The following is a 459,369-nucleotide window of genomic DNA, read 5'->3' on the forward strand; positions in this document are numbered from 1 at the left end:
TCGTTCCCCCCCCGACCCTGTTCCCCACACTCTGAGAGGAGGCCGCAGCCATGCCGGACGACATCGCGAGCCCGCCCCCCACTTCCGTACCGTCCGTACCGCCTGTACCGCCAGCACTTTCGGCGACCTCTGTGGCACCCGACGCGACCACTCCCGCGGGACTGCCCGACTTCCCGCCGACGATGCCCGCCGCCCCGGCGCTGCGCGTGGTGGTCGCCGACGACAACCCGGTGGTACGCGCCGGTCTCACCGTCCTGCTCTCCGGCCGCGACGACATAGAGGTCGTCGCGGAGGCGTCGGACGGCCGACAGGCGTACGAGCAGGCCCTGCTCACCCGGCCCGATGTCATCCTGCTGGACGTGCGGATGCCCGGCGTCGACGGCATCTCCGCCCTGCCGCACCTGGTGCGCCTCGCGCCGGTGCTGATGATGACGTACAGCCGGGAGAGCCGGATCGTCCACGAGGCGCTGCGGCTGGGCGCCGGCGGCTATCTGGTTCACGGCGAGTTCACCGCCGACCAACTGGTCCACGCCGTACAGGACATCAAGCAGGGCCGGGCCCACTTCACCTACTCCGCCTCCAGCGCGCTGCTGGCGACGGTGCGGGGCGGGGGCCCCGGCGGTCCCGGCGGGGCCGACGGTACGGGTGGGACCGCCGGGGCTGAGCCGCTGCCCGAGGGACTGGGTACGGCGTTCACCGGCCCCGGCTACATACCCGCCGTTCCCGAGCAACTATCTGCAACCGCACACGGTGCGCCGCCTGGACATCCGCCGTATTTTCCGCCCATGCCGCCAACGAACTCGCAGGTGAGGCAAGTTGAGCAAGGGTTGAGCAGGCAACAATTTGCTCAAGATGCTTCGCTTTCGCAAGCGGATGTGGCACATTCGTTCCAAGGGCGCCAGCAGGCCGCCCCCGCCGGGCATTCCGCGCCACGCGGGAACCTGTACTCCGAGTTGAGTCAGCGGGAGGTGGAGATCATGGATCTGATCGCGTCGGGTATGACCAATCAGCAGATCGCCGCCGCCTGCTTCATCAGCCAGAAGACCGTCAAGAACCACATCAACCGCATCTTCGCCAAGCTGAACGCCGCCAGCCGAGGCGAGGCCATCGCCCTCTGGAACGGCATCGCGCGAGGGGGTGCGAGCCGCCATGGCTGACCGTCTCCCCGGCCCCGTCCGACGGGCCCAATCCCCGCGTTGGGCCCGCAGTTGGGCCCGCAGGCCCATGGCGGGTGCCACCTCTCCGGCGTACGTTTCTCATGTCGCCAGCGAGACCGGCCAGGAGGAAGCCGGAATCGCGAACGACACCAAAGACTCGTACGAGTCGGCCGGACAGCGGCCGGCCGACACCGGAGGAGAACACCATGTCGAACATCACGCTGAAGGCCGCGACCGCCACCAAGGTCTACGTCGGCACTTGGGCGAACACGGCGGTCACGGCGATGAAGACCCGCCGCGACAAGGGCCAGGGCGCTGTCGAGTACGTGGGTGTGATCGTGCTGGTGGCGCTGATCATCGCGGCGATCGTGGGCTCGGGTGTGGCGGAGACCATCGCGAACTCGCTCACCACCAAGGTCGGCGAGATCGTCGGTGGCGGCGGTGGCGGCGAGTGACCGTTCGCAGGACCAGCGAGTCAGGGCAGGCCGCACCCATCTACATCACGATGGTGGCGGGCCTGCTCTTTCTCGCGCTCGCGTTCTTCGCGGTCGGCCAGGCCGGCGCGACTCGCAACAGCGCCCAGTCCGCGGCGGACGCCGCGGCTCTGGCCGCGGCCCAGGAATCCCGAGATGTGTTCCGCGCCGACCTGCTGGCGAATCTGCTGAACCCCGGTTTCCTTGACGGCATCTTCAACCGCAACCCGATCGGCACTCCCTTCGGCTGTGCCGCCGCGGCCCGTTTCGCGGATGAGAACAAGGCCGATCTGGAAGGCTGCGGCCGGTCCGGCGCGTACTCCTGGGGCTTCAAGGTCGACGTCGTCACCCAGAAGCCGGTGGGGGCCAGCATCCTGCCGGGCACGGAGACCAAGCACGCCAAGGCCCATGCCACGGCGATCGTCAAGCCCCGGTGCACTTTCGAGGCGGCTGAAGTGGAAGAGACACCGCCGGGGAACGGGGATGACCCGGTGGACGAGGACGACCCGGAGAATGCCGAACCGCAGTCACCGGGTGAACTCGTATGCGGCGGCAGAGGGAACTGGAAGATCGATCCGGAGCATCTCGATCTGCTTCCCGATATGGCCGACCTCTTCTCCGTCCGACTGGCCAAGGACTGACCGGACCGCGAGCGAACGCAAAGGAACAGGACTCATGAGTGTGTGGCACGGAGCGAAGGCGCGCAGGGCGGCGGGATCCGCCCTCGTCACTGTGGCGCTGACTGTTTCCCTCACCGCCTGTGGAGGCGACAGCGGGGACAGCGACAAGGACAAGGACCAGGGCGCGACTGCCGGCACGACGTCCTCCGCTTCTGGCGACGCGAAGCCCAAGGACGACGGTGGCGACGGCGGCGCGACGGTGCCCGACACCAGCAAGACATTGGTGACGATCAATGGAACCAACGGGTTGCAGTTCGTCATCAACAGCGCGGACCGAGACGACGGCGGATTCCTGACGGTGGCGGGAAGCATCAAGAACACCACAGGCTCGCAGCTCGCCGCCCCCATCGAGTGGAACGGGCAGGAGACCCAGGTTCGCCGAACCGGGCGGTCACTCGCCGGTATCACCTTGGTGGACAAGGGGGAGAAGAAGCGTTACTACGTGCTGCGGGACACTGATGGGTTCCCGTTGACCACCACAGGAATCACCTTCATCAAGGCAAACGCGAGCGTGAACTTCTTCGCCCAGTTCCCCGCTCCGCCCGAGTCCACGACCAAGGTCGACTTCCAGCTTCCCCTGATGCCCACCGCCACGATTGAGATCTCCTGATGGCTCCCACGACGCCCCAGGCGCTCCTCGCGGCCAGGCGTCCCGCCGCCACCGCTCTCGCCGCCGCCGTGCTCCTCGCCGGCGTGCAGTTCACGCTCGCGTCGGGCGCCCGTGCCGACGAGAGTCCGAGCACTCCGCCCGGCACCGAGTCGACGTCCCCGCCGCCCGAGGTGGACGGTAACGCGCCCGGTCTCAAGCTCCGTTCCGGTGCCACGCTTGCGCCGGCGAAGGTGCTGGACATCATCTCCGTCGTCGAGTCCGAGGGCGGCGACGAGCGCCGTGAGGACACCAACGAGAACGTGAAGTTCGCGCTCCAGGCCGAAGTCCTCTTCGGCAAGGACAGCGCGACACTCAGCAGCCAGGCCAACGGCCGTATCGCCGCCATCGCCAACGAGATCAAGAAGCAGGGCACGACGAAGGTCCGTGTCTTCGGCTTCACGGACAACCTGGGCACGTACGCGCACGGCAAGGTGCTCTCCAAGCAGCGCGCCGACGCCGTTCAGAAGGTCCTCAACCAGCAGCTCAACGACCCCTCCATCACCTACGAGATCCGCGGTTACAGCGAGGACTACCCGATCGCGGACAACAGCACGGAGGAAGGCCGCAAGAAGAACCGTCGCGTGGAGGTCTCCTTCCCACGCGGCGGTTAGCGGCGGTTAGCAGCGGTTGGCCGCGGCGGTCAGTGGCGGTTCCGGAACCGCGGAACTGACGTAGAGGTATCGCGGCACACGCGACCGGAGAGGCCCGGTCCACGGCGGAGAGACACGACGCCGGGGGCCGGGCCTCTTTCGTGCCCTTCCCATGCCCTCCACGTTCCTTTCCGTGCCGGCCGCCCCTTTCCGCTCTCTTTTGAGCCCGTAGTTGGGCCCCAGGGCCCAGGACTGGGCCCGTTCGGGCGCCTAATCTCCCTCATATGTCGCCACTGGGGGTAGTGCGTCAGATTTGTCGTCGTGTACGCGTGGCCACGCCACGCACGGATGCCCGCCTGTTAGGGCTGCGCAAGGCGCAGCGCGGACAGGGAGCCATCGAGTACGTCGGCCTGGTGGCCGTTGTCGCCGGGATCGTCGCCGCGCTGGTGCTGACCGGGGTGGGGCCGGTCGTCGCCGATGGGATCCGTACGCAGGTGTGCCGCATCACCGGCGGTGACAACTGCGGTGGCACACAAGGCGGTGGCCAGGACGAGGAGGCGGGGTCTGCCCTTGACCCCGATCCCGCCCCCGTGACCGGCGGCGGAGACGTTGACGGAGACGGAGAGTCGGACGTCGACGCGGGCGACACACCGGCGAGCAGCCAGGCCCAGCTCGACTACGAAGCCGCGCTGAAGGAGCTTCAGGACGCCCAGGCCGCCGAGCAGGCCGACTCCGACAAGGCCAAGGAAGCCGCCAAAGAGCTGGCGAAGATCCTCGCCGACGAGCTGGGGATCACCGACGTGCTGGACTGTGTGACCAAGGGCGACATGGGCGCCTGCACCGAGACGCTCATCAACGTCCTGCTCAACCTCGTCGGCGGCGCCGCCGGCAAGCTCGCCGCCAAGTACGGCGCGCCCTGGAAGTGGAAGAAGGCCGTTGAGCTGGTACGGACGCTGAAGAAGCACGGCGGCCAGCTGTACGACGGCATCACGGGCCTGATCAAGAACCGCAAGCGCGTCGGCAAGGCCGAGGAGAAGCTCGCCGACGCCCGCAAGGCCCTCGACGCCGAGAAACAGAAGAAACCCGGGGGAGGCACAGACAAGCCGGACGGCAAACCGGGCGACAAGCCGAAGGAGCAGCGGCCCGCCACCTGCCCGGTGAGCCGCGGCGCACCGCGCGGCACTCTTGTACTCCTCACCCACGGCGGTCGCGCGCCGAACACCCCCACGTTCCGCTTCGCCGGCCTCCGCACCCACTCCGCGGGTGTGGGCAAGACCGTCACCGTCGCCGTCAGCAACAGCTGCGAGTGGCCCGTCGCCGACAATGTGCCGGGGCCCGCAGCGGGCAAGACGCTGAGGCGGCCGCACCACCGGCACACCATCAAGGGATCGGTCGGCAGCGAGGTCAAGGAGTCGAACACCGTCATCCTCGACGGAATGCAGAAGAAGATCGACGACGACATCAAGGGAATCGCCGAGGGGAGGGCGAAGCTCGACCCCGACGGGAACACATATCGCATCAACGGACGCAGTTACGAAGTGAAGTCGAACGGCACGGTCTTCCCGAAAGAGGGCCCCGGTCTCGTCAAACTGGATCGGGTCGAGTATTCGGCGCTTCAGCTGATAGCCAAAGGGGACGCCAAATCGCTCAAGCAGCTGGAGATGAATCCGAAGTTCAAGAACAATCCTCAGGCGGTCGAAAAGGCCCGCAGCATCTATGAGGGAACGTACTCGTGATCGTCATCTGCAATTTCCTGCTCAGCCGGTCCCTGACCCCGGCCGAGCAGGTCGCCGCCCTCGCGCGGGCGGTACGGCTCGATCCCGGCCGGGTCGATGTCCGTCACGCCGACAGCGACCAGACCGACCGCGACTGGGACGCGCCCGTCCTGTGTACGTACCACCCGGTGCGCGGCGATGTCGTGCAGAGCCTGGAGGTGCAGCTCCAGTCGGCGGCCCTGGCGCCGGGCGCCCCCGCCGACGAGGCCGCGCTGGCGGCGGAGTTCGCCCGGGGGGCCGGGGTCGCGGTGCTCTACCCGGACGACCGGATCGACCCGGAGACGTACTGGCTGACGGCGCCCGACCTGGCTCGCGAAGCCCCCCGGACCGGTGTGGCTCCAGCGGTACGGGCCCGGCTTGTCGCCTCGGACGACGACCCGCCGACGTACACCGTCGACGCCGTCGAGACCCCCGTGGCGGCCTTCCCCCAGGCCCAAGTGGGCCCGCTCGCCGAGATCCTGCGCGCGGAGCCCGTACCGACCCCCGTGGCGGCGGCTGTCGCCGCGGCCGTCGGCCCGGACGGCGGCCCGGCCGCCGTATCGCTGCACATCTGGGAGCGGCTGGGACGGCGCATGGCGGCGGGCTGGCAGCCCGGGGGGCGCTACCTCCCCGAGCTGTACGCGGAGGCGCTGGCCGCCCGCGACCTCTTCGACGCGCAGGTGGCCCGCTGCGCCCCGGCCGAGCGGACGGCGCTGCTGAACGCCGTCACCGAGCTGGACGAGCTGTTCCGGACGCACACGGTGGACGACGGCGGAGCCGCCCTGCGCGCCGCGGGAGTACGGGCCGGGGCGAGCCCGTGGTGGCGCCGGGCGCCCGCGCAGCCGCCGTGGCCGTCCGGCGGCTGACCGGAACGGATCGGGAGTGAGCACCGAGCGACGAGGGAGACCGTACATGCACAACGAGACGCACCGGACGCGGAACCGGAACCGGACGTGCCGGGCCGTCGCGAGCGCGGTGGCGGTAGTGCTGGCGCTGGGGCTCGCGGGAGCCTGCGGCGGCGGTACGGAGACGAAGAGGGACTCGGCACCCACCACCCAGGAGCGGTCGAGCCCACCGGCGAACGCTGAGTCCGCCGAGTCCGCCAAGTCCGCGGAGGCGCTGCCCCCGCCCGCCCTCACCGGCATAGGCGCGAGCGACGGCAGAGTGCTGGACCAGCGCGCGCTGGACGCGGCGGTGCTCGCCGACGGGGATGTCCCGGGCTTCCGCGTCGCTCCGATGGACGCGCCGCCGCCCGGCGGCGAGAGCGCGGACACCGCCGCGTGCGCGCCCCTCACCGCCGTGATCGGCGGCAGGCCGGAGCCGCGTGCGAAGGCCGTCGCCTACCGGCAGTTGACCGGCCCCGACAACGGTTCCCCGGCCGTCTCCGAGTTCCTCACCGCCCACGGCACCAAGGACGCCACCGCGCTCGTCCGCGGGCTGCGCGCCGCCGTCGAGAGCTGCGCCGGCGGCTTCACCGCCAAGGGCGGCGACGACGGCCCGTCGACCTATACGGCGGTGAAGCGGCTACGGGTGCCCGAGGTGGGGGACGACACGCTCGCCTACCAGGTCACGGGCGACTTCGGCGGTACGCCCGTACCGCTGGTGTTCCAGGTGGTACGGGTCGGCGGTACGGTCGCCACCTTCTACACCGCGAACCTCGACGGCGCGGCGACCCCCGAACTGCCCGAGGCCCTGCCCGCGGCCCAGGCGGCGAAACTCACGTAGCCGAACTCACGTTGCCGAACTCACGCAGCCGGGCCCGCGGCGTCGTCGCGCTCGGCCTCAACCCCGCTCACGCTCCCGCTCCCGCTCCCGCTCACCGTCACCCGTCCCCCCGGCCTCAGCCCCCAGCGCGCCATCGCCCCGGCCTCGGCCTCCAGCACATGGCGGGCCTTCAGCCGGGGCAGCGGGAGCCGGCCCGGCTTGAGGGTGTGGACATCGACGACGTTCAACTCCTTGTCCAGATAGGCCACATCGATCGGGAACCGCATCCGGAAGGTGTGCACGCTATTGCACGGTGTGATCAGCAGCGCGCCCTCGATCCCGTCGCGTCCGAGCAGCCCGCGCCGCCGTGTCCCGTACGAAGCGGCGATCTCCAGGGCGACCGTGGAGTCCCGCCCCTCGACCGTCAGCCGTCCGGTGCCATTCCGCCAAGTACCCATGGCCAGACCGTAACGCCCGCTCCGCGAGCCGTCGCCGTGTCCGGGCGTTTCTGGGTCCTGAGATGCGGCCGGTTGGGCCCCTGGACCCACGACCGGGCCCAGCGGCCCGCCCTAGGCTCGGTGTTGTGTACGCCACGCTGATCGCCGCCGCCGCCCTGTGGGGCGCGGCCGCCGGAATCCCGCTGCCGCGCGCCGCCTACCGGCTCTCGGTCGAACCGGACGTTCCCTGGCGCGACACCTGCCCCGCCGGCCACACGCTCACCGGCCCCGCCCGGGGCTGGCTGGGCCGCCCGGTCTGCCCGCCCTGCGCCACCACGACGGCCCCGGTCGCCGGCACCCGAACAGAAGCGCACACGAGCGCGGAAGCGTGCACGAGCGCGGAGGCGCGTACGGAGACAGCGACCGAGGCGGCCTCCGAGCCCGGCACCCCGGCACCGGCCGGCCCGCGCTACGGCGGGCTCGTCGCCGTCCCGCTCCTCACCGCTCTCGTCTGCGCCGTGCTCGCCGCCGGCACCGGGGCCCGCCCCGAACTCGCCGTATGGCTGCTGCTCACCCCGTTCGCCGTGCTGCTCGCGCTCGTGGACCGCCGGGTCCACCGGCTCCCCGACCAGGTGACCCTGCCGCTCGCCGCGGGGGCGGCGGTGCTGCTGGGCGCCGCCGCGCTGCTGCCCGGCGGTGCGGGATCGTATGCGACGGCGCTGCTCGGCGGTCTCGCGCTCGGTGGCTGCTACGTCGTGCTGTTCCTGATCAACCCGAACGGCCTGGGCTTCGGGGATGTGAAGCTCGCGCTCTCGCTCGGGGTCGCCCTCGGCTGGTACGGCTGGCTGGTGCTGTTCGTCGGGGCGTTCGCGGGGTTCCTGCTGGGGGCGGTGTACGGGGTCGGGCTGATGCTGCTGCGCCGGGCGGGCCGCAAGTCGGCCATCCCGTTCGGGCCGTTCATGATCGTCGGCGCGCTGCTCGGCATCCTCCTGGGTGCCCTCGCCGCCGCCTGACACGCCGACGCCCACGCCCACGCCCTGACGCGCGCCCGTACGTACGGGGAAAAGCGTTCGCGCCCCCGGCCGCCGCCCTGCCACCATCGCCGCCATGGCCGACAGGACATCCCCCCGTACCTTCGACGAACTGGTCGCCGAGGCCGTCGCCGTCCCCGTCGACGGCTGGGACTTCTCCTGGTTCGACGGCCGCGCCACCGAGGCCCGACCGCCCTGGGGGTACGCGCGGGCGATGGGGGAGCGGGTGGCCCGTGCCACCGCCGTGCTGGATGTCCAGACCGGGGGCGGCGAGACCTTCGCCCGCGCCCTGGAACCGCTCGCCGCCGTACCCGACCGGCCCGCGACGGCCGTCGCCACCGAGGGGTGGCCGCCCAACGCCGTCCGGGCCGCCGCGCTGCTCCGGCCGCTGGGGGCCACGGTCGTGGCCGCCGCCGACGCGCCGACACTGCCGTTCGCGGACGGCGCCTTCGACCTGGTGGTGAGCCGGCACCCGGTCACGGTGTGGTGGGCGGAGATCGCCCGGGTCCTGCGGCCGGGCGGCACCTACTTCTCCCAGGAGGTCGGCCCGGCCAGCGTCTTCGAACTCGTCGAGTTCTTCCGCGGCCCGCGGTCCCCGGAGGAACGGTCCGGACGCGACCCCGAGCGGGCCGCGCGCGCCGCCCGGGCGGCCGGGCTCGACGTCGTCGACCTGCGTACGGCAGCCCTGCGCACCGAGTTCCACGACATCGGGGCCGTCGTCCACTTCCTGCGCAAGGTCGTCTGGATGGTGCCGGACTTCACCGTCGAGCGGTACCACGACCGGCTGGCGGAGCTGCACCGCCGGATCGAGGCCGAGGGGCCCTTCGTGGCGACGACGACGCGCTTCCTGATCGAGGCGGTCAAGCCCGCCGGGCCCGCCACGCCCGCCGCACCTCGCGGGCCAGACAGGCCCACCGGGCCCGTACCGCTCGTTCCGTACCACTCCTGAGCGTTACGGGACGGTGTGGCGCATACTCGCCACAGCCGGGTCCAGAGCGCCGGAAACCCCCCTTTTCCTGCGGTTATGCGAAGGGATTGGCCGCCCGGGACGCGCCCGGACACGGTCGGGTCGCGTTGAATCCCCCATCGACGCTCACGAAGGGTTATGGTGGAAACCCCCCCTCGGGCCGGTCCGTATCCCCCCCACGGACCGGCCCGTTTTTTCTGCCCACCGGACCGGGTGCCGCGTCCGTCACTTCCGGTCGGCCCAGATGTTCGTCCCCTTCGTGTCCACCGCGAACGTGTCGATCTCCGCCAGCTCCGCCGCCGTGAGCGGGCCCGCCCCCACCGCCGCGACGTTCTCCTCCAGCTGCCGCACACTCGACGCCCCGATCAGCGCCGAGGTCATCCGCGGGTCGCGCAGCACCCACGTCAGCGCCAGCTGCGCCAGCGACTGCCCCCGCGCCCGCGCGATCCCGTCCAGCCCGCGCAGCCGCCGCAGCACCTCGTCCGACAGCAGGTCCGGGTCGAGGGACTTGCCCTGGGTGGCCCGGGACCCGGCCGGGATGCCCGTCAGGTACTTGTCCGTCAGCAGGCCCTGGGCGAGCGGGACGAAGGAGATACAGCCCATGCCGGCCGACTCCAGCGTGTCCAGCAGCCCGTCGTCCTCCGTCCAGCGGTTGATCATCGAGTACGACGGCTGGTGGATCAGGGCCGGGACACCCATCTCCCGCAGCAGCCGCGCCGCCTCGGCGGTCTGCGCCGCGGTGTACGAGGACACCCCGGCGTAGAGCGCCCGGCCGCTGCGCACCGCCGAGGCCAGCGCGCCCATCGTCTCCTCCAGCGGGGTGTGAGGATCGAAACGGTGGGAATAAAAGATGTCGACGTGGTCGAGGCCCATCCGCTTCAGAGACGCGTCCAGCGAGGACAGCAGATACTTCCGGGAGCCCCATTCCCCATAGGGGCCGGAATGCATGAAATAACCGGCCTTGGTCGAAATGATGAGTTCATCCCGGTAGGCCGAAAAGTCCTGAGCGAAGATCTTGCCGAAATTCAACTCGGCGGAGCCCGCGGGCGGCCCGTAGTTGTTCGCCAGATCGAAGTGCGTAACCCCCAGATCGAAGGCGCGACGCAGGATCGCGCGCTGGGAATCAAGGGTTCGGTCATCGCCGAAGTTGTGCCAGAGGCCGAGGGAGATCGCGGGCAGTTTCAGCCCGCTGCGGCCACTGCGGCGGTACTCCATGGATGCGTACCGGTCGTCGGCCGCGCGGTAGGAGGGAGAATTGTTCATGCTTCCCTCCCTATCACGGACTTGTTATCACGCACTTGTGACAGACCGGTTGGGTGAGCGTGCCGGGCGCGCAGTAATGTGACGGCTTCGGGGTCCCCGGGCCGGCCCCAGGATCCCGTCGGTGGACGTGGCCGGTCCCCCTGGAATCGAGAGGTGGACTCAGTGAACTTGCGCGACCTGGTGTATCGGCTCTACGCACGCCGGGTGGAACGGCGCCTCGATCTCGCGCAGGCGCCGAAGCACATCGGCGTCATCCTCGACGGCAACCGCCGCTGGGCGCGGGCGTCCGGCGGTACGGCGGAGCAGGGACACAAGGCCGGCGCCAACAAGATCCAGGAGCTGCTCGGCTGGTGCTCGGAGACCAATGTCGAGGTCGTCACGCTCTGGATGCTCTCCACGGACAATCTGAGCCGTCCCGAGGAGCAGCTGATGCCGCTCGTCGGCATCATCGAGAACGCGGTCACCGATCTGGCCGCCGACGGCCGCTGGCGCGTGCACCACGTCGGCACGATGGATCTGCTGCCCGCCCATACCCAGACCGTGCTGAAGGAGGCCGAACAGGCCACCGCGGCCAATAAGGGGATACTCGTCAATGTCGCCGTGGGGTACGGCGGCCGGCAGGAGATCGCGGACGCGGTCAGCTCCCTGCTGATGGACCACGCGAGCAAGGGGACCTCCTTCGAGGACCTCGCCTCGATCGTCGACGTCGATCTGATCTCCTCGCACCTCTACACCCGGGGCCAGCCGGATCCGGATCTGGTCATCCGGACCAGCGGGGAGCAGCGGCTCTCCGGGTTCATGCTCTGGCAGAGCGCCCATTCGGAGTACTACTTCTGCGAAGTCTTCTGGCCGGCCTTCCGCAAGGTCGACTTCCTGCGCGCGCTGCGCGACTACGCGGCCCGCCACCGCCGCTACGGCACCTGACCCGGCCCCTCCTCCGGCGGGGTGCCCCGAGGGGTCGCAGCCGGTTCACCACGGGTTCATCCACCGTCCGCCGTATGCCGTGGCATGGCGGCGCGTGTTCGAGGGAATACCTCTTCCAGGTCGGTGTCCGAAAAGATCAGGTCAGAGGACACCGCATCTCAGCGGACGGCATGGAGCCGTCCGCCCGGGAGGCCCTTTGCACCAGGACGACCGTGCGCGCAGCCGTACGGGCGACGTGGAGGGCCGGAGCGTCGGCCCGCGCATGGGGCCGGAGCCCGGTCGTCCGCCCGCGACGCCGTCGCACCCCGACCTCAGCCGAGGGGGTACGTCCTTCCGTGGTGACCAGCACAAAGCGCCGCATGCCCGACAGGCGCACCTATGTTCTCGACACCAGCGTCCTGCTGGCCGATCCCAACGCCATGTCCCGCTTCGAGGAGCACGAAGTCGTGCTCCCCATCGTGGTGATCACGGAGCTGGAGGCCAAGAGGCACCATCCGGAGCTCGGCTACTTCGCCCGGCAGGCCCTGCGCCTGCTCGACGATTTCCGTATCCGGTTCGGCCGTCTCGACGCACCCATCCCCCTGGGTGATCTGGGGGGCTCGCTGCGCGTCGAGCTCAACCACTCTGATCCCGGCATCCTGCCCGCCGGCTTCCGATTGGGGGACAACGACTCACGGATCCTCGCCGTCGCGCGCAATCTCCAGGCCGAGGGGTACGACGTCACGGTCGTCTCCAAGGACCTGCCGCTGCGCATCAAGGCGTCGTCGGTCGGACTTCTCGCCGAGGAGTACCGCGCCGAACTGGCCATCACCGACCCGGCCAGCTCCTCCGGCTGGACGGGCATGAGCGAGCTGACGCTCGCCGCGGACCAGGTGGACCTTCTCTTCACCGAGGAGACCCTCTATGTGCCCGAGGCGAGCGAGCTGCCCGTGCACACCGGTCTGGTGCTCCAGTCCGAGCGCGGCAAGGCCCTCGGCCGGGTCACGCCCGAGGGCAACGTACGGCTGGTCCGCGGCGACCGGGAGGCGTTCGGCATCCACGGCCGCAGCGCCGAGCAGCGCATCGCCCTCGATCTCCTGCTCGACCCGGACATCGGCATCGTGTCGATGGGCGGCCGGGCCGGCACCGGCAAGTCGGCGCTGGCCCTCTGCGCGGGGCTGGAGGCGGTCCTGGAGCGCCGGCAGCATCAGAAGGTGATGGTCTTCCGGCCGCTGTACGCGGTCGGCGGGCAGGAGCTGGGCTATCTGCCCGGCACCGAGGCCGAGAAGATGAGCCCCTGGGCGCAGGCGGTCTTCGACACGCTCTCGGCGGTCGCGGGCCGTGAGGTGATCGAGGAGGTGCTCGGGCGCGGCATGCTCGAAGTGCTGCCGCTCACGCACATCCGCGGCCGTTCGCTGCACGACGCGTTCGTCATCGTCGACGAGGCCCAGTCCCTGGAGCGGAACGTCCTGCTGACGGTCCTCTCCCGGATCGGGGCGAACTCCCGGGTGGTGCTGACCCACGACGTGGCGCAGCGCGACAACCTGAGGGTGGGGCGGTACGACGGGATCGTGGCCGTCGTCGAGAAGCTGAAGGGGCATCCGCTCTTCGCGCATGTCACGCTCACCCGCTCCGAGCGCTCGCAGATCGCCGCGCTCGTGACCGAAATGCTGGAGGACGGCCAGATCTGATCGCTTATCACCACAGTTGGCGCCGCCCGGCGGAAGCGCGACAGCTTAGCCGGGCGGCGCCGTGCTGCGCCGGTATTTCCAGCGAACCGATGAGGCAAACGAGGTGTGAGCTTTCCCACGTGACCAAGAATTGCCTCGCGGTGCCGGGTTCCGGCAGAGTCTTGCTTCCGTCAGGCCCCGCATGCGGCACACGTGCATCCCCAGAGATGCTGCACCACACAACTCAACAACTGCCGCCGTATGCCGCCCGCGCACCACGCGGCCGTTCCCGCAAGGGAATTGCCCACCGGGCCCGTGTCTCCCCGTGACCGAGTAGTGCGGAGGCCAGTGCCAGGGGCACGATCGCGCTCGCGAGGTCACGTGGGCGGGCGACGCTGGAAGGACACCGTGTGAGCCGGATCTCGGCGGTCCGGGGATTTGCTGTGGCATCTGCCACTGCGGTCACCACCGTCGGCGCTGTCGTGGGTGTTGCCTCGGGCGACCCCCAGACGACCTCGAACGATTTCGAGGCGACCGCAGCCGACATGACGCTTCTCGCAGACATCCCCGCGGGCCAGCAGGCCCAGGTGCAGACCGCGTCGCTGACGCAGCAGGCGGACGCGCAGGCCGCGGCCGCCGACTCCTCCGCCCGGAAGTCCGCCGAGGAATCGGCGCGCCTCCAGGCGGCCAAGGACGCCACGGCGAAGAAGCAGGCCGCCGATGACGAGGTCCAGCGCGCGGCCGACGAGGCCAAGAAGAAGAAGGAAGAGGAGGAGCGCGCCAGCCGCAGCGAAGTGCGCTCCACCGCCGCCAGCGGCTCCTTCACCCTTCAGTCCTCCTACACGGTGGCCGAGGTCCAGGCCATCGCCCGGTCGATCGTGCCGGGTGACCAGTTCCAGTGCTTCAGCAACATCGTGCAGCGCGAGTCCACCTGGAACTACCTCGCGGAGAACCCCTCTTCGGGCGCGTACGGTCTGGTCCAGTCGTATCCGGGCAACAAGATGGCCTCGGTCGGCGCCGACTGGCGGACCAACCCGGCCACCCAGATCAAGTGGGGCCTCGGCTACATGAACGAGCGTTACGGGAGCCCTTGCGGCGCCTGGTCGTACTGGCAGACCCACCACTCCTACTAGGCATCGCCCGGTAGGCGTACCGCTCATACACGCTTTGGCCGCGGGCCGTGTCCTCTCCACCCGGAGGACACGGCCCGCGGCCGTTCGTGTCCGCCCTCCCGGGGCCTCGCCGCGCCCGTGTACCGTTCGAATCGGACCACTCTGGGGGGAGCGTGAGTGGGGAGACCGCCGGGGGGAAGAGGGAATCTCATGTCAAGAGTGCCAGCATGGCTGGGTCAGGTCGGCGCGGAGCTGAACCGGGTGGGAGAACGCCTGGAGCAGCGCCGCGCCGAGGCCGAGGCCGCCGACGACGCCATGACCGGCACGGGATCCGGGACGGGCGCCGGTCCGGGTTCCGGAGGCGGTTCCGGGTCCGGCGAAGGGTCCGGTGACGGGCCGGCCGGTGACGGCGCCCGGGGCGATGGCGCCCCCCTCGGCCCCGTATCCGCCGCGCCGGCCGTGCCGGCCAGGCCGGAGCCCGCCTCCGCCATCCCCTGGGGGATGCGGGTCGCGAGCGAGGCCGCCTGGCGGCTGCTGGTGCTGGCCGGGATGCTCTGGGTGCTGATGCGGGTCATCAGCGCCGTTCAACTGGTCGTCGTGGCCTTTGTGATCGCGCTGCTCATCACGGCGCTCCTCCAGCCGACGGTCGCCTGGCTGAAGCGGATCGGGATGCCGCGCGGGCTGGCCACCGCCCTTACGGCGGTCGCCGGGTTCGCCCTGCTGGGGCTGGTCGGCTGGTTCGTGGTGTGGCAGGTCATGGAGAATCTCGACGATGTCTCCAACCGGGTCACGGACGGCATCAACGAGTTGAAGCGCTGGCTGCTCGACAGTCCGATGCATGTCACCGAGGACCAGATCAACGATGTCGCCAAGTCGCTGAGCGACGCCGTCGGATCGAACACCGCGAAGATCACCTCCGCCGGGCTCCAGGGGCTGACCGTGATGGTCGAGCTGCTGACCGGGATGTTCCTCGCGATGTTCTCGACGCTCTTCCTGCTGTACGACGGCCGGAAGGTCTGGAACTGGGCGCTCAAGCTCGTGCCCGCCCAGGCCCGCGAGGGCGTCGCGGGCGCCGGGCCGCGCGCCTGGTCGACCCTGACCGCGTATGTGCGCGGCACCGTGCTGGTGGCGCTGATCGACGCCGTCTTCATCGGCCTCGGGCTGTACTTCCTCAATGTCCCGCTGGCCGTGCCGCTGGCCGTCTTCATCTTCCTGGGCGCCTTCATCCCGCTGGTCGGCGCGGTCGTCTCGGGCGCCCTCGCGGTGGTCGTGGCGCTGGTCACGCAGGACGTGTTCACGGCGCTGATGGTCCTGGCCGTCGTCCTCGGCGTCCAGCAGATCGAGGGCCATGTGCTCCAGCCGTTCATCCTCGGCCGGGCCGTACGGGTGCATCCGCTGGCCGTCGTGCTGGCCGTCGCCGCCGGTGGTCTGGTCGCGGGCATCGCGGGCGCGGTCGTCGCCGTACCGCTGGTGGCCGTGACCAACACCGTCGTCGGCTATCTGCGCGCGTACAGCCGGGAGCACGAGCTGCGGAACTCGCCCCCGCCGCACGGCGCGACGGCCCACCGGGTTGCCCCGACCCCGGCGCCCGGCACGGCCAAGTCCGACCCCGCGCAGACGCCCGCGGCGTCCGCGTCCGCGCCCGCCGCCGCGCCGGCCGTGGCCGAGGCGGGGGAGGAGCCGGCGTGATATCCGAACCGGAGCTGGAGGGGGAGGAGACGGCGGTGCCGGCTCCCCGCACGTCCGGCGGCGGCGGGACGGTCCCCGCTGCCGGCTTCGGGCGGCCGGACCCCGGGCCAGGTCCCGGCTCCGGTGCCGGGACCGGCCCGGACTTCGAGGACGGTACGTACGAGACGATCGACGCCGAGGACCCGCCCGGCGCCCCGCCGCGCCGCCGCCCCTGGGTCTGGGCGCTCGGCGGCGCCGTCGTCGCCTCCGCCGTATGGGCCGGGGGGCTGTACGCGTACCACCGGCCGGGCCCGGACCTGCGGGGGTACGGCATCAGCCGCAACCTCTGCCTCGCCGCCGAACTGCCCGCCCTGACCGACCGTATCGGCCGGCGGACGGAGAACATGGCGGGGGCGGACGAGACACTGGCCGTCGACCGGGCCGTCTGCCGCGTCACGCTGATGCCGGGCCGGCCGGACAAGGCGGACGAGGGGACGCCGCCCACCACGTACGCCAACGTCCGGATCGACTACATCCGGCACAAGGAAACGGATCCGGCGCCGGAGTTCGAAGCGACCCTGGCCGATCTGACGCCCTCCGGGGACGGGAAGCCCACCGTCGAGGGGGTGACCGATCTGGGGGACCACGCCTATCTGGTCAGCGAGACGCCGGGTTTCAACATGCGGCTCAGCGTGCTGGACGGCCAGGCAGAGTTCGCGATCGACGTCAGTCTGGGGACGTTCTCGACCGTCAATCCGGTGACCGGCACGACGGACGACTCCGACCCGTCCGAGACGATCAATATTTCGGATATCGAAGGCGAACTGATCTCCGACATGACGGATCTGATGGCCGCGCTCAAGGAGTGACCGGCCGTCCGGCACGGAACGGGCCCCGCACGTGGAGGGCCCGTACGGAAGTGGCCCCGCGCACCCGGCCCGTATCGCCGGGCCCGCGGGGCCGCTCTCCGTTCCGTACCGGAGCGTCAGACGGAGAGCTGCTCCGCCAGGACCGCTTCCGCGTCCAGCGTCGTGCCGACCGCCGTGATCACCGCCGCGATCTTGAACGCCTCCTGGACCGTCTCGCGGTCCACCCCCGCCTTGCGCAGCACCTGCTCGTGCGAGTCGAGGCACTGGCCGCAGCCGTTGACGGCGGAGACGGCGAGCGACCACAGCTCGAAGTCGACCTTCTCCACACCCGGGTTGCCGATGACGTTCATCCGCAGACCGGCGCGGAGCGTTCCGTACTCCGGGTCCGACAGCAGGTGCCGGGTCCGGTAGAAGACGTTGTTCATCGCCATGATCGCGGCGGCCGACTTGGCGGCCGTGTATGCCTCGGGGGTCAGGTTCTCCCGGGCCTCCGGCTCCAGCTCGCGCAGCACGCGTGCCGAGCGCGAGGCGATCGCGCAGGCCAGCACCGTGCCCCAGAGCTGCTGCTGGGGCAGCTCGCTGTTGCCGATGACCGAACCGAGGTTCAGCTTCAGATCCTTGGCGTAGTCCGGCAGCGCGGACTTCAGCTCATCGAGTGACATCCCGGATCACTCGCCCGACAGGAGCTTGACGGGGTCGAGCGTCGTCTCGCCCTTGTTCCAGTTGCACGGGCACAGCTCGTCGGTCTGGAGCGCGTCCAGCACCCGCAGGACCTCCTTGGGGTTACGGCCCACGGAACCGGCGGTGACCATCGTGAACTGGATCTCGTTGTTCGGGTCGACGATGAAGACCGCGCGCTGCGCGAAGCCGTCCGCGCCCTCGATGCCGAGGTCCCGCATCAGCTCGTGCTTCGAGTCCGCCAGCATGGGGAAGGGGAGGTCCGTGAGGTCCGGGTGGTCCTTGCGCCAGGCATGGTGCACGAACTCGGAGTCGCCGGAGAAGCCGAGGACCTGGGCGTCCCGGTCGGCGAAGTCGTCGTTGAGCCGGCCGAAGGCCGCGATCTCCGTCGGGCACACGAAGGTGAAGTCCTTCGGCCACGCGAAGATGACCTTCCACTTGCCCTCGTAGGTCTTGTGGTCGATCTGCGCGAACTCCTTGCCGCTCTCCAGCGACACACAGGCGGTCAGGTCGAACGAGGGGAACTTGTCACCAACGGTGAGCACGCGCGCTCCTTGCGAGGGAGGGAAGTCCTCTTTGGGGGCTTCCGGGAGGGTGGACCGTTACTGATGGTGGCACAGGGAACATTGATCATAGAAATAGCTAGACTCGGTGGCCGTGATCGGAGGTACCTATCAGTGACTGTCGGACAGCCCCCTGGCCAACGCCTCGGCCCCCCGCCCGCCCCGCGGGGCAAGCAGCCCACCCTCGCGCAGCTGCGCGCCTTCGCCGCCGTGGCCGAGCATCTGCACTTCCGGGACGCCGCCGCCGCGATCGGCATGAGCCAGCCCGCGCTCTCCGGTGCCGTGTCGGCGCTGGAGGAGGTCCTCGGCGTACGACTGGTGGAGCGTACGACGCGCAAGGTGCTGCTGTCCCCGGCCGGTGACCGGCTCGCGGTCCGGGCGCGGGCCGTGCTGTACGAGGTCGGCGCGCTGGTGGACGAGGCGGAGGCGGTACGGGCGCCCTTCACCGGGACACTCCGGCTCGGCGTCATCCCCACCGTGGCACCGTATCTGCTGCCGTCCGTGCTGCGGCTGGTCCGGGAGCGCTATCCGGTGCTCGACCTCCAGGTCCACGAGGAGCAGACCGCGTCGCTGCTGGACGGGCTCACGGCCGGCCGGCTGGACCTGCTGCTGCTCGCCGTACCGCTCGGGCATCCGGCCGTCACCGAACTCCCCCTGTTCGAGGAGGACTTCGTCCTGGTCACCCCGGCCGGGCACGAGGCGGGCGGGCGCCGGGACCTGCCGCGCGAGGTGCTGCGCGAGCTGCCGCTGCTGCTGCTCGACGAGGGCCACTGTCTGCGCGACCAGGCGCTCGACGTCTGCCGGGAGGCGGGCCGCGCCGACGGTGTGCCCGTGACGACCACCGCGGCCGGCCTCTCCACCCTGGTCCAACTCGTCGCCGGGGGCCTCGGCGTCACGCTGCTGCCGCGTACCGCCGTACGGGTCGAGACCGGCCGCAACGACCGCCTCGCGACCGGGTACTTCACCGCCCCCGCGCCCGCCCGCCGGATCGCGCTGGCGATGCGGACCGGCGCGGCGCGGGCCGCCGAGTTCGAGGCGTTCGCCGAGGCCCTGCGGGAGGCGCTGCGGGCGCTGCCGGTACGGGTGATGGCCGGGACCCCGGCACCGGGCGGGCCCGTGAGAGCCCGTGAGATCCCGTGAGAAACCGCGCCCGGACGCCGGGAGGACCGGATTCCGTTACTCCCCGTCCGGGAGAGGCAACCCTCCGGCGTTCCCATGAGTCGGTTCCAGTGGGATGGGTGCTGATTGTCACGTCCCAAAAGAACGGATCAGTCGCCCTTTGTCACAGCGGGTGGTGTTAGCTTTCTGAGCTGATTCCGGTGGGTGAGCTGTGCGGACGAGACCTGACGAGACCTGACGACAAGAGCGAGAGCGGAGCGACACGGCGATGGGCCGAGCGGAAGCCAGACGGGCGGGACAGCACGCGGCGCCCCGCGCGGCGAAGGAGCGGAAGAGCCTGATACGAAGGCTCTTCACCTGGAAGAAGATGCTCGGGACGTTCTTCGCCCTGTGCCTGCTCACCATGGGCGGGCTCTTCGCGGTCTATCTGATGGTCCCGGTGCCCGACGCCAACGCCCAGGCCGTGATGCAGAGCAATGTCTACAAGTACGGCGACGGCACGATCCTGACCCGCACGGGCCAGGTCAACCGGGAGATCGTCGGGCTGGACAAGATACCCGTCGAGGTCCAGCACGCCTTTGTCGCCGCCGAGAACAAGTCGTTCTACAACGACAACGGCGTCGACTTCAAGGGCACGGCGCGCGGACTGCTCAACACCCTCTCGGGCAAGGGCAAGCAGGGTGGTTCGACCATCACCCAGCAGTACGTCAAGAACTACTTCCTGACCCAGGACCAGACGGTCTCCCGCAAGCTCAAAGAGCTGGTGATCGCCCTCAAGGTCGACCAGAAGATGTCCAAGAACGAGATCCTCGTCGGCTACATCAACACCAGCTACTACGGCCGCCAGGCGTACGGCATCCAGGCCGCCGCCCAGGCGTACTACGGCGTCGACGCCGTCAAGCTCAACGTGTCCCAGGGCGCCTATCTCGCCGCGCTGCTCCAGGCCCCCAGCCAGTACGACTGGGCCGCCGCCTCGGCCACCAGCAAGCGGCTCGTCAAGCAGCGCTGGAACTACGTCCTCGACAACATGGTCGAGAAGAAGTGGCTGGACTCCTCGGAGCGGGCCGGCCTGAAGTTCCCCGTACCGCAAGAGCCGAAGGCCGCGCCCGGGATGGAGGGCCAGACCGGCTATCTGGTCGAGGCCGCCAACGACGAACTCGCCGCGCAGGGCGTCGACAAGGCCGATATCGCCAAGGGCGGCTGGACGATCACCCTCAACATCGACCGGAAGAAGCAGCAGCAGCTCGTCAAGTCGGTCGACGCGCAGCTGGAGAGCAAGCTCGACCGGAAGAAGAACAAGACCGACGCGACGGTCCAGGCCGGTGCCACCTCCGTCGACCCGAAGACCGGCCATGTGCTCGCGCTCTACGGTGGCGTCGGCGCCACGGAGCACTGGATATCCAACGCGACCCGCTCCGACTACCAGCCCGCCTCGACGTTCAAGCCGCTCGTGCTCGCCTCCGCGCTGGAGAACGGCTCCGAGACACAGGACGGCGAGAAGATCGGCACCGCGACGAAGTACGACGGCACCAGCAAGCGCCCCGTCGTCGGCAGCGACACCCCCTTCGCCCCGCAGAACGAGGACGACCGCAGCTACGGCCCGGTCGATGTCCAGAAGGCGATGGACCTCTCCATCAACTCCGTCTTCGCGCAGATGGTCGTGGACGTGAGCCCCGCCAAGGTGAAGCGCACGGCGCTCGCGCTGGGCATGCGGGACAAGGACTTCCCCGAGCGGCCCGCGATCACCCTCGGCACGATGGGCGCCTCCACCTGGGACATGGCCGGGGTGTACGCGACCCTCGACAACCACGGCAAGAAGGTCACCCCGACCATCGTGAAGTCCGCCGAGCACCGGGACCGCAAGCCGGTCACCCCGCCCGACGCGATCGGCAAGCAGGTGATCAGCCGGCAGACCGCCGACACCGTGACCGAGGTGCTCCAGGACGTGGTCAAGAACGGCTCGGGCCGGGCCGCGTACACCGACGCCTACCACGCCGCGGGCAAGACCGGCACCGCGGAGAAGAACGTCTCCGCGTGGTTCGCCGCGTACACGCCCCAGCTCGCCACCGTCGTGGCGCTGTACGGCGAGTCCACCAAGGAGGGCGGCGGCCAGGTCACGCTGACCGGTACGGCCAACTCCGGCCGCGCCAACGGCGGTGGCTTCCCCGCCCGGATCTGGGCCGACTACACCCTGGGCGCGCTGAACGGCGGCTCGGACGTGGAGTTCGACCTCGACATCGCCGACTCCGAGCCCGTCGAGCCGTCGGTGACGCCCACCACCGAGTCCCCGACCCCGTCGCCGTCGGACTCCCCGACGCCGACCGAGTCCGCGACGAAGGAGCCCAGCCCCACCCCGACGCGGAGCGCCCCGCCCACCACTCCGACGTTCGAACCGACCACGCCGACCACCGAGCCCGCCCCCGGCCAGACGACGAGCGGCGGCGGTGGAGGCAACGGTGGCGGTGGCGGTGGCGCGGATCCCGGCGAGGGGTCACCGACGCCCACCGCCGGGGAGGACGATCCCGAATCGGACCGGGTACCGCTCCTGCCGTAACGGATCCTGGCGGTACGCGAGAACGGGCCGGGCCCGCGGAGGAGTATCCGCGGGCCCTGCCCGTTTCCTGCCCGTTTCCTGACCCGTGTACGGCCGTCAGCCGCCGTTGACCTTCGCGGCGATCCGGTCACCGATCTTCTTGTCGATGTTCCGCCAGTACTGGAGCGCCCGGTCCAGCACCGGCCGTGACACCCCCTGCTTCAGATGCCCGCTGACGTTCGACACCAGCCGGTCCCGCTGCGCGTCGTCCAGCACCTGCCGGACCTGGGTGCCCGCCTGGCCCCAGTCGTCGTCCTCGGAGTGCAGCCTGGCCGCCTCGCGCACCATCTCGCCCGCCGAGGCCCAGCCCGCCGGGTCCCCGAAGCGCTCGGTGTCCGCCGCCGGGCCGCCGTACGAGTTCGGCGCGTACGGCCGCGCGGTGTTGGCCGGCTCGTAGCGCATCGGCCCGTCCTTGGCATACGAATTGACCTGCGACCGGGCCCGGTTGGGCGGCAGCTGGGTGTAGTTCGGCCCGATCCGGTAGCGGTGCGTGTCCGGGTACGAGAAGAGCCGTCCGAGCAGCATCTTGTCCGGCGACGGGCCGATGCCCGGCACCAGATTGGACGGCTCGAAGGCGGCCTGCTCGATATGGACGAAGTGGTCCTCCGGGTTCTTGTTCAGCGTCATCCGGCCGACATCGATCAGCGGGTAGTCGCCGTGCGGCCACACCTTCGTCAGATCGAACGGGTTGAAGCGGTAGCCGGCCGCCGCCTCGAACGGCATGACCTGCACCTTGAGACTCCACGTGGGCGCGTTCCCGGCGGCGATCGACTCGTACAGATCGCGCCGGTGATGGTCCCCGTCGGAGCCGGCCATCTCGTCGGCGTCCGCCTGGGAGAGACACTCGATGCCCTGATCGGTCTTGAAGTGGTACTTCACCCAGAAGCGCTCACCCGCGCCGTTCACCCACATGTACGTGTGCGAGCTGTAGCCGTTCATGTGCCGGAACGACTTCGGGATGCCCCGGTCGCCCATCAGCCAGGTCACCTGGTGCGCGGACTCCGGCGAGAGCGTCCAGAAGTCCCACTGCATGTCGTTGTCGCGCAGCCCGGTCACCGGGTGGCGCTTCTGCGAGCGGATGAAGTCCTGGAACTTGATCGGGTCACGGACGAAGAAGACCGGCGTGTTGTTGCCGACCATGTCGTAGTTGCCGTGCTCGGTGTAGAACTTCAGCGCGAAGCCGCGCGGGTCGCGCCAGGTGTCGGGCGAGCCGAGTTCACCGGCGACCGTCGAGAAGCGGGCCAGCATGTCGGTGCGCCGGCCCGGCTGGAAGAGATCCGCCTTGGTGAACTGGCTGACGTCGTTGGTCACTTCGAAGACGCCGTACGCTCCGGAGCCCTTCGCGTGGACGACCCGCTCGGGGACCCGCTCCCGGTTGAACTGGGCCATCTTCTCGATGAGGTAGTGGTCCTGGAGCAGGATGGGACCGTCGGAACTGATGGTGAGCGAGTGCTCGTCGCTCTCCACCGGGATGCCGACGCTGTTCGTCGTGAACGGAGTGGGGGATGCCGCGGCCACGAATGTCCTCCCGTCGTCAGGGCGCCCGGGCACGGAACCGGCCCGGGCGGGGACAGCGGTCACTACGGCCGCCTGCCCCAGCTAAACCCCGCGATACGACGTCGGCAACATTTGTACGGCTCTGTGCCGCTCGGTGTGGAGCTGTGCCGTCTACTGCGGTACGGCGGACACGACGGCCGGCGGCCGGGTCGTCAGCTCGAACCAGACCACCTTGCCGCTCGACAGCCGGGTCGCCCCCCACCGCCGCGCCAGCCGGTTGACCAGGAACAGCCCCCGCCCGTTCTCGTCGGTGTCGCGGGCGCGCCGCTGCCGGGGCAGCTGCGGCGAGTCGTCCCCGACCTCGCAGCGCAGTACGTCCGTACGGAGCAGCCGCAGCGTCACCGGGCGCTCCGCGTACCGCACGGCGTTGGTCACGACCTCGCTGATCAGCAGCTCCACCGAGTCGCTCAGCTCCTCCAGGTCCCACAGGGCCAGCGCCCGCCGGGCCAGCCGCCGCGCCCGGCCCGGAGCGGCGTCCTCCGGATCCAGCGACCAGTACGCGACATCGCTCGGCGCGATCCCGTCGAAGCGGGCCGCGAGGAGCGCGATGTCGTCGTCCCGGTCGCCGGGGCCGAGGACGTCGAGGACGTCGTCGCAGAGCGCCTCCAGCGGCGGCGCGTGGTCCGGGCCGGTGAGCTGGGCGGTGGCGGCGAGCCGCTCCCGCAGCTGCTCGATGCCCGTCCACACGTCCCGCAGCCGGGACTCGACGAGCCCGTCCGTGTAGAGCAGCAGCGTCGCCCCCGCGGGCGCGTCCAGCTCGACGGCCTCGAAGTCCACCCCGCCGACGCCGATCGGCGCCCCGGGCGGCACCCGGAGCACCTCGGCCCGGCCGCCCAGATGCAGGAGTATGGGCGGCGGATGGCCGGCGTTCGCGATGGTGATCCGGTGCGCGACCGGGTCGTACACCGCGTACATGCAGGTCGCCATCCGGTCCGTGCCGAGCCGCTGGGCCTGCTCGTCCAGATGGTGCAGCACCTCCTGCGGCGGCAGATCGAGTCCGGCGAGGGTCTGCGCGGTCGTACGCAGCTGGCCCATGATCGCGGCGGAGGTCATGGAGTGGCCCATCACATCGCCCACGACCAGGGCGACCCGGCTGCCCGGCAGCGGAATCGCGTCGTACCAGTCGCCGCCGACCCGGGCCGTCTCGGCGGCCGGCAGATAGCGCGAGGCCAGCCGCACCCCGGTCGGCTGCGGAAGGTTCTCCGGGAGCATGGTGCGCTGGAGTTCGTCGGCGATATACGCCTCGCGGCCGTACAGCACCGCCTTGTCGATGCCGAGCGCCGTGTGGGTGGCGAGCTGCGCCGCGACCAGCAGATCGTTCGACTCGAACGCCGAGCGGTCCGGTCTGCGCAGGAAGACGGCCGCGCCGATCACCCGCCGCCGCCCGCGCAGCGGCGCGAGGATCGCCCGGTGCCCGGACGGTACGGTACGGTCCGCGCCCAGCAGTTCGGGCAGCGCCGCGCGGGCGGCGGCCGAGTCGCCGAAGACCGGCCGCACCCCGCGCAGCACCTCCGAGAGCGCGCCGCCGGCGTGCACCTCGCACAGCTCGGCGGCCGGCAGCACATCGGACTGCGGATCGAGGAGCGACAGCCGCACCCCCTCGGTGACCTGGACCGGCAGACCGCCGGCGCCGAGGGCGTTCTCCGGGTCGTCGTCGGTCAGCCGCAGCCGGTCGGTGCGCCGCAGCCGCAGCACGAACGGCGCCACCGGCCGCTCGTCGCCCACCGGCAGCGGATCGCGCAGATAGACGAGTATGGCGTCCGAGAACGTCGGCACGGTCGCCCGGCAGAGCCCGAGGACGATCTCGTCGAGATCTATGCCGCGCGCGATCCGGCGGGTGGCGGCTCCCACGAAGCGCAGCCGGTCGCCCTCGCGCCGCGCCGTCCCGGCGGGGTCGGGGGCCGGGGACGGCACCGCGGGCTGCGGCACGGCGGAGGCACCCGCCTCCTGCCGCGGCCGGGTGCGTTCCTGCGGCCGGGCAACCAGGGGCTGCCGGCCTTCATGGGAAGGGGGGTGCTCCGTCACGCGTGGGATTCCGTCCGTCCGGGCCGGGACCGCGGCGCGGCGGCTTCGTACCGGCGCTGTCGCGGGGCGACAGAACCGGGCGAGACCACCGCGCGGCAGGTGGCGTCGAAGGAGCGGCAGCCCGCATGCACGGCTCCACCCCCTCGTAGTGACTCACGGTCGTTGTGCTCTGTGGTCGTACCGGTCAACAGTCTGGCGTGTGGTGCGAGCCGCGGTGTGACCATTGGTCAGTCTGGTTACCACGCACGTCAATTGCTACGCCGCTGCCTTCCGGAAGGCGATCCTACGTTTGGACCCTGGGGTCCTATCAAGGGTCTCATGACGTCGCATGCGCCGATCGGGTATGCCAGAAGGGCCGATCAGGACCGAATCCGGCCTGGATCCGACCCGGTTCAGCGGCCGGATCAGGGGCCGCCGGGCGGTCAGCGAGGATGCGGACCGTTCACGAGACCTCTCCCGGCGGCTCTGGTGGCTCCGGCCGCCCCGGCCGCTCCCGCCGCCCGGACCGGGGCGCGGTCCCAGCCGTCCGGCAGGTCCGGCAGCGGCCACGCCGGGTCGGGGCGCCAGCGCTCCCAGCCGTCCCGGAACGGCGCGCCCCAGGCGGTGATGGTCTCGATCGCGGCCCGGCCCGCCTCCTCGACCCGGCGCGCCTGGGACCGTTCCATCAGCCCGTCCCGCTGCGCCTGCGCGAACTCGTCCTCGTCGCGCCAGCGCCAACTGCGGTCCGGATAGACATCGATGTCGAGGAAATGGTCCTCCGAGTCGACACCGCCGGCCCAGCGGGTCAGCGGCTCCTCCAGGTTGACGTACCAGTGCTGGAAGCGCCAGCCGCGCTCCCACCACAGCCATACGGACCACGGCTGGCCGGGCCGCGCCAGCTTCAGGACGCCCATCCCGTACCACCGGTCGCGCACCACCGTGCGGGGCTTGGTGTAGCGGGTGGCCAGTGGCTCCTGGTGGACCGGGGTGCCGTCGGCGAGCACCGGCCGTACGCACGGCGTGTCCGGCGCCAGCCAGGCGGCGAGCAGCTCGTCCGTGTCCCGTACGACCGTGACGGGACGGCAGATGTGCACCCGGTCCCCGGCGTTCTCCCGGTACCGCCACAGGATCTGCTCCCCGGGCGCCCATCGCCCGCCCGCCGTCTGGCTGTCCGCCCCACTCACCGTCGCTGTCATGCGCAGATCCTAGGCGCTGTCCCAGGGGCACTTGGGGCACACCTCCGCCCGGGCACCGGGGTCGCACCGAGGTTTTACGGGCGTGTCATCCGCAGCACATCCAGCGCCTCGTCGAGCTGCTCCAGGGTGAGGTCCCCGCGCTCCACATAGCCGAGCGACAGCACCGTCTCGCGGACCGTGGCGCCGTCGGCGAGGGACTTCTTGGCGACCTTGGCGGCCTCCTCGTACCCGATGTACCTGTTCAGCGGGGTGACGACGGACGGCGAGGACTCCGCGTACCGGCGGGCGCGCTCGGGGTGGGCGACGATGCCGTCGACCGTACGGTCCGCGAGCAGCCGGGAGACGTTCGTGAGGAGGCGGACGGACTCCAGCAGGTTCTTGGCGATGACCGGGAGCATCACGTTCAGCTCGAAGTTCCCGGCGGCGCCGGCCGCGGCCACCGTCGCGTCATTGCCGGTGACCTGCGCGGCCACCATCAGGACGGCCTCCGGGATCACCGGATTGACCTTGCCGGGCATGATCGAGGAGCCGGGCTGGAGATCGGGGAGGCTGATTTCGGCCAGTCCGGTGCGCGGGCCCGAGGCCATCCAGCGCAGATCGTTGGCGATTTTGGTGAGGGAGACGGCGAGGGTGCGCAGCTGTCCCGAGGTCTCCACCAGACCGTCGCGGGCGCCCTGCGCCTCGAAGTGGTTACGGGCCTCGGTCAGCGGCAGCCCGGTCGTCCGGGCGACCTCGGCGATCACGGCGGCGGAGAAGCCGGGCGGGGTGTTGATGCCGGTGCCCACCGCCGTACCGCCCAGGGGCAGTTCGGCGAGCCGGGGCAGCGAGGCGGTCAGCCGCTCCACCGCGTATCTCACCTGCGCGGCGTAACCGCCGAACTCCTGGCCGAGCGTGACGGGCGTGGCGTCCATCAGATGCGTACGGCCCGCCTTGACCACCGCGCCGAACTCCTCGGCCTTGCGCTCCAGCGCGGCGGCTAGATGGTCCAGCGCGGGGATCAGCTCGCCGGTGACGGCGCCGGTCGCGGCGATGTGGATGCTGGACGGGAAGACGTCGTTGGAGCTCTGCGAGGCGTTGACATCGTCGTTGGGGTGGACGGGCCGGCCCAGGCGCTCGGTGGCGAGGGTGGCGAGGACCTCGTTGGTGTTCATGTTGGACGAGGTGCCCGAGCCGGTCTGGAAGACATCCACCGGGAAGTGCTCGTCCCAGCGCCCCTCCGCGACCTCCGCCGCCGCGTCCTGGATGGCCGCGGCGACGTCCCCGCCGATCACCCCGAGATCGGCGTTGACCTTGGCGGCGGCGGCCTTGATCCGGGCCAGCGCGGCGATGTGCGCGCGCTCCAGCCGCTGCCCGGACAGGGGGAAGTTCTCCACCGCGCGCTGCGTCTGTGCCCGCCACTTGGCGTGCGCGGGGACCCGCACCTCGCCCATGGAGTCGTGCTCGGTGCGGTACTGGCTGTCGTCCGTCGTCATGGTGGTCGTACCTCCTACGAGGGAGAGCGTCCGAGTGATCGCGGGTGTTCCCGCGCCGAACACATGTCCCTCGAAAGAGGCGACCCAAGCGTCATCCGAGACCGGGCCCGCGCACCGGGATCGAGGTGAACGTGTGCGCCGGGGCCGGGTCCGTGAAGAAATCGTTGCCCTTGTCGTCCACGACGATGAACGCGGGGAAGTCCTCGACCTCGATCTTCCAGACCGCCTCCATGCCCAGCTCCTCGTACTCGACGATCTCGACCTTCTTGATGCAGTCCTGCGCCAGCCGGGCCGCCGGGCCGCCGATCGAGCCGAGGTAGAAGCCGCCGTGCGCGCCGCAGGCGTCCGTCACCTGTTTCGAGCGGTTGCCCTTGGCGAGCATCACCTTCGAGCCGCCCGCCGCCTGGAACTGCTCGACGTACGAGTCCATCCGGCCGGCCGTCGTCGGGCCGAAGGAGCCGGAGGCGTACCCCTCGGGGGTCTTCGCCGGGCCCGCGTAGTAGACCGGGTGGTCCTTCAGGTACTGCGGCATCTCCTCGCCCGCGTCGAGCCGCTCCTTGATCTTGGCGTGCGCGATGTCGCGGGCCACGACCAGCGGGCCGGTGAGCGACAGCCGCGTCTTGACCGGGTACTTCGTCAGCTCGGCGAGGACATCGTCCATCGGGCGGTTCAGATCGATCCGCACCACGCTGTCGTCCACGCCCGCGTCCGTACCGAGGTGCTCGTCGGTGGTGTCCGGGAGGAAGCGCGCCGGGTCCGTCTCCAGCTGCTCCAGGAAGACACCCTCCGCGGTGATCTTCGCGAGGGCCTGGCGGTCGGCCGAGCAGGAGACGGCGATCGCGACGGGCAGCGACGCGCCGTGCCGCGGCAGCCGGACGACCCGGACGTCGTGGCAGAAGTACTTGCCGCCGAACTGGGCGCCGATCCCGATCCGCTGCGTCAGCTCGAAGACCTTCTCCTCCAGCTCCTTGTCACGGAATCCGTGGCCGGTGGGGGAGCCCTCCGTCGGCAGCTCGTCCAGATAGTGCGCGGAGGCGTATTTCGCGGTCTTGAGCGCGAATTCGGCGGATGTGCCGCCCACCACGATCGCCAGGTGGTACGGCGGGCACGCGGCCGTGCCGAGCGAGCGGATCTTCTCCTCCAGGAACTTCATCATGGAGCCCTCGTTGAGGACCGCCTTGGTCTCCTGGTAGAGGAACGACTTGTTGGCGCTGCCGCCGCCCTTCGCCATGAAAAGGAACTTGTACGCGCCGCCGTCGGTCGCGTACAGCTCGATCTGCGCGGGCAGGTTCGAGCCGGTGTTCTTCTCCTCCCACATGGTGAGCGGGGCCATCTGTGAATAGCGGAGATTGAGCTTGGTGTACGCGTCGTAGATTCCGTGCGAAAGGGCTTCCTCGTCGCCGCCCTCGGTCAGTACGTTCTGTCCGCGCTTGCCCATCACGATCGCCGTACCGGTGTCCTGGCACATGGGCAGTACGCCCGCCGCCGCGATATTCGCGTTCTTCAGGAGGTCGAGCGCCACGAACTTGTCGTTCGACGACGCCTCCGGGTCGTCCACGATCCTGCGCAGCTGGGCGAGGTGGGCCGGCCGCAGATAGTGCGAGATGTCGTGCATGGCCTCGGCGGCGAGCGTGCGCAGCGCCTCCGGCGCGACCTTGAGGAACGTACGCCCGTCGGCCTCGAAGGTCGCGACGCCCTCGGCGGTCACCAGGCGGTACGGCGTGGGGTCCGCGCCCAGGGGAAGCAGATCGGAGTACGCAAATTCCGGCATTACGGCCATTCCTCACTCGACAGACGGCGGCGCGGCCTCCATTGGCAGCGGCGCCCTCCAGCCTAGGCCGCGGCACCGACAGGACCTCTGTGAGGTAAGGCTCAGTAGGCCCCGGCCCGGCCCCGGCCCGGCTCCGGCGGGGGGTGTGGCGGGGGCGCGGTGAGGCGCGGCGGGGGTGCGACGGCGCGGAATGCTGGCTTCCGCCGTAATGTCCGCGCCGTGGACTAGTCGCGATCTATCGCGTTTCGCTACCCTGGTGCCGTGGACCTCGAAAAGCACCCCCAGAAGCCGGCCGCCCCCGCTGAGCCCGTGGGCATCCGGGCCTCCGACGCGGACCGCGACCGGGTCGCGGACATCCTCCGGGAGGCCCTGGCGCAGGGGCGGCTGGACGCCGAGGAGCATGCCGAGCGGATCGACTCCGTCTACCGGGCCAAGACCGTCGGCGAACTGGAGCCGCTGGTACGGGACTTGCCGGCGCCCGGCGCCGACGCGGGCCCGGCCTTCGCCGCCGCCGCGCCCTCGGGAGAGGCGTACGGATACGGTCCGGAGGACCCGGCCGGCACGGAGAACGTGGTCGCGATCTTCAGCAGCTCGGTCCGCAAGGGCCGCTGGCGCATCGGCCGCAGGACCGACGCCTTCGCGCTCTTCGGCAATGTCGAGATCGACCTCACGGAGGCGCTGTTCACCCAGCGGATCACGGTCATCAACGCGACGTCCATTTTCGGCAATGTCGAGATCAGCGTTCCGCAGAACATCTCCCTGCGGGGCAACGGCACGGGAATCCTGGGCAATTTCGAGGTCGAGGCGCTGGTGGCCGAGGATCCGGAGGCGCCGACCGTCGTCGTGAACGGCTACTCGGTGTTCGGCAACGTGGAGGCCAAACCGAAGCGCGGCAAGCTGATCGCGGATCTCCACAAGCGTCTGCGCAAGCACCTCGGTACCTGAACCGCCCGAATGACCTGAACCGCCCCGGCCCCGCCCGGAACGGTTCCGGCCCGGCCGGACTCTCCGCGGCTCTTGCATTTCACATTTCAACTTCCGGCGCTTTTACGGCTGTTTCCAGCCATAACTGTCCACGGCGGCGAAGCGGGCCAATTCCGCACTGCGTTCCGAACGCCGGAAGTGGGTACCACTCAGTGCATAGGAGTGCGTACAGCGGGTAGGGAGAGCCTCATCGTCTCTCGCTCGCGAAGCCGTCGTCAGGAGTAGACCGTGCTGCAACTGCCGCATCAGCCCCTGCAGGTCTCCGCCGTCCCGCCGCAGCGGAGTCCCGCTCGGGAGGATCAGGCCGGCCCCTGGCATTCGGAGGCGGTGTGCCGCCGTGACGAAGCCGGATTGTTCTTCGCCCCTTCCAAGGAGCCGACAGCCGCGAGGCTGGCGCGGGAGGAGGCCGCGAAGCGGGTCTGCGCCCGGTGTCCGGTCATGGTCGAGTGCCGGGAACACGCGCTGCTCCAGCCCGAGCCGTACGGGGTGTGGGGCGGGCTGACGGCGGCCGAGCGCCGGGTGGCCCTGGCCCGGCGCAGACGGCGCGAGGTGGAGCTGCGCAAGGCTGCCGCGACCGGCGACCGGGTCGCCGCCGCCGGCTGACCCCGGGCGCGCCCGTACGGACGACCGGTGCGGGGACGGCACCGGGGCGTACGGACGCGGCGCGGAGACGCAAACGGAGAGGGAGCGAGGGCGCCCCCGCCGCACAACGGGGGCGCCCCCTCACGTCCGTACGCACCGCGCGGGTGGCCGGTCGCGCGGCCGGGCCGCTCGGCCGGGCTACTTGGCGCGGTCGAAGTCGATCGTGCTGTACGCCCGGAGCTTCGACAGCCGGTGCGTCGAGTCGATCTGCCGGATCGTGCCGGACTTGGAGCGCATCACCAGGGACTGGGTGGTCGCCGTCTCCGCGCGGTAGCGGACCCCGCGCAGCAGCTCGCCGTCCGTGATGCCGGTCGCGACGAAGAACACGTTGTCGCCGCTGACCAGGTCGTCGGTGGAGAGCACCCGGTCCAGATCGTGCCCCGCGTCGATCGCGCGCTGCCGCTCCACATCGTCCTTGGGCCAGAGCTTGCCCTGGATGACGCCGCCCAGGCACTTTATGGCGCACGCCGAGATGATGCCCTCGGGGGTGCCCCCGACGCCCATCAGCAGGTCGACACCGGTGCCTTCGCGCGCGGCCATGATCGAACCGGCCACGTCGCCGTCCGAGATGAACTTGATCCGGGCGCCGGTCTCCCGGATCTCCTTGATCATGCCCTCGTGGCGGGGGCGGTCGAGGACGACGACCGTGACATCGTCCGGCGCGCAGCGCTTGGCCTTGGCGACCCGGCGGATATTGACCGAGACGGGCGCGTTGATGTCGACGAAGTCGGCGGCCTCGGGGCCGGTCACCAGCTTGTCCATGTAGAAGACCGCGGACGGGTCGAACATGGCGTGCCGGTCGGCGGCGGCGAGGACCGCGATGGCGTTGGGCATGCCCTTGGCGTTGAGCGTCGTGCCGTCGACGGGGTCGACGGCGATGTCCACCTCGGCGCCGGTCCCGTCGCCGACGTGCTCACCGTTGAAGAGCATCGGGGCTTCGTCCTTCTCGCCTTCCCCGATGACGACGACACCGTTCATCGACACCGTGGAGACGAGCGTGCGCATGGCGTTCACAGCGGCGCCGTCCGCGCCGTTCTTGTCGCCCCGGCCGACCCACCGGCCCGCCGCCATGGCGGCGGCCTCGGTGACCCTGACCAGCTCCAGGGCGAGGTTGCGGTCGGGGGCCTCGGGAGACACCTCGAGGGGGGAGGGCAGTTGATGATCGGTCATCGAGCGCACCTTTCTGTACGGCGACGGCCGGATAAGAGGGTGATACGACTCTATCCGCACGGCGACAGATTGAGCAGAGGGGCCCACGTATGAGCGCGAGGGGGTGATGGGACGATGGAGCCGTGGCAGGTATGCGAGGCAGACAGACAGTGCGGGACATGTTCCTGTCGATGGCGGTCATCGGACTCGTCGTCGCCGCGATCTACATGTTCATTCCGCATGACGACAAGGGCGACCCCGTCCGGGCCGTCGACTACCGGGTGGAGCTGGCGACCGCCCGGCGCGCGGCGCCGTATCCGGTGGTGGCACCGGCGGAGCTGGCCGGCGAATGGAAGCCGACGTCGGTCACGTACAAGCGGCAGAGCGGCGACGCCTGGCACCTGGGCTTCCTCGACCCGGACGGCGAGTACGTCGCGGTCGAGCAGTCCACGGCGCCCCCGAAGAAGTACGTGCACGACGTCACCCAGAAGGCCGTGGACACGGGCGAGACACAGCGGGTGGCGGGCGAGGAGTGGCAGCGCTGGGAGGGGCCGAAGTACAGCGCCCTGGTCCGCCCGGGCGACGCTGTCACGACGGTGGTGACCGGCACGGCCTCGTACGAGCGGCTGGCGGAGATGGCGGCGGCGCTGGAGACCGGCGACGACGGCTGAGCGGCGCGGCCGACGGAACGGTGAAGGCCGCCGCCCCTGGTGATCAGGGGGCGGCGGCCTTCCGCTGTCCGCGTCCGTACGGCGCTTCGTCCGTACGGCGCTTCGCGTGCGATAGAGCCGGCGCGATCGGACGGTCGCGTGAGATCAGACGGTGGTGACGGCCTCGTCGAAGGCCAGGCGCGGGGAGCGCGGGTAGAAGGCGTCGTCACCGGGCTTGCCGATGTTGACGATCGCCAGCGGCGTGTGGTCGCCGTCCAGGAACTCCTTCTGGACGCCGGCCGGGTCGAAGCCGGTCATCGGGCCCGCGGCGAGACCGGCGGCGCGGACGCCGATGATGAAGTAGCCGGCCTGGAGCGAGGCGTTGAGCGTGGCGGCCTGCTCGCGGGCGGCGCGCTCGCTGAAGAACGCGTCCTTGGCCTGCGGGAAGGCGGGGAAGAGGCGGGGGAGTTCCTCGTGGAACTCGTTGTCCGCGGCGAGGATCGCGACGAGGGGCGCGGCGGCGGTCTTGGCCTGGTTGCCCTCGAACAGGTGCGGGACCAGACGCGCGCGGGCCTCGGCGGAGCGGACCAGGACGACGCGCAGCGGCGACTGGTTGAACGCGGTGGGGCCGAACTTGACCAGGTCGTAGATCGCCTGGATCTGCTCCTCGGTCACCGGCTCGTCGGAGAAGGTGTTGGCGGTGTGGGCCTCGCGGAAGAGGAGGTCCTGAGCGGTGTCTTCGAGAACGAGGGACATTTTTGGGCGTACCTTCCGAATGGGCAGCAGATCGAGCGATCAACTGCACCCTACAACCGGAATGTGTGAATCTTCAACGAAATCCGGGTGGGGTGATCCATTTCATACGTCCTGACTCTGGACGCCGTACGTCCTGACTCCGGACGCCCCGGCGCCAGGGGCGGCTACGGCTCCGGACGCCCCCGGTACCGGGACGACTACGGCTCCGGACGCCCGGTCACTCGTCCTTGTCCACCGGCTTCTCGTCGGCGAGCGAGGCGTCCAGCCGCGCCCGGGCGCCCTCCAGCCAGTGGCGGCACACCGTGGCCAGCTCCTCGCCGCGCTCCCACAGGGCGAGCGACTCCTCCAGGGTCGTGCCGCCCGCCTCCAGCCGGCGCACCACCTCGATCAGCTCGTCGCGCGCCTGCTCGTAACCGGGCGCCGCCGCGTCCGCCGCGTTTTCCGTATCCGTCCTGGCCATGCGAACCACCTCAGTAAAGAAAGTTAAGAGTCTTAAGCGGGGGCGGGGGATCCGCTCATTCGGTGACCCGCACCGTGAACTCGCCCTCCGCGACCCGGGCGCGCAGCTCCTCGGCCGCCGTCACCTCCGCCGGGGACCGTACGACCGTTCCGTCCGGGCGCTGGAGCACCGCGTACCCCCGCTCCAGCGTCGCCGCCGGGGAGAGCGCGACCACCCGCGCCAGGGTGTGCGACAGCTCGGAGTCCGCGCGGTCCAGCTGGTGCCGCAGCACCCGCCGGCTCCGGTCGGCCAGCGCGGACACCTCGGCCGCGCGCTCCTCGACCATCCGCCGCGGACGCCGCATCACCGGCCTGGCCAGCGCGTGGGCGAGACCGCGCTCCTCCCGGTCGAGCAACCCCCGTACGCTCCGCAGCGCCCGGTCCCGCAGCGCCTGCACCCGCTCCAGCTCCTCGCCGACGTCCGGCACGATCCGCTTCGCCGCGTCGGTCGGGGTCGAGGCCCTGACATCCGCGACGAGGTCCAGCAAAGGCGAGTCCGGCTCATGCCCGATCGCGGACACGACCGGCGTACGGCACGCGGCCACGGTCCGTACCAGCTGCTCGTCGGAGAACGGCAGCAGATCCTCCACACTGCCCCCGCCGCGCGCCACCACGATCACATCGACCTCCGGCAGCGCGTCCAGCTCCTCCACCGCCTGGACGACCTGCGCCACCGCGTTGACGCCCTGGACCGCCGTGTTCCGCACCTCGAACCGCACCGCGGGCCACCGCCGGCGCGCGTTCTCCAGCACGTCGCGCTCGGCCGCCGACGCCCGGCCGCACACCAGCCCGATCAGCTGCGGCAGAAAAGGCAGCGGCTTCTTGCGGTCCGCCGCGAACAGCCCCTCCGCGCCCAGGGACCGCTTCAGCCGCTCCAGCCGCACCAGCAGGTCACCGATGCCGACGGGCCGTATCTCCGTGGCGCGCAGCGACAACTGCCCGCGCGGCGCGTACCACTCGGGCTTCGCCCGCACCACGACCCGCGCGCCCTCGGAGACGACGTCCGCGATCGCGTCGAAGACCTGCCGGTAGCAGGTGACGCTCAGCGAGATGTCGTGCGACGGGTCGCGCAGCGTCAGGAAGACCACCCCCGCGCCCGGTCTGCGCGAGAGCTGGGTGATCTGCCCCTCGACCCAGATCCCGCCGAGCCGGTCGATCCATCCGCCGATGAGCCGCGACACCTCGCCGACGGGCAGCGGGGCCTCCGCGGTCGTGAGAAGAGCCATGGGAAGGAGCGTATCGGCCACCTCTGACATCGCCCGTCGTCGCGCCGCCGTCGTGCTGCCGTCGCGCCGCCGTCGTACGGGCCCGGTCCCGGCGGCAGGCAGACACCTCCGCCTGTTCTGAACGGCCTTACGATGGGAGGCATGACTGCTACGTCTCGCCCGTCGCCCGCCGCCACCCCCAGTGGAGACGCCGCGCGCCGCGCCGGCAAACGCGTCCTCCTCGCCGCTCCCCGCGGCTACTGCGCGGGTGTGGACCGCGCTGTGATCGCCGTGGAGAAGGCCCTGGAGCAGTACGGGGCGCCGATCTATGTCCGGCACGAGATCGTCCACAACAAATACGTCGTCAAGACCCTGGAGAACAAGGGCGCCATCTTCGTCGACAGGACGGCCGAGGTCCCCGAGGGGTCCATCGTCATGTTCTCGGCGCACGGCGTCGCCCCGGTCGTCCACGAGGAGGCCGCCGAGCGCCGGCTCGCCACCATCGACGCGACCTGCCCGCTGGTCACCAAGGTCCACAAGGAAGCCGTACGGTTCGCCGCCGAGGACTACGACATCCTGCTGATCGGCCACGACGGCCACGAAGAGGTCATCGGCACGTCCGGCGAGGCCCCCGACCACATCACGCTGGTCGACGGCCCCGAGGACGTCGCGAACGTCGAGGTCCGCGACGAGTCGAAGGTCGTCTGGCTCTCCCAGACCACGCTCTCCGTCGACGAGACGATGGAGACGGTCGACGCCCTCAAGCAGAAGTTCCCGCTGCTGATCGCGCCGCCGAGCGACGACATCTGCTACGCCACGCAGAACCGGCAGATCGCGGTCAAGCAGATGGGCGCCGACGCGGATCTGGTGATCGTCGTCGGCTCCAAGAACTCCTCCAACTCGGTACGGCTGGTCGAGGTCGCCCTCGGCGCCGGCGCGGGCTCCTCGTACCTGGTGGACGGCGCGGACGAGATCGAAGAGGCATGGCTCGACGGCGTCACCACGGTCGGCGTCACCTCGGGCGCGTCCGTACCGGAGGTACTGGTCGAGGGCGTCCTGGAGTGGCTCTCGCAGCACGGCTTCGAGGATGTCGAGATCGTCAAGGCCGCCGAGGAGACGATCACCTTCTCGCTCCCGAAGGAGCTGCGCCGGGACCTGCGGGCCGAGGCGGCGGAGCTGGCCAAGAAGTAAGGGCGCGTACCGGCCGGTACGCCGCCCGTGTGCCACGTATCGGACGTCACTGTCGGAGGCTGGCCGTAACGTTGTGTCCATGAACGTCTTCGGAGTGGACATCGGCGGTACGGGCATCAAGGGCGCGCCGGTCGATCTGGACCGTGGTGACCTGGTCGAACCGCGTTACAAAGTACTCACGCCGCACCCGGCGACGCCCGACGCCATCGCCGACGGCGTCGTCGAGGTCGTCCGGCACTTCGGCTGGTCGGGCCCGGTCGGCATCACCTTCCCCGGCGTGGTCACGGGATCCGTGATCCGCACCGCCGCGAATGTCGACAAGACCTGGATCGGTACGGACGCGGGACAGCTGCTGGGCGACCGGCTCAGCCTGCGGGCGACCGTCCTGAACGACGCGGACGCGGCGGGCGTCGCCGAGATGGCGTTCGGCGCCGGGCGCGGCCGGAAGGGCACGGTCCTGCTGCTGACCTTCGGTACGGGCATCGGCAGCGCCCTCTTCATGGACGGCAAGCTCGTGCCCAACACGGAGCTGGGCCATCTGGAGCTGCACGGCCGCGACGCGGAGAAGCACGCCTCGACGAAGGCCAAGGACGACGAGGATCTCAGCTGGGAGCACTGGGCCCACCGGGTGCAGAAGTATCTGGCCCATGTGGAGATGCTGTTCTCGCCCGAGCTGATCATCATCGGCGGCGGGGTGAGCCGCAAGGCCGACAAGTTCCTGCCGCTGATCAAGGGGATCAGGGCGGAGATGGTCCCGGCGGAGCTTCAGAACAACGCGGGAATCGTGGGCGCGGCGATGGCGGCGGCGGGCCGCTGAAGCGCGAGCGCCGAAACCGAACAGATCCCCGGCCTCATGCCCGGGGGCGCGTCCGGGGGAACGCCGCTCCCGGGCGCCGGGCGGCGGCCTCCCGGGTGAGCCGCCGCCGGCTCAGCTGCCGGACCTTGCGTACGGACACGATGAGCCCGGCGACGAGCGTCCCGCCGTACAGCCAGCCGGCATGTACGGCGAGCGTGGTGACCAGCCCCATGACCTGCCCGCCGAAGCCCTCCGTGCCTCCGGCGACGGGCAGGACGCCGAGGGCGAAGGCGATGGGCACGGCGATCGGCGCCGTCACCAGGTCCGCCGTCCGGACCCAGAGCGCCGTCACGGCGCTGACCGGCAGGAACAGCAGCCCGTAGACAAAGAGCGAGCCCTCGAAGAGCAGCTGGTCGAGGAAGGCGAAGAAGAGCATCGTGGCGGTCGCGAACAGCCCGGCGCCCAGGCCGGTGAAGCGGGGATTGGGCAGCCGGCGCAGATGGAGCACCACCGGCGGGACCTGCCGCCGGCGCGCCGACGGCGGGTGCGGCGCAGCGCCGCCACCGGTCGCCGTGCGCTGCGCCGCGAGGGGCCGCTGCTGCCGGTGACGGCGCGGGGGCTGGTATGTCCTCTGCTGCTCCACCCGGACAACGTAGGCGGCGAAGGGGGACGAATCGGGTGCGGGACACGCGCTTTGGGAAATCCGGCAAACCTTCGGGCCACGTTCGAGTCACCCGGGCGTGTCACGACCGGCGCGCGGACCACGACGGGGACGTCCCGCACCGGGCGAGGGAGGCGGGCGGGCGCCCGTAAACTGGGCGACCGGTCCTCAAAAAGCCGGCGGCACCGCCCGCCGGCAGCCCTCACTCCAGGAAGTCGCCAACGTGTCGCTCACGATCGGAATCGTCGGTCTGCCGAATGTCGGCAAGTCGACCCTGTTCAACGCCCTGACCAAGAACGACGTGCTGGCGGCCAACTACCCGTTCGCCACCATCGAGCCCAACGTCGGCGTCGTCGGCGTCCCCGACCCGCGGCTGAACCAGCTCGCGGAGATCTTCGGCTCCCAGAAGATCCTCCCGGCCACGGTCGACTTCGTCGACATCGCGGGCATCGTGCGCGGCGCCTCGGAGGGCGAGGGGCTGGGCAACAAGTTCCTGGCGAACATCCGTGAGTCCGACGCGATCTGCCAGGTCATCCGGGCCTTCAAGGACGAGAACGTCGTCCACGTCGACGGCAAGGTCTCGCCCAAGGACGACATCGAGACGATCAACACCGAGCTGATCCTCGCCGACCTCCAGACCATCGAGAAGGTCCTGCCGCGCCTCCAGCGCGAGTCGCGCATCAAGAAGGACGTGGTGAGCCAGGTCAAGGCGATCGAGGAGGCCCAGGCCATCCTGGAGCGGGGCGACACCCTCTTCTCGGCCGGCATCGTCCAGGGCACGGAGAAGGCCGAGCCGCTGCGCGAACTGCACCTGCTCACGACGAAGCCGTTCCTCTACGTCTTCAACGTGGACGAGGAAGAGCTGACCGACGACGCCTTCAAGGCCGACCAGCGCGCCCTGGTCGCCCCCGCCGAGGCCATCTTCCTCAACGCCAAGCTGGAGTCCGACCTCGCCGAACTCGACGACGAGGAAGCCCTCGAACTCCTCCAGTCCGTAGGCCAGCAGGACCCCGGCCTCGCCACCCTCGCCCACGTGGGCTTCCGCACCCTCGGCCTCCAGACCTACCTCACGGCCGGCCCCAAGGAATCCCGCGCCTGGACCATCAAACAGGGCGCCACGGCCCCCGAGGCGGCCGGTGTCATCCACACCGACTTCCAGAAGGGCTTCATCAAGGCCGAGGTCATCTCCTTCGCCGACCTGATCGAAACCGGCTCAGTAGCCGACGCCCGCGCAGCCGGCAAGGCCCGCATGGAGGGCAAGGAGTACGTGATGCAGGACGGCGACGTGGTGGAGTTCCGCTTCAACGTCTGAACGCATGAGAAAGCGCCACGTTGACCGCCTGGCACGCGGCGGTTCATAAGGGGTCGGCTCCTTCGGGGAGGCGGCCCCTTTGCCTTGTCGTGGATGGAGAGGTTGTCATCCTCGCGGCCTGCTACCGCTGCTGACCGCGGAACCGGTGGGGTGGTTCTGGCGTCGGTGAGTTGTATGGAGACGCGTGGGTGGGCTGGGTGTTTGGCAGTGGTGGGTGGGTTTTTTGTGGGGCTTGGGGTGTGGAGTCATGGGGCGCGGCCGGGGTTGGTGGGGGTGTTTGAGGGGGAGCGGGACTGGAGTCTCGTTTATGTCGAGCTGCCGCTGCTGGTGGTCGGGATGCCGGCGCTCGCGATGGGGGTCTGGGCGTTGGGGGTCGGGGGGTTCAAGGTTCGGGAGGGGGTGGCCGCGGGGGTTGTGGTCGGGGTGGTGGCGCTGGCCGCCTGGGGTGGGGTGGAGTGGCTGGCGGTACGGACCGAGCCGTTCACCCGGGGGCCGTTGTGAGCCCTGTCGGGCGTGGTTGGTTCTTGGTTACGGATAGTTCGGTGATTCCTGGTGGCTCGGCGCCGGGGGGTGTTCGTACCGTCACCCTTACCTCGCTTGCCTCCGCGCCCGGTCTCAGCGACGCACAGAACTCCGCGATCCCGCGCAGCAGCGGCCAGCCGCGCTCGCGCAGCCAGTCGATCCTGGTCGCGGTGGGGGACCAGTCGGCGGAGTACTCGCCGCAGGCGCGGGGTGGGGCGGGGAGCCTGTGGTTTTCCGGCGCGGGCGGGCCGTGTACGGCAGTCTGCACGGCATGAAACGGATTGATCTGAACAGCGACCTCGGCGAAGGCTTCGGCGCGTGGCGGCTGGGGGACGACGACGCCCTGCTCTCCGTCGTGACCAGCGCCAACGTCGCCTGCGGCTTCCACGCGGGCGACCCGACCGTGATGCGGAAGGTCTGCGAGGGCGCCGCCCGGCGCGGGGTCGCGATCGGGGCCCAGGTCGGCTACCGCGATCTGGCCGGCTTCGGCAGGCGCTTCATCGACATGGACCCGGCGGAACTCGTCAACGACGTCCTCTACCAGCTCGCCGCCCTCGACGGCTTCGCCCGGGTGGCCGGGGCGCGGGTCGCGTACGTCAAACCGCACGGCGCCCTCTACAACGCGATCGTCCACCACGAGGAGCAGGCCGCCGCCGTGGTGACGGCCGTACGGCTGTACGACCCGGCCCTGCCGGTGCTCGGGCTGCCCGGCAGCGCGTGGCTGCGGCGGGCCGGGGAGGCCGGACTCCGCTGTGTGCGGGAGGCGTTCGCCGACCGGGCGTACACGCCGAGCGGCACCCTCGTGCCGCGCCGTGAGCCCGGCGCGGTCCTGCACGACCCCGACGCGATCGTCGCCCGCTGTCTGCGGCTGGTCACCGACGGGGTGATCCGCGCCGTCGACGGCACCGAGGTCCCGGTCGAGGCCGACTCCCTGTGCGTGCACGGCGACACCCCGGACGCGGTGGCGATCGCCCGGCTGCTGCACGCGGAACTCACCCGCGCGGGCCACGGTCCCCGGCCCTTCACCGGCCGATGACGCCGCCGCCGGCTCTTTCGGTGCGTGCCGTGGGCAGCGCGGCGCTGATCGTCGACCTCGCCGGCACCGGCGAGGTGCTCGCCCTGCGGGCCGCGCTGGAGCGTGAAATCCCGAATGGTGTAAGGGAGTTGATCGCCGCCGCCCGTACCCTGCTGATCACCTACGACCCGGCGGCCACCGGGCACGAGGCGCTGGCCGCCGAGGTGACGCGCCGGGCCGCCGCCGTGACGGGCGGCGCGACCGGCGATACACCGGGCGCGGCGGGGGCCGCTCTCGCACCGCTGACCGTGCCCGTACGGTACGACGGCCCAGACCTCGCCCAGGCCGCCGCCCTGACCGGGCTGACGACGGCCCAGGTGATCGCCCGGCACACCGCGCCCGACTACACCGTGGCCTTCGCCGGCTTCGCCCCCGGCTTCGGCTATCTGACCGGGACGGACCCGGCCCTGCGGCTGCCCCGGCGCGCCGAGCCGCGTACGGAGGTGCCCGCCGGGGCCGTCGCGGTGGCGGACGGGTTCACCGGGATCTACCCTCGCTCCTCGCCGGGCGGCTGGCAGCTCCTCGGCACGACCTCGCTCCCCCTCTGGGACGAGCGGCGCGATCCGCCGGCCCTGCTGGTCCCGGGCCGGACCGTACGGCTGCGGGAGGTGCCGCGATGAGCGCGCCGGCCGTACGGAACGTACGGGTACGGCGCGCGCGGGCCCTGGTGATTCTCGATCCCGGTCCGCTGACCACCCTTCAGGATCTGGGCCGGCCCGGCTGGGCCCATCTCGGGGTGACCGCCTCGGGCGCCGCCGACCTTCCCTCCCTGGCGCTGGCCAACCGTCTCGTCGGCAACCCGGAGCACACCGCCGCGCTGGAGACCACCTACGGCGGGCTGCGGGTGCGGATCGACGCGCGCGGGGCCGACGGGGCGCCCGGCACCGTCTGGGCCGCGCTCACCGGGGCGCCCTGCCCGGCGGCGCTGGACGGGCGGCCGCTCGGGATGGACGTGCCCTTCGCGGTGGCCGACGGGCAGGTGCTTGCGCTCGGCGCGCCCGTGGCCGGGCTGCGTACGTACCTCGCGGTGCGCGGTGGCCCGGAGGTGCCCGCCACGCTCGGCTCGCGCTCCACCGATCTGCTGTCGGGGCTCGGCCCCGCGCCGCTGGCGGCCGGGGACGTCCTGCCGCTGGCCCCGCCGGGCGGCGCCATGCCGGGTGTGGACCTCGCTCCGCGTGCCGCGCTGCCCAGGGACTTCGTCCTGAGGGTCGTCCCCGGGCCCCGGGACGACTGGTTCGACGCGGCGGCGGTCGCGGCGCTGTACGGCGAGGTGTGGACCGCCACCAGCCGGTCCAACCGGGTGGGGGTACGGCTCGCCGGGCCGGTCCTCGGCCGGGCCCGGGCGGGCGAGCTGCCCGCCGAGGGCATGGTGCGTGGCGCGCTCCAGGTGCCGCCCAACGGGCAGCCGATCCTGTTCCTCGCCGACCATCCGGTCACCGGTGGCTATCCGGTCATCGGGGTCGTGCACGCGGCGGATCTGCCGCTGGCGGGGCAGCTGCCGCCGGGGGCGGCCGTACGGTTCCGGAAGCCTCGGTGATGACGATCCCGTCCTTCTGTACAGCCGCCACCGGAGCCACCGAAAAGCCATCCTTACAGATGAGCCGGGGTGTAAACCCCGGCTCATCACTTCAGGTGAAACCCTGGCCCATGCTTGCGGTCAACAACCCACGGTTGCCACTCTGTTGCTGTCTGTCAAGCTGATGGGAGTGGCCCGTGGCCTTCGGTGAGCAGCCCGCCTATCTGCGCGTTGCGAGCGAATTGCGCGAGAAGATCGTCAACGGTGATCTGCCGCCGCACACCCGGCTGCCGTCGCAGGCCCGTATCCGCCAGGAGTACGGCGTCTCGGACACGGTCGCGCTGGAAGCACGCAAGGTGCTGATGGCCGAGGGGCTGGTCGAAGGCCGCTCCGGGTCGGGGACGTATGTCAGGGAGCGGCCGGTGCCGCGCCGGATCGCCCGCTCCGGCTACCGGCCGCCGGCCGGCTCCAGCCCGTTCCGGCAGGAGCAGTCGGAGGCCGGGGCGCGCGGGACCTGGGAGTCCAGGAGCGACCAGCGGGAGGCGCCCCCGGAGATCGCCGAGCGGCTGGGGATCGAGCCGGGGGAGCGCGTCATGCGTACGCGCTACGTCTTCCGGGACGGCGGCGAGCCGATGATGCTCTCGACGTCCTGGGAACCCCTCACGGTCACCGGGCGCACCCCGGTGATGCTGCCCGAGGAGGGCCCCCTCGGGGGCTGCGGGGTGGTCGAGCGGATGGCGGCCATCGACATCGTCGTGGACAACGTGGTGGAGGAGGTCGGCGCGCGCCCGGGGCTCGCGGAGGAGCTGCTGGCGCTCGGGGGAGTCCCCGGCCATGTGGTGATGGTCCTGGAGCGGACGTACTTCGCGTCCGGACGGGCAGTGGAGACGGCGGACGTGGTCATCCCCGCCGACCGGTACCGACTCGCGTATCACCTCTCTGTCAAGTGACTGGTATCGGACGTTGTTGTCCGCCCATGTGATCCCGCGCCGGTTCCCGGACCGGCGCGGGATGTCCTTTTTCATGCCGCTCGTACGGACTTGACGGGGCGTACGGGGCGCCCGTGACGGGGGTGTGCCGAGGTTGGGGGGCGTGAACAGGGCGTTTCCGCCCCCTGGTTTTCGGCGTTTTGTTGGCCGGATGCGTATCTCTTGGTGAAAACACGTATCCGCTCAGTAAAGGTCAGGCGTACGCTCAGGCATATGCAGATTGCGGTTTCCTGGAGATCAGCGGAGAGATGCAGGTCGGCGGCGGGGGGAGCGCGATGAACGACGGCGGATCCGGGCTCCCCTGGCTGGTGATACGGCAGGACGACAACGGTGCGCGCTACCGCGTCGGCCGGTATGCGACGCAGGACGAGGCGCAGAAAATAGCCGACAGCCTGGATGGGCGCGGGCACAAGCAGTTGTACTCGGTGGAGCGGATCGGTCAGACGACTCCCTGACCCCTGCCCGTACGGGCAGGAGCGGGGCTGGGCGGGGCAGGTCATGGCCGGGGCAGGGCGCAGGCGCGTGCCGGGCGGTGCCCGGGTCCTGCCTCGGGAGAGGCGCGCCCTAGGCTCCCCGTATGAACGTGAGTGATCGTGTCGTGGTGGCCGGCGCGGTGTGCGACCGGGGGCGGCTGCTGGCCGCGCGCCGGAGCGCGCCGCCCGAGCTGGCCGGCCGCTGGGAGCTGCCCGGCGGCAAGGTGGAGCCGGGGGAGCTGCCCGAGGAGGCGCTCGTCCGCGAGCTGCGCGAGGAACTCGGTGTGGAGGCGCGGCCGGTGGAGCGGATCCCCGGCGCCTGGCCGCTGAAGCCCGGTCTTGTCCTCCAGGTGTGGACGGCCGCGCTGGTCTCCGGCACGCCCCGGCCGCTGGAGGACCACGACGAGCTGCGCTGGCTCGGCCCGGACGAGATCCATACCGTCGACTGGCTCGACCAGGACCGCCCGGCCGTCGCCGAGGCCGCCGGGCGGCTGCGCGCGCATCCGGTCTGACATCCGGTCTGACGGTCTGATGCGGTTGATCTGGCGCGGTCGGTGTGATCGGGGCAGCGGGATGCGGTAGTTGTCACGATTATCGGGTATATCCCTCTTTGCCCGCCCGGACAGACCCGGTCGGGCCCAGTGGTCCACCGTCGGTCCGGGGATGTGGTCGGCTTGCTCGACACCGAGGACGGCGCGCGCGCCGAGTGGACCTTCGCCGCCGCACCCGACGCCGTACGCACCGCCCGCCATGTCGTGCGCGACACGCTCCGTGACTGGAGCCTGCCCGTCGCGGTGGCCGAGACGGCGGTCCTGCTCGTGAGCGAGCTGGTGACCAACTCCCTGCGCTACGCCTCCGGACCCATCGGGGTACGGCTCGCGGCCGGCGGCCCGGTCGTCGCCGGCCGGCCCGCGCTTCTCGTGGAAGTCTCCGATCCGCTGCCGGATCCCCCCGTCGAACGTCCTGCCGGTCCCGACGACGAAGGGGGCCGGGGGCTGGGGCTGGTGGCCGGTTCCGCGCGGCGCTGGGGGACTCGGCGCGGGAAGACGGGTAAGACCGTGTGGTTCGAGCTGCCCCTCTCTGGTTAGAAGTGTGAAGGGACAACGATCACGCTTGGACTCGGCTCAAAAGAAGCGAGAGTGTGCTGTGATCGTGAACGGCGTGCCGGCCGGGGCCGTAGTGCTGAATACTGCGGGCAAGGCCGGTCCGGTGCGTGAGCTGGAGGGGACGGTCGCGTGAGCGAGATATCTGGGGCGGCGGGCGACGTCGTATGGCAGAGCAGTCCGCCCGGCTCTATCTATGACTACATCAGGGCCGCTTCCTTCTCGATCGGCCCCGACGGCCTGATCGATCAGTGGAGCGAGCGGGCCGCCGAGCTGTTCGGCATGGGTGCGCACCAGGTCAGAGGCAGGGACCCGGTCGAGGTGCTGATGCCTTCCGAGCTGCGGCCACGCGGCCGTCGCAAGGTCAAGGAGATCCTCGACGGCAAGGAGTGGACCGGGCTCGTCCCGTTCCGCGCGGTGGGGGGCAGGGGGCCCCAGGGGCTCGCCGAGGTCTATGTGATGCCGAGCGAGACGGAGAGCGGTGAACGGGCCGCGCTCTGCATCGTCGTGGACGTCCACGCGCTGCGCCGGATCGAAACCGACCTTGCCTCGTCGCAGGCCATTTTCGGCCAATCTCCCTTCGGCTTTCTCCTCTTCGGAACGGACCTGAAGGTCCGCCGCGCCAACGAGCGGTTCGCCACCGTCTTCGGCGGCGGCGTCACCGATCACCGGGGACGTACGGCGTACGACTACCTCTCCCGCGCCGAGGCCGACCGGCTGACCGCCGCGCTCAAGCGGGTCCTGGAGACCGGACAGCCCGTCACCGATCTCCCGATCGTCGGCGTCCGGCCGGCCGACCAGGAGCGCCGCAACTGGTCGATGAACCTCTACCGCGTCCACAGCGGTTCCGGGCGCGCCATCGGCATCGCCGGCGTCGGTACGGATGTCACACACCGTCACGCCGCCGCCCGTGAGGCCGCCAGCGCCCGCCGTAACCTCGCGCTCCTCAACGAGGCGAGCGCCCGGATCGGCAACTCGCTCGATCTGGAGACCACCGCGCGCGAGCTGCTCGATGTCGCCGTGCCCGGCTTCTGCGATCTCGCCTCCGTCGACCTCTACCAGTCGCTGCTCACCGGCGAGGAGGCACCGCCGGGGCGCTGGGAGTCCTCGGGTGCCGAGTCCGGCGGCGGCAGCGCCCGGCTGCGGCGGGTCGCCTTCGCGAGCGCCGTCTCCGACGGTCCGCTGACCGGGCCCGTCGGCACCGACGACGAGGAGTACGTACCGCCGGAGGTCGGCGCCGTCCACCGCTTCCCGTTCAGCTCGCTCAGCGCGAGCGCCCTGCGCAGCGGTCAGGTCCGGGCCATCCCGGGCGAGCCGGGCAGCCTCGTCCAGTCCAGCTTCGCCGTTCCGATGGTCGCGCACGACACCGTCATCGGGCTCGTCTCCTTCTCCCGTACGAAGGGCAGCGAACCGTTCGGCGAGCGGGACCGCGCCCTCGCCGTGGAGCTGGCCGCGCGCGCCGCCGTCTGTATCGACAACGCCCGCCTCTACCGCCGGGAGCACGAGCGCGCGCTGATCCTCCAGCGCAGCCTGCTGCCGCCCGGCGACCCGGAGGCCGCCGGGCTGGACATCGCCTGTCGCTATCTGCCCGGCAACACGGCCACGGAGGTCGGCGGCGACTGGTTCGACGTCATCGAACTGCCCGGCCACCGCACCGCGCTCGTCGTCGGTGACGTCATGGGGCGCGGGCTGCGGGCCGCCGTCGCCATGGGGGAGCTGCGTACGGCCGTACGGACCCTGGCGCTGCTCGACCTGGAGCCGGCCGAGGTGCTCTCCGCGCTGGACGAGATCGCGCGCGGACTCGGCACCCCCAGCGGCGCCCAGCAGGCGTCGCGGGTCGCGCACAAGTCGCGGGACGCCGACCTCTCCGAGGTCTACCTCGCCACCTGTGTGTACGCGGTCTACGACCCGGTCACCCGGCGCTGCACCTTCGCCAACGCCGGCCATCTCCCGCCCGCCCTGGTCGAACCGGGCGAGGAGGCGCTGATGCTCGACGTACCGCCGGGGATGCCGCTCGGGGTGGGCGGCGAGCCCTTCGAACAGGTCGAGGTGGACCTGCCGGAGGGATCGCTCCTCGCGCTCTACACGGACGGGCTCGTGGAGTCCCGGGACCAGCCGCTCGACGAGGGGCTGACCGCGCTGCGCGCCGCCCTCGCCAACGCCGGCCGGCCGCTGGAGGACGTCTGCGACCATGTGCTGAACACCCTCGACACCCGGCACGGCGAGGACGACATCGCCCTGCTCATGGCCCGGATCCAGGGGCTGCCGGACAACGCGGTCGGCGACTGGCAACTCCCGCGCGAGCCGCGCTCGGTGGGCCGCGCCCGGGAACTCTCCCGCGCGCAGCTGATCGCCTGGGATCTCGAACCGCTGGTCGACACGGTGGAGCTGCTGGTCAGCGAGCTGGTGACCAACGCCCTGCGGTACGGCGAAGGAGAGATCAGGCTGCGGCTGCTGCGGGACCGGACGCTCGTCTGCGAGGTCTGGGACGGCGGGCTCGTACAGCCGCGCCGGCGCCGGGCCCGCGACACCGACGAGGGCGGCCGGGGGCTGCAACTGGTCGGGCTGCTGAGCGCCGCGTGGGGCTCGCGCCGTACCCCGCGCGGCAAGTCGGTCTGGTTCGAACTCGCGCTGCCCGACGGGGACAGGGCGCCCGCCGAGCCGACGGTGGAGCAGCTGCTGAGCATGTACTGACGGCGGCGGTACGGGCCGGTGCCGGTGTCCTCCCGCTCTCTTCTCCGGGCCGGTGAGGTACGGGGGAACACCGGCCGTGCCGTGTCCGTGCCGTCAGGCGGACTTCAGCGCCGCCAGCCGCGCCTCGACCTCCGCGCTGTCCCCGAGGCTGTCCAGCCGCTCGAACTGCGCGTCCAGGGACGACGCCGCCAGCTCCTGCTTGCCCGCCGCCCGCGCCTCCTCACGCCGTACCTTGTCCTCGAAGCGGCCGATCTCGCTCGTCGGATCGAGGACGTTGATGCTCTTGACCGCGTCCATCATCTGGTTCTGCGCCCGCGCCGACCTGTCCCGCGCCACCAGCTCGTCGCGCTTGGCGCGCAGCTCGGTCAGCTTGGCCCGCATCCGCTCCAGACCGGTCCTGAGCTTCGCCACCACCTCCGTCTGCGCTGCGATGGTCGGCTCGGCCGTCCGGGCCTCCTTCTCCGACTGGAGCTGCCGCTCCAGCGCCACCTTGGCGAGATTGTCGAAGGTGTCCGCGTCCGCCGTCCGGCCGCCCGCGCGCAGTTCGTCGGCCTTCCTGCTGGCCGCGAGCGCCTTCACACCCCACTCCTGGGCCGCCTCGGTGTCCTCCCGGTGGTCCTGCTCCAGCAGCCGCAGATTGCCGATGGTGGCGGCCACGGCCTCCTCCGCCTCCGCGATGTTGTTCGTGTAGTCGCGGATCAGCTGGTCCAGCAGCTTCTGGGGATCCTCGGCCTGGTCGAGAAGGGCGTTGATATTGGCCTTCGCCAGCTGGGTGACACGGCCGAGAATGGTCTGCTTCGTCATGGTTCCGCTCCTCGCGCGGGAAATGGGGAAGGGAAAGGTGAAAGGTGATGAGGTGGCGGGTCGTACGTCGGAGAGGCGGCGGGTCGTACGTCAGAAACGGCCGCCCCCGCCCATCCGGCCGCGCGTCCCGCCCCCGCCGAAGCTGCCCGGACCGCCGCCCCCGCCGCCGAAGCCTCCGCCACCGAATCCACCGCCCCGGCCGTAACCGGAACCGCGTCCCCCGCCGCCGAGCAGGCCGCCCAGCAGGATGCCGCCGAGCACCGCGCCGCCCATGCCGCCGCTCCCGCCGCCGTACGGGCCGCTCCCGTACGGGCCGCCGCCGTACCGGCTCCCGTACGACCGCACGTCCCGCTCGGCCAGCTCCTGCGCCTGCCGGGCCAGCGCGTCCGCCCGCTGCGCCTCGGCCAGCGCGGACTGGGCGTCGCCCGTCGCCGCCCGCCCGCGCGCCCACTCCAGCCGGCGCTGCGACTCCGCCAGCCGGGTGCGGGCCTCGCTGCCGACCGCGCCCCGGTGCGTGGTGACGTAGTCGGCGGCGGCGCCGATCGCCGAGCCGGCCGTGAGCATCGCCTGGTCGAGGAGCGTGCCCGCCCGGCGGTCGCCCGCCTCGCGCTCGCGCGCCCCGGTCAGCGCCTCGTCCAGCACCGCGTCCGCCTCCTCGACCCGGCGCAGGGCGTCGATCGGGTCGTACCGCCCGCCGGCGCCGCTCTCCGCCCGTACCTCCTGGACCACCGCCTCCGCGCGGCCGATCCGGCCCTGGAGGTCGGCCGTCGACACCCCGGCGGTGGTGCCCTTCAGCAGACCGCGCGCGTCCGCGAGATCCGTCTCCGTCTCCGTGAGCGCGCCGGGGAGCCGCCCGGCGGCCTCCGCCAGCTCCCGCGCGCGCCGCTCGACCGCCTCGGCCAGCGTGGCCGCCTGCCCGGCGGCGCTCTCGGCGGCCCGTACGTGCACGGCGGCCCGGCCGTTGTCCCCGGCGGCGACCAGCCGGCCCGCCTCGGCCAGCGCGGTGGCCGTGAAGGTCAGCCGGTCCGCGGCCTGCTCGGCGCTGTCCGCGACCGGCGCGGCGGCCGAGTCCGCGTACCGCTCGCGCAGGGCCGCCAGGGTCTCGCGGGCCGTCGCGACCCGGCCCGTCAGCTCCTGGTAGGACGCCGTGACGGTGTCAAGCGCGCGCGGCGCGTTGCGCTCCAGCGCCCGGAGCCGGTCGAACGCCTCGGACTCCGCGTCCAGCCGCCGGTCCGCCTCCGCGCAGCGCGCGATGATCTCCGCCAGCATCCGGCGGCGGGTGGCGTCGTCCTCCGGATACGCGTCGTCCAGCTCCTGGCGCAGCCGGAACGCCACGGTCAGCTCGCCCCTCGCGAAGGCCACCGCGTCCGTGAAGGGCGCCGCGGCCTCCTCGCCGAACTGCGCGGTGGCGAAGCCCAGTTCCTCCTGGCTGGTGCGCAGCGCGTCGTCCGTCTCGACCAGGACGCGCCGCGCCCGGCCGTCCAGCTCGGCGAGCGGGACCTCGGCGGGCGGCTGCGGCCGGTACGGGCCCGTACCCCAGCCGCCGTTCCCGTCCCCGGGTCCGCCCCCGCGCCCGCCGCCCGGTGTCGTACGGGACGCCGCCCGCCGTCTGCGCTTGGCGAAGGTGTACGCGGCGATCCCGGCCGCGGCGAGCACCACGACGACCGGCAGCACCAGATTCACCGCCGCGCCCCCGCCCGTCGCCGCGCCGCCCGGATCGGCCGGCCCGGGGGTGATGGCGGGGGTCGGCACGGGCCGGCCCGCCAGCACCGCCCCGTAACCGTCCGCCGCGCCGATCGCCGCCCCCGCCCAGTCGTTCTGCCGCAGCGCGGGCTCGACGGCGGTCCTGGCGACCTCGGCGAGCTGCGCGGCGGTGAAGGGCGCGGCGGGGTCGGCCGAGTAGGCGTAGACCCGGTCGTGGGTGGCGACCGCGAGCAGCACATCGTCCCGGCCGAGGCCGCCCCGGGCGGCCGTCGTGTCGGCCCAGCTCTGCGCGGAGTGCCCGGAGAAGTCCCGTACGTACACGACGAACAGCTGGACGTGCCGCTCGCTGTCGAGCCGCTCCAGCGCCCGGCTCACCTCGCCCCTCCGGGTGCCGAGCGCGCCCACCTTGTCGGTGATCTGGCCCTGGCGGTCCAGCGGCACCGGCTGCTCGGCGCGGGCGGTACCGGAGGCACCGGTGCCGGACACCGCGAGCCAGCAGCCGAGGAGCAGCGCGGCGACGAGGCTCCGGAGGCGGGCGCGGCGCACGGAGGTCATCACAATTCGGAGGTTATGTCCGCACGGGAAAGCCCGCGACCGGACACCTCTACCGGATCCTCGTCCGCGAGAGGGCTGCCCCTGCGCTCACTCCCGTCTGCGGCCGATCTTGTTGCCCAGCCACACCAGCGGGTCGTACTTGCGGTCCACCGCGCGTTCCTTCAGCGGGATCAGCGCGTTGTCCGTGATCCGGATGCCCTCGGGGCACACCTCCGTACAGCACTTGGTGATGTTGCAGTAGCCGAGTCCATGCTCGTCCTGCGCGCTCCGTGCCCGGTCGATCCCCGACTCCCCGGCCGCGTCCAGCGGATGCATGTCCAGCTCGGCCACCCGCATCAGGAAGCGCGGACCTGCGAACGCGGGCTTGTTCTCCTCGTGGTCCCGGACCACATGACAGGTGTCCTGGCACAGGAAGCACTCGATGCACTTACGGAACTCCTGCGAGCGCTCCACATCGATCTGCCGCATCCGGTACGCGCCCGCCGCGACCCCGGGCGGCGGGACGAACGCCGGGATCTCCCGCGCCTTCGCGTAGTTGAAGGACACGTCCGTGACCAGATCGCGGATCACCGGGAAGGCGCGCAGCGGGGTGACCGTCACCGTCTCGTCGCGCGGGAAGACGGACATCCGGGTCATGCAGAGCAGCCGGGGCCGCCCGTTGATCTCCGCGCTGCACGAACCGCACTTGCCCGCCTTGCAGTTCCAGCGCACGGCGAGATCCGGGGCGGCGGTCGCCTGGATCCGGTGGATGATGTCGAGGACGACCTCCCCCTCGTTGACCTCGACGGCGAAGTCGGTCAGCTCCCCGCCGTCCGTGTCGCCGCGCCAGACCCTGAACTTCGCTTCGTAGGACGAGGAGGGCGAGGGCGAGGAGGTGGGCGTGTTCATGCTTGAAGCTCCTCTTCGGCGAGGTACTTGACCAGCTCTTCCTTGTCGAACAGCGCGAGCAGGTCCGGACGGATGGGCTCGGTGGTCCGCCGGGTCAGCGCGATCCGGCGGCCCTCGATCGCGCAGTGGAGATTGATCCGGCGCCAGTGGCGCGCCATCCCCGGCCAGTCCTCGCGGGTGTGGCCGCCCCGGCTCTCCGTACGCTCCAGGGCCGCCCGCGCGACACACTCGCTGACCAGCAGCATGTTGCGCAGATCGAGGGCGAGGTGCCAGCCGGGGTTGAACTGCCGGTGGCCCTCGACGACCACGCGCTCGGCCCGTTCGCGCAGCTCGGCGAGGCGATCCAGGGCCCGTGCGATCTCGGACTCACGGCGGATGATGCCGACCAGGTCGTGCATCGTCCGCTGGAGTTCCTGATGGACGGTGTACGGGTTCTCGGCGGCGGCTCCACGGCCCGTATCCGCGCCGTCCGCGCCGTCCGTGTCCGCGCCGAACGGGCGCAGCGCCTCCCGCGCCGCCGCGTCGATCCCCGCCTCGTCCGGCGCGGGGCGTACGCCGCCCAGCCCGGCCGCGTAGCCGGCCGCGTACAGCCCGGCCCGCCGTCCGAAGACCAGCAGGTCGGAGAGCGAGTTTCCGCCGAGCCGGTTGGAGCCGTGCATACCGCCCGCGACCTCGCCCGCCGCGTACAGCCCGGGGACGCCCGGCGTGGCGGCGGTCTCCGAGTCGACGGCGATACCGCCCATCACGTAGTGGCAGGTCGGGCCGACCTCCATGGCCTCCGCCGTGATGTCGACATCGGCCAGCTCCTTGAACTGGTGGTACATCGACGGCAGCCGGCGCCGGATCACCTCGGCCGGCATCCGGGTCGAGACATCGAGGAAGACACCGCCGTGCGGCGAGCCGCGCCCCGCCTTGACCTCGGAGTTGATGGCGCGGGCCACCTCGTCGCGGGGGAGCAGCTCGGGCGGGCGGCGGTTGCGGTCGGGGTCCTCGTACCAGCGGTCGCCCTCGGCCTCGGTCTCCGCGTACTTCTCCTTGAAGACATCGGGGATGTAGTCGAACATGAAGCGCCGGCCCTCGGAGTTGCGCAGCACCCCGCCGTCCCCGCGCACCGATTCGGTGACGAGGATGCCCTTGACCGAGGGCGGCCAGACCATACCGGTCGGATGGAACTGGACGAACTCCATGTTCAGCAGGGGCGCGCCCGCGAGCAGCGCCAGCGCGTGGCCGTCGCCGGTGTACTCCCAGGAGTTCGAGGTGACCTTGAAGGACTTGCCGATGCCGCCGGTGGCGAGGACCACGGCGGGCGCCTCCAGCACGAAGAAGCGGCCGGACTCGCGCTCGTAGCAGAAGGTCCCCGCGATCCGGTCGCCGTCCTTCAGCAGCCGGGTGACCGTGCACTCCTGGTAGACCTTCAGCCGTGCCTCGTGGTCGCCGTACGCGCGGAAGTCCTCCTGCTGGAGCGAGACGATCTTCTGCTGGAGGGTACGGATCAGCTCCAGGCCCGTACGGTCGCCGACATGCGCGAGGCGCGGGTACTCGTGGCCGCCGAAGTTGCGCTGGGAGATCCGGCCGTCGGGCGTACGGTCGAAGAGCGCGCCCCAGGTCTCCAGCTCCCAGACCCGGTCGGGCGCCTCGCGCGCGTGCAGCTCGGCCATCCGCCACTGGTTGAGGAACTTGCCGCCGCGCAGGGTGTCGCGGAAGTGGACCTGCCAGTTGTCGCCGGAGTTCACATTGCCCATGGAGGCGGCGATACCGCCCTCGGCCATCACCGTATGGGCCTTGCCGAAGAGGGACTTGCAGATCACGGCGGTACGGGCACCCCGCTCGCGCGCCTCGATGGCGGCCCGGAGCCCGGCGCCGCCGGCACCCACCACGACCACGTCCCAGGGCCGGCGTTCCAGTTGCGTCATACGGACGGTTCTCCCTCGTGATCAGAAGAGGCGCGGATCGGCGAAGGCCCCGGTGGCGAGCAGATAGACGTAGAAGTCGCAGGCGGCGACGCTGATCAGCGAGGCCCAGGCCAGCTGCGCGTGGCGGTTGTTGAGCTTTCCGGCCCAGCCCCACAGCCGGTAGCGCACCGGATGCCGGGAGAAGTGCCGCAGCCGGCCGCCGAGGATGTGCCGGCAGGAGTGGCAGGAGACGGTGTATGCCCAGATCAGGGCGATGTTGACGAGGAAGATCAGCGAGCCGAGGCCCGCGTGGCCCCAGGCGTACTCGGCGTCGCGGAACGTCAGCACCGTGTCGTACGTCAGCACACAGGCGACCAGCAGCGCCGCGTAGAAGAAGTACCGGTGGACGTTCTGGAGGATCAGCGGGAAGCGGGTCTCGCCGGTGTACTTCCGGTGCGGCTCGGCGACGGCGCAGGCGGGCGGCGAGGCCCAGAAGCCCCGGTAGTACGCCTTGCGGTAGTAGTAGCAGGTCAGCCGGAAGCCCAGCGGGAAGACCAGGATCAGCAGGGCGGGGGACAGGCCCCACCAGCCGCCGAACAGCTCCGCGTTGGGGCCGTGCCGCATGGGGACACAGCTCTCGGCGAGACAGGGCGAGTAGAACGGCGAGACGTAGGGCGCCACGTAGTAGTGGCTGTTCGCGAAGGCGCGCCAGGTCGAGTAGACGACGAAGGCGAGAAGCCCGGCGGCGGTCCCGGCGGGCGCGAGCCACCAGCGGTCGGTGCGCAGATGCCGGGCGGCGATGGCGGCGCGGGAGGGGCCGCGTACACCTGTGGGGGGTAAGGGCGAGGGGTCGGTTCCGGTGGCCAAAGCGTCTCCTGGGGCCTCGACGGTCCTGGACGTTCCTGGAGGGAGTGGCTCTGGAGGGGAGTGGCGGAGAGGGGTGCCACGGAGGGCGCTACGGCGCCCTGCGGTTCCGTACGCCCAGGCCCTCGTCGTCCGAGTCCGTCCACAGGCTGCTGTCGTACGGGGTGTCCGGGACGGGGACCAGCGCCGGGCCGTCCGGGCGGGTGTCCGGGCCGACGGTGCGCGGGGGGCCGGGGGTGTGCGCCGGGCCGGTGGTGGCGACGCTCCGCTCCAGCCGCTCGACCGCGCGGACCAGGTCGTCGAGCCGGTGCCTGACCGCCGATAAGTCGTCCTGAAGGGACATGGGTCGTCCTCGTTTCCACGGTCGCGGACGGTACGTGGACATGACTGCGAGTGTCGCGCGTCACACCTTGCTTGGGAAGAGTGCGGGGAGCCGCGCCCGGAGTGCGGTTGGGCCACCCGGGTGGCGTTTGTCGGTAAAACGTCGTGTCTGCGCCATCGTCGCCGTGCCGTCCCCTTCAGTGAGTGGGCAATAGGTGTGATCATCTCTAAATTCCACAAACAGGACGAAGAGGTACAAGCCATGTCCCACGTCGGCCCACGCGGGAGGACATGCTCCCGTACGCTCCGCTCCGTCGCGCTCCTGACCAGCGGCGTTCTCGCCCTGCCCGTGCTGTCCGCGTGCACCTCGGACGCGGACGAGAGCGACACCACCTCCGCGGCGGCACCCGATGTCGCCCCCGCCGCCCGGAAGTGGGTCGAGCAGGGCGGCACCGTCCGCTGGGCGGTCGACTCCGTACCCGCGACGTTCAACGCCTTCCAGGCCGACGCGGACGCCACCACCGGCCGGATCGCCGAGGCCGTACTGCCCTCACTCTTCACCCTCGACCGCAGCGGCCGGCCGCAGCTCAACCCGGACTATCTGGAGTCCGCCAAGATCGTCGAGCGCGAGCCCAAGCAGGTCGTGCTCTACAAGCTCAACCAGAAGGCCGTGTGGAGCGACGGCCGCGAGATCGGGGCGCCGGACTTCGTCGCCCAGTGGCGCGCCCTGCGCGGCAAGGACTCCGCGTACTGGACGGCCCGCAACGCCGGGTACGAGCGGATCGAGAAGATCGAGCGCGGCGCGAACGACCTGGAGGTCCGCGTCACGTTCCAGAAGCCGTACGCCGACTGGAAGTCGCTCTTCACCCCCCTCTACCCCAAGTCGGTGATGGGGACGCCCAACTCCTTCAACGACGGGGCGCGCAAGGAGCTGAAGATCACCGCGGGCCCCTTCCAGGTCAAGAAGGTCGACCGCGGCGGCAAGGAGACCATCCTCGTCCGCAACCCCCACTGGTGGGGCGAGCCGGCCAAGCTCGACTCGATCGTGCTGAGCGCCGTCCCCCGCGACAAGCGCGCGGCGGCCCTGGCCGCCGGCCGGCTCGATGTCGCGGAGATCGACACCGGCGCGGCGAAACGTATCGCCCTGGCGATCAGGGACAAGGGATCGCACGGTACGGAGCAGCTCACCCACGGCCCCGGCGCCACGATCACCCCGGCCTCCGCCCTCCGGTCCTGGGCCGAGGCGTACGGCTCGGACGACGAGAAGGCCGAGGAGGCCCAGGAGGCCCGGCAGCGGACCACCGAGGCCGTCGAGACCTACGCCAAGGAGCAGAAGGGGCTGGCGGGCTTCGAGGTACGCAAGTCCCTGGAGCCCGCCTACACGCAGCTCGCGATGAACGGCGAGTCGGGCCCGCTGGCCGACGAGCGGGTACGGCGTGCGGTGGCCCGCGCGCTCGACCGCCAGGAGCTGGCCGACCTCGTGCTCAAGCCGCTCGGACTCTCGGCCAAGCCGCCGGGCAGCCATCTGGCGCTGGCCGGGCAGCAGGCGTACGCGGACAGCAGCCGGGCCCTCGGCAAGCAGGACACGCACGAGGCGCGGGCGCTGCTGGCCGACGCGGGCTGGACGCCGGGCGGGGCGAAGAAGAAGCCGGCCGGGACCAAGGCCGGCAGCAAGCCGGAGGGGGCGGCGGACGAGGAGAAGTCGGACGACGAGTCGTCGGAGGACAAGGGCGGCGCCACCGGCACCAAGGCCGGCACCAAGGCCGCGCCTGCGGCCGGTGACGCCGCGTCCGACGCCGCCTCCGACGAGGGCCTCTACATCGTCAGCAGTGACAACAAGCCTGGCAACACCGCCCCCCGCCCCGAGTCCGCCACGTACATCCTCGCGCCGGCGCCGGCCGCCGCCGTCCAGGGCGTCGCGCTGCGCCACCAGGCGGCCCGCGCCGACGACTCCGAGCCCCGGCAGCAGACCGTGAACGCCGCGCAGAACGCCGCCCAGGACTCCCACGACAAGAAGCCGGGCGGCATGGCGGGCGCCTACGCCCCGCGCGGCACGGCCGCCCCCGCCCCGTCCCCGGACTCCTCCGAGGCGCTCGCGCAGAGCGGCCCGCTCGGCAAGGACGGCAAGCCGCTGACCCTCCGCTTCGTCCTGCCGGCCGGTGAGCGCGGCGACTCGCTGCGCAGCGTCGGGGAGCGCATCTCGCGGATGCTGGACCGTATCGGCATCGGTACGGAGATCACCAAGGTCGCCGACAACGGGTACTTCAAGGACCACATCGCCTCCGGCGACTACGACCTGGCCCTCTACTCCTGGCCCGCCACCGCCTACCCGGCGACCGACGGCCGGCCGATCTACGCCAAGCCCATCCCCGCCAGCGACGGATCCCTGCTGGTGGAGCAGAACTACACCCGGGTCGGTACGGACCACATCGACCAGCTCTTCGACCGGGCGGTCTCCGAGCTGAACGAGAAGACCTCCCGCGATCTGGTCCGGCAGGCCGACGCCCGGATCTGGGCCGCCGCCGGCTCCATCCCGCTCTACCAGCGTCCGCAGCTGGTGGCCGCCAAGCCGGGGCTGCGGAACGCGGGCGCCTTCGGTTTCGAGGCACCCCGCTACCAGGACATCGGGTACAAGACGGCCGGCGCGATGGGCCCCGACCTCACGGACAAGAAGAAGAAGTGACGGCCCGCGCGGAGTAGCGCGAGAAGACCGGGCGAAAAGAAGGCGACGGGAGCGGAACGGGGACCCGACCCGGAGAAGAAAAGCAGGTCAGAGCCGCTTCCCAAGCTCAGAAACCAATCAATTCACTTGCCCGCCGGCCCGTCCGGCGGGCAAGCTCGTACCCGTCCATGACCCGGGCAGCCCCACCCCTTCACCCCACATCGGCACCCCACCGCACCACTGTGACTCCGGCCTCTCCGATCGGGCCGGGAAGCCCCGGACGCCTCAGGCCCGTACCATGGGACCCAGCCGCGCGTGTCCGCCCGGCGGGCGTACGAGGAAAAACAACGCCGCACCCACGATCGAGAGAAGCGCCAGCCAGCATGCCCACGCGCCACGACATCCGTAACGTCGCCATCGTCGCCCACGTCGACCATGGCAAGACCACTCTGGTCGACGCCATGCTGAAGCAGGCCGGCGCCTTCGCCGCGCACGCCGCCGAGCACCTCGACGACCGGATGATGGACTCGAACGACCTGGAGCGTGAGAAGGGCATCACGATCCTGGCCAAGAACACGGCCGTGAAGTACCACCCGAAGACCGGTGGCGACCCGATCACGATCAACATCATCGACACCCCCGGCCACGCCGACTTCGGCGGCGAGGTCGAGCGCGGTCTGTCGATGGTGGACGCCGTCGTGCTCCTGGTCGACGCCTCCGAGGGCCCTCTGCCGCAGACCCGCTTCGTGCTCCGCAAGGCGCTCCAGGCGAAGATGCCGGTCATCCTCTGCATCAACAAGACGGACCGCCCGGACTCCCGGATCGCCGAGGTCGTCGACGAGACGTACGACCTCTTCCTGGACCTGGACGCGACCGAGGAGCAGATCGAGTTCCCGATCGTCTACGCCTGCGCGCGGGACGGCATCGCCTCGCTGACCAAGCCGGAGAACGGTACGGTCCCGGCGGACAGCGAGAACCTGGAGCCGTTCTTCAACACGATCCTGTCGCATGTCCCGGCCCCCGAGTACGACGAGGACGCGCCGCTCCAGGCCCATGTCACCAACCTGGACGCCGACAACTTCCTCGGCCGTATCGCGCTGTGCCGTGTCGAGCAGGGCGAGCTGAAGAAGGGGCAGACCGTCACCTGGATCAAGCGTGACGGCACGATGTCCAACGTCCGTATCACCGAGCTGCTGATGACCGAGGCGCTCACCCGCAAGGCGGCCGAGAAGGCGGGCCCCGGTGACATCTGCGCCATCGCCGGTATCCCGGACATCATGATCGGCGAGACGCTGGCCGACCCGGAGAACCCGATCGCGCTGCCGCTGATCACGGTGGACGAGCCGGCCATCTCGATGACCATCGGCGCCAACACCTCGCCGCTGGTCGGCAAGGGCGGCAAGGGCCACAAGGTCACCGCCCGCCAGGTCAAGGACCGTCTCGACCGCGAGCTGATCGGTAACGTCTCGCTGCGCGTGCTGGAGACCGAGCGCCCGGACGCCTGGGAGGTGCAGGGCCGCGGTGAGCTGGCGCTGGCCATCCTGGTCGAGCAGATGCGCCGTGAGGGCTTCGAGCTGACCGTCGGCAAGCCGGAGGTCGTCACCAAGCAGGTCGACGGCAAGACGCACGAGCCGATCGAGCGCATGACCATCGACTCCCCCGAGGAGCACCTCGGCCCGATCACCCAGCTGATGGCGACCCGCAAGGGCCGTATGGAGACGATGACCAACCACGGCTCCGGCTGGATCCGTATGGAGTGGATCGTTCCTTCACGCGGGCTGATCGGCTTCCGTACGGAGTTCCTGACCCAGACCCGCGGCACCGGTATCGCGCACTCCATCTTCGAGGGCCACGAGCCGTGGTTCGGCGAGCTGCGCACCCGGCACAACGGCTCGCTGGTGGCGGACCGCGCGGGCACGGTGACGCCGTTCGCGATGGTCAACCTCCAGGAGCGCGGTGTCATCTTCACCGAGGCCGGCACCGAGGTGTACGAGGGCATGATCATCGGCGAGAACTCGCGCGCCGACGACATGGACGTGAACATCACCAAGGAGAAGAAGCTCACCAACATGCGTGCCGCCTCCGCGGACACCACGGAGAACGTGGTACCGGCCAGGAAGCTGTCGCTGGAGCAGTCCCTGGAGTTCTGCCGCGACGACGAGTGCATCGAGGTGACCCCGGAGACCGTCCGTATCCGCAAGGTCGTCCTCGACCAGAAGCTGCGCGGCCGCGCGGCCTCGCGCGCCAAGCACGGCTGACTCGGTTTTTTTGACCGGCCCGGTTACTCCACGGTTGGAGTAACCGGGCCGTTCCTATGCGGAGACCGGAGTGCGATTTGTGAAGGATTGACGTGGTCACCTCATGTAAACCTCAAATGGGTGGAGCTTGGTTATGACGTGGTGAATAATCGTTTCCCCGCCAGGTTGGGGTGGGTGGGACTTTATGTCTCTGATTTTCATATTTGCTTAGCAAAAGGGGTAAGTGATGCGCAAGTTGATCGCTCTCTCGCTCGCGGGGGCGGCGGTGTCTCTCGCCATGGCCACTCCGGCCGTAGCTGCGCCGATGGCCAACGACCCTATGTGCAACCCCGGGGCCACCAAGCTGACGTGGACGTCGGTGAGCAAGTCGTGGGTCGTGACGCATCGGAAGGTGTTGGAGAATTACACCGGCGGCGTCGTGACGAAGACCTTTAGTACGAAGAAGGTCAATGAGGTAACGGCGTCCGTGACGGCGACGGCGGGTACCAAGGTGAGCGGGAAGGTCGCGATTGCCAGCCTTGAGGCGAACGTGGGCCTTGAGCTCAAGGCCGAGGGCAAGCGGACCAGCACCAAGGAAGAGACGGTGAAGTACGAGCTGTCGAAGAAGGGCACCTACGTGTTCTTCCACGGCACGAAGAAGGCGTCCGGTTACTACACTCAGTACCGCTGCGACAGGGGTACCAAGTGGGTCAAGACGGAGAGGTACGGCAAGGTGAAGTCGTGGACAAGTGACGTCGAGGGTGGCCTCCGCTGCGGTGACTCCGTGCCCAAGGCGTCGTTGGCGGCGACGGCGAAGAAGAAGTACTGCTGACTTCTGGCTGATGCTCGTGATGCCCCGGCCGCCTCGCCTTCCTGCGCGGGCGCGACCGGGGCGTCCGTTTTGTACGGTTTGGTGCGATACTTGCTCGCCCGCCCGGCGTTCGCATAGCGAACCGTTATCTCCGGAGCGCGTGTTAACAGTCCGTTTCGCGGGTGTCTGTCTGCGCTCCCTTTGTCCGCATTTCGGGCGGACGGGGCGTGGCATGTTGTCAAAACGAGACTATTTAACTGTGGTTTACGGCCCTGTCGTACTTAATAGTTGGCCATTGAGCTCGGGTCAATGAGTCATGCGCTGTGGGGCGCGCACCGACTCACGAGCACACTCGGGGCTACTCGAAGCGGCTGCAGGCAGGGGTGTCTGCGCGCGTAGATATGCCCCTCTTGATGTGACTAGTGGACTCATGAGGAGGAACCCATGCGTGGTGGCAAGAGCGCCAAGTGGGTAGTCGGTGCGATTGTTGTGGCTCTGTCGGCGACTGCCTGTGGTGGCGGTAGCAAGGATGACGACAGCAGCAACTCGGCTTCGAAGGAGAAGGGCAAGCCTGCCGGCTACATCTCCATGGACAACGGCGAGCCGCAGAAGCCGTTGATCCCGGCCGACACCAACGAGTCGGTTGGCTCCAACGTCATCCGGTCGCTGTTCACCCAGCTGCTGACGTTCGACAAGGACGGCGGCATCGTCTACACGAACGCCGAGTCGGTGACCTCCAAGGACTCCAAGACCTGGACGGTCAAGCTCAAGTCGGGCTGGAAGTTCCATGACGGCACCCCGGTGACCGCCGAGTCCTACGTCAAGGCGTGGAACTGGTACTCCAACGTCGACAACAAGATGCAGAACTCGTTCTGGTTCTCCGACATCGCCGGCTACTCCGACGTCCACCCGGAGAAGGGTGCCGCGAAGACGGAGACGATGAAGGGTCTGAAGGTCGTCGACGACACCACCTTCACCATCGAGCTGACCGGCCCGGTCCCGTACTTCGAGTACAAGCTCGGCTACCAGACCTTCGCCCCGCTGCCCGAGGCGTTCTACAAGGACCCCAAGGCGTTCGGCCAGTCCCCGATCGGCAATGGCCCCTACATCTTCGAGAAGTGGGACCACAAGAAGCTGATCCAGGTCAAGGCCAACCCTGACTACCAGGGTCCGAACAAGGCCAAGAACAAGGGCATCCTCTTCAAGAACTACGCGACCATCGAGGCCGCGTACCAGGACCTCCTGTCCGGCAACCTGGACCTGGTCAAGCAGGTCGGCCCGCAGGACCTGCCGAAGTACAAGTCGGACCTCGGTGACCGGGTCATCGACGAGGCGTGGGCCGGCCTCCAGTTCCTTACGCCGGTGTTCTACTCGAAGACCTTCAAGGGCGTCGACCCCAAGGTCGTTCAGGGCCTGTCGATGGCGATCGACCGCAAGACGATCACCGACAAGGTCCTCAACGGCACCCGCAAGCCGGCCACCAGCTTCACTCCGCCGGGGGTTGCCGGTCACCAGGAGCTGGACACCGACGTCTTCACGTTCGACCCCGCGAAGGCGAAGAAGCTCGTCGCCGACAACGGTGGCATCCCGGGCAACAAGATGTGGATCCAGTACAACGCCGACGGCGGACACAAGGAGTGGGTGACCGCGGTCTGCGAGTCGATCCGCAACTCCACCGGGGTGGACTGCGTCCCGGACGCCAAGCCGGACTTCCAGACCGACCTGGAGGCGCGTGACGCCAAGCAGGTCAAGTCCGCGTACCGCGGTGGCTGGGTCGCCGACTACCCGGTGAACGTCAACTTCATGAAGGAGCTGTTCGCCACCGGCGCCGAGGCCAACACCGGCTTCTTCTCGGACAAGGAGGTTGACGCCGCCTTCAAGAAGGGCGACAACGCCGAGTCCCTGGACGCGTCGGTCAAGGGTTACCAGGAGGCCGAGAAGCTCCTCCTGGAGAAGATGCCGTCGATCCCGCTGTGGGAGTACAAGACCAACGGTGGCTACTCCAAGTCGGTCGACAATGTGGCGATCGACTTCCACGGTGACTATGTCCTCACCGACGTCACGGTCAAGTAGCCGGCCCCCGGGCCATCCCCCACTCGGTCATCAGCCGCCCCCGACGGGGCGGTAGACCCCGGGGTCGCTTCCCGCACCAAGGGGAGCGGCCCCGGGCTCTGTAGTTCAATCGGAGGCACACATGGGGCGTTATGTCGCGAGGCGACTGCTCCAGATGATCCCGGTCTTCATCGGGTCAACCCTGCTGGTCTTCTCCATGATGTACGCGCTGCCCGGAGACCCCGTGCGCGCGCTCGCGGGGGAGCAGGCCGTCGACCCGGCGCAGATCGCGGCGATGAAGAAGGACCTCGGTCTCGACCTGCCGCTCTGGCATCAGTACTGGAACTATCTGACCGGCCTGCTCCAGGGCGACTTCGGCACCCAGATCGCCAGCGGCCAGCCCGTCGCCGACATCATCGCCGACGCGTTCCCGATCACGGCCCGGCTGACGATCTTCGCCTTCGCCTTCACGGTGGTCGTGGGCATCTCCATGGGGGTCTTCGCGGGACTGAAGGCCGACTCGCTGCGGGACCGCGCGCTGCTCATACTGACGCTCCTGCTGATCTCGGTCCCCTCCTTCGTGCTCGCCTTCCTCGGCCGGTACCTCTTCGCCTTCGAGCTCGGCTGGGTGGCGCCCAACGTGAGCGGCGACCCCAGCTGGGACGAACTGATCCTCCCCGCCGTCGTCCTCGGTTCGCTCTCCCTGGCGTATGTCGCGCGGCTGACGCGTACCTCGGTCGCGGAGAACCTGCGCTCCGACTACATGCGCACCGCCGTCGCCAAGGGCCTGCCGCGCCGCCGGATCATCGGCGTCCATCTGCTGCGCAACTCCATGATCCCCGTGGTGACCTTCCTCGGTACGGACCTCGGCGCCCTGATGGGCGGCGCGGTGGTCACCGAAGGTATCTTCAATGTCAAGGGCGTCGGCTGGAGCGTGTTCGGCGCGCTCAAGCAGCGCGAGGGCGCCACGGTCGTCGGGATCGTCACCCTGATCGTGGTCGTCTATCTCGTCGCCAGCCTTCTCGTCGACCTGCTCTACGCGGTCCTGGACCCGAGGATCCGTTATGCCTGAGACACTCAAGGACACCGGACCCGCCGACGGCACCGCCGCGGCGGCGACGGCCGGCACGACGGTCGACGTGACCCCCGCCCCCGCCGCGGCGCCCGCGAAGGCCGAGAAGCCCCGCAGCCTCTGGTCGGACGCCTGGCACGATCTGCGCCGCAACCCGCTCTTCGTTGCCTCCGGCGTCCTGATCACGATCCTGGTGGTGATGGCGGCTTTCCCCCAGCTCTTCACCGGTGCCGACCCGCGCTACGCGGACCTAGCCAACCGCTACCTCCAGAAGCCCAGTTGGACGCACTTCTTCAAGGAGGACTGGTTCGGCTACGACGTACAGGGCCGTTCGATCTACGCGCGCGTTATTTATGGCGCCCGTAACTCGATCCTGGTCGCTGTCGTCGTCACCGCGCTCGTCACCGTGCTCGGCACCACCGTCGGGATGCTCGCCGGCTACTTCGGCGGTCTGGCCGACACGGTGCTTTCCCGGATCACGGACATCTTCTTCGCCGTCCCCTTCACCCTCGGCGCGATGGTCGTCCTGACCTCCTTCGAGGAGCGCTCGGTCTGGGTCGTGATCCTCTCGCTGGCCTTCCTCGGCTGGACACAGATCGCCCGAGTCGCCCGCGGTTCGGTGCTGACCGTCAAGCAGGCCGACTATGTGATGGCGGCCAAGGCGCTCGGCGCCTCGACCAGCCGGATCCTGCTCCGCCACATCCTTCCCAACGCGATCGCCCCGGTGATCGTCGTCGCGACCATCGCGCTCGGCGGCTACATCGCCGCCGAGGCCACCCTGTCCTTCCTGGGCATCGGCCTCGCCGAACCGGCGGTCTCGTGGGGCGTCGACATCTCCTCCGGCCAGGAACAGCTGCGCAACGCCGCGTTCGTCCTGATCATCCCGTCGGTCATGGTGTCGATCACCGTGCTCGCGTTCATCATGCTCGGCGATGCGGTACGCAACGCCCTCGATCCCAAACTGCGCTGAGGGAGGCACATATGACCATCACCGACATGACGGCGGACGCCTCCTCCCCGCGCGGCGCGAACAAGAACGGCGACACGCTGCTCGAAGTCCGTGACCTGCACGTGGAGTTCCACACCCGGGACGGTGTGGCCAAAGCGGTCAACGGCGTCAACTACAGCGTCGCCGCCGGTGAGACGCTCGCCGTGCTCGGCGAGTCGGGCTCCGGCAAGTCCGTGACCGCGCAGGCGATCATGGGCATCCTGGACATGCCGCCGGGCCGTATCCCCAAGGGGGAGATCCTCTTCCGCGGCCAGGACATGCTCAAGATGAGCAACGAGGAGCGCCGGCTGATCCGCGGCCGGAAGATCGCCATGATCTTCCAGGACGCGCTCTCCTCGCTCAACCCCGTGCTCTCCGTGGGCTACCAGCTCGGCGAGATGTTCCGGGTCCACCAGGGCCTCTCCAAGAAGGAGGCCAAGGCCAAGTCCATCGAGCTGATGGACCGGGTGCGTATCCCGGCGGCGAAGGAGCGGGTCAACGACTACCCGCACCAGTTCTCCGGCGGTATGCGCCAGCGCATCATGATCGCCATGGCGCTGGCCCTGGAGCCCGACCTGATCATCGCGGACGAGCCGACCACCGCGCTCGACGTGACGGTGCAGGCCCAGGTCATGGACCTGCTGGCGGAGCTTCAGCGCGAGTACAACATGGGTCTGATCCTGATCACCCACGACCTCGGCGTCGTCGCCGATGTCGCGGACAAGATCGCGGTGATGTACGGCGGCCGGATCGTCGAGACCGCACCCGTGCGCGAGCTGTACAAGCGTCCCGCGCACCCGTACACCCGGGGACTGCTCGACTCGATCCCGCGCCTGGACCAGAAGGGCCAGGAGCTGTACGCGATCAAGGGCCTGCCGCCCAACCTCACGCGGATCCCGGCCGGCTGCGCCTTCAACCCGCGCTGCCCGAAGGCCCAGGACATCTGCCGTACGGACACCCCGGTGCTGCACCAGGTCACCGAGGCGGACGGCGCCGTTCTGCCCGGCCGCGGCAGCGCGTGCCACTTCTGGAAGGAGACGATTCATGGCTGAGCCGAAGAAGCGTGGCGAGGCCGTGGACGCCACCCCGAACGTGACCGAGGTGGACGTGGTCGACGCGGTCACCGAGGACGCGGCCATCGCCGCCGTCGAGGCGCCGGTGGAGCGGGGCGAGCCGATCCTCCAGGTCCGTGACCTCGTCAAACACTTCCCGCTGACCCAGGGCATACTGTTCAAGAAACAGGTCGGCGCGGTCAAGGCCGTGGACGGGATCTCGTTCGACCTCTACCAGGGGGAGACCCTCGGTATCGTCGGTGAGTCGGGCTGCGGCAAGTCCACGGTCGCCAAGCTCCTGATGATGCTGGAGACGGCGACCGCCGGCGAGGTCTTCTTCAAGGGCCAGGACATCACCAAGCTGTCCGGGCGGGCGCTGAAGGCGGTCCGCCGGAACATCCAGATGGTGTTCCAGGACCCGTACACCTCGCTCAACCCCCGGATGACCGTCGGTGACATCATCGGCGAGACCTTCGACATCCACCCGGACGTGGCGCCCAAGGGCGACCGCCGACGCCGGGTCCAGGAGCTGCTGGATGTCGTCGGGCTCAACCCGGAGTACATCAACCGCTATCCGCACCAGTTCTCCGGCGGACAGCGCCAGCGCATCGGCATCGCCCGGGGGCTCGCGCTCAACCCCGAGATCATCATCTGCGACGAGCCGGTCTCGGCGCTGGACGTCTCCGTGCAGGCCCAGGTGATCAACCTGATGGCGAAGCTCCAGGACGAGTTCAACCTCTCGTACCTCTTCATCGCGCACGACCTGTCGATCGTCCGGCACATCTCGGACCGGGTCGGGGTGATGTATCTGGGCAAGATGGCCGAGATCGGTACGGACACCCAGATCTACGACCACCCGACGCACCCCTACACGCAGGCGCTGCTGTCGGCGGTCCCGGTGCCCGACCCGGAGGCCCGCGAGGGCCGTGAGCGGATCATCCTCAGCGGCGATGTCCCGTCGCCGGCGAATCCGCCGTCCGGCTGCCGCTTCCGTACCCGCTGCTGGAAGGCGCAGGACCGGTGCTCCACCGAGGTGCCGCTGCTGGCGATTCCCGAGCGCTTCAAGGACGCGGACACCCCGGCCGCGCACGAGTCGGCGTGCCACTTCGCGGAAGAGCGGGACGTCGTCCACGCGGCATGACGTCCTGACAGGCATACGTGTGCGGGCGGTGTCCGGAGCCGGAAGGTGACGGATGCCGCCCGCACTCGTATGCCCGGCTGTCTGTCCGTCTGTCTATCCGCTCGTCACTATGTGCATACATTCGGATGATTTCTCCCCTGAGTGGAGGTATCTCCCGCGCGATCGGGGTTCCACCGGTCGATATTGGCTCCTACGGATCGGCAGCACATCTGAGGAGCCACTTCATGCGGGCAGTCGCACATACCAGATGGGCCGCCGGTGCGCTCGGTGCCGCGCTCGCCGTGGCGGGCTGCGGCGGCGGGGGCAGTGGCGGGAGCGGCGGCGGGGGCGCCGACGGCGTGGTCCGGTCCTCGTGGGGCGATCCGCAGAATCCCCTGGAGCCGGCGAACACCAACGAGGTCCAGGGCGGCAAGGTCCTCGACATGATCTTCCGGGGGCTGGTGCGCTACAACCCGAAGACCGGCAAGGCGGAGAACGCGGTCGCGGAGAAGATCGAGACCAAGGACTCGACCGACTTCGCCGTCACCGTCAAGGACGGCTGGACGTTCAGCAACGGGGAGAAGGTCACCGCCAAGTCCTTCGTGGACGCCTGGAACTACGGCGCCGACCTCAGGAACAACCAGAAGAACGCCTACTTCTTCCAGTACATCGACGGATACGACAAGGTCCACCCGGAGACCGGGCAGCCCACCGCCCGCACCCTCTCCGGGCTGAAGGTCACCGGCCCGCGCACCTTCACCGTCAAGCTCTCGCAGCGCTTCTCCACCTGGCCCGACACCCTCGGGTACGCGGCGTTCGCGCCGCTGCCCCGGGCGTTCTACGACGACCACGCGGCCTGGCTCGCCAAGCCCGTCGGTAACGGCCCCTACACGGTGCGGAACTACACCAAGGGCTCCGAGATGTCACTGCGGACCCGGAAGGACTACCCGGGCCCCGACAAGGCAGTCAACGGCGGTGTGGACCTGAAGGTCTACACCGACAACAACACCGCGTACACCGACCTCGTCGCGGGCAACCTCGACCTCGTCGACGATGTTCCGGCCGCCCAGCTGAAGAACGCCAAGGCCGACCTGAACGGCCGTTACATCAACACCCCGGCCGGCATCATCCAGACCCTGGCCTTCCCGTACTACGACAAGGCGTGGAACACCCCGAGGGCCGCCAAGGTCCGCACCGGTCTCTCCCGGGCGATCAACCGGAAGCAGATCACCGAGACCATCTTCCAGAAGACCCGCACCCCGGCCACCGACTGGACCTCCCCGGTGCTCGGCGCCGACGGCGGCTACAAGGCCGGGCTCTGCGGCTCGGCCTGTGAGTACGACCCCGCCGCCGCGAAGAAGCTCGTCCAGGAGGGCGGCGGCATCCCCGGCGGCCGGCTGAAGATCACGTACAACGCCGACACCGGCTCCCACAAGGCGTGGGTCGACGCCGTCTGCAACAGCATCAACAACGCGCTGGGCAACGACAAGGCGTGCGTGGGCAGTCCGGTGGGCACTTTCGCCGACTACCGCAACCAGATCGGCCAGAAGAAGCTCAGGGGCCCGTTCCGGGCGGGCTGGCAGATGGACTACCCGCTCATCCAGAACTTCCTCCAGCCGCTCTACTACACCAACGCCTCGTCCAACGACGGCAAGTGGAGCAACCCCCGGTTCGACAAGCTGGTCAACGAGGCCAACGCCGAGACCGACAAGAAGACCGCCATCGCCAAGTTCCAGCAGGCCGAGGAGGTCGTCAGGGACCAGATGGCGGCCATCCCGCTCTGGTACCAGAACGGCAGCGCCGGCTACGCCGAGCGCCTCTCCCACGTCGAGCTGAACCCCTTCAGCGTCCCCGTCTACAACGAGATCAAGGTCGGCTGACCCACCGTCGGACAGCACCCCCAGGAGCCGTCATGGGACGCTATGTGATCCGGCGCCTGTTGCAGATGATCCCCGTCTTCATCGGCGCCACCCTGCTGATCTTCCTGATGGTCAATGTGATGGGCGACCCCATCGCGGGACTCTGCGGCGACCGCACCTGCGATCCGGCCACCGAGGAGCGGCTGCGCCAGGACTTCGGCCTCGACAAGCCCGTCTGGCAGCAGTACCTGACCTACATGGGCCATGTCTTCACCGGGGACTTCGGCACGGCCTTCAACGGACAGAAGGTCATCGACCTGATGTCCACCGCCTTCCCGATCACCCTCCGGCTGACGATCGTCGCCATCGCCTTCGAGATCGTCCTCGGGATCGTCCTCGGGGTGCTCACCGGACTGCGCCGGGGCCGGCCGGTCGACACCTCCGTACTGATGCTGACCCTGGTGGTCATCGCCGTACCGACCTTTGTCACCGGACTGCTGGCGCAGCTGCTCTTCGGTGTGAAGTGGCGGATCGTCGAGCCGTCGGTCTCCCCGGCCGCGCCGCTCGACGAGCTGATCCTGCCGGGGCTGGTGCTCGCCTCCGTCTCGCTGGCCTACGTCACCCGGCTGACCCGCTCCTCGATCGCCGAGAACGTCCGCTCCGACTATGTCCGTACGGCGGTCGCCAAAGGGCTGCCCCGGCACCGGGTGATCACCCGGCATCTGCTGCGCAACTCGCTGATCCCGGTGATCACCTTCATCGGTACGGACATCGGCGCGCTGATGGGCGGCGCGATCGTCACTGAGCGGATCTTCAATATCCACGGTGTCGGCTTCCAGCTCTACCAGGGCATCCTGCGCCAGAACACCCAGACCGTCGTCGGCTTCGTGACCGTGCTCGTCATCGTCTTCCTCGTGGCGAATCTGCTGGTCGACCTGTTGTACGCCGTTCTCGACCCGAGGATCCGGTATGCCTGAGCCGCGGCCTTCCCGCCACCGGGACGATGACGGCGCGATCGCGGCCACCGGGGCCGGTGCCGCCATGGACCTCGCCACCAGCGAGGGCACCACGCTGGAGGGGGCCCCGGGCGGCCCGGGCGGTGGACCCGGCGGTGGGCCCGCGAGCCGGCCGCGCAGCCTCTGGTCGGACGCCTGGCGGGATCTGCGCCGTAACCCCGTCTTCCTGATCTCCGGGCTGATCATCCTCTTTCTGGTGGTCATCTCGGTCTGGCCGTCGCTGATCGCCAGTGGCAACCCGCTCTCCTGCGATCTCGCCAGGGCCCAGGAGGGCTCCCGGCCCGGCCACCCGTTCGGCTTCGACGGACAGGGCTGCGACGTCTACACCCGGACCGTCCACGGCGCCCGGACCTCGGTCGTCGTCGGTGTCCTCGCCAGCCTGGGCGTCGCCGTCGCGGGCTCCGTCCTCGGCGGCCTCGCCGGCTTCTTCGGCGGCCCCTGGGACGCGGTCCTCTCCCGGATCACGGACATCTTCTTCGGCATCCCGGTGGTCCTCGGCGGGCTGGTGCTGCTCTCCGTGGTCACCAGCGCCACCGTCTGGCCGGTGATCGGCTTCATGGTGCTGCTCGGCTGGCCGCAGATCTCCCGGATCGCCCGCGGCTCCGTCATCACCGTCAAGCAGAACGACTTCGTCCAGGCGGCACGGGCGCTCGGCGCGTCCAACTCCCGGATGCTGTTGCGGCACGTCCTGCCCAACGCGATCGCGCCGGTGATCGTCGTCGCGACCATCGCGCTGGGCACGTTCATCGCGCTGGAGGCGACCCTCTCGTACCTCGGCGTCGGGCTCAAACCGCCCACCGTGTCCTGGGGGATCGACATCTCCGACGCCTCCCCGTACATCCGCAACGCCCCCCACATGCTGCTCTGGCCCGCGGGCGCGCTGGCCGTGACCGTACTCGCGTTCATCATGCTCGGCGACGCGGTGCGCGACGCCCTCGATCCCAAGCTGCGCTGAGGAGCCCCGCACATGCTGCTGGAAGTACGCGACCTCCAGGTCGAGTTCCGCACCCGCGACGGGGTCGCCCGGGCCGTCAACGGTGTGACGTACGCGGTCGGGGCGGGCGAGACGCTCGCCGTGCTGGGGGAGTCGGGCTCCGGCAAGTCCGTCACCGCGCAGGCGATCATGGGCATCCTCGACTCGCCGCCCGGCCGGATCACCGGCGGCGAAGTGCTCTTCCAGGGCCGGGACCTGCTGAAGCTCAAGGAGGAGCAGCGGCGGCGGGTACGGGGTGCCGAACTGGCGATGATCTTCCAGGACGCGCTCTCCTCGCTCAACCCCGTCCTGACCGTGGGGGCCCAGCTCGGCGAGATGTTCATCGTCCACCGGGGGCTGAACCGCAGGGCGGCGAAGGCGCGGGCCGTCGAGCTGATGGAGCGGGTCAGGATCCCCGCGGCGAAGGAGCGGGTGAACGACTATCCGCACCAGTTCTCCGGCGGGATGCGCCAGCGCATCATGATCGCGATGGCGCTCGCGCTGGAACCCGCCCTGATCATCGCGGACGAGCCCACCACCGCCCTCGATGTGACCGTCCAGGCCCAGGTCATGGATCTGCTGGCGGAGCTGCGCCGGGAGCTGGACATGGGCCTCATCCTGATCACCCACGATCTGGGGGTCGTCGCGGATGTCGCGGACCGGATCGCCGTCATGTACGCGGGCCGGATCGTCGAGACCGCCCCCGTCCACGACATCTACCGGGCGCCCGCCCATCCGTACACCCGCGGGCTGCTGGACTCGATCCCGCGCCTGGACCAGAAGGGCCGGGAGCTGTACGCGATCAAGGGCCTGCCGCCGAATCTGCTGCGCATCCCGCCCGGCTGCGCGTTCAACCCGCGCTGCCCGATGGCGCAGGACATCTGCCGTACGGAGGTGCCGCCGCTGCTCGACGCGGGCGGGGGCCGTCGCAGCGCGTGCTTCTTCTGGAAGGAGACCCTCGATGGCCGAGCCGGTGGCTGAGCCCAGGGCCGGGTCCGTGGCCGCAGCCTCCGGGGCGGTGTCCGGGAGCGAGCCCATTCTTGAGGTCCGGGATCTGGTCAAGCACTACCCGCTGACCCAGGGCGTTCTGCGCCGCCGGCAGATCGGTGCCGTCCGGGCGGTGGACGGTGTCTCCTTCGACCTGGCGCCCGGCGAGACGCTCGGCATCGTGGGGGAGTCCGGCTGCGGCAAGTCGACCGTGGCGAAGACGCTGGTGAACCTGGAGCGGCCCACCTCCGGCACGATCCGCTACAAGGGCGAGGACATCACCCGGCTCTCCGGGCGGGCGCTGAAGGCGGTCCGCCGGAACATCCAGATGGTGTTCCAGGACCCGTACACCTCGCTCAACCCCCGGATGACCGTGGGCGACATCATCGGGGAGCCGTACGAGATCCATCCCGAGGTGGCGCCGAGGGGCGACCGGCGGCGCCGGGTGCGGGAGCTGCTGGACGTGGTCGGGCTCAACCCCGAGTACATCAACCGCTATCCGCACCAGTTCTCCGGGGGCCAGCGCCAGCGCATCGGGATCGCCCGGGGGCTCGCGCTGCGACCGGAGATCATTGTCGCGGACGAGCCGGTCTCGGCGCTGGATGTCTCCGTCCAGGCGCAGGTCATCAATCTGATGGAGCGACTTCAGGCCGAATTCGGGCTCGCGTACGTCTTCATCGCGCACGACCTGTCGATCGTCCGTCACATCTCCGACCGGGTCGGGGTGATGTATCTGGGCCGGCTCGCCGAGATCGGCCCGGACGCGGCCATCTACGACCATCCGACGCACCCGTACACCCAGGCGCTGCTGTCGGCGGTGCCGCTGCCCGACCCCACGGCCCGCGAGCACCGCGACCGGATCATTCTTTCGGGTGATGTTCCGTCGCCGGCGAATCCTCCGTCCGGCTGCCGGTTCCGCACCCGCTGCTGGAAGGCGCGGGAGCGGTGCGCGGTGGAGGTGCCCGAGCTGGCGGTGCCGGCGGTCTTCCGCGACCGGGCGGGGCCCGCGGCGCATCCGTCGGCGTGTCACTTCGCGGCGGAGCGGCAGACCGTACCGACACCACCTGAGACGGACGAAACGTTGTAAAACACATCAATTTCGTTAACACGGAGGCAACTTCGCCGACGCCTCACCGATATACGGACCCGTCAGTCTGAATGACGTACGGCCGTGCGGGTGCCGTAAACCGGCCGGGACTTCCAGGAGTCCCGGCCGGTTGCATGTGCGCCCGCGGGCGGGCGGGCCGTGCGGGCCCGGTGCGGCGACCCCTCGGAGGCCCCTGTGTATCAAGATCTTTTTTGCCGCCGGACCAGGGAAATTCAGGTGCGGGCGACGGGCCGCCACCGTGGGCGGAATGAATCGTTCCGGAGCGCTGACGTGCGACGAAACCAACCGGCCCGAAACTGTGCGACCCACCTGGCCGACCCCGCGCCAGTCCGTGCGCCCCCATGTGCTGCCGTGCACCGATCGATGCGTATCCACGGATAGTTATGATCCCTAGCGATAGCTGGGTATGAATCTGCCGGGCACATGCATGCTGCGTCTTCCCGACTGAATATCTATGGAGGTGAACCGCCGTGGCACTCTCGATTTCCGTGGTGGTGCTGCTGGCGATCGTCGTCTTCCTGCTCGTCCGGAAGTCCGGGCTCAAAGCGGGACACGCGGTGGTCTGCATGCTGCTCGGTTTCTACATGGCCAGTTCCTCCATCGCCCCCACCATCAGCGAACTCACCACCAACGTGGCCGGGATGATCGGTGGACTGAAGTTCTAGTGCCCCGCAGGGCACCCGTCCTCCGCAGGGCGCCCACCTCGGCCGATACCATCGCCCACTGGTCGGCCGAGGGGCCGGTTTGTCATGCCTCGTAGGCTGTCCCCATGACCGATCTCCCCGCCCGCCGTCTGCTGCTCGTCCACGCGCACCCCGACGACGAGACGATCAACAACGGCGCCACCATGGCCAGGTACGCGGCCGACGGCGCCCTGGTGACCCTGGTGACCTGCACCCTCGGCGAGGAGGGCGAGGTCATCCCCGCCGAACTCGCCCATCTGGCGGCCGACCGCGACGACCGCCTCGGCGAGCACCGCATCGGTGAACTCGCCGACGCGATGCGCGAACTGGGCGTCACCGACCATCGCTTCCTCGGCGGGCCCGGCCGCTACCGGGACTCCGGGATGATGGGCCTCCCGCAGAACGACCGCGCCAACGCCTTCTGGCAGGCGGACCTGGACGAGGCCGCCGGCCATCTCGTCGCCGTGATCCGCGAACTGCGCCCGCAGGTCCTGCTCGCGTACGACCCGAACGGCGGCTACGGCCACCCCGACCACATCCAGGCCCACCGCGTCGCCATGCGCGCCGCCGAGCTGGCCGCCGACAGCGGTTTCGCCCCCGCCCTCGGCGCCCCCCACACCATCGACAAGATCTACTGGAACCGGATCCCCCGCTCCGTCGCCGAAGAGGGCTTCGCCCGGCTGCGCGCGACGGGCTCCAGCTTCTTCGGTGTCGCCGAGGTCGACGACCTCCCCGGTGTGGTCCCCGACGCGGACATCACCGCGGCGATCGACGGCGCGCCCTACCGGGACCGCAAGTCCGCCGCCATGCGCGCCCACGCGACACAGATCGCCGTGGACGGGCTGTTCTTCGCGCTCTCGAACGATCTCGGCCAGCCGATGTTCGCCGCCGAGTACTACCAGCTGGTAAAGGGCGTGTCCGGCGCGCCCGAGGGGGAGCGCGAGAGCGACCTCTTCGCGGGAGTCGCCGGGGTGTCCGGGGCCGCTTCCGGGGCTTCCGGCGCGTCCGGGGCTTCAGGGGCGACCGCGTGAGCGGGCAGCAGCCCGGCGGCTTCCTCGCGCGCCCGCTCGGGTTCCGGCCGGGCCGTATCGCCGCGTACGTCGGACTCGGGGTGCTCGGCGTGCTCGTCGGCGTCGCCGGGGCGATCGCCCAAGGCGGCTGGTTCCCCGGCGGCTTGATCCTCGCGCTGCTGGCCACCGCCGGGCTCTTCTACGGCGGGCTGCTCGTCACCGGCACCCAACTCGGCGTCGGCGCGCCCGCCGCGGGCTGGCTCATCGCCACGATCTGGCTGAGCGTCGGCCGGCCGGAGGGTGACGCGGCCTTCGCCGCCGGTCTCGGACCGCTGGTCTTCCTCTTCGGCGGGATGGTGGTGGCTGTGATGTGTGCCACGATGTCGCGGTTGCCGCAACCGGGCACTCAGTCCGCACGTATGGGGAAGTGACGCGCCCGGCCCCCGCCGAATTGACCTCGGCCGCACGGTCGGCAAGCATCCCGCTTGCCGTGCTCGTCCGGTCTCCTCCGGCGGAGGCCAGTATGGTGGTGCGCGCTCCGGGCCTTCCCCTCGCCTCCGGCAGTGGGGGACCTGAAACAGCTGAGTAGCCAGTAAGAACGGGCGGCGGAGCCAACCGGGAGAACCTGCTTTGAGTCGTGAAACTGACAGTTCGTCCTCCGGGCCCCAGGGGCGCGGCGGAGCCGCGGCGTACCCCTCCGGGACACCGCCCTACGGCTCCCGCCAGTACCCGTCGCTGCATCCTCAGCAGGACGCCCCGGAGGAGAAGGAAGCCGAGTCCGCCCCACAGCCGGACGAGCCCAAGACCGAGACCACACTGACCACGCGCATCCGGATCAACATCCCGGGCTCGCGGCCGATTCCCCCGGTCGTGATGCGCACACCCGTGGGCGACAGCGACAGCGCGAACGGCCGGGGCATCCCGGCCGCCGCCGAGCGCACGGTGAGCATGCCCCGGCCCGAGGTGCCCAAGGAGAGCGCGGAGCCCCGGGAGACCGAGCCCGCGCCGGAGCAGCGGACCGAGGAGAAGACCACTCCGACCAGCGACTGGTTCGCCCCGCGCAAGCCGTCCCAGGGCACGACCAACGGCGCCGGCGTCAGCACGGCGGGCGCGGACGGTACGGGCAGGGGTACGGGCTCGGGCTCCGGGACCGGCGCCGGTTCGAGTTCCGCTTCCGGTTCCGGGAGCGGTACGGCGGCGGGTACGGCGGCCGGGATGAGCGCGGGCGCCATGGCCGTCTCGGGCGGGGCCCCTTCGGGCGGATCCGCGCCGGGGAGCGCCGGTGGCGCGAAATCGCCGTTTGAGCAGTACTCCCCGGAGCCATACGCGCCCGAGTCCTACACCCCCGAGTCGTACACCCCGGAGCCGTACGCTCCCGAGTCGTACACCCCCGCGGCGGCGGGCGCCGCCGTCAACGCCTTCGCGCCGGGCGGGAACACCCCGCCGTTCGGTATCCCCGGCGTCGACGGCGCCCCGACCGGTCCGACCACCGGGCCGGTCACCGGCACCGCGTCGCTCGGCACCCCGCCGGCCTCCCTGGGCAGCCCGCCGGGAACGGCCGGTCAGGGCGCCGGTCCGCGGCTGTCCGACGACACCGCCGTACTGACCCCGCAGCAGCAGGCTCCCGAGCCGGTCGGCGCGGGCGCCGGCCAGGTCTCCGGGGCGGCGGCCACGATGGGGATCCCCGTCGTGCCGCCGGAGCACCAGAACGCCTTCCCGGGCCCGGCACCGCAGGTCGGCGTGGCGCGCGGGCCCGGCCAGGACGCCGGCTTCTCCGCGCCGGACTTCCCCGGTGCGGTCGGCTCGTCCCAGGGCGCCCCGGCCGCGGCGGCGAAGCCGGCCGCGGCGGCCCCCGCCAAGAAGAAGGGCCGCTCCAAGCTGACCCTCCTCGGGGTGGCCGTCATCGTGATCGCGGGCGGCGCCTACGGCGCGGGCTTGCTCGTCAACCACTCCGAGGTGCCCAAGGGCACCACCGTCCTCGGCGTCGACATCGGCGGCGGCACACGCGAGGAGGCCGTCGCCAAGCTCGACGCCACCCTCGGCAAGCGCGCCGCCCAGCCGCTGCGGCTCAACGTCGGCGGCAAGACGGAGAACCTCACCCCGGACAAGGCCGGACTGAGCTTCGACAGCCAGGCCACGGTCCGCGGCGCGGCGGGCAACGACTACAACCCCGTCTCGGTCATCGGCTCGCTCTTCGGCGTCGCCCGGATCGCCGAGCCGGTGATCCCCGTCGACGAGGAGAAGCTCACCGCGGCCCTGGCGGACCTGGCGGGCACCTCCGGCTCCGCCATCGAGGGCACGATCCGGTTCGAGCCGGACAAGGCCGTCGCCGTCCCCGGCAAGCCGGGCAAGGCGCTGGACGTCAACCACTCGATCATCTCCACCCGGGACGCGTACCGCAGCCAGGTCCAGACAGGGCAGGAGAACCCGGTCGAACTGCCGGTCGCCACCAAGGATCCGACGATCGACCAGGCGGAACTGGACCGGGCGATGAAGGAGTTCGCCGAGCCCGCCATGTCCGCGGTGGTCACCATCCGGGCGGGTGGCAAACAGATTCAGTTCGGGCCGACCATCTCCCTGCCGAAGATCCTCTCCATGAAGCCCGTGGACGGGAAGCTGGTGGAGGAGTACGACAAGAAGGCCATCGAGCAGCTCCTCGAAGGCGTCTTCGACGGCATCACGATCACCAAGGGCGACGGCCAGCAGTACCCCGTCTCGTCCGCCGACGTGGCCGCGGCCATGCAGAAGGCGCTGCGCGGCAAGACGGAAGCGGAGCGCACGCAGACGATCGACCTCGAACCGAGCTGACCCGGTCCGACGCACCGCGCCGGAGCCCCCGCCCCCCTCGGGCGGGGGCTCCGGCATGTCCGGGGAACAGCACCCGCGATCAGTTCAGCCGGGTGCGGGCCGCTCGCGCGCGGCGCTGGATGGCCTCCGCCGTCGCCGGTTCGACGGCGGCGACCACCCGCGCGTACTCCTCCATCTCGGCCGCTCCCCGCAGGAACTCCCCGCGCTGGACCAGCAACTGGGCCCGGTCGTAGCGCAGCCGGGCCGGATGGGCCGGGAGCAGGAGGGAGAGTTCGACCGCCCAGAGGGCGACCTCGGTACGTTCGGGCCGGGCCGCCGCCCAGGCGCGGATGTTGTTCAGGACACGCTGGACGATGTCGAGCGGGGCGGCGGGCGAGGCGGCCGGCGGCAGCCCCGGCGCCCGGCCCGCCCCCGGGCCCGTACGGTCCGTCAGCAGCCGGTCCGTCTCCTCACGGCCGAGGATCCGGCCCGCCGCGAACGGATCCGCGAGGATCTGCTCGTCCGCCGTCTCCGGGTCACCGAAGCCGACGACGAAATGGCCCGGCAGCGCCACCCCGTACACCCGCGCGCCCGCCCGCCTGGCCACCTCGATCCACACCACCGAGAGCAGGATCGGCAGCCCGCGCCGGCGGCGCAGGACGGCGGGCAGCAGGGAGGACTCCAGCCGCTCGTAGTCGGCGGGCGCGCCGTGGAAACCGCAGCGGGCGCCGAGCAGTTCGCCCAGCGCCGCCGCCCACGCGCGCGTGCCGCTCAGTCCGTACGGCAGCAGCCCGGCCAGCCGGTCCAGCTCCGCCTGCGCCGCGTCGAGCCCCTTCTCCCCCAGCTCCGGCTCGCCCTCCGCGCCCACGAGCAGGCAGAGCGTCGCCAGATCGGGCTTCTCCGCGCGGGCTTCCTCGGCGAAGAGGCGGCGCCGGTCGGCGGATTCCGGATGCATACCGTTTCCGTCCTTGTCGTGGCCTTGTTGTCGAGTTGTCGAGACGCTCTCAGGGCGCTCGGTAGTGGTGGTAACGGTGGTGGACGGTGAATCCCATCCCCGCGTACAGGGCGATCGCCGCGTCGTTGTCCGACTCGACCTGGAGCCACGCGGCGGACGCCCCCTCGTCGAGGGCGCGCCGGGCGAGCGCCGCCATCACCGCCGTCGCCAGCCCCTGGCGGCGGTACGCGGGCCCCACCTCGACGGCCATGAACCCCGCCCAGCGCCCGTCGACCACACACCGGCCGATCGCCGCCGGAACCTCGTCCGCCGTGCCGGGCACGGTGGCGAACCACACCGAGGGGCCCGCGTTCAGCACCTGGAGCACCTGCGGCCCCGGTGTCCCCGTGCGCTGGTAGCGGCGCAGCCAGCTCTCGTCCACCGCGCGGCCGAGGTGGACGCGGTCGTCCGCCGCCCGGTCCGCGAGGGGCGCCAGCGCCCCCGTCCGTACCTCCGCCGTCACCTCGGAGCGCCAGCCGCGCCGCTCCAGTTCGGCGCAGAGCGCCTCCTGCGTGCCGGGCGCGCCGGTCGCCGTCTGTACGTACGCGGGCAGCCCCCGCCGCTCGTACCACGCGCGCGTGCGCGCCAGCGCCTCGTCCAGGCCCACCCCCGGATCGCCCAGGGGCAGCGCCGAGTTGGCGCGGCGGGTGAACCCTGACGCCGCCCTGAGCGTCCACTCACCCAGGCGCTCGCTCTCCACCGGCTGCCACGCGCGCGCGTACGTGCGTGCCAGCTCCTCGAAGCCGGCCGCAGGGCCCCGCCGCCGGGCGGGCGCCGACGGCACCACCTTGCCCGCGACCAGGGCCTTCTCCGGTACGCCCACGTGCTCACCGTTACGCCGTGTGATCAGCAGCACACCGTTGTCCCAGGATGTGAGAACGCCTACGGTGTCGGTGAACTTCTCCGTACCGGGACCACCCCCGGTCAACTGTCTGACCGATACGCGTTTGCCCACGTCAGCGGGGCTCAACCGGACCTCAAGCCGTCCGCCGGCAGTGAATTCCACAGCTCCGTCCGCCCCTCTTGTTCGGATCGCGCCCAAGAACGGAGATACTAGATGCGGGCATCGACGACGCCGCGCTCCCGCGCGCCCGTGGACGGAGCCGCAGATCGGCCCGCCGCGCCCTATCGAGGAGGAACGACAGCGTGACCTACGTCATCGCGCAGCCTTGTGTCGACGTCAAGGACAAGGCGTGCATCGAGGAGTGCCCGGTCGACTGCATCTACGAGGGCTCGCGGTCCTTGTACATCCACCCGGACGAATGCGTCGACTGCGGAGCCTGTGAGCCGGTGTGCCCGGTCGAGGCGATCTTCTACGAGGACGACACCCCGGACGAGTGGAAGGACTACTACAAGGCGAACGTCGAGTTCTTCGACGAGCTGGGCTCGCCCGGTGGTGCCTCCAAGCTCGGTCTGATCGAGCGCGACCACCCCTTCGTCGCCGCGCTGCCGCCCCAGAACGGCTGACAGCGCCCCGCGTCCCCGGTCCCGTACGGCTCGCCGCTGTACGGGACCGCGGTTTTCCGCGTCGTGTGCCGTGACGCCCACGCGTACGAGAGAAGAGTGAGCACGTGTCCGCAGTTTCCCCGCGAGTCTCCTCGCGCCTGCCCGTCTTCCCCTGGGACCGGCTGGAGCCGTACAAAGCGACGGCGGCGGCCCACCCGGACGGGATCGTGGACCTGTCCATCGGCACGCCCGTCGACCCGGTGCCCGAGCTGATCCGGCGGGCCCTGGCCGGGGCCGCGGACTCGCCCGGCTATCCGACGGTGTGGGGTACGGCGGAGCTGCGGGACGCGCTGACCGGCTGGGTGGAACGGCGGCTCGGCGCGCGCGGGGTGACCCACCGGAACGTGCTGCCGGTGGTCGGCTCCAAGGAGCTGGTGGCCTGGCTGCCGACCCAGCTGGGGCTGGGCGCGGGCGACCGGGTGGCCTTCCCGCGCCTCGCCTACCCGACGTACGAGGTGGGCGCGCGGCTCTGCGGCGCCGAGCCCGTTCCGTACACCGACCCGACCGAGCTGGACCCCGCCGGGCTGAAGCTGCTCTGGCTGAACTCGCCGTCGAACCCGACCGGCGCGGTGCTGCCGGCGGCCGAGCTGGCGCGGATCGTCGCCTGGGCGCGCGCGCACGACGTGCTGGTGTTCAGCGACGAGTGCTACCTGGAGCTGGGCTGGGAGGCCGAGCCCGTCTCCGTACTGCACCCGGACGTCTGCGGCGGTACGCATGAGGGCGTCGTGGCCGTCCACTCGCTCTCCAAGCGCTCCAACCTGGCCGGATACCGCGCGGCCTTCCTCGCGGGCGACGCGGAGGTGCTCGGCGAGCTGCTCGCGGTCCGCAAGCACGGCGGGATGATGACCCCCGCGCCCGTGCAGGCGGCCACGGTCGCCGCGCTGGGCGACGACACCCACGTACGGGAGCAGCGGGAGCGGTACACGGCCCGCCGCACCGCCCTGCGGACGGCCCTGGAGGCGCACGGCTTCCGGATCGACCACAGCGAGGCGAGCCTGTACCTGTGGTCGACGCGCGACGAGCCCTGCTGGGACACGGTGGCGCACCTCGCGGCGCTGGGGATCCTGGTCGCGCCCGGCGACTTCTACGGCGAGGCGGGGGCGCGGCACGTACGGGTGGCGCTGACGGCCACCGACGAGCGGATCGAGGCGGCGGTCAAGCGGCTCGCCTGAGGGCGGCACAGACGTACGGGAGGGGCCGGGGAGCGCGTGATGTGCGCTCCCCGGCCCCTCCCGTACGTGCTCCTGGGGGTACGGGATCAGCCGCCGAGCGGCAGGCCCCCGAGCAGGCCGCCGACGGCGGGCGCCTTGGCCGGGGTGGCGGCGGCCGGGGCGACCTGCTGGGTGGTCTGGGTCGCGGCGGCGCCCTCCGCCGCGGTGGCGGCGGTCTCGCCGAGCAGCTTGCCGGCGCCGCCCGCGGTGTCGCCGGCGGCCTTCTGGACGGCCGGGGTGGCGGTCTTGGCGGCCTTGCCGACGGCCTTGCCCGCCGCCGGGACGCCCTGCTTGACGGCGTTGCCGCCCGCGTCGCCCACCGTCTTGGTGGCCTTCTGGGCGCCGCTGTCGAGGGTGCCGCCCACGGCGGCGCCGTCCAGCGCGCTCACCGAGCCCAGGTCGGGGGCCGCCGGCAGGGCCGCCGCGCTCGCGGAGCCGGCCGCGCCGATCACCGGGGCCGCGCCCGCCGCGACGATCAGCGCGGTGCGGGCGATACGGCGGGCGAGGGGAAGGTTCGCGGACATGATGCTCCTTCGGGGAGATGGCGAGATGTGGTGCGTCCGGGGGCCGGACGTGGTGACAACTCCTCGAAGGGCGCCGGAGGATGCGGTGGGCGCGGGTAAAGAATCCGTAACGTGTCGCATGATCTGTTATGGATAAAAGCAGGCAAACGCTCCCGGTGAAGCGAGGGCCGCGACACGCGGATTCCCGCCCTGCGCTGGGTGTTCGACCGGCGTTCGGCGGGCGTTCCCGGGAAGTGCGTGCGGCGGGCGCGCGGCGGCGCCGGACTCGCCCGTCCGGGTGACGGGCCGTACTACCGCGCGGTACGGATCCGGACCTCGTCCGCGTTCGCGACGGCCGGATCGCTCGTCGTGCGCCAGCCCTTGGCCGCGTCCTTCGCGCTCCACACCCGGCCCGCGTAACCGACCTCGGTGATGCCCAGGGACGTGGACCGGGCCACCGCCCAGTGCGCCAGCTCCCAGCCGCGCTGTGCCGAGGCGCGCTGCTCCGCGGAGTTGCCGCGCCGGGCACCGGCCGTGGCCGTGACCGACACCGGCACGGTCAACTCGTCGGCCTTCGCGCCTTTCGCCGCCGTCGCGGAATCCGTGGGACTCGCCGAATCCGCCGGGGTCTCCGCGTCGCTCGCGCCGCCCTTGCCGGTCGCCGCGGGCAGCACGGCGGAGCCGAAGTCCCGTACCAGTTCCGTCCGTACCTTCCGCGGCTCGCCCACCACCCCGTCGGCCGGCGCCGTGCAGGTCAGCGACGCGCCGGCCCGGCCGGTGAACGCGGCGGCCAGCAGCGCGGCGTCCGGCTCGTGCTTCGCGTACGCCTGCGGGAAGCCGCTGCGCTGGACGCGCTGGGCGGCCTCGGTGAGCGGCAGCCGCGAGTAGCCGGGCACCTTGACGAGATGGTCGTAGAACTGGCCCGCCGAGTAGACCGGGTCCTGGATCTGCGCCTCGGTGCCCCACCCCTTCGAGGGCCGCTGCTGGAAGAGCCCGAGCGAATCGCGGTCCCCGTGGTCGAGGTTGCGCAGCGCCGACTCCTGGAGCGCGGTGGCCAGCGCGATGGTGACGGCGCGTTCGGGCAGCCCGCGGCTGGTGCCGACGGCCGAGATCGTCGCCGCGTTGACGGCCATCGCGGGCGTCATCGCGTACGAGCGGCTGCCGTCGCCGGAGGAGCCGGAGGAGCCGGAGGAGCCCGACGAACCGGAGGAGCCGGAGGTGTCCGAGGGGTCCACGGCTTCCGTGGACCGCACCACGCACCGCGGGCCGCTGCCGCGGCTGGACATGTACTGCACCACCGCGTATCCGGCGAGGGCCAGCAGCACGGTGAAAGCGGCGACGAAACGCAAGGGGCGTCCGCGACGGGAGGGGGAGACGGTCTCGGGCACGCGCCCACCGTACTGGAGTCCGAGGCCCCTCATGACCCGGCTCCGGCCCGCCCGCGGACCCGCGGCCCGGCCGGTCCCTCCGTACCGTATTAGGGTCGGAGCATGAACCGCACCACGCCCGAGACCACGCCCGAGACGGTGCTCGACCTCACACTCGACGGCCCCGCGCTCACCGCGTGGCTCGTCGACTTCCCGTCCGTCAGCGGTACGGAGAAGCCGCTCGCCGACGCCATCGAGCAGGCGCTGCGCACCCTGCCGCACCTCACCGTCGACCGGTACGGCAACAACGTGGTGGCCCGCACCCGGCTGGGGCGCGGCGAACGGGTCATCCTCGCCGGGCACATCGACACCGTGCCGATCGCCGACAACCTGCCCTCGCGGCTCGACGACGACGGCATGCTGTGGGGCTGCGGCACGAGCGACATGAAGTCCGGGGTCGCCGTACAGCTGCGGATCGCGGCGACGGTCCCCGAGCCCAACCGCGATCTCACCTTCGTGTTCTACGACAACGAGGAGGTCGCCGCGCACCTCAACGGTCTCGGCCATGTCGCCGAGGCCCATCCCGACTGGCTGGCGGGCGACTTCGCCATCCTGCTGGAAGGGACCGAGGGCGAGGTCGAGGGCGGCTGCCAGGGCACGCTGCGGGTCTTCCTGCACACGGAGGGCGAGCGCGCCCACTCCGCGCGCGGCTGGATGGGGTCCAACGCCATCCACGCCGCCGCGCCGATCCTGGCCCGGCTCGCCGCGTACGAGCCGCGCCGGCCGGTCATCGACGGCCTGGAGTACCGGGAGGGCCTCAACGCCGTACGGATCGAGGGCGGCGTCGCCAACAACGTCATCCCCGACGCCTGCACGGTCGTCGTGAACTACCGGTACGCCCCGGACCGGAGCGAGGCGGCGGCCCTCGCCCATGTCCGTGAGGTCTTCGCGGACTGCGGGGTCACCGGATTCACCGTCGACGACCACTCCGGCGCCGCGCTGCCCGGCCTCTCGCACCCGGCCGCCGCCGCGTTCATGGCGGCCGTGGGCGGCACCGCGCGGCCCAAGTTCGGCTGGACCGATGTCGCGCGGTTCGGCGGACTCGGCGTGCCCGCCGTCAACTACGGGCCCGGTGACCCCCTGCTCGCGCACAAGCGGGACGAACGGGTGGCCGTCGAGCGGATCACCCACTGCGAGGAGCGGCTGCGCGGCTGGCTCACCGGGCCGGTCGGGTAGCGGGGGGCATGTGACCGCGCCGGCCGGGGGCACGGCCGCTGCCTGATCGACTGCCGGAATTTCGCCGTTTGTCACGCGTGTCGATCTACTCTTGCCCAGAACGACGCACAGCAGCGGAAGGAGCGGCTCATGGGCATGCCCGAGGGAACGCGGGGGCCGGAGGAACGCCGGCTCGGACCGGTGATCCGCCGGCGGGAGCAGATCCAGCCCGGCACGACCGATCAGCGGCTGCTGGACAGCGAGGGCGACTCGGAGTGGGTGCACACCGACCCCTGGCGGGTGATGCGTATCCAGTCGGAGTTCGTGGAGGGCTTCGGCGCCCTCGCCGAACTGCCGCCCGCCATCGCGGTGTTCGGCTCCGCGCGCACCGCGGCCGGCACACCGGAGTACGAGGAGGGCGTCCGGCTCGGCGGCGCGCTGGTGGACGCCGGGTTCGCGGTGATCACGGGCGGCGGCCCCGGCGCGATGGAGGCGGCGAACAAGGGCGCGCGGGAGGCGTCGGGCATCTCCGTGGGGCTCGGCATCGAGCTGCCCTTCGAGCAGGGGCTCAACCCGCACGTCGACATCGGGGTCAACTTCCGTTACTTCTTCGTGCGGAAGACGATGTTCGTCAAGTACGCGCAGGGCTTCGTGGTCCTGCCGGGCGGTCTCGGCACCCTGGACGAGCTGTTCGAGGCGCTGACGCTGGTCCAGACGCGCAAGGTCACCCGCTTCCCGATCGTCCTGTTCGGTACGGAGTACTGGGGCGGGCTGGTCGACTGGCTGCGGAACACGGTCGTGGCGCAGGGCAAGGCGTCGGAGAAGGACCTGATGCTCTTCCACGTCACGGACGACGTGGAGGAGGCGGTCGGGCTGGTCACGAAGGAGACCGGCCACTGATCCGGCGGTAGCGGTAGCGCCTGAGGCGAGCGGGCCGGGCCGGCCGGCGGGGGGACGACCCCGCCGCCGGTCAGGCCAGGCCGCGCCGGGCGACCGCCGGGGGACGGTGGCCCGCGATCGACGCGACCATGTCGAGCACCTGACGGGTCTCCGCGACCTCGTGGACGCGGTAGACCCGGGCCCCGAGCCACGCCGACACCGCCGTCGTCGCGAGTGTGCCGATCAGCCGCTCCTTGACGGGCCGGTCCAGCGTCTCGCCGACGAAGTCCTTGTTGGACAGGGAGACCAGCACCGGCCAGCCCGTCTCCGCCATCTCGCCCAGCCGGCGCGTCGCCTCCAGCGAGTGCCGGGTGTTCTTCCCGAAGTCATGGCCGGGATCGATCATGATCCCGTCCCGCCGCACCCCCAGCGCGACCGCGCGCTCGGCCAGCCCGCGGGTCACCCGCAGGATGTCGGCCATCACATCGTCGTACGCGACCCGGTGCGGCCGGGTCCTCGGCTCGGCGCCGCCCGCGTGGGTGCAGACCAGCCCCGCGCCGTACCGCGCGGCGACCTCGGCGAGCTTGGGGTCCACCCCGCCCCACGCGTCGTTGAGCAGATCCGCGCCGGCCTCGCAGACCGCCTCGCCCACGTCGTGGCGCCAGGTGTCGACGCTGATCACCACGGACGGGTGGCGGCGCCGTACCTCCGCCACGAAGCCGACCGTACGGCGGGCCTCCTCCGCGGCGGTGACTTCCTCGCCGGGCCCGGCCTTCACCCCGCCGATGTCGATGATGCCGGCGCCCTCGGCCACCGCGCGCTCCACGCGTTCGAGCGCGGGCTCGTCGTGGAAGGTCGCGCCCCGGTCGTAGAAGGAGTCCGGGGTCCGGTTGACGATCGCCATGATCACCGGCTCGTACGCGCCGAACTCCCGGCGCCCCAGCCGTAGTGTGCCGTCCCCGTCCATGCCGTGATCCATGGGCACGACCTTAGCCCGACCGTCACATGGGGGGCGGCGTCACGGGGGCCGGCACGCACATCTGCGGCGTTGTCGTCGGTCACGATGGCTCCGCCATCACTCCCTCCTCCGCCTTGCAGCTGCACGCACCAGCCCCCGCTCCTTCACCCACCCCCCATGTGACGGTCGGGCTTAGAGGAGTGGGTCCGGGGACCGTGGCCGCGCCCCTTGTCGGCGGATCGTGGCACGATCGGCACCGGACGTTTCCGTTTCCTGATCGGACGTTGCCTGCCCGGGGAGAAGCTCGTGTTCTTGTTCTTGCTCATCGCGATGGTCATCGTCGTCGCCGCGGTCACACTCGCGGTCGTCGGCGGGGGCGACAGCGAGGTCCTGCCGGATGTGCCGCCGGAGCGGCTGGTGGATCCGCTGCCCGTGACGCGGCCGGTCGGCCGCGCGGACATCGAGGCGCTGCGGCTGCCGGTCGCCGTGCGCGGCTACCGGATGGCGGACGTCGACGAGGTACTCGGCCGGCTCGGCGCCGAACTGGCCGAGCGGGACGCGCGGATCGCCGAGCTGTCGGCGGAGCTGGCGGGCGCGCAGGCCACGGCCGTCTCCTCGCCGGACCTGTTCAAGAAGCCCGGCGAGGAGAGCGGCCGATGAGCGACGGCGCGGCCGTGGCCGGCCCCGACGGACGGCCGCGCTGTCCGTGGGGGCTGTCGGCCGAGGACTACCTCGCGTACCACGACGAGGAGTGGGGGCGGCCGGTCCACGGCGACGACGCCCTCTTCGAACGGCTCTGCCTGGAAGCCTTCCAGTCCGGGCTGTCCTGGATCACGATCCTGCGCCGGCGTGAGACCTTCCGTACGGCCTTCGCGTCGTTCGGCATCGCGGCCGTGGCGGAGTTCACCGACACGGACCGGGAGCGGCTGCTCGCCGACCCGGGCATCATCCGCAACCGCGCCAAGGTCGACGCGACCCTCGCCAACGCCCGGGTCCTCGCGGACTGGTCCGCCGGTGAACTGGACGAGCTGATCTGGTCGTACGCCCCCGACCCGCCGCTCCCCGCGCCCCGGACGACCGCCGACATCCCGGCGATCACCGACGCGTCCACGGCCCTGGCGAAGGCGCTCAAGAAGCGCGGCGTCCGGTTCGTGGGCCCGACCACGGCGTACGCCCTGATGCAGGCGTGCGGCCTGGTCAACGACCACCTGGCGGACTGCGCGGCCCGGACGGGCGCCCTGACCGTCCAGGGGCGGCCGGGCCCTCAGCGGCCCACGTAGCGCGGCTTCTCCTTCGCCAGGAAGGACCGTACGGCGATCACATGGTCCTCGGACGAGCCCGCCCGGGTCTGGAGTTCGTCCTCCTTCACCAGCGTCTCGGCCAGCGAGTGCTCCGCCCCGTACGCCAGGGACTCCTTGATCGCCGCGTACGCCGCCGTGGGCCCCGAGGCGAGCGCGCGGGCCACCGCGTACGCCTCGGCCGCCAGGTCCGCCGCCGGGACCAGCCGGTCGGCCATGCCCCAGGCGTACGCCTCGGCCGCCGGCACCGAGCGCGGGAAGAGCAGCAGATCGGTGGCGCGGCCGTGGCCGACGAGGCGGGGGAGCGTCCAGGAGACCCCGGAGTCCGCCGTGAGGGCCACCCCGGCGAAGGACGTGTTGAACGCGGCGGTGTCCGCCACGACCCGGTGGTCGGCGGCCAGCGCGAAGCCCATGCCCGCGCCGGCCGCGACGCCGTTGACCCCGGCCACCACCGGCTTGGGCATCTCGGTGATCGCCCGCAGGATCGGGTTGTAGTGCTCGCGTACGGTGCTCATCGTGGCGCCCGTACCGTCCCGCCGGTCGGCCTCCAGGAGCGCCGTGTGCTCCTTGAGGTCCTGGCCGACGCAGAAGGCCCGGTCCCCGGCCGCGGTCAGCAGTACGCCCCGTACGGCGGAGTCGGCGCCCGCGGCGGCCAGCGCGTCCCGCAGGGCGGTCTTGGCGGCCGTGTTCATCGCGTTCATGGCTTCGGGGCGGTTGATCGTGATCGTCGCGAGTCCGTCACTCACGTCGTAGAGCACGGTGTCGGCCATGATCGGGTCCCTTCGCGGCTCGGGCAGGTCCTGTCCGGCCCCAGCATGGCGGAGATCTTGGACGACGGGCATGTGACCTGCGTCTAAGAAAGTGGGGTGCCGGCGGAGCGCGCGGCGGCGAAGTATCGCAGCCGGATCGCCGAATTGGGTGGTTTTGCGAGAGCGCGTTGCGTAAGCGATGCGAACCGATGTTGGTCATCGGGTCCCGCCATGCGGGATAATGAGCTGGAAGCAATGTGTTCGATGCCGGTGACACAGCGCCTGTTATGGGGCAGCCGGCTGCGATGAGCTGGTTTCAGGAAGGGGAACGAGCATGGCGGCCATGAAGCCGCGAACGGGCGACGGCCCGCTCGAGGTGACCAAGGAGGGGCGGGGCATCGTCATGCGCGTTCCGCTCGAAGGCGGCGGTCGGCTTGTCGTCGAGCTGACTCCGGACGAGGCGGAGGCGCTCGGCGACGCGCTGAAGAAGGTCGTCGGCTGAGCGGAACGGTTGAGGTCAGGGCCTCACTGTCTTCGGGGCGTTGCGACGCCCCAGCGCAGACAGACTTCTGCCCCGGTACGGATTCGTCCGTGCCGGGGCAGAGGTCTGTTTCGGCGGCGTAAGGCTCAGCGGCGTACCGCGCAGAGCAGCCCGTCGCCCACCGGCAGCAGCGTGGACTGGAGGTCCTGGCTCTCCCGTACGGCCCGCAGCAGCTCGCGCACCCGCAGCACCTCCGCGGGCTGGGCCCCCGAGTCGACCGTCCGGCCGTTGGAGAAGACGCCCTCGAAGCAGACGAGCCCGCCGGGCCGCAGCAGCCGAAGCGATTCGGCGAGGTACTCCAGCGACTCCAGCCGGTCGCCGTCGCAGAACACGAGGTCGTAGCCGCCGTCCGCGAGTCGCGGCAGCACGTCCAGCGCCCCGCCGGGGATGAACCGCGCGCGGTTCCCGGCGAAGCCGGCGGCGCGGAACGCCTGCCGGGCGAACTGCTGGCGGTCCGGTTCGGTGTCGACCGTGGTCAGCACGCCGTCCGGCCGCATGCCCTGGAGCAGATACGTCCCCGAGACACCGGTCCCCGTCCCGATCTCCGCCACGGACTTCGCGTCCAGCGTGGCAGCGAGCAGACGCAGCGCGGCGCCAGTGCCTGGTGACACCGAGCGGAGCCCTGACTCGCGGGCCCGGTCCCGGGCCCAGTGCAGTGCTTCGTCCTCGGCGACAAAGGCGTCGGCGAACGCCCAGCTCGTCTGCCGGTTGGCGGTAATGACCCTCTCCTTGTCCCGTTGGCGGCGCAACGGTGACTGTATCCGCTGCACCCGGGAACCCGCAGATGGGACCGGGCGTTGAGAAGAGCGGGAAGCACGGCGCGCAATCCGGGATCAGGACCATCGCCAGGACCGGGGACCGGACCCAAATTCGCGTAAAGATTCTTATCCGGAGCTAACGGGCGGAGTGGCTATGGTAGGGGCTCCACTGGACACCACCAGAGCCGATAGGGGAGGTGCGGCTGCGCCTGTGGACCGGGGAGGAGTGCTCAGGCGTCTTCTCAGGTCGGCCGGTGAGCCGAAATCCGTGACCAAGTCTGCTGACCGTTCTCGCTCCAACGACTCCGCAATGACCGCGACCTTCGCATCGGATGCGGAATCGCAGGCGTGGACGCCTCCCAGCTGGGAGGAGATCGTCAGCACACACAGCGGACGCGTCTACCGCCTCGCCTACCGCCTCACGGGCAACCAGCACGACGCCGAGGATCTGACCCAGGAAGTGTTCGTCCGGGTCTTCCGCTCGCTGTCGACCTACACCCCCGGCACCTTCGAGGGCTGGCTGCACCGCATCACCACCAATCTCTTCCTCGACATGGTCCGCCGCAAGCAGCGGATCCGGTTCGACGCGCTCGGCGACGACGCCGCGGAGCGGCTGCCGAGCCGCGAGCCGTCGCCGCAGCAGGTCTTCCACGACACGCACTTCGACGCGGACGTCCAGCAGGCGCTGGACACCCTCGCGCCCGAATTCCGGGCGGCGGTGGTGCTCTGCGACATCGAGGGCCTCTCGTACGAGGAGATCGCGGCCACACTCGGCGTGAAGCTCGGTACGGTCCGCAGCCGCATCCACCGCGGCCGGTCCCATCTGCGCAAGGCGCTGAAGCACCGTTCGCCCGAGGCCAGGGCGGAGCAGCGCGCGTTCGCGGGCGTGGTGGGTCCGGGCGCGACAGGTCCTCTTCTGGCGGGAGAGGGCGGACCGGCGTGAGCGGTGCCAGCCAGAGCCCCGCCGAGCAGCATCTGGGGGACCGACTCGCGGCGCTGGTGGACGGAGAGCTGGACCATGACGCGCGCGAGCGTGTGCTGGCCCATCTCGCCACCTGTGCCAAATGCAAGGCGGAGGCCGACGCGCAGCGCAGACTCAAGAGCGTCTTCGCGCAGACCGCCCCGCCGCTGCCGTCCGCCGGGCTGCTCGCCCGGCTGCACGGACTGCCCGGCCAGGGCCCCGGCGCGGGGGACGACGACAACGGAAGAGGGCTGTTCGACGGGGGACGCTTCGGTGAGGGGGTCTTCGGGGTGCGCACGGACGGCTTCGGCTACGCCCCGGCGGGCGCCCATGCCGCGGCGCTGCCCGGCGGCTCCGGGTTCCGTATCCACGAGGTCGGCCGCCAGGACGCCGAGCGCTCGCCCTGGCGCGGCCGGCGCTTCGCCTTCGCCGCCGCCAGCGCGGTCTCCTTCGCCGCGATGGCCCTCGGCGGGACGCTGCCCCTGGGCACCGCCGCCGATGTCCTGCCGCGCGGCGCGGGCAACAGTGTGACCCCCATGCGGGCCCCCGGCACCACATCCCCGGCACCCGTCAGCGGCGAGAGCGCCAGGCGCCAGGGCGGAGGCGGCGGAAACAGCGGCAGTGGGAGCGGTATGGCCCCGCAGTCCGTCTCCCGGGCGACCCCGGCCGCGCCCCCCGGTTCGTCCGGGGTGCGGACGCTCTCCGAGCAGGTGTACGCGACGGGCGATCCGAGCGGCTCCTCGGCGGCGCTGTGGATACAGCCCACGGGCTCGGCCCTCCAGCTCGACGCGACCGACGACGTGGGCCCGACGACCACGCCCCGGCCCACCCAGCTCGCGGCCCCGACGCTGCCGACCGCGCCCCTTTCGGCCAACCGCTGAGACCGCTCCCTGCGGGAGTCTTCGTAAACCTGGTTGAATCCCTGGACGAGTAAGTCCGAAGTCCCGTCTGCCCGGCGGCGCCCAGCACGCACGCTCGCCGCGTTGCCGAAATGCCCTAGTAGCTCCGCTACGAGGGCACCCCGGCGCCTTGCGATCGCACGCACCGGACACCGCCGGGCCCGCCCCAGGGGCGGACGACGCTACTTCGGACTTACTCGTCCAGCGGGGGTTGACCCTTGAAGGCGCGGGAACGGCAGTGCGGGGAGAACATGGACGACGGGAAGCCCAGCGGACCGAAGGCGAGCTGGTGGAGCCGTCCCAAGGCGGTGGAACGGACACTGGCCGAGCCCGAGGTACCGCCGGCGCGCGACGGCGGGCCTTCGGTGCCGCCGCTCACCGACGCCGTACCCACGGACGCCGTGCCGGCCGATGCCGTGCCCGTCGCGGCTGACAGCCCGTCGGAGCGTGCCACCGACGGCGACGACGACAACGGACCGCGCCCGGACACGGATCCCGCCGCCGAGACGGGCGCGGTGACCGTACCCGCTGAGGGCCCCGGTGCCTTCGCTCCGGACGCCGCCGGGGCTCCGGCCGCGCCGCCGGAGCGGCCCCGGCCGCTGCACGAGCCCGACGAGTACAGCACCCCGCCCTACGGCGGCCCCGGCCCCTGGGCGCCCGCCCCGCCCGTACAGCTGCCCACCCCGGCGCACGGCACCGCGCTGCCGCCGGCGTACGGGACGCCGCACGGAGCCCAGGGCGCGCCGGCCCCGCACGTCCCGTACGCCCACCCGGCGCCGCCGCCCCCGCCGCCGTCCGGGCAGGACCCGTTCGCCCAGTCGTTCCAGTACGACCCCTGGAGCAGCCCGGTGCCGCGCCAGCCGCTCACCCAGTACGGGGAGCAGTACCGCGAGCCCGGCGGCAGGCGGGGCCGTGTCGGCACCGCCGCGCTCGTGCTGCTCGCCTTCGCCGGCTGTGTGCTCGGCGGGGTCGTCGGCGCGTACGTCGAGCGCAACGGAGGCTTCACGACCGTCGAACTCCCGCAGGCGGGACCCGAGAGCGCCGACCGCGCCCCCGAGAGCGTCGCGGGCATCGCCGCCAGCGCCCTGCCCGGCGTCGTCACGCTGCATGTCCGCGGCGGCGGCGAGCAGGGCACCGGCACCGGCTTCGTCCTTGACCAGCGCGGCCACATCCTCACGAACAACCATGTCGTCCAGCCCGCCGGCACGTCCGGCGAGATATCGGTCACGTTCAGCGGCGGCCAGACCGCCAGCGCGAAGCTCGTCGGCAAGGACACCGGCTACGACCTCGCCGTCGTCAAGGTCACCGGGGTCTCCGGACTCAAGCCGCTCCCGCTGGGCAACTCCGACAACGTCCGGGTCGGTGACCCGGTCGTGGCCATCGGCGCGCCCTTCGACCTCTCCAACACGGTCACCTCGGGGATCATCAGCGCCAAGGAGCGCCCCATCACCGCGGGCGGCGAGAAGGGCGACGGCAGCGACATCAGCTATGTGGACGCCCTCCAGACCGACGCCCCGATCAACCCCGGGAACTCGGGCGGACCACTGGTCGACGGCCGCGCCCGGGTCATCGGCATCAACAGCGCGATCCGCGCCGCCGACAGCGGATCCGGCCTGGCCGGCGGCCAGTCGGGCTCGATCGGCCTGGGCTTCGCCATACCGATCAACCAGGCCAAGCGGGTCGCCGAGGAGCTGATCAACACCGGTAAGGCCACCCACCCGGTGATCGGCGTCAGCCTCGACATGCAGTACGCGGGCGACGGTGCCAAGGTCGGCGCGAAGGCCGCGGACGGCGGCCCGGCGGTTACCGCCGGCGGCCCCGGCGCCAAGGCCGGCATCCGGCCCGGGGACATCATCACGCGGGTGAACGGACAGCGGGTGCACAGCGGCGAGGAGCTGATCGTCAAGATCCGCGCGCACCGCCCCGGCGACCAGCTGGAGCTGACACTGCTGCGCGGCGGCAAGGAGCAGACGATGAAGATGGCCCTGGGCTCCGCGGACGGCGGCTGACCGCCCGGGGGACGGCCGTCCGAAGGTGGCCGCCCGAAGGTACCGTCCGCACAGGTCCGGAAGGTACCGTGGAGCGGCCCGGACCCCGATCCGCCTCCCGACCCGCGGGCCTGGAGAACACGAGGAGCAGCAGAGTGTTCAGTGACATTGGCGCCCTTGAGGTGGTCACGATCGTGGTGATCGCCGTCCTCGTCTTCGGACCCGAGAAGCTTCCCAAGGTCATCCAGGACGTCTCCCGGTTCATACGGAAGATCCGGGAGTTCTCCGAGAACGCCAAGCAGGACATCCGCTCGGAGCTGGGCCCCGAGTTCAAGGACTTCGACTTCGAGGACCTCAACCCGAAGACGTTCGTCCGCAAGCAGTTCCTGGAGAACGACGACCTGGGGCTCAAGGAGATCCGCAGCAGCTTCGATCTCCGCAAGGATCTGGACGACGTGGTTGACGCGGTCAACGGCCATGAGAGTGGATCCGCCGTGTCGGACACACCGGACCCCGCCGTCAAGTCCCTCACGCCCTCCGCGACTCCCGCCGCCGCGAACGGCGCCGTCACGACCGGCTCCACGGCCACTCCCGACCTGTTGAAGAAGCGCGAAAAGCCCGATCCGGTCGAACGCCCGCCCTTCGACGCAGACGCCACCTGAACCCGGCCAATCCCTGCGAGCCGGTAACGGGTGGCTATCCTCCATCTGTCCGGCAGTGAGGCGCCCGTAGGGGGCGAGCCGCTGCGGACGTACGAGATCGAGGAGGCGCCGGCAGTGGAGACGACGAGTCGGGAAGGTGCGCGGGACGCGGCCGGGCCGGCGAACGCCGAGGGAGGTTCCGCGGCGCTCCGCACGGTCGACGGCTATCTGCGCGCGCCTTTCGCCTGGTACGGACTGGACGAGGCGTTCACCGGACCACGCTGGCTCATGCAGGTCGGCGCCACTTCCGACGGTGTGGTGCGGCACGGCGCCACGGGCCACGGCGAGCCGCCGTCGATAAGACCGGACGCGTCGGCCGAGGACAGAGGACGCTTCGCGGTCGTCGTCACCGTCGGCGCCGGACCGGTCCACCGGGCCGACGACGGTACGGGGCAGCTCGACGCCACCACGGCCTCCTCGGCGGCCTGGCTGGCCGGGTCGGGCCTGCTCGCCGCCACCTGGCCCGCGCTGCTGGACCACGCGCTGCGCGACGACTGGCTGGAGCAGCAGACGGAGGCCGCCTTCGAGCTGGCCGACGATCTGGCCGGGTCGGCCTGGTCGGCGCTCTCGCTGCCCGTCGACGGGGTGCCGACCCCGTTCCACTACCGCGAGTCCGAGTTCGGCTGGGTGCTGGCCGGCTCGGCGGCGGGCGAGGTCCATCTCGGCGCGTACGGACGCGGGATGAGCGCGTACGGGCTCGGCTTCTCGGTCATCGGCGACATCAGGACGTACACCTAGAGCCGTATCGGCGTAGACAGCGCATCGGTAAGGGGCGGTCGCCATGGCGACCGCCCCTTACCGATATCTCCGCAAACCCCGTACGGCGCTCAGAACTTGTTGCGCGGTGTGATCCCCAGGGACATGCCCGCCAGGCCGCGCTGCCGCCCGCCCAGCTTGCTCGCGATCCCGCGCAGCGCGACGGCGGCCGGCGAGTCCGGGTCGGACAGCACGATCGGCTTGCCCGCGTCGCCGCCCTCGCGCAGCCGTACATCGATCGGGATGCCGCCGAGCACCGGCACCTCGGCGCCGGTCGTCCGGGTCAGCCCCTCCGCGACGAGCTTGCCGCCGCCGGTGCCGAAGACATCGATCATCTCGTCGCAGTGCGGGCACGGCAGGCCCGACATGTTCTCGACCACACCGACGATCTTCTGATGGGTCTGTACGGCGATCGAGCCGGCCCGCTCCGCGACCTCGGCCGCCGCCTGCTGCGGGGTGGTGACCACCAGGATCTCCGCGTTCGGCACGAGCTGCGCCACCGAGATCGCGATATCACCGGTCCCCGGCGGCAGGTCCAGCAGCAGCACGTCCAGATCGCCCCAGTACACATCCGCCAGGAACTGCTGGAGCGCGCGGTGCAGCATCGGGCCGCGCCAGACCACCGGGGTGTTGCCCGGGGTGAACATCCCGATGGAGATCACCTTCACGCCGTGCGCCGACGGCGGCATGATCATGTTCTCGACCTGGGTGGGTTTCCCGTCCGCGCCGAGCATCCGCGGCACGCTGTGCCCGTAGATGTCCGCGTCCACGACACCGACTTTCAGCCCGTCCGCGGCCATCGCCGCCGCCAGGTTGACCGTCACCGACGACTTCCCGACGCCGCCCTTGCCGGACGCCACCGCGTAGACCCTGGTCAGCGACCCCGGCTTGGCGAACGGCACCTCGCGCTCGGCCGTGCCGCCGCGCAGCGAGGCCGCCAGCTCTCGCCGCTGCTCGTCGCCCATCACGTCCAGCGTGACGTCCACCCGCGTGACGCCCTCGACCCGGGCGACCGCCTCCGTCACGTTCCGGGTGATGGTGTCGCGCATCGGGCAGCCGGACACCGTCAGATAGACCGTGACCGCGACCACGCCGTCCGCCGCGATGTCGACCGATTTCACCATGCCCAGATCGGTGATCGGCCGGTGGATCTCGGGGTCGTTCACCGTCGCCAGCGCGGCGCGCACCGCGTCTTCCGCGGGGGCGGCGGTTCCGTACGTGTCGGTAGCCATACGGAGATGGTACGGCGCCCCCTGCCGCCGGGCGAAAGCCGTCAGCGCTCGGATTCCTCGCCGGCGGGCTCCGCCAGATCCCGGACCAGATCCTGAAGCTCCGAGCGGATCCAGTCACGGGTGGCGACCTCGCCCAGACCCATCCGCAGCGCAGCGATCTCCCGGGTCAGATACTCCGTGTCCGCCATGGACCGCTCGTTCTGCTTGCGCTCCTGCTCCTGCGTGACCCGGTCCCGGTCGTCCTGGCGGTTCTGCGCCAGCAGGATCAGCGGAGCGGCGTACGACGCCTGGAGCGAGAGCATCAGCGTCAGGAAGATGAACGGGTACGGGTCGAAGCGCAGCGCGGCCGGCGCGAGGATGTTCCACGCCAGCCACACGATGATGACCAGCGTCATCCAGACGATGAAGCGGCCCGTCCCCAGGAACCGGGCGACCCGCTCCGACAGCCGGCCGAACGCCTCCGCGTCGTACTGCGGCAGCTCCGGCAGCAGCCGGGGCCGCCGCGGGCGCGGCTGGTCGAGACGGAGCCGCCCGCCGCGCGACAGCGCCGTCGCGCCGCTCACGGGACCGGCCTTCGCCCGCTCCCGGCCGCCGCCACCGCCGCCGTCCCGCTCCGGTCGCTCAGCCGGCACGGCCCGTCCCCTCCACCCCGTGGTACCCGGTCTCCCGCCAGTCGTCCGGCAGCAGATGGTCGAGTACGTCATCGACCGTCACCGCGCCGAGCAGCGCCCCGCTGTCGTCCACCACCGGCGCCGAGACCATGTTGTACGCGGCCAGATGGCTGGTGATCGCGGGCAGCGGGGTGTCCGGGGCGAGCGGCGGCAGATCGCTGTCCACGATCGAGCTGACCAGCGTGTACGGCGGATCGCGCAGCAGCCGCTGGAAGTGCACCGTGCCCAGGTACTTGCCCGTCGGTGTCTCGTCCGGCGGCCGGCACACATAGACCTGCGCCGCGAGCGCGGGGGACAGGTCCTGCTGCCGTACCCGGGCCAGCGCGTCCGCGACGGTCGCGTCGGGCCGCAGCACGATCGGATCGGTCGTCATCAGCCCGCCCGCCGTGCGCTCCTCGTACGACATCAGCCGCCGTACGTCGGCCGCGTCGTCCGGGCGCATCAGCGTGAGCAGCCGCTCCTTGTCCGCCTCGGGCAGCTCGGAGAGGAGATCGGCCGCGTCGTCCGGGTCCATCGCCTCCAGCACATCGGCGGCCCGCTCCTCCGCCAGCTTGCCGAGGATCTCCACCTGGTCGTCCTCGGGCAGCTCCTCCAGGACGTCCGCGAGCCGGTCGTCGTCCAGCGCCGCCGCGACCTCGGCGCGCCGTTTCGGCGTCAGATGGTGCAGTACGTTGGCGAGATCGACCGGGCGCAGCCGCTCGAAGCTGGCCACGAGATTCTCCGCGCCCTGCCCCTCCTCCTCCAGCGAGAAGCCGGTGACGGCCGACCACTCGACGGTCAGGGCCTCGCCGCGCCTGCGCAGCGCGCCGCCCTTCCGGCCGCGCTCGACGAAGACCTTGTCGATCTCCCAGTCGCGGCGGGCCGGCAGCTGCTGCACGGCGATGTCGAGCACGGTCACCTCCTCGCCGGTCTCCACCAGCCGCACCCGCCGGTCGAGCAGCTCGCCCAGGACGAGCCGCTCGGTCGGACGCTGCTCGAAGCGCCGTACGTTCAGCACCCCGGTGGTGATCACCTGGCCGGACTCGACGCCCGTGACCCGGGTCATCGGCAGGAAGATCCGGCGGCGGCTGAGCACCTCCACCACCAGCCCGAGCACCCGCGGCGGCCGGCCCGCGACCCGGAACATCGCGACCAGATCGCGCACCCGCCCCACCTGGTCGCCGCCCGGGTCAAAGACCGGCACGGCCACCAGATGCGAGACGAAGACCCGGGGGGCGCCTGCCGCCATCGTCGTGCGCCTCCTTGTCGGCGATTGTCGTTCTATGCAGCGTGATGACGGGTTCAGGCTAGCCCGTACCACTGCCGCCCGCCCTGACGGCATCCGTCCGTACGGCGTCCCGGCCGCCCGCGTCGAGCGGTGTGCGCGGCCCGGGTACGCTGCGATCTGCCACCCCCAGCAGCGTATGAGAGGCAGTGCGTCTGTGACCGTTCTCCCATCGTCCCGCCGTGCCCGCGGAGCCGCTCTGCCCGTCGCGATCTGCCTGGGACTGGCGGCGGTGCTCACAGCGTGCGGCGAGGATCCCGACGAGGGGACGAACGGCGTCGGGAAGCTCTCCGCCACCGAGATCGAGAAGAAGGCGAAGGCGGCGGCGGACACGGCGGGCGCGGTCCGGCTCTCCGGGGCGCTGGTCAGCGGGGGCGAGACGTACAAGCTGAACATGCGGCTCAAACAGAACGGCGCGCTGGGCTCCGTCATCTCGAAGAACAGCACCTTCCAGCTGCTGCGGATCGAGGACACGCTCTATCTGAAGGCCGACGCCGGGTTCTGGAGCCACACCGACGGCAAGTCCGGCGAGGAGAGCGCCAAGCCCAGCGCCGGGGACAGTGAGGCGGCCGGGAAGCTCGGCGACAAGTACGTGAAGGTGCCCGAGGAGGACCCCGCGTACAAGCAGCTGACCGGCTTCACCGACATGGAGGTGCTGCTCGGCGGCATCCTGTCGCTGCACGGCGAGCTGAACAAGGGCGAGCGCGACCGTATCGGCGGCCTCCGGACGATCAAGATCAGCGGCAGCGCGGGCGACGGCGGCACACTGGACATCGCGCTCCAGGGCGAGCCGTACCCCGTACAGCTGGTGCGCGCGGGCAACGCGGGGACGCTCACGCTGGCGGACTGGGGCAAGGACTTCGAGCTGACGGCCCCGGCGAAGAACCAGATCGTGGACTACGGAAGCCAGTTGCCGAAGACGGGCGAATAGCTTTCGTACGAACAGCCTTCGTGCGGCGCCCGTTGTCCCCGCCCGTCAGCTCTTCGCGGCCTTCCCCGTCTTCTTCCCGCGCTTCAGCAGCAGACGCGGCAGGGACGCCGGTACGGGCTGACGCGTCGTCACCGGGGTCGGCAGCGGTGCCGCGGCCAGTGAGCCGGCCGGCAGATCGGTGGTCGATCCCCGGGGCGTCAGACACAGTACGCGGCACTCCCGCGCCCAGCGCTCCGGCATCTCCTCGGCGTCCGGCGCGTTGAGCCGCTTGCCCTTCAGCTCGGCGACGGCGGCCTCCCAGGCGGGGGAGCGCGGCGCCAGCTCCGACACGGCGGCGGTCCAGGCGACCAGCCGGCCGCCCTTGTCCTTGCTGCGCACGGTCACCTCGGCGCTCCCGCCGTCGGCCAGCCCCGGCAGCGGCTGCTCCCCGGGCCCGTCCCCGACCACCAGCGCCGCGCCCTCGTGCCAGACGTGCCACAGGGCGCGGTCGGGCCCCGTCCCCCGGACCCAGACGAGCCCGGACTTCTTGGTGGCCTCCTCGACGAGCGCCGCGCCGAAGTGCTGTGGTTCTGTCATGCGCGCAGCCTATCGAGGGGGCGTGCGCGGGGGGTCCCGTACGGCGAGGGGTCCCGCACGGCGGGAGGTCCCGCACGGCGAGGGCGGTCACATCGGGACGATGCCCGACTGCGTGAGTGCCAGGCATACCGGCACCTGGGCCAGGAGCAGATCGGCGGGGATCAGCTCCCAGGACTTCGACACGACGTCCCGGTCCCGCCGGGCCTCGGCCGGAGCGCTCCGCGCGGCGGCCCGTATCGCCTCACCGGCCCGGACATTGCGGCTGCGGCCCCGGGCCTTCAGCATCTCCTCGATGAGCGAGCCGCTGAACGCGGAGACGGCGTAACTCCGTTCGCCGCGCGCCCGGACGACCAGCTCACCGTCGGTCTCGACCAGGAGATACGCGCCCCAGGGGATCCAGTCCCGGCCCAGTACCCCCACCAGCCGCAGCCCGCCGTCATGGATCTCCACCCGGACCCGGCCGATCCGGATCATGACCAGGGACACGGCCAGCAGCACGGACGCGACCATGAGCAGCTCGCCGGTGGATTCATTCGGCCGTGCGACGAGCCAGATCACCGGAATTCCCGCGTATATCGCGCAGCAGCTCACGATGGTGAAAATCCAGAGACTCTTTTTGCGCAGCACGCGCGGTTTCATATTGCTCCCCCGGTCCGATCGTGAATGACGCGGCTCAGAAATCGGTGATCAGCTTTCCGCACACGAAGAAGAGCAGCACCATGACCCCGAACAACTGGAGCATCATCAGACCGGGCATCTGATTCTCCTTGCTCGGCCCTTCCTCGGCTTCGCGGCTGGCGACCGCCCTGATCTGTTTGCCGTGGCCGAGCGTTCCGATCGCAAAGGAAATAATCAGCACGGTGTAATAGGCGAGGGCGGTCTTCAGCGGCCATCCGAACTTCCCCACCCCGGCCACCGTCATGGCGACGAGACCGAGCGCCGCCGCCACCCCGATCTTCACTTTCTGCTCGCGGGTGTCCATCAGCGGAATCCATGCGCGCAGGAAGACGGCTGCGGCGAGAGCCACCACAACGATCAGGACCGGCAGAGGTATTGAGGAAAGCTCCATGGCTCCGTCCAGGGGCTGGGACCTCCGTCTCCCCCCGGGGCCGGAGCCCCGGGGGGAGACGGAGGTCGTCGACTACTTGAAATCGGTAGTGGAGTACGCCCAGGCCGCGCCGGGGAGATCCGCACCGATGTTACTGAAGGTGTTCACGACAGTCTTCTGGAAGCCCGAGGAGTAGCTGCGCCCCGTGATTCCGGTGAAGGCTCTCGTGCTCATCCCTCCGACGGCCCGGCCGGCCAGCTTGCCCGCCCCGCCGCCGAGTATTCCGAGACCCGCGCCGATGTACGCGTTGCGGGCGCTCTCGTTGTTGCCTTCCCGCTGGTAGGCGTAGCCACTCGCCAGACCGGCGGCCACGGAGACCGCGCCGAGCGCCAACGCGGCGCCCTGCATACCGGGGATGAAGGCCGCGACCATGCCCGCCGTACCGGCGAGCGTGGACACCCTGCCGAGCAGGTCGCCGAGGCTGCCCCCGGACGGTCCGGAGCTGAGGCCGCCCGCGATGGAGGCCGCGATGCCGATCGCCCCGCCGATCTTGCCGCTGCTCTTGCTCGCGGCTTTTCCGAGGCTCTTTCCGGCGGACTTGGTCGCGGCCAGCGCGGATCCGCCGGCCTTCTTCACCGACCCGCCGGCCTTCTTCAGCGAGCTACCGGCCTTCTTGACGTAGCCTCCTGCCTTCTGGCCGGCCTTTTTCAACCCGCTGCCGACCCGTTTGACGGTTTTCTTGGTGTAGGTGGAGGCTTTCTTCGCGTACCTCTTGACCGTCGCCGTGGTTCGTTTGACCAACTTCTTCGTTGTCTTGGCCACCGTCTTGGCGGCGCTCTTGACGGTCTTGGCGGCCTTCTTGGCCACCTGCGTGACCTTCGTGGCCGCCTTCTTGACGACCGTGGCGGTCTTCTTCGCTGCCGACTTGACGGCGCCGCCGGCCTTCTTGGCCAGCTTCTTCCCGGCCTTCTTGATCTTCCCGAAGAAGGAGAGCCCGTCAGGATCGGAGAAGGTGACCGGGTTGTTGTTGGCATACGCGTACGCGTTCATACGCTGCGATTCCCCCATGTCGGACATGGGGTCCACGCTCAGGAACCGGCCGAGCTTGGGATCGTAGGCACGGGCGCCGAGTTGGGTCAGTCCCGTACTGTCCGACGTCCCGCCCACGAAGGACCTGTCGGCTCCCGGCCAGAGCGCCGGGGTCGCGGACGGTGAGCCACGCTCCTCGCCGAACGGGCCGAGCGTGCGGTGCCGCACCTCCTGGGTGGTGGCGTCGATCGCGGTCGTCGCCGTGCCGTGGTGGTCCTCGAAGAGGTACTGGATCGCGCCGTTCGTCCGAGCCGCGACGGTCTCGCCGTCGAAGTCGTAGTAGCGCGTGCCCGCCTTCTTGCCGTCCGGCTGCAACAACAGCTCGTTGCCGCCCGGCAGATACAGCGTCGTCCCGGTGAGGTCCTTGCGCAGCATCCGGCGGCCGTCGGCGTCGTAGGTGTACTCGACGGTGACCCGGCCGGGCTCCTCGACCTTCGCGAGCTGGTTCTCCGCGTCCCAGACGAGCGTCTGGTCCCGGCCGGCCGTCTTGCGGGTGGTCGTGTTGCCCACCGCGTCGTAGCCGAACGAGTCCGTGACGGTGGTCGCGCCACCGCGCTCCGTGGACACCGAGGTCAGCGCGGCCGGCTTGGCGCCGCCCGGCTTCCCGTAGGCGTAGGAACGGACCGAGTCCAGCGCGCTGTTGCCCGCCGAACCGTCCGTGCCCACGTCGTGGCGGACCTCCTTGGTGCGGTTGCCCAGCGCGTCAAAGCTGTAGGTCAGCCAGTACGGCTTGGGGCCGCCGACGTTGGACGGTGACGGCGTCGTGGCGCAGGTGTCCTTGGCCGTCCACGCCTCGGTCAGACGCTGGAGCGCGTCGGTGGTGAAGCACTGCGTGTCGGTCTGCTTCGCCGCGTCCTGGCCGGTCTCCGTGGTGATCCGGGTGATGTTGCCCGCCAGGTCGTAACCGTACGAGGTGTCGTCCACCCGGGTCGGTCCGGCCGTACGGTCCGTGGTGGTCCGCAGCAGCTCGCCGGTGTGCTCGTCGTACGAGGCCGACCGGTAGAGGCGCCGTGCCGCGTCGTTGTACTCCGTGCGCAGCTCCCGGCCGAAGGGGTCGTACGTGGACGAGTTGACCAGGATCCGGCCACCGGCCGTCAGGCCCTGGGCCTGGTCGTCCGCGCCGTACCGGGTGACCACCCGCTCCGCCGGCAGATCGCCGAGCGCCGGCTGGCTGGTCGACGTCGGCAGACCGGTCAGCTCGTCGTACGAGTAGCCGATGGAGTACGTTCCGGCGAGAGCGCCCTCCGACTGCGGGACGGTGACGTCCACCTTGGTCGGCTGGTAGTCGTCCGTGTAGCCGGTGATCTTCTGTACGTAGGCGTTACCGTCCACGTACCGCCGCGACTCGGAGATCTCCCCCTTGGCGACCGTGTCGTACGACCACTCGGAGAGGACCTTGCCGTCCTGGCTGAGCGACGTCCGCCGCCCCAGCTCGTCGTAGGCGACCTTCAGGGTGTTGCCACGGGCGTCCGTCGTGGTCACCGGCCGGTCGAGCGAGTCGTACGTGGTGAGCAGCGTGCCGCTGTCCGGGTCGTCCGTGCGGGTCTCCCTGCCGCGCGCGTCGTAGGTGAACTTCCGTACGTTGCCGGCCGGGTCGGTGACCGTCTCCAGCAGCCCCCGCTTGTCGTAGGTGTACTTGATGGACTGCGAAGCGGTGCGCGCCTCGTTGGTGTACTCGATGACCTCCACCGGCCGGTCCTGCGCGTCCGTGACCGTGGTGCTCGCGGCGCCGCCCTTCGGCGGGATCACCGTGGTGTGGTTGCCGTCGTACACCGTCTTCGTCCGGCGCGTCTCCGTGCCGAACTTCAGGGCGATGGCCTCCGTCGGCCGTCCGGCGGCGTCGTACACCGAGCGGACCCCGGCCGGGGCCTTGGTGTCGTCACCGGCCACCAGCTTCGGCTCGGGGGATCCCGTGGCGTAGTAGTCGTCGTACGACTTCCACTCCTGGCCCTGCGAGTCGTACAGGGTCTCCGTCAGCACCCGGCCGGTGCCGGTGGCCGAGGGGACCTGGGTCTGGCGCTCGCGCAGCAGACCGTCGTAGATCTCGTAGCTCGTCTCCGTCGAGCCGTCCCCGCGCAGTTCGGTCGTGGCGACGACCGGCGTCTCGGTCTTGGAGATCCGGTACGTGAAGGAGGCGGTCGGGTGGTTGGGGAACTTCTCCTTCGTACGGCCGGGCTCCCAGACACCGGTCAGCCGGCCGAGCGCGTCGTACCCCAGCTCGGTCCGCTTGCCGTTGGTGTCGACCTCCGCGGCCGTCAGCCCGCGCAGCGGGTCGACCTCGCTGGTCAGCGTGTGGCCGAGCGGGTTGGTGGTGACGATGCTCGTCACCGGCCCGGTGGCCGGGACATACCGGGTGGTCATCGCACGGTTCTGCGCGTCCGTCATCTTGACCGGACGGCCGTAGAGGTCGTACGACGTCAGCGAGGCGGTGAGGAAACCCGTCCCGTCGGCGTTGGACTCGTCCTCACGCGTGGTGTTGCCCCGGGTCGGCGCCGCACCCAGCGTGGTCGTGTCGTCGTAGTAGCTGCGGTTCTCGGCGATCAGCCCGCCGGGCGCGGCACAGGTGCCGACCGTGGCCTTCTCCGAGGCGGTCAGCTCCAGGATGTTCGCGCTGGTGTTGCGGGCGTAGGTAGTGGTCGTGCAGCTCTCGTCACCGGTCTTCGCCGTGTCGCCGTGCTCGGTCTCCGTGCTGACCATGCCGTACGCGTCGAAGGTCCGCTCCGTCTTCGTCCGCTGCCAGCCGCCGCCCTTGGCGGGCGACCGGGTGGTCTCCGACTGGACGTTCGTCATGTCGGACTCCAGGGCCGGCAGCCCCGTGCGGGCGCGGGAGGCCGTGACGGCGGAGCGCCATGGGGTCGAGGTCTCCTCGGAGACCACCTCGGCGCCGTTGTAGACGATCTCCGCCCGCTCCATGGCCTGGAAGGACGCGTGGTCCGCGACCTCGTTGCCCTCGAAGTCGGCGACCTTCGCGCCGTCGATGCCGCGGAAGTAGCGGGTCCGGCTGTCCTGGCGCGGGCCGTCGGTGCCGTTGCCGGTCTGGGTGCGGACCTCGCCGTATCCCCGGTAGTCGCTGTACGTGCGGTACTCGGCCTTGGTGAACTCGTCCTCGCTCTTGGCCCAGGCCGCGCCGCCCACGTACGTGTAGTCGGTCTGCTGCGTCGGCGAGCCGCCGACCAGGTCGTTCTCCAGGACCTGGGTGACCACGTACTTGTGGAACCAGTCCTTCACCGGCTTGTAGTCCGCCGCCGGGGAGTCCGCCGAGGACCAGTAGACCGGGTAGCAGCGCCGGGTGTTGCTCGCCTCGGTGGGCAGGCTGCCCGGAGCGCAGTCGGCCGCGGAGTAGCTGATGCCGATGGAGCCGCCGGTCTCGGTGTTGATCTGGTTGACGCGGTAGCGGACCAGCGGCGGGATGCCGTCACCGGTGGCGTCGACGCGGTTGGCCAGCTGGGTGCCCTTGAAGGTGATCTCGGGCAGCGCGGTGGAGGAGTCCGCCGAGTAACCCGTGCGGGTGATGCCGGCGAGCCACAGGGTGGCCGGGGAGCCGTCGCCCGGATCGGGCAGCTCGTGCCGGAAGTCCCAGGAGTCGACGGACCGGTAGGCGGAGCCGACCAGCACCGAGGTGGTGATCCGGGCCAGCCGCTTGCTGGTCCAGAAGGTGGGCGCGATCTTGTCCTTGCAGGTCTCGCCCGCCTTGCAGTCCTGGTCGAGCGGGACATCGGGCCAGCGCTTGGCGTTGGCCGCCGTCATCTTCGCCGGGGCGCAGTCGAACGAGGCGTCGGGCAGGCAGCGTTCGGCGACCGTGTACTGCACCTTCGCGGAGGCCGCGTTGGCGCCGTACAGGTTGTCCGCGCGCAGACCGTACTCGATGCGGTCCAGGTGGCCGCCGCGGATGTACTCGGTCGGGGTGCCCAGGCCGGTGGTGGTGGAGACGTTGCGGCCGTAGAAGTTCTTCTCGGTCTTGTAGTAGTACGCGGAGGCGTTGGAGTTGGTGTCGACGACGTAGTCGAGGTTCCAGCGCCACGCCTGCTGGCAGTACGAGTCCGCGAAGGCGGCCTTGTAGCAGGGCTCGCCGCTCTGGTTGCCGTACACCGGCACGGTCCAGGTGGAGTTGGTCTCCTCCTTGCCGGACGACCAGCCGGGCAGCCGGTTGTAGCCGAAGTAGTACTTCGTGCCGTCGGTGGTGGTGATCAGCCAGTGCTCGCCGTCGTTGTCACCGTTGCCGCGGGCGGTGTCGGTGAGCAGTTCGACGCGGGTGCCGTCGTCGTCCTTGAGCTTCCACGTCTTGGACTTGTCGTCCCGTACCAGCTCGTGGGACTGGCCGTCGAGCGACATGGTGGCGTTCTCGGTGCCGTAGCAGAGGTCGCCGTTCTTGGACTTGTTGTTGCCGTTGGTCATGTCGTCGTTGCACGACACGTACCGGCGCTCGATGTAGTTCTCGGTGAGCGCCCAGCCGTCGCCGACCGCGTTGGCCTGGTTGTTGGTGGCCGCCGTACGGCCGTCCAGCGACTGGGAGGAGTAGCCGAGCGACAGCTCGGGCTCCAGGCCGCCGGGGACCTCGGGGGTCTGGATCTCGTAACCCCAGCCGAAGTTGCCGGAGGAGTCACCGGCCACCCAGTTGCCCGAGGGGCTCAGCGGGGTCGCCTTGTAGTCGCCGGTCGAGCCGGACGGCGCCGCGGAGACCGCGAGCAGGGTGACCCCGGAGGCGGCGGAGAGTCCGGTGACGGACTTGGCGCCGCTCGGCGCGGTCTGTACGGGCGCGCCGGATGCGTCGGTGGTGCCGGCCGTGCCGTCGACGGGGATGTCCGCCGTCAGCGTCTCGGCGTCCGCGTCGTTCTCCGTGGCGAGCGGGGTGCCCGCGCCGCAGTCCTTCGCGTCCGGGGATTCCAGCGCGCAGTCCGGGAGTTGGACGAGCGAGAGCCGGGAGGCCCAGCCGGCGCCGAAGGCGTGCGCGAAACCGGAGTAGTCGAGCGAGAGCCGTACCTTCGCGTCGTGCCCGCCCTCCGCCGCGCGCACGGCGATCAGGACGCCCTCGACCCCGAGCTTGCCGGCCGCCTTCCGGTCGAGTATCTGGACCTGGGCGCGCTCCGGCGGGGTGCCGCGCTCGCCCGCCCTCGGCTTGCCGGCCGCCGTACCGACGCGTACGGGCAGCTTGCCGGCCCGCTTCACCGCGCCCCGGGCGTCCGGGAGTTCGACCTCCGCCGTACCGGCCGCGGGCCATGCGACGGCCGGTGCGGAGTTACGGGAATCACGCGCGGCGTCGTCCTTGCCGCCGGGCTTTTTCACGCCGACCGGGGTGACCGGCACGGGATGGGTGGTGTCGAGCTTCGGCAGGGCGAGCGAGGCGACCGCGAAAGCGGTCTCGGCGCTCAGGAATCCGCCCAGCAGGACGGACGCCGTAACGACGGAGGTGGCCTTTGTCCATCTTCTTCGCCTGCTCGGTTTCGTTCTGCGCGCGCTGTCCGCGGCGCGGAGCGAAGGGTCGTTCACTGTGCCCCCTAGTGCTGAAAGTAATAACCGCGAGTGGAGAGTACGTCGCTGAGGATCACGTAAAGCGTGGCTAAAGGGGCATACCTGATCGCTCCCGCTGGGATTTGCACAAGCGGAATGCCAGGTTTGCGGCGGCATGCGGAATTAATTCACCTTCTCGGTGCGATTTACTCTCCTTTCGTTCGGCACCGCCGTTCATTCACATGGCTTTTGGGCCCTGCCGGGTCGTCGCCTTCGCGCGCACACCGGTAAGGGCTTCGGGGAGGAAACGACTTGACATCTCAACGACAGCCGCGCAAGCGGAGAACCGGAATGCGTCCGCTGATAGCGGGCGCGGTCGCGGTCGCTCTCGCGAGCGCCGTGCTCCCGCTGGCCGCGGGACCTGCCGCGGCGGCGGACGAACCGGTGCTCGGCGCGGAGCCGGCGGCGGCCGAACTCGCCCTGGAGCGCGCGGCCGAGAGCGGGGAGCGGGTCGAGGTGGTGGCGGAGCGGAGCGAGTACTCCACCACCTACGCCAACCCCTCGGGCACCTTCACCAAGGAGACCCATGTCGTCCCGGTCCGGGTGCGGCAGGAGGGCAAGCTCGTCGACGCGGACGCCACGCTCGTACGCGCCAAGGACGGCACCGTACGGCCCCGGGCGACCTCGGTCGGGCTGGAGTTCTCCGGCGGCGGCACGGACACGATGGCCACCATCGAGCGCGACGGCCGCACCCTGTCACTGGACTGGGACGGCAAGCTGCCCACGCCCGAACTCGACGGCGACACCGCCACGTACCCCGAGGTGTTCCCGGGGGTCGACCTGAAGCTCCGGGCCAGTGTCAACGGCTTCCAGCAGCTCCTGGTCGTCAAGAACCGTGAGGCCGCCGCCGATCCGCGGCTGGAGCGCCTGGCGTTCCCGATGGAGACGGACGGGGTGACCGCCCGTACCGACAAGGCCGGCAACCTCACCGCCGTCAACCCGGCCGGACAGAACGTGTTCGCCGCCCCGACCCCGATCATGTGGGACAGCTCCGGCGTCGCCGCCGGCGCCCCGGCGCCCGCCAACGCGAAGTCGGTCGGCGCCGCGCTGTCCGCCGCCGCGGCGGCTCCCGCGAAGGCCCCCGCGCAGGCCCCCGCCATCGAGGAGGACGGCTTCGTCCCGGCCGTCGGCGCCAAGGAAGCCACGATGCCCGCCGTCGTGGAGGGCGGCGCGCTGAAGCTGACGCCGGACCAGTCCATGCTGACGGCAGCGGACACGGTCTTCCCGGTCCATATCGACCCGTATGTCTCCGGCGGCCGCAACAACTGGACCTCGGTCGCGAAGCTGTACCCGTCGACCAGCTTCTGGAACAAGTCGGACAACATCGCGCGGGTCGGCTACGAGTCGGACACCGGCGGCACCTGGGCCTCCTTCTTCACCATGGACACCCGGAACCTGGCCGGCAAGACCGTCACCAACTCCACGTTCCGGATCAAGGAGACCCACTCCTGGTCCTGCACCAAGAAGCCGGTCTACCTCTACGCGGTCAACCCGATCAGCTCCGCCACGACCTGGAGCAACCAGCCCACGCAGGGCGCGCTGCTCTCCACCGTGACCGACGCCAAGGGCTGGGGCACCGCCTGCCCGGCCGGCAACCTCGAGTTCGACGTCAAGGGCAACGCGATCAAGGCCGCCGCGTCGAGCTGGGCGACGATGACGCTCAGCCTGCGCGCGAGCGAGACCGACACATACGGCTGGAAGAAGTTCGACGCGTCGACCGCCGTCCTGTCGACCGAGTACAACACCCCGCCGAACGCGCCGACCGACCTGGACACCGTCCCCAGCACCAAGGGCACCTCCACCACCTGCGGCAACATCTCGCCGTACGGTCTGATCGGTGACACGGACGTCCAGCTGGCGGCGAAGGGCGTCGACCCGGACGGCGGCAAGGTCAACGTCAAGTTCAACCTCTGGGCGACCGGCCACCACCCCAACGACGAGCCGAACGGCAAGCTGATCGTCAACACGACGGTCTCCGTCACCTCGGGCACCGTCGCCAGGGTCACCATCCCCAAGGCGACGCTGAAGACGTATGTCCCCGACGCGGACGGCTACTTCTCCTGGCGCGCCCAGACCGACGACGGCACCCTGATCAGCGCCTGGTCCCCGCCCACGAGCGCGGCGGCCTGCCGGTTCCGCTACCTGCCCGACCGGCCGAGCACCCCGCCGACCGTCAGCTCCACGCAGTTCCCGAGCGGTGACGCGGGCTGGCCCGTCAACACCAGCCCGGTCCGTACGAAGGGCACCTTCACGGTCGGCCCCGGCGCGGCGACCAACATCGCCTCGTACGAGTACTGGTCCACGCTCGACGCCACCGTCGTCACCCGCGCCCCCGCGGCCCTCAACGGCACGGTGTCCCTCGAACTGACCCCGACCAAGGCCGGCGCGCACCAGCTGTACGTCCGCAGCGTCGACCAGGCGGGCAACCGCTCCGACATCCGTACGTACCTCTTCTACGCCAACGGCGCCAAGGTCTCCGACAAGCCCGGCGACCTCAACGGCGACGGCCACGCCGACCTGTGGGCCGTCGACTCCGCGGGCACCCTCCAGCGCTACTTCGGCGACAGTACGGGCAAGGTCACCAAGGCGTCGGCCGCGGCCTCCGACACCGGCCGCTACAAGGACGCGAAGACCACCCGCCGCGGCGACTGGAACGACGACGGCTACGAGGACCTGGTCATGATGGCGGCCGACCCGAACCTGGGCCGTGACCGCCTCTGGGTCCACCCGAACGACGGCACCGGCGCCGTGGTCCCCGCCGACCAGCGTGAACTGCGCGTCTGGGACCGGGAGAACGACCACTGGCAGGGCGCCACCCAGATCCTCGCCATCGGTGATGTCGACGGACCGCTCGACCTCGACGGCGACGGCGTGATCGGCCCCGACGACCGCCCCGGCTACCCGGACCTGCTGGTCAAGCAGGGCGACCTGCTGTGGCTGTACTTCGGCTCGGCGTCCGGCTACCTCGACGAGATCTACCTCGACGACTACATCGAGCAGCCCCCGCTCCTCATCGGCAACGGCGGCTGGGCGGACTACGACCTGGCGGCCCCCGGCGACGCCAACGGCAACGGCCATGTGGACCTCATCGCCCGCAAGAAGAGCACCGGTGAGGTGTTCCTCTACATCGGCATCGGCCCGCACGGCGAGGGCCTGGGCTCCGATTCCGGCCGCACCCGCCTCTCCACCGGCTGGACCCCCACCGCCCGCCCCCTCCTGACCGCCGTGCCCGACATCATCGGCACGGGCAAGTCGGGCGTCTGGTCCACCGGCGCCACCGGTGACCTGTTCGTCGGCGAAACCAACGCGGGCCCCAACCTGGCGGGCTTCCGCTCCCTGAACTGACCCCGTCCCGCACGACGCACCGTATTCCCCGACCCGTGCCCCGGAGACAGCCGCCTCCGGGGCACGGGTCGGTCGTTAACCGGCCGCGTCAGAGCCAGCCGTTGCGCTTCAGCATGCGGTGGATGGTCAGGCAGATCGTGCCGATGGCCATCAGGACCAGCGGGTAGCCGTATTTCCACTCCAGCTCGGGCATGTAGTCGAAGTTCATGCCGTAGACGCCGCACACCGCCGTCGGTACGGCGATGATGGCCGCCCAGGACGTGATCTTGCGCATGTCCTCGTTCTGGGCGACGGTCGCCTGGGCCAGATTGGCCTGGAGGATCGAGTTGAGGAGTTCGTCGAAGCCGATGACCTGCTCGTGGACCCGGGCGAGATGGTCGGCGACATCGCGGAAGTACTTCTGGATGTCCGGGTCGATCAGCCGCATCGGGCGCTCGCTCAGGAGCTGCATCGGCCGCAGCAGCGGGGAGACCGCGCGCTTGAACTCCAGTACCTCGCGCTTGAGCTGGTAGATCCGGCCGGCGTCGGAGCCGCGCTTGCTGCCCTTCGCGGGCTCGGAGAAGACCGCGATCTCGACCTCGTCGATATCGTCCTGCACCGCTCCCGCCACCGCGATGTAGCCGTCCACCACATGGTCCGCGATGGAGTGCAGTACGGCCGAGGGGCCCTTGGCCAGCAGTTCGGAGTCGCCCTCCAGCCGGTGGCGGAGGTTGCGCAGCGAGCCCCGGCCGCCGTGCCGGACCGTGATGACGAAGTCCCGGCCGGTGAAGCACATCACCTCGCCGGTCTCGACGACCTCGCTGGTCGCGGTCAGCTCGGTGTGCTCGACGTAGTGGATGGTCTTGAAGACGGTGAACAGGGTGTCGTCGTACCGCTCCAGCTTGGGCCGCTGGTGGGCGTGGACGGCGTCCTCCACCGCCAGCGGGTGCAGCCCGAACTCGGCCGCGATCCCGGCGAATTCCTCCTCGGTCGGCTCGTGGAGGCCGATCCACGCGAAGCCGCCGCTCTCGCGCACCCGCAGCATCGCCTCGTGCGGGGTGACACAGGGGGCGCTCTCCAGGCGCCGCCCCTCGCGGTAGACGGCGCAGTCGACCACCGCGCTCGACGCGGAGGGGTCGCGGGTCGCGTCGTACGAGTCGTACTTGCTGGCACTGTTCTTGCGCAGGGACGGGCGTACCACTGCGCGCAGGTCACGGATCATCGACATGGCGGGCTCCTTCACGGAGAGGCCGTCGGCGGGGGCGTGGCACAGCCCGGAATGGGGACGTGAGGCGTGGGTACGTCCGCAAAGCGGGCGGCACCGCGGGGGCCGCGGTGACGGCTGTTCGCTACAGACAGGCAAAAACACCGGCGATTGCTGGAGAAGTGCTCTTCCGTCGTGCGAAGTACCGCATGCGCGTCAGCGTCGGACAGACACGTCGGCGCCGGATCAGCGGCACATGGTGCGGGCGGAAGAGCGGCTGGTACTGGCCGGGTGACTTCGATCCACCGCAGCCCCACCTCCTCCGGCCGGTCCCCCGTGGGGGATGACGTGCTCCAGGACTGGAGAGCGACGCTTCAGCGTGCTGTCCCGGACAACGGCCAAGACTATCAGTCCGCACCGGGCCAATCCCTTTCCATGCCCCATTCTTGGCCGATCTATGCTCCCCGGATGGAAGAAATTCTCGCTCTCGTCGACGCCCGTCTCCGTACGGCCCTCGGGGAACCGGACGCCCGCGCCGCGGTGACCTTCCTGGGTACGGACCGTTTCGAGGTGCTGCGGTTCCGTGACTCCGAGGGCGGTACGGACGTGGTGCGCTATGTCACCCTCGGAATGTCGGGACAGCCCATGGCGGACCCGTCGGCCCTCCTCGCCGACCCGGTCAAGGGCCCCCGCGCCGAACTCGTCCTCTCCGTACGCGCCGGCCTCGCCGACACCGACCAGGTGCTGCGCCCGCTGGCGGTGCTGGCGGCCTCGCCGCAGGTCGAGGGCGTCGTCGTGGCCCCGGGCGGCTCGCTCGACCTCGGGACGCCGCTCTGGCCGGGGGCGCCCTTCAGCTCCGTACTGGTGGGGGAGTCCGGCGGACTGGTGGCGGATCTGGAGCTGGACCCGCCGCTGGAGCCCGTACGGTTCCTGCCGCTGCTGCCGATGACGCCCAACGAGGCCGCGTGGAAGCGGGTCAGGGGCGCGCGGGAGCTGGAGGAGCGCTGGCTCGCCCACGGCACGGATCTGCGCGATCCGCGGCGGCGCTCGGTCGCGCTCGACTGAGCAGCCGCCAACGGTTTCCCGGCTGATCATCGGACCCCGTCGAGCGCACCTGATAGATGCCGTGCGCATCCGCATCGCTCCGTGACCGGGCGGTCCTGCCTGGTGATCGTCCTTGACGGGGAGCGGGACGGAGAGGACCGTTGGGTGCTATGAGGGGCGAACCCAATTGCCCGAAGTGCGGTGGCCGGCTCAGGGCGCCCGGTCTCTTCGCCGACTCCTGGCAGTGCGACGCGCACGGCATCGTCCATCCGCTGCAACCCGTGATACCACCCAGCGTCGAAGCGCTCGAAGTCGTCGTGCACCGCGCCCGCGTCCCCGTCTGGATGCCCTGGCCGCTCCCGATCGGCTGGCTCTTCACCGGCGTGGCGTACGCGGGCGACGAACGCAGCGGGGGCCGCGCCACCGCCGTCGCCTGCTCGGGCCCGGGACCGCTCGGCGGCGCCGGTGAGCTGCTGCTCGTCGCCGAGGAGCTGGGCGTCGGGCTCGGCGCGCGCTACGCGGGGATCGAAGGACCCGACCCCGGGTCCGCCATCCACGCCGACAAACCGCCGCAGACCAAACTCCTCGCGGCCGGCCGCCCCACCCCGCTCTGGCATGTCCCCGAGGCCCCGCAGGACCGCGCGGTCTTCGCGGGCGAGGCGCTCGGCCTCTGGCTCTGGGCGATCGTCTGGCCGGAGCAGTCCGGCATGCTCCTCTACGACGAACTCGTCCTGACCGATCTCCGCGAGGCGGGCCAGGGCACGGAGCTGCTGCCCTGCGGCGCCCTCTCGCCCCGGCTGCTGGACTGACCCGCGTACGGGGCGTATACGGGGCGGCGGATCCCGCCCCCGCGCGAACGTTATCCTTGAGCGTCCTCATCACCCGCGCCGAGCCCCTCGGCCCCGAGCCCCGGAGCCCGCGTCGTGCGCATCGACCTGCACACCCACTCCACGGCCTCGGACGGTACGGACACCCCCACCGAGCTGATCCGCAACGCCGTCGCCGCCGGGCTCGACGTGATCGCGCTGACCGACCACGACTCCACCCGCGGCCACGCCGAGGCGATCGCCGCGCTCGCGGATCTCGGGGACACCGGCCGCCGGCTCACCTTCGTCCCCGGCGCCGAACTCTCCTGCCGGCTCGACGGGGTCGGACTGCATCTGCTCGCGTATCTCTTCGACGCCACCGAGCCCGAGTTCCTCGCCGCGCGCGAGCTGGTACGGGACGACCGCGTGCCGCGCGCGCGGGCGATGGTCGGCAAGCTCCAGGAGCTGGGCGTGCCCATCACCTGGGAGCGGGTGGCCCGGATCGCGGGCGACGCCTCCCTCGGCCGCCCGCACATCGCCACCGCCCTTGTCGAACTCGGCGTCGTCGAGACCGTCTCCGACGCCTTCGCCCCTCAGTGGCTCGCGGACGGCGGGCGCGCGTACGCCCCGAAGTACGAACTCGATCCGGTCGAGGCGATCCGGCTGGTCAAGGCCGCCGGGGGCGTCACCGTCCTCGCACATCCCCAGGCCGTCAAGCGCGGCCGGACCGTGCCCGAGTCCGCCCTCGCGAAGCTCGCCACCGCCGGACTCGACGGCATCGAGGTCGACCACATGGACCACGACGGCCCGACCCGCGCCCGGCTGCGCGGACTGGCCGCCGAACTCGGGCTGCTGACCACGGGCTCCAGCGACTACCACGGCAGTCGCAAGACCGTGGAACTGGGCGCGTTCACCACCGACCCCGAGATCTACGGGGAGATCACCCGGCGCTCCTCGGGCGCGTTCCCGGTGCCGGGCGCGGGCGGACACGCGTAACAGCGCCCGAGCGCCCAGCGCGTCGGCGGTCCCGTAGCACCCGCGTTCCCCGCGGTCTCTGGGGTCCGCGCGGTCTCCGGACGTACCTCTTCCTTCCGCGGGCTGCTCTTTCTCCCGCCCGCTCTTTCTTCCCCCTTCCTTTTCGCACGCGATTTCTTTCGCTCTTCTCCCGCAAGGCCCATACCTGTGTTCGACTTTGCCGTTTTCGGATCCCTCTTCCTCACCCTTTTCGTCATCATGGACCCGCCCGGGATCACCCCCATCTTTCTCGCGCTCACCTCGGGCCGGCCCGTCAAGGTCCAGCGCGCCATGGCCTGGCAGGCGGTGGCGGTCGCCTTCGGGGTCATCGCCGTCTTCGGGCTGCTCGGCCAGCAGATCCTGGACTACCTGCATGTCTCCGTACCGGCCCTGATGATCGCCGGTGGCCTGCTCCTGCTGCTGATCGCGCTGGATCTGCTGACCGGCAAGACGGACGAGCCCCAGCAGACCAAGGACGTCAATGTGGCCCTCGTCCCGCTGGGCATGCCCCTGCTGGCCGGGCCCGGCGCGATCGTCTCCGTCATCCTCGCCGTCCGGCACGCCGACGGTGTCTCGGGACAGCTCTCCGTCTGGGCGGCGATCCTGGCCATGCACCTCGTGCTCTGGCTGACCATGCGTTACTCGCTGGTGATCATCCGGGTGATCAAGGACGGGGGCGTGGTGCTGGTGACCCGGCTCGCCGGGATGATGCTCTCGGCCATCGCCGTGCAGCAGATCATCAACGGGATCACCCAGGTCATCCGCGCGGGCTGACGCGGGAAACAGGCAGCGCCCCCGTACGGGGAAATCCGTACGGGGGCGCTTCGTCAGTCGTCTGCGAGTGTGGGGTACGTCGGAGTGTGGGGTACGTCGGTACGAGTACGGTGAGTACGGTGTTACGAGGCCGGGGATTCGGCCGGTCGGATATAGATGCGCTGGCCCATCGCGGCGGCCTGCTGCACGATCCGGTTGACGGAGGCGGCGTCCACGACGGTGCTGTCCACGGCTGATCCGTCGACGTCGTCGAGGCGCATGATTTCGAAGCGCAAGGCTTCTCCCTTCGTCTGATCCTCCTGCTGGAGAACTGCTGGAGAACTTGATGGACGGGTGACGGAGGATTCCGTCGTTGCCTACATAGGTGTGCAACGGGTTGCCCTCTGCAAACATTCCCTACGCTAAGGAAAAGTTTCGGATGGCTAACTACTGGCGGATCCGGGTGTGCGACGGGTGCCGTCCACGGAGAATGGGCGGCGTATGAACGAGGCAGAGATCCACCCACAGGACACCCCGGAGAACGTCCGGGACATCACCGAGATCGCCGCGCGGCTGGAGCGCACCAACGAGCTGCTCCAGCGCATGCTCGCCGAGGTCGCCAAGACCCCGTCCACACACGCCATCTTCGTCGACGCCGGTTACGTCTATGCTGCGGCCGGGTTGCTGGTAGCGGGCACCGAGGACCGGCGCTCCTTCGACCTGGACGCCGAAGGTCTGATCGAGGCGTTCATCGACAAGGCCCGGATCATCTTCGCGGACAGCAGACTTCTCCGCGTCTACTGGTACGACGGCGCCAGACGCCGGATCCACACCTCCGAGCAGCAGTCCATCGCCGAGCTGCCGGACGTCAAGGTCAGACTCGGCAATCTGAACGCCAACAACCAGCAGAAGGGCGTCGACTCCCTGATCCGCACGGATCTCGAATCGCTCGCCCGGCACCGCGCCATCAGCGACGCGGCGCTGGTGGGCGGCGACGAGGACCTGGTGTCGGCCGTCGAGGCCGCGCAGGGATACGGCGCCCGGGTGCACCTCTGGGGCATCGAGGCGGGCGAGGGGCGCAACCAGGCGGAGCCGCTGCTCTGGGAGGTCGACAGCCAGCGCACCTTCGACCTGGACTTCTGCAAGCCGTACGTCACCCGGCGCCCCGTCACCACGTACGAGCACGAGGGCGACCCGCCGCCCTCCCGCGACCAGGTCCGTTTCATCGGCGCGCAGATCGCCGCGACCTGGCTGGCGGAGCGGGGCCGCGAGGCCGTGGCGGAGCTGCTGCCAGGCCATCCGTATCTGCCGGGCCCGGTGGACCAGGATCTGCTGATCGAGGCGGAGAAGCTGCTCCAGCGGTCCCTACGGGGCCACGCGGTGCTGCGCCGGGCGCTGCGGGACGGCTTCTGGCAGCACGTGCAGTCGCAGTTCTAGCGGCGCGGGCGGCGGTCCCGTTCTCGCGCGGTGGTCCCGTTCCCGGGCGGTGGTCCCGTTCTAGAGCAGGTCGTCCCGGAACGGGTCGTCCCAGAAATCCGTCAGCGCGGCGGCCGTCTCCTGCGGGCGGTCGGTGTTGGGGGAGTGCCGCGCCCCGGCGATCCGCGTCCGGCGCGCGCCGAGCCGCTCGGCCATCGCGTCGAACTGCTCCACCGGCCAGGTGTCGTCGTACTCCCCGGAAATCACATGCAGCGGCAGCCGCCGTACGGCGGCCAGCTCGGCGACCCGGTCGGGCTCCTGGCTCAGCTGCCGGCCGGTCACGACCAGCTGGGCCGGCCGGGTGCGCAGCCAGCGGGTGCGCAGCTCGTCGCCGTCGACGGGGGTCTCCTCCGGCGGGTCCATCGCGCGCATGGCCTCCCAGACCTGCTCCATGGTCATACCGCCCGAGAGCGCGTCGCGCAGCAGCGCCAGCCGCTCGCGCTGGGAGTGCGAGACCCGCGCGGGCCCCGAGGACATCAGTGTCAGCGTGGTGAACGGGCTCCGGTCGAGCAGGACGGCGGCGCGGGCGATCTGGCCGCCCAGCGAGTGCCCGAGGAGATGCACCGGGGTGTCGAGCGCCTCGGCCTGCGCGAGTACGTCGGCGGCCAACTCGCCCTGGGCGTAAGCCTCTTCGGTGTCCGGACCGGCTGTCTCGTACTGCCCGCGGCCGTCCACCGCGACGGCGCGGTAGCCCGCTTTCGCGAGGGGCTCCAGCAGCGCGATGAAGTCTTCCTTGCTCCCGGTGAACCCGGGCAGCAGCAGTACGGTCCCCAGCGGCTCACCGGCGGGCCGGCCGTCGAGGACGGCGAACCGCCCGCGCCGGGTCGCGAGGGTGTGCGCGGTGGCACAGGGGGGCGGGGTGAAGGTGGGCGGCCTGCTCATGCGACGAGGCTAACCGCGCCCTCGGGGGCCGTGCGCCCGGGGCCGTGTCCGGGCCGTCCGTACGAACGCCGATGGCCCGGCACCCCGTTGTGCGGGTGGCGGGCCATCGGGCGTGGGTCCAGCTGGTGATGCAGGTGGTGCTGGTGGTGCTGGTGGTGCGGTCGGTCAGTCCTCGGCCGGGGCCTCGACCGCGACCTTGGCCGTACGGGTACGGCGGCGCGGGGCCGGAGCGGCCTCGCCCGCCGCCTCGGCGGACTCGGCGGCCACCGCGTCGGCCTTCGGCTTCGTGACGCGGGTACGGCGGCGGGGCTTGACCTCGGCGGCGGGCGCCTCGGCGGTCTCCACCGGCTCGGCCGCCTCGGCGACCGCGTCGGCCTTGGGCTTGGTGACGCGGGTACGGCGGCGGGGCTTGGCCTCGGCGGCCGGGGCCTCCGCGGTCTCCGCGACGGGGGCCACGGGGGCCTCGACGACAGCGGCCGTTTCGACGGTCTCGGCCACGGGCTTCACGGCCCGCGTCCGGCGGCGACGCGGCTTGGCCGCCGCCTCGGCCTCCGGCTCAGCGGCGACGGGAGTCACCGCGGGCGCCGCTACGGGAGCGACCACGGCGGCCTCCGCCACCGGCTCTGCGGCGACCCGGGTGCGCCGGCGGCGGCGCGGGGTGCGCGCCTCGGCCGGGGACCGCTCCGGGACGATGTCCATCGGCACGGCCGTCTGGAACTGCGGCTCGGGCTCCGCGACAGGAGGCGCGAGCGGCGGCAGCGACGCGGCGGTCACGGCCACCGGGGCCGCGTCCGGCGCGCTGCTTCCGCCACGGGTACGGCGCCGCTGGCGCGGGGTGCGCGGCGGGCGCTCCTCCCGTACGGCAGGGGCGGGCGCGGCGGCGGACCGGCGGCCTCGGCCACCCGTCTCGCCGAGGTCCTCGACCTGCTCCGCCGACAGCCCCGCGCGGGTGCGCTCGGCACGCGGCAGGACGCCCTTGGTGCCGGCCGGGATGTTCAGCTCCTCGAAGAGGTGCGGGGACGTGGAGTAGGTCTCCGGCGGGTCCGGGAAGCCGAGGTCCAGCGCCTTGTTGATCAGCTGCCAGCGAGGGATGTCGTCCCAGTCGACCAGCGTGACCGCCGTACCGGACGCGCCGGCCCGGCCGGTCCGGCCGATGCGGTGGAGGTAGGTCTTCTCCTCCTCGGGCGACTGGTAGTTGATGACGTGCGTCACACCTTCGACGTCGATACCGCGCGCGGCGACGTCCGTGCAGACGAGCACATCCACCTTGCCGTTGCGGAAGGCGCGCAGCGCCTGCTCGCGGGCGCCCTGGCCCAGGTCGCCGTGGACCGCGCCGGAGGCGAAGCCGCGCTGGGCGAGCTGGTCGGCGATGTCGGCGGCCGTCCGCTTCGTACGGCAGAAGATCATCGCGAGTCCGCGGCCCTCGGCCTGGAGGATGCGCGCGACCATCTCGGGCTTGTCCATCGAGTGCGCCCGGTAGACGCGCTGGGTGGTGTTCGCGACGGTCGCGCCCTCGTCGTCCGGCGAGGTGGCGCTGATGTGGGTGGGCTGCGACATGTAGCGGCGGGCGAGGCCGATGACCGCGCCCGGCATGGTCGCGGAGAAGAGCATCGTCTGGCGCTTGGGCGGCAGCAGCTGGAGGATCCGCTCGACATCGGGCAGGAAGCCCAGGTCGAGCATCTCGTCGGCCTCGTCGAGCACGAGCCCGCGCACATGCGACAGGTCGAGCTTCTTCTGGCCCGCCAGGTCGAGCAGCCGGCCCGGGGTGCCGACAATCACATCGACGCCCTTCTTGAGCGCCTCGACCTGCGGCTCGTAGGCCCGGCCGCCGTAGATGGCGAGCACGCGTACGTTGCGCACCTTGCCGGCCGTGAGGAGGTCGTTGGTGACCTGCTGGCACAGCTCGCGGGTCGGTACGACCACCAGGGCCTGCGGAGCGTTGGTCAGCTCCTCGGGCACGGCGCGGCCGGCCTCGACATCGGCGGGCACGGTGACGCGCTCCAGCAGCGGCAGGCCGAAGCCGAGCGTCTTGCCCGTGCCGGTCTTGGCCTGGCCGATGACGTCCTTGCCGGACAGGGCGACCGGGAGGGTCATCTCTTGGATGGGGAACGGGGAGAGGATGCCGACGGCTTCAAGCGCCTCGGCGGTCTCGGGAAGGATTCCGAGTTCTCGGAAAGTCGTAGTCAGGGTGCTGCCTCTTCTGTGAGACGCGACGCGAGGCGAACGCTGGGGGTCGTACCGCGCCTGGGTACTCGCCCGGCCATGGATTGGCCGGATGGCGTGGGACCACTGCCGTCGCTCAAGCGCTCGTGCCGCTGAGGGGGCCCCTCATCTGCGAAGTCATGCGCAGCTGTGCGCACGGTCCGCGCGGAGGGCGGTCGGGGTCGGAGCCGATCGGGCCACCGACCGGGCATCCTCTGGGGCCTGTACGGAAGGAAGGACTTCCGTACAAAAGCTGTCAAACACTGTGAAGCACATGCTGTCACACATGGGATGGCCCGCCGAAAAGTCGGCAGGCGCATTATCACTGTACCCCGGATTCGCGCATGTGTGTTGGGCGAATTCGCCGGAACGGTCGGACAGCGCTGTCTGACCAGCCCCTTACGCGGTGCGCGGAGCGGGCTATTGTGCGCTTCATGGAGACGCCCGACACGCCCGACCAGCCCACCGAGCCCGCAGCCGCGGCCGAGCCCGCGAACGGGACCGCGGCCGACCAGCCCACCGGAATCGCCGCCCAGGACTGGGCCACGGCCTCGGCGGAGCCCCAGTACCGTGCCGCCGTCGTGGATCTGCTGGGCGCCCTCGCCTACGGCGAGCTGGCGGCCTTCGAGCGGCTCGCCGACGACGCCAAGCTCGCGCCGACCCTGGGGGACAAGGCCGCGCTGGCGAAGATGGCCGCCGCCGAGTTCCACCACTTCGAGCGGCTCACCGACCGGCTGCGCGCGATCGACGCCGAGCCGACCGGCGCGATGGAGCCGTTCGCCAAGGCGCTGGACGACTTCCACCGGCTGACCGCGCCCTCCGACTGGCTGGAGGGCCTGGTCAAGGCGTATGTCGGCGACTCGATCGCCAGTGACTTCTACCGCGAGGTCGCCGCCCGGCTCGACACCGACACCCGTGCGCTGGTGCTGGCCGTACTGGACGACACCGGTCACGGGAACTTCGCCGTCGAGAAGGTGCGCGCCGCGATCGAGGCCGAGCCGCGCGTCGGCGGCCGGCTCGCGCTCTGGGCGCGCCGCCTGATGGGCGAGGCGCTCTCGCAGGCGCAGCGCGTGGTGGCCGACCGGGACGCGCTCTCCACGATGCTGGTGGGCGGGGTGGCCGACGGCTTCGACCTCGCGGAGGTCGGCCGGATGTTCTCCCGGATCACCGAGGCGCACACCAAGCGCATGGCCGCGCTCGGACTGGCCGCCTGACCGCACGGAGCTGAGGACGGGTACGGCGCGGACCGTACCCGTACGTACCGATGCCGTACGGACCTTCCCCGCGCGACCACGCGGCTACACGACGCTCCGGGACGGCAGCGTCCGTCCGATCCGGTGTCCCGTCGGGCGGATCAGCAGCGAGAGCAGCACCGCGCCCACCAGCAGGGCGCCGGCGAACGGCGCGTACGCGTGGCCGGGGCCGAGCGCCGTGTGGGTCAGATACAGGCCGAAGAGCGCGCCGAGCGGCCCCGCGAGATACACCGTCCGCTGTGCCGGAAGCCGGTGGGAGAACCGGTGGGCCGCCGCCCACGAGAGACCGAGTCCGAGCAGGACCGATCCGAGGACTTCCAGGATCACTGCTGATCACCTCACGCACGCCGGGAGTGGACTTGCGGTCCGGACCTTTCGGCCCAGCACGTCACTACCCGGAGTCGGGCGGACGCAACCCTTCCGCCCGCTCTCCTGGGCGGCTCCGAACCGCCCCGGAACCGCTCCGGACAGCACGGAGGCCCGGTGGGGGATTCCCACCGGGCCTCCGTGCCGTGCTTCGTGCTGTTCAGATGACGACAGCGGTCACAGCGCGCCGAAACCGACCCGTCGCGCCGTCGGCTCACCGATTTCCACGTACGCGATCCGCTCGGCCGGTACGAGCACCTTGCGCCCCTTGTCGTCCGTCAGGCTGAGCAGCTGCGCCTTGCCGGCGAGCGCGTCGGCCACGGCTCGCTCGACGTCCTGCGCGGACTGCCCGCTCTCCAGAACGATCTCGCGGGGCGTGTGCTGCACGCCGATCTTGACCTCCACGGCTATGTCCCTCCGAACGGTCTGCGTTGCGCGATCAGCCGCGCCGTACTTCGCACACATTAGCCCGGAGAGACCACCCGGAAGACGTCCCGGGGCACGCCCGCAGCGAACAAGCGGCGAACCTGACCCGGCCGCGCCCGGTCAGTGCGCCTCCGCGCCGTGCAGCGGGAAGCCGGCGATACCGCGCCAGGCGAGCGAGGTGAGCAGCCGGACGGCCTGCTCGCGGGGGATCGTGGAGGAGCTGGAGAGCCAGTAGCGGGCGACCACCTGGGAGACCCCGCCGAGCCCCACGGCCAGCAGCATGGACTCCTCCTTGGAGAGCCCGGTGTCCTCGGCGATCACATCGGAGATGGCCTCCGCGCACTGGAGGGCGACCCGGTCGACGCGCTCGCGCACCGCCGGCTCGTTCGTCAGGTCCGACTCGAAGACCAGCCGGAACGCGCCCCCCTCGTCCTCGACATAGGCGAAGTAGGCGTCCATGGACGCCTCGACGCGCAGCTTGTTGTCCGTGGTGGACGCGAGCGCCGTACGGACCCCCTGGAGCAGCGCCTCGCAGTGCTGGTCGAGCAGGGCGAGATACAGCTCCAGCTTCCCGGGGAAGTGCTGGTAGAGAACCGGCTTGCTGACACCGGCCCGCTCGGCGATGTCGTCCATCGCGGCCGCGTGGTAACCCTGCGCGACGAAGACTTCCTGTGCCGCGCCCAGCAACTGATTGCGTCGGGCGCGGCGCGGCAGGCGGGTACCTCTCGGGCGTGCCGCCTCGGTCTGCTCTATGGCTGTCACGCCGCCTCCCAAATCGTTCCGTGCGCGCGATGCGCCGCTCCGCCATCGTACTTTTGGGTAACGGGACGGCGCGTCGTGCGGACGCAGAATTTCATGGAGCCCCCCGTTTCCGAAAGCTCAGCCCAAAGGTCGGACCGGGGACCGGTCCGGGCGCCGGTCCGGGGACGCGGCGGGGGCGCGCCGGAAGGGCCCCGGGGCGACTCAGGAGCCCTCTCCCGTCACGGGCGGTAGTCGTCCTCGTCCCCGTCGCCGTCCGCCGCCCGCGCCTGGTCGGCGGCGTCCCCCTCGCTCGCCCGGTCCGGGTCGATATGGGTCAACGGTTCGTCGCCCCGGTGCCGTACCTCCCGCTGCTGCTCCGCCGCGTCGGCCTCGGGGACCTCGTCGTCCAGCTCGCCGTCCTCACCGTTCGTCTCGAAGGTGTCGGGGTCTGTGGGATCGACCGCCATTCCGTCCCCCTTCCTCTCCCCTACGAGCCTAGAAGCCACGGAGGTACGGCGCCATGCGGCCTGTGACGGCGAACACAGCGAGCGGGGCGTGATCGTCTCGTAACATTGCCCGCATGTCGTCGACCGAGGTGCCGGATTCCATCGCCGCCGCGGTGGTTCCGAAGGTGAGTCCCGTACGGGTCGCGGAGGGCGAGCGGCTGCGCTCCGTCGAGCTGCCCGGGCTCACGCTGAACGTGAGATCGCTCCCCGCGACCCGCTCCGGGACGCCGCCCGCGCTGTACGTCCACGGGCTCGGCGGGTCCTCGCGGAACTGGTCGGCGCTGATGCCGCTGCTCGCCGACCTGGTCGACGGCGAGGCCCTCGATCTGCCCGGCTTCGGCGACTCGGCGCCGCCGCGCGACGGCGACTACTCCGTCGCCGGGCACGCGCGCGCCGTCGTTCGGCTGCTGGACGCGGGCGGGCGCGGTCCCGTCCATCTCTTCGGCAACTCGCTGGGTGGCGCGGTGGCCACCCAGGTCGCCGCCGCCCGGCCCGATCTGGTGCGGACCCTGACCCTGGTCTCGCCCGCGCTGCCGGAGATCCGGGTGCAGCGCACCGCGCTGCCGACCGCGCTGATCGCCGTGCCCGGACTGGCCGCGCTGTTCCTCCGGCTGACCAGGCACTGGACGGCGGAACAGCGGGCGCTCGGGGCGATGTCGGTCACCTACGGGAACCCCGCCGCGGTCACCGAGAGCGAGCTGCGCGACGCGGTGGCGGACCTGGAACGGCGGCTTCAACTACCGCATTTCTGGCAGGCGATGGCGGGCTCGGCGCGCGGTATCGTCAACGCGTACACGCTCGGCGGTCAACACGGTTTGTGGCGGCGGGCCGAGCGGGTGCTCGCGCCCACCCTGCTCGTCTACGGCGGGCGGGATCAGCTTGTTTCGTACCGTATGGCCCGAAGGGCGTCGACGGCTTTCCGTGATTCCCGCCTCCTGACCCTTCCGGACGCGGGACATGTCGCCATGATGGAGTACCCGGGACAGGTCGCGCCGAGTTGCCGGGACTTCATCGGCGAGTACGAGGCCCGGCACGCACGCGAAGACGACCGCTGAGACAACCGCGAAGACAACGAAGAAGTCGAAGACGGCAGGAGCTGATCCGGGGCGTGGGACGACACAGCCGCAGAGGTCCCGTACCCCAGGACGCGCCGCGCGGTACGGCGGGCCCGGCGGACGGCGGCAGCGGCCGGCGGGGGTACGACGGCGCCGAGTGCATGGACGACTACGGCACCCCCGCGCACGGCAGCCCGCTGTACGGGTACGGCACTCCGTCACACGGCGTCCCGGTGTACGGCGCCCCCGCCTACGGCACCCCGGCGCACGGCACCCCGCAGTACGGCACTCCCCAGTACGGCACCCCCGCGCACGGCGTGCCCCAGGTGCGCGGCGGCCACCCCGAACAGCGTGAGTCCGGGGGCGGTTGGGGCTCCGCGACCGCCGCCGCGTCCACCGCCGCCCCCGCCCCCGCCGCGCCCACCGGGCAGCGTTACGGCGACTGGCGCGGCGGCCCCCGTACCACCGGCGTGCGCGGTGCCGCGCCCGGGGCGACGGCGCCCGCTCCGGCGGCGCCGCGAACGGTCCCCGCGCAGGCCCCCGCCCCGGCCCCCGGGCCGGTGATACCCGCGCCCCGGCGCGAGTTCGTCGACGCGTTCGACGGTTTCGACGCGTTCCAGACGTCCGGCGGCCCGGCCGCCCGGCCCCACGCGCGGGACGGCGCCCGCTCCGGGGTCCTCACCGGTGAGCCGGACACCGCCGGGGCGGGCGGCGGTACGGCCGGCGACGGCGCCGCCAGCGGCCACCCCGGCCCGGAGGAACCGGCCAGGGCCGGCAAGGGCCGCGCCCTCACCGGGATCGCCGCCGCCGCGCTGACCACGGTCCTCGCGGTCGTCGTCGCCGGACAGGTCGCGGGCGGCGACACGGACGAGACCGGCGCCGCCGCGGCCGGGAGCCTGGACCGCGCGGAGGCGGGCGAGGACACCTCCCGCTCCGTGGGCCGGGCGACGCCCGAGCAGCCGGGCACATCGACGGCCTCCCCGGCGGCGCCCGGGGCGCCCGCCGCCACCTACGCGACGCTGATGACCCGGCAGTTCGCGCTCGACCCGAATCTGACGGGGACGGGCGAGTTCACCGCCGTCCCCGGCGTGGCCAAGGCGCCCGGCAAGGGGAAGCTCGTCCGCTACCGGGTGGACATCGAGAACGGACTCGGCCTCGACGGCGAGCTGTTCGCCGACGCCGTCCAGAAGACCCTGAACGACAACCGGAGTTGGGCCCACAACGGCGCCATGACCTTCGAGCGTGTCTTCAGCGGTCAGCCCGACTTCGTGATCACCCTGGCGAGTCCGGGCACCACCGGCGTCTGGTGCGCCAAATCCGGTCTCGACACCACCGTCGACAACGTCTCCTGCGACTCCGCCGCCACCGACCGCGTCATGGTCAACGCGTACCGCTGGGCACAGGGCGCGAAGACCTTCGGTCCCAAGGCGATGTTCGCCTACCGGCAGATGCTGATCAACCACGAAGTGGGGCACCGGCTCGGCCACAACCACGAGAGCTGCCGCACCCCCGGCGAACTGGCCCCGGTGATGCAGCAGCAGACCAAGACCCTGGAGATCGACGGCATCAAGTGCAGGCCCAACCCCTGGGTCTACCCCACGGCGTGACCACCGCCACCTCGCCCGTGTTACGTCCGCATGGCGAGATCTCCGTCTCATTCCGCGTTGACATCGAACGCGTGGTCGGCCATATTTCTCGGCATGTCGTCCCCCCACGCCACCGTCTCCGGTCATGCCGCCTTCGAGCTCGCGCTCATCGGCGTGACGGCGCTGTGCGTGGCCGACATCATCTGTCGCTGACACCCGCGACCCCCGCCCGAGCGCACACCGGCCGGCCCCTGCTCCGCCACGCCGCCGCCCGCCCGGGCCTCCTGACGTTCGTCCCCGGGCACGGCACGCCGGAACACTTCTCCCTCCTCCGTGCCGCTTCCGCCTGCCCGGACACCGGGCGCGGTCCCGCCCACGCGCCCAGAACCTCCCCGTACCGCCCGATCGCTGCCGCGCAGCCGCAGCCCACCGAGAGGCCCTCTCCGATGCGTCAACCGTCCGTCACACACCGCCGCGTGGCCGCGGCCGCCATCACCCTGGTCATGGCGGCGGGCGCCGTCGCCTGCGGCCCCGATGACAACGCTGCCAAGAAGACGGACGGCGCGTCCGACGGCAAGCCGCGGAAGGGCGGCACGCTCTCGGTCCTGAACTCCGATCCGCAGAGCACCTTCGACCCGGCCCGGCTCTACACCTCCGGCGGCGGCAACGTCCCCTCGCTGGTCTTCCGTACGCTCACCACCCGCAACCGCGCCAACGGCGAGGCCGGCACGAAGGTCGTCCCCGACCTCGCCACCGACACCGGCCGTCCCAACAAGGACGCGACCGAGTGGACGTACACCCTCAAGGACGGGCTGAAGTTCGAGGACGGCACCCCGATCACCACCGCCGACATCAAGTACGGCATCGAGCGCTCCTTCGCCGCCGAGCTGTCCGGCGGCGCCCCCTACCTGCGCGACTGGCTGATCGGCGGCGCCGACTACGAGGGCCCGTACAAGGACAAGAAGGGCCTCGCCTCGATCGAGACGCCCGACGAGAAGACCATCGTCTTCAAGCTCAACAAGCCCGAGGGCGACTTCCCCTTCGTGGCCACACAGACGCAGTTCGCGCCGGTCCCCAAGGCCAAGGACACCGGCGCCAAGTACGCGGAGCAGCCCGTCTCCTCCGGCCCGTACCGGGTCGTCTCGAACGAGGGCGACGGCCAGCACATCGTCCTGGAGCGCAACCCGCACTGGTCGGAGAAGCTCGACGACCAGCGCCACGCCTACCCCGACAAGATCGACGTCAAGTCCGGTCTCGACGCGGCCGTCATCAACCAGCGGCTCGCCACCAGCTCGGGCGCCGACGCCGCCGCCGTCACCACCGACACCAACCTCGGCCCGGCCGAACTCGCCGAGGTCGGCAGCGACAAGGCGCTCGCCGCCCGGGTCGGCACCGGCCACTTCGGCTACACGAACTACCTGGCCTTCAACCCGAAGGTCAAGCCGTTCGACAACCAGAAGCTGCGCGAGGCGATCTCGTACGCCATCAACCGCACCAGCGTCATCAACGCGGCCGGCGGCTCCGCGCTCGCCGAGCCCGCGACCACCTTCCTGCCGGAGCAGAAGGCGTTCGGCTACACGCCGTACGACCACTTCCCGGCCGGCAAGACCGGTGACCCGGCCAAGGCCAAGGAGCTGCTCAAGGAGGCCGGCTACCCCAAGGGGCTGACGATCTCCCTCACCCACTCCACCGTCCAGAACCGGGAGACCAGCCCCGAGGTCGCCACCGCAGTTCAGGAGGCGCTCAAGCAGGCCGGGATCACGGTCAAGCTCGTCGGCCTCGACCAGAACGCCTTCAACGAGGCGCGCTGGGCCTACAAGGGCGGCCCCGGCTTCTTCCTCTCCCGCTGGGGCGCGGACTGGCCGTCCGGCGGTCCCTTCCTGGCCCCGATCTTCGACGGCCGCCAGATCGTCAAGGACGGCGCCAACTTCAACCACGCGCAGCTGAACGACCCGGCGGTCAACAAGGAGATCGACGAGATCAACAAGCTGACCGACCCGGCCGCCGCCGCCGCGCGCTGGGGCGAGCTGGACAAGACGATCGGCGCCAAGGCTCTCGACGTGCCGCTCTTCCACCCGGTCTACAAGCGGCTGTACGGCAAGGACGTCAAGAACATCGTCATCAGCAACTGGACCGGCGTGCTCGACATCTCGCAGGTCGCGGTCAAGTGACCAGCTCTCCTCCCGCTCTTGACGTGCCCGGGGCGGCGGCCGGGACCCCGGTCCCCGCCGCCTCGGGCGCGCGTCAGGTCTGGCGGCGGCTGCGCGGACGACCCTCGGCCCTGGTGGCCGGGGGCGTTCTCGTGCTGCTGGTCGTGCTGGCGCTGGCCGCGCCGCTGCTCGCCGCGATCGAGGGCCAGGACGCGAACACGTACCACGACTCGCTGATCGACTCCGCGCGCGGCGGCGTCCCGATCGGCTCCTTCGGCGGCGTGAGCGCCGACCACTGGCTGGGCGTCGAACCGGGCACCGGACGCGATCTGTTCGTCCGCATGCTGTACGGCGCCCGGATCTCGCTGCTCGTCGCGGTCGGCGCGACCGTGGTGCAGGTGATCATCGGAGTCGCGGTCGGCCTCGCCGCCGGACTCGGCAACCGGCTGCTGGACTCCTTCCTCAGCCGGGTCACCGATCTGATGGTCGCCCTGCCCATGCTCGTCCTCGCGATCGCCCTGACCGCCGTCGTCTCCGACAGCTTCCCGCGCCCGCTGCTGCTGATCCTGGTCATCGGACTGCTCAACTGGGGCGGTACGGCCCGGATCGTCCGGGCGCAGACCCTCACCCTCAAGAGCCTCGACTTCGTCGCCGCCGCCCGGCTCAGCGGCTCCGGCCGGCTGCGGGTCGCACGGCGCGAGCTGCTGCCGTCGCTGGCCGCGCCCGTCATCACGTACGCGGCGATCCTCGTCCCGATGAACATCGTGAACGAGGCGTCGCTGTCGTTCCTCGGCATCGGCGTCAAGCCGCCGACACCGTCGTGGGGGCAGATGCTGTCGAACGCGCAGACCTGGTTCCGGGCCGACCCGATGTACGTCCTGCTGCCCGCCGGAGCGCTGTTCGTGACGGTGTTCGCGTTCACCGTGCTGGGCGACGCGGTACGGACCGCGCTCGACCCGCGCGAGGCCAGCCGGCTGCGGGTCGGCACCCGCGCCTCCGGCCGGGCCGCCGCCCGCAAGGGCCGTACCCCCGGCCAGAACCCCGCTCCCGAGGAAACCGCCTCATGACGCGCTACCTGCTCAAACGGCTCGGCGGCGCGCTGCTCGTCCTGCTCGTGCTCTCCGTGGCGATCTACGCGCTCTTCTATCTGGCCCCCGGCGACCCCGCCCGGCTGGCCTGCGGCGAGCGCTGCTCGACCGCGCAGGTCGACCAGGTACGGGAGCGGCTCGGGCTCGGGGAGCCGGTCCTCACCCAGTACGCCCACTTCCTCCAGGGCATCTTCGTCGGCCGCGACTACTCCACCGGTACGGCGCTGCTGCACTGCGACGCGCCGTGCCTCGGCTTCTCGTACAAGACCGACCAGCAGGTCACCCAGCTGATCCTGGACCGCGCCCCGGCCACCCTCTCCCTCGCCGTCGGCGCCATGGCCGTCTGGCTGGTCGTCGGGGTCGGCACCGGGCTGCTCTCGGCGCTGCGCCGGGGCGGGATCACCGAGCGCGTGCTGACCGTGATCACGCTCGCGGCGACCGGCACGCCCGTCTTCATCCTCGGGCTGCTGCTCCTGATGCTGGTCTGCGCGTACTTGCGGTGGCTGCCGTTCCCCTCGTACGTACCGCTGACGGACGACCCCGAGCAGTGGGCGTGGAACATGCTGCTGCCCTGGCTGACGCTGGGCTTCTTCGAGAGCGCCAAGTACGCCCGTTTGACGCGCAGTTCGACGCTGGAGACGCTGGCCGAGGACCATATCCGCACCTTCCGCGCGTACGGCGTGGGGGAGCGGGCGATCGTGGGCCGGCACGCGCTGCGCGGCGCCCTGCCGCCGGTGATCGCGCTCAACGCGAACGACTTCGGCACGGTGATGGGCGGGGCGGTGCTCACCGAGACACTGTTCGGCATCCCGGGGATCGGCAAGACGCTGGTCGACGCCGTGCGGGTGGTCGACCTTCCAGTGGTGGTGGGCGTCGTGCTCGTGACGGGCACGGTCGTCGTGCTGGCGAATGTGGTGGCCGACCTGCTCTACGCGGCGGCCGACCGAAGGGTGGCACTGCGATGACCGAGCGGACAGAGCTATTGGTCGAGGTCGACGGCCTCACCGTCGACTTCACGGCGGGCGCCGGGGGCGCGGAGGACACCGTACGCGCCGTGGACGGGCTCTCCTTCGCGCTCGCGCCCGGCCGCGCCATCGCCCTCGTCGGCGAGTCGGGCAGCGGCAAGAGCACCGTCGCGGGCGCCCTGCTGGGACTGCACCGGGGCACCGGCGCGCGGGTCGGCGGCAGCGTGCGCGTGGCCGGTACGGACGTGGGCGGCGCCACCGACCGCGAACTGCGCGCCCTGCGCGGCGCGGTGGCCGCGATGGTCTTCCAGGACCCGCTGTCCTCGCTGGACCCGTACTACGCGGTCGGTGACCAGATCGCCGAGGTCTACCGCGTCCACACGGACGCGGGCCGGCGGGCGGCACGCGCGCGTGCCGTGGAGGTACTGGACCGGGTGGGGATCCCGGACGCGGTCCGCCGGGCGCGCTCCCGGCCGCACGAGTTCAGCGGCGGGATGCGCCAGCGCGCGCTGATCGCGATGGCGCTGGCCTGCGAACCGCGCCTGCTGATCGCGGACGAGCCGACCACGGCCCTCGATGTGACCGTGCAGGCCCAGATCCTCGATCTCCTCCACGAGCTGCGCCAGGAGACCGGCATGGGGCTGCTGCTGGTCACCCATGACGTGGGTGTCGCGGCGGAGAGCGTGGACGAGGTGCTGGTGATGCGGCACGGGCGGGAGGTCGAGAGCGGCCCGGTGGCCGAGGTGCTCGCCACACCCCGGGACGCGTACACGCGCGCGTTGCTGGCGGCGGTGCCCCGGGTGGACGGGCCGGTGACCCGGACCGTACCGGCGGCCCTGAGCGCAACGGCGACCGGGACCGTACCGGCGGAACGGTCCGCCGAGGTCGAGCCGCTGATCGAAGCCGTCGACCTGCGCCGGGAGTTCCGGCGGGGGCGGCAGACCGTCGCCGCCGTGGACGGGGTGTCGCTCACCGTCGCCCCCGGGGAGACCCTCGGCATCGTCGGCGAGAGCGGCAGCGGCAAGACCACCCTGGGCCGGATGCTCGTCCGGCTGCTCGACCCGAGCGCCGGCCGGCTCACGTACCGGGGTACGGAGATCGGCGCGGCGTCCGAGAAGGAGCTGCGGCCCTACCGCCGCGAGTTGCAGATGGTCTTCCAGGACCCGGTCTCCTCGCTCAACCCGCGCCGCTCGGTGGGCGAGTCCGTGGCCGATCCGCTGCGCACCGCCGGGGTGCTGGACGAGAACGCGATCCACGCGCGCGTGCGTGAGCTTTTGGAGCGGGTCGGGCTCGATCCGGACCGCTACGACCGCTATCCGCACGAGTTCAGCGGGGGCCAGCGCCAGCGCGTCGGGATCGCCCGCGCGCTCGCCGCCGAGCCCCGGCTGATCGTCTGCGACGAGCCCGTCTCGGCGCTCGATGTGACGACCCAGGCCCAGGTGGTGGCGCTGCTCGCGGAGTTGCAGCGGGAGCTGGGGCTCGCGCTGGTCTTCATCGCGCACGACCTCGCCGTGGTGCGCCAGGTCAGCGACCGGGTCGCGGTGATGCGGGCCGGCCGGATCGTCGAACAGGGCACGGTCGCGCAGGTGTACGGAGCGCCCGCCGACCCGTACACGCGGCAGCTGCTGGCGGCCGTACCGGTGCTCGATCCGGTGGCCGCGGCGGCCCGGCGCGAGGCCCGCGCGGCGCTGCCCGAGGCGGTGCCGGGGGCCGCGCGAGAAGTGGCCGTGGCCTGACGCTCCGTATCCGTGCCGTGGTGTAGCGCCGCCAAACGCTACCGGTACGGGAAAGTTACGTGCATTCACCCCTTCCGGTGGTGCGACGGACAACCGTCCATCACACCACCGGGTTGTCCGCTTACGGTCGTCCCGCTGTGAGTCGCCGATCAACGGCGGCTGTCCACAAGGGATATCGGGGGTGCGCTCGTGCGGATCGGACTGCTCACGGACGGTGGATACCCGTACGCGACGGGTGAGTCCAGACTCTGGTGCGACCGGCTCGTGCGCGGGCTCGCACCGCACGAGTTCGAGGTCTACGCGCTGAGCCGCAGCGCCCGGCAGGAGGCCGCCGGCTGGATACGGCTGCCGGACCGCGTCACGCGCGTACGGACCGCCCCGCTCTGGACCCCCGTCGGCCACGGGCCGTACGGGCGCGGCCGGCGCGGGTTCGGGCGGCGCGACCGGCGCCGCTTCGTGGACTCCTTCGCCCAGCTGGCCACCGCGGTCTGCGCCGCCCGGGCCGACGACGCGACCACCGCCGACGCCTTCGCGGCGGGCCTCTACGGCCTCGCCGACCTGGCGGGCGGGCACGGGGACGGCGGACCGGGACGGCGCGGCGGGGGGCCGGGCGGACCGGGCGGGCCCGGCGGACCGGGCGGGCCCGGCGGGCTGGGGGTGGCGCTCCGCTCCGAGACCGCCGTACGGCTGCTGGAGTCGGCCTGCCGGGCGCCCGGCGCGCGCCGGAGCGCGCAGGCCGCCACCGTCCCCGACTTCCTGGTCTTCGCCGACCGGCTGGAGCGCGCGCTGCGCCCCCTCTCGCTCGACTGGTACGGGGCCGACGCGCTGGCCTCCGTCGACCTGTGCCACGCCGCCTCGGGGGGCCCGGCCGCACTCCCGGGACTGCTGGCCAAACGCTTCTTCGGGGTGCCGCTGCTGGTCACCGAGTACGGCGTACGGCTGCGCGCGCAGTACCTCGCGACCGGCGCGGCGGGGGACCCGGGTACGGCGGCGGACACGGGGGAGGCGTACGCCGGTCTCCGGACGCCGGTCCGGGCGCTGCTTGCCGCCTTCCACCGGCTGCTGGCCGCCGAGGTCTACCGGCAGGCCGGCGCCATCACCCCCGGCAACGCGCACGCCCGCCGCTGGCAGGAGCGGTGCGGCGCCGACCGCGCCAAGCTGCGTACGGTCCACCCCGGCATGGAGGCGCGGCGGTTCGCGGGCGTGGGGGAGGCGGCGGACGGGGAGGGCGCCACCGCGGCCGACGGGGACGGCGCGGCCGTCCTCGGCGGTGATCCGACGGCCGTCGTCTGGGTCGGCCGGATCGAGCCCGGCAAGGACCTGATCTCGCTGCTGCACGCCTTCGCCGTCATCCACGGCGCCGAACCGGCCGCGCGGCTGCGGATCGTGGGCGCGCCCGTCGAGGAGCCCGGCGCCGCCGCGTATCTCACCCACTGCCGGGGGCTCGCCGCGCAGCTCTTCCCGGACGAGGCGGCGGACGCGCACACCGCCGGTGACAACCCCGTCTCCTTCGAGGAGATCGGCGGCCCCGAGGCACCCGACCTGCCCGGCGTCTACGCGGCGGCCGGGGTGATCGTCCTGTCCAGCGTCGTCGAGGGCTTCCCCGTCAGCCTGGTCGAGGCGATGTTCTGCGGACGCGCCACGGTCTCCACGGACGTCGGCGCGGTGGTCGAGGTCATCGGCGGTACGGGACTGGTGGTGCCCCCGCGCAATCCGCGGGCGCTCGCCGACGCCTGCCTCACCCTGCTGCGCGACCCCGAGCGCCGGGCGCGCCTCGGCTCGGCGGCGCGCGCCCGCGCGCTGGAGCTGTTCACCGTCGAGCAGAATCTCGCGGCCTTCCGCTCCCTCTACCTCGAACTCATCTCGCACGCGCCCGTCCGGCGCCCGGCCGAGGCCGTCGGCGCGGACGGGGAGCCGCGGCTCTTCGCGACCCCGCCGGAGATGTATGTCCCCGGGCCCTGGACCTCGGGCAGCCCGGCTCCGGCACCGGCGCAGGAGTCCGAGGCCGCCCCGATGCAGCCCGCCCCCGCGTCGGACCGTCTGACGGAGGAGGCATCCGCATGACCGCACCGCTCCCCACCCCGCCCGGTCAGCTCCGCGCCCCCGCCCGCCGGGGACCCGCCGACCCCGTCAAGGCGCTGATGCACCGCCACCGGGACCTGTGCGAGCGGGCCGTCGACCCGCTGGAGATCGCGGCCGGGCTCGAAGCCCACGGGATCACCGACCGGACCGCCGCCCGCTTCCGGCACCGGGACGTCTTCTCGCTCGCCGAGGAGCTGTACGCGCGCGTGCCGCGCGCCACGGACACCGAAGCCGCCACCGCCCCCGCCCCGGCGGCGGCCGACCCCGCTCCCGAGGCCACCGGCGGCCCCGCCGTCAGCCCCGCCCGCTGGACGGCGTACGCGCTGCTGCCCGGCGCCGTCTGCGCCGCCACCCTCGTAGGGCTGGACCACAGCACCGGACAGGGCCGCCTCGCGATAGGACTGGCGGGGGCCCTCGCGCTCTCCGGCGCGCTCTCCGCCTGCCTCCGGCGCGGCCCCCTGCGCACCGAGGGCCGGGGCCGTACGGTCCCGGCCGCCGGGCTCTGGACGTACTGGCTGCTCGGCTACCTGCTGTGCGGCGACGGACTCCTCGCCGCGCTCGTCGCCGGCGGGCCCGACGGCCCCTGGCCCGGTTCGCTCACCCCGCTGGCCGTGCTCGCCGTCGCCGTCGTCCCCGCCGCCTGGTGCGCCCACCTCTTCGCCGTGCACGCCCGGCGCAGGCTGAACGGCAGCCGCGGCCTGGCCGACTTCACCGCGGGCACCTGGCCCCTGCTGCTCACGCTCGTGGGGCTCTACGCCCTCGCCGTGACCGGCCTGTCACTGCTCGCCGCGTACACCCCCGGAGGGGTGAACGGTACGGAGACGCTCGCCCCCACCGTCGCCCTCGGCACCCTCTTCCTGCTCGCCCGGCTGCTGACCGTCCACGGCTTCCCGGAATCCGCCGCCACCGGACTCGCCACCGCCTGCGCGGCCGAGGCCCTGGCCTGCGCGACCGCCCTGGCGGGCCGGATCCCCGGCTGCGGCTTCCTCGCCGTACCGGTCAGGGCCGTGGTCGAGGCGGGCGGCGCCCCCGCCGTCTCCGCGCTCGCCTGCGGCGCCGCCGCCCTCGGACTGCTCACCCACGCCGCCGTCGCCCTCTCCCGGGCCTCGGCGCACACCTGAACACCAGCACACCAGAAGAAGGAGACACCAGAAATGAGCCCGCAATCCTCACCGGCCGGGGTACCGGACCGTCGGCACACGGGGGCCGCGCGATGAGGGTCCTCCTGCTCGGCGCCAACGGATTCCTCGGCCGCTTCGTGGCCGACCGGCTGCTCGCCGACCCCGCCGTGCACCTCACCGCGCTCGGCCGCGGCGACGACGCCGACGTACGGTTCGACCTCGCCGGCGGCAGCCCCGGAGCGCTCACCCGCTTCCTGGACGCCGTACACCCCGGCGTCGTCATCAACTGCGCGGGCGCCACCCGGGGCGGCGCCCGCGAGCTGACCCGGCACAACACCGTCGCCGTCGCCACCGTCTGCGAGGCCCTGCGCCGCAGCGGCTGCGGCGCCCGGCTCGTCCAGCTCGGCTGCGCCTCCGAGTACGGGCCCTCCCCGCAGGGCTCGTCCACCGCCGAGGACGCCGTACCCCGCCCCGGCGGCCCGTACGGCGTGAGCAAGCTCGCCGCCTCCGAACTCGTGCTGGGCTCCGGGCTCGACGCCCTCGTCCTGCGGATCTTCTCCCCGGTCGGCCCCGGCACCCCCGCCGGCTCCCCGCTCGGCCGGCTCGCCGAGGCCATGCGCCGCGCCATGCAGGCCGGCGACGGCGAGCTGAAGCTCGGCGGCCTCGGCGTCCAGCGCGACTTCGTCGACGTCCGCGATGTGGCGCGCGCCGTGCACGCCGCCTCGCTCTCCGCCGCGCAGGGCATCGTCAACATCGGCACCGGACGCGCCGTCAAGCTCCGCGACGCCGCCGCCGTGCTGGCCAGGGTCGCGGGCTACGCCGGAGCGCTCCACGAGATCGATCTGCCGGGCGGTCAGGGCGGCCCCGGCGACCCCCGGCCGCTGCGCCCGGGCCACGCCGCCATCGGCCACCCCCGGGGCGAGCAGCCGGCCGAGCACCTGGGCGTCGGCCCCTTCCCGTACCCCGACGGCTGCGGCGGCTGGCAGCAGGCGGACGTACGCACCGCGCGCGACCGGCTGGGCTGGCGGCCCCGGATCAATCTGGAGGAGTCACTCGCCGATATCTGGATGGAGGCGGCGTGCCGTATCTGACCAGCGCGGGCGGCCGGCTCCCCGCCACCGAGGGGAGCCGGCTCGGCTTCGGCGCGCCGGGGTACGCGCATCCGCTGCTCGCCCCGGTCGAGTGGGCCGAGCTGGCCCGTCCGGGCACCCCGCTGCACTGGGCCGTCCTCAATGTCGCGGGCGGCCCCGGCGACCGGCCCGACCCGGACTGCCTGACGGCGGCGGGCCGGCTCACCAACGCCGGGGCCCGGGTGCTCGGCCATCTCGACCTGGCGTACGGCGCCCGGCCGCTGCGCGAACTCGTCGCCGACGCGGGGCGCTTCCTCGACTGGTACCGCGTCGGCGGGTTCTTCCTCGACCGGTGCCCGGCGAGCCTCGCGGAACTCCCCGGCGTACGGCGCACGACGGCCGCCCTCGAAGCGCTGCTCGACAACGGCGGTGGCGGCGGCGCGTACGGCAGCGCCGCGTACGGCGCTTCTGCGGCGTACGCGGCGTACGACCGGCGCAATCGGTACGACGGCGGCTATCTCGTGCTGGGCCACGGCCGGCACCCGCACCCCGGCTACGCCAAGATCGCCGACCAGCTGGTCACCTTCTCCGGACCGTGGGCGGATTACCGCTGGTCACAGGCGGCCTCCTGGACGGCGGACTATCCGGCCGGACGCTTCGTCCATCTCGTCCACGGAGTGCCGCGCGGCCATCTGGAGGAGGCGATGCGGATCGCCCGCTGGCAGGGCGCGGGCACGATCTTCTTCACCGACCGGACGGGTCAGCCCGACGGCCGGACGGCCTGGCACAGCCCCTTCGAGGGGCTGCCCGGCTACTGGGACGAGATCGTCTCGCGAGTCGGACCGGGTGTCTCGGAATGAGAAGGGCCGTGGCAGTGTTACAGGGAGAACATCCGTATTGAATGACCGACCAACCCCCTTGTTGAGGTCTCTGTGTCGTTGCCACCCCTGGTCGAGCCCGCTGCCGAGCTGACCGTCGACGAGGTCCGCAGGTACTCCCGTCATCTGATCATCCCGGACGTCGGGATGGACGGTCAGAAGCGGCTGAAGAACGCGAAGGTGCTGTGTGTGGGCGCCGGGGGCCTCGGCTCCCCGGCACTGATGTACCTGGCCGCGGCCGGTGTCGGCACCCTCGGCATCGTGGAGTTCGACGAGGTCGACGAGTCGAACCTGCAACGCCAGATCATCCACAGCCAGGCCGACATCGGCCGGTCGAAGGCGGCGTCCGCGCGGGACTCCGTCCTCGGCATCAACCCGTACGTGAACGTGATCCTGCACGAAGAGCGGCTTGAGGCCGAGAACGTGATGGAGATCTTCGCGCAGTACGACCTGATCGTGGACGGCACGGACAACTTCGCCACCCGCTATCTGGTCAACGACGCCTGTGTGCTGCTGGACAAGCCGTACGTCTGGGGCTCCATCTACCGGTTCGACGGCCAGGCCAGCGTGTTCTGGTCCGAGCACGGCCCCTGCTACCGCTGCCTCTACCCGGAGCCCCCGCCGCCCGGCATGGTCCCCTCCTGCGCCGAGGGCGGCGTCCTGGGCGTGCTCTGCGCGTCCATCGGCTCCATCCAGGTCACCGAGGCGATCAAACTGCTGGCGGGCATCGGCGACCCGCTGGTCGGCCGGCTGATGATCTACGACGCCCTGGAGATGCAGTACCGCCAGGTCAAGGTCCGCAAGGACCCCGACTGCGCGGTCTGCGGCCCGAACGCGACCGTCACCGAGCTGATCGACTACGAGGCGTTCTGCGGTGTCGTGTCCGAGGAGGCCCAGGAGGCGGCGGCCGGGTCGACGATCACTCCCAAGCAGCTCAAGGAGTGGATCGACGACGGCGAGAACATCGAGATCATCGATGTCCGGGAGCCCAACGAGTACGAGATCGTCTCCATCCCGGGCGCCAAGCTGATCCCGAAGAACGAGTTCCTGATGGGCACCGCCCTGGCGGCCCTGCCGCAGGACAAGAAGATCGTCCTGCACTGCAAGACGGGCGTCCGCAGCGCGGAGGTCCTCGCCGTGCTCAAGTCGGCGGGCTTCTCCGACGCGGTGCACGTCGGCGGCGGCGTGATCGGCTGGGTCAACCAGATCGAGCCGAGCAAGCCGGTCTACTAGACCGCGACACACGACGAAGGGGCCGGCCGTATCCGTACGGCCGGCCCCTTCGTCGTGTCACCGCTGCCGTCAGTCGCAGACCGTCCCCGCCGCCGGGACCTTCCCGTTCAGCAGATAGTCGTTGACGGCGCTCTGCACACATGGGTCCCCGCTGTCGTACGAGCCGTGCCCCTGGCCGTGGTACGTGACCTCCACGCCGACGCCCTTGCCCAGCGCGTTCACCATCGCCCGCGCGCCCGCGTACGGCGTCGCCGGGTCACCGGTGTTGCCGATGACGACGATCGGGGCCGCGCCCGGCGCGTGGACGTCCGGGTGCGTCCACTCGCCCGCCACCGGCCACTTGGAGCAGCTCATCAGCCCCCAGCCGAGGAAGTTCCCGAAGACGGGCGACGCCGCCCGGAACTCGGGCAGCTTCGCCTTCGTCTGCGCCAGGGTGTAACGCTCCTTGGAGTCGGCGCAGTTGACCGCCGCGTTGGCCGCCTGGATGTTGCTGTACTTCCCGTACTGGTCGCGTCCGTTCATCGAGTCCGAGAGCGCCAGCAGCAGCGCGCCGCTGCCGCCGTCCGCCTCGTCGAGCCCCTGCTCCAGATACGGCCAGAACTCCTTCGAGTACAGCGCCTGGGCGATGCCGTTGGTGGCCTGCGTCCGCGTCAGCCGCCGGTCGCCGATGCCCGCGATCGGCTGCTTGCCGATCCGGTCGAGCAGCTTGATGATGAACGACTCGATCTCCTTCGGCGTCGTACCGGGCAGCTTGCAGGAGCCCGCGCGGGCGACGCAGTCCTTCTCGAAGTTGGTCAGGGCGAGCTGGAAGCCCTTCGCCTGGCCGAGCGAGCCCTGTTCGGAGTCCTGCGTCGGATCGACCACGGCGTCGAAGACCGCCCGGCCGACGGACTTCGGGTACAGGTGCGCGTAGACGCCGCCGAGTTCGGTGCCGTACGAGATCCCGAAGTAGTGCATCTTCTTGTCGCCGAGGACCTGGCGCATCAGCTCCATGTCGCGCGCCGCGTTGGTCGTCCCGACGTACGGCAGCACCTTGCCGGAGTTCTTCTCGCAGGCCGCCGCGAAGTCCGCGAGCCCCTTGACGAAGGTCTTCTCGGCGGCCGGGGTGGCCGGGCTGCCGTCCTGGGCGAAGTACGCGTCGAGCTGCCGGTCGTTCTCGCAGTGGATGCCCGCGCTGCGGCCGACCCCGCGCGGGTCGAAGCTGACCAGGTCGTAACGGGCCCGGAGCTTCTCGTAGTCGCTCGCGAAGGCCGGCAGCCCGGTGATGCCGGAGCCGCCGGGCCCGCCGAAGTTGAAGATGAGCGAGCCGATCCGCCGCTTGGTGTCGCGCGCCTTCGCCCGGATGAGGGCCAGCTCGATGGTGTCGCCGCGTGGCTTCGCGTAGTCGAGCGGCACCTTCATGGTGGCGCACTCCCACTGGGTCCCGCCGGGCAGCGGGGACGGGGACGGGCCGCCGCCCTCCGAGGCCGACGGCGCCGGACACGCCTTCCAGCCGAGCCGCTGGGACACGAGGTTCCCGGGCAGCTCCGAGGGCCGGGCGGCAGCGGCGGGGGAGTTCGCCCGTACGGGGGCGCCGGTGGTCCCGGTCTGCCCGGAGGCCCCGGTGGTCCCGGAGCCGGATCCCGTGCTGTCGGAGCAGCCGGCGGCGGCCAGCAGTGCGGCGGCGGTGACGGCGAGCGCCGTGCCGCGCCTGGCGGAGGAGGTTGGCATGGATCCATCGTGCGCCCGGCGGGTGGGGGCCGCGCGGGGCCGCGGTCCATGCGGGTGGCGGAGCGGCCTTGCGCCCCCGGAGACGGCCCCCGGAGACGGCCCGCCGGGAGACCTTGCCTCGGGACCTGGCGGGCTACGGTGACCGCTCCTCGGACCCCGGCGGGTCACGGAGCCGCCCTCGGACCCCGGCGGGTTACGGAGCCGCCCTCGGTCCCCGGCGGGCTACAGGGCTCCCTTACGGGTGAGATGCGAGAAGCTCAGCCACCCCGGCAGCACCGGCAGCCACAGCGTCAGCAGCCGGTAGAGCAGCACCGCCGGCGCCGCGACCTCCTTCGGCAGCCCGACCGCGAGCAGACCCAGCGTCAGCGCGCCCTCGACCGCGCCCACCCCGCCCGGTGTCGGCGCCGCCGAGCCCAGGGCGTTGCCCGCGAGGAAGACCACCGCGATGCTCGCGTAGCTGAGCTGCTGGTTGCCGTTGTCGAACGCCCGGATCGAGGCGTCCAGACACATCACGAACACGCCCGTCAGCAGCAGCATCCCGCCGATGCCCGTGACCAGCTTCATCGGCCGCTGGAGCACATCGAGCATGCGCGGCACCACCCCGGCGAACAGCGACCGCAGCCGGGTCGCCACGAACTTCCGCAGGAACGGGATCGCCGTCACGACCAGGACCAGCACGGCGACCGTCAGCAGCCCCGCGATCACGGTCCTCGACGGGGTCAGCGACGCCGTCTTCTCCGTACCGGTGAGATAGCCGAAGGACAGCAGCAGCAGGATGTGCGCGCCGAGCCCGAAGAGCTGCGACGCGCCGACGCTCGCCACGGCCAGCCCCGGCCGTACCCCCGAGCGCTGGAGGAAGCGCGTGTTCAGCGCCACCCCGCCGACCGCCGCCGGGGCGACGATCTTGACGAAGGACCCGGCGACCTGTGCCATCACCGTCCGTCCGAACGGCACCCGCTCCGGGACGAAGCCGAGCAGGCTCATCGCCGCCGCGACATAGCTGAGCGCCGAGAACGCCAGCGCCGCCAGCACCCAGCCCCAGTGCGCGTCGCTGACGACCGTGCCGAAGTCCACCTGCGTGATCTGCGTCAGCAGGAAGTACGCGGCGACGGCCCCGGCGATAAAGCTGAAGAGCGTACGGGGCTTGATCCGCTCCAGCCGTACGGGCTCGACCGGCGCCTGTGGCCGGATCAGCAGCACCTGACGGCGCATCTGTGAGAGCAGATCCTCCTCGCGCGCCTCGTCGAGCGCGTCGTCTATGGCCCGCTTCTCCGCCTGCTTCTCCGCGCGCAGCGACTTGCGCGCGGCCTTGCGGGCGCGGTCGCCGTCCGCCGCGAGGACGTCCGCGTCCCCCATCCGGGCGCGCTTGTTCGCCTCGGACGCCTGGAGCACCGCCTCGCGCTCGCGCTGCGAGCGCTCGCGGGCCAGCCGGCGCAGCGTCGCGCGCGTGGAGCGGCTCAGCGCGATCGGCTGGAGCAGCGGCAGCGCGTCGGCGATGGCGTCGGGGCCAAGCACCTCGACCGCCGCCGCGACCGAGCGCTCGGCGCCCACCCGCAGCCCCATCGTCGTGAGCATCTGGGCGGTGTCCATCCGCAGCACCAGATCGCCCGCGGCGATCTCGCCGCCGCGCAGCTCGGTCAGGATCACCTTGCCCGTACGGTCGACCACCAACGCGTCCCCGGTGAGGCTGCGGTGCGCGATCCGCCGCGACTGGAGCGCCTTGACCTGGCGCCAGGCGCTCCGGATCAGATCGTCGGTGATCTCCTCGTCCGGCAGGGAGTCCAGCGACCGGGCGCCGAGGTGCTCGTACACGAGCATGACGGCGTCGGGGCCCAGCTCGGAGGTGGCGATCAGCTTGGGGGCGTTGGCGCCGGCGGCGATGGCCGCGTACGCCAGGAGGGCCTCCTGTTCGAGGGCCTGGCGCAGGGAGGGGAGGGATCTTCGGGTGGTGATGGAGCGCAGCGTCAGCCGGCGCCAGAACCGGTAGTAGAAGCCGTGGGCCTGCTGTTCGCGGTCGACGACCGTGACATCGAGCGGCGGGCCGTCCTCCAGGGTGACCAGATAGCGGCGCCCCCGGTCGCCCTGCTCGGTGCTGTCGTCGGTCTCCTCGGCGCGCATCGCGCTGACCGGGCGGAAGCCGACATGGCGCAGACCCGCCATCAGGTTCTGCCCGGTGGGCCGTACGTTGGGCGAGCCGACCGTGTAGAGCGTGCCGTACGCGACGGTCCAGCCGATCAGTACGGTCAGCGCGATCGAGAACGGCGTGGTGTATCCGGCCACCAGCATCGCGAAGGCGTCGAGCAGCAGCACCACCCAGAGCACCACGCGCCAGCGGGGTCTGCGGGCCATCCCCACGGCCGTCATATAGGCGATGACGGGCGCGAGATAGCCGTGGACGGGATCGGTGATCCCGGCGCCGCCGAGCTGGGGCCGGGTCAGCGCCTCCTGGATGGAGTCCGGGGCGGCCCGGGTGACCCAGAGGTCGGTGGCGAGCGTGACGCCGTGCGCGAGGACGGCGGCGAGCACTCCGTCCGCGATGCGCAGCCCGTCGCGCTTGATCAGCCGCTCGATCGCGAACGCGACCGGCACGAGCAGCACGGCGATGCTGGAGACCAGGCCGGCCAGCTTCACGATCAGGTCGGGGGCCTGCCCGGTGCCCTTGCTGATGTCCTGTTCGAGCCCGGAGGTGGTGCCGAGGGCGAAGGCGGAGAGGCCGAGGACGAGCGCGATGGCGAGGACGCCGATGAGCAGGCGCAGCAGGTCGGAGGGGCGGTGGACACGGGCGGCGAGCAGCGGCTCGTCACCGGAGACCCGCTCGGCGCGCGGCGCGCCGTCGTCGGCGGGGGTCGCGCCGTCATCCGTCGGGGAGGCGGGGGAGGCGGGGGTCGCGACGCCGTCCGCGCGGGGCACGCCGTCATCCGCCCGGGTCGCGCCGGCGAACGCTTCGTCGCCGTCGGGACGCGACTCGTCGCCGGAGGTACCCGCTGCCTCGGAAGGCTGCACGGCCCGCCCCTTCGCCGAATCGGTCTCTTCTTGATCTCGTATCACCAGTCACCGCCCGCACGATGGTGGCACGAGCGGATGACAGACGGGGGCATCAGGGTGCAATGCGGGGGCATCGGGCGCGCGAGTTGCGGCCCTTTGCGTACGTACGTACACAGGGTGACGGCGCGGAAACGCTCCGGCGCCGTGTTCCGGCGGGGGCCCGCGGGGTGTCGGTGGTGTGCGGCAGGATGGGACGGATGACGAACGACGAGTCCGACGCGCCGGCGCTGCCCGTGTACGCGGAACGCGTGCTGGAGGTCGCCGAGCTGATCCCGCCCGGAAGAGTGATGACGTACGGCGATGTCGCGGAGTGGCTCGGCGACGGCGGGCCGCGCCAGGTGGGCCGGGCCATGGCCCTCTACGGCGGCGCGGTGCCGTGGTGGCGCGTGGTGCGGTCCGACGGCGCGTTCCTGCCCGGCCACGAACTGCGCGCGCTGGACCACTACCGCGAGGAGGGCACCCCGCTGCGCGCGGCCGGCCGGGCGGCGGAGGGGCATCTGCCGCGGCTGGACATGAAGCGGGCGCGGTGGGACGGCGGCGGTACGGACGGCACCGTTACGGGCGACAGCGGTACGGACGGTACCGACCTGGGCGGCACCGACTTGGGCGAAAAGGCTCACATATGACAGCTTCCGGCATCGGACCGCGTGACGGGAGACACGGCGTCGGCGGGGCGGCAGGCGGGGGTGCCGGGGAGGCTCCCGGCGGGGACCCGGGCGCGGGCCGGCCCGACCGGGGCGCGTAGCGTCGACGGCGCGCCGAACCCCCGCCGTACCGGCACGAGCACCAGCGCAGGCGCCCGCACCCGTACCAGCGCAGGCGCCCGCACCCGTACCAGCACGAGCGCCCGCACCCGCATCCGTACCCGCACCAGCACCTCCACCAGCCTTCCAGGACCGGCGAACCACGTGACCATCCCTTCCTCCCCGAGGTCTTCCCCCCGGGCTTCCACCGGGTTCTCGACCGGGTCCTTCACCGGGTCCGCCGCCATGGCCGCCCCCGGACGCCGGCCGAACCGCGCCGTCCGGCAGCGGACCCCGGGCGGGTACCGGCTGGTGCGCACCCCGCCGGCCCCGGTGGCCCCTCCTGTGCTGGACGCGGCGCAGCGCCGGGTGGTTGATCACGCGGCCGGTCCGATGCTGGTGCTGGCCGGACCGGGGACGGGCAAGACGACGACGCTCGTGGAATCGGTCGCCGCGCGGGTCGCCCGGGGCGCGGACCCCGAGCGGATCCTGGTGCTGACCTTCAGCCGCAAGGCGGCGGTGGAGCTGCGCGACCGGATGGCGGTCCGGCTCGGCGGCACGCGCGGACCGCAGGCGACCACCTTCCACTCCTTCTGCTACGCCCTGATCCGCGCCCACCAGGAGGCCGATCTCTTCAGCGAGCCGCTGCGGCTGCTCTCCGGTCCCGAGCAGGATCTCGCCGTACGCGAACTGCTCGCGGGCCAGCTCCAGCTGGAGCGCGAGGGGCGCGGCCGGGTGCGCTGGCCCGACGAGCTGCGGGCGTGTCTGACGACACGCGGCTTCGCCGACGAGGTCCGGGCCGTCCTCGCCCGCAGCCGCGAACTGGGCCTCGAACCGGACGCGCTGGCGGCGTTCGCCCGGCGCACCGGACGGCCGGACTGGTCGGCCGCCGCGTCCTTCCTCGCCGAGTATCTGGACGTCCTGGAGCTGCAAGGGGTCCTCGACTACACCGAGCTGGTGCACCGGGCGGCCCGGCTCGCGGACCGGCCGGAGGTCGCCGCGCGGATCACGGCGCGCTACGACGCGGTGTTCGTCGACGAGTACCAGGACACCGACCCGGCGCAGGTCGCGCTCCTGCACGCGCTGGCGGGCGGGGGGCGCACGCTGGTCGCCTTCGGCGACCCCGACCAGTCGATCTACACCTTCCGGGGCGCCGATGTGAACGGCATCCTCGACTTCCCCGACGCCTTCCCGCGCGCCGACGGCCGCCCGGCGCCGGTGGAGGTGCTCACCACCTCCCGCCGCTCGGGGGACCGGCTGCTCGCGGCGACCCGGCTGCTGACCCGCCGGATGCCGCTGACCCGGCTGCCCGCCGGAGCGGTACGGGCCCACCGCGAGCCGGCGGCGGTACGGGAGGGCGGCCGGGTCGAGACGTACACCTTCCCGACGCCGTCGGCGGAGCTGGACAACATCGCCGACATCCTGCGCCGCGCGCATCTGGAGGACGGCGTCGCCTGGAGCGCCATGGCCGTGCTGGTCCGGTCCGGCGGCCGTACGATCCCGGCGGTCCGCCGCGCGCTGACCTCGTCGGGCGTCCCCGTGGAGACGGACGGCGACGATGTGCCGCTGCGCCACGAACCGGCGGTGGCGCCGCTGCTGACGGCGCTGCGGGCGGTGGCGACGGCGTCGCTGGAGGCGTCGCGGGACGGCACCGGGTCCGCCGCCGCGTCCGATACCGCGTCCGGCTCCGGGGTGTGGCTGGACACGGAGACCGCGCTCACGCTGCTGGCCTCGCCGCTCGGCGGGATGGACGCGGCCGATCTGCGGCGGCTCGGGCGGGCGCTGCGGGACGAGGAGCGGGCCGGCGGCGCGGCCGTCCCGGCACCGTCCGACGTGCTGCTCACCCGGGCGCTGGCGGAGCCGGAGCGGCTGGTGGCGCACGACACGGCGTACGCGCGGGGCGCGCGGCGGCTCGGCGCGCTCCTGCACACGGCGCGCGAGCGGCTCGAAGGGGGCGGCACCGCGGAGGAGGCTCTCTGGGAGCTGTGGCAGGGCACCCCCTGGCCCGGCCGGCTCGAACGCTCCGCCCTGCGCGGCGGCGCCGGCGGCCGTAACGCCGACCGTGACCTCGACGCCGTCTGCGGGCTCTTCGACGCCGCGGCTCGCGCCGAGCGGCGTACCGGGGGGCGCGGCGCGCTGAACTTCCTGGAGGAGCTGGACGCGCAGGACATCGCGGCCGACACACTGACCCGGCGCACGGTGCGCCCCGACGCCGTACGTCTGATGACCGCGCACCGTGCCAAGGGGCTCGAATGGCCGCTGGTGGTCGTCGCGGGCGTCCAGGAGGGGCTCTGGCCGGATGTACGGCGGCGCGGCTCGCTGCTGGAGGCGGACCGGATCGGCCGGGACGGACTGGCCGAGCCGCTCACGCCCGGCGCCCTCCTTACGGAGGAGCGGCGTCTCTTCTACGTGGCCGCCACGCGCGCGCGCGACCGGCTCGTTGTCACCGCCGTCAAGGCGCCCGCCGACGACGGTGACCAGCCCTCCCGCTTCCTCACCGAACTCGGCGTCGAGCCCAGGGACATCACCGCCCGCCCCCGCCGCCCGCTCGCCGTCGCCCCCTTGGTCGCCGAACTGCGGGCCACCACCGTCGACCCCGGGGCGAGCCCGGCGCTGCGCGACGCGGCGGCCCGGCGGCTGGCGAGGCTCGCGGCGCTCAGCGACGAGGAGGGCAGGCCGCTCGTCCCTGCCGCGCACCCGGACCGCTGGTGGGGGATGTACGAACCGACGCACGGCGAGGTCCCGCTGCGCGAGCGCGACCGGCCCGTGGCGCTCTCGGGCAGCGCGCTGGACCAGCTCGCCAACACCTGCGCGCTCCAGTGGTTCCTGGGGCGCGAGGTGAAGGCGGACGCGCCGGCCACGGCCGCGCAGGGGTTCGGCAACGTCGTCCACGTCCTGGCCGACGAGGTCGCCTCCGGCCGTACCCCCGCGGATCTCGCCGTCCTCATGAGCCGGCTGGACTCCGTATGGGACGCGCTCGCCTTCGACGCGCCCTGGAAGTCCCAGCAGGAGAAGGAGCACGCGCGCGTGGCGCTCGAACGCTTCCTCAAGTGGCATGTCATGGACCGCGGCGGCCGGACCCCCGCCGCCACGGAGCACGGCTTCGACGTCACCCTCGAAGCGGGTCCGTACGAAGTACGGATCCGCGGCTCCATGGACCGCGTCGAGCGCGACGCGCAGGGCCGGGCGTACGTCGTCGACTTCAAGACCGGCAAGCAGTCCCCCACGAAGGACGAGGTGGCCCGCCACCCCCAGCTGGCCGTCTACCAGCTCGCCGTGCGCGAGGGTGCCCTCGACGACCTCTTCGACGGCGACCGCCCGGACTCCGCCGGCGCCGAACTCGTCCACCTGCGCCAGGCGGCCCCCGCCAAGGAGGGCGGCGACCAGCTCCCCAAGATCCAGGCACAGGAGCCCCTGACGGGCGAGTGGGTCGGCGAACTCCTCACCACCGCCGCCGGCCGCGTCCTCGACGAACGCTTCACCCCCACCACCGGCCAGCACTGCACCCACTGCACGTTCCGCGCGTCATGCAGCGCGCGGCCCGAGGGCCGGCAAATCGTGGAATGACACACGAGTCCCAGCGGTAGCCCCCACGGAGAGGAATGTCCGTATGGCCTGCTGCCTCGGCTCCCGTGCTCACCCGCCGGTGTCTACGAGCCCCTGAGCACCGGCCGCACGGGTGGCCCGCTACCGGCCGGGGTGGCGGCACCAATGCCGGCCGGGGCCGGGCCGGGGGCAAGCCCGGTGCCCCGTCGTTGTCAGTGGTGCCGGATAGCCTTCCCGACATGTCCGTACCTCGCCTCACCGACCCCGAGCGGCTCAAGGAGCTGCTCGGGATCCCCTTCACCCCGGAGCAGATGGCCTGCGTCACCGCGCCGCCCGCCCCGCAGGTGATCGTGGCCGGTGCCGGGTCGGGGAAGACGACGGTGATGGCCGCGCGGGTGGTGTGGCTGGTGGGGAGCGGGCAGGTCGCGCCCGAGCAGGTGCTCGGGCTGACGTTCACCAACAAGGCGGCCGGCGAGCTGGCCGAGCGCGTCCGCAAGGCGCTCGTCAGGGCGGGCGTCACCGACCCCGACGCCGCCGACCCGGACCACCCCCCGGGCGAGCCCCGTATCTCCACGTACCACGCCTTCGCGGGCCGCCTCCTCACCGACCACGGGCTACGGATCGGGCTGGAGCCGTCCACCCGGCTGCTCGCCGACGCCACCCGCTTCCAGCTCGCCGCGCGCGTGCTGCGCGACGCCCCGGGACCGTACCCCGCGCTGACCAAGACGCTGCCCGCGCTGGTCAGCGACCTGCTCGCGCTCGACGCCGAGCTGGCCGAGCATCTCGTACGGCCGGCCGACCTCGCCGCGTACGACACCGGACTGCTCGCGTCCCTGGACGGCGTCCGGCTCTCCAACGCCGATCTGCGCAAGCTCCCCGAGACCGCCACCGCCCGCCGCGAGCTGCTCGAACTCGTCGGGCGCTACCGCGAGGCCAAGCGCGCCCGCGACCTGCTCGACTTCGGTGACCAGATCGCCCTCTCCGCCGAACTCGCCACCACCCGCCCCGAGGTCGGCACCCTCCTCAGGGACGAGTTCCGCGTCGTCCTCCTCGACGAGTACCAGGACACCTCCGTCGCCCAGCGCCTGCTGCTCTCCGGCCTCTTCGGCGGCGGTACGGGCCACGCCGTGACCGCCGTGGGCGACCCCTGCCAGGCCATCTACGGCTGGCGCGGCGCCTCCGTCGCCAACCTCGACGACTTCCCCGCCCACTTCCCGGGCGCCGACGGCACCCCCGCCGCCCGGTTCTCCCTCAGCGAGAACCGCCGCAGCGGCGGCCGGCTCCTCGACCTCGCCAACAGCCTCGCCGCCCCGCTGCGCGCCCTGCACGAAGGCGTCGAGGCGCTGCGGCCCGCGCCCGGCGCCGAGCGCGACGGCGGCGTGCGCTGCGCCCTGCTGCCCACCCACGCGGCGGAGATCGACTGGCTCGCGGACTCCATCGCGCACCTCGTGCGGACCGGCAAGGCGCCCGGCGAGATCGCCGTCCTGTGCCGTACGGCCGGCGACTTCCCGGAGATCCAGGGCGCGCTGGTCGCCCGCGACGTGCCCGTCGAGGTCGTCGGGCTCTCCGGGCTGCTCCACCTCCCCGAGGTCGCCGACCTCGTCGCGATGTGCGAAGTCCTCCAGGACCCCGGCGCCAACGCCTCGCTCGTCCGGCTGCTCACCGGCCCCCGCTGGTCCATCGGCCCCCGCGACCTGGCGCTCCTCGGCCGCCGGGCCCGGCTGCTGGTCCACCGGGGATCCGGCGCCGGCGCGGACGACGACCTCGCCGCCCGGCTCGCCGCCGCCGTCGAGGGCACCGACCCCGCCGAGGTCGTCTCCCTCGCCGACGCGCTCGACACCTTCCTGGACTCGGCGGGCGCCCCCGAGGACGGGCTGCCCTTCTCCGCCGCCGCCCGGGTCCGCTTCGCCCGGCTCGCCGCCGAGCTGCGCGAGCTGCGCCGCTCCCTCGCCGATCCCCTGATGGACGTCCTGCACCGGGTCCTGGCCACCACCGGCCTCGACGTCGAACTCTCCGCGTCCCCGCACGCCCTGGCCGCCCGCCGCCGCGAGACCCTCGGCAACTTCCTCGACATCGCGGCCTCCTTCGCCGCGCTCGACGGCGAGGCCGGGCTGCTGGCCTTCCTGGCGTTCCTCCGTACCGCCGCCCAGTACGAGAAGGGCCTGGACAACGCGCTGCCCGGCGGCGAGAACACCGTGAAGGTGCTCACCGCCCACAAGTCCAAAGGACTGGAGTGGGATGTCGTCGCCGTACCGGGACTCGTCGCCGGACAGTTCCCCAACAGCAAGGCCCGCGAGGCGTGGACCTTCCAGCCGAAGGTCCTGCCGCACCCGCTGCGCGGCGACGCCCCGACGCTCCCCGAGGTGCCCTCCTGGGACGCGAAGGGCATCAAGTCCTTCAAGGAGGCCATGAAGGCGCACCAGCACACCGAGGAGCTGCGCCTCGGCTATGTCACCTTCACCCGGCCGCGCTCCCTGCTGCTCGGCTCCGGCCACTGGTGGGGGCCCAACCAGAAGCGACCCCGGGGCCCGTCGGACTTTCTGCACGCCCTGTACGACCACTGCGCGGCCGGCCACGGCGAGATCGAGGCGTGGGCGGACGCCCCGGAGGAGTCCGACCAGAACCCGGCCCTGGAGGCGGAGACCACCCCGCGCCCCTGGCCGCTGCCGCTCGACGGACCGTCCCTGCTGCGCCGCCACCGGGCGGCGGACACGGTCCTGGCACACCTCGACGCGCTCCGGGCGGACGCGCTTCTGGGGGATGCGCTCCTGGGGGCGGGGGACGGGCCCGCGCCCGTACCGGAACCTGAGGTTCCGGACGAGGGGGACCTCTGGGGCGACCAGTTCCCCCCGGAGGACCCGGACCCCGAGGACGGCCCTTACGCACCCGACGACGACGCCTGGGAGTCCGCCCGGCCGGCGGCGGTGGCGGCGGCCGTCCCCGCCCCGCGCCCGCCGGCCGCCGCGCCGCCCTCCGGCGACGAGCCGCTCCCCCTCACCCCGGAGGAGACCCGCACCCTCGCTTCCTGGGACCGCGATCTCGACGCCCTCGCAGGCGAGCTGCGGCGCGCCCGCGCCACCGTCCGCGATGTCCTCGTACCGCCGTCCCTCTCCGCCACCGACCTGCTGCGGCTGGCCGAGGACCCCGACGGCTTCGCCCGGGAGCTGGCCCGGCCCATGCCGCGCCCGCCCCGGCCGGCCGCCGCCCGCCGGGGCACCCGCTTCCACGCCTGGGTGGAGTCCCGGTTCGAGGAGACACCCCTCCCGATGCTCGGGCCCGACGAACTGCCCGGCGGCCCCGAGGACGAGCCCGAGATCATCGACGAGCGCGATCTCGCCGCGCTCAAGGACGCGTTCGAACGCACCCCGTACGCCCGCCGCGTCCCGTACCGGGTGGAGACGCCCTTCCACCTCAGCCTCGCGGGCCGGCTGGTCCGGGGCCGTATCGACGCCGTCTACCGCGAGCCGGCCCCGGCCTCGGTCACGGGCGCGGGCACGGGCGCGGGGGCGCACGCCGGCACGCACGCCGGGGCGGGCACCGGCCCGCACCCCCGGCCGCACCCGTACACGTACGAGATCGTGGACTGGAAGACCGGCCGGACCCGCACCGCAGACCCGCTCCAGCTCGCCGTCTACCGGTTGGCCTGGGCCGAGCAGCTCGGCATTCCGCTGACGGCGGTGACCGCGGCTTTTGTATACATACGGAGCGGGGAGGTCGTCCGCCCCGAGCGCCTCCCCGGCCGTCCCGAGCTGGAACGACTGCTCACCCACGACACCCGCGCCACGGACGGCACGGGCGGTGACGAGAGCCACGACACAGCCACGGACGAGCGAACGTCACATCCGGCAGACGAGACCGCCCGTCGGGCCCGTTAGGCTCGACGTCATGAGCGACACCCCGGACAGCGTCGTCCAAACGTACATCCAGACCCACCGCACGGCCTTCCTCGACGACCTCGCCGACTGGCTGCGCATTCCCTCCGTATCCGCCCAGCCCGACCACGACGCTGACGTGCGGCGCAGTGCCGACTGGCTCGCCGCCAAACTCAAGGAGACCGGCTTCCCGGTCACCGAGATCTGGGACACTCCGGGCGCCCCGGCCGTCTTCGCCGAGTGGCCCTCCGCCGACCCCGGCGCGCCGACCGTGCTCGTCTACGGCCACCACGACGTCCAGCCCGCCGCCCGTGAGGACGGCTGGGACACGGACCCGTTCGAACCGGTCGTCCGGGACGGCCGGCTGTACGCGCGCGGGGCCGCCGACGACAAGGGGCAGGTGTTCTTCCACACCCTCGGGGTACGGGCGCACCTCGCCGCCACCGGACGCACCACCCCCGCCGTCCACCTCAAGCTCCTCGTCGAGGGCGAGGAGGAGTCGGGCTCCCCGAACTTCCGCGCCCTGGCCGAGCGGCACGCCGGCCGGCTCGCCGCCGACGCGGTGATCGTCTCCGACACCGGGATGTGGTCCGAGGACACCCCGACCGTCTGTACGGGGATGCGCGGCCTCGCCGACTGCGAGATCGAGCTGTCCGGCCCGGACCAGGACATCCACTCCGGCTCCTTCGGCGGAGCCGTCCCGAACCCGGCCACGGTCGCGGCCCGGCTCGTCGCCGCCCTGCACGACGAGGACGAGCGCGTCACGGTCCCCGGCTTCTACGACGGGGTCGCCGAGCTGACCGCCGCCGAGCGCGCCCTGATCGCGGAGCTGCCCTTCGACGAGGCGCGGTGGCTGCGTACGGCCGCGTCCCACGGAACCCTGGGCGAGGCCGGGTACTCGACGCTGGAGCGCGTCTGGGCCCGTCCGACCGCCGAGGTCAACGGCATCGGCGGCGGCTACCAGGGGCCCGGCGGCAAGACGATCATCCCGTCGTCGGCCCGGCTGAAGCTGTCGTTCCGGCTGGTCGCGGGCCAGGACCCGGACCGTATCGAAGCGTCCGTACGGGAGTGGACCGCCGCCCGGATCCCGGCCGGAATCCGGCACACCATCGCCTTCGGCGCTGCCACCCGCCCCTGTCTGACCCCGCTGGACCACCCCGCGCTCCAGTCCGTCGTACGGTCGATGGAGCGCGCCTTCGGCCGGAAGGTCCGTTACACCCGCGAGGGCGGCTCGGGACCGGCCGCCGATCTCCAGGACGTGCTGGGCGCGCCGGTGCTCTTCCTGGGGATCTCCGTACCGTCCGACGGCTGGCACGCGCCGAACGAGAAGATCGAACTCGATCTGCTCCTCAAAGGGGTGGAGACCACCGCCTACCTCTGGGGCGACCTGGCCCCCGTCCTGGCAGCCACGGCCGCTGTCGCCGCCGTATCACCTCCCTGACCGCCCGCCCGCACGCACCACCCACTGACCGCCCGCACGCCCGCACTGAACGCCCGCACGCACTCCGCTGATCGACACCCAAACCACCCGGGGGAGTTGGAAGACACCTGTGAGCACCCTCAGCAGTGACGCCACCGCACACCGACCCATCGGCCTCACCGCCCACAGCGGCATCGACCGAGCCGCGCACCACCGCCTCGACGAAGCATGGCTCGCCGCCGCCTGGAGCCATCCCACGACCCGTGTCTTCGTGGTGTCCGGCGGCCAGGCGCTGATCGACGACACCCCCGACGGCCGGACCGAACTGGTCATGACCCCGTCCTTCGAAGCGCCCCTCACCGAGACCCACCGCTACTTCCTCGGCACGGACGCGGACGGAGTCCGCTACTTCGCGCTCCAGAAGGACACACTGCCCGGCCGGATGGACCAGTCGGCGCGCCCGGCGGGGCTGCGCGAGGCCGGCACCCTGCTCTCGGCGCGCGACGCGGGCCTGATGGTGCACGCGGTGGCGCTGGAGAACTGGCAGCGGCTGCACCGCTTCTGCTCGCGCTGCGGTGAGCGCACGGTGATCGCGGCGGCCGGCCATATCCGCCGCTGCCAGGCGTGCGGCGCCGAGCACTACCCGCGCACCGACCCCGCCGTGATCATGCTGGTCACGGACGAGGAGGACCGCGCGCTCCTCGGCCGCCAGGTCCACTGGCCCGAGGGCCGCTTCTCCACACTGGCCGGCTTCGTGGAGCCCGGCGAGTCGATCGAGCAGTCCGTGGTCCGCGAGGTCTTCGAGGAGGCGGGCGTCACGGTCGGCGAGGTCGAGTACATCGCCAGCCAGCCGTGGCCGTTCCCGTCGAGCCTGATGCTGGGCTTCATGGCACGCGCCACCTCGTCGGAGATCACGGTGGACGGCGAGGAGATCGAGGAGGCCCGCTGGTTCTCCCGCGAGGACCTCCGCGCCGCCATCGAGTCCGGCGAGATCCTGCCACCGGCAGGCATCTCGATCGCCGCCCGCCTGGTCGAACTGTGGTACGGAAAGCCCCTACCCAAGCCGACGTCCTGAACCACGGGGAGGGGCGGGGGCCGGGGCCGGAAGCGGGGGCAGGGGGAACGGCGGGGCGGTGACGCGGTGACGCGGTGACGCGGTGCGGGCCGGGGTTTGTCGAGGGTGGGTCGGTGGCGGGGGTGCGGGGTGACGGGGCCGCCCCTCCTGGTGTGAGTGTCGCGTCTCCGTGTCAGGTGTAAAGGGCGCTCCTACGTCGCGTCGGCTGCGCCGATTCCGCTTCGCTGCACCCTTGACACCTGCCCCGGAGTCGCAAGTGCGGCTTGTTGGGAGGGGCGGCCGGGTGGGAGGGGGTTGCCCGGGGGGCCTGCCGTACTGCCGGCCGGTTCAGGGGCCGGCGGGCCGGTGGTCGGATAGCCCCTGCGGGGCTGCGCGGCAGAGGAATGGGGCGGCTCGGCACCGGCTCGGCGGCTGACGGTCCGCTGTGTGCTGAGACTCAAGCCCCGCTGGTCACCGTCGCGCTGTGGTGCCCGGAAGGCGGACGGTTCTGCTGTCCGGCCGGGCCTGCGGGCCGGACATCCCACCCATTCGCCCCATATGGGGCGGGTTGGTGGGTGGCTGGGGGTCTCCTCGGGTGGCACGTGTGTCCTCGGGTGCATTAGCGGCACTCCTGGGTGCATGGGCGGCCTTGAGGGGTCCACTTGGTGCCACACGCGTCCCGGTGGCCACTTTTCACGGTCGGACGGGGCCTGCCGCCCGGTCGGCCTCTCGGGACGCCCACCCCCGCCTGCATGTCCCATATGGGCTGGTTTGGTGGCCTATTGAGGGCCTTCTTGGGCGGCACGTGTGTCCTCAGGTGCGTTAGGAGCACTCCTTGGCGCATGGACGGCCTTCAGGGGCCCACTTGGTGCCACTCACGTCCCACTAACCCCACCACCCCCACCCGGTGACCAGCGGGGCATGTGTCTGAGGAACTGGCGGCCGTCAGCCGCTGAGACGGGCCGGGCAGCCCCATTCCTCTGCCGCGTGCCCCGCAGGGGCATCCGACCACCGGGCCGTCGGACCCTGAGCCGAGTGGTAGTGCAGCGGGCCCCCTGGGCAACCCCCTCCCACCGGCCGCCCCTCCCAAAAAGCCGCGCTTGCGGCTCCGGGGCAGGTGTCAAGGGTGGGCGCAGCCCATCGCGCAGCGACGCGACGGAGGAGCGCCCTTTACTCCTGGCCTGGAGTCGCGACACTCACAGCTGGAGGGGCGGCCCCGTGCCCAACGGCCGGACCGCCCCCGTTCCTTTGGCTTCCTGGTCCTGGCGCTGGCACGCGCCACCCGCGTTCGCGGTCAGGCGCCGACCTTCTGCTTGACCTGGGCCAGCGACGGGTTCGTCAGCGTCGAGCCGTCGGGGAAGAGCACGGTCGGGACCGTCTGGTTGCCGCCGTTCGCCTTCTCGACGAAGGCCGCCGACTCCGGGTCGTGCTCGATGTTGATCTCGGTGTACGCGATGCCCTCGCGGTCCATCTGGCCCTTCAGCCGACGGCAGTATCCGCACCACGTGGTGCTGTACATCGTCACAGTGCCCGGCATGGTCTCCGACGCTCCCTCTGTCTCTGGATGTGTGTCGCGTGAGCGGGTCGTTCGCTCGCATTCTGTCGAACGCGCGGGGCCCGGCGACCATTCCCCTCGTAGTCGTACGACTATCGGGGCGCGCCTGTGGACAACTTTCGCAGGGGTCACGGGCGACCTGGCAGCATGGCGGGGTGACATCAGCAACGTACTCCCCACTCTTCCCGGAGGAATCCGGCGGCGGCCAGGTCGTGGCCCCGCCGCCGGACGCCGACGCGGTGCTCGACGGGCTCGACCCCGAGCAGCGCGAGGTGGCGACGGCCCTCCACGGGCCGGTGTGCGTGCTGGCCGGGGCCGGCACGGGCAAGACGCGCGCCATCACGCACCGGATCGCGTACGGGGTGCGGGCGGGGATCCTCCAGCCCGGCAGCATCCTGGCCGTCACGTTCACCAACCGCGCGGCGGGCGAGATGCGCGGGCGGCTGCGGCAGCTCGGCGCGGGCGGTGTCCAGGCGCGCACATTCCACTCGGCCGCGCTGCGCCAGCTCCAGTTCTTCTGGCCGAAGGCGGTCGGCGGCGAGCTGCCGAGGCTGCTGGACCGCAAGATCCAGCTGGTCGCCGAGGCCGCCGCCCGCTGCCGTATCCGGCTGGACCGGAACGAGCTGCGGGACGTCACGAGCGAGATCGAGTGGGCGAAGGTCACCCAGACGGTCCCCGCCGACTATCCGGCCGCCGTGGCCAAGTCCCTGCGCGAGCCGCCGCGCGATCCGGCGGAGATCGGTCAGCTCTACGGGATGTACGAGCAGCTGAAGCGCGACCGCTCGGTGATCGACTTCGAGGACGTCCTGCTGCTGACGGTCGGCATCCTCCAGGACCGGCACGACATCGCGGACCAGATCCGCCGCCAGTACCAGCACTTCGTGGTGGACGAGTACCAGGACGTCAGCCCGCTCCAGCAGCGGCTGCTGGATCTGTGGCTGGGGGAGCGGGAGAGCCTGTGCGTCGTCGGTGACGCCAGCCAGACGATCTACTCCTTCACCGGTGCCACCCCCGACCACCTGCTGAACTTCCGCACCCGCCATCCGGGCGCGACGGTGGTGAAGCTGGTCCGCGACTACCGGTCCACCCCCCAGGTCGTCCAGCTGGCCAACGGCCTGCTGAACCAGGCGCGCGGCCGGGCCGCCGAGCACCGGCTGGAGCTGATCTCCCAGCGCGCGGCCGGCCCCGAGCCGGTCCGTACGGAGTACGGGGACGAGCCCGCCGAGGCCGAGGGCACCGCGCGCCGGATCCGGGACCTGATCGCCTCCGGCGTCCCGGCCGGCGAGATCGCCGTGCTCTTCCGCATCAACGCCCAGTCGGAGGTCTACGAACAGGCCCTGGCCGACGCGGGCGTGCCGTATCAGCTCCGGGGGGCCGAGCGGTTCTTCGAGCGCCAGGAGGTGCGCGAGGCGGGCGCGGCGCTGCGCGGCGCCGCCCGCTTCGGGGGGAACGACGCGCTGCTCGACGATGTCGTCGAGCTGCCCTCGCAGGTGCGGGCCGTGCTCTCGACCAAGGGCTGGACCACCGAACCTCCGGCGGGTTCGGGGGCCGTCCGGGACCGCTGGGAGTCGCTGGCCGCGATCGTCCGGCTCGCCGAGGACTTCGTCCGGGCCAGGCCGGACGCCACGCTGTCCGATCTGGTGGCCGAGCTGGACGAGCGGGCCGCCGCACAGCACGCGCCGACGGTGCAGGGTGTCACGCTCGCCTCGCTCCACGCGGCGAAGGGCCTGGAGTGGGACGCCGTCTTCCTGGTCGGGCTCACGGAGGGGATGATGCCCATCACCTACGCCAAGACCGACGAGCAGGTCGAGGAGGAGCGCCGGCTGCTCTATGTGGGGGTCACCCGGGCGAGGGTTCATCTCTCGCTCTCCTGGGCGCTCTCGCGCTCTCCGGGGGGCCGGGCGACCCGGCGGCCCACCCGCTTCCTGAGCGGGCTCCGGCCGGGCTCCGGCGCCTCCGGCGCCCGGGACTTCCGGACGGGCTCCGGCGTGACGGCGGAGCGCGGCCCGGCCCGGCGCAAGCAGCGCGGTCCCGCGCGCTGCCGGGTCTGCCGCAAGACCCTCACCGACGCCGGGGAGATGAAGCTCATGCGCTGCGAGGACTGCCCGTCGGACATGGACGAGGGGCTGTACGAGCGGCTGCGCGACTGGCGCGCGGACCAGGCGGAGCGGCTGAGCCAGCCCGCCTACTGCGTGTTCACCGACAAGACGCTGATGGCGATCGCGGAGACCGTGCCGGGCAGCGCGGGCGAGCTGGCGGTGATCTCCGGCGTCGGTGTCCGGAAGATGGACCGGTTCGGAGCGGATGTGCTGGCGATCTGCGCAGGTGAGGAGGGTGTGGGGAGCGATGGGGACGGCTGAGGCGAACTGGACGAAAAAATAGTTTGCGCCCGCGCGGGGAATCCCCATAGGTTCTTAACCACGGAAACAGTGGCTTCTCCGAAGCCCTGGACCGTGCTCTACTTATCTCAGCTGTACTTGTCCATATACGTACGACTGGCCCCGGCCGGTCTTCCGAGACGCCGAGAGGAGGCGATTCCAGTGATCAGCATCAACACAGGCTTCATCAGCACCGGCACCATCACCGTCGGCAAAATGACCGATCGCTCGGTCGTCTCCGCCTGCTCGCTCGGCCTCTCCCGGTCCGAACTCATCGCCAGTGGACTGCCCGGCGCCAGTGCCGTGCGTCCCGCAGGACTGTCCGTTCTCCCCGTGCGGGAGCGCACGGCCCCGAAGCGCGATGAGCGACCGACCAAGGCACTGGAAGCAGGAGCAGCAGCAGCGGCACAGGCCACGGTCTATGCCTTTGCGGCGACCGGTGCCGAAACGAAGAAGCAGACGCAGCATCACACGATGTGGGCCTTCCGTGGGCTCGAACCCTGGAGCGATCCAGCCTGATCCAGCATCAGGCAGGCGCCTTCAGGGCCGCGGAACCCACCCGGGATCCGCGGCCCTTTCGTTTGCCCCGAACGGGGCGGACGGGCGAGAAGGGTCTCGGGGCACGCACCACCGGTACCAGCCGACCACCGGGCAACAGCCCGGAACCGATCAGACGAGGAAGACACCCCGTGCAACTCGAAGCGCACGCCCCGTCCGTACCGCCTTCCGAAACGAACTCCCCGCCCGTCCCCACGGAGGACTCCACCTTGACCCCCCTGACCGCGCTCACCGCGCTCGACGACGCCATCGAGAACCTGGGCGTACCCGTCCCCTGCCGTGCCTACGACCCGGAGGTCTTCTTCGCGGAGTCCCCGGCCGACGTGGAGTACGCCAAGGCCCTCTGCGGCACCTGCCCGCTGATCGAGGCATGCCTCGCCGGCGCCAAGGAGCGGCGCGAGCCGTGGGGTGTGTGGGGCGGCGAACTCTTCGTCCAGGGCGTGGTCGTAGCCCGGAAGCGTCCCCGTGGACGCCCGCGCAAGAACCCGGTCTCGGCATGAACCTCACCGGAACCATCGACCGCCCCTACACGCACGATCCCCAGAAGCAGGCTCCGATGACCTCTTCCCCGAGCGAGCCTTCGGGCTCCGCCACCCCAGCAGTCACCACCATGGGCGCGAACGAGTCGCGTCAGAACAGGACCCGCGAGATGCAACTCATTCCAGAAGCCCTGGCTCGCGCGCATATGAGCGAACGCATGCGGGAAGCCGACGCGGAACGCCGGGCCGTGCGCCTGGTCGCCGCTCGGCGCATGCAGCGTCGCGCCGAGCGCGTGTCGATGCGCGCCCGCCGCGCGCTGGCCATGGCCGTCATGCAGTAGGAACAGCAGTAGGAACAGGCAGCACAACAGCGGGGCCGGTCCGTCAGGACCGGCCCCGCCGCGCTGTTCAGGCGTCCGCCTCGACCGCGACCCCGCCCGCGCTCTTCTCCAGCGACACCGCCTCCGGCACCGTCTCCGACACCGGCGTCTGCTCTGTGTCCGAAACCTGCTCCGGGTCGGGGTCCGGCAGGAAGCCCGGAAGCCACGACTCCAGCTCGTCCCGGAGCCGGACCGTCGCGTTCAACTGACAGAGCACCCCGATCGTGCTCAGTGTGACCCGGTGGATCAGCAGATACGCCGGGGGCAGATTCAGCTGCTTGCCCAGCTGATGGGCGGGCGAGCGCGGGTCGCCGATCCGGGTGGCCTGCTCGCGCATCCAGCCGCGGGTGAAGGTGAACTCCTCCACCGCCGTCGGTTCGATGATCGGCAGCAGATACTCCAGCACACCATCGGGGTCGAGATCGACGGATCCCTTGACGAACCCCTCCTCGCACAGCCGGTCGTACACCACCTGGGCATCGCCCTCCAGCGCCATCCGCAGCGCCTCACCGATGATCCCGGGCAGCCCGCCCGGCAGCCGGTCCACCGTGCCGAAGTCCAGCACCCCGAGCCGGTACGCGCTCTCGTCCCCGCTCCCGTCTCCGCTGTCCTCCCCGCCGTCCGCCGGCGGCAGCAGCCGGAAGTTCCCCGGATGCGGATCCGCGTGCAGCAGCCCCGTACGCGCCGGGCCCGAGAACAGGAACCGCGCCAGCAACTGTCCCGCCCGGTCCCGCAGCGCGGGGGTGCCTCCGGTGATCACCTCCGCCAGCGGCACGCCCTCCATCCACTCGGTGACCAGCACCTGTTCGCCCTGGTGCACCACATCCGGCACCACCACATCCGGATCGTCCGCGAACTCCACCGCGTGCGCCCGCTGGGCCTCGGCCTCCAGCGCGTAGTCCAGCTCCTCGGAGACCCGGTCCCGCAACTCGGTGATCAGCGGCTTGATGTCCATCCCCGGGATCAGCGGCCCCAGCAGCCTGGCGAACCGGCTCAGCTGGGTGAGATCGGAGAGCAGCGCCTCCCCGGCCCCCGGGTACTGCACCTTGACCGCGACCTCGCGTCCGTCGTGCCACACCGCCCGGTGCACCTGTCCGATCGACGCGGCGGCCGACGGCTTGTCCTCGAATTCGAGGAACAGCTCCCGCCACTCCTCACCCAGCCGCTCCGCCAGCACCGCGTGAACCGTCCGGGTCGGCATGGGCGGGGCGGCGTCCTGGAGTTTGGTGAGCGCGGCCCGGTAGGGCCCGGCGATCTCCTCGGGCAGCGCCGACTCGAAGACGGACAGCGCCTGCCCGAACTTCATCGCCCCGCCCTTCAGCTCCCCGAGGACCTTGAAGAGCTGGTCGGCGGTGCGCTGCTGCAATTCCCGGGAAACGATCTCGGCGGACTTCCCGCCGATCCGCTTGCCCAGACCCCAGGTGGCCCGGCCCGCGAAACCCAGTGGCAGGGTGGCCAGCTTCGCGGTGCGGGTGACCGCCTTGCGGGGAAGATCGGACATGAGCCCCTCCTCGGACGTACTGCGACGAGTCCCAGACAGCCAAGACAACCAAGCCGGCCGCTACAGCGGTTACCCCGCCATTGTGTCGTGTGATGCCCCGGTCTCCGAGACGCGCACCCCCTCTCCGCTTCCCGCCGCACCGCACGGGCACTCCGGATGCGGAGCAATTCGCTCCGGTCGCCAGTCCAGCAGCGGGAGCGACACCTCCCAGCGGGCACCGATACTGCCGGGCAGCTCCCCGTCCAGGAACGACAGCGCGTGAGCCACCGTCAGCCCCGCCACCGTGGTGGCCAGCCCGAGGTCAGCGGCGGGTACGGCCGCGGCGGGTGCCCGGCCGGAGCGCCACTGCGCCAGCATGCGCGGCCACCCCGGATCACGGTCCGCCCGCCGCCGGGCCACACAGCCCGCGCACGCCGAGCCGCCGGGCAGCACCAGCGGTCCCACCAGTCCTGTGGCCTCGATCACTCCCGCATAGAGATGCGGGGTGCCCGTGGCGATCCACGGGTCCGCCGTCACCGGATCGGGGGCATACGCGGCGAGCCCGTCCCGGGGCGCGACGATCACCAGGGAGAGCCCGGGCTCCGGACCGCCCCGGGCCGCCGTGAACTCCGAGTCCCTCGGCGCCCGCCCCGGCGCCGACCGCCTCACCAGCCGCCCGGCCGCCGCGTCCCTGCGCTCACCGACTGCCTCGGCGGGCAGCCCGCCCGGCGCCACGTCCTCCGCCAGCGCGTGGCCGCCGTCCAGCACATCGACCCGGCCCACCCCGGACGCCGCGAGCGCCGCCGCCACGGCCGCCCCGACCCGGCCCGCACCCCGCACCTGCACCCGCATGGTCCGCCGCGCCGCCAGCCGCCGCATCCCCGCCCCGGGCTCCGGGTGGACGACGGAGAGCGACGCGAGATCGGGCCGCAGCCGGTCGACCGTCTCCGCCCGCCGCCGCAGCGCGTCGGCCGCCGCGCCGCCCGCGCCCACGTCGTCGATCAGCCCCGCCGCCGTCAGCCGCCGCACCAGCGCGTCCGCCTGCCCGTCGGGCAGCCCCATCGCACGGGCCTCCTCCCGCAGCAACGGCAGTCCGCGCGTCCCGTCCAACAGCTCCAGAAAGCTGCCCGTCGCCGTATCGACCGGACCCACCAGAACCGCGTGCGCGGGGGTGACCCCGAACTGCACCGTCTGCCGCTCCCGCCAGGCCCGCCGCAGCGCGGGCTTCACCATCGGATGCATTCCGGCCTCCCCGTCCCGTGAACGAATTCCCCCTCGTCCGTGAGATCAGAATGCCCGGGCGGCGCGGATGGTGCGGAAAGTTATCCACAGCGCCGGGCGTTGGTCGTTTCGCATGATGAACGCCAAATAAATGGATCAAGGTTGAACGAACGCGGGGCGGGACTTCTCGCGCGTACAGCGGGTAACGTCATGGCGTGTCCGCCGATCCTGCCTCCAGACGCTCGGCGACGAGCGCTGTCGAGGTCCGCAGAAGCGCCCGCCGCAGAAGAACGGTCTCGGCCTACCGCGAGGGCGACCGGACCATCGTGCTGATCCCCGCCCGTATGTCGGAGGCGGAGGAACAGCGCTGGGTGACGGTCATGCTGGACAAACTCGCCGCGCAGGAGAACAAACGGCTCCTCGGCGACGACGCCCTGACCGAGCGGGCCGAGCGGCTCTCCACCCAGTACTTCGACGGCAGGGCCCGTCCGCTCACCGTCCGCTGGGTCACCAACCAGAACACCCGCTGGGGCTCCTGCACCCCCGCCGAGGGCAGCATCCGGCTCTCGCACCGCCTCCAGGGCATGCCCGAGTACGTCATCGACTACGTCCTCGTCCACGAGCTGGCCCATCTGCTCGTACCGGGACACGGCCCGGACTTCTGGCGGCTGCTGGAGGCGTATCCGCGCACCGAGCGGGCGCGCGGCTATCTCGAAGGAGTGGTGGCCGCCGAGCGGCTGCCGCAACTCCCCGACGCCGACGAGGAATGAGCCGAAACCCCACCCTTCGTGTACCGAGTCCGTACCGGCTCGCCCCGATGTCCGTGCCGACCGTTAGCCTGGCGCGACGTATTCACTTCGGGACGGGGGACGGTCGTCACGTATGGCCAGGGAATTCCAGCGCGGTCACAAGGCCAGGGTCAGCGATCTCACCGCGGGTACGGATCTGTATGTGGGCGTGCGGATCGACGCCCCCGGACTGACCTTCGACATCAGCTGCTTCGGTCTCGACGAGGCCGAACAGCTCTCGGACGACCGCTACTTCATCTTCTTCAACCAGCCGGCGTCCCCCGAGGAATCCCTCCAGCTGCTGGGCGCCCAGGCAGGTGACACCGAGTCCTTCAGGGTGACGCTGGACCGCGTCCCCGCGGCCATCCACAAGCTCTCCTTCACCGCGACCATCGACGGCGCCGGACAGATGTCCGACATCGGCCCCGGCTATATCCGGATCGTCGCGGGCGGCGAGGAGGTCGTCCGGTACGCCTTCACCGGCACGGAGTTCACCACCGAGCGCGCCGTGATGCTCGGCGACTTCTACCGCAAGGACGTCTGGCGCTTCGCCGCCGTCGGCCAGGGCTTCGACGGCGGACTCGACGCCCTCCTGAAGAACTTCGGCGGCGAGATCGCCGAGGAGGAGACCCCGGACGCGCCGCCCGAGCCGCCGTCCGCCGGCCCGGTCCCGGGCTTCGCCGTGCCCACCGGAAGCGCCGCCCCGGCGCCCGCCCCGGTGGCGACGCCGCCCCCCGCCCCCGCGTTCGTACCCGCTCCGGCCCCCGCGTTCCCGTCCGTGCACACCGCGCAGACCATCGTGGCGCCGCTGTCCCCGCCGCCCGTCGGCGCCGTACCGCCCCCGCCCGTTCCCCCGCCCGCCCCCGCCCCGTACGGCCAGCCCGTACCGGCGCCGTACGGCGGGCCGCCGCCGGGCGCGTCCTACGGAGGTGCTCCGCACGGCGTGCCGCAGGGGCCGCCGCCGGGCGGCGCCGGTCTGGCGGCAGCCCTCCAGCCGTACCGCGAACTGCCCACCGGGCAGCGCTGGACCGTGCAGAACAGCCAACTGGTCCGCGTCGACCTCGGCACCGGCGGCACCCCGGTCCTCGCCCGCCAGGGCAGCATGGTCATGTACCAGGGCAAGGTCGACTTCGGCTACAAGGGCGCCGGTTTCACCGGCCGGATCGTCGGCAACGCCACCGGCCAGGAGATGCAGCTGATGCGCTGCACGGGCAAGGGACAGGTCTTCCTCGCGGAGGAGGGCGCGCATCTGCACCCCGTCGAACTCCAGGGGGACGGCATCTGTGTCTCCGCGGAGAACGTCCTCGCCTTTGACGAGGGACTCCACTACGAGGTCCGCCGCATCGAGGGCCACGGCATCCCCGGCGGCGCCCTGTTCACCATGGTCTTCCAGGGCACCGGCACCGTGGTCGTGAAGACCCACGGCACCCCGGTGGTGCTCCCCGTCACCCCCACCACCTTCGCCGACGCCAACGCCGTCGTCGCCTGGTCGGCCGCGTCCCAGGTGATCGTCTCGAGCCAGGTCAGACTGCGCAGGAACGCGTACCCGGGCCACAGCGGAGAGACCGTGAACCTCCAGTTCCGGGGCGCCCCCGGCAACTTCATCGTCGTCCAGCCGTACGAGGTCTGAGGGAGCCCGGACAATGAACCAGCAGCTCACGGGCTACGCGCCCACCCCCGTCGCGGCCCGTATGGAGAACCACGGCCACGCCATGCTCAAGGTCGCCATGGCCACCGGCCAGGACCTGTACGCGCGCACCGGCTCGATGGTCGCCTACGAGGGCTTCGTCCAGTACGAGCCCAACCCGCCCGCCATCCGCCAGATCGCCTCCCAGTGGGTCACCGGCGAGAGCACCCCCCTGATGAAGTGCTCCGGCGACGGACTGCTCTATCTCGCCGACTACGGCGCGGATGTCGTCGTCATCAACCTCGACAACGACGCGCTGTCCGTCAACGGCACCAATCTGCTGGCCTTCGACGCACATCTCCAGTGGGGCGTCGAACGCGTGAAGGGGCTCGCCAAGTTCGCCGGCCAGGGCCTGTGGAACGTACAGATCTCCGGGACCGGCTGGGTCGCCCTGACCTCGCGCGGCACCCCGGTCGTCGTGGACTGCGGGCGCGGCGAGGACGAGACCTACGTCGACCCCGACGCGCTGGTCGCCTGGTCGCCGGCGCTCAAGGTGAAGGGCAAGCGCAGCTTCAAGGCGTCCGCGCTGATCGGGCGGGGCAGCGGCGAGGCATTCCAGATGGCGTTCTCGGGCCAGGGCATCGTGGTCGTCCAGCCCAGCGAGGACAGCACCGACCGACTGCGGATCCAGGGCTGAGGGAAGCGAGAGAACACCACCATGCAGAGCCCCCTTTTCGCCCACACGGAACAGCAGTCCGCGGACCGCTACGTCGTACAGAACCCCCAGCTCCTGCGGGTCGCGCTGACCGGACAGGAGGACGTCCTCGCCCGCAAGGGCGCGATGGTCGCCTATCAGGGACTGATCGACTTCGACGGGGAGTACGAGTCCCACACCCGGCAGCACGCCCGCGCGCACACCGGTGAGGGGCTGGAGCTGATGCGCTGCTCCGGGCAGGGCACCGTCTATTTGGCCAACCTCGCCCAGTACATCCATGTCGTGGACGTCGGCCAGGACGGCATCGCGGTGGACAGCGACTACGTTCTCGCGCTCGACTCCGCGCTGCACACCGAAATCGTCGCCGTGGACAGCCAGTACGGAATCTCCGGCTCCGGCAAGTACCAGCTCACCGTCTCGGGCCGGGGCAAGGTCGCCCTGATGACCTCGGGCCCGCCCCTGATGATGAGCGTCACGCCCGACAAGTACGTCAACGCGGACGCCGACGCCGTGGTCGCCTGGTCCGCCGGACTGCGCGTCCAGATGCAGGCCCAGACGCACTCCTCGGGGGTGCTGCGGCGGCGCGGCAGCACCGGTGAGGGCTGGGAGCTGAGCTTCCTCGGGGAGGGCTTCGCCCTCGTCCAGCCCAGCGAGGTCATGCCGCCGCAGGGCGCGGAGATCGGCCGGGGACTCGCCGCGCAGTACGGCGTCGGCCGGCAGGGCGCGCACGGCCAGAACCTCAGCAACGACTGGGGCCGCTGACCCGGGACGGCCAGGACCGCGAGGGGAGGGGGAGGGGCCGTCGCGCGGGCCCTCCCCCACGGAGGTGTACGGGCGGCTTTCAGCCGTCCAGCGCGGCCAGGGTGTGCTCCAGCAGCCGCACGACCGAGGCGTCGGCGATCTCCCGCACCTCGTCGTAGGTGAACCAGCGCAGATCGAGCGACTCGTCGCTGATCCGCTCGACCGCCCCGGCCGGCGCCAGCGCCGCGTACTGGACATCCATGTGCCAGTGGCAGGGGGCCGGGATGGGGTGCCGGTCCAGCCGTACGGGCCGCTCCGACAGCGGGCGCAGATCCAGGATCCCGGACTCCTCCATGGCCTCCCGCAGAGCGGCCCGCAGCAGGGTCCGGTCACCGGGCTCGCAGTGGCCGCCCATCTGGAGCCACATGCCGAACTTCTTGTGCAGGGTCAGCAGCACCCGCTCCCGCGCCGGATCGATCACCAGCGCGCTGGCCGTCAGATGCCCGGCCCCGCACGCCTTCCACATACCGTCGGGATGGGCCGCCAGATGGTCCAGATAGAGCCCGCTCAGCTCCGGCTGGTCCTCGTACTCCTTCAGTACGAGGACGGCGTCGTCGTGCAGGCTCACTTGTCGGTGTCGTCCTTCGGGTCGGTCTTCGGATCCTGCGCCGGGTCGGTCTTCGGGGTGTCCTTCGTGCCGCCCTGCTCGCCCCGGGCCGCCTCGCCGAGCATCTTGTCCAGCTCCGAGAAGTCCGCCTGCTCGTGGTGGACGAAGCCGTCCGGGTCGTCCAGGTCCGAGGCCGTCGGCAGCATGTCCGGGTGCTCCCACAGCCGGTCCCGGCCGTCGACCCCGCGCGCGTCCGTGAGCGAGGCCCACAGCCGCGAGGCGTCCCGCAGCCGGCGCGGACGCAGCTGGAGCCCGATCAGGGTGGCGAAGGTCTGCTCGGCGGGACCGCCGGAGGCCCGGCGCCTGCGCAGCGTCTCGCGCAGCGCGTCCGCGCCCGTCAGCCGCTGCTTCGCGGCCTCGTGCACCACCGCGTCGACCCACCCCTCGACCAGCGCGAGCGCCGTTTCGAGCCGGGCCAGCGCCGCTTTCTGCTCCGGGGTGTCCTCCGGCTGGAACATGCCCTGCTGGAGCGCCTCCTGAAGCCCTTCCGGGTTCGACGGGTCGAACTGGCCGACCACGTCCTCCAGCTTCGAGGTGTCGACCTTGATCCCGCGCGCGTACCCCTCGACCGCGCCGAACATGTGCGACCGCAGCCACGGGACATGGGCGAAGAGCCGCTGGTGGGCGGCCTCGCGCAGCGCCAGATACAGCCGGATCTCGTCCTTCGGCACACCGAGGTCCTTGCTGAACGCCTCGATGTTCAGCGGCAGCAGCGCGGCCCTGTTGGCCGGGCCGAGCGGCAGTCCGATGTCCGTCGAGCCGACCACCTCACCGGCCAGCACCCCCACGGCCTGCCCGATCTGCTGGCCGAACATGGCGCCGCCCATGGAGCGCATCATGCCGATCAGCGGGCCCGCCACGGACTGCATCTCCTCGGGCAGCACCTCGCCCATGGCCGTGCCCACCCGCTCCGCCACCGGGTCGACGAGCTGCTGCCACGCCGGGAGCGTCGCCTCGACCCACTCGGCGCGGCTCCACGCCACCGCCATGTTCGCGCCGGAGGGCAGCGAGGTCACCCCGTCGAGCCAGATGTCGGCCAGCCGGACCGCCTCCTCGACCGCCGACCGCTCGGCGGGGCCGACGCTCGCGTCCTTCGTGCCGTCGGGTGTGCCCTGCGCGACCGTCTGGCGGGCGATCTGCTTCGCCATGTCCCAGTTCACGGGACCGCCCTCGTAGCTGAGCATCTGGCCCAGCTGCTGGAAGGCCGCCCCCAGGTCGTTGGGGTTGAGCGAACCGAACATGGCGGCGAAGGGATTGTCCGCGCCGCCCGCGCCGCCGGCACCGGGCAGCCCGAAACCTGCGAAGGGGTTGCCGGCACCGCCCTGGCCACCGGCACCCTGTCCACCTCCGGCAGGGTCCTTCTTCTTGCCGTCGCCGTCCTCCGGCTCCTCCGGCGGAAGGCCGAATCCGAATGGGGTGTCACTCACGGGGTTCCTCGGCTCGTAGGGCCACCGGCTTCCCGCCGGCAGCGGCTGCCCGACTGCACCACCCAGCCTAGCGACGTCCTGTACGGGGCACAGGACGTGAGAGCGGGGCACCGCGTCCGGGCGCCGCCGGCTCTCACCGGCCGAAAGCGGACCGACATCCCGTTGGCTTCCGGGCTCGGTGCTTCGTCGGTGGACGGCCTGCGGCAGGATGGACGTCACCTGGTACGTACGCGTCATTCACGTACGTATTGAAGACAACCGCTGGAGACGCCCGGTGAGTTCCCGAGATCCGCAGGTTCGCGCAGCGCGAAACCACTCAACCCCGACCCCGTCCCGCGGCCCCGTCGTCGCGGTGACCGGCGCCGCCTCCGGCGTCGGTGACCTGCTCACCCGGCGCCTGGCCGCGTCCGAGGAGATCAAGCAGGTCATCGCCATCGACGAGCGCAGAGGAGAAGTCTCCGAGGCGCAGTGGTACATCCTGGACGTCCGTGACCCGGCCATCGCGGAGAAGCTCCGCGGCGCGGACGTGGTGGTGCATCTGGCGCTCGATCTCGACCTGGAGACCGACGCCGCGGCCCGCACCGCGTACAACGTACGCGGCACACAGACGGTGCTGACGGCGGCGGCCGCCGCCGGTGTGCACAGGGTCGTGCTCTGCACCTCGGCCATGGTCTACGGCGCCCTGCCCGACAACGACATCCCGCTCTCCGAGGACGCCGAGCTGCGCGCCACCGCCGAGGCCACGGGCGTCGGTGACCTGCTGGAGATCGAACGTCTCGGCCGCCGCGCGCCGCGCGCGCACCCCGGCCTCCAGGTGACGGTCGTCCGGCCCGCCGTCCTGGTCGGCGGCACGGACACCGCCCTCACCCGCTACTTCGAGTCGCCCCGGCTGCTCGTCGTGGCGGGATCCCGGCCCACCTGGCAGTTCTGCCATGTCGAGGACCTGGTCAGCGCGCTGGAGTACGCGGCGCTCGAAAAGGTCGAGGGGGAGCTGGCGGTCGGCTGCGACGGCTGGCTGGAGCAGGAGGAGGTCGAGGAACTCAGCTCCATCCGAAGGATGGAGCTTCCCTCGGCGGTCGCCCTGGGGGCCGCCGCGCGGCTGCACCGGATCGGTCTGACGCCCTCGCCGGCCGGAGACCTCGCCTACACGATGCACCCCTGGGTGGTCAGCGTCAGCCGGCTGCACGACGCGGGCTGGCGGCCCCGGTGGACGAACGAGGAGGTCCTCGCCGCGCTCCTGGAGGAGGTCGAGGGCCGCCACACGGTCGCCGGCCGCCGCCTCGGCCGCAAGGACGCCACCGCGGCGGGCGCCGCGGGCGCGACGGTGGCCCTGCTCGGCACGGCGGCGCTCGTACGGCGGGCCCGCAAGGCTCGCCGCCGGCTGTAGGGCGGACCGGCGGCTGTGAGGCGCCGCCGTTTCCGGGCTGTCGGTGCCGTACGGCACGATGGACACCATGGCGAACACGTACCTCCACCCCGGCGAGCGGGCCGCAGAGGACCCCATCCGGCTGCTGGCGATCCGCGACACCCCGCTGAGTGTCGACGAGGTCTTCCGCGCGGTCGGCGACGACGCGGCGGGCGGCACGGCGCTCTTCGTCGGTACGGTGCGTGACCACGACCGGGGCTCCGATGTCGCGGCCCTCGGCTACACCGGTCATCCGTCGGCCGAGGCGGAACTGCGCAAGGTGGCGGAGAAGGTCGTCGCCGATTTCCCGGTCCGCGCGCTGGCGGCCGTCCACCGGGTGGGGGACCTGGCGGTCGGGGATCTGGCGGTGGTGGTCGCGGTCTCCTGCGCGCACCGGGGGGAGGCGTTCGAGGCGTGCCGCAGGCTGATAGACGACCTCAAGGAGCGGGTCCCGATCTGGAAGCAGCAGAAGTTCACGGACGGGACAGAGGAATGGGTGGGCGCGTAGCGCCTCGTTGAGGGGCGGTGGTCGGGCGACGGGAGGGCGGGTGGGGGCGTAGCCCTCGTTGAGGGGTGGTGGCCGGGCAGTACCCGTACGGCCCGATTTGCGTAACCGCCTTCGTGGCAGCAGCGTTGGGGGGAAGCAGATGGTTAATCTGCTGATCGGTCCGTCCACAAGACGCTTGATGAGTCGGGAGGCCGGCATGGCCGCACTCGCCTGGTTGCTGATTCCACTGTTCGCCGTCGTAGGCGCGGCGATATGGGGAAGCTGGGCATCGAGAGACCGTACGACCGGCGACATAGCCGAGCTGAACGGCTATGCCCGGTTCCGTGACGCGATGGAGAAGGCGGGAGCGCCCGGCGCACCGGCCCCCGAGGTGCACTGACAGACCCTTCCCGTACTGTCGTTCCATGCCACGCCGCACCGCGACGATGCTCGCCTCCACCCTCCTCCTCATCGCGCTGCTCTGCGCGGGAGTGCTGATCAAGGTTCCGTACGCGGAGATGAGTCCCGGGCCCACGGTGAACACGCTCGGTGAGGCCCGTGGCGAGCCGGTGCTGCACGTCGCCGGCCGCAAGACGTACCCGACCTCCGGCCATCTCAACATGACGACGGTCAGGGTCACCGGCGCGGACTACGACATGAACATCGTGGAAGCGGTCTACGGCTGGCTGGCGCACGACAGCATCGTCGTCCCGCACGACACCCTGTATCCGGACGGCAAGACGGAAGAGCAGTCCACGCAGGAGAACGCCGAGGAGTTCAGCCAGTCCCAGGAGAGCGCCAAGGTGGCCGCGCTGCGGGAGCTGGAGATTCCGGTCTCGTCGTACACGATCGTCTCGTCCGTGCTGAAGAACAGCCCCTCCGAGGGCACGCTGCACGCCGGGGACGTGATCAAGGCCGTGGACGGTACGGCGGTGAAGGCGCCCGCGGATGTCGCCAAGCTCGTCACCGAGCACAAGCCGGGCGAGGACGTCGTCTTCACGATCGTCCCCGCCAAGGCGGCGAAGGCGGCGGAGAAGGCCGGCAAGGAGCCCGACGCCTCCGAGAAGGTCACGATCACCACCAAGAAGTCCGACGACGGCGACCGCGCCGTCGTCGGCATCCAGGCCGGTACGGACCACACGTTCCCGTTCACGGTCGACATCAACCTCGCGGACGTGGGCGGGCCGAGCGCCGGCCTGATGTTCGCCCTCGGCATCGTCGACAAGCTCACGCCCGGCTCGCTCACGGGCGGCAAGTTCATCGCCGGTACGGGCACGATCGACGACGCCGGCACGGTCGGCCCGATCGGCGGCATCGGCATGAAGCTGGTCGGCGCGCGCAACGCCGGGGCGCGGTACTTCCTCACCCCGGAGCAGAACTGCGCCTCGGCCGCCGCCGACATCCCGGCCGGGCTGACCCTGGTCAAGGTGAAAACGCTGGCCGACGCCAGAAGGTCCCTGGAGAAGATCAGCGCCGGGGAGACGACCGGTCTGCCGAGCTGTTCGGCATCCTGACGACCGGACGTCCCCCGTCCGAGACGCGGTTGGGCTAGGACTCGAAGGCTGAGCTAGGACTCGAAAGTGGCGGAGAGCGCCTCGGCCAGGCCCGGGACCAGCCCCGCGCCCGTGAGCACCTCCGTCGCCGAGTCCTTCTCGCGCAGCCGTACCGCGGACTCGCGGGTGCCGTCCCGCAGCACGGCGACCGTCATCCGTACCTCCTGCCGCTCCGGGTGGGCCGCGACCCACTTGGCGAGCGCGGCCTCGTCCAGACCGTCCGGTACGGACGCCTCCGCCGACGGCGGCAGCATCAGCCGCTCCACCGTCATCGCGCAGCCCGCCACCGCCCCGGGCCAGGCGATGGTGGCGAGGAACTCGTCGAGCGGGGTGCCGGACGGGATCTCGTCCTGCTCCACCGGGGTGAGGGGCGCGACGGCTCCGCCGTCGTCGTCGAGCCCGAGCTGGGCCGCCAGCGCCGGTTCGTCGGCGCGCAGCCGGGTGGTGTCGACGAGCGCGAAGAGCCGGGCGGGCCGGTCCCAGCCGAGCCCGGAAGCGTACTCGTCGATTTCGAGAACCGCGCGGGTCAGCGGGCTCGCGGCCATGGGTGTGCCCGAGGGCGAAACATTGGACATGGTCAATATCCTGCCTCCTTCGGACCCCGGTGCGGGAACTAGGTAAAGCCTCAGTAAGTTGCATGAGTGGGCTCTACGATCGCTGGGCCCGCTACACACGCCGAATTAACCGCTGAATCGCACGACACAACCCGCTGAATCACACGACCGCGAACTTCGAGGTGCGCACGTTGGCTTTCCAGATGCCGGACCGCGGCGGAGGCCCGACCGGGCCACGGATCAGAGTGGGCCGGCCATCCCGTCGGGCCCGGACCCTGCTCATGACACTGGGCGTACTGGCCGTACTGGCCATGCTCTTCGTCATGTTCTCGGGGTTCTGGACCGACTGGCTCTGGTACCGCTCGGTGAAGTACTCATCTGTTTTCACCACCACTCTCTGGACCAAGGTCGGTCTGTTCGCGGTCTTCGGACTGCTGATGGCCGCTGCCGTCGGACTGAATATCTGGCTGGCGCACCGGCTCCGGCCGCCGCTGAGCGCGATGTCGCTGGAGCAGCAGAACCTCGACCGGTACCGGATGGGCATCGCCCCGTACAAGAAATGGGTGCTGCTGGCGATCACGGCCCTGATCGGGCTGATCGCCGGTGCCTCCGCCGCCGGTCAGTGGCGTACGTGGCTGATGTGGGTGAACGGGGTGCCCTTCGGGCAGAAGGACCCCCAGTTCAAGATGGACGTGTCGTTCTACGCGTTCGATCTTCCCTGGTACCGCTTCCTGCTGGCCTTCGGCTTCGCCGCGGCCGTGCTGTCGCTGATCGCCGCCGCGCTGACGCACTACCTGTACGGCGGGCTCCGCGTCACCAGCCCGGGCGCCCGCGCGACGGCCGCGGCCACCGGGCATCTCTCGGTGCTGCTGGGCTTCTTCGTCTCGTTCAAGGCCGTCGCGTACTGGCTCGACCGGTACGGCCTGGCCGTGAAGTCCAGCGACTTCAAGGCGGCGGGCAACTGGACGGGACTGCGGTACGTCGACGCCAACGCCTATCTGCCGGCGAAGACGATCCTGTTCTGCATCGCCGTCATCTGCGCCGTGCTGTTCTTCGCGACGCTCTGGCGCCGCACCTGGCAGCTGCCGATGATCGGCTTCGGGCTGATGGTGCTGTCGGCGATCCTCATCGGCGGTCTCTACCCGGGGATCGTGCAGAAGTTCCAGGTCCAGCCGAACGAGCAGGCCAAGGAAGCGCCGTACATCAAGAAGAACATCGACGCCACGCGCGAGGCGTACGGCATCGACACGGCCGAGGTGCAGGACTACGGCGGCAAGGGTGACTCGACGCGCAAGGCCGAGCAGCGCAAGGCGGCCGACACCGCCGCCAGCTACCGGCTCGTCGACCCCAATGTGGTCTCGCCCGCGTTCCAGCAGCTCCAGCAGGAGCGTCAGTACTACAAGTTCCCGACCACGCTGGACGTCGACCGGTACACCGACGCCGACGGGAAGCCCCAGGACACCGTCGTCGGTCTGCGCGAGCTGGACATCACCGGCATCCCGAAGCGCAACTGGATCAATGACCACTTCACGTACACGCACGGATACGGTCTGATCGCGTCCAAGGGCACCAACACGGTGACCGACGAGAACGAGGGCACGGTCGGCGCGCCCGACTTCACGGAGTCCGGGCTGCCGACGACCGGTGACATCGGCAAGTACGAGCAGCGCATCTACTACGGCGAGCGCACCACGCAGTACTCGATCGTGGGCGGCCCCCAGAAGGAGCTGGACTACGAGAAGAACGGCGAGCGGACGACGAGCTACAAGGGCGACAGCGGTGTCGACCTCTCCAACCCGCTGAACCGCGCGGCGTACGCCGTGGCGTTCAGCGAGCCGCAGATGCTCTACTCCGGCGCCATCGGCGAAGGCTCGCGGATTCTCTACAACCGCACGCCCAAGGACCGCGTCGAGGCCGTCGCGCCCTGGCTGACCATCGACGGCGACTCCTACCCGGCCGTGGTCAACGGCCGGATCCAGTGGATCGTCGACGCGTACACGACGACGAACGGCTACCCGTACGCGTCGCGCACCACGCTGGGCGACACCACGGCCGACTCGCTGACCGACAGCCAGCGCGCGGTCGTCGCGCAGCAGAACCAGGTCAACTACATCCGCAACTCGGTGAAGGCGACCGTCGACGCGTACGACGGCACGGTCAAGCTCTACGAGTGGGACACCAAGGACCCGGTCCTGAAGACCTGGATGAAGGCGTTCCCCGGCACGGTCAAGCCGAAGAGCGACATCGACCCCAGCCTGCTGGCCCATATGCGCTACCCGCAGGACATGTTCAAGGTGCAGCGCGAACTGCTCACCCGCTACCACGTCACGGACGCCGCCCAGTTCTACAGCGGCAGTGACGCGTGGCAGGTGCCGGACGACCCGACCAACCGGAAGGCGAACTCGGTCCCGCCGTACTACCTGAGCCTGAAGATGCCCGGGCAGGACAGCCAGAAGTTCTCGCTGACCACCACGTTCACGCCCAACGGACGCCCCAACCTGGGGGCGTTCATGGCGGTGGACGCGGATGCCACCAGCAGTGACTACGGCAAGATCAGAGTCCTGAGAGTGACGTCCACGGTCCAGGGGCCGCAGCAGGTGCAGAGTGAGCTGAACGGTGTGCCCGAAGTCGCCGAGTTCGTCAGGAACCTGAGAGGTACGGACTCGGACATCGAGTACGGCAACCTGCTGACGGTGCCGCTCGACGGGGGCTTCCTCTACATCGAGCCGGTGTACGCGCGCGGTGGCAGTGCCAACTACCCGCTGCTGAAGAAGGTGGCCGTCTCCTACGGAGGCAAGCCGGTCTTCAAGGACAGCCTGCCGGAGGCGCTGAACGCGGTGTTCGGGGCCGAGAGCACGGAGGAGCCGACGACCCCGACGACTCCGCCGACGGGCGAGCCCACCAAACCGCCGGCCACCGGTGGCAAGGCGCTCCAGCAGGCCATCTCGGACGCCCAGAAGGCGTACGAGGCCGGTGAGGAAGCGCTCAAGAAGCAGGACTGGACGGCGTACGGCAAGGCCCAGAAGGACCTTCAGGACGCGCTCCAGCGGGCCGCCGACGCGGACACGAGCACCAGCTCGGGTTCGGGCTCCGGTTCGTCCTCGGGATCGGGTTCGGGCTCCGCATCCGACAAGGAGTCCGACTCCAGCGCGGACTCCGGTTCGGACTCCGGCGGCTGACCAGGGCTCCATCTCGCGCCGTGGTACGGTTGGGACACAACGGCGCGGGGTGGAGCAGCTCGGTAGCTCGCTGGGCTCATAACCCAGAGGTCGCAGGTTCAAATCCTGTCCCCGCTACTACAAGACAAGGGCCCGGATCCTTATCAAGGATCCGGGCCTTTGCCATGTGCCCGATCCGACGGGTCCGATCCGAAGTGCGTTTCAGGTGGGGCACGTTGGTCTCGCGGGTGTTTGACTTGTCTCTCTGTGGGCATGTCGACAAAACGCTGAAGTGACCTTGGCGGGTCGCGGCTTACCGACTGTACGTGCGTGGCAGGTGATGCGACGATGGAAAATATGGGGGATAGGGCAACTCTGTTGGAGACAGGGCGGTTTGTGCAGCGACACGAAGAGAGCGCTGACAGCGCTGCCGGCACCGCCGGCACGGAAGAGACCGCCGACGCCGAGGCGCGCCACCGACGCGCCGCCGACGCCGGTGACACCGCGTCGATGAGCGTGCTCGGCGCACTGCTGCTGCGCCGGGGCGATCTCGACGCCGCGGAGCCGTACTTGAGAGCGGCCACCGCCGAGGGCGAGCGCGCCGCCGCCAACAACCTCGGCGTCCTGCTCCACCAGCGCGGCTATGTCGACGAGGCGGCCGGCTGGTGGCGGATCGCCGCCGTCGCCGGATCCGCCCCCGCCGCCCACGCGCTGGGCCGGCACTACCGCGAGCTGGGCGACGACCCCGCCGCCGAGTACTGGCTGCGCCAGTCCGCCGAGCAGGGCCACGCGCTCGGCGCGTACGCGCTCGCCGATCTGCTGGAGCACCGCAGCGACGTCGGCGCCGAGCGCTGGCTGCGCGCCGCCGCCGACCAGGGCCACCGCGAGGCCGCCTACCGGCTCGCCCGCGCCCTGGAGCGACGGGCCCGCGAGACCGCGCGCTCCGGCGCCGACGTGATGTACCGCAGCGGTACGGGCCCGCCCACCTCGGGCCGTATCCGGCTGAGCATGCCGCCGGTCCGCCCCATGGACACCGGTACGGGCATGAGCACCACCGGCATCAGGGAGGCGGCCGGCGCCGGCGCGGCGCTCGGCTCCACGCTCATCACCGAGGCCACCCAGTGGTACCGGCAGGCCGCCGCGCGCGGCCACCGCCGGGCCGCGCTGCACCTCGGCGCGATCCTGGAGAAGCGCGGCGAACTCAAAGAGGCCGGCCGCTGGTATCTCAGCGCCGCCCGGGACGGCGAGTCACGCGCCGCGTGCGCCCTCGGCTTCCTGCTGCGCGACGCCGGTGACGAGGAGAGCGCCGCCGTCTGGTGGCTGCGCGCCGCACAGGAGGGCGACGGGAACGCCGCCAACGCCCTCGGCGCGCTCCACGCGGCCCGCGGCGAGCAGCAGACCGCCGAGCGCTGGTACCGGGCCGCCATGGACGCGGGCGACGTCAACGGCGCGTACAACCTGGGCCTGCTCTGCGCCGCCCAGGACCGTACGGCCCAGGCCGAGCAGTGGTACCGGCGCGCCGCGTACGCGGGCCACCGCGAGGCCGCCAACGCGCTCGCCGTCCTGCTGCTCCAGGCCGACGACCCGACGGGCGCCGAGCCGTGGTTCTCCAAGGCCGCCGAGGCGGGCAGCGTGGACGCCGCGTTCAACCTGGGGATCCTCTACGCGGGCCGGGACGACGACGGCGCGGCCCTGAGCTGGTACGAGCGCGCCGCCGCGGCCGGCCACACCGAGGCCGCCCTCCAGGTCGGCATCGCCTGCCTGCGGGACGGCGACGACCGCTCCGCCGAGCGCCATCTGCGCTGTGCGGCCGGCGGCGGCAGCGCGGAGGCCGCCTTCCGGCTCGCCACCGTGCTCGACGCGCGCCAGCCCCCGCCGGGCCCGCCCGCACTCGGGGAGCCGCACACGGTGAAGAGCGAGTGCGAGCAGTGGTACGAGCGCGCCGCCGAGCAGGGACACCGCCGCGCCCAGGTCCGGGTCGGCATGCTCGCCGCCGCGCGCGGGGACAACGCGAACGCCGCGCGCTGGTACCGGGAGGCGGCGGAGGCGGGCAGCCGCAACGGCGCCTTCAACCTCGGGCTGCTGCTCGCCCGCGAGGGCGGCGAGCGCGAGGCCGCCCTGTGGTGGACCCGCGCGGCCCAGGCCGGCCACGGCCGCGCCGCCCTGCGCCTCGCCCTGCTGGCCGCCCGCAGGGGCGAGCTGACCGAGGGGCAGCGCTGGTGCGCGCGCGCCGTCGAGCTGGGCCCCGCCGAGGTCGCGGAGCGGGCCGCCCGGCTCCGCGAGGCGCTCCACCAGGAGCTGACCGCGTAGCGCTCATATGAATTTGCGCTGGTCGGCGGGGTGACGTAATGTTGCATTCAACGGCGCGGGGTGGAGCAGCTCGGTAGCTCGCTGGGCTCATAACCCAGAGGTCGCAGGTTCAAATCCTGTCCCCGCTACTGAAATCGAAGGCCCGGATCTCACAAGAGATCCGGGCCTTCGATCATTTCCAAGAACGTAGAGAAGCGCCGCCACCTGTTGGGTGACGGCGCTCTCTGGAGCGGGAGGGCCGGGCTGGCCTATGCCGAAGCGCAGTTCGGACAGATGCCGCGGTACGTGACCTCGACGCCCGAGATCGTGAAGCCGAAGCGCTCCCCGTCGGGCAGATCGGCCAGCGGGTCGCCCGCCGGGTGGACGTCCCGGATCGCGCCGCACCGCGCGCACACCAGGTGGTGGTGCGGCCGGTGCGCGTTCGGGTCGTACCGCTTGGCGCGGCGGTCCGTGGTGACCTCGATGATCTCGCCGAGCGTGACCATCTCACCGAGGGTGTTGTAGACGGTCGCGCGGGAGATCTCCGGCAGCCGGGCGACGGCGCGCGCGTGCACCTCGTCGGCGGTCAGATGGACATGGTCCCCGTCGAGCACCTCGGCGACGACACGACGCTGAGCCGTCATGCGCCAGCCGCGTCCGCGAAGTCGTTCCAGCAGGTCACTCATGGGGGTCAGCCTAACAGTGAGGGGCCGCGTCCCGAACGAGTGCGACTTTGGACCTGGCCTCAGTCTGGACCAGGTCCATGGTGATGGTCAGACATCGGCCAGCACGGCCACCTCCCGTCGGGCCGGTGCCCAGCAGCGGATGATGTCACGTACGGAGACGATGCCGACCGGCTCGTGGTCGTCGAGGACGATCAGATGCCGGAAGCCGCCCGACGACATGGCCGCCGCGGCTTCCTCCAGCGTCCAGACCGGCGCCGCGAAGACGACGGCGTTCGTGGTGTGCGAGCAGGCGGTCTCCGTGTCGGGACTCTGGCCCGCGCCGAGCGAGTTGAGGATGTCGCGCTCGGTGAGGATGCCGATGCCGCAGTGGTCGGTGTCGAGGACGACGGCGGCGCCGACGCGGCGCGCCGACATCAGCCGGGCCGCCTGGCGGAGCGTATGCGTGGGCCCGATGGTCAGGACCACCGAACTCATGGCGTCACGGACAAGCATGGGTGGAGCCACCTCCTGGGAGGGAGTGGGGGAGCCCCTGAGAGAACGAGGGGAACGAGAAATGATTCACAAGTTCACAAGTGGGGGGACTCTCAGAGTCGCACTCTTGGGCTGACTCAACAAGAGGTGGCAGGGAGCGGAGGGGGGTGGAGCCGGGGCGCCCGAATGTACGACAAACCACCGAAAAGGCGCGGTGGCGCCTCCCGGTGGGGGCGTACCGCGCATGACAGGAGCGGCGCCCCCGTCAACCGGCGGCGCCCCCGTCGACCCGCGCCGTCAGTAGCGCTGGTTCAGATACCCGAGCAGCTCCTCGTGGAGCACCCCGTTCGACGCCGCCGCGTTGCCGCTGTGCGGGCCCGGGCGGCCGTCCAGGCCGGTGAAGCTGCCGCCCGCCTCCTGGACGACGATCGCCGTCGCGGCCATGTCCCACAGCGACAGCTCGGGCTCGGCGCAGATGTCCACCGAGCCCTCCGCGACCATCATGTACGGCCAGAAGTCGCCATACCCGCGCGTGCGCCAGCACGCTCTGGTCAGATCCAGGAAGCCGTCCAGCCGCCCCTGCTCCTCCCAGCCGGTCAGCGAGGAGTACGCGAACGACGCGTCCCGGATGTGCGCCACTTTCGAGACACGCAGCGGGGTCGCCGATGTCAGACTCCGCCCGGTGTACGCGCCGCCGCCCTTCGCCGCCCACCAGCGCCGGCCCAGCGCCGGCGCCGAGACCACGCCGACGACCGGCTCGTACCCGCCCTCGGCGGCCACCATCAGCGAGATCAGGGTCGCCCATACGGGGACGCCCCGGACGTAGTTCTTGGTGCCGTCGATCGGGTCGATGACCCAGCGGCGCGGGCCCGTGCCCTCGATGCCGTACTCCTCGCCCAGGATCGCGTCGCGCGGCCGTGCCCGCTGGAGGTTGCCGCGGATCAGCTCCTCGGCCGCCTTGTCGGCCTCGCTCACCGGGGTCATGTCCGGTTTGGTCTCGACCTTGAGATCCAGGGCCTTGAACCGGTCCATGGTCACGGCGTCGGCGGCGTCCGCCAGGACATGGGCGAGACGCAGGTCATCGTGGTAATCGGGCATGGGCGTCACAGTAGCGAGCGCCCGCCCCTCCGGGCCACGGGGTCCGCTCCGTGGAAAGCGCACGCCGCCCGGTGGGGGTCAGGTGTGGATATGGCGTGCGATGCGGCGTGAACTCGACGACGGTCTTGACAGACAGCGACGGCCCGTCAACTCTGAGCGCATATTTATGAGTGCATATTCCAATTCGCAGAGCCGATTACCCAGCCGAGCCACGAGCAGAACGGCCCCGGAGACAACGATGCCAACAGCGCGAGAAGCCCTGCTCGACGCCGCCCTCTCCGCTCTCACGGACCTGCCCTGGTCCGCCGTCAGGATGGTCGACGTCGCGTCGGCAGCCGGGCTCTCCCGGCAGACCCTGTACAACGAATTCGGCAGCAAGGACGGGCTGGCCCGCGCGCTGCTGCGCCGCGAGGCGGACCGCTATCTGTACGGCGTGGAACGGCTGCTGAGGGAGCGCGCCGACGCCGCGGACCGGCTGGTGGCCGTCGCCGAGTGGACCGTCGTCGAGGGCCGCTCCAGGCCGCTGCTGCGGGCGCTGCTCACCGGCTGCTGGAACGAGTGGCTGCCGCGGCCCCGGCCCGTACGGCCCAGCGCCACGCCGTCCGTGGTCCCCGCCCAGCGCCGCGCCGACGCGGGCCCGCCGGCCGCCACGGAACTGGTCGCGCTCGTACGGGACCGATCGGCGGCGGCCCTGGGGCGCCGCCCGCCCGAGCCGTCGCGGAGCGAACGCCATGAGCGCCATGAGCGGAACGAGCCGCCGCGCCCCGATCACCTGCGCCCCGATCCGGTGCGCGGCGACCCAGGGCGCTTCGGCCGGGTCCGGCTGGACCAGGGCCGCGCCGAGCTGCTGCACCGCTGCGAGCTGGCTGTACGCCTCGCGCTCGCCCATCTCGTCGCCCCCGGCGGGGACTCCGTGGGGCCGCTGGTCCGGACGGCCGTGACCGCCGTACCGTCCGCGCTGCTCAGTGCGCAGAGCCCGAGAGCTGGAGCCCGATGACACCGATGATCACCAGCGAGATCGAGACCAGTTTGAGGACGGACACGATGTCACCGAGGAAGATCATCCCGTAGATCGCCGTGCCCGCCGCGCCGATGCCGGTCCACACCGCGTAGGCCGGCCCGACGTCCAGCTTGCGCAGCGCCAGCGTCAGCAGACCGAAGCTGCCGAGGGCGAAGACCGCGAAGGCGATCGTCGGCCAGAGCCGGGTGAATCCGTGGGAGAGCTTGAGACAGACGGCGAAACCCGTCTCCAGAATCCCGGCGACGACAACCAGCAGCCACGCCATGGTGAGGGCCTCCCCCTAGTGACCTTGTCCTGCCTGGTGTGATTATGGCCTTACCAGCCCTGGTTGATCGCAAACGCGCGCGCACTCAGTCGCCTTCGCGTCGCTCCCGGGTGGCGAGAAGTCGCCGTAGCGAGTAGAGCCGGGCCGGGTCGGCGTGGCCGTCCGCCACCCACGCGTCGAGCGCGCAGTCCGGCTCGTCGTGGCTGCACGCGCGCGGGCAGCCCTCCGTGCCGGGCACCAGCTCGGGGAAGGCCAGGATGACCCGGGACGGGTCGACGTGGTGCAGCCCGAAGGAGCGGATGCCCGGTGTGTCGATCACCCAGCCCGGCGCCCCGGCCAGCGGCAGCGCGAGCGCCGAGGTGGTGGTGTGCCGGCCGCGCCCCGTGACCGCATTGACCAGCCCGGTCGTACGGTGCCGGTCGTCCGGCACCAGCGCGTTGACCAGGGTCGTCTTTCCGACACCGGAATGGCCGACGAACGCGGTCGTCCGGTCCGTCAGATACTCGCGTACCCGGTCCGCCGCGAAGCCGTCGGCCAGCTCGTCGCGGCGCGTGACGACATACCGGATCCCGAGCGTCAGATACGTCTCCAGCAGCTTCTCCGGCGGCGCCAGATCGGACTTCGTCAGCACCAGCAGCGGTTCGAGCCCCGCGTCGTACGCCGCGACCAGACAGCGGTCGATCAGCCGGGGCCGCGGCTCCGGGTCGGCGAGGGCGGTGACGATCGCCAGCTGGTCGGCGTTGGCGACGACCACCCGCTCGTAGGGGTCGTCGTCGTCCGCCGTGCGCCTCAGTACGGAGGCGCGCTTCTCGATCCGTACGATCCGCGCCAGCGTGTCCTTCTTGCCCGACAGATCACCCACGAGGAAGACCCTGTCCCCCACCACGGCGGCCTTGCGGCCCAGCTCGCGCGCCTTCATCGCCAGCACGGGCCGGTCCTCGACGAGGCAGGTCAGCCGGCCCCGGTCGACGGTCAGGACCATGCCCTCCGACGCGTCCTCGTGCTTGGGCCTGATGTTCGTGCGCGGCCGGTTGCCCTTGGGATTGGGGCGGTGGCGGATGTCGTCCTCGTCCGGGTTCTTGCCGTAGCGGCGCATCGCGTCAGGCTCCCGCTCCCGCGAGCATGTCTGTCCACATCCGCGGGAAATCGGGCAGGGTCTTGGCGGTCGTGCCGACGTTCTCGATCTCCACCCCGTTCACCACCAGGCCGATGATCGAGCCCGCCGTGGCCATCCGGTGGTCCTCGTACGTGTGGAACACGCCGCCGTGCAGCGGGCGCGGCCGGATGTGGAGCCCGTCGGCGGTCTCGGTGACATCGCCGCCCAGCTCGTTGATCTCCTTGGTGAGCGCGGCCAGCCGGTCGGTCTCGTGCAGCCGCAGATGGGCGACGCCCCGCAGGGTGGAGGGCGAGTCGGCGAGCGCGGCCACGGCCGCGATACCGGGCGTCAGCTCCCCGACCTCGCTCAGATCGAGATCGACGCCGTGGATCCGGCCGGTGCCGGTGAAGGTGAGGCTGGTGCCCTCGGCGGTCTCGGTGAACTCGCAGCGGCCACCCATGGCGGTGAAGATCTCGCGCAGCGCGTCACCCGGCTGGGTGGTCCGCACCGGCCAGTCCGGCACGGTCACCCGGCCCCCGGTCACCAGCGCGGCGGCCAGGAACGGCTGGGCGTTGGAGAGATCCGGTTCCACGGTCAGATCGCGGCCGAGCAGCGCGCCGCTGGAGACCCGCCAGACATTGGGCTCGCCACCGGTCTCGGGCTCGTCGACCTGCGCGCCGGCCGCGCGCAGCATGTCGACGGTCATCCGGATGTGCGGCAGGGACGGCAGCGTGGCGCCCACGTGCCGTACCTCCACGCCCTGGTTGAAGCGCGCGCCCGAGAGCAGCAGCGCCGAGACGAACTGGGAGGAGGCGGAGGCGTCGATCTCCACCGGACCGCCCTCCAGCGCGCCGCCGCCGTGCACGGTCAGCGGCAGGGAGCCCCGGTTGTCGTCGTCGATCCGGGCGCCCAGGACGCGCAGCGCGTCAATGACGCTGTGCAGCGGACGCTCGTACGAGCGGGGGTCGCCGTCGAAGCGGACCGGACCGTCGGCGAGCGTCGCGACGGGCGGCAGGAAGCGCATCACCGTACCGGCGTTGCCGACGTCCACCCGGGCCGGGCCGTGCAGCCCCGAGGGGATCACCCGCCATGCCTCGCCGGTCGTCGTACCGTCGGCGCTTCCGGCGGAACTCGTGCTGGAGCTGGACGAGACGGTCTCCTCGATGCCGACGCCCAGCGCGCGCAGCGCCTCGGCCATCAGCAGGGAGTCGCGCGAGCGCAGCGGACGGCGCAGCCAGCCGGGCTCGGCGGCCAGCGCGGCGAGCACCAGCCCCCGGTTGGTGACCGATTTGGATCCGGGCACGGTGACGGTCGCTTCGACGGCCCCGCTCGCGTAGGGGGCGGGCCAGAGGGCGGGCTGCACGGAACTTTCGGTCATGGCCAACACTTTAGTGGCTCTTGACGGGCCCTGATCCTGATCAAATACGGGGAAACCGGGGCGTAATCGGAGGGTGATACGGCGGGTTCCCCGGATTCCCCGCGACGGGACGCCGGAACGCGGCACCGGAGGCCCTTATGCCTCCAGCAGCCAGCGTCCGCCGCCGATGAGCGAGCAGAGCGAGACGGCGTGGAAGAAGAGCAGCCACACGAGCGGCGGGGTGTGCGTCAGCCGGCCGAGCTGGTCCGCGTCCGAGTCCCCGGCGCCGCCCTGTCGGCGCTTCGCCTGAAGCTCGAACGCCGGGCGTACGCCACCCAGCAGCAGAAACCATACGGCGGAGTACGCGAACGCCGCCTGGACCTCGGGCCCGGTCAGCCACGAGACGAGCAGGAACGCCGCCCCGGTGACGACCACGGTGAGCACGCCGTACGCGTTGCGGATCATCACCAGCATCGCCATCAGCAGCGCCGTCGTCAGCCAGAGCAGCAGCGTGATGTGGTGCGCGGCCAGCAGCCACGCGCCGCCGAGCCCGAGGAGCGGCGGCGCGGTGTAGCCCGCGACCGCCGTGAGGATCATGCCGATGCCGGTCGGTTTGCCCCGGCTCACGGTCAGTCCGGAGGTGTCCGAGTGCAGCTGTATGCCTTCCAGCCGGCGCCCGGTCACCAGGGCTATCAGCCCGTGGCCGCCCTCGTGCGCGATGGTGATCGCGTTGCGCGAGAGCCGCCACACCGGGCGCGGTACGACGGCGGCGAGCGCGACGACCGCCGTCACGATCACCAGCCACTGGTCCGGCGCGGGCTGGCTCCCGAAGACGCGATCCCAGAGATCGCCGATCGAGGCGGGGTCGATGCTGGCCATGGCTCGGTGGGCTCCTCAACTGGGTTCGCGTCGTGGCAGTCTGGCACTCAAGTGCGGTGAGTGGAAAAGACGCTCGACGGGCCCCGGCCGTTCCCCGGGTCCCGGAACGCACAGCTGATCCACAGGGGGCGGAACGGAAGATGTGCGGACGGTACGCGGCCAGCCGGCGGCCCGAGGACCTTCAGGGGCTCTTCGGGGTGGAGAAGTGGGAGCCCGAGGAGACCCTCGCCCCGGACTGGAATGTGGCTCCTACTAAAGAGGTCTACGCCGTTCTGGAGCGTCCTCTCAAAGAGGCGCGCGATTCCCGGCCGGTCCGGCAGCTGCGGCGGCTGCGGTGGGGGCTGGTGCCGTCCTGGTCGAAGAGCCCCGAGGGCGCGGCCAAGATGATCAACGCGCGCTCGGAGACCGTGCACGAGAAGCCCTCCTTCCGGCGGGCGTTCACCGCGCGCCGCTGCCTCCTGCCGGCCGACGGGTACTACGAGTGGGTCACCGGCTCCGACGAACGGCAGCTGGAGGAGCAGGGGCGCAAGAAGCGCTCGCGCAAGCAGCCCTACTTCGTCACCCCGGCCGACGGCTCGGTGATGGCGCTGGCCGGGCTGTACGAGTTCTGGCGCGATCCGACGCTGCCGCCCGACCACCCGGCCGCCTGGTGGGCGACCTGCACGGTCCTCACCACCGAGGCGGACACCGCCCCGCTCGGGGTGGCGCCGGCCGAAGGGCCCCGGGCGCTCGCCGACATCCACCCCCGGATGCCGCTGATGCTGACCCCGGACCGCTGGGACGCCTGGCTCGACCCGGCCCACAGCGACCCCGAGGAGCTGCGGCATCTGCTCGTACCCCCGCCGCCCGGACTGATGCGGGCGTATCCGGTGGCCACGGCCGTCAGCAACGTCCGCAACAACGGTCCGGAGCTGCTGACGGAGCTGGCCGCGCCGGAGGAGTCCACGCTGTTCTGAGCCGGGGCTCCCGGCGGGCACCATGGCCCGGTGACCACCACAGACCCCCACGACACCCACGACACTCAGACCGTCGCCACCCCGGCCGGGGACGCCAGGATCACCTGGCACCGCGCCGCCACCAGCCCGGCCCTCAGCCCCGGTCCCGTCCTCGCCCTCGGCCACGGCGCCGGCGGCGGTATCGAGGCGCGCGATCTCCGGGCGCTGGCCGCCGTACTGCCCCCGCTCGGCGTCACCGTCGCCTTGGTGGAGCAGCCCTGGCGGGTGGCCGGCCGGAAGGTGGCGCCCGCGCCGAAGACCCTCGACACCGGCTGGCGGGCGCTCTGGCCCGCGCTGGCCGCGCCGGGGGTGCCGGTCGTCGCGGGCGGGCGCAGCGCCGGGGCGCGCGTGGCCTGCCGTACGGCGCGCGAACTGGGCGCTCGCGCCGTACTCGCGCTGAGCTTCCCGCTGCACCCGCCGGGGCGGCCCGAGAAGTCCCGGGCCGCGGAGCTGCTGGGGACCGGGCTGCCCACGCTGGTCGTCCAGGGCGGGAACGACCCCTTCGGGAAGCCCGCCGAATTCCCCGCGTTCCCCGAAGGGGCTGCCGGGGAGATCGTCGAGGTGCCGTACGGCGATCACTCCTTCGCCGTACCGAAACGCGCGCCGCTCACCCAGGACGCGGCACTGGAGGGGCTCACCCGGTCGGTCGCGGAGTGGCTCGGCGCGCTGCGGGACGGCTGAGGGGCGCATGGGGGTGACGCACGGGGGTGCGGGAATGCGGAGCGGGGTGTCTCTGTTGTCAAGGGCGTGTCGTTGGTCTCAAGGGCACTCGGTATACGCGCATCGAGAGGGAGTCCGTCGTATGGGTTCGACCATCTGCCCGCGCCGCTCAGCCGCCACTGACCTGGAGTGGACGGTTCTTTCCGCGGCCAAGACCGGCGCCGTCCGGGCGGACGGCGGGACGGACCGACAGGCCCCGTCGCGACAAGGTCGACTATTCTCCGATTCGAGTGGGTCCGCATTCGGTCCCGCCGCAGCGTTGGAGGAGGTGGGTCAGGTCACAGGGACCGACGGAGCGACCGATGACGGACGGGCCGAGGAGACCACCGCCGAGCGCAATGCCCGGTTCGAGCGGGATGCCCTGGGCTATCTCGACCAGATGTACTCCGCCGCACTGCGGATGACACGCAATCCGGCCGACGCCGAGGACCTGGTGCAGGAGACCTACGCCAAGGCGTACGCGTCCTTCCACCAGTTCCGCGAGGGGACCAACCTCAAGGCGTGGATGTACCGCATCCTCACCAACACCTTCATCAACTCGTACCGCAAGAAGCAGCGCGAACCCCAGCGCAGCGCCGCCGAGGAGATCGAGGACTGGCAGCTGGCGCGCGCCGAGTCGCACATGTCGACCGGGCTGCGCTCCGCCGAGTCCCAGGCGCTCGACCACCTGCCCGACTCCGATGTGAAGTCCGCCCTCCAGGCGATCCCCGAGGAGTTCCGTATCGCGGTGTATCTCGCCGACGTCGAGGGCTTTGCGTACAAGGAGATCGCGGACATCATGGGAACCCCCATCGGTACGGTGATGTCTCGACTCCACCGTGGCCGCCGCCAGTTGCGCGGCATGCTGGAGGACTACGCCCGTGACCGCGGGCTCGTCCCGGCGGGTGCCGGGGAGTCGTCGGACGATCGGAAAGGTTCGGACTCATGAGCTGCGGAGAGCCGCATGAGACGGATTGCGCCGAGGTCCTCGACCATCTCTACGAGTTCCTCGACCACGAGATGCCGGACAGCGACTGCACCAAGTTCGAGGTGCACTTCGAGGAGTGCTCGCCCTGCCTGGAGAAGTACGGGCTCGAACAGGCCGTGAAGAAGCTGGTGAAACGGTGCTGCGGCCAGGACGACGTGCCGTCCGATCTGCGCGCCAAGGTCATGGGCCGGATCGACCTGATCAGATCGGGCCTGGCGGTGCCCGAGCACGATGTGGCGGCGGGCCCCGGCGCGGAGCCGCCGGTGCGCGGGACGGCGTCCGTGCGCGGCCTGACGGCGCACGAGGTGTCCCCGGCGGGCGCTGACTTCCCGGGCGTGGCCAAGGAGTAACGGGCGCCGGGCTTCCCGGCAGCCGGCGATGAGGGCGCACCGAGCGGTATACGGTGCGCCCTCGCCCGTACCCGGGCCTCGCCTGCGCCTCGCCTGCGCCCGTACCCCGGCCTCGCCCGCGCTCGTACCCCCGCTGCTCGCGCGCTGGGGTGGCTCTGTGTGCTCGCTCGCCCGTTCGTCCGTACCCCCGCTCTTTTCTCCCTTACCACCCTTGTCACTCGAAGGTGCTAATCAGCGGCATTCTTCCGATCGTCGCCCCTCAACTCGCTAGCCTGACCCTCTGTTCGGGGCGGGCGAGGCAGGCAGCAGGCAGACGGGGAGGGGTGAAGACGCGTGAGGGCCATACCGGTTGCGGCGCGCGTGTACATCCTGTGCGTCGTGCTCTGCGCCGTCGCCTGTATCCACCCCGCGCTGCGCGCCGGCACCCCCTGGGGGGCGGTCGCGTTGCTGGCGGCCGTGTACGCGCTCTGCGAGCTGCCCGCCACGGGCCGGCTGCCGCGCCGGGCGCTCGACGGATCCGTGCCTGTCGCCGCCGGGTCGTTCTTCCCCGTCCTGCTCGCCGCCGCGCTGCTGCTGCCGCCCGCCGCCGCCGCGCTGGTGGCCGTGCCCGGCGCGCTCTGCGGCCGGATCGAGCGTGCCCCGCGTACGCCCCGGCGGATCTGGCGCGCGGCACAGCTCGCCGTTGCCACCTGGGCCGCGTCGCGGGCGCAGGTGCTCTTCGGCGGTCCCGTGGCGCTCGGCGGCGGCGGGTACGGCCTCACGACGCCCGACTTTCCGTATGTCCTGCTGCCCGCCGGGGCCGCCGCGCTCACCTTCTGCCTGGTGCTCTGCGCGCTCGACGGGGGCATCCTCGCCACCGCCGAGCGGCTCCCGGCGCGCACCGCCTGGCGCGGGCTGCTGGCGCGCTCGCTGGCGCCGCACGGCGCGCACGGGCTGGCCGGGCTGATGATGGCCGTCCTGTGGCGCTCCCCGTACGGGCCGCTGCCGTCGCTCTTCGTCCTGCTGCCCATGTACATCTCCTGCTGGGTCTTCGCCCAGTACCACCGCGAGCGCGCCGCCCACCAGGCGACGATCAGGGCGCTCGTGCAGGCCGTCGACATCAAGGACACCTACACGCGCGGCCACAGCGAGCGCGTCGGCCACGCCTCCGTACTGATCGCGCGGGAGATGGGCATGGAGCGCGAACGGATCGAGACCCTCCGCTTCGCCGGGATCCTCCACGACGTCGGCAAACTCGGCGTCCCCACGCGCGTGCTGCGCAAGGACGGGCCGCTGACCCCCGAAGAGCGGCGGGTGATCGAGCTGCACCCCGAGTACGGGCACGAGATGGTGCGCGGCATCGGATTCCTGGGCGAGGCGCGCTCGGCGATCCTGCACCACCACGAACGGCTGGACGGCAGCGGCTACCCCTACGGGCTCGCCGGGGACCGGATCCCCGAGTTCGCCCGGGTGGTCGCCGTCGCGGACGCCTTCGACGCGATGACCTCGACCCGCTCGTACCGGCGGGGGCGGCCGGTGTCCGCCGCCGTGGCGGAGCTGGAGCGGTGCGCGGGGACGCAGTTCGACCCGGAGATGGTGCGGGCGCTGGTGCGGGCGCTGGACCGGCACGGCTGGCGGACGGCGGTCACGGCGGACGAGGAGGGGACGGCTGGTGCGGGCGGGACGGGAGGGGGCGTGCCGTCACCCTCGGGGCCGCACTCAGGGCCCCCGCCCTCAGGGGTGCCCTCAGGGCCCTCACACTCCGGGGCGTCCGCCTCGGGTGCCTCGCCTTCAGGGCAGCCCGCCGCCTCCGCCGCGTCTCCGCCGTCCCCGCACGCCGTGCCCGAGCCCGCCTCGGCCGCGCGCGGAAACGTCCCTTCGGCCCTCCCCGCCCCACCCCGAGGCGGTACGGGATGACCGCCCCGGCCACGGTCGGCGCCGCCCCCGCCCCGGGTCCCGGTCCCGGCCACGACGCCCGCCACCGGCCCCCCGGCACCGTCCTCGCCGTGTACGGCGGCGCCGCCGTACTGACGGCCGCCGCGCTCGGCGCGGTCCTGCGCGACGGGCTTGTCGACCCCCGGATCGCCCTCGCCTTCGGCGTGCTCGTCGCCGTCGGCGAGCTGACCCGCTGGGGCGCGCCCTCCGGCGAGCGGGAGCCCGCGCCGCTCGGCGCCGCCGGAGCCCTCGCGTACGCGCTGCTCGGCGAGAACGCCGGGCAGGCCACGCACCACGGCGTGCTCCAGACCGTGGCCGTCGTCCTCGTCGCCGGGCTCGCCGGGGCCGTACCGCGCGGGCGTACCGCGCTCCCCGGGCTCTTCGCCCTGGACCACCTGGTCCGCCGCGTCCTCACCGTCGGCTTCGCCGCCGTCTGCTTCCAGCCGCTCTACAACGCGGGCGAGCTGCGCCACCACTTCGGCGCCGGCCCCGGCTACGCGCTGCTGCTGGTCCTGCTGCTGGCGCTCACCGCGCTCTGCGACGCCGTCCTGGCCGCGCTGCTGGTCCGCGCCCGTACCCGCCACCCCTTCGGGCCGCTGCTCCGCGACGAGCTGCGCGCGCTGCCGCACATCGGCTCCGCCGTCTGCGCGACCGGTGCGGTCATCGCGCTCGGCGTGGCCGTCGCCGGACTCTGGGCGCTGCCCGTCTTCTGCGTACCCCTGCTGCTCACCCAGCTCTCCTACCGCCGGTACGCCGCCGTGCGCACGACCTACCGGCAGACCATCGCCTCGCTCGCCCGCGCCACCGAGATCGCCGGATACACCCGCCCCGGGCACGCCCGCAGGGTCGCCGAGCTGAGCTGCGCGGTAGGGCGTGAGCTGGGGCTCTCCGGACCCGAACTGACCGTTCTGGAGTACGCCGCCCTGATGCACGACATCGGCCAGCTCTCCCTCGTCGACCCCGTCCCCGAGGGCGCCACCGCGCTGCTGCCCATGGCCGAGCAGCGGCGCATCGCCCTGCTCGGCGGCGCCGTCGTCCGGCAGACCGGCGTACCGGCCGCCGTGGCCACCGTCGTGGAGCGGCAGGCCGATCCGTACCGGGAGCAGCCGATGTCCGCCCGGATTGTCCGCGCCGTCAACGCGTACGACGACCTGGCCGGGGAATGTGCCAGTGCGAGCGGACCGCTCAGCGCCCTGGAACGGCTGCGTCTCGGGACGGCGTACGACTACCAGCCCGAGGTGGTCGAATCCCTCGCCCGCGTGCTCTCCCGGGGCGGCCGGACAGCCGCCCGGACGGGGTAACCGATGGGTAATGAGCGGGCGTCCGACCGGGCATGGTTGGATGCGAAGAAGAGGGTGTACGGGGGCACTGACCCGAGCGACCGGCAGGCGGGAATCGTGAGGATCTTCGGGAAGGTACGGCATCGGCCCTCCGCCTCGTGGCGGCAGGCCACCGACCGCGCGTTCACGCTGATCGGTGACGGCCGGTACGAGGACGCGGGGGCGCTGCTGACGCGCGCGGCGGATCTGGAACCGTGGCTGGCCGAGTCCTGGTTCAATCTGGCGCTGCTGCACAAGTTCCGGCACGACTGGGAGCAGGCGCGCGCCGCCGGGCTGCGCGCCGTCGCGCTGCTCGACAAGGAGACCGGCGCTCCCGACTGGTGGAACGTCGGGATCGCCGCGACCGCGCTCCAGGACTGGCCGCTGGCCCGCCGCGCCTGGCAGGCGTACGGGCTGCGCGTGCCCGGCAATCCGGTCGGTACGGCACAGACCACCACCGCGCACACCGGCGAGGCCAACGGCGAGCCCGACGGCATGCAGCTGGGCAGCGCCGCCGTCCGGCTCTCGCCCGAGGGCGAGGCCGAGGTGGTGTGGGGCCGCCGGCTCGACCCGGCCAGGATCGAGGTCCTGTCCATCCCGCTGCCGTCCTCGGGGCGGCGCTGGGGCGAGGTCGTCCTGCACGACGGCGTACCGAACGGTGAGCGTACGACGGCCACCGGACCTGCCGGGACCACGCGCGCGTACCCGGTCTTCGACGAGATCGAGCTGTGGGCGCCCTCGCCCGTACCCACCTGGGTGGTGCTGCTGGAAGCGGCGACGGAGGCGGACCGGGACGCGCTGGAGCGGCTGGCCGCCGACGCGGGCTTCGCCGCCGAGGACTGGTCCTCGTCCGTACGGCTGCTCTGCCGGGCCTGCTCGGAGAGCCGGATGCCGACCGCCGAGGGCGACGGCGAGCACCTCGACCCGCACGACCACAGCGAGCCGGGCCACCCCGGGCCGCTCGGGCACCGGACGGCCGGGGAGCTGTGGGCGCCGGAGCGCGAGTGCGGGATCGCGGCGCCGCCGGGGCTGGTGCGCGGGCTGCTGGACGGCTGGGTCGCGGACAGCCCGGACACCCGGGAGTGGCGCGATCTGGAAGAGGTCTGCTGAGGTCTGCCGGGGTCTGCTGACACCCGTCCGCCGTGCCGTGCCGCGCCTGACCGTGCCGCGCCTGACCTTGTGGGCGGCTCAGGGCCCTTGATTGGGGGCTCAGGGCCCTTAATGGGGAGTCCGGGCCCTTAGGGGGAGTCCGGGGCGGACGGGGCAGTTGCCCGGAACGTGCGGTGCGCCCCCGAGAGGTGCCCTTAGGCTGTACGGGCACATCGCGACGGGCCCATCGCCCGGAGCGTGCAGGCAGCACATCGGGTACCGAGGAAGGCGTACTGCGGACATGGCGCAGCAGGAGACGGACCAGCGGATCGACAGCGGCACCTCGGTGGCGGAGCCGGGTGACGGGTTCGTCGTGGACACGGAGGACGCCGAGGCGCGCGAGCTGGCGTACCGCGAGCGCGGCACATCCCGCCCCATCACCGTCGTCGGGAACCCGGTGCTCCACAAGGAGTGCCAGGACGTCACGGAGTTCGGCGACGAACTGGCCGCGCTGATCGACGACATGTTCGCGAGCCAGCACACGGCTGAGGGCGTGGGCCTGGCCGCCAACCAGATCGGTGTGGACCGCAAGGTCTTCATCTACGACTGCCCGGACGACGACGGGGTGCGCCACGTCGGCGTCGTCTGCAACCCGGTGCTGGAGGAGCTGCCCCCGGCGGAGCGCGTTCTCGACGACTCCAACGAGGGCTGTCTGTCCGTACCGACGGCGTACGCGGCGCTCGCGCGCCCCGACTACGCCGTGGTGCGCGGTCAGGACGCTCAGGGGAACCCCATCAGGGTCAAGGGCACCGGCTACTTCGCGCGCTGCCTCCAGCACGAGACGGACCACCTGTACGGCTACCTGTACATCGACCGGCTCTCGAAGCGGGACCGCAAGGACGCGCTGCGGCAGATGGCGGAGAACACGCCGCGCTACGAGGTCGTGCCGAACGCCTGAGTTCTCGACGGCTGAGCGTCCGACCGCTGAGCGCTCAACCGCTGGGTGCTCGACGCGCCGGACGGCTGAGCGCCTGACGACGTGAGTGCGCTCAGCGGTCGGGCGCCCGACGTCTGCGTGCCGAAGTCGGGCCCGAAGCGGTCCGGCCCGAACTCGCTGCCGGACCCGTCGTCTCCGTTCGCGGGGTCGTCGTTCACGGGGTTCTCGTCCACGACGTTCCCGTCGGCGGGGTCGCCGTCGCCCCCGGTCCCGTCCTCCGGCGTCCCGTCGCCCGGTGTCCCGCCCACCGGAGCGTCGTCCGCCGGGACGCCGTCGTCGACCGGTTCCGTGGGGGTGGGGGTCGGGGTGACCGGGAGGACCGGGGTGAGCGGGACGTTCACGAAGGAGTCCGGCGCCACTTCGAGCTGGTAGTCGCTCCAGATCTGCGGCGGGAAGATCGTGCCCCGCTCGGAGCCCACCCCGCCCACCCCGTCCATCGTCAGCAGCCGCGCGGTGTCCGGCGACGAACGGAACATCGTGACCGAGGTGCTCAGCACCTTGGTGGCGCCGATGAACCACGCCGAGTTCATCCCGTCCTCCGCGCCGGTCGCGCCCGCCCAGACCGGGGCGCCGAACCACTGGTCGCGGGTCGGCCCGAGTGTGCTCGGCCCGAGCGCGGTCACCCCGAGCTGCTGGAGCGCCTCGCCGACCTCCAGCGCCACCGCCGGGTCCATCGCGCGCCGCGCCTGGGGCGGGTTGAAGCCGCTGAGCACGGTGCCGTTGCGCTCCACCCGTGTCACCGAGTACGGCTCGTGCCCCGTACCGTCACCGGCGAACGCCGTGTACGCGCTGGCCAGCCGGACGGCGCTGGGGGTGGAGGTGCCGACGGTGAACGACGGGTCCAGCTGGGCCATGCTGTCCTCGCGCAGCCCGGCAGCGACCGCCATGTTCTTGACCCGGTCGAGGCCGACGTTCTCGCCCGCCGCGATGAACGCGTCGTTCTGCGAGCGCACCAGCGACTCACCGAGCCCCAGCTCGGAAGGCGCCCCCGTACTGTCCGCCGGTACGAAGCCCGGGCCGCCGAACTCCAGCGCGGCGGCGTACACGAACGGCTTGAACGCCGAGCCCGCCGGCACCCCCGAGGTGTCGGCGTTGTTGGTGAAGTGGGTGACGGCGTCCTCGCCGCCGTACACCGCCACCACCGCGCCGTCGTCCACCCGTACCGACGCGGCGCCCACCTGCACGTTACGGTCGCTCTCGCGGGTCTCGGGCGCCAGGTTCTGGCGGCGTACCCGGTCCACCGCCCCGGCCAGCGCCAGCACCTTGTCCTTCTCGAACGTCGTGTAGATGCGCAGACCGCCGTCGGCGAGGTCCTGGTCCGTGAGGTTGGAGCGGTTCTTGAGGTACTTGTTGGCGATGTCGACCAGGTAACCGATCTGGCCCGCCTGGCTGTTGGGCTTGACGGGCAGCTTGGGCTCGGGGAACTCCGTGTACGTCGCCCGCTCGGCGGCGGTCATGGCGCCCGTCTCGACCTGCCGGTCCAGGATGTAGTTCCAGCGGCGCTCGGCCCGCTCGTGGTGGGCGGGGCTGAGGGAGGGGTCGAGTGTGTCCGCGCCCTTCAACAGGCCGGTGAGCAGCGCGGCCTGACTGGCATTCAGATCTCTGGCCGAAATGCCGTAGTACGCCTGGGCGGCGGCCTGGATGCCGTACGAATCCCGCCCGAACCAGCTGGTGTTGAGATAGCCCTCAAGGATCTGCTCCTTGGGGCGCTCATTGGTGATCTTCAGTGACAGGAAGAACTCGCGGGCCTTCCTGCTGATCGTCTGGTCCTGGCTGAGATAGGCGTTCTTCACGAACTGCTGCGTGATGGTCGAACCACCCTGGGTGGCCTCGCCCTTGAGCATGTTGAGCCCGGCGCGCGCGATGCCCTTGAAGGAGACGCCCGAGTCCGAGTAGAAACCGGCGTTCTCGGTGGCCACGACGGCCCGCTGGACGGTGACGGGCACCTGCTCCAGCGCGACCTCCTGCCGGTTCACATCGCCGACGCTGACCATGCGCTTGCCGTCGGCCCAGTAGTAGACGGTGGCCTGGCGGCGGGCCACATCGTGCTCGGCGGGGATCTCGATATTGACGTAAATCAGCGCGCCCAGGCCCGCCAGCGCGCCGAACGACGCCAGGCCGGCGCCCGCGAGCAGCCGCCAGGAGGGCACCCAGCGAAGCCAGTTCTGCCGCCCGGCCCGGGGGTAGTCGATGAGCCGCCGCCCGTCGCCGCCGGCTCTCCCGCCCCCGGGGCCCATGCTGTCCGGGTGGCCCGGGTGGGGCCAGTCCGCGTCGGACTGCGTGGTGCGGCGCGTGTGGGGCGGTTTCATCTGCGCGGACCTCTCTCCTCAGTCATGAGAGCGGTACGTAATAGCGGGCGTATGCGTTCAATGCTCCCGCGAACAGCCCCCGGGGCCAGTGGAATCAGGCCACTGGTGCGGTGCCGGCCGGCGGAACGAACATCCCGTTCCCGCCCGGGCTCTTCTCGTCCCACCCCGGGGCGGTGGGCGCATACGGTGCCACCGTGCTCTGGTAGTCGAACCAGATCCGGGGCGGGAACACGGTGCCCCGCGCGGAGTCCTCCCCGCCCACCCCGCTCATGGGCAGCAGCTGGGGCTCGTCCGGCTTGGCGCGGAACATCGTGACGGCCGTGGACAGCTCCGGCGTGGCGCCGATGAACCAGGCCGACTTCATCCGGTCCTGCTCGCTCGTCCTCCCCACCTGGACCTCGCCCGGGTACCGCGCGAAACTCTCCTTCTCCCGGCTCTCCCAGCCCAGTTGGGCAAGCGTCCGGCCGACCTCCAGCGCGGTCCCGGCGGTCAGGGCGCGCCGGGCGGCGGGCCGCTCGAAGCCTTCCAGCGTCTCGTCGCCCAGCTCCACCCTGGTCACGGAGTACGGTTCCCTCCGCTCGCCCCTGTTGACGAACGTGGTGTAAGCGCTGGCCAGCCGGACGGCGCTGGGCGTCGAGGTGCCGAGGGCGAAGGTCGGCTCCAGCTCGGCCATGCTCTCCTTGCGCAGCCCGGTCGCGACCGCGGTGTCCCGTACGGTCCGCAGCCCGATGGCCTTGCCCGCCGTCACGAACGAGCCGTGCCGCTGCGTGACCAGCGCGTCGCTGAGCCCGGCCGTCGAGACGCCGAGGGACTGCCCGGAGCCGCCGAGGGACGGTTCGGAGCCGCCGAGGGCCCGCGTACCGCTCCCGGACTCCAGCGCGGAGGCGAGGACGAATGGCTTGAACGCGGACCCGGCGGGTACCCCGGCCGTATCCGCGTTGTTGCTGAAGTGCGTAATGGCGTCCGCGCCCCCGTACACCGCGACGACCGCGCCGTCCTCCGCCCGTACCGACGCCGCCCCGACCTGCACATGCCGGTCGGCCTCGCGCTTCTTCGGGTCGAGGCTCTCCGCGCGTACCTTCTCCACCGACGCCGCCAGCGCCCGTACCTTGTCCTTCTCGAAGGTGGTGTGGATACGGTAGCCACCGCCGGCCAGATCCTTCTCGGTGGGGCCGCCCCGGCTCTTGAGGTACTTGTTGGCGATGTCGACGAGATAGCCGGTCTGGCCCGCCTGGCTGGTCGGCTTGACGGGCTTCCGAGGCTCCGGGAAGACCGTGTACTTCGCCCGCTCGGCGGCGGTCATCAGCCCCGTCTCCACCTCACGGTCCAGAATCCACTTCCAACGCTCCACGGCCCGCCGGTGGTTCGCGGCGCTGAGCGAGGGGTCGAGGGTCTCCGCGCCCTTGAGGAGCGCGGCGAGCAGGGCGCCCTGACTGGGAGTCAGCTTCTCGGCGGGAATCCCGTAATACGCCTCGGCGGCGGCCTGGATGCCGTACGAATCCCGCCCGAACCAGCTGGTGTTGAGATACCCCTCCAGGATCTCCGCCTTGCTGAGCCGCCCGTTGACCTTGAGGGAGAGGACCAGCTCCTTGATCTTGCGGCCGGCGGTCTGCTCCTGGGTCAGATAGGTGTTCTTCACGTACTGCTGGGTGATGGTCGAACCACCCTGGATCTCCTGGCCCTTGAAGATATTCACGGCGGCGCGCGCGACGCCCATCACCGAGATGCCCGGGTCCGTGTAGAAGCCCGCGTTCTCCGCCGCGATCACGGCGGTCTGGACGGGCCCGGGCACCCGGGCCAGCGCGATGTCCTGCCGGTTCACATCGCCGACGCTGACCATGCGGCTGCCGTCGGCCCAGTAGTAGACGGTGGCCTGACGGCGGGCGGTGTCGTGCGCGTCGGGTATCGGGATCGTCAGGTAGAGGTACGCGAAGGCGCCGCCCAGGGAGGCGCAGCAGAACAGGGCGAGGAGGGTGAGCTGCTTCCAGGAAGGGAGGAGCCGGCGCATGCGGGTGGGGGACGGGCGCTCTTGCTTCCGCTGCTTCCTCCGCTGCTTCCGTATGCTGCGGCGCGACTGGAGCGTGTGGGGCAGCCTCATCGACGCGGACCTCTCTCTCGCTGGCCTGACGGGAGGGAGGACGGGATGGGGGCCGCCGATGTTGTCGCCGTCACGCGATGGTCTTAAACCACCACCGTGAGGCACTCACGCGCTACGGCGCGTCACCTCCGAGGGGTCCGCCACCCGCCGCGCCTCCGCGAGGACCGGGCCCCGGAACGTGCGGCGGTACGCGTTCGGGGTGGTCCCCAGCGTCCGCAGGAAGTGATGGCGCAGCCCGGCCGCCGTACCGAAGCCGGCGCGGCCCGCGACACTGTCGACCGTCTCGTCCGTCGCCTCCAGCAACTCCTGAGCCAGCAGCACCCGTTGACGCAGCAGCCAGCGGTAGGGCGTGGTGCCGGTCTCCTGCTGGAAGCGGCGGGCGAACGTACGCGGCGACATGTGCGCCCGCGCGGCCAGCTCGTCGACGGTCATCTCGCGGTCGAGGTGCCGCTCCATCCAGCCGAGCACCTCACCGACCGTGTCGCAGCGGCTGCGGGGCAGCGGATGCTTGATGAACTGCGCCTGGCCGCCGTTCCGGTGGGGCGGTACGACCATACGGCGCGCGATCGCGTTGGCGACCTCGGTGCCGTACTCCTTCCGTACGAGATGGAGGCAGGCGTCGATCCCGGCCGCCGTGCCCGCCGAGGTGATCACCGGGTCCTCGTCCACGTAGAGCATGTCCGGCTCGATGACGGCCAGCGGAAAGGCGCGCGCCAGCTCGGCCGCGTGCCGCCAGTGCCCGGCGCACCGCCGCCCGTCCAGCAGCCCGGCGGCCCCGAGCGCGAACACCCCCGAGCAGACGCTGAGCACCCGCGCGCCACGGTCGACGGCGTCACGCAGCGCGGCCAGCAGCTCGGGGGGAAACTCGCGGGTCGCGTACGCGTCGCCCGACGGCACCGCGATCAGATCGGCTTCCTCCAGCCGGTCGAGCCCGTACGAGGTACCGATGGTGAACCCGGCGTGGGTACGGACCGTCGGCCCCTCGGCGGAGACCACGGCGAAGTCGACCAGCGGCACGCCGTCTTCGGTCCGGTCATGCGCGAACACCTCGCAGACGACGCCCAGTTCGAAGGGATGGACTCGGTCGAGCACGACTGCGGCCACATTCTTCAGCATGCCGTCAGTGTGGCAGCAATTCGAGGTTCGATGACAGTCCTGCCACTGCTTTCTTCGGCGCGTGAGCGGGACAGTAGAGCCATGGACACCAACACCACCATCCACACATTCCAGACCATTCTCACCCTCGTGGCCCTCTTCGCGGTGCTCTCCGCGGCGTCGCTGTACGGGCACCTCAAGGACCGGGCGATCGACCGCCAACTGCGCGAGGCGGAACACCCGAGGCGGCGTCCCGCGCCGGCCCCCTCCCGCTCCGCAGCAACGTATGCCCTGCCCAGCACAGCCCCGCGCCTACGGCGTACCACAGCAGGTCAGGCGCGTTGAACGTCGACCCGAGCACCAGCCGGGCGACCACACTGCGCCCGGCCAGCTCGGCCGGCACCCCCGTCAACTGAAGCAGCTCCACCCCCCAGCTGAACCCGACCGCCCCCACGGCAGCGACCCCCGGCCGCACCCGGGGCCACCCGAAGACGACGACCGCATAAACCAGCACGGTATAGAGCGCATCCCCGCCGTACTTGGCCACATCCCCACCACCGAGCACCCCGACCCCAAGCCCAGCCCCAACGGTCACCATCACACCCACACCCGCAACGACGCGCACACGCACAAGGCCCCCCATGCGCGGCAGCTTACGGGGGCGCGGTGGCGGGGGCGGGAGCGCCGTGGAGAGCGACGAGGCGGTCCGCCTCGCCATCGCGGAAGTCCGCGACCTCCCGGCACAGCCGGCTCATCACGAACTCGCCGAGAGGTACGCAGAGGTCCATGCGCTGAATACAGACACCGACCATGAAGGGGCCGTCCTGGGCCCGGTAGAGCCGCACACCGTAGAACCCTTCCTGACAGTCCTGGTCGTTGTTGAAGCGGCAACCGGCGCAGGTGGCCGGCAGCCGCACCGGACGGATGCTCTTCGCGTACAGGGGGCGGCCGTCGGGCAGCCGGTAGCGGGTGCGCTGGTCGGAGGTGCCCGCGGTGAGAACGTGCTGTTCGGGGACGGCGCCGAGGCGTTCCACGACCTCCCGCATGGCGGCCAGCGACGCACCGTCGTCCTCCAGTGAGACCAGCATGCGCACGACGACCCGATGCCCGTGCTCCTCGATGACACGCAGTACGCGCTCCACATGGGCGACATTGGGGACCACGATGTTCGCGGCGACCTTCACCCCGTGCCGCGAAGCGGCTTCGATGGTGGCACCGAGCGCGGCGAGCTTCCGTGCCGCCCGGTCGGGTGAGGCGAGGCGGGGAGCCTGGACCGCGGCCAGCTCTTCCGGAGTCGTACCGAAGACGCTCAGATTGATCCGGTCCAGTCCCGCCGCCGCGCACTCCGGCAGAATCGCCGCCCCGTTCTCCCCGTTGGATGTGACCCCGACAGTGAGGCCGAGACGGTGAGCGATGTCGATCAGCGCGGGGAGATCCGGGTGCAGAGTGGGCTCACCCCCGGTGAAGTGGACTTCATCGGTGGGCAGACTCCCGCGTACGGCGGCCAGAGCGAGGGCGAAATCGGCGTCCGCCTCGATTCGCCGGGGCAAGAAGGCAGCACGGTTGGTGCGTAAGTAGAGGGAGACCCGGCCGGTACGGCCGGGGCCACCGGTGAATTCCGCGGCCGTGCGCCCAAGGTTGTCCGCCGCCACGGGGGTCCCCTCGTTGTGGCAGAAGGTGCAGGCCAGCCCGCACGCGTCAATGATCTTGACGCGAAGGGTGCGATCGGGCACCACCGTCACGGGAATCCGGTGTGCGTCGTACGTCATCGTGTCACCTCCTGATCGGACCAGGACGGCATACCGTTCAGAACCGCAGGTCGGCGATCGACTCCAGATCGATGCCGTAGCGGGCGAACACCTTGGTGGTGTTCTCGCTGGTCAGATCCTCCAGCGGAATGTCCAGCAGCTTCGCGGACGCCCAGACCTCCGCCGCGCTGTCGGCCTCGATCTCCAGGTACGGCGGAATGAGCGGCCAGGAATCGATCTCCAGCCTTACGCGGCCCAGGAGCCAGGAGCTGCGCCGGTTCTCCTGGTAGGACTTGGGTGAGATGCCCATCCGTCCCAACAGCGCGTGCGCGGTGCCGAAGTCACCCACCGTCGTCTCGGTCTCACGGGTCCCGTCGATGGCGTCGGACGTGACCTCCTTGACACACAACGTCACTTCGTCACCGGTATCCCGAAGCCGGATCCACCGGCCGGGCTCGGGGGGCTGGGTGTCGTAGACGTGGCGACGCATGAGCCGGTCCGCCAGATGACGGCCGCCCGCGTCCGCGATCCGGGCCGCCATCGCGAGGGGATCGACGTTCAGGAGTTTCGCTTCGTACTCGACAACCGACATGCCGTGACCGTAGAGAACGATTTGGCCAACCGGCAAGCAAATTGCGCGAGTTTGCGGCAGATGTATTGACCGGGCTAGATGTCGGCTGGACGATCGATCCACCGCACAATCATGTGCAAGTCGGTGAACGGGAGAGTGGCAATGAAGCTACGGTTCCTCGGCAAGAACTCCACTCCTGGAGACAGCCCCACCCTGTACGCCAGCGACCAGGACAGTTACGTGATCCAGGGCTGGAAGGTGTACGCGCGCGATCTCCTCGCTCGGCTCGATGTGCCCGATGGCCACACTGTTGTCGAGGTGCCGATCGAGCTGTTCGAGCATCTCGTCAAGGACGGGGTGCCGTCCGGCGTGATCAGGAAACTGGCGGCCCCGATCATGCTCGTTACCGAAGAGGGAACGTGCCTTGTCCAGGGACCACGGATGTGCGACTCCGAGGCCCTGGGATGTATGCGCATGCCCGACTACGAGACCTGCGTCGAGGTCCCGCGGTCCTCGATCATCGCCCTGCTTGAGGAGAACGGTGAATCTGATCACCAGCGCCCAGCGTGACGAGCTGTTCGACAGCTTCACGCATGACGCGTTCCATCTGGAGCTACGGGACGACTACGGGTCACCGGTGGAGGACACTCCTTATGCCCGGTGGCAGCGGGGGGAGCCGGACGACTTCGGCTGGCTCGAACCATGGATGGGGCGCATGAAGCGGGTCATCGGATCGGGGAAGACCGTGCGACGGGTCCGCGTCGTGTCCGAGCCGCACTCCCCGTACGTCAGGTGGGAGCACTCGCTCACCCGGCTGAACCTTCAGGCCGGCGAGGACATTCGCTGGATCCCCCGGCACCAACTGCCCGAACGCACGCACTTCCCCGTGGCCGGCAATGACTGGTGGCTCTTCGACGACCGCCTTTTGGCCGTCGGTCACTTCGACGACGAGGGCCGCGTACTCGGATCCGAGCTGCTGGAGGACCCCGAGACCGTGGCCGAGTGCATCCGCGTGCGTGATCAGCTCTGGGACATCTCAATTCCGCACACGGAGTACAGGTTCTGACGCGTCAGTGAGCAACGAAGCGAAAGCGCTCCGCGAGGCGCTGGGGGCCCGGCTGCGCATACTCCGCAAGGATGCGGGATTCGCGAGCGGCCGGGCATTCGCCGCTGCCACGAGGTGGCAGGAGTCGAAAGTCTCCCGGATCGAGAACGGCAGACAGAACGCCAGCGAGGAGGACATCCGTCTCTGGTGCCAGAAGGCCAACGCGCCGGACCAGATCGAAGATCTGATCGCCGCCGTCCGGCATATAGAGGAACTGTGGCTGGAGTGGCGACGTCAACTGTCCCATGGCGCTGCCCCACGGCAGGAACGGGCGCTGCCGGTCTACGCGAAGACGAAGGTCTTCCGTATCTGGCACCCCACGGTGATCTGGGGAACGCTCCAGACCGCCGAGTACGCGGCCGAGACGTTCAGGCAGGTCATCGACTACTACGAGATCCCCGACGACACCGAATCGGCCGTCGCGAAGCGGATGGAGCGACAGCGGTATCTGTACCGGGGTGACCGCCTGTTCCATGTCGTACTCGCGGAGCAGGCTCTTTACACCAATGTCGGCGGCCCGGACGTGATGAGAGGCCAACTGGACCGGCTCCTGGCCGTAATGACGCTGCCCCGATTGAGCCTGGGGATCATACCGAGGCAGGCGGATATGCGGATCTGGCCCGGAAACTCCTTCTCGATGTTCGACAGCAAGCTGGTACTGGTGGAGACGTACTCGGCAGAGCTATCCGTCACTCAGCCACGCGAGATCGCGCTGTACGCCAGGGCGTTCGACCTGCTGAAAGCGTCTGCCGTTTATGGCCAACCGGCCAGGGGGCTGATCGGGTCGGCACTGGACGCGCTGGGATAGAGCCTTGCGCCGGCTGTGGGGTTGCGCGGTAGTGGAGTGGGCGCGGTGGGGTTGTCGGGTGCGGGTCAGTACCAAGAGGTAACCGAGGTGTACGGAAGCGAGAAGCTGAACGCCAGGTGCCTGCCGGGCCGCCCCTCCTCCTACCAGTGTCGCGCCTCCAGGGAAGGAGTAAAGGGCGCTCCTTCGTCGCGTCGGCTGCGCCGACTCCGCTGCGCTTCACCCTTGACACCTCCCCTTCCGGCGCGTGTACGGGAGAGGGGGGGCGGCCGGGGGGAGGGGGCCCGAGGGGTCCGCTGTTCTGCCACTCGGCTCAGGGTCCGGCGGGCCGGTGGGCCCTGCGGGGCGCGCGGCAGAGGAATGGGGCTGCGCGGCTCGTCTCGGCGGCTGACGGCCGCCAGTTCCTCAGACACATGCCCCGCTGGTCACCGTGGTGTGGGTTGTGGGGTTTCTGGGACGCGGGTGGCGGCAAGTGGGCTCCTGAGGGCCGTCTATGCGTCCGGGAGTGCTCTTAACGCACCTGAGGACACATGTCCCGCCCGTGGGGAGCCTCAGCGACCCGCCAAACCGGACCATATAGGGCATCTGTTGGAGGGTGGGCGGCCCGAGGGGCCGGCTGGGTGGCGGGGGCCGTCCGGCGGTGGGAGGTGCCTGCCGGGACGCGTGTGGTGCCGAGCGGGCCCCTGGGGGCCGTCTGTGCGTCCAGGAGTGCCGCTTATGCACCTGAGGACGCATGTGCCGCCCGAAGGGGCCCTCGACCGCCCATCAAACAACCCCACATGGGGCATATCGGTGGGGTGTTCGGCCCGCAGACCCGGCCGGGCAGCAGAACCCGTCCGCCTTCCGGGCACCACAGCGCGACGGTGACCAGCGGGGCTTGAGTCTCAGCAAACAGCGGACGGTCGGCCGCTGAGCCGGTGTGGGGCCGCCCCATTCCTCTGTCGCGCAGCCCCGCAGGGCCCACCGGGCCGCCAGCCCCTGAGCCGAGTGGTAGCACGGCACCACCCCTCGGGCCCCCTCCCCCCGGCCGCCCCCCCTCTCCCGTACACGCGCCGGAAGGGGAGGTGTCAAGGGCGGAGCGCAGCGGAGTCGGCGCAGCCGACGCGACGTAGGAGCGCCCTTTACTCCTTCCCTGGAGGCGCGACACTGGCAGGAGGAGGGGCGGCCCACCCCGCACCAAGCGTCCAGCTTCTCGCTCCCGTACACCCCGTTCTACCCCTTGGGTCCGGACCCTGCGTCAGCTCCTCGGCTTCGTACGCCCCGGCCCGCAGGATCTTCTGGCGGTCAGTAGGGCGCGCGGGCCTGGACGAGCAGGGTGCCCAGGTTTTCGGGGTCGGGGGCCTCTAGGACGTAGGCGTCGACTTCTGGGAAGCCGTAATTGATCAGGATCCCCCGCCACATCTCTTCCGAGTAGGCCCAGCGCTGGATGGGAAGCACCTTGCCGGTGAAGCCGTTCCCGTACATTCCCTGTGCGCCGTAACAGCCCTCCACTGCCGGCGCCTGCGAGAACACCAGTACGCCGCCGGGTGCCAGACGGTCGCGGATGGCCGGGATGAGGCGGCGCGGGTCGGTGAACCAGACCGCGCCCCAGATCGAGTAGATGGCGTCGTAGGTCTCTTCTGTGTGCCGGAGGTGATCCACGGCCTCCCGAAGGACGAACCGGGCGCCCGTCTCGGCTGCCCAACGTTCCTCGGCGTGCCTCACCTGGACAGGAGAGAGGTCGACTCCTGCGGCCTCGACTCCTTTGCGGGCGAGATAGGCAACCTCACTACCGCTTCCGCAGCCGAGTTCCAGCGTTCTCCCGGGTTGGCACAGGAGTTCCTCAGCGGGGCCGTGGTGATCGTACTGTGTCCAGCCGAAGCCCTTGTCGATCGATTCGGTGACTGTTCCGATCTTCGCTACGGCACCTGCTCCGTAACGATCCCAGTATTTTTCGGCGCTCATGCGGTGGCGTTCCTCAGAGGCTCGGGAGTTCCGGTCCCAGCGGTGGGTTTGCCGCTGGGACCGGGTGCGTTACGGCCTGCCGGCGAAGGTGATGAAGTCCGTCCAGGCGGGGGCGGGGACCCGGAGGGTGGGGCCCTGTTCCTTCTTGGAGTCGCGGATGTGGATGGTGGTCGTGGCCATGGCCACTTCTACGCAGTCCCCGCCGTCGGAGCCGCTGTGGCTGCTCTTGGACCAGGTCAGGCCGGACAACTGGGCCGCCGTGTCTTCGGTTTTCATAGTTCTCCTGCCATACGCTCGATCAATTGCGCCGACGCCTGCGCGCTCAGGGCCTGCGCGCGCAGCTTGCCATAGCGGAGGGCGAAGCCACTGACCTGCGCGACGTCGGTGACCACCAGACCCACCCCCTGGGACTCGATGTAGCCAACCTGGCGGTGCTCCAGGGTCTCCATCAGGACCATGGGCCCATTGAGACCGAGATGGAATCCTCGTTCCGAGGGCATTACCTGGATCTCCACGTTGCGCATCGAACCCTGTTTCAACAGGTGCAGAAGCTGGCTCTTCATGATGCTGCTACTGCTGCCGGCCATGCTCATCAGGGCCGACTCGCCGATGATGAAACAGGTGTCCACCATGGGCGTTCTCGTCAGCAGCTTCTGTCGGTTGATCCGGGCTTCGAGGTTCTGCTCGATCATCTCCTCGCTGAGTGGAGGAGTGTGTGCCGAGAACAGAGCCCTCGCGTACCCCTCGGTCTGGAGCAGGCCCGGGATCAGCAGGGGCTCGTAGCACATGCGGCTGATGGCCTCTGTCTCGATGAGGGCGAAGTCCTGGAAGAACAAAGGGAGTTTCGCAAGATCTACATCATCTTGCAGTGCGTTCAGCGTTCCCTGCGCGTCCAGTGTCACCTCGGCTTTCTCCGTGAACGCGGCCTTCGCGGGCCTGCGGCCCTGCTCGATCGACGCGACCAGTTCGACGGAGTAGCCCAGCGCCTCTGCGAGCACCTCCTGTGTCAGCCCGGCCCGGTTCCGGAAGAGCTTCACGAGCTTTCCGTAACCCACCCAGATGGCCGGCCTGTCGTCGTTCTGTGATCGCACTCGCTTCTGTTGGCTGGTTCCCATACGCCTCACACCCCAATGTGTGTGCCGATGCAGGCATTGCCTTTTGTGCTGCAACGCCCGGCTCGCCGGGACCGTTACGGCTCGCGACCCGTACAAAAACCGCCCCGACCCGTACACGGCCACCTGGTACGGCGGTCCTCCCTGGTCAGGCTAGCTCCGTAACGGGAGCGTCATCCTATGAAGTCGGAAACTCCCCCCGCCGCCGTCTCCACCGGCCCCGCCGTCCCCACCGAGTTGGCCCCGCCGCCACCCCTCGTGCCCCTTCTCCCGCCCTCCCGGATCAGGTTCAGTTCCAGCCATCGCGGTGCCCGGCTCGCGCGGTTGCTCTGTGGGCAGCAGCTCGATGAGTGGGGGATTCCCCGGAGTACCTCGGCCTCCGCCGTGATCACCGCCGTCGTCGCCGAGCTGGCCGCCAACGCCGCGACTCACGGGCGTACCCCCGGGCGGGACTTCGAGGTGCGGATGAGTCTCGCGGCGGAGCTGGTGCGGGTCGAGGTCATCGATACCCGGCCCGACCGGCTGCCCAGGGCGCCCGGGATCGCGCCCCGGCCGCCGGTGTTCTCGACCAGCGGGCGTGGGCTGTTGCTCGTCGCCGCCTACGCCGACCGGTGGGGGTGGGGCGTGCGGGATCCGTACACCAAGGTCGTCTGGGCGGAGGTGCTCCACCAGGCGTGAGGCAGGGGCAGGGAGGGGTATGGCAACCTCCGTACCCCTCCCTGCTCCTGCTCCTGCCCCGGAGCCGTAACTGCTAGAAGTCGTCGTCGAAGCCGACCGTGCCCTCCACCGCCACCTGATACGCCGACGGGCGCCGCTCGAAGAAGTTCGTCAGCTCCTGCACGCCCTGCAACTCCATGAAGGAGAACGGGTTCGTGGAGCCGTACAGCGGCGGAAAGCCCAGCCGCTGGAGGCGCTGGTCGGCGACGCACTCCAGGTACTGGCGCATGGACTCCGTGTTCATGCCCGGCAGGCCCTCGCCGCACAGGTCGCGGCCGAACTGGAGCTCGGCCTCGACCGCCTCCTTCAGCATGTCCGTGACCTGCTGCTCAAGCTCCGCGTCGAAGAGTTCCGGCTCCTCCTTGCGTACGGTGTCCACGACCTCGAACGCGAAGTTCATGTGCATCGTCTCGTCACGGAACACCCAGTTCGTGCCTGTGGCCAGGCCGTGCAGCAGGCCGCGCGACCGGAACCAGTACACGTACGCGAAGGCGCCGTAGAAGAACAGCCCCTCGATGCACGCCGCGAAGCAGATCAGGTTGAGCAGGAAGCGGCGGCGGTCCGCCTTGGACTCCAGGCGGTCGATCTTCTCGACCGAGTCCATCCACCTGAAGCAGAACTGCGCCTTCTCGCGGATCGACGGGATCTCCTCGACCGCGTCGAACGCCGCCGCCCGGTCCTCCGGGTCGGGCAGATACGTGTCCAGCAGGGTCAGATAGAACTGGACGTGTACGGCCTCCTCGAAGAGCTGGCGCGACAAGTAGAGTCGCGCCTCGGGGGAGTTGATGTGCTTGTAGAGCGTCAGCACCAGGTTGTTCGACACGATCGAGTCGCCCGTCGCGAAGAACGCGACCAGCCGGCCGATCATGTGCTGCTCGCCGGGGGAGAGCTTGGCGAGGTCGGCCACGTCGGAGTGGAGGTCGACCTCCTCGACCGTCCAGGTGTTCTTGATCGCGTCGCGGTAGCGCTCGTAGAAGTCCGGGTAGCGCATGGGACGCAGGGTCAGTTCGAAGCCCGGGTCCAGCAGGTTCTTCTGGGTGGAAACGTCGGTGTTCGTCATTACTGGCATGCCTCGCAGGACTCGGGGTTCTCCAGGGAGCAGGCGATCGCGTCCTCGACAGACGCCGCCTGCGCGGGTACGGGAGTGGCCGTGGCCGGCTCCGGCCGCGGCGCGGACGCCGTCTGCTGCGAGCCCGCCGCCCGCGCGATCCGCGTCGCCGGGCGCGACCGCAGGTAGTACGTCGTCTTCAGGCCCTTCTTCCAGGCGTACGCGTACATCGAGCTGAGCTTCCCGATGGTCGGCGTCTCCAGGAACAGGTTCAGCGACTGGCTCTGGTCCAGGAACGGTGTGCGCGCCGCCGCCATGTTGATCAGGCCGCGCTGCGGGATCTCCCACGCCGTACGGAACAGCTCCCGTACCTCCGCCGGGACCCAGGTGAAGCCCGCCACCGAGCCGCTGGACTCGCGCAGCGCCTCGCGGGTCTGCGCGTCCCAGACGCCGAGCCGCTTCAGCTCGTCCACCAGATAGGAGTTGACCTGGAGGAACTCACCCGACAGTGTCTCGCGCTTGAAGAGGTTGGAGACCTGCGGCTCGATGCACTCGTACACGCCCGCGATCGAGGCGATCGTCGCCGTCGGCGCGATGGCGAGGAGCAGCGAGTTGCGCATGCCGGTCTTCGCGACGCGGGCGCGCAGCGCGTCCCAGCGCTCCGGCCAGGTCAGCTCCACGCCGTAGTGGTCGGGGTGCAGCACCCCGCGCGCGGTGCGCGTCTTCTCCCAGGCGGGCAGCGGGCCGCTGCGCTCGGCGAGGTCGCAGGACGCCTCGTACGCGGCGAGCATGATGCGCTCGGCGATCTTGGTGGAGAGCGCGGCGGCCTCGGGGGAGTCGAAGGGCAGGCGCTTCTTGAAGAAGACGTCCTGGAGGCCCATCGCGCCCAGACCGACCGGGCGCCACTTGGCGTTGGAGCGGCCGGCCTGCTCGGTCGGGTAGAAGTTGATGTCCACGACGCGGTCGAGGAAGGTCACGGCCGTACGGACGGTCTCGTCCAGGCGCTCCCAGTCGATCTCGCCGTCCTCGTCGCGGACGAACGCGCCCAGGTTGACCGAGCCGAGGTTGCAGACGGCCGTCTCGCCGTCGTCCGTGACCTCCAGGATCTCTGTGCAGAGGTTCGAGGAGTGGACGGTGTGGCCGGGCTCGGCGGTCTGGTTGGCCGTACGGTTCGACGCGTCCTTGAAGGTCATCCAGCCGTTGCCGGTCTGCGCGAGGGTGCGCATCATCCGGCCGTACAGCTCGCGCGCGGGCATGGTTTTACGGGCGAGACCGTCGGCCTCGGCCTTGCGGTACGCGGCGTCGAACGCGTCGCCCCACAGGTCCACCAGCTCCGGCACGTCGGACGGGGAGAAGAGCGACCAGGTGCCGTCCGTGTCGACGCGGCGCATGAACTCGTCGGGGATCCAGTGCGCGAGGTTCAGATTGTGCGTACGGCGCGCTTCCTCGCCCGTGTTGTCGCGCAGTTCGAGGAACTCCTCCAGGTCCGCGTGCCAGGTCTCCAGATAGACACAGGCGGCGCCCTTGCGCCGGCCGCCCTGGTTGACGGCGGCGACGGACGAGTCGAGCGTGCGGAGGAAGGGGACGATGCCGTTGGAGTGGCCGTTGGTGCCGCGGATCAGCGAACCGCGCGAGCGGATGCGGGAGTACGACAGGCCGATCCCGCCCGCGTGCTTCGAGAGCCGCGCGACCTGGTGGTACCGGTCGTAGATGGAGTCCAGCTCGTCCAGCGGGGAGTCCAGCAGGTAGCAGGAGGACATCTGCGGGTGCCGGGTGCCGGAGTTGAAGAGCGTGGGGGAGGAGGGGAGGTACTCCAGCCGGCTCATCAGCCCGTAGAGCCGGCCGACCTCGGTAGCGGCCCGGTCGCTGTCGTCCTCGGCGAGGCCGGCGGCGACGCGCGCCATGAAGTGCTGGGGGGTCTCGATGACCTGGCGGGTGATCGGGTGCCGCAGGAGATAGCGGCTGTAGAGCGTGCGCAGCCCGAAGTAGCCGAAGCGGTCGTCGGCGGCGGGGTCGATCATCGCGTCGAGCCGGGCGGCGTGGAGTGCGACGAAGGCGGCCGTACGGTCCGCGACGAGGCCCTCGCGGTGGCCGACGGCGACGGAGGCGGAGAACGACACGGCGCCCTGGGTGGCCGCCTCGTCCGCGATGGCGCGCGTCAGCAGCCGGGCCGCGAGGCGGGAGTACGCCGGGTCCTCGGAGATCAGCCCGGCCGCCGCCTCGGTGGCGAGTCCGCGCAGCTCGGCCGCGTCCGAGCGGGCGTTACGGCCGCGCAGCGCGGCGGCGGCTACCCTGCCCGGGTCGGTGTCGGGCAGATCGGCGGTCAGCTCGGTCAGGGTCCGCAGCAGCGCGGTGCCGGGACCGTCGGACGGCGCGTCGACCGTTGCGGAAGACCCCGCCGCGGAAGGGCCCGTTGCGGAAGGTCCCGTCGCGGAAAGGCCCGCGGCGGAAGGGTCCGCTGCGGAAAGGACTGAGGCCGGATCCGCTGGCGCGATGGTCACGGGGTGCTCTCCCTCGCTCGGCTCTGGGCCTTCGCGGCGAGGGAAACGGGGATCGCGGGCGCGACCGGTACGGCCCGGAGACGGGCGGCACGGCGCGACGCGTCCACCGGCCCAACCGCGAGGCCCGGACGTCTGAGCGTCCGGTTCGGGTCGAGCCGGACGCACCGTCGGCAGGTACCCGGACTCATGAGGGTGCGGCAAAGCACACCATCACACACCGTTGCGGGACAGTTCCGGATTCGCACCGGATTCCCCTGCGTCGACAGCGAGGTTGAGCATACATCTGGGGGGCGGTCGCGATGCCACCCCCCAGATGTTGTGTCGTGGGTCATTCCGGCGGCCTGTGTCAGACCCCTCCGCTATCGTCGTACGCACTAGGAGGTGTCCCCTGTGACGGTCATCGATTACGAGTCCCAGATCCTTCCCGAAGAGTTCGACGAGGCCACTCGCATACTGGCCCGGACGATACAGAGCATCCGGCTGGAACTCATCGACGGGAAGATCAGGAGCAGGGTTGTGCCGGACGGGGACCACGGGCGCATCATCGAGTGGCTGACGCGTATCTGTATGCAGTCACGTCCCGAGCTGTGGCTCTATCCCGATCAAGGGCTCCAGGTACAGGCGTACCGGAAGGGCCGTGCCCGACCGGACGGCTCGGTGGCGCCCAGCGGTGCCTTTGTCGGCCAGGGCGAGTGGGCCGACCCGTCTCCCGTCCTGATGGCCGTGGAAGTCACCTCGTACGATTCCGACACCGACAGCCGCGACCGGGTCGAGAAGCCCCGCGCCTACGCCGAGACCAAGATCCCGCTCTATCTGCTGGTCGACCGGGAGCGCTGTGAGGTGACGGTCTACAGCGAGCCGGACGGCGGGCGCTACGAGATGGCGCATACGGTGCCGTTCGGCAAGGAGATCACTCTTCCCGACCCGGTGGGCATCACGCTGGAGACGGAGCAGCTCAAGAACTGGGTGCGCTGACGCCGTCGGCCGGGTCGGCTCTCGTACGGAGCGAGAGCCGACCCGGCCGGGGCGTGGTCCGGTTCAGCAGCAGCGGAAGCCCTCGCGGGGGTCGGCCTCGCGGGTGGCTGTGCGGTGGCGTTCGAAGGCTCGGCGGTCCATTAAGGGGGCTTCGGGTGTGTGGGTGCGGGTGTGGGTGACGTAGTGGTCGTACGCCGATTCGCCGGTCAGCTCGCGTACGTACCAGCGGATCCGGGATGCCAGGTGGCGCAGCCGGAGAGTTGTTACGGTCATGAGGTGCCGCCGCTTCCTGTGCCCGCCGTCACCCTGGCCTCCGCTTCCGCCGCCGCCAGTTCCGCCTTCTCCTCCTGCGTGGGGATCAGGCCGGCCGGGGCGACGATGCGGGATCTCACATAGGGGGTTTCGGACAGTTTCACGCTCTCCGGGTGGCGGATCGCCTGGAAGCAGACCCGGCCCGCGTCCGCGAGGACGACCAGGATGAGCAGGGCGAAGAGCGCCGTGAGTACGCCGTCGACCAGGGAGTTGGTGACGACGGTGTGCATGTCGTCCATGGACTTGGCGGGCGGCAGGACCTCGCCCCGGTCGATGCCCGCCTGGTAGACGTTCCGCTGGGTGAAGAAGCCCACCTTGGGATCGTCGGAGAAGATCTTCTGCCAGCTGGCCGTCAGGGTGACGGCGGCGTCCCAGGCGAGCGGTACGGCGGTCACCCAGGCCCATTTCAGCCGGCCGGACTTCACGAGCAGCGTCGTGCAGACGGCCAGCGCCACCGCCGCCAGCAGCTGGTTCGCGATGCCGAAGAGCGGGAAGAGCTGGTTGATGCCGCCCAGCGGGTCGTGCACGCCGACCCAGAGGAAGTAGCCCCAGCCGCCGACCACGACCGCGCTGGCGAACCAGACGCCCGGCTTCCAGCTGACCTGGCGCATCGGCTTGTACACGTTGCCGAGCATGTCCTGAAGCATGAAGCGGCCGACACGGGTGCCCGCGTCCACCGTGGTGAGGATAAACAGCGCCTCAAACATGATCGCGAAGTGATACCAGAACGCCTTCATCCCGGCGCCGCCGATCACCGACGAGAAGATCTCCGACATACCGAGCGCGAAGGTCGGCGCGCCGCCCGTCCGGGAGAGCAGGCTGCTCTCCTCGACGTCCTTGGCGGCCTGGGTGAGCTGGTCCGGCGAGATCGTGAAGCCCAGGTTGGCGACGGCCTGCGAGGCGGATTCGACCGTACCGCCCATCAGCCCGGCGGGGGAGTTCACAGCGAAGTACAGCCCGGGGTCGATGATGCAGGCCGTGATCATCGCCATGATCGCGACAAACGACTCGGTCAGCATCGCGCCGTACCCGATCATCCGGATCTGGGTCTCCTTCTGCACCATCTTCGGCGTGGTGCCCGAGGAGATCAGGGAGTGGAAGCCGGAGAGCGCGCCGCACGCGATCGTGATGAAGACGAACGGGAACATCGAACCGGCGAAGACCGGGCCGTTGCCACCGCTCGCGAACTCGGTGACGGCGTCCATCTTCAGCGTCGGCAGCGCGATCACCACACCGAGCGCCAGCAGCACGATCGTGCCGACCTTCATGAACGTCGACAGATAGTCGCGCGGCGCCAGCAGCAGCCACACCGGCAGTACGGAGGCGAGGAAGCCGTACACGATCATCCAGATGACCAGCGTGCCGGCCTCCAGGGTGAAGGTCTCGGCCAGCGACGACTCGGCGATCCAGCCGCCCGCGACGATCGCGAGCAGCAGCAGCGCCACCCCGATCAGCGAGACCTCGGTGACCCGGCCGGGCCGCAGCACCCGCAGATACACCCCCATGAAGAGGGCGATCGGGATGGTCATCGCGATGGAGAAGACACCCCAGGGCGAGTGGGCGAGCGCGTTGACGATGACCAGTGCCAGCACCGCCAGCAGGATGATCATGATCATGAAGACCGCGATCAGCGCGGCCACCCCGCCGAGCGGCCCTATTTCGTCGCGGGCGATCTGGCCGAGCGAACGGCCGTCGCGCCGGGTGGAGAAGAACAGCGTCACCATGTCCTGCACGGCGCCCGCGAAGATGACCCCGGCGACGATCCAGATGGTGCCCGGCAGATACCCCATCTGCGCGGCCAGGACCGGGCCGACCAGCGGCCCGGCGCCCGCGATCGCCGCGAAGTGGTGGCCGAACAGGACGCGCCGGTCGGTGGGGTGGAAGTCGACACCGTTGTCGAGTCGTTCGGCCGGGGTGGCGCGGGTCCGGTCGACCTTGAGCACCCGGTTCGCGAGGAAGCGGGAGTAGAAGCGGTACGCGATGGCGTACGAGCCGAGCGCGGCGGCGACCATCCAGACGGCCGACACCTCCTCGCCCCGGGAGAGCGCGAGCACGCCCCAGGCGACCGCGCCCGTCAGGGCGACGAGCGACCATATGGCGATGGATCTGGGCGTCAGGCCGCTACGGGCCTTGTCCGGTGCGGTGTTGGGCGGTGCGGGCTCTGTCACGGCGGTTCCGTCCCCTCACTCGGTGATCACCTGCGGTTACGCGCAGGAAATCTAAGCGAGATGATCGGCCGACGTCACCCCCTGTCGCCGGATCTGCACAGAAACAGCTTGTCCGGGCGAGGGCTTGGCCTTTTGAGCCCGAGTCCTCAGCGCGGCGGGCGCTTCAGGCGCGCCACGAACTTGTACCGGTCGCCCCGGTAGACGGACCGTACCCACTCCACCGGCTCCCCCGACCCGTCCAGCGAGTGGCGCGAGAGCATCAGCATCGGCAGGCCGACGTCCGTGCCGAGCAGCCCGGCCTCGCGCGGGGTGGCGAGCGAGGTCTCGATGGTCTCCTCGGCCTCGGCCAGATGGACGTCGTAGACCTCGGCCAACGCCGTGTAGAGGGACGTGTACTTGACGAGTGAGCGGCGCAGCGCCGGGAACCTCTTCGCCGACAGGTGCGTTGTCTCTATCGCCATCGGCTCGCCGCTGGCCAGCCGGAGTCTCTCGATGCGCAGGACGCGTCCGCCGGTGGTGATGTCGAGCAGTCCGGCGAGGGTGTCGTCGGCGGTGACGTAGCCGATGTCCAGCAGCTGCGAGGTGGGTTCGAGGCCCTGGGCGCGCATGTCCTCGGTGTACGAGGTGAGTTGCAGCGCCTGCGAGACCTTCGGCTTGGCGACGAAGGTGCCCTTGCCCTGGATGCGTTCCAGCCGGCCCTCGACGACCAGCTCCTGGAGCGCCTGGCGCACGGTGGTGCGCGAGGTGTCGAACTCGGCGGCGAGGGTGCGCTCGGGGGGCACCGGTGTGCCGGGCGGCAGGGTGTCGGTCATGTCGAGCAAGTGCCGCTTCAGCCGGTAGTACTTGGGCACGCGCGCGGTCCGGGTGGGCGCGCCGGTCGCGCCGTGGGCGCCGGCGGCGCCGGTCGCGTCGGCCGCCCCGAAGACGCCGGAAGTGCCGGAAGAACCACCGGAGGAAGTGCCGGGAGAACCGCCGGAGGAAGTGCCGGAAGTGCCGGGAGGAGTGCCGTCCTCGGTGTCCGTACCGCCCGCATCCGTGGCCATGGCCCGCCTTCCCGAGTCCTGCGCTGCTGCCGTCACCGGCTCCTCCGTCTGTCGCGGCTCACATGGTGGCACGGTCCGGCGACGAGAGTGCCATCCGATATGGCCCGCCCTCAGATGTCGGTCCGGTAACGGACCTGACTGCCCTTCTTATACACCCTTGACACCCCTAAAGGTCTAGGCCAAGCTCCCCGTACTGGTCTAAACCATTAAAGGCCAGGGGGTAAGGGCATCCCTGAGGAGGGTGGCGTGAAGCGCAAGTTCATCGCGGCGATGGGCATCGCGGGCATGTTGGCCGGCGTAGCGGCGTGCGGCTCGGGCGACTCGGGCGGTTCGGGCGACTCCAAGGGCGGGGCGGCCGGCGGTGAGTCCGCCAAGGAGCTGACCGTCTGGCTGACGGTCGATGCCCAGAACAACTGGCCGGAACTGGTCAAGGCCGCCGACGACGCCGTCGTCGGAAAGCACCCGGGCATCAAGATCAAGCACGAGTACTACGGCTGGCCCGACAAGAACACCAAGCTCGACGCGGTCCTCGCCACCGACAAGGCCCCCGACGTGGTCGAGATGGGCAACACCGAGATGCTCGGCTATACGGTGAAGGGCGCCTTCGCCGAGCTGGACCCGGCCGCCTTCGACAACGCCGACGCCTGGCTGGACGGCCTGAAGTCATCGGTCACGTACGGCGGGAAGACCTACGGCGTCCCGTACTACGCGGGCGGCCGGGTGGCCAACTGGCGCAAGGACGTGGCCGCGGCGGCCGGTGTCAAGGCGATACCGAAGACCTACCCGGAGCTGACCGCCGCCCTGGACAAGATCCAGGCGAAGAACGGCGACAAGTTCAGCGCCTGGTACCAGCCCTCGCGCGACTGGTACGCGGCGATGTCCTTCGTGTACGACGCCGGCGGCACGATCGCCGAGGAGAACGGCGGTTCGTTCAAGGCCGCGCTCTCCTCGCCCGAGTCGGTCAAGGGCCTCAAGGAGTACAAGCGGGTCCTGGACGCCTATATGAAGGGCGACAAGACCAAGGACGAGTCCGACCGTTACATCGTCTACGGCCAGGGCAAGTCCGGCATGATCTTCGGATCGGCCTGGGAGGGCGGCGCGGCCGAGGACCCGAAGACCGACAAGAACGGCAAGCTCAAGGGCAATCTGGAGAACTTCGTGATGCCGGGGCCGTCCGGCGGGAACCTGCCGGTCTTCCTCGGCGGCTCCGACCTCGCCGTCCCGGTCAAGTCCAAGTCCAAGGCGGTCGCCGCGGAGTGGATCAACGCCTTCACCGGTGCCAAGGGCCAGCAGGGGCTGATCGCCAAGGGCAATCTGCCGAACAACAAGACGGATCTCGCCACGCTCAAGGACGACCCGGCGACCGCCGTCCCGGCCACGGCCGCCGAGTTGAGCTGGTTCGTACCGATGGCCCCGGGCTGGGGGCAGGTCGAGAAGGCGCAGGTCCTTCAGACGATGCTCCAGTCCATCGCCACGGGCAAGAAGTCGGTGGAGGAGGCCGCGAAGGAAGCGGACACCGCCATCGACAAAGTCATCAACACCAAGTGACCCGACGGTGCCGCTGAGGAGCGCGCGATGAGCGCCGTGGAGACAACCACCCCCGAGAAACCGCCCGTACGGCACGATCCGGCGCGCGGCGGAGGCAGCAGGGGGGACGGGGGGCTGGACGACGGGGGACCGGGCGAGGGGCGGGGCCCGGTCCCCGGGCGGGGCGGCAGGAAGCCCGGCACGGGCGCCGGCGCGCGCGCCCGCGCCGGCGCACTGCCCTGGCTGCTGCTCGCGCCCTGTCTGGGCGTGCTGCTGCTGGTCCTCGGCTATCCGCTGACGCGGCTGGTCACCCTCTCCTTCCAGACCTTCGGCCAGTCCCAGCTCTGGGGCTTCCAGGCCCCGGAGTTCACGGGCTTCGACAACTTCGCCGGCATCCTCGGCGACGGCGAGTTCTGGGCGGTCGTCGTCCGTACGATCCTCTTCGCGGCCGGCGCGGTGATCCTCACCATGGTGCTCGGCATGCTGGTCGCCCTGCTCCAGCAGCGGGTCTCCCGCTGGGTGCGGACCCTGGTCAATATCGCGCTGGTGGCCAGCTGGGGGATGCCCGTCCTGGTCGCCATCACCATCTTCAAGTGGATGTTCGACTCGGACTACGGCGTCCTCAACTGGGTGCTCAGCAGGCTCCCCGGGGTCGATCTGATCGGCCACAACTGGTTCGCCAGCGGCCCGCAGGGGCTCGCGGTGATCATGCTGCTCGTGGTCTGGGGCGCCGTCCCGTTCGTCGCCATCACCCTCGGCGCCGGACTCACCCAGGTCCCCAAGGAGCTGGAGGAGGCCGCCCGCCTCGACGGGGCCGGCGCCTGGGGCGTCTTCCGCCATGTGACCGTACCGATCCTCAAACCCATCATCGTGATGCTCGCGACGCTCTCGGTGATCTGGGACATGAGCGTCTTCCCGCAGGTCTTCGTGATGCGGGGCGGCCACCCGGAGGCCGAGTTCCAACTGCTCACCACCTACGCGTACGACCGGGCGTTCGTCGTCAACGACTACTCCCAGGGCTCGGCGATCGCGCTGATCACGGTCGTACTGCTGCTGGGTGTGATCGCCGTCTACATGCGCCAGATGCTCAGGATCGGAGAGGTGGAGTGACCGCGAACGCGACCACCCCGGCAGCCCCGCCCCGCACGCGCCCGCCGGGGCGGAACAAGGCCGGGCGGAACAAGGCCGGCTGGAACGTGCTCGGGCTGCTCGTCTTCCTGGTCGCCGGCTTCCCCGTCTACTGGATGCTGAACACGGCGTTCAAACCGGCCGGCGACGCGATCGACCCCGATCCGCACTTCTTTCCCCGTACGTTCACCCTGGAGAACTTCCACCGGGCGCTGAACATCGCCGACTTCTGGGGGCCGGTCGGGCGCTCGCTGCTCGTCTCGTCCGTCGTCGTGGTCATCGGTATCGCCGTCGGGCTGCTGGCGGCCCTGGCCATCTCGCGGTTCGCCTTCCGGGGCCGCAAGATCGTGATCGTCGGCATCCTCGCGGTCCAGATGGTCCCGCTGGTCGCCATGATCATTCCGGTCTTCCTGCTCCTCAACGACCTGGGGCAGTACGACCGCCTCTCGGGCCTGGTCATCACGTATCTGACCTTCATCCTGCCCTTCACGGTGTGGACGCTGCGCGGCTTCATCGTCAACATCCCCAAGGAGCTGGAGGAGGCGGCGATGGTCGACGGCTGCTCCCGCTCCGGCGCCTTCCTGCGGGTGGTCTTCCCCCTCCTCGCCCCGGGCATGGTCGCCACCTCGGTCTACGGCTTCATCCAGGCGTGGAACGAGTATCTGTACGCGCTGATGCTGATGAGCCAGCAGAATCAGACCGCGACCGTCTGGCTCTCCAACTTCTCCACCAAGCACGGAACCGAGTTCGCTCCCATGATGGCGGGCTCCACGATGATGGCCGTGCCCATCGTCCTTCTGTTCCTGCTGGTCCAGCGCAAGATGGCAGCGGGTCTGACGGCCGGCGCAGTGAAGGGTTAGAAATCCGATGACGAAGCTCGCCCCCCGTACGGACAGCCTCACCCGCGACGCCCTCGCCGTCCTCCAGCCGGGTTTCGTGGGCACCACCGCGCCCGACTGGCTGCTGCGGCGGCTCGACGAGGGCCTCGCCTCGGTCGGGCTGTTCGGCAGGAACGTCTCCTCACCCGAACAGCTCGCCGCGCTCACCGCGCGGCTGCGCGCCGAACGCGGCGATGTCCTCGTCGCGATCGACGAGGAGGGCGGCGATGTCACCCGGCTGGAGGTACGGAGCGGCTCCTCCTTCCCCGGCAACTACGCGCTCGGCACTGTCGACGACCCGGCACTCACCCGGAGCGTCGCCCACGAGCTGGGCCGACAGCTCGCCGCGTGCGGCGTGAACTTCAACTGGGCGCCGTCCGCCGACGTGAACTCCAACCGGGACAACCCGGTCATCGGCGTACGGTCCTTCGGCGCGGACCCCGAGCTGGTGGCCCGGCACACCGCCGCGTATGTCCAAGGGCTCCAGAGCGCCGGCGTCGCCGCCTGCACCAAGCACTTCCCCGGGCACGGCGACACCGCCGTGGACTCCCACCACGCGATGCCCCGGATCGACGCCGACGCGGCCACCCTGCGCAAGCGGGAGCTGGCGCCGTTCCGCGCGGCGATCGACGCCGGCTCGCTGGCGGTCATGAGCGCGCACATCCTGCTCCCGGCGCTCGACCCGGAGCTGCCGGCGACCCTCAGCGAGCGGATCCTGACCGGGCTGCTCCGCGAGGAGCTGGGCTTCGAGGGGCTGATCGTCACCGACGGCATGGAGATGGCGGCGATCGCCTCGACCTACGGCATCGAGCGCGGCTCCGTCCTCGCGGTCGCCGCGGGCTCCGACGCGATCTGCGTCGGCGGCGGGCTGGCGGACGAGGACACCGTGCTGCGACTGCGGGACGCCCTGGTGGCGGCCGTACACGCGGGTGAACTCCCCGAGGAGCGACTGGCCGACGCGGCGGGGCGGGTGCGGGGGCTGGCGGACTGGGCGTTGCGCGGTGCGTCTGCCGACGCTTCGGTCGGCGCGTCTGCCGACGCTTCGGTCGGCGCGTCTGCCGACGCTCCGGTCGGCCTGGTCGCGGCCCGGCGTGCCATACGGGTCACGGGGTCGGCGCCGCCGCTGACACGGGCGCCGTACGTCGCCGCGTTCACCCCCGTCGCGAACATCGCCGTCGGCGACGAGACGCCCTGGGGGCTCGCGGTCGAGCTGGAGCGGCTCCTGCCGGGCACCGCCACCGGCGCGTACACCGGAGCGCGGAACGCGGAACGGCCGACGGCCGACCTGGTCGCGGAGCTGCTCGCGGCGGCGGGGGACCGTACGGTCGTCGCGGTCGTACGGGACGTCCACCGGCACCGGTGGATGGCCGACGCGCTGGCCGCGCTGCTGGCGGTCCGGCCCGGCACCTTCGTCGTGGAGATGGGCCTCAACGAGGCGCTGCCGGTCGGGGCGCTGCATGTTGCCACGCATGGCGCGGCGCGGGTGTGCGGGCGGGCGGCGGCGGAAGCGATTACGGGTTAGGGGCCGTGGTCCGTCTTGGGCCAGGCCCGGTACGTACGTGCGGGTTGTCGCCGGGGTCCCCTCCGGTGGCACGCGCCCGGACTGCACGATTTACGCCGCGTGCGGGCCGGACCGTACCCGCGGGTCTCGCTCAGCGGCACAAATCGCGCTTTACGTCCGGACACGCACCCCCTGCGGTGCCCCCTTCACGACCCGCACAGACCCACCGGGCCGAGCCCGGGACGTCTGGGCGCCGGCCGACCACCGGGCGGAGGGGGCCGGGGTCGCAGGAGGTGACGTCCCCGGATGTAGAGCGTGATTTGTGCCGCTGTACGCGCGTGCAGTCGGCCGATATGCCGCACGCGGCGTAAATCATGCATCCGGGGATGCGCCTCCGGAGTGCCCCGGCCCCCGGCACCGTGGAAACCGGTCCGCACCCCGCAACGTCAGAGACCACGGCCCCCAGCCGGGAGGCTTAAAGGCCCTGCCAGGCCGGCTTGGACGCGTACGTTGCGCGGAAGTAGTCGGCCAGCTTCAGACGGCCCGCCGCCGCCTCGTCCACGATTACCGTCACATGCGGGTGCAACTGGAGCGCGGAGGCCGGGACCAGCGCGGCCACCGGGCCCTCGACCGCCTGGGCCACCGCCTCCGCCTTGCCCTCGCCGGTGGCCAGGAGTACCAGGTGGCGGGCTTCCAGGATGGTGCCGATGCCCTGGGTGATCACGTGGTGCGGGACCTGGTCGGGGGAGTCGAAGAAGCGGGCGTTGTCCGCGCGGGTCTGGCGGGTCAGCGTTTTGATGCGGGTGCGCGAGGCGAGTGACGAGCAGGGTTCGTTGAAGCCTATGTGGCCGTCCGTGCCGATGCCGAGCAGCTGGAGGTCCACCCCGCCCGCCTCGGCCAGCGCCCTGTCGTACGCCTCGCACGCCGCCTGGACGTCATCGGCGCTGCCGTCGGGGCCGAGGAACGCGGCCTCGTCCAGGCCCAGCGGCTCGACCACCTCGCGCAGGACGACCGAGCGGTACGACTCGGGGTGGCCCGGGGGCAGTCCCACGTACTCGTCGAGCTGCGCGATCCTGGCCCGCGACACATCGACCGAACCGGCCCGGACCTGGGCGGCCAGCGCCTGGTAGACGGGCAGCGGGGTGGAGCCGGTGGCCACGCCCAGCAGGGCATCGGGCTTGCGGCGGAGCAGGGCGGCGATGCTGTCGGCTACGAGCGCGCCGCCGGCCGGGGCGTCCTTGACGATGACAACTTCCACGCGGGGGACCTGCCGATCTGGGCTGGGGAAGACGCACGACGACATAAGCAAGGGTGGTATAGACCAATTCTACCAGAGAGGCCGGCCCCGCCGGAGGGCCGGGCAGCCCGATCACGCGGACGGCCCGTTTCCTCGGCGGGGTGACGCCCGGTGGCGGGGGTTCGGCGGACCGTGGTCGACTGGTGAGCCGGGGGACGGCCGGGAACACGCACCCGCACCGGTCCCGGGAGCGTGAGCGACTTGGAGGCGATCCCGCATGTCTGCCGCGTATCCGGAGGACGGCCCCGTCGAATGGCCCGGTCGCCTGATGTCCGCCGAGGTCACGGAGCAGCCCGCCGTACTGCGGCGGATCCTCCAGGACGGCGAGCCGCGCATCCGCGAGGTCGCGGCGGTGATCGCGGCCCGCAAACCGCGCTTCGCGCTGCTCGCCGCCCGGGGCACCTCCGGCCACGCGGCCCTCTACGGCAAGTACCTGCTGGAGATCCGGCGCGGGCTGCCCTGCGGGCTCGCCTCCATGTCCACGGTGACGACATACGGGGCGCGCCCGGATCTCACCGGCGTGCTCTTCGTCGCCGTCAGCCAGTGGGGCGGCTCACCGGACCTGGTGGCGTCCACCTGGGCGGCCAGGGAGGCCGGGGCGATCACCGTCGCGCTCACGAACAACCCCGACTCGTCGCTGGCGGCCGTCTCGGAGTTCCATATCGATGTGCTGGCCGGTCCGGAACGGGCGCTGCCCGCCACCAAGTCGTACACCGCCTCGCTGCTCTCCCTCTACCTCTTCGTCGCGGCGCTCGGCGGCGGCGAACGGGGCGACGCCCACGACGACCGGCCGTCCCTCGCGCCGCTGCCGGAGCTGGCCGAGGAGATCGTCGCGCGCCGGGACGAGATCCGCGCGCTGGCCTCCCGGTACCGCTTCGCCGAGCGGATGATCGTCACCTCGCGCGGCTACAGCTATCCGACCGCCCAGGAGGCGGCGCTCAAACTGATGGAGACCTGCTACCTGCCCGCGCTCGCCTTCTCCGGCGCGGACATGCTGCACGGCCCGCTCGCGATGGTCGGCGACACCTCGGCGGTGATCGCGGTCGTACCCGACGGCAAGGGCGGCGAGGCGCTGCGCCCGGTCCTTGACCGGCTGCGGTCGCGGGGCGCGGACCTCTTCGTGATCGGTACGGAGCGGGAGGTGCGCCGGGCGTCGGCGGGCTTCGTCCTGCCGACGGAGGGGGTGCCGGAGCGGCTCCAGCCGATCCTGGAGATCCTGCCGCTGCATCTGCTGACGTACGAACTCTCCCGCGCCCGGGGCCATGACCCGGATGTTCCGCGCGCGATGGCCAAGACGCCGGAATCCCGCTGACGTCTGTCGCCGGACCACCCGCGGGCCGCGGCGCCGGGTCGGGACCCTCAGCCCGCCGGCACCGCAGCCCCGAATGCTCGGCCGGCGGGTGTGCGGTCCCGCGCGGCCGTGGGCGAGGTCCCGTCGCAGTCAGGGCAGAGAGCGTCCGGGGCCTCGGTCCACCCTCCTGTGCGGGGAGGATGGGGGTATGGGGGAATGTGTTCGATCCTGGTACCCATTGTGGACTAGACCGCTTCTCCCGGCCAGACCCAGGTCCGGGCGGATCCGAATGTGCCACGCGGGTACGCTCGCGGGTGTGCCCTCCATGAACGACCTCGTACGCCAGCACACAGCCCTCGGTGAATCCGACCTGGAGTGGCTGCATCTGCTGGTATCGGAGTGGCAGCTGCTCTCCGACCTCTCCTTCGCCGACCTCGTGCTCTGGGTCCCCACCCGCGACGGGACGCGCTATGTGTCCGTCGCCCAGATGCGCCCCAACACCGGTCCCACCTCCTACCAGGACGACATGGTCGGCCATCTCGTGCCGCGTGGCCGGCGTCCGCTGCTGGACGCCGCGCTCGACGAGGGGCGGATCGTCCGGGAGGGCGACCCCGAGTGGCGTGAGGAGGTGCCCGTACGGGTCGAGTCCATTCCCGTACGCCGCGAGGGGCGGGTCCTCGGCGTCATCGCGCGCAACACCAATCTGCTCACCGTGCGCACCCCGAGCCGGCTGGAGCTGACGTATCTCCAGTCCGCCTCGGATCTGGCCCAGATGATCGCCGCCGGGTCCTTCCCGTTCCCCGGCCAGCAGGTCGACATGGACTCCTCGCCGCGCGCCGGCGACGGGCTGATCCGGCTCGACGCCGACGGGATCGTGCAGTACGCGAGCCCCAACGCGCTCTCCGCGTACCACCGGCTGGGGCTCGCCTCCGACCTGGTGGGGCACCACCTGGGCCGGACCACCGACGAACTGGCCCCCGCCCGAGGTCCGGTGGACGAGGCGATGGTCAAGCTGGCCAGCGGTTACGCGCCCCGGGAGACCGAGGTCGAGGGCGGCGACGGGGTGATCCAGCTGCGGATCATCCCGCTCAAGCCCAAGGGTGTCCGGATCGGTTCGCTGGTGCTTCTCCACGATGTGACGGAACTCCGTCGTCGTGAGCGCGAGTTGATCACGAAGGACGCGACCATCCGGGAGATCCACCACCGGGTGAAGAACAACCTCCAGACGGTCGCGGCCCTGTTGCGGCTCCAGTCGCGGCGGATGGAGTCCGAGCGCGGCCGGGCGGCGCTCAACGAGGCGGTCCGGCGCGTCGGTTCGATTGCCATCGTCCATGAGACGCTGTCCCAGAATCTGGACGAGCGGGTCGAGTTCGACGAGATCGCCGACCGGGTGCTGGCGATGGTCGCCGAGATCTCACCGGGCACGGTCGTCTGCCGCCGTACGGGACGGTTCGGCATCCTGGACGCCGAGGTGGCGACCCCGCTGTCGATGGTCCTCACCGAGATTCTCCAGAACGCGCTGGAACACGCCTTCGCCCAGGGGGAACACGGCACGGTCGATGTCTCGGCGGTGCGCGGCGGCGGTGAGCCGCAGGCCGGGCGGGGGCGCGCCGCTCACGCGGACGACGCGCGGCTGATGATCACCGTGCAGGACGACGGGCGCGGGCTGCCCGAGGGGTTCGATCCGCAGCGCGGCGGCAATCTGGGGCTCCAGATCGTGCGGACGCTGGTGGAGGGCGAGTTGGGTGGCACCTTCGACATGGTGCCGGCGCCGGTGCGCGGTACGCGGGTGATGCTGGACATCCCGGTGAAGCCGCACAAGTAGCGCGAGTGGGGGAGCAAGCCGCCGAAAAGGGCGGGCACGGAGAGTGATCACGCTCGTACGCCGCTCCCGTGCGTCGTACCCGAACACAGCAGCGAGCCCCGGACCGTGGTGTCGGTCCGGGGCTCTGTTCGAAGCTCACACTGCGATGCGCATCGGGGGGTACTGCGCGCTGCGTTTCGGGGGCGGGGCTATGCGTACACGCTGTACGCTCCGCCGTCCAAGGTTTGTGGCAGGGGGCTTCAGGCGGTCGCGTTACGCGCCCGGTTGCGAGCGGCACGGCGCTTCATAGCGCGGCGCTCGTCCTCGCTGAGGCCACCCCACACACCCGAGTCCTGGCCGGACTCGAGCGCCCACTGCAGGCACTGCTCCATGACGGGGCAGCGACGGCAGACGGCCTTGGCTTCCTCGATCTGCAGCAGCGCAGGACCGGTGTTGCCGATGGGGAAGAACAGCTCGGGGTCTTCCTCGCGGCAAACGGCGTTGTGACGCCAGTCCATGGCTGCTACCTCTCTTGTGTATCGTGCGGGTTGCTTGTGAATGTGAACGCTTTCACGAATCCCTCGACAAGGGAAGGGCCGACCGCCAGGAGAACTGGTGTGGTCCTGTGTTTGAGGAGGGGTTCTGGCTCTCGTGGAGGCCGATGTTGCGGGCCGTCCCGATCGCCATGTAGAGACTCGCAAACCTCGGCGGCGGATACAACCCCTTCTGGAAAGTTTTTTTGGATTCCTCGGTGTCGACTAGGTCACAGCCGTACTTCCATGGGGTGGATCCCAGCCTAAACGTTCGAGTGAAAGGAGTTTCGCTCCTTCCACTCACACAATCACACGCAGTGCACGGCGAACGCCTGTGAACGTCACACTCGTACGCACTCCAAGGTGGTCACCGTCCATCTGAAAAGGGAGGGGTGCCTTCGAATGCAAGGTGAAGTCGGTCAGGTCGTGCAGGGATACCGCGTGACGTCCGTGCGGGCCCCGGTCGGGGGTCGATGTGAGCAGTTGAGTCCCATATATGGCGGCCGCCGAGGTCGACATGCTGGTCAGTCCGAGGACATCGAGCGCCGAGTCGAAGGACGCCGTGGGGGACGAGTACAGCGGGCGATTGCCCAGATAAGTGTAGGGAGCGGTGTTGCAGATTATGGAGAGGACGAGATCCTCGACAGGATCTGCACCGGGCCGCTCCAATGTGATCATTCCGTGTCGGCGGTGCGGCTCCTCCAGGAACTGACGCATCACCTGCCGGACATAAAGCGCGTGCGTCGAACGTTTTCCGCGTTCCCGGTGCTGTTCGACCCGGCCGACCACTCCCGCGTCGAATCCGAATCCCGCGTTGAAGGTGAACCAGCGGGCCGGCGCGGCCTCGTCCTCCGAGCCCGGCGTCCCGGCCGCCAGTCCCAGACCGACCGTACGTTCGCTCCGCAGCGCCAGCGCGTCCAGGATCGCGCCGGTCGCCTCGACCGCGTCGTTCGGCAGGCCGAGCGCGCGGGCGAAGACATTGGTCGAGCCGCCGGGGACGACCGCGAGGCGCGGCAGCCGGTCCGGGTCGGGGCCGTGGTGCAGCAGACCGTTCACGACCTCGTTGACCGTGCCGTCCCCGCCGAGCGCCACGACCAGCTCGATGTCGTCGGACTCGGCGGCCCGGCGGCCCAGGTCGCGGGCGTGCCCCCGGTACTCGGTGGTCACGGCCTCCAGCTTCATCTCGCTGGCCAGCGCGTGGATCAGTACGTCGCGGGTGCGGGCGCTCGTAGTGGTTGCTGCCGGATTGACCACGAGGAGTGCGCGCATGACGAGCAGATTACCGGCCGGACGGCCCCCGGTCGTCCCCGGCCGTCCCTGGTTCTCCCCGGCCGGGTGGTGGGCGGCGGCGGGCGGGCACGGGCAGTGGCTACGCTGCTGGGGTGAGCAGCGACAAGAAGCGGCCCCGTCCCGCGAACGCCCCCGAACCGCCCGAATCGACCACGCCCGCCGGATCGGACGGATCGGGTGGATCCGATAGATCCGGCGAATCCGGTGGATCGGACGGTTCGGCGGATCCCGGCCCGCGCCCCGGCCGGCTGACCGGTGCGGCGGCCGTCTGCGCGGTCGAGGCGCTCGCGCTGGCCGTCTGGGGGGTGTATCTGCTGGTGATGGGGCTGCTCGGGCGGCCCGACAGCCCGCAGCAGGCCGAGATGGGCGGGCTCACACTGATCGCGCTCGGCGTCATCCCGCTGCTGGCCGCGCGCGGGCTGCTGCTGCGCCGGAGCTGGAGCCGGGGGCCCGCGCTGATCACCCAGATCATGGCGCTGCCCGTCGCCTACACCCTGCTGACCTCGACGGGCGGGCTGATCCCGGCCGGTATCGCGCTCGCGGCGCTCGCCGTGACGGGGCTGGTGCTGATCGTCAACCCGACGACCACCGAGGCACTCGGCATCCGGGGGCCGGCGGGCGGAGCGTAACCCCGCCCGCCGCCGTACCGCCGGTGCGCGCTCTTGTGGCGGCTGCTACTCCTCCACCAGCAGCCGCTCGCGCAGCTGCGCGAGGGTGCGGGCCAGCAGCCGGGAGACATGCATCTGGGAGATGCCGACCTCCTGCGCGATCTGGGACTGCGTCATATTGCCGAAGAACCGGAGCAGCAGAATCCGCTTCTCCCGGGGCGGCAGATCCTCCAGCAGCGGCTTGAGGGACTCGCGGTACTCGACGCCCTCCAGCGCCTCGTCCTCCGAGCCGAGCGTGTCCGCCACGGCCGGGGACTCGTCGTCCGTGTCCGGGACGTCCAGCGACAGCGTGGAGTACGCGTTGGCCGACTCCAGCCCCTCCAGCACCTCTTCCTCGGAGATGCCCAGCCGCTCCGCCAGCTCATGGACCGTCGGCGACCGGCCGTGCTGCTGCGACAGCTCGGCCGTGGCCGTCGTCAGGGAGAGCCGCAGTTCCTGGAGGCGGCGCGGCACCCGTACCGCCCAGCCCTTGTCCCGGAAGTGCCGCTTGATCTCCCCGACCACCGTCGGGGTCGCGTACGTCGAGAACTCGACCCCGCGCTCCGGGTCGAACCGGTCCACGGACTTGATCAGACCGATTGTCGCGACCTGGGTCAGATCGTCCAGCGGCTCGCCGCGGTTGCGGAACCGCCGCGCGAGATGCTCGACCAGCGGCAGATGCATCCGCACCAGCTGATTGCGCAGCTCCGCCTTCTCCGGGGAGCCGTCGGGCAGTTTGCCCAGCGCGATGAACATCGCCCGCGCCCCGCTGCGGTCGTGGGGATCGTGCCTGCCGCCGCGCTCGCTGCCGCGTTCGGACGCGGCGGGAGTGCCGCTCGGCGCGTCGCCGGGCGGGCCCTCGGCGCCGGGCGTATCCGTATCGCCCGGCGGGCCGCCCGGCGCGTCCTCGCGCTGAATCCGCTGGTTCTCGTGCTGCTCGCTCATAAGGGCCGCCCGCTCTGACTGCGCCTGCTCCGCCGCGGCCGTCTGGCCGTCACATCCGATCCTCGGGAGGCCGTCCTCCGGGTGGGGACGGGCCTGCTGCTCCGGGATGCCCGCGGGGGAGCGCGCCGGCTCCGCCGGGGCGCCGTGGCCTCCCCGCGGCTCCCGTGGGATGTGTCCTTCGTCCCGCACCGGTCCGTCCCCGTTCGTCACGCCGGCCCGGGTCCCGCGCCGCGCTGTTTGTACAGACTGATGGTGACCGTACGGTCCTCGGCGACCGTCGAGTCGACCTTGCCGGCCAGTGCGGAGAGCACCGTCCAGGCGAAGGTGTCGCGCTCCGGCGCGCGCCCGTCGGTGGTGGGAGCCGAGACGATCACTTCGAGTGAGTCCTCGACAAGGCGGAACACGCAGCTGAGGACGGAGCCGGGCACGGCCTGCTGGAGCAGGATCGCGCAGGCTTCGTCCACCGCGATGCGGAGGTCCTCGATCTCGTCGAGGGTGAAGTCCAAACGCGCCGCGAGACCGGCCGTGGCCGTACGCAGCACGGACAGATAGGCACCCGCAGCGGGCAGCCGGACTTCCACGAAGTCCTGGGTCCCGGGCTCACCTGCGATCTGGGACACCCTCACCTCCAAGGTGGCACAAGCTCTTCAGGGCTCCGGGACGGGAAGTGTCCAGGAGCCTTCGCGGTACGCGTTATTACGTAGCCGGTCTGGACTGGCGACGCTATCGCGATCCATGGTGCCGTGTCGCCGGGACCCCCGATCGGCGATGGTCACTCATGGTAAACATATGACCACGGAGTGTGGCTAGGGGTCTGTGGTGCCCAATTACGAAGAACCGGCGGAGGGTTGACGTACCCAGTCGTCAGACGATCGAACCGTCCACATAGCACCACCGCCAGCTCTCCCCGGGCTCGAAGCTCCGCATCACCGCGTGCCCCGTCTCCTCGAAGTGCCCGGTCGCGTGCCGGTACGGCGACGAGTCGCAGCAGCCGATCTGCCCGCAGACCAGGCACAGCCGCAGCTGTACGGGGTGGCTGCCGACGGCGAGGCACGCGGGACAGGTGTCGCCCCGGGGGGCGGGTTCGGGGCGCGGCAGATCCGCGATGTGGACGCACTCGCTCATGATGACCAGGTTACGACGCATGTGAGGACTGCCGTATGGACGTATTGCCGCTGGTCGCGCTGGTGGCGGGCAGCGCGGCGATCGCCGGGGCCGCTCGCCGGACCCCGGTGGCCGCGCCGCTGCTGCTGGTGGCCGCCGGGCTTGTCGCCGCGTACATCCCGGGCGTGCCGGAGTACGCCCTCGACCCGCACATCGTGCTGCCGTTGGTGCTGCCGCCGCTGCTCTACACGGCGGCGGTGGACAGTTCGTACCTCGATCTGCGGGCGAATATCAGACCGGTGGCGCTGCTGTCGGTGGGCTATGTCCTCTTCGCCACACTCGCCGTCGGCTGGCTCGCGCACCGGCTGGTGTCCGATCTGCCGCTCGCCACCGGGCTGGTGCTCGGCGCGGTCGTCGCGCCGCCGGACGCGGTGGCGGCCACGGCGATCGCCCGGAAGCTCGGGCTGCCGAGCCGGATCACCACGATTCTCCAGGGCGAGTCGCTGCTGAACGACGCGACGGCCATCACCGCGTTCAAGGTGGCGCTGGCGGCGGCGGTCGGCGCGGGCGCGAGCTGGGGCAGCGGCATCGGTGAGTTCGCGCTGGCCTCGGTCGGCGGGGTGGGCGTCGGGCTGCTGCTGATGGTGCCGCTGCACTGGCTGCGGTCGCGGCTGACGGAGGCCCTGCTCCAGAACACGCTCTCGCTGCTCATCCCGTTCGTCGCGTACGCGGCGGCCGAACAGGTCGGCGCCTCCGGGGTGCTGGCCGTCGTGGTGGTCGCGCTCTATCTGGGCCACCGCTCGTGGCAGGTCGACTTCGAGACGCGGCTCCAGGAGGCCGCGGTGTGGAAGATGGTCGCCTTCGTCCTGGAGTCGGCGGTCTTCGCGCTGATCGGGCTGCAACTGCCGGTCGTACTGCGGGGGCTCGGGGAGTACGGGGTCGGGGAGGCGCTCGGGTACGCCGTCGGGATCTTCGTGGCGGTGGTGGTGGTCCGCTTCATCTGGGTCTTCCCGGCGACCTTCGTGCCGCGCGCGCTCTTCCCGCGCCTGCGCGAGCGGGAGCCCGACACCGACTGGACGGCGCCGGTGATCGTCGGCTGGGCCGGGATGCGGGGCGTGGTGTCCATGGCGATCGCGTTCTCGATTCCGCTCACGCTGGACGACGGGAAGCCCTTCCCGGGCCGGAACCTGGTCCTCTTCCTGACCTTCGCCGTGGTGATCGGCACCCTGGTCGTCCAGGGGCTGACGCTGCCGCCGCTGATCCGGCTGCTGAAGCTGCCCGGCCGCGACCGCCAGGCCGACACCCTGGCCGAGGCGCAGGCCCAGAGCGAGGCGTCGGCGGCGGCCGAACGGCGGCTGGACGAGCTGCTGGCCGATGACGCCAACGCGCTGCCCCAGCCGCTGGCCGACCGGCTGCGGACCGTACTGGAACGGCGCCGCAACGCGGTCTGGGAGCGGCTGGGGGCCGTCAACGAGGTGACGGGGGAGTCGGCGGACGAGACGTACCGGCGGCTGTCGCGCGAGATGATCGAGGCCGAGCGCGCGGTCTTCGTGGAGCTGCGGGACCGGCGGCGGATCGACGACGAGATGATGCGGACGCTGCTGCGCAGGCTGGATCTGGAGGAGGCGGCGGTGTACCGGGAGGACGGCTCGGACTGAGCGGGGGCGGTGGCGGACGGGGTCCGTCGCGTACGGCTGCCACGCGCGGGCCGGGCGTGTACCGGTCTGCCGCGTACGGCTGCCACCGCGCCGGTCGGCCGCGTACGGGCTGCCACGCGTCGGTCGGCCGCGTGCGCGCGCTCACGGCCCGTCGGCCGGCTCGGTCGGCTCGGTCGGTTCGGGGGTGCCCGTGATGACGGCGGCGACGGTGGTCCCGGGCGGGAAGGCGCCCTCCGCCGCCAGTGTCGTCAGGCCGTACAGCATCTTGGCGACATAGAGCCGCTCCACGGCCAGCCCGTGCCGCTCCTCGAAGTCCGCCGCGAAGGCGTCCAGCTCGGCCGGGACACGTGCGAACCCACCGAAGTGGAACCGGTCTTCGAGCCTCCACTCACCGGCCGGACCGGCGAACGCGGCGCGTTGGAGGTCCCGTATCCCCGCGTCCAGAAAACCGCCCCGCAGTACGGGAAAGCCCAGCGCGCGCCCGTCCGCCCCCAGCCCGGCGGCCAGTCCTGCCAGGGTTCCTCCGGTGCCGCAGGCGACGGCGACGGTATCGGCGGCGCCGCGCAGCTCCCGGCCGAGTTCGGTGCAGCCATGCACCGCGAGGGCGTTGCTGCCGCCTTCCGGTATGACGTAAACGGAATCCGCTTCGAGGCCCGCGCCGGCCAGCAGCGCGGCCACCTCGGCGGGCTCAGACCGGCGCCGGTAGGCCGTACGGTCCACGAAGAGCAGCCGCATCCCGTCTGCGGCGCACCGGGCGAGCGACGGGTTCAGCGGCCGGGCCGCCAGCTCGTCGCCCCGGACAACCCCGACCGTCGCGAAGCCCAGCAGCCGGCCGGCGGCGGCGGTCGCGCGCAGATGGTTGGAGTACGCGCCGCCGAAGGTCAGCAGGGTGCGCCGGCCCGCCTCGGCCGCCGCGCGCAGATTCGGCGCGAGTTTGCGCCACTTGTTGCCCGCCAGCTCCGGGTGGATCAGATCGTCGCGCTTGAGCAGCAGCCGTACGCCGTGCCGGGCGAAGCGCTCGTCCTCGGCCGGACGCAGCGGCGACGGCAGCCGGGGCCGCAGCGCGGTGAGGTCGCCGGGGCCGGGCGTTCCGTGCGAGGTCATGGCCCCATTGTCGTATCGCCCGGCGGCTTGTCGTATCGCGTGCCGGGGCCACTGATGCCCCGATTCCGGCGATCCATTCCCACTCGTATGAGTAATGGCGCGAGTACGCCAAGTGATGGAACGATTTCCTGGCAGGTCGAACCATGATCGGGAAACGAGGGGGCACACTTCATGTCGGTTGCTGATGAGGTCCGCACGGCACAGATCCCGCCCCAGCAGAGTCTGGGTACGGACGCCGCGCGGAACCTGGCGACCACCACCAAGTCCGCGCCGCAGATGCAGGAGATCACCTCGCGGTGGCTGCTGCGCATGCTGCCATGGGTGCAGGTGCAGGGTGGTACGTACCGGGTGAACCGCCGGCTCAGCTACGCCGTCGGGGACGGGCGTGTCACCTTCGTCCAGACCGCCGACCGCGTCGCTGTCATCCCCGCCGAGCTGGGCGAGCTGCCCGCGCTGCGGGAGTACGGCGACGAGGACGTCCTCGCCGAGCTGGCGCGCCGCTGCGAGCAGCGCGAGTTCGCGGCCGGACAGGTCCTGGCCGCGGCGGGTGACGCGGCGGACGAGGTCTATCTGCTGGCGCACGGCCGGGTCCAGAAGCTGGGCACGGGTCCCTACGGCGACGAGGCGGAGCTGGCGGTCCTCGCCGACGGCTCGTACTTCGGCGAGCAGGCGCTGGTGGACGGGGACGCCACCTGGGGCTTCACGGCCCGCGCCGTCACGGCGTGCACCGTCCTGGTGCTCACCCGGAGGGACGTGCTGAACCTCGCCGAGCGCGAGGACTCGCTCCGCGGCCATCTGGAGTCGTTCGCCTCCGTGCCGGCCCAGCGGACCAACAAGTACGGCGAGGCCGCCATCGACCTCTCCGCGGGCCATGTCGGCGAAGCCGTCGTACCGCACACGTTCGTCGACTACGAGGGCTCGCCGCGCGAGTACGAACTGAGCGTCGCCCAGACCGTGCTGAAGGTCCACAGCCGCGTCGCGGACCTCTACAACCAGCCGATGAACCAGACCGAGCAGCAGTTGCGGCTCACGGTCGAGGCGCTGCGCGAGCGCCAGGAGCACGAGCTGATCAACAACCGCGAGTTCGGGCTCCTCAACAACTGCGACTACGGCCAGCGGCTCCAGCCGCACGACGGCGCGCCGACCCCGGACGACATGGACGAGCTGCTCTCGCGCCGCCGCGGCTCGAAGCTCTTCCTGGCCCACCCGCGCGCCATCGCCGCGTTCGGCCGCGAGTGCACCAAGCGCGGGGTCTACCCGGACAGCGTGGAGATCGGCGGCCACCACGTGCCGGCCTGGCGCGGAGTGCCGATCTTCCCGTCCAACAAGATCCCGGTCTCCGACGCGCGGACGACCTCGATCATCTGCATGCGTACGGGCGAGGCCGAGCAGGGGGTCATCGGGCTCCAGCAGAGCGGTATCCCGGACGAGATCGAGCCGAGCCTGTCGGTCCGCTTCATGGGCATCGACGAGCAGGCGATCATCTCGTACCTGGTGACGGCGTACTACTCGGCGGCCATTCTGGTGCCGGATGCCCTCGGCGTGCTGGAGAACGTGGAAGTGGGCCGCTGGAGCTGACGCCGGCGGGACGACCGGCACGGGTGGGCGTGACAGGGGGCGCGCCCACCCGCGTACCGGCGGATACCCGCACGGGCCGGTACGTGAACCGGCCGGTGCGCGCACTCGCCGCCCGTGCCCCTCGTGTGTGATGTGAGGAAGTGACCGTGCCGTGACTGTGACCAAGACCAGTGCGGACGCGGGCGCCGAGAGCCAGGACGCCGTGGCCCTCCTGGCCCGCGCCCGTACCGCTGTCGAGCCCGAACTCCGCTCCGCCGTCGCGTCGTTGCCCCCGGCGATACGGCGGGTCGCGGCGTACCACTTCGGCTGGGAGCACGCCGACGGCAGCCCGGCGGACGGTGGGGCGGGCAAGGCGATCCGGCCCGCGCTCGTTCTGGCCGCCGCCCGCGCGCTCGGCGGGGACCCGGCCGCCGCCGTACGGCCCGCCGTCGCCGTCGAGCTGGCGCACAACTTCACCCTGCTGCACGACGATGTGATCGACGAGGACCCGACCCGGCGCCACCGCGCCACCGCGTGGACGGTCTTCGGCACCGCCGACGCCATCGTCGCGGGCGACGCCATGATGGCGCTCGCCCTGCGGATCCTCGCCCAGGACCCGCATCCCGCCTCGGCGGCGGCCTCGGCCCGTCTCGCGGACTGTGTCATCGAGCTGTGCGCGGGACAGCAGGCCGACTGCGCCTTCGAGGAGCGCGGCCCGCACGAGGTGACGCTCGACGAGTGCCTCACCATGGCGACGGCCAAGACGGGCGCCCTGCTCGGCACGGCGTGCGCGCTCGGCGCGCTGTACGCGGACGCGGGGGACGAACGGGCCACCGCGCTGGACGCCTTCGGCCGGGAGGCCGGGCTCGCCTTCCAGCTCATCGACGACCTGATCGGCATCTGGGGCGACCCCGACCGTACGGGCAAGCCCGCCGGCGCCGACCTCGCCGCGCACAAGAAGTCGCTGCCCGTGGTCGCGGCGCTGGTCTCGGGCACCCCGGCCGCCGAGGAGCTGGCCGAGCTGTACCGGGGACCGCTGGACGGACCCGAGACCGTACGGCGGGCGGCCGACGCGGTCGAACGGGCCGGCGGGCGCGAGTGGGCCCAGCTCCAGGCCGCCGACCGGATGTCCGCGGCCGTCCAGCAGCTGTCGCGCGCCGTACCCGATCTGGCCGCGGCGGGGGACCTGCTGGCCCTCGCGGAATTCGTCACCCGACGCACCCGCTGACAGCCGTTCGCCGCCCCAACTCTAGGATCACCGAGTCAAGTTGGCGATCCAGGGGAGGGCCGGAACATGGACGACACACGGATCAGGCAGGCGGGGCAGGCCGACCGCGAGACACTGGTGCGGCTGCTCGAAGCCGCCTTCTACGACGACCCGGTGTGCAACTGGGTGTTCCCCGACGACGAGCACCGCCGCAAGGTCAACGGGCTCTTCCTCGGTGTGTTCGCCGATGTCGCGCTCGCCGAGGGCCGGGTGGACCTGCTGGAGGACGGATCGGCCCTGGCGCTCTGGCTCCAGATCCCGGCCGGAGAGCCCGAGGAGGAGGACGAGATCCCCGCCCGGCAGCGGGAGATATCCGACCCGGACAACGAACGCGCCGAGCTGGTGGGCCGGTTGCTGGGCGCGGTACACCCGGTGGACCGGGCGCACGAGTATCTGCTGATGATCGCGGTCTCCCCGGAGCGCCAGGGCCGCGGCCTGGGCCGCGCCCTGATCGAGCCGGTCCTCGCACGCTGCGACCGTGACGGGATCCCGGCGTATCTGGAGGCGAGCAGCGAGCGGAGCAGCCGGCTCTACGAGCGGCTCGGTTTCGCCTTCGCCGAGAAGACGGTGGATCTCCCCGACGGACCGCACATGTGGCCCATGTGGCGTGAGCCGAAGGCGCGTTGAGCGGTCGCGATCACCTGACGTTACGTGACGGTCCCTCATGAAGCCCCGCCCCGCGCTGCGCTGGTTTCGCGCGTACCGCTACAGTCCGCTGCCATGACAGCGGAGTCGACGGATACATGGGCGGGCTGGTACCGGGACCGCCAGGGGGCGGAAGCGATCACCCTCACCGCGGGCGGACGGCAGGTCCGCACCCGGATCAGGGGTGTGGAGTACGCGGGGGGCGATTTCGCCGCGCTGGAGGCGGTGGGTGAGGGCGAGAGCCTGTCGTCCTGCGTCATGGAGTGGGACATCCCGCTGCCCGTCAGCGCGGACGGCGCGGTCGAACAGGCCACGCTCAGCTGCCTGCTCGCCCTGGGCGAGCGGGACGCCGAGGGGCCGGTCGGCCGCGCCGAGCTGAGCCTGACCCTGCACTGCCGGGGCGCGGCGTACGCGTCGGGGATCGCCGGGGGCGGCTTCGAGGAGGCGCTCGGCAGGATCCGGAGCCAGCTGCCGACGGACACGGAGCTGGCGGCGCAGCCGCTGGTGGGAGCGGTCTGACCGGAGCGGTCTGTCCGGAGCGGTGCCCCGGGTGACACGCGATCGTCGCATCGTCAGGATGGCCGTTCCCTCTCGGTGAGGGGGAGCGGCCATTCGCTGTTACGGGGGCGCGGGTTCCGTTCGTGGGCGCGCCTGTCCCGTTCGCGCCTGTGGATTACCGGCCGGACCACTCCTCCACCCAGCCGCCGTCCGCCGCGGGGTTGTCGTCGTACAGCACGAACTCCTCCCGTACGTCGACCGGTTGGAAGCCCGCGCGGGTGAGCGCGTCGAGCAGCGCCTCCAGCCGTACGCGCGCCTCGGGCCGGCCGAGGCCCCGTAACCGCTGGGTCACCGCGCGCTCCTGCGCGCCGCCCGGCAGCACCCGGCGGGCGTCACGGGAGAGATGCGCGGTGTGCCGCTCGACCACGGCCGTCAGCCGGCCTGCGTGGTACGGGATCGGCAGCCGCAGTGTGACGCGGTGCTCGAAGCGGCAGTACGCGGGGAGCGCGGCGGCCTCGGCGTCGTTCCGGGGCACGCCCTCGTTCCAGGGCGCCGCCGCGAGCCTGGTCCGTACGACCGTGAAGCCGGCCTCCGCCAGACTCCGTACACACCGCTCGGTGGCGTGCCGCTGCTCGTCCAGGCTGCCCGAGCCGCACAGCGTGAGCGTCGGCCGGGACGGGGTGCGCCCGCGGTCCAGGACGACATGGGTCAGCCGCAGGCCGTGCGCGGCGGCCCAGTCGGCGAGCGCGCCGGCGCGGTCTGCGCGGTCTGCGTGGTGCGCGCGCTCGGCGCGCTCGGCGCGGCCTCGGCGGTCGGTCCGTACGGTCAGATGAGTTTCGAAATCGCCCTCGATGGTGCGGCTGAGATCGGGCCGGGGCGAGGCGCCGGTCTCCGCACGGAAGTCCACCGATCGACGTTACCAAGGCGGGAGCGCTCCCGTGCGTGCCTTGCTTACCACTTGTCCCGGTGGCTTGGGGCCGGTGATGAGTAAGAGACGCCCCATAACCGTATGAGCGGGTAGACAGCTTAAGGAGCGATTGAGATGGCCCACCGCATGACCGTGCCCGGTCTGTTCCCGCCGCCGGACTACGCGCACACCGCGGTCGTCGAGACGGGCCGGCGTCTGGCCTTCCTGGCCGGGTCCGTACCGCTCGACCAGGACGGCAAACTCGTGGGCCCCGACGACTTCGTGGCCCAGACCGAACAGGTGCTGGCCAATCTGGAGAGCGCGCTGGCGGCCGTGGGCTGCGGGCCGGGCGATGTGGTGGCGACGACGGTGTCGGTCGCGACGAGCGATCCGGCGGACCTCAGCCGGGTCTGGGAGGTGGTGCGCGCGGGCGGGCTGCGCACCGGGCCGCACACGTCGACGCTGCTGGGGGTCGCCTGCCTGGGCTACACCGGGCAGTTGGTGGAGATCACGGCGGTGGCGGAGGTCCCTCCGGAGCTGTGATCGGTGGGCTGTGAGTGGTGAGCGCTGAGTTGTGAGCTGTGAACTGTGAGCTGTGAGTTGTGCGGGCCGGGTCCGGTGATCGGGAGCGTAAGGAGTGTGCGGGACACATGCCGAAACGACCGAGTGACAGCACAAGTACGGCGGGCACGACGGGTGGCGGAGGCGGCGGTGGTGGCGGCGCCGGCGGCGGTGGTGCCGGTGGCGGGGGCCGTGGTGAGCGGGGCGCCCGGGTCGCGGTGCTCTCCGATATCCACGGCGTCCTGCCGGCCCTGGAGGCGGTGCTCGCCGAGCCGGACGTCGCCGCGGCGGACCGGATCCTGGTCACCGGCGACATCGCGGCCGGCCCCCAGCCCGTCGAGGTGCTCGACCGGCTGGCGCGGCTGGGGGAGCGGGCCGTCCTGCTCGGCGGCAACGCCGACCGGGAACTCGTCGAGCTGCGCCGGGGCGGTGTCGCGTCGGTCCCCGGCGGGATAGGCGCCTGGGCGGCCGGCCAACTGCGCGAGGACCAGGTGGCCCTGCTGGCCGGGCTGCCGCCCACCCGCTATCTGCGGGTCGCGGGCCTGGGCCAGGTCCTCTTCTGCCACGCGACCCCGCGGGACGACGAGGAGATCGTCGTGGTCGACTCCCGGCTGGCCCGCTGGTCCGAGGTCTTCGCGGGGCTGGGCGAGGACATCCGTACGGTCGTCTGCGGCCACACGCACATGCCGTTCGTACGGCTCGCCCACGGCCGCCAGGTCGTCAACCCGGGCAGCGTGGGCATGCCGTACGGCCGTCCCGGCGCCCACTGGGCGCTGCTCGGCCCCGGGGTCGAACTGCGGGTCACCCGCTTCGACATCGACGCCGCGATCACCGGACTGACGGAGTCCTGCGGTTACGGGGACATCGCGGAGTGGGCGGACTACTTCCTGCGCGCCCGGGCGAGCGACGCGGACGCGTTGGAGGCGTTCGCGCCGAAGGACGGGCGGCGTACGGCGGCGGTCGGCTGAGCGGGCGTTGTCAGTGCCGTCTGAGAGAGTGAGTGTCCGGCCGGGGGACCGGCGGGGGACGGGGAGCCGGACGCCTGGGCGGCGGCGGGCGAGGAGAGGGAGCGGGCGGTCGTACTGGCCGCGCCGGCCGGACCGGTGGCGGAGTTTCTGCTGCACATATCCGGCGAGCGGGCGTGGTCCGGTGGAGAGACACCCCGTTCACGGAGGACTGACGCGGGAGCGCGGCGCCTTGGTCGGGCGCGTCTCGGCCGGGGCTGTCCCGGTCGGGTCTGCCCCGGCGGGCTCTGGCGCCGGCGAGCTGCGCGCGTAGGCGGCCGTGGGCAGGCGCGTCGCGAGCAGCGCGCCCACGACGGCGACCGCCGCGAGCACGGTCAGCGCCGGCCCCAGCGAGGTGCGGACGGCACCGTCCGCGCCGGTCAGCATGGTCGCGGCGGCGATGCCCAGGACGGGGCCGACGTTCATCGCGGTCTGCTGGAGCCCGCCCGCGACCCCGGCGGCATCGGCGGGCGCGTCGCGGACGACGACGGTGGTGGCGGTGACCATCACCGTGCTGAATCCGGCGCCCAGGACGAGAAAGCAGCCGCCGATCACGGGCGCCGTCGACGCGGTGTCGAGCCGTGACAGCAGAAAGGTGCCGGCCGCGACGAGCGCCATCCCGGGCACGGCCGTACGGCGCGGACCGTACCGGCGCAGGGCCATGGCGGCGAGCGGCGCCCCGGCGACCATCATCACGGCGAGCGGCAGCGCCCGCAGACCGCTCTGGAGCGGGTCCAGAGCCAGCACGTCCTGGAGGAAGTACGTGGCGAGGAACAGCGCCCCGAAGAGCGCGGCGGTCGCGCTCACCAGCACGCCCAGCGCCGAGGTGACGGTGGCCGAGCGGAACACGGCGGGCGGGATCAACGGGTCGGCGGCGGCCCGCTCGTGCCGGACGAACACGGCGGTGGCGATGGCCGCGACGGCGAGCCCCAGTGCCACCACCGCGGTCGGCCCGCCCTCCGGCAGTGCGACGAGCGTGTGTACGAGAGCGACGAGGGCCAGCGCGAGCAGCCCCGCGCCGGGCAGATCGAGCCGTACGGTACGGTCCGCGCCGCGCGGGGGCGCCGGGGCCGGGATCCGTACGACGAGCGCCAGCACCCCGATGACCAGGGCCGGTCCGACGCCCAGGAAGAACACGGCCCGCCAGCCCAGCCGGTCGGTCAGCGCCCCGCCCACCAACGGACCCGCGGCGGCGGCGAGCCCGATCGCGCTCGTTCTGAGCGCGATCGGCAGGGCGAGCCGGTCGCTCGGATACGCGGCGCGCAGCATTCCGAGCGTGGCCGGTTGCAGCAGCGCGCCGAACACCCCCTGCACCACCCGCAGGGCGATCACCCAGCCGACGCCGGACGCGAGTCCGATGCCGGCCGAGGCGGTGGCGAAGCCCAGGATCCCGAGGGCGAAGACGCGCCGGTGGCCGTACCGGTCACCGAGCCGTCCCGAGAAGACGAGCAGGCTCGCCACGGCGATCAGATATCCCGTGCTGGTCCACTGTGCCTGGGCGAACGACGCGCCGAGTTCCCGCCGCATGGCCGGCTGCGCCACCGTCAGCACGGTCCCGTCCAGCGCGACGAGGGCGGCCCCGGTGACGCTCATGGCGAGCGTGAGCCGCCGGTGGCCTTCGGCGCGCGTCCATGCAGCTCCGGTCGGAGCGGCTCCGGCGGCGCGCATCAGTGTTCCGGTCCCAGGTGCGCGTCCAGCGCGGCCCGCAGCAGCGGTTCGACGTCGTCGGCGCCCGTCGCCAGCCCGAGGCTGCCCCATGCCCAGAGCTGGGCGATCCCGTGCAGATTCGCCCACAGAACGCCCGCCACCACGGCGGGGTCCGCCCCGTCCCGTACCCCCGCTCGCCCGACCAGGTCGGCCAGGACGGCGAAGAGCGGAAGGCTGGTCTCGCGCAGCCCGAGCCGGCCGCTGCTCTCCAGCAGGTCGTGCCGGAACATCAGCTCGTACATCCCGGGCCGCTCCCGGGCGAAGTCCAGATACACCCGCCCCAGCACCCCCAACCGCCCCCGCGCCGAGCCCGGTACGGCGGCCAGGGCCTCGCGCACCCGCTCGCCCAGGTCGAGGAAGCCCTGCTGGGCGATGGCGGACAGCAGCTCCAGATGGGTCGGGAAGTGCCGCCGCGGCGCGCCGTGCGACACCCCCGCGTGCCGGGCGATGGCCCGCAAGGACAGCGCCTGCACCCCCTGCCCCGCCACCAGTTCGACGCCCGCCCGCACCAGACGGACCCTCAGGTCGCCGTCCTGCGCGCTGTCCCGCTCACTCTCACTCGTAGAACGCATAGACAGTGTCTACCAGAGGGCGTAGACACTGTCTACGGGCGCCCGTGATCCACCGCGGGCGGCAAGATCGGGTCCGTATACTCGCTGGCCTGTCCGGCCGCGGGGACCGGACGACGGGAGGGGCGCGACATGCCGGGTGCAACCGGGCCGATCCGGTCGGGGCTGGCGCTGGCCGCCGGCCGCTACCTGCTGGAGGAACAGATCGGGCAGGGCGGCATGGCGGCCGTGTTCAAGGCGCACGACACCGCGCTGAACCGCACGGTCGCCGTCAAGACCATGCTGGCCGCCCTCGCCCACGACGAGGGGCTGCGCGCCCGGTTCCGGCGCGAGGCCCAGTCGGCGGCCCGGCTCAGCCATCCCTCCGTGGTCGCGGTGCACGACACCGGCGAGGAGCGTTTCGAGGACGGGGTGCGGATCCCGTACCTGGTCATGGAGTTCGTACGCGGCGGCACACTGGGCGAGCTGCTCGCCCGCGACGCGGCGCCCGGCCGGGGGCTGCCGCCGGACCGGGCCCTCGCCCTGTCGGCGGAGGTGCTCGCCGCGCTGACGGCCAGTCACGCCGCCGGCGTCGTACACCGCGACATCAAGCCCTCCAACGTCGTGGTGACGGCCGACGGGCGGGTCAAGGTGATGGACTTCGGGATCGCCCGGATCCTGGACGTAGCGGAACAGGGCTCCCCGCGCACGGCCCTGACCGCCGTCGGCGACCTCCTCGGCACTCCGTACTACATGGCACCGGAACAGTTCGACGGCCGCGGCAGGGTCGTCGACGGCCGAGCCGATCTGTACGCGGTGGGGGTCATGCTGTTCCAGCTGATCAGCGGCCGACTGCCGTTCGAGGGCGACTCCGGCTTCTCCCTCGGATATCTCCATGTCACCGTCACGGCGCCGACGCTGGCGTCGGTGGGCTGCCGGGTGCCGGACCCGATCGAGGAACTGGTCGCCCGCGCGCTGGAGAAGCGGCCCGAGGACCGGTTCCGGGACGCCCACGAGATGCGCGCGTACATCGAGCACGTACGCGAAAGCGCCAACGCCCCCGCACCCGCGCCCGATCCGTACGTTCCCCCCACCCCACCACCCCCCACCACCAGCCCAATCCCACCCCAGGCCCCCACCCCCATACCCGCCCCGGCCGCCCCGGTGGATCCGGCGCGGGAGCGGGCGGACAACCGGCTACGAGCACGCCGCCTGCGCCACGCCTACGGCCTGCTGATCCCCGCCTTCCTGCTCCAGGCCGCGACAAGGAGCTTCGCCGTCCTGCCACTGGCCTTCGCGGTCTGGGGCCTCTGGGCGGCAGCCGTCGGCGGCACATCCCGACTCGGCCAGCAACGCGGCGCGACGCTCGGCTTCTTCCAGGCGACGGCCTTCATCCCGCTCCTGGGCCACCTGTTGCTCATCCTGGTGTCCCTCACCCGCTTGAGCGGCTCATAAGGACAGGCTGCCGGGCGCCCCGTGTTCGTACGTGCCGCCTCCCTTGTACTCCGCCATCGCCAGACCGGCGCCGGATGGGACTGAGTTCACTGCTGGCGTACTGTCCTTCGCGCCGTCACGCCCACCCACCAGGTCATCGCCGCGCCCACGGCGAGCGGCCACAGCAGTCCTGGCGCGTCCGGCGCTGTTCCGCGTGCCGGTCCGTCCACGGCTGCCAGGCACACCAGAGCCACCAGTGGTCCGCGTACCTGCCACAGCAGGGCGCCGAGCGGGCCGGTGTCGCCCATCGGTGTGAGGGAGCCGATCATCAGATGTGCCGGTACGGGGCCCCGGTAGGCGCTGACCAATGCGGCACCGACGAGTGCGGGCACCAGCACGGGAAGCAGCAGGAGACTGTCCGCCCACCATCCGGCCGCCCGGGCCACCGCCCCGCCGAGCGTGAACAGTGCCATGAGCGATGCCGCGGGAACCAGCCCGTGGCGCCGGGCCAACTGGGCGGCGGACCATGGCATGTGCGCGGCACGCCGGATGTCATCGGTCTCGATCCGCGCGGGCTCCACCAGTTGGGCCGCGGCCAGATACGCGGCCGGCAGTGCCATGAGCGTGACCGGGGTTGGCGCGCTGTCGAGGCACAGCAGTGCCACCGTCGCCGCCGCCCAGACGACGGTCCACACCAGCCTTCCCGGAGCCCGCAGCAGCGCGGTCGCGTCCCGCCACGGAACGACGAGCCACGACCGGCCCGGGAACGGAAGCCGGACCGTACGCCGAGCCGCGCGGCGGCGGGTGGTCCGGACCGCCGCGCGAGCCTGGCGCAGGTCGAGCGAGTACAAGGACGCCTGCACACGCATCGCGGTACCGGCCTGCGTCCGCAGCACCTGCGCCGGCATATGCGCCACGGCGTCGACCGCGTACCTGCCCACCACGATCAGCGACAGAGCGGTCAGCACAACCCCGGCCCCGGCGACGAACACTCCCGAGTCACCCGCCGCACTCCTCAGCGGTAGCGCGGCCCAGCCCCACGGCCCCGACCAGGGCACCACGATGTCCGCGAACCACGGGCCGTACGCCAGCGAGACACCTGCCGCGGCCCACAGCACCGCGACGCCCGCTCGTGCCGCCGCGAGGATCCGGGACCGGTGAGCGTGGGCAGTGCCGCTGTGGCGCTGGACCAGTGCGGCCAGGGCCGTACCCGCGAATCCGGCCGCCCCACCGCCCACTGCCCCGGCACCGGTCATGCCCCACCAGCTGCCGGCGCCCAGCGCGGAGAACAGGAAGCCGGCGACCGCGCCCACCCCCACGGCGATCGACGAGGCCGTCACGGCTGACGCGATGAACCGGGGCAGCAGCAGCGCCCGCCGCAGGACTGGCTGGGGGATCAGCCACGTCACCGCGGCCTGCTCCAGCAGCGCGGGCCCTCGCCAGCCGCCTCGCGCGGCCAGGAGCAGTACGACGCCCGCGAACACGGCGGGGACCAGTGTCGGCAGCGCCGACAGGACACGCTCGGCCACGGCCCCTTCGAGCCGCCCGTCGGTTCCGGCCCGCGCCACTGCCAGCAGCAGGGGAACACCCCAGATGGCGAAGAGCAGCACCGTGCAGTACAGCGTGTACGCGAGGCTCCGGCGACGTTCATCACGCTTGGCCGCCCGCACGACGCGCAGCCGGGCCAACACCTCGGCGGTATTGCGCGCGACAGCGTCGCCGGGTACGTCCGCCGCCAAGCGCGCGTGAGGCTCATCCACCGTTCGCACGTTCAACCCGCTCCGGGACCAGCAGTCCCTCGCCGGAGACGGTGTACGCCGTGTCAGCCGCCGCGGCGGCCAATGTCCGGTCATGCGTGGCGAGCAGAACCGCGGTGCCCTCCGCCTTCGCGGCCCGCAGGCGTTCAGCGAGCCGCCGTCGGCCGTCCGCGTCGATGCGCTGCTCCGGCTCGTCCAGGATCAGTAGTGCGCAAGGGCGGATGAACGCCTGCGCCAACGCCATCAGTTGGGTCTGCCCGGAAGAGAGCTGATGAGGAAACGCCTCCGCGCGCCCGTCAAGCCGATGCTCGGCGAGGACTTCGTCGACCGTCTCGGCGGCGGCCGCGCCCAGGCCGTGGGCGAGGGCGACGAGCATGAGGTGCTCGCGGACACTGAGATCCGGGTAGGCCACCCCGCTGTCCAGGACGACGGCGACCTTGCCGCGCAGGGTGACGTCGTCCTCGGAGGCGGTGCTGCCCAAGACGCTGACCGTTCCCTCCTTCGGCGTCTCCCGCCCAGCGGCGAGCCGCAGCAGAGTGGACTTGCCCGAGCCGTTCTCACCGAGCAGGGTGACGCACTCGCCCGCCGCGACGGACAGGTCCACCCTGTTGAGGATGACCCTGTCGTCGTACCCGTGACGGACGCCCGTCATCTGCAACACGACGCTCATCGCGCCGCGTCCGCCGTACCGGAAAGCGCGTCCGGGTACATCAGGTCGCAGATCTCTGCCAGTAAGTCGTCGTACGCATTGCTGACGGCATTGGTCATGAGTGGTCATTCCCCCCGTTGGAGAAAGAAGACCGCACCCGGGCCGTCATGGACGCCGTGATCGGCGGCCCGCGGACCGGGTGCGGACAGGTAGGCGATGCGACCCGCGTAAGGGCAGGTCAAACGGCCTAGCCATGGGTCAGGCCTTCTTCGTCTCCCAGAAGATCTTGTCGATCTGGGCGATGTAGTCCAGAGCCTTCTGGCCCGTGGCCGGGTCCTTCGAGCCCTTGGCCGTGGAGAGGGCCTTCAGGGTGTCGTTGACCAGCTGGTGCAGCTCCGGGTACTTCTCGAAGTGCGGCGGCTTGAAGTAGTCGCTCCAGAGCACCGAGACATGGTGCTTGGCCAGTTCGGCGCGCTGCTCCTTGATGACCGTCGCGCGCGCCTGGAAGTGCGCGTCGTCGTTGCCCTGCATCTTCTCCTGGACGGCCTTGACCGACTCGGCCTCGATGCGGGCCTGGGCCGGGTCGTACACGCCGCAGGGGAGGTCGCAGTGGGCGCTGACCTTCACCTTGGGGGCAAACAGGCGGGAAAGCATGGAGCTGTCCTTCCTCGTGATCGTCTTCTCAGGTGGGACATTACTCCGTGAGAAGAGGTATTTCGCAGGTGCCCCTGGGGCTTAGGACGAAAGTCCCGGGCGGGGACGGGACCCGGGTCGCACCGTACGGTGGGAGCGGAGGTGGCCGATGACGACGGAGGACGGGCGGGAGCCGGGAGGGCGCTGGGGGATCGCCGAGGTGAGCGGTCCCTCCATGTATCCCACGCTCAAACACGGGGACCAGCTGCTCGTGCGCTACAGCGCCCCGGTACGTCCGGGGGATGTCGCTGTGCTGCGCCATCCCTTGCAGCAGGATCTGCTCATCGTCAAGCGGCTGATCGAGCGACGCGGCGACGGCTGGTGGGTGCTCGGTGACAATCCGGGCGCCGAGGGGGACAGCCGGGTGTTCGGGGCCGTTCCGGAGGAGTTGCTGCTCGCCCGGGTCAGGGCGCGCTACCGGCCGCTGGGCGATCAGCGCTCGGCGCGTGCGGTGGCCTCCTGGCTGGTGTCGGCGGTGCGTCCGGTGGCGGCGGTGCGTTCGGTCTCCAGGCGTTTGCGGGCGCGGTAGGCGGCGACGTTGGCGCGGGTCGCGCAGCGGTCCGAGCAGTAGCGGCGCGACCGGTTGGTGGAGGTGTCCAGATACGCGTTGCGGCACGGCGCCGCCTGGCACAGGCCGAGCCGGTCCACCCCGTACTCCGTCAGATGGAACGCCAGCCCCATCGCCGCCGTCGCCGCGTACCCCGCGGTCGCGTTGGACGGGTGCTCCGCGAGGTGCATGTGCCAGCGCGGCCGGCCCTCGGCGTCGAGGAACTCGTGCCCGGAGATCTGCGGGCTGACGGGGAACTCCAGCAGCAGTGAGTTCAGCATGTCCACCGCCCGTACGGCTTCCCCCGCGTCCGCGGCGGTGAAGACCGCGCGCAGCCGCGTCCGTACGGACCGGAAGCGGGTGACATCCGCGTCGGTGGCGCGCCGGGCCGCCACGGAGTCGGGGCCGAAGAGCGCGCGGACGGTCTCGACCGAGGTCAGGGTGTCCGTGCCGCGGGCCGGTTCCTCGGTGTTGACCAGCCGGACGGCATAGTCCGAGTAAGAGGCCAGTTCCACTTGTAGTCCTTACGGGAGCGGGCTAGGGTCGGTTGCGCGGCAGTAATGGGTCGTGCCGCTTCCAGGGTATTACGTGGGAGGTTCTCGTGACGGATGCGCGTACGGAAACGGACACGCGGACGGGTGTGGGTGCGGGTGTGGGTTCGGGGGGCGGTGCTGGGTTCGGTGACGACTGGGGTGCCTGGCAGGAGAGCTGGGATCGCCAGCAGGAGTGGTACCTCCCCGACCGCGAGGAACGGTTCCGCGTCATGCTCGACATGGTCGAGGCCCTGGTCGGCCCCGAACCGCGCGTGCTCGATCTCGCCTGCGGTACGGGAAGTATCACGGCCCGGCTGCTCCACCGGTTCCCCCGCGCCGTCAGCACCGGCGTCGACCTCGATCCCGCGCTCCTCGCCATCGCCCGCGGCTCCTTCGCCGGCGACGACCGCGTCACCTTCGTCACCGCCGACCTGACCGACCCGCGCTGGCCGGAGCTGCTCCCGTACGGCCACTACGACGCCGTGCTCACCGCCACCGCCCTGCACTGGCTGCCGGAGAAGCCGCTGATCGCGCTGTACGGCGGGCTCGGCCCGCTCGTGCGGGACGGGGGCGTGTTCCTCAACGCCGACCACATGCGCGACGCCGGCACTCCGCGGATCAACGCGGCGGAGCGCGCCCACCGCCTCGCCGCCATGGAGCGGGCGAAGGCCGCCGGCGCGGTCGACTGGGAGTCGTGGTGGCAGCTGGTCGCCGCGGACCCGGTGCTCGCCGGGCCGGCCGCCGAGCGGTTCCGGATCTACGGCGAGCACGTCGAGGGCGACACGTTCCCGGTGGAGTGGCACGCGCGCCAGCTGCGCGCGGCGGGCTTCGCGGAGGCTCGGGCCGTCTGGTCGTCGCCGTCCGATTCGCTCGTTCTCGCGCTCAAGTAGGTCGGGCTCACGCACCACATGCGCGGGTAGGGGGCGGTGCGTCTCCGCGTACCGCCCCCTGGCCCGTCCTGTTACAGCACCTTCGACAGGAATGACTTCGTACGGTCGTGCTGCGGGTTCGTCAGGACCTCGCGCGGATGCCCCGACTCCACGACCACCCCGTCGTCCATGAAGACCAGCGCGTCGCCGACCTCCCTGGCGAACCCCATCTCATGGGTGACGACGATCATCGTCATGCCGTCCTCGGCGAGCCCGCGCATCACGTCCAGCACATCGCCCACCAGCTCCGGGTCGAGCGCCGATGTCGGCTCGTCGAAGAGCATCAGCTTCGGCTCCATCGCCAGCGCGCGGGCGATCGCCACCCGCTGCTGCTGGCCGCCGGAGAGCTGCGAGGGGTAGTTCCCCGCCTTGTCGGCCAGCCCCACCCGGTCCAGCAGCTTCTCGGCGCGGGCCCGGGCCACGGCCCGTGCCTCGCCGCGTACCTGTACGGGCGCCTCCATGACGTTCTCGATCGCCGTCATGTGCGGGAAGAGGTTGAAGCGCTGGAAGACCATGCCGATGTCCCGGCGCTTCCTGGCGACCTCGCTGTCCTTCAGCTCGTACAGCTTGTCGCCCCGCTGGCGGTAGCCGACCAGCTCGCCGTCGACCGAGAGCCGGCCGGCGTTGACCTTCTCCAGGTGGTTGATGCACCGCAGGAAGGTCGACTTGCCCGAGCCGGACGGGCCGACCAGGCAGAAGACCTCGCGCGGCGCCACCTCCAGATCGATGCCCTTGAGGATGTGGGCGGCGCCGAAGGACTTGTGGACGCCCTCGGCCTTCACCATCGGGGTACCGGTCGTGGTCATGCCAGTCCTCCCTTGGGCCGGCCGAAGGACAGCACCGTGGCCCGGACGCGCTGGAACGGGGTCTGCGGCAGGCTGCGGCTGGAGCCGCGCGCGTAATACCGCTCCAGGTAGTACTGGCCGACGCTCAGGACCGAGGTCAGGACCAGATACCAGGCGGCGGCGAGGAACAGCATCTCCACCGGGGAGCCGGACGCCTGCCCGATATCTTGCGCGTATCTCAGCAGTTCATAGAACTGTACGGTCGCCACCAGCGAGGTCGTCTTCAGCATGTTGATGACCTCGTTGCCGGTCGGCGGCACGATCACCCGCATGGCCTGCGGGATCACCACCCGGCGCAGGGTCTTGCCCTGGCTCATGCCCAGCGCGTGCGACGCCTCCGTCTGGCCCTCGTCGACCGAGAGCAGCCCGGCCCGGCAGATTTCGGCCATATACGCGGCCTCGTTCAGGCCGAGGCCCAGCAGCGCCGTCAGGAACGGCGTCATGAAGCTGGACCAGTAGTCCTTGTAGATCGGCCCGAGGTTGATGTACTCGAAGACCAGCCCCAGGTTGAACCAGACCATCAGCTGGACCAGCACCGGGGTGCCGCGGAAGAACCAGATGTAGAACCACGAGATCGAGGAGACCACCGGGTTCTTCGACAGCCGCATCACCGCGAGGACGATGCCGCCGACCACACCGATCAGCATGGACAGAAGCGTGAGCAGCATGGTCTGCCCGACGCCCTTGAGGATCCGGTCGTCGAAGAAGTACTCGGGGATGGCGCCCCAGTTGATCTTGCCCTGCGCGAAGGCGTACACGATGGCGACGAACAGCCCGATCACGACGACCGCGGACACATACCGCCCGTAGTGCCGTACGGGGACGGCCCTGATCGCCTCCGGCATGACCGACGCGGCCTTCAGGAGCCCGGGGCCGGACGCGGGACCGGACCCGGCGCCGGACGCGGGACCGGACCCGGACCCGGACTCGGTGCCGGGGACGGCGTCCGCTACCGCCCCGGTCCCGTCGCCGTCCTGCGGTTCGTCCGGCTTGTTGATCTCGACAGTCACGAAGTTTGCCTCTCAGCCCTCAACCCTCAGCCCGTACGCGGATCACGAGCCGCCGTTGAGCTTGGCCTCCGTGACCGCGCCGTCCGCCACGCCCCACTTCGTCATGACCTTGCCGTACTCGCCGTTCTTGATGATCTCGTTCATGGCGGTCAGCAGCGTCGGCGTCAGCGGGTTGTTCTTCGCCAGGGCGATCCCGTACGGGGCGGCCTCGACCTGCTCGCCGACCACCTGGAAGTCCTTGCCGCCGCCCGAGGTCTTCACCGCGTACGCCGTCACCGGGAAGTCGGAGGCGCCGACGACGGCACCGCCGCTGCGCAGCCGGGTCTGGGCCTGCTGGTCGTTGTCGAACGCCTCGATGGAGATCTTCTGCTTGCCGTCCGCCACGCACTTGGCGCTCTCGGCCTTGGCCAGGTCGTCCGAGACGGTGGCGCGCTGCACGACCATCTTCTTGCCGCAGAGGTCGGACCACTTCGAGATCCCGTTGTCCGCGCCCTTCTTGGTGTAGAGGGAGACGCCCGCGGTGAAGTAGTCGACGAAGTCGACGCCCTCGCCGACCTTCTTGCCGGTGTCGCCGTCCACGCCGTTCTGGCGGTCCTTGGTGTCCGTCATGGCCGACATGACCAGGTCGTACCGCTTGGCGCGCAGACCGGTGACCAGGGTGTCGAAGGTGCCGTTCTCGAACTCGAACTTCACACCGAGCTGCTTGCCGAGCGCGTCGGCGAGGTCCGGGTCGATACCGACCGTCTTGCCGGACGTGTCCTTGAACTCCACCGGCGGGTACGCGATGTCCGAGCCGACCTTGATGACCCCGGCGTCCTGGATGGCCTTGGGGAGCTGGTCGAAGAGGGGAGCCTTGGACTCCGAGGAGGAGGACGATGAAGACGACGGCGACGAGTCCGTGCTCTTGGTCTGGTCGCCACAGGCGGTCAGCAGCAGGGCGCCGGCGACCGCGATCGTGCCGACGGCGGCCATCCGGGACTTCGCGGCGGTCGTGCGACAGCTGGTGCGTGCGGTCATGGTCTGGGTCCTCCGGCGGGGATAGCGGGCTGCCATGTGGCCTGCGCGCGTCTTCAGGTGGCCGAGCACGCGTCTTCGAGTGTCGCGACCGAATGTGATTACGGCATCCTGCCATTTGGACTGGCCGCCTCAGGGGCCCAGGCATGTCAAAATCGGGTAACGGGTGACCCCCGCACCCCACTGTGGCGGTATATCCAGCCGGACCATCTATGGGAATGCCTCATTCCGGCCGGAGAATCTCCGGTCCGTCCCGCCTCGACGGTGAGATTCATGCGGTTGGCCGGATCTGCCCCATTGATCGGCTATGAGTCATGTCACCGGGGGCCATGGACTCGTGAACGGCGTGGTCCGTCCGGTATGAAGGACGATTACACCCCTCATCCGGGGCCCCGGGCGCGTGTGCGGCGCGCCCGCGCGTACGTATAGACCTCCGGCAGGACGGGCGATCCCGGCGCCGCCGACGACGCGGAGCGCGTACGTGGTGGCCACCCGTGGTGGCCCGCCCACCCCCTCCTCGACCAGGAGCGGACACCCTCAACCGATGAAGAATAAAGGGGTTATCTACATGGCAGCGGAGATCGTCAATCCTCGTAGCGACAGCGCGAGCGGTACGGACGAGCCCTTCGACCCGGCCTTCGCGCTGCACCGCGGCGGGAAGATGGCCATCCAGGCCACCGTGCCGGTCCGGGACAAGGACGACCTGTCCCTCGCGTACACCCCCGGCGTGGCCAAGGTGTGCAGCGCGATCGCGGAGCGGCCCGAGCTGGTCCACGACTACACCTGGAAGTCGCAGGTCGTCGCCGTCGTGACGGACGGCACAGCGGTGCTCGGGCTCGGTGACATCGGCCCCGAGGCGTCCCTGCCCGTGATGGAGGGCAAAGCGATCCTCTTCAAGCAGTTCGGCGGGGTCGACGCCGTGCCGCTGGCGCTCGCCACCACCGACACGGACGAGATCATCGAGACCGTCGTGCGGCTCGCGCCCTCCTTCGGCGGGGTCAATCTGGAGGACATCTCGGCGCCGCGCTGCTTCGAGATCGAGCGGCGGCTCCAGGAGCGGCTCGACATCCCGGTCTTCCACGACGACCAGCACGGCACGGCGGTGGTCACCCTCGCCGCCCTGCGCAACGCGGCGAAGCTGACCGGCCGCCCGCTCGGCGAGCTGCGCGCGGTGATCTCGGGCGCGGGCGCGGCCGGGATCGCCATCGCCAAGTTCCTGCTCGCGGCCGGAGTCGGCGATGTGGCCGTGGCCGACCGCAAGGGCATCGTCAGCACCGACCGCGACGACCTGACGGACGTCAAGCGCGAGCTGGCGAAGATCACCAACCGCGCCGGGCTCTCCGGCTCGCTGGAGTCCGCGCTCTCCGGCGCCGACGTGTTCATCGGCGTCTCCGGCGGTACGGTCCCGGAGCCGGCGGTCGCGTCGATGGCGCCGGGGGCGTTCGTCTTCGCGATGGCCAACCCGACGCCGGAGGTGCACCCCGACATCGCGCACCGCTACGCGTCGGTGGTGGCGACCGGGCGGTCCGACTACCCGAACCAGATCAACAACGTGCTCGCCTTCCCCGGCATCTTCGCGGGCGCGCTCCAGGTGCGGGCCTCGCGGATCACCGAGGGGATGAAGATCGCCGCGGCGAACGCGCTGGCCGATGTGGTCGGGGACGCCCTGGCGGCCGACTACGTCATCCCGTCGCCGTTCGATGAACGGGTCGCCCCGGCGGTCACCGCGGCGGTCGCGGCGGCGGCGCGGGCCGAGGGCGTCGCGCGGCGCTGACGCAGCACCGCGGGACAGGGAACGGGGGGTGGGCCGTCCTGCGGCCCACCCCCCGCTCGCCTCCGTACGCCGGTCCGCGTTCTCCGGACGGACGGAGAAGTTCCGCACCTGGCCTTCCCGGGTTCAACTGAGGCTGCTGCTATGGCTGTTGACGCATTCAACGCCTGGAGGCGATGGTGAACCTGCTTGTGAACGGGGATGCCGAGAGCGGCCCGGGAGATGGCGCGGAGCCGGTGTCCTCGGTCACCGGCTGGACCGTGCGCCAAGGAGCGCCCGCGCTCATCGCGTACAGCCACGGCAACGGCTATCCGACCCCGGCCGACCCCGGACCCGCCCCCGCCCAGCGCGGCAGCCGGTTCTTCTCCGGCGGGAACAGCCCGCGCACCGCGCTCACCCAGGACGTCACCCTGCCCGCCACGGGTGCCACCGGCCGGCGCGCCGTGGACGCGGGGCGCGTCCGGTACACCCTCTCCGCCTGGCTCGGTGGCTACGCGGCCCAGGAGGACGGCGTCCGGCTGTCGGTCGAGTTCCGCGACGCCAAGGGCACCCCGGTCGCGCTCTCCGTGCTCGGCCCGGTCACCGCCGCCGAACGCGACAGCCGTACGGCGCTCCTGGAGCGCACCGCCGGGGCCCTCGTCCCCTTCGGCGCCCGGACCGCCCGCGTGCTGCTCGTCTTCACCCGTACCGGCTCCGGCACCTCCAACGACGGCTACGCCGACGCGGTCTCCCTGACTCTCCACGCGACGGGAGACCGGTCATGAGCCGACTCAGCCGCCCCAGCCGCCCCAGTGGCCTCAACCGGCGCGATCTGCTCAAGGCGGCCGGCGCCGCGGGCGCCCTCGGCACCGTCTGGCCGCTGAGCGCCGGGCTCTCGCCCGCGCAGGCCCGCGAGGCCGCCGCCGCGCTCGGATCCACCTACGACGAGGCGCCGTTCACCCTCGGTGTCGGCTCGGGCGACCCGCGCCCGACGAGCGTCGTGCTGTGGACCCGGCTCGCCCCCGAACCCTTCGCGGACGCGGGCGAGCAGCCGCTGCCCGAGGTCGCGGAGGTGCGGTGGGCGGTGGCCGAGGACCCCGGGCTGCGCCGGGTCGTCGCGGCGGGCGTGGTCCCGGCGTCCGAGACGCTCGCGCACAGCGTCCACGTACCGGTGACCGGACTGAGGCCCGGCCGTACGTACTGGTACGCGTTCACCGCGCTCGGGAAGACCAGCCGCACCGGCCGGACGAGGACCGCGCCCGCCGGTCCGGTGTCCTCCGTGCGCTTCGCCACCGCCAACTGCCAGAACTATCCGCAGGGCCACTACGCGGCGCTGAGCGGCATCGCGCGCGAGCGGCTGGACTTCGTCATCCATCTCGGCGACTACATCTATGAGTACGGGCCGCAGAGCGGCGACCCGCAGCGCGACCACAACACCCCGATGATCTACACGCTGGCCGACTACCGCAAACGCCACGCCCTCTACAAGGGTGACCCGGGGCTGCGCGCCGCCCACGCCGCCCACCCCTGGTTCCTGACCTGGGACGACCACGAGGTCGCGAACGACTACAGCGGTACGGGCGGCACCGCGCCGTTCCTCCAGCGCCGGGCCGCCGCCTACCAGGCGTGGTACGAGCATCTGCCGCACCGCGACGCGGGCGACGGCGACGGCGAGGGCCGCAGCGCCTCGGCGGCTCTCCCGGACCCCGAGATCCACCGGGTGCGCCGCTGGGGCGATCTGCTGGAGCTGGCGGTGCTCGATCTGCGCCAGTACCGCTCCGCGCAGAACCTCAGCGACGGCACGATCCTCGGCGCGGGACAGAAGGAGTGGCTCAAGCGGACCGTCGACCGAGCCCCGGACGCCTGGCACATCTGGGCCAACTCGATCATGCTCAGCCAGCTGCGCGGCTCGCCGGGCGGCCGGTACATGTTCACCGACCAGTGGGACGGCTTCCTGGGCGAGCGCAAGGAGGTCCTGGAGCATGTGCGCCGGAGCGGGCTGAAGGACCTGATCGTGCTCACCGGGGACTGGCACTCGGCCTTCGTGGACGACATCCGGCCGGACTACGACAACCTCGACGCGCCCGTCATCGGTACGGAGTTCACGGCGCACTCGGTCTCCTCCAGCGCCTACGACGCGGCGTGGAACGCGGCCAACGGCCCGCTGATGGGCCGGGCCAACCCGCATCTCCAGTACTTCGAGGGGAACCGGTACGGGTACGACGTGTACGAGGTGACGCCGCGGCGCTTCAGCACGCACATGAGGGTGATCGAGGACCGCCGGGACCCCGCGTCGCCGGTCTCCACCCTGACCACCTTCCATGTCGACCGGGGCAGGGCCGGCGCGTACGAGGACCCGGCGACGCGGAACTCGCCCGCGCAGTACCGCAGGGACTGACGGAGGGAGTGTGAGGCGGTACGTGGGGCGTGCCGGGCGGCGGGTTCCCCGCGTACCGCCGTCGCCCTAGAGTCGGTCCCATGTTCGCCGCCTATGCCGCACACACCGATGCCGCCGATCCGCTCAAAGGTCTTGAACTGGGCGAACGCCCGGAGCCCGAGCCGCGTCCCGGCTGGACCACCGTCACCGTGAAGGCCGCCTCCCTCAACCACCACGACCTGTGGTCGCTGCGCGGGGTGGGCCTCCCGCCCGAGAAGCTCCCGATGATCCTCGGCTGCGACGCCGCCGGGCTGGACGAGGACGGCAACGAGGTCGTCGTCCACTCCGTCATCGGCGGCGGCGACCACGGCACCGAACCCCGCTCGATCCTCACCGAGCACTACCAGGGCACCTTCGCCGAACGGGTCGCCGTACCGACCGCGAACCTGCTGCCCAAGCCCGCCGGGCTGAGCTTCGAGGAGGCCGCCTGTCTGCCGACCGCCTGGCTCACCGCGTACCGCATGCTCTTCACCAACGCGGGCGTACGGCCCGGCGACTCGGTCCTCGTCCAGGGCGCGGGCGGCGGGGTCGCCACGGCCGCGATCGTGCTCGGCAGCGCGGCGGGGCTGCGGGTGTACGCCACGAGCCGCGACGCGGCGAAGCGGGCGCGCGCGGTCGAGCTGGGCGCGCAGGAGGCGTTCGAGCCGGGCGCGCGGCTGCCGCACCGGGTGGACGCCGTGATCGAGACGGTCGGCGCCGCCACTTGGTCGCACTCCATCAAGTGCCTGCGGCGCGGCGGCACGCTGGTCATCTCGGGCGCGACGAGCGGCGACCGGCCGGCCCACGCCGAGCTGACCCGGATCTTCTTCCTGGAGCTGCGGGTGGTGGGCTCGACCATGGGGTCGCTCGGTGAGCTGGAGGATCTCCTCGCGTTCTGCGCGCTGAAGGGCGTGCGGCCGGTGATTGACCAGGTGCTGCCGCTGGACCGGGCGCGGGAGGGCTTCGAGAAGATGGCGGCGGGGAGCCTGCTCGGGAAGGTCGTGCTGACGGTCTGAGTGTCTGCCGACGGTCTGAGTGCCGTGCTGACGGCCTGAGCGGCTGAGCCGGCCGCGTCTGTCAACTTCTATTGACACCCGCCTTCTGTCAACGTACGTTGACGTCATGACCGAAGCAACGGATCTCGCCGAGCGGGCGGGTGACCGCGACCCCCGGGTCGGACTGCGGGCCGTCGCCGCGCTGCGGCGGCTGCTGGAGCAGCTCGAAGCCGTACAGGTGCGCAGCGCCCGCAATCAGGGCTGGTCGTGGCAGGAGATCGCAGACGCGCTGGGCGTCAGCCGGCAGGCCGCGCACAAGAAACACGGGAGGCAGTGATGTTCGAACGGTTCACCGAGGGCGCCCGCGCAGTGGTCACCGGGGCGGTCGGGCACGCGGAACGCACGGGCGCGGACACCGTCACCGAGGAACATCTGCTGCTGGGGCTGCTCGACCGGCGCGGCACGCGCGCCGCGTTCGCGTTCGCGGCGCTGGGCATCGAGGACCGGCGCGACTCGGTGGTACGGGCGCTCGCCGACGCGCGCCGGCGCGGCGGTCTCTCGCAGGCGGACGCGCGGGCGCTGGCCGGGATCGGGATCGACCTCGGCGAGATCGTCGCCCGGGTCGAACGGGAGCACGGCGAGGGCGCGTTGCGGTCCGGCCGCCGGCGCGGCCGGCCGTGGACCGGGCACCGGCCCTTCGCGCCGGAGGCCAAGGCGGTGCTGGTGGACGCGCTGCGGATCGCGCGCGGGCGCGGCGACCGGCAGATCGGGGACGGGCATCTGCTGCTGGCGCTGGTGTCCCGGCCCGGGGTGGTCGCGGAGGTGCTGGCGGACCACGGTGCGACGTACACGACGGTGGAGCGCGCGATGTACGGCGCGGCGAGCGGTGCGGCGGACGGTGACCGAGGTGACGGAGGCACGGATTCCGGTCTGGCCGAGGCGGGGTGACGGGGGTTCGGGCGGGGTGACGGGGGCTCGCTCGGGCGGCAGGCGGGCGGCCTGCGGGCGGGCGGCTGATGAGCGGCTGATGGCCGGCTGATGGCCCGGCTTTGGGCGAGCCAAGATCGTCTCTTGGGGAAACACCGTAGGCATTGTCAGTGGTCGTCCCTACGATGGGGGCAATTCCGGGCCCTTCTCGGTGGCGCGCTTTCCGCGCGCCGCCGCGGCATGGGCCGGGCCCATCGCGATTCGTGAGGGGGGGACCCCGCGATCGCCCGACCCGCGCCTGCGTGGCCGCCCGTCCGGGGCCGCGAGGTTGCCCCCCCCCGAGCCCATGAATCCTGTGAATCCTGATCCGTCCGCCGCCCCGTCCGCCGCCCTGTCCGTCTCCGGAGTACCCGAAGCGTCCGGCGTTCCCGGAGCGTCCGGCGCCTCCGCGCCGACCGTCAACACCTTCCAGGTCGACCTGCGCGGCCTCGTCGACCTGCTCTCCCATCACCTCTACTCCAGCCCGCGGGTCTACGTCCGCGAGCTGCTCCAGAACGCCGTCGACGCGCTCACCGCGCGCCTCGCGCACGACCCCGCCGCGCCCCGGCGCATCCGGCTCACGGCCGACGGCACCTCCGTCGTGATGGAGGACTCCGGTATCGGCCTGACCGCCGACGAGGTGCACACCCTGCTCGCCACCATCGGCCGCAGCTCCAAGCGCGACGGGCTGGAGAACGCCCGGCAGGAGTTCCTCGGCCAGTTCGGCATCGGGCTGCTGGCCTGCTTCGTCGTCGCCCGGCGCATCCGCGTGGTCTCACGGTCCGCCCGTACGCCCGACGCGCCGCCCGTCGAGTGGCTGGCCGGCGACGACGGCTCGTACACCGTACGGATCCTGCCGCACGAGGCGCGCCCGGAGCCGGGCACGACCGTGCTGCTGGAGCCCCGGCCGGGCGCCGAGGAGTGGACCGACCCGGAGCGGGTCGCCCGGCTCGCCGCGGACTTCGGCTCGCTGCTGCCCCACGAGGTCACCTTCACCGGCCCCGGCGTCACCGACCGGCCGCTGACCGAGCGGCCCGCCGTCTGGGACCGCGTCCACCCGACGCCCACCGCCCGCCGGGTCGCGCTGGCCGGGCACTGCGCCAAGGTCTTCGGTTTCACCCCGCTCGACTCCATCGACCTCGACCTGCCCGTCGCCGGTGTGCGTGGCATCGCCCATGTGCTGCCCGACGCCACCAGCCCCGCCCAACGGGCCGCCCACCGCGTCTATCTGAAGGGCATGCTCCTCACCGACCGGGCGGACAACCTCCTGCCCGACTGGGCGTTCTTCGTCCGCGTCGTCCTCGACACCGACACCCTGCGGCCCACCGCCTCCCGGGAGAACCTGTACGACGACGAGACCCTCGCCGCCGTACGCGAGGCGCTCGGCGGCCGGATCCGGGCCTGGCTGGCCGAGCTGGCGGCGGGCGACCCCGACCGGCTCGCGGCGTTCCTGAGCGTCCACCATCTGGGCGTCAAGTCCATGGCCAGACACGACCCGGAGCTGTTCGGGCTGATGCTGCCGTGGCTGCCGTTCGAGACCAGCGACGGCCGCCTCACCCTCGACGAGTTCGCCCGTACGCACTCCGTGATCCACTTCACCCGGACCGTCGAGGAGTTCCGGCAGGTCGCGCCGATCGCCGCCGCGCACGGCCTCGGCGTCGTCAACGGCGGATACACGTACGACACCGACCTCCTCGCGCTCCTCCCGGGCATCCGGGACGGGGTCACCCTCAGCGAACTCGACGCGGGCGCCGTCACCGCGCAGCTCGACCCGGTCGACCCCGGGCAGGAGCTGGCGCTCGCCGGCTTCCTCGCCACCGCCCGCACCCGGCTCGACGCCCTCGGCTGCGATGTGGCGCTGCGCGCCTACCACCCCGTCACCGTCCCCGCGCTCTTCCTCGACGACCGCGCGGCCCGCCACGAACGGGACCGCGCGGAGGCCGAGGAGAGCGCGGACGAGCTGTGGAGCGGCATCCTCGGCGCCCTGCGCGGAGCCGCGCCCCGGGCCAGGCTCGTCCTCAACCACCACAACCCGCTGGTGCGCCGTATCGCGGGTATCACCGACCCGGAGCTGACCGGCACCGCGGTCGAATCGCTCTACGGGCAGGCGCTGCTGATGGCGCAGCGCCCGCTGCGCCCCGCCGACACCGCGCTGCTCAACCGGGCCTTCCTGGGCCTGCTGGAGTGGGCCACCCACCCGCTCGAAGCCCCGGCCGCCGAAGCCGCCACATCGCAGCACGGAGCCACCCCGCCGCCCGCACCGCACACTCACGAGGAGGGCGACCAGTGACCACCGACCTCGCGCCCGAGGACATCCGCCGCGCCCTCTGGGAGAACGAGTCCGCGCCGAACGGCCTGCCGCGCAACGCGCGCGCCGAGCAGCTCGTCACCGCCGCCGAGGCGACCGGCGACCCCGATGTGCTCCGCACGGCGCTCTTCGGCCTGATCAAGGCGTACGAATACAGCACCGAGCGCGGCAAGATGCTCGTCCCGTTCGCACGGCTGCTCCAGGAGTGGGACCGGGACCCGTCCGCGTTCGACGAGGGCGACACCCACACCTTCCACTGGATGTTCAAGTGGGCCAGCTCCGGGATGCTCACGCTGCCCGAGATGCCGCTGACCACCGTGGAGAAGTGGCTCGCCGAGATGGAGCGCCGCTACCGCGCGGCCGGCTACACCGAACGGGCTGTACGGCAGGCCGAGTTCAACCTCGCCGACAGTACGGGCGACGAGGAGCGCGCCGCCCGCGCGTTCGCCGCCTGGAGCGCCGCCGAGCGCGACCGGATGGCCAACTGCCACGCCTGCGAGCTGAACGACCAGGGCACCTACTGGGCGGAGCGGGGGGACGACGAGAAGGCGCTGCGGACCTGGGAGCCGGTGCTCGCGGGCCGCTCCCACTGCGCGGAGGAGCCGCACCGGGTGCTGGCCCGGTCGCTGCTGCCGCTCCTGCGGTCGGGCAGGACCGACGAGGCGCGCACCCACCATCTGCGCGGCTACCGGCTGGCTCGGGGCAACGAGAGCCTGCTGGGGTCGATCGGGCGCCATATCGAGTTCTGCGCGCTGACCGGCAACGAGGGCCGGGGGCTTGAGATCCTCGCCGAGCACGCGGCGCAGCTGGAGGCCGAGGGCAACCCGTCGGGCCGTCTGGAGCTGCTCGGCGGCACACTCGTCCTGCTGCGCCGGCTGCTGGCGCTCGGTCTCGGCGAGCGGCCCGCGGTCCCGGACCGGGTCGCGGGGGAGCGCCGTACGGTACGGGAGCTGCACGACCTGCTCGACGCGGAGGCCACCGAGACCGCCGCCCGGTTCGACCGGCGCAACGGCAACGGCACGAAGTCCGCCGAACTGGCCGCCCGGCTCGCGGCCCAGCCCCTGCTGGCCGCCCTGCCGCTGGGAGTACGGGCGCCCAGAATCGGACCGGCGGCGATACGGCCGGAGACGGTACGAGCGGAGACGGTACGAGCGGGGACGGTACGACCGGCCGAGACGCCGGGCGCGGAGCCGGAACGGGCGGAAACCGCCGGGCCGGCCGCCCTGGCCGCCCTGGCCGCGCGGGCGCGGGAGCTGCGCGCCAAGGGGCATCCGGGAGCGCTCGCCGCATGGGACCGGCTCGCGGCGCTGGTCGCCGAGGACGACGCGGCGGTCGATCCGCTGCTGGCGGCCGAACTCCTCGAACACACCGCGGTGCGCGCCGGACGCGCGGGCGAGGACACGGTCCGCGATCTCTTCCGCGAGGCCGCCGCCGCCCACCGGGCGGCGGGCGAGCACAGCCGGGCCGCGCTGAACGACCTGCGTGTCGTCTACGCCGCCGCGCGTACGGGCACATCGTCCGAGGAGATCCGGGAGCTGCTCGCGACGGCCGACGAGGCGGCGCGCGCGCTCGACCCGGCGGATCCGACCCGCACCCGGCGGATCGCGACGGTCGCACTGAGCGAGGCCAGACTCGGCGGTCTGCTGCGCCACCTGGAGAGCGGCCACGGCGCAGGCGAGGGCGCCGACGAAGGAGCGGACGAGGTCGCGGACGAGGGGACCGACGAGGGGGCGCTGCTCGACGCCGAACTGGCGGCGTTCATCGCGGAGTTCTCGGTAGCGGAGACGGCCGGGGAGACGGTCGAAGAGACGGCCGGGGAGACGGCGGAGGGGCTGACCAGTCTGGCCGATCTGCTCGCCGAGGCCGAAGTCCTGCGCGCCGAACACGCGTGGCAGACGGGCGACGGGGAGGCCGCGGACGCGCTGTTCGCCTCGGCGGTACGGCGCAGCGTGGCCGCCGGCCGCCCGTGGGACGCCGCCGAACCCCTCGCGCAGCGGGCGAGACTCCTGATGGCGATGGGCAGGGCGGAGGACGCCGAGGCCGCGGCGCGGACCGCGCTGGAGCACGGCGCGGAACTGACCGGACCGGCGGAGCTGGGCGGGCTGCGGCTGACCCTGGCCGACCTTCTCTACCAGCAGTACGGCAAGGAGGACGAGGCCGCCGAGTACGCCCTCGAAGCCGCGCACTGGTTCGACGAGGCCGGGGAGTCGGCCGGCCCGGGCGCATACTCCCGGCTCATCCTGGCGCAGGCGTACAGCGAGACCGGACGCCCCGCCGAGGCCGCCGAGGTGCTCGAATCCGCCCTGCCGGACCTGCTGGAGCACGGCCCGGAGCAGACCGTACGGGCCCGGCAGACGCTCGGCCGCGCACTCCGGGCGATGAACGACCAGCGGGCGGCGGCCGAGCAGTATCTGCTGGCGGCCGATATCGCCAAGGACTGGCAGAGCCAGCACCCGCACGCCCAACTGGCCACCCTGGGCGCCGAATGCCTCTCGGGCGCCGGTCTGCGGACGGAGGCCATCGCCGCGTACCACCGCGCCGTCGAGCTGTGGCAGTCGCTCGCCGAACCGGTCGGCGCCGTGCGCGCCCTGCGCTCCGTGGCGTGGCTGGAGGCCGGCGAGGGGGACACGGCCGCGGCACGCGCCCTGATGGACCGGGCGCTCGCGGCCGGGGAGGGCGAGGGCGGCGAACTGCTGCTGGAGCGCGCGAGCACCTGGCTCCAGACCGCCGAGATCCTGCTGAACTCCCTCTACTCCGAGGCGGACAGCACCTTCCAGCCGCCCGCCGTGGCGGACCCCGTCCGGCACGAGGCGCTCGGCCTGCTCACACAGGCCGAGGCCGCACTGGCCACGCTCGACCTGCCGGGCGTGGTGTCGGAACGGGCCCGCTGCGCCACCCGGATGGCCTGGACGGAACAGGAACTCGACCGCGCCGAGTCCGCCACCGCCCGGCTGCGCGCGCTCATCGCCGAACTGACCGCCCAGGACACGGAGGAGTGCCACGCGGTCCTCCCCCGCCTGGAACGGACCCTCAAACAGCTCAGCCGGCGGACCTGATCCCGAACACCTGCCTAAGGGCCGTCCGGGCCGTCCCCGAGGTGCGCCGGAACCCCCGTATCCGGCGCACCGCCGGGCCGTTGTGCCGTTGTGCCGTGTGCCCGTCCGGAGCTTCAGGTCCGGTGTCAGGTCCGCTGTCAGTTCCGCGACGGGCGCAGCAGTGTCCCGAGACGGTCCGCCGTTGCCGACAAGTGCTTTCTGGCGTCGGCCAGTTGTGCTTCCGTGACCCCGTTGTCCCGGGCCGCGTCGCGGATGTCGTCCCGGAACCGGTCCAGCAGCCGGTCCAGATCGCGGGCCGGGTCGCCGGTGGCCGCCAGGTCGCCGTACCGGTCCGTGAGGGGCTCCGGCGGCTCGGGAGCATCGGTCGGCCCGGCCGGCTCCGGCGGCCGGGGGGTGTCCGCCGGGGGCGGGGCCGACTTGCCGTACGGCGGCCAGGCCGTGCCGGTCAGCCCGCCCAACTGGACGGCCAGCTCGGACAGGCCGTCCCGGACACCGGTGGGCCAGTCGCCCCGGGCGAAGTGGGTCTGGACCTGGTCCTGCACCTGCTTGGCGATGCGCTGCATCTCCTGGCGGGCCGTCTCCTGGGCCTCCTTCGCCTGGCGGCGGGCCCGCTGGGCGTCCTCGCGGGCGCGGCGCGACTCGTCCTTCGCCCGGCGCGCCTGCTCCTGCCACTCGTGCTTGGCGCGCTTCAGCTCCTCCTTCGCCGTACGCCAGGACTCGTTGTCCATGAAGTCCCCCGCGCCGGCGCTCCCCGTCCCGCCGCCCGCGCCGCTCCGAGTCTCCGAGGCCGCCGCGCGCATCTCGCTGCGCAGCTGTCCCGCCGCGCCGCGCACATCGTCCCGGATCTCGGCGGCCAGCTCGGCCACGGACTCGCGGATCTCCAGCTCCAGATCGGCCAGTTCGCCCGTACGACCGGCCAGCTCGGCGCGGCCGGCGTCGGTGATGGAGTAGACCTTGCGACCGCCCTCGGTGGCGTGGGTGACCAGTCCCTCGGCCTCCAGCTTGGCGAGCCGCGGATACACCGTGCCGGCGGACGGCGCGTACAGCCCCTGGAAGCGCTCCTCCAGCAGCCTGATCACCTCGTACCCATGACGGGGGGCCTCTTCGAGGAGCTTGAGGAGGTAGAGCCGGAGGCGGCCGTGGGCGAAGACCGGAGGCATGTCACAGCTCCTTCGGGGCGGGTGTGGGGGCGGGTGTGGGGGCGGGTGTGGGGGTGGGGGTGGGTTCGGGGGTGGACAAGGGTGTGGGCGAGGGGGTGGGGGTGGTCGGGGGTGTGGTGGTGGATGGGGGTGTGTGGGGGGCTTCCTCCGTCTGGGGGCGGCGCAGCAGGGCGATCGAGCCGGAGACCGTCGTCGCCCGCAACGTGCCCGTGCCCGCCCCCAGATTGCCGGTGATCTTCTTGGCCCCCCACTGGCCGGTGACCCGCAGATCGTCGAACGCGTTGGACACCGAGCCGCTCGCGGTGTTCGCCTCGACCCGCGCGTCCGCCGGGTGCGGCAGCCGGATCGCCACCTCGCCCGAGACCGTCGTCAGCCGGATGTCGGTGGGCTGGTCCGTCGGATCGAGGTCGATGACCATGTCCCCGCTCACCGATTCGGCCCGTACGGACGAACCCGCCCCCTCGATGACCGTCAGATCGCCGGAGACGGAGTGGAAGCGCAGCCCGCCGGTCACCGCCTGGGCCTCCAGACTGCCCGATACCGTGTCGGCCCTGACCTCGCCGGACAGCCCCACGAGTGTGGTGTCGCCACTCACTCCGCGCACATCCGTCCGGCCCCGGATCCCCGAGATGACGGCTCCGGCGCCGACCACGCCCACCTCCACCGAGGTGCCCGCCGGGACGGCCAGCGAGACGACCGCGTCACGGTCCCGGTTCTTGGGGTCGAGCAGCTTCAGGAATCCCTTCCACGGCAGGTCCTCATAGGCGACGGTGAGGGCGGAGCCGTCCTGCGTCACGATCAGCGGCGGGCCCGTCAGACGGGAGACCTCCAGCCGGGCGTCCTCCCGGTCCGTGCCGACCACATTCACCGTCCCGTTCACAATCCGGACGCTGAGTGTGCTGACCGGGCCGGTGAAGTCGAGCTTCTCCGGCTCGGCTACTTCCCATGTCGACTCTGCCATGGTGCTGACCTCCCGGGCCTGGACCGAATGCGACGACGACGCAACATATCGCGTCTCATGCAGAACACGATATATCGCGGTTCCGGGAAGTCAAGACATATCGGCGGCCCACGCGCGACGATGGGGGACGAATCAGGGGCACCCGTAAGGCGATCCCCCCAAATGCGGGCAAAGTTCCCTGGCTCTAGCGTGAGAGCCATGAACGCGACACCCGTGGGAGCGCTGCTGCTGTGCCGGGCCGGGCCGGCGGCGGTCCGGCCCGCCGCCCATCTGCTCCGCGAGCGGCTGCTGCTCGCCCCGGCGGGCGACGAGTGGAGCGTGCTCGTCCCCGAGGGAAAACCCTGGCTGGACGGCGCCGACCCGGTCGACCGCGTCCTCACGGCCTGGGCCACCGCGCTCGCCGTCGGCGCCGGCTGGCCGGTGCTCGCCCTCTGGTGGGACCGCGACCGGGCCGGATACCTGCTCGCCGCCGGATTCCGCCGCGCCGTCGGCTACATCTGGCTGGCCGACGGCACCCCCGTCGGCGAGGACGAAGCCATGCGGACGTTCGCCGCCCGGCTCCACCTCGACCCCGTACTCGACCTCCAGGCGCTCGCCCCCCTGACCCTGCCGGACCCCGAGGCCGACTCCCGGGCCCGGCTGCTCGCCCTGGCCGCCGTCCTGACCCGTACGGGGCTCACCCTTCCGGCCGGTCTCACCCCCGGCGAACCGGCCGACCGGCTCCGCGAGGTGGCCCGCGTCCAGCCCGGCGTCGAGCAGATCGAATGGGCGGGCTGGCGCGACGCGGTCCGGGCCGAGCTGGACGTGGTCGAGGACGGCCCCCTCGGCCCCTGGCTGCGCGGGCCCCGCGCCCGCGGCGTCAGCGCGGTTCAGCTCGCCGCGGGTGTTCCGCTTGTTCTTTGGGGCGCGCGTCGTCGCAGTGCGGGGTGGGCGTTTGCGGGGGCGCTGCTGGTTGTGCATGGGGTGCTGGGGCTGGCGTACGACCGTTTCCGCACGGTTGCGACTCCCGTCTAGGGGGGCCGTGGTCTGTGGTTGTACCGGGGTACGGCCGGTTCGTTCGGTGTCGGGTCGCCTCCCGGCTAGGGGGCCGTGGTCTGTGGTTGTACGGGGTACGGCCGGTTTCGTTCGGTGCGGCCGTGACCGTGGGTCTGCGGTGGTACCGGGGTGCGGCCGGTGCACGCAGTGCCGGGGGCCGGGGCGGGGTCGCCTCCCGACGGGGGGCGTGGTGCGGGCCGGTTCGTGGTGCGGGCCGGTTCGTTTTGTGCCGGGGGCCGGGGCACTCCGGAGGCGCATCCCCGGATGCATGATTTACGCCGCGTGCGGCTTCGTCGGTCGACTGCGGACCGTACAGCGGCACAAATCACGCTCTACATCCGGGGACGTCACCTCCTGCGACCCCGGCCCCCTCCCGCCGGTGGGGGCGGGCGCACCGCCCGCGCGGCGCCGGGGTGGGTGGGCAGCGCGGCCTCATTCGTCTTCTTCGTCGTCCAGCCTTGCCAGCCAGGTCGCCAGGCGTTCCACCGGGACCTCGAAGTCGGGGTTCAGGTCGACGAATGTCCGCAGCTGCTCGGCCAGCCACTCAAGAGTGACCTCCTCCTGGCCGCGTCGCTTCTCCAGTTCCTCGATACCTCGGTCCGTGAAATACATACCGCCCAGATTAGTCGGTCGGCCCCGAAACGCCGTCCTCACCTCGGAACCTCGCTCGGGCGCCGTACTGCCGCTAATCTGCGGTGAATTGGGGGAATGGGGTTGCCATGGACAATGGCGAGACCGGAGTCACACGCATTGAGATGCCCGACGGGACGCCCGTCTGGGCGCGGATCAGCGGCGCGGCGGAACTGGCCCGGCCCTCGGGGGGCCTGACGTATTCGGACACCGGCTTCGCCGATCAGGTGCAGGCCCGGGTCGAGAGTCTGCACTCCGTCGTGACCAGCGTCGCGCGGTCGCTGGCCGGGCCGCTGCGGGAGGTACGGCCCGATGAGGTGAGCGTCGAGTTCGGTATCGAACTGACCGCCAAGGCCGGCCGGGTGGTGGGGCTGCTCGCGGACGGCGAGGCCAAGGGCGGCATCACGGTCACGCTCACCTGGCGCGGCGGCGGGCCGCCCGTCGATCCGGCGGAGCCGGCGCCCGTACCGGCGCGGGCCGCCGTACCGCCCGCCGAGCCGGAGCCGCCGGGCGTACCGCCGCCGAGGCCCGCCGCGCCGCCCAGGGGCACCGCGTGACCGACGGGCCCGGTGGGGGCGTCGGTGGCGTCGGGGGCGCACCGAGCGACAGTGTGCGCGCCCTCGTGGACCTCGTCATGGCGGCGACCGTGCGCATCCATGGCGCGGAGCGCGGGTATGCCCCTGATGAGCCGGGCGGAAGCTTCCTGGGGAGCGGCTTCTTCATCGCCCCGAGCTGGGTTCTCACATGCGCGCACGTGGCGATGCGGGGGGAGGGGCGGGAAGTGACGGTGGTCTTCGAAACCGGCCCCACGAGCGGCCTCACCTCGGTCACCGGCACCGTCGTCGCCGCCCTTCCCGAAGCGGCCGCGGTCGCTGCGGGTACGGGCATCCGTGGCGGCTGGCCCGCGCCCGATCTCGCCCTCGTCCGCCTCCGCCGCCCCGTCGAGCACGCCTGTGTGTACGTCGCCGAGCGCCCCGCCTCCTTCTTCGCCGGGGGTACGGTCCTCTACTCCGGCTGGACCGAGGTCGGCGGCCGGATCAAGCGGCTGACCGGAAGGTGCTCCGTCCAGGGCACCGTCGGCGGCTGGGCCGACCCCGACGAGCAGCTGCGCCTCGGCGGGGACGTGCTGCCGCCCGGGATCTCCGGCGGGCCGACCGTCGACCTCGCGCGCGGCGAGGTGGTCGGGGTCCTCAAGTCGCAGCTCGTCGGCGCGATGGGCGGCACCTCGATCTCCATCGACCGGCTGCGCTCCCTCCCGGTGCCGGCCGCCATGGCCGGGGCCGAGTCCGACGACGACTACCAGGCCGTCTGCCACGCCCACGACCGCTACCACGCCGACCAGCACGCCAGCCGCGTGACCGCCGGGCCGACCTGGGCCGATGTGCAGGACGGCCTCGGCGCCGGGGCCGGCCGCGCGCTCAGCCCGCAGCAGCGCATCACCCTGCTCGGCCGGCTCGCCGAGCTGCCGCCGCCGGTCTCCACACACAGCCTGCTCGACCTGCTGGCCCGGCTGCCCGGTATGCGCGGGGGCGACCGCTACCCGGCGCCGCGCGGCTGGCGCGACGGGCTCGGCGCGCTGTACGGGACGCAGACGCGCGGTGACGAGGCCGCCCTCAGGCTCGTGCTGAGCTACTGCATGAGCGTCATCGCCGCCGAACGCCCCTACGTCACACCGTCCACGGCCCGCGCCGAGGAGAACCTCTGGGAGTGGGTCAACGGCATCGCCGACGACCGCCTCCCCCGCGACTTCCGCCAGGAGATCTTCCGGCTCTGGGCGGCGGCGCGCCGCCGTACGGACCGGGAGCAGCGGCGCGCCTCCCCGGCGTACGGCGAGCGGCCCAGGGAGGGGGAGCGCCCCTTCGTCCTGCTGGAGCTGGAGCCGCGCGGCTGGGAGCGGGACAGCTACGACTGGCGGGTCGGCGTCGCCCGGTACACCGGCGAGGTGGTGCCGGTCGGCGAGGACAGCCGGGGCACCCCCGGCCACGCGCTGCCCGTACGCCTCGGCCCTTCGCTGACCGAGGCGTTCCGGCGGTGCGACGAGCCGGACAATCCGGCGGTGCTGCAAGTCGCCGTCGTACGGGCCCGGTTGGGCCTGGCGGTGGACGGCTGGCGGCTGTCGCCCGACGAGCCGCCGCTGGGCGCCGTCCGGCCCGTGCTCGTCCGCCCCTCCGACCAGGAGCCGCCGCCGACGGAGGGCGAGGCGCGCGAGCACCGGGCCCGCTGGGACCGGGCGCTGACGGTCGCGGTGCGGGCCGAGATCCTCGACTGCGAGGAGGGGCTGCGGATACCCGTACCGGCGGGGGAGTATCTGCGCTCCCTGGCGTACGAGACGGTGCCCGTGCTCTGCCGGTACGCGGACGGATCCGGGGAGCCGGAGGCCGCCGGGGACCCGGGGGCCGTGGCGGAGACCGCGGCCGGGCTGGCCCGGCTGGCGTGCGGCGGCTTCCACATCGCCCTGCTGCGGCGCGGCAAGGACCGCCCGGAGATCGTCTGCGCGGACTTCCACCGGCGGGCCGTCGCCACCGTCGCGGAGGCGGGCACCGCCGACCGGCTGCCGTACACCGTGCTGGCCCTGCGGCGGGGCGTGTGGGCGGGCCGTACGGAGACCTACTGGTCGGACGGCATCGCCCTGTTCTACGACGATCCCACCCGGCCGCTGCCCGGATTCGGCCAGTTGCTGGAGGCGCCATGACCGGGCCGGGGCCGTTCGGGCGGCCGAGTCGCGCACCAGCTTCTTACGGGCCCATGTCAGGTCGACCTAGGACGACGGGGAACACGCCATGAGTGAATCCAGCGAGTGGCTCATCTACCGGGGCGCGGGCGAACCCCACGGCGGCATCGGCCAGTTGCCCCCGCCGCCGCCCTGGCGCGACTTCGGCGGCCGGGGCGGTACGGACAGCCCCGGTGACGGTGGCGACGGCTCCGCCGACCGGCGGCTCGGCGGCTACCGGCACGAGGCCGAACTCCACCGGCCCGGCGCCGAGGAGCTGGAGATGATCAACGCGGCGCTTTATCTGCGCCGGCCCCTCCTCGTCACCGGCAGCCCCGGCGCCGGCAAGAGCACCCTCGCCCACTCCGTCGCGCACGAGCTGGGGCTCGGCCGGGTGCTGCGCTGGCCCATCGTCAGCCGGTCGGCGCTCCAGGACGGGCTGTACCACTACGACGCGATCGCCCGCCTCCAGGACGTCCAGCTCGCCGCGCACCGGTACGGCGCGGACGGCGCGGCCTCCGCGGACGGCGCGGGCCGTATCGATCCCTCCGGTGATATCGGCAGCTACATCCGGCTCGGCCCGCTGGGCACCGCGCTGCTCCCCTCCGACCGGCCGCGCGTGCTGCTCATCGACGAGCTGGACAAGAGCGACATCGATCTCCCGAACGACCTCCTGAACGTCCTGGAGGAGGGCGAGTTCGGCATTCCGGAGCTGGAGCGGATCGCCGACCGGCTGCCCGGCGGCGAGGCCGAGGTGCTCGACCACGACGGCCGGAAGGTCCGGATCAAGGGAGGCAGGGTGCAGTGCCGCGCCTTCCCCTTCGTCGTCCTCACCAGCAACGGCGAGCGCGACTTCCCGGCGCCCCTGATGCGCCGCTGTATCCATCTGGAGCTGGGCCGCCCCGACCACCAGCGGCTGGCGACCTTCGTACGGGCCCACCTCGGTGATGAGGCCGCGCGTGCCGGTGACGATCTCATCGCGCACTTCCTGGAGCGCTCGCGCAGCGAACTGATCTCCACCGACCAGCTGCTGAACGCGATCTACCTCACCGACGCCGCCGCCCCCGCGGGCCGGGAACGCCTCGCCGACCTGCTCATCCAGCGACTCGACCGGCCGAGGTGACGCCCTGATGGCCGCCGACGGTACGGAGCCGATCCCGCCCCGGTCCCACCCCCGAGCCCCGGCCCCGGCCCCTTCCGCGGCCCCGGCCCAGGCCCCGCCGTACGACGGTGCCCTGTTGGCCGCCCTCGTCGCGCGGCTGCGCGGCGCCGGGCTCGACCCCGACGCCGAACAGCTCTGCGACGCCCTGTGGCTGGCCCGCTGGACGGGGCGCGGCCGGGAGCCGACGGAGGATGGCAGCGCGGGCGTGGGCGGTGGCGGGACAGACGCCGACCCGGGCGCGGGCGATGTGCCCGGGGCGGTGAGCGGCCCCGGCGCGACGGGCGGCGGCCCTCACACCGGAGCCGGTGATCTCGCCACCCCTGGTGACCCCGACCGCACCCCCCGCGCCGACCCCCGGATCGCCCTCTACCCCGCGCCGCGCGGCGGCGCCCGGAGCGCGCCGAGGGGCGCCGGCCCAGACGGGGTCGTGCTGGGGGTGCCATTGGCCCCGGCGCTTCCCGCGCCGCTCGAACTCCAGCGGGCGCTCCGGCCGCTCCAGCGATACCGGCCGGCCGCGCCGCCGTCGCGCCGTACTCTTGACGAGGTGGCGACCGTAGAGCTGAGCGCCCGTGCCGGCGGGCTGATCATCCCGGTGTTCCGAGGGGTCTCACGGGCGGACGCGACGCTTCAATGCGTACTCGACGCGTCGTCCTCGATGCGTGTGTGGGAGCGACTTTTCGCCGAACTCCAGCAAATATTCGGACAGTTGGGTGCCTTCCGTGATGTGCAGGTGCGCTATCTGCACCAGGGGCCGGACGGCGCGCCCGCCGTCAGCGCGAGCCCCGATCCGGCCGCCGCGCCGCTCAGCTCCGCCGACCGGCTGAGCGACCCGACCGGCCGCCGGGTCACCGTCGTCGTCAGCGACTGCGCGGGCCCCCTCTGGCACAGCGGACGCGCCCACCGGCTGCTCCACCAGCTCGGCCGCCAGGCGCCCGTGGCCGTCCTCCAGCCCCTGCCGCAGCGCATGTGGAACCGGACGGGACTGCCCGTCACCTACGGTGTCCTCTCCCGGGGCGAGGGGCCCGGCGGCGCCGCCGTACTGAAGGTCGGCGGCGACGCGGCCACCGCGCCCGCCGCCGAACCGGGGGCGCTCGCCGTCCCCGTACTGCCGCCGGTCGCGGGCGCCCTCGGCGCCTGGGCGCGGCTGCTGTCGGGCACCGGCGCCGGGCGGATCTCCGGCGCGGTCGGCTGGGTACGGGCCGGCCATCCGCCGGCCGCGGCGCCGCGCCCCGGACCGGCGCTCTCCTCGCTCCAGCTCGTCAGCCGCTTCCGCTCGGCGGCCTCGCCGGTCGCCGGACAGCTCGCCGTCTATCTCGCGGCGGCCCCGCTCTATCTGCCGGTGATGCAGCTCGTCCAGCGCACGATGCTGCCCGACTCCGGGCCGTCCGAACTCGCGGAGGTGCTGCTCAGCGGGCTGGTCTCGCGCGACAAGAGCGGCGGCGCGGACGACGAGCCGTACTACGAGTTCGTGCCCGGCGTCCCCGAGGCGCTGCTCGGCGCGCTCGGCCGCGACGAGGCGATGCTCGTCCTCAAACACTGCTCCGAGTACATAGAGCAGCGCTTCGGCCGCGGCGGCCCCAACTTCCCCGCCCTGGCGCTCGCGCAGCTCGGCGACGCCGGGCACGGACCGGCCCACCGGAGCGCGGGCCGCGTGGCACTCGACGGCTTCGACGCGGACGCCGATGCCGACGCCGACAGCGAAGACGGTGAGGGAGACGGAGGCGCGGGCGGGGACGCGTACGGCGGCTCCCGGTACGGCGCGCACCGCGTCCCGCACCCCTTCGCCGAGGTCGCCGCGCGCGTCCTCGGGCTCTTCGAGCCGACGACGGAGCCCCTGCCGTCCGGCCGCGGCGAACCCGCCGTCAGCGCCACGGTCGCGAGCGCCCGCGAGCTGGTGCGCCGGTTCGAGTCGGACAACATGGTGCAGTATCTGCTGGACGCCGTACGGCTGTTGCGGGACGCCACCGGGAGCGAGCCGCCCGGCGGCTTCGACGCCACGCTCCGGGCGGAGCTGGCCCGCTGTCTGCTGCGGCTCTGGGAGGTCCAGGGCGGCGGCGAACTCCTCGCCGAGGCCGAGCGCGCCGCCGAACAGGCCGTCGCGCACCCCGGCGCCGTACGCGAACGGGCCGTCCTCGCCCAGGTGTTGCACGCCTCCGCCGACGACCGGCGCCGGCGCGGCGACCGGCGCGGCGCCCTGGAGCTGCTGCGCCGCGCCGACCGGCAGTACGCGGTGGCCTGCGCGGCGCACGGCCTCGCGCCCGCCGACGCGCTGCGGCTCACCCTGGAGCGGGTACGGGCGCTGGAGACGCAGTGGCGGCTCGGCGGTGACAGCGCGCTGCTCCAGAGCGCCATCGGCATGCTGGAGGCGTTCGCGGACGGCTGGCCCGACCAGGGCCACCGCCCCGCCGGGCTGCCGCTCGCCCACGGCCGGACCCTGCTGCGGCTCTCCGGCGCGACCGGCGACCCCGAACAGGCTCAGCTGTACGCGGAACAGGCCGCCCGCTCGCTCCGTACGGCGCTGACCCCCGGTGGCCACACCGTCAGCAGCCAGGCCCGGATCCAGCTCGACCTGGTGGACGCCCTGCTGCGCTCCGGGGAGGGCCTCGACGAGGCGTCGACCCTGATCGACCAGTCGCTGGCGACCGTACGGGACGACCGGCTGACCGCCGCGCTGCGGACCCGGGCGGGCCGGCTGCGGATCGCGCGGTACGAGCGGGAGCGCGAGCGTACGGCGGACGGCACCGGCGGCGACCCGGGGGACCTGGAGGAGGCCGCCGAGTACTTCGGCCTCGCCGCCCACGGCACCGCCCGCGACTCCCGCGCCCACGCCGACCTGCTCGCCGAGTGGGGCAGCGCGCTGCTGACCCGCGCGGAACTCCCCGACGGGGCGGCCTACACCGGCACGGCGGTCCGGGTGCTGCGCGACTGCCGTACGGAGACGGTGACGGGCACGGCGCGGCAGGCCGAGCGGCTGCTGATGCTGGGCCGGGCGCTGATGCTGCGGCACCGGGCCAACGACGACCGGGTGGACCTGCGGGAGGCCGAGCACCTCTTCCTGCTCGCCGCGCAGGAGGCGCGCGAGCCGCTGACCGCCGCCGCCTGCTGGCTGGAGCTGGGCCGCGCCCATCTCGCCGCCCTGCGCACCCTCCACCGCCCCGCCCGGCTGGACGACGCGGCGGGGGCGTTCCGCGAGGCGGCGGAGGCGGCCGGAACGGCCGAAGCGGAGCTGGAGAATCCGCGACAGCTGCTGGAAGCCGTGCGGTTGAGTGCTGAGGCCCACCACTGGCGGGGTATGACCTATGAGGAGGCGGGCCGCCCCCGGGCCGCGCGCGAGGCGTACCGGGCGGCCCGTACGGAGTGGCGCCGGCTGCCGGACGGCGGCGGCGAGGCGGCCCGGCCGACCGCGGACCGCCTGGCCGAGCTGGAGAGCGGGCGCTGAGGCGGGCAACGGGGAGGCGGCGTCATGACCGACAGGGCACACGAGCCGGGACCGGGAACGGGACCGGGAACGGGGCACGCGTACGACGACGGCCGGGTCCCCGGCGAACCGCCGGACCGGCGGGACGCGCTCGAACCGCCGGGTCCGATGGGCCTGTTGGCCCCGGCGGACTCGCTGGACCTGACGGACCTGACGGACCCACCGGATCCCTCGGGGCCGCCCGGCCCGTCCGGTCTGCCCGATCTGCTGGGGCTCGACCTCGCCGCGCTGCGCACCCTGGACCACCCGGTGCTCGCCGCCGTCGTCGCCGATCTGAGGGGCCGCGCGGAGCAGCCGCGCGAGATGCTCTGGGGGTTCAACAACGCTTTCTAGCCAGCAGGTTCCGAATGGATTACGCCGTTGGCATGCGGGGTACGGATGGCTGAGCGCGTCCGTCCCGAGGCGAAAGGGCAGCCCCGTGGCCCCTAGGGGCAGCAGGTCCGCCCCTCAGGTTCCTGACGCGCCTTTCCCCATGCCCTAACGTCGGTCCGTGAGCCTCTGGACTTCTCTTGAGCCCGCGTCCGCCATGGTGGACCCCGGCGGTACGACCACAGTTCGGTTGCGGCTGCGCAACACCGGTGACGTCGTCGACGAGTACCGTTTCACCCCCGTGGGGGACCTCGCGCCGTTCATCAGAGTCGAACCCCCGGCCCTCCGGCTCTTCCCCGGCACCACCGGCGCGGTGGAGCTGACGATCGCCCCGCCCCGCAGCCCGGACGCGACCGCGGGGCCGAACCCGTACGGGGTGCGGATCGTCCCGACGGAGTACCCGGAGGCGGCCGTTGTCCCCGAGGGCAACGTCACGATCACCGCGTTCACCGAGCTGCGCGCCGAGCTGGTCCCGCCGACCGTCAAGGGGCGGTTCCGGGGCCGGCCCCGGCTCGCCATCGACAACCTCGGCAACACCAAGATCACCGCCTCCCTCTCGGGCAGCGACAACGGCGATCAGCTCTCGTACGAGATCAACCCCGCCAATGTGCAGATCGAGCCCGGCCGCGCCGCGTTCGTCGACGCGACGCTCCGGCCCCGGGAGACCACCTGGTTCGGGCGGAAGCAGCAGCGGCCGTACACCCTGGGGGTGCAGCGCTCCGGGGAGCCCCGGCTCGACGTCGAGGGCACCTTCGTACAGCGGGGGGTGATGCCGCGCTGGCTCGCCACCGTGCTGGCCGGTGTTGTCGCGCTCGCGGTCGGCTTCGTGGTGCTGTGGATCGCCCACAACCCGCAGGTGCGCAGCCTGGCCCAGCCGCGGACCCAGTCGGTGGCCGCGAGCGCGCTGCCCTCGGAGCCGTTGGAGTCGGCCCCGGCGGCCCCGGCGCCGCCCTCCGAGCCGGCCGCCCCGCCCGTCGTGGAGAGCGTTCCCCCGCCGCCTTCGCCGTCCGCGGTCGAGAAGCAGTCGGACGGCGACGGTGGTGACAAGGAGAAGAAGGAGAAGGAGAAGGAGACCGAGAAGTCGGCGGAGCCGCAGGAGAACACCGCGGCGGTCGCCGTCAACAAGCTGAACGCCGAGCGGCCGGGCCGGCACATCTGCTACCGCGTCTATACGAGCGGCGCCTGGCAGAACCCGGTCTGCGACGGCGAGATGGCCGGCACGACCGACCAGGCCCTCCCCGTCGAGGGCATCAACATCGCCGTGTCCGGCATCGGCGTGGTGGGCGCCAACGGCTACCTCCGCGACTCCGGTTGGGAGCCGGAGTGGAAGCACGCCGACAACGGCATCGACCTGTACGTCGGGACCGTCGGCCAGGCGAAGCACCTGGGCGTCCTCGTGGCCGACGTGACCGCGGGGTCGATCTGCATCACCGCGCATGTCCACGACGAGGGCTGGCAGGAGACGGCGTGCTCCCAGCCGGGCGGCTATATCTCCCGGGGATCCGAGTCGAACGCGCTCTGGCTGGAAGCGATCAGGCTCACCGTGTGACCGGGCGGCGCCGGTCCGCAGCGCTTGGGCGGGGACCGGCGTCGGCCCGTACTCGTACCCGTACCAGCACTCGTACCTGTTCTCGTACCCGCGCTTTATGGGTCAGTACGGTCGCGGCAGGGTGAGGATCTCGGCTCCGTCGTCGGTGATGGCGATCGTGTGCTCGCTGTGTGCCGTCCGGCAGCCGGTCGCGCTGCGGAGCGTCCAGCCGTCGGCGTCCGTGACGAGCCGGGCGGTGTCCGCCATGACCCACGGCTCCAGCGCCAGTAGCAGCCCGGGGCGCAGGGTGTAACCACGGCCGGGACGGCCGGTGTTGGCGATGTGCGGGTCCTGGTGCATCGTCGATCCGATGCCATGGCCGCCGAACTGGGTGTTGACCGGATACCCCGCCCCGCGCAGGACCGTACCGATGGCGTGGGAGAGGTCACCGACGCGGACCCCGGGCCCGGCGGCGGCGATCCCCGCCGCCAGCGCGCGTTCGGTCGTGCTGATCAGCGCGACGCTCTCCGGGGGCCGCGCCTCGCCCACGAGGAAGCTGATGGCGGCGTCCGCGGCGACACCGCCCTTGGAGACGGCCAGGTCGAGCGTCAGCAGATCGCCGTCCGCGAGCCGGTAGTCGTACGGCCGGCCGTGGAGCACGGCGTCGTTGACGGACGCGCAGACGTAGTGGCCGAAGGGGCCGTGGCCGAAGGACGGCGCGTAGTCGACGTAGCAGGAGACCGCGCCCGCCTCGGTGATCAGGGCCTTGGCCCACCGGTCGAGGTCCATCAGGTTCGTACCGACCGCGCTGCGGTCCTTGAGTGTCCGGAGTACGTCGGCGACCACGGCGCCGGTCTCCCGCGCGCGGGACAGCAGGGTGGGGTTGAGGATCTCGATCATGTGGCGCCTTTCGTATGCGACCAATAACTATACCGGCCATACTTTACCGGTATAAGAATCGGGTCATGGTCCACCCGCGACCGGAATTCGCTCCTTTTTCCGGTCCGGGGGCGGTCGAACGGGACAACCTGCGGCCGTCCGTGTTTGCCTCCCGGGCAGAACAGGAACACACGCGGGGACACCCGCCCACGGTGTCGGGCGGGAGGGGGTGCGCGGTGCCACGTCCGCGGACAACGACGCCGAGCGGGCCGGTCCCGGACGGTCCCGTTCCGAGCGGGCCGACGCCGGACGGTCCGGTCCCGCCCGCGGCCGTGCCCTTCGGGCAGTTCATCGTCAAGGCGCACGGGCGCTGCAACCTCGCCTGCCGCTACTGCTACCTGTACGCGGGCCCCGACCGCACCTGGCGCACCCGGCCCGCCGCCGCGTCGCCCGCCGTGCTGGACCGCACCGCGGCCCGGATCGCCGAACACGCGGCCGGGCACGGGCTGCGCGCGCTCGCGCTCGTACTGCACGGCGGCGAGCCGCTGCTCGCCGGCGCCGGGCGGCTCGCCGCGTTCGCGCGGCTGGTACGGGAGCGGGCCGGACCGGACCGCACGGTCACGGTCACCGCGCAGACCAACGGCACGCTGCTCACCGAGGACCGCGCCGCCCTCCTCGCCCGGCACGGCATCCGCGTCGGCATCAGCCTCGACGGCGGCCGGGCCGCCCACAACACCCTGCGCACCGACCACGCGGGCCGGCCGTCCTGGTCCGCCGCCACGCGCGGCGCCCGGCTGCTCGCCGCCCGGCACCCCGGGGCGTACGCGGGCATCCTCACCGTCGTCGACCCGCGGACCGACCCCGTCGAGCTGTACGAGTCGCTGCTCGAACTGCGCCCGCCCGCGCTCGACCTGCTGCTCCCGCACGGCAACTGGACCAGCCCGCCGCGCGGTCTGCCGCCGGACCGGGTGGCGGGGGCGGACCGGCCGGCCCCGCCCGGTGGCGGCGCCACCCCGTACGGCGACTGGCTCGTCGCCGTCTTCGACCGCTGGTGGGGCGCCGGGCGGCGGGAGACGCGGATCCGGCTCTTCGAGGAGTGCGTCGCGCTGCTGCTGGGGCTGCCGGGCGCCACGGAGTCCCTGGGGCTCGACCCGGTCAACGCGATCGTGGTCGAGACCGACGGGGCGATCGAGCAGGTCGACTCGCTCAAGTCCGCGTACGACACGGCCGCCGCCACCGGGCTCGACGTCTTCCGCCACTCCTTCGACGACGCCCTGCGCCACCCCGGCGTCGCCGCCCGCCAGTCCGGCACCGGAGCGCTGGCCGCCCGCTGTCTGGCCTGCCCACTGCTCACCATCTGCGGCGGCGGCCACTACGCCCACCGCTACCGAGCCGGCCACGGCTTCCGCAACCCCTCCGTGTACTGCGCCGACCTCGACCGCCTGATCCGCCACATCGCGACCAGGCTCAGCGAAGCCGCCCACGCCACCGCGCCTGAGGCTGCGCACGCCGCCGGGCCCGAAACCGGGCACGCCGCCACGCCGAAAGCCGCGTCCGGAGCAAGGTCCGAAGCCGCGCGCGTCGCCGCACCGAAAGCCGTGTCCGGAGCCGGGCCCGAGGCCGCCCACGCCACCGCACCCGAGGCTGCCCGCCCCGCCGCCCACCCCGCCCCGCCGAAAGCCGCGCCGTGAACTCCGCCGTCCCCGAGGCCGTGCTCCGGGAGCTTGGGCGTACGGAAGGCGGTACGGACGCCCTGCGTCTCCTCGTTCGTGATCAGCACACCCGACGGCTCGTCCTCCTGCGGGCCGTACTCGACGCCGCCGCGGACGCCCCCGCCTCCGTCTGTCCGCCCGCGCTCCGGGACCGGCTGGGCGAGGACTGGGCGCTGCTCGAAGCCGCCGAGCGCGCCGACCGGGACGCCGTACGGGCCGTGCTGCTCTACCCGCTCGCCGGGCCGTGGGCCGAGCGGACGCTCCACGGCCTCACCGCCGAGCCCCCAGCCCCAGCAACCGCCACCGCGCCCGCGCCCACGCCCGGACTCGACCGCGACCTCGGCCACTTCGGCGCGCTCACCGCCGCCGCAGCGGTCCGCGCCCGGCTGCCCTTCGCCGTACGCCTCACCGCCCGCGGCGGGCTGCTCCCGCTGCCCACCCTCGGCGCCCTGCGCACCGGACCGGGACCGTACGCCCCGGCCGAACCGGTCGACGTCGCCCTCAAGGACGGCCGGGTCACGCTGCGGCCGGAGAGCGGCCCGCCCGTCATCGTCACGGCCGACACCCATGGCGCCCGCTCCGCCGACCCCCGCTGGCTGCCGCTGCTCACCCTGCCGGCCATCCGGCCCGGCGCCGCCCCCGTACCGCTGGACGACCTCGACCCGTACCGCACCGTGGGCGGCGGACCGCAGCGGTACGGGCTGTCCGTCGCCGGGCCCGACCCGCGCGCCCGCGCCGACTGGGCCGGGCTCTGGTCGCGTACGGCGCCACTGCTCGGCGCCGGCGGGCCGCACCGTACCGCCGAGACCGCGGCCCTGCTGCGCTGCCTCGTCCCGCTCGCCCCGCCGCCCGGAGTAGACCCCGCGGACCGGGGCCGGGCCCAGTGCAGCGGCACCCGGCGCGACGCGTTCGGCGCCGTCCTCAGCTCCCGGCCCGCCACCCCCGAACACCTCGCCACGACACTCGTGCACGAACTCCAGCACGCCAAACTCGACGCCCTCGCCACCCTCGTCCCGCTGCACCACGAGGACCCCGCGCCCCGCCACTTCGCCCCCTGGCGCACCGACCCGCGCCCCTTCGACGGCCTCCTCCAGGGCGCCTACTCCCATCTCGCGCTGGCCGGCCACTGGCAGCGCCTCGCGCTCGGCGCCGAGCGGCTCCCCCGGCGCGAACTGGCCTGGTCGGAGCACGCCCGCTGCCGCGAACAGGTCGGCGCCGTCCTGCCCGTGCTGGCCGGCTCCGGCGCCCTCACCCGCGAGGGGCGTGTCCTCGTCAACGAGATGATCACCGTCTACCACCGGCTGGCCGACCACCCGCCACCGGCCGGACACCTCGCCCGCGCCACCGCTTACGTACGCACCGCACGGGTGATCTGGCGCCAGCGGAACGGAACATGACGCACCCTCCGGCAAGGATGGAAAGCCGGGCCCGCCGGGTATGTTAAAAGGGCGTATGACGATGCAGGGAGACGGTCGAATGCCCGGAGCGCGCAGTCCAGTTGGAGCATCCGGGCCGCAGGTTGTCACCATCAGTCACGCCGGTTTCAACCGGGCCTGGGCGGCCTGGATCGGCGACCGGCTGGAGCGCCGCGGCCTCTCCGTCGTCCACCAGCGGTGGTATCCGCTGGACGACGTCCCCCTCGCCGACTATCTGCGCGACCTGCTCCTCGCGCCCGGCCCCGTGCTCGTCATCCTCAGCGACTGGTACTTCCAGCTCGGCCCCCGCAGCCACGACGAGTGGAACCACGCCCTGCGCACCGTGGTGGAGCCCGCCCGCGACCGCTTCGCCGCCGTCAGCGTCACCACCGCACCGCTGCCCAGCGCCACCACCGTCTTCGCCGCGGCCGACCTGACCACCGTCGGGGAGACGGAGGCCGAACGGCGCGTCCTGGCCCGCCTCGGGCTGCCCACCGACCCCGTACCGCCACCGGTCCACGGCGACACCCGGCGCGCGCCCCGCTATCCGGCCGACATCCCCGACGTATGGGGCGGCGTGCCCCGCCGCAACACCCGCTTCACCGGCCGCGAGACCCTCCTCGGCGACGCCTACGAGGCGCTCCAGGCGGCCGGCCGGGGCGCCGGGGTGGTCACGCTGCACGGCATGTCCGGCGTCGGCAAGACCCAGCTCGCCGCCGAGTACGTGTACCGCTTCGGCGCCGAGTACGACGTCATCTGGTGGATCGCCGCCGACAAGCGCGTCACCTGCCGCCAGCGCCTCGCCGAACTCGCCCCCGCCCTCGGCCTGTCCACCGGCGTCGAGTACGGCGAGCGGCTGCGCGCGGCCCGCGACGCGCTGCGCCGGGGCGACCCGTACAGCCGCTGGCTGCTGGTCTTCGACGGCGCCGACGAACCCGACCAGATCTGGGACCTGGTGCCCACCGGACCCGGCCATGTGCTGATCACCGCGCGCAACCCGGAGTGGGGCGAGCACAACAGCACCCTGCTGGAGATCCCCGTCTACGACCGCGACGAGTCGGTCGCCTTCGTCCGCCGCCGCGCCCCGCGCCTCAGCTACGGCGAGGCCGCGCGGCTCGCCGTGGCGCTGGAGGACCTGCCGCTGCTCCTCGACCAGACGGCCGGCTGGCTCAACGACTCCGACATGACCGTCGAGGAGTACATCGAGCTGCTGCGCGGCGGCATCGACCAGGACGTCGTCCGTGTCTCCGCCGACTTCCCGCTCGCCTTCCAGACCGGCTGGTCGATACTGCTCAACAAACTCCGCGAGACGGTCCCCGAATCCGTCGACCTGCTGCGGCTGTGCACCTTCTTCGCGCCCGGCGCCATCCCCGTACGGCTGGTGCGCGACCTGCCCCCCGACACCCTCCCGGAGAAGCTCCGCGGCCTCGTCGCCGACCCCGTCCGCTGGACGCGCGCGATCAACAAGCTCCGCCAGTACGCCGTCGTGCGCGCCGCCGGGGTCGGTGAGCGCGAGGTCAGGGACCAGATCGGGGACGTGGGCCCCGGACTGCCCGGCGACACCCTCTACATGCACCGCATGGTCCACCAGATCGTCCACCAGGACATGCCCGAGCAGGACCACCGCGACTTCATCGAGGTGGTCCGCCGCGCCCTGGTCGCCGCCGACCCGCACCGCCCCACCGACACCCGGCTCTGGCCCCGGTACGCGGAGATCACCCCGCATCTGAAGTGGGCCGACGTCCTGCGCAGCACCGACCCCGGCGTCCACACGCTCGTCCTCAACTGCCTGCGCTACATGTATCTCTCCGGCGAGTACAAGGCCGGCATCAAACTCGGCGGACGCGCCCTGGCCGCCTGGAAGACACTCCTGGGCGAGACCCACCCCAGGATCTGGGACGTCGGCTACCACTACGCCAACCTGCTGCGGGCCGTCGGAGACTACGCGGGCACGGAGGCCATCGAGCGCGCCGCCTACGAACAGCTGCGCGCCGAGCGCGGCCCGCAGGACCTGGAACATCTGCGCGCCGCGGGCGGCCTCGCCGCGTCCCTGCGCCATCTCGCCCGCTACGACGAGGCGTACGAGATCTCCCGCCGCCAGTACGCCGCGTACCGCGAACTCCTCGGTGAGCAGGACACCCGCACCCTCAACGCCCAGAACAACCTGGCCGTCGCACTGCGGCTGTTCGGCCGGTACGAGGAGGCCCTCGACCTCGACCGGCGCACCCTGGAGGCCCGCCGGCTGCTGCTGCGCCCGCGCCACAACTGGACGCTCTTCTCGGAGATCAACTACACCACGGACCTACGGCTCCTCGGCCGCTACCCCGAGGCGGAGTCGCTCCAGTCGCAGAGCGTGCGCGTGCACCGGATCGTCATGGGCCGGGACAATCCGCAGACCCTGCGCGCCGAGTACAACCTCGCCTTCTGCCTCTACCGCGCGGGCGACCGCGTCCGGGCCGGCGAGCTGTTCAGCCAGGTGCTGGAGAGCTGCGAGCGGGTCCTCGGTGATCACGACCCGCTGACCATCATGTTCGCCGCCGGACAGAGCTGCTTCGCCCGTGAGCACGGCGACATCGACCAGGCCAGGGAGATAAGCGAACAGGTCGTCAGCAGACATCTGGAGCTGCTGGGCGAGGGCCATCCGTACGTCACCGGCACCCGCGCCAACCACGCGCTGATCCTGCGCGGGGTCGGGGAACGCGACCAGGCCCATGTCCTCATCGAGAACTCCCTCGCGGGCATGACGGCGGCGGTCGGGGAGCGCCATCCCTGGACCCTGGGCTGCGCCATCAACGCCTCCGCGCTGCGCAGTCTCGTCGGCGACCCGGAGGGCGCCGCCACCCTGACCGGCGAGACGATCGCCCGCGCCACCGAGGCCCTGGGCCGCACCCACCCACTGACCCTCTCGGCCCGCATCGCCCACGCGGCCGACCTGCGGGGACTGCGGGACGCCCAGCGCGCCGAGAAGACCGAGGGCGAGGCCCTGGACGACCTGGCGGCCACCCTGGGCCCGCAACACGTCCACACCGTCGCGGCCCGCTCCCGCAACCGCCCTTACTGGGACTTCGAGCCGCTCTGACACGGAGCGACGCGCGCCGTGCGTACGCCGGAGGGCCCGGCCCCGCGGATTTCTCGCGGGGCCGGGCCCTCCGGTTCGTACGGGCGCGGGTCAGGCGTCGAAGACCTCGCTGACCAGCTGCTGCTGCTCCGCCTGGTGGCGCTTGGCCGAGCCGACCGCGGGGGACGAGGAGTGCGGGCGCGAGATGCGGCGCAGGCGCTCGCCGTGCGGGACGTCGGCGCCGACCGCCAGGTCCAGGTGGTCGATCAGGTTGAGCGCGATGAACGGCCACGCGCCCTGGTTGGCCGGCTCCTCCTGGGCCCACAGGTACTTCGCCGCGTTCGGGAACTTGGCGATCTCCGCCTGGAGTTCGGCGCCCGGCAGCGGGTACAGCCGCTCCACCCGCAGGATCGCGGTGTCCGTCACGCCGCGCTTCTGCCGCTCGGCGTCGAGGTCGTAGTAGACCTTGCCGGAGCAGAAGACGACCTTGCGGACCGCGTTCGGGTCCACGCCCTCGTCACCGATCACCGGACGGAAGCCGCCGGTGGTGAACTCCTCCGCCTTGGACGCCGCGGCCTTCAGACGCAGCATCGACTTCGGGGTGAAGATGATGAGCGGCTTGTGGTGCGGGTTGTGGACCTGCCAGCGCAGCAGGTGGAAGTAGTTCGACGGCAGGGTCGGCATGGCGACCGTCATGTTGCCCTGCGCGCACATCTGGAGGAAGCGCTCGGGGCGCGCGGACGAGTGGTCCGGGCCCTGGCCCTCGTAGCCGTGCGGCAGCAGCAGGGTGACGCCGGACGTCTGGCCCCACTTCTGCTCGGCCGACGAGATGAACTCGTCCACGACCGACTGCGCGCCGTTCACGAAGTCACCGAACTGCGCCTCCCACATGACCAGCGCGTCCGGGCGGGCCAGCGAGTAGCCGTACTCGAAGCCCATCGCCGCGTACTCGCTGAGCAGCGAGTCGTAGACGTTGTAACGGGCCTGCTCCTCCGTCAGGTACTGGAGCGGGGTGTAGTCCTCGCCGGTGCCCTGGTCGACCAGGACCGCGTGGCGCTGGCCGAACGTACCGCGGCGGGTGTCCTGGCCGGAGAGCCGGACGGGGGTGCCCTCCATCAGCAGCGAGCCGATGGCGAGGGTCTCGCCCATGCCCCAGTCGATCGTGCCGTCCTCCACCGACGCCGCGCGGCGCAGCATCTGCGGCATCAGGCGCGGGTGGACGGTGACCGTGTCGGGGATGTTGACCTGCGACTCGGCGATCCGCTTGACGACCTCCTGCGAGACCGCGGTGGTGACGGCCACCGGGAACTCGGCACGGGCGTCGGGGACCAGCGCCGGGCCGGCGTGCGAGGTGGCCTCGCGGACCTCCGCGAAGACCTTCTCCAGCTGGCCCTGGAAGTCCTGGAGCGCCTGCTCCGCCTCTTCCAGCGTGATGTCGCCGCGGCCGATCAGCGACTCGGTGTAGAGCTTGCGCACCGAGCGCTTCTTGTCGATCAGCCGGACCATCTGCGGGTTGGTGAACTGCGGGTTGTCGCCCTCGTTGTGACCGCGGCGGCGGTAGCAGATGAGGTCGATCACGACGTCCTTGTTGAACGTCTGGCGGAACTCGAAGGCGAGCCGGCCCACCCGGACCACGGCCTCCGGGTCGTCCCCGTTCACATGGATGATCGGCGCCTCGATCATGCGGGCCACGTCCGTGGCGTACATCGAGGAGCGCGACGACTCGGGCGCGGCGGTGAAGCCGACCTGGTTGTTGATCACGATGTGGACCGTGCCGCCGGTGCGGTAGCCGCGCAGCTGCGACATGTTGAGCGTCTCGGCGACAACGCCCTGGCCCGCGAAGGCCGCGTCGCCGTGGAGCGCGAGCGGCAGCACCGTGAAGTCCGTACCGCCCTTGTTGATGATGTCCTGCTTGGAGCGGACGACGCCCTCCAGGACCGGGTCGACCGCCTCCAGGTGCGAGGGGTTGGCGACCAGCGAGACCTTGATCTGCTCGCCGTCCAGACCGGTGAAGGTGCCCTCGGCGCCCAGGTGGTACTTCACATCGCCGGAGCCGTGCATCGACTTCGGGTCGAGGTTGCCCTCGAACTCGCGGAAGATCTGCGCGTACGACTTGCCGACGATGTTCGCCAGGACGTTCAGCCGGCCGCGGTGGGCCATACCGATGACGACCTCGTCGAGGCGCGATTCGGCGGCGGAGTCGATGACCGCGTCGAGCAGCGGGATGACGGACTCGCCGCCCTCCAGCGAGAACCGCTTCTGGCCGACGTACTTCGTCTGGAGGAACGTCTCGAACGCCTCGGCCGCGTTGAGCCTGCGCAGGATCCGCAGCTGCTCCTCGCGCTCGGGCTTGGCGTGCGCGCCGCGCTCGATACGGTCCTGGAGCCACTTGCGCTGCTTCGGGTCCTGGATGTGCATGAACTCGATGCCGGTGGTGCGGCAGTACGAGTCGCGCAGCACACCGAGGATGTCGCGCAGCTTCATCATCGACTTGCCGGCGAAGCCGCCGACCGCGAACTCCCGCTCCAGGTCCCAGAGGGTGAGCCCGTGCTCGGTGATGTCGAGGTCGGGGTGCTTGCGCTGGAGGTAGTCCAGCGGGTCGGTGTCGGCCATGACATGGCCGCGGACCCGGTAGGAGTGGATCAGCTCGAAGACCCGGGCGGGCTTGGTGACGTCCTCGTCGTGCGACGCGTCGATGTCCTTGAGCCAGCGGACGGGCTCGTAGGGGATGCGCAGCGCCTTGAAGATCTCGTCGTAGAACCCGCTCTCGCCGAGCAGCAGCTGACTGACGATCCGCAGGAACTCGCCGGAGGCGGCGCCCTGGATGACCCGGTGGTCGTACGTGGAGGTCAGCGTCATGACCTTCGAGATGCCCAGCTTGTTCAGGGTGTCCTGCGAGGTGCCCTGGAACTCGGCCGGGTAGTCCATCGAGCCGACGCCCATGATGACCGACTGACCGGGCATCAGACGCGGCACGGAGTGCACGGTGCCGAGGCCGCCGGGGTTGGTCAGGGAGACGGTGACGCCGGTGAAGTCGTCCATCGTCAGCTTGTTGCCGCGGGCGCGGCGGACGATGTCCTCGTACGCCTGCCAGAACTCGAAGAAGTTGAGCGTCTCGGCCTTCTTGATGCCGGCGACGACGAGCTGACGGTCGCCGTTGGGCTTCACCAGGTCGATGGCGAGACCGAAGTTGATGTGCTCCGGCTTGACCAGGGTCGGCTTGCCGTCCTTCTCCGTGAAGGAGTAGTTCATCGACGGCATGGCCTTGATCGCCTGCACCATCGCGTACCCGATGAGGTGCGTGAAGGAGATCTTGCCGCCCCGCGCGCGCTTCAGGTGGTTGTTGATCACGATGCGGTTGTCGAAGAGGAGCTTCACCGGGACGGCGCGCACGGAGGTGGCCGTGGGCACCTCCAGCGAGGCGCTCATGTTCTTCGCGACGGCGGCGGACGGGCCGCGCAGCGTCGTGTACTGCGGTCCGGCCGGCGCCTCGGCGGCGGGCTTCACCGCGGCGGGCTTCGCCGCCACGGGCGCGGGCGCGGCCGGGGCGACGGGCGCCGGGGCGGGCGCGGCGGCGGGCTTCACGGCCGGTGCGGGTGCGGCCGGAGCCTGCGCGGGTGCCTGGGCCTGGACCGGCGCGGCGGCGACGGGGGCCGGTGCGGCCGGAGCCTGCGCCTGGGCCGGGGCCTTCGCCGCGGCCGGCGGGGTCACGGGCGGCACCGGGGCCCCCGCGGCCCCGCTCGCCGCGGGCTTCCCGGCGGACTTGTCATCGGACTTGCCCGCCGTGCCGGAGGTGCCCGGCTTGTAGTCGGCGAAGAAGTCCCACCAGGCACGGTCGACCGAATTCGGATCCTGGAGGTACTGCTGGTAGATCTCGTCGACAAGCCATTCATTGGCCCCGAAGGCCGCGGCAGGATTCTTGGCCTGCCCGTCTTCGTCGGTCGAGATGCTCGCGTTACTGGGGGACTGAGACGACACGGCGTGAACCGCCCTCTTCCGCTTCACAAGGTGATGGACAGCGGGAATCAAGGCTACGCCTACCGGACCGACACATGCGGACCGGGCGTGCCATCGTCGTGCAAGTCACATCCGACGGCGGGTTTCAGCGTATGAAATGGCGGGAAACAAACCGGGTTCGGCCGGCCCGGACGCACCTGCCGCCCCGACCACGGCCGACGCACGGCCCGTCGCCCCGCCCGTCCCCGACTCCGTACCCGGAGAACGTGCGTTTTTCGCTTCGAACTCCTCGAACTCTACGTCAACCGCGAGGTCGAAGTGCTCCTGGAAGAGTGACTCGGATCAGGCAACCACGTGCTGATTCGGCCACTCCGATGTCACCGCCGTGCAGATCGACGGCCCACCGGGCGATCGCCAGCCCGAGCCCCGTACCACCGTCGCTGCCCGGCCCGTGCGGCGACGGCACCGTACCCCGGTTGAAGCGCTCGAAGACCTTGTGCCGCTCCTGCTCGGGGATGCCCGGCCCCTCGTCCTGGATCTCCAGCTCCAGCGACTCGGGCCCCGGCCCGGGACCGCGCCGGGCCCGCACGGTGACCCGGCCGTGCGGCGGGCTGTGCTTGACGGCGTTGTCGATCAGGTTCGCGACGACCTGGTGCAGCCGCTCCGCGTCCGCGTGCGCGGTCAGCTCCGGCGGCGACACGTCCAGATGCAGATGGACATCCGTACGGGTGTGCGAGGCCGAGCCGGAGACCCCCGCGACCGGGCGGCGCTGCGAGGCGGCCAGATTGGCCTCCTTGAGCACCCCGGAGAGATACGGCCAGACCTCGAAGCGCGTCGCCCGCAGCGGCACCACCCCGTTGTCCAGCCGCGACAGGTCCAGCAGCGTCTCGGTCAGTCGGCCGAGCCGCTCCGTCTGCCGCAGCGCCGTCAGCATCATCTCCTGATCGGCCGCCGTCACCCCGTCCACCACGTTCTCCAGCACCGCGCGCAGCGCCGCTATGGGCGTGCGCAGCTCGTGCGAGACATTGGCGATCAGCGCCTTGCGGTGCTGGTTCTCCGCCTCCAGGTCGTCCGCCATGTGGTTGATCGTCGTGGCGAGATCGCCCAGCTCGTCGCGGCGGTCCGAGCCACTGACCCGGCGCGTGTAGTCGCCGTGCGAGATGCTCCGGGCGACCGTACTCATCTCGTCCAGCGGAGCCGTCAGCCCGTGCGCCACGAACTGGGTGATCAGCAGCGTCGCGATCATCGAGAAGACCGTGATGAAGCGCAGCTCGGTCTCGGTGCGCAGGGCCACCAGCAGCAGCCCGGTGGTGATGAAGACGGAGATGACGACCAGGGTGCCGAGCTTCGCCTTGATGGAGAGCCGGAGCCGGGGACCGCCGCGGCGGGTGCGGGTACGGGCCCGGTCGTCCCAGCGGCGCTCCGGGGCGCCGGGCCCGCGCGGGGCAGGGGCGGGACGTTCCGTACTGCGCGCCCTCTCGGTATCTCGCGACCCCTCGCTATCGCGCACCCTCTTGGTACTCCGCGACCCCTCGGTATCTCGCACCCTCTCGGTACTCCGCGACCCCTCGGTCCGGCCGGACCCCACGGGTCGCACCGGTCGCTGGGGTCGCACGGGTCTCTCCGGCCGCTCGGGTCGCACAGGTCTCTCCGGTCGGGTCGCACAGGTCTCCGGCCGCACGGGCGGCGGCGGGGTCATGGAGCCGGGGTCTCCAGCGCGTAGCCCACCCCGTGCACGGTACGGATCCGCTCCGCGCCGATCTTCCGGCGCAGCGCCTTGATGTGGCTGTCGACCGTACGGGTGCCCGAGGCGTCCGCCCAGTCCCACACCTCGGCGAGCAGCTGCTCCCGGGAGAGCACCGCGCGCGGGGTGTTCGCCAGGCAGACCAGCAGATCGAACTCGGTGGGCGTCAGATGGACGTCCTCGCCGCGCACCCGCACCCGGCGCTGCGCGTGGTCGATCTCCAGCTCGCCCAGGCGCAGGATGCCGCTGCGCGGGGTCACCGCGGCGAGCGCCGCCCGCTCCACCCGGCGCAGCAGGACATGCACCCGGGCCGCCAGCTCCCGCATCGAGAACGGCTTGGTCATGTAGTCGTCGGCGCCGACCCCGAGCCCGACCAGCATGTCGGTCTCGTCGTCCCGCGCGGTCAGCATCAGCACCGGCACCGGGCGCCGCGCCTGCACCCGGCGGCAGACCTCCAGACCGTCGAAGCCCGGCAGCATCACATCGAGGACCATCAGGTCCGGCTGCCACGCCTCGGCCGCGTCGACCGCCGCCGGCCCGTCCCCCGCCGTCTGCACGAGGAACCCCTCGGCCCGCAGCCGCGCGGCGATGGCGTCGACGATCGTCGTCTCGTCCTCGACGACAAGAATCCGGCGCTGCGCGCCGGGCATCGCGGCGACTCCGTTGTGGCTGGTCTGTGTCTGCTCCATCGCCCGCCCCTGGTACGCGTTCCGCGATCCGTGTTCCCGTAATCCGCGCCGTGGGGACGCGGATCCATGTCGGGAGCAGCGTAGATGCCCCGGCAGCCTCCCGGCTACGCAGTGCGAACGGCGAGATGGACCACGTCGGGTACGCCCCGGGCAACTCGGATCTCTTCCGCCCGTACCCCAGTGAACCCGGCATTCCGCAGTGCCTCACCGAACGCCGGAGAGGGGTTCGCCGACCATACCGCCAGTACACCGCCGGTTTTCAACCGCGCCCGGCACGCGGCCAGTCCGGCCGGTGAGTAGAGGTTTCCGTTGTCCTCGGTGACGGTCCATTCGGGCCCGTTGTCGATATCCAGACAGAGTGCGTCGTAACGGTCCGTGGTCGTCCGTACGTACTCCACGAGATCGGTGTGCAGGATCACAGTGCGCGGATCCGCCCTAGCCGCCCGCGAGATCTCCCCGAGCGGCCCGGTCCGGTGCCAGTCGATGACGGCCTCCTCGCGCTCCACGACGACGATCCGCCCCCAGCGCTCGTCGGCCGCCGCGTGCGCGAGCGAGAAGCCCACCCCCAGCCCCCCGACCAGCACGGCAGGCGCCTGACGCCCGGCCGGCAGCGCGTCCCGCGCCGCGTCGATCAGCAGCCGCTCGGAGCGCCCGTCCGAGGTGTCCATCAGAAAGCACCCGTTGGCGATGATCTCCAGCCGCTCACCGCGCCGGCGCAGCACGACCTCGCCGTACGGCCCGTCGCGGCGGTCGAGGGTGACGGGCGGAAGCGTGGGGACGGTCATGCCGGGGGTCATACCGGGTGCCTCTCCGGTCGGCTGCTGCGGTCCCCGCCATCCTGTCGGCCCGGCGTGGACGGAAACAATCCGGTTTCCGCCGTACGAGGCCGCCTTCCGTAGCCCCGCCCGCCCTCAGAGCCGCTCGGCCCGCCGAGCCCCGCGCCCGCTGTGGAGCGCGGCGCCCCCGGCGTACAGGGCGGCGGCCACCACCCAGGCGAGGGCGGACGGACCGGGCTCGACCAGCCAGGCCGCGACCGTCGCGGCGCTGCCGGACTCCTGTGGCGAATGGGACGGATATGACGGCTGTGACGGCGCGGACAGAAACGCGGCGCCCGTGTACACCAGCACGGGCAGCCAGCTCAGCCGCGCCCCGAGCAGCGCCGCCGCCGCGAGCGCCAGCCCCGTCGTACCGAGCAGGTTCCGCACCATCGCGGGCGCGCCGTACGCTTCCGGATGCCCCGGTACGGCGAGGGCGAGCAGCACCGCCGCGAACGCCGTCAGCACGGCGGGCTGGGCCGTCCGCAGGGGCCACCAGCGGCGTACGGCCGTACGGTCCAGCTCGTCGGACCAGGTGTACAGACCGGCCCCGATCGTCGAGGCGGCGAACAGCGGCGCGAGGGTGACCACCACGATTCGCGCGGTGTGGTCGAACCGAGGCTGCTCCTGGAGCCAGTGCGCCGCCCAGGCGGCGACGAGCGCGGTGCCGATGAGCGTGGCGAGGGCGGCGGTCAGCGCGCGGGACCGGGCGTACAGGACGGGACCGACGAGCCCGGCGCGCACCCGCCCGCTCCGGTTCTTGAACGCGCGCCCGCGCCGGACGCTCACGGGACGGGCACCCCGGCGGGCGCGCAGGGGTCGGCGGCCAGATAGCGGGCCAGATAGGCGCGGCCCTCCTCCTCGCCCATCGCCGCCAGCCGCTCGCCGTACCGCTCGGACTCCTCGGACCAGTACGGAACGGAGCCGGGGCGGGGCGCCAGCCAGCGCTGCACGGCCTCGTCGACCGCGGCGGCCCGCTCCGCGTGCGGCTGCTCGGAGGCGCCGTCGGACAGCTCGCAGTCCGCCCAGAAGAGCTGGCCGACCGCCGAGACGGCGTAGAACGGATCCGTCAGCCGGCCCCGGGCGGCGCTGTCGGCCGGCGTCGGCAACCGCACCTCGCCCCGCTCCGTAACGGCTCGGTCGGCGGCGTCGCGTACGGCCACCCCGCGGCCGGCGGCCACCTGCTCCCGCCCCGGGCCCGGTGTGCCGGGAGCGTCGATCCAGCGGACGGGCGCGCCGGGAACCCCGCGCAGCTTGGCGTTGACCCCGGCGAGCGCGGCCGACACGTCGGGCAGCAGCTTCCGGTCGACCGCCGTGACACACACCTGCGGGGTGCCGCTGTCGCAGACCCGTCGCGCCGCCTCCGGATCGGGGAGCCACAGCCCGTCGCCCGTCCGCACGAGCAGCAGCGCCGCCGCACCGGCCGCCGCGAGGGGGAACAGCGCGACCGTACGGTGCCGGGCCGCGAGGGCGAGCAGCGCCGCGAGGGCCGGTCCCGCCGTCCAGACCATCGACACCGGGGCCAGCCACCACACCGGCTGGTCCCAGTGGTAGACATGCTCGTCGGCGGGGTTGAGCCCGCGGACGCCGGAATCCTGGTACGAGAGGATTCCGAGCCCGGCATACGTCACGACCGCGAGCAGCGGCGCGGCGAGGCGCCACGCGATCAGCCTGCCGAGGACGAAGCCCAGGGCGCCGAGGGCCGCGAGAGCCACCGCGTCCGCGACGACGAGCAGGAGGAACGGCGGCCTTCCGCTCGTGTACGGCCAGGTGGCCAGCAGACACCCGGCCGCCGCGACGAGATAGCCGGCGGGCGGCCACAGCGCGGCGGGCGCGACGGCGCACACGGTCCTGGACAGCGGGGCGCGGGGGAGCGACGCCAGCAGCTCACCGGTACCGCGCCGCCGGTCCCTGCCGCCCTGCCAGCAGCCGGTGGCGACGGCGAGCGGCCCGCCGAGCAGCAGCGCCGCGACCCGCAGCAGGGAGACGACATCGCCCCACCGGCCCTGCCAGGCGGGGGCCTTCCCGTACATGGTCACCGCGACGGTCATGGCCACGGCGAGCCCGGCCCAGGGGCCGATGCCCCGGACCAGCTCCACCCGCAGGGGGTGAAGGCGGGGAGGCGTTCGCAGGCTCGGGCGCGGGTGCCGTTCCGTACGGGTGCCGGTCATCGCGCGGCTCCTGACGGGGCGGCGGCTTTGGCGCGGTGGGCCCGTAGCGCCGCCGTATAGCCGCGCTCGATCGGGTTGTCGCCGGAGTCGGTCACGGCAGCGGCACTGGCACCGGGACCCGGCGTGGCTTCGGGTCCGGTGTCCGGCTTGCCCAGATCCATCAGGTCCGTCGTCGTACCGCGGAAGGCGACACGGCCGGACTCCAGCAGAGTGACCTCGGCGCAGGCGGCGGCGACATCCTCGACCAGATGGGTCGACACGATCACGGTGGAGGCAGCGCCAATGTCCCGGAGCAGCGCCCTGAACTCGACCCGCTGCTCCGGATCGAGCCCGGCGGTCGGCTCGTCGAGCAGCAGCAGCTCCGGATCGTTCACGATCGCCTGCGCGATCCCCACCCGCCGCACCATGCCGCCCGACAGCCGCTTCACCTTCACATCGATCCGGTCCGCGAGCCCCACCCGCTCCACCGCCCGCTCCACCGCCTCCGGCACGTCGGCCGGCCGCATCTCCTTGAGCCACGCCACGTACGACACGAACTCCCGCACGGTGAAACCCGGGTAGTAGCCGAACTCCTGCGGCAGATAGCCGAGCCGGCGCCGTACCGCCGCCCGCTCCCGGTGCTCCGCGATATCGCCGCCCAGCAGCTCCACCCGGCCGGTGGCCGGCGCGGCCACCGTCGCCAGCACCCTGATCAGGGAGGTCTTGCCCGCGCCGTTGGGGCCCAGCAGTCCGTGGACGCCCGTGCCGAAGCGGAGGTCGATCCCGTCGAGCGCGACCGTTCTCCGATGCCTGACCGTCAGGCTGTGTACCGCGGCCGTCATGCCGCTCACTCCCGTCCCCGTTGCCTTGTCGTTGTCGCTGTCGCGTCGCTCATACGGCGGCCGGGCGGTCGAACGACCGTCTCCGCAGCACCAGCAGCCCCGCGCACACCACCGCCCCCATCGCCCAGCCGCTCTGGGCCGTCGCGCCCGACAGGAACCGCGCCACATACGCGGCCAGCTCGGCCAGCGGTACGGCCCCGGAGGCCCCGCCGTCCCCCCGGCCCCACGTCGACGGCAGCGGTCCCAGCGCGGCGGGCACCGCCCAGGCGCCCGCGACCACCCCGGCCGCCGCCCGGCAGCCCACATACGAGCCGAGCGCCAGGGCGGCCAGCGTCAGCGTCAGCCCCGGAAGCAGCCAGACCGCCGCGCCCGGCGCCCCCGCCCGCTCCGGCAGCAGCGCCCCGGCCAGCGTGAGCAGCGGAAAGCTGACCGTCAGTACGGCGGCGGTGCGCGTCAGCAGCAGCCGCAGCCCGCCGCCCGGGGACGACACCCCGATCTCGTACATCGGATCCGCGTACGGCCCGTACGACACCGCCACCCCGGCCAGCGGCAGCAGCGGCGCCAGCAGAAGCAGCATCGGGCGCGCCCCGGTGACCCCGGTGAGGTGGGCGAGGGCGACCGCCCCCACGGCCACCAGCGCCACCGCCACCAGCCAGGAACCACGCAGCGCGGGCCCGGCCGCCCACAGGACCCGGGCGGCGACCCCGAATCGCGGCGCGGCGGCGGACCGTGGCGCGGCGGACCGCGACATGGCCGCGGACCGCGACATGGCCGTGCCCCCCGCCGGTCCGCGCGCCGCGTTCCTTTCCGGTACGGGCGCCGCGCCCTCCGCCCGTACCCGCGCCAGCAGCGCCGTTCTCACCTCGGTCAGTGCGGGGCCCGCGGCGCCCCCCCGTAGCGCCGCGGACACCCGGACCGCGCACGTCCCGCACGCCTCGATGTGCTTCTCCAGCGACCAGGCGTCCGGTTCGCGCGCCGTGCCCGCCGCGTAGAGACCGGCAAGCGTGTCACTCACGTGCCACGCCGGAATTCCCTCGTTCCCCGGGATCCTCATGCCGTGCCTCCCAGCGGCGCGCCACGTTCGATACGGGCCCGCAGCTCTCTGCGGGCCCGCATGGCGCGGGTCTTGACCGTTCCCTCGGGTATCCCGAGGAGCCGCGCGGTCTCGCGGGTGGTCAGCCCGTCGACGACCGTGGCGCGCAGCACCTCGCGCAGTTCGGGGGAGATCCGGTCCAGGGCGTCGCCGACGTCCCCGTACTCCAGCCCGGCCAGCACCCGTTCCTCGGCGGACGGCGCGGCGGGCGGTTCGTACTCCACGCGTTCCGCCCTCTCCGCCCGTTCCGTCCGGGCCAGCACCCGCTGCGCGTCGACCAGTCGCCGCGCGGCGATCACCCACAGCCAGCCGCCCGCCTCTCCGCCGCGGTGCCCGGCGGCCGAGCGCCAGACGGTCAGAAAGGTGTCCTGGAGCACCTCCCGGACGGTCTCGGCGTCCGCGCACCGCCGCGACAGCCGCCCGAAGAGCCAGCCGGCGTGCCGGTCGTACAGCTCGGCCAGCGCCTCGGCGTCGCCCTCGGCGACAGCACGAAGCAACGCCTCGTCCTTCCGGTCTCCCCCCAGGGGGCGCAGCGGTTTCACACTCCCTCTATCGCCGGGAACGGGCCGGGCGGTTCACCGATGTTGACGGCAGTCGGCGCGCGGGGCCCCAGCCCATGAGCGAGCCATGAAAGACGCGGTGAACGCTGTGAAGGTTGACCGATGTGCGGTGGGTCATAGACGTGCTGATCGCGGGTCGCGTTAGGTGGGTGGCCCCGGGGAGAGGAGCCGTACGCGATGAACCGGCTGGACACGCGCGGGTCCGGTGCGGAGGCCGCGGTCGCGGCTTCGGCGGGCTGTGCGGGCGGCCGGGGGAGGTCGCGGTCGTTCCCGGCGGTTGGCTTCAGCGCCGCCCGGCTGCTTCCGGGGCCGCGTCGTACGCCCTTCACCTTCTGGTACGGGCTGGTGCTGGTCGGGACCGCGTTGCTCGCCGAGCACGGGGAGCCCGCCACCGTCTCCGTTCTGCTGCGTGAGTCGAGTACGGACGTGGCCCATCTCGCGCGTACCCCGGCGCTGGTGCTGGTCGCCAGCGCGCTGTGGGTCGCGGGCGGGCTGCTCTCCCCGTACACGATCGGGTTCGTGCTCGTGCTGACGGCGCTGGAGCGGCGGGTCGGCGGTGCGCGGACCGCCGGGATCTTTCTGCTCGGTCATGTGCTGGCGACGCTGCTGACCGAGGTGCCGGTCGGGCTGGCCGTGGCGGTGGGCCATCTCCCGGAGACCTCGCTGCACCGGCTGGACTACGGCATCAGCTTCGGGATCATGGCGAGCGTCGGCGCGCTGGCCGGTCTGCTGCCGCCCCTGGCGCGCTGGATCCTGCTGACGGTGACCGGGCTGACGCTGCTCCAGGATCTGCTGGAGTTCGCCGACCCGATCACCGACTGGGGCCATGTGCTGGCGCTGCTGATCGGCGTCGCCTGCTGGCCCGCGCTGCGGTCGGCCGTGCGCGTACGGGCACGGGTACGGGTACGGGACAAGGCGGTTACGTCCGTGACGCGTTCAGGGCCGTGCTCCCCGCCGTGATGACGCGGCACACGGCGAGGGCCGTACGGGTCAGGTCGTCGGCGGCGTGGAGCAGCGCCGTGTCCAGGTCGCGCGGGCCGGTGCCGATGGGCAGGACGGCGGTCGCGCCGCGCTGGTAGAGCCGGTCCGCGTCCGGGGTGATCGTCCCGCCGAGCACGACGCACGGGACGCCCGCCGCCGCACACGCGTCGACCACCGCGCTGACGGTCTTGCCCGCGTCCGTGGAGGCGTCCACCTTCCCCTCGGCGGTCAGGCAGAGGTCGGCCGAGGCGAGCAGCTGGTCGAAGTGGGTGAGACCGCGGATCAGCTCCGCGCCGGGCAGCTGTCCGGCGCCGAGCGCGAGCAGCGCGGCGCCGAGGCCGCCCGCCGCCCCGCCGCCGGTGGCGTCCGGGGCGATGCCGAGCAGGGGCGCGAGCCGCCGCAGCCCGTCGTCCAGGAGCGCGACCAGCTCGGGGCCCGCGCCCTTCTGCGGGCCGAAGACATGGGCGGCGCCGTCCGGTCCGTACAGCGGGCTGATCACATCGGCGGCGACGACCAGCTCCACCCCGGCGAGCCGTTCGCGCGCCGGGGCGAGGTCGATGGAGACCGTACGCAGGAGATCGGCGGCGCTGCCGCGCAGCCGGTTCCCGTCGGCGTCGCGGAGGTCCGCGCCGAGGGCCGCGAGCAGTCCCGTACCGCCGTCCATGGTGGCGGTGCCGCCGAGGAAGACGACGATCCGGCGGGCGCCCGCCGCGACCGCGCCGAGGAGCGGGGCGGCCAGTCCGGCGCTGGAGGCGTTCAGCAGATCGTGGCCGACGGCGGAGAGCCCGCCCCAGCCGATGGCCTCGGCGGCCTCGACGAGGGCGGTGCCGTCGTCGAGGCGGCCGAAGGCGGCCCGGGCGGGGCGGCCGAGCGCGTCCACGGTCGCGATTTCCGTGACCGTACCGCCGCGCGCGGTCTGCACCGTGAGACGTGAGCCCTCCCCGCCGTCGGCGAGCGGATGCTCGACGGGGGTGCCGCCGGCCGCGCGGACCCCGGCGGCGAGGGCGGCGGCGGCCTGGGCGGCGTCCAGGGAGCCACGCAGTTTGTCCGGGGCGCAGACGACGCGCATGGGAAGTTCCTTTCGAGACGGGGGAGAGGGCGGGAGGGGCCGGGACTCAGACGGTCATCCAGCCCAGGACCGGGGTGGACTGGAGGTAGATGAGCACGGCGAAGACCGCCAGCATGCCCAGGCTCCAGCCGAGGACCTTCCGGAAGATGACGCTCTCGCTGCCCGCCATGCCGATCGACGCGGCGGCGACGGCCAGGTTCTGCGGGGAGAGCATCTTGCCGAGGACCCCGCCGGTGGAGTTGGCGGAGGCCAGGAGTACGGGGTCGAGCCCGGTCTGGTGCGCGGCGGTCACCTGGAGCACCCCGAACAGCGAGTTGGCCGAGGTGTCGGAGCCGGTCACGGCGACCCCCAGCCATCCCACGACCGGGGAGAACAGGGCGAACGCCGAGCCGGTCTGGGCCAGCGCGGTGCCCAGGGTGACGGTCTGGCCGGAGAGGTTCATGACCCAGGCCAGCGCGAGCACCGAGGTCACGGTGACAAAGGTCCAGCGCAGCTGGTGCAGGGTCGCGCCGTACGCCTTGACCGCGCGGCCGGGGCCGACGCGGTAGAGCGCCATGGTGAGCAGGCCCGCGAGGAAGAGGATGGTGCCCGCGGCCTTCAGGTGCTCCAGCTTGAACGTCATCGCGCCGGCCGGCTGCCCGGTGGTGGTCTCGACGTTCAGGCCGGGCCAGCTGAACTGGACGAGTCCGTGCACGCCCAGCCACTCCTTGACCGGGCCGAACTGGCTGATCGCGAACAGGGCGACGATGATCAGGTACGGCGCGAAGGCCATCAGGGCGCTGCCCTCGGCGCGCTCCTCGGCCGGCTCGGCGGACTTGGCCGGCTCGGTCGGCTTGTCCTTGTTCTCCGGCTCGTCGGCGTCAACGCCCGCCTCGGCGGCGGCGGTTGACGTGGCCGGCTGCCAGACGCGCAGGAAGCCGAGGACCGCGAGCAGCGCGACGACGCCCGCGATGATGTCCGTGACCTCGACGCTGATGTAGTTCGCGGAGACGAACTGGGCGAGCGCGAAGGCCACACCCGCGACCACGGCGACGGGCCAGGACTCCTTGACGCCCCGGCGGCCGTCGAGCAGGAAGACCAGGACGAGCGGGATGAAGACGGCGATCAGCGGGGTCTGCCGGCCGGCCATCGCGCCGAGGTCCTCCAGCGGCAGCCCGGTGACCCCGGCCAGTGTGGTCAGCGGTACGGCCATGCTGCCGAACGCGACCGGCGCGGTGTTGGCCACGAGCGCCACGGTGGCCGCCTTGAGCGGGGCGATCCCGACCGCGACCAGCATCACCGCGGTGATGGCGACCGGGGCGCCGAAGCCCGCCAGCGCCTCGATCAGCGCGCCGAAACAGAAGGCGATCAGGATGCCCTGGACCCGCTGGTCCGTGGAGACGCTGCGGAACGAGCGGCGCAGCACCGCGAACCAGCCCGTGATCTCGGTCAGCCGGTAGATCCACAGCGCGTTCACCAGGATCCACAGGACCGGGAACAACCCGTAGAAACCGCCTTCGGCGGCACCGGACAGGGCCTGCGACACGGGCATGTCCCAGACGAGTACGGCCAGGGCCAGCGCGAGGGCCAGCGAGGAGACGGCGGCGATCTGCGCCCTGACCCGGAAGACCCCGAGCAGCACGAACATGGTCAGCAGGGGCAGGGCGGCGAAGAGCGCGGACCAGTAGAGCGATCCGGCCAGCGGATCGAGAACCTGGCGGTACATGGGACCTCCTGAGGCGGCGACGTTGCCGCGGGGACCAGAAAGGGAGCCGGAACGAAGGAGAAACGGCTCGTTAACTTGTAAGACAAGTACTCACACCAGTCAAGGGTTCCCGTATGGTAATTTTGCGGTGCTGATGCGCGCTTGCGCGTGGTGACTCACGGGTTGGGGAGGCGTGATGGCGGGTCGCCCGCAGGCCACATCCTTGATCGACGCGCTGGTCGTGGAGGTCCGCGAACGGATCCTCGACGGCCGCATCGTCGGCGGTACGGCGCTCACCGAGACGGAGGTGGCCGGCCAGTACGAGGTGGCCCGGCCCACCGCGAAGGCCGCCATCGAACGCCTGACCGCCGAGGGGCTGCTGCGCCGCGGCGCGCACAAGAGCGCCCGTGTCCCGGTCTTCGACGGCGCGGACGTCGCCGACCTCTACTTCGCCCGCACCTGCCTGGAACGCCAGGTCATGCGCGAGCTGGCGCAGCGCGGAGTGGTCCCCGCCACCGCCACGGCCGCCCAGGCGGAGATCCGTGAGCTGGCCGCCGGTGAGGACTCCTCCATCGCCGCGGTCGAGCCCGACGTCCGCTTCCACGAGTCGCTCGTCGAGGCCCTCGGCTCGCCTCGGCTGAGCCGGGCGCACGCCTCGATCATGGGCGAGATGCGGCTGTGCATGGCGCAGGTGCAGACGTACAAACTGCTCCGTATCGCCGAGATCGCCGACGAGCACCAGGCGATCCTGACGGCCATCGCGGCCGGCGACCCCGAGGCCGCCGACGCGGCCCTCGCCTTCCACCTCACCCGCGCGAGGGACCAGCTCCGCAACCACATGGGCTGAGAGCCTGTCGGATATCGCGTTGCGCCGTGCGACGGCCGATGATGGTGTGGCGCGATGACCGACCGCGATGACCGGGTGGCCGACGACAGCGAGATGCCCGAGGGCGGTGCGCTCAACGGCGAGTTGCCCGACGGCGAGGTGGCCGTCCGGCCCCGGGCCCTGGCGTGGGTGGGCCGGCAACTGGACGCCGGCGAACGGATCGTCAGGACCGAGACGCTGCACGGCGGCATCACCGCCGAAATACGGCGGCTGACCGTCCGCCGGCAGGACGGATCCACCCGCGACCTCGTCCTGCGGACCTTCGCGGCCCCGGCCTTCGTGGCGCAGGCCGAGGACCTGCTGACCCGCGAGTCCGGCGTCCTCGCCCTCCTCGCGGGCACCGGCGTACCGGCACCGGACCCCATCGCGGTCGATGCGACGGCCACGCACTGCGAGTATCCGTCGCTGCTCATGACACATATGCCGGGCCGGACGGTCTACGACGACGAGGGCCTGGAGGCGCGCATCACCCTGCTGGCCCGTCAGCTCGTGGCCATCCACGCGCTGCGCCCCGCCGAACGGCCCCGGGAGTACGAGGCATGGGCATCCGCCGACACTGTCGTCCCTCCCGAGGGCGCCGACCCGGTGGCCTGGGCCGCCGCGGCCGAGGTCATCCGCGAGCCTCCGCCCCCGTACGAAGGCCGCTTCCTGCACCGGGACTTCCACCCCGGCAACATCCTGTTCGAGACGCCCGGCGGGTCGCTCCACGGAGCGACAGCCCCCCGGATCACCGGAATCGTCGACTGGGTGGAGACCTCCTGGGGCCCCGCCGACCTGGACGTGGCGCACTGCTCCACCAACCTCGCGCTGCTCCACGGCCCGGCCTGGGCCCCCAGGTTCGCCGCCGCGTACGAGGCGGCGGGCGGCGTCCTGGCCGCGGCCCCCGGCGAGCGGCGCTACTGGCGGCTGCTGGACGCGCTGTCGTTCGCGTCGATCGGAGCGTTGGTGGTGGAGCCCTGGCGACGGTCAGGACGGACGGACCTGACGGCCCGCACCGTGGAACAGCGCCTGGACGCTTACGTCACCGCCCTGCTGGACGACGTACGGGACGAGGACTGAACGATCGCTCAGAGCGAACATGGCCGGGGGAACAATCGGGGACTCACTTGCATTGAGTCGGTATAGCTCAACTTGCTTGATGCCGATTGCTTTGCTTGCCCGATGCTTGCCCGAAGGGGAGATCATGGCCGTCACGCCCACATCGCTCACGCTTCCCGTCCTGCCGCTCGACGACGAGGTCGTCCTGCCCGGCATGGTGGTGCCGCTCGATCTGTCCGATGCCGAGGTCCGGGCCGCCGTGGAGGCCGCTCAGGCGGCCTCTCGCGCTGGGGGTGGCGGGGCGGGCAAGCCCGAGGTGCTGCTTGTGCCGCGTATCGACGGGACGTACGCCGCCACCGGCGTGCTCGGCACCGTCGAGCAGGTCGGCCGGCTCTCCGACGGTGACCCCGGCGCGCTCATCCGCGGGCGGCGCCGGGTCAGGATCGGGGCCGGTACGAGCGGGCCCGGCGCGGCCCTCTGGGTGGAGGGGACCGGCGTCGAGGAGATCACGCCCGACCCGCTGCCCGGCTCCGTGACCGAGCTGGTCAAGGAGTACAAGGCGCTCGCCACGGACTGGCTCAAGAGGCGCGGCGCCTGGCAGGTGGTCGACCGCGTGCAGCAGATCGACGAGGTCTCCGCGCTCGCCGACAACTCCGGCTACTCGCCGTTCCTCTCCCTCGCCCAGAAGGTCCAGCTGCTGGAGACCGCCGACCCGGTGGCCCGCCTCAAGCTCGCCACCGACCAGCTGCGCGAGCACCTCGCCGAGCAGGACATCGCCGAGTCCATCGCCAAGGACGTCCAGGAGGGCGTCGACAAGCAGCAGCGCGAGTTCCTGCTCCGGCGCCAGCTCGACGCCGTACGCAAGGAGCTGCGCGAGATCAACGGCGAGGGCGACGAGGACGAGTCCGACGACTACCGGACCCGCGTCGAAGCCGCCGACCTCCCCGAGAAGGTGCGCGAGGCCGCGCTCAAGGAGGTCGACAAGCTGGAGCGCTCCTCCGACCAGAGCCCCGAGGGCTCCTGGATCCGCACCTGGCTGGACACCGTCCTCGAACTCCCCTGGAACGAGCGGACGGACGACCGTTACGACATCAGGGGCGCCCGCTCCGTCCTCGACGCCGAACACGCGGGCCTCGACGACGTCAAGGAGCGCATCACCGAGTACCTCGCCGTGCGCAAGCGGCGCGCGGACCGCGGCCTCGGGGTGGTCGGCGGCCGGCGCGGTGGCGCCGTGCTGGCCCTGGTCGGGCCGCCCGGCGTCGGCAAGACCTCGCTCGGGGAATCCGTCGCGCACGCCATGGGGCGGAAGTTCGTCCGCGTCGCACTCGGCGGCGTACGCGACGAGGCCGAGATCCGCGGCCACCGGCGTACATACGTCGGCGCGCTGCCCGGCCGGATCGTGCGCGCCATCAAGGAGGCCGGTTCGATGAACCCGGTCGTCCTGCTCGACGAGATCGACAAGGTCGGCTCCGACTTCCGGGGCGACCCGGCCGCCGCCCTGCTCGAAGTCCTCGACCCCGCGCAGAACCACACCTTCCGCGACCACTACCTGGAGGTCGAACTCGACCTGTCCGACGTCGTGTTCCTCGCCACCGCCAATGTGCTGGAGGCCATCCCCGAGGCGCTCCTCGACCGGATGGAGCTGGTCAGGCTCGACGGCTACACCGAGGACGAGAAGGTCGTCATCGCCCGTGACCACCTGCTGCCCCGGCAGCTGGAGCGCGCGGGCCTGGAGCCCGGCGAAGTCACGCTGGATGACGGCGCGCTGCGCCGGCTCGCCGGCGAGTACACCCGCGAGGCGGGCGTACGGAACCTGGAGCGCGCCCTCGCCCGGCTGCTGCGCAAGATCGCGGCCGAACACGAGCTGGGCGACCGCGAGCTGCCCTTCGCCCTCGGCGCCGAGCACCTGCGCGCCCTCATCGGCCGGCCCCACCACGTACCGGAGTCCGCCCAGGACCCGGCCGAGCGCCGTACGGCGGTCCCGGGGGTGGCCACGGGTCTCGCGGTCACCGGCGCGGGCGGTGATGTCCTCTACGTCGAGGCGTCGCTCGCCGATCCGGAGACCGGCGGTTCGGGGCTGACCCTGACCGGCCAGCTCGGTGACGTCATGAAGGAGTCGGCGCGGATCGCGCTCTCGTTCCTGCGCTCGCGCGGCGCGGAGCTGGAGCTGCCGGTCGCCGATCTCAAGGACCGGGGCGTGCACATCCACTTCCCGGCGGGCGCGGTCCCGAAGGACGGCCCGAGCGCCGGTATCACCATGACGACGGCGCTCGCCTCCCTGCTGAGCGGTCGGCTGGTCCGTACGGACGTGGCCATGACCGGCGAGGTCTCCCTCACCGGCCGGGTGCTGCCCATCGGCGGCCTCAAGCAGAAGCTGCTGGCCGCCCACCGCGCGGGCATCACGACCGTCGTGATCCCCAAGCGCAACGAGGCGGATCTGGACGACGTCCCCGCCGAGATCCTGGAGAAGCTGGAGGTACACCCGGTGACGGATGTCCGCCAGGTGCTGGAGATCGCCCTGTCCCCTGCGGACGTGGCGGCGGACGTGCCGGCGGATGTGCCGGTCCGGGCGGCTGCCTGATCAGCACATCAACACGGCAACGCGGTACAGCGTGGTCCCGACCGGCCCTCCGTCCGGTCGGGACCACGCTGCCTTTCGGGGAAGCGCCTCAGCCGGTGGCCAGCACCACGACCCGGTCGAGCGACCCGTTGAACTTGCTGTGGTCACCCACGATCGGGCCCGTCGAGGTGTACTGCCACATCGTCTGGTACGCCCAGCCGGCCGGCAGTTCACCGACCGTCGTGTTGTAGCGGGCGATCCACAGCGGGTTGGTCGCGCCGAACGCCGAGCTGTTGCCGGTGCAGTCCTTCCACCAGCTGGTGGCCGTGTAGATCACCGCGTCCCGGCCGGTGAGCGTCCGGTACGTGGTGGTGAAGTCGGTGATCCAGGCGACCAGCTGCGCCGGGGTCTTGCCGTAGCAGGAGGCGCCGTACGGGTTCCACTCGATGTCCAGCGCGCCCGGCAGCGTCCGGCCGTCCCGCGACCAGCCGCCGCCGTTGTTGACGAAGTAGGTGGCCTGGGTGGCGCCGCTGGTGGTGTCGGGTGTGGCGAAGTGGTACGCGCCACGGATCATGCCGATGTCGAAGGAACCGTTGTACTGCTGCGCGAAGTAGGGGTTCTTGTAGTACGTGCCCTCCGTGGCCTTGTTGTACGACCACTTCACGCCGGTGTTCCACAGGGCCGGCCAGTCGACGTTGCCTTGGTGGCTGGAGACGTCCACGCCCTCGGTCTGCTCGGCGCGGTTGGTGCGGGGCGGTCCGCTCTGGCCGTCATGGGCGATGACGCCCATGCCCATCGTGGCCGAACCCCGCTCGGGCGGCGCGGGGGGCGGGACGTCCGCCGCGCCCGCCGCCGCCGGGGCGGTGAGGGAGAGCGCGAGGGCGGCGGTGAGGAGAGCGCCGGCCGCGGCGACGCGTGCGCGGGCGACGGGCGGGCGACGGCGGTCTGTTCCGGTTCTGAACGCGGGCATGAGCGTGCCTCCGGGGCCTCGTGGGGGGTGAAAGGCTCTGCCGCGCCTGACGCTACGCACGTAGACCGGGACGGGGGAAGGGTGCCACGCTGCCGCCGCGGGGATAAACCTGCGAAATACTTGACGGGTCGCGGCGACGGGCCGGGGCCGAAAGAGAATTTCAGGAGCGGAAAGCGCGCGATGGGTGCTGACGTGCACAGGAGCGGTACGACTAATCATCCCGACTCTGCCGATGCGGGCGGGCGGACCGGTATGGACCATGAATTCCTGGCGCTGGAAAGGGAACTCTCGGTCTTTCTGCGGCGCGCCCGCGCGACCTCCGGCGAGATGGCGCGCGAGGTCCACCCCGACCTCGAACCGGCGGCCTACGGACTTCTCGTACGGCTGGAGGAGTGCGGCCCCCAGCGGGCCACCGAACTGGCCGGTTACTTCGGCGTCGGCAAGGCGACCATGAGCCGTCAACTGCGCGCGCTGGAGCAGCTCGGGCTGCTGACCCGGGAGCCGGACCCCGCCGACGGCCGCGCCTGGCTCGTCCGTATCACCGACGAGGGCCGGGCCCGCTTCCGGCGGGTCCGGGACGCGCGCCGGGAGCTGTACGTACAGCGGCTGGCCGACTGGGACCGCGCGGAGGTGGCCGAACTGGCCCGGCTGCTGGGGCACTTCAACCTGCGGGCGAGCGGGAGCTGACGGGGCGGGGTGGGTGTGGGGCCGGGCGCGGCGGGGTCCCTGGGCGCGTGGCCGCGCCCGGCCCGTGCCCTCACAGCTCCACGTACGTCACAGCTCCACGTACGTCACCGTCGCGTCGTCGCTCCGCTTCCCCCGGCGGAACCCCGTCCCCTCCGGATCCGTCGACTCCACCGCCCGTACCCGGTCGATCAGCTCCCGCGCGCCGTTCTTCCGTACCAGCGCCAGACAGTCCGCCCAGCCGCCCTCCCGGAACAGCTCCACCCAGCGCGTCGCGCCGTCCGTCATCGCCAGCAGCGCGCGCACCTCGGCGGCCGGGGTGCGGCCCGTCACCGCGCGGTCCGCGACTGACGGGTCCGCCGCCGCCGTGAAGAAGCCGCCCTCGGCGTTGCGCAGCGCGTCCGTCGCCGCGAGTGAGCGCCGTACCTCGGGCGGGACGCGGTCGAGCCGGTCGTCGAGCACCGGCCGTACCGTTCCGTCCGGTGACTCCAGCAGCAGGGTGGAATCGGAGAGCACCAGATGCTCGACCTCGTCCGTGTTCCAGCGCGCCAGGACGACCGTGGCCTGAGGTGTCCGTGGGTGAGAAAGGTCACAGGAGTCGCGGTGGGCGTCCGCCGTCCGGGCAATCGACGCGGCCAGCACCCGGGACAGCGTCATGTCCCGTCGTGAACAGGACAGTTCGGCCAGCGCGCCGCCCAGCCGGGCCGTGAACCAGGGCACACCGTGCACACATCCGTCGACGCCCGCCGGCGGGGTCACCCCGTCCAGGACGACCAGCACGCCCCCCTCGCCACCCGCCGGAACGGCCACCGTGGTCCAGTCCTCATTGGGGCGCCCGGGAGTTCCCGGGACAGTGGTGAGTTCGATGCGCATGTGTCCCAGTCTGCGCTACTTCCCGGGCTGCCCGCATGGTTCCTTCACACTGTCTCCATCTCGTGTGAGCGGTCCATGCCGGCGGGCGCACCGGGCCGACCGCCGTCATCCGGTCAGAATGCGGCGCACTGTGTTCGGAAGCGGACGGAACGGGCCGGGCGGAGGCCGTCCCGCGCGCCTTTCGGAAGCTGCGGGCGCGCATCCTGCCAAAGCCCGCCCCGAAGGTCCACCCGGCCCGCGATGTTCGGCCGCGTGGGACGGCGGGAAGAGTTGTTCGCCAACTCCTTCGTGATGTTCACTCGTTCAGGTGGCGGAGCGGCCGAGGCGCGTCTCCCTTCCGAAAAGCGCTGGAATGGTCGAACGCCGTACCAGGGGTGGGGGCTCGTGCAGTGACCGGTCGTCACCTCTGCTTCATGGGCGGACGAGTCAAGAATGTGAGCACCGGTGCAGAAGAAGCGGCCTCGGGGCAGTGGCGGCACACGCGGCGGATCCCCGGGTGACCCCGGCGACGCCATGAGCATGAACCCCGGAACCGGCGGTACGGCCGGACCCGCCGCGCCCACCGGTCCCGTCGTGTCCACCAGTCCCGTCGTGTCCACCAGCCCCACCCCACCCACCGGCCCCGCCGCACCCGGTCCCGCCGGACTCCCCGGGTTCCCGGGATCCCCCGGCCTCGCCGCGTCCGCCGCACCCGCCCCGCCCCCGGCGGGCAAGGGCCGCCGCGCCCGCGTGCGCAACCGGCTCGTCCTCGGCGTCGCCCTGGTCGGTGTGACCGTCGGCGCGGCCGGCGCCCCCGCCGTGCTGAGCGCCTCCGCCGATCTCAACGACGCCCAGAACCTGGTCACCCTGGCCGAACTCGACCAGCAGGCCATCACGCTCTCCCACTCCCTCGCGGACGAACGCGACGAGGTCGTCGTCCATATCGCGGCGGGCCGCGACGAGCAGCCGACCGGCTCCGGCGGCAAGGGCAAGCACCAGATCACCAAGACCCGCAGCGCCCGCGTCGACCGCCAGATCAATGAGATACGGGCCATCGGTTCTGCCCCGGCCGGCCTGCTCCGTGATCTCGGCACCGTTCCCTCCCTCCGCCGTACGGCCCTCACCGGCAAGGGATCCGCGCTGGAGGCGTACCGCGCGTACTCGGAGGTCATCGACAAGCTCCAGGCTCTCGCCGACGAGCTGGCCGCGAAGGCCCCCGCCGACGGCGCCGACGCCACCCGCGCCCCCGCCGCCCTCGGCCGCGCCGTCGACCAGGCGTCCGCCACCCGGGGGCTGCTGCTCGCCGCGCTCGCCGTCCCGGCGCCCACCGACACCGCACCCCAGTACGACCCGCTCACGGGCCTGCCCGTGGAGTCCAGCGCCGACGCCGACAACAAGAAGAACGACCGGCTGCGCGACGAACTCAGCGCCGAGGCCCAGAAGTCCCGCGTCCGCGAACTCGCCGCCCTCGCCGACTTCGACCAGACCGCCGGAGTCACCGCCCGCGCCTCCCTCACCGACACCGTCACCGGGCCCGACGTCAAGACCGCCGAGTCGTATCTGACCCGGCTCACCGACCGGCCCGAACTCTCCGAGTCCGACCAGAAGGCCGACCCGGAGAAGGTCGAGTCCGCGCTCTCCGCCCGCATCGACCAGATGCGCGGGGTCGCCTCCGGCCTCGGCTCCACCCAGGTCGAGCGCCTCGCCAAGCTCCGCGACGACGACGTCACCGCCCTGGAGATCGCCGTCGCGCTGCTCGGCGGCTGCATGCTGGTCGCCGTAGGTATCTCCACCGCCGTCGCCCGCACCCTCACCCGGCCGCTCGCCGTCGTCCGGATCGGCGCCGCCCGGGTCTCGGCCGCGCCCGCGACCGAGGAGCCGATCCGCTTCACCGGCCGCAACGACGAGTTCGCCCAGGTCGTACGGTCCGTCAACAGCCTGCACGGCAAGCTGCTCGACCTCTCCTCCCGCACCCAGGAGCTGACCGGCGACCGTACGGACCTGATCGGCGCGCGCGAGGAGGCCGCCGACCGGCGCGCCGAACTCCAGGAGCGCACCGCCGAACTCGCCGCCCAGCTCCAGCGGCTGCGCCACACCGTCCACCACACCTTCGTCAACCTCTCGCTGCGCAACCTCGGTCTCGTGGAGCGCCAGCTCGGTGTCATCGAGGGCCTGGAGGACCGCGAGCAGGACCCCGAGCAGCTCGCCACCCTCTTCAAGCTCGACCACATGGCCACCGTCATGCGCCGGCACAGCGAGAACCTGCTGGTCCTCGCGGGCCACGAACACGGCCACGGCTCGACCGGCCCCGTACCGCTGGTGGATGTGGCGCGCGCGGCGGTCAGCGAGATCGAACGGTACGAGCGGGTCACCATCCAGTCGCTGCCGGCGCACACGCAGGTGGCCGGCTTCGCCGCCGACGACCTCAGCCATCTCCTCGCCGAACTGCTGGAGAACGCCACGTCGTTCTCGCCGCCGGAGGCCGAGGTGCAGCTCTCCGGCTGGCTGCTGGAGAACGGCGAGGTGATGCTCTCCGTACAGGACCAGGGCATCGGTATGTCCGCCGAGCGGCTCGCCCACCTCAACAAGCGGCTCGCGGAGCCGGAGGGCCCCGAGGACCGCGAGGAGCCGACGCGCTCCGCGTACGGCAGCGGCGCGGGCTCGGTGGAGGGCGAGGGGCTCGGACTGCGGGTCGCGGCGCTGCTCGGGGCGCGCCACGGCGTGGAGATCGAGCTGCGCGAGCACGAGCAGGGCGGGGTGGCGGCCGTTGTCGTACTGCCGCGCGCGCTGCTCCCCGCGCCCGCGACGTCCTCCGCGCCCCGGCGCAAGCCCGCGCGGCCGGCGGCCAAGGCCGGCGCCGCGGCCGGGGCCACCGCTGTGACCGCCCCCATGACCGCCGTGACCGCTTCCGTACCCGCTGCCGCTACGGCTACCGCGTCCGTCGCCGGCGACCGTGCGGAGGCCGCCGCGGAAGTCGCCGCGGAGGTCGAATCCCGCGCGCTGCCGAGGCGTTCGGAGACGGACCCGATGGTGGCCGCGGCGGAGGCCGCGATACGGAAGGCCGAGGCGGAAGCCGAGGCGAAGGCGGCGGCGGAGGCGAAGGCGGAGGCCGCCGCGGCGGAGCACACGCGCGCCCCCGACCAGGACACCTTCGTCATGCGGCTGCCCGAGCCCCTGGAAGCCCCCGACGAGGCGCCTGCGGCCCCGGTGTCCGCAGCCGCCCCCGCGGCGTTCGACGGGCCCGTGGAGCGCATCACCGACAAGGGACTGCCCAAGCGCACCCCCAAGATCGTCAAACCCGCCGAGGCACCCACCGGCCGCACCGGCAGCGTCGACGCGGAGGCCCTGCGCCGCCGCCTCGGCGGCTTCCACCAGGGAGCGCTGGACGGCCGGCGCGATGTCGAGGCCGAGCTGACCGAACGCGACGCGAGTGACAAGAGCGACCAGCGCCACAAGAGCGACGAAGGGGCCGGACCGGATGAGCCCGACCAGCGTGACCAGCGTGACCACCTCGCCCCGTACGACCGGCAGGACGAGACGCAGAGTCACCGCCGCCACCAGCAGCATCAGCGGGACACCGGCACTCCGGGGCGCGCGCCGTCCCGGAGCCGGCCGGGGCTAGACATCGATGAAACGGGGGAGACAGTCGAGGAGGCACGAAGTTGACTGCGACCGGCACATTCGGACTGAGCAGCGAAGCCCGTAACCTGCACTGGCTGTTGACCAACCTCGTCGAGGAGGTGCCAGGGGTCCACGCGGTGGCCGTCGTCTCGTCGGACGGACTGCTGCTGCTCTCCTCGGACCCGGGGCAGCACGCCGAGGCGACCGCCGTCCACGCGACCCGCAAGGACGGCCCGCGCGGCTCCAGCGCCGACCTCGCGACGATCGTCTCGGGGATCGGCAGCCTGGCCATGGGCGCGGCCAAGCTGATGGACGGCGGCGGTGTCAAACAGACCATGGTCGCCATGGACGAGGGCAGCGTCTTCGTCATGGCGATCAGCGACGGATCGCTCCTCGGGGTGCACGCCACGGCGGACTGCGACATGAGCGTCGTCGCGTACCACATGGCGCTCTTCGTCGGCCGGGCCGGGCACATGCTCACGCCCGAACTGCGCGACGAGTTGCGCACGTCCATGGAGGCCGCGCGATGACGCCGGGCGCGGAGCCGCCGGTTCCGCTGACGCCGGGCGCGTCGCCGGTGCCGGCCTCGGCCGTCGTTCCGCTGTCGCCGGTTCCGCTGCCCGTACGCGGCGGGGACCGGCGGCCGGCCCGGGTCCGCCCGTACTCACTCACCGGCGGACGGACCCGTTTTGGACACGTCCTGCTGGTCGAGACGTTTGTGGCGGCGCTGGAGGCGGGCGAGGAGCGCAGGGAGCTGACGGACGGCGGCGCCGGGGCGCGGGTGATGCCGGAGATGCTCGCCATCGTCGAGCTGTGCCGGCGCATGCGCACCGTCGCCGAGATCTCCGCGCTGCTGAAGATGCCGCTCGGGGTGGTCCGCGTACTGCTCAGCGACCTCGCCGACCAGGGAAAGATCCGTGTGTACGGCACGGGCCAGGCTACGGGCAAGCCCAACAACGCGTTGCTGGAAAGGGTGCTGAGTGGACTCCGCCGTCTCTGACGTCGCCACCGAGGAAGAGCTGAAGGCGTGGCAGCTGGACCGTACCCGCGCCCCGATCGCCACGAAGATCGTGGTCGCGGGCGGGTTCGGCGTCGGCAAGACGACGTTCGTCGGGGCGGTCTCCGAGATCCCGCCGCTCCAGACCGAGGCCATGATGACCGAGGCCAGCACGGAGACCGACGATCTCAGCGCGACCCCGCAGAAGACCACCACGACCGTGGCGATGGACTACGGCCGGATCACGCTCGACGACGACCTCGTGCTGTACATCTTCGGCACCCCGGGCCAGCAGCGGTTCTGGTTCATGTGGGACGACCTGGTGCGCGGTGCGATCGGCGCCGTCGTACTGGCCGATACCCGGCGGCTGCCGGACTGCTTTCCGGCGCTCGACTACTTCGAGAGCTGCGGACTGCCGTACGTTGTCGCGGTCAACCACTTCGAGGGCACGCCCACGTTCCAGCCGGACGATGTGCGGGACGCCTTGACGCTCCCGCCGGACGTGCCTGTACTGATCATGGACGCACGCAAACGGAACACGGCCGTCGAGTCGCTGCTCGCGCTGGTGCGGCACGCGCTCGACGCCTCTCCGGGGTAGTCGCACGGCCAGGGCCGTGGGCCATTCCTGGCCGCGCGGGCCGGGCTGTGCCGCGCGGCCCGCCCGGCTCGGCGCGGCCCGGACCGTACCCGTGACGCCAGTGACGCATATGCAACTGCAACGGAGAAGCCCCCCATGCGGAAGATACTTATCGTCGGAGCCGGTCAGTCCGGCCTCCAGCTCGCGCTCGGACTCCAGTCACGGGGGTACGAGGTCACCCTGATGTCCAGCCGGACGGCGGACGAGATCCGGACCGGGCGGGTCATGTCCACCCAGGTCATGTTCGCGACCGCGCTCCAGATCGAGCGCGACCTCCAGCTGAACTTCTGGGAGTCGCAGACCGCGCCCATCGAGGGCATCGGCGTCTCGGTCGGCGGGCCCGAGGGGACCCGGGCCATCGACTGGATGGGCCGGCCGCACGGCTACGCGCAATCCGTCGACCAGCGCGTCAAGATGGCCGGCTGGATGGAGACGTTCGCGCAGCGCGGCGGCCAGGTGGTCATCCACGGGGCCGCCGTCTCGGACCTCGACTACTTCTCCCGTACGTACGACCTGGTGATGGTCGCGGCCGGGAAGGGCGAGCTGGTCTCGATGTTCGGCCGCGACGCGTCCCGCTCGAAGTTCGACGCCCCGCAGCGGGCCCTCTCCGTGAGCTACGTCCACGGACTCGAACGGCGTGCGGAGCACCCGGATCTGGACCCGCTCTACTGCAACATCCTGCCGGGCATCGGTGAGTTGTTCGTGATGCCGACGCTCACCACGTCCGGGCGCGCGGACATCGTCTTCCTGGCGGGCGTACCGGGCGGCGAGTTCGACGTCTTCGGTGGCGTCAAGGACCCCGCGCTGCATCTGTCGCTCACCCTGGAACTGATGGAGCGTCACACTCCGTGGGAGTACGCGCGCGCCACCAAGGCCGAGCTGACGGACGTCAACGGCACCCTGGCGGGACGGTTCGCGCCGACCGTGCGCAAGCCGATCGGACAGCTGCCGGGCGGCGGGCTGGTCCTCGGCGTCGCCGATGTCGTCGTGGCCAACGACCCGATCACCGGCCAGGGTTCGAACGGCGCGGCCAAGTGCGCCGCGTCGTATCTCGCCTCGATCGTCGAGCACGGCGACCGGGAGTTCGACGGGGCGTGGATGCAGTCGGCGTTCGACCGCTACTGGCAGGGCGCGCGGCACGGCGTGCGGTGGACGGAAGCGATGCTGGTCCCGCCGGCCCAGCACGTCGTGGACATGCTCGCCGCGGGAGTCGAACACCCCAGCATCGGGGACCGGTTCGTGAACGCCTTCGACGATCCGTCCGACCTGGAGCACTACTTCTTCGACGCGGCCAAGATGGAGACGTACTTGGCGGAGGTGGCGGCGGCCTCGGGTAGCAACGGGAGCTGACGCAAGCTCAACTCTCCTTCCCGTAACCGGTGTCGGAGCCATCCATGGCCCCCGGGGGTAGCGTGGGCGGCTCGTACGCGGCCGGATCCTGGGCGGCGTCCGCCGGATCCGGCCGTACGGCGCCGAGCAGCGGATTCGCGGCGATCGGGGACACCTTGACGACGGTGCCGGGGCGCGGCGCCTGGATGACCATGCCGTCGCCGAGGTAAATGGCGACATGGGTGGCCTTCGGGAAGTACACCACCAGATCGCCGGGGCGCAGCTCGCGCAGCGAGACACGGGGGAGTTCGGCCCACTGCTCCTGGCTGGTACGGGGAATCTCGCGCCCGGCCCGCGCCCACGCGCGCGAGGTGAGCCCGGAGCAGTCGAAGGAGTCGGGCCCCTCGGCGCCCCACTCGTAGGGCTTGCCGATCTGGTCGACTGCGTAGGCGAGGGCGGCGGCGCCGGCGACGGAGGGGGTCCTTGTGCCGCCGGCGGGGGCTCCGGGGGCTCCGGGGGCGACGCTCGTACCGGGTGCTCCGGCTGATCCGGCTGCTCCTCCGCCGGGTGTTCCCGCCGGTCCCAGGGCGCCGGAGGCGAGCAGCTCGCGCTGGGCCTTGTCCGTCAGGTCCAGCTCCAGCGCGGTCACCGCCGCGAGCTGCGCGCCGCTGAGGGAAGCGAGCAGCTTCTCGACCTCCCGGAGCCGGGAGGTGACCATGTCGCGCTGCTTCCGCTGCTTCGTGGCGAGGGCCTGCTGCTGGTCGAGCGCCGCCCGCGCGGCCTCGCTCAGCGCGGTGGCGCGCTTCTCGCCGCTCGCCAGCCGGGTCAGCGCCGCCGCGCGGTCGCGCGCGGCACGATCGAGCAGATAGCTCTCGTCCAGGGCACGGAGCGGGTTGGGGGCGAGCAGCAGCCGCAGATAGGCGGACAGTTCCGACTGCCCCCGGTACTGCGCGCGCGCCAGCTGCCCGGCGTCCCCCCGGCTGAGGGCGAGCGCGGCCCGTGCCCGGTCGAGATCGGCGGTGAGCTTCTTGGCCTCGGCGCGCTGCCGGGCGAGGGCGACGGCGGTGGCGTTGTACGTCTCGGTGGCTTCCTCGGTGTCCTGGTAGAGGCGCTGGAGGCGGCCGAGGAGCGAGGAGACGGTGGTGGGGGCGGTGGGCGCGGTGTCGGGGACGCCCCCGGTGTCGGGGAACGCCTCTTCGGGAACGGCGTCCTCGGGCACGGGTCCCCCGGGGAGAGGAACGGGCTCCGCGACGGCGTACGGGGCGAGCGGCACGCCGTACGCGAGGACGGTCACGGCGGCGAGCACCACCGCCCTGGCACAGACGGCCCGCAGTGCGCGGCCTCTGCTGCTGCCCCTGCGACTGCCGCTGCCTGACATGCCATCACCTCCGGTTGCGAGCCGGTGAGTCCAGCCCTACGGGATGATGCGGCGAGGAAGAGCGCGCGCTCGTCTGAATAACGCACTAATGGGCGGAGTGGCGCAACGCCATCACTCGTCCGAGCGACCGGGCTGAGCCTCGGGCTTGGGATTGGGCTTCGGCTTGGGTGCCGGCTTCGACCACGGCCACCTCAGCGGCTCCCGTACGCGCCCTTCGGGTACGTACTCGTACCGCCAGCCGCGCGGGACCCCGAGCCGCTTGCTGACCCCGGCGGGCACCCGCTGATACGCGTACACGGTCGGTGGCCCGCCCCCGGCGTCGGGCACGGGCACCTCGTACCACTTGGGGGGCTGCCCGGTGGCCCCGGTCAGCACGGGCAGCACGCGGCCGTCGAGGGGCCCGCCGACAAAGAGTGTCTCTTCACTTCGCACGTGCCCCAGTTTCCCCCTTGTCCGGCCCAGGCTCCGTCCGGCCCGGCGAAGACCGCCCGGACGGAGCCTGGGTCGCACGTGGCTAGCCGAGGGCCGACCAGGCCTGCTCCTTGCCGCCGGTGCAGTTCCACTGAATGGCCTTGGCACCCGCGGCCGTGCTGCCATTGGGGATGGCCAGGCACTTATTGGTGGCGATGTTCCGGAGGCCGTTGGCGCCGGTCGGGATCCAGAGCTGGTCCTTGCCGCCGTTGCAGGTCCACTGGATGGCCTGAACGCCGTTGCCCGTGCTGCCACCGGGGATGGCGAGACACTTGCCGCTCCGCTGGTTCTTCAGCATGAAGTTGTCGCCGGAGTTGACGAACTGCCAGTTCTGGTCCCCGGGGGTGTTCGTGCTTCCGCACGTCCACTGGATCAGCTTGGCGTCGTTGGCCAGGCTGCCGCCGGGAACGGCCAGGCACTGCCAGGAGTTCTGGTTCCGGATCACGACGGTCGAGGCCGCGTCGGCCGAGGCCGGGAGGGCGACGACAGCGGCGGCTGCCGCGGCGACTGTGGCCAGAACCTGCTTGAGGGATCTCTTGATGAGCATGTGCGGTGATGCGCCTCTCTGATGCGACAACCGGAATCGGTCGTTCGGATGATAGATACGATCCCGCCGACGCCGGTTGCGGGCTCAACCCTCTTTATTTGGACCCGAGTTGAAGACTGCCCGGCGGGACCGCGCGGCGCTGCCCCCGGGTTCCCCGGTAGCTGCCCCGGCAGGTGGTCCCGTAGGCGGTCCGGACGGGCGCCCCCGGTGGGTGCCCGGGGGGAGCCGTACGCGATCATGGCTGGATGGACGCTCGTTTTCTTGGCATCGATGACCTGGCGGAAGTCCCGTCCGTGGCGGTCGTGATCGACGTCATGCGCGCTTATACGGTGGCTGCCTGGGCCTTCGGCCGGGGTGCCGAGAAGATCGTTCTCGCCGGGTCGCTGGACGACGCGCTGGCGCTCAAGGAGCGCCACCCGGACTGGGTGGCGCTGAAGGACGGCCCGCCCGCGCCCGGATTCGACGCCGTCAACTCGCCGGGTCTGCTGCGCTCGCTCGACCTGACCGGACGGACGGTGGTGCAGAAGACGACGGCGGGCACGGTCGGCGCGCTCGCGGTCAAGGACGCGCCGCTGGTGCTCTGCGCGAGCTTCGCGGTGGCGGAGGCGACGGCCCGGCTGCTGCGGACGCGCGGGAGCGGCGACGGCAGCGGCGACGGCAGCGTCACGTTCGTGGTCACCGGCGAGGACGGGCAGGCCGAGGAGGATCTCGCCTGTGCGCAGTACATCGCCCGGCGGGTCACCGAGGACACCGGGACGGACGCCACCGACTACCTCCGCCGCGCCGCCGAGTCACGTGCCGCCACCGAGCTGACGGAGGGGATCCGTGAGGGGGTCCACCCTGATGACGTGGCGCTCTGCCTTGAGGTCGACCGGTTCCCCTTCGCGATGGTGGCGGCGTTGGAGGACTCGCTGATGGTCCTGCGCCCGTACAGCCCCTACACGGCCGCTTAGCCGGCGCGGGGGTGTGCCCCCCTTCGTCAGGCCCGTACCAGCCGGGTACGCAGGGCGTCGAAGTCGGTGAGGAACCACAGCTGCGTACCCCGGTTGCTCTCACGGACGAAGTCCTGGAGCGCGGGACTGGCGTCGGTGTACCGGGAGATGTCCCCGATGACGGCCAGCCCCAGCCGGTAGTTGGCGAACTTCTGCACGATGTCCCCGGCCACCCGCGTCCGAAGCCGGAAGAAGTCGTCGGCCAGCCGGCTCTCGGGTATCGCGACCCAGGCCGCGCCGAGCCCGTACCCCTCGCCGATCAGATCGGTCGCACCGTACTCGTCACGCAGCGGCGCGCCGTCGGGCGCGCAGACCAGTACGGGTGTGTCGGCGAGGTACTGAAGAGTGTCAGGCATGAGAGGGCGACGCACCTTCCGTAGTGAGGACATGCGGTTTCACTCGTGGTCCTCGATGAGCGTGTCGATGACTTTCAGCAGGTCGGCGGTGACGTCCAGACCGCCCAGGACGATGATCTTGAGAGCCGCCCGCTCCTCGTCGTACACGGTCTCCACCCGCAGCCGGCCGCCTTCCGGCCGCTGCCCATGGATGGTCGCCATGACCGTATTGGTCAGCCGAATCGCCGCCTCGGTGCCGACCGCGTCGATCTGCACGATGGCGGACACCTCGGCGTGCCGCGCGGGCGATGCGGCCGACGGCGCGGAGCCGCCGGTGAACTCCGCCAGATCCTCGTGGCTGATCCGGTACTGCCGCCCGACCCGGCTCGCCTTGAGCCGTCCGTTTCGGATGTGGGTCCGTACGGTCTTCGGGTGCAGACCGAGTAGTTCCGCCACCTGATCGGCCGAGTAGTAGAGCTGCTGCCGCACCATGGCGAGACCTGCCTGTGCTGTCTGGGGGTGCGCCCGCTTGGATGGGCACCCTGTTGTCCCTAAAGTACCTCAGCTGGGGTGGGTGGTGTGACTTTAGGGAGTGATAGGGAAGGTTGCTGATGCGGGTGGGCGGGACCGGTCGGCGGGCTTTGCCAAACGGTCGACCACTTGTTTTCGCAGGTCAGATAGGTTCTGGGACATGCATTGGTTCGGGTCCTGAGGAGGGTGTGCCATGAGTGCGGTCGATCTCGCGGATACGGCGGCCGGTCTGCCGGAGGCATGGAACTCGCGCGTGCTCGGCGCGGTGGGGCCGGCCTGCGTGAAGGTGCTGCGCATGGACGAACTGCCGGTCGCGGAGGAACGCCACCGTGCCTCCGAGGCCCTGCTGGTCCTGGAAGGTCAACTGGAACTTGAGGTGAACGGCGCGCCCTTCACGGTACGCGCGGGCAGCCTCTTCATGATCCCGCCGGAAACCCCGCACGCGGTCCGCGAGGGAAGCCGGGGCACGCTGGTGATCGTGGAGTTGCCGGAGGGGTGAGGGGCTGGAGGGTGGGCCCTGTGGGGCGCCGGTGGGCGCGGTGGGGTTGTCGGGTGCGGGTCAGTACCGAGGGGTAGACCGGGGTGGGCCGGTGGTGAGGTGCTGGGCGCTTGGTGCGGGGTGGGCCGCCCCTCCTTTTGTCAGTGTCGCGCCTCCAGGGGAGGTGTAAAGGGCGCTCCTTCGTCGCGTCGGCTGCGCCGACTCCGCTGCGCTCCGCCCTTGACACCTCCCCTTCCGGCGCGTGTACGGGAGAGGGGGGGCGGCCGGGGGGAGGGGGCCCGGGGGGTCCGCTGTCCTCTCGGCCGGTTTAGGGTCCGGCGGGCCGGTGGGCCCTGCGGGGCTGCGCGGCAGAGGATTGGGGTGACTCGGCCCCGTCTCGGCGGCTGACGGTCCGTTGTTTGCTGAGACTCAAGCCCCGCTGGTCACCGTTGCGTTGTGGCGCCCGGAAGGTGGATGGGTTCTGCTGTCCGGCCGGGTCTGCGGGCCGCCCTTCGTTGATATGCCCCGTATGCGCCTGTTTGGAAGGCTGTTGGGGGTCTTCTTGGGCGGCACATGTGTCCTCGGGTGCATTAGCGGCCCTCCGGGATGCATGGGTGGCCTTCGGGGGCCCACTCACCGCCACCCGCGTCCCAGCAACCCCACCGTCCACACTCGGTGACCAGCGGGGCCCAACAACCCCCGCCGCTGGCCCACCCCTGTTTGCCTCTTGGTACTGACCCGCAGGCAGTCGTGGAGGAGTGGCATCCAGCCACCTGGGCACCGCTTGTGCTCGGTGGCTGGCTGGGGCTGGCGGTGGGCGGCGACGCTCATGTCGTCGTGCTGGGACGGTTCGGCCGGCTCGTCCTGGTCCCGGAGATTGCCGCGCGCGCGATACATCCAGCGCGTGGGGGAGTAGTGGAACTACCAGCAAAGTAAGGGGAGTCGAGTGTCAGCGGCTCAACGGTTGCCCGTCGCTCCCTGCCCTCGTGGGGCTCGCGGGTGACCGTAGGGACAGGTGCCTGCCTGCCCAGGAATCCCTCGGCCCAGGGAACTTCGGGCAGGGGTGGCCCCGGAGTCGTACCGTCAGTTTCAAGCCACCAACGATGATTTCGTGTCAAGGTCCTCAGCCGGTTGTCCGATGAGCGAAAACCCGTGGCAGCATGACCGCCGCCGGGTGCCGAAACCGCCCCGGCGGAGCAGGAGCGCGGCGCGATGCCGTGGGGGCCCTGCCATGTTTCCCCCCCCCCGGTGAAGGAGCGTTCGTGGTTGCGTGGCGAGGCAGGTCGGGCATGGGGGCCGCCCGGATCGAGGCCGTCGCGGGGCGATCTCCGAGCCGGTTCGTGGGGCTGGCCGTGACGGTCGCCGCCGTGATGCTGACTGTCGGATGTTCCACGGACGGGACGGTCGACTCGGCGGATCTGACGGTGACCCCGCCCGCCGTCGAGAAGTCCCCGGCGCCGCCCGCCACCGGATACGGCGCGCTGATCGGGCTGCCGTTGTCCGCGTACGGCCTCTCCGAGCAGGACGACGAGCAACTGTTCCAGGTACGCAAGGCGCTGGTCACCCACTGCATGAAGGGCCTCGGCCACAAGGGCTACTCGGGTCAGGACATGGTGATGGTCGCCGTGGAGGACAAGGAAGCCGCCCGCCCGATCGGTGCCTGGGGCTATATCGGCGCCAGGACGGCGAAGCGTCTGGGGTTCCACCCGGAAGAGGCGAAGATGCCCTCATCGGACGATGCCAAGGCCCTTACTGCCGAAGAGGAGAAGGACTCCAGGAGCTGTACGGAGAAGGTGGGCAAAGACCTTCCCAGCCTGGCGGACACCGACGGCGGGAAGCTCACGGACCTGCTGTTCGGCCAGTCGTTCCAGCGAGTGGCAGCCGATTCACGCGTCGCCACCGCGCGTGAACAATGGTCCACCTGCATGACCAAGGCCGGCCACCCGGCCGATGACCCCGAAGAGCTGGCCGCCGGCCCCTGGGACACCCCGAAGCCGACCAAGAAAGAGATTTCGGCCGCCACCGCCGCCGAATCCTGCACAGCGTCGTCCGGCCTGGCCGGAGTCTATTTCGCGGTCCTTGCCGGATATCAGAAACAACTGATCTCCGGGAACGCCACCGCCCTGAATTCCTATCAGAAGCAGGTCCGTGAACACACCGACCGGGCCGCACACCTCCAAGCCGAGATCCGGTAGCGCCGCACGCGAGCGCTCTACTGCGAACTCTGGAACACAACCCCCTGGCCGGATGGGTCGCTCCGTACCCCTGGCTGCTCCGATAACGCAACACGAAAGGAATCTGCGATGTCCCGCAAGTTCACGAAAGTGGTCATGACCGCAGCGATGGCTGCCACGCTGGCCGTGGGCCTGCCTGCCGCGCAGGCGTCCGCGATCGACAGGCTGGGGTGCGGAAACCGCACCGATCTCCTCAGGCTCGTCTACGGCCTCGAAGGCAAGACGAACACCTGCTTTGCGAACGCCGGGAAGATAAGCACCCCGGGAATCCTGTACCTGAAGAACATCTCTTCCGGGAACAATGCGGGATTTGCCGAAGTGGTCAGTAACAGCAGGTGGAACTACAACTTCTCGAAGTGGCACTCGGCATCCGTCGACATCTATGCCGTGAATTCGGTCACGATCTACTGATCGTCGTGGCTGCGGCCATCTACGGCCGCAGCCACAGCAGCCATCCCACGCGTATGGCGGCAAGTGGCCCCCTGAAGGCGGTCCATGCGTCCTGGAGTGCTCCTAACGCACCTGAGGACACATGTGCCGCCCGAAGGGCCCCCCAACCGCCCTCCAAACCATCCCATATGGGACAGGTCGGCGGGAGGGTGGCCCGCAGACCCGGCCGGATAGCAGAACCCACCCGCCTTCCGGGCACCACAACGCAACGGTGACCAGCGGGGCTTGAGTCTCAGCAAACAGCGGACGGTTGGCCGCTGAGCCGGTGTGGGGCCGCCCCATTCCTCTGCCGCGCAGCCCCGCAGGGCCCACCGGGCCGCCGGACCCTGAGCCGAGTGGCAGCACGGCACCACCCCTTGGGCCCCCTCCCCCCGGCCGCCCCCCCCTCTTCCGTACACGCGCCGGAAGGGGAGGTGTCAAGGGCGGAGCGCAGCGGAGTCGGCGTAGCCGACGCGACGAAGGAGCGCCCTTTACTCCTCCCCTGGAGGCGCGACACTGACAGGAGGAGGGGCGGCCCAGCGCCAAGCACCTCGCCCCCGTACACCCCGGTCTACCTACGCGACGAAGTGGTCGAACTCTCCGGCTTTGACGCCGAGGATGAAGGCGTGGAGCTTGGCGGGGGTGGTGGTGACGATGACGTGGGGGTCGTCGCTCTCGACGAGCTTGATGCTGCCGTCTTCGGCAGCGGCGACGTGGACGCAGCCGTTGGCCTCGGCGCTGTACGAGGACTTCTGCCAGTGGAGGGCGGACACGTGCCTTCCCTTTCTTACAAGTCTGCTGCGACGCGTCTGATCAGGTTTCTGGATTCTGTTGGATCGAGCGTACAACCCTCAATGCGGTCCAGAACGGTTCGGTACTTCACCAGCTGGGGCTGCGCATCCAAGAACGCGGCCCCGTGGTCGGTGTCCAGCTGAACCGTGTCCAGGGCCGGGACCGCTCCTGTCATGTAGTAGATGCCTGTTCCGGCGCTGGGGAAGGCGCCCCCGCCGAAGGGGATGACCAGGATCGTGATGTGCTCCAACTCGCTCACTTCGAGCAGGTGCTTGAGTTGGGCGCGGGCAACCTCCGGGCCGCCGAATCCCATGTGGAGAGCGGCTTCGTGAAGGATTGTGGTCAGTGGCTTCGGGGCCTCTCCGTACACCGCCACCTGCCGTTTGATCCGGAACGAGACTCGGTGTTCGATCTCGTGCGGCGCGAACGCCGGCACGGCTGCACTCATGACGGCGTACGCATGGGCCCTGGTCTGGAGCAACCCCGGCAGGTGGCCCAGTGATGAGGTGCGCATCGACTCGGTGTGATGTTCAAGCTCGGCCAGGTCGATGGCATCGGGCGGAAGCAACGTGCGGTACTCGTCCCACCACCCCCTCGTCCGGCCTCCGGTCATCTCCGTGAGTGCCTCGATGTACTCCTCGTCCGTGCAGCTGTAGCTCCGGGCCAAGGACCGGACCCGGTCCGCGCCTACCGCGTAACGGCCCGATTCAATGCTGCTGATGCGCGGCTGTGAGGAGCCGTCGAGTGCGCCCGCCTGGGCCGTGGTCAGTTCGGCCTGCTGGCGGAGCCTGCGCAGTTCGGTGCCGAGTCGACGCTGTCGCACGGTCGCAGGAAGGTGCTTGGGGCGCATTGTTCTCCCTCACCCATTTGGATGTTCTCTTCTTGACTAGGTAGATGAATCATAGTGGCGTCGCTACGGTGTGAACCAAGCCACAACCCAGTGGCCCCAGTCGAAGGGGATCGTGATGACCGTATCGCCGCAGGACTCTGCCCTGAACTCGTTCGATTTCGAGCGGGAGTTGTTCGAACTCGTGCACGACACCGCGCCCCGCCTCTTCGCCGTCGTCGTGGAGTACCGCGACGGCGAAGGGGAGTTCGACAAGGACGCCGCCATCGTTGCCTGGGGGCTGGCGCACGAGGACGGTGTTGCTGATGTGACGCGGGTGGGCGGCGGGGGACCGTTGCGGCTTGCGGCGGCGGAGAATGTGGGGCGGTACTTCGGGCGGGCGGACGGGGAGTCGTCCCGGGTGGTGTGGCTCACGCCGGAGGTGAAGGCCCCGGCGGCCCCGGCTGCGTGAGCAAGCGCAAGGGGGGACGGGGAAGTCCGTCCCCCCTGACCGAACCGGACCCCGCTGTCGGCAGGTGCCTGCCGGTTAGGCTGCCGTCTGAACTGCCGGGCCGGGTCGCGGAAAGGGTGGGGCGCGAATGATTGGGACGGTGTTCCGGAGTGAGGATGTACCGGTGGAGGACCGTTTCGACTACTGGCGGGAGCTGACCAACCGGACGGTTGCGCCCTGCGATCTGAGCAGTGACTACGCGGCTGATTTCTGGGCGGAACAGCGGCTGATCGAGCTGGGGCCGGTGAAAGTGTGGCCCGCGTCGTTCGTGTCGGCGCGGTTCCGGCGGACCCCTAAGCTGGTTCGGCAGTCCGACCCCGATGAGTACCACTTGTCACTGATACTCGGCGGCGAGATGGGGCTCGACCACGTCGGGAGGACCGACACCTATGGCCCGCGCGATCTGTGGATCTCCGATACCTCGAAGCCGTGCGAAGTGGGTCCGTCGGACGATCAGGATCGTATGGTGATCACCGGGGTGGGCGTGGAGTTCCCCAAGACGCTGCTGTCCGCGTCACCGGACCGGGTCCGGCCCCTGCTGGGAAAACACCTGCCAGGGCGGGAGGGGGCAGGTGCCCTGCTGACGGGATTTCTCACCGGGCTGAACCGCGAGGCCGACGCCCTTCAGCCATCCGTCGCGCCGCGTCTGGGCGACATCCTGGCCGACCTGTTGGCGGCCTGGTTCGCCGAAATGCTCGGCACCGAGGCGGACTTGCCGCCGGAGACCCGCCAACGGGCCCTGACCGAAGGCATACGGGCGTTCATCCGGCGGAATCTGCGCGATCCGGCGCTGACCCCGCCCGTCATCGCCGCCGCGCACCACATCTCCGTCAGCTATCTGCACCGGCTCTTCCAGGCCGAAGGCGTCACCGTTGCCGCCGCGATCCGGCACCAGCGGCTCGAACGCGCGCGTCACGACCTGGCCGACCCTGCACTGTGTACGGTGCCGGTCTATGAGATCGCGGCCGGCTGGGGCTTCACCCACCCGTCCGTCTTCAGCCGCGCCTTCCGCGCCGCCTACGGGATTCCGCCTGCCGACTACCGCCATCATGCCCACGCTCAGGGCCGCGTTCAGGACCACGCCCAGGCCCCGCCGCTCGCCGCCTAGTCGGCGCCGCTCAGGCCAGCAGTCCCGACGCCTGCCACATCCGGCGCCCCGGGCCGCGCAGGACGCCGATGTCGTCCAGGAAGTCCGTCAGCCGCTTCGCGCCCGACTGCATCACCTCTCGCCGGTGGCCGCTGGCCCGTACCTGCGCCACGGCCTCCCGGCGGTCCAGGCCGATGTCCTCGTACACCTGCGGGTTGATGAAGCAGACGGAGAAGACCTTGGCGGCCTGGCCGCAGTTGAGGCGGGTGAACTCCCGTTCCCAGCGCGGCGCCGTCACCATCTGGCGGCGCAACTCCTCTCGTGCGTAACGGACATGGCGGGCCTCCTCGATGACATGGATCCGGGTCACACCGCGCACCAGCGGCTGGACGCGCTCGTCGGGGAAGGTCAGGCGCTGCATCCAGTCGAGTATCTCCTCGCCCAGGAGCGTCGCGGCGAAGGAGCCCGGGGTGGTGGAGACGGTCTTCAGGACGCGCGCGAGGTTGTGGTAGCGGCGGGGTACGGGGTACGCGTCGGTGCCGCCCTTCTGGATCAGCCGCGCGAACATCATCGAGTGCCGGCACTCGTCCGCGATCTCCGTGAGCGCGTAGCGGACGTGGTTGCTGGTCACCGACTTGTCGTAGATGTGCCGCACCAGCAGCTGCATGAGGATGATCTCGAACCAGATGCCGAGCGAGGCCAGCGACGCGGACTCGCGGCGGGCCAGGTCCATGCGCTGTTCCTCGGACATCGTGCGCCACAGGGGTGTGTCGTAGAGCGACACCAACTCCGGTGGCCAGAACCACTTTCCCGTTACGAGGGGCGCCTCCCAGTCCAGCTCCCGATCGGGGTCGAACGAGTGCTTGGCGGAGGATTCGAGCAGCCGCGCCGCGACCTGCTCGCGGTCCCGGAGGGGGCCGAGCGCGTCGTGCAGGATCTGGGGTGCCGATATCGGTGTGGATTTCGGCGTCGATGTCGTCATCTCGGAGTGCACCTCTCATAAGGGGTTACCGGTGGTCACCCCTTATAAGACTCCGCGTCAGTAACTGCGTCAATCCCCCATGAGTCATGAGGCATGAGTCATGAGTGACGAGTGCGTGACGTGAAGGCGAGCACCCGCGCGGCGATCTCCTCGGGCTCCTCCAGGAGCATGGCGTGAGTCGCGTCGACGTCCTCGACGACCAGAGGCCCCCGCCCGGCGTCCGCGATGGCGTCCGCCGCCTCCGGCAGGTCCCGGTCCAGGGCCCTCGCGTGCGCGGCGGTCAGCTCCTCGAACCACTCCATGCCCATGCCCATGCCCGGAGTTGGCGGCTTCGGCTGCGGCCGGCGGGCCCGTACGCACAGGACGGGGCACGGCACGCTCCGTACCAGCGCCATCATGTCGAGGCCGTCCAGCGCCGCGTACATCTCCAGCGCCCGTTCGCGCACGGGCAGGGTCTGGAAGCGGTCGTCGGGAAGCTCCCGGACCGCGCCGCGCGCTGCGGCCTCGGCGCGGTCGTACGGGATGCCGAACAGGCCGGCGTACGTGGCCTGTTGGTGTACGTGGTCGGCGTTCGCGAGCTGTCCGGCGGCGGCCCGCATCAGCTCGCCGATCCGGGCGACGCTCTCCTTGGCCGTCGCGGGATCGAGCCCCGGGTACTGGCCGGACCGCCCGCTTCCCCACCAGAAGCCGTCGAGGTTGACGGCGGCGGGGGTGGTGCCGGCGTGCTGGGCCGCGTACCGCAGCGTGACCATGCCGCCCAGCGAGTGGCCCACGGGGATGGCCTCCGGGATGCCGTACGCGGTGAGTACCCGTTCGATCGAGGCGACGGCGCCGTCGAACGTCCAGGCGTTCGTGGTGTGTTCGGAGCGGCCGTGCCCCGGCAGATCGACGGCGAGCACCCGGTGCCGGCGGGCGAGCAGCGGTGCCGTGGCGGCCCAGTCGGCGTGCGAGCGGCCGGCGCCGTGCAGCAGGACGAGGGGCGGGCCGTCGCCGCCGTGGTCGTGGACATGGAGAAGCGCGGGAGAGGAGGGGTGGGAAGACATGCTCCGAACGGTAACTGCCCCTGAACACAAGGAAATCGTCCGCCAGATGGAGGGAATCAGCCCTTCCGGGCGTCCATAATGGATATACGACGGAATAGGGCGGCGCGGGAGCGTCGGTACGCGGCACGATGGCCGGTATGACCGCCGGAAACCCCAACGCCCGACAGCCGGATTCCCGCAGAGACCCGGACCGCAGCTACGGCACCTACCGCAGCCCCGACCGCAACCACGACAGCGACCGCAGCCCCGACCGCAGCCCCGAAAGCCCCGACCGCGCCGCCGCCGCCCGGCGCAGTCTCGAAGGGCTCGCCCTGGGCGACGCCTTCGGTGAGCGCTGGTTCCCGCTGTTCCGCGAGCCGCAGCGCGCGTACGCCGAGATCCGGGCCAGGGAGACTCCGGCGGAGCCCGAGTGGCCCTGGACGGACGACACCGCGATGGCGCTCGCCGTCCACCGCGTGCTCGACGAGTGCGGCGTGGTCGACCAGGAGCGGCTGGCGCTCGCGTTCGCCCTCGCGTACGACGCAGACCCGGGCCGGGGCTACGGATACGGCATGCACATGCTGCTGCCCGCGCTCCTCGCGGAACCGGCGCGCTGGCGCGCCCTCGCGGGCGGGCTGTTCGACGGCGGCGGCAGCCTCGGCAACGGCGCGGCCATGCGGGTGGCGCCCCTGGGTGCTCGGTTCGCGGACGACCTCGGTCTCGTCGCCGAACAGGCCGCGCTCTCGGCCGAGGTGACGCACGCCCACCCGCAGGGCATCGCGGGCGCGGTGGCGGTCGCCGTGGCGGCGGCCCTGTCCGTACGGTCCGAGCTGACCGTCGCGGCGGTCGCGGAGGCCACCCCGCCCGGCCCGGTGCGCGACGGCCTCGCCCGCGCCGCCGAACTCCCCTTCACCACCGAGCCCGTGGCCGCCGCCGCACTCCTCGGCAGCGGTCGCGCGATCCGCGCCGACGACACCGTCCCCTTCGCGGTCTGGACGGCGGCCCGCCACCGCGACGACCTGACGGCCGCGCTCTGGTCCACGGCGGAGGGCTCCGGCGACACCGACACCACGTGCGCCATTACGGGAGGCATCGTCGCGGCCCGTACGGGTACGGGCGCCGTCCCGGCGGTATGGCGCGCCCGCCGGGAGCCGCTGGGGTAGGGGGCGAGAGGGTGGGCGGGGTTACGGCACCGATGGCACCGACGGCGCGGCTGCGCCCGTACGCGTAGCCGTAGCCGTAGCCGTAGCCGTAGCCGTAGCCGTACCCGTACCCGCGCCCCCTCCCGCACCCGGCGATCGGACCATGTACACGTCGATCGGATCCTCGCGCTCCACCGTGAACCCATGGCGCTCGTACAGCCGTCGCGCCCGGCTCCCCTGCACGACGTCCAGCCGTACGGGCGCGCCCGCCGCGTCCGTCGCCGCCAGCAGCGACCGCAGGACGGCCGTGCCGAGGCCCCGGCCCTGGACGGCGGGGGAGAGGTAGAAGTGCTCCAGCCACCAGCCGGAGGCTCCTTCTCCGCCGGTCCCGTCCCCGACGCCGTCCCCGCCCTGGGGCCGGAGCGTGACGCAGCCCGCGAAGGCGCCCTCCGGCCCCAGCACCACCGAGGTGTGTCCCGGCGCGAACGAGTCCCGCAGCCGCTGCCGCACCCGGTGCGCGTCGAAGCGGCCCAGCCGCTCCAGATCCGGCCGCATCACCGTCGCGCGCAGCTCGGCGATCGCCTCGATGTCCGCCTCTTCGGCGGGGCGGAGGGCCCAGAGGGGAGAGGTTGGCGACACCACCGCATGTATGTTCATGCGCGAGATTGTATTCCTATGCAAGCTGTGGAGGTGCAGTCAGGTACCGCTCGGCCACCACGGCCGTTTCGAGAAGCGCCACATCGGCCCCGCGCGCCATCACGAGCTGGAGCCCCACCGGGCATCCGTCCGCCGTGAACCCGGCCGGAATGCTCGCCGCCGGATGGCCGCTCAGGTTGAACGCCCAGGTCAGGGCGGTGGAGAAGGTCTGCTCACCGGGGCCCTCGTGGCCGTGCGGGCGGTTGGGGGTGACCGGCGTGATCAGCAGCGGGGTACGGGTGAAGAGCGCGTCGAGCGTCCGGTCGTTCGCGGCCCGGGTCCCGTCCGGCCCGTTGCCTCGGATCCCGGCCGCCAGTCGCTCGCCACCGGGCGACCGTACGGCCGTCCATGCCTGGTGCGGGTCCAGCAGGGCGAACGGCCGCCCCGGGTCCGTATCGAGTCGTACGACCCCCGCCGCCGTCAGCCGGTCCACGGCCGTCCGTACCACTGCGGCGACCTGCGGATCGACCTCGGCGAAGCCCAGGTCGGCGGAGTACACGGCCGGTACGGGAAGAGGTACGGGCGGAGACAGCGACAGGGGCGACGCGTCGTCGAAAATCCACCGCAGCCACCCCCGCGCCTCCGCCGCCGACCTCGCCAGCACCCCCGCCGCCGCCAGCCCCGTACGGTCCGGGGACGGCAGCAGCCCGTTCGTCGTCTTCAGCCCGAACACCCCGCACCAGGCCGCCGGGATCCGCACCGAACCCGCGCCGTCGCTCCCCGTCGCCAGCGGCACCATGCCCGCCGCGACCGCGACCGCCGCACCGGCCGAGGAACCGCCGGGGGTGCGGTCCGCGCGGTAGGGGTTGACCGTACGGCCGTGCCGGCCCAGCCCCCACGTCTGCCAGTACGTGCCCGGCCCCGGCACCGCCGTCGCGCCGACCGGGACGGCGCCCGCCGCGATCAGCCGCCGTGCCGCGTACGAACGGATGCCGGCCGGCCCCTTCACCGCGAACGGCCGCCCCGCGAGGGGCAGCGCCCGGTCCACCGCCGCCGCGCGCTCCCGCGCCTCGTCCTCCCAGACGTCGATGAACGCGCACAGCTTGCGGTCCCGCTCCGCGATCACCGCCAGCGCCTCGGCCACCTCCCGTACAGGCCCACCCGGTACAGGCCCTCCGCGTGCAGGTCCACCCCGTACCCGCCCACCCCGTACCGGCCCACCCCGTATGTGCTCGTCCCGCATACCGTCCTCACCTTCCCAACGCCTTCTCCATCACCGCCCGCGCGATCGGCGCCGCGTCGCCGCCCCCGCTGATGTCCGCCCGGTCCGCCGCCGCGTCCTCCACGACGACCGCGACCGCCACGGCGGGCCGGCCCGAGTTGCCCGCCTGGGCCCAGGCGATGAACCAGGCGTACGGCAGACCGGAGTTGCCCACTCCGTGCTGCGCCGTGCCCGTCTTGCCGCCGACCGTCGCGCCGTCGATCGCGGCGTTCGTGGCCGTACCGTCCTCGACCGTGTCGATCATCATCCGCCGGAGCCGGTTCGCCGTCAGCGGGTTCATCGTCCGGCCGTAGGTGCGCTGGCCCGTACGGGAGACGACGCGGCCGTCAGCGGCGAGCGTGCGGTCCACCAGATAGGGGTATTTCAGCTCGCCACCGTTCGCGACGGCCGCCGCGACCATCGCCATCTGGAGCGGGGTGGCCCGGGTGTCGAACTGGCCGATCGAGGAGAGCGCCAGCTGATCGTCGCTCATCTCCGTGTCGAAGTGCGACGCGGCGACCCCGGACGGGATCCTGAGCCCGCTGTCGTTGAAGCCGAACTTCCGTGCGGTGTCCAGCATGCCGGTGAGCCCGGTGCGCACCCCGAGCCCGGCCATGACCGAGTTGCAGGACCATCTGATCGCGTACTCCAGTGATGCCCGGTCGCACCCCTCCGCCTCGTTGGGGAGGACCGTGGCCGTCCCCGGCAGGACGTACGGCTCCTCGATGTCCGTCGGGGCGGCCACGTCCGTGACCGTCCCGGCGTCCAGCGCCGCCGCGGCCGTCACGATCTTGAAGGCCGAGCCCGGCGGATACGTCTGCCGGATGGCCCGGTCGAGCATCGGCTGCGCGCTGTCGCCGGTCAGCCGGGTCCAGGCGTCGGTGACCGCCGTACCCGTGCCGGAGAGCAGCCCCGGATCGTACGACGGGCTGCTGACCAGCGCCAGGATCCGGCCGCTGAACGGCTCGATCGCCGCGACCGCGCCGCGCCGCCCGGCCAGCCCGTCGTACGCGGCGCGCTGCATGGCGCCCTTGATGGTGGTGGCGACCTGGCCGCCGGGCTGCCGGCTCCGGGTGATCTCGTGCCAGAAGGGGAACGGGGCGAGCATCGGGTCCGTACCGGACAGGAGGGCGTCCTCGGCGTTCTCCAGCAGGGTCGTGCCGTACGTCTGGGAGGCGTAGCCGGTGACGGGTGCGTACAGCGGGCCCTGGGTGTACGTGCGCTCGTAGCGCAGCGGCTGCCGGGTGTCCCGGGAGCCGGTGACGGCCTTGCCGTCGACCAGGATGGGGCCGCGCGGCTCCGCGTAACGGGCCACGGTGGCGCGGCGGTTGGCGGGGTTACGGTCGAGGGAGTCCGCTTCGACGAGCTGGATGCGGGCGGAGTTGACGAGCAGGGCGGCGAGCAGGAGGAGGAAGAAGGCGGCGATGCGCCGGATGTAACGGGTCATGAGCCGGCCTCCGTACGGTTGTCGTGGCGGTCATCGCCATCGCCATCGAGCCCCGCGCCCGCACCCCGTGAGGGCTCGGGCCGTGGTCTGCGCGCCGAGTCGCTCAGCCGCATCAGCAGCGCCACGATCGCCCAGTTGGTGACGACCGACGAGCCGCCCTGCGCCAGGAACGGCATCGCCATGCCGGTCAGCGGGATCAGCCCCATCACCCCGCCCGCGATCACGAACACCTGGAGGCCGAGGATGGCGGAGAGTCCGACGGCGAGGAGTCGGCCGAACGGGTCGCGCAGCGAGAGCCCCGTCCGCAGACCGCGCGCCACGAGCAGCGCGTACAGCAGGAAGATCGCGGTGAGCCCCACGAGGCCCAGCTCCTCGCCCGCCGTCGCCAGGATGAAGTCCGACTTGGCGGCGAAGCCGATGAGGATCGAGTGGCCGAGCCCCAACCCGGTGCCGGTCAGGCCGCCGGCGGCGAACGCGAAGAGGGACTGCGCGAGCTGGCCGGGGCCGCGGCCCGCGTTGATGGAGGCGTACGGGTCGAGCCAGTCCTGGACGCGGCTGTGGACATGCGGTTCGAGCGAGCCGACGGCGAACGCGCCCACCGCCGCGAGGGCCAGCCCGACCGCGATCCACCCCGTCCGCCCGGTCGCCACGTACAGCATGATCACGAAGAGCCCGAAGAAGAGCAGCGAGGTGCCCAGATCCCGTTCGAGGACGAGGACGACGACGCTGAGCAGCCAGATCGCGACGAGCGGGCCGAGCACCCGCCCGGTGGGCAGCTGGAGCCAGGGGAGCCGCCGCCAGAGCCGGCGGCCGGTGTAGGCGAGGGCGTTGCGGTTGGTGGCGAGGTACGCGGCGAAGAAGACCGCGAGCAGCACCTTGGCGAACTCGCCGGGCTGGAACGAGAATCCGCCGAACCTGATCCAGATCTTCGCCCCGTTCACGGCGGGGAAGAAGATCGGCACGATCAGCAGCACCAGCGCGGTGGCGACCGAGAGATACGCGTACCGCTGGAGCACGCGGTGGTCGGGCAGGAAGGCGACGACCGCGATGAAGAGCGCGGCGCCGAGCGTCGACCAGACGAGCTGGGTGGGGGCGGCGCTGTCGCCGGGGGTCTCCAGGTCGAGCCGGTAGATCAGCACGAGCCCCAGGCCGTTGAGGAGCACCGCGATGGGCAGGAGGAGCGGGTCCGCGTACGGCGCGCGCAGCCGGACCACGAGATGCGCGAGGAGGGCGAGCGCGCCGAGTCCGGCCCCGTAGACGGCCGCGTCGGGCGGCAGCGCGTGGTGCTTGCCGAGGCCGACGGCCAGGTAGCCGAGGACGGCGATGAGGACGGCGCCGACGAGGAGCGCGAGTTCGACGCCCCGGCGCCTGGGGACGGGCGGCGCGGGCGGGGGGTCGGCCGTCGTGGCGGTCATCCCGGCAACGTAGCAAGGCGGCATGCCCTATGTCCGCTTATGTGGGGACGCGTATGCGCGGACGCGTACGTGGGGGCATGCCGCCGTGCCGATCGAGCCGTTCGAGCCGTGACGGCTCAGCAGGTGTGCGGTACGGGACCGATGTTGCGGATGTAGTGAGCCGACGCCCACGCCCAGCGGCCGTCCGCCAGGAGGTACCAGTTGGGGTTGCCGTCGACGTAGTCCGTCTGGACGCGGCAGAAGATCTGCACGATCTCGCCGTACGCGACCGAGCCGACCGTCCGCGCGCTGCGGTACGGCTTGTCGTGCAGCAGCAGCCCGGTCCTGGCGATGACCTCGCCGCGGAACTCGCCCGGGGACGCCTGGACGCCGACGGTGTCGTCGGCGGAGGCGGCGTGGCCGGACGCGGTGTGGTCGGCCGAGGTGGCGCTGTCGGCCGGGGTGGCGGCGGCCGTGGGCGCGACGGTGGTGAGGGCGAGGGCCGCGGCGGCGAGGGTGGTGACGGTGAGGGTGGTGACGGTACGGCCGAGGGAACGCACGCGCATGGTGACTCCTGTAACTCCGTGGGGGGCGAGGCGCCTGTGGGGCGAGGTGCCTGTGGTGCTCGCGTGGTGTCACGCTAGGTCGGCCGCGTAAAGTCCGCATTTTTTACGGCGGATGGTCCGCTCCGCCGTCCCGCCCATCGCCCCGCCCACCGGTCGGCGGCTGAGGCACTACGGGCGACACGGGGGATACGGCGGGCGGTACGTACGCGGGCAGCGTGAGCCGGGCCAGCGCGCCGCCGTCCGGGGCGTTGCCGAAGACCAGCTCCGCGCCGATCACGGCGGCCTGGCCGGCGGCGATGGTGAGCCCGAGCCCGTGGCCCTTGCCGCCACCGGGACCCGCCGTCTCCGTACGGAAGCGCTGCGGCCCGTGCTCCAGCAGGTAGGGCGGATATCCCGGGCCGTGATCGCGTACGGTCACGGCCGGCCCGTCCATGGTCAGGACCACGGGCGGTCGGCCGTGCCGGTGGGCGTTGGAGACGAGGTTGCCGAGGACCCGCTCCAGCCGGCGCCGGTCGGTCTCGACGGCGGCGTCGCGGACGATCCGTACCTCCGTGGCGCCCGGGGTGCCTCTGGTGTCCATAGGCCCCGTGGTGCCGGCGGTGTTCGGGCTGCCCGCCGTCCGTACCACCCGTTCGACCAGCGGTCCCAGGTCGTGGACGGCCAGATCCACCTGTTCCGTACGGGCGTCGAGGCGGGAGATCTCCAGCAGATCCTCCGTCAGCGTGCGCATCGTCCGGACCCGCTCCCGCACCATCTCGGTCGGCCGGCTCGCGGGCAGCAGCTCGGCGGCGGCGGAGAGGCCGGTGAGCGGGGTGCGCAGTTCGTGGGCGACATCGGCGGTGAAGCGCTGTTCGCTCAGCAGCTTGGCCTGGAGGGTGGCGGCCATGGTGTCCAGCGCGGCCGAGACGGTGGCCACCTCGTCCTGCGGCCGTGAACGGCCCTTCGTCCGCGGGTCGTCGACGCGCGCGTCGAGATCGCCCGCGCTGATCCGCCGGGCCACCTGGGCCGTCAGATGCAGCCGCCGGGTGACGCGCGTGACGGCGAACGCGCCGACGAGGAGCGTGGCCCCGATGGCGAGGGCGGAGGAGCCCAGGATGGCCTGGTCGAGGTTGGTGATGGTGTTCTGGCTGAGCGAGTAGTCGACGCGGGCCGCGAGCGCCCTGCCGTCCGCCGGACCGGCCGCCCACATGGTGGGGCGCCCCTCGAAGTCCCCGACCATCGTGCCGCGCCGGCCGCTCTCCGCGAGGATGCGCAGCGGCTCGGGCAGCCCGGGCGCGTCCAGCCCGGCGAACCGGGGGAGCGGCTCGCCGGCCTCGTACGTCTGGGTGACGTTCATCAGCCGGGAGAGTGCTTTGTCGCGCGCGGAATTGACGGTCTGGCGGGTGACGGAGACATGGACGAGCGCGCCGAGGAGCGCGGCGAGCGCGCAGCACATCACCGTGATGAAGACGGCCGCCTTCCAGGTGAGGGTGGCGGTCCAGGCGGGCGGACGGAGCCTCATCGGCGCTCCGGCGGGGGGAGGGCGTCATGGCCGATGTGGCGCATGGGCCAGGCGAGACCAGGGAGTTCGGTGAGCCCTGTGAGCTTTGCCGACCCGGAGCGTTCGCCCGGCCCGTCCGTCTCCCGTGGGCGTACCGGCAGCTCCGTAACGGTGCCGTCCGGTGTCGGCGCCGGTGACCGGTCGGCCGGGACGATCTCGTCGCGGGTGGGGAGCATCGTGCCCCGGCGGCCGTCCCACGACCAGGCCGTCCGGTACTCGTACCCCGGGATGCCCGCCGAGACCACGCGCAGGATCAGGTCCCGGCCCGCCAGTTCCGCGCCGACGACCTGGTCGGCGGTGGACATGATCCGGGTCAGCCCGCCGTTCTCGGCGGTGTAGCAGCGGACCGCGAGCTGCTGGTACGGCAGCTCGATGCCGATGATCAGATCGGCGCGGCCGTCGCCGGTGAGGTCGTGGTGGTACGCGGTGAGGACCGGGCAGCCGGCGGGAGCGGCGGGGGCCGCGCCCGGGCCCCTGCCCCCGTTCCCGCCCCCGCCCGCGCTCGTCGTCGTACCGGCTCCACAGGCCGCGAGCCGGGCGGCGGTCCGCTCGGGGAGTCCGTCGACGCCGGTGAGGTCGTTCGGGTGGGCGGCGGCCTCCGCCCGTACGACGGTGACCGGGCTCAGCGAGGTGAGGTCGTTGTGGGGGACCTTGATGCCGGGCACCCGGTCGCGGGTGCTCTCCCCGAAGTCGAGGGGAGGCGCCGAGATGGGCGGCAGACCGGGCCACAGACGTACCGGACCGATGGCGGTCGGCGTCGGGCCCGCGCTTTTGAGCCCGCTCTGACCGGCGCACGCGGCCAGGACCCCGGAAAGGACGCAGGCCAGGGCCCCGGAAAGGGCCGGCGTCAGCGCGGCGGCGGTGCGGCGAGGGGACAAGACGCTCCTGGGCACGGGAACGGAGTCGGTTGCTCCGTCACTTTATGACCAGAAGGTGTTTTAAGTCGCTTAAGTCGCTTTTCAGTGTCGGTGGGGGTTCAGTGCCGGTGGGGGTCGGACTGCGCCGGGCGGCCGGTGCCCTGTCCGCCGTCCCGCTCCGTGCCCCCGGCCAGCAGCCGGTCCGCCTGCTCCTCGGTCAGCTGCTGTTCCGCGCCGCAGAACGTGCACTGTGTGGCGTACTTCGTGGAGAAGGCGAAGAGCGGCACGAAGAACAGCGTGAACTTCGTGACGCGCTTGGTGAGCGTGTGGGCCGACGGATTGCCGCACTGGCCGCAGATGAGGGTGAGTATCGCCAGTTGGTGGAGGTAACCCTTGGTGCCGAACAGGAGGATCATGACCGGTTCGCCTTCCGTGTCGGTCGATGGCGCGTGTGCTGTCGATGGTGCGTGTGCTGGAGAGTGTGCCGCACGGCCGTCTTGTCGCGGGGGTGGGCGGACTGTTCCCATGGGGATGAGGACGTAAGGGACACGGGGGACGTGGGGATGGGGAAAGATGACCGGATTGCGCGTCACGCCGGGCGGCCGGCCGGACCCCGGACGGCTGTACGTCAGCCGGCGGGACGGCGGCGCGACCGTCGCCTGGTACGACCAGGATGCCGCCCGGGTGAGCCTGTTCCCAGGGGCGGGACGTGACGAGGTGCTGGCCGCCCTCGCGCCGTACGTCACCGGTGAGGTGACGGTCGGGCCGCCCCCGGTCCCGACCCCCGCCGACCTCGACCGGCTCGCGCTGCACCCCGACGACGACCTCGCCCCCAACCGGCCGGGCGAGGCGCTGTACGGCGCGCTGGAGGCGGCGCCGGACGCCGGGCGGGCCCGGCTGACGGCCCGGCTGCGCCAGGACGCGCGGCGTACGGCACTGGCCGCGCAGCGCGCCGTGGGCGAGCAGCTCGACCTGCTGGAGGGCGCGGGGTGGCGGGTCCTGCACTCGATCCCGCTGCCGGGGGCGACGGCGCTGGCCGTCCCTGCCTCGGGCGGCGCTGCGGGCACGGTCGTGCCGGGCGCCGCCGCCGCCCGGATAGACCACCTCGCGATCGGCCCGGCCGGGGTGCTGGCGATACGGACCGTCGCCGCCCGGAAGCACGCGGTCCGGATCGCCGACCCGATGGTCCGTACGGGGCGCGCCGCGCCGCTGCCCCGGCTGCGCTGGGCCCGCCAGGCCGCCGAGCGCGCGTCGCTCGCGCTGGCCGGGCCCGTCCTTCCCGTACTGGCGGTGTACGCGCCGGAGGCGCTCGATCCGGCCCCGGCGGATGTGCGGGTGCTGCGGGAGACCGAGATCGCGGCGCTGGCGGATCTCGGGGGCGTGCTCAAACCGGCGGAGATCGAGGCGCTGTACGCGCTGGCGCGGGACCGCGGGACGTGGGCGCGGGTGTGAACACCCTTCACGGGTCTCATGACGCGAAGACGGGCAGGGGCCGCGCGCGCTCCGGGTCGAGGAGACCGCCGAGAAGGTCGCCGTACCGCTCCAGCCGGGCGGCGATGTCGCCGAGCCGGAAGACGAGCCGTCCCGCGTCCCCGGAATCCCCGCAGCCGGCGATCTCGTCCCAGGTCACCGGCGTGGAGACGGTCGGTTCCGGCCGGGCGCGCAGGGTGTAGGGGGCCGCGGTCGTCTTGGCGGCGGCGTTCTGGCTGAAGTCGACGAAGACCTTCCCGGGCCGCAGCGCCCGCCCCATCCGGTGGACGACCAGCTCCGGCATCGCCTGCTCCGCCTCGACGGCCAGGGTCCTCGCGTACGCCGAGACCGTCTCGGACGGCGTACGGACCAGCGGTACGAGCACATGCAGCCCCTTCGCGCCCGAGGTCTTCGCGTACGCCTCCAGACCGTCCGCGCCGAGCCGTCCGCGCAGCCAGCGCGCGACCGCGCAGCACTCGACGACGGTGGCGGGCGCGCCGGGGTCGAGGTCGAGGAGAAGCCGGTCGGCATGGCCGGGCGCCTCCGTACGCCACTGGTGGGTGTGGAACTCCACGACCAGGTTCGCTGCCCACATCAGCGCCGCGAGACCGGTCACGACCACCTGCCGGCCGCTGTCGGCGGATTTGCGCGGCACCTCCGCCACCTCCACCCAGCCGGGGGTGCCGGGCGGCGGGTTCTTGGTGAAGAAGCGCTGGCCGTCGGGGCCGTCGGGGTAGCGCAGGAAGGAGACGGGCCGGCCGGCGAGATGGGCCAGCAGAGGGGCGGCCGTACGGGCGTAATAGTGCAGAACCTCGCCCTTGGTGGTGCCGGTGGCGGCGTACAGCACCTTGTCCAGATTGCTGAGCGCCAGGCTCCGCCCCTCCACCTCTGTGATAGGCGTCATACGATGAGAATCCCATGATTGTGTGACGAAAGGGATGGAACGTGCGATCCATATGGAACGGCGCGATCTCCTTCGGGCTGGTCAGCATCCCGATCAAGCTGGTCAACGCCACCGAGAACCACTCGATCTCCTTCCGTCAGATCCACAAGGAGGACGGCGGCCGGATCCGCTACCGCAAGGTCTGCGAGCTGGACGGCGAGGAGGTGGCGGCGCCGGACATCGGCAAGGCGTACGAGGACCCGGGCGGCGTGATGATCCCGATCACCGAGGACGACCTGGCGGCGCTGCCGCTGCCGACGGCGAAGACGATCGAGATCGTGGCGTTCGTCCCGGCGGCGTCGATCGATCCCCTCCAGATGGACACGGCGTACTACCTCTCCGCGAGCGGCGTGCCGGCGGCCAAGCCGTACACGCTGCTGCGCGAGGCCCTGAAGCGCAGCCGGAAGGTCGCGATCGCCAAGTTCGCCCTGCGGGGGCGGGAGCGGCTGGGCATGCTCCGGGTCGTCGACGACGTCATCGTCATGCACGGCCTGCTCTGGCCGGACGAGATCCGCGCCCCCGAGGGCGTCGCGCCCGAGACCGAGGTGACGGTACGGGACGCCGAACTCGACCTGGCCGACGCCCTGATGGACACCCTGGGCTCGGTCGAACTCGACACCCTCCACGATGACTACCGCGAGGCCGTCGAGGAACTCATCGCCGCCAAGGCCGAGGGCGCCCCGGCCCCGCGCCCCACCGAGCCCGCGTCCGGCGGCGGCCGGGTCATCGACCTGATGGCGGCGCTGGAGAACAGCGTCAGGGCGGCGAAGGAGGCGAGGGGCGAAGCGGGCGCGGCATCCGACACGGCCGAGGTGGCCGACGTCACCCGCCTCCCGACGAAGAAGAAGACCACGCCCGCCAAGCGCACGGCCAAGAAGGCGGCAACCAAGAAGACCACCGCGAAGAAACCCCCCACCCCCCGCCCCAAACGCACCTCCGCCTGACCCCCCACAGCCTCCCGGCGGCCCTCCCCACCACCCCGGAATACCGTTCACGGCCACCCCGCCGGAGCTGGTAGTGTTTCCTTCGTCGCCAAGCAACACGGACGACAGGCAACACGCCCCCGTAGCTCAGGGGATAGAGCATCGGCCTCCGGAGCCGGGTGCGCAGGTTCGAATCCTGCCGGGGGCACTTCGCAAGAAGTGCCGGAAAGACCTCGCCTTCAGCCATCGCGCTGAACGCGGGGTCTTTTGCTTGCCACGCCCGGATCGCTGAGGCGCCCCCTCTCGGTGGCGCGCCTCGGCGACCTGAGGCCCGGAGAACCCTCCCGTCACGTCGCGGCGGATCTCACGTCATGCCGACCAGAGTTCCCGCATGCGTTCCCGCCTCTCCAGCGAAGCGGGCAGGCGCCGGAAGCCGCTGGTCGGCTCGCGGTGGATGACATCGATTCCGTACCGGTGCAGCAGTTCTACATCAGCGCGTGCTGGTTCGAGGGGGAACAGCGCTCCGAGTCGCTCCACCGGCCGCGGACTGTGCGGAGCGTAATCCAGCAACTGGGACAGGGCCTGGCGAGTGTGGAGACGCGTGGGTTTGCTCTTGGCCTCGATCAATTCGGTGCCCTTTGTGTCCGATACGTAGATGTCGCTTATTCCCGAAGGGCAGTAGAAGCGAATCGGAGTGCGGCCCTGAGCGATCAGGTGTTGCCTGAATTCACTGACGAGCCGGGATTCGTGACGCTCGACGACAATCAGGCCGTGGGCACGTTCGTAAGTGGTGCGGTGCGTGCGCACTTCTTCCGCCGCGGCGATACGCACGGGGTCTCTGGCCGGAAGGGCGGGAGTGGAGTTGGTGACGGGGCTGGGGATGGGGATGCGGCTTGAGCTGAGGCTGGGGTGCTCCGACGGTTCCGACGGCTCCGGGGCTGTGGTGGCCGGGCTCCATGCCGTGCCGGGCGTAATCATGAACTCTTCGAGGACGGAGCGGGCCTGGTGGTCCCGCAGCACCAGCTGACCGGGAAACACGTGATTCGACTTGTAGCCGATCGCCGCGTTCAGTTCGAGGTAGCTGATGTCGGAGGGGGCGAAGTCCAGCAGGCTGTATACGATGTGCCAGCTCTTCTCGTGGCTCTCCGGCTTCCAGAGCCGGTCGGCGAGGGCGCCATTTCGGAATACCGCACCGACTTCGCCCACGGCAAGGACTTGATTCCGGCCGGTGAACAAGACGATATCGCCGGTCGTGACATCGGCCATCTTTTTTTCGTGGCGCGCCCTGGCTCCCCAGAAACGAGCCTTCTTCTCCGGGTGCAGGGCAGCGAGTCGCTCGCGCTGCTCCGGTGTGAGCAACTCGTCGTAGCGGGGCTCGGCGAAGGGGACTTCCTGGTCGATGGTGTCGGCCCAGTGACGCTGGGCTCCGGAGCTTCCGTACGACGGGGAGACGAGCACCCGCACAGGGGCACTTCCCTTCAAGGAGGAGGTGAGAGGGGGAGCGAGAGGGATTGGGAGGGAAAGGGGCGGGGCGACGAGAGGAGGGGACAGGACGAGGAGAAAGCGGTGGCAGCTGCCAACAGGCGGGAGGAACAGGGTAATTCAGCGGTGGTTCCGGGCAAGGCCCGCTCTGGGCGTGTGCACCGTCCGGGCCTGCGAAAACGCCTGTGATAGCTTGCCGAGGCCAGTCGAACCCATGTACGTGGGTCAGGGAATCCGGTGGGAATCCGGAGCTGACGCGCAGCGGTGAGGGTGACGGGCGTGGCATCGGCCACTGGGCGCTGGGCGTCCGGGAAGGCGCCTCGTCCGGGTGATCCCGAGTCCGAAGACCTGCTGGCCCCTCCGTCCCTGTTCGGGGGCGGGGGAGCACCGTACGAACGGGCTCCGCGCATGGGCCCTCGAACGCAGAGGATCTTCCGTGCTGAACGCGCGCCCCTTCCGTATGTCTGTTGTGCCCGCCGCCCTGCTCGTCGCGGGGGCGTTGACGCTCACCGCCTGTGGGGGGGACGGGGAGAAGTCAGCGGTGTCGGGCAAGGCCGCCTCGGGGGGCGGGTATCCCGTCAGCCTCAAGAACTGCGGGCAGACCGTCACCGTCAAGGCCGAGCCCCGGCAGGCCGTCTCGCTCAATCAGGGCACCACCGAGATCATGCTCACGCTCGGGCTCGCCGACCGGATGGCCGGGACCGCGACCTGGACCGATCCGCTGCCCAAGGCGCTGGTCAAGGCCAATGCCGAGGTGCCGCGGCTGGCCGACAACAACCCCTCCTTCGAGAAGGTGCTCGACGCCGAGCCCGACTTCGTCGCCTCCTCCTTCATCTCCACCCTGGGCAAGGGCGGCGTCGCCACGCGGGCGCAGTTCGAGAAGCTCGGTGTGCCGACGTACATCTCCCCGGCCGACTGCACCAAGAACGACAAGGTCGTGGGCACCGACGGCGCCCGCTCCACCCCGCTGACCATGGACGTCATCTACGAAGAGGTCGAAGACCTCGCCAAGGTCTTCGGCGTGGAGAAGCGCGGCGCGGAGGTCGTCGCCTCGCTGAAGGCGCGGATGGCCGCGGCCGTGGAGGGGATCGATCCCGTCAAGGCCAAGAAGACCACCGTCCTCTACTGGTTCGCGAACTCCGACTCCCCCTACATGGCCGGCTGCTGCGGCGCCCCCGGGATCATCACCAACGCGGTCGGCGCGAAGAACATCTTCGACGACACCCAGGACGAATGGCCCCAGATCAACTGGGAGACCGTCGCCGACCGCAACCCCGACTTCCTCGTCATCGGTGACCTCACGCGCAAGTCGCAGACCGCCGAGACCGCCGAGAAGAAGATCGAGTTCCTGGAGACCAACCCGGTCACCAAGAAGATGGACGCCGTCAAGAACAAGCGGTACGTACTGCTCAGCGGCCAGGCGATGAATCCGACCATCCGCACCGTCGAAGGGGTCGAGAAGGTCGCCGCCGCGCTGCGCGCGTACGCGCCCGCCAAGTGAGCGGCGTGCGCGTCACCGGCGTACGAGGGACCGGCATACGGCAGGCTTCGCTGGCCTGCGGTGGCCTCGGGCTGCTGCTGCTCTCCGTCGCGCTCGCCATCACCATCGGCCCCGCCGACATCCGCGTCGGTGACGTCTGGTCCGTCGTCGCCGCCCACCTCGGCATCGGCGAGTCGCACGTCACCCCGATCCGCGACGGCATCGTCTGGAACCTGCGGCTGCCACGGACCCTCCTCGCCGCCGTGTGCGGTGCCGGGCTCGCCGTGTGCGGCGCGGTCATGCAGTCGCTGCTGCGCAACCCGCTCGCCGACCCCTTTGTGCTCGGCGTCTCGTCGGGGGCCTCGACCGGCGCCGTGCTGGTCGTCGTCCTCGGGGTCGGCGGGGGAGTGGTCTCGCTGTCCGCCGGGGCGTTCCTCGGGGCGCTGCTGTCGTTCGCGATGGTGCTGCTGCTGAGCCACACCCTCGGCGGTACGACGGACCGGGTGGTGCTCTCCGGGGTCGCGGCGATGCAGCTCTTCTCCGCGCTCACCTCGTTCGTCGTCATGACCTCGGCCGACGCCGAGACCACCCGCGGCGTGCTGTTCTGGCTGCTCGGCTCGCTCAGCGGCGCGGGCTGGACCGACGTGTGGGTCTGCGCCGCCGTACTCGCGCTCGCGCTGGTCGTCTGCGGCGGGTACGCCCGTACCCTCGACGCCTTCGCGTTCGGCCAGGACGCGGCGGCCACGCTCGGTGTCTCCGTCGGCCGTACGCGGCTGGTGCTGCTCTGCGTCACGGCGCTGCTGACGGCCGCGCTGGTCAGCAGCGCGGGGGCGATCGGCTTCGTCGGGCTCGTCCTGCCGCACGCCGCCCGCGCGCTGGTCGGCCCCGGGCACGCCAGGCTGCTGCCGGTCACGGCGCTGGCCGGGGCGGTGTTCCTGGTGTGGGTCGACACCCTGGCCCGTACCGTTCTCGATCCCCAGGAGGTACCGGTGGGTGTGGTGACATCGCTGATCGGTGTGCCGGCGTTCGTGCTCGTCCTCTACCGGGGGCGGCGGATCGCGTCGTGAACACTGCCGATGTGGGCCATGGTGCGGTAAGCGGCGGGCTGCGCGCCGAGCGTGTCTCCCGTACGGTCGCCGGCCGGCTCATCCTCGACGGCGTCGGCCTCGCGCCCGCGCCCGGCTCCACCCTCGGGCTCCTCGGACCCAACGGCTCCGGCAAGTCCACCCTCCTGCGGATCCTCGCCGGGGTCCTCGCGCCCGCCTCCGGTGTTGTCACCCTCGACGGCCGTCCGCTGGCCGACGTCGGCCGCCGCGCCGTCGCCCGGCGGGTCGCCGTGGTCGAGCAACAGACCGACACCCAGGTCGAGTTGACCGTACGGGACGTGGTGCGCCTCGGCCGCGTACCGCATCGGCGCGCCTGGGCCACCGCGTCGGCGGGCGACGAGGCGGCCGTCGCCACGGCCCTGGAGCGTACGGGGCTGACGGGCCGGGAGGGGCAGTCCTGGCACACCCTCTCCGGCGGTGAGCGCCAGCGCGTCCAGATCGCCCGCGCGCTCGCCCAGGACCCGCGCGAACTCCTCCTCGACGAACCGACCAACCACCTCGACATCCAGCACCAGCTCGATCTGCTGAACCTCGTCGCCACGCTCCCCGTCACCACCGTCATCGCGCTGCACGACCTGAACCTCGCGGCGATGTACTGCGACCAGGTCGTGGTCCTCCGCGCGGGCCGCGTCGTCGCCGCCGGGCCGCCCGGTGACACCCTCACCGAGGAGCTGATCGCGGACGTCTACGGCGTACGCGCCACCGTCACGCCCGAAGGGCCCGACGGCCGGCCGCATGTGCGGTTCCTGGGGACGGTGGCGGGGGGCTCGCAGGTGACGGTGGCGGGGGCCCCGCCGGTAAGGGGTGACTCATCCGCCCCGGACTCGGGTGACTCACCTCACGCGGAGTCCCTCCACCCTTAATGCGTATGATGCGCAAGTGCCCAGCTATCGCATCCGTACCGCGACCCCCGCCGATCTCGACGCCGCGCGCGCCGTGATGCTCGACACCGTCTACCGGGACTTCGGTACGGGTTATGTGCCGCGCTGGCACGCCGACATCATCGATCCGGCGGCCTTCTATCTCGCCCCGCCGCGTCACACCCTCCTCGTAGCCGTCGACGAGGAGGACGGCGGCGCCGTCGCCGGGGTCGCCGCGCTCGACTCGCGGGGGCCCGCCCATCCCCCCAACCCCGCCTGGCTCGCGGAGCGTTACCCGTCCGGCGAGACCGCCCAGCTGCGCCGCGTATACGTACGGCCCGACCATCGGCGCCGGGGTCTCGCGCGCGAGCTGGTGCGGGAGCTGATGGGCTTCGCCGCGGCGGACGGTGGGTATCGCTCCGTGTATCTGCACACCGACCCGGCCGTTCCGGGGGCCGAGGCGTTCTGGCGGTCCATGGGCAAGGCGGTGTGCGATGAGCGCGAGGACGGCGGCGAGACCGTTCATTTCGAGATACCTCTCGGCTGAGGCGTCTCGCTCGCCTGAGTTGTCTTGGCTGGGTCGTCTCGGCTGAGTCGTCTCGGCTGAGGCGGCGACCCGGGGTGCTTGTGAAAATGATTGTCATGTAATCTCTCGTTCGTCCGACCCGAACAGCCCCGCAGAACAGAGAACGAGGACCATGCGCTCCGTCCGACGCCGCCGGTTGGCCGCCGGCCTGCTGCTCACCCCCCTGCTCGCGCCCCTGCTCTCCGGCTGCTTCGCCTCGGGCCCGGACTCCTCCGGCACCTCGTCCGCGAAGGACTCCGCGAAGGGGTCCGCCGACGGCAAGCGGCTGCGCGTCGCGCTCGCCTTCCCGCCCGCCGAGAACCTCTCCCCGTACGGCGCCGACGCGACCCTCCTCAGCCGGCTCGGCGTCACCGAGGGGCTGACGAGGCTCGACGGGAACGGAGCCGCCGCGCCCTCCCTCGCCGAGTCCTGGACCAGGGAGAACAGCCGCAGCTGGCTGTTCACACTCCGCGACGCGCGCTTCCAGGACGGCACCGCCGTCACGGCCGAGGCCGCCGCCGCCTCCCTCACCCACGCCGCCGCGGCGACCCCCATACCGTCCGCGCTCACCGGTGTCACGCTGACCGCCGAGGCGGCAGGCGAGGGGCGGGTACGGGTCACGACCGCCAAGCCCGACCCCGTACTGCCGCTGCGGCTCGCCGGACCCAGCCTCGCCGTGCTCTCCCAGAAGGCGTACGGCAAGGACGGCAAGGCCACCCCGATCGCCACCGCCACCGGCCCCTTCGAACTGACCAAGGTCAACGGCTCCACCTCCGCCACCCTCGACCGCTTCGACGACTACTGGGGCGGCCGGGCCCAGGCGTCCGGCATCGACGCCAAGTTCATCGCCGACGGCACGGCCCGCGCCAACGCGCTGCGCAGCGGCGAGGAGGACATCGCGGAGGCCGTACCCGTCGCGCAGGCCGCGTCCCTGGCCCAGGGCACCGCGCGCGAAGTGCCCACCTCCCGCACCACCAGCCTCCTCCTCAACACCCGTTCCGGGCCGTTCGCCGACCCGGCGGTCCGGGCCGCCGCCCGCGCGGCGCTGGACACCTCCGTACTCGCCAAGAACGTCTTCGAAGGCCACGCCGACCCCGGCCAGGGCATCTTCGGACCCGCGCTGAGCTGGGCCGCGGGCAAGCGCGTCGCCCCGGTCGGACGGGCGAAGGCGGCGAGCGCGGGCGCGGTCAAGGGGACGACGGTCAGCCTCGCCACGTACGACAACCGGCCCGAGCTGCCCGAGGTCGCGCAGGTGCTCCAACAGCAGCTGGAGAAGGCCGGGTTCACGGTCAAGCTGACCGTACGGGAGTACTCGCGGCTCGAAAGCGACGCGCTCGCCGGGAAGTTCGACGCCGTCGTCGCCGCGCGCAACACCATGCTCGACACCGGCGACCCGGTCTCCATCCTCGCCTCCGACTACACCTGTGACGGCACCTACAACCTGGCCCGCCTCTGCGACAAGGCCGTGGACAAGGCCGTCGCCGCGGCCGACGCCACCGCCGACCCGGCGAAGCGGCAGGACGCGGCGATGGCGGCCGAGGCGCGGATCCTGGGCGCGGACGCGGTCGTTCCGCTCGTACACCAGCGGAACATCGTGGGCGTCGCCGACGCCGTACGGGGCGTGGTCCTCGACCCGTACGAGCGCGCTCTCGTCGCCACCGGCACGCGGCGCTGATCCGAGCATGCCGCGTTTCGTGTCACGTGTTGTGCCGCGTGTTCCGGGGCGTTTTGCGGGGCGTTCTGTGCCGCGTCATCTGAGGCTCACCGCGCTTCCCGGGCTGGCCGTCCTGTGGCGGGCCGTCCTCGCGGGCGGTCTGCTGTGCGCGATCGGGCTGCTGCCCTGGCTCTCGCGCACCGACCCCGCGCTGACCGTCCTCAAGGCGCGGTCCGCCGAGCGCGACCCCGCGCCCGAGGTGCTCGACGCGATACGGGACCAACTCGGCCTCGGCGCCGGGCCCGTCCATCTCCTCGGGCAGTGGCTCGGCGGCCTCGCGCACGGCGACGCGGGCCACTCCTGGATCTCCGGCGCCGCCGTACTGCCCGCCGTCGTCCAGTCCCTGGGCGCGTCGCTGCTGCTCATGGGCGCGGCGATGGCGGTCGCGCTGGTCACGGCGTGCGCCGTGTGCGCCCGTACACTCCGGCGCGGAGCCGGCCGGCGGGGGCGCCCGGCGCGCGCGGGCGGCGCGGCGGCGATGGTCGCCTCGCTCCCCGAGTTCCTCACCGCGTCCGTGCTGGCCACCGTGGTCGGCGTCCAGCTCGGCTGGCTGCCCGCGCTCGGCTGGTACGGGCCGAAGTGGCTGATCCTGCCCGCGCTCGCGCTCGGCGTACCCGCCGGCGCACTGCTCGGGCGGCTGCTCGACGACGCGCTCCCCGGCGCATTCGCCGAACCATGGGCGCTGGCCGCGACCGCGCGCGGCATACCGGAGCGCCGCATCGCCCGCCAGGCGGTACGGCGCTGCTTCCCCGGACTGCTGCCGAACCTCGGGCTGTTCGTTGTCGGGCTCACCGGCGGGGCGGTCGCCGTCGAGCAGATCTTCGACATACCCGGGCTGGGCCGGCTCACGCTCCAGGCCGCGATCGCGCAGGATCTGCCCGTACTCCAGGCCGGTACGCTCGCGCTCCTGCTGCTCGCGGCGGCCGCGGGCGGCGCGGCGCGGGGCTTGGCGCGGCTGCTGCTCGGCCCCGTCCTGCGCGACGGCGCGCTCCAGTCCCCGCACCGGCCGCGGCCCGGCCGCTCCGTAATGCCCCTGGTGTACGGGGTGCCGCTGCTGGCCGTCATCGGCGCCGGGCTGGCGCGCGATCCGCTGGCGCTGGACACGGCCGCGCGGCTGCGGGCGCCGTCCTGGGCGCACCCGTTCGGTACGGACGCGCTGGGGCGCGACGTGCTGGCCCGGGTCGGGCACGGCGCGCTCACCACGCTCGCCCTGGCGCTGGCCGTGAGCGCCGCCGCGCTGCTGATCGGGGTGGTGCTGGGGCTGCTGCCGAAGGTGTCGGGCCCGGCGGTCGACACGGTCAACGCCATCCCGCCGGTGCTCGCCGGGCTGCTGGTCGTCGGGGTCGCGGGCAGTGGCCCGTACACCCCGGCGCTGGCGGTGGCCGCCGTCGCGTGGGCGCCACTGGCAGCGCACGCCGGCGCGCTGCTCACGCAGGAACGGGCCACCACGCATCTCGCCGCGACGCGCGCGCTGGGCGCGGGACCGCTGCATCTGCTCCGCCACGACCTGCTCCCCGCCGTACTCCCGCCCGTCACCCGGCACGCGCTGCTGCGGCTGCCCGCGGTGGCGCTGGCGCTGGCGTCGCTGGGCTTCCTCGGCCTGGGCGCGCAGCCGCCGGACCCGGAGTGGGGCCTGCTGCTCGCCGAGAACCTCCCGTACGCGGAACGCGCCCCCTGGGCCGTACTGGCCCCGGCCGCGGCGCTGGCGCTGCTGGGCGCGCTGGCGGTCTCGGCGGCGGGCGGGGTACGGCTGCCGGGGCGGCGGGGGCGGGGGACTGCTGACCTGGGTCCCGGGAACGGCCGGGCGCGTCCGGAGGAGCACGAGGCGGACGAGGCGTCCCGTGTCCGTAAGCCTGTGTACGCGGCCTCCGGGCCGAAGGGGGAAGTGTGACCGGCGAGCGACGAGTACGGGAGACGGCGGGGGAGACGGATCCCGGGGCGGCAGCGGAGACGGCCGGGGAGTCGGCAGCGGCGACGGCGGGGGAGGCTGAGCCGCCGCGCAGATCCGGGGCGCGGCGCTTCGCCGTATGGCGGGATCTGTCACCGTTGCTGCGGCTGCTGATCCTGACGCAACTCGCCTTCAACGTCGGCTTCTTCGCCGTGCTGCCGTTTCTCTCCGAGCACCTGGGCGCGGCGCTCGGCATGGCGGGCTGGCTGGTCGGGCTGGTGCTCGGGCTGCGGACGTTCAGCCAGCAGGGCATGTTCGTGGTGGGCGGCGCGCTGACCGACCGTTACGGCGTCCGGCCCGTGGTGCTGGCGGGCTGCGCGCTGCGGATCGGCGGGTTCGCCTGGCTCGGGTACGCGGACGGCACGGCGTCGGTCATCGGCGCCGTCCTGCTGACCGGCTTCGCGGCGGCGCTGTTCTCACCTGCGGTGGAGTCGGAGGTGGCCCGGCAGGCGGTGGCCCGCGAGAAGGCGGGCGACGGGCCGCGCACGGATGTGCTGGCGCTCTTCACCGTGGCCGGACAGGCGGGCGCGTTCGTCGGCCCGCTGCTGGGGGCGCTGCTGCTGGCGGTGGACTTCCGTACGGTCTGCCTGGCCGGGGCCGGGATCTTCGTCCTGGTTTTGGCGGGACACGCGTGGCTGCTGCCGGGGCGCGTTTCGGGTCGCGCGGGGACGGATGGCGGCGGACCCGTCGCCGACTCCAACTCCGGCTCCGGCCCCGGCCCCGAGGGCCGGGGCGCGGTGCGGGCGCTGCTGGGCAACCGGCCGTTCCTCGCGCTGTGCGCGGCGTACGGGACGTATCTGCTGGCCTACAACCAGCTCTACCTCGCGCTCCCGGCGGAGGTGGAGCGCGCGGCGGGCTCCCAGGCGCCGCTGGCCTGGCTGTTCGCGCTCTCGTCGCTGCTGGTGGTGACGGCCCAACTGCCGGTCACCCGCTGGGCGGCGGCCCGTCTCGACCTGCGCCGCTCGATGGCCGCCGGGCTGCTGATCCTGTCGGCGGGCTTCGCCCTGGTGGCCGCCGCACTGCCGGCCGGGAGCACGGGCACGGTCGGCCTCCTCCCGGCGGCCGGCTTCGTGGCACTGCTCACCCTCGGCCAGATGCTCATAGCCCCAGCCACCCGAGCCTGGCTCCCAGACCTGGCCACCCCCGGCCGCCTGGGCCTCTACACGGGCGCACTGTCCTCCGTATCCGGCTTGATAGTCCTGGCAGGCAGCGCGGCAACAGGCTCCCTACTGGACGCGGGCCTGCCCCCAGCAGCGGTCTGGCTGATCCTGGCGACACTGCCGGCAGCGGCGATAGGCGTACTACCGGCCCGGGGGAGGGGGCCTGGGGGGCCGCTCTCCTGACGGTCGGTTCAGGGGCTGGCCGGCGGGTGGGCCCTGCGGGGCTGCGCGGCAGTGGGAGGGGCTGCCGGGCTGGTCTCGGCGGCTGACGGCCGTCTGTTGGTTGAGGCTCATGCGCCGGTGGGCGCTGTGGGTTGTCGGGTGCGGGTCAGAGCGACGCTGAGTGGGGTGTGCCGGTGGCGGGGGTTGTTGGGTGTGGGGCCGCCCCTCCAGTCTTTGAGTGTCGCGTCTCCGGGGGAGGTGTAAAGGGCGCTCCTAAAGTCGCGTCGCTGCGCGATGGGCTGCGCCCACCCTTGACACCTCCCCCGGAGTCGCAAGTGCAGGTGCGGGAGGGGCGGCCGGGGGGAAGGGGGGCCCAGGGGGTGGTGCCGTGCTGCCGGTCGGTTCAGGGGCTGGCGGGCCGGTGGGCCCTGCGGGGCGGCGCGGCAGAGGAATGGGGCGGTCCGACACCGGCTCGGCGGCTGACGGTCCGCTGTTTGCTGAGACTCAAGCCCCGCTGGTCACCGTAGCGTTGTGGTGCCCGGAAGGCGGGTGGGTTCTGCTGTCCGGCCGGGTCTGCGGGCCGGACGCCTCCAGCAATCTGCCCCATATGGGGTGTTTTGGTGGGCGGTTGGGGGGCTCTTCGGGCGGCACATGTGTCCTCAGGTGCATTAGCGGCTCTCCGGGGCACATGGGCGGCCCCCAGGGGTCCACTTGATGCCACACGCGTCCCGGCAGGCGCCTTTCCGGGCTGCTGGGCGGGGCCCGCCGCCCGGTCGCCCCCCGGGCCGGACACCCCCACCCGCATGTCTCTTATAGGGTGGTTTGGTGGCCGGTTCGGGGTGTCTCGGGCGGTACATGTGTCCTCAGGTGCGTTAGCGGCACTCCGGGACGCATGGACGGCCTTCAGGGGCCCACTCGGTGCCGCACACGTCCCAGTAATCCCACCGCCCACACTCGGTGACCAGCGGGGCTTGAGTCTCAACCAACCGGCGGCCGTCAGCCGCCGAGACCAGCCCGGCAGCCCCAATCCTCTGCCGCGCGCCCCGCAGGGCCCACCCGCCCGCCGGACCCTGAGCCGAGTGGCAGAACGGCGCCACCTCCTGGGCCCCCCTTCCCCCCGGCCGCCCCTCCCGAAAGCCGCACTTGCGCCGGAAGGGGAGGTGTCAAGGGTGGAGCGCAGCGTAATCGGCGCAGCCGACGCGACGAAGGAGCGCCCTTTACTCCTCCCCTGGAGGCGCGACACTCAAAGGCTGGAGGGGCGGCCCCACGCCCGACAACCTCCGCCACCGGCACACCCCCGACAGAGCTCCGCTCTGACCCGCACCCGACAACCCCACGGTGACCACCGGGGCATGGGGCCGCCGGCCGAAGTTGTCCACTCAGTGCGCGGGGTACGCATGGCGGCGGGATGCCCAGGCCACCGTCAGGGCCGCCGCTATCAGGGGTAGTGCCGTCCAGGGGAGTGCCCCCGGGCCGGTGCTTTCCAGGACTACGCCGCCTGTCAGGGAGCCCGCCGCGATGCCCGCGTTGTAGACCGTCGTCTGCATCGCCGTCGCCACGTCCGCGCGGGACGGGCCCGAGATGCGGACCAGTGCCGTTTGGATCAGGGTCGGCGCGCCGCCGAAGGCCGCGCCCCAGGCGGCGACGGCGGGCAGCAGGACCGCTGGGTGGGTGCCGAAGAGGGCCAGCGCCAGATGCGCCGTCGCGATGACGGCCAGCGCGCCCAGCAGCGTGGCGCGCGGGTGGCGGTCGATGAGGGCGCCGGTGAGCCAGATGCCGGCGACCGTGGCCGCGCCGAAGACCAGCAGCACCACTCCCGTACGGCCGAAGCCCGCGTGCTCGGAGAACGGCGCCAGGTACGTGTACATCGTCTGGTGGCCCAGGAGCAGCAGCAGCGTCGTCGACAGCACCGCGAGGATCCCTGGTACGGCGGCGATCCGCCGCAACGGCGCCCGGTCGGCGGCCGGTTCGCCCGGGAAGTCCGGCACGCGCAGCCGTACCCACCCCACCAGCAGCCCCGCCAGCACCGCCACCGTCCCGAACGCCGCCCGCCAGCCGAACAGCGACGCCAGCGCCGTGCCCGCCGGGATGCCCAGGGAGAGCGCCACGGTGATCCCGGCCAGCACGATCGCGATGGCCCGCCCCCGCCGCTCCGCCGGGACCATCCGCGCCGCGTACCCCGCGAGCATCGCCCACATCGTGCCGCCCATCACACCGGCCAGCAGCCGCGCCCCGAACGTCAGCCAGTACTCGGACGAGACGGCGGTCACGGCGTTGCACACCGCGAAACCGGCCAGCGCACCGATCAGCACCGGTCGCCGCCGCAGCCCGCGCAGCGCCGCCGTCAGCGGGATCGCCGCCACGAAGGACGCGGCGGCATAACCGGTCACCAGGAACCCCACCCGCCCCTCGGACACCCCCAGGCTCTGGCTCATCCCGGGCAGCAGCCCGGCGGGCAGCAGTTCGGTCATGACGGCGGTGAAGGCCGCCGTGAAGAGGGCCAGCAGCCCCCACAGGGGCAGGCCGGAGGTCCCGGTGGCGGGCGACGGTCCGGCTGCGGGCATGGAGGTGCCATTGCCGGTCGATACGGTGGGCATGCGACCATCGTGAGACCTTCACATCAGTGTGAAGGCAAGCCCGGCCGAAGGCCCGAAGGCCCGAAGGCCCGAAGGCCCGAGGGTCCGAAGGCGAAGCCGTAAACGTCGCCCCCCTACGAGCGGAGTGCTATGCGCATCGGTGAACTCTCCCGGCGCACCGGCGTCCCCACCCGCATGCTGCGCTACTACGAGGAGCAGGATCTCCTCCACCCCGAACGCGCCGAGAACGGCTACCGCGTCTACGACGAGACCGCCGTATCCCGCGTCCAGCAGCTCCGTGGGCTGCTCGACTCCGGGCTCACCACCGAGATCATCCGCCGGATCCTCCCCTTCCTGAACCGGCCGGACCAGATCCATCTCCATCCGGAGTGCCTGACCCCGGAGACCGCCGCGCTGCTGCGCGAGGAGGCGGAACGGATTCACCAGCGCGTCGAATGCCTCGCCCGCAACCGGGACGCCATCTACGCCTACCTCGACGCCGTACAGCCGAAGGACGCAGAGGTAGACGCGGCCGTGGACGCGGCGCGGACGTAGGCATGGGCGCGTAGGCGTATCCCTCTACGCGTGCCCCAGCGCGTCCCGCGTCGCCCACCGCGCCCGCCACTGCTCGGTGCCCACCCCGGACAGCACCACCCGCACCACGTCCTCGGCCAGCCCCTCCGTCACCGGCAGATGCCCGAACAGCGCCCGGTAGTACGTCGTCGAGGCCAGCATGTCGAGCAGCAGGTCGATATCCGCGTCCGGCTCGATGTCGCCCCGAGCGATCCCGCGCCGCAGCGCCTCGGCCGTCGAGGCCCGCCGGGGGTGGAAGAACGTGTCCAGGAACGTGGCCGCCAGCTCGGGATCGTCCGCCAGATCGGCGACGAGCCCGGACAGGGTGTGCCGGAGGGAGGGCGCGGCGAACGCCTGACCCAGGGTGGTGATCCCGGCGATCAGATCGCAGTGCGTACAGCCGGTGTCGGGGGTCGGGGAGGTGCCGATCGTGGTCGCCAGCGCCTCGACGACCAGGTGCTGCCGGGAGCGCCACCGCCGGCGCAGCGCCGGCTTGCTCGTACCGGCGCGTGCGGCCACCGCCTCCAGGGTGAGCCGCGCGTAGCCCGACTCTTCGAGGATCTCCAGCACGGCTACGGGTACGGAGGCGTCGATACGCCCGTCCCGGGGCCGGCCCGTGCGTGCCGTGGCGGAGTCCCGTGTGTTGACCATGCCCGAAGTATAGGTATTCTCGAATCGTTCCATGCCGTAACGGAACGTAATTCGAGGAGCCGCCATGCCCGCGCAAACAGATCCGCCCGCCGATCCACCCGCCCCCGCCGGGAGCGTCTTCGCGCCGCCCCACCGGGCCCTCACCCTCGGGGTGATCCTCTCCGTCGGCATGGTCGCCTTCGAGTCGCTCGGGGTGGCCACCGTCCTGCCCGGTATCGCCCGGAGCCTCGACGGCCTGGGCGCGTACGGCTGGGGGCTGTCCGCGCTGATGCTCGCCAACATCGTCGCCACCGTGCTCGCGGGCCGCGCCGCCGACCGCTTGGGGCCCGCCCGGCCGCTCGCGCTGGGCATGCTGCTCTTCGCGGCGGGCTGCGCGCTGGCCGGGACCGCCGGCTCGTGGCCGCTGTTCCTCCTCGGCCGGGTCGGGCAGGGGCTGGGCGTCGGCGTCATCATGGCCATGGCGTACACGGTGGTCGGCCTCGCCTACCCGGAGCGGCTGCGCGCGCGGATGTTCGCGCTGCTCTCCTCCGCGTGGACGATTCCGTCCCTGGTCGGCCCGGTCGTCGCGGGTTCCCTCGCCGACCGGGTGGGCTGGCGCGCGGTGTTCCTGCTGATGCTGCCGCTGGTGGCCGTCGCCGCCGCGCTGACCCTCTCGGCGGTACGGCGCGTACGGGCGGCAGAGGCAGAAGCAGGAGAGGCGGCGGGAACCGACCGGACCACCCCGGCCCGTACCGTCGAAATCCCTTGGTGGAAGGGGCTGTTGGCCAGTTCCATCCTGCTCACGGCCGGTACGGGACTGCTCCTCCAGGCGCTGCTGCTGCGCGACCTCGTACTCCTCGCCGTGCTCTCCGTGGCCGGGATCGCCCTCGCCGTGCCCGCCCTGCGCCGCGTCACCCCCGGCGGCACCCTCACCGCCCGGCCGGGGCTCGGCGCGGGTGTCGCGCTGCGCGGGCTGCTGTGCGGGGTCTACTTCGGGAGCGAGGCGTTCCTGCCGCTGGGCCTCCAGGAGCTGCGCGGGCTGAGCCCCACGGCCGCCGGGCTCGGCCTCTCGGCGGGCGCGATCACCTGGGTGCTCGGCTCGCTGTTCCAGGCGCGCCGCGATGCCGGGCCCCTCGCGCGCCCCGGGAGCCGTACCGCCGGGGTGACGCTCGGCTTCGCGCTGCTGCTCGGCGGGGTGGCCGTGACGGCGACGGCGGTGCTGGCCGACTCCGTACCCGCCTGGATCGCCGTACTCGGCTGGGCGATCGGCGGCGCCGGCATGGGGGTCGCGTTCAACGCGTCCACCACGGAGACGATGGAGCAGACGCCGCCCGGCCGGCAGGGCGAGATCAGCGGCGCCCTTCAGCTCGCCCAGACGCTCGCCACCGCGCTTGTCGCGGGCCTCGGCGGCGCCGCGCTCGCCCTCGCCGGCCACCACGGCGCCACCACCCGGGCCGCCCTGCTGTGGACCTTCGCGTTCACCGCGGCCCTCGCGGTGGCGGGCCTGCTTCTCGCGCGCCGGCTCACGCCCCGTCGGCCGGACGCTGCATCCGCAGCGCCAGCTCCCGCAGCAGCTCCTCCGAGGTGATGTCCGTACGGCCGCTGTCGTGCACCCGGGCCAGCTCGGCGTACACGTACGAGAACGCGCCGATCAGCCGCATGACGGCGGGCAGCGCCGCCTCCGTCACCGCGTGGGCCGCCTCCAGCGGGGTGGCCTCGGGGGAGACCGTGAACGACGGGAAGACCTCCGCGAGCAGCGAGCCGATCTGACCCGCCCCCGGTACGGCGGGCCGCTCCCCGGCGGCGCGGTCTCCGGTGCCGGGCTCCGCCTCCGGGCCGGTGCTCCTGACCCACTCGGCGGACTGGGTGAGGATTCCGATGGCCCTGAGGACGACTTCGTTCTGCTCCATGCCCGAGAGAGTATCCAGGCAGGTACGGGGGCGGGAGGGGCGCGTGTCCGCGGTCCGCGCCGGGTGGAAGTGGGCAAAACCCGGACGCGGCGGTGGGATCGGACCTACTCTCAAGTGGTGTCCGGGGCGTCCGGCCGAGTGCTCGTTGTCGATGACAACCGAGTCATCCGGCAACTGATCAGGGTCAACCTTGAGCTTGAGGGGTTCGAGGTCGTGACCGCGGCCGATGGTGCCGAATGCCTGGAGGTCGTGCACGACGTGCAGCCCGATGTCATCACCCTCGACGTGGTGATGCCCCGGCTCGACGGGATGCGCACCGCCGCGCGGCTGCGCGCCGATCCGCGCACCCGTCCGCTGCCGATCGCGATCATCAGCGCCTGTACGCAGCACGAGGTGGAAGCCGGTCTGACGGCCGGGGTCGACGCCTTCCTGGCGAAGCCGTTCGAACCGGCGGAGCTGGTCCGACTCGTCGACCGTCTCTCCCGCCGGGAGACCCCGCAGGGGTCGTCGTCCTGGGACGGCAGATACGGCGCGGGCCGAGGAGCGGGCTCCACCCACGCGTGACCGCCTCCCGGCGGTGCGCCTCCCGGCGAGGGGCCGTCGTCCGTCTTGGGCTAAGCCCGGTGCACACGTGCGGGTTGTCGCCGGGTGCCCCTCCGGTGGCGCATGCCCGGACTGCACGGGGCCGTCTCCCGGCGAGGGGCCGTCGTCCGTCTTGGGCTAAGCCCGGTGGGTACGTGCGGGTTGTTGCCGGGGTCCCCTCCGGTGGCACGCGCCCGGACTGCACGATTTACGCCGCGTGCGGGCCGGACCGTACCCGCGGGTCTCGCTCAGCGGCACAAATCGCGCTTTACGTCCGGACACGCACCCCCTGCGGTGCCCCCTTCCCCGCCCGCACAGACCCACCGGGCCGAGCCCGGGACGTCTGGGCGCGGGCCGTCCACCGGGCGGAGGGGGCCGGGGTCGCAGGAGGTGACGTCCCCGGATGTAGAGCGTGATTTGTGCCGCTGAACGCGCATGCAGTCGGCCGATATGCCGCACGCGGCGTTCGGGGGTCCGGGGGTGTCCCCCGGGAAAGCACAGCATGCATCCGGGGATGCGCCTCCGGAGTGCCCCGGCCCCCGGCACCGGACGTGCCCCGGCCCCTGGCACCCCTGGCACCCCCGGCACCCCCGGCACCCCCGGCACCGAACGTGCCGGCCGCCACCCTCACCGCCAAAGACCACGGCCCCCCGCCGGGAGGCGTGACCGCATCGCGGAACCGGCTGGCGGAGCGACCCCCCTCCGCCCGTACGCTGGTCCTGTGACCCCCGCAGAGCTGTCCCGAACCGTGCGGCACGCCGTGTGCCGTGCGGTCGCGGACGATGCCCTGCCCGGGCCCGTGCCCGAGCGGGTCGTCGTCGAGCGGTCGCGGCCCGGCGGCAGCGGGGACTACGCCACCGGCGTCGCCCTGCGGCTCGCGCGCCCGGCCGGGCGGTCGCCGCGCGACGTCGCCGGGATGCTGCGCGAGCGGCTCGTGGCCGATCCCGGGGTCGGGCGGGCCGTCGAGCGGATCGAGATCACCGGGCCCGGGTTCCTCAACTTCACCCTCGCCCGCTCCACCGCCCGCGACACCGCCGCCGACCTCGTCCGCACCGTCCTGCGGGAGGGGCCGCGGTACGGACACGGCACCGCCCTCGCCGGTACGGCCGTGGCCCTCGCGCCCGCCGACGAGCTGCGGGCCGGCGTCTGGATCCGTACCGTCGCCGACCTGCTCCGTACCCAGGGCGCCACCGTCACCGTCACCACGGAGACCGTCCCGGGCGCCGAGACCCTCCGGCCCGTCCCCGCGCCCCGCGGCAGCGACCACCTCGACCACCTCGACCACCTCGCCCGGCTCGGGCCCGACGCCCTGCGCTGGGCGCTCCTGCGGCCCGCCGCCCATGACCGGCCGCCGCTCGGGCCGGCCGAGGCGCCCGCGCTGCTCGTGCAGCGCGACGCCAACCCCCTCTTCCGTACGCGCTACGCGCACGCCCGCGCACGCGCCCTCGCGCGGAACGCCGCGCACCTCGGCATCACCCCCGGCTACGAGGAGCGCGAGGACGCCCACAGCGCCCTGCTCACCGCCCTCGGCGACCATCCAGCCACCCTGGAGGCCGCCGCCCGGCTCCGCGCGCCCGACCGGCTCGCCCGCCATCTCGAACACACCGCGGAGGCGTTTCTGCGCTGCCAGGAGACGCTTCCCCCGCTGCCGTTCGGCGACGAGAAACCCTCGGCCGCCCACCGCTCCCGGCTGGCGCTCGCCGCCGCCGCCGGGGCCGTGCTGGCCGGCGGCCTGTCCCTGCTCGGCATCGACGCACCCGAACACCTCTGAGCGGGCCACGTGAACCATGCGAACCACGTGTAAACCGCGCGAACCACGAGAGCCAAGAGAGCCACGAACATGAGCCGTTCCGCACACCCCGCAGGTCCCCGCCACGGCGACGTACTCCCCGAGGGCCACTACACGGCGCCCGCCGCCGACCTCAACGTCCTGGACCCGAAGGTCTGGGCGCGTACGGTCGCCCGCGACGACGACGGGGTGGCCACCGTCGGCGGCATCCAAGTGACCCGGCTGGCCGAGGAGTTCGGCACCCCGGCGTACTTCCTCGACGAGGCCGACTTCCGCGCCCGCTGCCGCGCCTGGGCGGACGCCTTCGGCGCCGACGCCGATGTGTACTACGCGGGCAAGGCGTTCCTCTCCCGCGCCGTGGTGCGCTGGCTGCACGAGGAGGGGCTCAACCTCGACGTGTGCTCCGGGGGCGAGCTGGCGACCGCGCTGGCCGCCGGGATGCCCGCCGAGCGCATCGCCTTCCACGGCAACAACAAGTCCGACGAGGAGATCGAGCGCGCCGTCTCCGCCGGGGTCGGCCGGATCGTCCTCGACTCCTTCCAGGAGATCGTCCGGGTCGCGCACACCGCGCGCCGTCTCGGCCGCCGCCAGCCCGTGCAGATCCGGGTCACCGTCGGTGTCGAGGCGCACACGCACGAGTTCATCGCGACCGCGCACGAGGACCAGAAGTTCGGTATCGCGCTGGCCGGCGGGCAGGCCGCCGAGGCGGTCCGCCGGACGCTCGCCCTCGACGACCTCGAACTGACCGGAATCCACTCGCACATCGGCTCGCAGATCTTCGACATGGCGGGCTTCGAGGTCTCCGCCCGCCGCGTCGTCCAGCTGCTCGCCGAGGTCCGCGACGAGCACGGCGTCGAGCTGCCCGAGATCGACCTCGGCGGCGGCCTCGGCATCGCGTACACCTCGGAGGACGACCCGCGCGAGCCGTACGACATCGCCAAGGCGCTCAGCGACATCGTCACCCGTGAGTGCGAGTCCGCCGGGCTCGCCACCCCCCGGATCTCCGTCGAGCCGGGCCGCGCCATCGTCGGCCCCACGGCCTTCACGCTGTACGAGGTCGGCACGATCAAGCCGCTCGAAGGGCTCCGCACGTATGTCAGTGTGGACGGTGGCATGTCCGACAACATCCGTACGGCGCTGTATGACGCCGAGTACAGCGTGGCGCTCGTCTCCCGCCGCTCCGACGCCGAGCCGATGCTGGCCCGGGTCGTCGGCAAGCACTGCGAGAGCGGTGACATCGTCGTACGGGACGCGTTCCTGCCCGCCGACCTGGCGCCCGGTGACCTGGTCGCCGTGCCCGCCACCGGCGCGTACTGCCGCTCGATGGCGAGCAACTACAACCACGCGCTCCGGCCGCCGGTCGTGGCTGTCAAGGACGGCGGGGCGCGGGTGATCGTCCGGCGTGAGACGGAGGAAGATCTGCTGCGGCTCGACGTCGGAGAATGAAATACATGTCTCGTAATCTGGACGAATGGCAGAAAGTCCCGTCCGGTGAGTGAGACTGGTTCGCACTGCTTCATGCGCGACATGCTCGAAATGCTCGAAACGGCTGTGTTGGATGAAAGGCGTAGGTCGGATGATGCGTACGCGTCCGTTGAAGGTGGCGCTGCTGGGCTGTGGTGTGGTCGGCTCAGAGGTGGCGCGCATCATGACGACGCACGCCGACGACCTCACGGCGAGGATCGGCGCCCCGGTCGAGCTGGCCGGGGTCGCCGTCCGCCGGCCCGCCAAGGTGCGCGCGGGGATCGACCCGGCGCTGATCACCACCGACGCCACCGCGCTGGTCAAGCGCGGTGACATCGATGTGGTCATCGAGGTCATCGGCGGCATCGAGCCCGCCCGCGCGCTGATCACCACCGCGTTCGAGCACGGCGCGTCGGTCGTCTCCGCCAACAAGGCGCTGCTCGCCGAGGACGGCACGACGCTGTACGAGGCCGCCGAGCGGCACGGCCGGGACCTGTACTTCGAGGCGGCCGTCGCGGGCGCGATCCCGCTGATCAGGCCGCTGCGCGAGTCCCTCGCCGGGGACACCGTCAACCGGGTCCTCGGCATCGTCAACGGCACGACGAACTTCATCCTCGACCGGATGGACACCGCGGGCGCCGGCTACTCCGAGGCGCTCGACGAGGCCACCGCCCTCGGTTACGCGGAGGCCGACCCGACCGCCGACGTGGAGGGCTTCGACGCCGCCGCCAAGGCCGCCATCCTCGCCGGGATCGCCTTCCACACCCGGGTCCGGCTCGACGACGTCCACCGCGAGGGCATCACGGAGGTCACCTCCGCCGATCTCGCCTCCGCCAAGCAGATGGGCTGCACGGTCAAGCTGCTCGCCATCTGCGAGCGCGCCGCCGACGGCAGGTCCGTCACCGCCCGCGTCCACCCGGCGATGATCCCGCTCAGCCACCCGCTGGCCTCGGTGCGCGAGGCGTACAACGCGGTCTTCGTCGAGGCGGCGGCGGCCGGCCAGCTGATGTTCTACGGGCCCGGCGCCGGCGGTTCCCCGACGGCCTCCGCGGTCCTCGGCGACCTCGTCGCGGTCTGCCGCAACAAGCTGGCCGGGGCGACGGGCCCCGGCGAGTCCGCGTACACCCGGCTGCCGGTGAGCCCCATGGGCGACGTGGTGACGCGGTACCACATCAGCCTCGACGTGGCCGACAAGCCGGGCGTGCTCGCCCAGGTCGCGACGGTCTTCGCCGAGCACGGCGTATCGATCGACACCGTCCGGCAGAAAGGCCGGGCGGACGGAGGCGGCGAGGCATCCCTCGTCGTCGTCACCCACCGCGCGCCGGACGCGGCCCTCTCGGGGACCGTCGAAGCGCTGCGCAAGCTCGACACCGTACGCGGTGTCGCCAGCATCATGCGTGTTGAAGGGGAGTAAGGGACCCATGACCAGCAATGGCACCCGTGAGGGCACCCACCAGTGGCGCGGCATCATCGAGGAGTACCGGCACCGCCTGCCGGTCACGGACACGACGCCCGTGGTCACGCTCCGCGAGGGCGGTACGCCGCTCGTGCCCGCGCAGGTGCTCTCCGAGCGGACCGGCTGTGAGGTGCATCTCAAGGTCGAGGGCGCCAACCCGACCGGCTCCTTCAAGGACCGTGGCATGACCATGGCCATCACCCGGGCCAAGGAGGAGGGCGCCAAGGCGGTCATCTGCGCCTCCACCGGCAACACCTCCGCCTCGGCCGCCGCCTATGCCGTACGGGCCGGAATGGTCTGCGCCGTCCTCGTACCGCAGGGCAAGATCGCGCTCGGCAAGATGGGCCAGGCGCTCGTGCACGGGGCGAAGATCCTCCAGGTCGAGGGGAACTTCGACGACTGCCTGACGCTGGCCCGCTCACTTTCGGACAACTTCCCGGTAGCGCTGGTCAATTCGGTCAACCCGGTACGGATCGAGGGCCAGAAGACGGCCGCCTTCGAGATCGTGGACGCCCTCGGCGACGCCCCCGACATCCATGTCCTGCCCGTCGGGAACGCCGGCAACATCACGGCCTACTGGAAGGGTTACACCGAGTACGCCGCTGGTGGGCCCGCGTCGCGCACCCCGCGCATGTGGGGCTTCCAGGCGTCCGGTTCCGCGCCCATCGTGCGCGGCGAGGTCGTCAAGGACCCGCACACCGTCGCCACCGCGATCCGTATCGGCAACCCGGCGTCCTGGCAGTACGCGCTGACGGCCCGCGACGAGTCGGGCGGTCTCATCGACGAGGTGACGGACCGCCAGATCCTGTCCGCCTACCGGCTGTTGGCCGCGCAGGAGGGCGTCTTCGTGGAGCCCGCCTCGGCCGCCTCGGTGGCCGGTCTGCTCAAGGCCGCCGACGCGGGCCTGGTCGACCCCGGCCAGCGCATCGTCTGCACCGTCACCGGAAACGGCCTCAAGGACCCCGACTGGGCGGTCGCCGGCGCCCCGCAGCCCGTCACGGTCCCGATCGACGCGGCCGTCGCGGCGGAGCGCCTCGGGCTCACGTCCTGATCCCGACGGCGTACGGCGGCACCGGCTGACATACGGCGCCGCCCGAAGTACGGCAAGACCCGACAAAGGCGCACAGGAGCCCCGCGACACGCATCGTGCGCCTCCTGTGCGCCCTATGTCGCGGCGGAACGAACCTTGGATAGGCTGTACTCAATCCCGCCCGCCGCATATGCCGCGTGGTGTTGATGCCGCTGTTCGCCCTCGGGCGTTTCTATGTCCCGCACCTCGCGCGGGAATCCCATCCGCAGCACAAGGAGAGTCGTCGAAGCGATGGCCGGTCCCGCGTTCCGCGCCGCCGCCGTACGGGTGCGCACCCCCGCCACCAGCGCCAATCTCGGCCCGGGCTTCGACGCCCTGGGCCTGTCGCTGGGGCTCTACGACGATGTGGTCGTCCGCGTCGCCGATTCCGGACTGCACGTCGACATCGCGGGTGAGGGCGCCGAGACGCTTCCCCGTGACGAGGACCATCTGCTCGTACGCTCCCTGCGCACCGCCTTCGACCTGCTCGGCGGACAGCCGCGCGGCCTGGAGGTCGTCTGCGCGAACCGCATTCCGCACGGCCGCGGACTCGGCTCCTCCTCCGCGGCGATCTGCGCCGGCATCGTCGCCGCGCGGGCCGTCACGATAGGCGGGGACGCCCGGCTCGACGACGCGGCGCTGCTGGAGCTGGCGACCGAGATCGAGGGCCACCCCGACAATGTCGCCGCCTGTCTGCTCGGCGGCTTCACGCTGGCCTGGATGGACGGCGGCGCGGCCCGCGCCATCAGGATGGATCCCGTCGATTCCATCGTTCCGGTGGTTTTCGTGCCCGGCAAGGCCGTACTGACCGAGACCGCCCGCGGACTGCTGCCGCGCACCGTCCCCCATGTGGACGCCGCCGCCAACGCCGGCCGCGCGGCGCTGCTCGTCGAGGCCATGACCAGACGCCCCGAACTGCTGCTGCCCGCCACCGAGGACCGGCTGCACCAGGACTACCGGACGCCGGCCATGCCGCGGAGCCTGGCGCTGGTCAACCGGCTGCGCGCGGACGGTGTCCCGGCCGTGGTCTCCGGCGCGGGCCCCACGGTCCTCGCGCTGGTCGAGGACGGCGCGGCCGACAAGGTCGTACGGCTGGCGGGGGAGGGATGGGCCGCCCACCGGCTCTCCCTCGATGCCGCGGGAGCGAGTGTTCTGCCGCTCGGCTCGTAGAGCCGAGTGATTGCCGGTGAGTGAGAGGGGGAATGTTTGTTGGAGCCGGTAGTGTTAACCTCAAGTCTGCAACCGACGTCTTTCAGGCGCGGTGCTTCGTGTCCCGATTCGGGACCACCCTTCTTCCGGGAGCCTCCCCAACTGCCTGAGCAGCCTGCCTGAGCAGTTTTGAGCACGCACCGGAACCGGCGCGACACCCTTCGTTCTCCCTATGGATGGGCCGGAGCAGGGGATCTAGGGCCGGACCCATGGCACGTACGCACGTTTTGCACGTTCGCAGGATTTCTCCGCCGTACCCGGCGGGACCACCGCCCCGGCCCGGTCCACAAGATGGGACCGCAGCCGGACAGCACAACCGGTCGCCGAGCCAGAAGGCCGACGTCCGCTCCAGGGAAGGACCCTTCGTGAGCGACACCACCGATCTGATGGGCGTGACTGCCGACAGCAGTGTCGACACCACCGCGCCCGCCGAAGGTGCTGCCACTGGCACCACCGCACGGCGCCGCCGCTCCGGCACCGGCCTCGACGGCATGGTTCTGGCCGAGTTGCAGCAGGTCGCGTCGGGCCTCGGCATCAGGGGCACCGCGCGGATGCGCAAGAGCCAGCTGATCGAGGTCATCAAGGAAGCGCAGGCCGGCTCGCCGTCCGCCGCCCGGGCCGCCGACAGCAATGGCGCCGACGCCGAGACCAAGCCGAAGCGCCGCGCCACCTCCAAGGCCCGTACGGGCGACGCCGCTGCCGCCACCGAGCCGAAGGCCGACCAGGCCGAGCAGGCCACGGCGCAGCAGCAGATCGACATCCCGGGCCAGCCCGCCAGCGACGACCAGCCCGCGGGCGAGCGCCGTCGCCGCCGGGCCACCGCGCAGGCCGGCAGCCCCGAGACCAAGGCGGAGGCCAAGACCGAGGCGCCCGCCGAGGTCAGGACCGACGCGGGGCCCGACGCCAAGGCCGAGGCCGCCGTCTCCGTCTCCGGCGGCGCCGCAGCCCAGGGCGAGGCCGACGGCCGCCGCGGCGACCGCCAGGACCGCGCTCAGCGCGGCGAGCGCGGTGACCGCGAGCGCGGCGACCGCAGGGACCGCCAGCGCGACCGCCGCGGCAAGGGCGACGACCAGCAGGGCGGCCAGCAGCAGGGCTCCGCCGGCCGTCAGCAGCGCGACAACCGTGAGGGCCGGGGCGAGGGCCGCGGCGACAACCGCGGTGGCCAGAACGTCGGCCAGAGCGCCCCGAACAACGGCCCGCAGGACGACTTCGACGACGAGGCGGGCGGCCGGCGCGGCCGGCGCGGGCGCTACCGCGACCGCCGCGGCCGTCGTGGGCGCGACGAGTTCGGCCCCGGCGAGCCGCAGGTCGCGGACGACGATGTGCTGATCCCCGTCGCGGGCATCCTCGACATCCTCGACAACTACGCGTTCATCCGGACCTCCGGCTACCTGCCGGGCCCGAACGACGTGTACGTGTCGCTCGCCCAGGTCCGTAAGAACGGCCTGCGCAAGGGTGACCACGTCACCGGCGCCGTGCGCCAGCCCAAGGACGGCGAGCGCCGCGAGAAGTTCAACGCGCTGGTCCGGCTCGACTCCGCCAACGGCATGGCCGCCGACTCCGGCCGGGGCCGTCCCGAGTTCCAGAAGCTGACGCCGCTCTACCCGCAGGACAGGCTCCGCCTGGAGACCGACCCGGGCGTCACGACGACGCGCATCATCGACCTGGTCGCCCCCATCGGCAAGGGCCAGCGCGGTCTGATCGTGGCCCCGCCGAAGACCGGCAAGACCATGATCCTCCAGGCCATCGCCAACGCGATCACGGTCAACAGCCCCGAGTGCCATCTGATGGTCGTCCTCGTCGACGAGCGCCCGGAAGAAGTCACCGACATGCAGCGGTCGGTCAAGGGCGAGGTCATCTCCTCGACCTTCGACCGGCCCGCCGAGGACCACACCACCGTCGCCGAGCTGGCCATCGAGCGCGCCAAGCGCCTTGTGGAGCTGGGTCACGACGTGGTCGTCCTGCTGGACTCGATCACCCGTCTGGGCCGCGCGTACAACCTCGCGGCGCCCGCCTCGGGCCGCATCCTCTCCGGTGGTGTCGACTCGACCGCGCTCTACCCGCCGAAGCGCTTCTTCGGTGCCGCGCGCAACATCGAGGACGGCGGCTCGCTGACCATCCTGGCGACCGCGCTGGTCGAGACCGGATCCCGTATGGACGAGGTCATCTTCGAGGAGTTCAAGGGCACCGGCAACATGGAGCTGCGGCTCGACCGGAAGCTCTCGGACAAGCGCATCTTCCCGGCGGTGGACGTGGACGCGTCCAGCACCCGCAAGGAAGAGATCCTCCTCGGCAGCGACGAGCTGGCCGTGGTCTGGAAGCTGCGCCGGGTGCTGCACGCGCTCGACCAGCAGCAGGCGATCGAGCTGCTCGTCGACAAGATGAAGAAGACGAAGTCGAACGCCGAGTTCCTGCTCCAGATCCAGAAGACGACCCCTGGTGGCAACGGAAACGACTGACCGCGGCCTCAGCAGCCGTACCGTACGGAAAATCCGTCCCGCCGCTCCGGCGCGGGGCGGATTTTCCGCGTCCGGGGGCCGGCGCCGGGCCGGAGACCTTTCCCACATCCGGTGTCCTCCTGCGCGTGCTGGGGAACCCTTCCGGATGCTTCACTGTCTGTACAAGTGGCGACATAGTGCGCCTCGTCACCACCACGGCAGGAGGCAGCCGGGGACGCAGGACGACAACAGACACAGAGGGACGGCTCATGAGCGACCGCAACAGCGGCCGAATACGCGGCGGCGGCCACCGCCGCGAACAGACGTCCACGCGGCGCCGCGCGGCGACCGCGGTGGCCTGGTCGGCCGCCGCACTGGTGCTCGTCGGCGGGTCCGGACTCGGATACGTCTATTTCAAGCTCGACGGCAACATCAAGGGCGTCGACATCAACGCCATGCTCGGCCGCGACCGCCCCGCCAACGTCGACAACGGCTCGGAGGACATCCTCGTCCTCGGCTCGGACTCCCGGGCCGGCGCGAACGCCTCGTACGGCAGGAGCGACGGCGGCAACGGACGCTCGGACACGGCGATGGTCGTCCACGTCTACAAGGGCCACAAGACCGCCAGCATCGTCTCCATACCGCGCGACACCCTGGTCGACCGCCCCGACTGCACCGACAGCAAGGGCAACACGATCCCCGGGCAGCAGCTGTCGATGTTCAACGCGGCGTACGAGGTCGGCGGCCCCGCCTGCGCGGTCAAGACCGTCGAGCAGATGTCCGGCATCCGCATGGACCACTACATCGAGGTCGATTTCACCGGCTTCAAGAAGCTCATCGACGAGCTGGGCGGCGTGAAGATCACCACCGCCCAGTCGATCGACGACCCCAAGAGCCATCTCAAGCTCGCCGCCGGCACCCACACCCTCAACGGTGAGCAGTCCCTCGCGCTGGTACGGACCCGGCACGGCGTCGGGGACGGCAGCGACCTCGGCCGTATCCAGCTCCAGCAGGCGTTCGTCAAGGCGCTCATCGAGCAGGTCAAGAGCATCGGCGTCTTGAGCAGCCCCAAAAAGCTGTACGACCTCGCCGACACCGCCACCAAGGCCATCACCCCGGACTCCCAGCTCGCCTCGGTGAACGCGCTGATCGGCTTCGCCGACGGCCTCCAGCACCTCGGCGCCAAGGACGTCCACATGATCACCCTGCCGGTACGGTACGACCCCGCCGACCCGAACCGCGTCCTCGCCCTCCCGGCCGCCTCCCAGCAGGTCTGGACGGCCCTCAAGCAGGACAAACCGATCCCCGCCTCCGTGACCAGGGACTCCGCCGGGGACAAGGGGCCGGCGCACGGCGTGGTCACCGGCGGCTGAGCGGGCCGCTCAGCCGCCGGGCCGGCCCACCCGGCCGCCGGACCGGCCCGCGGGAATACTTTCCGCCGCACCCCGGTTTGGGCAGATGCGGCCGGTCCTGGCAGACTGGTACGTCGGCCCCGGTTCACGTACGAGCAACTCCGCGCGTGCGACCCGGCGCCCTCCCGAAACTAGGAGAACCCCTTGAAGCGCGACATCCACCCCACGTACGTCGAGACCCAGGTCAGCTGCACCTGTGGCGCGTCGTTCGTCACCCGCAGCACCATCGAGAGCGGCTCCATCCGCGCCGACCTGTGCTCCGAGTGCCACCCGTTCTACACGGGCAAGCAGAAGATCCTCGACACCGGTGGCCGCGTGGCCCGCTTCGAGGCCCGCTTCGGCAAGGCCGCTGCCGCCGCCAAGAAGTAGCGAGCCTTCCGCGCCGGTTCCCGGCGCCCCGATCGACCGGGGCGTCGGGACCGGCGCTTTGGCGTCCCGAAGCACCTTCGCAGCACTCTCGCAGCACTTCTTACGTACGAAACCAGGAGCCCCCGAATGTTCGAGGCGGTCGAGGAACTGATCGGCGAGCACGCCGATCTGGAGAAGAAGCTCGCCGACCCGTCGGTCCACGCGGACCAGGGCAACGCGCGCAAGCTCAACAAGCGTTACGCCGAGCTGACCCCGATCGTCGCCACGTACCGCTCCTGGAAGCAGCTGGGCGAGGACATCGCCACCGCCCGCGAGTTCGCCGCCGACGACCCGGACTTCCTCGCCGAGGCCAAGGAGCTGGAGAAGCGGCGCGAAGAGGTCACCGAGAAGCTGCGCCTGCTGCTCGTCCCGCGCGACCCCAGCGACGACAAGGACGTGATCCTTGAGGTCAAGGCGGGCGCGGGCGGCGACGAGTCGGCGCTCTTCGCCGGCGACCTGCTGCGGATGTATCTGCGGTACGCCGAGCGCGTCGGCTGGAAGACTGAGATCATCGACGCCACCGAGTCCGAGCTGGGCGGCTACAAGGACGTCCAGGTCGCCGTGAAGACCAAGGGCGGCAACGGCGCCACCGAGCCCGGCCAGGGCGTCTGGGCGCGGCTGAAGTACGAGGGCGGCGTGCACCGCGTACAGCGCGTGCCCTCCACCGAGTCCCAGGGCCGGATCCACACCTCCGCCGCCGGTGTGCTCGTCACGCCCGAGGCCGAGGAGGTCGACGTCGAGATCCACGCCAACGATCTCCGTATCGACGTCTACCGCTCCTCGGGACCTGGCGGCCAGTCCGTCAACACCACCGACTCCGCCGTCCGCATCACCCATCTGCCGACCGGTGTCGTCGCCTCCTGCCAGAACGAGAAGAGCCAGCTCCAGAACAAGGAGCAGGCCATGCGTATCCTGCGTTCGCGGCTGCTCGCCGCCGCGCAGGAGGAGGCGGAGAAGAACGCGGCGGACGCCCGGCGCAGCCAGGTCCGTACCGTCGACCGGTCCGAGAAGATCCGTACGTACAACTTCCCGGAAAACCGGATCTCCGACCACCGCGTCGGCTTCAAGGCGTACAACTTGGACCAGGTGCTCGACGGAGAGCTGGACGCCGTCATCCAGGCATGTGTGGACGCCGACTCGGCGGCGAAGCTCGCCGCCGCCCAGTAACCACCACCGGCAACCGACTCCCGGCAACCGACTCTCGCACTCCGGAGGAACCAGCGTGCAGCCACATTCTGGGGGGACCAGCGACTCCCAGCGGCGCAGCCTGCTGCTCGCGGAGGTGGCCCAGGCCACCCAGCGGCTGGCCGACGCGGGCGTGCCCTCGCCGCGCTTCGACGCGGAGGAACTCGCCGCGTACGTGCACGGCGTCAAGCGGGGAGAGCTGCACCGCGTCAAGGACGCGGACTTCGACGCCCGGTACTGGGAAGCCATCGCCCGCCGCGAGGCCCGCGAGCCGCTCCAGCACATCACCGGCCGCGCCTTCTTCCGCTATCTGGAACTCCAGGTCGGGCCGGGGGTGTTCGTACCGCGCCCGGAGACCGAATCGGTCGTCGGCTGGGCCATAGACGCCGTCCGCGCGATGGATGTCGTCGAGCCGATCGTCGTCGACCTGTGCTCCGGCTCCGGCGCGATCGCCCTCGCGATGGCCCAGGAGGTGCCGCGCTCGCGCGTGCACGCCGTGGAGCTGTCCGAGGACGCCCTCGCCTGGACCCGGAAGAACGCGGCGGGGTCGCGGGTCGCCGTACACCAGGGCGACGCGCTGAGCGCGCTGCCCGAGCTGGACGGCCAGGTCGACCTGGTCATCTCCAACCCGCCGTACATCCCGCTCACCGAGTGGGAGTACGTCGCCCCCGAGGCCCGCGACCACGACCCCGAGATGGCGCTCTTCTCCGGCGAGGACGGCCTCGACACCATCCGCGGGATCGAGCGCACCGCGCACCGGCTGCTGCGGCCCGGCGGGCTCGTCGTCATCGAGCACGCGGACACGCAGGGCGGCCAGGTGCCGTGGATCTTCAGCGAGGAGGCGGGCTGGGCCGACGCGGCCGACCACCCCGACCTGAACAAGCGCCCGCGCTTCGCGACCGCGCGCAAGGCTCTGCCGTGAGCAGGCCGGTCTTCCGTCTCTCCTGCTCTGCCTCCGGGCCCGGTCCAGCCGTGTCCCGGATCCCAGGTTTCTCGACGTTCCCCACTTTCTCCACTTTCTCAGCCCTCTCCACTCTCTCCGCTTCGAACACCCCGTCCGTGTATGTGCACGAGGAGGCCCGTTAAATGGCTCGGCGATACGACTGCAACGACGCTACTGACCGCACCACGGGTCTGCGCGAGGCCGCGTCCGCCGTCCGCCGCGGCGAGCTGGTCGTGCTCCCCACGGATACGGTCTACGGCATCGGCGCCGACGCCTTCAGCTCGGACGCGGTCGCCGATCTGCTGACCGCGAAGGGGCGCGGACGCAGCATGCCCACCCCCGTGCTGATCGGCTCCCCGAACACGCTGCACGGCCTGGTCACGGACTTCTCCGAGCAGGCGTGGGAGCTGGTCGACGCGTTCTGGCCGGGCGCCCTGACCCTGGTCGCCAAGCACCAGCCGTCCCTCCAGTGGGACCTCGGGGACACCCGGGGCACCGTCGCCATCCGGATGCCGCTGCACCCCGTCGCGATCGAGCTGCTCACCGAGGTCGGCCCGATGGCCGTCTCCAGCGCCAATCTCACGGGACACCCCGCTCCCGAGGACTGCGACGCCGCCCAGGAGATGCTGGGGGACTCCGTCTCCGTCTACCTCGACGGCGGCCCCACGCCCGCCAACATCCCCTCCTCCATCGTCGATGTCACCGGCCGGGTCCCGGTGCTGTTGCGGGCCGGCGCCCTCGATGCGGAGGAGCTGCGCAAGGTGGTACCCGACCTTGAGGTGGCCAATTGACCGCCCCTGAGGGGCGTGGCATAGCGGAGACCGCACACACCGGCACTCCCTTCCGCATCCTCCACGTCAGTACCGGCAACGTCTGCCGCTCGCCCATCACCGAGCGGCTGAACCGGCACGCCCTCAGCGTCCGCCTGGGGGAGCGGCTCCCCGGCGGGCTGATCGTGGAGAGCGCGGGCACCTGGGGACACGAGGGCGCCCCCATGGAGGCCAACGCCGAGGCCGTCCTCGCCGACTTCGGCGCGGACGCCACCGGTTTCGTCGGCCGGGAGCTGCTCGACGAGCACGTCATACGCGCCGATCTCGTCCTCACCGCGACCCGCGACCACCGCGCCCAGGTGATCTCCATGGGCCACTCCGCGGGGCTGCGCACCTTCACGCTGAAGGAGTTCACCCGGCTGGTACGCGCCATAGACCCGGCCACCCTGCCCGACCCACTGGACGAGGGCGTCGTAGAACGAGCCCGCGCCCTGGTACGAGCCGCCGCCGCGCTACGCGGCTGGCTACTGGCCCCCACAGCCGAGGCCGACGAGGTCTACGACCCGTACGGCGCGCCCATCACGTTCTTCCGCTCCATCGGCGAGGAAATCCACCAGGCCCTGGACCCAGTGGTAACGGCCCTGACGGGGGTCCCGGACGGCGGGGGAGACCGGGCGGCGTAGGGAGAGGGTCCGGTGGGGGCGGGCCGAGGCCCAAGGGCTGCCGGTCTTGCCGGTCTTGTCTTGGCGGCCGGGACTCATGCCCCGCTGGGCACCGTGGGGTTGTCGGGTGCGGGTCAGAGCGGAACTCTGTCGGGGGTGTGCCGGTGGCGGGGGTTGTTGGGCGTGGGGCCGCCCCTCCAGCCTTTGAGTGTCGCGCTTCCGGGCCGGGTGTAAAGGGCGCTCCTTCGTCGCGTCGGCTGCGCCGATTGCGCTGCGCTCCACCCTTGACACCCGTCCCTCCAGCGCAAGTGCGGCTTTCGGGAGGGGCGGCCGGGGGGAAGGGGGGCCCAGGAGGTGGCGCCGTACTGCCACTCGGTTCAGGGTCCGGCGGGCGGGTGGGCCCTGCGGGGCACGCGGCAGAGGAATGGGGTGACGCGGCCCCGGCTCAGCGGCGAACGGTCCGCTGTTGGTTGCGACTCAAGCCCCGCTGGTCACCGTTGCGTTGTGGTGCCCGGAAGGCGGACGGGTTCTGCTGCTCGGCCGGGTCTGCGGGCCGGACACCCTGCCCATGTGTCCCATATGGTACGGTTTGGTGGTCTGTTGGAGGTCTCCTCGGGCGGCACATGTGTCCTCAGGTGCGTTAGCGGCCCTCCTGGACGCATGGACGGCCTTCAGAAGCCCACTTGGCGCCACCCGCGTCCCAGCAATCCCACAACCCACACCACGGTGACCAGCGGGGCTTGCGTCTCAGCACGCGGCGGACCGTCAGCCGCTGAGCCGGTGTCGGACCGCCCCATTCCTCCGCTGCGCAGCCCCGCAGGGCCCACCGGCCCGTCGGACCCTGAGCCGAGCGGCAGGACAGCGGACCCTTCGGGCCCCCTCCCCCCGGCCGCCCCCCCTCATCCGCACTTGCGACTCCGGGGGAGGTGTCAAGGGCGGAGCGCAGCGGAGTCGGCGCAGCCGACGCGACGAAGGAGCGCCCTTTACTCCTCCACCGGAGGCGCGACACTGAAGGGAGGAGGGGCGGCCCAGCGCCCAGCACCTCGCCCCCGTACACCCCGGTCTACCTCTTGGCACTGACCCGCACCCCACAACCCCACCGCGCCCAGCGGGGCATGAGCCCCGCCCAACAGACGGCCGTCAGCCGCCGAGACGCCCCGGCAGCCCCATTCCTCTGCCGCGCAGCCCCGCAGGGCCCACCCGGCCCACCGGCCCCTAAGCCGAGTGGCAGTGCAGCCAGACCTCTTGGGTTCCCTTTCCCCCCGGGGGCGCGACACTCAAAGGCTTGTCCCGTGGGGAGGCCGTTGCGGTTGTCGCAAACCGGGTGGCGGTGCCGTCGACATCGTCGCGTGAGCGCGGGGTGGAACTGAGGCGCTCCACCAGTGCATGCGGCGTGGGTATTCTTCCGCGCGGTGGGGTAGTGCCTCCGCATGACTCGGGAAACCAGCTTCCACAGCCCTGATGGTCTGTTGCTTCGGGGGAGTGTTGGGTACCCGCCAGACACGGCGCAGGGTGTCGCGGTATTGGTTCATGGCGGCGGCGTGACGCGTGAGGAAGGTGGATTCTTCGGTCGCCTTGCCGACGGCTTGTCGAGCGTGGGGGTCGGTTCGTTGCGCTTTGACCTTCGGGGCCACGGAGAGAGCGAAGGGCGTCAGGAGGAGCTGACGATCGCGGGAGTCCTCAACGACATTCAGGCCGCTACGGATCATGTCCGTCAGCTGTTCGACTGTGGTCCCGTGCACCTGATCGGAACAAGTTTCGGCGGTGGAATCAGCGCCCTCTTCGCGGCACGCCACCCGCAGGAGGTAAAGAGCCTGACCCTTATGAACCCTCTTCTGAACTACAAGAAGCGGTTCATCGAGGACAAGCCGTACTGGAAGAATGTCACGATCGACGAATCCGCTGGGAGAGAGCTGACCTCTCGTGGATTCCTGGAGCACTCGCCTACGTTTCGGGTAGGGCGCGGCTTCCTCAACGAACTCTTCTACCTTCAGCCGCACAGGGCTCTTGGAGACATCGTTTCTCCGACCCTCTTCATCCACGGAACGTTGGACACTTTCATTCCGGTGGAGAGTTCACGATCCGCCGTCGGGGCTCTGAAGTCAGAAGTGAAGCTTCTGGAGATCGACGGGGCACAGCACGGGTTCGCGGTTCACGACGATCCGCAGTATCGGCAGCCGCAGACGCAAGAGTGGCAAGCTCATGTGATCCAGTCGGTAGCCGACTGGATCATCTGTCACGCGTAGAACAATTCGTAGACGTACGTCGGCTACGGCCCAGTCAGGGGTCTGGTCATGGACGTGAAGACGGGCGAGTCGTGAAAGGGCTGTTGTTCGCCGATTTTTTGGTAACCCCATGCCTCGTAGACGGCCTGTACCGCGCCATGGCCCGCGGCCGGGTTCACGAGGAGTGTGACCCGTTCCTCTGGACGGCGAGCGAGCCACTCCTCGTGGAGTTGCCGGGCCACGCCTCGTCCGCGCCACTGTCTCCGGACGACGATTTCGTTGAGGGCGACGGTCCGCTCGCCATTTTCCCGGGTGTATCCGTCGGGCAGGGGCGTGGTCATCGCGCTCCACCAGAGGGTGTTGGCACCGAGAGGGGTGCCGAAACAGAAGCCCACGGTCTCACCGTCCTCCTGGCCGAGGGCAGCTGTCCAGCCCGGTCGTGACGCATAGCTGGTCAGCCGTTCGTCGAATCGCTCGATGTCGTAGAAGGGGCCGGTGAGCCCGAAGTCCCGGTGCCGGACCTCGGCGTGAATATCGAGGATCGTCTGCCTGATCTCGGGTAGCTGTTCGGCGGTGCAGTGGCGGACATTGACAGTCATGCGCGGTCTCCTTGTGTGCCGGCGTACCGCTCCGCCCATTGAGCGGCACCCCGTGCTCCGGGCGCGACAGCGGACAGCTCACGGCTGAACGTATCCATCAACAGGCCGGTACGCCCGGTCAGCGAAGCATTTCCAGCGGCCTTCAGCACAGATGCGGCCGTGTCGCAGGCGTGTTCCATGTCCCGCTGTCTGAGCTGGGCAAGCGCGAGATGGGCGGTGTAGTAGAGGCGATTGCGTGTGTACCCGGGACGGAGCGTGGCAAGAGTGCGGTGAAGGTATGCCTCGGATTGATCATGCCGTCCCAGGTGGGACATGGCGAGGGCGCCGAGTCCGAACAGTTCGGACCGGTCGTAGAAACCGAGCCAGGCGGGAAGTGGCTCCGCGGCATCGGTCCGGGCGAAGGAGTCGACGGCCAGATCGAAGTTGGCCAGCGCGGAACGCTGTTGGCCGGAGATCGCCTGGTTCACGGCGAGCCGTACCGCCGCCAGTGAACGCATCGTGGGATTTCGACGGGATGCCTGGGAAGCCCGGCCGGCTTCAGCGGCGGCGAGGGCTTCGTTAGGTCGCCGCTGTTGTTGGGACAGGACCGCGGCGTGCCCCCATAGACGAAGCTGTATGTCGGAGCTGCCCGCGAGTCCGGCCAGGGTCATGGCCCGGTCGAGATGACGTTCCGCTCGATCCGGCTGATGTGCGTCGAGCGCGGCCCACAACGCGGTACCGGTGAACGCAGCGGCCAGATAATAGAGTCGGCGGCGTACGCGTTGAGGAGCATGTCCTGCTGCATGGAGTTCAATGGCGTGCTTCGCGAATTCGAGAGCTCGTGTTTCCGCTCGGACGGTTCCTCCGTGCTGGTTGTCCGCGGAGACAAGTTCGGTGAATGAGGATTCCAGACGATTGGCATCGGCCATTCCAACACGGCTCACCGCACGGCCGGGTTGTGCGGGTAGAGCGACCGAGGCGGCGAGCGCAACCGCGGTTCCGGTGAAGGTGCGACGCCGCACATCATCCTCCGATGACACTGATCCGAGTGGTGTGCTGGAACGCATGGCCGAACTCACGAACCCTAACTCCTCGGCCGAACAGCCAAATTCTTCCTCAAGGGCACGGCGTTGTCGTGCGTGTGGAGCCCGGGTCCTTCCGGCCACCCAATTCCTTACATGGCGGTCGGTCACCGTACCGACCTTTCCGGTGAAGGTCTCGATGCGCAGGTTGAGGGCCTCGGCGAGTTCCTGCTGTGTGAGTCCCGCCGCAGTCATCCGCGCGGTGAGAAGCGCGTTCCGGGTCATGCCGCAAAGGTAGCGATGCCGGACGGTAGCTGCCACGCGGCAGTGGGTAAAAGTTTCCGCTTGCTGGATGGGCTCGATGGCATCAAGTTGCCTGGGCCGATTGACGGCAAGTGGGTTGGCTGGTCGTGAACCTCTTGAGGGCTCGCACGCGCTGGAGCGTGTGTCCGGCCCTCGGACAAGGAGACCAGTGATCAATCGGGCGTATGTATGGGCCGACATGTGTTCAAGGAGTGCCATCCGGTGAGCCCACGTCGAAAAAAGCTGGAAATCCTCTGCGGCCTGCCACCGGAGGGGCCGCCGCCGCGGCTCATGTTGGTGAGTGAGCCGCAGTCGGTGCACGCGGCGCGGAGGTGGGTGCGGGAGTTTGTTGAGAGCCGGTTGCCCGCGACGAGCGGCGCGCGGGCGGCCGATATCGAGTTGGTGGTCTCGGAGTTGGTCACCAATGGGATCCGGTACGGGAGCGAGCCCGGGGACAGTGTGCTCGTTGTCCTGGACGTCCGGCCCGCGCTGGTTCGGGTGGAGGTTCACGATCCTGTGCGGCGGCGGCCCCGGGGCCGGGCTGTTTCGCATCAACGGGCCCGTGGGCGGGGGCTGTTCATCGTCGCGGCGCTGGCGGAGCGGTGGGGCGTGGAAGACCGGCCGTTCGGCAAGAGCGTCTGGGCGGAGCTGGCCCGTTGACCGACTGATCCGAACGCTGGCCACCGCCGCGCTCGTCGTCCTCGTCATCACGCTCGTCAGCGATCAGCTCGGCGCACGGGCGCCGCCCTGAACTCCCTGAACTCCCTGAACTCCCGTTCCGGCCGGACTCCCGGCGAAGGATTCGCCGGCCGGAACGGGCCGGGGCCATCAAAGGGCCCCACCGCACCACCCGGCCCCGGACGGACCGGAGGCCGGGCACGGCACAGGAGGTCACCATGCGATACCGCATCGACCCGGTCAAGTACGGCGGCGACAACGACGGCGACGGAGACGACGGCCAGGACTCCACCCCGCCCGGCGGCTGCGGAGACGGCCAGGGCTGCGGGCGCCAGTAGGCATCCATCACCCCCCATTTATCAAGCGGCCTCGCCCCATCCGGGCGGGGCCGCCCCACCCCCCACCCGCACAAGGACACACGTGCCCACACCCCACCACCACGCCTACCTCTGGCTCGGCCACGGCGACCTCCTCGTCAAACCCGGCGACGCCCACCGCCGCCCCGGCCACCCCGAATTCCCCTCCACCCCCGTCATGCCCCTCGAAAGCGCCGACTGGCTCCTCAAGACCCCCGCACACGTACGGGGCACATTTGCCCCTCCCCGAGACGCCGCCCACTGGTACGTCGAACAGTTCACCCAGCACGCCTCCGCCGTCACCGGCAGCTACGCCCGCCCGGCCGACGCGGTCCACCTCATCCGCCGCCTCGAAAACCGACACGACATCGTCGGAGGCTGGTGGCTCACCGGCGGACGCTTCCTCTCCCTCAACCTCATCGCCTGCACACCCCACCCCCTACGACCACACCACACCTGCCCCACGCCCTGACCGGCCCCCGCGCCGGACCCGGCTCGGACGCCTACATTGGAGGAGGGACGTCGCCTCCGAGGAGATCGTCATGTCCGTAGCCACCGCCTATCCGTCCCAGCTCGATGCGCTGCGTCGGCAGGATCCGGAGATGGCTGAGGTGATCCTCGCGGAGCTGCGCCGGCAGGCGGACAGTCTTCAGCTCATCGCGGCGGAGAACTTCACCTCGCCCGCCGTTCTCGCCGCCCTCGGGTCGCCGCTCGCCAATAAGTACGCCGAGGGGTATCCCGGCGCCCGGCACCACGGTGGCTGTGAGCTGGTCGATACCGCCGAGCGGATCGCGATCGGCCGGGCCGAGGGGCTTTTTGGGGCTGAGCATGCCAACGTACAGCCGCACTCCGGGTCCTCCGCCGTCCTCGCGGCGTACGCGGCGCTGCTGCGGCCCGGGGACACGGTGCTGGCGATGGGGCTGCGGTACGGGGGGCATCTCACCCATGGCGCGCCTGTGAACTTCTCCGGGCGGTGGTTCGACTTCGTCGGGTACGGGGTGGATCCGGAGACCGGGCTGATCGATTACGGGCGCGTGGAGGAGCTGGCGGGTGTGTACCGGCCCAAGGCGATCGTCTGCGGGTCGATCTCGTATCCGCGCCATATCGACTACGCCGCGTTCCGGGACATCGCCGACGACGTGGGTGCCTATCTGATCGCGGACGCGGCCCATCCGATCGGGCTGGTCGCCGGGGGAGCGGCGCCGACGCCGGTGCCGTACGCCGATGTCGTTTGTGCGACGACGCACAAGGTGCTGCGGGGGCCGCGCGGCGGGATGATCCTGTGCGGGGAGCGGTACGCGGAGCGGATCGACCGGGCGGTGTTCCCGTTCACGCAGGGCGGCGCCCAGATGCACACCATCGCCGCGAAGGGGGTCGCCTTCGGTGAGGCGGCGGCTCCGGGTTTCGCCGTCTACGCCCACCAGGTCGTCGCCAACGCCCGTGCGCTGGCAAGGACGTTGGCCGCGGAAGGCGTCCATGTCACCACCGAGGGCACGGACACGCATCTGATCACGGCCGACACCGCGCCGCTCGGTGTGGACGGCGCGACCGCCCGCGGCCGGCTGGCCGCCGCGGGCGTGGTGCTGGACACCTGCGTGCTGCCGTACGGGGAGGAGCGGGGGATCAGGCTCGGTACCGCCGCCGTGACCACCCAGGGCATGCGGGAGGCGGAGATGGAGCGGATCGGGCACCTGGTGGCCTCGGTGGTACGGGAGGGCGCTGACGGGGCGCGTGGGGCTCGCGATGATGTGCGCGAGCTGGTGGGGCGGTTTCCGCCGTATGCGACGCTTTCCTGAGGGAAAGGCCGGTGGGCGGCGTGGAGCGCAACCATCCGGTCTACCCCGGTGTCCTTGCTCATATGCCGACTCCGTTTCCATCGGACGTCTCCGCGCGGGCTAGTGTGTGGGGCTGAGATGGCCAGCGATTCCTCTGGGGCAGCCCGTGCGTGATTACCTGCTGACGCTCTGCGTGACGGCCGCGGTGACCTATCTGCTCACCGGCCCGGTGCGGAAGTTCGCCATCGCGACCGGAGCGATGCCGGAGATCCGGGCCCGTGACGTCCACCGCGAACCGACGCCGAGGCTCGGCGGCATCGCCATGTTCTTCGGTCTGTGCGCCGGACTGCTCGTCGCGGACAACCTCCAGAACCTCAACGCGGTGTTCGAGCGATCGAACGAACCGCGCGCGCTGCTCTCCGGGGCGGCGCTGATCTGGCTGATCGGCGTCCTGGACGACAAGTTCGAACTGGACGCGCTGATCAAGCTCGGCGCACAGATGATCGCCGCGGGTGTGATGGTGATGCAGGGTCTGACGATCCTGTGGATCCCGGTGCCGGGGGCCGGCATGGTCTCGCTGACGTCCTGGCAGGGCACCCTGCTCACGGTGGCACTGGTCGTGATCACGATCAACGCGGTGAACTTCGTGGACGGTCTGGACGGGCTGGCGGCCGGCATGGTCTGCATCGCCTCCGCCGCGTTCTTCCTTTACGCGTACCGGATCTGGTACGGGTACGGGATCGAGGCCGCCGCCCCCGCCACGCTCTTCGCCGCCATCCTGATCGGTATGTGTGTCGGCTTCCTGCCGCACAACATGCACCCGGCGCGGATCTTCATGGGCGACTCGGGATCGATGCTGATCGGGCTCGTCCTTGCGGCGGGCGCGATCTCGGTGACCGGACAGGTCGACATGGACGCCCTGAAGATCTTCGAGGGCTCCGCCCGCCAGGCCACACACGCGGCGCTGCCGGTCTTCATCCCGCTGCTGCTGCCGCTGACGATCATCGCGATCCCGTTCGCGGACCTGGTGCTGGCCGTCGTACGCCGTACCTGGAACGGGAAGTCGCCGTTCGCCGCCGACCGGGGGCATCTGCACCACCGGCTGCTGGACATCGGGCACTCGCACAGCCGCTCGGTGCTGATCATGTACTTCTGGTCGGCGCTGATCGCGTTCGGTGTGGTCGCGTACTCGGTGCACTCGGCGTCGATGTGGATCCTGCTGCTGGTCGTCGGGCTGAGCGCGGTGGGGCTGGTGCTGCTCCTGCTGCCGCGCTTCACGCCGCGGGCGCCGCTGTGGGCACAGGCGTTCGTACCCCCGCGCTACCGGCGCCGCAGTTGGCGGCAGAAGGAGCGCACGGGGGCGGGCGGGACGGACACCGCTCGGGACGCCACCGGGCCGGAGGGCGGGGCGGATGCCGCCGGGGCGCCGGAACCCGAGCCCGTACCGGCCGGCGTCAACGGGGCGACCGCGCTGAGCGCCCATTCGCATTCCCAAGATCGTCCCAAGGCCGGCTCGCGGCGCTGAGCGAGCGGCTATTCTTCTCTTCGGCGCCCATTAACAGACAAGGTGCCCCGCCGTCCCGCACACACGCGCGCGTTAACTCTCACGTGTGACGGGTGGCACACGTCATGGTAAAGAACTCATCAAATAGTTTGTGATACTGTTCACGAGACCCGGCAACACAGCCGAAGGGCCGCAGCGCGACGGTTCGTTGGTACGGGAAACCTTCTCCCGGACCGGGCCTACGCTCGTCCATGACGACACCGTCCCCGATCCAGTTCAGCGGAGCTGCCGCCATGCCGTCCAATGACGCCCGGACCCTCCTTCACACCGCCGTGCCCACCGCCGCCGTCGGTGCTGTCGCCGCGGTGGTGAGTGCTGTGGCCGCGGCTGGCAAGGGGGCCCTGGGGGCCGTCGTCGGCACCGTCGTAGTGATCGTGTTCATGGGGGTCGGCCTCGTGGTGCTCGAACGGGTGGCCAAGTCAATGCCACACATGTTCCAGTCCATGGGGCTGTTGGTCTACATGACACAGCTTCTGGTGCTTTTCGTCTTCATGGCGGCCATCAAGAACACCACCCTGTTCAACCCCAAGGCTTTCGCGTTCACGCTGGTCGCGACGGCCCTGGTGTGGATCGCGGCCCAGGCCCGCGCGAACGTGACATCCAAGACCCTGTATGTCGAGCCCGATTCCTCGGCCGCCGACCCTGCCGAGAAGACAGGCTCCGCGACGTGAGTGGTAGGGCCGGGATAAGGGCTTGTTCGGGATCCTGCTATCGTCCGGTGCCAACTGCGGCATTGCGGACGCGGGCATCCGAGCTGACGCCTGTTCTCACGCGAGGCTCCACGCCCGACCGCCGTCCCCACATCCGTTTCACCAGTCCAGTGCCGAATCGCGGCTGCGCGTCGCGCCGACACCATGAGGTTGCCGTACCTATGCGCCACGCTGAAGGAGCCCCCGGTGAGTGCTGACCCGACGCAGGTGCTCGCTTTCGAGACCGACTGCCACCTGTTCAAGGGGTGTGGTTTCGAGGGACCGAGCGTGTGGTCGTTCATCTTCGAACCGATCGCCAAAGTCGGCCCGGTGGAATTCAACAAGCCGATGCTGCTGGCGATCATCGGTTCGATCCTGATCATGGTCTTCTTCTGGCTGGCCTTCGCCAAGCCGAAGGTCGTGCCCGGCAAGACGCAGATGGTCGCCGAGGTGCTCTACGACTTCGTCCGGCGCGGCATCGGCCGTGAGGTCATCGGCAAGAAGGCCGAGCCCTTCATCCCGCTGCTGGTCTCGCTGTTCTTCTTCGTCTGGATGCTGAACCTCTGGGCCCTGATCCCGCTCGCCCAGTTCCCGGTCAGCTCGGTGATCGCCTTCCCGGCGGCGCTCGCGCTGGTCGTCTGGGTCACGTACATGACGGTGACCTTCAAGGTCAACGGCTTCGTCGGCGGCATCAAGAACCTCTGCGTCCCGTCCGGGCTGCCGAAGCCGATCTACCTCATCCTGACCCCGATCGAGTTCATCTCGAACATCTTCCTGCGGCCGTTCACACTGGCCGTGCGACTGTTCGCGAACATGTTCGCCGGTCACGCGCTGATCCTGATCTTCACGATCGCCACCTGGTACATGCTCGGCACGTTCCTCGGCACCGCCTACGCCTCCGTCTCCTTCGTGATGGCCCTGGTCATCACGGTGTTCGAGATGTTCATCCAGGCGCTCCAGGCGTACGTGTTCACCGTGCTGGCCGCCACCTACCTCTCCCAGGCGCTCGAAGAGGCTCACTGAGCCCGTCGGGACGTCACCCCGCGGAACCCCATACGTCCGGTGGACCAACCACCCACCGGCCCACCAAGAGAAGGAACCACGCAATGTCTGCTCTCGAGACCATCGCGGCCGTTGACGGCAACATCGGCACCATCGGTTACGGCCTCGCCGCGATCGGCCCCGGCATCGGCGTCGGCATCATCTTCGGTAACGGTGTCCAGGCGATCGCCCGTCAGCCCGAGGCGGCCGGCCTGATCCGCCAGAACATGCTCCTCGGCTTCGCGGTCGTCGAGGCCCTCGCCCTGATCGGCTTCGTCGTTCCGTTCATCCTCTGACGGTCCCGACAGCCGTTTTCGACGAAAGGTCCACCATGATGTACCTGGCATCCTCGGAGCCGCAGAACCCGCTGCTCCCGGTCTGGCCCGAGGTCGTCATCGGTCTGATCTGTTTCGGCATTATCTACTTCGTCTTCGCCAAGAAGCTCCTCCCGGCCATCAACAAGGCCCTGGAAGAGCGTCACGAGGCGATCGAAGGCGGTATCGAGAAGGCCGAAGCGGCTCAGATCGAGGCGCAGAGCGTCCTTGAGCAGTACAAGGCCCAGCTCGCCGAGGCCCGGCACGAGGCCGCCCGTCTCCGCCAGGAGGCGACCGAGCAGGGCACCGCGATCATCCAGGAGATGAAGGCGGAAGGCCAGCGGCAGCGCGAAGAGATCATCGCCGCCGGTCACGCTCAGATCGAGGCCGACCGCAAGGCCGCGGCCGGCGCGCTCCGTCAGGACGTGGGCAAGCTCGCCACCGACCTGGCAGGCAAGCTGGTCGGCGAGTCCCTTGAGGACAGCGCCCGGCAGAGCCGCACCATCGACCGCTTCCTCGACGAGCTTGAGGACGGTGCCGCGAAGGCCGAGGCCGCCCGGTGATGACGCAGGGAGCGAGCCGTACGGCGCTGTCCGCCGCGCGCGAGCGCCTCGATACGCTCACCGACTCCACCGCGGTCGACGTGGCGGAGCTGTCGGAGGAGCTGAGCGCGGTCACCGCGCTGCTCGACCGCGAGGTCTCGCTGCGCCGGGTCCTGACCGACCCGGCGCGTTCCGGCGAGGCCAAGGCCGAGCTGGCCGGTCAGCTGCTGGGCGGACAGGTGGGCGGGACGACCGCCGATCTCTTCGCCGGCATGGTCCGCAGCCGCTGGTCTGGTCCGCGCGATCTGGTCGACGCGGTGGAGGAGCTTGCCTCCACCGCCGAGCTGACCGCCGCGCAGCGGGCCGGCGGGCTGGACGACGTGGAGGACGAGCTGTTCCGGTTCGGCCGGATCGTCGAGTCCGACCAGTCGCTGCGCGCCGCGCTGACCGACCGGTCGGCGACCGTCGCCGCCAAGACCACGCTGCTGCACAGCCTGCTGGGCGGCCGGGCCAACCCGGTCACCGAGCGCCTGGTGGTACGTCTGGTGACCCGGCCCCGGGGACGTAGCCTGGAAGCGGGTCTCCAGACCCTCTCCCGGCTCGCCGCGGCCCGCCGGGAACGCCTGGTCGCCGTCGTCACCTCGGCGGTGCCGCTCACGGACGGACAGAAGCAGCGTCTCGGCGCCGCCCTGGCCAAGCTGTACGGCCACCCGATGCATCTGAACCTGGACGTGGACCCCGCGGTCCTCGGCGGAGTGACGGTGCGGGTCGGCGACGAGGTCATCAACGGAACGGTCGCGGACCGGCTCGAAGAGGCCGAGCGGCGGCTCGCCGGCTGATCACCGGCACGGCTTGATCACCGGCACACAAACGAAGACAGGCAAGACCAGCGGCCCGGTTGGGCCGTGCAGAGACTGCAGAAGATTTCCTGGGGGTCGCCCCCAGAGCGGAAACGCAGACCCCCAAAGAAACTTCGGGCCCAACAAGGAGAGCAGGGAACCCAGATGGCGGAGCTCACGATCCGGCCGGAGGAGATCCGGGATGCGCTGGAGAACTTTGTCCAGTCGTACAAGCCGGACGCGGCCTCGCGCGAGGAGGTCGGTACGGTCAGCGTGGCCGGAGACGGTATCGCCAAGATCGAGGGCCTGCCCTCGGCCATGGCGAACGAGCTGCTGAAGTTCGAGGACGGCACCCTTGGTCTCGCCCTCAACCTCGAAGAGCGCGAGATCGGTTCGATCGTCCTCGGCGAGTTCAGTGGTATCGAGGAGGGACAGTCGGTCACCCGTACCGGCGAGGTTCTCTCCGTGGCGGTCGGCGAGGGCTACCTGGGTCGTGTCGTCGACCCGCTCGGCAACCCGATCGACGGTCTCGGCGAGATCGCGACCGAGGACCGCCGCGCCCTTGAGCTGCAGGCCCCCGGCGTCATGGTCCGCAAGTCGGTCCACGAGCCGATGCAGACCGGCTACAAGGCCGTCGACGCGATGGTGCCGATCGGCCGCGGTCAGCGTCAGCTGATCATCGGTGACCGGCAGACCGGCAAGACCGCGCTGGCCGTCGACACGATCATCAACCAGCGCGACAACTGGCGCTCGGGCGACGTGAACAAGCAGGTCCGCTGCATCTACGTCGCCATCGGCCAGAAGGGCTCCACCATCGCGTCCGTACGCGGTGCGCTGGAGGAGGCCGGCGCGCTGGAGTACACGACGATCGTCGCCGCCCCCGCGTCCGACCCGGCCGGCTTCAAGTACCTGGCGCCGTACACCGGTTCGGCCATCGGCCAGCACTGGATGTACCAGGGCAAGCATGTCCTGATCATCTTCGACGACCTCTCGAAGCAGGCCGACGCCTACCGCGCCGTGTCCCTGCTGCTGCGCCGTCCGCCGGGCCGTGAGGCGTACCCGGGCGACGTCTTCTACCTGCACTCGCGTCTGCTGGAGCGCTGCGCCAAGCTCTCCGACGAGCTGGGTGCCGGCTCGATGACGGGTCTGCCGATCGTCGAGACGAAGGCCAACGACGTGTCGGCGTTCATCCCGACCAACGTCATCTCCATCACCGACGGCCAGTGCTTCCTGGAGTCCGACCTGTTCAACGCCGGCCAGCGGCCCGCGCTGAACGTCGGTATCTCGGTCTCCCGAGTCGGCGGCTCCGCCCAGCACAAGGCGATGCGCCAGGTCTCCGGCCGACTGCGCGTGGACCTCGCCCAGTACCGCGAGCTGGAGGCGTTCGCGTCCTTCGGTTCCGACCTGGACGCCACCTCCAAGGCTTCCCTGGAGCGCGGCAAGCGCATCGTCGAGCTGCTGAAGCAGCCGCAGTACGCCCCGTACCCGGTGGAGGAGCAGGTCGTCTCCGTCTGGGCCGGCACCACCGGCAAGATGGACGACGTACCGGTCGAGGACATCCGCCGCTTCGAGAGCGAGCTGCTGGAGCACCTGCGCCGCGAGCGCAAGGAGCTGCTGACCAGCATCGCCGAGGGCGCCAAGATGTCCGACGACACGCTCCAGTCGATCGCGGACGCCGTCGCCGGCTTCAAGCGGCAGTTCGAGACCTCGGACGGCAAGCTCCTCGGAGACGACGCGCCGGCCGTTAACGTCTCCAAGTGACGACGGAAGGGACCTGACTCATGGGAGCCCAGCTCCGGGTCTACAAGCGTCGCATCAAATCCGTCACCGCGACCAAGAAGATCACCAAGGCGATGGAGATGATCGCCGCCTCGCGCATCGTCAAGGCGCAGCGCCAGGTGGCGGCGTCCGAGCCGTACGCGACCGAGCTCACCCACGCGGTGACCTCGGTGGCGGTCGGTTCCACCACCAAGCACGCCCTGACCACCGAGGTCGAGAACCCGACCCGGGCCGCGGTCCTGCTCATCACGAGCGACCGCGGTCTGGCCGGGGGCTACTCCTCGAACGCGATCAAGGCGGCCGAGCACCTCACCAGTCAGCTCAGCCGTGAGCGCAAGGACGTCGTGACCTACATCGTGGGTCGCAAGGGCCTGGCCTACTACGGCTTCCGTGACCGCCCGGTCACGGACTCCTGGACGGGCTTCACGGACAGCCCGACCTACGCCGACGCGAAGGTGGTGGCCGCCCCGCTCATCGAGGCGATCACCAAGGACACGGCGGAGGGCGGGGTGGACGAGGTCCACATCGTCTTCACCGAGTTCGTGTCGATGATGACGCAGACGCCGGTCGAGCGGCGGCTGCTGCCGCTGACGCTCGCGCCGAGCAGCGCGGAGGAGTCGGCCGAGGTCTTCAAGCGCGGTGGCGAGATCCGCCCGCTGTTCGACTTCGAGCCATCGGCGGAGGACGTCCTCGACGCCCTGCTGCCGCGCTACATCGAGAGCCGTATCTACAACGCGCTGCTCCAGGCCGCCGCTTCCAAGCACGCTGCCACCCGCCGCGCGATGAAGTCGGCGACCGACAACGCCGGGGAACTCATCAAGAGCCTCTCCCGGCTTGCCAACGCGGCCCGCCAGGCCGAAATCACCCAGGAAATCAGCGAGATCGTCGGTGGCGCGAGCGCTCTGGCCGACGCGACCGCGGGGAGTGACAGGTAAATGACGACGACTACCGAGAACGCTGTGGCCGCAGCCACGGGGCGTGTGTCCCGGGTCATCGGCCCGGTCGTCGACGTGGAATTCCCCGTCGACGCGATGCCCGAGATCTACAACGCACTGCACGTCGAGGTGGCCGACCCGGCCGAGAACGGCAAGCGCAAGACGCTGACCCTCGAAGTCGCCCAGCACCTGGGCGAGGGCGTGGTCCGCGCGATCTCCATGCAGCCCACCGACGGTCTGGTCCGCCAGTCCGCGGTGACCGACACGGGCGCGGGCATCACCGTCCCGGTCGGTGATGTGACCAAGGGCAAGGTGTTCAACACCCTCGGTCAGATCCTGAACGAGCCGGAGGCCGAGGCGCAGATCACCGAGCGCTGGCCGATCCACCGCAAGGCCCCGGCCTTCGACCAGCTCGAGTCGAAGACCGAGATGTTCGAGACCGGCCTGAAGGTCGTCGACCTGCTGACCCCGTACGTCAAGGGCGGCAAGATCGGTCTGTTCGGTGGTGCGGGCGTCGGCAAGACGGTCCTCATCCAGGAAATGATCATGCGTGTGGCCAAGCTGCACGACGGTGTCTCGGTGTTCGCCGGTGTCGGTGAGCGCACCCGTGAGGGCAACGACCTCATCGACGAGATGACCGACTCGGGCGTGCTGGACAAGACCGCGCTGGTCTTCGGCCAGATGGACGAGCCGCCGGGCACCCGTCTGCGGGTCGCCCTGTCCGCCCTGACCATGGCGGAGTACTTCCGCGATGTGCAGAAGCAGGACGTGCTGCTCTTCATCGACAACATCTTCCGTTTCACCCAGGCCGGCTCCGAGGTCTCCACGCTGCTCGGCCGTATGCCGTCCGCGGTGGGTTACCAGCCGACCCTGGCGGACGAGATGGGTGTGCTCCAGGAGCGCATCACCTCGACGCGTGGTCACTCGATCACCTCGATGCAGGCGATCTACGTCCCCGCGGACGACCTGACCGACCCGGCCCCGGCCACGACCTTCGCGCACCTCGACGCGACGACCGTGCTGTCGCGTCCGATCTCGGAGAAGGGCATCTACCCCGCGGTGGACCCGCTGGACTCCACGTCCCGCATCCTGGACCCGCGCTACATCTCGCAGGACCACTACAACGCGGCCAGCCGCGTCAAGGGGACCCTGCAGAAGTACAAGGACCTCCAGGACATCATCGCGATCCTCGGTATCGACGAGCTGGGCGAGGAGGACAAGCTCGTTGTCCACCGTGCCCGTCGCGTCGAGCGCTTCCTCTCGCAGAACACCCACGCCGCCAAGCAGTTCACCGGCCTGGACGGTTCCGACGTCCCGCTCGACGAGTCGATCGCCGCGTTCAACGCGATCATCGACGGGGACTACGACCACTTCCCCGAGCAGGCGTTCTTCATGTGCGGTGGCCTGGACGACCTCAAGGCCAGCGCCAAGGAGCTGGGCGTCTCCTGAGTGCCGTCCGGAGGGGGGCGGGCGCTCTCCCGCCCCCCTCCGGCGCACGCACCACCGACCACCCCATAGAATTGAAGCCAACACCCGGCGATACGGCCGGGTGGTGACCCGAGGAGCCCCTCATGGCCGCTGAGCTGCATGTCGAGCTGGTCGCCGCGGACCGCAGCGTCTGGTCCGGCGAGGCCACCCTGGTCGTCGCGCGCATCACGTCCGGCGACATCGGCGTCATGCCCGGTCACCAGCCGCTGCTCGGTGTGCTGGAGTCGGGCCCGGTGACCATCCGTACGAGTGACGGGGGGACGGTCGTCGCCGCTGTGCACGGCGGTTTCCTCTCGTTCGCCGACAACAAGCTCTCGCTGCTGGCGGAGTTCGCCGAGCTGGCGGACGAGATCGACCCCCAGCGTGCGGAGCGGGCGCTGGAGCGCGCGAAGTCGGGTCAGGACGCCGCCGCCGAGCGTCGTGCTGACGTCCGTCTGCGCGCGGTGGCGGCCCGATAGGGGCGGTCACCACGGATTTACCCTCAGCCGCGGCTCGCTCCGGACCCCTCCGGACCGGGTCGCGGCTGAGGCGATGCGGGTGCGGTTCTGTGGTTCCGGTACTGGATGAGCGAGGAGGTCGGTGTTGATGATCCTCGCTCTGCTTGTCTGCGGACTGGTCGTCGTCCTGGTTGCGTTGGGGCTCTTCGTCTTCGGACTGCGCCGGCGGCTGATCCAGCGCTCCGGCGGTACGTTCGACTGCAGTCTGCGGTGGGACGTCTCCGAGGAGCCCGATCTGTCGGGCAAGGGCTGGGTGTACGGGGTCGCCCGTTACAACAGCGACCGGATCAACTGGTTCCGGGTCTTCTCCTACGCCCCGCGCCCGCGCCGTACGCTGGAGCGCTCCGCGATCGAGGTGCTGGCCAGGCGGGCCCCCGAGGGCGAGGAGGAGCTGGCGCTGCTCTCCGACGCCGTCATCCTCGGCTGCGTACACCGGGGGGTACGGCTGGAGCTGGCGATGAGCGACGACGCGCTCACCGGCTTCCTGGCCTGGCTGGAGGCGGCGCCGCCCGGACAGCGGGTCAACGTCGCGTGACGCGGACGCTGACGCGGCTGATGTGATGTGCCTGATGTGACATGACTGAGGGGGCGGTGCCCATGGGCGCCGCCCCCTCGCTCGTACGTCAGGACGGTCAGCCGAGGCCGCTGCTGAGCGCCGTCACCAGCTCGCCATTGGCGGTGTCACCGGTGAAGTCCCAGAAGAACGCCCCGCCCAGACTCTGCTGCTTCGCCCACGCCATCTTCGACGTGATCGTGGCCGGGGTGTCGTAACTCCACCAGTTCGAGCCGCACTTGGCGTACGAGGTGCCCGCGATCGTGCCGGTCGGCGGGCAGGTGTTCTTCAGCACCTTGTAGTCCTCGATGCCCGCCTCGTACGTGCCCGGAGCCGCGCCGGTGGCGGTGCCGCCGGGCGTCGCCTGGGTCACTCCCGTCCAGCCGCGCCCGTAGAAGCCGATCCCGAGGAGCAGCTTCGCGGCCGGCACGCCCTGCGCCTTGAACCGGGCGATCGCGTCGGCGGAGGTGAAGCCCGCCTGGGGGATGCCGGAGTACGAGGTGAGCGGTGAGTGCGGGGCGGTCGGGCCCTGGGCGCTGAAGGCGCCGAAGAAGTCGTACGTCATGACGCTGAGCCAGTTGAGAGACGGCATGGCGCCCGCGTAGTCGACCTTGTCGATCTTGCCGCCGGGCGAGGCGTCGGCCGTGACCGCCGCGGTGACCAGGCTGTTCGTGCCGAACTTGGCGCGCATGGCCTGGGCCATGGTCTTGAAGACGGCGGGTCCGCTGGAGTCGCAGGAGAGCCCGCAGCCGTTCGGGTACTCCCAGTCCAGGTCGATGCCGTCGAAGACATCGGCCCACCGGGGGTCCTTCACCAGGTCGTAACAGGACTGGGCGAAGGCGGTCGGGTTCCGCATGGCCTCGGTGAAGCCGCCGGACCAGGTCCAGCCGCCGAACGACCAGAGGATCTTGAGGTGCGGGTACTTCGCCTTGAGCTTGCGCAGCTGGTTGAAGTTGCCGCTCAGCGGCTGGTCCCAGGTGTCGGCGACGCCGTCCACGGACTGGTCGGCGGTGTATGCCTTCTCGATCGCCGCGTAGCTGTCGCCCATGACGCACTTGCCGCCGACGACATTGCCGAACGAGTAGTTGATGTGGGTGATCTTGGCGGCCGAGCCGGACGTCACCAGATTCTTGACGTGGTAGTTACGGCCGTAGATGCCCCACTCGGTGAAGTAGCCGAGCTTGACCTTGCCGGATGTCCCGGGTGTACCGGGGTCCGGGGTGCCCGGGTCAGGGGTGCCGGGGTCGGGTGTGCCCGGGTCCGGGGTGCCCGTACCGTCGCAGGCGGCGCCGTTGAGCTTGCAGCCGGCGGGGGAGCCGGTGCCGCTTCCGTTGAAGCCGAAGCTGATGGAGGCGCCGGGGGCGAGGGTGCCGTTCCAGGACTTGTTCCTGGCGGTCCAGTGGGTGGCGGCGCCGGTGATGTCGGCGTCCCAGCCGGAGGTGACGGCGGTGCCGGAGGGGAAGTCCCACTCCACGGTCCAGGAGGAGAGGCTGGTGGAGCCGGAGTTGGTGACCGTCCACTTGCCCTCGAAGCCCGAGCCCCAGTCGGAGACCTTGGTGTAGGTGACGGTCGGTCCGGCGGCGACGGCGGAGGCGGCTTGGGTGGTTGCTTGGGCGGAGGTGGTTCGGGCGGCGGCGGCTTGGGTGGGGGTGGCGAGACCGACGAGGGCGCCGAGCGGCAGCAGCAGCGCGGTCAGTCCCGCGACCGTTCTGTGCCGCAGGCGGCGTATGTGGGGGGTCGGCTGGGTGTTCACGTGTGCTCCTCTGATGAGTTGGGTGGGCTCATCGTGCGGTGGCTCCTACCGCACACTGTGCGGTGAGAGTAGAAAGGTCTGGACCACCCGTCAATAGGTCCAGACCAACGGGCCGCAGGGCGCTCAGACGCCCCACTCCCGCGCGAGGACCGCCGCCTGCACCCGGTTGTGCAGCCCCAACTTCCCCAGCAGCCTGCTCACATGGGTCTTCACCGTCGCCTCCGCCATATCGAGACGGACCGCGATCAGCGCGTTCGGCAGCCCCTCACCGAGGCAGGACAGCACCTCGCGCTCCCGCCGGGTCAGCGTGGCCAGCGCCGGGGGACCGGCCGTCCCGGCCGCCGCGCCCATGGGCGGCCGTGCGGCGAACTCCGCGATCAGCCGGCGGGTCACGGCCGGGGCGATCATCCCCTCGCCGCGCGCCACCGTCCGTACGGCCGCGAGCAGTTCACCGGCCTCCGCGTTCTTGAGCAGAAACCCGGCCGCGCCCGCGCGCAGCGCCCCGAAGACATACTCGTCCAGATCGAACGTCGTCAGCACCAGCACATCCGCCAGCCCCTCGGCGACCACCTGCCGGGTCGCCGACACCCCGTCAAGCCGGGGCATCTGCACATCCATCAGCACCACATCGGGGCGGAGTTCGCGGGCCAGCGCCACCGCCGCCAGCCCGTCCGCCGCCTCCCCGGCGACCTCGATGTCCGGGGCGCTGCGCAGGATCAGCACCAGCCCCGCCCGTACCGCCGACTGGTCCTCCGCGACCAGCACCCGGATCGTCATGCCGCACGGCCTCCTTCCGCTACGGGCAGCTCCGCCCGTACCACCCAGCTCCGGCCCGCCGCGTCGGGCCCGGCCTCGAACACCCCGTCCAGCAGCGCCACCCGCTCGCGCATCCCGATCAGCCCGGCGGCCGAGCCGGGGGCGCGCGGGCCGGGGCGCTCCTCGTACGGGCTGCTGATCCGTACCGTCAGCGCGCCTCCCTCGATGGCCAGTTGGACGGTGACGGTACCGGGGGCGGCGTGCTTGAGCGCGTTGGTCAGGGACTCCTGGACGATGCGGTACGCGGCCAGCTCCACCGGCGCGGGGAGTACGGCGCCGGGCGGGCGCCCGTCGTCCAGCGCGAAGCCGAGCCCGCTGGACGCGCCGTTCGTACGGGCCTGCTCCAGCAGGGTGTCCAGCGCGCTCAGGGCCGGGGCGGCGGCCGGGACCCGCGCCTCGCCGCTGTCACCGCCGCCTTCGCCGTCGCGGCTGCGCAGGATGCCGATCAGCCGGCGCATCTCCGCCAGCCCGTCGACGCTGTTCTCCCGGATGACGGCGAGGGCCTCCCGGCTGGTGCGCTCGTCGTCCAGCGAGAGCGCGGCGGTGGAGTGGATCGCGATCGCCGAGAGGTGGCCCGCGACCAGGTCGTGCAGCTCGCGGGCCATCCGCGCGCGCTCGGCGGTGACCGCCTGCGTACGGTCCATCTCCGCGAGCAGCGCGATCTGCGCGGCCCGCAGCCGGGCGGCCTCGGCGGCGTCGCGGTGGTTGCGTACCAGCGCCCCGGTGGAGGCCGGGGTGAAGGCGACCAGGCCGACGGCCAGGCTGACCAGCAGCACATCGGCCCGCTGGAACCAGGCGGTGAGCCCGATCGCCGCCGCCACCGTGAGCGCCCCCGTGACCCGGGGGATACGGCGGGCGGCGGACGGGGGACCGTACAGCACCGCCGCGTAGACCAGGTCCGTGTACATCAGGACGGTCGCGACGCTGCCCGTCGTGAACTGGTCGCAGACCAGCGCGGCCGTGCCGATCGCCAGAGCGGTCCGGGGCGCGGTCCTGCGCAGCAGTTCGAGACCGGCCATGACGGTCAGCGGCAGCAGCACCCAAGGCCCCGGCAGCAGCCGTACGCCCTGGAAGCTCAGCCCGAGGGCCCACAGGGCGAGCCCGCCGACCAGCCCGGCGGCGGCGATCAGCACATCGTCGCGGTGCGGCCGGAGGGAGCTGGACCGGAGGGCGGACCGGAGCGAGGGCCGGAGGGCGGCGGTGGACACCGCACCATCCAACACCGGGGGCCGGTCCCCGGTCCTCATCGCCGTGGAGGAGCCGGACTGCATCGAAGGATGCAGTCCCGTCTCGTCACCGCCGACGACGCGGCGCGGGCCCGGGGCCGGGAGGCTGGAGAGCGGAGAGAGGGAGGGAGTGCCGGAGTGATCGTCATACTGATCATCATCTGCGAGATCGGTTTCTGGGTGCTGCTGGCCGCCGGTCTGGCGCTGCGCTATCTGGCGCGGCTGCCGCGTCTGGGCGGGGCGGTCCTGCTGCTGGAACCGCTGCTGGAGGCCGTCCTGCTGACCGTCACGGTCATCGACCTCAGGAACGGCGCGGAGCCGGACTGGAAGCACGGTCTTGCCGCGCTCTACATCGGCTTCACCGTCGGCTACGGCCACTACACGATCAAGCGGATAGACGGCTGGGTCGCCCACCGCTTCGCGGGCGGCCCGCCCCCGGTCCGGCCGCCGCGCTACGGCATGGCGCGGGCCCGTTACGAGGGCGGGCTGTGGCTGCGTACCGCCATCGCCGCCACCGTCACGCTGGTCCTGCTCCAGCTGGCCATCGCGTACGTGGGGGACGCGAGCCGGACCGGGCCGCTGACGGAGTGGCAGGCGCTGGCGGTACGGGCGGCCGGGATCCACGGGGTGATCGCGCTGACGTATCTGCTGTGGCCCAGGAAGCCGCCGAAGGACCTGGCGGGGGAGGAGGAGCCGGTCCCGGTGACGGTGACGAGGCGCTGAGCGCTCAGCCGTTGGCGGCTTCGGTGGCCGGCCGGGCCGCCGCTCGGGACAGCGTGCCCGCGACGACCGCGGCCACCGCGACGGCGAGCATCGCGTTGCGCAGCCCCACATGCTCGCCGAGGAGGCCCAGCGCGGGCGGCCCCGCCAGGAACGCGAGATAGCCGGTGGTGGCCACGGCGCTGACCCGGGCGGCGGCCCCGTGCGGGGTGTCCCCGGCCGCCGAGAGGGTGACGGGGAAGCCGAGCGAGGCGCCGAGCCCCCACAGCACGACGGCGACGGCGGCCGGCGCCGGGTGCGGCGAGAGCACCACGACCAGGATCCCCCCGGCGGCGAACACCGCGCTCGTACGGACCACGGTGGTGCGGCCGAAGCGGGCGAGGACGTACTCGCCGCAGAACCGGCCGACCGTCATGGCCACCGCGAAGAGCGTGTAGACCAGCGAGCCCGCGGCCGAGCCCAGCCCGTAACCGTCCACCATGATCAGCGGCAGCCAGTCGTTGGCCGCGCCCTCGACCAGCGCCATGCCCAGCACGATGATCCCCAGCATCCGCACCCGCGGCTCGCGCCAGACCGCCAGCCGCTCGGCCGGGGTCAGCCGCGGCGCGTCGGTGGAGCCGGCGGTCTCCCGGCCGGTGTGCGCGGGCATCTGGAGCACCGCCCAGAGCGCGACCGGCGCGCAGAGCGCCGCCACCGCCCACAGATGCCATACGACGGGGAAGTCGACGGCCGCCAGCAGGATGCCGAGGGCCGCGCCCACGACCGTACCCGCGCTGAAACAGCCGTGCAGGGCGGGCAGTACGGGGCGGTCCAGGGCCTGTTCCACCGCCGCGCCCTCGACGTTGACGGCGATCTCCATCAGCCCGCTGCCGGAGCCGAACAGCATCAGGGCGCAGAAGACCCCGGCCGCGCTGCCGGCCGCCGCGCCGGCGCCCAGGACCACCATGCCGAGGACGACCAGGGAGACCCCCGCCGCGGCCACGGGCCGGCCGCCGCGGCGGGCGACGAGATAGCCGGAGGCGAGCACACCGGCCATCGCGCCCACGGACAGCCCGAAGATGACGATGCCCATGCCCGCGGTCGACGCGCCGATCTCGTCGCGGATGGCGGGCGTACGGGTCACCCAGGACGACATGGACACCCCGACGACGCCGAACAGGGCGAACAGCCCGCCGCGCCAGCGCCGTACGCGCCGGGCGCCGGCGATCTCCTCGATGGTCGTCATTGCGGCTGCCTCTCCTGTGATGTACCCCGCGTGTGATGTACGACGATGCTGTATCGATACAGCATCGTCGCTACAGCACGCTGTCATAAGGTCGGGGAGCGCGGCAAGACATATAGGGACGGCATATATACGGGCACATCCGGGAGGAACAGATGGCGACCCTGAAGGACGTGGCCCGGGTGGCCGGAGTCTCGGTGATGAGCGTCTCCAACGTCCTGAACGGCACCGGACGGTTCTCCCCCGAGATGCGCGAGCGTGTCCACCGGGCCGCCGAGCGCGTCGGCTACGCGGGCCCCGACCCGGCCGCCGCCTCACTGCGCCGCAAACGCACCGGCACCCTCGGCGTCGTCCTGCCGCTCCCGCTGGAGATGGCCTTCGCGGACCCGGCCGCCACGGCCTTCCTCCAGGGCGTCTCCCGCGAGTTCCACCGGCGCGAGACGGGGCTGACCCTGCTCGCGCTGCCGCACGCCGCCGGTCCCCTCGAACGGCACGCCGCCGCCCCCGCCGAGCGGGTGGCCCGCGCACCACTGGCCGCGCTGGAGCGGGCGGTGATCGACGCGGCGCTCCTCTACAGCGTCGAGGAGGACCACCCGGGGCTCGACATCCTGGCCCGGCGCGCGCTGCCCGTCCTGGCCGTCGACTCGCCGGGCCCGGACAACGGACTCGCCCACTTCGGCGCCGCCTGGGGCGGCTTCGTCACCGTGGACGACCACGGCGGGGCGCTCGCCGCCGCCCGCCATCTCACCGCCCTCGGCCACCGGCGCGCCGTCATCCTCGTCGACCGGCTCACCGCGCAGCCCCGGCTGGGACCCGTCGGCTGGCCCGAGGCGCTCGCCACCACCAGCGCCGTCGTACGCCGCCGGCTGACCGGCTACCGCGACGCCTGGACGGAGGCCGGACTGCCGCTCGGCGATCTCGGCGTCGTCGAATGCGGCTCCGTCGACGCCGACGCCGGCCATACGGCCTGCCACCAGGTGCTCAGCGGTCCCGGGCCGCGCCCCACCGCCCTGCTCGCCGTGGCCGACACGCTCGCCATCGGCGCGTCCCGCGCGGCCCGCGCGTACGGCCTCACGCTCCCCGGCCAGCTCTCCGTCGTGGGGTACGACGACATCCCGGCGGCGGCCACCGAGCCGCTCCCGCTGACCACCGTTCACCAGCCCACCGTCGAGAAGGGCGAGACGGCGGCCCGCCTCCTGCTCGACCGCACCCACCCCGCTCCCGCCGGGCCCGGCGCGGCCGCCACCGCCACCGACGAGCCGTGCCGCCGCGAACTGCCCACCCGGCTCGTCGTCCGCGCCAGCGCCGCCCGCCCGGCGGCCGGGTGACAAGAGGTCAGCGCTCCCCGCCCGGCACCCACAGCACGTCCCCGACCTCCTTGTTCGCCACCCGGGCCAGAATGAACAGCAGGTCCGAGAGCCGGTTCAGATACGTCGCCGTCAGGGCGTTCATGGACTCCCCGTGCACATCGAACGCCGCCCACGTCGAGCGCTCCGCGCGCCGTACCACCGTGCACGCCTGGTGCAGCAGGGCCGCGCCGGGCGTACCACCCGGGAGGATGAAGCTGCGGAGCTTGTCCAGCGACTCCAGGAAGTGGTCGCAGTCCGCCTCCAGCTTGTCGATGTACGACTGCTCGACGCGCAACGGCGGGTACTTGGGATCCGCCACGACCGGGTTGGACAGGTCCGCGCCCACGTCGAAGAGGTCGTTCTGCACCCGGACCAGGACCTTGACGACCTCCGGCGCCAGCTGCCCGAGCGCGATCGCTGTACCGATGACGGCGTTGGCCTCGTTGGCGTCGGCGTACGCGGAGATCCGGAGGTCGGTCTTGGCGGTACGGCTCATGTCGCCGAGCGCCGTGGTGCCCTTGTCGCCGGTGCGGGTGTAGATACGCGTCAGATTGACCATGCGGCCAGCCTAATGAGCCGCCCCGCCCCCGGCGGCACGCCCGGCGGTCCGTACTCAAGTACGCGCCGCGCGGCGCCTGATGGACCCGGCCGGTGTGATGTCCGTCATGTGAGACGTGACGCGCATCTCTTCGCCGTTACACGGCCGTCCGTGACCGCTAACCTCCGGCAGAGCGGGAAGCGTAAAAGTGACGTCAAGGCTGAACAGAAGCCATTCGAGAATCGTGGGGTAACACCGTGGCCAGGAAGCTCGCCGTAGTCGGAGCCGGACTCATGGGTTCCGGAATCGCGCAGGTCGCGGCCCAGGCGGGCTGGGATGTCGTCCTGCGCGATGTCACCGACGCGGCGCTGGCCAGGGGAGTGGACGGCATCCGGGCCTCGTACGGCAGGTTCGTCGCCAAGGGGAAGCTGGAGGAGGCCGACGCCGACACGGCCCTCTCCCGGATCACCACGACCACCGACCTCGACGCCGTCGCCGACGCGGACGTCGTGGTCGAAGCGGTCTTCGAGAAGCTCGACGTCAAGCACGAGATCTTCCGCGCGCTCGACAAGCTCGTCCGGGACGACGCCGTGCTCGCCTCCAACACCTCCGCCATCCCGATCACCAAGATCGCGGCGGTGACCGGCCGCCCGGAGCGCGTCGTCGGTACGCACTTCTTCTCGCCCGTGCCGATGATGCGGCTCTGTGAGCTGGTGCGCGGCTACAAGACCAGCGACGAAACGCTCGCCACCGCGCGGGAGTTCGCCGAGTCCATCGGCAAGACCTGCATCGTCGTCAACCGCGATGTCGCGGGCTTCGTCACCACCCGGCTGATCTCCGCGCTCGTGGTCGAGGCCGCCAAGCTCTACGAGTCGGGCGTGGCGTCCGCCGAGGACATCGACATCGCCTGCAAGCTGGGCTTCGGCCACGCCATGGGCCCGCTCGCCACCGCCGACCTGACCGGGGTCGACATCCTGCTCCACGCGAGCGACAACATCTACACCGAGTCCCAGGACGAGAAGTTCGCCCCGCCTGAGCTGATGCGCCGGATGGTGGACGCGGGTGACATCGGGCGCAAGAGCGGGCAGGGCTTCTACACGCACTGAACCGGCCGCCCATGAGCCGGATCGGCCGAATCCCATCACCCCGCAGGGTGAATTCGGTATCGGTTCGCTCACGAACGGCAACTTCTCCGGCCGTCCGGCCGTCAGTTGTTGAAGGTACGGAAAAACACCGGATACAGATTCAGGCACCGAGCACGGAAAAGCACTCTCGGGGAGCGCATATGCACATCAGGGGCGACCACGCCGAGCTGGTCGTCGGGGGCCGCCTCGACGTCCGCAGCGCGGCGGACGCCCGTACGGTCCTGCACGCGGCCGTCGACGAGGGAGCCGGCGATCTGGTGCTCGACCTCACCGAACTGGACTCCTGGGACGCCACCGGACTCGGCGTCATCATGGGAGCCCACCGACGGGCGGGGCGGTGCGGCCGCAGGCTTGTGCTGAGGGGTGTCCCCCCGCAGATGCAGCGTCTGCTGGTGGCCACCCGGCTCCATCGCATTCTCGCCATCGAGGGCGGCATCGCCGCTGAATCGCTTCCTCGGGTCTGACCTGGAGCGACAGAACGGCCCGGTCCTTGCGGGACCGAGCCGGGCACACCGCACAATCCTCATAAGACCGTGATGTCTTGGACTGCTGACCACCCCGGCTGTTCGTGGATACTGACCCGAGGTCTAGGGTTCGCCCGTCTGCGAATTGACCGACCCGTAGAGCAGGCACCGGACCAGAAGCGACAGATGGGCGTGTGAGGCCGGGGGCACCGCACGCCACGATCTGGGGGGCTTTCCCATGGACCCGATACACCGGGGACCGGACGAGTACGAGCGCGACGACGTGCGGGGCACGGCGGCCGACGACGCGGGCCGCCCCGGTCCCTCCGACAGCTCGGACCGCGCCGACCACCCCGTATCCGGCGGTGAACACGGCTCGGCCGTGGCGCACATCAAGGGCGGCGGCGTCACCCCGCCGCCCGTCCGCACCGTTCAGCTCATCTCCGGCGACCTCCTGCTGACCGTCAACCCCGTTGACGGCAGCGAGATCGAGCGCTGCCCGCCCGGCAGCCGGCCCGACGCGCCCGAACGCCGCACCGCCGAGGAGCGCGCCGACCTCCAGCGCGCGGGCCGCCCGCCCGTACCGCCGGGGCCCGCCGCGCAGCCGCTGCCGCTGCTGGAGCGGCGGGAGGAGCGCGAGCGGCTCGCGGAGCTGCTGGGCCGCGGCCGGTCCGTCCGGCTGACCGGCCAGGCCGGCTCCGGCCGGACCGCGCTGCTCGAAGCCGTCGCCACCGACTGCGCGGACCTCGCGCCCGACGGAGTCGTACGCCTCTCCGGCCACCGCCGCACCACCACCGAGCTGCTGTACGAGCTGTACGCCGCCGTCCACAAGGCACCGCGCTACCGGCCCGACCGTACGGAACTGCACGAAGCCGTCCGCGGCATCGGCGCCGTCGTCGTCCTGGACGACCTCGAACTCGGCGGCGAGGCGCTGGACGAACTCCTCGCGGCCACCCCCGAATGCGCCTACCTCCTCGCCGCCACCCCGGAGACCGAGCAGCCCTCCGCGGGCGCCCGCCTCGACGAGGTCCCGCTCGGCGGACTCGGCCGCGGCTCCTCGCTCGAACTCCTCGAACGCATCGTGGACCGCGCCCTCACCGACGAGGAGGCGAACTGGGCGGGCGACCTCTGGTTCGAGTCCGAGGGCCTGCCGCTTCGCTTCGTCCAGGCGGGCTCGCTGCTGCGCCAGCGCGATCTGCTGCGCGGCGGCGCCGATCTCTCCGACGAGTTCGAGCCCTTCGCACGCGTGTCCGGCGACGCGCTGCCGGTCGTGGCCGGCGCCGGTGACGCCGCCGACGGGTACGACACCCCGCTGCCCACCCTCGGCGAGGGCGCCGCGCCCGCCGCGCTCCTCGCCTCCCGGCTCAGCGACGCCGCCCGCGCCACCCTCCGCTTCGCCGTCGCCCTCGGCGGCGAGGTCCCGCACCAGGCGCATCTGCCGGCCCTCGTCGGTGACACCCACGCCGACGCGGCCCTCGGCGAGCTGATGAGCTGCGGACTGCTCACCCCCGTCGGCCCGCGCTACCGGCTCGCCCCCGGCGTCGCCGCGCAGCTCACGGCCCGCGGGTACGCGGACGACGCCGCCGGTCACGCCCACACGGCCGCCCAGCACTACGCCTGGTGGGCGGGGCACCCCTCGGTCACCCCCGAGCGCGCCGTCGCCGAGGCCGACGCGATCCTCGCGGCGATGGGCCCGCTGGTCGCGGGCGAGCCGATGGCCTCCCCGGGCACCTCCGACCGGGAGGCCGGCCACCCGAGCGCCGCCGTTCTGCTCGCCCGCAGCGCCGCGCCCGCGTTCCTCGCCGGGCTGCACTGGGGCGCGCTGGAACGGGTCCTGCGGACCGGCTCCGAGGCCGCGCGGCTCGCCGGCGAGGTCGCCGAAGAAGCCTACTTCCACCACGAGTTGGGCGTCCTCGCGCTCTGCGTGGGCAATCTGCCGCTCGCCCGCGCGGAGCTGGAGGCGTCCATCGCCCTGCGCGGCGCCGTCGCCGACAAGGTCGGTACGGTCGCGGGCCGCCGGGCGCTCGCCCTGGTCACCGACCGCGAGGGCGGTCCCCGGGGGCTCTCGTCGTCGCTCGTACGGCACGAGGCACCGGCCCGCTCGGCGGCGCCCGTACCCCTGGCCCTGCCGCCGTCCCCGGCGGACGCCACTCCCACGGAGGTACACGCGCCGATGCGGGCGCTGCCGGCGGGGCCCGGCGGTTACACGGGGCCCGGCGCGCTCGGCGGCGGCCCGGGTGGTTCCGGCGGTCCGGGCGGTCCCGGCTCCGGCGAGAACGCGACGCTGGTGTCCCGGCAGGGCGCCGCGCCGTCCGGCCGCCGCCCGGCCTTCGGCGGCGCCCGGCGCAACCTGGTCGCGGCGGGCGCGGGCGCGGTGCTCGCGGCCGTACTCGGCACGGTCGTCACGATCGGCGCGACCTCGGGCAACGAGAAGGCCCCGGTGGACAAGCTCCGTACGGAACAGTCCGCCGACCCGGACAGCAGCGACGACCCCGGCACCGACGACCAGCCCGTCGGCAGCACGAACGACGACCCCGGCACTCCGCTCATCGAGCCGAATACCCCGGATGCCCCGACACGGACGACCAGCGACGGTCCGTCCGAGTCGGCGACCCCCACGGACAGCCCGTCCGACGACGGCACGGACCCGTCGGACGACGGCACGGACCCGTCCCAGCCCCCGGAGCCCACCCCCACGCCCACCCCCACACACTCGTCCACGTCACCGCCCACCCCCACGTCGGAACCCCCCGCGTCCCCTCCGACCTCGGAGGAACCCACCACCAACCCCACCGACACGGACACGGAACCCCCTCCGACAACCCCGGAGAACACCCTGAGCGCCCCCATGACCTCAGAACCGACCCCGGACGACGTGGTGTAGGGGCCGGGGGGCGTGGTGCGGCTGGTTGCCTCGGTGCCGGGGGCCGGGGCACTCCGGAGGCGCATCCCCGGATGCATGATTTACGCCGCGTGCGGCTCCGTCGGCCGACTGCGGACCGTACAGCGGCACAAATCACGCTCTACATCCGGGGACGTCACCTCCTGCGACCCCGGCCCCCTCCGTCGGTGGACGGCCGGGCCACGAACCCTCCGGGCCCCGGGCCCGGTGGGTCTGTGCGGGCGGGGAAGGGGGCACCGCAGGGGGTGCGTGTCCGGACGTAAAGCGCGATTTGTGCCGCTGAGCGAAACCCGCGGGTCTCTACCGGCCCGCACGCGGCGTAAATCGTGCAGTCCGGGCGCGTGCCACCGGAGGGGGCCCCGGCGACAACCCGCACGTGTGCACCGGGCTCAGCCCAAGACGGACCACGGCCCCTCGCCGGGAGGCGCACCCGCCCTAAAACAAGCGCAGCTTGTCGTCCTCGATGCCCCTCAGCCCGTTGTAGTCCAGCACCACGCACCCAATACCCCGGTCCGTAGCCAGCACCCGCGCCTGCGGCTTGATCTCCTGCGCCGCGAAGACCCCCCGGACCGGCGCCAAGTGCGGGTCGCGGTTGAGGAGTTCGAGGTAGCGGGTGAGCTGCTCGACGCCGTCGATCTCGCCGCGGCGCTTGATCTCGACCGCCACGGTCGCCCCGTCCGCGTCGCGGCAGAGGATGTCGACGGGGCCGATCGCCGTGGGGTACTCGCGGCGGATCAGGGTGTAGCCCTCGCCGAGTGTCTCGATGCGGTCGGCGAGCAGCTCCTGGAGGTGCGCTTCCACGCCGTCCTTGATGAGGCCGGGGTCGACGCCCAGTTCATGGGAGGAGTCGTGGAGGACTTCCTCCATGGTGATGATCAATTTCTCGCCCGCTTTGTTGACGACGGTCCATACACCGGCGTCGTCGTCCACACCTTCCTTGAGCGTGCAGGGTGGCGACATCCAGTTGAGCGGTTTGTATGCCCGGTCGTCGGCGTGGATGGACACACTGCCGTCGGCTTTGACCAGGATGAGACGGGGCGAAGAGGGCAGGTGGGCGGTGAGCCGGCCCGCGTAGTCGACGGAGCAGCGGGCGATGACGAGACGCATGGTCGGCAACGCTATCCGACCGCCCGGGCCCCGCGCGATTCGCCCCGGAAGCCCCGTTCGTTATTGGCCGGTTGTGGTCCCATTCTCCTGGTGCGGGCCGGGCGGCGCGCCTAACGTGGAAGCAGGAGGTCGCCGGTCGTGCACGCTGCGTCGTCGTCGCCTCCTTCCCTGCCCGTAAGGCCCCGCATCCCGGGGTCGCGAGAGGAGAACCCATGTCGCTCGACGTCTCACCGGCGCTGTTGGAACAGGCCGAGCGAGGCGAGGTCGACGAAGCGGAATTCGTCGACTGCGTCCGGACCTCCCTGCCCTACGCATGGGAGATGATCAGTTCTCTGGTGGCACAGCAGAAGGTGGACGGCACCCCGTTCGCCGACAACCAGACGCCCCCGCCGGACGAGCAGGCTCGCGGTCAGCTGCTGCGCGCGCTCGCCAGTGATGCCATTCGTGGCGCCCTTCAGCGACATTTCGGAGTGCGGCTCGCATTCCAGAACTGCCACCGTGTCGCGGTGTTTCCGTTGGACCCCGCGGTGGACGAGCGGCTGGCCCGCTTCACCTCGGTGAGGGCCCAGCTGCTCAATCAGTCTCCCGAACTCCGGGATTGCTGACGCCTCTTGCTGCCGCTCCGCGCTGTGGAGGTGTCATGGCGCCGGAGCGGCAGCCGTCGGAAACGGATCAGACGAGGAGCGGCAGGACGTCGGTGCCCAGGCGCCGTACGTTCTCCTCGGTCGACGAGAGATCGCCCGACCCCTCCACGAGCAGGGCGAACCGGGTGATGCCCGTACGTTCGGCGGTGGCCGCGAGGCGGTCCGCGGCGAGCCGGGCCGGGCCCACCGGGTGCAGGCCGCAGAGGAGTTCGGTGTAGCCGACGGGGTCCCGCATGGGCCGCTGCCGGCCGTCGACCGTCACATGCGCGCCCAGGCCCTGCCGCAGCCAGCCCGGCATCGCCTTGACCAGGGTCTCGACGGCCTCGGCCCGGTGGTCGGCGATCTGCGCCACCCCGGCGGAGACATGCGCGGCGTGCGCGATCTCCGCGGCCGGGCGGCCCGCCTCGCGTGCGTGGGCGCGCCACAGGGCGACCATCTCCGCCTTCTCGTCGTCGCCGCAGTGCATGCCCAGCAGCATCGGCAGTCCGCTCTCCGCGGCGAGCTTCACACTGCGCGGTGACGTACAGGCCATGATCGTCTCGGGGCCGCCGGCGCCCGTGCCGAGCAGTTCGTCCGGGCTCGGTACGACCGGGACCTCGCGGAAGACGAAACGGTCCCCGTCGGCCGAGACGCGCGGCTCGCGGAGCCAGCGCAGGAGCAGGCCGAGGGATTCCGGAAAGTCCCGCTCGTAGGCCCTCAGGCCCGTCCCGAACACCTCCAGGTCGACCCAGGGTCCGCCGCGGCCCACGCCGAGCGTGAACCGGCCGCCGGACAGGAGGTGCAGCAGCGCCGCCTGTTCGCCGAGCGCCACCGGATGTACGTTCGGCAACACGCTGACCGCCGTACCCACCCGGATGTGGCGGGTCCGGCCGAGCAGCACGCCGGCCAGGGTGACGGCCGACGGGCAGACGCCGTACGGCACGAAATGGTGCTCGGCGAGCCAGACGGCGTCGAGCCCGGATTCCTCGGCCAGTTCGGTGGTGCGCACCGCCCGGTGCAGCGCTTCCCCCGGTCCCTGGCCCGGGAACTGGGCGGCCAGTACAAAAGCTCCAACACGCATCGCCTTCTGCCTCCTCGCGGCCGACGCGACTCCCCCTACCGGCAACAACGCCTGACACGTGCCAAAGGCACGGCCCGGCGGAAAAATCTTGCGATTGTCCGCTAAGTACGGTCCTCGGAAGGGGTGGGCCGGTGCCGCGCGGGACGTGTACCCCGTGGCCCGGGCCGTAGGCTGGGGGAGATTCCGTGCCGTCGGCCCCGTGAGGTGTCCTGTGTCCCCGCGTCGTAACCGCCCCCGAGGCGGCGAGAATCCGACCGAGCGTGCCGGTGAGGCGGGGGAGCGGTACGGCGGGTTCCAGCGGTCCGAAACATGGCAGGGCGAGAATTGGTCAGTCCGCCACGTGGCCGGGGCAAGTGCCGCGGGCAAGCGGTACCGCTGCCCGGGGTGCGATCAGGAGATCCCCTCGGCGCAGCCGCATGTGGTGGCGTGGCCCGAGTACGGGGGCGTGGACGACCGGCGCCACTGGCACCAGGCGTGCTGGAACGCGAAGGACCGCCGCACCTCGCGGGTGCAGCGGTCCCGTAACGCGCCGAAGTACTGAGGCCGGACCCGGCCCCGGGCAGTCCTACACGTCGCGCCGGTGGAGCGAGGCGTACGCGCCCGCCATCGCGACCACCGTCACGCCCAGCAGGATCCACAGCGGCTGCCAGGCGCTCGGTGACGAGGTGCCGGACACGGCGTCGGTCATGCCGTAGAACACGGCCATCTGGATCGGGATGTTGTATTCGAGCAGGAACTCGCGGATGCTCGTCAGCGACTCCGAGAACATGAAGATCGCCAGGATCAGCGGCAGCAGCACGACCCCGAGCATCGTGGTGACCGCGCCCGCCGAGTGCCGCACCATCGCGCCGACGGCCAGCGAGAGCAGCCCCAGCGTCGCCAGATAGAAGCTCGCGCCGGCGGTCGCCCGGAACCACTCCCCGTAGGTGGGCGTACGGCCGTCCAGGATGGCGACCTGGAGCGCGCCCACGACCAGGGTGGTCACCGTCGACACGGAGAAGACCAGCCCGAAGAAGACCATCGACTTCGCCGCGAGCACTCGGCCCCGGCTCGGGCACGCGGTCAGGGTCGAGCGGATCATGCCCGTGCCGAACTCGGAGGTCATGGTCAGGGCCCCGAGCGTGATCACACACATCGAGCCGAGCAGCATCCCGTAGAAGCCGAGCATCAGCATGTTCTCGCCGCTGGCGTCGGTCTCGGGGTCGTACGACGACGCGAGGGCGACCAGCCAGGCGGCCAGCAGCCCGATGCCGACCATGAGCGCGACCATGACGCCGAGCGTCCACATCGTGGAGCGTACGGAACGGATCTTGGTCCACTCGGAGGTCAGGGCGTCGCCGAGATGCGCCCGCCGCGCCGGGATCGGCGACACGTATCCGTAGCCGCCCCCCGGGGCCTGCGGCGGCTGCGGGGGCTGGGGGTGCTGCGCGGGGATCTGCTGGTACGGGGTCGTCATCGGGCGTCCTCGTCGGTGTCGCTCTTCGTCGGTACGGCGGAGGCGGGTGCGGGGGCCGGCGCGGCGGCGGGCGCGGGCACGGGTGCTGCGGCAGCGGCAGGCGCGGGGCCGGGCGCGGGCGCGGTGGCGTACGGGTTCTGTCCGGGCGGCGGCGGGGCGTACCAGCCCTGCGTCGGCACCTCGGGGACGACAGGCGTCACGTACCCCTGCGGTCCGGGCCCGTAACCCTGCTGCGGGGGCTGAAATCCGGACAGTTCATCGGCGGTGGAACGGTAGTCCACAACGCTCTGCGTCATCCGCATGTATGCCTCCTCCAGGGACGCCTGGTGCGGGGACAGCTCCCAGAGCCGTACGTCCGCGGCGTGCGCCAGATCGCTGATCCGCGACAGCGGCAGCCCCGTGACCCGCAGCGCGCCGTCCGTCTCCGGCAGCACCTGGCCACCGGCCTCGACCAGCGCCGATGTCAGCTTCTCGCGCTGCTCCGGCTCGGTCCCCGGCGTACGGACCCGGGCGAAGTCCGCCGAGTTCGCGGAGATGAAGTCCTTGACGCTCATGTCGGCCAGCAGCTGGCCGCGGCCGATCACGATCAGATGGTCGGCGGTCAGCGCCATCTCGCTCATCAGATGGGAGGAGACGAAGACCGTCCGGCCCTCGCTCGCCAGCTGCCGCATCAGATTGCGCACCCAGAGGATGCCCTCGGGGTCGAGACCGTTGACGGGCTCGTCGAAGAGCAGCACCTGCGGGTCGCCGAGCAGCGCCGCCGCGATGCCCAGCCGCTGGCCCATGCCCAGCGAGAAGCCGCTGGAGCGCTTCTTGGCGACGTCCTGGAGGCCGACGACCCCGAGCACCTCGTCGACCCGGGTGGCCGGGATACCGGAGAGCTGGGCCAGCGACAGCAGGTGGTTGCGCGCGCTGCGACCGCCGTGCACGGCCTTCGCGTCGAGCAGCGCGCCGACCTGGCGCGGCGCGTTGGGCAGCTGTCGGAAGGGGTGCCCGCCGACGTGCACATGCCCCTCGGTGGGCCGGTCCAGCCCGACGATCATGCGCATCGTGGTCGACTTGCCGGAGCCGTTGGGGCCCAGGAACCCGGTGACATGTCCGGGTCGTACCTGGAAGGAAAGGTTGTGCACGGCCGTCTTGGCGCCATAGCGCTTCGTCAGGCCGATCGCCTCGATCATTCTCCAGCCCCATCGACAGATCAGTCGTCGGGGCAGTGGCCGCCGCGGCCGAAAGCCCCCGTAAGAGTAAGGAGGATATCCGGGCGTTGACGGTTCCGGCGAAGGGTTACGGGCGGGCGTGCCCCGGGGCGTACGCCGGTACGCGCCCCCGGGCACGCCCCGGCGGGGTGGCCTCAGGCGTCCCGGTGACGCAGCACCGCGTAGCCGCCGAGCAGCGCCGCCGCGACCCAGAGCACCATGATGCCCAGGCCCTGCCAGGGCCCGTACGGGGCCGGGGTGGAGTTCAGGGCGTCCGGGACCACCTGCATGATCTGCCGGCCGGCCTGGTCGGGGAAGTAGCGGGCCACCGTCCTGGTGCCGGGGACGGCCGCCAGGATCTGCGAGACGAGGAAGAAGAACGGCATCAGGATGCCCAGCGACAGCATCGAGCTGCGCAGCATCGCCGCCACCCCCATCGAGAAGAGCGCGATCAGCGCCATGTAGAGACCGCTGCCGATCACCGCGCGCAGCACATCGGGCTCACCGATGCCCGTACGGTGGCTCCCCAGCAGCGCCTGGCCGAGGAAGAACGCCAGGAAGCCGGTCACCAGCCCGGTCACCAGCGCCAGCACCCCGGCCACCAGGACCTTGCCGAAGAGGAAGACGCCGCGTCGCGGTACGGCGGCCAGCGAGGTGCGGATCATGCCCGAGCTGTACTCGGAGCCGACCACCAGCACCCCGAAGACCACCATCGCCAGCTGGCCGAGGACCATCCCGGAGAAGCTGGTGTACGTGGGGTCGAAGGTCGCCCGTTCCGCCGGGCCCAGATCGCCGAACTGCGCGTTCACCACGGCGGAGAGGGCCGCGCCGAGGGCCACGGTCACCACGAGGGCGCTGATCAGTGTCCAGGTGGTGGAGGAGACCGTACGGATCTTGGTCCACTCGGAGCGGAGGACCGCGGGTACCGGTGACGCTGCCATGGTCAGGCTCCCTTGCCCTGGTCGCCCCGGCTGCCCTGGGTGTCCTGGCCGCCCTGCGGTCCCGGGCGGTTCGTGCCCCAGGCCGGTGACGACTCCCAGCCGGGCGCCGCCTGTGCGTGGTACTCGACCGTCTCCGCCGTCATCTGCATGAACGCCTCTTCGAGCGAGGCGCGCTGGGCGCTCAGCTCGTGCAGCACGATGCCGTGCCGGGCCGCCAGCTCGCCCAGTTCGGCGGTCTCCGCCCCGTCGATCTCCAGCGTGCCGTCCGTCCCCTCGACCGAGGTGTGGCCCGCTTCGGACAGCGCGTCCTTGAGCCGCTCGCGATCCGGCGAGCGGAGCCGGGTGAAACTGCGGGAATTCTCGTGGATGAAGTCGGCCATCGAGGTGTTCGCCAGCAGCCGGCCGCGCCCGATCACGATCAAGTGATCGGCGGTCAGGGCCATTTCACTCATCAGATGAGAGGAGACGAAGATCGTCCGGCCTTCCCGGGCCAGCGATTTCATCAGATTGCGGATCCAGTGGATTCCCTCGGGATCCAGTCCGTTCACCGGCTCGTCGAACATCAGGATCGGTGGATCACCGAGCAGCGCCGTCGCGATACCGAGCCGCTGTCCCATCCCCATCGAGAAGCCCTTCGGCTTCCGCTTCGCCACCGAGGAGAGCCCGACCACATCGAGCACCTCGGAGATCCGGCTCGCCGGAATGCGGTTGCTCTGCGCCAGACAGAGGAGATTGTTGTAGGCGCTGCGTCCGCCGTGCATGGCCTTGGCCTCCAGCAGCGCGCCCATGTGTGTGAGCGGCTCCGGCAGCTCGCGGTAGTGCTTGCCGTCGATCCTGACCGTACCGCTGGTCGGATTGTCCAGATCGAGCATCATCCGCATCGTGGTCGACTTGCCCGCGCCGTTGGGTCCCAGAAAGCCCGTCACCACTCCCGGTCTCACCTGAAAGGTGAGGTGGTCGACGGCGATCTTCTGGCCGAAGCGTTTGGTGAGCCCCTCAACCTCGATCATGCGGCCCAACCTAAAGGCGCGCAAAGCCCCCCGCCACTGGAGTGGCGAGGGGCTTTTGTGATCGTTACCCAATCGTACGATCCGATGCCGGACCGTAGTGTTCCGGGTGGTCCGGACCGCGGGCGCCGGTAACGAGCGGAGCCTTCGGTTCAGCTTCAGCGGGACTGCTGAGCCGGGACACCGCGGGAGATCGGCTCGTCGTCGACCGGGCTGCCGGCGGCGGCCACGGCGGCCCCCGTCAGCGTCGCCAGCATCTCGCGGACGTTGGTGAGCTGCGCGTTGATCGAGTCGCGGCGGTTCGTGAGCGCCGCCAGCTCGCGCTCCGATTCGCTGCGGATACGGTCGGCCTTGGCGTTCGCGTCGGCCACGATGTCCTCGGACTGACGCTGGGCCGTCTCGACGGTCTGCCGGGCCCGGCGCTCCGCGTCCGTACGCAGCTTCTCCGCCTCCAGGCGGAGCTGCTCGGCGCGGTGCTCGATCTCGGCGAGACGCTTCTCGGCCTTGGCCTGACGCGACGCCAGGTCCCGCTCCGACTGCTCGCGACGCTTGGCGAGGTTCGTCTCGAAGTCCGCGGCGGCCTGGGCGGCCTTGGCACGGGTCTCCTCGAAGAGCGCGTCCGCCTCCTCGCGCTTCGACTGCGCGTCCTTCTGCGCCTCCGAGCGGAGCGTAGCGGCGTCGCCCTTCGCCTTGTCGACGATACGGACGCCCTCGTCCTCGGCCTTCGCCTTGCGGTCGGTGGCGAACGCCTCGGCGTCGTTGCGCACCTGCTGAGCCGCCGACTCGGCCAGCTCACGGTGCTGTTCGGCGGCGCGACGGGCCTCCTCGCGCAGGTCCTTCGCCTCCTCCTCGGCGAGGCGGAGGATCTTCTCGACGCGGGCGCCGAGCCCGGCGTACGACGGCTCCGCGTCGCTGACCTGGGCCTGAGCGTTCTGCGTTTCGAGGTGGAGTTCCTCGATGCGCTTTTCGAGAGCGGTGATGCGGGCCAGTGCGCTGTCACGGTCGGCGACGAGTTTGGTAATGCGGTCGTCCACCTGACCGCGGTCGTAACCACGCCGCACGAGCTCGAAGCCGAATGGGGAGGAAGTGTCGCTCATGGGGTTCCTGTCGAATGAGACCGGTGAGGTGATAGGGGGAATCCTAGGGGCCTAAGCGGCGTGTCATCGAGCGGATGTCGGTTTGATCTGGAGAATGTCCAGCCTTTTGAGTGGCTAACTCTCGGAAGACTTGCCACTCGAACGGGTGATTCCAGCCGTGACGCCCGCCTTGACGGGGTTGTCCTTCCCCGCTGCTGACGGCGATTCGAACGACTCCAACGCCTCCAGTACGTCCTGGACACGGGAAATCTCGGCCTGGATGTCCTCCCGTCTGCGCACCAGGATGTCGAGTTCGCGCTTGCCCTCCTCGACCATCCGTTTCGCCTCAAGATCGGCATCGGCGCGCAACTTCTCGCCCTGCCGCGTGAGATCGGCCTTCTTCAGCTCGGCTTCCTTGAGCAGCCCCTCCGCCTTGCGCACCGCGGCGATACGGACCTTGCTCGCCTCCGAATTGGCGTCGGCGATCAGCTCCTTGGACTTCGTCTCGGCGTCCGACCGCTGCTCCATGGCCGCCTTGAGCAGATTGTCGACACGGTCGCCCGTCGTCCTGATCTGCTCGGCCGTCTCGCGCCGGGCCCGCTCGTGCAGCTGCTCGATCTCGTTCTCGGTGCGGACCCGCAGTTCCTCGGTCCGCTCCCGTATGGCCGTCGCGTCGCGGCGGGCCCCCAGCAGCAGCTCGTCCGCGTCCGTACGGGCCTTCTCCACCAGGGAGTTGCCCTCCACCGTCGCGTCCCCGGTGATCCGGCCGGCCTCCTTGCGGGCCGCCGCCACCATCCGGTCGGACTGCGTCTCGGCCTCGGTGGCGACGTTGATCGCCTCCTCCTGGGCCTTGTTGATGAGCTGGTCGGCCTGCTCGGCCGCGTCGGAACGGCGCTTGGCCGCGTCCTTGCGCGCCTCGTCGAGCAGCCAGTCCGTCTCCTCCTGGGCCTCGTTGCGCTGCCGCTCGGCCGCCGCCTCCGTCTCCGCCTTGAACCGCGCGGCCTCCGTCCGCAGCCGCTCCGCGGCCTGCTGCGCGGCGCCCACCGTCTCGGCGGCCTCCGCCCGCATCCGCTCGGACTCGCCCGCGGCCTCCGAGATGAGCCGGTCGGCCTGCGCCGCCGCCTCGCCCCGGATCCGGTTCGCGTCCGTACGGGCCTCCGCACGGGCCCGGGACGCGTCCTGCTCGGCCGAGGCCAGCGAGTCCGACGCCTCCGTCCGTACCCGCTGCGCGTACTCCGCGGTGTCGGAGCGCAGCCGCTCCGCCTCCTGGATCGCGTCGTTGACGGTCCGTTCGGCCAGCGCCTGCGCCGCGTCCGACTCCTCCTGGGCACGTACCAGCAGCCGGTTCGCGTCCTCGGCGGCCCGCTCCCGCTCGGCGAACGCGTCCGCCCGTACCCGGTCGGACTCCTCCTGCGCCTCGCCCCGCACCCGGTCCGCCGACATCTCGGCGGCGGCCCGCTGCGCGCTGATCTCCTGCTCGGCCTGGTCGTGCAGCCCGGCGACCGAATCCCGTACCTGAAGGGCGGTCTGCTCGGCCGCCGCCACCAGCTCGGTCGCCCGGTAGTCCGCCTCGGAGACCAGACGCTGCGCCTCGGTCCCCGCGTCCTCGACCCGTTTACGGGCCGACGCCAGCAGCTCCTCGCTCTGCTCGCGGGCGCGCTCGCGCTCCTGGTCGGCCTCCGCACGGGCGCCGGTCAGCGTCTCCTCCGCCTCGCGGCGGCGGCGTACGGCCTCCTCCTGCGCGGCGGCCAGCGCCTCCGCGGCCTCCGTACCGACCCGCTCGGCGGCGGACGCCGCCTCGGACCGGGTGCGGTCGGCGCTCTCCTGCGCCTCCGTCTTGAGCCGCTCCGCCTCGGCCGCGGCCTCCGACCGCATCCGGACCGCGGCGTTCTCCGCCTCCGCGCGCGACTGCGACGCGTCGGCCGCGGCCTCGTCACGCAGCCGCTGCGCCTCCTCCTCGGCCGCAGCCTGGAGCGCGCGGGCCCGCTCGGTGGCTTCCGTACGTACCCGCTCGGCCTCCTCGGCGGCCTCCCGGCGCAGCCGCTCGCTCTCCGTACGGGCCTCGCCGAGCGCCTCCTCGGCGGCGGTCAGCCGCTGCTCCGCCTCCGTGTGCAGCCGCGTCAGCTCGTCGGCCGCCTCGGCCTTGCGGGCCTCGATCCCGCGCTCGGTCTCCTCGCGCATCTCGACGGCGGCCTGCTCGGACGCCTCCCGCATCGTCTGGGCCAGATCCTCGCCCTCGACCCGCAGCGTCTCGGCCTCGCCGCGGGCACGCTCCAGCGCCTCCTCGGCCTGCCGGCGCAGCGTCGTCGCGCGCTCGATGGCCTCCGTGCGCACCCGCTCGCTCTCGGCCGCCGCGCCCGAGCGCAGCTCGTCGGCGTCCGCCCGGGCCTTGCCGAGCAGCTCCTCGGCGGAGCTGGCCGACTCCTCGATCTTCTGGACGGCCTCGCGCCGGGCCTCGCCGCGGATCCGCTCGCCCTCGGCGACCGCCTCGGAGCGCAGCTGCTCGGCCTCGCCCCGCAGCCTGCGGGCCTCCTCCTGAAGCTCGACGGTCTTGGCGCGGTACTCCTTCGTGTCGTCCTTCGCCGCGCCCTTGAGCTGGTCGGCCTGCTCGGCGGCCTCGCCGCGCAGCCGGTCCGCCTCGGCCTCGGCCTCGCGGCGGATCCGCTCGGCCTCCTCGCTCGCGGACCTGGTGGTGGCCTGGGCGTCGTCGGACGCCTTGGTCAGCACCTCCTCGGCGGTACGGGCGGCCTTCGCCAGCTGGGCGGCGGTGTCCTCCGCCGCGACCGTACGGGCCTTCTCCGCGGCCTCCGCGACCAGCTTCTCGCCCTCGGCGCGGGCATCGGCGAGCACCTGCTCGGCCTCGGACCGGGTGGCCTCGGCCTCCTTCGTCGCCTCGCCGACCATCCGGGCGATCTCGGACTTGGCCGTACGGGTGCGCTGGTCGTTCTGCGACTCGACGCCGGAGAGCCGCTTGGCCGCGGTCTCCTTCGCCTCCCCGACGACCTTCTCGGCCTCGGCGCGCGCCTCGCGCAGCCGCTCCGACGCCTGCTGCATCCGCTGCTCGGCGGCGCGGCTCAGCTCGGCGGCCTGCTGACGCGCCTGGTCGGACTCCGCGGCCGTCGACGAACGCAGCTGCTCGGCATGGCCGGCGGCCTCCTGCGCCTGCACCTGCGCCGCGTTCAGCAGCCGCTCAGCGTCCCGGCGGGCCCGCAGCAGCATCGCTTCTGCTTCGCCGCGCGAAGCCTCGGCCTCCGAGCCGAGCCGCCTGCGCGCCTCCTCGGCGATCCGGGCGGCCTCCGCGCGGGCGGCCGACAGCGCCTGCTCGGCCTCGGCGCGCGACTCGTCGAGCAGCCGCCGCGCCTGGGACTCCGTACGGGCCCGGAGCTGCTCCGCCCACGCCACGTTCTCGTTGACATGCGACTCGACGGTCTGCCGACGCTCCGCCAGCTCCTGGTCGAGCCGCTGGCGCCGCTGGACGGCCTCCCCGTGCAGCTCGGCCTGGAGCCGCGCCTGATGCTCCGCGTGCTCCTGGAGGATCCGCTGCGTCTGCGCGCGCGCCTCCCGCAGCTCGCGCTCGGCGTCGGCGCGCATCTGCTCGGCCTGCATCTGGGCGTTGCGCAACTGCTGTTCGGCCTGATAGCCGAGGTCGCCGCTGTCGTAGGACGGGCGGGTCGCCAGACTGCGGCGCGCCTCGTGGAGCTTGGCGCGCAATACCTCGACCTGGTAACCGAGGTCCTCGGCGTGCTGGACGGCCTTCTCCCGCGCGGTCTTCAGCCGGTCCATCTCGGCTTCGAACCGCGAAAGGTGGTCGTCGTCAGCTCGGTGGCTCTCCTGGCGTTCGTAGCCCCGCACTGCGCGGTCCCATCCGTCCCATGGTCGCAACTGCCCAATTGGGCACCGCTCTCGGCGAACGGCCCCCCGGGGAATGGTGACAGATCAATGACAGGGGCGCGGCCCCGGCCCGGCCCCGGCCCGGAGCCGCCCACTCTACCGGGCCGGGAATCCTTAAGCTCAGTGCTCTGGGCGGGAGGTGACGAGTTCTGTCAGTACGCCGTGGCAGTCCTTGGGGTGCAGGAAGGTGATGCGGGAGCCCATCGACCCGGTCCGCGGCTGGTCGTACAGTACCCGCACGCCCTTCTCGCGCACCGCCTGGGCGTCCCCGTCCACGTCCGCCGTCCCGAACGCGATGTGATGAACTCCCTCGCCGTTCTTCGCCAGCCACTTCCCGACGGCCGAATCCTCCCGTACGGATTCGAGGAGCTGGAGGTACGAAGCCCCGCCGTCCGACGTCTCGTTGATCTTCAGCATGGCCTCGCGCACCCCCTGTTCCTCGTTGACCTCGGTGTGGAAGACCTCGAAGCCGTAGGTGGCCCGGTAGAACTCGACGGTCGCGTCGAGGTCGAAGCAGGCGATTCCGATGTGGTCGATTCGCGTCAGCATGGGAACAGTGCAGCGGCACGGGGTTGATTACGCAACGTGCGCGCCGTCACACGCACCGCCGGGTGACCCGGGACCGTACCGCTCAGTACATTTGAAGTGAACCATCGTTCACACCCTGTCCCACGCCGTAGTAAGGGGTCGCGTCTCATGACAGCTTCGAACACCACCACCTCCGTGATCGTCGCGGGCGCCCGTACCCCGATGGGGCGGCTGCTCGGCTCGCTGAAGTCCTTCTCCGGCGCCGAGCTGGGCGGCTTCGCCATCAAGGCCGCGCTGGAGCGGGCCGGGATCGGCGGCGACCAGGTGCAGTACGTGATCATGGGCCAGGTGCTCCAGGCCGGTACGGGCCAGATCCCGGCCCGCCAGGCCGCCGTCCTGGCCGGCATCCCGATGAGCGTGCCCGCGCTCACGGTCAACAAGGTCTGTCTCTCCGGGCTCGACGCGATCGCGCTGGCCGACCAGCTGATCCGCGCGGGCGAGTTCGACGTGATCGTGGCGGGCGGCCAGGAGTCGATGACGAACGCCCCGCATCTGCTGCCCAAGTCCCGCGAGGGGTACAAGTACGGCGCGATCGAGATGCTCGACTCGATGGCGCACGACGGGCTGACCGACTCCTTCGAGGGCATCGCGATGGGCGCCTCCACGGAGAAGCACAACACGCGCCTGGGCATCGCGCGCGGCCCGCAGGACGAGTTCGGCGCGCTCTCCCACCAGCGGGCGGCGGCGGCCCGCAAGAACGGCGTCTTCGACGCGGAGATCGTCCCCGTGGAGGTCCCGCAGCGCAAGGGCGACCCGGTCGTCTTCGCCCAGGACGAGGGCATCCGCCCCGAGACGACCGCCGAGTCGCTGGCGGGGCTGCGGCCCGCGTTCGCCAAGGACGGCACGATCACGGCCGGCACGTCCTCGCCGATCTCCGACGGCGCGGCGGCGGTCGTGGTGATGAGCCGGGCCAGGGCGGAGGAGCTGGGGCTCGACTGGATCGCCGAGATCGGCGCGCACGGCAATGTGGCGGGCCCGGACAACTCGCTCCACTCCCAGCCGTCGAACGCGATCCGCAACGCGCTGGCCAAGGCGGGCCTGGGCGTCGAGGACCTCGATCTGATCGAGATCAACGAGGCGTTCGCGGCGGTCGCCCTCCAGTCGATGGAGGACCTGGGGGTGTCCCCGGAACGGGTGAACGTGAACGGCGGCGCCATCGCCCTGGGCCACCCGATCGGCATGTCCGGCGCCCGGGTCGTCCTGCATTTGGCGCTGGAGCTGGGCCGGCGCGGCGGCGGGACCGGGGCGGCGGCGCTGTGCGGGGGCGGCGGCCAGGGCGACGCGCTGATCATCCGGGTGCCGGCCCGCGCGGCCGAGTAGGACTCGTACGTACGCGGCCGAGGTGGCCCGTACGACGTGGCCCCGTACGACGTACGCGGCCCCACGCGGTCCGCGCGGCCGTCACCGACGAGGAGAGGAACGCAGCTGTGACGCAGGACGTCCCCGAGCTGGTGGCCCGGGCGCGGGAGGGCCGGCCGCGGGCCGTGGCCCGGCTGATCTCGCTGGTCGAGGGGGCGTCCCCGCAGCTCCGTGAGGTGATGGCGGCGCTGGCGCCCCTCGCGGGCAACGCGTATGTCGTCGGGCTCACCGGACCGCCGGGGGTCGGCAAGTCGACCTCGACGTCCGCGCTGGTCTCCGCGTACCGCCGGGCGGGCCGGCGGGTGGCGGTGCTGGCCGTCGACCCGTCGTCGCCGTTCTCCGGCGGCGCGCTGCTGGGGGACCGGGTCCGGATGTCCGAGCACGCCTCCGACCCCGGCGTCTACATCCGCTCGATGGCCACCCGCGGCCATCTCGGCGGTCTGGCGTGGGCGGCGCCGCAGGCGATCCGGGTGCTGGACGCGGCAGGCTGCGACGTGATCCTGGTGGAGACCGTGGGGGTCGGCCAGTCGGAGGTCGAGATCGCCTCCCAGGCGGACACGTCCGTGGTCCTGCTCGCGCCGGGGATGGGCGACGGCATCCAGGCGGCCAAGGCGGGGATCCTGGAGATCGGTGATGTGTACGTGGTCAACAAGGCGGACCGGGACGGCGCGGACGCCACGGCCCGCGAGCTGAACCACATGCTCGGCCTCGGGGAGGCGCGCGGCCCCGGCGACTGGCGCCCGCCCATCGTGCGGACGGTGGCGGCCCGGGGCGAGGGGATCGACGAGGTGGTCGAGGCGCTGGAGAAGCACCGTGCCTGGATGGAGGAGCACGGCGTCCTCGCGGAACGCCGCGCCCGCCGCGCGGCCCACGAGGTCGAGACCATCGCCGTCACCACGCTGCGCGAACGCATCGGTGACCTCCACGGCGACCGCAGGCTGGGCGCCCTGGCGGAACGTATCGTGGCGGGCGCCCTGGACCCGTACACGGCGGCGGACGAACTGGTGGCGGGCCTCACGGACGGGCACTGACCGCCCTTCCGCCGTCCCTGCCGCCGTATCGTCCGCCGTTCCGGCCGCTGTCTCCGCCGCTGCCCTGCCGCGGTCTCAGTCGTCGTACCGGTCGTCGTCGTCGCGGTCCGGCGTGACCGCGGCGGTCCGCGCGTCGACGTGCAGCTCGTGCGCGCGGCCGTCCTCGCCGCGCACCTCGACCTCCCAGCGGGCGCCCGGGCCGCCGTCGTCGTCGATCTCGGCGGACTCCACGGCGCCCGGTACGGAGGCGAGGGCGGCGGCCACCGCCTGCCGGACGTCCACCGAGGCGGCGCGCAGCGCGGCACGGTCCTCGGCGTCGTCGTCCCGGTCGTCGTCCCTGCCGTCGTCGCCGTCCGCGCGGTCCACCCGTACCGCGCCGGTGGCCGTGTCCACCGTCAGCTCATGCCGGACCTCGTCCGTGCTGAGCAGGTCGATCTCCCAGCGGCCGGCGCGGTCGTCGTCCCGCTCGACGGCGGCCACGGCCGCACCGGGATACGCCTTGAGGGCCGCGGCCACCGCCTCGCTCGCGGTGAGTTCCGTACGGTCTCCGGGCGTCGGTGCGGCGGTCGGTGTCGCCGCCGATACCGCTGTCGATGTGCCCGTCGCTGTAACCGGTGCCGCTTCAGGGCTGTTCGGGGCGGCGAGTGCCGCGTAGGCGCCGCCGCCGATCAGCGCCGTGGCGGTGAGCGCGGAGAAGGCGAGCTTCAGCTTCATGAGAGTCTCCCGAGTGGCCGGTGCGGATCCGTGTCGATCCGGTTCCCACTGTGTCCGGCGGAAGCTGAAGGCAGCCTGAACCACCCTGAAGGGATCTTCAGCTTCGGTTTGGCAGGGTGGGGCCATGCGCTTGCTGATCGTGGAGGACGAAAGGCGGCTCGCGGTCTCGCTCGCCGCGGGACTGCGGGCCGAGGGCTTCGCCGTCGATGTCGTGCACGACGGCCTCGAAGGGCTGCACCGCGCGAGCGAGGGCGTTCATGACCTGGTCGTGCTCGACATCATGCTGCCGGGCATGAACGGCTACCGGGTCTGCGCGGCCCTGCGCGCCGCCGGGAACGACGTACCGATCCTGATGCTCACCGCGAAGGACGGCGAGTACGACGAGGCGGAGGGGCTCGACACGGGCGCGGACGACTATCTGACCAAGCCGTTCTCGTACGTCGTGCTGGTCGCCCGGGTCAAGGCGCTGCTGCGCAGGCGCGGTTCGGCCGGTGCCTCGCCGGTGCTGCGGATCGGGGCGCTGAGCGTCGACACGGCGGCCCGCCGGGTCTTCCGGGACGAGACCGAAGTGGCCCTGACGGCGAAGGAGTTCGCCGTTCTGGAGCAACTGGCGGTGCGGGCGGGCGAGGTGATCGGCAAGCAGTGGATCCTGGAGCATGTCTGGGACTTCGCCTATGACGGCGACCCGAACATCATCGAGGTTTACATCAGCGCGCTGCGGCGCAAACTCGGCGCCGCCGCGATCCAGACGGTGCGCGGCGCCGGATACCGGCTGGTCGCGTCGTGAGACGCCGCCGGTTCGGCTCCGTACGGGCCAGGGCGTCCCTCGGCGCGACGGCCGTGGTGGCGGTCGCGCTGCTGGCGGCGGGTGTCGCGGTGCTGCTCTCGCTGCGGTCGAACCTTACGGAGCAGGCCGGCCGGCAGGCCGACCGGGCGGCGCGCGAGGTGGCGCTGGACATCGCCTCCCGGGTCCCGGACCGGATCGCGTACGCGCAGCTCGACCTGCCCGACGAGGAGGACCATCCCGTGCAGGTGACCGACGGGGCGGGCCGGCTGCTGGTGGCGAGCGAGGGGCTGGAACGGATCAGCGGTACGGGAGTCCGCGAGGTACGGGCGACGACCGGGGCAGCCGCCCCCGCGGATGCCGCCGCCTCCGATGACGACGACGCGGACGACGACTCCGATGACGACGCCTCCGATGACGACGACGGGCCCGCCGTCGGCGAGATCGGCGACACCACCTCCTACACCTCGGGCCGCGCCACGGTGGACGGGGACACCGCCGACTACCGCTTCGCGGCGGTCGAGGTGACCGACCGCGCCGGGCGTACGGTCCTGGTCCACGCGGGCGCCTCGCTCGCGGACCGGCAGAGCGCGGTGGCCGGCACCACCGCCGCCATGCTGGCCGGTCTGCCCGTGCTGCTGCTGGTCGTCGGCGGAGTGACCTGGCTGGTGACCCGCCGGGCGCTGAGACCCGTGGAGGGCATCCGGCGGGAGCTGGCGGCCATCACGGCCTCCCAGGATCTCTCCCGGCGGGTGCCAGAGCCCGCCACGCGCGACGAGGTGGCCCGGCTGGCCCGTACGACCAACGAGACGCTCACCGCGCTGGAGAGGTCCGTGGAGCGGCAGCGGTGCTTTGTCGCGGACGCCTCGCACGAGCTGCGCAGCCCCATCGCCTCGCTCCGTACGCAGTTGGAGGTGGGCGAGGCCCATCCGGCGCTGCTGGATGTTCCCGGCGCGGTCGCGGACACCGTACGGCTTCAGCGCCTCGCGGCCGATCTGCTGCTGCTGGCCCGGCTCGACGCGGGGGAACGGCCGGCCGGTGCCGCCCCGTTCGATCTGGGCGCGCTGGTGCGCGACGAGATCGCGCAGCGGACCCAGGACCGATTTCCGGTCGTTCTCGATGTCCGGCCGGGGACGGAAGTGGCCGGATCCCGTGGGCAGTTGGCCCGGGTGCTCGGTAATCTGCTGGACAACGCGCAGCGCCACGCCGCAGGTTCGGTCGCCGTGTCCGTACGGCGGTCGGGCTCCTCGGTCGTCCTCACGGTCACCGACGACGGCCCGGGGGTGCCGGAAGCGGAGCGTGAGCGGATCTTCGAACGGTTTGTCCGGCTCGACGACGCCCGCAGCCGCGACGACGGCGGCGCCGGACTGGGTCTGGCCATCGCCCGGGACGTGGCCGCGCGGCACGGCGGTACGCTCACGGCCGGCCGCGCGGAGGGCGGCGGCGCCCTGTTCGAGCTGCGCCTGCCCCCGTCCGGCGGCGGTCCGGCGCCCGACGGGCCCTGAGGGCCCGCCAGGGCGGTCGCGAGGGCCATGGCCCCCTCGGGGTCAGGGCCTGCCGCGGTGGCCGTGGAGGTGCTCCGCGACCGGCGTCAGGGACGCCCGCAGCTCGGCGAGGGCCTCGGGGGAGAGCAGGTCGATGAAGTGCTTCCGGACGGACTCGACATGGTGCGGGGCGACTTCCTGCATGGTCGCCATGCCGGTGTCCGTCAGGACCGCGAAGAGTCCGCGCCGGTCCGATTCGCAGTGCTCCCTGCGGACCAGTCCGGCCGCCTCCATCCGGGTGATCTGGTGGGAGAGGCGGCTCTTGGACTGGAGGGTGGTGGCGGCGAGGTCGCTCATCCGCATCCGGCGGCCCTCGGACTCGGAGAGATTCACCAGGATCTCGTAGTCGTTCATGGTCAGGCCGAACGGCTGAAGGTCCTTCTCCAGCTGGTGTGTCAGCAGCTTGTTGACATCCAGATGGGTGCGCCACGCGCACTGCTCGGCGTCGCTCAGCCAGCGGGTGGCCGTCTCGGTCTCCATGTATCTATTCTACCTAAGAAGTTGAAATCTGGACGAAATTCCTCCGGGTGAGGAGTGTGACGCCGCGCACGGAGCGTTTGGCGGGGTCTTTTCACGGAGGCCCGCGGAAGGGTTCACGCGTTCGACGTCACACTCCGCAGACTACCGCTCACTGAGCGAAGCGGCGCAGGTGGTCGGCGCCGGGCACCCCGGCACCCGCCTCGGGCGGTGGTGTACCCGTCGGCTGTTCCGCCATCAGCTTCTCCGACGACTGGAGCAGCACCGTCCCCGCGCCGACGAACTCGAACTGGTGCTCCTCGCCCGAGGTGCCCCCGAACCCCGTCAGGGAGCGGAAGCCGCCGAGCACGCCGGACATATAGCCATGATCGTAGTGGTGACAGGGCGACGGGCAGTCCGCCCAGCCCACCAGCGCCTGCGGATCCACCCGCACCGGTGGCTCCATGAACACCACCGGCCCGTTCGACGCCGCGACGAACTTCCCCGTGCCGATCAGCGTCAGAAACCCGGGCACGATCGACTGCTTGAGCGCCAGTGACGGCTGGAACGCCAGCAGATTCCCCGACCGGATCGTCAGATTCCCGTCCTCCAGATCGAAGGAGTTGACGTCGAACGCCCGGTCCGCCAGCAGCATCTTGCCGCTGCCCGCCGCCACCACCCAGTCGGCCACATGCAGCGGTGAGTGGAAGCTGCTGCGGATCAGCCCCTCGAACCGGCCGTGGCCGATCCCGTCGAACTCGATCTGCCCGTAATAGGCGATCATCTTGCCCTTCTGGAGGAACCACTGACTCCCCGCCAGCTCCACACAGAAGGTGTACGCGTTGACGTTGTCGTCGCTCGGCAGTGTCGCCGGGTCGAATACCACCGGCGCGCTCGATACCCCACCGCTCACAGCTTGTCCTCCGATGCCTGGACGTAGACCGCGCCGGTGCCGCTCAGCTCCAGCTGGAACGCCTCGCCCGAACCGCGCCCCACCATCTCGCGCCAGCCGACCGCCGCCGAGAGCCTGTTCCGTACGTCGCCGTGGTGGGCCACGTACGCCTGCGGGTCGACCCGGATGTCCGCGCCCGGGGTGATGGGCAGCTCGATCACCCCGCCGTGCGCCATCACCGCGACCGCGCCATGGCCCTTGAGCGTGGTGGTGAACAGCCCCTGGCCGGTGACCTGGCCGCGCACCATGCCCATGACGCCGCCCTGTGAACCCATGAACATCGTGCCCTGCTGGAGCGTCCCGTCGAAGGCGAGCAGCCGGTCCGCCTCCACGTACAGGGTGTCGCCGGCGAGATTGATGACCTGGATGTGGTGGCCGCCATGGCCGAACATCACCGTGCCGTTCCCCTCCACCGTCATCAGCGGGGTGGCCTCGTTGGCCACCCGGCGGCCGATCATCGACATCACACCGCCCTGGCCGCCCTGGATGTTGGGCGTGAAACTGACCTCGCCCCGGTACGCCAGCATCGCGCCCCGCTGGCTGTACATGGTCTGTCCGGGCGCCACCGTCGCCTCGACCATCTTCGCGTTGATCTCCCGGAACGGCACTAGAGATCGCCCCCGATCGTGTTCCGCTCGCTCGGCTGTACGTAGACGAGCCCCTCGCCCTCGAAGCGGATCTGGAAGGACTCGCCCGACCCCTCGCCCAGGAACGTCCGGAAGTTCACCCCGGACTGGAGCTTCTGCTGAAGCTTCCCCTGATGCGCGATGTAGGCGCCCGGGTCGACATACAGCGGGTACTGGGAGGTCACCCGCAGCAGCACCGCCTCGCCGTCCGACATGATCGCCGCCTGGCCCGTGCCCTCGACGGTGGTCGTGAACAGGCCGTTCCCCGAAGCGCCGCCGCGCAGCCCGGTGAACGTCGTGCCGGTGCGCAGCCCCGCGTCCGTGCAGAGCAGATTGCTCGACTCGACATGGAGCTTGTCGCCGTGCAGCGAGACGAGGTTGATATCGCTCGCGCGATCGGCGAAATAGCAGGTGCCCTGGCCCTTCACCTCCATCACGGTCATCTGTTCGCCGGTGAGCCGGCGCGTCACCATCCCCCGCAGCCCCTCACCGCCGCCCGTCAGTTTCTTGAACGTCATCCGGCCGTCGTACGCGACCATCGAGCCGTTCTTCGCCTTGACAGCGTCGCCGGTCAACTCGACGGCGAGCACCTTGCTGCCTTGCAGTCGGAACTGAGCCACGGACCGAAGGTATCCCGGCCCCGCCCGCCACCGACAGGGCTTCTGCCCCTGATCGTCCCCTGATCGTCCCCCGAGCCGTCCCCGAGCCGTCCCTGAGCCGGCCCCCGAGCCTGCCCGAGCCGTCCCGGACACACCCCTGGCCGAAACGGGCCGAAGTGGGGCTGCCACAATGTCCTAGCGCTTGTGCGCGCTTTCACAAGATCGGGTTGGCGCCGCACGAGATCACGTAGCCCCCGATGACGAAGGTGCCTGCCTCGTGGACATCAGCAACGCCGCCCCGCTCCACCGCCTCCGCCTGGTCTCCGTGCCGGAGGCCGTATCGTTCCTCCTCCTCATGGTCTGCTCGGTGCTCAAGCGGACGACGGACTTCAACGCGGTACCGGTGATGGGAGCCATCCACGGCGTCCTCTTCATCCTGTACGTGATCTTCTGGGCCCTCGCCTGGATCCGCGTCCGCTGGTCCTTCGGGACGGCCGCCCTCTACTTCGTGCTCTCCGTACTGCCCGCCGGCGGCTTCTTCGCGGACCGCAGGATCAAGCGCGAGCTGGACGACGCCGCCATCGCCTCCCGCGCCCGCCGCGAAGGTACCGTGAACGCATGATCGTCGCCTTCTCCGTCTCTCCGCTCGGTGTCGGGGAGGACGTCGGCGAGTACGTCGCCGACGCCGTCCGGGTCGTCCGCGAGTCCGGCCTCCCCAACCGTACGGACGCGATGTTCACCTCCGTCGAGGGCGAGTGGGACGAGGTGATGGACGTCGTCAAGCGCGCCGTCGCCGCCGTCGAGGCCCGCGCCGGCCGGGTCTCGCTCGTCCTCAAGGCCGACATCAGGCCCGGGGTCACGGACGGTCTCACCTCGAAGGTCGAGACCGTGGAGCGCCACCTCGCCCAGCAGCCGCCCGCGGCCCCGGCCCCGTGACCCGGCCCGTAACCCCCGGACGCAGTAACCCGCGAGCGTAAAACCGCCCGCACGGACGCCTCCAGTCGACACGCCGGTCAATGTCCCTTTCTGTGGGGATATCGACCTCGCGAATCAGCTGGAGGCACCGTGCGGCCCGAGGGTGACGACACCGACCTCGACCCCGACCACGACGACGTACTCGGCTACGACTACGACGTCCACAGCTGTCTGGCCGGCCCCCTCATGGAGCCGGACCGGACCGCCCCCTACCGCGTGGGCTACCGGAGTCTGCTCGCGCGCGAGCCCCGCCGAATACGCGCCGTCCTGCTGATGGCCCTGGCGCCGCTCCTCTCCGGCGCCCTGCTGGTCTACCTGGTCTGGCCCAGCCACCGGACCGAGCGCGAGGGCGGCGACCGCTGGCTGATCGTCTTCGACCACGTGATGCTCGGCTCGATCGGGTGCATCGCCCTGTTCATGCTGGTCAACGTCGCCTCGGTGGCACACGCCACCATGGTCGCCCGGGACCCGATACCCGTCCCCGCCGAGCTGGGCACCCGGGTCGCCTTCCTCACCACGTACGTCCCCGGCACCGAGCCGCTCGCCATGGTGCGGGGCACGCTCGAAGGGGCGGTACGGCTGCGGCACAGCGGCCCCCTCGACATCTGGCTGCTCGACGAGGGCGACGACCCCGCCGCCCGGGCGCTCTGCGCGGAGCTGGGCGTACGGCACTTCACCCGTAGGGGAGTCCCCGAGTGGAACCGCCGCAGAGGCGTCCACAAGGCGCGCACCAAACACGGCAACTACAACGCCTGGCTCGCGATGCACGGCGACGACTACGACTTCTTCGCCTCCGTCGACACCGACCACATCCCGCTCCCCAACTTCCTGGAGCGGATGATGGGTTACTTCCGCGACCCGGACATCGCCTTCGTCGTCGGCCCCCAGGTGTACGGCAACTACACCTCGCCCGTCACCAAGGCCGCCGAGTCCCAGCAGTTCCTCTTCCACGCGCTGATCCAGCGGGCCGGCAACCGCTACCACGCCCCGATGTTCGTCGGCACGAACAACGTCGTCCGGATCAAGGCGCTCCAGCAGATCGGCGGGCTGTACGACTCGATCACCGAGGACATGGCCACCGGCTTCGAGATCCACCGCACCCGCAACCCGCTCACCGGCCGCTTCTGGCGCTCCGTCTACACCCCCGACGTGCTGGCGGTCGGTGAGGGGCCCGCGTCCTGGACCGACTTCTTCACCCAGCAGCTGCGCTGGTCCCGGGGCACCTACGAGACGCTCATCAAGCAGTACTGGAAGGCGCCCTTCCGGGTGCCGCCGGGCCGGCTGCTCAGCTACACGCTGATGCTCGTCTACTACCCGATGACCGCCGTCAACTGGTTCCTCGGCGTCCTCAGCTGCGTTCTCTTCCTCTGGCTCGGCGCCTCCGGCACCCAGGTCTCGTCCTCGGTTCTGCTGATGCTCTACAGCGACGCCGCCGCCCTCCAGATCGGCCTCTACCTCTGGAACCGGCGCCACAACGTCTCGCCCCACGAACCCCAGGGCTCCGGCGGGCTCGCCGGTATGGCGATGTCGGCGCTCTCCGCGCCCATCTACCTCAAGTCGCTCTGCGCGGCGCTGCTGCGCACCCAGGGCCGCTTCGTGGTCACCCCCAAGGGCGGCCGGACCAGCGCCGACCGGACGGCGACCTTCCGGATCCATCTCTTCTGGGCCGCCGTGCTCGCCGGCTCGCTCGTCGCGTCCGTCTTCCTCGGCCACACCCACGCGGCCATGCGCACCTGGGCCGGGCTCGCGCTCGTGATCGCGCTCGCCCCGGTCGCCGTCTGGCTCCTGACGCTGCGCGCCGAGCGCATCGCCGCCCGTACGGCCGCCGCGCCCCCACGCGCCCCGGCGCCCGCGCCCGCTCAGAGCGCGCCCGCTCAGAGCGCGCCCGCTCAGAGCGCGCCCGCCGCTCAGAGCGCGCCCGCCCCCACCCGCGCGTCCGCGCCGGCCGCGGTCCCGGTGACCGTATCGACGTCAGGAGGGAACTGACCCATGCAGCAGCGGAACGCGCGGCGGAACAAGCCGCGGTACCGGCCGTCGGGGAAGCTGCGGAAGACGCTGCTGGGCGGTGGCGCCCTCGTGGTGCTCCTCGGCCTCAACGCCCCCGCCGCCTACTCCTTCGCCGCCGAGAAGTACCACGCGTACAAGATCGCCCAGCCCGGCTACAAGCAGCGCTACGGCTCCTGGTCGATGCTCGACGTCCCCAAGAAGTTCCGTACGAACGCGATCCACGCGGCCCTGCTGCACAGCGGCAAGGTGCTGATCGTCGCGGGCTCCGGCAACAACCAGCGGAAGTTCGACGAGGGCTCCTTCGACACCATCCTCTGGAACCCGGCCGACAACTCCTTCAAGCGGATCCCCACCCCCGAGGACTTCTTCTGCGCCGGCCACTCCCAGCTCCCCGACGGACGGCTGCTGGTGGCGGGCGGCACCGCGCGCTACGAGGTCCTCGACGGCGAGGTCAGCCGGGCCGGCGGCGGTATGCGCGTCAAGAACGAGAGCCCGGACCGGGCCCACACGTTCAAGAAGGGCACCCGCTTCCGCTCCCCGTCGGGCATCGAGTACGTCTCCACCACCGACGTCACCGTCCCCAAGGCCAAGAAGGAGTTCCAGGTCGGCTACGGCAAGAGCGGCCGGATGCTGCCCTGGCGGACCAAGATCACGGCCGGCGAGGCCCGGGTCTTCGTGGAAGCCGTCGACAAGGGCCCCCAGGCGCTCACCACCCAGGCCGCCCAGTACGAGATCCTCGGCCTCAAGGGCAAGGACGCCGACAACCTCTACGGCCTCGCGCAGAAACTCACCACCGAGAAGCAGGACTTCCAGGGCATCAAGTCGGCCTACGAGTTCGACCCCAGGGCCGAGAAGTACGTCCCCGTCGACCCGATGCGCGAAGCCCGCTGGTACCCCACCCTCGTCACCCTGGACGACGGCAAGGTCCTCGCCGTCTCCGGCCTGGACGATGTCGGCGCCGTGGTCACCGGCGACAACGAGCTGTACGACCCGGCGACCAAGAAGTGGTCCCCGGGCCCCGCCCGCTACTTCCCCACCTACCCCGCGCTCTTCCTCACCAAGGGCGGCAAACTCTTCTACTCCGGCTCCAACGCCGGTTACGGGCCCGCCGACAAGGGCCGGCAGCCGGGGCTCTGGGACCTGAAGCGGAACACCTTCACCAAGGTCGACGGGCTCACCGACGCCGACCAGACCGAGACCTCCGCCTCCCTGATGCTGCCCCCGGTCCAGGACCAGCGGGTGATGCTGCTGGGCGGCGGCGGGGTCGGCGAGTCGCCCCGGTCCACCGCCCGTACGGCCATCGTCGACCTCAACCGCGACAGCCCCGCCTTCACGGCCGGCCCGAAGCTGCCGCAGGGCACCCGCTACCTCAGCAGCGTGCTCCTCCCCGACGACACGGTCTTCACCACCGGCGGCTCCTCCGGCTACCGGGGCCGCAGCGCCAGCGACATCCTCAAGGCGCAGTTCTACGACCCCAAGGCCAACGTCTTCCGGCCGGCCGCCGACCCCACCGTCGGCCGCAACTACCACTCCGAGGCGCTGCTGCTCCCGGACGGCCGGGTCGTCACCTTCGGCTCCGACCCGCTCTTCAACGACGCCGACAACACCAAACTCGGCACCTTCGAACAGCGGGTGGAGATCTACACCCCGCCCTATCTCCAGGGCGACAAGGGCAAGAAGGAGAACCGCCCGTCCCTCGGCTCCGGTCCCGACCGGCTCGACGCCAAGGGCCGCGCCACCTTCCGCACCCCCCACCCGGAGCGCATCGCGAAGGCCCGTCTGATGCGCCCCAGCGCCGTCACCCACACGACGGACGTGGAACAGCGCTCCGTTGACCTCAAGATCGGCAAGGCCAAGGGCGCGGTGACCATCGAGGCGCCCAATGACCGGGCGATGGTGCCCCCGGGCTGGTACATGCTCTTCGCCACGGACACGGCGGGCGTCCCGTCGGAGGCGAAGTGGATCCAGGTCACATGAGGCACGTACGGGATGCATGGGACGTACGGGACGTACGGGCGCGGGCGGCGCCGCCCGCGCCGCCCGCCGTCAGCCCTTCGCCCGGCGGGCCAGGCCGAGCGCGTACTCCGGCCACCAGGTCCCGGCCGCCGGGCCGCCCCGGCACGGGCCGTCCGAATCGCCGGGGCGCTTGATCCAGAGGAAGGCGTCCACCAGCTCGTTGCCGGTGTTGGTGGTGGGCGGCGAGCCCAGGGCCCGCCCCGGCGGATTGCACCACGCCTGGTCGCGTTCGCCGGAGAGCGGGCCCGCGCCGTTGCGGCTGGTGTCGATCGTGAAGTGCGCGTCGTCCAGCAGCGAGGAGAGCTGGGTGCCGTACGTCTTGACCGTGTCGTTCGTCTGGAAGTTCGACACATTGAGGGAGAAGCCGTCGGCCGCGCCGACGCCCGCCCGCCGCAGCGCCCCGGCGAGCTTGTCCGGGTCGGTGACCCAGGCGGGGTTGCCGGCGTCCAGATAGACCCGGGTGTGCGGCTGCCGCTTGAGCCGGTCGATCGCCCCGGAGAGCAGCTCGTACCGCTCGCCCTGGTTCTCGTCCGGGGTGCAGCCGTCCGTCAGATGCGGTACGGCGTCGGGCTCCAGGATCACGATGGCGTCCGCGTCCCCGATCGCGTCGGCGAAGGCGCCGATCCACCCGCGGTACGCGTCGGCGTCGTGCGCGCCGCCCGCCGAGTAGAGGCCGCAGTCGCGGTGCGGGATGTTGTACGCGACGAGGACCGCCGTGCGCCGGGCGGCCTTCGCGCCCCGTACCGCCTTGTGGATACGCGGCTCCGGGTCGTCCCCGGCGGGCCAGGCGGCGACCGCGCGCTCCGCGACGCGCCGCAGGATCCTGGCGTCGTCCCCGCGCCCCTGCTTCTCCCATGCCTTGACCTGGCGGGCCGCGTCGCTGTCCGGGTCCACCCAGAAGGGCGACGCGACGGCCGGAGCGGCCTCGCCCAGCACCCCGGCGGAGCCGGTCCGCCCGGACGGCTCCCGGCGGTCGCCGACGGGCGACGGGTCCGGGGAGACGGCGGAACAGCCGGCCAGGGCCAGCCCGAGGAGGGCCGCCACGAGGGCGGTCGCGGTGCGGGAGCGGTGCGGTCTGCGGCCGGACATCCATACCCCTCAAAGAAGGCTGGGGAGCGACGGGGAGCGCACATGGGGCTGGGGCGCGCACGGGAATGGCAAGACCGGCATATCGTTACATAACGCTCAGTCGGTTCCGGGATGCGACACCGCGAGGGCGATCCCCAGCGGCGTCCGCTCGTACAGCACCTGGTGTCCGTACCGCCGCGAGGTCAGCAGCCCCGCCTCGCGCAGCACCGACAGATGCTCCGACACGGAGGAGGCCGCGAGCCCGAGCAGCCGCGCGAGCGCGGTGGTGGAGGCCGGCGCGTCGAGCGCGCACAGCACCTGGGCCCGCGCGCGGCCCAGCAGCCGGGCGAGCGCCTCGGGCGTACGGTCGGACGGCTCCGTCCACAGGCCGCCGACGCCGCGCACCGGATAGACCACGGCCGGCTGCCACGGCGGCCGGAACCCGCTCACCACCCGGGGCCAGCAGAAGACGCTCGGCATCAGCACGAGCCCGTCGCCGCCGAGCACGCGCGCGTGGCTGCCGTTCACCCCGGTGATGGTCAGGGTGGACCCGCCGGTCCAGCTCAGCTGCGGGCTCAGCTCCCCGATCAGCCGCTCGAAGCCGCCTTCCGCCCACCGCCGCGAACGGTAGGCCACATCGGCCTCCAGCAGGGTGCGCAGCCGGGGCCACTCCGGCTCGACGAGCACCCGCCACGCCCGCTCCAGCAGCCCGGCCAGCTCGGCCACGGCCCGCGCCGGATCCGCCAGCATCGCCCGCCCGGCGGGGCTGTCCGTGGCGCCCGGGGTGTCGGCGAGCGCCAGGGCGATATCGGCCCGGGCCGTCTCCGGGTCGGTGGCGCGGACGGCCGCGATCTCGTCCTCGAAGAGGGCCCCGGGCCCCGGCGGGACCTGGCTGAGGAAGTCGGGGTTGTGGCCGAACTCCGGCATCAGCAGATGCAGCGGGCGCAGCTCCAGACTGTCGGCGGCGGCCCGGATCCGGCGCAGCCAGGGCAGGTGGTAGCCGTGCCGTTCGGGCCGGGCGAGGGTGCGTACGGCCTCCTGGGTCTCCCAGAGCGGTGAGACGGCGAAGCGGCAGCGGAGCAGATCGCTCTCGGCGAAGTGGAGATGGAAGGGCACGGTGGCGGACGCTCTCGGACGGGGGAGAAGGGGAAGGCCGTTGCGGGCCGGAAGATTCGGTTCGGGCCGAAAGTCTATGGCCGGGCGCGGTCGCTCCCTCAGTCTGTGGCCATGTCCAAGAACGCATCCCCCGGCGGGTACCGGGCCGTCTTCGCCGTGCGCGAGTTCCGTTATGTCTTCGCCGCGCATCTGCTCTCGCTGCTCGGGGTGGTCGTGAGCGAGATCGCGCTGACCTATCTCGTCTACGTGCTCACCCGCTCCCCGCTGCTCAGCGCGCTCACCTTCGCCCTCGGCATGCTGCCGTACCTCATCGGCGGGACCCTCTTCGCCGGGGTGGCCGACCGCTATCCGGCCCGGCGGGTGCTGGTGGTCTGCGATCTGCTCTGCGCCGTCTGTGTCGGGCTGATGGTGCTGCCCGGCACCCCGATCGCGGGGCTGCTGGCGCTGCGCTGTGTGGTCGCCGCCGTCGCGCCGGTCTTCACCGGGACCAGGATGGCCGCGCTCACCGACATCCTCGGCGACGGCGACCCGTACGTACTGGGGCGTTCGCTCCTGCGGCTCGTCTCGCAGGGCGCGATGCTCGCCGGGTTCGGGGTGGGCGGGGTGCTGCTGGCCGTGGTGCCCGCGCGCGGGGCGATCGCCATCACGTTCGGCACGTTCCTCTGCTCGGCCGCGCTGCTGCGCTTCGGGACGCGGGCCCGGCCGGCCAGGAGTACGGGCAACGGCGGTGCGCTGCTGGGGGATTCGCTGGGCGCTGCCCGGCTGCTGCTCGGTGACCGCCGGACGCGGGCGCTGCTGCTGCTCTTCTGGGTCCCGGCCATGTTCGCGGTCGCCCCGGAGGCCCTTGTCGCGCCGTACGCCGACTCCCTGGGGGTGGGTCCCGCGGCGCTGGGGCTGCTGATGTGCGCGATTCCGGTGGGGCACATCGGGGCGGAGCTGTACGTCGGGGCGCGGCTCTCGCCGCGGGCCCGGGGCCGGATCGTCCTGCCGATCGCCGCCACCGGGCTGCTGCCCCTGCTGGTGTACGCGGCCGAGCCCGGCCTCGGCTGGGCGCTGGCGGCGCTCGCGCTGTCCGGGGTGGGGGCCGCGTATGTCGTCGGTCTCGACCGGTGGTTCGTGGACGCGGTCCCCGAGGAGCTGCGCGGCCGGGCGATGACCCTGCTCACGGCGGGTCTGATGACGATCCAGGGCCTCGGTATGGCGCTGGCCGGTCTCGCCGCCGAGTTCTTCCCGGTCCATCAGGTGGTGGCCGGGGCCGGCGTGCTCGGGACGCTCTGCTGCCTCGTGCTCGTACGCGAGGTACGGCAGGTACGGCGGACCGCCGGGGCGGGGGCCGTGGTATCCGGGTCCGGGGCGTCCGCGGCCGGGGTGGCCGAAGGGCGAGACGGGGCTGATCACTCTGTGGCCAGTGGGTAAGGTCGACGGCGTGTCAAAGCCGCTCAGTCTCCCCTTCGACCCGATCGCGCGCGCCGACGAACTCTGGCGGCAGCGCTGGGGACCCGTCCCCTCGATGGCCGCGATCACCTCGGTCATGCGCGCGCACCAGATCCTGCTCGCCGGGGTCGACGCGGTCGTCAAACCGTACGGACTGACCTTCGCGCGGTACGAGGCGCTGGTGCTGCTGACCTTCTCCAAGGCGGGCGAACTGCCGATGTCGAAGATCGGCGAGCGGCTGATGGTGCATCCGACGTCGGTCACCAACACCGTGGACCGGCTGGTCACGGCCGGTCTCGTCGACAAGCGCCCCAACCCCGCCGACGGCCGCGGCACCCTCGCCTCGATCACCGACAAGGGGCGCGAGGTGGTCGAGTCGGCCACCCGGGATCTGATGGAGATGGACTTCGGGCTGGGGGCGTACGACGCGGAGGAGTGCGCGGAGATCTTCGCGATGCTCCGTCCGCTGCGGGTCGCGGCGCGGGACTTCGAGGAGTAGGCGAGCGCGGAAGCAGCGGCAGGGGAGCGGGAGAGCGGTGGCAGGGGCGGGCGAAGATCGTCCCATGTGCCCCGTTAGGCTCGCCCCATGAAGTCAAATGTGCTGTCGCGCTACCGGGTGATGGCGTACGTCACCGCCGTATGGCTGCTGGTCTTCACCGTGGCGATCATCCTGAAGTACGGGTTCGACACCGGTGACACGATGCTGATCTCCCAGATCCACGGCGTCCTGTACATCGTCTACGTGGTCTTCGCGTTCGATCTGGGCTCCAAGGCCAAGTGGTCGTTTGGGAAGCTGCTCTGGGTGCTCGCCGTGGGCTGTATCCCCGCCGCGTCGTTCTTCGTCGAGCCGAAGATCACCCGGGAGATCCGGCCCCTGCTGACCGACCGCGCTCCGGTGGCGGCCGAGGCGTAGGGCGCGCGGCCCCTTCCCCCTCCCTCCGCCCGCGCGGTGAACGCGTGGGCGGTTTCCCATCGACATTTACTAGGACGTCCTAGTAAATTTGAAAGCATGAACACCGAAGCGACCGGCGCGGCCGACATCACCGACGCGATCGACGCGATCGAGGAGGGCCGCCGCCGCTGGCAGGCCCGCTACGACAAGGCCCGCAAGCGCGACGCGGACTTCACGACGCTCTCCGGCGATCCGGTGGAGCCGGTCTACGGGCCCCGGCCCGGTGACACGTACGAGGGATTCGAGCGGATCGGCTGGCCCGGCGAGTACCCGTTCACCCGCGGTCTCCACCCGACCGGCTACCGCGGCCGGACGTGGACCATCCGCCAGTTCGCCGGCTTCGGCAACGCCCTCCAGACCAACGAGCGGTACAAGAAGATCCTCGCCAACGGCGGCGGCGGACTCTCCGTCGCCTTCGACATGCCCACGCTCATGGGCCGCGACTCCGACGACCCGCGCGCCCTCGGCGAGGTCGGCCACTGCGGGGTCGCCATCGACTCGGCCGCCGACATGGAGATCCTCTTCGGCGACATCCCGCTCGGGGACGTCACCACCTCCATGACGATCAGCGGCCCGGCGGTCCCGGTCTTCTGCATGTACCTCGTCGCGGCGGAGCGCCAGGGCGTCGACCCGGCCGTCCTCAACGGCACGCTCCAGACCGACATCTTCAAGGAGTACATCGCCCAGAAGGAGTGGCTCTTCCAGCCCGAGCCCCATCTGCGGCTGATCGGGGACCTGATGGAGCACTGCGCCGTCGCCATCCCCGCCTACAAGCCGCTCTCCGTCTCCGGCTACCACATCCGCGAGGCGGGCGCGACGGCCGCGCAGGAGCTGGCGTACACCCTCGCGGACGGCTTCGGCTATGTGGAGCTGGGGCTGAGCCGGGGCCTGGACGTGGATGTCTTCGCGCCCGGCCTCTCCTTCTTCTTCGACGCGCACCTCGACTTCTTCGAGGAGATCGCCAAGTTCCGCGCGGCCCGCCGGATCTGGGCGCGCTGGATGCGGGACGTGTACGGCGCCCGGACCGACAAGGCGCAGTGGCTCCGCTTCCACACCCAGACCGCCGGTGTCTCGCTCACCGCGCAGCAGCCGTACAACAACGTCGTACGGACGGCCGTGGAGGCCCTGTCGGCGGTCCTGGGCGGCACGAACTCGCTGCACACCAACGCGCTCGACGAGACCCTCGCCCTGCCCAGCGAGCAGGCCGCCGAGATCGCGCTCCGCACCCAGCAGGTGCTGATGGAGGAGACCGGCGTCGCGAACGTGGCCGACCCGCTCGGCGGCTCCTGGTACGTGGAGCAGCTCACGGACCGGATCGAGGCCGACGCCGAGAAGATCTTCGAGCAGATCAAGGAGCGCGGCCGGCGCGCCCACCCGGACGGGCTGCACCCCATCGGCCCCGTCACCTCCGGGATCCTGCGCGGTATCGAGGACGGCTGGTTCACCGGCGAGATCGCCGAGTCGGCGTTCCAGTACCAGCGCGCGCTGGAGAAGGGGGACAAGCGGGTCGTCGGCGTCAACGCCCACCACGGCTCGGTCACCGGCGACCTGGAGATCCTGCGCGTCAGCCACGAGGTCGAGCGCGACCAGGTACGGGTGCTGGGCGAGCGCAGGGCCGCCCGCGACGACGCCCGGGTCCGTACGGCGCTCGCGGAGATGCTGACGGCGGCCCGTACGGGCGCCAACATGATCGCCCCGATGCTGGCGGCGGTCCGGGCGGAGGCGACGCTGGGCGAGATCTGCGGCGTCCTGCGCGACGAGTGGGGCGTCTACACGGAGCCGCCCGGCTTCTAGGTCACTCTGCGGCATATCGGGCAATAGCTCTCACGCAGAGCTAAACTGGACGGCGTGGCCATCGAGGATTTCCCCGACTCGCTCGCCGCCGTGCTGGCGGGTTTCCAGCGCACCGTACGGCGGCGGCTGCGCTCCGGCCTGGCAGCCCCGCCCCTGCGGGGCGCGCAGGCCGAGCTGCTGCGGCTGGTGGCGGACCGGCCGGGGATCCGGGTGTCGGACGCGGCGGCGGAGCTGTACCTCGCCGGCAACTCGGTCTCCACCCTGGTCAATCAGCTCGGCCGGGCCGGGTATCTGCGCCGCGAGACGGACCCCGCCGACCGGCGCTCCGCCCGGCTGCTGCCCACCGAGGAGGCCGTGGCGCGGCTGGCCCAGTGGGAGGCGCGCCGCTCCGCCCTCGTACGGGAGCAGCTGGCGCGGCTCACCGAGGAGGACCGGACGGCCCTCGCCGCGGCGCTGCCCGCGCTGCGCCGGCTCGTCCGGAACATGCGTGAGGAAACGGAGAACCCATGACCGCCATCACCGGGGGGACCACCGCGCCGGACGAGCCCGCCGAGGCCGTCGGCTGCCGCGGACTGACCTACACCTTCGGCGAGACCAGGGCCGTCGACGGCCTCGATCTCTCGGTCGGCGCGGGCGAGGTCTTCGGACTGCTCGGGCCGAACGGCGCCGGCAAGACCACCGCGATCCGCTGTGTCACCACCCTGCTGCCCGTCCCCGCCGGCGTCGTCCGTGTGTTCGGGCACGACGCGGCGAAGGAGAAGATGGCCGTGCGCCGGCTGCTCGGCTACGTACCCCAGCAGCTCTCCGCCGACGCCGCGCTGACCGGCCGCGAGAACGTCTCGCTCTTCGCCCGGGTCTTCGACGTCGCCCGCCGCGAGCGCGCCGAACGCGTCGCGCAGGCGCTGGCCGCCGTGGATCTGACCGGCGCCGCCGACCGGATGACCACCACGTACTCCGGCGGCATGATCCGCCGGCTCGAACTCGCGCAGGCGCTCGTCAGCGCGCCCCGGCTGCTGATGCTGGACGAGCCGACGATCGGTCTGGACCCCATCGCCCGTACCAGCGTGTGGGAGCACATCACCGCCGTACGGCGCGCCACGGGCATGACCGTTCTGGTCACCACGCACTACATGGACGAGGCCGAGCAGTACTGCGACCGGGTCGCGCTGATGCACCGCGGCCGGGTCCACGCCCTCGGCACGCCGGACGAGCTGCGGGCCGCGCTGCGCGAGCGGCGGCTGGCCGCCGGCACCGCCGGCGAGAAGGACCCCGTACCGACGCTGGAGGACGTCTTCCGGGACGTCGCCGGCAGCGGTCTGGAGGAGGAAGGAGGCGTCTTCCGCGATGTCCGGAGCACCCGCAGGACCGCGACCCGCGTCGGCTGAGACGAATCTGCTGCTCGTACCGCCGCAGGCCCGTACGGGCTGGCGCGTGCTGCCCGCCCGGGTCGTGGCGATGTGCGTGGTGGAGCTGCAGAAGCTGCGCCACGACCGTACCGAGCTGTACACCCGGGCCGTGCAGCCCGCGCTCTGGCTGCTGATCTTCGGCGAGACCTTCACCAGGATCAAGGCCATCCCCACGGGCGGTATCCCCTATATCGATTATCTCGCGCCCGGCATCATCGCCCAGTCCGCGATGTTCATCGCGATCTTCTACGGCATCATGATCATCTGGGAGCGGGATGCCGGGATCCTGACCAAACTGCTGGTCACCCCCACCCCCAGAGCGGCCCTGATCAGCGGCAAGGCATTCGCCTCGGGGGTCAAGGCGCTGATCCAGGCGGTCGTGGTGATCGTCATCGCCGCGGCCCTCGGGGTGGGGCTGACCTGGAATCCGCTGCGGCTGCTCGGGGTGGCCGTCGCGGTCGTCCTCGGCTCGGCCTTCTTCTCCTGTCTGTCCATGACGGTCGCGGGCATCGTGCTCACCCGCGACCGGCTGATGGGCATCGGACAGGCCATCACCATGCCGCTCTTCTTCGCTTCCAACGCGCTCTATCCGGTGGCGATCATGCCGGGCTGGCTCCAGGTCGTCAGCCGGGTCAACCCGCTGAGCTATCAGGTCGACGCGCTGCGCGGGCTGCTGCTCGGTACGCCCGCGCATCTGGCGCTGGACTTCGGGGTGCTGCTGGTGGCGGCGGTGCTGGGGATCGTGGCCGCCTCGTCCCTGCTGGGCAGGCTGGCGCGCTGATCCCGTCGGAAGTCGTTGCCCGGCGGCCGGGGTTGGGCGGCGGCTTCGCCCGGGTCAGGTCGGCCGTCCGGGCGGGGTGAGCGCCCGCAGACCGCCCAGCAGCAGGGACGTGAAGGCGCGGGCCCAGTTCTCGTCCACCGGTTCCGCGCTGACCAGCGTGCGGTGGACGACCGCGCCGGCGATGACGTCGAAGATCAGGTCGGCGGCGCGGGCCGCCGTCACCGGGTCGGGCTCGCGCGGGAGTTCACCGCGGCGCTGGGCGCGCTCGCGGCCCAGCAGGACCAGCCGCTTCTGCCGGTCGACGATCGAGTCACGGATCCGGCCGCGCAGCGCCGGGTCCCGGGTGGACTCGGCGATCACCGCCATCAGCGAGGTCTTGGCCTCCGGGTGCTCCAGCACCGCCGCGAGCTGGAGCACCACGCCCTCCACATCGGCGGACAGGCTGCCGCGGTCCGGCAGTTCCAGGGTGTCGAAGAGGACCGCGACCGCGTCCACGACGAGTTCGTTCTTGCCCGCCCAGCGCCGGTAGAGCGTCGTCTTGGCGACTCCCGCGCGGGCGGCCACCTCGCCCATCGTCAGCTTCGACCAGCCCAGCTCGCCCAGCGTCTCCCGGGTCGCGGCCAGGATCGCGGAGTCGGCTCCGGCGCTGCGCGGGCGGCCCGTACGGCGCGGTGCGTCCATGACGGTGACCATACCGCTCGGTACGTCCGGTGCGCCCCATTCGGTGCGGGCTTGTGTGAGCCAGTTCACCGGGGAGAAACCGCCCGGGTTCCGGACCCGGAAGTTACGCTACGACCCGTAGCGTAAGCCGGTGTTCGGCCCGTGCCGGGTCCGGGCCGGCCGGTGGCGCGCGGACCGCTTTTCTCAAGCGAGCGCGGAGGGGGGAGGATGTACTCATGCAGCCTAGGAACATGTCCATGAGCGGCGTCGTCGACCTCGCCGCGGTGAAGGCGGCCGGTGAGGCCAAGGCGAAGGCGGAGCAGGCCCGTGCCGAGGCGGCCCGCACGGGCGGTGCCGCCGCCGTACCCCCGTCCAGCCTGGTGATCGACGTCGATGAGGCGGGCTTCGAGCGCGATGTCCTCCAGCGGTCCACCGAGGTCCCGGTCGTCATCGACTTCTGGGCCGAGTGGTGCGAGCCGTGCAAGCAGCTGAGCCCCGTACTGGAGCGGCTGGCGCGGGAGTACGCCGGCCGTTTCGTCCTCGCCAAGATCGATGTCGACGCCAACCAGATGCTGATGCAGCAGTTCGGGATCCAGGGCATCCCCGCGGTCTTCGCGGTGGTGGCCGGCCAGGCGCTGCCGCTCTTCCAGGGCGCGGCGCCCGAGGCCCAGATCCGGGCCACACTCGATCAGTTGATCCAGGTCGGTGAGGAGCGCTTCGGCCTCACCGGGATCGCGGTCGACGCGGACGCGGGCGAGGCGGACGGCGGTTCGGAGCCCGTGCCGGCGCCCGTACCGGAAGGTCCTTACGACGCGCTGCTGTCCGCGGCCGTGGACGCGCTGGACGCCAACGACTTCGCCGGCGCCTCGGCGGCGTACCGCGAGGTGCTCTCCGCCGACCCCGGCAACACGGAGGCCAAGCTCGGCCTCGCCCAGGCCGAACTCCTCGCGCGCGTCCAGGGCTTGGACCCGGTGGCGGTACGGAAGGACGGCGCCGAGCGGCCGGACGATGTCGCGGCGCAGTTCGCCGCCGCCGATCTCGACCTGGTCGGCGGACATGTGGAGGACGCCTTCGGCCGGCTGGTCGAGGTCGTGCGCCGGACGTTCGGGGACGACCGGGAGGCGGCGCGGGTACGGCTGCTGGAGCTGTTCGAGGTCATCGGCGGTGACGATCCCCGGGTGACCGCGGCGCGTTCGGCGCTGGCGCGGGTGCTCTTCTAGGCGCGGCGAGGTTCTCGGACCGGACCCGTCGGGCGCTGCGGATCTTCGCATCGCTAGGGTGTCGGTCGCGCCGGTCTTGCCGGCGCCGCCGGATCCGTGGCTCCAGCACGGGTCTGGCGAAGTCATACCGGCAGCGGCCGTTTTTGCCAAAACTTGGCAAACGCGGCTGCTGTTACTCGCAGTAAATCAACTCCCCAGTTCTGTCCCGCTATGGGCGACCTTCACCGCTTGTGTCGCACCGGCCGGCGGCACCCTGTGTGGCGGCGTGATGCCAACGGGTCGCCGGCCGGTTATCGGGCCGTTACTAGCCAGTAACGAACCCCCTTGTGTCATCGGCGTGAATGCACCACGATCAGCGACGCTCGGTCCAGTTCCGCACCGGCACGACAGCCTGTCGCGCCCGTCGGATCCGGTGCCCCACCGAGTGGTCCGGCGGCAGTGCCGCCGGTCCGGACAGGGGGGTTCCCGCCGTACTGGCGGGGCCTGTCCAGAGGTTGCGCGAACGCGTGGCCCAGTGGTTGTCGCTCGGGGGTGATCGCCAGTGCTTCGGAACGCGGTCAGCGCCTCCGGAACGGGCGCTCTCCTTCCCGAGGACGTAGCACTTCTCCCATCCCGGGACCGGTTTCCACCCGATCCGGAGATGTACGTCCGAGAAGGAGGACATTCATGGAGTCCCAAGTTCGTGGCGGGACCAGATGGAAGCGGTTCGCCGTAGTCATGGTGCCCAGCGTGGCCGCGACGGCCGCGATAGGCGTATCACTGGCACAGGGGGCGCTGGCGGCGTCCTTCAGTGTGTCGGGTCAGAACTTCAAGGTCACCGCGGCGAAGCTGGTCGGCCACGACTTCGTCCAGTACGGAGCCGTCGCCGAGGGGGTCGACGCCAAGGGCGACAGGGCGGCCCACCCGGTCGCGGTCTCCGGATTCAAGTCGGCCGAGATCACCTCGATGTGCCAGTCGGTGGTCACCCCGGTGCCGATACTCGGTACGAGCGTGACGCTGGTGCTCAACGCCGGTAACAAGGGCAAGAACATCACCGCCGACAACCTGTACCTCGACGTCGAGTCCCTTGAGGGCGACGCGGTCTTCGAGGACATCAACATCGGTATCGCGGCGGGTTCGAACAAGCTCTACAAGGGTTCGGACGCGGGCAAGTTCGGCTTCGGTCAGGAGTCGAGAGTCGCCACGCTGACCAAGGTGAAGCAGACCGCGTGGGCCACCACGGCGGGCACCTTCCGGCTTCCCGACCTGAACCTCTCGCTCAAGGTCGGTGACCCGAAGAAGTACGAGTGCTATTAGGCGCTCGCGGTGGGCGGGCCGAAGAGTCCTCGGACCACTCGGCCCGCCCGGCCCCGCCTTCCGACCGTAATACCGCTTACCGTTTTACCAGGGAGCTGTTTTCCATGAGCGCCGAGTCCACAGGTTCCCGCGGATTCTCCTACTGGCGGCTCCGGTTCCGAGCCTGGCGGGGTACCCGGCCGTTCTGGGCGGGGCTGTTCACTCTTCTCGGCGGGCTGCCGATCGCCTACTTTCCCTACGCACAGCTGCAACTCGGCAACCTCACGCTGGCCATGTCCACCACGGCCGGCGCCGGTTCGCTGATCATCGGTGTCCTGCTGGTGACACTGGGGCTGACGATGTGGTTCCAGAGCGTCGTCCGCGTCTTCGCGGGAGTCGCCGCGATCCTGCTGGCGCTCGTGTCGATCCCGGTCTCCAATATCGGCGGCTTCCTGCTGGGCTTCCTGCTCGCCCTGGTCGGCGGAGCGCTCTCCATCTCCTGGATGCCCGGCACACCCGTGGAGCCGGACTCCGAGCACGGCACCCCCCACGACGAGCTGGACCCAGACGGGCCCGGCGCCTCGTACCTTCCCGGTCCGCGCGACAGGGAGAGCCTGAACGTGACGGATACGACGACTGCTCAAGCCAACGGCGGGAGGAACAGTGCGGGGTGACGACGCGCAGCGCAGCGCGGCCGGAGGCGATGCCACCCGGGTGAAGAAAGGGCCGCGGCACGCGGCCCCCAGAAAGTCGCTCCTGACCAAGCTCCAGATACCCGCGGGCAAGGCGATGGCCCTGGCGGCGATGCCCACGGCGGTCATGGTGGGCATGGGCCTCACGCCCCGGCTCGCGATGGCCGACGACAAGGAGATCCCCTTCGCGCCCGGACCGTGTGTGACGCGCTCGGACGAGCCGGACGCCTCGGCGTCCTCCAGCCCCGCTCCCACGCCGACGTCCACCTCCTCGGCGTCTCCCACCTCTTCTCCCACGGCTCCCACGTCCAGTCCCGCTCCGCCCTCGTCCTCCGCCGCGCCGTCGCCGTCCGCCTCGGCACCGGACCCGGACGAGGACAGGGAGCAGGCCCCGCTGCCGTCCGGATCGGCGGACGCTTCGGCGCCGCCCGAGCCCGAGCCGACCGCCTCGTCGGACAATCCGCTCGACCCGCTGGGACTCGGGGTCGCGCTGAACGGACTCCTCGGCGGTGGCGAGGCCGAGGACAGCAGCGGTACGGAGGCCATCGCCCCGGCGGCGGAGAAGAGGAAGGAGTCCGCCGCCGAGGAGTCCGCCGAGGAGTCCGCCGCCGAGGACGCCAAGAAGGCCGACGATGCCGCCGCCAAGGCCGCCGAGGACGCGATCAGGAAGGCGGCGGAGAGGGTCGGCGCCACCGTCGAGGAACTGGCCGAGGAGGCCAAGGGACTCGGCACCCGCGCCGACGACGACATCCCGGCCGCCGCCACCGGCACCTCGACGGCCGGCACCACGGCCGGCGCCACGGGGACGGGCACCACCTCCGGCAAGGAGCCCTTCCCCTGCCCCACCCCCGACCCGGCCGCCCTGGCCGCCGCCGAGCGCGAGCGGGGCATCCCGCTGCTGCCCGACGAACCCTGGCAGCTCGACAGCAGTCTGCTCACGCTCAGCGGCCTGTACTACCACGGCATCGTCGAGGTCAGGACGGGCGGCGGCAAGACCAAGAAGGCGCTCAAGTTCACCGCGACCTCGCTCGACATCAAGGACCTGCACCAGACCGCCGGCTATCCGCTCGGCATGACGGCCCATGTCCAGGGACGTACCGGCTCCACCTCCACGATCCGCGGTGGCGAGGTGACGATGTACACGGAGGAGCTGAAGGGCAATCTCTACGGCATCATCCCCGTCACCTTCAGCCCGGCGACCCCGCCGCCGCTGAACCTCCCCTTCGTCTTCTTCACCCAGGCGCATGTGATCCAGGCCGGCCAGTTCGGCGGCACCCTCACCATCCCCGGCCTCCGGAACTACCTCACCGGCTGAGGACCCGGCGGCGGCGTCACCGCCCGGCCCGCGAGAAACGGGACGGCCCGTACCTCCCCGGCGAGGGTGGTACGGGCCGTCCCGCGCGCGCGTTCCGTGTACGGGAAGCGCGGCGGGGTCAGGCGCGGTCCTTGCCGCCCAGGTGGTGGACGCGGACCATGTTCGTCGTACCGGGGACTCCGGGCGGGGAGCCGGCGGTGATGATCATCGAGTCGCCCTCGCCGTACCGCTGGAGCTTGAGCAGCTCCTCGTCGACCAGGTCGACCATCGCGTCCGTGCTGTCCACCAGCGGCACCACGAACGGCTCCACGCCCCAGCTCAGCGCGAGCTGGTTGCGGGTCGACTCGTCGGTGGTGAAGGCCAGGATCGGCTGGGCCGCGCGGTAGCGGGAGAGCCGGCGGGCCGTGTCGCCGGACTGGGTGAAGGCGACCAGCGCCTTGGCGCTCAGGAAGTCCGCGATCTCGCAGGCGGCGCGGGCGACCGAACCGCCCTGCGTACGCGGCTTCTTGCCCGGGACCAGCGGCTGGAGGCCCTTGGCGAGCAGTTCCTCCTCGGCCGCGACCACGATCTTCGACATCGTCTTGACGGTCTCGATCGGGTACGCGCCGACCGACGACTCGGCGGAGAGCATGACCGCGTCCGCGCCGTCCAGGATCGCGTTCGCGACGTCGGACGCCTCGGCGCGGGTCGGCCGGGAGTTGGTGATCATCGACTCCATCATCTGGGTCGCCACGATCACCGGCTTGGCGTTGCGGCGGCACAGCTCGATCAGCCGCTTCTGGACCATCGGGACCTTTTCGAGCGGATACTCGACGGCCAGGTCACCGCGGGCCACCATGACGCTGTCGAAGGCCGCGACGACGGCCTCCATGTTCGCCACCGCCTGCGGCTTCTCGACCTTGGCGATGACGGGGACCCGGCGGCCCTCCTCGTCCATGATCTTGTGGACGTCCAGCACGTCGTGCGCGTCGCGGACGAAGGAGAGCGCGACCATGTCGGCGCCCATCCGCAGCCCGAAGCGCAGGTCCTCGATGTCCTTCTCGGACAGGGCCGGGACATTGACCGCCGCGCCCGGCAGGTTGATGCCCTTGTGGTCGGAGATCACCCCGCCCTCGATGACGATGGACCGGACCCGGGGGCCCTCGACCGCGACGACGCGCAACTCGACGTTGCCGTCGTTGATCAGGATCTGGTCGCCCTTGGAGACATCGCCGGGCAGACCCTTGTAGGTGGTGCCGCAGATCGACTTGTCGCCGGGGACATCCTCGGTGGTGATGGTGAACTCGTCACCGCGGACCAGCTCGACGGGTCCCTCGGCGAAGGTCTCCAGACGGATCTTGGGGCCCTGGAGGTCCACGAGCACGCCGATGGCGCGGCCGGTGTCGGCCGCCGCCTTCCGGACGCGGTGGTACCGCTCCTCGTGCTCCGAGTGGCTTCCGTGGCTCATGTTGAGCCGGGCCACGTTCATGCCGGCCTCGATGAGCGACTTCAGCTGCTCGTAGGAGTCGACGGCGGGGCCCAGTGTGCAGACGATTTTGGAACGGCGCATGAGGCGCATCCTATCGGTTTGTTTCCGTGCGGAATTTTCCGTCTGGTGGAAAGTACAAATGGGCGGGGTGCCGCTCAGGCGATAGGTGTTCGAACGTCGCCCACGAGTGCGAAGGTCTGCTGCGCGATCTCCAGCTCCTCATCGGTCGGTACGACGGCCACCACCACCCGGGAGTCCGCCGGCGAGATGACCCGCGGCTCGTCGGAACGTACGGCATTGAGCCCCGCGTCCACCGCCAGGCCCAGCGTTTCCAGCCCCGCCACGGCAGCTTCCCGTACCGGCGCCGCGTTCTCGCCCACACCCGCCGTGAAGACCACCGCGTCCACCCGCCCGAGCACCGCGCTGTACGCGCCGATGTACTTCCGCAGCCGGTGGATATAGATGTCGAACGCCAGCCGCGCCGCCGGGTCGCCCTCGTCCACCCGGCGGCGGATCTCGCGCATGTCGTTGTCCCCGCAGAGGCCGACCAGACCGCTCTTCTTGTTCAGAAGTTCATCGATCTCGTCCACGGACATCCCGGCCACCCGCTTGAGATGGAACGTCACCGCCGGATCGATGTCCCCCGACCGCGTCCCCATCACCAGCCCCTCCAGCGGGGTCAGCCCCATCGACGTGTCCACACAGCGCCCGCCCTCGACGGCCGACGCCGACGCGCCGTTGCCCAGATGCAGCACGATCACATTGACCTCGGACGGGTCCTTGCCCAGCAGCTCGGCCGTCCGGCGCGAGACATACGCGTGCGACGTGCCGTGGAAGCCGTAACGCCGGATCCGGTGCGCGTCCGCCGTCGCCACATCGATCGCGTACCGGGCCGCGTGCTCCGGCATCGTCGTGTGGAACGCCGTGTCGAAGACCGCGACCTGCGGCAGATCGGGGCGCAGCGCCTGCGCGGTACGGATCCCGGTCAGGTTCGCCGGGTTGTGCAGCGGCGCCACCGGCACCAGCCGCTCGATCTCGGCCAGCACCTCGTCGTCCACCACGGTCGGCTCGCTGAACCGCAGCCCGCCGTGGACCACCCGGTGGCCGATCGCCGCCAGCTCGGGGGAGTCGAGACCGAGCCCGTCGCGCGCCAGCTCGGCGGCGACCGCCTCCAGCGCCGCCGCGTGGTCGGCGATCGGCTCCGTACGCTCACGCTTCTTGCCGGCGGTCGCGGCGTCCGGGCCCGCGAGCGGGGTGTGCACCAGCCGCGACGACGCCTCGCCGATGCGCTCGACCAGCCCGGCCGCGAGCCGGGCGCCGTCCCGCATGTCCAGCAGCTGGTACTTCACCGACGAGGAACCGGAGTTGAGGACGAGGACACGGGTGGCATGCGAAGTCACTGGCTGCTTGCTCTCTGCTGAGGTGGGTGGGAGGGCGGCCGTCACGCGGACTCGCCCTGCGCCTGGATCGCGGTGATCGCGACCGTGTTGACGATGTCCTGCACCAAGGCGCCGCGCGACAGGTCGTTGACCGGCTTCCGCAGCCCCTGGAGCACCGGGCCCACGGCCACGGCGTTGGCCGAGCGCTGCACGGCCTTGTAGGTGTTGTTACCGGTGTTCAGGTCCGGGAAGATCAGCACGGTCGCCTGCCCGGCGACCTCCGAGTCCGGCAGCTTCGTCGCGGCCACCGACGGCTCCACGGCCGCGTCGTACTGGATCGGGCCCTCGATCCGCAGATCCGGCCGGGCCGCCCGCACCCGCTCGGTCGCCTCACGCACCTTGTCGACGTCCGCGCCCGAGCCCGAGGTACCGGTCGAGTACGAGAGCATCGCGATCCGCGGCTCCACCCCGAAGCGCGCGGCGGTCGCGGCGGACTGCACGGCGATGTCGGCGAGCTGCTCCGCGTCCGGATCCGGGTTGACCGCGCAGTCCCCGTACACCAGCACCTTCTCGGCGAGGCACATGAAGAAGACCGACGAGACGATCGACGCGTCCGCCCGCGTCTTGATGATCTCGAACGCCGGACGGATCGTCGCGGCCGTCGAGTGGACCGAGCCCGACACCATGCCGTCGGCCAGGCCCTCCTCCACCATCAGCGTGCCGAAGTAGTTCGCGTCCGCCACCACGTCGTACGCCAGCTCCACCGTCACGCCCTTGTGCGCGCGCAGCTTCGCGTACCGCTCGGCGAAGCCCTGGCGCAGCTCGGAGACGGCCGGGTCGATCAGCTGGGTCGTGGACGACGACAGATCGATACCGAGATCCGCCGCCTTCTTACGGATGACATCGGTGTTCCCGAGCAGCGTCAGATCGCACACATCGCGGCGCAGCAGCACATCGGCGGCGCGCAGCACCCGCTCCTCGGTGCCCTCGGGCAGCACCACCCGGCGCCGGTGCGCCCGCGCCTGCTCCAGCAGCTCGTGCTCGAACATCATCGGGGTCACCCGGCCGCTGCGCGCCACCGAGAGCCGTCCCAGCAGCACCGCGGTGTCCACGTACCGCTCGAAGAGACCGAGCGCCGTCTCCGCCTTGCGCGGGGTCGCCGCGTTCAACTTCCCTTCCATCCCGAGGAGTTCGGTCGCGGTCGGGAAGGAGCGGCCCGGTACGGAGATGACCGGCGTACCCGGTGCGAGCCGCGCGGCCAGCGTGAGCACCGCGTCGTCCGGCCGTTCGTCCAGCGTCAGCAGGACGCCCGCGATGGGCGGCGTACCGGCGGAGTGCGCGGCCAGCGCGCCCACCACGAGATCGGCCCGGTCGCCGGGGGTGACCACCATGCAGCCGGGGGTCAGCGCGTTCAGGAAGTTCGGCAGCATCGCCCCGCCGAAGACGAAGTCCAGCGCGTCCCTGGCCAGCCCCGAATCGTCACCGAGCAGCACCGTGCCGCCCAGCGTCTGGGTGATCTGCGCGACGGTCGGGGCGGCCAGCGCCGGCTCGTCGGGCAGCACGTAGCAGTCCACCGGGAGCTGCGCCGAGAGCCGCTCGGCGATCGCCGTACGGTCCTCGGCGGCGACCCGGTTGACGACCATGGCCAGCACCTCGCAGCCCAGCACCTCGTAGGCGCGGTGGGCGTTGCGGGTCTCGGCCCGTACGGACTCGGCGGGCTGGCCCTTGCCGCCCACCACGGCTATGACGGAGGCGCCGAACTCGTTCGCCAGCCGCGCGTTCAGCGACAGCTCGTCGGGCAGCTGCGTCGCCGCGAAGTCCGTCCCGAGCACGAGCACCACCTCGTACTCCCGCGCCACCCGGTGGAACCGCTCCACCAGCCGCGACACCAGCTCGTCGGTGCCCCGCTCGGCCTGGAGCGCGGACGCCTCGTGGTAGTCCAGCCCGTACACCGTCGCCGGATCCTGCGACAGCCGGTAGCGGGCGCGCAGCAGATCGAAGAGCCGGTCGGGACCGTCGTGCACCAGCGGACGGAAGACCCCCACCCGGTCCACCTGGCGGGTCAGCAGCTCCATGACCCCCAGCTCCACGACCTGCCGGCCGTCCCCGCGGTCGATCCCGGTCACGTACACGCTGCGCGTCACGTGTGCACTCCTGTCCCTGCTCGTGGGACATCGCACGACGGGACCGGGGCGACGGGGGTCCCCCGCGGCCCGGTGGCCCGTGGGATGTCCCGCATCTGATGAACGACGAATCCCGTGAGGGTGGCAATGCGCGGCAAAGCGCGCCAATGCCCCCTTGACAATACCTCCGGAGATAGTTAATGCGCCCGGGGAGTGGGCAGGGGAACGGGACGGAGGACCGACAAGTGGCCGGGGTCACGCCCGGAGGGAAGCGTGGGAGGATCGGAGCCGGCGTACGGGCGGGGCGCAGACCCCGGCGGCCCGTACCCGCCGACACCCGTACGTGCACACTGGCGAGCACGAGCGAGCACACGAGCGAGCAGGAGACACAGCACGATGCGTATCGGAGTTCTCACGGCAGGCGGCGACTGCCCCGGCCTGAACGCGGTGATCCGCTCGGTCGTGCATCGCGCCATGACCGGGCACGGAGACGAAGTCGTCGGCTTCGAGGACGGTTTCAAGGGCCTCCTCGACGGCCACTTCCGCCCGCTCGACCTCGACGCCGTCAGCGGCATCCTCGCGCGCGGCGGCACGATCCTCGGCTCGGCCCGGCTGGAGCGCGGGCGGCTGCGCGAAGCCGCCGAGAACTGCGCGGAGCTGGCCCACCGGTACGGGATAGACGCGCTCATCCCGATCGGCGGCGAGGGCACGCTGACCGCCGCGCGGCTCCTCTCCGACGCCGGAATGCCCGTGGTGGGCGTCCCGAAGACCATCGACAACGATATCTACTCCACCGACCGCACGTTCGGATTCGACACCGCGGTCACCGTCGCGACCGAGGCCATCGACCGCCTCAAGACCACCGCCGAGTCCCACCAGCGCGTAATGGTCGTCGAGGTCATGGGCCGGCACGCGGGCTGGATCGCGCTGGAGTCCGGCATGGCCGGCGGCGCGCACGGCATCTGTCTGCCGGAGCGGCCCTTCGAGGTCGAGAGCCTCGTCAAGATGGTCGAGGAGCGCTTCTCCCGCGGCAAGAAGTTCGCCGTCATCTGCGTCGCCGAGGGCGCGCACCCGGCGCCGGGCTCCATGGAGTACGGCAAGGGCGAGATCGACCAGTTCGGCCACGAGCGCTTCCGGGGCATCGGCAACGTCCTCGCGGCGGAGCTGGAGCGCCGCCTCGGCAAGGAGGCCAGGCCGGTCATCCTCGGCCACGTCCAGCGCGGCGGCACCCCGACGGCGTACGACCGCGTCCTCGCGACCCGCTTCGGCTGGCACGCGGTGGAGGCGGCGCACCGGGGCGAGTTCGGGCGGATGACGGCGCTGCGGGGCACGGCGATCGAGATGGTGCCGCTGGCCGAGGCCGTGACGCAGCTGAAGACGGTGCCGGAGGACCGGATGTTCGAGGCGGAGTCGGTCTTCTGAGGCGGGTGCTTTTTACTCTCTGAGGCGGGCGCTTCCGGGGCGGATGTCTCGATCCGACCACGAAGCGCCCCTCGGGGAACGCCCGCTCACCGGCCCGCGTCCTCGGAGGTATGACGGTGTATGAAGATCCTTTCGAGAGCGACAGCGAGGAGGTACGGCCCGGCCCGCTGTGGCGCCACGCGCTGTGGGCGGTCGGGATGGCCGTGGCCGGCGTGGGCCTGGGATGGGCCGGCGCGCTGTTCCGTATCGGACCCGAGGAGTACGGGCTGCCCGCCGCCGCGCCCGGACCCGTCTGGGGCTATCTCGCCGCCTGGACCGTGATCGGGCTGACGGCGGCAGCCGTGCTGCGGGCCGCCGCGGCCCGGGTCCCCGTCTACGCCCCGGGGCGGGTCGCGCTGGGCCTCACCCTCATGGGCACGCGCCTCTCGCTGGGCTGGCGGCCGGAGCCGCCCGCGCTCGGCGCCCTGGCCGCGGTGGTGCTGGTGGCGGCGGTGTTCTGGAGCGCGTTCGCGCTGCGCGGGGAGCTGCGGCCGGCCCGGCGGTGACGCCTCAGCGGGCCGCGGGAGCCGGTGATGCTCCGCGACCGCTGGAGTCGGCCCTGCTCAGCGGGCCGCGGGCAGCCAGCGGTACTGGAGTTCCGGGCGGCCCACCTGGCCGTACTGCGGGCTGCGGGCCGCGCGGCCGTTGGTGACCAGGTGTTCCAGATAGCGGCGCGCCGTGATGCGGGAGATACCGACCCGGCTGCCGGCCTCGGCCGCCGTCAGCCCGCCGGCCGCGTCGCGCAGGGTACGGGTGACCGCCTCCAGCGTCGGCGCGCTCAGCCCTTTCGGCAGGGAGGACGGCTGCGGGGCACGCAGCGCGCCCAGGGCACGGTCCACCTCCTCCTGCCCGCTCGCCTCGCCCGCCGCACCGCGGAACTCCGCGTAGCGGTCGAGCCGGTCGCGCAGGGTCGCGAAGGTGAAGGGCTTCAGCACGTACTGGACGACGCCCAGCGACACCCCCTCCCGTACGACCGCGAGATCCCGCGCCGAGGTGACGGCGATGACATCCGCCTGGTGCCCGGCCGCGCGCAGGCTGCGCAGCAGCTGGAGGCCGTGGCCGTCGGGGAGATAGAGGTCGAGCAGGATCAGATCGATCTCCGTACGGTCCAGCAGCCGGCCCGCCTCGACGCGCGAGTGCGCCACACCCGCCACGGTGAAGCCCTTGACCCGGCCCACGTACAGCTGGTGCGCGTCGGCCGCGACCGGGTCGTCCTCGACGACCAGGACCCGGATGGCCGGCCCGGTGGGACGCACCGCGTTCATGAGGACACCTCGGCGGTGGCGGTACGGCCCGTACGGTCGCCCAGTGGCAGCCGTACGACGAACTCGGCACCGCCCGGCGGTTCCTGATCGCGCGTCAACTCCACTGTCCCGTGCGCCCGGTGGACCGCCTGCCGGACCAGGGCGAGGCCCAGACCGCGCCCCGGCCCCCGGGTCGACCAGCCGCGCAGGAAGACCTCCTCCCGGTCGCCCGGGTCGACGCCGGCCCCCGTGTCCCGTACGGCCAGGAGCAGTTCACCGCCGTCCGCCAGCGCCGTCACGGTGACCCGCGCGCCCTCACCGCCCTGCGCCGCGTCCACCGCGTTGTCGATGAGATTGCCGAGGATGGTGACCAGATCGCGCGCGGGCAGGGTCGGCGGCAGCACACCGTCGTCGATCCGGCTGTCCTCGGCCAGCACCAGCTCCACCCCGCGTTCGTTCGCCTGCGCCGCCTTGCCCAGCAGCAGTGCGGCCAGGACCGGTTCACCGACCGCGCCCACCACCCGGTCGGTGAGGTCCTGGGCCAGCTCCAGTTCGGCCGTCGCGAACTCCACCGCCTCCGCCACCCGGCCCAGCTCGATCAGCGAGACCACCGTGTGCAGCCGGTTGGCCGCCTCGTGCGCCTGCGAGCGCAGGGCCTGGGTGAAGCCGCGCTCCGAGTCCAACTCGCCCGACAATGCCTGAAGTTCGGTGTGGTCGCGCAGGGTGATCACCGTACCGCGCCGCTCACCGCCGACCACCGGGCGGGTGTTCACGACCACGATCCGGTCATCGGTCATATGCACCTCGTCCACCCGCGGCTCGGAGGCGAGCAGCGCCCCGGTGAGCGGTGCGGGCAGGCCGAGCTCGGCGACCGGCCGGCCCACCGCGGACTCGTCGAGGCCGAGCAGCTCCCGGCCGCCGTCGTTCATGAGGGCGATCCTGCGCGCGCCGTCGAGCATCAGCAACCCCTCGCGCACGGCGTGCAGCGCGGCCTGGTGGTAGTCGTGCATCCGGCTCAGCTCCGCCGCGTTCATCCCATGGGTGTGCCGGCGCAGCCGCGCGTTGATCACGTACGTACCGAGCCCGCCGAGCACCAGCGCCGCGCCCGAGGCCAGCGCCAGCACCTTGACCTGCTGGGTCACCTCGGTCGAGATCCGGTCCACGGTGATCCCCACGCTGACCAGCCCGATGATCCGGCCGCCGGCCGCCGGGTCCTTGATCGGGGTCACCGCCCGGACGGACGGCCCGAGGGTGCCGGTGTACGTCTCGGTGAACGTCTTGCCGCGCAGCGCGGGGTCCCGGCGGCCCAGGAAGCGCATACCGATCTGGGCCGGGTCGGGGTGCGTCCAGCGGATCCCCTCCGGATTCATGATCGTGATGAAGTCGATGCCGGTGTCGTGCCGGACCTGTTCCGCGTACGGCTGGAGTTCGGCACTCGGATCCGGAGTGTGGATCGCCTCCCGCACGGAAGGCGAGTCGGCCAGCGCGTGCGCCGTGGCCAGCACCTGCTTGCGCGCGGTGTCGTCCGTGTGCGCGCGCCCGGTGACATACGCGAACACCCCACAGCCCGCGACGACGGCCGCGACCAGCACGACCTGCATGGCGAAGAGCTGTGTGGCGAGAGAACGGGGACGGTGCGGCAGGTGCATGAAACAAGAATGCCTGGCCTGATTCACATGAACGAAATGAACGTAAGGGTGACCGGCGTCACAGCCTGATGGATAGTCCTCGGGACCCCCCGGGACAGGGACGGGGGGATTCGCAGTGACGAGTCAAGGAGGACCCGTGGCCGCAAGGCGGGACCGTACCCACTATCTGTACATCGCGGTGATCGCAGCCGTCGTGCTGGGCATTCTGGTGGGCTTCGCGGCTCCTGGTGTGGCCGTCGAACTGAAGCCGCTCGGTACCGGCTTCGTGAACCTCATCAAGATGATGATCTCGCCGGTCATCTTCTGCACCATCGTGCTGGGCGTCGGTTCCGTCCGGAAGGCCGCCAAGGTCGGCGCGGTCGGCGGGCTCGCCCTCGGCTACTTCATGGTGATGTCCACCGCCGCGCTGGGCATCGGCCTGGTCGTCGGCAACATCCTCCAGCCGGGCGCCGGTCTCCACCTCACCGAGGCCACCAAGGGCGCGGGCGCGGCCCAGGCGGCGGGTGCGAGCGAGTCCACCACGGACTTCCTCCTCGGGATCATCCCGAAGACGATGGTGTCGTCCTTCACCGAGGGCTCGGTCCTCCAGACCCTGCTGATCGCGCTGCTCGCGGGCTTCGCCATCCAGGCGATGGGCAAGTCGGGCGAGCCGATCATCAGAGGCATCGGCCATATCCAGCGCCTCGTCTTCCGTATCCTCGGCATGATCATGTGGGCCGCGCCGGTCGGTGCCTTCGGCGCCATCGCGGCGGTCGTCGGCGAGACCGGTCTCGACGCGCTGAAGTCGCTCGCGATGATCATGATCGGCTTCTACGTCACCTGCGCGCTCTTCGTCTTCCTGATCCTGGGCGCGCTGCTGCGGCTGGTCTCGGGCGTCAACATCTTCTCGCTGCTCAAGTACCTCGGCCGCGAGTTCCTGCTGATCCTCTCCACCTCGTCGTCCGAGTCGGCGCTGCCGCGCCTCATCGCGAAGATGGAGCACCTGGGCATCAGCAAGCCCGTCGTCGGCATCACCGTCCCGACCGGCTACTCCTTCAACCTCGACGGCACGGCCATCTATCTGACGATGGCGTCCCTCTTCATCGCCGAGTCCATGGGCGACCCGCTGGCCATCGGCGAGCAGATCTCGCTGCTGCTCTTCATGATCGTCGCCTCCAAGGGCGCGGCGGGCGTCACGGGCGCCGGTCTGGCGACGCTGGCCGGCGGTCTCCAGTCGCACCGGCCCGAACTGGTCGACGGTGTCGGCCTGATCGTCGGTATCGACCGCTTCATGAGCGAGGCGCGTGCCATGACGAACTTCGCGGGCAACGCGGTCGCGACGGTGCTGATCGGTACGTGGACCAAGGAGATCGACAGGTCCCGCGTGGACGAAGTCCTCGCCGGGAAGATCCCGTTCGACGAGAAGACGCTCGTGGACGACGGCCACGGCCACGGCCCGGTGGAGGACACCCCGGAGCCGGCCGCCGCGCCCGCCGCTCCCGTATCCACCGAAAAGGCCCAGGCCGGGGTCTGACACCCCCCACCCCAGGGCCCGCCAGGCCCTGATCCCGGCCCTTCCCCCGACCGGCCCGTACGGAGACGCCTTCCGTACGGGCCGGTCGGCTGTGTTGCGCGGGGGCGCGGGGTGCGGGCGCGGGGGCAACGGGGGTGCGGGCTCGCGTATGTACGGGGTCCGCGGGGGTGTGTGGTGAGGCGGGGGCGATATGGGGCGGTGGGGATACGATCGTATGTACAGCCGTCGCGGCCCCCGTTACCTAGCGTTCTCCCGGGGTCACTCGTCGGCACCCGTCAGGGAGGTTCCTCACCATGACTTCCGCTACGCGCTTGCTGACAGGACTTCCGGCCGACCGCGGCGACATGCTGATGAGGCTGTCGCGCCATGTCTTCTTCCCCCAGGACGAACGGATCTTCGAGGAAGGCAGCCAGGCGGACACGTTCTGGATCATCCACACGGGCACGGTGGCGCTCGACCTGTACATACCGGGCCGGCGCCGGGTGACCGTGGAGACCCTCGGCGTCGGGGATCTGCTGGGCTGGTCCTGGCTGTTCCCACCGCATCAGTGGCACTTCGGGGCCGAGGCGTTCAGTCCCGTACGGGCCCATGAGTTCGACGCGGCGGCCGTACGGTCGCTGTGCGAGGACGATCCGGTCCTCGGTTACGCGCTGACCCGTACGGTCGCCCAGATCCTCGGCCTCCGGCTGGAGGCGGCCCGTACCAAACTGCTCGATCACTACATGGTCCACGGCGGCGACGGGCTGTAACCGCCCTGGAACGGGCAGGCGTTACCAGGCCACCGGCAGCTCCAGCGGGAAGCGCCGGATGGTCCGCGTGTCCCAGCGGACCTCCTCGGGCGCCACCGCGAGCCGCAGCCCCGGGAAGCGCGCCAGCAGCAGGCCGATCGCCGTCTCCAGCTCCGCCATGGCGAGCGGGACGGCGATACAGCGGTGCCCGCCCCACCCGAAGGTCATGTGCGGGGTGGGCGGCCGGTCGAGGTCGATGGTGTCCGGGTCCGGGAAGCGCTCGGGGTCGCGGTTGGCCGTCAGATACGAGACATGGACGAAGTCGCCCGCCCGGATCCGTACGCCGTCGATCTCGGCGTCCTTCAGGGCGACGCGCGGAATGCCGACCCCGTTGCGGAACGGGATGTAGCGCAGCAGCTCGTCCAGCGCCCGGGAGAGCGCCTCGGGCGGCGCGCCCCTGAGGCGGCCGGCCAGCTCGGGGCGGGTGAGCAGCAGATACGAGATGTCGCTGATCTGGCAGGTGGCGGTGTCGTGGCCGCTGAGCATCAGGGTCTCGGCCATGACGGCCAGCTCCTGGTCGTCGAACATGTCCTCGCCGTCGCGGGCGGCGGCCAGGACGCTGAGCAGATCGTCCGCCCGCTGCCCCTGACCGACCGTGCGCCGGCGCGCGGTCGCCAGCTCGTGGAAGTAGCCGATGATCTCGGCCTTCGCCGCCGCCGCGTCCTGGCGGCTGTCGGGCGTCATGGCCAGCATCCGGAGCGCGGACGCCTGGAGCCAGGGCCGGTCGGGCGCCGGGATGCCCAGCAGCTCGCAGATGGTCTCCTGCGGGAGCCGCTCGGAGAGGTGGTGGACGAGGTCGGCGGGCTGCCCGTGCGCGGCCATCTCGTCCAGCAGCCGGTGGGCGATGGCCTCGATGGCGGGCCGCATCGCGTCCACGCGGCGCTTGGTGAACGCCTGGGAGGTGAGCCGGCGCAGTCTGCTGATCCGGGGCGGGTCGATGACGTTGATCGACTCGGGGGAGACGATCGGCTCCGGCGTCATCCGCGGGAAGTCCTTGCCGATGATCGCCGCGCGGCTGAACGTACGGGCATCGGTCGTCACCTGCCGTACGGCGTCGAACCCGGTGACCAGCCAGGCGTCCGCGGCACCGTACGACAGCCGGATCCGGGTCACGGACCCCCGCGCCATGAGGTCGGCGAGGGCGGGGTCGAAGTCCAGGGACTGGTTGAAGTCGAAGGGGCAGGTGGGGGGTGTCGGGTCGTCGGTGGTGGTGTCGGCCTGGGTGTCGGTCATGGGGGGATGCGTACCTCTCCCGCGCGAGGTCCATGCGCGAAGGCGGATGAAGCGCTTCAAATGGGTACGGAGGGAGGCGACAGCCACGGTAGATCGACAACCCAGGGTTGACGATTGAGTGACCGTCAACCTATGGTTGACGCATGACGAACCCCTTGCAGGATCCTCACTCCGTACGCCTCGACGACCTCATCCAGGCAATCAAGAAGGTCCATACCGATGCGCTTGAGCAGCTCTCCGGTGCGGTTATCGCCGCAGATCACCTGGGTGATGTGGCCGATCATCTCATCGGCCATTTCGTGGACCAGGCCCGTCGTTCCGGTGCCTCCTGGACCGAGATCGGCCGCAGCATGGGAGTCACCAAGCAGGCCGCCCAGAAGCGCTTCGTCGCCAAGGACGGCACGGCCGACCTGAACGCCGGCCAGGGCTTCAGCCGCTTCACCGACCGCGCCCGCAACATCGTGGTCGCCTCGCAGATCGAGGCCCGCAAGGCGCACAACCAGGAGATCACCCCCGAGCACCTGGTGCTCGGCCTGCTGGCCGAGCCGGAGGGGCTCGCCGCGAAGGCGATCGTCGACCAGGGCATCACCCTGGACGCCGTACGTCAGGCCGCGACCCAGGCGCTCCCGGCACGGGCCGAGGGCGATGTGCCCGAGCTGATCCCGTACGACGCCGGCGGGAAGAAGGCGCTCGAACTCACCTTCCGGGAGGCCCTGCGGCTGGGCCACAACTACATCGGTACGGAGCACATCCTGCTGGCCCTGCTGGAACTGGAGGACGGCACGGGGGTGCTGGCCGGCCTGGGCGTCGGCAAGGCGGCGGCGGAGGAGTGGATCGAGGCGGAGCTGAGGACGATCATCGCGGCGATCGAGAAGACGGGGGAGTGAGAGCGGGCGGGGCCGGGGGCGCTTGTCTGCACGCGCCCGGCTCCGCTCCGTTCCGTTCCTGCCGCGCGGTGCCTCCGCCGTGGCCGTCACCCCCGGCGGAGGATCTCCATGGCCAGCGCTTCGGAGTGCTTCCAGGTGCCCGCGGTGGCGAGGACGTCGCCGCTGTTGAACACCGAGTCCTGGCCGCTCGTGGCCCGGTCGTACAGCGCCTTCACGTCCCGGCCGAAGTAGGGGCTGTACGACACGTCGTCGGTGTCCCCGCCGGTCTTCCAGCCGCCGATCACCCCGACGATTCCCCACCCGGACACCCGCTTGACGAGGAACGGCCCGCCGGAGGAGCCGCCCGAGTAGGCCGCGCACTCGATCCGGAGGAAGGACCCCGGAATGCCGGGCGTCGGGCTGTCGAACCGTTCGGTTCTGTCGGTGCAGTCGAGCGGATGCCGCTGGTTGGCCGGATAGCCGACGAGCCGTACGGGATAGTGCGCGTATCCGGCGTCGATCATCAAGTCCGCGCCGCCAACCACGTCTTGGACGTTCTTTCCGTCACGCGGCTCCAATCGCGCGAAATTGAAATCCAGCGTGGCGGCGGCGTTGCGGCCCTTGGTCAGATACCGCTGGTTGAGGAAAACGCCGCCCGGCTTGACGGAAAAGGAGCCGTAGGGCTTCTTTCCGTCGTCGTACTGCGGAACGAAGGCGAGGTTCGGCCGGGCGGATGTCCCGTCGAAACAGTGGGCCGCGCTCATGACGAGGTTCTTTCCCGGACTGTTGACCACGGTCCCGCCGCAGAAATGCCCCGATCCCTTCGCGTCACTCCAGAAGAACGTCCCCACGATCGGCAGCCCCTCGAACGGCCGACTGGGTGACCGGGCCGCCGGGTTACGGGCTTCCGCGTTGCGGGCTTCCGCCTGCTCCGTATCCCCGGTTGGCACGGGCTGGGCGGCCCGCATACGGGAGGCGGTCCAGTAACGGTCGGTGGACCCGTCGGACGATGAGGAGTGGTGGCCGGACGGAGTGGCATGAGCGGCCGGGAACGGCAGAAAGAGGAACAGAGCACCACCCAGGAACAGGGCCGGTGTCCTGACGTTTCGCATGGCTGACGTCTCCTGTGAGTCCCTTGAGCGCCTTGAGGGCCTTGAGCGCCTGCGGTGCAAAGCGCCGAGCGGTGCACGATCCTACGGCTGTGGCGGCCGGGGAGAAGGGATTGATGGCCAAAGTCACGCTTGGCGACTACTCGCCAAGCTGTAGCGACCTGGCTGGGCGCGCTGCTTCAATCGAGCCGGATCCGAAGGGCGGATCTCCTGGGAGTGGATCTCCCGAAGGTGACGGAAATCGATGCACGTGACTTCAGCGTCCCCAGTCGAACGCCGCGCCCGCGAGGAAATGGCGCGGCACCTGATCGACATCGACGTCCTCACCAAGGAGTGGGCCGAGGCGTTCCGGGCCGTGCCCCGCTCGCGATTCCTCCCGGACCCGTTCTGGGCGTACGACATGGAGAGCGGCCGTAGCGACTCGGTGCGGCGCGCGGCGGGGGAAGACGCCTGGGCGCGGGCCGCGTACGCGAACGTACCGCTGGTCACGCAGTGGGACGACGGGCAGCACTCAGGCACGGAGTCGGGCGCGCGGGCAACCAGTTCGGCGAGCATGCCCTCGGTGGTCGCCGCCATGCTGCGCGACCTCGACGTCCGCGACGGTATGCGCGTACTGGAGGTTGGCACCGGCACCGGCTGGAACGCCGGTCTCCTCGCCCATCGTCTCGGCGGCGAGAACGTCGTCAGTGTCGAGATCGACCCGGCCGTCGCCGCCCGCGCCTCGGCCGCGCTGAAACGCGCGGGACTCGACCCGCTCGTGATCGAAGGCGACGGCCGCGACGGCTGGGCGCCCGGTGCGCCGTACGACCGGGTGATCGCCACCGCCGGCGTACGGGACCTCCCGCCGCGCTGGCTGGAACAGACACGCCCCGGTGGGATCGTCCTCGCGCCCTGGGGGACCCATTACAGCAACCAGGACGCTGTGGTCCGGCTGACGGTTGGCGAGGACGGCCGTGCTCACGGACCGTTCCTCTCGATGGTCGAATTCATGAAGCTGAGGGATCAGCGGCTCGACTGGAACCGGTTCGGTGGACACGTACGGGACTTCCCCGGCGACGCGGACGTCTCCAGGACATCCCTGACACCGGCGGATCTCGGCGACCGCTACGACACCCCGAACTTCGTGGCCGGCCTCCTCGTCCCCGACTGCGCCCACGTCCTCAACGACGGCCCCTCCGGCGAACCCGGCGACGCGAAAGCGTGGTTCTTCGACTTCGGCAGCCTCTCCTGGGCGGCCGTCGTCTTCACCCCGGGCGACCCGGAGGCCACCGTCCACCAGTCGGGACCGCGCCGTCTCTGGGACGAGGTCGAGCGGGCGCTGACCTGGTGGATCGGCGTCGGCAGACCGGAGTTCGACCGGTTCGGACTCACGGTGGACGGTGACGGCACCACGCGACCGTGGCTGGACGGCCCGGAGAATGTCCTGCCGTCCTGCCGTCCGCTCGCCTGAAGGGCATCGCCTGAGAGCGGGGGGCCTCACACCCGCCAGGACCCCTCGCCCGGCCGGTCCAGCCAGGCCCGTTGCCCGTCCGCGCCGACCGTCAGCCCGAACCGTTCGAACCCCGGCCGCCCCGCCCGGTCCCACCACCGGAACGCCGCCTCGACCTCCGTCCACAGCGCACGCGGCCCCGACTGGACGACCGCGAACTCGACCGCGCCCGGGACGACATCGGCGGTGGCCCACGACGCGGTGTCGGCGCTGTACAGCCACAGGGTGTACGCGCCACCGCCGTCGGCCCCGCCGGTGCCGTCCGCCTCGCCCGCGCCGTCCGCCTTCTCGCCGTACCGCTCGGCACGCCAGAAAACGCCCGGCACCCGGAGCCCGATGACGAACTGGGCGAGCCACCCGCCGGTCTCGGCGGGCGAGAGCGAGGTGGTACTCCGCACCCCGTCGGCGGGCCAGGCCCGGCCCCTCAGATACGCGGCGAACGGCGGCCTCGGCAGGCGCTGTTGACGCAGCCGCATAAAGGCGGACGAGCGCGTGAAGGACCCCGAGGCCACCCCGTCCGCCACGATCAGCCGGACGACCGCCTCGCCGCCGTATTCCGTTCCCCAGGGCGCGACGATGATCCCGCCGTCCTCCGTCTGCCGGACCCAGTCGTACGGCACGTCCCCGACCGAACAGGTCGCGACGGTCCGGCTGTACGGGCCCCCGGCGCCATGCCCGAGCCTGCCGTCACCGACCACGACGGCCGCCTCCAGCCCGGCCCGGCGCAGATTCGCGACGGCGGCGCGGGCGACCGTCGCGTCGTACTCGACACTGACCACGTTCCCGCCGCCGAGGCGGTGGGCGAGCAGCCCGGCGTTCCAGCCGGTGCCGGTGCCGATCTCCAGGGCCCTGCCGCCGTCCCGTACGGCGGTCACTTCGAGGTCCGCAAGCATGGAGAACACCATGCGCGGCATGGAACTGGAACTGGTGGGCCTGGTCCCGAGCCCATCACCCCGGTGCCGCCCGTCGTCCCACTGCGTCGTCAGCGGGACATCGGAATACACGGCGGCCCGCCAGGCGACGGGGTCCTTGGCGCGGTCGACGAGCGCGGTCTGCCGGCTCCCGTCCGCGACACCCGGCCAGATCCTGTCCGGCACGAACAACTCCCGGGGAACTGCCCGGAACGCCGCCAACCAGTCCTCGGCCAGCGCGCCGGCGTCCACGAGCACGGAGGCGAGCGCGTGGGGGGCCCCGGGGCCTTGGGAGCCCATCTCTTGTGTACGTGACGTCATGACTTCCTCGCTTCTGCGCCCGTGGTTCCGGTGCGGGTGGCGCTCCGCCCCCTACTTGCCGGTCGCCGGACCGGAACCGTCACTGCTGTTACCGCCTTCGTCCGACCCGCCCCCACCGTGCTTCGCGCCGCTGTTCGAGTCGTCCTGCTGGCTCCCGCCCTGGCCGTCGCCGGCGCCGCCGCTGTGCTGACCACCCATGTCGGTCTCCCTGTCGTGGAAGCGGATCGCCGGTGCGATCCGCTGTCACCACGACGTTAGGGAGCGTCGCCGGGCAGCGGCTGGGCGATTGCGCCGGATTGCGCCCAGAGGCAGGCGAGTTGGCGCGGATCGCTCACGGCACGGCCACCTGCGCGCGTGCCCGCACGATAAGGCGGTGCGCCTGGTGGCCGTACAGGGCTGATCCCTGGAGCAGGCGCCAGAGCTTCGTGTAGAAGGCGACCTCCTCCGGGGAGTCGAGCCACAACTCCGCGTTCCAGGTGTCGGCGACGACCAGTCGCTTATCGATGTTCCAGAACCCGTGCTTCGGGGAGAACGGCGTACGGGCGCCGAACGGGATCACGCCCAGAGAGACCGTCTTCAGGCCGATCAGACCGACCAGCCGGTCCAACTGCGCGGCCATCCCCTCCGGGCCGCACCGCGCAACGTGCAGTGCCGCCTCCCAGACGATCGCGTGGAAAGCACGACCGGGCTGGTACAGGGCTTCCTGGCGTTTCATACGTGCCCGTACGCCGTCCTCGATGTCCCTCGGAGTGCCGAGCCGGTCCGACACGTCGGTCAGCACGCCTCGGGCGTACTCGGGGGTCTGGAAGATGCCGGGGACGATGGCGGACTCGAAGAGGTGAATCGTCTCGGCCCGGGACTCCTGGAGGACATGGGCCTCCTGAACCGCGCGGTGCCCCGCCGCGAGCTGCCGCCGCCAGCTGCGGTACGTCGTCTCCAACCCGCGCAGCCGGCCTCGTAACTCTCCGGCCGCACCAGGGGCCACCGCGCGCGCCCACGCCTCGACATCGACCTCGGTGGCGGTCTGCTTCCCGTTCTCCAGCCGGCTGACCTTGGAAGGCTGCCAGGCCAGCCGGAGCGCCATCTGCTTGCCGTTGAGCCCGGCCTCGACGCGCAGTTCCCGCAGCCGCGCACCGAGCGCCTCACGGGCCTGCTGAAAATCGGTGCTCACACAAGCGAAGCTACCTCGGCCAAAAACCCTTCACGCCGCGTCGCGTGGTGCCAGGCGGCGTCCCTGAACCGGCAGTACCGCACAATGTGCGCCGGGTCCTCGATCAACTCGGAGCCGAGATACTCGTCTTCGTCGTCGAAGTGGAGCAGAAGCGCCCGGCGCGAGTCGAAGAGCCAGAAGTCCTCCGTCGGCAGTGCGAGGGCCTCGGCCCGAGGGCGCCACATGTTCCGGATGTCCTCGCCCGCGGCATTGTTGCTCGCTGCCGCGGCCAGCAGGAACAACTGCCCCTGTGTGGGCGGCCGGTCGACGACGCGGACCCGCTCGACGCGCTTGCCCAAGCCCGTCTGAACGCGGATGTTGGTACCCCAGGGGCGGTTGCTGTCGTCGGGCAGGGGTTCCCCTGCGACGAAGCGGGCGTACTTCTCGACGGCGCGGTCGGAGGCGTACCCGCGCCGTGTCTCCAGCCGCCAGGCAGTGTGTTCGAAGTCGGTGAAGTAGTCACCGAAAGTGGAGTCATCGATGAACTGCGGCATGGGAGCTACTCCTTGGGAGCGAAGCGGGTGAGCAGGTCGCGGGGGACGACGACGAAGGACTCGCCGTCGAGGACGTTGTCCAGCTGAGCGACGTCGTCGGGGTCGACGAGGGTGTAGCCCTGGACGATGATGTCGCCGCTGTCGAGGTCCTCGTACAGCGTGGGGCACTTGCCGTCGTCGGAGGTGGTGCCGAGCAGCTTCAGGCTGCGGGCCATGTCCTGACTCCTTGTCGGGGTACTTGGCATACGTGGTGCAGTCGGTGGAACGTCAGCCATCAGGTTGCGCTGGATGACGTTGCCCGGCACAGGAATTGCGCGGGATTGCGATTCGGGGCGGTGCGCGGGCGCGATATTCGCGGCCTGTGGGGCGCGCGAGGTCACGTCAGTGGCGGCGCCACAGGGCCAGGACGAGGGAGCCGCCGACCGCGGTGATGGCCAGGACGTGGAGGGCCTGGGCCTTGAAGGGGGTCACTGGGGCGGCTCCTGTGTCCTGGGGTGCGGGGGAGGCGTCGGTCCGAGCTGGAGCGGCGCGGCGATGTCGCGGGTCGTGACGGCCAGCGCGCGCATCAGCTCGTACGCGTGAAGGGGCGGGGGCGGTGTGTTCTGGCCGTCCCAGTCCTGGCAGAGGGCGAGCAGCCGGTGGGCGTCCCGGTGGAGCGCGTTGCCTTCGGGGGTGGCGCTGTCGTGGTGGCGGAGCAGGAGTTGCAGGTGGCGCCGGAGTTTGGACGTGGTGGCGTCGACCCAGGCCCGCTCGGGCAGATCGATCCGGAGCGCGAGCGCGGCGGTGACGGTGTGCGTGAGGGTCAGGAAGTCGATGGGGTGGGCGTGGTCCGGGGCGGTGGAATCCGGCGCGTACGTCGCACTCGGCGTGCCGGTGCCGGTGCCGGTGCCGGTACCGGTGCCCGTGCCCGCGTCCGCGCCCTGCGTGGCGGACGGCCGTCGGCCCAGCGCGGCGAGGAGGCGGCGCAGCGTCCCCGCGTCCGTGGCGAAGCGGAGGGGGCGGCGGGACCAATGCGAGCCGGGTACGCGGCGGTTGGCGGTCATGTCGTCCGTGCTTCCCGCGGTGTGTTCACCGCGACCGTGCACCACGTACGCGTCCCCCGCCGCCCCCAGCTCCGCGCGAGCGCGGCCACCAGGAACATCCCCCGCCCGCTCTCCTCGTCCACCCCGGCCCGCCGGACGGCCACGCGTGCGGGCGACCGGTCGTCCACCTCGATCCGTACGGTGTCGGGCCGGTCGTACGACAGTGAGAACCGGACACGGTCACCGCCCCCGTGCACCACGGCGTTCGTGACGATCTCGCTGATCAGCAGCTGTACGGTCTCGACGGCCTCGTCCCCCATGTCCCCCTGCCGCAACAACGCCCCTGCCGCGCGGCGAGTTTGCTCGACACGGCGGGCGTGCGGTGCGAAGGACATGGTGAGGCGCAGGGCGATGTCCCGTATCCCGACGGGGGTGGGTGGGACGGGTGTTGTGGTGTGTGTCGGGAGGGGCATCGCAGGTCCTTACCGTCGATCTCTCGGCTCACTGAATGCGGTCATTCGGACGCATTGGGTGAGTTACGGGTATAGCCTCGCACCAGTACCGGGGTTCGCGGGAGCATTCTGGTGGAATTCTGCGATCAAGTTTGTCCGTGAACTTCCCTCCTTGGCAGGGGTGTTCACGGCAGCGGGCAGAGCTTTCCGCTCTGACGCAGAACGTTCCTTGCGGACCCCGAAGCGACACCGACACACTGGGCAATACCGGGGAGGACAGCGGATGATCACGGACATTGAGTCGGCAACACCTGCTCTGTGCCGCCTGCAACTCGGAAGCGAATTACGCAGACTGCGCTTGGAAGCGGGGCTGACATCGCGGCAAGTCGTGAGGAAGCTGCTGTGGAGCCCATCAAAGCTGACCAGGCTGGAGACGGGGGAGAACGCCGCTGTTGAACCCTCCGACATCATGGCGCTCTGTCAGATCTACGCCGCGGAGCCCGAGACATGCGAGCTGCTGAAAGGCTATGCGGCTGTCACCAAGACCAAGCGTGACTGGTGGCAGTCGGCCGAGTATCGACCGGTCATCAACCCGGGCTTCAAAGCGTTTCTCGGCTTGGAGGCCACGGCCACAGGACTGCATGCCTACGAGTCCGAGTACGTCCCCGGACTGCTTCAGACAGAGGAGTACGTCCGTGTGATCTATGGGCGTGCGCATCAGGGCCTCAGCAGGGAGGACATCGACCGCATGGTCGACCTGCGTATGACGCGACAAGCGGTGCTGCAACGGAAATCGCCGCTCAAGCTTACGGCGATCATCAATGAGGCCGTGCTGTACAGGCAGGTGGGTGGTCGCGCTGTGATGCGGGCGCAGCTTGCACACATTGCCGAGGTCGCCTCAGCGCCCAACGTTCGTGTGCAGGTTGTTCCCTTCAAGTTGGGGCACCACCCCGGGATGAACGGTGCTTTCATGATCTTGCAGTTCCGCGATCAGGTGACTCTCAAGCCGATCGTCTACTTCGAGAACCTGGCTGATGCCTGGGTGAGTCGGCACGAGAGGGACGTGGAGCGGCATGAGGACGCCTTTAACGACCTACAAGCCTTCGCTCCGGGGCCGCAGGAGTCACTGGACATGATTAAGAAGGCAATGAAGGAGCTTTGATCTCGATGACCTACACGGCTGACATGCTCACCGGCGCCGACTGGTTCAAGTCCAGCTACAGCAACGACCAGGGCAACGCTTGCGTCGAAGGCGCCCACCTCGTCGGCGGCGCCATAGCTGTCCGCGACTCCAAAACTCCCCGGGGGCCCGCCCTGATCCTGGCCGGGAGGCCATGGGCCACCTTCGTGGGCGCGCTCGGTGCTGGCGAGTTGGGCGCGCGATGACCGGTGCCGGCTGGTTCAAGTCCAGCTACAGCAACGCGCAGGGAAACGAGTGCCTCGAAGGCGCTTACCTTGACCGCGGCGCCATCGCCGTCCGCGACTCCAAGCGCCCCGAAGGCCCCGCCTTCGTCTTCGCCGCCCCCGCCTGGGCCGCCTTCGTCGGTGGCATCGACGCGCTCGCCGGCGGGGCGCACCCGTAGGTCCCGCGCCGCACGGCTCCGCACGGCGGGGTGCGGTGGTGATCGCTACCGCACCCCGACCGCGTCCGGTAGGCGCGCGCGAAAGAAAGTGATCGCGTGGGAGAACCGGTTCGGGTTGGCGGTCGTCTTACCGCCCGAAGTTCGCCAAGGACCGGGCTCCGTCCCAACTGTGCTCGCGTACAAGAGAGTTGCCAGCGCTGTGTGTCGCGCGCGGGCCCGGTGGTTGGCGTGTCGGGAGCCCTGTTCGGGTCGGTGCTTCAACAGTTGGGGAAGTGTTGCGTACTCACAGAAAGAGAGCGGGCGCGGCCATGGTGGCCGCCCTGCTCACCGCCGGGCTGGTATCGGGTGCCACCACGCACACCGCAACCGCGTCCGGGACCGGCGACGCCGGGACGGCCGGAGTGGCGGGGCCGCGGGCGGCGGCCGGTGGGTCCGTCACCCTGATCACCGGTGATCAGGTCCGGATGGACGGCAAGGGCCGGGTCACACGGGTGGAGCCCGGCAAGGGCCGCGAGGGCACGCGGATGCACATCAAGGCCGTTGGGGACGAGACGTACGTCCTGCCGGCCGACGCCGCCCGGCTGGTGGCCCAAGGGACGCTGGATCAACGGCTGTTCAATGTGACGGCGCTGCTGGAGGCCGGGTACGGCGACGAGCGGCGGGCCTCGCTCCCGCTGATCGTGTCGTACGGGAAGAACGCGGCCCGCAAGGCGGAGGCCAAGGCCGCCATCGCCGACGCGGATGTCGCCGTACGCCGTACGCTCCCGGCGATCGGCGGCGAGGCGCTGACCGCGCCGAAGGAGGAGGCGGCCGAGGTCTGGGACGCGCTGACCGAGCCCACCGACGTGCCGAACGAGGCCCGGGAGACCGTGCCCGGTATCGAGCGGGTGTGGCTGGACGGCAAGCGCACGGCGTTGCTGGACAAGAGCGGCGCGCAGATCGGCACATGGAGCGCCTATCAGGCCGGCTACACCGGTGTGGGCGTCAAGGTCGCCGTCCTGGACTCCGGGGTCGACCAGACGCACCCGGATCTCGCGGGTGTCTCGATCGCCCGCAAGGACTTCTCGGGCTCGGGCAACACCGTCGACCACTTCGGTCACGGTACGCATGTCGCGTCGACCATCGCGGGTTCGGGTGCCAAGTCCGGCTGGAAGTACCTCGGGGTCGCGCCCGGCGCGAAGATCATCGACGCCAAGGTCCTCGACGACGGCGGGGTGGGCGAGGACTCCGGGATCATCGCGGGTATGCAGTGGGCCGCCGACCAGGGCGCCCGTATCGTCAACCTCTCCCTCGGCTTTCCGGACGCCCCGGGGATCGACCCGCTGGAGGCGGCGGTCAACAAGCTGTCCGCCGAGAAGAACGTCCTCTTCGTCGTCGCCGCCGGCAACGAAGGTCCGGACGGGGGAACCGTCCGTAGTCCCGGCAGCGCCGCCGCCGCGCTCACGGTGGGCGCGGTGGACAGAGAGGACCGGATCGCGGACTTCTCCAGTACGGGCCCGACGGCCGACGGCTCGCTGAAGCCGGACATCACGGCGCCCGGTGTGGACATCGTCGCCGCGAAGTCCACCAAGGCCGACATGGGCGGCTCGACCGTCGACGGTTACGTGTCCCTGTCCGGTACGTCGATGGCCGCTCCGCATGTCGCGGGCGCCGCCGCGATCCTCGCGCAGCAGCACCCGGACTGGAGCGGCCAGCGCATCAAGAAGGCGCTGGTCTCCTCGGCCAGGCCCGGCGCGGGACAGAGTGTGTACCAGCAGGGCACCGGCCGCGCCGACCTGACGGCGGCGATCACGCAGACCGTCCTCAGCGAGCAGACCGGCGTGAACTTCGGCACCCACACATGGCCGCACACCTACGCCCTGCCGGTCACCAAGGACATCACGTACAACAACACCGGGACGGCGCCCGTCACGCTCGATCTGTCGCTGGAGACGGCCGGTCCGGGCGGCAGGGCGGTCCCGGACGGCTTCTTCATGCTCGGCGCCACGAAGATCACCGTCCCGGCCAACGGCAGGGTGGCCGTCCCTCTCCGGGCGAACATCAACATCGGCGCCGTCGACGGCGCCCTCACCGGTACCGTCGTCGCCAAGGCCACCGACGGCTCCCAGAGCGTCCGCACGACCTTCGGCGCCGTACGCGAGGTCGAGTCGTACGACATCACGCTGAAGTTCATCGACAACAACGGCAAGCCCTCCAAGTCGTCGGCCTCGGTCTACGGTCACAACGACCTCTTCCGGACCGAGGCGACGGCCACCCGCGGCGACGGTACGGTCACGGTCAGGCTTCCCAAGGGCTCCTACACGCTCAACGCCTCGGTGGAGACCGGCGCGGATCTCGCCCTGCTGGTCCAGCCCAAGCTGAT

At 71.5% G+C, this 459,369-nt stretch carries 407 protein-coding genes, 3 tRNA genes, 1 pseudogene and 2 riboswitches (1 of these 413 cut by a window edge); of the genes and pseudogenes, 245 read left to right on the top strand and 166 right to left on the bottom strand.

What is annotated here, in order from left to right; genetic code table 11:
- Positions 1–50 precede the first annotated feature (50 nt).
- The 8 genes from DVK44_RS22840 to DVK44_RS22875 all read left to right on the top strand — a co-directional run bounded on the left by DVK44_RS22840 (position 51) and on the right by DVK44_RS22875 (position 7,028).
- On the top strand, positions 51–1,157 hold the full coding sequence (locus DVK44_RS22840) for a response regulator transcription factor (protein WP_114661344.1): 1,107 nt from the start codon (positions 51–53) through the stop codon (positions 1,155–1,157).
- Between the two features lie 206 nt (positions 1,158–1,363).
- Positions 1,364–1,612 carry a hypothetical protein gene (locus DVK44_RS22845; protein ID WP_114661345.1) on the top strand — a complete coding sequence of 83 codons (249 nt, stop codon included), beginning with the start codon at positions 1,364–1,366 and terminating at the stop codon, positions 1,610–1,612.
- Positions 1,609–2,271 (top strand): pilus assembly protein TadG-related protein, encoded by a 663-nt coding sequence (locus DVK44_RS22850; RefSeq protein WP_114661346.1) that lies wholly within the window; start codon positions 1,609–1,611, stop codon positions 2,269–2,271. The genes DVK44_RS22845 and DVK44_RS22850 overlap by 4 nt, the downstream gene beginning before the upstream one ends.
- A 34-nt stretch (positions 2,272–2,305) precedes the next feature.
- The gene (locus DVK44_RS22855; RefSeq protein WP_114661347.1) at positions 2,306–2,920 is read left to right on the top strand and encodes a hypothetical protein; all 615 of its coding nucleotides are present in this window, start codon (positions 2,306–2,308) and stop codon (positions 2,918–2,920) included.
- Positions 2,920–3,570, top strand: a complete 651-nt coding sequence (locus tag DVK44_RS22860; RefSeq protein ID WP_114661348.1) for an OmpA family protein — start codon at positions 2,920–2,922, stop codon at positions 3,568–3,570. Before DVK44_RS22855 ends, DVK44_RS22860 begins: the two co-directional genes overlap by 1 nt.
- A gap of 308 nt (positions 3,571–3,878) precedes the next feature.
- On the top strand, positions 3,879–5,285 hold the full coding sequence (locus DVK44_RS22865) for a hypothetical protein (protein WP_162794018.1): 1,407 nt from the start codon (positions 3,879–3,881) through the stop codon (positions 5,283–5,285).
- Positions 5,282–6,169 (top strand): hypothetical protein, encoded by an 888-nt coding sequence (locus DVK44_RS22870; RefSeq protein WP_114661350.1) that lies wholly within the window; start codon positions 5,282–5,284, stop codon positions 6,167–6,169. Before DVK44_RS22865 ends, DVK44_RS22870 begins: the two co-directional genes overlap by 4 nt.
- 46 nt (positions 6,170–6,215) lie before the next feature.
- Positions 6,216–7,028, top strand: coding sequence for a hypothetical protein (locus DVK44_RS22875; RefSeq protein ID WP_114661351.1), 813 nt, complete (start codon positions 6,216–6,218; stop codon positions 7,026–7,028).
- Between the two features lie 20 nt (positions 7,029–7,048).
- Here the strand turns inward: DVK44_RS22875 and DVK44_RS22880 are convergent, their stop codons facing one another.
- Positions 7,049–7,465, bottom strand: a complete 417-nt coding sequence (locus DVK44_RS22880; RefSeq protein WP_114661352.1) for a DUF192 domain-containing protein — start codon at positions 7,463–7,465, stop codon at positions 7,049–7,051.
- A gap of 125 nt (positions 7,466–7,590) precedes the next feature.
- Here DVK44_RS22880 and DVK44_RS22885 point away from each other — a divergent pair, with 125 nt between their 5' ends.
- Positions 7,591–8,457 carry a prepilin peptidase gene (locus tag DVK44_RS22885; protein ID WP_114661353.1) on the top strand — a complete coding sequence of 289 codons (867 nt, stop codon included), beginning with the start codon at positions 7,591–7,593 and terminating at the stop codon, positions 8,455–8,457.
- Positions 8,458–8,551: 94 nt separating this feature from the next.
- Positions 8,552–9,424: a class I SAM-dependent methyltransferase gene (locus tag DVK44_RS22890; protein WP_114661354.1), complete on the top strand. Its 873-nt coding sequence runs from the start codon at positions 8,552–8,554 to the stop codon at positions 9,422–9,424.
- A gap of 243 nt (positions 9,425–9,667) precedes the next feature.
- On the opposite strand, the gene mgrA is transcribed toward DVK44_RS22890, so the two are convergent.
- Complete coding sequence (gene mgrA, locus DVK44_RS22895; protein ID WP_114661355.1) at positions 9,668–10,705, bottom strand: L-glyceraldehyde 3-phosphate reductase; 1,038 nt, start codon at positions 10,703–10,705, stop codon at positions 9,668–9,670.
- Positions 10,706–10,867: 162 nt separating this feature from the next.
- Here mgrA and DVK44_RS22900 point away from each other — a divergent pair, with 162 nt between their 5' ends.
- From DVK44_RS22900 to DVK44_RS22920, 5 genes are all read left to right on the top strand, one after another.
- Complete coding sequence (locus tag DVK44_RS22900; protein ID WP_114665373.1) at positions 10,868–11,629, top strand: isoprenyl transferase; 762 nt, start codon at positions 10,868–10,870, stop codon at positions 11,627–11,629.
- A 335-nt stretch (positions 11,630–11,964) separates the two neighbouring features.
- Positions 11,965–13,299: a PhoH family protein gene (locus DVK44_RS22905; protein WP_114661356.1), complete on the top strand. Its 1,335-nt coding sequence runs from the start codon at positions 11,965–11,967 to the stop codon at positions 13,297–13,299.
- Positions 13,300–13,688: 389 nt separating this feature from the next.
- Positions 13,689–14,411: an aggregation-promoting factor C-terminal-like domain-containing protein gene (locus DVK44_RS22910; RefSeq protein ID WP_114661357.1), complete on the top strand. Its 723-nt coding sequence runs from the start codon at positions 13,689–13,691 to the stop codon at positions 14,409–14,411.
- Between the two features lie 189 nt (positions 14,412–14,600).
- Entirely contained in the window at positions 14,601–16,079 is a 1,479-nt protein-coding gene (locus DVK44_RS22915; RefSeq protein ID WP_114661358.1) for an AI-2E family transporter, read from the top strand.
- Positions 16,076–16,927 (top strand): hypothetical protein, encoded by an 852-nt coding sequence (locus tag DVK44_RS22920; protein ID WP_114661359.1) that lies wholly within the window; start codon positions 16,076–16,078, stop codon positions 16,925–16,927. Before DVK44_RS22915 ends, DVK44_RS22920 begins: the two co-directional genes overlap by 4 nt.
- A gap of 116 nt (positions 16,928–17,043) precedes the next feature.
- Here DVK44_RS22920 and DVK44_RS22925 read toward each other — a convergent pair whose 3' ends face one another.
- Positions 17,044–17,589 carry an alkyl hydroperoxide reductase gene (locus tag DVK44_RS22925; protein ID WP_114661360.1) on the bottom strand — a complete coding sequence of 182 codons (546 nt, stop codon included), beginning with the start codon at positions 17,587–17,589 and terminating at the stop codon, positions 17,044–17,046.
- Between the two features lie 6 nt (positions 17,590–17,595).
- Positions 17,596–18,150 carry a peroxiredoxin gene (locus DVK44_RS22930; RefSeq protein ID WP_114661361.1) on the bottom strand — a complete coding sequence of 185 codons (555 nt, stop codon included), beginning with the start codon at positions 18,148–18,150 and terminating at the stop codon, positions 17,596–17,598.
- Between the two features lie 132 nt (positions 18,151–18,282).
- Between DVK44_RS22930 and DVK44_RS22935 the strand changes: the two genes are divergently transcribed.
- Positions 18,283–19,308, top strand: a complete 1,026-nt coding sequence (locus tag DVK44_RS22935) for a hydrogen peroxide-inducible genes activator (protein WP_228447331.1) — start codon at positions 18,283–18,285, stop codon at positions 19,306–19,308.
- Between the two features lie 247 nt (positions 19,309–19,555).
- The gene (locus DVK44_RS22940) at positions 19,556–21,841 is read left to right on the top strand and encodes a transglycosylase domain-containing protein (RefSeq protein ID WP_114661363.1); all 2,286 of its coding nucleotides are present in this window, start codon (positions 19,556–19,558) and stop codon (positions 21,839–21,841) included.
- Between the two features lie 96 nt (positions 21,842–21,937).
- Here the strand turns inward: DVK44_RS22940 and DVK44_RS22945 are convergent, their stop codons facing one another.
- The 5 genes from DVK44_RS22945 to DVK44_RS22965 form a co-directional block, all read right to left on the bottom strand.
- Entirely contained in the window at positions 21,938–23,398 is a 1,461-nt protein-coding gene (locus DVK44_RS22945; protein WP_114661364.1) for a catalase, read from the bottom strand.
- Between the two features lie 150 nt (positions 23,399–23,548).
- Complete coding sequence (locus tag DVK44_RS22950) at positions 23,549–25,462, bottom strand: ATP-binding SpoIIE family protein phosphatase (RefSeq protein ID WP_114661365.1); 1,914 nt, start codon at positions 25,460–25,462, stop codon at positions 23,549–23,551.
- Between the two features lie 422 nt (positions 25,463–25,884).
- On the bottom strand, positions 25,885–26,637 hold the full coding sequence (gene fomD / locus DVK44_RS22955; protein ID WP_114661366.1) for a cytidylyl-2-hydroxypropylphosphonate hydrolase: 753 nt from the start codon (positions 26,635–26,637) through the stop codon (positions 25,885–25,887).
- A 74-nt stretch (positions 26,638–26,711) separates the two neighbouring features.
- The gene (locus DVK44_RS22960; protein ID WP_114661367.1) at positions 26,712–28,109 is read right to left on the bottom strand and encodes a class II fumarate hydratase; all 1,398 of its coding nucleotides are present in this window, start codon (positions 28,107–28,109) and stop codon (positions 26,712–26,714) included.
- Between the two features lie 91 nt (positions 28,110–28,200).
- Positions 28,201–29,880, bottom strand: a complete 1,680-nt coding sequence (locus DVK44_RS22965; protein WP_114661368.1) for a fumarate hydratase — start codon at positions 29,878–29,880, stop codon at positions 28,201–28,203.
- A gap of 261 nt (positions 29,881–30,141) precedes the next feature.
- Here DVK44_RS22965 and DVK44_RS22970 point away from each other — a divergent pair, with 261 nt between their 5' ends.
- Entirely contained in the window at positions 30,142–30,825 is a 684-nt protein-coding gene (locus DVK44_RS22970; RefSeq protein ID WP_114661369.1) for a DUF1707 SHOCT-like domain-containing protein, read from the top strand.
- 267 nt (positions 30,826–31,092) lie between these two features.
- Positions 31,093–31,467: a WhiB family transcriptional regulator gene (locus tag DVK44_RS22975; protein ID WP_114661370.1), complete on the top strand. Its 375-nt coding sequence runs from the start codon at positions 31,093–31,095 to the stop codon at positions 31,465–31,467.
- A 177-nt stretch (positions 31,468–31,644) separates the two neighbouring features.
- On the opposite strand, the gene glpX is transcribed toward DVK44_RS22975, so the two are convergent.
- Complete coding sequence (gene glpX, locus DVK44_RS22980; RefSeq protein WP_114661371.1) at positions 31,645–32,676, bottom strand: class II fructose-bisphosphatase; 1,032 nt, start codon at positions 32,674–32,676, stop codon at positions 31,645–31,647.
- A 131-nt stretch (positions 32,677–32,807) separates the two neighbouring features.
- Here glpX and DVK44_RS22985 point away from each other — a divergent pair, with 131 nt between their 5' ends.
- Positions 32,808–33,326, top strand: a complete 519-nt coding sequence (locus DVK44_RS22985; protein WP_181957663.1) for a DUF4245 domain-containing protein — start codon at positions 32,808–32,810, stop codon at positions 33,324–33,326.
- A gap of 144 nt (positions 33,327–33,470) precedes the next feature.
- Here DVK44_RS22985 and DVK44_RS22990 read toward each other — a convergent pair whose 3' ends face one another.
- The 3 genes from DVK44_RS22990 to xseA form a co-directional block, all read right to left on the bottom strand.
- A complete protein-coding gene (locus tag DVK44_RS22990) occupies positions 33,471–34,061 on the bottom strand; it encodes a malonic semialdehyde reductase (protein WP_114661373.1) in 591 nt (196 codons plus the stop codon).
- 217 nt (positions 34,062–34,278) lie between these two features.
- A complete protein-coding gene (locus DVK44_RS22995) occupies positions 34,279–34,521 on the bottom strand; it encodes an exodeoxyribonuclease VII small subunit (RefSeq protein WP_114661374.1) in 243 nt (80 codons plus the stop codon).
- Between the two features lie 55 nt (positions 34,522–34,576).
- Entirely contained in the window at positions 34,577–35,785 is a 1,209-nt protein-coding gene (xseA, locus tag DVK44_RS23000) for an exodeoxyribonuclease VII large subunit (RefSeq protein WP_114661375.1), read from the bottom strand.
- Between the two features lie 141 nt (positions 35,786–35,926).
- Here xseA and DVK44_RS23005 point away from each other — a divergent pair, with 141 nt between their 5' ends.
- A complete protein-coding gene (locus DVK44_RS23005; protein ID WP_114661376.1) occupies positions 35,927–36,955 on the top strand; it encodes a 4-hydroxy-3-methylbut-2-enyl diphosphate reductase in 1,029 nt (342 codons plus the stop codon).
- Positions 36,956–37,034: 79 nt separating this feature from the next.
- Positions 37,035–37,772 (top strand): polyphosphate--glucose phosphotransferase, encoded by a 738-nt coding sequence (gene ppgK / locus DVK44_RS23010; RefSeq protein WP_114661377.1) that lies wholly within the window; start codon positions 37,035–37,037, stop codon positions 37,770–37,772.
- 34 nt (positions 37,773–37,806) lie between these two features.
- Here ppgK and DVK44_RS23015 read toward each other — a convergent pair whose 3' ends face one another.
- On the bottom strand, positions 37,807–38,394 hold the full coding sequence (locus DVK44_RS23015) for a DUF6542 domain-containing protein (protein WP_114661378.1): 588 nt from the start codon (positions 38,392–38,394) through the stop codon (positions 37,807–37,809).
- A 241-nt stretch (positions 38,395–38,635) separates the two neighbouring features.
- On the opposite strand from DVK44_RS23015, the gene ychF reads away from it, so the two are divergent.
- The 10 genes from ychF to DVK44_RS23065 all read left to right on the top strand — a co-directional run bounded on the left by ychF (position 38,636) and on the right by DVK44_RS23065 (position 48,096).
- On the top strand, positions 38,636–39,724 hold the full coding sequence (ychF, locus tag DVK44_RS23020) for a redox-regulated ATPase YchF (RefSeq protein WP_114661379.1): 1,089 nt from the start codon (positions 38,636–38,638) through the stop codon (positions 39,722–39,724).
- Between the two features lie 273 nt (positions 39,725–39,997).
- Positions 39,998–40,225, top strand: coding sequence for a hypothetical protein (locus DVK44_RS36480; RefSeq protein ID WP_162794020.1), 228 nt, complete (start codon positions 39,998–40,000; stop codon positions 40,223–40,225).
- 292 nt (positions 40,226–40,517) lie between these two features.
- Positions 40,518–41,282 carry a LamB/YcsF family protein gene (locus DVK44_RS23030; RefSeq protein WP_114665374.1) on the top strand — a complete coding sequence of 255 codons (765 nt, stop codon included), beginning with the start codon at positions 40,518–40,520 and terminating at the stop codon, positions 41,280–41,282.
- On the top strand, positions 41,279–41,941 hold the full coding sequence (locus DVK44_RS23035) for a 5-oxoprolinase subunit B family protein (protein ID WP_114661380.1): 663 nt from the start codon (positions 41,279–41,281) through the stop codon (positions 41,939–41,941). Before DVK44_RS23030 ends, DVK44_RS23035 begins: the two co-directional genes overlap by 4 nt.
- Complete coding sequence (locus tag DVK44_RS23040; RefSeq protein ID WP_114661381.1) at positions 41,938–42,858, top strand: 5-oxoprolinase subunit C family protein; 921 nt, start codon at positions 41,938–41,940, stop codon at positions 42,856–42,858. Before DVK44_RS23035 ends, DVK44_RS23040 begins: the two co-directional genes overlap by 4 nt.
- Before the next feature lie 176 nt (positions 42,859–43,034).
- Positions 43,035–43,787: a GntR family transcriptional regulator gene (locus DVK44_RS23045; protein WP_114661382.1), complete on the top strand. Its 753-nt coding sequence runs from the start codon at positions 43,035–43,037 to the stop codon at positions 43,785–43,787.
- A gap of 314 nt (positions 43,788–44,101) precedes the next feature.
- Positions 44,102–44,281 (top strand): SPOR domain-containing protein, encoded by a 180-nt coding sequence (locus tag DVK44_RS23050; RefSeq protein WP_114665375.1) that lies wholly within the window; start codon positions 44,102–44,104, stop codon positions 44,279–44,281.
- Positions 44,282–44,409: 128 nt separating this feature from the next.
- Positions 44,410–44,811, top strand: a complete 402-nt coding sequence (locus DVK44_RS23055) for a (deoxy)nucleoside triphosphate pyrophosphohydrolase (protein WP_114665376.1) — start codon at positions 44,410–44,412, stop codon at positions 44,809–44,811.
- Between the two features lie 153 nt (positions 44,812–44,964).
- Entirely contained in the window at positions 44,965–45,387 is a 423-nt protein-coding gene (locus DVK44_RS23060) for an ATP-binding protein (RefSeq protein ID WP_114661383.1), read from the top strand.
- 147 nt (positions 45,388–45,534) lie between these two features.
- Entirely contained in the window at positions 45,535–48,096 is a 2,562-nt protein-coding gene (locus tag DVK44_RS23065) for a SpoIIE family protein phosphatase (protein WP_114661384.1), read from the top strand.
- A 93-nt stretch (positions 48,097–48,189) separates the two neighbouring features.
- On the opposite strand, the gene DVK44_RS23070 is transcribed toward DVK44_RS23065, so the two are convergent.
- The 6 genes from DVK44_RS23070 to DVK44_RS23095 form a co-directional block, all read right to left on the bottom strand.
- Positions 48,190–48,900 carry a PspA/IM30 family protein gene (locus tag DVK44_RS23070; protein ID WP_114661385.1) on the bottom strand — a complete coding sequence of 237 codons (711 nt, stop codon included), beginning with the start codon at positions 48,898–48,900 and terminating at the stop codon, positions 48,190–48,192.
- A gap of 90 nt (positions 48,901–48,990) precedes the next feature.
- The gene (locus DVK44_RS23075; protein WP_114661386.1) at positions 48,991–51,159 is read right to left on the bottom strand and encodes a TPM domain-containing protein; all 2,169 of its coding nucleotides are present in this window, start codon (positions 51,157–51,159) and stop codon (positions 48,991–48,993) included.
- Between the two features lie 87 nt (positions 51,160–51,246).
- A complete protein-coding gene (locus DVK44_RS23080) occupies positions 51,247–52,047 on the bottom strand; it encodes a succinate dehydrogenase/fumarate reductase iron-sulfur subunit (RefSeq protein WP_114661387.1) in 801 nt (266 codons plus the stop codon).
- Entirely contained in the window at positions 52,044–53,960 is a 1,917-nt protein-coding gene (locus DVK44_RS23085; RefSeq protein ID WP_114661388.1) for a fumarate reductase/succinate dehydrogenase flavoprotein subunit, read from the bottom strand. Before DVK44_RS23085 ends, DVK44_RS23080 begins: the two co-directional genes overlap by 4 nt.
- Before the next feature lie 21 nt (positions 53,961–53,981).
- Positions 53,982–54,806 carry a hypothetical protein gene (locus DVK44_RS23090; protein WP_114661389.1) on the bottom strand — a complete coding sequence of 275 codons (825 nt, stop codon included), beginning with the start codon at positions 54,804–54,806 and terminating at the stop codon, positions 53,982–53,984.
- Positions 54,807–54,894: 88 nt separating this feature from the next.
- Positions 54,895–55,146, bottom strand: a complete 252-nt coding sequence (locus DVK44_RS23095) for a hypothetical protein (RefSeq protein ID WP_114661390.1) — start codon at positions 55,144–55,146, stop codon at positions 54,895–54,897.
- Between the two features lie 240 nt (positions 55,147–55,386).
- Here DVK44_RS23095 and DVK44_RS23100 point away from each other — a divergent pair, with 240 nt between their 5' ends.
- The 17 genes from DVK44_RS23100 to DVK44_RS23180 all read left to right on the top strand — a co-directional run bounded on the left by DVK44_RS23100 (position 55,387) and on the right by DVK44_RS23180 (position 77,562).
- Complete coding sequence (locus DVK44_RS23100; protein WP_114661391.1) at positions 55,387–57,807, top strand: ABC transporter family substrate-binding protein; 2,421 nt, start codon at positions 55,387–55,389, stop codon at positions 57,805–57,807.
- A gap of 362 nt (positions 57,808–58,169) precedes the next feature.
- Positions 58,170–60,044, top strand: a complete 1,875-nt coding sequence (typA, locus tag DVK44_RS23105) for a translational GTPase TypA (RefSeq protein ID WP_114661392.1) — start codon at positions 58,170–58,172, stop codon at positions 60,042–60,044.
- Positions 60,045–60,270: 226 nt separating this feature from the next.
- Positions 60,271–60,855: a hypothetical protein gene (locus DVK44_RS23110; RefSeq protein WP_162794022.1), complete on the top strand. Its 585-nt coding sequence runs from the start codon at positions 60,271–60,273 to the stop codon at positions 60,853–60,855.
- Between the two features lie 423 nt (positions 60,856–61,278).
- Positions 61,279–62,907 carry a peptide ABC transporter substrate-binding protein gene (locus DVK44_RS23115; protein ID WP_114661394.1) on the top strand — a complete coding sequence of 543 codons (1,629 nt, stop codon included), beginning with the start codon at positions 61,279–61,281 and terminating at the stop codon, positions 62,905–62,907.
- Between the two features lie 121 nt (positions 62,908–63,028).
- Positions 63,029–63,958 carry an ABC transporter permease gene (locus DVK44_RS23120; protein WP_114661395.1) on the top strand — a complete coding sequence of 310 codons (930 nt, stop codon included), beginning with the start codon at positions 63,029–63,031 and terminating at the stop codon, positions 63,956–63,958.
- Positions 63,951–64,928, top strand: a complete 978-nt coding sequence (locus DVK44_RS23125; protein ID WP_114661396.1) for an ABC transporter permease — start codon at positions 63,951–63,953, stop codon at positions 64,926–64,928. Before DVK44_RS23120 ends, DVK44_RS23125 begins: the two co-directional genes overlap by 8 nt.
- A gap of 11 nt (positions 64,929–64,939) precedes the next feature.
- Positions 64,940–65,998, top strand: a complete 1,059-nt coding sequence (locus DVK44_RS23130) for an ABC transporter ATP-binding protein (RefSeq protein ID WP_114661397.1) — start codon at positions 64,940–64,942, stop codon at positions 65,996–65,998.
- Complete coding sequence (locus tag DVK44_RS23135) at positions 65,991–67,139, top strand: ABC transporter ATP-binding protein (protein ID WP_114661398.1); 1,149 nt, start codon at positions 65,991–65,993, stop codon at positions 67,137–67,139. Before DVK44_RS23130 ends, DVK44_RS23135 begins: the two co-directional genes overlap by 8 nt.
- A gap of 224 nt (positions 67,140–67,363) precedes the next feature.
- Positions 67,364–68,998, top strand: a complete 1,635-nt coding sequence (locus DVK44_RS23140; protein WP_114661399.1) for a peptide ABC transporter substrate-binding protein — start codon at positions 67,364–67,366, stop codon at positions 68,996–68,998.
- A 32-nt stretch (positions 68,999–69,030) separates the two neighbouring features.
- Positions 69,031–69,954, top strand: a complete 924-nt coding sequence (locus DVK44_RS23145; RefSeq protein ID WP_114661400.1) for an ABC transporter permease — start codon at positions 69,031–69,033, stop codon at positions 69,952–69,954.
- Positions 69,947–70,948: an ABC transporter permease gene (locus DVK44_RS23150; protein WP_114661401.1), complete on the top strand. Its 1,002-nt coding sequence runs from the start codon at positions 69,947–69,949 to the stop codon at positions 70,946–70,948. The genes DVK44_RS23145 and DVK44_RS23150 overlap by 8 nt, the downstream gene beginning before the upstream one ends.
- Positions 70,949–70,960: 12 nt before the next feature.
- Positions 70,961–71,947, top strand: a complete 987-nt coding sequence (locus tag DVK44_RS23155) for an ABC transporter ATP-binding protein (protein WP_114661402.1) — start codon at positions 70,961–70,963, stop codon at positions 71,945–71,947.
- The gene (locus DVK44_RS23160; RefSeq protein WP_114661403.1) at positions 71,928–73,040 is read left to right on the top strand and encodes an ABC transporter ATP-binding protein; all 1,113 of its coding nucleotides are present in this window, start codon (positions 71,928–71,930) and stop codon (positions 73,038–73,040) included. The genes DVK44_RS23155 and DVK44_RS23160 overlap by 20 nt, the downstream gene beginning before the upstream one ends.
- 491 nt (positions 73,041–73,531) lie before the next feature.
- Positions 73,532–73,726: a DUF2304 family protein gene (locus DVK44_RS23165; RefSeq protein ID WP_114661404.1), complete on the top strand. Its 195-nt coding sequence runs from the start codon at positions 73,532–73,534 to the stop codon at positions 73,724–73,726.
- A gap of 104 nt (positions 73,727–73,830) precedes the next feature.
- Positions 73,831–74,775, top strand: a complete 945-nt coding sequence (mshB, locus tag DVK44_RS23170; RefSeq protein WP_114661405.1) for an N-acetyl-1-D-myo-inositol-2-amino-2-deoxy-alpha-D-glucopyranoside deacetylase — start codon at positions 73,831–73,833, stop codon at positions 74,773–74,775.
- Positions 74,772–75,185 (top strand): DUF6113 family protein, encoded by a 414-nt coding sequence (locus DVK44_RS23175; RefSeq protein ID WP_114661406.1) that lies wholly within the window; start codon positions 74,772–74,774, stop codon positions 75,183–75,185. The genes mshB and DVK44_RS23175 overlap by 4 nt, the downstream gene beginning before the upstream one ends.
- Positions 75,186–75,384: 199 nt before the next feature.
- Complete coding sequence (locus DVK44_RS23180) at positions 75,385–77,562, top strand: peptidoglycan binding domain-containing protein (protein WP_181957504.1); 2,178 nt, start codon at positions 75,385–75,387, stop codon at positions 77,560–77,562.
- A gap of 79 nt (positions 77,563–77,641) precedes the next feature.
- On the opposite strand, the gene DVK44_RS23185 is transcribed toward DVK44_RS23180, so the two are convergent.
- Both DVK44_RS23185 and DVK44_RS23190 read right to left on the bottom strand, forming a co-directional pair.
- Entirely contained in the window at positions 77,642–78,496 is an 855-nt protein-coding gene (locus DVK44_RS23185; protein ID WP_114661407.1) for a transglutaminase family protein, read from the bottom strand.
- A gap of 49 nt (positions 78,497–78,545) precedes the next feature.
- Entirely contained in the window at positions 78,546–79,541 is a 996-nt protein-coding gene (locus DVK44_RS23190; protein ID WP_114661408.1) for a GNAT family N-acetyltransferase, read from the bottom strand.
- Between the two features lie 140 nt (positions 79,542–79,681).
- Between DVK44_RS23190 and fdxA the strand changes: the two genes are divergently transcribed.
- Both fdxA and dapC read left to right on the top strand, forming a co-directional pair.
- Positions 79,682–80,002, top strand: a complete 321-nt coding sequence (fdxA, locus tag DVK44_RS23195; protein WP_105869511.1) for a ferredoxin — start codon at positions 79,682–79,684, stop codon at positions 80,000–80,002.
- 104 nt (positions 80,003–80,106) lie between these two features.
- Positions 80,107–81,213, top strand: a complete 1,107-nt coding sequence (dapC, locus tag DVK44_RS23200; protein WP_114661409.1) for a succinyldiaminopimelate transaminase — start codon at positions 80,107–80,109, stop codon at positions 81,211–81,213.
- An 86-nt stretch (positions 81,214–81,299) separates the two neighbouring features.
- Here dapC and DVK44_RS23205 read toward each other — a convergent pair whose 3' ends face one another.
- Both DVK44_RS23205 and DVK44_RS23210 read right to left on the bottom strand, forming a co-directional pair.
- Positions 81,300–81,776 (bottom strand): ATP-binding protein, encoded by a 477-nt coding sequence (locus DVK44_RS23205; RefSeq protein ID WP_114661410.1) that lies wholly within the window; start codon positions 81,774–81,776, stop codon positions 81,300–81,302.
- Positions 81,777–82,066: 290 nt separating this feature from the next.
- Positions 82,067–83,143 (bottom strand): hypothetical protein, encoded by a 1,077-nt coding sequence (locus DVK44_RS23210; RefSeq protein WP_228447333.1) that lies wholly within the window; start codon positions 83,141–83,143, stop codon positions 82,067–82,069.
- 102 nt (positions 83,144–83,245) lie between these two features.
- Between DVK44_RS23210 and dapE the strand changes: the two genes are divergently transcribed.
- Both dapE and DVK44_RS23220 read left to right on the top strand, forming a co-directional pair.
- Entirely contained in the window at positions 83,246–84,358 is a 1,113-nt protein-coding gene (gene dapE, locus DVK44_RS23215; protein ID WP_114661412.1) for a succinyl-diaminopimelate desuccinylase, read from the top strand.
- A 129-nt stretch (positions 84,359–84,487) separates the two neighbouring features.
- Positions 84,488–85,237, top strand: coding sequence for an LOG family protein (locus DVK44_RS23220; RefSeq protein WP_114661413.1), 750 nt, complete (start codon positions 84,488–84,490; stop codon positions 85,235–85,237).
- Positions 85,238–85,307: 70 nt separating this feature from the next.
- Here the strand turns inward: DVK44_RS23220 and folP are convergent, their stop codons facing one another.
- Positions 85,308–86,183, bottom strand: a complete 876-nt coding sequence (gene folP / locus DVK44_RS23225; protein WP_114661414.1) for a dihydropteroate synthase — start codon at positions 86,181–86,183, stop codon at positions 85,308–85,310.
- 297 nt (positions 86,184–86,480) lie between these two features.
- Between folP and DVK44_RS23235 the strand changes: the two genes are divergently transcribed.
- Both DVK44_RS23235 and DVK44_RS23240 read left to right on the top strand, forming a co-directional pair.
- Positions 86,481–86,834: a DivIVA domain-containing protein gene (locus DVK44_RS23235; RefSeq protein WP_114665378.1), complete on the top strand. Its 354-nt coding sequence runs from the start codon at positions 86,481–86,483 to the stop codon at positions 86,832–86,834.
- Positions 86,831–87,454 carry a DNA-3-methyladenine glycosylase I gene (locus DVK44_RS23240; protein ID WP_114661415.1) on the top strand — a complete coding sequence of 208 codons (624 nt, stop codon included), beginning with the start codon at positions 86,831–86,833 and terminating at the stop codon, positions 87,452–87,454. The genes DVK44_RS23235 and DVK44_RS23240 overlap by 4 nt, the downstream gene beginning before the upstream one ends.
- Here the strand turns inward: DVK44_RS23240 and chcB are convergent.
- Entirely contained in the window at positions 87,439–88,242 is an 804-nt protein-coding gene (gene chcB, locus DVK44_RS23245; protein WP_114661416.1) for a 2-cyclohexenylcarbonyl CoA isomerase, read from the bottom strand. The genes DVK44_RS23240 and chcB overlap by 16 nt on opposite strands.
- A gap of 313 nt (positions 88,243–88,555) precedes the next feature.
- Here chcB and DVK44_RS23250 point away from each other — a divergent pair, with 313 nt between their 5' ends.
- Complete coding sequence (locus DVK44_RS23250; RefSeq protein WP_009997451.1) at positions 88,556–88,723, top strand: DUF3117 domain-containing protein; 168 nt, start codon at positions 88,556–88,558, stop codon at positions 88,721–88,723.
- Positions 88,724–88,848: 125 nt separating this feature from the next.
- Here DVK44_RS23250 and DVK44_RS23255 read toward each other — a convergent pair whose 3' ends face one another.
- Positions 88,849–89,511 carry an O-methyltransferase gene (locus tag DVK44_RS23255; protein ID WP_114661417.1) on the bottom strand — a complete coding sequence of 221 codons (663 nt, stop codon included), beginning with the start codon at positions 89,509–89,511 and terminating at the stop codon, positions 88,849–88,851.
- 163 nt (positions 89,512–89,674) lie between these two features.
- Here DVK44_RS23255 and sigE point away from each other — a divergent pair, with 163 nt between their 5' ends.
- From sigE to DVK44_RS23280, 5 genes are all read left to right on the top strand, one after another.
- On the top strand, positions 89,675–90,463 hold the full coding sequence (gene sigE, locus DVK44_RS23260) for an RNA polymerase sigma factor SigE (RefSeq protein WP_114661418.1): 789 nt from the start codon (positions 89,675–89,677) through the stop codon (positions 90,461–90,463).
- Complete coding sequence (locus DVK44_RS23265) at positions 90,460–91,362, top strand: zf-HC2 domain-containing protein (protein WP_114661419.1); 903 nt, start codon at positions 90,460–90,462, stop codon at positions 91,360–91,362. Before sigE ends, DVK44_RS23265 begins: the two co-directional genes overlap by 4 nt.
- Positions 91,363–91,631: 269 nt before the next feature.
- Complete coding sequence (locus DVK44_RS23270; protein ID WP_114661420.1) at positions 91,632–93,389, top strand: trypsin-like peptidase domain-containing protein; 1,758 nt, start codon at positions 91,632–91,634, stop codon at positions 93,387–93,389.
- 134 nt (positions 93,390–93,523) lie between these two features.
- A complete protein-coding gene (locus DVK44_RS23275; RefSeq protein WP_114661421.1) occupies positions 93,524–94,030 on the top strand; it encodes a sec-independent translocase in 507 nt (168 codons plus the stop codon).
- 114 nt (positions 94,031–94,144) lie between these two features.
- Complete coding sequence (locus DVK44_RS23280; RefSeq protein ID WP_181957664.1) at positions 94,145–94,807, top strand: hypothetical protein; 663 nt, start codon at positions 94,145–94,147, stop codon at positions 94,805–94,807.
- 89 nt (positions 94,808–94,896) lie between these two features.
- On the opposite strand, the gene DVK44_RS23285 is transcribed toward DVK44_RS23280, so the two are convergent.
- From DVK44_RS23285 to DVK44_RS23295, 3 genes are read right to left on the bottom strand one after another with little or no spacing between them, the layout of a single operon-like run.
- Positions 94,897–96,057 (bottom strand): Mrp/NBP35 family ATP-binding protein, encoded by a 1,161-nt coding sequence (locus tag DVK44_RS23285; protein WP_114661422.1) that lies wholly within the window; start codon positions 96,055–96,057, stop codon positions 94,897–94,899.
- A 41-nt stretch (positions 96,058–96,098) separates the two neighbouring features.
- A complete protein-coding gene (locus tag DVK44_RS23290) occupies positions 96,099–96,689 on the bottom strand; it encodes a DUF1003 domain-containing protein (protein WP_228447334.1) in 591 nt (196 codons plus the stop codon).
- The gene (locus DVK44_RS23295) at positions 96,679–97,956 is read right to left on the bottom strand and encodes a magnesium transporter MgtE N-terminal domain-containing protein (protein ID WP_114661424.1); all 1,278 of its coding nucleotides are present in this window, start codon (positions 97,954–97,956) and stop codon (positions 96,679–96,681) included. The genes DVK44_RS23290 and DVK44_RS23295 overlap by 11 nt, the downstream gene beginning before the upstream one ends.
- 193 nt (positions 97,957–98,149) lie before the next feature.
- Between DVK44_RS23295 and DVK44_RS23300 the strand changes: the two genes are divergently transcribed.
- Positions 98,150–98,923 carry a hypothetical protein gene (locus tag DVK44_RS23300; protein ID WP_228447335.1) on the top strand — a complete coding sequence of 258 codons (774 nt, stop codon included), beginning with the start codon at positions 98,150–98,152 and terminating at the stop codon, positions 98,921–98,923.
- Positions 98,924–98,968: 45 nt separating this feature from the next.
- On the opposite strand, the gene DVK44_RS23305 is transcribed toward DVK44_RS23300, so the two are convergent.
- From DVK44_RS23305 to DVK44_RS23320, 4 genes are all read right to left on the bottom strand, one after another.
- Complete coding sequence (locus DVK44_RS23305; RefSeq protein WP_114661426.1) at positions 98,969–99,499, bottom strand: hypothetical protein; 531 nt, start codon at positions 99,497–99,499, stop codon at positions 98,969–98,971.
- A gap of 87 nt (positions 99,500–99,586) precedes the next feature.
- Complete coding sequence (locus tag DVK44_RS23310) at positions 99,587–100,126, bottom strand: PH domain-containing protein (RefSeq protein WP_228447336.1); 540 nt, start codon at positions 100,124–100,126, stop codon at positions 99,587–99,589.
- A 46-nt stretch (positions 100,127–100,172) separates the two neighbouring features.
- A complete protein-coding gene (locus DVK44_RS23315) occupies positions 100,173–100,568 on the bottom strand; it encodes a hypothetical protein (protein ID WP_114661428.1) in 396 nt (131 codons plus the stop codon).
- 72 nt (positions 100,569–100,640) lie between these two features.
- Positions 100,641–107,123: an RHS repeat-associated core domain-containing protein gene (locus tag DVK44_RS23320; RefSeq protein WP_228447337.1), complete on the bottom strand. Its 6,483-nt coding sequence runs from the start codon at positions 107,121–107,123 to the stop codon at positions 100,641–100,643.
- 312 nt (positions 107,124–107,435) lie between these two features.
- Here DVK44_RS23320 and DVK44_RS23325 point away from each other — a divergent pair, with 312 nt between their 5' ends.
- Complete coding sequence (locus DVK44_RS23325; protein ID WP_114661430.1) at positions 107,436–110,489, top strand: FG-GAP-like repeat-containing protein; 3,054 nt, start codon at positions 107,436–107,438, stop codon at positions 110,487–110,489.
- 88 nt (positions 110,490–110,577) lie between these two features.
- On the opposite strand, the gene DVK44_RS23330 is transcribed toward DVK44_RS23325, so the two are convergent.
- Positions 110,578–111,696 (bottom strand): magnesium and cobalt transport protein CorA, encoded by a 1,119-nt coding sequence (locus tag DVK44_RS23330; protein WP_114661431.1) that lies wholly within the window; start codon positions 111,694–111,696, stop codon positions 110,578–110,580.
- 444 nt (positions 111,697–112,140) lie between these two features.
- On the opposite strand from DVK44_RS23330, the gene DVK44_RS23335 reads away from it, so the two are divergent.
- The 4 genes from DVK44_RS23335 (at position 112,141) to DVK44_RS23350 (ending at position 115,310) form a co-directional block, all read left to right on the top strand.
- A complete protein-coding gene (locus DVK44_RS23335) occupies positions 112,141–112,737 on the top strand; it encodes a suppressor of fused domain protein (protein WP_114661432.1) in 597 nt (198 codons plus the stop codon).
- A 149-nt stretch (positions 112,738–112,886) separates the two neighbouring features.
- Positions 112,887–113,525: a DUF6758 family protein gene (locus DVK44_RS23340; RefSeq protein WP_114661433.1), complete on the top strand. Its 639-nt coding sequence runs from the start codon at positions 112,887–112,889 to the stop codon at positions 113,523–113,525.
- Between the two features lie 114 nt (positions 113,526–113,639).
- Positions 113,640–114,518 (top strand): PHP domain-containing protein, encoded by an 879-nt coding sequence (locus DVK44_RS23345; protein WP_114661434.1) that lies wholly within the window; start codon positions 113,640–113,642, stop codon positions 114,516–114,518.
- A 186-nt stretch (positions 114,519–114,704) separates the two neighbouring features.
- Entirely contained in the window at positions 114,705–115,310 is a 606-nt protein-coding gene (locus DVK44_RS23350; RefSeq protein ID WP_114661435.1) for a MarC family protein, read from the top strand.
- 122 nt (positions 115,311–115,432) lie between these two features.
- Here DVK44_RS23350 and DVK44_RS36800 read toward each other — a convergent pair whose 3' ends face one another.
- Complete coding sequence (locus DVK44_RS36800) at positions 115,433–115,585, bottom strand: hypothetical protein (protein WP_181957505.1); 153 nt, start codon at positions 115,583–115,585, stop codon at positions 115,433–115,435.
- A gap of 205 nt (positions 115,586–115,790) precedes the next feature.
- Between DVK44_RS36800 and DVK44_RS23355 the strand changes: the two genes are divergently transcribed.
- The gene (locus DVK44_RS23355) at positions 115,791–116,726 is read left to right on the top strand and encodes an NYN domain-containing protein (protein ID WP_114661436.1); all 936 of its coding nucleotides are present in this window, start codon (positions 115,791–115,793) and stop codon (positions 116,724–116,726) included.
- Between the two features lie 60 nt (positions 116,727–116,786).
- On the opposite strand, the gene DVK44_RS23360 is transcribed toward DVK44_RS23355, so the two are convergent.
- Complete coding sequence (locus DVK44_RS23360) at positions 116,787–117,647, bottom strand: alpha/beta fold hydrolase (protein WP_114661437.1); 861 nt, start codon at positions 117,645–117,647, stop codon at positions 116,787–116,789.
- A 165-nt stretch (positions 117,648–117,812) separates the two neighbouring features.
- The gene (locus tag DVK44_RS23365; RefSeq protein ID WP_228447338.1) at positions 117,813–119,741 is read right to left on the bottom strand and encodes a DEAD/DEAH box helicase; all 1,929 of its coding nucleotides are present in this window, start codon (positions 119,739–119,741) and stop codon (positions 117,813–117,815) included.
- 533 nt (positions 119,742–120,274) lie between these two features.
- Between DVK44_RS23365 and DVK44_RS23370 the strand changes: the two genes are divergently transcribed.
- Positions 120,275–121,063, top strand: coding sequence for a ferritin-like fold-containing protein (locus DVK44_RS23370; protein ID WP_114661439.1), 789 nt, complete (start codon positions 120,275–120,277; stop codon positions 121,061–121,063).
- A gap of 84 nt (positions 121,064–121,147) precedes the next feature.
- On the opposite strand, the gene DVK44_RS23375 is transcribed toward DVK44_RS23370, so the two are convergent.
- The 4 genes from DVK44_RS23375 to DVK44_RS23390 all read right to left on the bottom strand — a co-directional run bounded on the left by DVK44_RS23375 (position 121,148) and on the right by DVK44_RS23390 (position 123,102).
- Positions 121,148–121,429 (bottom strand): hypothetical protein, encoded by a 282-nt coding sequence (locus DVK44_RS23375; RefSeq protein ID WP_114661440.1) that lies wholly within the window; start codon positions 121,427–121,429, stop codon positions 121,148–121,150.
- Between the two features lie 216 nt (positions 121,430–121,645).
- Positions 121,646–121,873, bottom strand: a complete 228-nt coding sequence (locus DVK44_RS23380; RefSeq protein WP_162794024.1) for a DUF3107 domain-containing protein — start codon at positions 121,871–121,873, stop codon at positions 121,646–121,648.
- 141 nt (positions 121,874–122,014) lie between these two features.
- On the bottom strand, positions 122,015–122,656 hold the full coding sequence (locus DVK44_RS23385) for a TetR/AcrR family transcriptional regulator (protein WP_114661442.1): 642 nt from the start codon (positions 122,654–122,656) through the stop codon (positions 122,015–122,017).
- 218 nt (positions 122,657–122,874) lie between these two features.
- Entirely contained in the window at positions 122,875–123,102 is a 228-nt protein-coding gene (locus tag DVK44_RS23390) for a hypothetical protein (protein WP_114661443.1), read from the bottom strand.
- Positions 123,103–123,215: 113 nt separating this feature from the next.
- Between DVK44_RS23390 and DVK44_RS23395 the strand changes: the two genes are divergently transcribed.
- The 12 genes from DVK44_RS23395 to moeZ all read left to right on the top strand — a co-directional run bounded on the left by DVK44_RS23395 (position 123,216) and on the right by moeZ (position 138,105).
- The gene (locus DVK44_RS23395) at positions 123,216–124,196 is read left to right on the top strand and encodes an alpha/beta fold hydrolase (RefSeq protein ID WP_114661444.1); all 981 of its coding nucleotides are present in this window, start codon (positions 123,216–123,218) and stop codon (positions 124,194–124,196) included.
- A gap of 53 nt (positions 124,197–124,249) precedes the next feature.
- Positions 124,250–125,803: a DUF3152 domain-containing protein gene (locus DVK44_RS23400; RefSeq protein ID WP_114661445.1), complete on the top strand. Its 1,554-nt coding sequence runs from the start codon at positions 124,250–124,252 to the stop codon at positions 125,801–125,803.
- A 93-nt stretch (positions 125,804–125,896) separates the two neighbouring features.
- A complete protein-coding gene (locus DVK44_RS37820) occupies positions 125,897–125,995 on the top strand; it encodes an Ms4533A family Cys-rich leader peptide (protein WP_331461629.1) in 99 nt (32 codons plus the stop codon).
- A 233-nt stretch (positions 125,996–126,228) separates the two neighbouring features.
- Positions 126,229–127,953, top strand: a complete 1,725-nt coding sequence (locus DVK44_RS23405) for an ABC transporter substrate-binding protein (protein WP_114661446.1) — start codon at positions 126,229–126,231, stop codon at positions 127,951–127,953.
- A gap of 23 nt (positions 127,954–127,976) precedes the next feature.
- A complete protein-coding gene (locus tag DVK44_RS23410; RefSeq protein ID WP_114661447.1) occupies positions 127,977–128,999 on the top strand; it encodes an ABC transporter permease in 1,023 nt (340 codons plus the stop codon).
- Positions 128,996–129,985 (top strand): ABC transporter permease, encoded by a 990-nt coding sequence (locus tag DVK44_RS23415; protein WP_114661448.1) that lies wholly within the window; start codon positions 128,996–128,998, stop codon positions 129,983–129,985. The genes DVK44_RS23410 and DVK44_RS23415 overlap by 4 nt, the downstream gene beginning before the upstream one ends.
- Positions 129,982–131,721: a dipeptide ABC transporter ATP-binding protein gene (locus tag DVK44_RS23420; RefSeq protein WP_114661449.1), complete on the top strand. Its 1,740-nt coding sequence runs from the start codon at positions 129,982–129,984 to the stop codon at positions 131,719–131,721. Before DVK44_RS23415 ends, DVK44_RS23420 begins: the two co-directional genes overlap by 4 nt.
- A 189-nt stretch (positions 131,722–131,910) precedes the next feature.
- The gene (locus tag DVK44_RS23425) at positions 131,911–133,785 is read left to right on the top strand and encodes a DUF3492 domain-containing protein (protein WP_114661450.1); all 1,875 of its coding nucleotides are present in this window, start codon (positions 131,911–131,913) and stop codon (positions 133,783–133,785) included.
- Entirely contained in the window at positions 133,782–134,924 is a 1,143-nt protein-coding gene (locus DVK44_RS23430; protein ID WP_114661451.1) for a hypothetical protein, read from the top strand. Before DVK44_RS23425 ends, DVK44_RS23430 begins: the two co-directional genes overlap by 4 nt.
- A 92-nt stretch (positions 134,925–135,016) precedes the next feature.
- A complete protein-coding gene (locus DVK44_RS23435) occupies positions 135,017–136,015 on the top strand; it encodes an NAD-dependent epimerase/dehydratase family protein (RefSeq protein WP_114661452.1) in 999 nt (332 codons plus the stop codon).
- Positions 136,003–136,854, top strand: coding sequence for a spherulation-specific family 4 protein (locus tag DVK44_RS23440; RefSeq protein ID WP_114661453.1), 852 nt, complete (start codon positions 136,003–136,005; stop codon positions 136,852–136,854). Before DVK44_RS23435 ends, DVK44_RS23440 begins: the two co-directional genes overlap by 13 nt.
- A gap of 72 nt (positions 136,855–136,926) precedes the next feature.
- A complete protein-coding gene (gene moeZ / locus DVK44_RS23445) occupies positions 136,927–138,105 on the top strand; it encodes an adenylyltransferase/sulfurtransferase MoeZ (RefSeq protein ID WP_114661454.1) in 1,179 nt (392 codons plus the stop codon).
- Positions 138,106–138,174: 69 nt separating this feature from the next.
- On the opposite strand, the gene DVK44_RS23450 is transcribed toward moeZ, so the two are convergent.
- Positions 138,175–139,815 carry an alpha/beta hydrolase gene (locus tag DVK44_RS23450; protein WP_114661455.1) on the bottom strand — a complete coding sequence of 547 codons (1,641 nt, stop codon included), beginning with the start codon at positions 139,813–139,815 and terminating at the stop codon, positions 138,175–138,177.
- A gap of 222 nt (positions 139,816–140,037) precedes the next feature.
- Positions 140,038–142,818, bottom strand: a complete 2,781-nt coding sequence (locus DVK44_RS23455) for a lysylphosphatidylglycerol synthase domain-containing protein (protein ID WP_114661456.1) — start codon at positions 142,816–142,818, stop codon at positions 140,038–140,040.
- Positions 142,819–143,048: 230 nt separating this feature from the next.
- Here DVK44_RS23455 and DVK44_RS23460 point away from each other — a divergent pair, with 230 nt between their 5' ends.
- The gene (locus DVK44_RS23460; protein ID WP_114661457.1) at positions 143,049–143,486 is read left to right on the top strand and encodes an MGMT family protein; all 438 of its coding nucleotides are present in this window, start codon (positions 143,049–143,051) and stop codon (positions 143,484–143,486) included.
- Here the strand turns inward: DVK44_RS23460 and DVK44_RS36485 are convergent.
- Positions 143,477–143,851, bottom strand: a complete 375-nt coding sequence (locus tag DVK44_RS36485) for a hypothetical protein (protein ID WP_162794026.1) — start codon at positions 143,849–143,851, stop codon at positions 143,477–143,479. The genes DVK44_RS23460 and DVK44_RS36485 overlap by 10 nt on opposite strands.
- Between DVK44_RS36485 and DVK44_RS23470 the strand changes: the two genes are divergently transcribed.
- The 4 genes from DVK44_RS23470 (at position 143,850) to nudC (ending at position 153,516) form a co-directional block, all read left to right on the top strand.
- Positions 143,850–147,170 carry an ATP-dependent helicase gene (locus DVK44_RS23470; protein ID WP_114661458.1) on the top strand — a complete coding sequence of 1,107 codons (3,321 nt, stop codon included), beginning with the start codon at positions 143,850–143,852 and terminating at the stop codon, positions 147,168–147,170. The genes DVK44_RS36485 and DVK44_RS23470 overlap by 2 nt on opposite strands.
- Positions 147,171–147,388: 218 nt before the next feature.
- Positions 147,389–151,024 (top strand): ATP-dependent DNA helicase, encoded by a 3,636-nt coding sequence (locus DVK44_RS23475; RefSeq protein WP_114661459.1) that lies wholly within the window; start codon positions 147,389–147,391, stop codon positions 151,022–151,024.
- 10 nt (positions 151,025–151,034) lie between these two features.
- Positions 151,035–152,462 (top strand): dipeptidase, encoded by a 1,428-nt coding sequence (locus DVK44_RS23480; protein WP_114661460.1) that lies wholly within the window; start codon positions 151,035–151,037, stop codon positions 152,460–152,462.
- A 109-nt stretch (positions 152,463–152,571) separates the two neighbouring features.
- Complete coding sequence (nudC, locus tag DVK44_RS23485; RefSeq protein WP_114661461.1) at positions 152,572–153,516, top strand: NAD(+) diphosphatase; 945 nt, start codon at positions 152,572–152,574, stop codon at positions 153,514–153,516.
- Between the two features lie 1,273 nt (positions 153,517–154,789).
- Here the strand turns inward: nudC and DVK44_RS23490 are convergent.
- Positions 154,790–155,032, bottom strand: a complete 243-nt coding sequence (locus tag DVK44_RS23490; RefSeq protein WP_114661462.1) for a mycoredoxin — start codon at positions 155,030–155,032, stop codon at positions 154,790–154,792.
- A gap of 173 nt (positions 155,033–155,205) precedes the next feature.
- Between DVK44_RS23490 and DVK44_RS23495 the strand changes: the two genes are divergently transcribed.
- The 4 genes from DVK44_RS23495 (at position 155,206) to DVK44_RS23510 (ending at position 158,806) form a co-directional block, all read left to right on the top strand.
- Positions 155,206–157,410: an ATP-dependent DNA helicase UvrD2 gene (locus tag DVK44_RS23495; protein WP_331461631.1), complete on the top strand. Its 2,205-nt coding sequence runs from the start codon at positions 155,206–155,208 to the stop codon at positions 157,408–157,410.
- A gap of 180 nt (positions 157,411–157,590) precedes the next feature.
- Positions 157,591–157,947 (top strand): hypothetical protein, encoded by a 357-nt coding sequence (locus DVK44_RS36490; RefSeq protein ID WP_162794027.1) that lies wholly within the window; start codon positions 157,591–157,593, stop codon positions 157,945–157,947.
- A 170-nt stretch (positions 157,948–158,117) separates the two neighbouring features.
- Entirely contained in the window at positions 158,118–158,486 is a 369-nt protein-coding gene (locus DVK44_RS23505) for a WhiB family transcriptional regulator (RefSeq protein ID WP_114661464.1), read from the top strand.
- On the top strand, positions 158,483–158,806 hold the full coding sequence (locus tag DVK44_RS23510; protein ID WP_114661465.1) for a hypothetical protein: 324 nt from the start codon (positions 158,483–158,485) through the stop codon (positions 158,804–158,806). The genes DVK44_RS23505 and DVK44_RS23510 overlap by 4 nt, the downstream gene beginning before the upstream one ends.
- A gap of 67 nt (positions 158,807–158,873) precedes the next feature.
- Here DVK44_RS23510 and DVK44_RS23515 read toward each other — a convergent pair whose 3' ends face one another.
- Together DVK44_RS23515 and DVK44_RS23520 are read right to left on the bottom strand one after the other, a co-directional pair.
- Positions 158,874–160,346 (bottom strand): ABC1 kinase family protein, encoded by a 1,473-nt coding sequence (locus DVK44_RS23515; protein WP_114661467.1) that lies wholly within the window; start codon positions 160,344–160,346, stop codon positions 158,874–158,876.
- 69 nt (positions 160,347–160,415) lie between these two features.
- Positions 160,416–161,567, bottom strand: coding sequence for a TOMM precursor leader peptide-binding protein (locus DVK44_RS23520; protein ID WP_114661469.1), 1,152 nt, complete (start codon positions 161,565–161,567; stop codon positions 160,416–160,418).
- Positions 161,568–161,761: 194 nt separating this feature from the next.
- On the opposite strand from DVK44_RS23520, the gene DVK44_RS23525 reads away from it, so the two are divergent.
- The 4 genes from DVK44_RS23525 to DVK44_RS23540 all read left to right on the top strand — a co-directional run bounded on the left by DVK44_RS23525 (position 161,762) and on the right by DVK44_RS23540 (position 165,438).
- A complete protein-coding gene (locus DVK44_RS23525; protein ID WP_114661471.1) occupies positions 161,762–162,316 on the top strand; it encodes a M48 metallopeptidase family protein in 555 nt (184 codons plus the stop codon).
- Between the two features lie 112 nt (positions 162,317–162,428).
- A complete protein-coding gene (locus DVK44_RS23530; protein ID WP_114661473.1) occupies positions 162,429–163,964 on the top strand; it encodes a TerD family protein in 1,536 nt (511 codons plus the stop codon).
- Positions 163,965–163,977: 13 nt separating this feature from the next.
- The gene (locus DVK44_RS23535; RefSeq protein WP_114661475.1) at positions 163,978–164,658 is read left to right on the top strand and encodes an AIM24 family protein; all 681 of its coding nucleotides are present in this window, start codon (positions 163,978–163,980) and stop codon (positions 164,656–164,658) included.
- A 21-nt stretch (positions 164,659–164,679) separates the two neighbouring features.
- Positions 164,680–165,438, top strand: a complete 759-nt coding sequence (locus DVK44_RS23540) for an AIM24 family protein (protein WP_114661485.1) — start codon at positions 164,680–164,682, stop codon at positions 165,436–165,438.
- 79 nt (positions 165,439–165,517) lie between these two features.
- Here the strand turns inward: DVK44_RS23540 and DVK44_RS23545 are convergent, their stop codons facing one another.
- Together DVK44_RS23545 and DVK44_RS23550 are read right to left on the bottom strand one after the other, a co-directional pair.
- Positions 165,518–166,045: an NUDIX hydrolase gene (locus tag DVK44_RS23545; RefSeq protein WP_114661494.1), complete on the bottom strand. Its 528-nt coding sequence runs from the start codon at positions 166,043–166,045 to the stop codon at positions 165,518–165,520.
- Positions 166,042–167,511 (bottom strand): zinc-dependent metalloprotease, encoded by a 1,470-nt coding sequence (locus DVK44_RS23550; RefSeq protein WP_114661496.1) that lies wholly within the window; start codon positions 167,509–167,511, stop codon positions 166,042–166,044. Before DVK44_RS23550 ends, DVK44_RS23545 begins: the two co-directional genes overlap by 4 nt.
- Positions 167,512–167,785: 274 nt before the next feature.
- On the opposite strand from DVK44_RS23550, the gene DVK44_RS23555 reads away from it, so the two are divergent.
- The 4 genes from DVK44_RS23555 to DVK44_RS23570 all read left to right on the top strand — a co-directional run bounded on the left by DVK44_RS23555 (position 167,786) and on the right by DVK44_RS23570 (position 170,917).
- On the top strand, positions 167,786–168,898 hold the full coding sequence (locus DVK44_RS23555; protein ID WP_114661498.1) for an SDR family oxidoreductase: 1,113 nt from the start codon (positions 167,786–167,788) through the stop codon (positions 168,896–168,898).
- A gap of 67 nt (positions 168,899–168,965) precedes the next feature.
- Positions 168,966–169,424, top strand: a complete 459-nt coding sequence (locus tag DVK44_RS23560) for a molybdenum cofactor biosynthesis protein MoaE (protein WP_114665381.1) — start codon at positions 168,966–168,968, stop codon at positions 169,422–169,424.
- Between the two features lie 196 nt (positions 169,425–169,620).
- Complete coding sequence (locus tag DVK44_RS23565) at positions 169,621–169,803, top strand: hypothetical protein (RefSeq protein WP_114661500.1); 183 nt, start codon at positions 169,621–169,623, stop codon at positions 169,801–169,803.
- A 25-nt stretch (positions 169,804–169,828) separates the two neighbouring features.
- Positions 169,829–170,917, top strand: a complete 1,089-nt coding sequence (locus tag DVK44_RS23570; protein ID WP_114661502.1) for a YlbL family protein — start codon at positions 169,829–169,831, stop codon at positions 170,915–170,917.
- A 53-nt stretch (positions 170,918–170,970) separates the two neighbouring features.
- Here DVK44_RS23570 and DVK44_RS23575 read toward each other — a convergent pair whose 3' ends face one another.
- Positions 170,971–171,531, bottom strand: a complete 561-nt coding sequence (locus DVK44_RS23575; protein WP_114661504.1) for a PPA1309 family protein — start codon at positions 171,529–171,531, stop codon at positions 170,971–170,973.
- A 182-nt stretch (positions 171,532–171,713) separates the two neighbouring features.
- Between DVK44_RS23575 and DVK44_RS23580 the strand changes: the two genes are divergently transcribed.
- The 4 genes from DVK44_RS23580 (at position 171,714) to DVK44_RS23595 (ending at position 177,106) form a co-directional block, all read left to right on the top strand.
- Positions 171,714–174,689: a UPF0182 family membrane protein gene (locus DVK44_RS23580; RefSeq protein ID WP_181957667.1), complete on the top strand. Its 2,976-nt coding sequence runs from the start codon at positions 171,714–171,716 to the stop codon at positions 174,687–174,689.
- Positions 174,690–174,732: 43 nt separating this feature from the next.
- Positions 174,733–174,806: transfer RNA gene (locus tag DVK44_RS23585), tRNA-Met, on the top strand.
- Between the two features lie 210 nt (positions 174,807–175,016).
- The gene (locus tag DVK44_RS23590) at positions 175,017–176,978 is read left to right on the top strand and encodes a tetratricopeptide repeat protein (protein WP_114661515.1); all 1,962 of its coding nucleotides are present in this window, start codon (positions 175,017–175,019) and stop codon (positions 176,976–176,978) included.
- A gap of 54 nt (positions 176,979–177,032) precedes the next feature.
- Positions 177,033–177,106: transfer RNA gene (locus DVK44_RS23595), tRNA-Met, on the top strand.
- Between the two features lie 120 nt (positions 177,107–177,226).
- Here DVK44_RS23595 and DVK44_RS23600 read toward each other — a convergent pair.
- The 3 genes from DVK44_RS23600 to hisN all read right to left on the bottom strand — a co-directional run bounded on the left by DVK44_RS23600 (position 177,227) and on the right by hisN (position 179,212).
- Positions 177,227–177,643: a Fur family transcriptional regulator gene (locus DVK44_RS23600; protein ID WP_114661517.1), complete on the bottom strand. Its 417-nt coding sequence runs from the start codon at positions 177,641–177,643 to the stop codon at positions 177,227–177,229.
- Between the two features lie 87 nt (positions 177,644–177,730).
- Positions 177,731–178,135: a CBS domain-containing protein gene (locus DVK44_RS23605; RefSeq protein ID WP_114661519.1), complete on the bottom strand. Its 405-nt coding sequence runs from the start codon at positions 178,133–178,135 to the stop codon at positions 177,731–177,733.
- 276 nt (positions 178,136–178,411) lie between these two features.
- Entirely contained in the window at positions 178,412–179,212 is an 801-nt protein-coding gene (gene hisN, locus DVK44_RS23610; RefSeq protein ID WP_114661521.1) for a histidinol-phosphatase, read from the bottom strand.
- 238 nt (positions 179,213–179,450) lie between these two features.
- Here hisN and DVK44_RS37955 point away from each other — a divergent pair, with 238 nt between their 5' ends.
- Positions 179,451–180,209, top strand: coding sequence for a TetR/AcrR family transcriptional regulator (locus DVK44_RS37955; RefSeq protein ID WP_114661523.1), 759 nt, complete (start codon positions 179,451–179,453; stop codon positions 180,207–180,209).
- Here DVK44_RS37955 and DVK44_RS23620 read toward each other — a convergent pair.
- From DVK44_RS23620 to DVK44_RS23635, 4 genes are all read right to left on the bottom strand, one after another.
- Entirely contained in the window at positions 180,175–180,498 is a 324-nt protein-coding gene (locus tag DVK44_RS23620) for a DMT family transporter (protein ID WP_114661525.1), read from the bottom strand. The two genes, DVK44_RS37955 and DVK44_RS23620, sit on opposite strands and share 35 nt — an antisense overlap.
- An 85-nt stretch (positions 180,499–180,583) precedes the next feature.
- A complete protein-coding gene (gene rsgA / locus DVK44_RS23625) occupies positions 180,584–181,594 on the bottom strand; it encodes a ribosome small subunit-dependent GTPase A (RefSeq protein WP_114661527.1) in 1,011 nt (336 codons plus the stop codon).
- Positions 181,595–181,598: 4 nt separating this feature from the next.
- Entirely contained in the window at positions 181,599–182,972 is a 1,374-nt protein-coding gene (aroA, locus tag DVK44_RS23630; RefSeq protein WP_114661529.1) for a 3-phosphoshikimate 1-carboxyvinyltransferase, read from the bottom strand.
- Positions 182,973–183,107: 135 nt separating this feature from the next.
- Complete coding sequence (locus tag DVK44_RS23635) at positions 183,108–183,830, bottom strand: M50 family metallopeptidase (protein WP_114661531.1); 723 nt, start codon at positions 183,828–183,830, stop codon at positions 183,108–183,110.
- A 140-nt stretch (positions 183,831–183,970) separates the two neighbouring features.
- Between DVK44_RS23635 and DVK44_RS23640 the strand changes: the two genes are divergently transcribed.
- From DVK44_RS23640 to def, 8 genes are all read left to right on the top strand, one after another.
- Positions 183,971–184,786, top strand: a complete 816-nt coding sequence (locus DVK44_RS23640; RefSeq protein WP_114661533.1) for an SOS response-associated peptidase — start codon at positions 183,971–183,973, stop codon at positions 184,784–184,786.
- A 30-nt stretch (positions 184,787–184,816) separates the two neighbouring features.
- On the top strand, positions 184,817–185,506 hold the full coding sequence (locus tag DVK44_RS23645; protein ID WP_114661535.1) for an alpha/beta hydrolase family protein: 690 nt from the start codon (positions 184,817–184,819) through the stop codon (positions 185,504–185,506).
- A gap of 307 nt (positions 185,507–185,813) precedes the next feature.
- The gene (locus DVK44_RS23650) at positions 185,814–186,473 is read left to right on the top strand and encodes a sigma-70 family RNA polymerase sigma factor (protein ID WP_187703246.1); all 660 of its coding nucleotides are present in this window, start codon (positions 185,814–185,816) and stop codon (positions 186,471–186,473) included.
- A complete protein-coding gene (gene rsrA / locus DVK44_RS23655) occupies positions 186,470–186,862 on the top strand; it encodes a mycothiol system anti-sigma-R factor (RefSeq protein ID WP_228447339.1) in 393 nt (130 codons plus the stop codon). The genes DVK44_RS23650 and rsrA overlap by 4 nt, the downstream gene beginning before the upstream one ends.
- Positions 186,863–187,195: 333 nt before the next feature.
- Positions 187,196–188,758 carry an HD-GYP domain-containing protein gene (locus DVK44_RS23660; protein WP_114661539.1) on the top strand — a complete coding sequence of 521 codons (1,563 nt, stop codon included), beginning with the start codon at positions 187,196–187,198 and terminating at the stop codon, positions 188,756–188,758.
- Positions 188,755–190,077, top strand: a complete 1,323-nt coding sequence (locus DVK44_RS23665) for an HD-GYP domain-containing protein (RefSeq protein ID WP_228447340.1) — start codon at positions 188,755–188,757, stop codon at positions 190,075–190,077. Before DVK44_RS23660 ends, DVK44_RS23665 begins: the two co-directional genes overlap by 4 nt.
- 96 nt (positions 190,078–190,173) lie before the next feature.
- A complete protein-coding gene (locus DVK44_RS23670; RefSeq protein ID WP_114665383.1) occupies positions 190,174–191,205 on the top strand; it encodes a tetratricopeptide repeat protein in 1,032 nt (343 codons plus the stop codon).
- Between the two features lie 280 nt (positions 191,206–191,485).
- A complete protein-coding gene (gene def / locus DVK44_RS23675) occupies positions 191,486–192,142 on the top strand; it encodes a peptide deformylase (RefSeq protein ID WP_114661541.1) in 657 nt (218 codons plus the stop codon).
- Here the strand turns inward: def and DVK44_RS23680 are convergent.
- The 3 genes from DVK44_RS23680 to DVK44_RS23690 form a co-directional block, all read right to left on the bottom strand.
- Positions 192,118–194,490, bottom strand: coding sequence for a transglycosylase domain-containing protein (locus DVK44_RS23680; RefSeq protein WP_228447341.1), 2,373 nt, complete (start codon positions 194,488–194,490; stop codon positions 192,118–192,120). The genes def and DVK44_RS23680 overlap by 25 nt on opposite strands.
- 94 nt (positions 194,491–194,584) lie before the next feature.
- Positions 194,585–196,498, bottom strand: a complete 1,914-nt coding sequence (locus tag DVK44_RS23685; RefSeq protein ID WP_114661543.1) for a transglycosylase domain-containing protein — start codon at positions 196,496–196,498, stop codon at positions 194,585–194,587.
- 195 nt (positions 196,499–196,693) lie between these two features.
- Complete coding sequence (locus DVK44_RS23690) at positions 196,694–197,704, bottom strand: GlxA family transcriptional regulator (RefSeq protein WP_114661545.1); 1,011 nt, start codon at positions 197,702–197,704, stop codon at positions 196,694–196,696.
- A gap of 81 nt (positions 197,705–197,785) precedes the next feature.
- On the opposite strand from DVK44_RS23690, the gene DVK44_RS37960 reads away from it, so the two are divergent.
- Positions 197,786–198,028, top strand: a complete 243-nt coding sequence (locus tag DVK44_RS37960) for a hypothetical protein (RefSeq protein WP_408055427.1) — start codon at positions 197,786–197,788, stop codon at positions 198,026–198,028.
- A 22-nt stretch (positions 198,029–198,050) separates the two neighbouring features.
- Here DVK44_RS37960 and DVK44_RS37965 read toward each other — a convergent pair.
- From DVK44_RS37965 to DVK44_RS23705, 3 genes and pseudogenes are all read right to left on the bottom strand, one after another.
- A pseudogene (locus DVK44_RS37965) lies at positions 198,051–198,401 on the bottom strand (ribosomal maturation YjgA family protein); the annotation flags it as partial.
- Positions 198,337–199,452, bottom strand: coding sequence for a radical SAM protein (locus tag DVK44_RS23700; RefSeq protein WP_114661547.1), 1,116 nt, complete (start codon positions 199,450–199,452; stop codon positions 198,337–198,339). The gene DVK44_RS23700 and the pseudogene DVK44_RS37965, both read right to left, overlap by 65 nt.
- A gap of 37 nt (positions 199,453–199,489) precedes the next feature.
- The gene (locus DVK44_RS23705) at positions 199,490–200,023 is read right to left on the bottom strand and encodes a class IV adenylate cyclase (RefSeq protein ID WP_114661549.1); all 534 of its coding nucleotides are present in this window, start codon (positions 200,021–200,023) and stop codon (positions 199,490–199,492) included.
- A 141-nt stretch (positions 200,024–200,164) separates the two neighbouring features.
- Between DVK44_RS23705 and DVK44_RS23710 the strand changes: the two genes are divergently transcribed.
- From DVK44_RS23710 to DVK44_RS23720, 3 genes are read left to right on the top strand one after another with little or no spacing between them, the layout of a single operon-like run.
- Positions 200,165–200,572, top strand: coding sequence for a hypothetical protein (locus DVK44_RS23710; protein ID WP_114661551.1), 408 nt, complete (start codon positions 200,165–200,167; stop codon positions 200,570–200,572).
- Entirely contained in the window at positions 200,544–201,068 is a 525-nt protein-coding gene (locus DVK44_RS23715) for a DUF6879 family protein (RefSeq protein ID WP_114661553.1), read from the top strand. The genes DVK44_RS23710 and DVK44_RS23715 overlap by 29 nt, the downstream gene beginning before the upstream one ends.
- Positions 201,069–201,075: 7 nt before the next feature.
- Positions 201,076–201,915 (top strand): helix-turn-helix domain-containing protein, encoded by an 840-nt coding sequence (locus DVK44_RS23720; protein ID WP_114661555.1) that lies wholly within the window; start codon positions 201,076–201,078, stop codon positions 201,913–201,915.
- A gap of 1,281 nt (positions 201,916–203,196) precedes the next feature.
- Here the strand turns inward: DVK44_RS23720 and DVK44_RS23725 are convergent.
- From DVK44_RS23725 to DVK44_RS23735, 3 genes are all read right to left on the bottom strand, one after another.
- Complete coding sequence (locus DVK44_RS23725; RefSeq protein WP_114661557.1) at positions 203,197–203,856, bottom strand: class I SAM-dependent methyltransferase; 660 nt, start codon at positions 203,854–203,856, stop codon at positions 203,197–203,199.
- A 69-nt stretch (positions 203,857–203,925) separates the two neighbouring features.
- Positions 203,926–204,132: a DUF397 domain-containing protein gene (locus tag DVK44_RS23730; RefSeq protein ID WP_114661559.1), complete on the bottom strand. Its 207-nt coding sequence runs from the start codon at positions 204,130–204,132 to the stop codon at positions 203,926–203,928.
- The gene (locus tag DVK44_RS23735; RefSeq protein WP_331461632.1) at positions 204,129–204,893 is read right to left on the bottom strand and encodes a helix-turn-helix domain-containing protein; all 765 of its coding nucleotides are present in this window, start codon (positions 204,891–204,893) and stop codon (positions 204,129–204,131) included. The genes DVK44_RS23730 and DVK44_RS23735 overlap by 4 nt, the downstream gene beginning before the upstream one ends.
- Before the next feature lie 255 nt (positions 204,894–205,148).
- On the opposite strand from DVK44_RS23735, the gene DVK44_RS23740 reads away from it, so the two are divergent.
- Positions 205,149–205,646, top strand: a complete 498-nt coding sequence (locus DVK44_RS23740; RefSeq protein WP_114661563.1) for an ATP-binding protein — start codon at positions 205,149–205,151, stop codon at positions 205,644–205,646.
- A 73-nt stretch (positions 205,647–205,719) separates the two neighbouring features.
- Here the strand turns inward: DVK44_RS23740 and DVK44_RS23745 are convergent, their stop codons facing one another.
- Complete coding sequence (locus DVK44_RS23745) at positions 205,720–206,745, bottom strand: ribonucleotide-diphosphate reductase subunit beta (RefSeq protein ID WP_181957509.1); 1,026 nt, start codon at positions 206,743–206,745, stop codon at positions 205,720–205,722.
- Positions 206,745–209,081, bottom strand: a complete 2,337-nt coding sequence (locus tag DVK44_RS23750; RefSeq protein ID WP_408055411.1) for a ribonucleoside-diphosphate reductase subunit alpha — start codon at positions 209,079–209,081, stop codon at positions 206,745–206,747. Before DVK44_RS23750 ends, DVK44_RS23745 begins: the two co-directional genes overlap by 1 nt.
- A gap of 305 nt (positions 209,082–209,386) precedes the next feature.
- Positions 209,387–209,513: riboswitch (cobalamin riboswitch) on the bottom strand.
- A gap of 111 nt (positions 209,514–209,624) precedes the next feature.
- Here DVK44_RS23750 and DVK44_RS23755 point away from each other — a divergent pair.
- A complete protein-coding gene (locus DVK44_RS23755) occupies positions 209,625–210,209 on the top strand; it encodes a Uma2 family endonuclease (RefSeq protein ID WP_162794029.1) in 585 nt (194 codons plus the stop codon).
- 63 nt (positions 210,210–210,272) lie between these two features.
- Here DVK44_RS23755 and DVK44_RS23760 read toward each other — a convergent pair whose 3' ends face one another.
- The 3 genes from DVK44_RS23760 to DVK44_RS23770 form a co-directional block, all read right to left on the bottom strand.
- On the bottom strand, positions 210,273–210,482 hold the full coding sequence (locus DVK44_RS23760; protein ID WP_114661569.1) for a CstA-like transporter-associated (seleno)protein: 210 nt from the start codon (positions 210,480–210,482) through the stop codon (positions 210,273–210,275).
- Entirely contained in the window at positions 210,479–212,689 is a 2,211-nt protein-coding gene (locus DVK44_RS23765) for a carbon starvation CstA family protein (RefSeq protein WP_408055354.1), read from the bottom strand. Before DVK44_RS23765 ends, DVK44_RS23760 begins: the two co-directional genes overlap by 4 nt.
- Before the next feature lie 146 nt (positions 212,690–212,835).
- Positions 212,836–213,732: a GntR family transcriptional regulator gene (locus DVK44_RS23770; RefSeq protein WP_228447343.1), complete on the bottom strand. Its 897-nt coding sequence runs from the start codon at positions 213,730–213,732 to the stop codon at positions 212,836–212,838.
- A gap of 246 nt (positions 213,733–213,978) precedes the next feature.
- Between DVK44_RS23770 and DVK44_RS23780 the strand changes: the two genes are divergently transcribed.
- The 4 genes from DVK44_RS23780 to DVK44_RS23795 are packed head-to-tail and all read left to right on the top strand — an operon-like array spanning position 213,979 to position 218,787.
- Positions 213,979–215,280, top strand: coding sequence for an extracellular solute-binding protein (locus DVK44_RS23780; protein WP_114661571.1), 1,302 nt, complete (start codon positions 213,979–213,981; stop codon positions 215,278–215,280).
- A gap of 27 nt (positions 215,281–215,307) precedes the next feature.
- Complete coding sequence (locus DVK44_RS23785; protein ID WP_181957510.1) at positions 215,308–216,369, top strand: carbohydrate ABC transporter permease; 1,062 nt, start codon at positions 215,308–215,310, stop codon at positions 216,367–216,369.
- Positions 216,366–217,247 carry a carbohydrate ABC transporter permease gene (locus DVK44_RS23790; protein WP_114661573.1) on the top strand — a complete coding sequence of 294 codons (882 nt, stop codon included), beginning with the start codon at positions 216,366–216,368 and terminating at the stop codon, positions 217,245–217,247. The genes DVK44_RS23785 and DVK44_RS23790 overlap by 4 nt, the downstream gene beginning before the upstream one ends.
- 7 nt (positions 217,248–217,254) lie before the next feature.
- Positions 217,255–218,787 carry a glycoside hydrolase family 3 protein gene (locus tag DVK44_RS23795; RefSeq protein WP_114661575.1) on the top strand — a complete coding sequence of 511 codons (1,533 nt, stop codon included), beginning with the start codon at positions 217,255–217,257 and terminating at the stop codon, positions 218,785–218,787.
- Positions 218,788–219,241: 454 nt separating this feature from the next.
- Here the strand turns inward: DVK44_RS23795 and nagB are convergent, their stop codons facing one another.
- A complete protein-coding gene (nagB, locus tag DVK44_RS23800) occupies positions 219,242–220,024 on the bottom strand; it encodes a glucosamine-6-phosphate deaminase (protein WP_114661577.1) in 783 nt (260 codons plus the stop codon).
- A 256-nt stretch (positions 220,025–220,280) separates the two neighbouring features.
- On the opposite strand from nagB, the gene DVK44_RS23805 reads away from it, so the two are divergent.
- Entirely contained in the window at positions 220,281–221,375 is a 1,095-nt protein-coding gene (locus DVK44_RS23805; protein ID WP_114661579.1) for an SIS domain-containing protein, read from the top strand.
- Positions 221,376–221,679: 304 nt separating this feature from the next.
- Positions 221,680–223,179 carry a PAS domain-containing sensor histidine kinase gene (locus tag DVK44_RS23810; protein ID WP_181957669.1) on the top strand — a complete coding sequence of 500 codons (1,500 nt, stop codon included), beginning with the start codon at positions 221,680–221,682 and terminating at the stop codon, positions 223,177–223,179.
- A gap of 239 nt (positions 223,180–223,418) precedes the next feature.
- Here the strand turns inward: DVK44_RS23810 and DVK44_RS23815 are convergent, their stop codons facing one another.
- Together DVK44_RS23815 and DVK44_RS23820 are read right to left on the bottom strand one after the other, a co-directional pair.
- On the bottom strand, positions 223,419–223,676 hold the full coding sequence (locus tag DVK44_RS23815; RefSeq protein ID WP_004937597.1) for a WhiB family transcriptional regulator: 258 nt from the start codon (positions 223,674–223,676) through the stop codon (positions 223,419–223,421).
- Between the two features lie 315 nt (positions 223,677–223,991).
- Positions 223,992–224,960, bottom strand: coding sequence for a diacylglycerol/lipid kinase family protein (locus tag DVK44_RS23820; RefSeq protein WP_114661581.1), 969 nt, complete (start codon positions 224,958–224,960; stop codon positions 223,992–223,994).
- Between the two features lie 269 nt (positions 224,961–225,229).
- On the opposite strand from DVK44_RS23820, the gene DVK44_RS23825 reads away from it, so the two are divergent.
- Positions 225,230–225,610: a hypothetical protein gene (locus DVK44_RS23825; protein ID WP_114665390.1), complete on the top strand. Its 381-nt coding sequence runs from the start codon at positions 225,230–225,232 to the stop codon at positions 225,608–225,610.
- A gap of 45 nt (positions 225,611–225,655) precedes the next feature.
- Here DVK44_RS23825 and DVK44_RS23830 read toward each other — a convergent pair whose 3' ends face one another.
- The 3 genes from DVK44_RS23830 to DVK44_RS23840 all read right to left on the bottom strand — a co-directional run bounded on the left by DVK44_RS23830 (position 225,656) and on the right by DVK44_RS23840 (position 227,698).
- A complete protein-coding gene (locus DVK44_RS23830; protein ID WP_408055355.1) occupies positions 225,656–226,783 on the bottom strand; it encodes a SigB/SigF/SigG family RNA polymerase sigma factor in 1,128 nt (375 codons plus the stop codon).
- Positions 226,780–227,193: an ATP-binding protein gene (locus DVK44_RS23835; protein WP_114622250.1), complete on the bottom strand. Its 414-nt coding sequence runs from the start codon at positions 227,191–227,193 to the stop codon at positions 226,780–226,782. Before DVK44_RS23835 ends, DVK44_RS23830 begins: the two co-directional genes overlap by 4 nt.
- Before the next feature lie 244 nt (positions 227,194–227,437).
- The gene (locus tag DVK44_RS23840; protein WP_114665391.1) at positions 227,438–227,698 is read right to left on the bottom strand and encodes a UBP-type zinc finger domain-containing protein; all 261 of its coding nucleotides are present in this window, start codon (positions 227,696–227,698) and stop codon (positions 227,438–227,440) included.
- A 35-nt stretch (positions 227,699–227,733) separates the two neighbouring features.
- Between DVK44_RS23840 and DVK44_RS23845 the strand changes: the two genes are divergently transcribed.
- Entirely contained in the window at positions 227,734–229,335 is a 1,602-nt protein-coding gene (locus DVK44_RS23845; protein ID WP_114661585.1) for a Na+/H+ antiporter, read from the top strand.
- 141 nt (positions 229,336–229,476) lie between these two features.
- Here the strand turns inward: DVK44_RS23845 and DVK44_RS23850 are convergent, their stop codons facing one another.
- A complete protein-coding gene (locus DVK44_RS23850) occupies positions 229,477–230,439 on the bottom strand; it encodes a 1-aminocyclopropane-1-carboxylate deaminase/D-cysteine desulfhydrase (protein ID WP_114661587.1) in 963 nt (320 codons plus the stop codon).
- 171 nt (positions 230,440–230,610) lie between these two features.
- On the opposite strand from DVK44_RS23850, the gene DVK44_RS23855 reads away from it, so the two are divergent.
- The 4 genes from DVK44_RS23855 to DVK44_RS23870 all read left to right on the top strand — a co-directional run bounded on the left by DVK44_RS23855 (position 230,611) and on the right by DVK44_RS23870 (position 234,427).
- Entirely contained in the window at positions 230,611–232,017 is a 1,407-nt protein-coding gene (locus tag DVK44_RS23855) for a family 2B encapsulin nanocompartment shell protein (protein ID WP_114661589.1), read from the top strand.
- A gap of 157 nt (positions 232,018–232,174) precedes the next feature.
- Entirely contained in the window at positions 232,175–233,224 is a 1,050-nt protein-coding gene (locus tag DVK44_RS23860) for a family 2 encapsulin nanocompartment cargo protein polyprenyl transferase (RefSeq protein WP_114665392.1), read from the top strand.
- Positions 233,225–233,290: 66 nt separating this feature from the next.
- Positions 233,291–233,890 (top strand): GNAT family N-acetyltransferase, encoded by a 600-nt coding sequence (locus DVK44_RS23865; RefSeq protein ID WP_114661591.1) that lies wholly within the window; start codon positions 233,291–233,293, stop codon positions 233,888–233,890.
- A 93-nt stretch (positions 233,891–233,983) separates the two neighbouring features.
- Positions 233,984–234,427, top strand: coding sequence for a DUF6304 family protein (locus DVK44_RS23870; RefSeq protein WP_114661593.1), 444 nt, complete (start codon positions 233,984–233,986; stop codon positions 234,425–234,427).
- Positions 234,428–234,581: 154 nt separating this feature from the next.
- Here DVK44_RS23870 and DVK44_RS23875 read toward each other — a convergent pair whose 3' ends face one another.
- Complete coding sequence (locus DVK44_RS23875; RefSeq protein ID WP_114661595.1) at positions 234,582–235,313, bottom strand: hypothetical protein; 732 nt, start codon at positions 235,311–235,313, stop codon at positions 234,582–234,584.
- Between the two features lie 135 nt (positions 235,314–235,448).
- On the opposite strand from DVK44_RS23875, the gene DVK44_RS23880 reads away from it, so the two are divergent.
- Together DVK44_RS23880 and DVK44_RS23885 are read left to right on the top strand one after the other, a co-directional pair.
- On the top strand, positions 235,449–235,856 hold the full coding sequence (locus DVK44_RS23880; protein WP_114661597.1) for a RidA family protein: 408 nt from the start codon (positions 235,449–235,451) through the stop codon (positions 235,854–235,856).
- 107 nt (positions 235,857–235,963) lie between these two features.
- Positions 235,964–236,842, top strand: coding sequence for a metallophosphoesterase family protein (locus DVK44_RS23885; RefSeq protein ID WP_114661599.1), 879 nt, complete (start codon positions 235,964–235,966; stop codon positions 236,840–236,842).
- 198 nt (positions 236,843–237,040) lie between these two features.
- Here the strand turns inward: DVK44_RS23885 and DVK44_RS23890 are convergent, their stop codons facing one another.
- Together DVK44_RS23890 and DVK44_RS23895 are read right to left on the bottom strand one after the other, a co-directional pair.
- Positions 237,041–238,471 carry an MFS transporter gene (locus DVK44_RS23890; RefSeq protein ID WP_228447344.1) on the bottom strand — a complete coding sequence of 477 codons (1,431 nt, stop codon included), beginning with the start codon at positions 238,469–238,471 and terminating at the stop codon, positions 237,041–237,043.
- A 74-nt stretch (positions 238,472–238,545) separates the two neighbouring features.
- Positions 238,546–239,157, bottom strand: a complete 612-nt coding sequence (locus DVK44_RS23895; protein ID WP_114661609.1) for a TetR/AcrR family transcriptional regulator — start codon at positions 239,155–239,157, stop codon at positions 238,546–238,548.
- Positions 239,158–239,286: 129 nt separating this feature from the next.
- Between DVK44_RS23895 and DVK44_RS23900 the strand changes: the two genes are divergently transcribed.
- The gene (locus DVK44_RS23900; RefSeq protein WP_228447345.1) at positions 239,287–240,588 is read left to right on the top strand and encodes a protein kinase domain-containing protein; all 1,302 of its coding nucleotides are present in this window, start codon (positions 239,287–239,289) and stop codon (positions 240,586–240,588) included.
- Positions 240,589–240,674: 86 nt separating this feature from the next.
- Here the strand turns inward: DVK44_RS23900 and DVK44_RS23905 are convergent, their stop codons facing one another.
- From DVK44_RS23905 to sodN, 3 genes are all read right to left on the bottom strand, one after another.
- On the bottom strand, positions 240,675–242,327 hold the full coding sequence (locus tag DVK44_RS23905; protein WP_162794031.1) for a DUF6297 family protein: 1,653 nt from the start codon (positions 242,325–242,327) through the stop codon (positions 240,675–240,677).
- The gene (locus DVK44_RS23910; protein ID WP_114661613.1) at positions 242,320–242,994 is read right to left on the bottom strand and encodes an ABC transporter ATP-binding protein; all 675 of its coding nucleotides are present in this window, start codon (positions 242,992–242,994) and stop codon (positions 242,320–242,322) included. Before DVK44_RS23910 ends, DVK44_RS23905 begins: the two co-directional genes overlap by 8 nt.
- 237 nt (positions 242,995–243,231) lie before the next feature.
- Positions 243,232–243,627: a superoxide dismutase, Ni gene (sodN, locus tag DVK44_RS23915; RefSeq protein WP_030352782.1), complete on the bottom strand. Its 396-nt coding sequence runs from the start codon at positions 243,625–243,627 to the stop codon at positions 243,232–243,234.
- A gap of 148 nt (positions 243,628–243,775) precedes the next feature.
- On the opposite strand from sodN, the gene sodX reads away from it, so the two are divergent.
- Positions 243,776–244,195: a nickel-type superoxide dismutase maturation protease gene (sodX, locus tag DVK44_RS23920; protein ID WP_114661615.1), complete on the top strand. Its 420-nt coding sequence runs from the start codon at positions 243,776–243,778 to the stop codon at positions 244,193–244,195.
- Here the strand turns inward: sodX and DVK44_RS23925 are convergent.
- Positions 244,099–244,728, bottom strand: a complete 630-nt coding sequence (locus DVK44_RS23925; RefSeq protein ID WP_114661617.1) for a CGNR zinc finger domain-containing protein — start codon at positions 244,726–244,728, stop codon at positions 244,099–244,101. The two genes, sodX and DVK44_RS23925, sit on opposite strands and share 97 nt — an antisense overlap.
- A gap of 137 nt (positions 244,729–244,865) precedes the next feature.
- On the opposite strand from DVK44_RS23925, the gene DVK44_RS23930 reads away from it, so the two are divergent.
- Positions 244,866–245,636, top strand: coding sequence for a class I SAM-dependent methyltransferase (locus DVK44_RS23930; RefSeq protein ID WP_228447667.1), 771 nt, complete (start codon positions 244,866–244,868; stop codon positions 245,634–245,636).
- Positions 245,637–245,707: 71 nt separating this feature from the next.
- On the opposite strand, the gene DVK44_RS23935 is transcribed toward DVK44_RS23930, so the two are convergent.
- From DVK44_RS23935 to DVK44_RS23950, 3 genes are all read right to left on the bottom strand, one after another.
- Complete coding sequence (locus DVK44_RS23935; RefSeq protein ID WP_114665395.1) at positions 245,708–246,460, bottom strand: amino acid ABC transporter ATP-binding protein; 753 nt, start codon at positions 246,458–246,460, stop codon at positions 245,708–245,710.
- 17 nt (positions 246,461–246,477) lie between these two features.
- Positions 246,478–247,365, bottom strand: coding sequence for an amino acid ABC transporter permease (locus DVK44_RS23940; protein WP_114665394.1), 888 nt, complete (start codon positions 247,363–247,365; stop codon positions 246,478–246,480).
- A gap of 207 nt (positions 247,366–247,572) precedes the next feature.
- Positions 247,573–248,547 (bottom strand): ABC transporter substrate-binding protein, encoded by a 975-nt coding sequence (locus DVK44_RS23950; protein WP_114661619.1) that lies wholly within the window; start codon positions 248,545–248,547, stop codon positions 247,573–247,575.
- Between the two features lie 565 nt (positions 248,548–249,112).
- Here DVK44_RS23950 and DVK44_RS23960 point away from each other — a divergent pair.
- From DVK44_RS23960 to DVK44_RS23995, 8 genes are all read left to right on the top strand, one after another.
- Entirely contained in the window at positions 249,113–250,318 is a 1,206-nt protein-coding gene (locus DVK44_RS23960; RefSeq protein ID WP_114661621.1) for an NAD(P)-dependent malic enzyme, read from the top strand.
- A gap of 176 nt (positions 250,319–250,494) precedes the next feature.
- Positions 250,495–251,079: a phosphoesterase gene (locus DVK44_RS23965; protein ID WP_114665396.1), complete on the top strand. Its 585-nt coding sequence runs from the start codon at positions 250,495–250,497 to the stop codon at positions 251,077–251,079.
- A complete protein-coding gene (locus DVK44_RS23970) occupies positions 251,076–252,692 on the top strand; it encodes an alkaline phosphatase D family protein (protein ID WP_114661623.1) in 1,617 nt (538 codons plus the stop codon). Before DVK44_RS23965 ends, DVK44_RS23970 begins: the two co-directional genes overlap by 4 nt.
- An 80-nt stretch (positions 252,693–252,772) precedes the next feature.
- Complete coding sequence (locus DVK44_RS23975; protein ID WP_114661625.1) at positions 252,773–253,726, top strand: zinc-binding dehydrogenase; 954 nt, start codon at positions 252,773–252,775, stop codon at positions 253,724–253,726.
- 106 nt (positions 253,727–253,832) lie between these two features.
- Positions 253,833–254,042, top strand: coding sequence for an HTH domain-containing protein (locus DVK44_RS23980; RefSeq protein WP_114661627.1), 210 nt, complete (start codon positions 253,833–253,835; stop codon positions 254,040–254,042).
- Positions 254,042–254,653 (top strand): Clp protease N-terminal domain-containing protein, encoded by a 612-nt coding sequence (locus tag DVK44_RS23985; RefSeq protein WP_114661629.1) that lies wholly within the window; start codon positions 254,042–254,044, stop codon positions 254,651–254,653. Before DVK44_RS23980 ends, DVK44_RS23985 begins: the two co-directional genes overlap by 1 nt.
- 370 nt (positions 254,654–255,023) lie before the next feature.
- Complete coding sequence (locus DVK44_RS23990) at positions 255,024–256,961, top strand: HSP90 family protein (protein WP_228447668.1); 1,938 nt, start codon at positions 255,024–255,026, stop codon at positions 256,959–256,961.
- Positions 256,958–260,035: a tetratricopeptide repeat protein gene (locus tag DVK44_RS23995; protein ID WP_114661633.1), complete on the top strand. Its 3,078-nt coding sequence runs from the start codon at positions 256,958–256,960 to the stop codon at positions 260,033–260,035. The genes DVK44_RS23990 and DVK44_RS23995 overlap by 4 nt, the downstream gene beginning before the upstream one ends.
- 137 nt (positions 260,036–260,172) lie before the next feature.
- On the opposite strand, the gene DVK44_RS24000 is transcribed toward DVK44_RS23995, so the two are convergent.
- The gene (locus tag DVK44_RS24000; RefSeq protein WP_114661635.1) at positions 260,173–261,195 is read right to left on the bottom strand and encodes a PadR family transcriptional regulator; all 1,023 of its coding nucleotides are present in this window, start codon (positions 261,193–261,195) and stop codon (positions 260,173–260,175) included.
- A gap of 1 nt (position 261,196) precedes the next feature.
- Positions 261,197–262,156 carry a DUF4097 family beta strand repeat-containing protein gene (locus tag DVK44_RS24005; RefSeq protein ID WP_114661637.1) on the bottom strand — a complete coding sequence of 320 codons (960 nt, stop codon included), beginning with the start codon at positions 262,154–262,156 and terminating at the stop codon, positions 261,197–261,199.
- Positions 262,157–262,354: 198 nt separating this feature from the next.
- Between DVK44_RS24005 and DVK44_RS24010 the strand changes: the two genes are divergently transcribed.
- The gene (locus tag DVK44_RS24010) at positions 262,355–263,170 is read left to right on the top strand and encodes a hypothetical protein (protein WP_114661639.1); all 816 of its coding nucleotides are present in this window, start codon (positions 262,355–262,357) and stop codon (positions 263,168–263,170) included.
- Positions 263,171–263,623: 453 nt separating this feature from the next.
- Here DVK44_RS24010 and DVK44_RS24015 read toward each other — a convergent pair whose 3' ends face one another.
- Entirely contained in the window at positions 263,624–263,803 is a 180-nt protein-coding gene (locus DVK44_RS24015; protein ID WP_114661641.1) for a DUF6104 family protein, read from the bottom strand.
- Between the two features lie 107 nt (positions 263,804–263,910).
- Between DVK44_RS24015 and DVK44_RS24020 the strand changes: the two genes are divergently transcribed.
- The 6 genes from DVK44_RS24020 to DVK44_RS24045 all read left to right on the top strand — a co-directional run bounded on the left by DVK44_RS24020 (position 263,911) and on the right by DVK44_RS24045 (position 273,089).
- Entirely contained in the window at positions 263,911–264,378 is a 468-nt protein-coding gene (locus DVK44_RS24020; RefSeq protein ID WP_228447347.1) for a CU044_2847 family protein, read from the top strand.
- Positions 264,375–266,513, top strand: coding sequence for a VMAP-C domain-containing protein (locus DVK44_RS24025; protein ID WP_114661643.1), 2,139 nt, complete (start codon positions 264,375–264,377; stop codon positions 266,511–266,513). The genes DVK44_RS24020 and DVK44_RS24025 overlap by 4 nt, the downstream gene beginning before the upstream one ends.
- An 88-nt stretch (positions 266,514–266,601) precedes the next feature.
- Positions 266,602–267,654 (top strand): AAA family ATPase, encoded by a 1,053-nt coding sequence (locus DVK44_RS24030; RefSeq protein WP_114661644.1) that lies wholly within the window; start codon positions 266,602–266,604, stop codon positions 267,652–267,654.
- Between the two features lie 7 nt (positions 267,655–267,661).
- Positions 267,662–271,132: an SAV_2336 N-terminal domain-related protein gene (locus DVK44_RS24035; RefSeq protein WP_228447348.1), complete on the top strand. Its 3,471-nt coding sequence runs from the start codon at positions 267,662–267,664 to the stop codon at positions 271,130–271,132.
- Between the two features lie 24 nt (positions 271,133–271,156).
- On the top strand, positions 271,157–271,504 hold the full coding sequence (gene fxsA, locus DVK44_RS37970; protein WP_269439629.1) for an FxSxx-COOH cyclophane-containing RiPP peptide: 348 nt from the start codon (positions 271,157–271,159) through the stop codon (positions 271,502–271,504).
- 157 nt (positions 271,505–271,661) lie between these two features.
- Positions 271,662–273,089, top strand: coding sequence for a hydrolase (locus tag DVK44_RS24045; RefSeq protein ID WP_114661646.1), 1,428 nt, complete (start codon positions 271,662–271,664; stop codon positions 273,087–273,089).
- Between the two features lie 102 nt (positions 273,090–273,191).
- On the opposite strand, the gene map is transcribed toward DVK44_RS24045, so the two are convergent.
- Positions 273,192–273,968 carry a type I methionyl aminopeptidase gene (gene map / locus DVK44_RS24050; RefSeq protein ID WP_114661648.1) on the bottom strand — a complete coding sequence of 259 codons (777 nt, stop codon included), beginning with the start codon at positions 273,966–273,968 and terminating at the stop codon, positions 273,192–273,194.
- Positions 273,969–274,183: 215 nt separating this feature from the next.
- On the opposite strand from map, the gene DVK44_RS24055 reads away from it, so the two are divergent.
- From DVK44_RS24055 to fxsT, 3 genes are all read left to right on the top strand, one after another.
- On the top strand, positions 274,184–275,638 hold the full coding sequence (locus DVK44_RS24055) for an FxsB family cyclophane-forming radical SAM/SPASM peptide maturase (protein ID WP_408055356.1): 1,455 nt from the start codon (positions 274,184–274,186) through the stop codon (positions 275,636–275,638).
- Positions 275,635–277,056: an aKG-HExxH-type peptide beta-hydroxylase gene (locus DVK44_RS24060; protein ID WP_114661657.1), complete on the top strand. Its 1,422-nt coding sequence runs from the start codon at positions 275,635–275,637 to the stop codon at positions 277,054–277,056. Before DVK44_RS24055 ends, DVK44_RS24060 begins: the two co-directional genes overlap by 4 nt.
- A gap of 79 nt (positions 277,057–277,135) precedes the next feature.
- Complete coding sequence (gene fxsT / locus DVK44_RS24065) at positions 277,136–280,153, top strand: FxSxx-COOH system tetratricopeptide repeat protein (RefSeq protein WP_114661659.1); 3,018 nt, start codon at positions 277,136–277,138, stop codon at positions 280,151–280,153.
- Positions 280,154–280,243: 90 nt separating this feature from the next.
- On the opposite strand, the gene DVK44_RS24070 is transcribed toward fxsT, so the two are convergent.
- The 9 genes from DVK44_RS24070 to DVK44_RS24110 all read right to left on the bottom strand — a co-directional run bounded on the left by DVK44_RS24070 (position 280,244) and on the right by DVK44_RS24110 (position 291,964).
- Complete coding sequence (locus tag DVK44_RS24070) at positions 280,244–284,110, bottom strand: multifunctional oxoglutarate decarboxylase/oxoglutarate dehydrogenase thiamine pyrophosphate-binding subunit/dihydrolipoyllysine-residue succinyltransferase subunit (protein ID WP_114661661.1); 3,867 nt, start codon at positions 284,108–284,110, stop codon at positions 280,244–280,246.
- Positions 284,111–284,390: 280 nt separating this feature from the next.
- A complete protein-coding gene (locus tag DVK44_RS24075; RefSeq protein WP_114665399.1) occupies positions 284,391–285,446 on the bottom strand; it encodes a HAMP domain-containing sensor histidine kinase in 1,056 nt (351 codons plus the stop codon).
- A 338-nt stretch (positions 285,447–285,784) separates the two neighbouring features.
- Positions 285,785–286,522: a response regulator transcription factor gene (locus DVK44_RS24080; RefSeq protein WP_114661663.1), complete on the bottom strand. Its 738-nt coding sequence runs from the start codon at positions 286,520–286,522 to the stop codon at positions 285,785–285,787.
- A 104-nt stretch (positions 286,523–286,626) separates the two neighbouring features.
- Positions 286,627–287,307, bottom strand: a complete 681-nt coding sequence (locus DVK44_RS24085; protein WP_228447349.1) for a spermidine synthase family protein — start codon at positions 287,305–287,307, stop codon at positions 286,627–286,629.
- 126 nt (positions 287,308–287,433) lie between these two features.
- Positions 287,434–288,126, bottom strand: a complete 693-nt coding sequence (locus DVK44_RS24090; protein WP_228447350.1) for a hypothetical protein — start codon at positions 288,124–288,126, stop codon at positions 287,434–287,436.
- Positions 288,123–289,508, bottom strand: coding sequence for a hypothetical protein (locus DVK44_RS24095; protein ID WP_228447351.1), 1,386 nt, complete (start codon positions 289,506–289,508; stop codon positions 288,123–288,125). Before DVK44_RS24095 ends, DVK44_RS24090 begins: the two co-directional genes overlap by 4 nt.
- Positions 289,505–290,329: an ABC transporter ATP-binding protein gene (locus DVK44_RS24100; protein ID WP_114661675.1), complete on the bottom strand. Its 825-nt coding sequence runs from the start codon at positions 290,327–290,329 to the stop codon at positions 289,505–289,507. The genes DVK44_RS24095 and DVK44_RS24100 overlap by 4 nt, the downstream gene beginning before the upstream one ends.
- A 49-nt stretch (positions 290,330–290,378) precedes the next feature.
- Positions 290,379–291,383, bottom strand: coding sequence for a zf-HC2 domain-containing protein (locus DVK44_RS24105; protein ID WP_114661677.1), 1,005 nt, complete (start codon positions 291,381–291,383; stop codon positions 290,379–290,381).
- Entirely contained in the window at positions 291,380–291,964 is a 585-nt protein-coding gene (locus tag DVK44_RS24110) for an RNA polymerase sigma factor (RefSeq protein ID WP_114661679.1), read from the bottom strand. The genes DVK44_RS24105 and DVK44_RS24110 overlap by 4 nt, the downstream gene beginning before the upstream one ends.
- 195 nt (positions 291,965–292,159) lie before the next feature.
- Between DVK44_RS24110 and DVK44_RS24115 the strand changes: the two genes are divergently transcribed.
- On the top strand, positions 292,160–292,942 hold the full coding sequence (locus DVK44_RS24115; protein ID WP_114661681.1) for a rhomboid-like protein: 783 nt from the start codon (positions 292,160–292,162) through the stop codon (positions 292,940–292,942).
- On the opposite strand, the gene DVK44_RS24120 is transcribed toward DVK44_RS24115, so the two are convergent.
- Both DVK44_RS24120 and DVK44_RS24125 read right to left on the bottom strand, forming a co-directional pair.
- Positions 292,902–294,032: a glycerate kinase family protein gene (locus DVK44_RS24120; RefSeq protein WP_114661683.1), complete on the bottom strand. Its 1,131-nt coding sequence runs from the start codon at positions 294,030–294,032 to the stop codon at positions 292,902–292,904. The two genes, DVK44_RS24115 and DVK44_RS24120, sit on opposite strands and share 41 nt — an antisense overlap.
- Before the next feature lie 46 nt (positions 294,033–294,078).
- The gene (locus DVK44_RS24125; RefSeq protein ID WP_114661685.1) at positions 294,079–295,737 is read right to left on the bottom strand and encodes an L-lactate permease; all 1,659 of its coding nucleotides are present in this window, start codon (positions 295,735–295,737) and stop codon (positions 294,079–294,081) included.
- Between the two features lie 175 nt (positions 295,738–295,912).
- Here DVK44_RS24125 and DVK44_RS24130 point away from each other — a divergent pair, with 175 nt between their 5' ends.
- From DVK44_RS24130 to lon, 3 genes are all read left to right on the top strand, one after another.
- Positions 295,913–296,563, top strand: a complete 651-nt coding sequence (locus DVK44_RS24130) for a GntR family transcriptional regulator (protein WP_114661687.1) — start codon at positions 295,913–295,915, stop codon at positions 296,561–296,563.
- Between the two features lie 93 nt (positions 296,564–296,656).
- Entirely contained in the window at positions 296,657–297,661 is a 1,005-nt protein-coding gene (locus DVK44_RS24135) for a phosphotransferase family protein (RefSeq protein WP_114665402.1), read from the top strand.
- Between the two features lie 124 nt (positions 297,662–297,785).
- On the top strand, positions 297,786–300,221 hold the full coding sequence (gene lon / locus DVK44_RS24140) for an endopeptidase La (RefSeq protein ID WP_114661689.1): 2,436 nt from the start codon (positions 297,786–297,788) through the stop codon (positions 300,219–300,221).
- Positions 300,222–300,309: 88 nt separating this feature from the next.
- On the opposite strand, the gene DVK44_RS24145 is transcribed toward lon, so the two are convergent.
- Positions 300,310–301,170 (bottom strand): lysozyme, encoded by an 861-nt coding sequence (locus tag DVK44_RS24145; protein WP_114661699.1) that lies wholly within the window; start codon positions 301,168–301,170, stop codon positions 300,310–300,312.
- Positions 301,171–301,422: 252 nt separating this feature from the next.
- Between DVK44_RS24145 and DVK44_RS24150 the strand changes: the two genes are divergently transcribed.
- Positions 301,423–301,857 carry a MarR family winged helix-turn-helix transcriptional regulator gene (locus DVK44_RS24150; RefSeq protein WP_228447353.1) on the top strand — a complete coding sequence of 145 codons (435 nt, stop codon included), beginning with the start codon at positions 301,423–301,425 and terminating at the stop codon, positions 301,855–301,857.
- An 87-nt stretch (positions 301,858–301,944) separates the two neighbouring features.
- Here the strand turns inward: DVK44_RS24150 and DVK44_RS24155 are convergent, their stop codons facing one another.
- Positions 301,945–302,727: a protein phosphatase 2C domain-containing protein gene (locus DVK44_RS24155; protein ID WP_114661703.1), complete on the bottom strand. Its 783-nt coding sequence runs from the start codon at positions 302,725–302,727 to the stop codon at positions 301,945–301,947.
- Positions 302,728–303,246: 519 nt separating this feature from the next.
- On the opposite strand from DVK44_RS24155, the gene DVK44_RS24160 reads away from it, so the two are divergent.
- The 5 genes from DVK44_RS24160 (at position 303,247) to DVK44_RS24180 (ending at position 309,311) form a co-directional block, all read left to right on the top strand.
- Positions 303,247–306,372, top strand: a complete 3,126-nt coding sequence (locus tag DVK44_RS24160) for a sensor histidine kinase (RefSeq protein WP_114661705.1) — start codon at positions 303,247–303,249, stop codon at positions 306,370–306,372.
- The gene (locus DVK44_RS24165) at positions 306,369–306,857 is read left to right on the top strand and encodes a roadblock/LC7 domain-containing protein (protein WP_114661707.1); all 489 of its coding nucleotides are present in this window, start codon (positions 306,369–306,371) and stop codon (positions 306,855–306,857) included. The genes DVK44_RS24160 and DVK44_RS24165 overlap by 4 nt, the downstream gene beginning before the upstream one ends.
- Entirely contained in the window at positions 306,854–307,327 is a 474-nt protein-coding gene (locus tag DVK44_RS24170) for a DUF742 domain-containing protein (RefSeq protein ID WP_114661709.1), read from the top strand. The genes DVK44_RS24165 and DVK44_RS24170 overlap by 4 nt, the downstream gene beginning before the upstream one ends.
- Complete coding sequence (locus DVK44_RS24175; protein ID WP_114661711.1) at positions 307,308–307,922, top strand: GTP-binding protein; 615 nt, start codon at positions 307,308–307,310, stop codon at positions 307,920–307,922. Before DVK44_RS24170 ends, DVK44_RS24175 begins: the two co-directional genes overlap by 20 nt.
- A 135-nt stretch (positions 307,923–308,057) precedes the next feature.
- Positions 308,058–309,311 carry a styrene monooxygenase/indole monooxygenase family protein gene (locus tag DVK44_RS24180; RefSeq protein ID WP_114661713.1) on the top strand — a complete coding sequence of 418 codons (1,254 nt, stop codon included), beginning with the start codon at positions 308,058–308,060 and terminating at the stop codon, positions 309,309–309,311.
- 7 nt (positions 309,312–309,318) lie between these two features.
- Here the strand turns inward: DVK44_RS24180 and DVK44_RS24185 are convergent, their stop codons facing one another.
- The 3 genes from DVK44_RS24185 to DVK44_RS24195 form a co-directional block, all read right to left on the bottom strand.
- Positions 309,319–310,668: a C40 family peptidase gene (locus tag DVK44_RS24185; RefSeq protein WP_114661715.1), complete on the bottom strand. Its 1,350-nt coding sequence runs from the start codon at positions 310,666–310,668 to the stop codon at positions 309,319–309,321.
- A gap of 111 nt (positions 310,669–310,779) precedes the next feature.
- Complete coding sequence (locus tag DVK44_RS24190) at positions 310,780–311,100, bottom strand: hypothetical protein (RefSeq protein ID WP_114661717.1); 321 nt, start codon at positions 311,098–311,100, stop codon at positions 310,780–310,782.
- 82 nt (positions 311,101–311,182) lie between these two features.
- Entirely contained in the window at positions 311,183–311,686 is a 504-nt protein-coding gene (locus tag DVK44_RS24195; protein ID WP_114661719.1) for an RICIN domain-containing protein, read from the bottom strand.
- A 245-nt stretch (positions 311,687–311,931) separates the two neighbouring features.
- Between DVK44_RS24195 and DVK44_RS24200 the strand changes: the two genes are divergently transcribed.
- On the top strand, positions 311,932–312,639 hold the full coding sequence (locus tag DVK44_RS24200; RefSeq protein ID WP_114661727.1) for a 2-phosphosulfolactate phosphatase: 708 nt from the start codon (positions 311,932–311,934) through the stop codon (positions 312,637–312,639).
- A 26-nt stretch (positions 312,640–312,665) separates the two neighbouring features.
- Here the strand turns inward: DVK44_RS24200 and DVK44_RS24205 are convergent, their stop codons facing one another.
- Together DVK44_RS24205 and DVK44_RS24210 are read right to left on the bottom strand one after the other, a co-directional pair.
- Complete coding sequence (locus tag DVK44_RS24205; RefSeq protein WP_114661729.1) at positions 312,666–313,034, bottom strand: DUF4180 domain-containing protein; 369 nt, start codon at positions 313,032–313,034, stop codon at positions 312,666–312,668.
- 39 nt (positions 313,035–313,073) lie between these two features.
- Positions 313,074–313,505 carry a helix-turn-helix domain-containing protein gene (locus tag DVK44_RS24210; protein WP_114661731.1) on the bottom strand — a complete coding sequence of 144 codons (432 nt, stop codon included), beginning with the start codon at positions 313,503–313,505 and terminating at the stop codon, positions 313,074–313,076.
- A gap of 232 nt (positions 313,506–313,737) precedes the next feature.
- Here DVK44_RS24210 and DVK44_RS24215 point away from each other — a divergent pair, with 232 nt between their 5' ends.
- The 3 genes from DVK44_RS24215 (at position 313,738) to DVK44_RS24225 (ending at position 316,667) form a co-directional block, all read left to right on the top strand.
- Complete coding sequence (locus DVK44_RS24215; protein ID WP_114661733.1) at positions 313,738–314,043, top strand: cupin domain-containing protein; 306 nt, start codon at positions 313,738–313,740, stop codon at positions 314,041–314,043.
- Between the two features lie 1,241 nt (positions 314,044–315,284).
- Entirely contained in the window at positions 315,285–316,217 is a 933-nt protein-coding gene (locus tag DVK44_RS24220; RefSeq protein WP_228447354.1) for a hypothetical protein, read from the top strand.
- 108 nt (positions 316,218–316,325) lie between these two features.
- Positions 316,326–316,667 carry a hypothetical protein gene (locus tag DVK44_RS24225; RefSeq protein WP_114661735.1) on the top strand — a complete coding sequence of 114 codons (342 nt, stop codon included), beginning with the start codon at positions 316,326–316,328 and terminating at the stop codon, positions 316,665–316,667.
- Positions 316,668–317,260: 593 nt separating this feature from the next.
- Here DVK44_RS24225 and DVK44_RS24230 read toward each other — a convergent pair.
- Positions 317,261–317,458, bottom strand: coding sequence for a DUF397 domain-containing protein (locus DVK44_RS24230; protein WP_114661737.1), 198 nt, complete (start codon positions 317,456–317,458; stop codon positions 317,261–317,263).
- Between the two features lie 14 nt (positions 317,459–317,472).
- Positions 317,473–318,327: a helix-turn-helix domain-containing protein gene (locus DVK44_RS24235; RefSeq protein WP_114661739.1), complete on the bottom strand. Its 855-nt coding sequence runs from the start codon at positions 318,325–318,327 to the stop codon at positions 317,473–317,475.
- Positions 318,328–318,442: 115 nt separating this feature from the next.
- On the opposite strand from DVK44_RS24235, the gene DVK44_RS24240 reads away from it, so the two are divergent.
- Positions 318,443–318,775 carry a hypothetical protein gene (locus tag DVK44_RS24240; RefSeq protein WP_228447355.1) on the top strand — a complete coding sequence of 111 codons (333 nt, stop codon included), beginning with the start codon at positions 318,443–318,445 and terminating at the stop codon, positions 318,773–318,775.
- Positions 318,776–318,902: 127 nt separating this feature from the next.
- Positions 318,903–319,922 (top strand): helix-turn-helix domain-containing protein, encoded by a 1,020-nt coding sequence (locus tag DVK44_RS24245; protein WP_114661741.1) that lies wholly within the window; start codon positions 318,903–318,905, stop codon positions 319,920–319,922.
- Between the two features lie 10 nt (positions 319,923–319,932).
- On the opposite strand, the gene DVK44_RS24250 is transcribed toward DVK44_RS24245, so the two are convergent.
- Both DVK44_RS24250 and DVK44_RS24255 read right to left on the bottom strand, forming a co-directional pair.
- Positions 319,933–320,883 carry an AurF N-oxygenase family protein gene (locus tag DVK44_RS24250; RefSeq protein ID WP_114661743.1) on the bottom strand — a complete coding sequence of 317 codons (951 nt, stop codon included), beginning with the start codon at positions 320,881–320,883 and terminating at the stop codon, positions 319,933–319,935.
- Between the two features lie 98 nt (positions 320,884–320,981).
- Positions 320,982–321,926: an alpha/beta fold hydrolase gene (locus tag DVK44_RS24255; RefSeq protein ID WP_114661745.1), complete on the bottom strand. Its 945-nt coding sequence runs from the start codon at positions 321,924–321,926 to the stop codon at positions 320,982–320,984.
- A 137-nt stretch (positions 321,927–322,063) separates the two neighbouring features.
- Here DVK44_RS24255 and DVK44_RS24260 point away from each other — a divergent pair, with 137 nt between their 5' ends.
- Complete coding sequence (locus tag DVK44_RS24260; RefSeq protein WP_181957512.1) at positions 322,064–323,068, top strand: ADP-ribosylglycohydrolase family protein; 1,005 nt, start codon at positions 322,064–322,066, stop codon at positions 323,066–323,068.
- A gap of 21 nt (positions 323,069–323,089) precedes the next feature.
- On the opposite strand, the gene DVK44_RS24265 is transcribed toward DVK44_RS24260, so the two are convergent.
- The 8 genes from DVK44_RS24265 to DVK44_RS24300 form a co-directional block, all read right to left on the bottom strand.
- Complete coding sequence (locus tag DVK44_RS24265) at positions 323,090–323,704, bottom strand: GNAT family N-acetyltransferase (protein WP_114661749.1); 615 nt, start codon at positions 323,702–323,704, stop codon at positions 323,090–323,092.
- Between the two features lie 16 nt (positions 323,705–323,720).
- A complete protein-coding gene (locus DVK44_RS24270; RefSeq protein WP_228447356.1) occupies positions 323,721–324,827 on the bottom strand; it encodes an amidase family protein in 1,107 nt (368 codons plus the stop codon).
- 106 nt (positions 324,828–324,933) lie between these two features.
- Entirely contained in the window at positions 324,934–326,391 is a 1,458-nt protein-coding gene (locus tag DVK44_RS24275) for a penicillin-binding transpeptidase domain-containing protein (RefSeq protein ID WP_114661753.1), read from the bottom strand.
- Positions 326,388–327,806, bottom strand: a complete 1,419-nt coding sequence (locus DVK44_RS24280; protein ID WP_114661755.1) for an FtsW/RodA/SpoVE family cell cycle protein — start codon at positions 327,804–327,806, stop codon at positions 326,388–326,390. The genes DVK44_RS24275 and DVK44_RS24280 overlap by 4 nt, the downstream gene beginning before the upstream one ends.
- Before the next feature lie 116 nt (positions 327,807–327,922).
- Positions 327,923–328,351 carry an SH3 domain-containing protein gene (locus tag DVK44_RS24285; RefSeq protein WP_114661757.1) on the bottom strand — a complete coding sequence of 143 codons (429 nt, stop codon included), beginning with the start codon at positions 328,349–328,351 and terminating at the stop codon, positions 327,923–327,925.
- Between the two features lie 103 nt (positions 328,352–328,454).
- Positions 328,455–329,852, bottom strand: a complete 1,398-nt coding sequence (locus DVK44_RS24290; protein ID WP_114661759.1) for a sensor histidine kinase — start codon at positions 329,850–329,852, stop codon at positions 328,455–328,457.
- The gene (locus tag DVK44_RS24295) at positions 329,849–330,769 is read right to left on the bottom strand and encodes a hypothetical protein (protein ID WP_181957513.1); all 921 of its coding nucleotides are present in this window, start codon (positions 330,767–330,769) and stop codon (positions 329,849–329,851) included. The genes DVK44_RS24290 and DVK44_RS24295 overlap by 4 nt, the downstream gene beginning before the upstream one ends.
- 98 nt (positions 330,770–330,867) lie before the next feature.
- Entirely contained in the window at positions 330,868–331,161 is a 294-nt protein-coding gene (locus DVK44_RS24300; RefSeq protein ID WP_114665405.1) for a zinc-ribbon domain-containing protein, read from the bottom strand.
- A gap of 160 nt (positions 331,162–331,321) precedes the next feature.
- Here DVK44_RS24300 and DVK44_RS24305 point away from each other — a divergent pair, with 160 nt between their 5' ends.
- Entirely contained in the window at positions 331,322–332,200 is an 879-nt protein-coding gene (locus DVK44_RS24305; protein WP_114661761.1) for a nuclease-related domain-containing protein, read from the top strand.
- Positions 332,201–332,216: 16 nt separating this feature from the next.
- Here the strand turns inward: DVK44_RS24305 and ligD are convergent, their stop codons facing one another.
- A complete protein-coding gene (gene ligD, locus DVK44_RS24310; RefSeq protein WP_114661763.1) occupies positions 332,217–333,122 on the bottom strand; it encodes a non-homologous end-joining DNA ligase in 906 nt (301 codons plus the stop codon).
- A gap of 41 nt (positions 333,123–333,163) precedes the next feature.
- Between ligD and ku the strand changes: the two genes are divergently transcribed.
- Together ku and DVK44_RS24320 are read left to right on the top strand one after the other, a co-directional pair.
- Complete coding sequence (gene ku / locus DVK44_RS24315; protein ID WP_114661765.1) at positions 333,164–334,105, top strand: non-homologous end joining protein Ku; 942 nt, start codon at positions 333,164–333,166, stop codon at positions 334,103–334,105.
- Between the two features lie 115 nt (positions 334,106–334,220).
- Positions 334,221–334,292, top strand: a tRNA-Arg gene (locus tag DVK44_RS24320).
- Between the two features lie 161 nt (positions 334,293–334,453).
- On the opposite strand, the gene DVK44_RS24325 is transcribed toward DVK44_RS24320, so the two are convergent.
- A complete protein-coding gene (locus DVK44_RS24325; RefSeq protein ID WP_114661767.1) occupies positions 334,454–335,548 on the bottom strand; it encodes a hypothetical protein in 1,095 nt (364 codons plus the stop codon).
- Positions 335,549–335,752: 204 nt separating this feature from the next.
- Positions 335,753–335,936: riboswitch (cobalamin riboswitch) on the top strand.
- Positions 335,937–336,026: 90 nt separating this feature from the next.
- Between DVK44_RS24325 and DVK44_RS24330 the strand changes: the two genes are divergently transcribed.
- The 7 genes from DVK44_RS24330 (at position 336,027) to DVK44_RS24360 (ending at position 344,582) form a co-directional block, all read left to right on the top strand.
- Positions 336,027–337,067, top strand: a complete 1,041-nt coding sequence (locus tag DVK44_RS24330) for an ABC transporter substrate-binding protein (protein ID WP_114665407.1) — start codon at positions 336,027–336,029, stop codon at positions 337,065–337,067.
- 5 nt (positions 337,068–337,072) lie between these two features.
- A complete protein-coding gene (locus DVK44_RS24335; protein WP_408055412.1) occupies positions 337,073–338,113 on the top strand; it encodes a FecCD family ABC transporter permease in 1,041 nt (346 codons plus the stop codon).
- The gene (locus tag DVK44_RS24340; protein ID WP_408055357.1) at positions 338,110–339,015 is read left to right on the top strand and encodes an ABC transporter ATP-binding protein; all 906 of its coding nucleotides are present in this window, start codon (positions 338,110–338,112) and stop codon (positions 339,013–339,015) included. Before DVK44_RS24335 ends, DVK44_RS24340 begins: the two co-directional genes overlap by 4 nt.
- Before the next feature lie 16 nt (positions 339,016–339,031).
- Positions 339,032–339,559: a GNAT family N-acetyltransferase gene (locus tag DVK44_RS24345; protein WP_114661769.1), complete on the top strand. Its 528-nt coding sequence runs from the start codon at positions 339,032–339,034 to the stop codon at positions 339,557–339,559.
- A 151-nt stretch (positions 339,560–339,710) separates the two neighbouring features.
- Positions 339,711–341,252, top strand: a complete 1,542-nt coding sequence (locus tag DVK44_RS24350; protein ID WP_114661771.1) for an ABC transporter substrate-binding protein — start codon at positions 339,711–339,713, stop codon at positions 341,250–341,252.
- A 67-nt stretch (positions 341,253–341,319) separates the two neighbouring features.
- Positions 341,320–343,182 carry an ABC transporter permease subunit gene (locus DVK44_RS24355; RefSeq protein WP_228447357.1) on the top strand — a complete coding sequence of 621 codons (1,863 nt, stop codon included), beginning with the start codon at positions 341,320–341,322 and terminating at the stop codon, positions 343,180–343,182.
- 146 nt (positions 343,183–343,328) lie between these two features.
- Entirely contained in the window at positions 343,329–344,582 is a 1,254-nt protein-coding gene (locus tag DVK44_RS24360) for an MFS transporter (RefSeq protein WP_114665409.1), read from the top strand.
- A 1,358-nt stretch (positions 344,583–345,940) separates the two neighbouring features.
- Here the strand turns inward: DVK44_RS24360 and DVK44_RS24365 are convergent.
- Entirely contained in the window at positions 345,941–347,158 is a 1,218-nt protein-coding gene (locus tag DVK44_RS24365) for an MFS transporter (protein WP_114661775.1), read from the bottom strand.
- A gap of 129 nt (positions 347,159–347,287) precedes the next feature.
- Between DVK44_RS24365 and DVK44_RS24370 the strand changes: the two genes are divergently transcribed.
- On the top strand, positions 347,288–347,692 hold the full coding sequence (locus DVK44_RS24370) for a MerR family transcriptional regulator (protein ID WP_114661777.1): 405 nt from the start codon (positions 347,288–347,290) through the stop codon (positions 347,690–347,692).
- A gap of 24 nt (positions 347,693–347,716) precedes the next feature.
- Here the strand turns inward: DVK44_RS24370 and DVK44_RS24375 are convergent, their stop codons facing one another.
- Positions 347,717–348,361, bottom strand: a complete 645-nt coding sequence (locus DVK44_RS24375; RefSeq protein WP_114661787.1) for a TetR/AcrR family transcriptional regulator — start codon at positions 348,359–348,361, stop codon at positions 347,717–347,719.
- 64 nt (positions 348,362–348,425) lie between these two features.
- On the opposite strand from DVK44_RS24375, the gene DVK44_RS24380 reads away from it, so the two are divergent.
- Complete coding sequence (locus DVK44_RS24380; RefSeq protein WP_114661789.1) at positions 348,426–349,928, top strand: MFS transporter; 1,503 nt, start codon at positions 348,426–348,428, stop codon at positions 349,926–349,928.
- Here DVK44_RS24380 and DVK44_RS24385 read toward each other — a convergent pair.
- Positions 349,864–350,250 carry a hypothetical protein gene (locus DVK44_RS24385; protein ID WP_114661791.1) on the bottom strand — a complete coding sequence of 129 codons (387 nt, stop codon included), beginning with the start codon at positions 350,248–350,250 and terminating at the stop codon, positions 349,864–349,866. The two genes, DVK44_RS24380 and DVK44_RS24385, sit on opposite strands and share 65 nt — an antisense overlap.
- Before the next feature lie 63 nt (positions 350,251–350,313).
- On the opposite strand from DVK44_RS24385, the gene DVK44_RS24390 reads away from it, so the two are divergent.
- The 14 genes from DVK44_RS24390 (at position 350,314) to DVK44_RS24460 (ending at position 367,883) form a co-directional block, all read left to right on the top strand.
- Positions 350,314–350,814: a response regulator gene (locus DVK44_RS24390; RefSeq protein ID WP_114661793.1), complete on the top strand. Its 501-nt coding sequence runs from the start codon at positions 350,314–350,316 to the stop codon at positions 350,812–350,814.
- Positions 350,815–351,553: 739 nt separating this feature from the next.
- Positions 351,554–352,603: an ArgS-related anticodon-binding protein NrtL gene (gene nrtL, locus DVK44_RS24400; protein WP_114661795.1), complete on the top strand. Its 1,050-nt coding sequence runs from the start codon at positions 351,554–351,556 to the stop codon at positions 352,601–352,603.
- Positions 352,604–352,672: 69 nt separating this feature from the next.
- On the top strand, positions 352,673–354,067 hold the full coding sequence (gene lysA / locus DVK44_RS24405) for a diaminopimelate decarboxylase (RefSeq protein ID WP_114661797.1): 1,395 nt from the start codon (positions 352,673–352,675) through the stop codon (positions 354,065–354,067).
- A 130-nt stretch (positions 354,068–354,197) separates the two neighbouring features.
- Positions 354,198–355,499, top strand: coding sequence for a homoserine dehydrogenase (locus DVK44_RS24410; protein WP_114661799.1), 1,302 nt, complete (start codon positions 354,198–354,200; stop codon positions 355,497–355,499).
- 7 nt (positions 355,500–355,506) lie between these two features.
- On the top strand, positions 355,507–356,592 hold the full coding sequence (gene thrC / locus DVK44_RS24415; RefSeq protein ID WP_114661801.1) for a threonine synthase: 1,086 nt from the start codon (positions 355,507–355,509) through the stop codon (positions 356,590–356,592).
- 270 nt (positions 356,593–356,862) lie between these two features.
- Positions 356,863–357,780 carry a homoserine kinase gene (gene thrB, locus DVK44_RS24420; protein ID WP_114661803.1) on the top strand — a complete coding sequence of 306 codons (918 nt, stop codon included), beginning with the start codon at positions 356,863–356,865 and terminating at the stop codon, positions 357,778–357,780.
- A 404-nt stretch (positions 357,781–358,184) separates the two neighbouring features.
- On the top strand, positions 358,185–360,278 hold the full coding sequence (rho, locus tag DVK44_RS24425) for a transcription termination factor Rho (RefSeq protein WP_114661805.1): 2,094 nt from the start codon (positions 358,185–358,187) through the stop codon (positions 360,276–360,278).
- Positions 360,279–360,526: 248 nt separating this feature from the next.
- On the top strand, positions 360,527–361,630 hold the full coding sequence (locus DVK44_RS24430; protein ID WP_114661807.1) for an LCP family protein: 1,104 nt from the start codon (positions 360,527–360,529) through the stop codon (positions 361,628–361,630).
- Positions 361,631–361,813: 183 nt separating this feature from the next.
- Positions 361,814–362,038 (top strand): 50S ribosomal protein L31, encoded by a 225-nt coding sequence (gene rpmE / locus DVK44_RS24435; protein ID WP_114661809.1) that lies wholly within the window; start codon positions 361,814–361,816, stop codon positions 362,036–362,038.
- 126 nt (positions 362,039–362,164) lie between these two features.
- Positions 362,165–363,244 carry a peptide chain release factor 1 gene (prfA, locus tag DVK44_RS24440; RefSeq protein ID WP_114661811.1) on the top strand — a complete coding sequence of 360 codons (1,080 nt, stop codon included), beginning with the start codon at positions 362,165–362,167 and terminating at the stop codon, positions 363,242–363,244.
- Positions 363,245–363,299: 55 nt separating this feature from the next.
- Positions 363,300–364,184: a peptide chain release factor N(5)-glutamine methyltransferase gene (prmC, locus tag DVK44_RS24445; protein WP_181957515.1), complete on the top strand. Its 885-nt coding sequence runs from the start codon at positions 363,300–363,302 to the stop codon at positions 364,182–364,184.
- 164 nt (positions 364,185–364,348) lie between these two features.
- Positions 364,349–364,996 (top strand): L-threonylcarbamoyladenylate synthase, encoded by a 648-nt coding sequence (locus DVK44_RS24450; protein ID WP_114661815.1) that lies wholly within the window; start codon positions 364,349–364,351, stop codon positions 364,994–364,996.
- Complete coding sequence (locus DVK44_RS24455) at positions 364,993–365,658, top strand: arsenate reductase/protein-tyrosine-phosphatase family protein (RefSeq protein ID WP_114661817.1); 666 nt, start codon at positions 364,993–364,995, stop codon at positions 365,656–365,658. The genes DVK44_RS24450 and DVK44_RS24455 overlap by 4 nt, the downstream gene beginning before the upstream one ends.
- Positions 365,659–367,067: 1,409 nt before the next feature.
- Positions 367,068–367,883 carry an alpha/beta hydrolase gene (locus DVK44_RS24460; RefSeq protein ID WP_114661819.1) on the top strand — a complete coding sequence of 272 codons (816 nt, stop codon included), beginning with the start codon at positions 367,068–367,070 and terminating at the stop codon, positions 367,881–367,883.
- Between the two features lie 23 nt (positions 367,884–367,906).
- Here DVK44_RS24460 and DVK44_RS24465 read toward each other — a convergent pair whose 3' ends face one another.
- Positions 367,907–368,461: a GNAT family N-acetyltransferase gene (locus tag DVK44_RS24465; RefSeq protein ID WP_114661820.1), complete on the bottom strand. Its 555-nt coding sequence runs from the start codon at positions 368,459–368,461 to the stop codon at positions 367,907–367,909.
- The gene (locus DVK44_RS36495) at positions 368,458–369,747 is read right to left on the bottom strand and encodes a helix-turn-helix domain-containing protein (RefSeq protein ID WP_162794033.1); all 1,290 of its coding nucleotides are present in this window, start codon (positions 369,745–369,747) and stop codon (positions 368,458–368,460) included. Before DVK44_RS36495 ends, DVK44_RS24465 begins: the two co-directional genes overlap by 4 nt.
- A gap of 219 nt (positions 369,748–369,966) precedes the next feature.
- Between DVK44_RS36495 and DVK44_RS24480 the strand changes: the two genes are divergently transcribed.
- From DVK44_RS24480 to DVK44_RS24545, 14 genes are all read left to right on the top strand, one after another.
- On the top strand, positions 369,967–370,425 hold the full coding sequence (locus tag DVK44_RS24480) for an ATP-binding protein (RefSeq protein WP_331461633.1): 459 nt from the start codon (positions 369,967–369,969) through the stop codon (positions 370,423–370,425).
- A 438-nt stretch (positions 370,426–370,863) separates the two neighbouring features.
- Positions 370,864–371,271: a hypothetical protein gene (locus DVK44_RS24485; RefSeq protein ID WP_114661826.1), complete on the top strand. Its 408-nt coding sequence runs from the start codon at positions 370,864–370,866 to the stop codon at positions 371,269–371,271.
- Between the two features lie 70 nt (positions 371,272–371,341).
- Positions 371,342–372,595, top strand: coding sequence for a serine hydroxymethyltransferase (locus DVK44_RS24490; RefSeq protein WP_114661827.1), 1,254 nt, complete (start codon positions 371,342–371,344; stop codon positions 372,593–372,595).
- Between the two features lie 145 nt (positions 372,596–372,740).
- Positions 372,741–374,099 carry an MraY family glycosyltransferase gene (locus tag DVK44_RS24495; protein ID WP_114661835.1) on the top strand — a complete coding sequence of 453 codons (1,359 nt, stop codon included), beginning with the start codon at positions 372,741–372,743 and terminating at the stop codon, positions 374,097–374,099.
- A gap of 272 nt (positions 374,100–374,371) precedes the next feature.
- Complete coding sequence (locus tag DVK44_RS24500; RefSeq protein WP_114661837.1) at positions 374,372–374,809, top strand: hypothetical protein; 438 nt, start codon at positions 374,372–374,374, stop codon at positions 374,807–374,809.
- A gap of 183 nt (positions 374,810–374,992) precedes the next feature.
- The gene (gene atpB, locus DVK44_RS24505) at positions 374,993–375,850 is read left to right on the top strand and encodes a F0F1 ATP synthase subunit A (RefSeq protein ID WP_114661839.1); all 858 of its coding nucleotides are present in this window, start codon (positions 374,993–374,995) and stop codon (positions 375,848–375,850) included.
- An 83-nt stretch (positions 375,851–375,933) separates the two neighbouring features.
- Positions 375,934–376,164, top strand: coding sequence for an ATP synthase F0 subunit C (gene atpE / locus DVK44_RS24510; RefSeq protein ID WP_114661841.1), 231 nt, complete (start codon positions 375,934–375,936; stop codon positions 376,162–376,164).
- 35 nt (positions 376,165–376,199) lie between these two features.
- Entirely contained in the window at positions 376,200–376,745 is a 546-nt protein-coding gene (locus tag DVK44_RS24515) for a F0F1 ATP synthase subunit B (protein WP_114661843.1), read from the top strand.
- Positions 376,745–377,563 carry a F0F1 ATP synthase subunit delta gene (locus DVK44_RS24520; protein WP_114661845.1) on the top strand — a complete coding sequence of 273 codons (819 nt, stop codon included), beginning with the start codon at positions 376,745–376,747 and terminating at the stop codon, positions 377,561–377,563. The genes DVK44_RS24515 and DVK44_RS24520 overlap by 1 nt, the downstream gene beginning before the upstream one ends.
- Positions 377,564–377,728: 165 nt before the next feature.
- The gene (atpA, locus tag DVK44_RS24525) at positions 377,729–379,324 is read left to right on the top strand and encodes a F0F1 ATP synthase subunit alpha (RefSeq protein WP_114661847.1); all 1,596 of its coding nucleotides are present in this window, start codon (positions 377,729–377,731) and stop codon (positions 379,322–379,324) included.
- 20 nt (positions 379,325–379,344) lie between these two features.
- Entirely contained in the window at positions 379,345–380,277 is a 933-nt protein-coding gene (locus tag DVK44_RS24530) for a F0F1 ATP synthase subunit gamma (RefSeq protein ID WP_114661849.1), read from the top strand.
- The gene (atpD, locus tag DVK44_RS24535; RefSeq protein ID WP_114661851.1) at positions 380,278–381,726 is read left to right on the top strand and encodes a F0F1 ATP synthase subunit beta; all 1,449 of its coding nucleotides are present in this window, start codon (positions 380,278–380,280) and stop codon (positions 381,724–381,726) included. It begins immediately after the preceding gene.
- A 122-nt stretch (positions 381,727–381,848) separates the two neighbouring features.
- Entirely contained in the window at positions 381,849–382,223 is a 375-nt protein-coding gene (locus DVK44_RS24540; RefSeq protein ID WP_114661853.1) for a F0F1 ATP synthase subunit epsilon, read from the top strand.
- Between the two features lie 127 nt (positions 382,224–382,350).
- Positions 382,351–382,797, top strand: coding sequence for a DUF2550 domain-containing protein (locus DVK44_RS24545; RefSeq protein WP_114661855.1), 447 nt, complete (start codon positions 382,351–382,353; stop codon positions 382,795–382,797).
- Positions 382,798–382,894: 97 nt separating this feature from the next.
- Here DVK44_RS24545 and DVK44_RS24550 read toward each other — a convergent pair whose 3' ends face one another.
- The 3 genes from DVK44_RS24550 to DVK44_RS24560 form a co-directional block, all read right to left on the bottom strand.
- Positions 382,895–384,535 (bottom strand): glycosyl hydrolase family 18 protein, encoded by a 1,641-nt coding sequence (locus tag DVK44_RS24550; protein WP_408055413.1) that lies wholly within the window; start codon positions 384,533–384,535, stop codon positions 382,895–382,897.
- Positions 384,536–384,691: 156 nt separating this feature from the next.
- On the bottom strand, positions 384,692–385,345 hold the full coding sequence (locus DVK44_RS24555) for a response regulator (RefSeq protein ID WP_114661859.1): 654 nt from the start codon (positions 385,343–385,345) through the stop codon (positions 384,692–384,694).
- A complete protein-coding gene (locus DVK44_RS24560) occupies positions 385,342–386,592 on the bottom strand; it encodes a sensor histidine kinase (RefSeq protein WP_228447358.1) in 1,251 nt (416 codons plus the stop codon). Before DVK44_RS24560 ends, DVK44_RS24555 begins: the two co-directional genes overlap by 4 nt.
- Before the next feature lie 156 nt (positions 386,593–386,748).
- Between DVK44_RS24560 and DVK44_RS24565 the strand changes: the two genes are divergently transcribed.
- Positions 386,749–387,333: a hypothetical protein gene (locus DVK44_RS24565; RefSeq protein ID WP_114661861.1), complete on the top strand. Its 585-nt coding sequence runs from the start codon at positions 386,749–386,751 to the stop codon at positions 387,331–387,333.
- Between the two features lie 4 nt (positions 387,334–387,337).
- Here the strand turns inward: DVK44_RS24565 and DVK44_RS24570 are convergent, their stop codons facing one another.
- Complete coding sequence (locus tag DVK44_RS24570) at positions 387,338–388,555, bottom strand: MFS transporter (RefSeq protein ID WP_114661863.1); 1,218 nt, start codon at positions 388,553–388,555, stop codon at positions 387,338–387,340.
- 152 nt (positions 388,556–388,707) lie between these two features.
- Here DVK44_RS24570 and DVK44_RS24575 point away from each other — a divergent pair, with 152 nt between their 5' ends.
- Positions 388,708–389,880, top strand: coding sequence for a LacI family DNA-binding transcriptional regulator (locus DVK44_RS24575; RefSeq protein WP_114661865.1), 1,173 nt, complete (start codon positions 388,708–388,710; stop codon positions 389,878–389,880).
- A gap of 7 nt (positions 389,881–389,887) precedes the next feature.
- Here the strand turns inward: DVK44_RS24575 and DVK44_RS24580 are convergent, their stop codons facing one another.
- The gene (locus DVK44_RS24580; protein ID WP_114661867.1) at positions 389,888–390,460 is read right to left on the bottom strand and encodes a cob(I)yrinic acid a,c-diamide adenosyltransferase; all 573 of its coding nucleotides are present in this window, start codon (positions 390,458–390,460) and stop codon (positions 389,888–389,890) included.
- 236 nt (positions 390,461–390,696) lie between these two features.
- On the opposite strand from DVK44_RS24580, the gene DVK44_RS24585 reads away from it, so the two are divergent.
- From DVK44_RS24585 to DVK44_RS24595, 3 genes are all read left to right on the top strand, one after another.
- Positions 390,697–391,545 carry a 3-hydroxyacyl-CoA dehydrogenase family protein gene (locus DVK44_RS24585; protein ID WP_114661869.1) on the top strand — a complete coding sequence of 283 codons (849 nt, stop codon included), beginning with the start codon at positions 390,697–390,699 and terminating at the stop codon, positions 391,543–391,545.
- Positions 391,546–391,724: 179 nt separating this feature from the next.
- On the top strand, positions 391,725–392,048 hold the full coding sequence (locus DVK44_RS24590; RefSeq protein WP_114661871.1) for an STAS domain-containing protein: 324 nt from the start codon (positions 391,725–391,727) through the stop codon (positions 392,046–392,048).
- 238 nt (positions 392,049–392,286) lie between these two features.
- Complete coding sequence (locus DVK44_RS24595) at positions 392,287–394,932, top strand: ATP-binding protein (RefSeq protein WP_114661873.1); 2,646 nt, start codon at positions 392,287–392,289, stop codon at positions 394,930–394,932.
- 453 nt (positions 394,933–395,385) lie between these two features.
- Here the strand turns inward: DVK44_RS24595 and nucS are convergent, their stop codons facing one another.
- On the bottom strand, positions 395,386–396,057 hold the full coding sequence (nucS, locus tag DVK44_RS24600; RefSeq protein ID WP_181957516.1) for an endonuclease NucS: 672 nt from the start codon (positions 396,055–396,057) through the stop codon (positions 395,386–395,388).
- 212 nt (positions 396,058–396,269) lie between these two features.
- Here nucS and DVK44_RS24605 point away from each other — a divergent pair, with 212 nt between their 5' ends.
- Entirely contained in the window at positions 396,270–396,662 is a 393-nt protein-coding gene (locus DVK44_RS24605) for an SCO5389 family protein (RefSeq protein WP_114661877.1), read from the top strand.
- A 67-nt stretch (positions 396,663–396,729) separates the two neighbouring features.
- On the opposite strand, the gene DVK44_RS24610 is transcribed toward DVK44_RS24605, so the two are convergent.
- A complete protein-coding gene (locus DVK44_RS24610; RefSeq protein WP_114661879.1) occupies positions 396,730–397,761 on the bottom strand; it encodes an LLM class flavin-dependent oxidoreductase in 1,032 nt (343 codons plus the stop codon).
- 211 nt (positions 397,762–397,972) lie between these two features.
- Here DVK44_RS24610 and DVK44_RS24615 point away from each other — a divergent pair, with 211 nt between their 5' ends.
- Positions 397,973–398,302 (top strand): ATP/GTP-binding protein, encoded by a 330-nt coding sequence (locus DVK44_RS24615; protein ID WP_114661881.1) that lies wholly within the window; start codon positions 397,973–397,975, stop codon positions 398,300–398,302.
- Between the two features lie 24 nt (positions 398,303–398,326).
- Here the strand turns inward: DVK44_RS24615 and DVK44_RS24620 are convergent, their stop codons facing one another.
- The 7 genes from DVK44_RS24620 to mce all read right to left on the bottom strand — a co-directional run bounded on the left by DVK44_RS24620 (position 398,327) and on the right by mce (position 407,877).
- Positions 398,327–399,217, bottom strand: coding sequence for an ABC transporter permease (locus DVK44_RS24620; protein WP_114661883.1), 891 nt, complete (start codon positions 399,215–399,217; stop codon positions 398,327–398,329).
- On the bottom strand, positions 399,214–400,395 hold the full coding sequence (locus tag DVK44_RS24625; RefSeq protein ID WP_114661885.1) for an ABC transporter ATP-binding protein: 1,182 nt from the start codon (positions 400,393–400,395) through the stop codon (positions 399,214–399,216). Before DVK44_RS24625 ends, DVK44_RS24620 begins: the two co-directional genes overlap by 4 nt.
- A 173-nt stretch (positions 400,396–400,568) precedes the next feature.
- Positions 400,569–401,354 (bottom strand): ABC transporter permease subunit, encoded by a 786-nt coding sequence (locus DVK44_RS24630; RefSeq protein ID WP_114661887.1) that lies wholly within the window; start codon positions 401,352–401,354, stop codon positions 400,569–400,571.
- A 2-nt stretch (positions 401,355–401,356) separates the two neighbouring features.
- Positions 401,357–402,364 (bottom strand): ABC transporter ATP-binding protein, encoded by a 1,008-nt coding sequence (locus tag DVK44_RS24635; RefSeq protein ID WP_114661889.1) that lies wholly within the window; start codon positions 402,362–402,364, stop codon positions 401,357–401,359.
- 155 nt (positions 402,365–402,519) lie between these two features.
- Positions 402,520–403,458: a coiled-coil domain-containing protein gene (locus DVK44_RS24640; RefSeq protein WP_114661891.1), complete on the bottom strand. Its 939-nt coding sequence runs from the start codon at positions 403,456–403,458 to the stop codon at positions 402,520–402,522.
- A 114-nt stretch (positions 403,459–403,572) separates the two neighbouring features.
- On the bottom strand, positions 403,573–407,289 hold the full coding sequence (gene scy / locus DVK44_RS24645; RefSeq protein WP_114661893.1) for a polarized growth protein Scy: 3,717 nt from the start codon (positions 407,287–407,289) through the stop codon (positions 403,573–403,575).
- 159 nt (positions 407,290–407,448) lie between these two features.
- Entirely contained in the window at positions 407,449–407,877 is a 429-nt protein-coding gene (mce, locus tag DVK44_RS24650; protein WP_114661895.1) for a methylmalonyl-CoA epimerase, read from the bottom strand.
- A 147-nt stretch (positions 407,878–408,024) separates the two neighbouring features.
- Here mce and DVK44_RS24655 point away from each other — a divergent pair, with 147 nt between their 5' ends.
- Both DVK44_RS24655 and meaB read left to right on the top strand, forming a co-directional pair.
- The gene (locus DVK44_RS24655; RefSeq protein ID WP_114661897.1) at positions 408,025–409,236 is read left to right on the top strand and encodes an acetyl-CoA C-acetyltransferase; all 1,212 of its coding nucleotides are present in this window, start codon (positions 408,025–408,027) and stop codon (positions 409,234–409,236) included.
- A 107-nt stretch (positions 409,237–409,343) separates the two neighbouring features.
- Positions 409,344–410,306, top strand: coding sequence for a methylmalonyl Co-A mutase-associated GTPase MeaB (gene meaB / locus DVK44_RS24660; RefSeq protein ID WP_114661899.1), 963 nt, complete (start codon positions 409,344–409,346; stop codon positions 410,304–410,306).
- Between the two features lie 75 nt (positions 410,307–410,381).
- Here the strand turns inward: meaB and DVK44_RS24665 are convergent, their stop codons facing one another.
- Positions 410,382–411,020 (bottom strand): PepSY domain-containing protein, encoded by a 639-nt coding sequence (locus DVK44_RS24665; RefSeq protein ID WP_162794037.1) that lies wholly within the window; start codon positions 411,018–411,020, stop codon positions 410,382–410,384.
- Positions 411,021–411,144: 124 nt separating this feature from the next.
- Here DVK44_RS24665 and DVK44_RS24670 point away from each other — a divergent pair, with 124 nt between their 5' ends.
- Positions 411,145–411,807: a response regulator transcription factor gene (locus DVK44_RS24670; protein WP_114661903.1), complete on the top strand. Its 663-nt coding sequence runs from the start codon at positions 411,145–411,147 to the stop codon at positions 411,805–411,807.
- Positions 411,804–413,309, top strand: a complete 1,506-nt coding sequence (locus DVK44_RS24675) for a sensor histidine kinase (protein WP_114661905.1) — start codon at positions 411,804–411,806, stop codon at positions 413,307–413,309. The genes DVK44_RS24670 and DVK44_RS24675 overlap by 4 nt, the downstream gene beginning before the upstream one ends.
- Before the next feature lie 42 nt (positions 413,310–413,351).
- Here DVK44_RS24675 and DVK44_RS24680 read toward each other — a convergent pair whose 3' ends face one another.
- The 4 genes from DVK44_RS24680 to DVK44_RS24695 form a co-directional block, all read right to left on the bottom strand.
- Positions 413,352–413,828, bottom strand: a complete 477-nt coding sequence (locus tag DVK44_RS24680) for a MarR family winged helix-turn-helix transcriptional regulator (RefSeq protein ID WP_114661907.1) — start codon at positions 413,826–413,828, stop codon at positions 413,352–413,354.
- 148 nt (positions 413,829–413,976) lie between these two features.
- Entirely contained in the window at positions 413,977–414,717 is a 741-nt protein-coding gene (locus tag DVK44_RS24685; RefSeq protein ID WP_114661909.1) for an AIM24 family protein, read from the bottom strand.
- On the bottom strand, positions 414,714–415,364 hold the full coding sequence (locus DVK44_RS24690; protein WP_114661911.1) for an AIM24 family protein: 651 nt from the start codon (positions 415,362–415,364) through the stop codon (positions 414,714–414,716). The genes DVK44_RS24685 and DVK44_RS24690 overlap by 4 nt, the downstream gene beginning before the upstream one ends.
- Positions 415,364–416,002: an AIM24 family protein gene (locus DVK44_RS24695; RefSeq protein WP_114661913.1), complete on the bottom strand. Its 639-nt coding sequence runs from the start codon at positions 416,000–416,002 to the stop codon at positions 415,364–415,366. Before DVK44_RS24695 ends, DVK44_RS24690 begins: the two co-directional genes overlap by 1 nt.
- A 256-nt stretch (positions 416,003–416,258) precedes the next feature.
- Between DVK44_RS24695 and DVK44_RS24700 the strand changes: the two genes are divergently transcribed.
- From DVK44_RS24700 to glxA, 4 genes are all read left to right on the top strand, one after another.
- Positions 416,259–416,603, top strand: a complete 345-nt coding sequence (locus tag DVK44_RS24700) for a DUF3817 domain-containing protein (protein WP_114661915.1) — start codon at positions 416,259–416,261, stop codon at positions 416,601–416,603.
- Positions 416,600–416,917, top strand: coding sequence for an MTH1187 family thiamine-binding protein (locus DVK44_RS24705; RefSeq protein WP_114661917.1), 318 nt, complete (start codon positions 416,600–416,602; stop codon positions 416,915–416,917). The genes DVK44_RS24700 and DVK44_RS24705 overlap by 4 nt, the downstream gene beginning before the upstream one ends.
- Before the next feature lie 225 nt (positions 416,918–417,142).
- Complete coding sequence (locus DVK44_RS24710; RefSeq protein ID WP_114665411.1) at positions 417,143–418,942, top strand: glycosyltransferase family 2 protein; 1,800 nt, start codon at positions 417,143–417,145, stop codon at positions 418,940–418,942.
- Positions 418,943–418,945: 3 nt separating this feature from the next.
- Complete coding sequence (gene glxA, locus DVK44_RS24715) at positions 418,946–420,940, top strand: radical copper oxidase GlxA (RefSeq protein ID WP_114661919.1); 1,995 nt, start codon at positions 418,946–418,948, stop codon at positions 420,938–420,940.
- Between the two features lie 69 nt (positions 420,941–421,009).
- Here glxA and DVK44_RS24720 read toward each other — a convergent pair whose 3' ends face one another.
- Entirely contained in the window at positions 421,010–422,068 is a 1,059-nt protein-coding gene (locus tag DVK44_RS24720) for a glycoside hydrolase family 6 protein (RefSeq protein ID WP_114661921.1), read from the bottom strand.
- A 96-nt stretch (positions 422,069–422,164) separates the two neighbouring features.
- Positions 422,165–423,163 (bottom strand): ArsR/SmtB family transcription factor, encoded by a 999-nt coding sequence (locus tag DVK44_RS24725; RefSeq protein WP_114665412.1) that lies wholly within the window; start codon positions 423,161–423,163, stop codon positions 422,165–422,167.
- A 111-nt stretch (positions 423,164–423,274) separates the two neighbouring features.
- Here DVK44_RS24725 and DVK44_RS24730 point away from each other — a divergent pair, with 111 nt between their 5' ends.
- The 7 genes from DVK44_RS24730 (at position 423,275) to DVK44_RS24760 (ending at position 429,530) form a co-directional block, all read left to right on the top strand.
- Positions 423,275–424,579, top strand: coding sequence for an MFS transporter (locus DVK44_RS24730; protein ID WP_181957517.1), 1,305 nt, complete (start codon positions 423,275–423,277; stop codon positions 424,577–424,579).
- Positions 424,580–424,589: 10 nt separating this feature from the next.
- A complete protein-coding gene (locus DVK44_RS24735) occupies positions 424,590–425,096 on the top strand; it encodes a MarR family winged helix-turn-helix transcriptional regulator (protein WP_114665414.1) in 507 nt (168 codons plus the stop codon).
- A gap of 87 nt (positions 425,097–425,183) precedes the next feature.
- Positions 425,184–425,510, top strand: a complete 327-nt coding sequence (locus DVK44_RS24740) for a DUF3817 domain-containing protein (RefSeq protein ID WP_114661923.1) — start codon at positions 425,184–425,186, stop codon at positions 425,508–425,510.
- Positions 425,511–425,606: 96 nt separating this feature from the next.
- On the top strand, positions 425,607–427,343 hold the full coding sequence (locus DVK44_RS24745; protein WP_114661933.1) for an acyl-CoA mutase large subunit family protein: 1,737 nt from the start codon (positions 425,607–425,609) through the stop codon (positions 427,341–427,343).
- Positions 427,344–427,397: 54 nt separating this feature from the next.
- Positions 427,398–427,853, top strand: coding sequence for a MarR family winged helix-turn-helix transcriptional regulator (locus DVK44_RS24750; RefSeq protein ID WP_114661935.1), 456 nt, complete (start codon positions 427,398–427,400; stop codon positions 427,851–427,853).
- Positions 427,850–428,728, top strand: coding sequence for an ABC transporter ATP-binding protein (locus DVK44_RS24755; RefSeq protein ID WP_114661937.1), 879 nt, complete (start codon positions 427,850–427,852; stop codon positions 428,726–428,728). The genes DVK44_RS24750 and DVK44_RS24755 overlap by 4 nt, the downstream gene beginning before the upstream one ends.
- Positions 428,688–429,530 (top strand): ABC transporter permease, encoded by an 843-nt coding sequence (locus tag DVK44_RS24760; protein WP_114661939.1) that lies wholly within the window; start codon positions 428,688–428,690, stop codon positions 429,528–429,530. The genes DVK44_RS24755 and DVK44_RS24760 overlap by 41 nt, the downstream gene beginning before the upstream one ends.
- A 54-nt stretch (positions 429,531–429,584) precedes the next feature.
- Here the strand turns inward: DVK44_RS24760 and DVK44_RS24765 are convergent, their stop codons facing one another.
- A complete protein-coding gene (locus DVK44_RS24765) occupies positions 429,585–430,211 on the bottom strand; it encodes a TetR/AcrR family transcriptional regulator (RefSeq protein WP_228447359.1) in 627 nt (208 codons plus the stop codon).
- Positions 430,212–430,426: 215 nt separating this feature from the next.
- Between DVK44_RS24765 and DVK44_RS24770 the strand changes: the two genes are divergently transcribed.
- From DVK44_RS24770 to DVK44_RS24790, 4 genes are all read left to right on the top strand, one after another.
- Positions 430,427–431,410 carry a tetratricopeptide repeat protein gene (locus DVK44_RS24770; RefSeq protein ID WP_114661941.1) on the top strand — a complete coding sequence of 328 codons (984 nt, stop codon included), beginning with the start codon at positions 430,427–430,429 and terminating at the stop codon, positions 431,408–431,410.
- A 666-nt stretch (positions 431,411–432,076) separates the two neighbouring features.
- Positions 432,077–432,706 (top strand): DUF6230 family protein, encoded by a 630-nt coding sequence (locus DVK44_RS24780; protein ID WP_114661942.1) that lies wholly within the window; start codon positions 432,077–432,079, stop codon positions 432,704–432,706.
- A gap of 104 nt (positions 432,707–432,810) precedes the next feature.
- Entirely contained in the window at positions 432,811–433,359 is a 549-nt protein-coding gene (locus DVK44_RS24785) for a DUF6114 domain-containing protein (protein WP_114661944.1), read from the top strand.
- Positions 433,349–434,692, top strand: coding sequence for a hypothetical protein (locus DVK44_RS24790; RefSeq protein ID WP_114661946.1), 1,344 nt, complete (start codon positions 433,349–433,351; stop codon positions 434,690–434,692). The genes DVK44_RS24785 and DVK44_RS24790 overlap by 11 nt, the downstream gene beginning before the upstream one ends.
- 118 nt (positions 434,693–434,810) lie before the next feature.
- On the opposite strand, the gene pyk is transcribed toward DVK44_RS24790, so the two are convergent.
- From pyk to pta, 3 genes are all read right to left on the bottom strand, one after another.
- Positions 434,811–436,241, bottom strand: coding sequence for a pyruvate kinase (gene pyk / locus DVK44_RS24795; protein ID WP_114665416.1), 1,431 nt, complete (start codon positions 436,239–436,241; stop codon positions 434,811–434,813).
- A gap of 74 nt (positions 436,242–436,315) precedes the next feature.
- On the bottom strand, positions 436,316–437,560 hold the full coding sequence (locus DVK44_RS24800) for an acetate kinase (protein ID WP_114661948.1): 1,245 nt from the start codon (positions 437,558–437,560) through the stop codon (positions 436,316–436,318).
- Between the two features lie 41 nt (positions 437,561–437,601).
- Complete coding sequence (gene pta / locus DVK44_RS24805; protein ID WP_114661956.1) at positions 437,602–439,683, bottom strand: phosphate acetyltransferase; 2,082 nt, start codon at positions 439,681–439,683, stop codon at positions 437,602–437,604.
- A gap of 375 nt (positions 439,684–440,058) precedes the next feature.
- Here pta and DVK44_RS24810 point away from each other — a divergent pair, with 375 nt between their 5' ends.
- Both DVK44_RS24810 and DVK44_RS24815 read left to right on the top strand, forming a co-directional pair.
- Positions 440,059–441,084 (top strand): ATP-dependent 6-phosphofructokinase, encoded by a 1,026-nt coding sequence (locus DVK44_RS24810; protein ID WP_114661958.1) that lies wholly within the window; start codon positions 440,059–440,061, stop codon positions 441,082–441,084.
- Between the two features lie 116 nt (positions 441,085–441,200).
- A complete protein-coding gene (locus DVK44_RS24815; RefSeq protein WP_228447360.1) occupies positions 441,201–441,629 on the top strand; it encodes a hypothetical protein in 429 nt (142 codons plus the stop codon).
- Positions 441,630–441,686: 57 nt separating this feature from the next.
- Here the strand turns inward: DVK44_RS24815 and DVK44_RS24820 are convergent, their stop codons facing one another.
- The gene (locus DVK44_RS24820; protein ID WP_114661962.1) at positions 441,687–442,388 is read right to left on the bottom strand and encodes a response regulator; all 702 of its coding nucleotides are present in this window, start codon (positions 442,386–442,388) and stop codon (positions 441,687–441,689) included.
- Complete coding sequence (locus DVK44_RS24825; RefSeq protein WP_114661963.1) at positions 442,385–444,016, bottom strand: sensor histidine kinase; 1,632 nt, start codon at positions 444,014–444,016, stop codon at positions 442,385–442,387. Before DVK44_RS24825 ends, DVK44_RS24820 begins: the two co-directional genes overlap by 4 nt.
- A gap of 136 nt (positions 444,017–444,152) precedes the next feature.
- Here DVK44_RS24825 and DVK44_RS24830 point away from each other — a divergent pair, with 136 nt between their 5' ends.
- Positions 444,153–445,529: a cation:dicarboxylate symporter family transporter gene (locus tag DVK44_RS24830; RefSeq protein ID WP_114661965.1), complete on the top strand. Its 1,377-nt coding sequence runs from the start codon at positions 444,153–444,155 to the stop codon at positions 445,527–445,529.
- A gap of 293 nt (positions 445,530–445,822) precedes the next feature.
- Positions 445,823–446,278 carry a cyclic nucleotide-binding domain-containing protein gene (locus tag DVK44_RS24835; RefSeq protein WP_114661967.1) on the top strand — a complete coding sequence of 152 codons (456 nt, stop codon included), beginning with the start codon at positions 445,823–445,825 and terminating at the stop codon, positions 446,276–446,278.
- 21 nt (positions 446,279–446,299) lie between these two features.
- On the opposite strand, the gene DVK44_RS24840 is transcribed toward DVK44_RS24835, so the two are convergent.
- The gene (locus DVK44_RS24840; RefSeq protein WP_114661969.1) at positions 446,300–447,550 is read right to left on the bottom strand and encodes a cytochrome P450; all 1,251 of its coding nucleotides are present in this window, start codon (positions 447,548–447,550) and stop codon (positions 446,300–446,302) included.
- A 143-nt stretch (positions 447,551–447,693) separates the two neighbouring features.
- Here DVK44_RS24840 and DVK44_RS24845 point away from each other — a divergent pair, with 143 nt between their 5' ends.
- Complete coding sequence (locus tag DVK44_RS24845; protein WP_114661971.1) at positions 447,694–448,437, top strand: Clp protease N-terminal domain-containing protein; 744 nt, start codon at positions 447,694–447,696, stop codon at positions 448,435–448,437.
- Positions 448,438–448,523: 86 nt separating this feature from the next.
- Here DVK44_RS24845 and DVK44_RS24850 read toward each other — a convergent pair whose 3' ends face one another.
- Entirely contained in the window at positions 448,524–449,528 is a 1,005-nt protein-coding gene (locus DVK44_RS24850) for a trypsin-like serine peptidase (RefSeq protein ID WP_114661973.1), read from the bottom strand.
- A 241-nt stretch (positions 449,529–449,769) separates the two neighbouring features.
- Here DVK44_RS24850 and DVK44_RS24855 point away from each other — a divergent pair, with 241 nt between their 5' ends.
- Positions 449,770–450,975: a methyltransferase domain-containing protein gene (locus tag DVK44_RS24855; protein ID WP_114661975.1), complete on the top strand. Its 1,206-nt coding sequence runs from the start codon at positions 449,770–449,772 to the stop codon at positions 450,973–450,975.
- Positions 450,976–451,001: 26 nt separating this feature from the next.
- Here DVK44_RS24855 and DVK44_RS24860 read toward each other — a convergent pair whose 3' ends face one another.
- From DVK44_RS24860 to DVK44_RS24885, 7 genes are all read right to left on the bottom strand, one after another.
- A complete protein-coding gene (locus DVK44_RS24860) occupies positions 451,002–452,246 on the bottom strand; it encodes a methyltransferase domain-containing protein (protein WP_181957518.1) in 1,245 nt (414 codons plus the stop codon).
- Between the two features lie 51 nt (positions 452,247–452,297).
- Positions 452,298–452,444 (bottom strand): hypothetical protein, encoded by a 147-nt coding sequence (locus DVK44_RS36805; RefSeq protein ID WP_181957519.1) that lies wholly within the window; start codon positions 452,442–452,444, stop codon positions 452,298–452,300.
- Positions 452,445–452,577: 133 nt separating this feature from the next.
- Positions 452,578–453,417 carry a helix-turn-helix domain-containing protein gene (locus tag DVK44_RS24865; RefSeq protein WP_114661985.1) on the bottom strand — a complete coding sequence of 280 codons (840 nt, stop codon included), beginning with the start codon at positions 453,415–453,417 and terminating at the stop codon, positions 452,578–452,580.
- Entirely contained in the window at positions 453,414–453,950 is a 537-nt protein-coding gene (locus DVK44_RS24870) for a DUF6879 family protein (protein WP_114661987.1), read from the bottom strand. The genes DVK44_RS24865 and DVK44_RS24870 overlap by 4 nt, the downstream gene beginning before the upstream one ends.
- Before the next feature lie 5 nt (positions 453,951–453,955).
- A complete protein-coding gene (locus DVK44_RS24875) occupies positions 453,956–454,165 on the bottom strand; it encodes a hypothetical protein (protein WP_114661989.1) in 210 nt (69 codons plus the stop codon).
- A gap of 252 nt (positions 454,166–454,417) precedes the next feature.
- The gene (locus DVK44_RS24880) at positions 454,418–454,993 is read right to left on the bottom strand and encodes a hypothetical protein (RefSeq protein WP_114661991.1); all 576 of its coding nucleotides are present in this window, start codon (positions 454,991–454,993) and stop codon (positions 454,418–454,420) included.
- Positions 454,990–455,445, bottom strand: a complete 456-nt coding sequence (locus DVK44_RS24885) for an ATP-binding protein (protein ID WP_114661993.1) — start codon at positions 455,443–455,445, stop codon at positions 454,990–454,992. The genes DVK44_RS24880 and DVK44_RS24885 overlap by 4 nt, the downstream gene beginning before the upstream one ends.
- A 262-nt stretch (positions 455,446–455,707) precedes the next feature.
- Between DVK44_RS24885 and DVK44_RS24890 the strand changes: the two genes are divergently transcribed.
- The 4 genes from DVK44_RS24890 to DVK44_RS24905 form a co-directional block, all read left to right on the top strand.
- Positions 455,708–456,586 (top strand): helix-turn-helix domain-containing protein, encoded by an 879-nt coding sequence (locus DVK44_RS24890; protein WP_114662001.1) that lies wholly within the window; start codon positions 455,708–455,710, stop codon positions 456,584–456,586.
- Positions 456,587–456,591: 5 nt separating this feature from the next.
- On the top strand, positions 456,592–456,810 hold the full coding sequence (locus DVK44_RS24895; RefSeq protein ID WP_114665418.1) for a DUF397 domain-containing protein: 219 nt from the start codon (positions 456,592–456,594) through the stop codon (positions 456,808–456,810).
- Positions 456,807–457,007, top strand: coding sequence for a DUF397 domain-containing protein (locus tag DVK44_RS24900; RefSeq protein WP_114662003.1), 201 nt, complete (start codon positions 456,807–456,809; stop codon positions 457,005–457,007). Before DVK44_RS24895 ends, DVK44_RS24900 begins: the two co-directional genes overlap by 4 nt.
- 275 nt (positions 457,008–457,282) lie before the next feature.
- Positions 457,283–459,369, top strand: partial view of a S8 family peptidase gene (locus DVK44_RS24905; protein ID WP_228447361.1) — the 5' portion only. It continues 1,255 nt past the right edge of the window; 2,087 of the gene's 3,342 nt are visible here — the first part of the coding sequence; its start codon is at positions 457,283–457,285; its stop codon lies beyond the right edge, outside the window.

The organism is Streptomyces paludis (genome assembly GCF_003344965.1).
Taxonomy (GTDB): Bacteria; Actinomycetota; Actinomycetes; order Streptomycetales; family Streptomycetaceae; genus Streptomyces; species Streptomyces paludis.

Bases quoted from the DNA above. Each gene is read 5' to 3' on its own strand.
- DVK44_RS24130 (WP_114661687.1), top strand. From the start codon at position 295,913: ATGGCGGGTCGCCCGCAGGCCACATCCTTGATCGACGCGCTGGTCGTG.
- DVK44_RS22990 (WP_114661373.1), bottom strand. From the start codon at position 34,061: ATGTCCCTCGTTCTCGAAGACACCGCTCAGGACCTCCTCTTCCGCGAG.
- DVK44_RS24035 (WP_228447348.1), top strand. From the start codon at position 267,662: ATGGCCGCCGACGGTACGGAGCCGATCCCGCCCCGGTCCCACCCCCGA.
- DVK44_RS24590 (WP_114661871.1), top strand. From the start codon at position 391,725: ATGCACATCAGGGGCGACCACGCCGAGCTGGTCGTCGGGGGCCGCCTC.
- DVK44_RS24515 (WP_114661843.1), top strand. From the start codon at position 376,200: ATGATGTACCTGGCATCCTCGGAGCCGCAGAACCCGCTGCTCCCGGTC.
- DVK44_RS23935 (WP_114665395.1), bottom strand. From the start codon at position 246,460: ATGGTGAAGGCCGAGGGCGTCCACAAGTCCTTCGGCGCCGCCCACATC.
- DVK44_RS24785 (WP_114661944.1), top strand. From the start codon at position 432,811: ATGAGCGCCGAGTCCACAGGTTCCCGCGGATTCTCCTACTGGCGGCTC.
- DVK44_RS24410 (WP_114661799.1), top strand. From the start codon at position 354,198: ATGATGCGTACGCGTCCGTTGAAGGTGGCGCTGCTGGGCTGTGGTGTG.
- DVK44_RS22875 (WP_114661351.1), top strand. From the start codon at position 6,216: ATGCACAACGAGACGCACCGGACGCGGAACCGGAACCGGACGTGCCGG.
- DVK44_RS24285 (WP_114661757.1), bottom strand. From the start codon at position 328,351: ATGCGCGTGCGTTCCCTCGGCCGTACCGTCACCACCCTCACCGTCACC.
- DVK44_RS22985 (WP_181957663.1), top strand. From the start codon at position 32,808: ATGCGAGGCAGACAGACAGTGCGGGACATGTTCCTGTCGATGGCGGTC.
- DVK44_RS24840 (WP_114661969.1), bottom strand. From the start codon at position 447,550: ATGACCGACACCCAGGCCGACACCACCACCGACGACCCGACACCCCCC.
- DVK44_RS36485 (WP_162794026.1), bottom strand. From the start codon at position 143,851: ATGGCGGCGGACCCGGTGAAGGACCCGGTCGAGAACCCGGTGGAAGCC.
- DVK44_RS36805 (WP_181957519.1), bottom strand. From the start codon at position 452,444: ATGGGTGGTCAGCACAGCGGCGGCGCCGGCGACGGCCAGGGCGGGAGC.
- DVK44_RS23520 (WP_114661469.1), bottom strand. From the start codon at position 161,567: ATGCATCCGATGGTGAAGCCCGCGCTGCGGCGGGCCTGGCGGGAGCGG.
- mce (WP_114661895.1), bottom strand. From the start codon at position 407,877: ATGCTGACGCGAATCGACCACATCGGAATCGCCTGCTTCGACCTCGAC.
- DVK44_RS23270 (WP_114661420.1), top strand. From the start codon at position 91,632: ATGGACGACGGGAAGCCCAGCGGACCGAAGGCGAGCTGGTGGAGCCGT.
- DVK44_RS23130 (WP_114661397.1), top strand. From the start codon at position 64,940: ATGACCATCACCGACATGACGGCGGACGCCTCCTCCCCGCGCGGCGCG.
- DVK44_RS23470 (WP_114661458.1), top strand. From the start codon at position 143,850: ATGGCCGCCCCCGGACGCCGGCCGAACCGCGCCGTCCGGCAGCGGACC.
- DVK44_RS23005 (WP_114661376.1), top strand. From the start codon at position 35,927: ATGACTGCTACGTCTCGCCCGTCGCCCGCCGCCACCCCCAGTGGAGAC.
- DVK44_RS24085 (WP_228447349.1), bottom strand. From the start codon at position 287,307: ATGACCGTCCCCACGCTTCCGCCCGTCACCCTCGACCGCCGCGACGGG.
- DVK44_RS24745 (WP_114661933.1), top strand. From the start codon at position 425,607: ATGAACACCGAAGCGACCGGCGCGGCCGACATCACCGACGCGATCGAC.
- DVK44_RS22925 (WP_114661360.1), bottom strand. From the start codon at position 17,589: ATGTCACTCGATGAGCTGAAGTCCGCGCTGCCGGACTACGCCAAGGAT.
- DVK44_RS23690 (WP_114661545.1), bottom strand. From the start codon at position 197,704: ATGCTGAAGAATGTGGCCGCAGTCGTGCTCGACCGAGTCCATCCCTTC.
- DVK44_RS23100 (WP_114661391.1), top strand. From the start codon at position 55,387: ATGTCCCACGTCGGCCCACGCGGGAGGACATGCTCCCGTACGCTCCGC.
- DVK44_RS24145 (WP_114661699.1), bottom strand. From the start codon at position 301,170: ATGCCCGCGTTCAGAACCGGAACAGACCGCCGTCGCCCGCCCGTCGCC.
- glxA (WP_114661919.1), top strand. From the start codon at position 418,946: ATGCAGCAGCGGAACGCGCGGCGGAACAAGCCGCGGTACCGGCCGTCG.
- DVK44_RS23885 (WP_114661599.1), top strand. From the start codon at position 235,964: ATGCCGAAACGACCGAGTGACAGCACAAGTACGGCGGGCACGACGGGT.
- DVK44_RS24450 (WP_114661815.1), top strand. From the start codon at position 364,349: ATGGCTCGGCGATACGACTGCAACGACGCTACTGACCGCACCACGGGT.
- DVK44_RS24160 (WP_114661705.1), top strand. From the start codon at position 303,247: ATGAACCCCGGAACCGGCGGTACGGCCGGACCCGCCGCGCCCACCGGT.
- glpX (WP_114661371.1), bottom strand. From the start codon at position 32,676: ATGACCGATCATCAACTGCCCTCCCCCCTCGAGGTGTCTCCCGAGGCC.
- DVK44_RS23365 (WP_228447338.1), bottom strand. From the start codon at position 119,741: ATGACCCTCCCGGTCGCCCTGTCCGGCAAGGACGTCATCGGCCAGGCC.
- DVK44_RS24030 (WP_114661644.1), top strand. From the start codon at position 266,602: ATGAGTGAATCCAGCGAGTGGCTCATCTACCGGGGCGCGGGCGAACCC.
- DVK44_RS24210 (WP_114661731.1), bottom strand. From the start codon at position 313,505: ATGGTGCGGCAGCAGCTCTACTACTCGGCCGATCAGGTGGCGGAACTA.
- DVK44_RS23710 (WP_114661551.1), top strand. From the start codon at position 200,165: ATGAAGCTACGGTTCCTCGGCAAGAACTCCACTCCTGGAGACAGCCCC.
- DVK44_RS23095 (WP_114661390.1), bottom strand. From the start codon at position 55,146: ATGTCCCTTCAGGACGACTTATCGGCGGTCAGGCACCGGCTCGACGAC.
- DVK44_RS23530 (WP_114661473.1), top strand. From the start codon at position 162,429: ATGGCCAGGGAATTCCAGCGCGGTCACAAGGCCAGGGTCAGCGATCTC.
- DVK44_RS24200 (WP_114661727.1), top strand. From the start codon at position 311,932: ATGGACGCTCGTTTTCTTGGCATCGATGACCTGGCGGAAGTCCCGTCC.
- DVK44_RS24105 (WP_114661677.1), bottom strand. From the start codon at position 291,383: ATGAGGATCCCGGGGAACGAGGGAATTCCGGCGTGGCACGTGAGTGAC.
- DVK44_RS23810 (WP_181957669.1), top strand. From the start codon at position 221,680: ATGAACGACCTCGTACGCCAGCACACAGCCCTCGGTGAATCCGACCTG.
- DVK44_RS24875 (WP_114661989.1), bottom strand. From the start codon at position 454,165: ATGGCCCGCAGCCTGAAGCTGCTCGGCACCACCTCCGACGACGGCAAG.
- DVK44_RS23605 (WP_114661519.1), bottom strand. From the start codon at position 178,135: ATGCTTGTCCGTGACGCCATGAGTTCGGTGGTCCTGACCATCGGGCCC.
- DVK44_RS24115 (WP_114661681.1), top strand. From the start codon at position 292,160: ATGAACCGGCTGGACACGCGCGGGTCCGGTGCGGAGGCCGCGGTCGCG.
- DVK44_RS24580 (WP_114661867.1), bottom strand. From the start codon at position 390,460: ATGGTCAATCTGACGCGTATCTACACCCGCACCGGCGACAAGGGCACC.
- DVK44_RS24500 (WP_114661837.1), top strand. From the start codon at position 374,372: ATGCCGTCCAATGACGCCCGGACCCTCCTTCACACCGCCGTGCCCACC.
- DVK44_RS23665 (WP_228447340.1), top strand. From the start codon at position 188,755: ATGACCGCCCCGGCCACGGTCGGCGCCGCCCCCGCCCCGGGTCCCGGT.
- DVK44_RS24245 (WP_114661741.1), top strand. From the start codon at position 318,903: ATGATTGGGACGGTGTTCCGGAGTGAGGATGTACCGGTGGAGGACCGT.
- DVK44_RS23635 (WP_114661531.1), bottom strand. From the start codon at position 183,830: ATGGCCAGCATCGACCCCGCCTCGATCGGCGATCTCTGGGATCGCGTC.
- DVK44_RS23975 (WP_114661625.1), top strand. From the start codon at position 252,773: ATGTTCGCCGCCTATGCCGCACACACCGATGCCGCCGATCCGCTCAAA.
- DVK44_RS23340 (WP_114661433.1), top strand. From the start codon at position 112,887: ATGAGGGGCGAACCCAATTGCCCGAAGTGCGGTGGCCGGCTCAGGGCG.
- DVK44_RS23960 (WP_114661621.1), top strand. From the start codon at position 249,113: ATGGCAGCGGAGATCGTCAATCCTCGTAGCGACAGCGCGAGCGGTACG.
- DVK44_RS24710 (WP_114665411.1), top strand. From the start codon at position 417,143: ATGGAGCCGGACCGGACCGCCCCCTACCGCGTGGGCTACCGGAGTCTG.
- DVK44_RS24655 (WP_114661897.1), top strand. From the start codon at position 408,025: ATGACAGCTTCGAACACCACCACCTCCGTGATCGTCGCGGGCGCCCGT.
- DVK44_RS24120 (WP_114661683.1), bottom strand. From the start codon at position 294,032: ATGCGCGTCGTCTGCGCCCCGGACAAACTGCGTGGCTCCCTGGACGCC.
- DVK44_RS23740 (WP_114661563.1), top strand. From the start codon at position 205,149: ATGAAGTCGGAAACTCCCCCCGCCGCCGTCTCCACCGGCCCCGCCGTC.
- DVK44_RS24100 (WP_114661675.1), bottom strand. From the start codon at position 290,329: ATGACGGCCGCGGTACACAGCCTGACGGTCAGGCATCGGAGAACGGTC.
- DVK44_RS24595 (WP_114661873.1), top strand. From the start codon at position 392,287: ATGGACCCGATACACCGGGGACCGGACGAGTACGAGCGCGACGACGTG.
- DVK44_RS24670 (WP_114661903.1), top strand. From the start codon at position 411,145: ATGCGCTTGCTGATCGTGGAGGACGAAAGGCGGCTCGCGGTCTCGCTC.
- pyk (WP_114665416.1), bottom strand. From the start codon at position 436,241: ATGCGCCGTTCCAAAATCGTCTGCACACTGGGCCCCGCCGTCGACTCC.
- DVK44_RS23150 (WP_114661401.1), top strand. From the start codon at position 69,947: ATGCCTGAGCCGCGGCCTTCCCGCCACCGGGACGATGACGGCGCGATC.
- fomD (WP_114661366.1), bottom strand. From the start codon at position 26,637: ATGACAGCGACGGTGAGTGGGGCGGACAGCCAGACGGCGGGCGGGCGA.
- DVK44_RS23560 (WP_114665381.1), top strand. From the start codon at position 168,966: ATGGCGAACACGTACCTCCACCCCGGCGAGCGGGCCGCAGAGGACCCC.
- DVK44_RS23760 (WP_114661569.1), bottom strand. From the start codon at position 210,482: ATGACCGTAACAACTCTCCGGCTGCGCCACCTGGCATCCCGGATCCGC.
- DVK44_RS22845 (WP_114661345.1), top strand. From the start codon at position 1,364: ATGTCGAACATCACGCTGAAGGCCGCGACCGCCACCAAGGTCTACGTC.
- mshB (WP_114661405.1), top strand. From the start codon at position 73,831: ATGACCGATCTCCCCGCCCGCCGTCTGCTGCTCGTCCACGCGCACCCC.
- DVK44_RS24020 (WP_228447347.1), top strand. From the start codon at position 263,911: ATGGACAATGGCGAGACCGGAGTCACACGCATTGAGATGCCCGACGGG.
- DVK44_RS23680 (WP_228447341.1), bottom strand. From the start codon at position 194,490: ATGAAACCGCCCCACACGCGCCGCACCACGCAGTCCGACGCGGACTGG.
- DVK44_RS24215 (WP_114661733.1), top strand. From the start codon at position 313,738: ATGAGTGCGGTCGATCTCGCGGATACGGCGGCCGGTCTGCCGGAGGCA.
- DVK44_RS23395 (WP_114661444.1), top strand. From the start codon at position 123,216: ATGTCGTCGACCGAGGTGCCGGATTCCATCGCCGCCGCGGTGGTTCCG.
- DVK44_RS23220 (WP_114661413.1), top strand. From the start codon at position 84,488: ATGGGCATGCCCGAGGGAACGCGGGGGCCGGAGGAACGCCGGCTCGGA.
- DVK44_RS23415 (WP_114661448.1), top strand. From the start codon at position 128,996: ATGACGCGCTACCTGCTCAAACGGCTCGGCGGCGCGCTGCTCGTCCTG.
- DVK44_RS24015 (WP_114661641.1), bottom strand. From the start codon at position 263,803: ATGTATTTCACGGACCGAGGTATCGAGGAACTGGAGAAGCGACGCGGC.
- DVK44_RS22890 (WP_114661354.1), top strand. From the start codon at position 8,552: ATGGCCGACAGGACATCCCCCCGTACCTTCGACGAACTGGTCGCCGAG.
- DVK44_RS23360 (WP_114661437.1), bottom strand. From the start codon at position 117,647: ATGAGCAGGCCGCCCACCTTCACCCCGCCCCCCTGTGCCACCGCGCAC.
- lon (WP_114661689.1), top strand. From the start codon at position 297,786: ATGGCCGTCACGCCCACATCGCTCACGCTTCCCGTCCTGCCGCTCGAC.
- DVK44_RS24185 (WP_114661715.1), bottom strand. From the start codon at position 310,668: ATGTCAGGCAGCGGCAGTCGCAGGGGCAGCAGCAGAGGCCGCGCACTG.
- DVK44_RS24080 (WP_114661663.1), bottom strand. From the start codon at position 286,522: ATGGAGCAGACACAGACCAGCCACAACGGAGTCGCCGCGATGCCCGGC.
- DVK44_RS23030 (WP_114665374.1), top strand. From the start codon at position 40,518: ATGAAACGGATTGATCTGAACAGCGACCTCGGCGAAGGCTTCGGCGCG.
- DVK44_RS24620 (WP_114661883.1), bottom strand. From the start codon at position 399,217: ATGACGACCCCGTACCAGCAGATCCCCGCGCAGCACCCCCAGCCCCCG.
- DVK44_RS24880 (WP_114661991.1), bottom strand. From the start codon at position 454,993: ATGACCGCCAACCGCCGCGTACCCGGCTCGCATTGGTCCCGCCGCCCC.
- DVK44_RS22915 (WP_114661358.1), top strand. From the start codon at position 14,601: ATGTCAAGAGTGCCAGCATGGCTGGGTCAGGTCGGCGCGGAGCTGAAC.
- DVK44_RS24330 (WP_114665407.1), top strand. From the start codon at position 336,027: ATGTCTGTTGTGCCCGCCGCCCTGCTCGTCGCGGGGGCGTTGACGCTC.
- DVK44_RS23620 (WP_114661525.1), bottom strand. From the start codon at position 180,498: ATGGCGTGGCTGCTGGTTGTCGTCGCCGGGATTCTGGAGACGGGTTTC.
- DVK44_RS23785 (WP_181957510.1), top strand. From the start codon at position 215,308: ATGAGCGCCGTGGAGACAACCACCCCCGAGAAACCGCCCGTACGGCAC.
- DVK44_RS23355 (WP_114661436.1), top strand. From the start codon at position 115,791: ATGAACGAGGCAGAGATCCACCCACAGGACACCCCGGAGAACGTCCGG.
- DVK44_RS23075 (WP_114661386.1), bottom strand. From the start codon at position 51,159: ATGACCTCCGTGCGCCGCGCCCGCCTCCGGAGCCTCGTCGCCGCGCTG.
- DVK44_RS24705 (WP_114661917.1), top strand. From the start codon at position 416,600: ATGATCGTCGCCTTCTCCGTCTCTCCGCTCGGTGTCGGGGAGGACGTC.
- DVK44_RS24250 (WP_114661743.1), bottom strand. From the start codon at position 320,883: ATGACGACATCGACGCCGAAATCCACACCGATATCGGCACCCCAGATC.
- DVK44_RS24380 (WP_114661789.1), top strand. From the start codon at position 348,426: ATGCCCGCGCAAACAGATCCGCCCGCCGATCCACCCGCCCCCGCCGGG.
- DVK44_RS37820 (WP_331461629.1), top strand. From the start codon at position 125,897: ATGTCGTCCCCCCACGCCACCGTCTCCGGTCATGCCGCCTTCGAGCTC.
- DVK44_RS23805 (WP_114661579.1), top strand. From the start codon at position 220,281: ATGTCTGCCGCGTATCCGGAGGACGGCCCCGTCGAATGGCCCGGTCGC.
- DVK44_RS23450 (WP_114661455.1), bottom strand. From the start codon at position 139,815: ATGCCAACCTCCTCCGCCAGGCGCGGCACGGCGCTCGCCGTCACCGCC.
- atpD (WP_114661851.1), top strand. From the start codon at position 380,278: ATGACGACGACTACCGAGAACGCTGTGGCCGCAGCCACGGGGCGTGTG.
- DVK44_RS24850 (WP_114661973.1), bottom strand. From the start codon at position 449,528: ATGCGAAACGTCAGGACACCGGCCCTGTTCCTGGGTGGTGCTCTGTTC.
- DVK44_RS24225 (WP_114661735.1), top strand. From the start codon at position 316,326: ATGTCCCGCAAGTTCACGAAAGTGGTCATGACCGCAGCGATGGCTGCC.
- DVK44_RS23535 (WP_114661475.1), top strand. From the start codon at position 163,978: ATGAACCAGCAGCTCACGGGCTACGCGCCCACCCCCGTCGCGGCCCGT.
- DVK44_RS24005 (WP_114661637.1), bottom strand. From the start codon at position 262,156: ATGGCAGAGTCGACATGGGAAGTAGCCGAGCCGGAGAAGCTCGACTTC.
- ligD (WP_114661763.1), bottom strand. From the start codon at position 333,122: ATGACGCCTATCACAGAGGTGGAGGGGCGGAGCCTGGCGCTCAGCAAT.
- DVK44_RS23160 (WP_114661403.1), top strand. From the start codon at position 71,928: ATGGCCGAGCCGGTGGCTGAGCCCAGGGCCGGGTCCGTGGCCGCAGCC.
- DVK44_RS24290 (WP_114661759.1), bottom strand. From the start codon at position 329,852: ATGAGGCTCCGTCCGCCCGCCTGGACCGCCACCCTCACCTGGAAGGCG.
- fxsT (WP_114661659.1), top strand. From the start codon at position 277,136: ATGCCCGGAGCGCGCAGTCCAGTTGGAGCATCCGGGCCGCAGGTTGTC.
- DVK44_RS23035 (WP_114661380.1), top strand. From the start codon at position 41,279: ATGACGCCGCCGCCGGCTCTTTCGGTGCGTGCCGTGGGCAGCGCGGCG.
- DVK44_RS24460 (WP_114661819.1), top strand. From the start codon at position 367,068: ATGACTCGGGAAACCAGCTTCCACAGCCCTGATGGTCTGTTGCTTCGG.
- DVK44_RS24095 (WP_228447351.1), bottom strand. From the start codon at position 289,508: ATGACCGGCACCCGTACGGAACGGCACCCGCGCCCGAGCCTGCGAACG.
- DVK44_RS24155 (WP_114661703.1), bottom strand. From the start codon at position 302,727: ATGCGCATCGAACTCACCACTGTCCCGGGAACTCCCGGGCGCCCCAAT.
- DVK44_RS23305 (WP_114661426.1), bottom strand. From the start codon at position 99,499: ATGACAGAACCACAGCACTTCGGCGCGGCGCTCGTCGAGGAGGCCACC.
- DVK44_RS23970 (WP_114661623.1), top strand. From the start codon at position 251,076: ATGAGCCGACTCAGCCGCCCCAGCCGCCCCAGTGGCCTCAACCGGCGC.
- DVK44_RS23845 (WP_114661585.1), top strand. From the start codon at position 227,734: ATGGACGTATTGCCGCTGGTCGCGCTGGTGGCGGGCAGCGCGGCGATC.
- DVK44_RS24010 (WP_114661639.1), top strand. From the start codon at position 262,355: ATGAACGCGACACCCGTGGGAGCGCTGCTGCTGTGCCGGGCCGGGCCG.
- DVK44_RS24680 (WP_114661907.1), bottom strand. From the start codon at position 413,828: ATGGAGACCGAGACGGCCACCCGCTGGCTGAGCGACGCCGAGCAGTGC.
- DVK44_RS23565 (WP_114661500.1), top strand. From the start codon at position 169,621: ATGGCCGCACTCGCCTGGTTGCTGATTCCACTGTTCGCCGTCGTAGGC.
- DVK44_RS23515 (WP_114661467.1), bottom strand. From the start codon at position 160,346: ATGTCCGATCTTCCCCGCAAGGCGGTCACCCGCACCGCGAAGCTGGCC.
- DVK44_RS24845 (WP_114661971.1), top strand. From the start codon at position 447,694: ATGACGAACCCCTTGCAGGATCCTCACTCCGTACGCCTCGACGACCTC.
- DVK44_RS23880 (WP_114661597.1), top strand. From the start codon at position 235,449: ATGGCCCACCGCATGACCGTGCCCGGTCTGTTCCCGCCGCCGGACTAC.
- DVK44_RS23115 (WP_114661394.1), top strand. From the start codon at position 61,279: ATGCGTGGTGGCAAGAGCGCCAAGTGGGTAGTCGGTGCGATTGTTGTG.
- DVK44_RS24870 (WP_114661987.1), bottom strand. From the start codon at position 453,950: ATGCCGCAGTTCATCGATGACTCCACTTTCGGTGACTACTTCACCGAC.
- DVK44_RS24820 (WP_114661962.1), bottom strand. From the start codon at position 442,388: ATGAACGCGGTGCGTCCCACCGGGCCGGCCATCCGGGTCCTGGTCGTC.
- DVK44_RS24430 (WP_114661807.1), top strand. From the start codon at position 360,527: ATGAGCGACCGCAACAGCGGCCGAATACGCGGCGGCGGCCACCGCCGC.
- DVK44_RS24755 (WP_114661937.1), top strand. From the start codon at position 427,850: ATGACCGCCATCACCGGGGGGACCACCGCGCCGGACGAGCCCGCCGAG.
- atpB (WP_114661839.1), top strand. From the start codon at position 374,993: ATGAGGTTGCCGTACCTATGCGCCACGCTGAAGGAGCCCCCGGTGAGT.
- DVK44_RS24810 (WP_114661958.1), top strand. From the start codon at position 440,059: ATGCGTATCGGAGTTCTCACGGCAGGCGGCGACTGCCCCGGCCTGAAC.
- DVK44_RS24260 (WP_181957512.1), top strand. From the start codon at position 322,064: ATGACCGCCGGAAACCCCAACGCCCGACAGCCGGATTCCCGCAGAGAC.
- DVK44_RS23855 (WP_114661589.1), top strand. From the start codon at position 230,611: ATGTCGGTTGCTGATGAGGTCCGCACGGCACAGATCCCGCCCCAGCAG.
- xseA (WP_114661375.1), bottom strand. From the start codon at position 35,785: ATGGCTCTTCTCACGACCGCGGAGGCCCCGCTGCCCGTCGGCGAGGTG.
- DVK44_RS23080 (WP_114661387.1), bottom strand. From the start codon at position 52,047: ATGAACACGCCCACCTCCTCGCCCTCGCCCTCCTCGTCCTACGAAGCG.
- DVK44_RS24625 (WP_114661885.1), bottom strand. From the start codon at position 400,395: ATGATCGAGGCGATCGGCCTGACGAAGCGCTATGGCGCCAAGACGGCC.
- DVK44_RS23570 (WP_114661502.1), top strand. From the start codon at position 169,829: ATGCCACGCCGCACCGCGACGATGCTCGCCTCCACCCTCCTCCTCATC.
- DVK44_RS23510 (WP_114661465.1), top strand. From the start codon at position 158,483: ATGAACCTCACCGGAACCATCGACCGCCCCTACACGCACGATCCCCAG.
- DVK44_RS23335 (WP_114661432.1), top strand. From the start codon at position 112,141: ATGGAAGAAATTCTCGCTCTCGTCGACGCCCGTCTCCGTACGGCCCTC.
- DVK44_RS23745 (WP_181957509.1), bottom strand. From the start codon at position 206,745: ATGACGAACACCGACGTTTCCACCCAGAAGAACCTGCTGGACCCGGGC.
- fxsA (WP_269439629.1), top strand. From the start codon at position 271,157: ATGACCGACAGGGCACACGAGCCGGGACCGGGAACGGGACCGGGAACG.
- DVK44_RS24540 (WP_114661853.1), top strand. From the start codon at position 381,849: ATGGCCGCTGAGCTGCATGTCGAGCTGGTCGCCGCGGACCGCAGCGTC.
- DVK44_RS23125 (WP_114661396.1), top strand. From the start codon at position 63,951: ATGCCTGAGACACTCAAGGACACCGGACCCGCCGACGGCACCGCCGCG.
- DVK44_RS24570 (WP_114661863.1), bottom strand. From the start codon at position 388,555: ATGACGACCATCGAGGAGATCGCCGGCGCCCGGCGCGTACGGCGCTGG.
- DVK44_RS24895 (WP_114665418.1), top strand. From the start codon at position 456,592: ATGACCTACACGGCTGACATGCTCACCGGCGCCGACTGGTTCAAGTCC.
- DVK44_RS24265 (WP_114661749.1), bottom strand. From the start codon at position 323,704: ATGAACATACATGCGGTGGTGTCGCCAACCTCTCCCCTCTGGGCCCTC.
- nucS (WP_181957516.1), bottom strand. From the start codon at position 396,057: ATGCGTCTCGTCATCGCCCGCTGCTCCGTCGACTACGCGGGCCGGCTC.
- DVK44_RS23590 (WP_114661515.1), top strand. From the start codon at position 175,017: ATGGAAAATATGGGGGATAGGGCAACTCTGTTGGAGACAGGGCGGTTT.
- DVK44_RS23910 (WP_114661613.1), bottom strand. From the start codon at position 242,994: ATGAGCGTCGTGTTGCAGATGACGGGCGTCCGTCACGGGTACGACGAC.
- DVK44_RS22840 (WP_114661344.1), top strand. From the start codon at position 51: ATGCCGGACGACATCGCGAGCCCGCCCCCCACTTCCGTACCGTCCGTA.
- DVK44_RS23390 (WP_114661443.1), bottom strand. From the start codon at position 123,102: ATGGCGGTCGATCCCACAGACCCCGACACCTTCGAGACGAACGGTGAG.
- DVK44_RS23110 (WP_162794022.1), top strand. From the start codon at position 60,271: ATGCGCAAGTTGATCGCTCTCTCGCTCGCGGGGGCGGCGGTGTCTCTC.
- DVK44_RS24630 (WP_114661887.1), bottom strand. From the start codon at position 401,354: ATGGCAGCGTCACCGGTACCCGCGGTCCTCCGCTCCGAGTGGACCAAG.
- DVK44_RS23420 (WP_114661449.1), top strand. From the start codon at position 129,982: ATGACCGAGCGGACAGAGCTATTGGTCGAGGTCGACGGCCTCACCGTC.
- DVK44_RS24150 (WP_228447353.1), top strand. From the start codon at position 301,423: ATGGACCATGAATTCCTGGCGCTGGAAAGGGAACTCTCGGTCTTTCTG.
- DVK44_RS24640 (WP_114661891.1), bottom strand. From the start codon at position 403,458: ATGAGCGACACTTCCTCCCCATTCGGCTTCGAGCTCGTGCGGCGTGGT.
- DVK44_RS23540 (WP_114661485.1), top strand. From the start codon at position 164,680: ATGCAGAGCCCCCTTTTCGCCCACACGGAACAGCAGTCCGCGGACCGC.
- aroA (WP_114661529.1), bottom strand. From the start codon at position 182,972: ATGACCGAAAGTTCCGTGCAGCCCGCCCTCTGGCCCGCCCCCTACGCG.
- DVK44_RS24235 (WP_114661739.1), bottom strand. From the start codon at position 318,327: ATGCGCCCCAAGCACCTTCCTGCGACCGTGCGACAGCGTCGACTCGGC.
- sigE (WP_114661418.1), top strand. From the start codon at position 89,675: ATGGTAGGGGCTCCACTGGACACCACCAGAGCCGATAGGGGAGGTGCG.
- DVK44_RS24205 (WP_114661729.1), bottom strand. From the start codon at position 313,034: ATGCCTGACACTCTTCAGTACCTCGCCGACACACCCGTACTGGTCTGC.
- DVK44_RS24275 (WP_114661753.1), bottom strand. From the start codon at position 326,391: ATGACCCGTTACATCCGGCGCATCGCCGCCTTCTTCCTCCTCCTGCTC.
- rsgA (WP_114661527.1), bottom strand. From the start codon at position 181,594: ATGCGCCGCTACGGCAAGAACCCGGACGAGGACGACATCCGCCACCGC.
- DVK44_RS23725 (WP_114661557.1), bottom strand. From the start codon at position 203,856: ATGAGCGCCGAAAAATACTGGGATCGTTACGGAGCAGGTGCCGTAGCG.
- thrC (WP_114661801.1), top strand. From the start codon at position 355,507: ATGACCAGCAATGGCACCCGTGAGGGCACCCACCAGTGGCGCGGCATC.
- DVK44_RS23250 (WP_009997451.1), top strand. From the start codon at position 88,556: ATGGCGGCCATGAAGCCGCGAACGGGCGACGGCCCGCTCGAGGTGACC.
- DVK44_RS23040 (WP_114661381.1), top strand. From the start codon at position 41,938: ATGAGCGCGCCGGCCGTACGGAACGTACGGGTACGGCGCGCGCGGGCC.
- lysA (WP_114661797.1), top strand. From the start codon at position 352,673: ATGAGCCGTTCCGCACACCCCGCAGGTCCCCGCCACGGCGACGTACTC.
- DVK44_RS23155 (WP_114661402.1), top strand. From the start codon at position 70,961: ATGCTGCTGGAAGTACGCGACCTCCAGGTCGAGTTCCGCACCCGCGAC.
- DVK44_RS22855 (WP_114661347.1), top strand. From the start codon at position 2,306: ATGAGTGTGTGGCACGGAGCGAAGGCGCGCAGGGCGGCGGGATCCGCC.
- atpE (WP_114661841.1), top strand. From the start codon at position 375,934: ATGTCTGCTCTCGAGACCATCGCGGCCGTTGACGGCAACATCGGCACC.
- DVK44_RS24350 (WP_114661771.1), top strand. From the start codon at position 339,711: ATGCGCTCCGTCCGACGCCGCCGGTTGGCCGCCGGCCTGCTGCTCACC.
- DVK44_RS24555 (WP_114661859.1), bottom strand. From the start codon at position 385,345: ATGACGATCCGGGTGCTGGTCGCGGAGGACCAGTCGGCGGTACGGGCG.
- DVK44_RS23950 (WP_114661619.1), bottom strand. From the start codon at position 248,547: ATGACCGCACGCACCAGCTGTCGCACGACCGCCGCGAAGTCCCGGATG.
- DVK44_RS24860 (WP_181957518.1), bottom strand. From the start codon at position 452,246: ATGACGTCACGTACACAAGAGATGGGCTCCCAAGGCCCCGGGGCCCCC.
- DVK44_RS23575 (WP_114661504.1), bottom strand. From the start codon at position 171,531: ATGTCCAATGTTTCGCCCTCGGGCACACCCATGGCCGCGAGCCCGCTG.
- DVK44_RS36495 (WP_162794033.1), bottom strand. From the start codon at position 369,747: ATGACCCGGAACGCGCTTCTCACCGCGCGGATGACTGCGGCGGGACTC.
- DVK44_RS23640 (WP_114661533.1), top strand. From the start codon at position 183,971: ATGTGCGGACGGTACGCGGCCAGCCGGCGGCCCGAGGACCTTCAGGGG.
- DVK44_RS24900 (WP_114662003.1), top strand. From the start codon at position 456,807: ATGACCGGTGCCGGCTGGTTCAAGTCCAGCTACAGCAACGCGCAGGGA.
- DVK44_RS23840 (WP_114665391.1), bottom strand. From the start codon at position 227,698: ATGAGCGAGTGCGTCCACATCGCGGATCTGCCGCGCCCCGAACCCGCC.
- folP (WP_114661414.1), bottom strand. From the start codon at position 86,183: ATGGACGGGGACGGCACACTACGGCTGGGGCGCCGGGAGTTCGGCGCG.
- DVK44_RS24530 (WP_114661849.1), top strand. From the start codon at position 379,345: ATGGGAGCCCAGCTCCGGGTCTACAAGCGTCGCATCAAATCCGTCACC.
- typA (WP_114661392.1), top strand. From the start codon at position 58,170: ATGCCCACGCGCCACGACATCCGTAACGTCGCCATCGTCGCCCACGTC.
- DVK44_RS23295 (WP_114661424.1), bottom strand. From the start codon at position 97,956: ATGGCGGCAGGCGCCCCCCGGGTCTTCGTCTCGCATCTGGTGGCCGTG.
- DVK44_RS23700 (WP_114661547.1), bottom strand. From the start codon at position 199,452: ATGACGTACGACGCACACCGGATTCCCGTGACGGTGGTGCCCGATCGC.
- ppgK (WP_114661377.1), top strand. From the start codon at position 37,035: ATGAACGTCTTCGGAGTGGACATCGGCGGTACGGGCATCAAGGGCGCG.
- DVK44_RS24825 (WP_114661963.1), bottom strand. From the start codon at position 444,016: ATGCACCTGCCGCACCGTCCCCGTTCTCTCGCCACACAGCTCTTCGCC.
- sodN (WP_030352782.1), bottom strand. From the start codon at position 243,627: ATGCTTTCCCGCCTGTTTGCCCCCAAGGTGAAGGTCAGCGCCCACTGC.
- DVK44_RS24760 (WP_114661939.1), top strand. From the start codon at position 428,688: ATGTCCGGAGCACCCGCAGGACCGCGACCCGCGTCGGCTGAGACGAAT.
- DVK44_RS23435 (WP_114661452.1), top strand. From the start codon at position 135,017: ATGAGGGTCCTCCTGCTCGGCGCCAACGGATTCCTCGGCCGCTTCGTG.
- DVK44_RS23285 (WP_114661422.1), bottom strand. From the start codon at position 96,057: ATGGCTACCGACACGTACGGAACCGCCGCCCCCGCGGAAGACGCGGTG.
- DVK44_RS23870 (WP_114661593.1), top strand. From the start codon at position 233,984: ATGACAGCGGAGTCGACGGATACATGGGCGGGCTGGTACCGGGACCGC.
- DVK44_RS23850 (WP_114661587.1), bottom strand. From the start codon at position 230,439: ATGACCTCGCACGGAACGCCCGGCCCCGGCGACCTCACCGCGCTGCGG.
- DVK44_RS24385 (WP_114661791.1), bottom strand. From the start codon at position 350,250: ATGGAGCAGAACGAAGTCGTCCTCAGGGCCATCGGAATCCTCACCCAG.
- map (WP_114661648.1), bottom strand. From the start codon at position 273,968: ATGATCGAGATCCTCAACCCCACCCTGCTGTCCCGCGCGCGGGAGACC.
- DVK44_RS23475 (WP_114661459.1), top strand. From the start codon at position 147,389: ATGTCCGTACCTCGCCTCACCGACCCCGAGCGGCTCAAGGAGCTGCTC.
- DVK44_RS23085 (WP_114661388.1), bottom strand. From the start codon at position 53,960: ATGACGCAACTGGAACGCCGGCCCTGGGACGTGGTCGTGGTGGGTGCC.
- DVK44_RS24575 (WP_114661865.1), top strand. From the start codon at position 388,708: ATGGCGACCCTGAAGGACGTGGCCCGGGTGGCCGGAGTCTCGGTGATG.
- DVK44_RS23685 (WP_114661543.1), bottom strand. From the start codon at position 196,498: ATGCGCCGGCTCCTCCCTTCCTGGAAGCAGCTCACCCTCCTCGCCCTG.
- DVK44_RS24125 (WP_114661685.1), bottom strand. From the start codon at position 295,737: ATGTACCGCCAGGTTCTCGATCCGCTGGCCGGATCGCTCTACTGGTCC.
- DVK44_RS23460 (WP_114661457.1), top strand. From the start codon at position 143,049: ATGGGACGGATGACGAACGACGAGTCCGACGCGCCGGCGCTGCCCGTG.
- DVK44_RS23315 (WP_114661428.1), bottom strand. From the start codon at position 100,568: ATGGAGCTTTCCTCAATACCTCTGCCGGTCCTGATCGTTGTGGTGGCT.
- thrB (WP_114661803.1), top strand. From the start codon at position 356,863: ATGGCCGGTCCCGCGTTCCGCGCCGCCGCCGTACGGGTGCGCACCCCC.
- DVK44_RS22965 (WP_114661368.1), bottom strand. From the start codon at position 29,880: ATGCCGGAATTTGCGTACTCCGATCTGCTTCCCCTGGGCGCGGACCCC.
- DVK44_RS24780 (WP_114661942.1), top strand. From the start codon at position 432,077: ATGGAGTCCCAAGTTCGTGGCGGGACCAGATGGAAGCGGTTCGCCGTA.
- DVK44_RS23325 (WP_114661430.1), top strand. From the start codon at position 107,436: ATGCGTCCGCTGATAGCGGGCGCGGTCGCGGTCGCTCTCGCGAGCGCC.
- DVK44_RS24635 (WP_114661889.1), bottom strand. From the start codon at position 402,364: ATGATCGAGGTTGAGGGGCTCACCAAACGCTTCGGCCAGAAGATCGCC.
- DVK44_RS24765 (WP_228447359.1), bottom strand. From the start codon at position 430,211: ATGGACGCACCGCGCCGTACGGGCCGCCCGCGCAGCGCCGGAGCCGAC.
- DVK44_RS24855 (WP_114661975.1), top strand. From the start codon at position 449,770: ATGCACGTGACTTCAGCGTCCCCAGTCGAACGCCGCGCCCGCGAGGAA.
- DVK44_RS24610 (WP_114661879.1), bottom strand. From the start codon at position 397,761: ATGCGTGTTGGAGCTTTTGTACTGGCCGCCCAGTTCCCGGGCCAGGGA.
- DVK44_RS24180 (WP_114661713.1), top strand. From the start codon at position 308,058: ATGCGGAAGATACTTATCGTCGGAGCCGGTCAGTCCGGCCTCCAGCTC.
- DVK44_RS24490 (WP_114661827.1), top strand. From the start codon at position 371,342: ATGTCCGTAGCCACCGCCTATCCGTCCCAGCTCGATGCGCTGCGTCGG.
- DVK44_RS23330 (WP_114661431.1), bottom strand. From the start codon at position 111,696: ATGTCGATGATCCGTGACCTGCGCGCAGTGGTACGCCCGTCCCTGCGC.
- DVK44_RS23980 (WP_114661627.1), top strand. From the start codon at position 253,833: ATGACCGAAGCAACGGATCTCGCCGAGCGGGCGGGTGACCGCGACCCC.
- DVK44_RS24885 (WP_114661993.1), bottom strand. From the start codon at position 455,445: ATGCCCCTCCCGACACACACCACAACACCCGTCCCACCCACCCCCGTC.
- DVK44_RS23185 (WP_114661407.1), bottom strand. From the start codon at position 78,496: ATGCATCCGGAATCCGCCGACCGGCGCCGCCTCTTCGCCGAGGAAGCC.
- DVK44_RS24465 (WP_114661820.1), bottom strand. From the start codon at position 368,461: ATGACTGTCAATGTCCGCCACTGCACCGCCGAACAGCTACCCGAGATC.
- DVK44_RS23865 (WP_114661591.1), top strand. From the start codon at position 233,291: ATGGACGACACACGGATCAGGCAGGCGGGGCAGGCCGACCGCGAGACA.
- DVK44_RS22880 (WP_114661352.1), bottom strand. From the start codon at position 7,465: ATGGGTACTTGGCGGAATGGCACCGGACGGCTGACGGTCGAGGGGCGG.
- DVK44_RS23985 (WP_114661629.1), top strand. From the start codon at position 254,042: ATGTTCGAACGGTTCACCGAGGGCGCCCGCGCAGTGGTCACCGGGGCG.
- DVK44_RS24520 (WP_114661845.1), top strand. From the start codon at position 376,745: ATGACGCAGGGAGCGAGCCGTACGGCGCTGTCCGCCGCGCGCGAGCGC.
- DVK44_RS24605 (WP_114661877.1), top strand. From the start codon at position 396,270: ATGTCGCTCGACGTCTCACCGGCGCTGTTGGAACAGGCCGAGCGAGGC.
- DVK44_RS23050 (WP_114665375.1), top strand. From the start codon at position 44,102: ATGAACGACGGCGGATCCGGGCTCCCCTGGCTGGTGATACGGCAGGAC.
- hisN (WP_114661521.1), bottom strand. From the start codon at position 179,212: ATGCCCGATTACCACGATGACCTGCGTCTCGCCCATGTCCTGGCGGAC.
- DVK44_RS24890 (WP_114662001.1), top strand. From the start codon at position 455,708: ATGATCACGGACATTGAGTCGGCAACACCTGCTCTGTGCCGCCTGCAA.
- DVK44_RS23895 (WP_114661609.1), bottom strand. From the start codon at position 239,157: ATGCGTTCTACGAGTGAGAGTGAGCGGGACAGCGCGCAGGACGGCGAC.
- DVK44_RS23430 (WP_114661451.1), top strand. From the start codon at position 133,782: ATGACCGCACCGCTCCCCACCCCGCCCGGTCAGCTCCGCGCCCCCGCC.
- DVK44_RS23140 (WP_114661399.1), top strand. From the start codon at position 67,364: ATGCGGGCAGTCGCACATACCAGATGGGCCGCCGGTGCGCTCGGTGCC.
- DVK44_RS22960 (WP_114661367.1), bottom strand. From the start codon at position 28,109: ATGACGACGGACGACAGCCAGTACCGCACCGAGCACGACTCCATGGGC.
- DVK44_RS23820 (WP_114661581.1), bottom strand. From the start codon at position 224,960: ATGCGCGCACTCCTCGTGGTCAATCCGGCAGCAACCACTACGAGCGCC.
- DVK44_RS23240 (WP_114661415.1), top strand. From the start codon at position 86,831: ATGAGCGACGGCGCGGCCGTGGCCGGCCCCGACGGACGGCCGCGCTGT.
- DVK44_RS23900 (WP_228447345.1), top strand. From the start codon at position 239,287: ATGCCGGGTGCAACCGGGCCGATCCGGTCGGGGCTGGCGCTGGCCGCC.
- DVK44_RS23205 (WP_114661410.1), bottom strand. From the start codon at position 81,776: ATGTCCGCGAACCTTCCCCTCGCCCGCCGTATCGCCCGCACCGCGCTG.
- DVK44_RS24365 (WP_114661775.1), bottom strand. From the start codon at position 347,158: ATGCCCACCGTATCGACCGGCAATGGCACCTCCATGCCCGCAGCCGGA.
- DVK44_RS23815 (WP_004937597.1), bottom strand. From the start codon at position 223,676: ATGGACTGGCGTCACAACGCCGTTTGCCGCGAGGAAGACCCCGAGCTG.
- chcB (WP_114661416.1), bottom strand. From the start codon at position 88,242: ATGGCCGACACCGTGCTCTACGACGTGAGTGACGGACTCGCGACGATC.
- rsrA (WP_228447339.1), top strand. From the start codon at position 186,470: ATGAGCTGCGGAGAGCCGCATGAGACGGATTGCGCCGAGGTCCTCGAC.
- DVK44_RS24770 (WP_114661941.1), top strand. From the start codon at position 430,427: ATGCAGCCTAGGAACATGTCCATGAGCGGCGTCGTCGACCTCGCCGCG.
- DVK44_RS24720 (WP_114661921.1), bottom strand. From the start codon at position 422,068: ATGTCCGGCCGCAGACCGCACCGCTCCCGCACCGCGACCGCCCTCGTG.
- DVK44_RS24730 (WP_181957517.1), top strand. From the start codon at position 423,275: ATGTCCAAGAACGCATCCCCCGGCGGGTACCGGGCCGTCTTCGCCGTG.
- DVK44_RS23480 (WP_114661460.1), top strand. From the start codon at position 151,035: ATGAGCGACACCCCGGACAGCGTCGTCCAAACGTACATCCAGACCCAC.
- DVK44_RS23120 (WP_114661395.1), top strand. From the start codon at position 63,029: ATGGGGCGTTATGTCGCGAGGCGACTGCTCCAGATGATCCCGGTCTTC.
- DVK44_RS24255 (WP_114661745.1), bottom strand. From the start codon at position 321,926: ATGTCTTCCCACCCCTCCTCTCCCGCGCTTCTCCATGTCCACGACCAC.
- DVK44_RS24370 (WP_114661777.1), top strand. From the start codon at position 347,288: ATGCGCATCGGTGAACTCTCCCGGCGCACCGGCGTCCCCACCCGCATG.
- DVK44_RS22995 (WP_114661374.1), bottom strand. From the start codon at position 34,521: ATGGCCAGGACGGATACGGAAAACGCGGCGGACGCGGCGGCGCCCGGT.
- DVK44_RS37960 (WP_408055427.1), top strand. From the start codon at position 197,786: ATGGACACCAACACCACCATCCACACATTCCAGACCATTCTCACCCTC.
- mgrA (WP_114661355.1), bottom strand. From the start codon at position 10,705: ATGAACAATTCTCCCTCCTACCGCGCGGCCGACGACCGGTACGCATCC.
- sodX (WP_114661615.1), top strand. From the start codon at position 243,776: ATGACGACGGAGGACGGGCGGGAGCCGGGAGGGCGCTGGGGGATCGCC.
- DVK44_RS22860 (WP_114661348.1), top strand. From the start codon at position 2,920: ATGGCTCCCACGACGCCCCAGGCGCTCCTCGCGGCCAGGCGTCCCGCC.
- DVK44_RS24835 (WP_114661967.1), top strand. From the start codon at position 445,823: ATGACTTCCGCTACGCGCTTGCTGACAGGACTTCCGGCCGACCGCGGC.
- DVK44_RS23070 (WP_114661385.1), bottom strand. From the start codon at position 48,900: ATGACGAAGCAGACCATTCTCGGCCGTGTCACCCAGCTGGCGAAGGCC.
- DVK44_RS24280 (WP_114661755.1), bottom strand. From the start codon at position 327,806: ATGACCGCCACGACGGCCGACCCCCCGCCCGCGCCGCCCGTCCCCAGG.
- DVK44_RS22940 (WP_114661363.1), top strand. From the start codon at position 19,556: ATGGGCCGAGCGGAAGCCAGACGGGCGGGACAGCACGCGGCGCCCCGC.
- DVK44_RS23580 (WP_181957667.1), top strand. From the start codon at position 171,714: ATGCCGGACCGCGGCGGAGGCCCGACCGGGCCACGGATCAGAGTGGGC.
- DVK44_RS24135 (WP_114665402.1), top strand. From the start codon at position 296,657: ATGCCCGAGGGCGGTGCGCTCAACGGCGAGTTGCCCGACGGCGAGGTG.
- DVK44_RS23770 (WP_228447343.1), bottom strand. From the start codon at position 213,732: ATGGCCACGGATGCGGGCGGTACGGACACCGAGGACGGCACTCCTCCC.
- dapE (WP_114661412.1), top strand. From the start codon at position 83,246: ATGAACCGCACCACGCCCGAGACCACGCCCGAGACGGTGCTCGACCTC.
- DVK44_RS24665 (WP_162794037.1), bottom strand. From the start codon at position 411,020: ATGAAGCTGAAGCTCGCCTTCTCCGCGCTCACCGCCACGGCGCTGATC.
- DVK44_RS23405 (WP_114661446.1), top strand. From the start codon at position 126,229: ATGCGTCAACCGTCCGTCACACACCGCCGCGTGGCCGCGGCCGCCATC.
- DVK44_RS24195 (WP_114661719.1), bottom strand. From the start codon at position 311,686: ATGCTCATCAAGAGATCCCTCAAGCAGGTTCTGGCCACAGTCGCCGCG.
- DVK44_RS24240 (WP_228447355.1), top strand. From the start codon at position 318,443: ATGACCGTATCGCCGCAGGACTCTGCCCTGAACTCGTTCGATTTCGAG.
- DVK44_RS23600 (WP_114661517.1), bottom strand. From the start codon at position 177,643: ATGAGTGACCTGCTGGAACGACTTCGCGGACGCGGCTGGCGCATGACG.
- def (WP_114661541.1), top strand. From the start codon at position 191,486: ATGGCGCAGCAGGAGACGGACCAGCGGATCGACAGCGGCACCTCGGTG.
- DVK44_RS23135 (WP_114661398.1), top strand. From the start codon at position 65,991: ATGGCTGAGCCGAAGAAGCGTGGCGAGGCCGTGGACGCCACCCCGAAC.
- DVK44_RS24000 (WP_114661635.1), bottom strand. From the start codon at position 261,195: ATGCCTCCGGTCTTCGCCCACGGCCGCCTCCGGCTCTACCTCCTCAAG.
- DVK44_RS23705 (WP_114661549.1), bottom strand. From the start codon at position 200,023: ATGTCGGTTGTCGAGTACGAAGCGAAACTCCTGAACGTCGATCCCCTC.
- atpA (WP_114661847.1), top strand. From the start codon at position 377,729: ATGGCGGAGCTCACGATCCGGCCGGAGGAGATCCGGGATGCGCTGGAG.
- DVK44_RS23795 (WP_114661575.1), top strand. From the start codon at position 217,255: ATGACGAAGCTCGCCCCCCGTACGGACAGCCTCACCCGCGACGCCCTC.
- DVK44_RS24740 (WP_114661923.1), top strand. From the start codon at position 425,184: ATGAAGTCAAATGTGCTGTCGCGCTACCGGGTGATGGCGTACGTCACC.
- DVK44_RS23490 (WP_114661462.1), bottom strand. From the start codon at position 155,032: ATGCCGGGCACTGTGACGATGTACAGCACCACGTGGTGCGGATACTGC.
- DVK44_RS23730 (WP_114661559.1), bottom strand. From the start codon at position 204,132: ATGAAAACCGAAGACACGGCGGCCCAGTTGTCCGGCCTGACCTGGTCC.
- DVK44_RS37955 (WP_114661523.1), top strand. From the start codon at position 179,451: ATGCCAACAGCGCGAGAAGCCCTGCTCGACGCCGCCCTCTCCGCTCTC.
- DVK44_RS23145 (WP_114661400.1), top strand. From the start codon at position 69,031: ATGGGACGCTATGTGATCCGGCGCCTGTTGCAGATGATCCCCGTCTTC.
- DVK44_RS24375 (WP_114661787.1), bottom strand. From the start codon at position 348,361: ATGGTCAACACACGGGACTCCGCCACGGCACGCACGGGCCGGCCCCGG.
- DVK44_RS24545 (WP_114661855.1), top strand. From the start codon at position 382,351: ATGATCCTCGCTCTGCTTGTCTGCGGACTGGTCGTCGTCCTGGTTGCG.
- DVK44_RS24170 (WP_114661709.1), top strand. From the start codon at position 306,854: ATGACGCCGGGCGCGGAGCCGCCGGTTCCGCTGACGCCGGGCGCGTCG.
- DVK44_RS23890 (WP_228447344.1), bottom strand. From the start codon at position 238,471: ATGAGCGTCACCGGGGCCGCCCTCGTCGCGCTGGACGGGACCGTGCTG.
- DVK44_RS23940 (WP_114665394.1), bottom strand. From the start codon at position 247,365: ATGCCGGAGGCGATCAGGGCCGTCCCCGTACGGCACTACGGGCGGTAT.
- DVK44_RS24305 (WP_114661761.1), top strand. From the start codon at position 331,322: ATGACCGGATTGCGCGTCACGCCGGGCGGCCGGCCGGACCCCGGACGG.
- prfA (WP_114661811.1), top strand. From the start codon at position 362,165: ATGTTCGAGGCGGTCGAGGAACTGATCGGCGAGCACGCCGATCTGGAG.